A 432,491-nucleotide genomic window follows, 5' to 3' on the forward strand; every position below is an offset into this window, starting at 1 on the left:
TACGGTCTTGCGCGCGGGCGGTGACGCTGGCGGTGAGCGTGCTCTATCGAGGAAGAAGGTAGAAGTCGCGCGACGAGGCCCTTGCCTCAACCACATCCAGAAATCGTCCCCATCTAAGCAGCCATAGGGATGTCAACTGTACAAAGTCGCCCTCGGAATAGTTCCTCCCAATCTGTTCGGGGGTTTGTCGTCCGTGGGCAATTGCATTACGCTCGTCCACGATGGTGTCCAGGCGGTCCCATATCTCTTTGAGAATCACTCCTGGATCTCCAAGTTCAAAGAGATCGCAGAATGTGTTTACCTGCATCCGTTTCATATGACTTCCGTCGCTTGGGAACACACCAACATCAATTGTACATTCGCGCGTCGCGGCAAGTGCGTGGACGATTTCTCGGTCAGGTCCGGTCCATAACTTGGATGCCGACACTGCGCTCGCAGCCTGCATATGAGTGTGCGCGGCGAAGATGCGCAACCCTGGGCGTAAGCGACGATTGCCGGCGCGCAGGCGTGCTGCAGTTTCCAGCAATGCGCGACACAAGCTCGTTAAAGAAGCTCCTCGTATGAAGCATACTGGTAACGGGATGCCGAGACCACGCGCTTCCCGTCGCGCGTCAGGAGCCAAGTGATGCCCTTATGTCAGGGACGATGTGTGTTGCATCGATCAAGCGGGTAATACTGTCAACCCGCTCCTTGAGGCTGTCTCGTTGAAGTTGACAGCTAAGCATTGTGAGCTAGAAACCGATCGCGACAGAATTCAATTCGGCCACGCACTCTGGGTCTGCTATTGGTGGCTCCGGTAGTGAGTGAGCGAAGCTCAATTGAGTTGACCCAGCTTAAGTCACCAGGCGGGATCAAGTCGGGCCTGATGCCAAGGGCGAGCGACGCACCAACTGCTAGTCCTTCGAAGAGATTCACAGGCGTCTGGCCCTTCCGGGTTTGATGCCATTAGGGAAGCAGCAGGCGAGAAACGCGAACGTCACCATAAAGCGATTCGTACGTTCTGCGACGCGGGCATCATCGTAGGCATAGCGCGTGAAGTCGCGCAGGAAGTCCGTAACAGAATGTGCAAATGCCATGTAGCGTTCTGAGAATGCGAAGAAGCGGAGCACATAGTCTTCTGGCGTGCCATCGTGCATCCGCGAGTGCGGCAACACTACAACCGTCCTGAAGTCTGGCGTTGCCGCCAATTCTCCCAGAAGATTCATGAATGTGCCTCGATAGACACACTCGCGTATTTCTTGCGGAGTGAGGAGAATTCCGCCCGTATTGAGGCGTTCAAAGAGATCAAAGCGTACATCAAGATCACTCTTGTCGTTGAGCACAACTATCTTCAACGGCCGGTCAAGAAAGGTTGTCTGGATATCACCAGGAAGGTCAGCAAAGCCTGTTCGATCGAATGCGGTTAGCTTGTCTAGTTCTTGAAGCGTGAGACTCTCAGTTTCGAGACGGCAGCTATTGCGCGCTTTTTCACTGCCCGCGAAGTGTACGAGTGTCAATAGCCTCTGCAAGCCATCGACGACTTCCCATTGAACACGTTCGTCGTCTACGTGATTGGTTGCCATGAACAGAGGTGGAACGGGAATGCCCAGTAATACCGATTCAATCAACCTGGATTGGCGCTTATGGTCCCACCTGAATTCTCGCTGATAGATCGGGGCGATATCGATGCGACCCTCCTCCACGCGACGCAAGAGTTCATCGACAGTGACATCATACGTATCGAAGTCAACGCGGCGACGCTGCTCGGCCAACTGCCGTCTCTTCTCTGCTGGCGACGACTGGATGGGCATTATCTGGCACCTCGCTGTCAGTAGAATATGGAAGTAGGGCGCCTAACCTGTAGCGTTCGGCTCACTGTGATGGATTGAGGATAAAGACCCTTGCGTCTGGATTTCGAGTGTGGAGAACACTCGGCTCGAAGTCTGGGGGAAACGAGACCAGCGAGCCGACACTCTGCCAATACAGTCCAAGTATGTCGTACGCCGATTAGGGAAGCAACAAGATGGTGCCTGCAGCCGGAATGCAGAGGCAGACATAGTCGGACCGTGCGTTACAATTCATGTGTGGACGCTGAGGGCGTCCGGAAAGTTGTGTAACCGGAAGGTGGCGTAAGGTCGGAGGGAGAACGGTCTCCGGACGATGGCGAACCGGGCCAGGGCGCAAGAGCGCCCGGGCCCGGCTCCCCACCGCCCGGACTCTGGTGTAGGCTGGAGGTCCAGCAACGACCGGGGTCAGGGCGGCTTGAACCGTGAGCCGGCCGCGCAAGCGGCACAAGAAAGGACTCCTTCGTGAGTGAAAGGACCCGACGCGAGAGCGTGGCGCAGGCCTGGGCCGCGGTTGGCCGAGGCCGTCGTGGAGGCGACGGCCGGGCGGCCGGGGGTGTCGATGCCGTCGGCGGAACGCGTGATGGCCGAGTTTGGCAACGGCCAAGTCGGTCAACGACTTCTACGGCAAGGACGGGATCTTCGCCCGGCTGTTCGCCAAGACCATCGAGGAGATGCTCGAAGGCGAGATCACTGCGCATCTGGGCTACGAAGCGCACGAGGTCGTCGGCCGGAACTCCGGCACTTGGCCGAAACGGGCGCTATCGACGCACGCTCAAGACCGAGGGCGGCGAGCAGACGATTGCGGTGCCCCGGGATCGCAACGGCTCCTTCGAGCCGCAGATCATCCGGACCCTACCAGCGGCAGACCAACGAGATCGAGGAGAAGATCCTGGCGCTCTACGCCCGCCGGCCAGTCGGTGCGGGACATCCAGGACGTGCTTGAGGAGCTTTACGGCATCGACGTCGCCCCGGCGACCATCAGCGCCGTCACGGACAAGATCATGCCGCTGGTGACCGCCTGGCAGACCCGGCCGCTGTCCCCGGTCTACCCCATCGTGTTCCTTGACGGGCTGCATCATGCTGCGCCGCGAGAACAACCGAGTCGAGACCGTCGTCGTCTACATCGTCTTTGCGATCGATACCGAAGGCCATCGCGACGTCCTGGGACATTGGGTCAGCGACGGCGCCGAGGGCGCCAACTTCTGGCTGTCGGTCCTCACCGACCTCCAGAGCCGGGGCGTCGAGGACATCCTCATCGCCTCTATCGACGGGCTGGTCGGCTTCGACGAGGCCATCCGGGCCATCTTTCCCAAGGTCTGCCTTCAGCGTTGCGTGATCCACCAGATTCGGGCCAGCCTCCGCTACGTCACTTGGAAGGATTACAAGGCCTTCATCGCCGATCTAAAGACGGTCTACCGAGCTCCAACTCGGGACGAAGCAGAGCGCCAACTCTTACGCCTCGAAGAGGTCTGGGGCAAGCGCTATCCCGCAGCCGTGCGCTCTTGGCTCACCCATTGGGACGACCTGGCCACCTTCTTCGACTTCCCGGCCGAGATCCGCAAACTCATCTACACGACCAACCGCATCGAGGCGTACAATCGCCAACTGCGAAAGGTGATCAAGACCAAAGGCTCCTTCCCGACCGCCGATGCCGCCAAGAAGCTCCTCTACCTGGCCCACGTGAACATCTCCAAACGCTGGACTGGAGCCATCCAAGGCTGGCCTCTCGTCCTCAATCAGCTCGCCATCCGCTTCGATGACCGCCTTCCCCTCTGACCTGTAGCCGGCTGGTTACACAAGATTCCGAATGCTCCCTGGACGCTCAATCCGCCTCCTCCCCCCCCCCTTCCGACGCCACCCGCACCCCCCGCTCATCCCGCACCCAACCGTCGCCTCCCGACGCTCCACCCGCCCCCAGCGCGCTCGTCGCTCCCGCCCCGCCCGGCATCGACGCCGTCCCCGATCCGATGGCCGAGACAGATCCGATTGCCGCACCGTCCCGATCCACGCCATGTGCGTGCTGGGCGTGCCCATCCCCCCCCCCCTCCGGCCGAAAGTAGATAATCTGCTTCCAACACCGATTCACCTTATCCCCAAACACCAACACCAGATCATCCCTCTCCGCCATCCCCAACGCCCTCTCCACCGCCTCCGCCTCGTCGATCACAATCTCCACATCCTCCGCCTTCACCACCCCCCCCACCAATCCGGCGCCCATCCGCCGCCGCCCCCCCTGCCCCAGCAGCCACCAACCCCTCCATCAACATCCGCGGCACCTCGTCCACCCCCCGCCCCCGCGGATTGTCATCCCGCCGGCAGATGTAGTGATCGAAGTGCCCCGCACAGATCCCCGCGATCTCCCGGATGTCCTCGTCCCGCCGGTCTCCCGGCGCCGCCAGCACCACGATCCGCTTCCCTTTCGGCTCCAGCCGCTCCACCAGATCGACCATCGCCTGCACCGCCGCCGGGTTGTGGCCGTAGTCCAGGATCACGCGGAACGGGTGCTCGTTGAAGACGTTCAGGCGGCCCGGCGTTTGGAAGTAGCTCGTGTCGAACGTCCGCAGACCGTGCCGGATGTCGTCCGCCTTGAAGCCCAGCGAGTGCGCCACGGCCGCCGCGAACATCGCGTTCTGGACGTTGTGCAGTGCGCGGCCTTCCATCGTCGCGGGGATCAGGTGGGTCCAGAGCAGCGGCAGGTGGGTCGGGCCGTCGTAGAGCGTGACCATCTGGCCGTTCATGCCCTCCTCGAGGACGAGCGCCTTCCCGCCGGCGCGGATGTGCTCGCGGACGAGCGCGTGGCGGTGGTCCATCGTCACGTAGATCACGGTCTTCGCGGTCGTGTGCTCGGCCATCTTCAGGCACTCGGGATCGTCCGCGTTCAGCACGGCGGCGTCCTTGGCCACTTCCACCACGACGCGCTTCACCTTGGCCAGCTGCTGGAGCGTGTCGATGCCCTTCAGGCCGAGGTGGTCCGCCTGGACGTTCAACACGGCGCCGACGTTGCAGCGCTTGTAGCCCATCCCGGCGCGCAGAAGCCCGCCGCGCGCGGTTTCGAGCACCGCGATGCTAACGGCCGGGTCGCGCAGGATCATCCGCGCCGCCTGCGGGCCCGTCATGTCGCCCGCCACGGTCAGCTTGCCGTCGATGTAGACGCCGTCCGTCGTCGCCAACCCCACCACGTGCCCGCTCATCTTGGCGATATGGGCGATCATCCGCGACGTCGTCGTCTTGCCGTTCGTGCCGGTGACGGCCGCGATCGGGATGCGCGACGGCGACCCCGGCGGGAAGAGCATGTCCATCACCGGCCCGGCCGCGTCGCGCGGCGTGCCCTCGCTGGGCGAGACGTGCATCCGGAAGCCGGGAGCGGCGTTCACCTCGCAGATCGCCCCGCCGGACTCGGCGTACGAGCGGCTGATGTCGTCGCACAGGAAGTCCACGCCCGCCACGTCCAGCCCGATCGCCCGCGCCGCCCGCACCGCCATCTCGCGGTTGTCGGGGTGGACGATGTCCGTCACGTCGACCGCGGTGCCGCCCGTGGACAGGTTGCCCGTCGAGCGCAGGTAGACCACCTCGCCCGTCGCCGGCACGGTGTCCTTGGTGTAGCCCTTCTGCGCCAGCAGCCGCTCGGCCTGGTGGTCGAACTCGAGCCGCGTCAGTACCTTCTCGTGCCCGATCCCGCGCCGCGGGTCCTCGTTGGTAAGATCGACGAGCTCGCCCACCGTCCGCATCCCGTCGCCCACCACGTGCCCCGGCACGCGCTTGCTGGCGGCGATCAGCTCGCCGTGGATCACGAGCAGCCGGTGATCGAACCCCGTCACGAACTTCTCGACGACGACCGTGTTCGCGTGATCGCTCGCGTGCGTGAACGCCGCCGCCACATCATCGCCCGTCACGAGGTGGATGGACACCCCCCGGCCGTGGTTCGCGTTGAGCGGCTTCGACGACCGGGTACCCGATCCGCTCCGCCGCCCGCACGGGCCTCCTCGGCGTCGTACACCAACCGCTGCTCCGGCACGGGCAGGCCCAGGTCGCGCAGGATCCGGTTCGTCTCCTCCTTGTCGCTCGCGATCTCGACGGCGATGTGCCGCGTCTCGCTCGTCACGGTGGCCTGGACGCGCTTCTGGAACTTCCCGTGCCCGAGCTGGATCAAGCTGAACCGGTTCAGCCGCAGCCAAGGCACGTCCCGCTCCTCGGCCGCCTTCACGAGGCTGGCCGTGCTCGGCCCGAGCGCCCGCCGCTGCGCGAAGCGGATGAACTCGTCGCGCGCCTCGGCGAAGCTGTACGCCGCGACGCCCGCCGCACCCCGCGCCCCCGTCGTTCCTCCCCCCGCGCCTCCTCGGGCCGCAGCGCCTCCGGCAGCAGCCGGTGGATGAACTCGAGCCCCACCCGCCCCGCCTCGACGCCCACGTCCTCCTGCTCGTACTGATAGATGACGTCGTACTGCCCCTCGACGCCATTTCCCCGCGTCTTCCCGAACGTCACGTCCGCGCCCGCCTCGTTCTGCAGCTCGATCGCCACGTGCTCGAACACGTGCCCGAGCCACGTGCCCTCGCCTTCCCGCAGACGGCGGATGAAGCCGCCGGGCTCGCCGTACGAGCAGCCGTGCTCGTACAACCCTGGCAACGCACCCAGCAGCGGCTCGATGAACGATTCGCCCAGCCGCCCCGTCGGCCACGCCTCGAGTTCACACGTTCTGCGTGAGGATCTTCATAGACGACAACACCTCATTCCCCGCGGATTCAACCTCGCGTAGTGTACCGCATCCCACCACCCCGATTCCCGCCCCAGATGCCATGCCGCCGGCTGCGCTCCACCCACCGCGTAGGGGCGACGCGAACGCGTCGCCCGCAGGCCGTACGCCCCACACATCGCCCCGGCCTACCGCCCCGGCCCACCCGCCGCCCGCCCATCGCACCCACCCATCGCCCACGGAGCCGCCGACATCGGCGCCCAATGCCATCCCGCGCATCCGACGGAGGCGTGACGCGGGCATGCGGCCGATGGGGGGGTGCGTTGCATGGGGATCGGGCGACGCGTTCGCGTCGCCCCTACGCGGTGGGTTGTGGTGGACGCGGTGTGCCGGCATCATGGGCGGGCATCAAGGACACCGTGGGTATTGCAATGCCCCTCAATCACTACCACCTCGCCCTCCCCGTCTGGAACCGCCCCCCCTGGCGCGGTACGTTCTACACGCAGCGCACCCGTCCTGCCGACTTCCTGGCGGAGTACGCCTCCGTCTTCAACGCCGTTGAGGGCAACAGCACGTTCTACGCGCTGCCGTCCGCCGAGACGGTGCGGAAGTGGCGGGAGACCGTGCCGCCGGGGTTCCACTTCTGCTGGAAGGTGCCGCGCGCGATCACGCACGACCGGACGCTCGTCGACGCCGGCGCGGAGCTGGACGCGTTCCTCACGACGATCGCGCCGCTCGGCGACCGGCTCGGGCCGTGTCTGCTGCAGCTCGCGCCGTCCTTCGGGCCGGAGCAGCTGGGCGATCTGGCGCGCTTCCTCGAAGCGGCGGCCGAGGGCGCCGCGTCACGCGGCTTGGCGATGCGCTGGACGGTCGAGGTTCGCCACCCGGCGTTCTACCGCGACGCGGAGTTGGCCGCGGCCCTTTCCCTCATGCTCGCCGACCGCAGCGCCAGCCGCGCGGTCATGGACACCCGCGCCCTCCGCTCCGCCGCGCCCGCCGACGTCGCCCGGCCGCGTCCCGACGAGGTGGCCGAGGACACGGCGCGGAGGGTGAAGGAGGCGGCGGATGCGCGGCGGCAGAAGCCAAACCTGCCGCTGCCGCCGGACCTTTCGGCCGATTCGATCGGTCCGACGCCCATGCTCCGCTACGTCGCCCACCCCGATCCGGCCGCCAACGCGCCCTGGATCGTCGACTGGACGCGCGACGTGGCCGCGTGGATCCTCGCCGGCCGCCACCCGTACGTCGTCATCCATGCGCCGGACGATATCGACGGCGCGCCGATCGCGCGGCTGTGGCACGCGGCGCTCAGGGAAGCGATGGCGGAAGTGTCATCGACGGCGGGTGGCGGCGACAGGATGGACATCGGCGAGCTGCCGCCCTGGCCGGCGGAGCGAGGGCGGCAGCTCGGGTTGTTCAACTGAAGGGACGGAGCCGTCTTACGGCGTCGAATCCTCCGCCAACGCCCGCTCCCCCAGCGCCTGCACCGGCCGGTTGTTGCCGTCGAAGATCGCGGTGTAGGCGGCCAACTGCTCGGCCGACAGCTCGACGGGCGTCGTCATCACGTTCCAGGCCACGCCCTCCGAGCACGGCGGCGTCGTGAGCGAGCCGGCGTAGCGGAAGGTGGTCTGGACGGCGGGCAGGAGGGCGGCGGCGTCGACCATCGCCGTCACCTTCGTTTCGGGCGACTCGGCGGCCAGCAGGTTGTCCATCACCGCCTGGTAGGCCTCGTTCGCCGCGCCGTCGTTGAGCAGAACGCCGACGACGGCCAGCTTCTCGTCCGCCGACTTGTGCACGAGGTGGATCTCGGCTTCCGCCAGCACGCCGTCCACGCTGTGCTCGGACGGGGCGTGGAAGTGGAACTGCGCCAGGTCGTAGCGCATGCCGTCCAGCTCGATGTAGCTGCCGGCATCGTAGTTCACCTGGACGGTGTGTCCGTTATTGAGAATATTGATCGCGCTCGGGCTGTAGTGGAAGACGATGTTCGCCAGATCCGCCGCCGCGGGCTCGCCGATGTCGATGGGCGACTGCGCGGCGCCGCTGCCGCACGCGGCGAATTCCTCGCTGAGCGCGGCCCAATGATCAGGGCCTGCCTCGCCTTCGTAGGTCCAGTGCGGGGCGTCGTGCTCCGCCGGGGCGGCGGCGTGTTCGGCCGCCGTCGGCATGGCCACCGCCGGCTCGGCCGGCGCGGCTGCCTCTGGCGGGGCCTCCTGTGGGGCGCCGCAGGCCGTCAGGCCCGAAAGCAGGATCGAACACATGCCCATCAGGGCGATCGGGAACCGTTTGCTCAACGTTTTCTCCTTGGGTGAGCGCGTGCCGGCAGTGTATCGCGGCACGCAGGGTGCGTCCATCCCTGGACGAAGTCCGATCACTGCGCCCCGGCGGTCGGCTCGGCGCTTGCGGTCGCCTCCGCGGTCGCCTCGGCGCTTGCGGTCACCGTCGCCGTCGGCGTCGGCGTCGGCGGGACGGGCTCCTCGCGGAGGACGCGCGGCAGGTAGATCCGCGGCGGTGCCGGCGTCGGTGTCGGCTCGAGGGTGGCCGTGGCGGTGGCGGTCGGGGGCGGCGTGTTCGACGGCGTCGGGGTGGCGGTGGCGTCGGGGGTGGGTGTGGCCGTGCCGGGGGACCAGTCCGGCATGTAGCCGAACTCGAAGTTCGTGCCGACGTTCGGCGCCTGTGCGCCGCCGGCTGCGCCGAGCAGGCGCGTGATCGACTTCGTCGCCAGGTGGATGCGGTAGAGGCCGGCGTATTGCCCGCCCTGCCGAGTGGAGGCCGGGCCGATCGACGCGAATCCGGACGCGTCGAGTCCGGGCGCGATCGCGCGCAGGCCGGACCGGTAGATGTTGCCGAACAGGATCTCGTCGCCGTCCGGCGACCACGAGATCGTGTCGCTCGATCCGTCGATGTAGCGCTCGACGGATCCGGTGGCGAGGTCGAGGACGGCCAGCGTGCCGAACGAGAACGGTTGCGGACCGGTGATGAACGCCAGCTGTCCGCCGCCGGGTGCGAACCGCGGATGGCGCTCGTGGCTGGTGGGCCGCTCGACGAGAACCTCGGCGCCCGTGCCGTCCGTCCGGATCCGCCAGAGCTCCCAGCGATCCGTCGTGTTCGGCTTGTTGCTGCGGGCGGTGTAGACGATCGTCTCCCCGTCCGGCGACCAATCGGGCTCGCGCTCGTCGATGTCGGGCGTGTTCGTCAGGCGGCGGATGGTGCCCTTGGCGGTGCCGTCCTCGCACCAGATCTTCAGGTCGAGCCGCTTCTGATCGTCGTCGGACAGCCCGACGCCCCCGTCGTACACCAGGCACCGGCCGTCCGGCGACCATGCCGGATCGCCGCTCGTCCCGTCGCCCTCGACGACGGTGCGCGGCGCCCCACCCTCGCCGGGGAGGACGTGGATCGTCGTCAACCCCTTGGGATAGCTCGTGAACGACACGTGGCGGCCGTCGGGTGACCAGCGCGGCTGATCCTCGCCGGCGGCCGACTCGTCGATGTCCGACAGCCGGCGCTCGTTGCTGCCGTCCGGATCGCTCGTGAACATGTTGAACGTATCGAGCTCCTGGCGGGTGTAGACGATCCGACCGGACGCCGGCGTGCTGAATGGGTAGTCCTGCGCCAGCGCGCGCCCGGCCAGCGCCCCCACCAGCGCGACGGCCGCGATGAACGCGGCCGTCGAAGTTCGTCGCCCGTGCCATGTTCGGCGCCGCTGCCCGCGGCGCCCCAGTCCTCGTGTCGTCACCACTGTCCCCCTCCGCACGCGACGCGCCCGCCAAGGCGCTCTTGTCGGTCCATTATACGGTGGCGGGTGAAGGGGCGGCGGGTCGAAGGCGGCACCGCCGTTACGAACCGGCCACACTTCGTTTGCATTCTTCCCATCATCGGCTCATCCGGCCCTGCGATACTTGCGATCATCCAACCCCAGCCGACCGGCACCCCCGGCCGCCGGCACAACACCGAGAGAGGTTCCCCCATGAATCGCAAGACCACCCTTTCCATCGCCGCGCTCGCCTTCGCGCTGCTCGGCACCGTCGCCGTCGCCCGGACGGCCCTCGCCCACGGCCCGGGCGGCCGCGGCGGCGCCGGTGGCATGGGCCTCGCCGGCCTGGCGGGCCACGGCATGGGCCACGCCGGCGGCCAGGACGAGCGCGGCGAGCTCCTCGCCGCTGAGCTCGGCGTCACCGTCGATGAGCTGCAGGCCGCCCGGCTGCGGGCGTTCGAGAAGGGCATCGCCGCGGCGGTGAAGGCCGGCAACCTGACGCAGGACAAGGCCGACCTCATGCTCGCCGGCGCCAAGCTGGCCGCCGCCATCGACCACGATGCGATCACGGCCGAGGCGCTCGGCATCAGCGTCGCCGATCTCACGGCGGCGCGCGAAGCCGGCAAGACGATCCGCGATCTCCTGACGGAGCAGAACCTGGACGCGCAGACGTTCCACACGCAGATGCAGGCGGCCATGGACAAGGCGATCAGCAAGGCCGTCGCGGACGGCGTGATCACCCAGGCGCAGGCGGACGCGTTGAAGGCCGCCAAGGGCGAGCGCGGCGGTGCGCACGGCCGGCGCGGCGGGATGCCGGGCGGCCGGCGCGGCGGGATGCCGGGCGGCCAGCGCGGCGGTCGCGGCGGTTTCGGCGGACCCGGCATGGGCGACGATGCGAACGGCACCGCGCCGGTGTCGCCGACGAGCAACGACGCGTAGCGTCGGCCAGGGCAGCCACCGCATCCGGTACGGGTGCGGCTAGGCGATAGCCGATGGTAAGGGGCACGGCATGGCATGCCGTGCCCCTACGCGCGCGTGCCGACGACGATGGCCCCCACGGTTTGGTTCATCGACGGGCATGGGCACGGCACGCCGTGCCCCTACCGGTGGCTCCGCTTCAGCAACGGCAGGTTCGCCACCGCCGCGATCCACCCCTGCCGTGCCACCGACGCCCCGCCGAGATCGAACGTCCCCTCGAACCGGTCGCCGACCATGGCGCCCGGCCCGGCGCGCAGCACGACGTCCATGCGCCCGGCGCCGGCCGTGGGGGCCGGCATGGACAGCGACGTCGTGCCGTCCGCGAAGACCGCCGCGCCGGTGAGCGTGCCCGTCAGCACGGCGCCGGCCGGCTGGTTGCCGTACGTCACCTTCAGCAGCGTCGAGCCGCGCGACGACACGTAGAACGGCGTCCGCGGATCGCGGCCGAGGCTGAGCCACGGGCCCGACGGCGTGGCGGTCGGGGCGGGCGTCGGCGTGTTCGTCGGCGTGCGGGTGGCCGTCGCGGTCGGCGTCGGGGAGGCCAGGCGGGACGGGTCGGTGAAGCGGAGGATCGTGCCGTGCGTGCCGACGGCGTAGGCGATGCCGGGTCGGGCGATGCCGACCCCGAGCAGCGCGTCGCGCGTCACACCCTCGCCGACCCGGCGCCAGGAATCTCCGGTTCCGGCGTCGTCCGTGTACAGAAGCACGCCCTCGTCGCCGGCGGCATAGCCGTAGTGGGTGTTCTCGAACGCCAAGTCGTTGATGGACTTCGGCGGCTTGCTCTGGCTCGTCCACCGCGTCCCACCGTCCCTCGTGGCGCGGATCTCGCTGGCCGCAACCCATCCGACATCCAGGCTCGCGAACCACACAGCCAGCATCTTCGTCTGGTTGCCGAAGCCGATGTTCGCCCAGGTCTCGCCGCCGTCCGTCGTCTTGGCCAGCACGCCGTCGAGACCCGTTCCGAAGCCGGTGTTGGCGTCCAGGAACTGCAGGTCGGACAGCCCGTCCTTGATGTCGACCGCCACCTGCCGCCAGTGTTCGCCGCCGTCCGTCGTCTTGAGGATGAAGCGCTCGCCCGCCACGGCGATCCAGCCGAGCTGGAGGTCGTGGAACTCGACGCGCAGCAGCCGCTTGCCGGCCCCGGCGCCCGGGTCGAGCCCCTGCCAGCTGTCGCCGCCGTCGCGCGTCCGGTAAATCTGCCCGTTCACCCCGACGATCCAGCCGTGCATCGGATCGACGAAGCTCTGGGCGTTGAAGACCTTGGTGTCCGGTGGCGTGATCTCCTGCCAGGTCCGCCCGCCGTCCCGGGTGCGTACGACGATGACGAACTGGTTCTGCCCGCCGTTGCCGCCCGTGGCGAACCCGTTCAGCGGATCGACGAACTCGACCTCGCGCAGCGTGTAATCGGTGGGGCTGTCGACGCGCTCGATGAACGGCGTGGGCTCGTTCTGCGCGGAGGCGACGTCGGCGGACGGACCCGGCGCCGGCCCGGCGCGCAGCGCCGCCAGCGCGCCGATGACCGCGAAGGCGGCGGCGGCGCGGGCGAGGGATCGGGCGGGGGATGAGGCGGGGCATGAGGAACGGCGGCGGGGGGTCGGCATCGCGCACTCCTGACGGCAGCATCGTGATACGGGAACCGGATCCAGGCGGCGGGGAGGATAGTACGGCGGCCCGGGTTTCGTCATCTATGGCCGAGGCTATCCCGAGCCCATGCCGGGGTGGCCGAATGCCCCGCACGACTCGCCCCCGCACCGGGACCAACGGACTGCAAACGCGGCCGTGTAACGTTTGCGCAACGGTCGGTCCGTACGCTGTACCCAGCTCCTGGTGACCGATCGACCGCGACCGGCCGGACATCGACCTCCCATCGACCACCCGTCGACCTCCCATCGACACCCGCGCCGTCGTCCCATCGTCGTCCGTCCGACAATCCAACGTCCGCCCGGCATCATCGCCATCGTCACTGTCACCGCCTCCCATCGCCGCCTGCATCGGCCGTCGCCGCCTTCGCCACGCCCTGCCGCCGGCCGCCGCGTCATCGTCGCCGCCGTCGTCCCGTCGTTCGACGGTCGCCAGGAGCTCCGGCGGGATCGGGAAGCCGATCCTGTACGCAATCGCCCCCGGGCCCATAGCGGTCCGGGGGCGATTGTGATATCGGGCGATGAACTCGGTGCCGACGGTGTGCGTGGATCAATTCCCGGCGTGGGCGACCCAGGCCTCCTCGGCCTGCAGTGCTTTCACTTTGCCGGGGGCGATCTTCCGGTAGACGTGCTCCGGGGCGCGCAGCTCGCCGTCCACGCGGAGCAGCCGGTCGATCGTCAGATCGAAGTGCGCAGCGTTCATGTCCAGCAGCGGGGCGATGACGGCCCAGTCTTCCGGTGTGAACGACACGAACGCGCCGCCGTTCAGCTGGTCTTCCGTCACGCGCCGGTGCGGGTCGCGAACATAGATCGCGCCGCCCGAGGCCAGGCTGAACAGGTTGCCGCCGCCATAGGGCGTCGCCAGCTCCGTCCAGCCGCCGCGCCCGTCCGACCGCAGGCCGTTCAGGACCACGAAGCCGCCGTCGCGGAGCGGATCGCCCGCCATGAACGACTCGGCCAGATAGTCCAGGCACGTGCCGTTGATGACGACCCGCGGCCGGCCGACGGCGTTGATCAACGGCCGCCCCGCGGCATCGCCGCGCACGAAGGCGCGGCCGCCCTTGGCGCCGTACATGAACGCCTGCCCGACATCGCCGTGCACGACGAGCGTGCCGCGCTTCATGATCTGCGCCAGCTGGTCCTGCGCCCAGCCGTGGACGACGATCGTCGCCCCGTCGATTCCCGACGCCAGGTAGTCGCCGCTGGCGCCATACACGTCGATCCGGACCCCGTCGCTCTCCGGCCCCATCCCGGCGCCGATGAAGCGGTGCCCGGTGCACCCGACGACGATCAGGCGCCGCCACCCGGCCTGGACGGCCTCGACGAGCACCCGCGCCAGCGACGTCGGCCCCTCGATCTCGAGGCCCGTCGCGTCGATGATGAGCGTCGTCGCGGGCGCGGCCGGCGCATCGTCGCCCGGCCCGGCCCAGACGCGGTACCCCTCGCACGGCGCGACGGCGATGGCGGCGACGACGGCCTCGAGGACGGCGTCCAGCTGCGCGATGAGGCGGCTGGGGCGAAGCGCGCCGGGGTCGTACGGGCGGTCGTAGAGGGCATCCAGGGCGGCGAAAGCTGCCGCGCGCGCGGCGGGGTCGGCGGGGCGGGTGGCGGCGACGAGGGCGGTGAGGTAGGCGGTGGCGGTGGTGTCCGTCCATGTGGCGACGAGAGGGCGGGGGTCAGTGGCGAGTGCGCCGACGCTGTCGGCCAGCGACGGCCTAAGGCCCTCTCCCCCCGACCCCCTCCCCCAAGTCTGGGGGAGGGGGAGGATGCTGGGCGGGGGGGAGGAGGGGATTTCAGCGTGGCCGTTCGTGGCCGTTCGTATGGCCGTTCGTATGGCCGTTCGTATGGCCGTTCGTATGGCCGTTCGTCGTCGCGACATCGGTGGCCCGCACAGGTTCGACGATGTCGACACTGCTATCGCCCTCGATCCCGACGTCGGCCAGCGTGACGGCGCGGCCGAACTTGTCCGTGCAGCGCAGGTGCTTGGCGCCCTCGGCGTCGCGGGTGACCTCGAAGACGAACGCGCCGCCGTCCGTGTGGCTGCCGCCGCGGGCGGCCCAGTAGCGGTCGGCGCGGCGCCAGAAGCGGTCGTCGGCGGCGGCGAGCTCGTCCAGGACGGCGTCGATCACCTGCTTTTCGGAGCCGGCGAAGGCGATCTGGTGGGTCGGGCCTTCCTGGAGGGCGAAGACCTGCGGGCGAAGCATGCTGGTGTCCGTGATGCCGATCAGGCGCCACGCGTCGCGCAGGCTCTCGGCGATGATGAAGAACCACGGGCCGTCCGGCGAGCCGTGGATGTGGGTGGCCTGGATCGCGGCGTATGCCGCCTGCTTGTCCGGCGGGAGCTGCGTGAAGTCGCGCTCCGTCGTCGGCGCGAGGGATTCGATGACGTACTCCAGCGGGTAGCCGTACGTCCGGCGGTGGAGGTCGTAGACCTGGGCCGCGACCTCGGTGTCCGTCTGGAAGAGGGGCTTCAGGCCGCGCTGGGCCAGGTAGTCGCACATCGCCTGGTAGTTCGCGAAGTCGCCGTTGTGGACGAGCGCCTCGTTCAGGCCGACGAACGGGTGCGCGCCGCCGGGGTGCCAGACGCGGCCCTTGGTGGGGTAGCGGTGGTGGCCGATCCAAACGTGGGCCGTGAAGTCCTCGAGGCGGTAGTAGCGGATGACGTCCTCGGCGTAGCCGACCATCTTGAGGACGAGCAAGTCCTTGCCCTGGCACATCACGAAGGCGCGCGTCCCGCCCGGCCCGGCGTAGTAGTCCACGTTGAAGCGGTGGTTCGTCTGCTGGACGTACTCGTCCTCGACGCGCTTGGCGTGCGGGCCGAGGCCGTTCTGGGGCGTGAACTGCGCCCAGAACGCCGCCAGGTGATCCGCCCGCGGCCGGACGAAGTAGACGACGACCACGGGCGGGGCGACCTCGATGCCCGGCAGGACGCGCCAGTCGTCCAGGCGCGGCACCTCCCACACGTGGTCCACGCAGTACGCCGCGTGGAGCCACGTCCGCTCGACCTCGTCGCGCACGGCCGGATCCACATAGGCGACCGCCAGCAGGTAGTCCTCCGCCAGCACCTCCGCCGTGACGCCCATCGCCGCCGCGTCCAGCCCGACGGCCGCGATCCCGCCGCCCTTGCCGTTGCCGCGGTTGCGCATCTGGGCCAGCGGCGTGACCAGGTGGCGGCCGGCGATCGGCACGGTGGACGCCAAGCCGACGACGCCGCAGCCGCCTTCGGCCGCGGATTCGCGGTCGCGCGGGGCGACGGGGAGGGCGTGGCGCTGGGCGGTGACGTCGGCGATGAAGGGGTCGTGGGAGGCCCCCTCCAATCGAACCGATTCGCTCCTCATCGCCCCACCTCCCCATCGCTCAAGTACCGCAGCACATCCCGCCGCCCCCGCAGTTCGCGCACGCTTCCCATCCCCAGCCCATGCAGGATGTCGCGCAGCTGCCACTGCAGGCTCTCGTAGAGCTTGAGGAGGCGCATCGCGCCCCAGTCGGGCTGGACCCAGGCCTGGAGCTCGGGGTCGGTCGTCGTCAGGCCGTACGTGCAGCCGCGGCCGCGCTCGCAGTTCGAGCAGCGCGTGCAGCCCAGCGCCACGAGCTCGGCGGTGCCGATCACGCAGCCGTCGGCGCCGAGGGCAATCGCCTTGGCGATGTCGTGGGCCGTGCGGACGCCGCCGGAGGCGATGAGCGTCACCTGGTCGCGGATCCCCTCGGCCTCGAGGTGGCGGTGGACCTTGGGGACGGCGAACTCGATCGGCATCGCGATGTTCTTCTTGGCGATCTCGGGCGCGGCACCCGTCCCGCCGTAGCTGCCGTCCAGGTGGATGATGTGCGCCCCGGCGTAGTACGACCCGACGGCCACCATGTCCACGTCGGCCGGCGTGCTGACCTTGACGGAGATGAGCGCCGTCGGGTTGACGGTCCGGATCCAGTCGATGTGCTTCTTGTGGTCCTCGACGGAGTAGACGGAGTGGAACGGGAACGGGCTGAACAGCGACACCCACGGCACGCTCTCGCGGATGTTCGCCACCGCCGTGGTGGACTTGTCGCCGAGCAGGTGCCCGCCGAGCCCGGGCTTGGCGCCCTGGGCGTACTTGAACTCGACGACCGGCGCGTGCTGGATCGTCTCCTCGCGCACGCCGAACAGCCCGGTGGCCACCTGGGTGATCACGTTGTCCTTGAACGGCACGAGCCCCGGCGGGTAGCCGCCCTCGCCCGTGCACGTCAGCGTCCCCCACGCCTGCGCCGCCCGCGCCCGCGAGACCATCACGTTCTCGCTGACCGAGCCGAAGCTCATCCCGCCGCCGTACCACGGGGCGGTCAGGACGATCTGCCGGCCGTCGTCGCGCCGGTTCAACGGGATCGTCGTGTCGATCTGCGCGAGGACGTCGTCCGGCGCGCTGCCCTTCGCGTCGCCGACCCGGCGGTCGATCGAGGGCCGCCCGGCGTCGGATCGGCGTCGGGCGCGCCGGGGAACGCGAACGCGAGGCGGTCGAAACCGCCGCCGCTCGCGCCGACGCGGTGCTCGAGGTGGGCCGGCGGGCGGCCGTGCTCGGACTGGTACCAGCCGGCCATCAGCAGGTCGGCCGTCCAGCGTGCGTCGCCGAGGGCCGGCGGCGCCTCGTACTCGCCGTGGCTGCGGGCGTGGAAGCCGTCGTGCAGGTAGTGCGTGACCTTGTGGATGAGCGTCGGCGTCGCGACCTGCGGTTCAGCCGGGGTAGCCATCGATCCCTCCGAATGCTTCGTGCTCGAGGTCCGGCTGGAACATCGCCCGGCCAAGCTCGCCGCGCAGCCGGCGGACCTCGCGCAGGCCCATCGCGCCCATGATCTCCAGGAGCTGGTCGCGCCATGCGCCGCACAGGTTCACGATCCGCTGCGCCGCCCACGCCGCGTCGAGGCCGTCCGGCAGGGCGTAGCGGGCGGTGGCGGCCGTCGTGCCGCCCGCCAGCGGCCGCACCTGGAGCGCCGCGATGAGCGGCGACTCGAGCGCGACGGCGTCGGCGCCGCAGATGATCGCCTTGGGGAGGTGCTCGGCCATGACGAGGCCGCCGGAGGCGATCAGCGTCACCTCGTCGCGGACTCCGCGCGCGACGAGGCGGCGATGGAGGTCGACGAGGATGTCGCGCACGAACGCGGGCTGGTCGGCGGCATCGACGCCGCGGCCGTGCAGGTCGCACGCCACGTGGAAGACGCGGATGCCGTCGGCGTAGCCGCGCTCGAACGCCGTCCACCAGCCCGGGGTGGCCGCCAGCCGAAGCGCGATGACGGCGCCGGGCGCGTGCTCTGCGACGGCGGCGGACAACGCGATGTCGTCGACCTCGACGAGCCGCGGCGCAAACGGGAGCGCGGCCAGCGCGGCCGCGTCGTCCTGCCCGGCGGTCAGGCGGGGGGCGATGTGCGTTCCGTCGAGCTGCGCGCGGGCGATGACGTCCAGCGGCAGGATGGCCAGCGTCTCGATGGACCGCGCCGCCTCGGACCACGCCGCGACGACGCGGCGGTCCGCCAGCACGGCGTCCGGCGGGGTATCGAAGAGGAGCGGCAGCGGCAGCGTCGTGACGTGCGGCGCGGCCCCGAAGACGGCGCCGGCGGCGTCGAAGCGCAGGTGCATCGGCTTGGCGCCGAGGTCGACGGCCGTCGAGATCATCTCGCGGCCGTGGATCCCGTCGCGCGTCGGCCGGACGATCTCGCTCATGTCCGTCCAGATCGCGTCCCAGCCCTGCCCCCCGAACTTGCCGCGGTAGCCCTGGCCCTTCACCGGCACCGCGCCGGTGGCGGCCTCGGTCAGGACGGTCTCGACCATCGCGGGCTTGAAGAACTCGTCGCCCCACGCCGCCCAGGCCGGGTTGCGCTCGATCCTGACGACGTCCGGGTGCTGGATCGTGCAGCGCAGGCAGCCGACGCACAGGTTCGGGCGGGGCGCGAAGCCGCCGACCGGGCCGCTGAACACGCCGTAGACGCACGGCCGGCTGAGCACGGTCTCCCAATGGCCGAAGTACTGCACGAACTCGGTGACGAGCAGCTTGGCGAGTCCCGGTCGGCTCACCCTGACGAGGAAGCGCGATGGGAGGTTGGCCAGATCGGGCGCCGGGCGGGCGGCGATGTGGTAGCGGTGGAAGGCGGGGCGGGCGGGCGTGTCGGGCGGTTCGGGCGGGACCGATGCGCGCGCCGTACCGGCGGGTGCCGGCGCGCGCACGTCGCCCGCCGCGGCAAGCGTCTCGACGAGGATGGGGTTGGGCGCCAACGACAGCGCCGACCGCGGCGCTGCCGGGTCGGCGTGTTCGAGCGGGCGGGAGGGTCGGGGCGGGGCCATGGTCATGGGCGTCACCTCCAACAAATCGACGGGGCTGCGCGGATCTTTGCGGGACTCGCGAACGCGTGCGATCGGGGCCGATTTCGGACGCGCGGTTCGCTGGGCGAGGGCACGGAGAATTGTAGAAGGGAGGACCCGAGTATAGCCAGTTTTCGATGAAGAAAGCTTAAAGAAAGACCACCGGCCAAGCCAGATGTTGGGGCGAATCCCGCCGGCGCACCACAGGATGTCGTATCGATGCCGCATCGTTCGGCGAATCGCCGCGGCGGCCGTACAGCGGCGCCCGCGCCGGAGCCCCTGTGGTACCATGGCCGCTCGCCCGCCCCGATCGCTTGCCTGCCCCGATCGCGAAGGAGTGTTCCATGACCGTTCGACGGATCGCCGGCGCCGCTGCCGCGCTCGTCGCCATCGCCGCGCTGGCGCTGTTCGTGCTCGATGCCACGATCTGGGCGCCGGTCGAAGTCAGCACGGATGCCCCGGTCGCGCCGACGTTGGCGGCAGCCGCCCCCGATGTCGACGCCCTCGGCGCGACCGGCGCGACCGAGCCGTCCGTCGCGGCCGGCACGCCGGGCGGAGTGTCCCCGGCCGCCGCCGGCGAAGTCCGGACCTACCGGCTCGACCCCGCCCGATCCGAGGCGCGTTACGAGGTCGGCGAGACGTTCTTCGACGGCAACCGCTTCGTCGTGGCCGTCGGGCGGACGAAGGGCGTGGCCGGCGAGATCCGGATCGACCCGGCGAACCCGGCGGCCAGCCAGGTCGGCGAGATCGTCGTCGACATCAGCCAGTTGACGAGCGACAAAGAACGCCGCGACAACTTCATCCGGCGCAACGCCCTGATGAGCAGCCAGTTCCCGGAGGCCCGCTTCGCCGTCGGCTCCATCGACGGCTTCCCGGCCGATCCGGCGATGGACACGCCGCTGACGTTTACGATGACCGGCGACCTGATGGTCAAGGACGTCACGAAGGCGACGACCTGGGCGGTGACGACGACGCTCACGGCCGCGGCCTTGACCGGCACGGCCACGACGACCGTCAAGATGTCGGACTTCGGCATCGGGCCGATCGAGATTCCGATGCTGGCGACGGAGGACGACGTGTTGATCGCGTTCGATTTCGTGGCGGTGCCGGTGGTCCCGTAGGGGCGACGCATGCGTCGCCCCTACGGGGGGGTGGGATGGGCGGCCGGGGGGACGGGTGATGCGGGGGATGGGTTAGTCCACCACCAACCGATACCCCACCCCCGCCTCCGTCAACAAGTGTGCCGGCCGCGCCGGATCGGCCTCCAGCTTGCGGCGCAGCTGGGCCATGTAGAGGCGGACGTAGTGCGTTTCGCCGACATAATCCTCGCCCCAGGCGTCGCGCAGCAGTTGGCGGTGGGTGACGACCTTGCCACCGTGGCGGGCGAGGGTTGAGAGCACGTTCCATTCGGTCGGGGTGAGGTGCACGTCGCGCCCGGCGAGGCGGACCCGGCGCGCGGCAAGGTCGATCGTCACGTCGCCGCTCCGGACGATCGGCTCGCCGGCGTCGCTCTCGGCGCGGGCGACCCAGCGGAGTGCGACGCGCAGCCGCGCGCGCAGCTCCTCGGCGCCGAAGGGCTTCGTGAGATAGTCGTCGGCGCCGAGATCGAGCGCCGCCACCTTATCGGCCTCGCGGCCGCGCGCGCTCAGGACGACGATCGGGGTGGACGACCACTCTCTCAGGCGGCGGACGACGTCGAGGCCGTCGATGTCGGGCAGGCCGAGGTCGAGGATGACGACGGCTGGTAGGACGCGCGCGGCGGCTTCCAGGGCGGCGGCGCCGGTGTCGGCTTCGACGACGCGGTAGCCGTCCGCCTGGAGCAGGGCGCGCAGGAACCGCCGGATCGGCGCCTCGTCGTCGACGACGAGGACGAGCGGGCCGTCGGTGACGGCTGTCATGGCCCGTCGTCCGCGTCGGGTGAGCGGGTGAGTGAGCGGGTGAGCGAGCGTGCCGGCGGGAGCCCCTCGGGCGCGCCGGCCGGCGCGAGCGGCAGCGACAGCGTGAACTCGGCCCCGCCGCCCGCCCGGTTCGCGGCCGTCACGGTGCCGCCATGTGCGGCCGCGATGGCGCGGCAGATCGCCAGCCCGAGCCCGCTGCCGCCGCGGCCCGCGTCCGCGCGGTAGAACTTGTCGAAGACGCGGCCGATCTCGCCGGGCGGCAGCCCCGGACCGCGGTCGGCGACGCGGACGACGAGGCGGTTGCCGGCCGCGGCCGCGACGATCTCGATCGGGGTGCCGGGCGGCGTGTGGCGGGCCGCGTTCTCCAGGAGATGGATGAGCGCCTGCTCGATCAGGACCGGGTCGATCTGCACGAGCGGCAGATCAGGCGGCACGTCGACACCGAGCGGCCGGTCGTCGAGCACGGCCTCGGCGCGGCGGATCGCGGCGCCGATGGGCTCCTCGATCGGCGTCGGGCTGGCCGCGAGGTCGATCGTGCCCGACTCGAGGCGGGTCATGTCCAGCAGGTTCGCCACCAGTCGCTCCAGCCGGTCCGACTCGGCGGCGATGTCGGACGCCAGCGCGCGACGGGCGTCGGCGTCGAGGGCGTGGTCGGCGGTGAGGAGCGCCTCGGCGCTGCCGCGGATCGTCGTGAGCGGCGTGCGGAGGTCGTGCGAGACGCTGGCGAGCAGGCTGGCGCGCATCGCCTCGGTCTCGGCGCGGACGTGGGCGTGCTCGGCTTCCTGGGCCAGATGCGCGCGCTCGACCGCCAGGGCGGCCTGGTTGGCGAACGTCTCGAGCAGGTGCTGCTGCTCGGGCTCGATCGGCGGGGTGCCCGCGGGCGGACGCCACGTCAGGATGCCGGCGATGTCACGCGCCCCGCGGAGCGGCACGTGGACGCTCGGCGCACCGGGCAGCGTGTCCGTGTCGCGGCCGGCCAGGCGGCCGTGGTCGAGCGCCCAGCGCGCCACGCCGCGGTCGTCGTCGGCGAGCGTCGCGCCGGGGGGCACGGCGGCGCGCGCCGTGAGCCCGCCGTGCGCGTCGGGCACGTGCAGGACGACGTCGCCGCCGAACACTGCGTGGACGTGGCGGGCGGTGGCGGCGAGCAGGCCGTCCAGACCGCGCGTCTTGGCGAGGTCGCGGCTGAGGTCGAACAACGCCGATGCCCGTCGCTCGCGCGCCTGGGCGGCCGTGGCCTGTTGGCGCAACCGGGCAGTGAGCGAGCTGATGAGGATGGCAACGCCGAGCATGACGAAGAACGTGAAAACGTACTGCGTGTCCGACACGGCAAACGTCAGGTAGGGCAGCACGTAGAAGAAGTCGAAGGCCGCCACGGCCAGGACGGAGGCCACGATCGCCGGGCCGCGGCCGAGGCGGGCGGCGACAAGCACCACGCCGGCCAGGTAGGCCATGACGAGGTTCGACTCCCGCGTGCTCGGCGGGAGGAACTGCGCCACCGCGGTCACGACGGCGACGACGGCGGTCGCCTTGACGTAGGCCGGGCCGCGGGACGACGGCCGGAGGACGGGACGTCGCTCCGCCGCCTCGGCCCGATCGCCCGAGATGACCGAGACGTCGATGTCGCCGCTGCCGCGGACGACGTCGTTGACGAGCGACCCGAACAAGATGTCCCGCCAGCGCGGGTGCGCCGGCTTGCCGAGGACGATCTTCGTGACGTTCCGCTCGCGGGCATAGGCCAGCAGCGTCCCGGCCACGTCGTGCCCGGCCAGCGTCACCGCCTCGCCGCCGAGCTGCTCGGCCAGGCGCAGCGCCGCAACGACCGCCTCGCGCGCCGCCGCCGGAAGCCGGGTCACGCCGGGCGTCTCGACGTGCACGGCCGCCCAGGGCGCCCGGAGGCCGTCGGCCGTGCGCTTGGCGCCGCGGACGAGCTTGGGGGCGAGCGCGCCCGGCCCGACGGCGACGACGATCCGGTCGCCGGCCGCCCAGGTGGCGTCGATCCGGTGCTCCGTGCGGTACGCCCGCATCTGGGCGTCGACGCGCTCGGCCAGCGTCCGCAGCGCGAGCTCGCGCAGCGCGATGAGGTTCCCCTTGCGGAAGAAGCCGCGCAGCGCGTGGCCGGCCTGCTCGGGGATGTAGACCTTGCCGGCGCGCAGGCGCGCCAGGAGTTCGTCCGGCGGCAGGTCGATCAGCTCGACGTCGTCGGCCCCCTCGAGCACGCCGTCCGGAACGGTCTCGCGCACCGTGACGCCGGTCACGGCGGCGACGATGTCGTTCACGCTCTCGAGGTGCTGGACGTTGACGGCGGTGTAGACGTCGATGCCGGCTTCGAGCAGTTCTTCGACGTCCTGCCAGCGCTTGGGGTGCCGCGAGCCCGGTGCGTTCGTGTGCGCCAGCTCGTCGACGAGGATCAGTGCCGGGCGGCGCAGGAGCGCCGCGTCGAGGTCGAACTCGGCAAGCGTGTGATCGCGGTAGGCGATGTCGCGCTTGGCAAGAACCTCGAGCCCGACGAGCTTGGCCTCGGTCTCGGCGCGCCCGTGCGTGTCGACCCAGCCGACGACGACGTCGATGCCTTCGGTGCGGCGATCGTGCGCGGCCTCGAGCATCGCGAACGTCTTGCCGACGCCGGCTGCGGCGCCGAGGAAGACCTTGAGGCGGCCGCGGGCCGCGCGCCGGTCGTCCGCTTGGACGCGGGCGAGGAGGGCGTCGGGGTCGGGGCGGTCGGGGGGTGGGCGGGTGGGCACGTGGCGCATCTCGTTCGTTTGGACGGGCGTCTGCGGGCGACGTATGCGCCGCCCCTACGCGGCACAGGTGGATTACGGCACGTCGGTGGCGTTCCACCGCTCGGGCAGCCCGCTCTGCGTTGCCGACGGCGTCACGAGCGCGTCGGCCGCCGCCTGAGCGACGGCGGTCTTATCGTCCAGCGCCAGGTTGAGGAGCAGCACGTTCACGCGCCGCTCGCCGAAGAGCCCCAGCGTTCGCGCCTCAGTGTATCGTGCGACGAGCGCCCGCACCGTGGCCTCGTCGATCGCCCGAGCCCGCGCCACACGGCGTATCTGCCAATTCGCCGCGGCCGGGCTGATGTGCGGGTCGAGCCCGCTGCCGGAGGCGGTTACGAGGTCGACCGGGATGGGCGCTTCGTTGCCGGAATCGGACGCCTGCAGCGCTTCGATGCGGCCCTGGATGGCCTCGATCAGCGCCGGATTCGTCGGCCCGAGGTTGCTGCCGCCGGACGCGGCCGCGTTGTACGGCCCGCCGCCCGTCGCGCTCGGCCGGCCCCAGAAGTACGCGGGATCGTCGAACGCCTGGCCGATCAGGCGCGAGCCGACGACGGTGCCGTCCGCGCCCCGCACAAGGCTGCCCTTGGCCTGCGCGGCGAACAGCGTCTGCGCCAGGGCGGTGACGGCGATCGGATAGACGACGCCGGTGAGGAGCGTGAGGACCACGACAAGGCGGGTGGCGGTCCAGAGGGACTTGAACATGGTGGATTCCTTCCGAGATCGTCTTGTGCGAACGATGGCGACGTCGTGTACCGCTGCCTACGCCAAGCCGAGGGCGACGAGCACGAGGTCGATGATCTTGATCCCTACGAACGGGGCGACGAGCCCGCCGAGCCCATAGACGAGGAGGTTGCGGCCGAGCAGGTCGGCCGCAGACGCCGGCCGCCAGCGGACGCCCCGCAGCGCGAGCGGGATGAGGGCGACGATGATCAGCGCATTGAAAATCACGGCAGACAGGATCGCCGAGTCGGGCGTCGCCAGCCGCATGACGTTCAGCGCGTCGAGCTGCGGGTAGACGGTGGCGAAGGCGGCCGGAATGATCGCGAAGTACTTCGCGATGTCGTTGGCGATGCTGAACGTCGTCAGCGCGCCGCGGGTCACCAGAAGCTGCTTGCCGATCTCGACGATCTCGATGAGCTTGGTGGGGTTGCTGTCGAGGTCGACCATATTGCCGGCCTCTTTGGCCGCCTGCGTGCCGCTGTTCATCGCCACCGCCACGTCCGCCTGGGCCAGCGCCGGGGCGTCGTTCGTGCCGTCGCCCGTCATCGCCACCAGCCGGCCGCCGGTCTGGTGCTCGCGGATGAGCTTCAGCTTGGCCTCGGGCGTCGCTTCGGCCAGGAAGTCGTCCACGCCGGCCTCGGCCGAGATCGCGGCGGCGGTCAGCGGGTTGTCGCCGGTGATCATGACCGTCCGGATGCCCATCCGCCGCAGCTCGGCGAACCGCTCGCGGATCCCGCCCTTGACGATGTCCTTGAGGCGCACGACGCCCAGCGGCCCGGTCGCGTCGGCGACGACGAGCGGCGTCGCGCCGTCCCGTGCCACGCCGTCGACGATCGCCGTCACGCCGCCGGGCGTTGCGACCCCCTGCGCCGCGAGCCACGCCTGCACCGCGTCCGCGGCGCCCTTGCGGATCTGCCGGCCGCCGAGGTCGACGCCGCTCATCCGCGTCTGGGCGGTGAACGGCACGAACACCGCGCCGAGGTCGACGAGGTCGTGCTCGCGCAGACCGAACTTCTCCTTGGCCAGCACGACGATGCTTCGACCTTCAGGCGTTTCGTCGGCCAGGCTGGCCAGCTGTGCCGCCTCGACCAGGGCCGCGACATCGACGCCGGGCGCCGGAAGGAAGTCCGTTGCCTGGCGGTTGCCGAGCGTGATCGTGCCGGTCTTGTCGAGCAGCAGGACGTCGACGTCCCCCGCCGCCTCGACGGCGCGGCCGCTGGTGGCGATGACGTTCGCCTGGATGAGGCGGTCCATGCCGGCGATGCCGATGGCGGACAGCAGACCGCCGATCGTCGTCGGGATCAGGCACACCAGGAGGGCGACGAGAACGGTGATCGAGACCGTCGTGCCGCTGCCGGCCTCGGCGACGGCGTGGTTCGCGAACGGGCGCAGCGTGGCCACGGCCAGCAGGAAGATGATCGTGAACTTGGCCAGCAGGATCGTGAGGGCGATCTCGTTGGGCGTCTTCTGGCGCTTGCTGCCCTCCACGAGGGCGATCATCCGATCGAGGAAGCTCTCGCCCGGGTCGGCGCTGATCCGGACGATCAGCCAGTCCGACAGGACGCGCGTCCCGCCGGTGACGGCCGAGCGGTCGCCGCCGCTCTCGCGGATGACGGGCGCGCTCTCGCCGGTGATCGCGCTCTCGTCGACCGAGGCGACGCCGACGGCGATGTCGCCGTCGCCGGGGACGGTCTCGCCGGCGCTCACGAGGACGAGGTCGCCCTTGCGCAGCGCGCTGGCGGGCACCTCGGTGGAAGGCGCGTCCCGCTCGGCGCGGGCCACCTTGTGCGCCACGACGTCCTTGCGTGCGGCGCGCAGCGTGGCCGCTTGGGCCTTGCCGCGGCCCTCGGCCATCGCCTCGGCGAAGTTGGCGAACAGGACGGTGAACCACAGCCAGAGCGTGATCGCGCCGATGAAGCCGGCGGACGCTTCGCCTTGGCCGCGGACGGCCTGCAGCCAGAGCACCGTCGTGAAGAGGCTGCCGATGAACACGACGAACATCACCGGGTTGCGCACCTGGACGCGCGGATCGAGCTTCTTCAGCGCGTCGACGGCGGCGCCGCGGACGATCTTGAGCTCCCAGATGGGGCGGGCTTGGGTGGGCGAGGACATGTCAGGAACTCCTAGCGCCGGCAGACGGGCCGGCGGTAAACATTTCGAACGGTCGCAGCGGCGAGGGTGCAGCGGATCGGGAGTTCATCGCATCGACCACAGCGAGAGGTGCTCGGCCACCGGCCCGAGCGCGAGCGCCGGGACGAACGTCAGCGCGCCGACGATGACCACGACGCACACGAGGAAGCCGATGAACAGCGGGCGATGGGTGGGCAGCGTGCCCGGACCGACCGGGATCCCCTTCTTCCCGGCCAGCGCGCCGGCCATGGCCAGCACGGGGACGAGGATCCAGTAGCGGCTGATGAACATCGCCGCGGCCCCGGCCAGGTTGTAGAACGGCGTGTTCGCGCTGATGCCCGCGAAGGCGCTGCCGTTGTTGTTGCCCATCGACGTGAAGGCGTAGAGGATCTCGGAGAAGCCGTGCGCGCCGGGGTTGGCGCGCGAGGCGAGCGCCGCGGGCAGCATCACGGCCGCGCCGGTCAGGATGAGCACGACGGCGCACGGCACGAGCACGGCCAGCGACGCCATCTGCATCTCGTACGCCTCGATCTTCTTGCCGAGGTACTCCGGCGTCCGCCCGACCATCAGCCCGGCGATGAACACCGTGACGACGGCGAACATGAGCATGCCGTACAGCCCCGAGCCGACGCCGCCGAAGACGACCTCGCCGAGCTGCATGAGGAACAGCGCGATCATGCCGCCCAGCGGCGTGAAGCTGTCGTGCATGCTGTTCACGCTGCCGTTGGAGGCCGCCGTCGTCGCCGCCGCCCAGTACGCGCTGGCAGGGACGCCGAAGCGGAGCTCCTTGCCCTCCATGTTGCCGCCGGGCGCATCGTGCCCGGCCGAGCCGTCGACGCCGAGCGCGGCGACGTTCGGGTTGCCGGCTGTCTCGGCCGCGTACATGCCGGCCGCCAGCGGGATGAAGAGCACCGTCATCGCCACGAGCAGCGCCCACCCCTGGCGCACGTCGCCGACCATGCGGCCGAACGTGATGCACAAGGCGGCCGGGATGAGGAGGATCGCCAGAACCTGGAGCAGGTTGGACAGCGGCGTCGGGTTCTCGATGGGGTGGGCCGAGTTCACGTTGTAGTAGCCGCCGCCGTTCGTGCCGAGCTGCTTGATCGCGACCTGCGAGGCGACCGGGCCGACCGGAATCGTCTGCGTCGTGATGGGCGCACCGTCCGCATCGACGCCGGCATCGACGACGGTCGCCTGTACCGCCGGGGCGAACGTCTGCACGACGCCCTGGGACACGAGGGCCAGCGCGAGCACAAGCGCAAGCGGCACGAGGATGTAGAGCGTGCTGCGGACGAAGTCCACGTAGAAGTTGCCCAGCGCCGACGTCTCGCGGCGGGCGAAGCCGCGGGCGACGGCGACGAGGACGGCCATGCCGGTGGCGGCGGAGAGGAAGTTCTGGACGGTGAGCGCGCCCATCTGGGTCAGGTAGCTCATCGTCGTCTCGCCGCCGTAGCCCTGCCAGTTCGTGTTCGAGGCGAAGCTCACGGCCGTGTTCAGCGCCGAGAACGGCTCGACCGCGCCGAGCCCGTCCGGGTTCAGCGGGAGCACGCCCTGGAGGCGCTGGAAGGTGTAGACGGCGACGAGGCCGACGGCGTTGACGGCAAGCGCCGCCAACGCGTAGCCGCGCCAGCCCATCTCGGCCGACGGGTCGATCCCCGCCACGCGGTAGCAGAGCCGTTCGACGGGGCCGAGGACGGAGCCGAGCACGCCGGGGCGGCCGTCGTAGATGCGGGCCATCCACTCACCGAGCGGCTTGGCGAGGAGCAGGACGAGGCCGAGCGTGGCGGCCATGGAGAGCCAGCCGAGCGTGGTCATCAGAAGATCTCCGGACGCAGGAGGGCGACGACGAGGTAGACGAGCAGGGCCACGGCGATGACCGCAGCCACGGTGTCAAGGGTGCCCATTATCAGCGCCTCCCGAGGCGGTCGCAGAGGACCAAGAGGCCGTACGTCAGCGCGAACGCGCCCAGCACGGCGGCGAGAGCATAGATGTCGTTCATGGGGTTGCCTCCCTCCAAGCGATCCGCACACGGGTGTTCCGGACGCGGCGGGCGGTCCACCGCTCGCCCTGCCGGCAACGCGCGGACCGTGTTGGCAGCATAATGCCGCGGCCGTGGGACCAGCGTAAGGATGATTCAGGGGGCCGTATGGATTCCGTAAGCAACGTACACCCGATCCACCCGAGACGCCATCCGGGCCGGTCGACGTTCGCCGTTGCAGCCGTCGCCTGCGTCATGCTCGGCGTTGCCGGCCGCGCGCAAGAAGGGAGCGGCACAGGCAACCGCGCCGACAGTGCCGTGCATGCTGCCGGCTTCGCCGACAGCGCGGACATCGCCGATAACGCGGACGTCGCGGATTTCGCGGGCATCGCCGACATCGCCGACACGCCCGCTCCCATCCAACTCCTCACCGTCGCCACGAACTTCAACAACCCGATCGGCATCGACCACCACGCCCCCTCCCAGGGGGTTGTCGTGTCCGTGAACTACCCGGACGGCCGCCCGCGCAACTTCGAGCTCGTCCTGCCGACGGGCCGGCACCAGCGGTTCAGCGGCCTGACCGGGTTCACCGAGGAGGTGAAGATCGGCTCGATCTGGGAGAGCGGGTGCCAGGCCGGCTTCACGCCCGGCGAGCTCTTCACCGGCACGGGCGACCCCGGCGTCATCGCGCGCATCAGCGCCGACGGCGACCGCGTGCAGCGGGCGTGGGTCCGGCTGCGCGGCGAGTCCGGCCTGCTGCGCGGCAGCCTGTTCCAGGACCGCTTCTGCGTCTTCGGCGGCGACCTGATCGTCGTCACGACGACGGGGGGCGTTTGGCGCGTGACGAGCGCCGGTGCCCAGACGCGCGTCGCCGACCTCGGCGCGCACCTCGAGGGGCTCACGACGGTGCCGAACGACGCCGATCGCTTCGGGCCGTGGGCGGGCAGGATCCTCATCGGCGCCGAGGGGCAAGGGCGGATCTACGCCGTGGCGGCCGACGGAACCGTCGAATCGTTCCAGCTTGGCCTGACCGTCGAGGACCTCGACATCGTCCCGCCGGACGCCTCGTTCTACGGCGTCGACTACGCGGGGCGGCGGATCGTCACCGCCGGACCGGAGCAGTGGACGGACAAGGTGGGGGACATGGTCGTCGCCGAGGAGAACGGCCAGCTCTGGGACGTACGGTGGAACGCCGCGGCCGGCGCGTTCGTCAAGGTCCAGCTGGCGCGTGTGGCGCAGTGGGAGCACGTCACGTTCTCGACCGCCAGGATCGTTACCCGCCCGCCGACCCGCACCCCGGAGTCCTCCCCGCCGCCCCCGCCGACCCCGACGGTGCCGACGCCCACGCCGACCGACACGCCGGTGCCGACATCGACGTCGACCCCGACCCCGTCGCCCACGGATACCCCGACCCCCACGGATACGCCGACGTCGACCCCCACGCCGACGCCCGCCGTATTCCGCGCCTACCTCCCGATCGGCGTCGATGAGACCTGCATCGCCAGCCACAAGCACGCGGATGTCGTCCTCATCGTCGACACCTCGACCAGCATGCTGGCCGCGGCCGGCGACGGCGTGCGCAAGATCGACGCCGCGCGCGCTGCGATCGCAGCGTTCCTGGCGCAGCTCGACCCCGCCAGCGACCGCACCGCGCTCGTCGCGTTCGACGACACGGCCACCGTCGCCGTGCCGCTGACGGGCGACCTCGATGCCGTCGCCGCCGCGCTGGGCGCCCTGCCGCACCACGAGGGCACGCGGCTCGACCTCGGCCTGGCGGCGGCGCGTGATGCCCTGGCCGGGATCGCATCGACCCCCGACCGCATTCCCGCCGTCGTCCTGTTGACCGACGGCCGCCCGAACCGCGTCCCGACGCCCGATGGCGGTGGACGGCAGGAGGACACCGTGCGGGCCGTCGCCGCTCAGTTGAAGGCCGGCGGGGCGCATGTCTACACCGTCGGCTTCGGCGACGACGTCGACGGCGCGCTGCTGGCGGACGTCGCAAGCACGCCCGGCGACGCGTTCATTGCGCCGGATGCGGCGGCGCTGGCGCGGATCTACGCGGCGGTGGCGGTGGCCATTCCGTGTGGGGGGGTGTATTGGCCGCTGGGGAGGCCGTGATTGCGGCAACCGCGAAGTCCGCGGCCTCAAGTTGGACGTTTGCCTGATCGCAGCGGATCGAGCGTCGATCGACCCCATTGCTTTCCCTTCACACTCGCCGCACCATACGCGCCCGACATCGACCGGATCCGACGCATGACCCGCCGCCCAACCCTCGCCCGCCCCAAAGGTCCCCCCATGTCCCTGCGCGAAGACGCGCTCCACTACCACCGCACCGGCCGCCCCGGCAAGATCGAGGTCACGGCCACCAAGCCGCTCCTCACGCAGCAGGACCTCGCGCTGGCGTACTCGCCGGGCGTCGCGGCGCCGGTGCGGGAGATCGCGGCCGATCCGGAGGCGGTGTTCGACTACACGGCGCGCGGCAACCTCGTCGCCGTCCTCTCGAACGGCACGGCGATCCTGGGCCTCGGCAACCTCGGGCCGTTGGCGGCGAAGCCGGTGATGGAAGGCAAGGGCGTCCTCTTCAAGCGCTTCGCCGACGTCGACGTCTTCGACATCGAGGTCGACACGCTCGATCCCGACGAGATCATCCAGGTGGCGCGGCTCATCTCGCCCACGTTCGGCGGGATCAACCTGGAGGACATCCGGGCGCCGGAGTGCTTCTACATCGAGGAGAAACTCCAGTCCCTGGTGGACATCCCGATCTTCCACGACGATCAGCACGGCACGGCGATCATCTCCGGCGCCGCCCTCGTGAACGCGCTCGAGCTCGTCGGCAAGGAGATCGGCGGCGTGCGGATCGTCGTGAACGGCGCCGGCGCCGCCGGGATCGCCTCGGCCGAGTTCTACGTGGCGCTCGGGGCCAGCCGCGCGAACATCACGCTCTGCGACAGCCAGGGCGTGATCTGGGACGGCCGCGAAGAAGGCATGAACGTCTACAAGGCACGCTTCGCCGTCGACACGGAGGCCCGTACGCTCGCCGACGCGATGGTGGATGCCGACGTCTTCGTCGGCGTGAGCGTGGCGGACTGCGTCACGCCCGAGATGCTCAAGGGCATGGCCCGCGACCCGATCGTCTTCGCCCTGGCGAACCCCGACCCGGAGATCCGCTACGACGTCGCCGTCGCCACCCGCCCGGACTGCATCATGGCCACGGGGCGATCGGACCTGCCCAACCAGGTGAACAACGTCCTCGGCTTCCCGTTCATCTTCCGCGGCGCGCTCGACGTGCGGGCGACGGCGATCAACCAGGCGATGAAGGTGGCCGCCGCCAAGGCGCTGGCCGACCTCGCCCGCGCCGACGTCCCGGACGCCGTCCTCAAGGCCTACGGCCTGGACCGCCTGCACTTCGGCCGCGACTACCTCATCCCCAAGCCCTTCGACCGCCGCGCCCTCCTCCACGTCGCCCCGGCCGTCGCCGGCGCCGCCATCGCCAGCGGCGTCGCCCGCCGGCCGCTCGATCTCGAGGCCTACCCGGAGCAGCTCGCGGCCCGCCAGGGCGTCCGCTTCGCCGGCGTGCGCGCCGTCATCCGCCGCGCGCAGGCGGATCCCCAGCGCGTCGTATTCGCCGAGGGCGAGGAGACGGCGATCCTGAAGGCGGCCTGCCAGCTGGCCGAGGAGGGCATCGCCCGCCCGATCCTCATCGGCCGCCCGAGCGTGATCGCCGCCCGCCTGGAGGACCTCCGCCTGCCGTGCGATCTGCCGATCGTCGACCCGGAGCACTGCCCGACGGACGCCCGCGAGCGCTATGCCCAGTGGCTCTATCAACGGCGCCACCGCAAGGGCATGACGCACGCCGCCGCGTTGGAGGCCGTCACCCAACCGAACACGCTGGGCGCCGTGATGCTGGCGGTCGGCCACGCCGACGCGTTCCTGTCCGGGTTCAGCTACAACTACGTCGACGTGCTGCGCCCGGCGATCCAGATTGTCGGCACCCGGCCGGACGTCAGCATCGTCAGCGGCGTCTACCTCATGATCGTCCGCAACGTGCCGTACTTCTTCAGCGACGCCACCGTCAACGTGAACCCGACGGCCGAGCAGCTGGCCGAGATCGCCGCCAACGCCGCCGCCGTCGCCCAGACGTTCAGCGTCACGCCGCGGATCGCGATGCTCTCGTTCTCGAACTTCGGCAGCGCCCGCACGCCCGAGAGCGAGAAGGTCCGCCGCGCCGTCGAGATCCTGCGCGCCAAGCGCCCCGACCTGGACGTGGACGGTGAGATGCAGGCCGACACGGCCATCGACTCGGCGCTCGTCGACGAGCACTTCCCGTTCAGCCGGATCCGCGACGCCAACGTCCTGATCTTCCCGAACCTGGATGCCGCCAACGCCTCCTACAAGCTTCTCAACCGCCTCGGCGGCGCCGCTGCCGTCGGCCCGATCCTCCACGGCATGGCCCGCGCCGTCCACGTCATCCCGACCGGCGCGTCCGTGCGGGACATCGTGAACATCGCCGCGTTGGCCGTGGTGGACGCGCAGCGGTTTGCGGAGGAGTTGCCGCCGCGGTTGCCGGGCCTGTAGGGGCAGGTCCCCGTGCCTGCCCCTACAGGCCCACCCCACCCCACCACCACTAAAAATGCGATCACGGCACCACCCAAGGCAACACCACCCGATACACCCCCCGCCACCCATCCGGCATTCGCCACGGCCGGAACGCCCTGAGCCCGATATCGGCCTCGGCCGCGAACACCAGATCGCCTATCGCCGCCAAGCCCTCCACGTTGTTCCACGTCGGCACCGCGGCCACGACGTCCGCGGTGTCCCCTCGGAGCAGCATCAGCCTGCCCGCCCATCCGAGCCGTCCGTTTTGCGAACCGGCGGCGACGACGTCCTGCCCGGTGAAGGCGAGATCGCTGACGTCGACGTCCATCTCGCGCTCGGCAAGCTTGCGGATGTTCGCTGGGTCCTGCACGTCGAGCACGGCCGCAAACCAAATTCCGCCGATCACAACCCGATCGCCCCGTGCAGCCACGGCCATGACGTCCCGCTCGTCGCCGTTCGCCATCTCGTTGTGCATTTCGCCCAGGAGGGTAAGCCCGTCCGGGCCGCCCGGAGCGAACACGTAGAGCCTGGACCCGGCCGCGACGTAAAGGCGTCCGGCATCGACGGTCATATCCCATACGGGAAGATCATCCCACGGGGTGCTTCGCCGCACGGGATGCGCGGGATCGGACAGGTCGATGAGCGCGATGCCGTGGCCCGGCACGTACAGATCGACCACGGCGAATTGGCCAACGAGTGCGGCCACGAGCGGCTGCGCAGGCATCTGCGGCAGTCCCCACGCCAGCTGTCCAAGCCGCCGCGGAGGCGATGTGGCGACGTCGAACACGACCATCCCCTCCATACCGGCCACGATCGCGCGGTCCCCGGATAGCGCCATCGCGCCCGTCCCGTCGATCATCCGCGGGAACGACCGATTGTCCTCGATCGGCAGCACGGACTCGACCGGCCGGCCGCCCCCGTCCCGCCGGACCAACCGGACCGTGTGGTCGTCGAACACGAGCAGTCGCTGCCCATCGGTTGCGACGTCCCACACAAATTGGCCATCGTCGCTGCGTGCCCGCAGCACGGGATCGCCGACGGGCCAGTCCCACACCTCCCAGCCGCGCTCTTGCGTGGCCGTCAGGAGCCGTCCGGCGGACTCGATGGACGCGAGTGGGTAACCGCCCGCGGGTGTGTCCGCGCAGGCCCGCGGTCCGACCTCCGTCGGCTGCACTTCGGCGATGCGGACTTCGATGCAGCGCAGGCCATCCCCCGGTCGCCAGCCCGGCAAGCTGACGACCGCGTGATCGCCGATGCGGGTCATGCCTTCGACACGGACCTCGGAGTCCCACCGACCGACGAGGCGAGGGGCCTCCGGCGCCGCGATGTCGAAGACGCGGATGCCGGCGCTCGCTTCGGCGCTGCGTTCGCGCATCACCCAGCTGAACGTCACGGCCACGTGCAGGAGGTTCCCGCGGAGCGATGCGGCCACGTAGTCGTTGTACGGGCCGCCCCGTCCGACCAACCGGATCGCCGTCGAATCGCCGACGTCGAAAATCGCGACGCGTGACGTGGAAGGCTCGTCGTCCCCATAGCGTTGGGAGACGACCGCCAGCCGATCACCGGCGATCCAGAGACCCGCAGGCATATCCTCCGCGTCCACCGCCTGCTCCGCCACCGACCGCAGCTGCTGCGGATCCGTCGCGTCCACGGCCACGAGCGCATAGCCCTTGTACGGTGAGCGCGCCGGCGTGGCCGACAGCAAGACCGTCCGGCCCCGCACGGCCATCCAGCCGACATACCGCTCCACGCCGGCAGCATCCGCCGGCAACGTCCACCGCCCGAGCTCGCTCAGCCGCGCCGGCCGGCTGGCGTCGAAGACGATGAGCCGCGACCCTGTCGCCACGTACAGGCGACCGGGCGCGGCAGCGACAGCCGTCACGCGGTCCGCGAAGAGGCGGCGGCCGATGGAACGCGGCGGGTTCGCCGCCAGGTCCACCACGTCGACCGCCGTTTGGCGGGCGACATAGCCCACCGCTCCATCGGCGGCGACGCGGTTCGTCGAGCCGCCCCAAAGCCCCGCGGGATCGAGGCCCGCGGTGACGTTGTCCGACGCAGCGGCGGCAGAGGCAGGATCAGACCATCCCATGTCCGTCTGGCGGGCGGAGCTGGCGAGGACAGCGACGATCACCAAGGCGCCAAGAGTCAGGCAAGCCACTCGACCCATCGCAATCGTTCCGACATGCCGCATGGCGTCTGGCTCCCTTCGATGTTCCGGGCGGCACGTCGCCGGCATGCGCGCCGATGCGCTTGAAAGCAGGCGGATGGTACTCCCTTGGGTACTCACGCGCCGCCACGTGTCGAGGCGCGTGCACCCGCGTATCATCGTCGTCATGCCCAATCGCCCCGACCCCGCCAACCCGTTGTCCGGCGTGCGCGCGTCCGCCAGCCGGGCTGTCCGTGCCGCCATCGACGACGGTCCACCGCAGGCCGTCCCGTCCGCCCGCGCCACCGCCGACGCCAACCCCACCCCCCCCCACCGCCCCCGCCCCACCCTCGCCGACGCCCGCACCGTTCTCACCGCCTTCGCCGCCCGCACCGCCCCCAGCCCGTGGCGCGCCGACCGCGCCGCCGTCGCCGCCCGCCTCGCCAAGGTCATCGACCGCCCCGACCTTCTCCAGCAGCGCCGCCTGAACCTCTGCGGCCCAGCCGCCTTCCTCCGCGCCTGGGCGCATCATGACCCTGCCGCCTTCGCCCGCTTCGCCGCCGCGCTCTATGACGACGGCGCCGCGTCGATCGGCCCGCTCGTCGTCCGCCCCTCCGCCGGCTCGCTCGTCGACGCCGACCACGCCGCCCTCGCCGAGCGCTTCGGCCGGGGCTTCCCGGAGGCGGCCGATTGGATGCTCATGGGCGCGCTCCGCGACAGCGAGAACCGCGTGACCAAGTTCCGCGGCCTGCCGGATGACGCCGTCAGCGGGATGACGTTTCCCGGCGAGATCGTGCGCTGGCTGCGTGCCACCGGCGCATACGCCGACGTCGCCGACCGGACGACGCGGCTCGTCCCCGCCGGCATCGAAGCGGCCTTCGCGCTCCGTCCGTCCGCCACCACCGACGTCCTCGTCCTGATGAACCTCCACCTGCTGCGCGAGATGCAGAGCCCCACCGGCCGCCGCCGCGCCGCCAGCTACATCCTCCGCGGCTTCCCCGACCACTGGGCCGCCCTTGTCGCGCCCGTCGCCGATCGGCCCGGCGACCGGATCGGGCTTCGCATCTGGTCGTGGGGCACGGTGCTGGAGGGCGAGGTGCCGAAGGAGACGTTTCGGGCGAACTTCTACGGGGCGATCATCGCGGACCGGCGATGAATCACCGCCGCCGAACGCGCTCGCGTTCGTGCCCACCGCAGGAATCCTGCCGGCTCCGTTCCTGCCAATAACCCGTCCACCCGTCCTCCCCCGCCCGTCACGCCCCTTCCCGCTCCACCATCACCGTCACCGGCCCGTCGTTCACCAACTCCACCGCCATCATCGCCCCGAACACGCCCGTCGCGACGTTCACCCCGTGCCCGCGGACCCGCGCCACGAACCGCTCGTACAACCCCTCGGCCGCCTCCGGCCGCGCCGCCCGCGTGAAGTCCGGCCGCCGGCCCTTGCGCGCATCGCCGTACAGCGTGAACTGGCTCACGACGAGGATCTCGCCGCCCACATCGGCCAGCCCGAGATCGAAGTGCCCCGTCGTGCCGCCGAACAAGCGCAGCCCGACCACCTTGTCGGCCAGCCAGTCGGCTTCGGCGGCCGTGTCCGTCGTCCGGACGCCGAGCAGCACGAGGTAGCCGCGCCCGACCGCTCCGACCACCGCGTCGTCGACCGTCACGGATGCCCGCGCAACGCGTTGGACGAGCGCCCTCATCGCCGCAACGGCGCCGCCACGCCAAGGCTCACGATGCCCATTACCCCCGCGGCAACGGCGGCACCGCCCCGTACCAGCCGCGCAGCACATCGCGCTGCGCCGTATCGCCGGACGCCCAGTAGGCCGCCGCGATCGCGCGCATCACCGCCGGTGACTTGGTGCCCTGCGTGAGGCGGGCCAGCGCCTTTCGCGCCGCGGCCGCGTGCCCCGGCAAGCCGGCCGTGCCCATCGTCCACAGGAAGTCGAACGCCTGCGGGTCCTCGGTCACCCGCTCGCCTGCCAGCCGCGCCGCGTGCACCGGCTGCGGCGTCGGGCCCTCCAGCAGCCGCCGGCACATCGCCAGCACGCTGTCGCCGCCCGCCTCCGCCGACGCCAGCTGGATCAGGTGGCGATCGATCTCGGCCACCGCGAACTGCAGGAACGGATCCACGGCCTCGGACGGGATCGTCCCGAGCACCGCCAGGAGCAGCGCCACCGTCCGCGGCCCCCGGCGCTCGACGATGTCGCCGAGCGCCGCCGTCCAGCGCAGCCGCTCGTCCCCTTCCACTGCCGCCGTCCCCCGGCACACCACGTCGACGTCCCGCGCCAGCCGCTCCGCCTCCTGGATCCGGTCCGGATCGCCGTAGACCCGCAACGCCTCGACGAGCCCCTCCCGCACCCGCGCGTCCGCGTCCACCACGGACTGCACGACGATGCTCGGCGCGTTCGGGAAGCCCATCGCCAGCATCGCCCTTCCGGCCGCCACCCGGGCCTGCGGTTGCGGATCGCGCAGCTGTTCCATGAAGGCGTGTGTGAGCAGATCCCGCAGCCGGACCTGCCCCGCCCCGAGCGCGGCGAGCGCGCTGAGCGTCGCCTCGCGCACCGTCACGTCGCGGTGCCGCAGCAGGCCCTCGAACCCGTCCACGGCCCGATCGACCGGCAGCCGGGCGTACCGCGCCGCCAAGCGCTCCGCCACGCCGGCGCGCATGTGCGCCGGCCCGTCCAGCGCCGACCGCAGCGCCTCCAGCGCGACGTCCTCGGCCAGCGGCCGCTCCGGATGGTCGATCGCCGCGATACCGGCCGCCAGTAGGTGCGGGTCGCCGCTCTCGACGAGCACCTCGATCACCCGCCGCCGCAGCAACGGATCGCCCACCCGCCCGCTCAGCACCGGATCCGCGGCCTCGAGCGCCGCCCGCCGCACGGCCTCCTCCGGATCGCGCAGCGTCTCGAGGACCCGCGGCAGGAGGGCGATCAGCCGCTCCGTGTCCAACCCGAGCGTCCGCAGCTGCCGTGCCTTCTCCTCGCTGCTTCCGCCCAGCATCGCCGCGCCAACGCCCGGCCGCGCCTCGCCCCGCAACCGCAGCTCGACGTCGCTCGCCAGGCGCCGCACCTCAGCGTCCTGGCTCCCGAGCGCCGCGTCGGCCAGCGGCCGAACGGTGGGGGCCACCGCCTGCAAGACCGCGTCGTCCAGGTCGCAAAGCGCCGCCAGCGTCGCCGCGTGCAGCTCGGACTTCGGGAAATTGAACAACGTCGTCAGGATCCGCGCCCCTGCCCGCGGCTCGCCCGGCGGGAACGGCCCGACGGCCGCCAGCCGCACGAGCGCCCGCACGGCCGCTTCCACGGTCGGCGGATGACGATCGGACAGCGCGCGCTCGAAGCCGGTCCGGATGCGCAGGACCAGCGGGGCCCAGTGGTCGGCCGGTCCGGCGGCGATCGCCTCGGAGAGCTTCTCGATCAGCACGCCGCGCGACCGGGCCTCGACATCGCCCGCCAGCGCCAGCAGCTCGCCGACCGCAACCTGCAGGGCCGGCCCGCTCTTCTCCGGCAGGTCGAGGTTCGCCACGTACGCCGCCAACAGCCCGCGCCGCAGCTGGTCGGCGATGACCTCGCGCGGAATCGGGGCATCCGCGAGGTCGTAGATCGTGGCGTCGACTGCGGCGCCGACTGCGGCGCTGGAATCGGCACCGGCAGTCGCACCGGTCCCGGCCCCCGTGGCAAGGCCCCCCGGCGCCACCAGCAGCCGCGCCCCGTCGAGCAGCCACAGCGCCTGCCCCGTGGCGGCATGCACGCCGAGCGGGAAGCCGGGCTCCGCGTGCACCTCACCCGACCGAAGCGGGATCGAATGCGCGTGGTCCACCCAGCCGTCCACCTGCACGGCCAGCGCCACCATATCCCGCACGCTGCCCACCTTGTCGACGCGATCGATGAGCGCGAGCGCCGCGTGCAGTCCCTTGGCCGTCAGCCGCATCGTCGTCTCCCATCCGGTGCGTTGGGCATTCTACACGGACTGCCGCTGCGCGGCCCCGGCAGGGCAGCGGCGCGTCGGTGATTGCGCGCGTGGCCCGATGCGCCGGTCGGCCCGCCGGGCAGCGTCGGACGGCTGGACGCCCCGGCACCCTTCTTGCAACGCGCCCGCGCCGCGGCGATAATCGCGGCCCCCGCTCCCCAGCGCACGCCCGCCATCCCCACCTGCAGCACGAGGAAAACCGACATGAAAGACGATTCGATCCACCTCCCCAACACCGACGACCCCGAGGTCATGCACCGCGCCGTCGCGGCGGCGCTCGTCGCCCTTTGCTGGGACGAGGTCATCCGCACCGCGGATCTCGACCACCTCGACGACAAGGCCATCGAGGTCTTCACCCGGGTCTACGAGGGCATCGGCAAGGCCTTCAAGTAGCCGACCCACCCCACCCGCCGGTGTCGCTCGACGCGCTGGCGGCCGCCGCCCTGGCCGACGACCTCGGCTCGTTGGCCGGTGCCCGCGTGCAGAGCGTCACGGCGGTCGATCCGCGCACGCTGTGCTTCGAGCTCTACGCCGGCGAGCGCCGCTACCTGACGCTCTCCGCTGCGCCCGACCACCCCGGCGTCGTCGTCGAAGCCGCCCCGACGCGCCGCGGCGGCGGTGCGCCGTCGCCGCTCGCCCTCGTCTGCCGTGCCCGCCTGGACGGCGCGCGCCTGTCGGCCGTCGTCCAGCCGCCCCACGAGCGGATCCTGCGCTTCGACTGGAAGGCCGCCGCCCCGATCTCGCTCGTCGCGGAGCTCACCGGGCGCCTCGCCAACCTGATCCTCGTCGATGCGGACGGCACGATCCTCGCCGCGGCGCACGCGGTCACCGCCGCCCAGTCGCGCGCCAGGACCGTGCTCCCCGGCCGCCCGTACGCCCCGCCGCCCGCGCCGCTCAAGGTCCCGCCGGAGTCCGTCACGCCCGACGACATCCGCGCCTGGCTCCACCTTGCGCCGAACGGCGAGGTCGCCTGGCGCACGCTCGTGGCGCACGTCCGCGGCATCGGCCCGCAGACCGCGCGCGAGATCGTGTTCCGTTCCGCCGACAACGCTTCCATGCCTGCCGCCGACGCCGATCCGACGTCGCTGTCCGCCGCCCTCGCGGCCATGGCCGCGCTGCCGGCGTCGCATGCGTGGGCGCCGACGATCGCGGTGTCTCGGACGTCGACGGATGGGGACGATCCGGGCAACGGCCGCGCGGTCTCGACGCGAGAGGACGGGGCCGGCGATGCCGCCGAATCCGGGCAGTCCACACCGCGCACCGCAACCGTCCTCGCCTGGGCCCCCTACCGCCTGACCCACCTCGCCGCCCCCGATGTCGCCCTCGTCGACTGCCCAACGACGCTCGATGCCCTCGCCCGCTGGCACGGCGCCCGGTCCTCCGCCGACCGCTACCGCGCCGCCCGCGCCGGCGTGGTGACCGCGTTGGCGGCCGCGACGGCCCGGGTACGGCGGCGGCGCGAGGCCCTTGAGCACCAGTTGGCCGGGGCATCGCCGGCGGCCATCGAGTCGCTGAAGGAGGCCGGTGACCTCATCCTCGGGTTCCAATGGCAGATCGCGACCGGCGCGACGACGCTCATCGCCCCGCTCGAGCCGCCGGTGACGATCCGCCTCGATCCCGATCTCACGCCCGTCGCGAACGCCCAAGCGTACTTCGACCGCTACCGCCGCGCCCGCCGCGCCGCCCGCGGCGTCCCGACGCGCCTTGCCGCCGCCCGCGCCGCCGAGGACACGCTCCTGCAGCTCGGCACCGACCTCGCCCTCGCCGAGAACCGCGCCGAGATCGACGCCGTGCTCGACGCGCTCGCCGCCACCGGCCTCGCCAGCAGCGTCGCCGCCGGCGCGATGAAGCGCCGCACCACGCCCACCGACGCCACCAGCCGGCCGCGCCGCTACACCTCGACGGACGGCCTGACGCTGCTCGTCGGCCGCAACAGCCGCCAGAACGAGGTCGTGACGTTCCAGCTCGCCGCCCGGGGCGATGCCTGGCTGCACGCCCGCGACGTGCCCGGCGCACACGTCGTCGTCAAGGCGGCCGGCCGAAGCGTGCCCGAGGCCACGCTTGACCAGGCGGCGGCGCTGGCCGCGTGGTTCTCGGCGTCGCGCGACGCGGCGGCCGTCGCCGTCGCCGTGACGGATGCGCGCCACGTCCGACGGCTCAGCGGCGGCGGCGCCGGCATGGTCACGCTGACGCACGAGTCGACGCGCACCGTGCGGCCGGCCTCGCCGCGCGCCCTCGGCCTCGAGCCCGAGGCGTGATCCGCCAGGCGAGGCCGTCAGCTCGCCCTTCCCGGCAGACCTCATCTCCCGATCCAATCCGCTATGATCGTCCTGTGCACCCTGAAGGAAGGCCGTTATGAGACTCGCCGGGCGGATGGCCCACCTCACGCCGTCGCCGTCGTTCACCACCCTCGCCCGCGCCAAGGCCATGGAAGCGGCCGGGCACGACATCATCCACCTCGAGGTCGGCGAGCCCGACTTCGATACGCCCGCCAACGTCGTCGAGGCGGGCGTATCGGCGCTGCGGGGCGGGCACACGCGCTACACGCCCGCCGCCGGCGACATGGCGCTGCGCACCGCCATCGCGCGGCACGTCGGCGAAACGCGCGACGTCGACGTCGCGCCGACGCAGATCCTGGTGGCGCCCGGCGGCAAGCCCGTCATCTACTACACGATCATGGCGCTCGTCGAAGCCGGCGACGAGGTGATCCTCCCCGACCCGACCTTCCCGAGCTACGCCACGATCACCGCCTACGCCGGCGCGACGCCGGTCTACGTTCCGCTCGACGCCGAGCGCGGCTTCGCGTTCGACGTCGATGCCTTCGCTGCCGCGCTCTCGCCGCGGACGCGCCTCGTCGTCCTGAACTCGCCCTCGAACCCGACCGGTGCCGTCCTGTCGGCCGACGACCTGGCGGCCATCGCCCGGCTGCTGGCCGATCGGCCGGACGTCGTCGTGCTGGCCGATGAGATCTACAGCCGCATGGTGTACGACGGCGTTCACCGCTCGATCCTCACCGAATCCGGAATGGCGGAGCGGACGGTCGTGCTCGACGGGTTCTCCAAGACGTACGCCATGACGGGCTGGCGGCTCGGCTACGCCGTCCTTCCGCCCGCGCTCGCGCCCATCCTCATCGACCTGCAGAGCAACATCACGAGCTGCGCCGCCGACGCCACCCAGGTGGCGGGCCTGGCCGCCCTCGATGGCCCGCAGGCCGATGTCGAGGCGATGGTCCAGACGTTCCGCACCCGCCGCGACCGCGTCGTCGCCCGGCTGAACGAGCTGCCCGGGATCCGTTGCGCCCGACCCGCCGGCGCGTTCTACGCCTTCCCGGACATCCGCGGCACCGGCCTGGACGACCTCTCGCTCGCCGAGGAGCTCCTCACCCACACCGGCGTCGCGCTCCTGGCCGGCCGCGGCTTCGGTCCGGCCGGCACCGGCCACCTCCGCCTCTCGTACGCCAACGCCATGCCCAACCTCGACCGCGCCCTCGATCGCATGGGCGAGCACCTCACAGCGCTCGCCCGCGCCGGCGCGTAAACAGCACTGCGCGCAGACACCACTGGGCGTAGACAGCACTGCCCCTAGACCGCACTGCCCTCAGACAGCACTGCCCTCAGACAGCACGAACGGAGTCCAACATGCGACTACTCGACCTCCCGCCGATCAAGCGGACCCGCCGCAACCATGCGATCGAGCATGCCGCCGTCCACATCCTCGCCGCGCGCCTCCCGGGCCGCTCGATGGCCGGCCGCTCCGACGCCGGCGGCTTCTTCCTCTTGGGCGATCTCGAGACGCACGACGTCGAGCACGCCGTCGACGAGGCACTGCGCCGCCTGCCCGCCGAGCCCGAGCTGGCGATCCACCCGAACTGCGGCACGAACATGGTCGTCGGAGGACTGATCGCCGGCGCGGCCGCGACGCTCGCCGTGGCGTTCGTCCCGGCGCGCCACCGCGCGGGCGGGCTCGCCCTGTTGCCCCGGATGCTCCTGGCCGGCACGTTCGCCTCCGTCGCCAGCCAGCCCCTCGGCCCGGCCGCCCAGCGCCGCTGGACGACGCTGCCCGACGTTGCCGGTGCGCGCGTCGGTCAGATCACGCGCTCGAAGCGCGGTCGGCTCACCGTGCACCGGATCACGATCGAGGACGGCCCTTCGACGGATCCGGCCGATGGGGCGGGTGATGCCGATGCCGTCGACAGCCGGCCCCCTGCCGTTCGCACGCCGTGATCGAGCTGCTCCACGGGGCGGACGCCTTTGCCGTCGCCGAGCGCGTGCAAGCCATGCGCGCCGCGTTTGCCGCGGAGGACGCGATGGCCGAACTCAACGCTTCCGTGCTGGACGGCGCTCGACTCACCGTGCCCGAGCTGCGGGCCGCTGCCGACGCGCTGCCGTTCATGGGTGGGCGGCGGCTCGTCGTCGTGCGCGGGCTCGTCGGGCGCTGCAGTGCCCGCTCGGGCGAGAAGAACAAGGAGCGCCGCACCGCGCTCGCCAACGCGCTGCTGGCCTACCTGCCGCACGTCCCGCCGACGACGGACCTCGTCCTCGTCGAGGGCGAGATCGAAACCGACAATCCGGTGGCCGGCTGGCTGCGGACCGCCGCCGGCCGCGCTTCGCCCGCAGACGGTGAGGCGAATGCCGTCGTTGCGCGCGCGTTCGACCCGCCGCCGCCCGAGCGCCTGCCGGCCTGGATCACCGCCCGTGCCGTCGGACGCGGCGGCGCGTTCGCACCGGCGGCCTCGTCGGCGCTGGCAGCCGCCCTGGCGCCGGACGGACCGGCCGACCTGTGGCGGGTGGACAGCGAGGTCGAGAAGCTGCTGACCTGGGCGGGCGAACGGCGCGTCGAGGCCGACGACGTGGTGCGGCTCGTCGCGCCGATCGACACCGAGAACGTCTACCGCCTCATCGAGGCGCTCGCCGAGCGGGACGGACCGGCGGCGGCGACGCTGCTGCACACGTTCCTGTCCAGCGGCGAGGAGCCGATCTCGCTGTTGAGCAAGATCGCCCGCCAGTTCCACCAGCTGGCCCACGTCCGGGCGCTGATGGACGGCGGCGTGCCGCCGTCCGAGCACGCGCGCGCGGTGGGCGTTCCGCCGTTCGTCGCCCGAAAGCTGGCCACACAAGCCCGACGCTTCTCGGCGCCGTTCCTCGACGCGGCTCTGAAGCGTCTCCTGGACATTGACGTCGGGATCAAGACGGGTCGCACCGTCGCGGTGACGGCGTTGGACCTGTTCGTGGCCGGGGTATGCGGTACGGGTGCCGCGGCGAGAACGCGCTGATGCCCACCCCTCGTCGCCGCACTGCTCGATGGTCTTGGCGCCTGCGAAGGCAGGCGCGCGGTGGCGTGAAGCGCCACCCTCAGCGACGGCTTCAGCCGTTGACCTGAAGGCCTGAGTCCGGACTTCAGACCCCCTGACTACATCTTCCCCGCCACCGTCGCCACCACCGCCGCCTGCGCCGCCGCGAACTTGGCGACACCTTGGTGCGACAAGTCCTCCCCGACGGCCTCGAGGTCGATGCCGAGCGCCGCCAGCCGCGCCACGATGGCATCGGCCGTCGCAACATCCGCGTCGATCGTGCGTGCGACGTGGCCGTGGTCGCGGAAGGCTTCGTACGTGGCCAGTGGCAGCGTGTTCACGGTGTCCGGACCGATGAGCGGAGTCACGTACTTCAGGTCGTCGTACGCCGGGTCCTTGGCGCTCGTGCTGGCCCAGAGCACGCGCTGAACGCGCGCACCGTGGCGCGCCAGGCGCGCAAAGCGGGTGCTCCCGAAGACGTCCTGGAAGCGCCGATAGGCCCGTTTGGCGTTCGCCACGGCCGCCTGCCCGCGCAGGAGCGCGACGTCTACCCCGTCGGCCGCCAGCTTGTCCAGGCGATCGTCCACCCAGGTGTCCACCCGGCTGACGAAGAAGCTGGCCACCGACGCAATCGCATCGATCGGCAGGCCGTCGTGCTCGCGGCGCTCGAGCGCGTCCAGGTAGGCATCGGCGACCGCATCGTAGTGGCACAGTGAGAACATCAACGTGATGTTCACGTTGATCCCGTCCGTCAGGCAGGTGCGGATCGCCGGGATCCCGGCGCACGTCGCGGGGATCTTGATCATGACGTTCGGTCGATCGACCGCTGCCCACAGACGTCGGGCCTCGGCCACCGTGCCCGCCGTGTCGTCGGCCAGCGCCGGTGCCACCTCATGGCTGATGTAGCCGTCGACGCCGCCGGTGCGATCCCAGACCGGACGGAAGACGTCGCACGCCGCACGAATATCCTGCAGGGTCACCGCGTCGTAGGTCGCGGCCGGATCGAGGCCGTTGGCCGCCAGCGCGCCGATCTGCGCGTCGTACGCCGCGCTGTCCGCCACGGCGGCCTGGAAGATCGCCGGGTTCGAGGTCACGCCCCGGAGGTCATCCTCGGCGATCCAACGCGCCAGCGTGCCGTCCGCGAGCCACTCGCGGCGCAGCTGATCGAGCCACGGGCTCTGCCCGGCGGCGGCGAGCGCCGCAAGCGGGTTGGACGGAACATGCGGTTCGGACATCGAGGAACCTCCGCGGGACTTGACTGTCGCGCTCCGCGCAGCGACGCGGGCAACCGCGAGGCGAGGCTACGGCGCCGCGCGCGGCAGCGTCAGGCCGCGGAGGATAGCATCGACCCGTCCAGCGTGCGGATCACGGCGATGACCTTGCCCTGGATCTCGACGTTCGACGGCGCCGCATAGATCGGCTCCATCGTCGGGTTCATCGGTTGGAGCCGGATGCGGTCGGGGTCGCGCTCGTGATAGTAGCGCTTGAGCGTGGTCTCCTCGCGGTCGCAAATCCAGGCCGCCACCATGTCGCCGTTGTTGGCGGTCTCCGCCCGCTGCATGACGACGATGTCGCCGTCGTTGATCAGCGCGTCGATCATCGACGTCCCGCGCACGACGAGGGCGAAGACGTCCTCGCGACCGCCCACGAGATCGCGCGTCACCTCGATCCACTCGTCCGGGTCCTGGTCACCCGGCACCGGGATCGGCTGGCCGGCGGCGATGCGGCCGAGCATCGGCAGCCGCATGCGGCTCGAAGGCCGGAAGATCTGGTTGAACTCGTGCCGCGCCTTCTCCGTGATCGACAACCCGCGCGAGATCCGGTCGTCGCGCGCGATCAGGCCGCGCTCCTTGAGCTTGTTCAGGTGGTAGTTGATGACGCTCGTCGAGCTGATCTGCACGGCTTTGTGCTCGCCGATCTCGCGGATCGTCGGCGGGGAGCCGCGCTCCTCGATGCGCTGGACGATGAACTTGAGGATCTCAAGCTGCCGTGCCGTGAGCGGTCGTTCCGGTCGCGCCATGTCCTGCCTCCTCGCCCTGCGGGTTTGCCGGGTCTGCAGGCCAGTGTAGCGGAACACATGTTCGATGTCAAGATGTTCGTTGAACGTAAGTTCGACGACTGGGGCCGCCCCTGAGCGGGCCCTCGCCTCACCGCAGCCCGACGCGCGCCTCCGGTGACCAGCGCCGGACGCCCGAGCGCGCCTCGGCCGGCAGCGCCGCCAGCAGCTCGCGGACCGTTCGCCGCAGGCCCGGGTGGACGAGGTCGGGCGCGACGTCGCACAGCGGGACGAGGACGAAGGCGCGCTCCGCCAGCCGCGGGTGGGGCACGCTCAGTCCGGGCGTTTCGAGCTGCGCATCGCCGTGGAACAGGAGGTCGATGTCGATCGGCCGGGGACCGAAGCGCGGCGCGCCGGCGTCGCGTCGGCGCCCCAGCGCTCGTTCGATCGCCAGCGCGGCCTCGAGCACCCGCCTGGCCGGCCAGTGGGTCCGGCCAAGGACGACGAGGTTGATGAAGTCGCGCTGGTCCGCGAACCCGACGGGCGTCGTCTCGTACCACGGCGAGATCGCCACGATGTCCACGACCTCGCCGAGCTGGGCGAGCGCGCGCTCGATGTTGTGCGCCCGGTGGCCCTCATTGGCGCCGAGGGAGAACGCGACGAGCGTGCCGACCGGCGCCTCCGGCCGCACCGAGCCGCCGCGACCCCGCCGCTTGGCCTTGGCCGGGCCGGCCGCGCCGGCGACCGCCACATCCGTTGCCCCGACGCCCGCGTCGACGACGTCGTTCAGGACCCCGCGCGTGCCGTCGGCGACGCGGGCGGTCGGGCGAACGCGCGCGGACTTCACGGCCGCCGTACCGCCGGCGGGAGCGCCGGCCCGGCGACCGCGTCGCGGCGTGGCCGCGGCGTGGAACGCGCGAAGCGGTAGCCGAACGGCAGGTAGATCTCCGGGGTGCCGGGGTCGACGATCGCCCGCGTGGCGGTCGGAGTGGCGGTCGCGGTAGGCGCATCCGGCGTTTCGGCGGTCGGCGGTGTCGCGGACGGCGTGAGCGGTCCCGGCGTCTCCTCGGGCAGCGACGTCGCCGACGGGACCGGCGCGGTCGTGGCCGCGGTGGGCGGCGGGGCGGTGGTGGCGGACGGCGCGCCACCGGTCGGCGTTGGGGTGGCGGTCGGCGTCGCCAGGATGGTCCGCGTGCCGGTCGGGGTGCGCGGCGGGGTGAGCGTCGGGGCGCGATACGTGACGCACAGGCGCGGCCGCTGCGCCGCCGCCGCGCTCTCGCGGCTGGTGAACTTGGCGCGCAGCTGTTGGGTGGGCAAAGCGTTCATCGGCTCGATCACGAGGCCGTCGTTGCTGGTGCCGGCGAGCCATTTCTCGACCTGCGGCAGCACGTCCCAGGCTTTGTAGCCGTATGTGGTGTCGAGGACCGGCGCGTCGATGTCGTTGCCGGAAGGCGGACGGTTGTTCCACGTGATGCGGTTCTCGACCCAGGCGCGGGAAACCGTCGAGATCTCGGACAGCGGCGGTGTGGTGAGCGGCTGGAGGCCGCGGAGGTAGAGTTCGACGCTGGCGGCCTGCAGCTGGCTGCCGGCGGGCAGGGCCGAGACGTCGAACTTGAGGTAGATCGCGGTCTTCTCGGCCCCGTCGTTGTAGAGCTGGAGTTCCCCGCCGATGCCGAAGTTGTCGTCGGGCGACGTCTCGCTCACGTAGGCATCGTCCTCCACCTCGATGCAGACGGACTCCAGCCCGCCGGGCGTGCCGGTGCCGGGGGCCGGCGTGTCGGTCGGCGTCAGCGTCGGGCTTGGCGTCGTCGTCGGCGGGACGGTGGGGGTCGGGATGAGGTCCACGATCGGCGAGCCGTCGAGATCGCGGACCCAGACGCCGGAGCGGCCGGCGGCGGCGAACAGCCGGCCGGTGGGCTCGGTGCCCGCGAACGCGAAGTCAGTGGCGGCCACACGGCCGAGCGAGAGCTGGCCAAACCAGTCCGTGCCGCCGGTGTCGCTGCCGTAGATCGTCGGCACGTCGTCGCCGTCGCCCTGCTCGCGCCCGAGTCCGAGGAACACCGTCCGATCGCTCCGGAAGTTGGGCGACAGGGCCACGCTGCGCGGCCGGCCGCGCGCGGCCAACCCGCCGAAGCGATCCTCCCACGATGTGCCGCCGTTCGTCGAGACGAACACCTTGGCCCGCTGTGCATCGGCGGTGTCCTCGACCGCGACGAACAACGTCCGGTCGAGGTCGAACCGCGGCGAGATCGCCAGATCGTGCACGATGCCCTGACCGGCCAGCAGCCGGACGGTGCTGATCGACTCGAACGTATGGCCGTCGATCGTGCGATAGATGACGCCGCGCTGGGTGATGAAGTACGCCGTGGAGTCCGTGTCGAATGTCGGCGAGAACACCGCGTCGACGATGTCGCCCGTGCTCGCGTCGAGGTCCTGCCAGCTCGCCCCGCCCGTGTCAGAGTACAGCAGGCCGCTGCCGCCCGAGGTGCCGTTCCACGGTTCGCGCAGCCCGAGGAGCAGGCTGTACGTGCCCGAGACCGGTCCGACGGCGGTGACGTGCGGCCGGCCGCCGTCGGGCAGCGCGGCGAGCTCGGTCCAGGCCTGTCCGCCGTTGCGCGACAGCCAGCGGTCGGAGTAGATCCGCTTGTCGCGCGCGTAGTTCGTCGAGGGCAGGAGCTTGGCACCGAACGTGCCGCTGACGAAGCGCCGCACCCAGATCCGGCCCTCATCCGTGGAGTCGTACAGCACGGACAGCGTCGGCTGGCCGCCGCCGACGCGGTCGAGCCGCTTGGGCGTGATCCGCGCCAGCGCGAGCGCACGGTGCTCCGACTCCCAGTTCGGGGCGATGATCGACAGCGCCTGCGCCGGCACCGCACCCGTGACGCTGACCGTCGGGTTCGTGCCGGTGCCGATCCGCAGCAGGCCGAAGCCGTCGAGGCCGACCCATGTCTCGTAGTTGTGCGGGTCGACCTGGATCGAGAGCGGCGCGATCGGTGCCGTCGTGATCAGGCTCCAGGACTGGCCGCCGTCCGTGGAGCGGAAGACGCGCCCGTCGGCGAACCCGACCCACGTCGAGTGCACGCCGAACCCGGCCTCGCCGGCGCCGATCGCCGTCGGCTCGGCGTTCGGCTCGGCCGGCCAGCTGGCCGGCGTCCAGACCGCACCGCCGTCCGTGCTGGCGACCATCGTCCAGACACCGCCCTGCTTGCCGACCGCGTACACCCGGCGTCCGACGCCCGCCGCGGCAAAGCCCACCGCAAGCGTCGTCGTCGTGGCCGAACTCGGCCCGAGGGCCAAGCGCCAGACGTCGGGTACGTTGTCGGAGGTGTACAGCCGGTCGCCCGTCTGCAGGAACAGCTGTGGGCGGTCCGGGGCGGCGAAGAGGTCGGCCAGCTGATCGTTCCCGCCGATGACCGGCGACACCTGCGTCCATGTGTCGCCCTGGTTGTCGGATGTCGACAGCGATGTCGTCCCGGTCTGCGCCGCGTACACCCGGCCGGTCGTCGTCGTGTCGAGCAGGTCCATCCGCGTGATGCCGGGCGGGCCGTCCCGGGTGGTCCACGTCATGCCGCCGTCCAGCGAGCGTGCGAGCAGCGGACGGGATTGCAGACCGACGTAGAGCTTCTGGCGTTCGATGTCGTCGCGGCCGAGGGCAAGCGCCCGGACGACGGTCGTCTCGGGCCGCGCCGTGTTCGGGACGATCGGCGACCAAGCGTCGACCTGCGAGCCGGCCCGGAACAGGCCGAAATCGTGGGTGAACAGGGCGTAGTGGCGAAACCCGCCGCGGCGCGTGTCGCCGATGAACTCGACGGCCGCCACGTTGTCGCCGTACATCCCGGTGATCGAACGCCGCCACGCCGGCGTGGCGGCGGCGCGCGCGCCCTCAGCCGCCGGCGGCGCGCGGACCGCGGTCAGGAATGCAGCGCACGCCGCCGCCAGCACGACGCACGAGAGTACGACGTACCGTTGCGCGGCGCGGCGATGCGCATGGAGGGGCGAACGGAACATAAGCGAACGTTCCTGTTGGGGCGGGCCCCGTGCCCGCCCTCCGCGGGCCGACGAAGCACCCGAAAGTCCGGTCGAATGCCCGATCGTCCGGTCGACCGTCCGACAATTCTCTCGAAGGACCGATGCCCCATGCGATTGCGTGCAGAGGCGATGACACGACCAAGGCATCGATCAGGACGCACGCCGAGGGAATCACGTTACGCCCAGTCGGACAGGGCGGGCGAACCGTTCAGTCGGCTCTGTCGCCCAGCCGCCACCCGGGCCGCACGTGCATCGCCTCGAGCCAGGCCCCGGCGACCAAGCCCCACACCAGCCAGGACGCGAACAGCACGCGGCCGTCGACCTCCCGCAGCAGCACCGGATCGAGCGCCGGCGCGACGGCCCAACGGACCAGCGCCCACGCGCCGATGGCTGCCGCGATCGCCCACGCCCGACGCGGCTCGTCGGGCGCGCGGCCGAGCAGTGCGCCGAGGCAGCCGCCGAACAGGGCACCGCCCGCGACGACGAGCACGGCGCCGAGCGGGGTCGCATCGGCGTACAGCCCGTCGAATGCCTGGCTCTGGCCGATCTGGAGCCAGCGGACAACCGTCGCGCCGACGGCGTTCAGCGGCACGGCCCAGCCGCGCACGCCCCCGGCCAGCAGGCGGGCCTCCATCTGGGCGCCGCCGACGAGCGCCAGCAGCGCCGCCGCGCCGGCGACCGCGCCGCCGATCGCGCCGAGCCATGCCGGATGGGCCGGCCGCGCCCAAGCACGTTCGGGGTTCACACCGCGGTTCGGATGCGGTAGATGCACGTGGCGCTGCCGTCCATCCGCCATTCCTCGCGCTCCACCGCGCCGCCGACGACGGCCTCGATGAGCCGTTCGTCCATGCAACAGACCTCGCGGTGCTGCTCGCCAAGGGCATGGAACGGGCACGAAAGCTGGTGCAGGACGAAGCCGTCCCCCTCCGGCTGCCAGCTCGTCGTGAACCCCTCGGCCGCCAGGAGCGACACGACCGCGTCGAGACGGTCTTCGACGGGCCGGTCGGCGAACGAGCCGCGGTTCGTGTCGGCGATCGACTCGGCCATCGCCGCGAAGACGCCCTCGACCTGGCCGCGGTCCGCGGCGCGCATCGCGTCGAGGAGCCGCGCGGTCAGGACGGCGAACCGGTTGTCTTCCACGATCGCCTGCCCGCCCGTCTGCGACAACCGAAACACGTGCCGCGGTCGCCCGCGCCCGGCGGGCTCGGCGGCGACATCGACGAGACCATCGTCCCGCAGCAGGTGCAGGTGATGGCGCACCGTCACCGGCGCCAGCCCGACCGCCTCGGCCAACGCCTCGACCGAGCCCGTGCCGTGCTCACGCAGGTACTGTAGGATGTCGCGCCGGGTGCTCTGCATGGGGCGATTATACCGTCTCGAGACGATGCGGGTGCGCCCCGGCATCGCGGGACGTTGATCGGGAGGATGATCGGGTGGTTGAGCAGGTGGTGGATCGGGTGGTTGATGCGGGCGCGCAGTGCGGATCGCACGTGCGGCCGGCCGCCTCACCGCTGCCTGCGCTGTGCTACACTTGCGGCATCGTCCGAGTCCGTCGGCAGGCCGATCGAGCCGTCGTCGGATCCCCGTTTTCGGATCACCAGGGACCCCAACAGCAGGAGTGCATGCCATGATCCGCGAAGATACTGCCCCCGCCGTCCGCACGACGACGTTCGTTACGCTCTCCCCGGTCACCCTGTCTTCGACTGCGGCGGTCAAGCTGTCCGAAGTCATGGCCCAGAAGGGCATGACGGATGCGGCGCTGCGCGTGTTCGTCAGCGGCGGCGGCTGCTCGGGCCTGCAGTACGGCATGGCCTTCGACAACGAGATGGATGAGGCCGACCAGGTCTTCGAGAGCGAGGGCGTCAAGGTCGTCGTCGATCCCGTGAGCCTCCCCTACCTGCAGGGCGCCACGATCGACTTCACCGACTCGCTGATGGGCGGCGGCTTCAAGATCGAGAACCCGAACGCCGTGTCGAGCTGCGGCTGCGGCACGTCGTTCAAGACGTCCGATCAGGCATCGTCCGGGGCCGAGGGCGAGGCCAAGGCGCAGGGCGGCGGCTGCGGCAGCCACGGCAGCGGTGGTGGCGGCTGCGGCTGCAGTTGATCGAAGGCGGGACTGAGCCGATCGCGGCGGCAACGACGTCGCTGATGCCGCAGGCGGCTTCGGTCTCGGCCGGCTCCCCTGTCGCCGATCCCGTGCCCGGTCTCGATCCGGCGGCCATCCGACGTGACTTTCCGCTCCTCGTCGCCCATCCCGAGCTGATCTACCTCGACAGCGCCGCAACGGCCCAGAAGCCGCAAGCGGTTCTCGACGCGCTCCTCGACTTCTACACGCACCACAACGCGAACGTCCACCGGGGCGCCTACACGCTGGCGGCCGACGCGACGCTGGCCTACGAGGCGGCCCGCGCCCGGATCGCCCGCTTCATCGGCGCGCGCGATGCGGCCGAGGTCGTCTTCACGCGCGGGACGACGGAGGCCGTGAACCTCGTGGCCGGCGCGTGGGGACCGGCGAACGTCTCCGCTGGCGACACGATCGTCGTCACGGAGATGGAGCACCACAGCAACCTCGTGCCGTGGCATCTGCTGGCCGCCCGGACCGGCTGCCGGCTGCGCGTGGTCCCGATCACACCCGACGGCCGCCTCGACCTCGACGGGCTCGACGGCCTGGTCGACGAGACCGTCAAGCTGATCGCAGTCGCCCACATCTCGAACGCCGTCGGCACCGTCAATCCCGTCGCCGACATCGTCGCCGCCGCGCGGCGCGTCGGTGCGAAGGTGCTGCTGGACGCGGCGCAGAGCGTGCCGCACCGGAAGGTGGACGTCACCGCGCTCGGCGTCGACTTCCTGGCCGCCAGTGGGCACAAGATGATGGGCCCGATGGGCATCGGCTTCCTCTGGGCGCGGGCCTCGATCCTGGCCGGGATGCCGCCGTGGCAGGGCGGCGGCGAGATGATCCGGCGCGTGACACCGACCGACAGCACATACGCCGATCCGCCGCAGCGCTTCGAGGCCGGCACGCCGTCCGTCGCGGATGCCGTCGCGCTCGCCGCCGCCGCCGACTACCTGGACCGCCTCGGCCTCGACGCCTGCGCCGCCCACGATGCATCGCTCGTCGCCTACGCCCTCGAGCGGCTCGGCGACGCGCCCGGCGTCCGCATCGCCGGCCCGCTCGACGCCCCGTCGCGCTGCGGCTCGGTGGCCTTCACGGTCGACGGCGTGCACGCGCACGACCTGGCGACGCTGCTCGACGGCGACGGCCTGTGCGTCCGCGCCGGCCACCACTGCACGATGCCGCTGCACGCGCGGTTGGGGCTGGCGGCGACGGCGCGGGCGAGCTTCCAGGTGTACAACGGTACGGCGGACATCGACGCGCTGGTGGCGGGGATCGCCCGGGCGCGGGGGGTGTTTGGGGTTTAGACAAAGGGGCTCGCGTGGCCGAGGAGGCCCCCGCCCCCGGCGCGCTGTCGCGCGCCGACCCCTCCCCCAATACTGGGGGCGGGGTGCAGAACGAATGCGACTCGTTCAAGACCCTCCCCCAGAATTGGGGGAGGGACAGGCTGGCCGCAGGCCAGCCAGGGCGGGGGCCTCGCCGCACACCACAACCCCATCCGCCCATCCATCGTATGATCCCCCCGTGCTGCGTCCCCCGGACGGCACCGTGCCGCCCCGACGCACACGCGCAAGGAGGATCACACCAACCATGAGCCCGTTCGTCTGGCTGTTCCTGGCCGTCATCGCCCTGCCGACGGCGTGGTGGCTGTTCCCGCGCTTCAGCGGCATCCGCTTCATCCCGAACAACCGCGTCGCGATCGTCGAGAAGCGGTTCAGTGGGCGCGGCTCGCTCAAGAGCGGCTTCATCGCCCTCAACGGCGAGGCCGGCTATCAGCCGCAGGTGCTGCGCGGCGGGCTGCACTTCCGGATGCCGCTGCAGTACAAGATCCACAGCATCCCGCTCGTCACGATCCCGCAGGGCAAGCTCGGCTACATCTTCGCCCGCGACGGCGCGCGGCTCGAGCCGGGGCAGACGCTGGCGTCCAACTCACGCGTCGTGAACTTCGAGGACGCGGATGCGTTTCTGCGCGGCGGCGGGCAGCGCGGGCCGCAGCGCCAGGTGCTCCGCGAGGGGATCTACGCCTTCAACCTGGCGCAGTTCGCCGTGATCACGGACGAGAAGGTCTACGCGCTGGCGCTGTCCGGCGAAGAGGCCGAGATCATCAAGCAGATGGCCGACATGATCACCCAGCGGGACGGCTTCCGCGCGGTGATCATCAAGGACGCGGACGACCTCGCCGGCGTCGTCACCGTCCACGACGGGCCGTCATTGCCGCAGGGTGCGATCATCGCCCCGACGATGGGCGACGACCCGGCCCACGCCGACACGTACCACAACAGCTTCCAGGACGCCGACAAGTTCCTGGCCGCCGGCGGCATGCGCGGCCGGCAGCTGCAGGTGCTCGTCGAGGGCACGTACTACCTGAACCGCCTGTTCGCCACGGTCGAGACGATCCCGAAGACCGTCGTCGACGTGGGCTACGTCGGGGTCGTCGTGTCCTACATCGGCGAGGTCGGCACGGACATCTCGGGCACGGACTACAAGCACGGCGAGCTCGTAACGCGCGGCAGCCGCGGCGTCTGGAGCGAGCCGCTCCTGCCGGGCAAGTACGCGTTCAACACGTACGCCGGCAAGGTCAACATGGTGCCGACGACCAACTTCATCCTGAAGTGGGTGCGCAGCGAGTTCGGGTCGCACAACCTGGACGAGAACCTGTCCGAGGTCTCGTTGATCACGAAGGACGCGTTCGAGCCGAACCTGCCGCTGTCGGTGGTCATCCACATCGACTACCGCCAGGCGCCGCTCGTGATCCAGCGCTTCGGCGATGTGAAGCGGCTGGTGGAGCAGACGCTGGACCCGATGGTGTCGGCGTACTTCAAGAACATCGGCCAGACGCGAACGCTCATCCAGCTGATCCAGGAGCGGAACCAGATCCAGGAACAGGCCAGCATCGAGATGAAGGCCAAGTTCCACCACTACAACCTCGAGCTGGAAGAGGTCCTGATCGGCACGCCGGCCTCGAGCAGCGGCGACGACAAGATCGAGGTGATCCTGACGCAGCTGCGCAGCCGCCAGATCGCCGAAGAGCAGGTCGAGACCTACAAGCGCCAGGAGCGGGCGGCCTTCCAGGAGCGCGTCCTGCGCGAGGCCGAGGCCAGGGCGCGCCAGCAGCAGAAGCTGACGGAGTCAGAGGTCGAGATCACGATCCAAAGCAACCAGGGCAAGGCGGACTACCAGCGGGCGTTGCAGCAGGCCGCCCAGATCCGCGCGCTGGCCGAGGCCGAGGGCGAGAAGGCGGCCCGCATCGGCATCGGACAGGCGATGGCCATCGAGGAGCAGGTGCGGGCGTACGGCGGGCCGCAGTTCCAGGTGATGCAGGCGGTGATGAACCGGTTCGCCGAGGCGATCGAGGCCTCGGGGGTCGACGTCGTGCCGAAGATCCTCATCGGCGGCAGCGGCGGCGGTGCGGGCGGCGATGGGTCGTCGGGCGGCGGCGGGGCGTTCGGCGGGGGCGGCGGGAGCGGCAGCCTCGTCGAGGCGTTGCTGGCGATGCTGCTGAGCGACAAGGTCGGCGGGCTGGCGAGCGCGGGCGGTGGCGACGGCGAGGGGGGCGGGCGGAGCCCGGAGGTCGAGGCGATGCGGAAGCAGATTCGGGAGGGGATGTTCAAGAAGGTGGAGGAGGTGTCGGAGGCGGTGGCCGCTCCGCCGGCAGCGCCCGCACAGTCGACGCCCTCGGGCACGGGAACACCCGGCGCGCCGGCGGGATCGACGGCAGGGGCGACGCCGGCGTGAGCGCGCTAGCGCATCGCAACGGGTAGCCAGACACGGGACCGCGGCGCCGGCTTTGGAAGCGGCGTCGCGGTCCCGTGTGGTTGCGGCGAAGGCACGGCCGTCGGCCCCAGTTCGGCCTCCCGGATCAGCCGATCGAGCGTGTCGAAGCCCAGCGCGTCGTAGATGGCGGCCAGCGCCCGGTCCGGCTCGTCGCCGTCCGTCATCCAGGTGCGACCGTCGAGTGCGACGAAGTACGGCTTGTTTCGGCGGCGGAAGAACGTCGATGTGTGGCTCGTGAAGCCGACGATGGCGTCGTCGCCTGTGGCCAGATCGAACGCGAACGTCGAGTACACGTCCGGCATTGCGGTCGCTGTCGGCAGTGGCAGCGAGGCCTCGAGAGGCGTGTCGGCAAGCTCATCCAGGAATGTCGCCATCGCCTGATGCGAGATCGTGACCGCTTCGGACGCCTCAAGGACAAAGCGCCACTGCCAGGCATCGACCTTGAAGTTGGCCGTGCCGTGCCAGGCATCGGGTGCCCGCTGGACGTTGATCGATGCGTCGTCGGTCCGGCCCAACGTCATGAAGCGGTGGCTGACGTGCAGGCGGTCCGTCGCCGCCAGGTCCGGCATCCGCTCCACCCCCGCCGGCCAGAGCTGCTCGGCAAAGAACGGCGCCAACGTCGTCATCAGCTCGATGGGCATGTACGGCGCGTGCCCCTTCCCCTCCAGCGGATGGTACGCGAACGGCACACCGACGGCCTCCGCCCGATCGCGTAGCTTCGTCGCCTCGCCGAACGGCACGATGTTGTCCGCCGTGCCGTGGACGATCGCCAGCGGCGGCTCGCCGGCTTCGAGGTCGTTCACTTGGTTGTAGAGGCCGCCCCAGAGGTCCATCACAAGGGCGACGTCGGAACCATCGTCGGACGCGTCGTCGGCACCGCCGCCCGCAGGGCGCGCGACGTCCGTGTAGGCCAGGAAGAGCGACGTGATCGCGCCGGCCGACGAGCCGCCGATGACGATGCGGTCGGTGTCCAGGCGGTACGTCGCCGCGTTCGACCGCAGCCAGCGCACGGCTTGGCGGGCGTCGGCGACGGCGGCCGGGATGCCGTCGCGGGCGATGTCGCCCTGGTTCAGGCGGTAGCTGATCGCCACCGATACGTAGCCGCGGCGGGCCATCTGCTCCGCGTAGACGCGCGGTTCGAGCTCTTTGTTGCCGGAGACGAATCCGCCGCCGAACAGGAAGACGAAGACGGGGCGGGCAGGGGAGGAGTCACCGGCCGGCTCGTAGATGTCCAGCTTGAGGTCGACGGGGCGGCCGGTGGGCTTGTCGATGGCAGTGGCGTAGGTGAGGTCGTTCGTGCGGGTGACGCGGTCGAAGGCGAGGTCGACGTAGCGGGTGGGGGGTGCTGGCTGGGCGTGGGCCGGTGGGGGAGCGGCGGGCAGGGCGTGGGTGGCGAGGAAGGGCAGCGCGGCGAGGGCCGCGACGCCAGCGATGCGGGCAGGGGCGAGCGAGCGCGCGTTGGCAGGCATGCGGGCATGATACGCCGTAGGGACCCGGACGCGAACTTAGCGCGCCGTGGATCCGAAGGGCCGTGGCTTCACCGCCCGCCAACCCCGCCTACTTCGCACCACGGAGCCGAACGGCTCGGAGTGCACGATCGGCTGCTCTGACGCAAGATTGGTGAGCCAACGTTCCGCATCGCCTTGATGGAGTCCCCGATGACCACTCGCCCCAACATCGGCGCACGTCGCCCGCGCCCCGCGCTTGCCGCCCTCGTCACGGCTGCCGTCGCCGCGCTCGTCCTCGCCCTTCCGCGTGTCCGTCCCGTGCATTCCGCCGCCGCGCCCCTTGCGGCCGCACCCGCCGCCGTGAACGCCCGCCCGCTCGCTGCCGATCCCGTCCCGGCCTTCGCCGAAGGCAACCTCGGCGCCTATGTCGCCGTCGCCGATGCGTGCTCGTACTACCCGCTCACGACATGTGGCGGTGCGGTCATCCAGGTCTCGGAGAGCGCCCCCGGCCAGCTGGCGGGCTACGTCGGGCGGGACGTCCGCATCGAGCTGACGAGCGCGGTCTGCGGCTCCAGCATCGCGGGCCGTCCATTGGAGGGCCCGGTCGCAGTCCGCGTCCAGATCGCCGGACCGTGCGGGCCGCCGTTGACGCCGCAGGCATGCCCGAAGCTCGCCAACCGCGTTCCGGCCGTCGTGGTCGATGCCGCGCTCGCGGACCCGAGCCGTGTGCTGGGGTGGGGCGAGCGATGCAACACCGCCGTCCCGTTCGGGCCGTTCAACCCGCGCAAGTCGCGACTGACGCTGCTGAATCCGGGCGTGCCGTTCCACCCGACGCTGAACTCGGTGGTCTTCAAGTGCGGCTGTCCGTAGGCACGAGCCGGGAGAAATCGCGCTGAGCGCTCGGACCTGCGGCGAGGTCCGAGCGACCGGGGATCCTGCCCGCGCGCCAGGCAGCCGAACGCCCCGATGCTACAATCCACCGTCCCCGCCCCCTCCCCGAAAGTGACCGCGCGCATGTCCACGCCCCTCGCCAATCCGCCCCAGACGCCGCCCCCCACCCGCCCCGAACGCGACTCCCTCGGCGACGTCCCCGTCCCCGCCGACGCCCTCTGGGGCGCCTCCACCCAGCGCGCCGTCGACAACTTCAGCGGCATCAGCGGCCTTGTCTTCTCCCGCCGCTTCCTCCACGCCCTCGGCCTCGTGAAGCTCGCCGCCGCCGGCGTGAACCAGGCGCTGGGCGATCTGCCGGACGACCTCGCCGATTCGATCGAGGCCGCCGCGCGCGACGTCGCCGACGGCGCGCACGACGCGCACTTCCCGATCGACGTCTTCCAGACGGGCTCGGGCACGTCGACGAACACGAACGCGAACGAGGTCATCGCCAACCTCGCCAACCAGCGCCTCGGCCAGCCGCTCGGGACGAAGGCGCCCGTCCACCCGAACGACCACGTGAACATGGGGCAGTCGTCCAACGACGTGATCCCGACGGCCATCCACGTCGCGGCGGCGCTCGCCATCGTCGACCCGGCGGACGGCCTGCGCGCATCGCTGCTGCACCTGGCGGACGCGATCGACGTGCAGGCGCGGGCGAACGACGATGTCGTGAAGACCGGGCGGACGCACCTGATGGACGCGATGCCGGTGACCGTCGGCCAGGCGTTCGGCGCCTGGGCCAGCCAGATTCGCGCCGCCGTCGGACGGATCGACGCCCTCCTGCCCGAGCTCTCGCAGCTGGCGATCGGCGGCACGGCGGTCGGCACCGGCATCAACACGCGCGCCGGGTTCGGGAAGGCGGTCGCGGCGCGGCTGTCGGCGCTGACGGGCCACCCGTTCAGCGAGGCGGACGACCACTTCATGGCCCAGGCCACGAGCGACACCGCCGCGGCCGTTTCGGGCGCGTTGAGCGCGACGGCCGTCAGCCTGATGAAGATCGCCAACGACCTGCGCTGGATGAACTCCGGCCCGCAGGCCGGGTTGGCGGAGATCACGCTGCCGGCGCTGCAGCCGGGCTCGAGCATCATGCCCGGCAAGATCAACCCGGTCATCCCCGAAGCGGTCACGATGGTCTGCGCGCAGGTGATCGGCAACCATACGACGATCACGGTGGCGGCGCAGGCGGCGAACTTCGAGCTGTCCGTCATGCTGCCCGTCATCGCCCGCAACCTCCTCGAGAGCATCGCCTTCTTGTCCGGTGCCGCCCGGGCCCTGGCGGACCGCGCCGTGCGGGATCTCGTCGTGAACCGTGACCACATCGCCGGCCTGGTCGAGCGCAACCCGATCCTGGTGACGGCCCTCAACCCGGTCATCGGCTACGACCGGGCGGCGAAGATCGCCAAGCAGGCCTACGCCGAGGGCCGGCGGCTGAAGGACGTGACGGCCGAGCAGACCGACCTCACGGCCGATGAGATCGACCGCCACCTCGATCCGGTGGCGCTGGCGCACCCGCACGCGCGGGATTGACGACCCTTGCGCTGCGCAAAGTGCGGCCACAAGATTCGCGGCGCCACATGGTATTGCCCGTCGTGCGGCACGCCCGTCGATGACCTGAACGTCGCGGACAGCGTCTACGCCTCCGGCTGGTCGAGGCTGTGGGTGCGGATCCTCTCGGCCGCCGTGGCGCTCTTCGCGCTGGCCGGCGTCGTCTTCCTGACCGGGCGCGTGCTGCGGGGCGTCGACCTGGCCCGCCGCACCGCCCGCCCGACCGCCACCGCCGCGCTGCCCGCCGCGCCATCCGCCGCGGACGCCGGCGCCACCGTCAATGGGCCGATCGAAACGCTCGTCGCCGCCGGCGAGCGCAGTGCCGGGCTCTACCCGGACGGTGCCGTCGACGCGCCGCCCGGCGTGGCGACGGCGTTGCCGACGGGTGAGCCGACGGTGGTGGCGCCCGCGGGTGTGCCGACGCAGCTTGCCGCGCCGAGCACGGACGTGCCGGCCCGCGCCACGCCGCCCCCGACCGCCCCCGCCCGCCCGGATGCGCCCGTTTGGGCCATCCCGCGCATCGGCAGCACGCTGCAGATGGACGGTTGGCTGGACGACTGGCCGACCGCGCCGCTGTCGATTGCGGACGTCGTGTTCGGGCGAGGCGCGTGGTCGGGGGCGGACGATCTGTCGGCCACCGCTCGCATGGCGTGGGACGAGCAGATGCTCTACCTCGGCGTCGAGGTGACGGATGACGTTTTCAGCCAGGGTGCGTCGGGCCGCGACCTGCACATGGGCGACGGCGTCGAGCTTCAACTGGACACCGACCTCGCCGGCGATTTCGACAGCGAGGCGATGAGCGCGGACGATTGGCAGATCGGCATCTCACCCGGCGACCTGGCCGGCCGTGCGCCGGAGGTCTACGCCTGGCGCCCGCGCAGCGGGCCGATGTCCGGCGTCCGCCTCGGCGCCCGGGCGACCGACACCGGCTACGTCCTCGAAGCCGCCCTCCCGTGGGCCGCGATCGACGTCAACCCGCAGGCCATCGACACCATCGGCGCTTCGCTGAACGTCACCGACAACGACACGGGCGAGAGGGCACAACAGACGATGATCGCCTCGAGCGCGCGCCGGGCGTGGGGGGATCCGCGGACGTGGGGGACTTGGGTGTTGGGGCGGTAGAGGACGGTAGGGGTCGCGGAATCGGGACAGGGGCACGGCGCGCCGTGCCCCTACGGGCCGTCGACAGTCAGACCCGGTCCGTAATCGAACACCTGCTGCGAACGCGACGTGATCCCGGACGCCTCGTTGTCCACCTGCTGGACCAGGATCCGGCCGTTCTCGGCACCGATCCAGATCTCGAACGTCGAGGTGAACGCCGTGCCGCCGCTGGCGGCGGCGACGACATAGCTGTAGTGCTTCGCCGGCACGCCGTTGACGGTGGAGGTGCCCAGAACGCGCGCCTCGGCCATCGAGCGGGCCGCGTTGGCGACGACGGCCGGGTTGCGCAGCGGGTCGAACGTCGCTTGGAGCGTCGCGACGACGGTGTCGTCGGGGTGCCACTCGCCGCCGAGGTTGAAGTACCCCTTGTCGCCGATCCGGGCGGCGTGCATGCCCGGCGCGACCATGCTGTAGCGGTCGGGGGCGACATAGGTCAACGTCATCGGGAAGGTCTGGTTGATCGTCTGCGTGGTCTGGCGGATCCGGAAGGCGTCCGCGTCGGCCAGCTGGAGCTGCGCGGCGAAGATCTCGGCGACGGCCTGCGGCTCGCCGTGGTCGGCGACGGTGGGCAGCGCGGCGGGCATGGTCGAGTTCGATGGGTCCGTCGACCCGGTCGTCGTCGAGGCCGTGGTGTGGGTCAGCACGGTCGCCGCCCCGGCGGCCGAGTCCGGCGTCGGCGCCGCGCCGGGCGCATCGAGCGACCGCGTCGGCGCGAGCGGCGCCGGATCGGCGGCGTCGCTGGCCGCCGTGCCGCCGGCCGCCTGCCCATCGGACGGCCGCGGCGCGCACGCCGCCGTGCCGACGATCAGCGCCACGATCCACCCGGCGGCCAGGACGCTCTTGAGCGTGTGCCACGCCAGCGTCGCGCACTTCACGCGCATCGGGAAGCGCCGCACGCCGGACAGCGCGGCCAGCGGGCCGACGTCGGCCGCCAGGCTGAACAGATCGTCGTCTGCCGTGCCGATGTCCGTGCCGGCGACGTTGCGATCGTCATCACCATCGCCGTTACCATCGCCGTCGCCATCGCCCATGATCAAGCCGTGGACCTGCGTGAACAGCGCCTCGGCCTCGCCGAACGAGCGGCCGATGACGGCGTCGCACAGCATCGAGGCCGAAGCGATGCTGATCGCACAGCCGTCGCCCTCGAACGAGACATCGACGATCCGGTCGTTCGCGGCGCGGACGAAGAGCTTCACGCGGTCCCCGCACAGCGGGTTGTCGCCCTCGGCCGTGCGGACGTCGGGGCCCGTCAGAGGACCGTGGTGATGCGGGTGGCGGCTGTGCTCGAGGATGACGGTCTGGTAGAGGTCGAGTAGGTCGGACATGGTGTCTTTCGGGGTGATGAGGCGGGGAGCGGGCGTTGCCAGCAGAATCGCGCCGACGGGCACCGCAGGCGTGACGATCATCGTAGGGGTGGCGGCGACCTTGGGCAAGGTGGCATCGTGTGCGGCCCGTGCTCCGGCCGGCGTTGGCCCGCCCGGGGATTCCGCGATACCCTGTGCGCCGATGTCCTCCCCCACCCGCCCCGCCACCCCTGCCCGCCTGCGCCGCCTGCATGCCGCCGGCGCGCTCGACGCCGACGGCTATCGGCGGGTGCTGGCCGCGGCGTTGGCGCTGCCCCCCGCGGCGGCATGGCGGCGGTTCCTGGACCGGTTGATGCTGGCCATCGGCGCGACGCTGACCGTCACCGGCATCGTCGCGTTCTTTGCCTACAACTGGGCCAGCCTGGGCCGTCTTGGGCGCGTCGGGCTCGTCGAGCTCGCCCTCGTGACGGTCGGGGGGGTGGCGCTGTGGGCCGGTGTCGACCGGCTCGGCGGGCAGCTGGCGGGCATGGCCGCCGTGGCGCTCACCGGCGTCCTCCTCGGGGCGATCGGCCAGGCGTACCAGCAGGGCGCCGACCCTTGGACGCTCTTTGCCGTCACCGCCGCTCTCGGCCTGCCGTGGCTGATGGCGACGCGCTTCGCGCCGCTCTGGCTGCTCGAGTTGATCCTGGCGAACCTCGCCCTTGGGCTGTGGTGGATCATCGACCTCGGGGACGACGGTGGCGCCGTCGCGCGTTTTCTCCTCGCGCTCAGCGCGCTGAACGGCGGCGCCTGGCTGTCATGGACGCAGGGCGCGGCGAGCGCCGGACTGTCGGCGGGGCGCTGGCTCCCGCGCGTCGTCGCGCTGGCCGCGCTGGCGCCGCTGGCGATCGGTGCGGCGGCGTACGTCGCCATCGACGTGCTGCGGTACGATGCCGGCCCGGATGACCTCCGGTTCGGGCCGAGCGGGCTGGCGGTGTTCGTCGTCTGGCTCATCGTGACGGCGGCGATTCTCGTCCTCTTCCGCCGCCGCTGGCCCGACCTGTTCATGCTGGCGGCGGCGATGCTCGGAATCTGCACGGTGCTCACGGCGGCCATGTTCCGCTGGCTGATCGAATGGGTCCAGCGGTCGAGCGATGTCGGCGGGCCGTGGCTCGTCATGGCCGCGTTCCTGTTGGCCGAGGGCGGCCTGACGGCGATCTGGCTGCGGCGCCAGCAGCTGGCGATGGCGGCCGCGGAGGACGACGCCCCATGATCCTCCCCCCGCCCACGCTCGGCGATGCCCTTGCGGCAGCCGGCCTCCCGCGCGACGCCGGCGCCGGCGGCACCGGCGCAGCGAACGCCGGCGGCAGCCCGTGGTACGTCCGGCTGCTCGTCGCCGGCTTGGCCTGGGCCGCCGCGCTGTCCGTGACGGGCTTCCTGGCGGCCACCGGCATGATCGACGAGGACGCCTTCGCCTATTGGGGCATCGCGGCGGCTGCCGCATCGATCGTCCTCGCCCGCCGGGGCCCGTCCGACGCCGACGCACGCGGCGCGGTGGCCGACTTCGTGGCCCAGCTCGCGCTCGTGCTCAGCCTGCTCGCGCGCGTGCTCGTGTTCATCGGCGTCGGGGCGTGGGCGAACGGTGACCAAGCGGTCATCGGCGGGGCGATGGCCGCCCTCGAGATCGTCCTCTTCATCGCCTACCCGGACTTCTTCCAACGCTTCCTCGCCAGCGGCCTTGCCTGCGCCTGGCTGCTCGTCGTGCTCGGCGACGTCGACGACGTGCTGTTCGTGGCCTACGCGCGGGACGTCGTGACGCTGCTTGCGGCCTTCGGGGGGGCGTGGCTCTGGATCGATCGCCCGCGCCTCCTCGCCGGCCGTCTGGCGGACTACGCCGCGCCGGCCGGTTATGGGCTGGCGGTCTTCGTCGTCGGCGCGCTCCTGCAGGAGACGATCGCGGCGTTCGGCCGGTTCTTGCCCGGCGCGCGCTGGCCGGCCACCGCCGGGCTGGCGATCGGCGTCGTATGGCTCCTGCTGTGGGTGCGCGGGCGGCTCGGCCGGCCGATCGTCGATGCCGGCGCCGGCGTGCTCATCGTCCTCGTCGCCGCGCTCGCGTACGCCACCCGGATCGAGCCGGGCATCCTGGCCGCCGTCGGCGTGCTGCTCCTCGGCTTCCTGGCGCGCGACGGGCTGCTGCACGGCCTCGGCGTCGCGGCGATGGGCGCGACGGTCTGGCACTTCTTCTACAGCATGAACCAGACGATGCTCGTCAAGAGCGGGATCCTCGTGGCCGGCGGGCTCGTTCTCCTGGGCGGGCGCTGGGTCTGGCTGCGGTTGGCGGGCGATCCGAACGTGGGCGACGGCCGATGATCTCCCGCCGCACCCTTGGCGCCCTCGGCCTCGTCGCCGCGCTCGCCTTCGCCAACGCCCAGTTGGTCGGCCTCGAGCGCCTGTTCGGCGGCGAGGGCCGCCAGGTCCTCATGCCGTTGGCCCCCGTTGATCCGCTCTCGTACATCCAGGGTCGCTTTGTGGCCCTGCGCTACCGCCTCGAGGGGGACGAAAGCCTGATCACGACGCCCGTGCGGGTCGACGGCGAGGAAGTCGAGCGCTGGCGGATGTGGCCGCGCGTCGGCAAGATGGCCGTCGCCGTGGATGCGAACGGCGTGGCGACGGCCATTCGGCTGCACGTCGAGAGCGTCCCCGTTGCCCCGGACGAAGTCCTGTGGCGCTACCGCAAGTCGGACAGCGACCTCATCATCGGCACGGACGCCTGGTTCTGCCCCGAGGAACGATGCGCCGACTTCGAAGGCACCGCCCGCTACGGCGTCTTCCGCGTCGACGCCACCGGCCGCGTCATCCTCGTCGGCCTGGCGGACGAGGACCGCGCCCTCGTCGCCACCCCGCCGCCGCGCTGGTGGACCGGTGAAAGGGTGGCCACGCCGACGCCGAGCCCGTAACGGATCGCTGTCCAGCGGCCCATGGGCGACGCATGCGTCGCCCCTACGCGGTGTGGGATGTGGGAGCCGAGGTGCCGGCATCCGGGGCGGGGATCGGTGACGCGGTGGCCTGTGGTCGCACTTGATCGCATGGGGTCGCCCACAACGCATGCCGCGCCTTGAGCGTCTATCGTTGTCCACCATGATGCACCCGCCTCGCTCGCCCATGCTCACGCGCACCGCCGTATTCGTCGGCCTCGCCGCCGTCGCGTGCGCGGTCCCCATCGCCGTCGCCGCCCGGCGCGCCGACGTCGGCGCCACCGCACCTGTGCAGGCCCGGCCCCGGGCCCAGTTCCTGGCCCAGTCCCAGCCGCAGCCGCCGACCGCATACGCGTTGGCCGGCGAGTGGGTGTGGCCGGAGCGGCCGATGCTGCCGGTGGATGTCGCGTTTCTGGAGGACGGGCGCGTCGTGGTGGCCGATGGTCGGAACCCGCGCGTCGTCGTCGTCGGCCCCGAGGGGGACGTCGAGGCGGTGTGGCGGACGGCGTACGAGCCCGTGGCGCTGGCGGTGGATCCGGCGGGCGGGCGGGTGTACGTGCTGTGCTTCGCGCAGACGCGGGCGCGCGTCGGGCGGGATGCCGTGGTGACGACGCACGAGGTTCTCGAGACCTGGGCGCTGGACGGGCAGCGGGTGCGACAGGATGTCCTGCCGGGATGGTCGACGGCCAGCGCCGACGAGGCGCCGAGCTGGGATGTCGCGGTGGCGTGGGGCGGGGCGCCGGTCGTGCAGGCCGACAACGTGCTCTACCGCGTGACGCTGTCCGATGACGACGCCGTGCCTGCGACGTTCACGCCGCTGTCGGGCCTCTCGCGCGGCACCGCGGTGCGCCCGGTTCGCCTTGCCGCGGCGGACGACGGGCTCGTCATCGCCCAGGCTGCGACCGGCATCGTGTCCCGCGTGGACGCCACCGGGCGCACCGTGGCGCGCCGAGACTGGCCGGGCGAGCGCGTGCTCGACGTCGCGATCGACCGCCGCGAGCGGGTGCACGTCCTCGTCGGGCCGGGCGAAGGCGGTGCGGGCGGCCGGGTGCGGCACATCGTCCTGAGCGCCGCGCTGGCACCGCTGGACGATCGGCCGTTGGCGGACGACGCCGCGCCTTCGGCGACCATCGCCCCCGCACAGGCCGCGTTCGCCTGGGCGCTCGACGTGTACGGCGACGGCGTGGCGGTCGTCGGGGGCGGGGCCAACCTGTCGCTCCGGCGCTGGACGGGGCCGGTGTCGGACGCGCCGGCCGTCGTGCAGCCGTTCGGTGCGCGTCCGGCCGCGTTCGACGCGCGCGACAAGCGCGTGGCCGGCAGCCGCGCGCTGGCCCTCGGCGCGCTGCCCGACGGCCGGACGGTGGCCCTTGATGGGCCGCAGGCGCGTGTCGTGGCATTCGACGCGTCCGGTCTCGGGACGAACGTCGTCACGTTCGCGGGCGACGCGGTCGATGCGGCCGTGGCGGAGGACGGGACGGTGTGGGCGACGTTTGCCGACGGCACGGTGCGGCGCGTGACCGGACCGGGACTCGGGTCGCTTGGCGCGGCGCCTGACGACCCATCCGCCGCGCGATGCGAATGCCCGCTCGGCGGTCGGATCGCGGTGGACCGTTCGCGCGCCTACGTTTCCCGGCCGACGAGCCGAACGGTGGCCGGGATCGCCGGTTTGGCCGGCCTTGCGCCCGACGATGCACCGGGCGGTGCGTCGCCGCGGCTGCTCGCCTGGGCGGAGGGCGTCGGCCTCTGGCCGAGCGACATCGCGGTGGCCGCCGACGGTACCGTGCTGGCGGCGGATGCGATCGCGGGCGAGATCGTCGGGTGGTCGCCGGGGTCGCTCGAGGGTGCGCCGCCGGACCGGCGCTGGCCGGCGGGGCTGCTGGCCGGGCCGCGGCGGCTCGCGGCGGGGCGCTTCGGCGGGCCGGGCGGCCTGGATCTGGTGGCCGCCACGCTGACGGACGGTGCCGTCGAGGTCCACCGCGGCGACGACGGCGGACTGCTGGCGCGCTTCACGCCGGTTGTCGACGGGGCCGTCGTGTCGGCCGAGGACGTGGCGCTGCACGCGGATGGGCGGATCGTGTTGGCCGAAGCGGTCTCGCGCCGGGTGCACGCCTTCGTGCCGTCCGCGGCGCCGGTCGACCCGACCGAGCCCGGCGGGCTGGGTGCCACCCCATCGCCGACGCCGACGCCGTCGGACGGGAGCTGTCGTGTGAGCGGCGACAAGCGGGTCGGGCCGGAAACGATCGTGCTCGGCCAGACGGCCGCCGTCACGTTGACGCTCTCGGCTGATTGCCCGCCGCGCGCGCGGCTAGCCGGGGCCGACATCGTCCTCGTGCTCGATCGCTCCGGCTCGATGTACGGTGAGGCGATGCAGCGCGCCAAGGACGCGGCCCGGACGTTCATCGAGCTCCTCGATGTCCGGCGGCACCGCGCGGCGCTCTTGTCGTTCGCCGGCTTCGTGACCGTCGACGCGCCGCTGTCGACGGACAGCGCGGCGGTCATCCGGGCCCTCGACACGCTCGTGCCGGACGGCGGGACGAACCTGACGGACGCGATCCGCCAGGCCGGCATCGTGCTCGGCCGCGAAGGGCGGGCGGATGCGTTGCCGGTCATCGTCCTGATGACGGACGGGCGCGACTCGAACGGGCGCGACGGGCCGCTCCAGGCGGCCGGAGATGTGAAGGCGCAGGGCGTCCAGATCTACACGATCGGCCTCGGGCGCGACCTCGACGAGGGCGGGCTGCAGGCGATCGCAACGCGCCCCGACCGCTACTTCCACGCGCCGACGCCCGACGAGCTCTTCCCGATCTATCGCCAGATCCTGCGCTTGGTGGAGACGAGCCTCGCCGGCAACCTGATCGTGACGGACCGGCTGGGCGACCGGATGGCGATGATCGGTGGTTCCTCGGCACCGGCAGCGCTCGAGGGCGCCGACCGTCTGTCGTGGGGCCGCTCGATCCTGCCGGCCTCCGGTGTGACGTTCACCTACCGCGTGCGCCCGATCGAAGCCGGTCGCTGGCCGGTGAACCGCGAGGCCGTCGCCCGCTACGCCGATGCGGACGGGGTCGAGCGCTCGTTCGTCTTCCCGGTGCCGCAGATCCTCGTCCTGGCGCCCACCCCCACCCCCACCGCCACACCGACCTCGACCCCGACGCCGACGACGACGCCCACGCCCACCCGCACGCCGACGTCGACGCCGTCGCCGACGCCGACGCACACCGCGACGATCACGCCATCCCCGACCGCGACACGCGTCCCGCGGCCGATCTACCTGCCGCTCGCGCTGAACAGCCACTGCATTCCGACCGGCCAGTACGTCGACCTGATCCTCGTGCTCGACACCTCGGCCTCGATGGCCGGCGACAAGTTCGCGGCCGCCCAGGCGGCGGCCCGGACGTTCGTCTCGCTGTTCGACCCGCCGCGCGACCGCCTGTCGCTCATCAGCTTCAGCGAGGTTGCCACGCTCGTCGTGCCGCTCGGGTCGAGCACGACCCGTCTGCGCGCCGGCATCGACGGCCTGGCCCTTGCCCCCGGCACGCGAATCGACCGCGCGCTGGAGGCGGCACGGGCCGAGCTGCGCTCGACGCGGCGCCGCGCGGCGAACAAGCCCGTCGTCGTCCTGCTGTCCGACGGCAGCCAGTCCGGCGAGACCGCACCGCTCCTGGCGGCCGCCGACCGCGTGCTCGCCGACGGCGTCACCGTCCACACGATCGGCCTCGGCCCGGACGCCGACCGCGCGATGCTCGAGCGGATCGCCTCCCGGGGCGGGTTCCGGTACGCGCCGGGAACGGCGGAGCTGGAGGGCGTGTACCGCGCGATCGCCGGGCAGACGCGGTGCCGGTGACGAACTCGCACGTCCCCCGCGACATGACTAGAATGAGCGTTGGTCAGAACGAATGTTCGCATCCGCCCGCCCGATCCCCGATGGAGCACTGCCCATGAGCTTCCAACAGCGACCCCAACGCCGCACTCCGCGCTGCCCGTGGTGCGATCAGGAGATGGTCCCGAGTCCCGACAGCCGCGGCGGCCGCCTCTTCTGCCCGACGGGCGAGGCGGTCGAATACCGTTTGAGCGGCGGGCGGTGGTACTTCAACGGGCGCCTGAACGGTCTCGACGAACCGATTCCACCGGCGCCGGATGACGGTGATCCGACGGGCGCGGGCGAGGATGAGGCTGCCGTTTCCTCGAAGCGGGTGGAGATGCGCGATCGTACGGATGCGTCGGCTCCGTCGGCTCCGTCGGCGCCGCCGGAGCCGACGGAGCCGGTTCAGCCAGAGTCGCTCGATCCGCTCGATGCGTTCCGACAGATCGCCAGCGATGCGTGGGGTGCGGCGGATGCGGACGAAGAGGCGGAGTAGGGTCGCGTTGGGGTGAGGGAAGGCGTAGGGCACGGGAGGAAGTGCAGAGCCGGCGGGCGGGGGTGGTTGGGGACGGGGCATTTTGGTTCGTGCATTTTGTTCGCAGGGGCCGCTTGGCCCCTGCACCCCAGCCAGGGGGCGCAGCGCCCCCCTGGACCCCCCGCATCGGAATTTCCGGTCGTTCAAGCACGCGGTCTCGCGCCCGGAAGAGGTCTGGCGGATCGAAGTGCGGCACAGAGTAGTTGGTGGACCGCCCCGCGGCGTGCGGGCCAAAAACGTCAACGAGCAAGATGACATCCCAACGATCTTGCTCGATCAATTGCCTGCTCGTTCGACGGGATTGGGGCGTCCGCTCCAATCTACGCGCCGACGACAATCCGCGGCGGCCATAGAAGCGAAACCTGGTGCGGGGGGTCCAGGGGGGCGCTGCGCCCCCTGGCTGGGGTGCAGGGGCCAAGCGGCCCCTGCGAACAAAATGCACGAACCCAAAAAGCCCCGTCCCCAACCACCCCCGCCCGCCGGCTCTGCACCCCGTCCCCTGCCCTACCTCTTCCCTTGCCCGACCTCCCACACACCCCCCCCCAACGCCCCACGCGTCCGATCACACCCTGCTATCCTTCCCCCCCGGTCGCGCCTTCTACCTCCTGCCGCACGCCGTTCGCGCCCGACGCCCAGCCGGGGGAGCCTGCATGTCGATCCAACCGAAGGCCGACCCCCGGTCAGCCACGACGCTGTGCGCCGCCGCCACTCGAACCCCCATCCCTCGGGCCCCGCGCCTCTCCTCCGCGGTCGCCGCCTGTTGGGCAGCTGCACTCACGCTCGCCCTCACACTCGCCGTTGCGCTCGTCCCAACATCCCATGACGCCGCATCCGGCAGCCCCGCCGCCCAGCTCACCGCCGCCGCCTGGCGCAACACCGCCACCCACCTCCTCCCGCCCCCGCCCCCCTTCCCGCTCGCCCTCGCCTTCGACGACGCCGGCGGCCTCTACATGGCCGACGGCCGGACGCGCCGCGTGGCGCGCTACGACGGCGCGGGGGCCGTCACGGGGGGGTGGGACGTCGACGGCGTGCCGCTGGCCCTGACGTGGGACGCGACCGAACGGGTGGTCCTCGTCTTTGTCTTCACCGGCGCCGGGCCGTTTGTCGAGGCCTGGCGGCCGGACGGCGTGCGTCTCTGGAGCGACCGCGTCACGGACCAGTTCGTCCGCGGCCTCGAGGACCAGCTGTCCGTCGATCTCGGCTGGGCCGTCGGCGACGTCGGACCGACCGTGCTCTTCAACGGCGAGGCGTCGCGCTACGACCGGGCCAGCGGCCTCCTCCAGCGCGCCGGCGGGCGCTGGATCGCCGCCGACGGCCGGCCGATGCGGATGGCCGTCCTCTCCGCCACGCTCCTCGCCGCGATCGAGCCCGCGCAGCAGCGGCTGCTCTTCGTGGACATCGCCCGCGGCGTCCGCGCCACCGTGCCACTCACGGACGTCGTCCCGCTGGCCGTTGCCGCCGGGCCGGTCCTGGCATTCTCGTCCTCCGCCGGTACGACGACCGCCCCGCCCGTCGTCGCTCACGTGCTGGCCCGCGGCGTCGAGCGCGATCGCGTCGGCCTCGTCGTGCTCAGCATCGCCCCGGACGGCCGCGAGGTCGGGCGCTGGGCGGTGCCGCCGGCGCTCGGCGGCGCGCCCGGCGACGACGCGGCGCGCTGGTCGATCGCCGTCGGCGCCGACGGCCTGGCCTTCACGCGCGGCGTCGAGCGCTTCAGCCTCGAGCGCTTCGGGCCGGGCGGGCAGCACCGCTTCAGCGTGCCGATGGGCCGCATGGCCGGCACGTTCGGTCGCCGCGCCGCCCGGACCCGCGCCAATTTGGTCAGCGGCTCGGCCGCCCTCGGCCTCGCCGCCGGTCCGGACGGTGCGCTGGCCGTGCTCGACGGCCCGGGCTCGCGGATCCTCGCGCTCTCCGTGGACGGTGCGGCTGCGGGCAGCGTGCTCCAGCAGACCGTCCTGCCCTACGACGTCGTCGACATCGCCTCGGATGCGGACGGGGCGATGTCGAAGCCCGCCACGGCCCGCTACTTCGTGTCGCTTGCCGACGATCGGATCCGCCGGGTGAGCGCTGCCGCCGATGTCGCGCGCTTCACCGACCCGTGGACGGCCGACTGCGGCTGCCCGCTTGGTGGACGGATGTCGATGGGCGGCGGACGGCTCTGGCTCACGCGGCCGGCGACGCGCCGCGTGGCGGAAATGGAAGTCGATGCCGGGTCGGTGCGCGAGGTCGTCAAGGCGGGCGCGATCGGGCTCTGGCCGGCGGATATCGCGGCCGGCGAGGACGGCAGCGTCTGGGTGGCCGATGGGATCGTCGGGCGCGTCGAGCGCTGGCGGCCTGGGGCGTCCGAACCGGCAGCGGCGTGGCAGGCCGGTGTGCTGAACGGCCCGCGCCGGCTCGCGGCCGGACGATTGGCGGACGGGACGGACGCCGTTGCCGTGCTGCTGGCCGACGGCCATATCGAGATCCATGAGCGCGCCGGCGGCAACCTCATCGCGGCGTTCAAGCCGCGCCTGATCCCCGACGAGCCGTTGCTGGCGGACGACTTGTTCATCACCGCCGGCGGTTCCCTTGCCCTGGCCGACGCCGCGCGGCGTGCCGTGCACATCTTCGCTCCCGTGGGTGCGGCGACGCCAACGCCCGACGCGACGCCGAACGCAACGCCCGACACCGTGCCGACCAGGACGCCCGGCGCAACGCCGACGGCGATCGTCGGCGGCGGCACGTGCCGGGTCTCGGGCGACAAGGCCGTTGGGCCGAACCGGATCCTCCTCGGCCGGACGGCGGCCGTGACGCTGACGCTCAGCGTCGACTGCCCGGGCCAGCCGCGGCTACTCGGGGCGGACGTGATGCTCGTCCTCGACCGCTCGGTGTCCATGTCCGGAGACGGGCTGGCCGGGGCGAAGGCGGCGGCGCTCCAGTTCGTGTCGCTGCTCGACGTGCGCGTGCACCGCGTCGGCCTCGTTTCGTTCGGGACGGACATCCGGTTGGAGGCGGCGCTCGGCGCCGACCCGGTGCCGGTGGCCAACGGGATCAACCGACTGGTGGCCGGCGGCGAGACGAACCTCGGCGCGGCGCTCCTGGCCACCGGGCGCCACATGGAAGCGCGGCGGCGCGCGGACGCCCAGCCCGTCATCGTCCTCCTGACGGACGGCCATGACACCGTCCAGGACGCCGACCCGGTGGCCACCTCGCTCTGGCTGAAGGGCTGGGGGGTCCAGATCTACGCCGTTGGGCTCGGCGAGAGCGCGGATGCCGCATCGCTCGACCCGCTGGCGACGGACCCCGCCCACGTCTTCCTCGCGCCGTCGCCCAACGAGCTTGCGCCGATCTACGCCCAGATCGTCCGCCGTGTCGGGACGTCCGGACTGGTGGCCAACCTCAGCGTCGACGACGATCTCACGCCCGGGATCGGCCTCGAGCGCGGCTCGGCCCAGCCGCCGGCCCTCGAACGCCCGGACGGTCTGTCGTGGGGCCGGGCGGTCCTCGGCCCCGAGGGGTTCGCCGCCGAGTTCGTCATCCGTCCGACCGCGGCAGGTCGCCACGCGGTCAGCCGCTCGGCCGTCGCGCGCTGGACGGACGCCGACGGCGCCGTGTACGCCTTCCCGTTCCCGCCGGTCGAGATCGAGGTGTACGTTCCGACCGCCGTGCCGTCCCCGACGCCGACAGCGACGCCGGAACCGTACCGCGCCTACCTGCCCGTCCTCTGGCGCTCGGCCTGCATCCCGGCGCCCAAGCCGGCGGACGTCGTGCTCCTCATCGACACGTCCAGCAGCATGACGGGCGACAAGCTGGCCCAAGCCAAGACCGCCGCCAAGACGTTCGTCGGCCTGCTCGACCTCCCGCGCGACCACGCCGCCGTCGTCTCGTTCGACGAGGAGCCGCGCGCGACGACCGGGTTGTCGGGCAGCCTGGCGGCGCTCGAGGCGGCCATCGGGTCCCTCACGAACGGCACCGGAACGCGGATCGACCGCGCCCTCGAGGCCGCGCACGCCATGCTGGCCACGACCCGTGCCGATCCGTCGCGCCGCGCCGTCGTCGTGCTCCTGACGGACGGCGGCCAGTCCGGACCGCTCCCGCCCGTTCTCACCGCCGCCGAAGCGCTCCGGACCAGCGGGACCGTGCTCTACGCCGTCGGCCTCGGCCCGGACGCCGACCTGGCGCTCCTGCGCACCGTCGCCGGCCCCGGCCGCCTCTTCACCGCGCCCACGCCGGCCGATCTGGCGGCCATCTACGCGGAGGTGGCGGCGGTGACGGGGTGTCGGTGACTGCTGCCACCCCGTGACACGCGCGCCCGTTGGTTCTTTTCAGCGCCGCCCCGCCCAAGGCAGCCAAACCACCCGTTCGCGCCCCGGCGTGAGCACCGGCGGCGGCGTGCGCGGCTCCGGCGTGCCCGTCGGCTCGATCGTCGGCCGCGGCGTCATCGTCGGGGGCGGGGTGGCGGTCGGGAGGAGCGTGTCCAGGAAGCCGGACGGGAAGTAGGCGTAGCCGGACTGCTGACCGAACCGGTACGCGAGGCGCGTGAAGCGCGTGCTCTCGCCGATGCGGGCCGCTTGCGGCCGCACGACGACGCCGATCAGCTGCGGCCGGCCGCGCGGCAGGCGCTCGAACGTCCAGATCGCTTCGGCCGGGTGGTCGGGGTCCAACGTTCGTGGCAGCGGCACGTACTTGTCGAAGTCGGGCTCGATGTCCTCCGGATAACCCTCGATGATCTGAATGGCCGTCGGCTGTACATTGCCGAGGTCGGCGGCGATGCCCTTGAACAACTCCACGAGCAGTGCGCTGTCCGGGGCGAGCAGCGCATCGGGCCCGCTCGAGGCGACGGATGCCAGCTCAGGGTCGCAGTCGCCGGCGCAGACCGTGATGATCCGGATGCCCTTGGCCTTCATCCCCGTCGCCGTCGCGAGCATCACCGGCGCCGCGCCGGCCGCCTCGCGGCCGTCCGTCAGGAGGACGACCGCGCCGACGGCGTCCGGCCGGCGGGCATCGAGCAGTCCCTCGGCGGCGACGAGGGCGCTCGTGATCGCCGTCCGGCCGTTGGCCTCGAGCCGGGCGAGGGCGCTGCGGACGGCCCGGAAGTCGGCGTCCAGCGGCAGCCGGGCGTCGACCTCGGTGCTGAACGTCACGAGCCCGACGCGGGTGCCGGACGGCACGCCGTCCAGGAAGCCCTCTGCGGCCCGCACGGCGTTCGTCAGGCGAGACTGGCTGGCCATCGAATCGGAGTGGTCGATGACGAGCACGACGTCCAGCTTGGCGGTCGTCGGCGGGCAGACCAGCGCGGCGGAGAGCGTGAAGGTGATCGGGTCGCCGGCGACGGCACCGGCCCGGCGCGGCAGGCGATCGAGGTCGGGCGTGCACGGACCGGCGGTGCCGGGGGGGAAGACCGTCACCGCGGGCGATGCAAGGCGGGTCGTGGCCGAGCGGTCGACCTCGTCGACGAACGTCAGGCGCGTGTCCGTGCCGAGCGGCAAGTCCGTGCCGAGCGCCTGTGGCTGGACTGCATAGCGCACCGACTCGCTGCCGGCTCCGGAGCGGGTCGTCACGTGCCACGTCAGCCGCTGGCCATCGATCGCATCGGGCGGCGGCACGGCCGAGTCGGCGACGTAGCGCATGTCCGGCGGCAGCGTTTCCTCGATCGTGGCTTGCTTGATCCGGATCGTGCCGTACCGGTGGGCGAGGGCGCTGAGGAGCCCGTCGAGCCCGGTCGCGTGAACGGTGTGGTGCTCGCTCGGGCCGCTGGCCGACTGTTCCAGCGCCGGGTGGCAGCGCACGTCGATGCAGATCGTCGTGACGCGGACGCCGTCGGACTTGAGCCGGTCGGCCGCGGCCAGCAGCGCCTCAGGGGCCTGGTAGCCGTCGGTGATCAGGATGACCCCGGCCGCGGCGTCGGGGCGCCGCCACTGCAGCTCGTCACCGGCGGCGGCCAGGCCGGCGGACATGTTCGGCTCACCGAAACCACCGCCCGTGATGTCGCCCAGCGAGTCGAGCGTGCCGTGGATGCGGTCGAGGTTGGCCGAGAGCGGCACGCGCAGCACGCGCTGATCCAGCGTCACGAGGCCGGCGTTGACGTCCAGCGCAGCCGTCTCGTAGAGCAGCGTCCGCACCGCACCGCGAATCCGCGAGAGCTCGTCGACCGTCATCGTCACGCCGGCATCCAGGACGATGACGAGGTCCTGCCGCCGCAGATCGGTCGGACAGTTCGTGTCGAACGCCACCGTCACGTTCACCGGTTGCGACAGCACGACGCTCGGCTCCCAGCGCGTCTTGACCGCCGGCGGCGTGCAGGCGGTGCCGGCCGATGCGGCGATGACGGACAGCGGCGCGCCGGGCAGGCGCAGGCGGGCCGAGCTGTACGCGTCGTTGTACACCAGCCGCGCCGTGCCCTCGCCGGCGTAGCGGACGGGGCCGAGCGCCGCGGCGGTGAAGCTGTAGCGCACGTGCAGCGGTACATCCACCTGTGCCGCGAGCGGGCCGATGTGGAGCCCGGCCCCGTCCGCGGTGACCGAGCCGGGCGTGCTCGTCACGGCGCTGCCGGGGACGTACCGTGCGCCGAGCGGCAGCACGTCGTCCACGGCGATGGAAGTCAGCGCGGCGGCCGTGCCGCGATGCTCGGTGAGCACCCGGCCGAGGAGGATCGCGTCGCGCAGGCGCTGCAGGTCGGGGAAGTCGTAGGCCCACGTGAGCGCCGGGTCGCAGCCGCCACCGACGCAGATCGGCACGATCTCGATGCCGCGCGCGTCCGCTCGCTTCAGCGCCGCCGCGACGGCGGACGGGGAGGACCGGACGGCCAGCGAGTTGCCGATGTAGTACACGATCTCGTGCGACAGCGGCTGGCGCACGATCGTGTCGATGGCGGCGTTCAAGGCGGCCACGGCGGTGCCGCCGGACTCGCCCCGCCAAGCGCGGATCGGGGCGTTCAGCGTGTTCACGTCGCGCGTCGGCGGGACGACGACGGGCTGCGGCGCGACGTTCCAGACGATGCCGTATATCCCGTCCGCGCCGCCCGGCGGATCGTACCACGCGCGCGCCGTCGTCACGTAGCGCTCGATGTTCTCGTCCGTCAGGCCCGCCGGCGGCTGGAGGGCGATGATCCCGTTGGACTGCACCGGGAAGGCCCAGCAGCCGCGCGGGGTGAACTGCAGCGTGACCTCGACGCGGTCGCCCGGACGGGCCGCTTCCGGGTTGTAGCGCCGGCTGGCCTCGAGCCGGCAGTCGCTGTCGGCGCGCGGGACGACGACGGTGAGCGGGATGTCGATGTCGGCGGTGAGCGGCCGGCGCTCGAGGAGCGGCTCGGGCTCGCGCCGCAGCAGCCGCGTGGTGTCGAACGCGACGCCCCAGGCGTAGCGCGCTTCGCCGGCGGCGCTGACGGCCGGGTCAACCGGGGCGGCGCGCAGGCGGTAGCGGACCTCGCGGATCATGATGCCCCCGTCCTCGGCACCGGCGGCGAACCGCCACACCGCCTCCGTCGGCGACCATGCGTCCGGCGGCGGATCGGTGCCGTCGGGTCCGGGGCTGATCGGGCTGAGCGTCAGGCCGGCCGGCAGCGTCTCGGTGATCGCCATGCCCTGCAGATCGTCGATGCCCGCGATGCCGCAGTCCACCTCGGCCCAGATCGCGACCTCGACCTCGCCGCCCCAGGCCACCTTCGAGACCTGCACGCCGTTGCGGTAGAAATCGCGGCTGTAACGGGCGCTGCACGGGCGGTCCGCCGCGGCGGGGCGGGCCAGCGCGCTTCCGCGGGCCGGCCCGGCGGCGAGGCAGCAGATGGCCGTGGCCAGCACGGGGGCGGCCAAGACGAACGGCGTTCGCGTTCGGCGGACGATGGCGACGGCCATGTGCGACTCCGTGGTGCGATCGGCGCGGCACGCCAGGAAGAACACGCGCCGACCGCGGATCTGGACAGCTGATCAAGGATAGGGACAGCGGACTCCGGCTGAAGGTTGCACCGTCCGCCGGAAGGCGCTCTGCTAGGATAGCGCGATGACCGATCTCGTGCCGTTCCGCCGCCACACGACCGACGATCTGCGGGCCGCCCGCCCGTCCGCCGCCGCGCGCGACGCGACGCGCCTGCCGGTCGTCGTCGTGCTGGACAACGTGCGCTCGGCCTACAACACCGGCCTGATCTTCAGGCTGTGCGACTGCATCAACGTCACGTCGCTCTGGTTGACCGGCTGCACGCCCTATCCGGGTGCGAACGCACACGCCGACTTCCATCTGCGCAAGACCGGTGTCGGCGGCAGCATCGACGCGCTGCCGTGGCGGCACGTTTCCGAAGCGGCGCCCGAGGTTGCGCGGCTGAAGGCGGACGGCTGGCGCGTGATCGCCGTCGAGCAGGCGACGGGCAGCATGCCGCTGGCCGTCGCCGACCTCGCGCCGCCCGTCGTCCTCATCTTCGGCCACGAGCGACTTGGCGTGGACGACGCGCTCTTGGCGCTGGCCGACGCTGTCGTCGAGCTGCCGGTGCGCGGCGTGAGCAACAGCCTGAACGTGGCGCTCTGCGCCAGCGCGGTGCTCTACGCGGGGCTGCCGACATGGGAGCGGTCGATTCACGGCGGCTGACGGATCGCGCGGCGCCCGTCGGGACCGCGCACGGATGGGTCCGCCATCGAGCCGAGTGGGCTTGAACGGTCCCCCGTGCGGGCGTACCATCCGCCGCGCAATCCCGCCTCCCAACGGCGACGCCCAGCGGGGCGTCGGTGCCGCGCGGTGCGGCGGGCCGCCTGAGGAGGCGAGACAATGTCGGATAGGGTGACGGTCACCACCCACCAGTCGTGGGTCAGCCGCGTCGGCGGTTCGTTCGCCGGGGCGCTGTTCGGGCTGCTGATGGCCCTGGCCAGCTTCCCGCTGCTGTTCTGGAACGAGGGCCGCGCGGTCACGACGGCGCGCACGTTGAACGAAGGCTCCAAGACGGTGCTCTCGGTCTCGGCGGAGGGGGTCGACGTGGCCAACGACGGCAAGCTCGTCCATATGACGGGGTTGGCGACGACGGCTGAGACGCTCACCGACCCGACGTTCGATGTCTCGGCGAATGCGCTCAAGCTGACCCGCTCGGTCGAGATGTACCAGTGGCAGGAATCGTCGCGCTCCGAGACGAAGACGAAGCTGGGCGGAGGGCAGGAGACGGTCACAACCTACACCTACGACAAGGGTTGGTCCGATCAGGCGATCGACTCGTCCGGCTTCCAGGAGCCCGACGGCCATCAGAACACCGGCGAGATGCCGTACGACAGCGACAGCTGGACGGCCGACCGCGTGACGCTCGGCGCCTTCGTCCTGCCCGCCGACCTCGTCGCCAAGCTCGGCGACGGCGACGCGATCCCGGTGCCGGACAGCGCGGCCAGGGACGGCCGCCGGATCCAGGCGGATCGCCTCTACATCGGCAAGGACCCCGACGCGCCGGCGGTCGGCGACGTGCGGATTCGGTTCACGGCGCTCGAGCCGCAGACGGTGAGCGTCGTCGCGGCGCAGTCACAGGGCACGCTGGAGGCGTACACCGGGGCCGGCAAGGCGATCGAGATGGCCGCGGTGGGCACGCATACGGCCGAGTCGATGTTCGCCGACGCCAAGGCGGAGAACACGCTGATCCTGTGGTTCGTGCGCCTGTTCGGCTACCTCCTCATGGCCTTCGGGATTCTGCTCGTCTTCAACCCGCTCGGCGTCATCGGGTCCGTCATCCCGTTCGTGGGCCGCCTGATGGGCTTCGGCGCCGGGCTGTTCAGCTTCCTCATCGCCGTGCCGCTCACGCTGATCACGATCGCGCTCGGGTGGGTGGCATACCGGCCGGTGGTGGCGGTGGTGCTCATCGCGATCGCGGTGGGCGTCGTGTGGCTGGCGCTGCGGCTGCGGAAGGGGGCGGTGGCGAAGGCGACGGGGGGGGCGGCGGCCTGATCTGGGGCGTCGCGGTGTCGGTTGCGGCGGTTGCGACGGGTGCGCGGCGGCTGCGCGGCGGTGAAACGGCGTTTCGGACATCCGAATCCACGGTAGGCTGCGGGGGTTGTCAGAACAAGGAGGCCCCGCAGATGCTTGGCTATGCCGTTGTCGACCGTTTCGCGCGTAGCACCGCCGTCCTCGCCATTGCCTGGATGTCAGTGCCCGGCGTTGCCGTTAAGTCGCCGACGCCGACTCCCTATCCCGTGTCGCTCACGCTCGAGGACGCGCGGCGGAGCGTGCGCGAGCGGATGGGCGCCGCGCCGGGCCTGCGCGTCGGCGGTGCGGCGTACATCACCGGCCGCGATCTCTTCGAGCGTTGGCCCTATCGCCCCGGCGTCGCGAACGCCGGACTCACGTACCTCGATGCGATCCATTCATTCGACTCGCGATCCACGGAGCCTCCGGCCGCGCCGCTCGCCGACGTCGTCGTGGTCGTCGAAGGTTCGATCGCGCCGCGCCCGCGATCGGTCCCCGCGGACGACTGGCACCGCGTCGCAACGTCCTTTGTGCTGACCACATCGCTCGGCTGCGCGCGCTTTGACGGCACGCCCCGCGCACCGTTCCACGCCGTTCTCGATGCCCGGACGGGGCAATGGCTGGGCGCGAGCTGGCTGGAGGTGGCGTGGCAGACATGCCTGCTGCGCGATCTGACGACGGCCACGCTACCGCACATCACCCTCGCGACGCCGCTGCCGACGACGGCCGCATCCGCGCCGACGGCGACGCCGCGCCGTCCGCAGTCGTGGCCGTGGCCCGCCGACGGGCCGACGCCGCGGCCGCCCGATCTGCCGGACTACGCTTGGCAGCCGCGGCCCCTCGCGCGTGGCCAGGTACCGGCGGCCCTGGCGAAGATCGCCGCCGACGTGCCGGTCGCTGCGGGGGCGCGTTGGCGGTACGAGTGGTCGTCGATGACGAACTACACGTTCTACGAGCGGCAGGACGTCGTGACGGAGACGATCGACGCGGCCTGGCAGATCGGACCGGACGTCATGGTGAGCCACGTCTCGACGAGCCCCGGCATGCGTGTTATGTGGGGACGAGACGGAGTCTGGCTGTACACCTTCCCGAACGGCTTCGCGACGAACCTGCAGGTGCACCGTGGACTCGGGCCGGATCACAAGCCGTCCCTTTCGATCATGCGAAGGTGGCTCGACAAGATCGCGATCGAAGATGGACAGGAGGCATCGGAGATGGCGGCCAACGCATTGAACGAGGGCGTCGACACGCTGGCGATCGACGCGTTGCCGTGGCCGCCCTCGGTCTGGCACTACGCCACCTGGGCGTGGCACTGGAGCGGCGACGCGGACGTGCGCGTTCCGGCCGGCCGGTTCCGCGGTTGCCACGGGCTTGACGTTGCCTGGGGCTCGAATTCCGGACGGGCATACGATTGGTTCTGCTCCGGGATCGGCCTCGTGCGGCATGACTATCACGACTACGGCATGGGTTACGGCGACAACGCGATGGAGCTCGTGGCCTACGACATCCCGCCCCTCGTCGCCCGCGACGCCCCGCCGTTGCCAACGACGACCGCGACACCGACCAAGACTCCGGCTGCGCCCGTCGCCCGTCGAACCATCAGCCTCATCCGCCAGTAGGCCCGAACACGTCCTCCACCCGAATCCGCACGTCTCCAAACGCCCCCGGCACCACCGCCTCCCCCCGCCCATACCGCACCACCGACGCGTACCCCTTGCCGTCCGCCCTTGGCTCGCGGTGCACCTCGATCACGCTCTCCGCGACGGCGACGACCCAGTACTCCGGCACGCCGGCGCGGGCGTACATCGGCGCCTTGACGCGGCGGTCGAAGCGGAGGGTGGAGTGGCTGATCTCGATGACGAGGGCGCAGTCGGCGGCGGTGATCGAATGCGCCTGCAGCTCGGCCGGTGTGTAGGTCCGCTGGAGCACGGCGAAGTCCGGCATCGGCATGGACCAGCGGTCCATCTTCACGGAACTGCTCGGAAGGATGTCGGCCCGGCCCTTGAACTGATCGTAGATTACGCGGCCGAGAAAGACGCTCGCGGAATTGTGGCCGCCGCCTGTCGGGGACATCGTGTAGATCTCTCCATCGATCAGCTCGACCCGCGCGTCCGGTGGCAGCTCGGCCGCACAGAAGCGGACGAACATGTCGACGTCGAACCGCAGCTTGGTCGGCGCGCGGCCACGGGATGGCGAGATAAACGCGGACGGCGCGCCTGGCGCATTCGGTTGCACCATCGGTGAGACGGTCATGGCCACCCTCGATTCGTGAATCGAAACCGTACGGTCGTCGCCTTCATCCCGGCCCGAGCACCTCGTCAACGCCAATGCGCACATCCTGGAACCCCGCCGGCGTGACGGCCTCGCCCCGCCCATACCGCACCACCGACGCGTACCCCTTCCCGTCCGCCCGCGGCTCACGTTGAACCTCGATCACGCCCTCGCCGACAGCGACGATCCAGTACTCGGGAATCCCGGCTCCCGCGTACGCGCTGGCCTTCCTGCCCCGGTCGAAGCGAAGGCTGGATCGCGCGACCTCGATGATGAGAAGGCAGTCTGCAGGCTCGGCGTGGCGCTTGTGGTACTCGGTCGGATCGTCGTGCCGCACGAGCACGGCGAAGTCGGGCATGGGCATGGACCATCGGCCGAGCAGGATGGAGCTGCCGGGCAGCACGCGGGCGCGATCGCCTAGGCGCTGGACGAGCAGTCGATTCAGGTCGATGGTTGGACCGTTGTGTTCGGGCGACGTCGGCGGCATCTCGTAGATCACCCCATCGATCAGCTCGACCCGCGCGTCCGGCGGCAGCTCGGCCGCACAGAAGCGGACGAACATGTCGACGTCGAACCGTAGCCTGGCAGGCCCGCGGAGGCGGGGCCGGGCGGGCGGCGCGGTCGGTCGCAGTGTTGGCGAGACGGTCATGGGGGCCCCTCGATTCACGTCGTGCACGTGCGGGCAAGGATAGACGGACGGCCGGACGACCGCAACGGTCCTTCGGACACGTCCGCGACACGTTGGCGACACGGGCGTCGAGCTGCAGCCGATGCCTGTGCACCTCGCCAGCAGAGGCGATGCAACTCAGCATGCCATCTTGCGCGCGATCACGGTAGAACGGCCGTGAATCACGGTGACTCGCGGCCAGTACTACCGTGATCGGTTGCGCGCTCCAAGTCCCGACGATAAGCTCACCCCATGCGCTCGACACCAAACCGCCCGCCGCGCCCGTCCCTTCCCGCCGCCCTCCTCGCGGCCGTCGCCCTGGCCATCGTGGGCACCGTCGCTGTCGCCGCCAGAACCCACGGCCGTGCGGACGCCGTCGACGACGCCGTCCGCACGGCCGCCGCCGCGGCCCGCTCCGCGACCGACGACCCCGCACCCCCCTCCCCCTACATCTGGCCCAGCGGCCCCCCCGCCGACCCCACCTACTTCCCGATCGCCGTCTGGCTCCAGAGCCCGTCCAACGCGCAGGCCTTCGCCGCGCTCGGCATCAACCTGTTCATCGGCCTCTGGGAGGGGCCGACCGACGCCCAGCTCGACGCGCTGACGTTGGCCGGGATGCCCGTCATCGCCGACCAGAACGACGTCGCGCTGGCGCGGCGGGGTGCGTCGACGGCCACGGGGCGGATCCTGCAGGGCTGGATGCAGCAGGACGAGCCGGACAACGCGCAGTCGGACGGCCAGGGCGGGTGGGGGCCGTGCGTGGATCCGGCCGAGATCATCGCGCGCTACGAGCGGATGAAGGCGGCGGATCCGGATCGCCCCGTGTGGCTGAACCTGGGGCAGGGCGTGGCCTGGGACCTCGACCGGCCGTACTACGGCCGCGGCAGCGCGTGCGCTGGGCGGTGGGACCAGTACCGGGAGTATGTGAAGGGCGCCGACATCGTCTCGTTCGACATCTACCCCGTCACGAGCCCGGACGCGCCGATCACCGGCGACCTGTCGCGCGTCGCGCTCGGCGTCGACCGGCTGCGCGAGTGGACGGAGGGGGAGAAGATCGTCTGGAACGTCGTCGAGACCACCCACATCGGCGCGGAGGTGAGGCCGACGCCCGCGCAGCTGCGCGCCGAGGTCTGGATGAGCCTCGTCCACGGTTCGATGGGCATCGTGTACTTCGTCCACGAGTGGTTTCCGCGCTTCCGCGAGCCGGCGCTGCTGGACTATCCGGACATGCGCGCCGCCGTCACGGACCTCAACCGGCAGATCCGCGACCTCGCCCCGGTCCTCAACTCGCCGAGCGTCGACCGCGTCGTGGCCGTGGCCCCGGACGACCCGTCCCGCCGCGTCGATGTCATGGTGAAGCGCACGGGCGGCTGGCTGTACGTCCTGTCCGTGGCGATGACGGACGATCCGAGCGACGTGACGTTCCGGATCGACCCGGCGGTGCTATCGCCTGATGTCGTCGACGGCGCAGGGGTCGAGGTCATCGACGAGGGGAGGACCGTCGCCCTCGTCGACGGCTCGTTCCGCGACGCGTTCGGCGGGTACGGCGTGCACCTTTACCGGGTGCGCATCCGCCCACTGACGCCGACCACGCCGGAGCCGGAGTCCACACCGGCCACGACGTCGTGGCGGCTGGTGCTGCCGTGGTTGCAGCGGTAGGCGAAGCGACGATCGGACATCGAACTGGCGTGCGCTCGCCACTCGCCCGGTGAGGCTCAGTGCTGTTCCATTGTCGGCTGTGCGGCCCACGCCAGGCCCCCAACCCCCGGCGCGCTCTGCGCGCCGACCCCTCCCCCAATGCTGGGGCAGGGGTGGCAGGGCCAACAACGCATGGTCGAGTCCCTGCCCCAGCATTGGGGGAGGGACAGGCTGGCCAACGGCCAGCCAGGGTTGGGGGCCCGTGGGCATGGGACAGCCCTGGCAAGGCTTGACTCCCCCCACCCCGCGCACCATCATCCCGCCCCACCGGCCCGGCCCCGTCGCGCCGCCTTCGCGCGCGCCGCTGCCGCAGACCGCCGCCCCCGCACGATCCGCCCCATGAACGAACGCCTTCGACAGCGCGAAGCCTCCGGCCAACCCATCGAGGTCGCCTTGGTCGGCGCCGGGGCGATGGGCGTCGGCATCGCGTGGCAGATCGCGCGGACGCCGGGCATGCGCTTGGCGTGCGTCGTCGACCTCGACCTCGCCGCGGCCCGCAGGGCGGCCGACGCGTACGGCGCGCCGTCCCAGACCGTCGGCCCGGGCGACCGCCTGCCCGCTCGCGGCACCGTCCCGATCGCCGCCGACCCGTTCGACCTCATCGGCCGACCCGAGCTTCGTCTCGACGTCCTCGTCGAAGCGACGAACACGATCGGCTTCGCCGGGCGGTTGTGCGAGGCGGCGATCGACCGCGGGCTGCACGTCGTGCTGATGAACGCCGAGGTCGATCTGGCGCTCGGGCCGCAGCTCGTGGCGCGGGCGGAGCGCGGCGGCAAGGGGGCGATCGTCACGAGCGACGGCGGCGACCAGCACGGTGTGCTGGCGCGGATGATCGACGAGATCGAGCTCTGGGGCTTCCGAACGGTCATGGCCGGCAACATCAAGGGCTTCCTCGACCGCCACGCCACGGCGGCGTCGCTGGCGCACGAGGCGGCGATCCGCAACCTCAACCCCGTGCAGTGCTGCGCCTACACGGACGGCACCAAGCTCGGGGTCGAGATGGCGCTCCTGGCGAACGGCTACGGCCTCGTGCCGTGGCTGCCGGGCATGGAGGGGCCGCGGGTGGCGGACGTGCGGGACGTCTTCCAGGCGTTCGACTTCCACAAGTACGGCTCGACCGGCGTCGTGGACTACATCCTGGGCGCGGAGCCGGGCGGCGGCGTGTTCGTCGTCGGGCAGTGCGACGACCCCCTCCAGCAGCGCTACCTGCAGTACTACAAGCTGGGCGACGGGCCGTTCTACCTGTTCTATCGCCCCTACCACCTCTGCCACCTCGAGACGCCGCGCGCGATCGCCCGGGCCGTGTTCCATGGTGAGGCCGTCCTCCAGCCGCGCCGCGGCCGCGTCGCGGACGTGTACGCCTACGCCAAGCGCGATGCGGCGGCCGGCGAGGATGTGCCGCACGGCATCGGCGGCGACCACTGCTACGGCCTGATCGAGCGCGCCGCGGACGCCGACGCCGCCGGCCACGTCCCGATCGCGCTGCTCGACGTCGAGGCCGGCGAAGAACGGCCGCGCATCCGGCGCAACATCGCCAAGGACACGCCGCTCACCTGGGACGACATCGTCCTCCCCGACAGCTGGCTCGTCCGGCGCTGGCGGGCCGAGGGCCTGGCTGTCCCGGCCGCGTGACCGCCCCGCCCGCTGCCGTGATGCCCGGCGTCGGTGCTGCGCCGCCCAGTGTCGCGCCGCCCAGTGTCGCGCCGCCCCGCGGTTCACCGCACGTCGTCGTCATCGGCGGCGGCGTGTGCGGGCTGTACGCCGCGCGCGTGGCGGCCGGTGCCGGGCTGAACGTGACGGTGCTCGAGCGTGACGACGTCGTCGGCGGTCTGGCAGCCGGGCGGCGGATCGAGGGCAACTGGATCGATCTGGGCACCCACCACCTCCACGCCTTCGACGCCGCCATCTTCGATGACGTGCGCGCGATCATGGGCACGCGGCTGCGGCCGATCGAGAAGCTGGCGCTGGTGCGCTACGGCCGCGGCTTCCGGCGCTACCCGCTGGCGTTCGGCGACCTGCTGCGCGGCATCCCGCCGTGGACGCTGGCACGCGCGCTCTTTGGTCTCGTCGGCCAGCAGCTCGTGAATCGCCTGCGCCCGCGTGCGGCCGTCGACGCCGAGCAGGCGCTCATCGCCCTGTACGGCCTGCCCCTCTACCGCTTCTTCTTCCGCGACTTCACGGCGCGCTACTGGGGCATGTCGCCGCGCGCGCTGTCGGCCACCTTCGTCCGCCGCAAGATGCCGCGCCTCTCGGCGATCGACATCGTCAAGCGCGCCCTGGCCCCGCTCGGCTTCCGCGACGCGCGCGGTGCCGCCGTCGACAGCGCGCTGGCCGAGGAGACGCTGTGGTACGGCGTGCGCGGCAGCGGCGAGATGCCGACGGCCCTCGCCGAGCACGTGGAAGCCTGCGGCGGGCGGATCATCACGTCGGCCCCCGTCACGGCCGTCGAGACGGCGGGCGGCCGGGTCGTCGCGGTGCGGTATCGGCCGGCGGGCGCGGGTGCGGGCACCGCCGCCGACGACGCCGGCGACGTGCGCCTGGCGTGCGACGCCGTGATCAACACCGCGCCGATCAACCACATCGTGCCGCGCTTCGACCCGCCGCCGCCGCCGGACGTGACCGCCGCCGCCGCCGCGTTGCGCCACCGCCCGATGGTGGCCTACGCCTTCCTCATCCGCCGGCCGCGCGTCCTGAACGCCTTGTACGTCTACTACCGCGACCGCCGCTTCCATCGCCTGGCGGAGCCCAAGAACAGCGGCCTGGCGATCGACCCGCCCGACCACACGCTCCTCCTGGCCGAGCTGATGTGCGCACCGGACGACGGCCTGTGGCGGGGCGATCCCGACGCCGTCGCCGATGTCGTCCGCGACCTCGAGGCCGAGGGCGTCTGCCGCGCCGACGAGATCGTCCGGCTGCACGTCGTCCGGGCCCCCGAGGCCTACCCGGTGTTCGATCTCGGCTTCGAGCCGCACCTCGAAGCGCTCCAGTCGTTCGTCGCCCGCTGGCCGAACGCGTGGTCCGTCGGCCGACAAGGCGGCTTCGGCTACCCGAACATGCACGCGGCGATGCGGGAGGGGGCGACGGCGGCGGAGAAGGCGGTGGCGATCGTCCAAGCGGCACGCGCCGCCGAACCGCAGGACGAAGCGTTGCCCGCCGACCCCGTCAGGATCAGCGCGTAGGCATCGCTTTCGTGGGCCGGGGTTGACCGCATTTCCTGGACCTGCGAACCGCCGATAGGAGCCGACCCATGATCCGCCGAATGCGTCCGCACCTCGCTCTTGCTCTCGTCGTGACGGCCGTCGCCCTTTGGGCGGCCGGTGGCGGGATGTGGCTGCCGATGGTTCGGCAGGCGCACTCCCCTTCCAACGTCATCGTCGCCGCAACGCTCGCCCGCCAGCCGCTGCTGTTCGTGGCCAACTCGGGCCAGGCGGAGCCGTGGTCGACGTTCGTGGCGCAGGGGGAGACGACGAGCGTCCTGTTCGGGCCGGGCGGGGCGCGCGTGCGCTTGGCGAAAGCGGGCGCGGCGCGGTCGCTGGCCTGTCGTGGCAAGCATGGGGACGGGGTGTGCCTTGGTGCGATCGGCGCCGGTGGTCCACCGGACCCGCTCGCACCGCTGTCCGCCGGTGCGCGGGCGGGCGACGCGGCGCGTGGAACCGTCGACGCGGTCGAGCTGGCGTTCGTCGGTGGTCGGGACGACGTCGTTCCGGTGGCCGAAGCGCGGGCGGCGACGACGGTGAGCTTCTTCAGCGGGCCGCGCGCAGCGTGGCGGACAAGGCAGCCGACGTATCAGCGACTCGTCTATCGCGCCGTATGGTCCGGCATCGACGTTGCGTTCGACGGCGAGGCGAGCGGCCTCAAGCAGACATTCACCGTCGCGCCGGGCGCCGATCCGGCGGCGATCGCACTGGCGTGGCGCGGCGCGCGGTCGCTGCGCGTGGATGGGGCGGGGCGGCTGATCGTCGGGACGACGGACGGTGACCTTGTGGACGCGGCGCCGGTGGCGTGGCAGGAGGTCGGCGGGCGGCGGGTGGCGGTGGAGGTGGGGTATCGGCTGGACGACGAGGAGGGCGCACGGCCGTGCGCCCCTGCCGGGAAATGCGATGGGTTGGCGTACGGGTTCGGGGTGGGTGAATACGATCCGACGCGGCCGCTCGTCATCGACCCGGCCGTGGTGGCGTGGGCGGGCTTTCTCGGCGTGGCGGGGACGGACCGCGGGCTTGGGATCGCCCTTGGACCGGACGGGGCGGTGTGGGTGACGGGGGAGCGTGGGACGCAGACCTACGTCGCCAAGCTGAAGGGGGACGGGTCGGTCGTCGAGCACGTCGCCTTGTTGGATGCGGACGGCAGCATCGCCGGCTTCGACATCGCCGTCGACGGTGCCGGCTTCGCCTACGTGACGGGCGCGGTGATCGGCGACGGCGGGGGCGCGTTCCCGTTCGAGGGCGGGCCGGACGGCAGCTACAACGGCGGCGCGGCGGACGGCTTCGTCGCCAAGTTCGCGCCCGACGGGGCCGACCTCGTGTACTGCGGCTACCTCGGCGGCGCGGCCGTCGACTTCGGCGAGGGCGTCGTCGTCGACGGCGACGGGCACGCCTACCTGTCGGGCCTGGCCGAATCGACCGAGGCGACGTTCCCGGTCACGGTTGGTCCCGATCTGACGCACAACGGCGACTTCGATGCCTATGTCCTGAAGCTCAAGCCGAATCCGACGTCGAGTGACGTCGCCGCCAACTATGCGTACGCCGGCTTCGTCGGCGGGTCGGGGCTCGACGTCACTGTGACGGATGACGGCTGGCTCAGCTCCGGCCACATCGGGATCGACGCCGTCGGCGCGGCCTACCTCTCGGGTCAGACGACGTCGCACGAGGACACGTTCCCGGACGGCGACGGGCTGGGCGACCTGCCGACGTTCGACGGGACGCACAACGGCGGTGACTGGGATGCGTACGTCGCCAAGGTCCGGCCCGACGGCGCCGGGCTGGCGTATGCCGGCTTCCTGGGCGGCAGCGCCGACGACGACGGCAAGGGGATGGCGATCGACTCCGACGGCGCCGCGGTCGTCACCGGCGCCACGTTGTCGGACGACTTCCCGGCTCGGGTTGGGCCGGACCTCACGTACAACGGCATGTACGACACGACGCTGACGAAGATCGCGCCCGACGGGCGGTCCCTCGTGTGGTCGGGCTTCGTCGGCGGCGACGACGACGAGCAGGGCCAGGCGGTGGCGCTCGGGCCGGACGGCGCCGTCTACGTGACCGGCCGCACGGAGTCGGTCGCGGCGACGTTCCCGGCCACAGGCGGTCCGGACGGCACGCACAACGGTCCCAAGGGCTTGTCGGACGACGCGGACGAGGGCGATGCGTTTATCGGCCGTCTGGCGGCGGAGATCGACGACGCCGACCCGCGCGGCAACTGGGACTACTTGGGCTACGTCGGCGGCGACCAGGGCGACGGCGCCTACTGGGTCGCCGTCGACAGCCAACACCGCGCCCACATCGTCGGTGACGTGGACTCCGGCGCGGCGACATTCCCGGACGGCGACGGCATGGGGCCGCTGCCGACGTTCGACGGCATCTTCAAGGGCGCCACGGACGCCTTCGTCGCGCGCATCGACTGGCGACCGCCGCCGTCGCTTGCGTTCCTGCCGTGGCTCGGCCGCGCCGTCGGCCGCGACGACGTGCCGCCGCCCGCCGCCGTCACCCTGGCCCCGACGCCGACGCCCCGGCCGACGAACACGCGCCGCCCGACGAACACGCCCGCGCCGACCGCCCGCCCGACGAAGGCGATCACGCCGCCGGCGGGCGAAGAGGTCGTCTTCTTCGACGACTTCGGCGACACGGCCAGCGGTTGGCAGGTGATGGACGAGGACGGCGACGTCTGGCGCTACGTCGACGACGAGTTCGAGGTGGCCACGGACGTGGTGAAGTGGATCACCGCGCCGTTCGCGCCGCGCCGGGTCAGCTTCGGCGACGGCGCGCTGACCGCCACGGCCCGTCTGGCGGAGGGGTCGGATGCCAGCTACGGCCTGATCTTCGGCGCCTCGACGCCCTACCTGTTCGCGTTGAACGGCGGCGGTCGCTGGGGCGTCTACAAGATCGCCGGCGGCAGCCTGTCCGAGGTCCTGCCGATGACGAACGCCTTCGGCATACCGAACGCGCCCGGCACGGCCGTGCGGCTGCGCGTCGAGCGCGACGGGACGACCGCGGTGCTCTTCATCGACGGCGCACGCAAGGGCCAGGTGACGAACGACGACTTGGCCGGACCCGGCCAGCCGGGCCTGTTCATCTACGCCGGCAACAACACCCCGGCCGGCGCCCGCTTCGACGACTTCCTCGTGACGCGCTGGACGGCGGAGCGGGCGACGCCGACGGCGGGGCCGTAACGGGATCCGGCACGACGTGCCTCAGGGTGCGCGGATCAGCTGCTTGGAACGCCTATCAACAACCACACGGGCAAGGATCGTTGCAGAGGCGGATCCAGTCATCGCGCCGGTTCTTATGGGGAACCTTATGCGGGCCGCGCGAGGACTGGATCCGCGGCGGCGAGGGCGTTGCACGGTCGGGAACGTACGTCCACAATGGGGGCGGCATCGTCACGGGTTTCGGGATCTGCGTTGGCATCGAAAGCGACATCAGCCAGCCGGGTCCACATCCCGAACTGGGCGAGTCCGAGCCACATCACTGACCGCGCAGCAAGGAGGACGGGATGCTCTCCGAGTTCAAAGCGTTCGCGTTCAAAGGCAACGTCGTCGACCTGGCCGTCGGTGTGATCATCGGCGCCGCGTTCGGCAAGATCGTCTCGTCGCTCGTCGACAACGTCCTCATGCCGCTCGTCGGGCTGATGCTCGGCGGCGTCGATCTGACGGCCCTGAGCGTGACGATCGGGGCGGTCGAGCTGAAGTACGGGCTCTTCGTACAGAGCATCCTCGACTTCGCGATCGTGGCGTTCGTGCTCTTCCTCATCGTCCGCCAGGCGAACCGCTTCATGGCTGGCCCGCCGCCGGAACCCGTCGTGCCGGAGCCGTCCGACGAGGCGAAGCTGCTCGGCGAGATCCGCGACCTGTTGCAGGCACGCGGTTGAGGCAAGGAGCCAAGGCGGGTGCGGAGCCCCGACGGGTACGGACCCAAGCGTAGGCAAGGAGCCAAGAGCATGAACACCCAGCGCATGCCCAATCATGGCCGCCAGGTCGCCCTCGCGGCCGCCGTCCTGCTGGCCGCCGCCGCAACGTCGTCGCTCGTCGACGATGGGCGCCGCCCGCCGCCCGCCGCCGCCCAGGCGCCCGCCGTCGTGCCGGCGTTCGGCCGACTGCCGCTGGCGATCGTGCCGAACGGCGGCCAGGCCGATCCGTGGGCCACGCACGTCGTGCGCGGCGGCCGGGCGAGCGTCCTCTTCGGCCCGGGCGGGCTGTCGCTCCGCCTCGTCACGCCGCCGCCGCCCGGTCCGTGCGACCGCATGGTCGTCGACGGCGTGTGCTGGGCCGACGTGGAACGCCCGGCGGCGCCGGACGCGCTGGCCGCGCTGGACGCCGGCGGGCGGTCCGGCGACGCGCTGCGCGGCACCGTCGACGCCGTCGGCCTCGTGTTCGTCGGCGGTCGCCCGGAAGCCCTGCCTGTCGCCGAAGCGCCGACGGGCGGCGTGTGGAGCCGCTTCAGCGGCCCGCCCGAGGACTGGCTGCGCGGCCTGCCGATCTACGGCCGCGTCGCCTACCGCGCCGTCTGGCCGGGCATCGACGTCGCGTTCGACGGCACGGACCGGCGCCTGAAGCACACGTTCACCGTCGCACCCGGCGCCGATCCGGACGCGATCGCGCTGGCGTGGCGCGGCGCGACGGGTGCGGCGATTCGCGCGGACGGCGCGCTCGTCGTCCGCACGGCCGCGGGGGACATCGTCGACGAGGCGCCGATCGCGTGGCAGGATGTCGACGGGCGGCGGGTGGCGGTGGATGTGCGGTATCGGTTGGCCGGCGGCGGCGACGCGAATCGATACGGCTTCACCGTCGGCCCGTACGACGGTACCCAGCCCCTCGTCATCGACCCGGCCGTTGTCGTCAGCGCCGGCTGGATCGGGGGTGACGAGCGGGATCGCGGCCTCGGGATCGAGGTGGACGCGGCGCGCAACACCTACGTCGCCGGCGAGCTCGGGGACGCGGCGTTCGTGACGAAGATCGATGCGACCGGGACGCAGATCGTCTACCAGGTGATCATCGACGGCGAAGGCAAGGACGCGGCCTTCGACATCGACGTCGATCCGCACGGCGCGGCGTACGTGACGGGTTCCACCCCGTCGGACGAGCGCACGTTCCCGGTGAGCGGCGGACCGGACCTGACGTACAACGGCGGCCAGCTGGATGCATACGTGGCCAAGATCGCACCGGACGGCTCCGACCTCGTCTACAACGGCTATATCGGCGGCGCCGGGGCCGACTTCGGCGAGGGGCTCGTCGTCGACGCGGACGGGGCGGCGTACGTCTCGGGCGATGTCGACTCGACGGAGCGCACGTTCCCGGTGAAGATCGGGCCGGACGTGACGCAGAACGGAAAGGTCGACGCCTTCGTGGTCAAGGTCGCGCCCGAGCCGTTCGCCGCCGAGCCGGTGGACAACCTGGTGTGGGGCGGCTTCATCGGCGGGGCGGGCAACGACGTGGCGGTCTATCCGAGGAATTGGAGCGCCGGCCACATTGCGATCGATCGGGAACGCAACGTCTACCTGAGCAACACGACGGACTCGGATCAGCGGACGTTCCCGGACGGCGACGGCTTCGGCGACATCCCCGGGCCGGACCGGACGTTCAACGGCGTCCTGGACGCCTACATCGTGAAGATCCGTGCCGACGGCACCGGGTTCGTCTACGCCGGCTACGTCGGCGGCACCGGCGACGACGACGCGAAGGGGATGGCGGTGGACGACGCGGGCGCGGCCTACTTCACGGGCGCCATGGACACGAGCGACGGTTCGTTCCCGGTGACGGTCGGGCCGGACCGGACGTTCAACGGCGCGGCGGACGCCTATGTGGCCAAGGTGAAGCCGGACGGGTCGGCGCTCGAGTACTGCGGGTTTGTCGGCGGCGACAACGACGATTACGGCCAGGCGGTGGCGCTCGGGCCGGACGGGGCGCTGTACGTCACCGGCTGGACGCGCTCGACGGAGGCGACGTTCCCGTTCGTCGGCGGGCCGGACCGGACGTTCAACACGGACGCCGAGCACCGGGCCGACGAGAACGTGATGGACGCCTTCATCGGCCGGCTGAAGCTCGACCCGAGCGCGACCGACCCGACGGCGAACTGGGACTACATGGGCCTGATCGGCGGCAACCTGTGGGACGCGGCTTTCTGGCTGGATGTGGACGACGCGGGTGCGGCGTACGTCGTCGGCGACACGTTCTCGGACCGCGACACGTTCCCGGGCGGCGACGGCATGGGGACGATCCCGGGCCCGCCGGGCGGCGCGAAGGCCAACATGGATGCTTTCGTGGCCAAGGTGGCGTGGCGCGAGGTGCGGCCGCGGCAACAGGCCCTGCTGCCGTGGGCCGGTCGCGACGCGGCGCGCGACGCGTCGAGTGCGCCGGTGCCGTTCGAGCCGACGGCCAGCGCCACGCGCCGCCCGCTGCCGACGTTCACGCCCACCCACACTGCCTCGCCGCCGCCGCGGCCGACCGCCGTGGTCACCGTGCCGGCGGGCGAGGAGGTCGTGTTGTTCGACGACTTCGAGGATGTAAACAGCGGCTGGCCGCTCTACGACTTCCAACAGGAGCACGTCCGGTATGCCGAGGGCGGGCTGGACCTCATCGCCGACGGCTCGAACGTCCTCGTCCGGTCCGGCGCGCCCGTCGGGATGTTCGGCGACGGGGCGTTCGAGGCGACGATGCGCCGCGTCGGCGACAGCGGGGCGTTCTACGGCCTCGGCTTCGGGCCGCCGAGCCTCGGCTTCATGTTCTTCGTGTTCGCCGACGGGACGTACGGCATCTACGAGCTGGGCGGCGTCGGTGCCAAGACGCACCAGGGCAAGCGCGCCTCGGCCGCGATCGCCCGCGGCACGGCGCCGAACCGGCTGCGGGTCGAGCGCGAGGGCGCGATGGTGACGCTCTTCGTGAACGGCGAGCGCCTGCGGACGTTCGAGCACCCGCTCCTCGCCGAGCGCGGCGGCGCGGTGCTCATGCTCCAGGCGGTCGGCGACGGTGCCGCGACGGCCCGCTTCGACGACGTCCTCATCACGCGTTTCACGGGCGATCGCCCGACCGCGACGCCCTCGCCCGAGCCGACGGCCATCCCGACACCGTCGCCGGAGCCGACGCGGCCGGCCGGCGCAATCCTCTTCCAGGACGACTTCAGCGACCCGACAACCGGCTGGGTCACCGTCGATGACGCCCAGCACCGAATGCGCTACGTGAACGGCGAGTACGAGGTCGCCCTGCGCTTGACGGACATCTTCGTCCTCGGCCTCGCGCCACAGGTCCGCTGCGCGAACTGCACGGTTGAGGCGACCGTCCGCTACGCGTCAGCCGCCGTCGGCACGGCGGGGATCGCCGTGGGCGAGAACGTCAGCGTGGCGCAGGTGACGCTGCAGATCCAGCCCGACGGCAAGTACATCATCGAGCGCTACAACGGCACGACCTGGCAGACGCTCGTCGGCCTGACCGCCTCGGACGCCCTCCTCACCGGCGCCGGCGCGGTGAACCGCCTGAAGGCGGTCCGCCGGGACGGCCGCGTGACGTTCTTCGCGAACGACACGGAGCTGCGCGCGCTTGACGTGCCGGGGCTGGCGACGGCGGGGCGGGCGGGGGTGATCGTGACGAGCCTGGCGGATCCGGACGTGGTGGTGCGGTTCGATGACTTCGTGGTGCGGGAGGGTGGGGGAGGGCCGCTGTTGGAAGCGGTGTCGGGCGAGCGTCGTGCCGGCGGTCGGCCTGAGGCCCTCTCCCCCCGACCCCCTCCCCCAAGTCTGGGGGAGGGGGAGGATCACGGGTTGGGGGGAGGGATGATGGCGGTCGGGGTCGGCGGGTCGATCTCGATCGTGGCGGAGCGGAGGGTCATGGGCAGGTAGAGGATGTGACGATCGAGCGGCGTCGGCGTGTCCGTCTGCGTCGGCGTGCGGGAAGGCGTCTGCGAGCCGTAGGTCGGCGTGTCCGACGGCGTCGGCGTTGACGATGGGCCGGGGGTGGAGATGGTCGGCGACGGCGTCCGCGTGGTCGTCGGCGTCTCCGACGGCGTGGCGGTCGCGGGTGTCGGCGGCGTGATGGACGGCGTCGGCGACGTCGTGACCGTGATCGTCGCGCTGCCGGGCGGCAGCGGGGTCTCCGTGGGCGTCGACGTGGCGGTGGGCGGGTCGGTCGGGGTGGTGGACGGGGCGGAGGTCGACGTCGGCGACGGTGTCGCGGTGGGCGACGGCGTATGTGTGGGCGTCGTGGTTTGCGACGAGGTCGGGGTCGACGTCGGCGCCGGTGTGGATGTGGACGACGGCGTGGCGGTGGATGTTGCGCTGGGGCTGGGGGTCGTGCCGGCCGTGGACGACGAGGTCGCCGTCGCCGTGGGTTCGGGGGCCGTGTAGACGATGTCGAGGTGCGGTCGGGTGGCGCCCGTGGCGCGGTAGAGGCGCTCGTACGTGCCGCCGTCCGGCCCGCGGAGCGTCACGCCGTGGTTCGGCCAGGCATCGCGGATCCAGTTGGCGGCGAGGACGCGAATGTCGAACGTGCGCGTGCCGGGATCGTTGTCCGTCTCCCACGAGCCGTAGACCCCCGCGACCGGCGGCCGGCTGTTCCACGTGACGGTGTCCTGGTTCCAGGTGAACGTGATCCGCTCGACCTTGACGAGGATCGGGCTGTCGCCGCTGCCGCTCATCAGGTAGACCTTCAGGTCGGCGCTCGTGACGGTCGCGTCCTCGGGAATCGCCGACGTGTCGAACCGCAGGAGCGGGTAGCGCTCCGTGTTGTTCGTCCGCCGCTCGACGGGCCATTGCGCGGCGGTGTTGAAGTTCTGCGTCGGGTTCTGCTGGTCGACGTAGGTGTCGGCGACGGGGTAGAGGGTGACGGAGGTGGTGACGCCGGCGGGCGCGTCGACGTGCGCCGAGGTCGCCGGTGCGGCCGCGGCCACGCCGAGGGCGGCGAACAGCGCCGTGATCCATACCGCGTGTTGGGTCATCGTTCGTGCCTTTCGGGATCGGACTTCACGGTCCGTCGCGCCGCGCCACCGGCAGATACAGCGTCCGGCCGGCGGCGACGGCCGGCGGCGTCGGCTCGGCCGTCGCCGCGCGCGTGGCGGTGGGCGGCGGGGTAGTCGAGGCGGTCGGCGTCGGTCCGGCCGTGGCTTCCGGGGGGCCGGCGAGGTGGCCGAGGTCGTACTGGTAGAAGACGGGCGCGTCCGGCGGGCGGAAGGTGAGCGTCACGTCGTCCTCGGCGCGGAGATTGTAGCCGTCGAACGTCACGCGCCACCGTCCGTCGGCGGCGACCGTGGCCACGGCCTTCGTCGGCGCGCGGGCGGCATCGATCGCCAGGTTGGGCAGTGCCCATGCCTCGACCGCCCAGCCGGCCGGTGCCGTGCCGGCGACGCCGTCGGCCAGGACGTCGGGCTCGTGCGTCACGACCGGCACGTCGAGATCGACGGCTTCATCGTCCACGGCGATGCGGAAGCGCGTGCCGGTCGGGATGCCGTGTGGGAATCGGTCGCTGAAGTCGATCGACCAACGGGCCGGGCGGATCGCCGTGACGAACGCGGCGACCGTCGTGCGCGTGGCCGTCGGGGCGCCGTCCGCATCGAGCACGCCGGCCGTGACGTGCGCGCCGGCGGTGGCGAAGCCCCGGACGAGGCCAAGCGACGGGGCGGCGCCGCTGAGCGCGGGGGCGAAGAAGACCACGCTGTACGTCGCCCGCCCGGAAGGAACGTCCTTCCACGGCGGCTTGATGGTGACGCGTCCCAAGGGCGACGGACAAACTTCCTCGCACGGCAGCTCGAACGTGCCGTCCGGGCCGATCTTGCCCGTGATGCCGGCCAGCTTCCCTTCCTGATCGGGAAACGGGAGGTTCACGGGGGCAAGCACGTCGCCGGCCCTGCCGTAGCGTACACCGGCGAGCACGGAACCGGGCGGTCCGTGCCCGAGGAGGGTCTGCCCGTCCGGCGCCACTCGGAGGTCGATGTCCGGGACCCGGAGTGTCACCGTCGTGCCGTCGAGCGGCTGGAATGCCAGCCGGTCGCCGGGCGCGATGACCGCCGGCCGGCCGTTCGCATCGTACCAGTCGAACCGCAGCTGCATCTCGTTGGGGAGATGTCGTTGATGCGGCAGCAATCGGGTGAGGGCCCGCGTGCCGTCGGCCGAGGCGTACCACCCGGTGATCTCGCCGTCGCTTTCCGCGCTGATGCCGGCGCCGCTGCCGTACAGATCGATCCGCTCGGACGGGACGATGAGCGGTGCCTCGTAGGCGAATGCGCCGCTCGGGAAGGACTGCACCCGGCCGAACATCCGCCCGTGTTCGCCGCGCGTGAGGCCGTATGTGGAGAACGTGCCGTCCTCCTTGGCATAGAAGAACGGGATCACCGGCTGTGCCTGACCGGTCACCGTGGCCCGCAGCTTGGCGCCGGGCACGGTGTGTCCGGCGATCATGCCGTACTCCGGCACGAGGCGGGCGCGCAGCACGCCGAATGGCGCATCGGCCACCTGGACGTCGCCGTCCCACAAGGAGACACGCTGGCCCGGCACCGCGTCCAGGACGTAGCGCACGTCGCCCACCTGTTCGAGCAGCGGGGTGTAGTGGCGCCCGCCGCCGGACCAAGCGGCCGGCGCGCTGCGCCACCGCTCGCCGATCGCGTCGCCGACGCGGATCGTCAGGCGCGGGCTGTACGGCGCGAACGCCTGCGCCACGCCGCGGTCGAAGTCCAGGAGCACGCCCGGCCGGCCGAACGTGCGCGCGATCCGGTGGCCGTCCGGATGGACGTACGTGGCGGTGCCGATCACGCCCGGGCCGACGTCCATGGCCGGCGAGAGGATGAGGCGGAAGCGCCCCTCCGTCGCGCTGCGGGCGGCGGTGGCCGGCGGCGGGACGTTGCGCACGCTCTGGTAGCCGTCGAGGAACGACACCTCGTTGCGCATGCTCTGATAGCCGTCGACGAACGACACCTCGACCTTGCCCGGAGCCGGCGCCTGTCCGGTCACCGCCAGCGCGTCGGCGGTCAGCTCGGCCGTCACGTTCGGCACGGCGACGCGCGTCACCGTCTGGCCGAAGGCCACCTCGACGGTCTGCCCGGGCTCGATCACGAGCGGGTCCTGGGGGTTCGCCCGCACGCTGGCCGTCCAGCGGCCCTGCTGGTCGACGTTGTCCACCCGGACCGGCGAAACGGCCGCCACGACCATTCGCCGGCCGGCCGCATCGAGGAGGCGAACCTCGGGCGCGGTCAGGAGGGCCGTCTCGATGCCGATCTCGTAGCCGTGCACTTCGAAGTCCAGCCGAGCGGCCACGGCGGCCACGTCGGCGGCGGCGGCCGCGGCGGCATGGGCGCGGGGCGACGGCGGCACGGCGCCCGATCCCAACATCGGGAGACCGAGGGTGAGGAGGGTGGCGATCGTGGCGGCGGCGCGATGCGGGGTGCGGGGACAGCGGAACGGTCGGCGGATGGCGGCGGCGGGTGGCATGGGGCGGGTCCGTTTCGGTGCGGAGGGTGGTGAGGGGGGGCCGGCGGCTTCGTCGGTTGGGTCGGTTGGGGTCGGTTGGGTTGATCAGGTCGGTTGAAGCTAGCACTGCGTGGAACGGGGCGGCAAGTGGCACTCTTTGCGCCGATGGTGCGGATGCGAGCGGGCGGTTGCGGAGGTAGAGAACCGCGGGCGATGCGTTTCGATGCGCCGGGTTCCGCATGGCGGTTCGGCTCGCGCGGCAGGCGATTAAGGGTTGCGCGGCGGCGCCGCGGCGGTTTCGGCCTGTTCCACAAGGCGCGTGTGACCGTATGCTGGTCGCACGCCCGCCGAATCGCACCCTTGCCCGCGGTCAAAGATCCTAGAGAGCCGGTCAAGTAATGGTCACCGGACTCTCCCTCTATCCGTCAGCGCCTGCGGCGCTGCCACCTTTCTCCCGCGGGGGCGGGAGAAAGGATCCATCCTTCTTGAGGTCGATCACGTCAACTTGGGCGGTGGAATCCGGCTAGACGTGCCCTCTCCCGCCCCCGCGGGAGAGGGCAGGCGCGCCCCAGCGCGCCGGGTGAGGGACCGCGGGGCGCGGCCACGTCGGAAGAACGATTACTTGACCGGCTCTCTAGGGCGACCCCGGCTGCAGGAGAAACGACGATGGTCGACTGGATGGAAGCCGTGAACCGCTGCTCGCACGTCACGCACGCGCACTTGATCGACATCGCCTTCCCGGCCGAGCGCGTTTCGGTCGGGATGTGGATCACCAGGCCGCTGGCCCGGATGCACACGGCCGATCCGCGCGAGCTGCGGGCGAGGCGGCCGGATGGGGCTGGGGTGCCGGTGACGCGCGTCGTGCGGGTGACTTGACCTGCGGGCGCGCTGCTTGGGGTGCGCGCCCTGGGATCGGAGGAACGGGGAGCCGTCATGGGGCGGCTCCCCGTTCTGGCGTTTGCCTCCATTTGGGCTCGCGTGCCGGATGGCGGGCTCGGCGGGGAGGCGTGGGAAGCACAGTGAATCGGGCTTCGAAGCACAGTGAAACGGGCGGCGAAGCACAGTGAATGGCGGGGCGGAGCACAGTGGTTCGCGGCGCGATGCACTGTGCTCCGCCCCGCGGCGCTAGAATTCTCTCCAATGACGACCAAGACGCCGCGGACGCGCGACACGCTGCGAGCCATTTCCGCAAGCGACATAGGGCTCGTTCTGCATCGAAGTATTCTCGTGCGAGAGCCGATCGATCGTATTCTGAGAGGGCTTGTTCTGCAACGATCTGGTGACAACTATGTTATCACGGCATTCGTTCAGCCCCTCTATCTGCCAAGACAGAATTATCGACGCGGCAGTTCAGCTGTGGATCTGAGCCTCGGTATTCGTTTGCGTAGTCCAGGTGGTGGCTCCGGATTTGATGTAAATGACCTTCGCTCGATTATCGCAGCCATTCGCGCACAGGGGCTTGCCTACCTGGACGAAGTCGCGAATCCGAGTGAACTCGCCCAATGGTACAGACTTACTGGAGATAATGATGCGGCCTTGGCAGCCATCGCATATTCCTTGGTTGCTTCCGGCAGGCGGGCGGCGGCCATAATGGCTCTTAGACGGTTGATCGCGTTCGCGCCCGGAGACGAACGCGATTGGGTTGTTATGCAGAAACAGGAATACATAAAGATGCTGGAGCTGGTGCAAGCAGACATGATGCAGGCCAACGAACTGCTCGTCGAATGGGAGTTGGTCACGCGCGCGGCCCTGCGTCTCTAATATCACGCCACGCGAGCGCGATCCGACCGCCCCCACCTCCTCCGCCACCCCTTCCCCCCCTCCACCGCCCAAAACACCACCGACCCCACCCCCACGCACACCCCCAGCTCCCCCCCGCTCAACGCCACCGTATGCAGCACCGCCTGCAGCGTCCCAACGTAGATCGCCGCCAGCTGTGCCCCGATCGTCAGCGTCACGGCGGCGAACAGTGCCCAGTTGGAGCGCACGCCCAGCCGGAAGACGGACACCCGCTCGGAGCGCACCGCCATCGCGTGGCCCATCTGGCTGAACGTGAGCGTCGTGAAGAGCATCGTCTGCCACGCCGCGTTGCCCGTGCGCCAGCCCCACCAGCCGGCGGCCAGCGACGTGACGCCGAGGAGGGCGCCGACCCACAGGACGTGGGTGGCCAGGCCGCGGCCGAAGACGGACTCGGTCGGCGGGCGCGGCGGGCGGGTCATGACGTCCGGCTCGGCCGGCTCGACGGCCAGCGCCAGGCCGGGCAGGCCGTCCGTCACGAGGTTCACCCACAGGATCTGCAGCGGCAGCAGCGGCAGCGGCATGCCGAGCAGCGGGCCGAGGACCATCACCCAGATCTCGCCCGCGTTGCTGGCCAGGGCGTACTTGATGAAGCGCCGGATGTTGTCGTAGACCACGCGCCCCTGCTCCACGGCGCGCACGATCGTCGCGAAGTCGTCGTCCAACAGGACGATGTCGGCCGCCTCCTTCGTCACGTCCGTGCCCGTGATCCCCATCGCCACGCCGATGTCGGAGCGCTTGAGCGCCGGCGCGTCGTTCACCCCGTCGCCCGTCATCGCCACGACGTGGCCGTGCGCGTGCAGCGCCTCGACGATCCGCAGCTTGTGTTCGGGCGAGACGCGGGCGAAGACCGGCGTGACCTCGGCTGCGTCGGCGAGCTCGGCAGGCGACAGGCGCTCGACCTCGGCGCCGGTGAGGACGGGTGTCGCCGTTCCCGCGGCACCGGCGCCGTCAGCGATCCCGAGCTGGCGCGCGATCTGGAGCGCCGTCAGCGGATGGTCGCCGGTGATCATGATCGGCCGAATCCCCGCCGTCCGGCACAGCGCCACCGCCGCGCGCGCCTCAGGGCGGGGCGGATCGATCATCGCGCACAGGCCGACGAACGTCAGGCGCTCTTCGGACGCCGCGTCCATCGCGGCGTCCGTCGCGCTGTCGACGTCGTCGCCTTTGCCGTCCGCTCCCCCGATGCCCGCCACCGGCCCCATCCGCCGCACCGCCACCCCCAGCACCCGCATCCCGCTCGCCGCCAGACCATCGTGCGCCGCCGCGATCCGTGCGCGCTGCGCCTCATCCAGCGGCGCGCGCCGACCGTCGATCCAGACGCGGTCGGCCAGCTCGAGGACGACGTCGACCGCCCCCTTCGTGAACGCCACGCCCGGCGCCGTGCCGCCGTCCGCGAAGCGCAGCGCGTCCTGAACCGCCGCCGGCAGCGTCGCGGCGTTGGTGACACGATGCACCGTCGTCATCCGCTTGCGCTCGGCGTCGAACGGGCGCTCGGCCGTCCGCGGCAGCGCGGCGGAGAGCGGCTCCTGCCGCAGCCCGAACCGGGCCGCGGCGACGACGAGCGCGCCCTCCGTCGGGTCGCCGACGGCGCGCAGCTCGCCGGGCGTGTCGGTCGACGGGGCGAGCGACGCATCGTTGCACAGCGCGGCGGCGGTCAGCAGCAGGGCGATCGACGGGTGGTCCACCTCACGCTCCGACGCCAGCAGCACCGGTTCGTCGTCCTCCATCCGCTCCTGCAGGTCGACGCGGTGCCCGGCGACGTCGAGGACGACGACCGTCATCCGATTCTCGGTCAGCGTGCCGGTCTTGTCCGAGCAGATCGCCGTGACGGAGCCCAGCGTCTCGACGGCCGGCAGGCGCCGCACAAGCGCCCGCCGCGCCAGCAGCCGCTGGCCGCCGATGGACAGCGCGATCGTCACGACCGTCGGCAGGCCCTCCGGCACGGCGGCGACCGCCAGGCTGAGCGCCGTCATGAGGACGAGCGCCGGCGGCTGGCCGCGCCACAGCCCGATCGCGCCGACCACCGCCACGACGACGATCGCCGCCGCCCCCAAGCCGCGCCCGAGCTGCGCCAGCCGGCGCTGCAGCGGCGTCGCTTCCTCCGGCACGGCCTGCAGCAGATCGGCGATCCGGCCGAGTTCGGTGGCCATGCCGGTTGCGACGACGACCATCACGCCGCGCCCGGCCGTGACCGTCGTCCCCTTGTAGGCCATGTTTGTCCGATCGCCCACCGCCCGCTCGCCCGATGCCGGCTCGCCCGATGCCGGTTCTCCCGATACCGGCACGCCCGAAGTCGACTCGCCCGGCGCCAGCGCGGCCGTCCCCTTGTCGACGGCCTCCGACTCGCCCGTCAGGATCGCTTCGAGCACCCGCAGCGCCGACGCCTCGAACCACCGCCCGTCGGCGGGCACGACCGCGCCCGCCTCGAGCAGCACGACGTCCCCCGGCACGAGGTCCACGGCCGGCCGCTCCGCCACGATGCCGTCCCGCCGCACACGCACGACGGACACCGCCAGCTGCTTGAGCGCCGCCATCGCCCGTTCGGCGCGGTACTCCTGCGCGAAGCCGAGGCCGGTGTTCAGGACGATGATCGCCGCGATCGCGACGGCATCCGCCACATCGCCCAGCACGATCGAGACGGCCCCGGCCACGACGAGCACGAGGACCATCGGCCCCTTGAGCTGCGCCGCGAGGATGCGCCACGCGGATACGCCGGCCCGCTCGACGAGGGCGTTGGGGCCGTGCGCGGTGCGGCGGCGGTCGGCCTCGGCGTCGGTCAGGCCGGCGGCGGGATCGACGCCGAGGTGGGTGGCGATGGCGGAGGGGGGGAGGGTGTGCCAGGAGGTGGACATGGGGCAGGTGAGTCCGTTGGGGGCCGTCGGCGGCGGATCGGCATCGCCTCGATTCTGGCATCGACGTTGGATCGGCGCCACGCCGAGGGTTGTGTCCGTGGCGGTCGCGGGCTATCGTCGCGCACGCATCCAATGCGGTTGCGAACCGTCGCTACGCACGTCGTCAGGAGCTCCGATTGCCCACCCGTGCCCCCTCAGCCCCGCCCCCCGCACCCCTCCCCCGCCACAAGGACCCCTTCCGCATCGTCCTCACCGGCGGCCCCGGCGGCGGCAAGACGACGGCCGCCGACCTGCTCCGGCGCGAGATCGGCGAGCGCGTCGTCGTCGTGCCCGAGGCGGCGACGATGCTCTTCGGCGGCGGCTTTCCGCGCAGCGATCAGCCGGACGCGCGGCGGGCGGTGCAGCGGGCGATCTACGAGGTCCAGCGGAACATCGAGGACGTGCAGGCCGCGCGCTACCCCAAGCGCGTCCTTCTGTGCGACCGCGGCACCGTCGACGGCGCGGCCTACTGGCCCGATGACAGCCGGCCCGGCTTCTTCGAGGCCGTCCACTCGTCCCTCGAGGCCGAGCTGGCGCGCTACGACGCGGTCCTGTTCTTCGAGACCGCGGCCGTCGGCGGCCAGTCGATCGAGGGCGGCAACCCGACGCGCGTCGAGGACGAGGCGTACGCGATTGTCCTGGACGCGCGGCTGCGCGAGCTTTGGAGCCAGCACCCGCACTTCCTGTTCGTGCCGCACTCGGACTCGTTCCTCGGCAAGCTCAGCTTGGCGCTCGGGATGCTGCAGGCGCTCATCGCCGGTTGGAACGGCGGTCCCGGCCGGTGAGGCCGGCCATCGTCATCGTCACGGCGCTGACGATCCTGCGACTCGCCCTCGCCGCGGCCTACCCGTTCTTGGACACCGCCCTCCGCCTCCCCGCCGTCGCCGTCGGCGCCGCCAGCGACCTCCTCGACGGCCGCATCGCCCGCCGCTTCCACGCCGAGACCTGGGCCGGCGGCCTGCTCGACGCCGTATCGGACAAGCTCTTCACCCTGTCCATCCTCGGCGTCGCCTGGCACGACAGCGTCCTCAACCCGTGGCTCCTGGCCGCCGTCCTCGCCCGCGACTTCGCCGTTGCCGCCGCGGCCGCCGCCGTCGCCGTCCACCGCCGCTGGGACGGCTTCCGCCGCATGCCCTCCCGCCCGCTGGGCAAGGCGACGACGGCCGCCGTGTTCGCCCTCGGCATCCTCGTCGTCGCCGCGCCGGGCCTCGTGACGCTCGTCGACGGGACAGCGGCGGTGGCGGGCGGGCTGAGCGTGTTGGCGGCGGGGGACTATCTGCGGGAGCTGATCAAGGCGCGGCGCGGCCTGCGCCCGCTGCGCGGGCCGCTTGGCAACGATTAGGGCGCAGGATCACTCCTCTCGCTGGCACTGACCGGCCACCACTCGGCCCACGGCAGGCCGACGCCCGGTGCCGTCTCGAACGGCCCGCCATCTTCGTCGAGTGCAACGAAGTTCAACGTGGCCCCCGGTTCGCCCGCCGGCGCCACCGGCGCCGTGTCGCCGCCATCCCCGCCCGACGGATCATCGATCGTGCCGCATGCAAACCCGTCGCGGACCTCGCCCGCCGGGTCCGCCGTCCAACCGGTCATCAGTTCGGCGCCCCCTTCGAGCGTTAGCCAGCTACCGTCGATGCCGGACAGGTCGCGAACGGCATACGCGGCGACGCCGCGGAACCCGTAGACGTCGGGCGTCGTGGCCACCCACAAGCCCAGCGGTCCCGGCGGCGTCGGATCGCCCTCCGATCGGCAGCGCAGGGCGACCGCCAAGGGCGCGTCCTCGAACGCTCCGGACCGATGGGTGCGCGAGAAGTCGACCAAGCCGAGGCAGGGTTGCGTGCCGATCATCACGCTGAACGCGGCGATGCGCGCGTGGTCCAGGGGACTCGTGGAGGCGGCGACCGGGCGGTCGAGCGAGGACTCGTAGCGCGCCGAAGCGCGATCCAGGCGGGCAGAGGCAGCGGCGGGACCGAGATCGCCCGCGGCTCGATGCGCGTCGATCGCATCGAGGACGCGCGTCATGGCCGCCGCGGTCGGGCCGCGCTCCCGGCAGTCGGCGTTCGGCGCGCCCTCGATGTACAGCTGCGTGTGAAGCGGCACCTGCTGCTTGTCGGCGCCGTCGCCAACCGCCGCCGCGGCGAAGAGGTCCACGGTCGTCGAACTGGAGGAATCCAGCCAGTCACAGCCTGTGAGGCGCGCGTCGACCTCGACGTCGACCGCGCCGCCCGGCCCGATGGATAGCGCGTCACACGGCCCCGGCGCTCCGCCGGGCTCAGCGCACTGCCAGCGCTCGACATCGAGCCAGCTACCGTTGAACCCACCGCCCGCTTCGAGCGCCGTGACGGTCCGCGGACCGAGGTTGTGCAGCCGGAACCGCCACCGGCACCTCACCTGGCTTCGACCTTCCAGAAAGATGGTCTGATGCCAGCCGTCCGCATCGCGGAAGAGACGCATCGTGTCCGTCGTGCCCGTGCAGGGCGATTCGTTCGTCACCCCGTCGGAAACGATCGACGTCGCGTCGCCCGATGATCCGCCGGCCAGGTCCGCCGCCAGGACGCTGGCCAGCGTCGGGCGACGGGTCCGCATCGTCTCGAACACCGGACCGCTGCCCTCCTGCGGCGAAAGCATGCCGACGAGCGCGTTCGCCAGGCCGCTGGCGAGCTTGTCCACCAGGAAGGCGACGTCCGCCCCCGGCAGCGCGAAGCCCTGCCGTTCGTAGATCTTCCCGTGGAGCAGCTCGACGCCCATCCGGCCGTGGCCGACGAACCACGGCGGCTCGACGTCCTGCGCATCGCTCGGCCACTCGAACGGTGCCGCCGGGTCCAGCGCGACCACGACGGCGTCCGCGCCGATCCGCCCGGTGAACGGCAGCCACCACCATCGGGTGCGGCGGACGTCCACGACGACGATCGGCGCGGCGATCCGATCGCCGGGCGCGGGCAGCGGGGCGCGGGTGATCTCCGCGTCCGGCAGCAGCCGCTGCACGTCGTCGCGGACCCGCGCCTCCAAGCCGCGCCGCAACCAGAACGGCGCGCGGACGGCCAACGCGACCGGTCCGTGGAACGGGAGGGTGGGGCGGTCGTCAAGCGGCTCGGCGAATTCCACCTGGCCGTAGTCGAACGTCATGTAATCGTGCCTTCGCCACGTCGGGACCCGCCATCCGGCCTCCATGTCGTCGGTTTCGATCACGGCGAACTGCACGGCGGCCAGCCCGATCACCGTCGCGGCGGCGAGCCAGGCGATGGCCCGCCGCCGGCGTGGGGCGACGGGCGGGGCGACCGGGCGGGCGATCGGCTGGGAGGCGGCGGGGTCGTGGTCGGTCATGGGAGCGTCGTCCTTCGCGTTGCGGGAATGGCGTCGGAGGGGTTAGGACAGCCGGCCGGCTGCCGCTCGGATGGCGGCGCAGCGGCATCGATGGTAGGCGCGACCGCGTTACACCAAACCACCGTGTTTCGGCCGTGTCGTCCATCGCGATGCCCACGTCCATCGCGATGCCCCTACATGGACGTCACACGGCCGCATGGCGGCGGATTGGTTACATGTTCCGCCGGTACTGTCCCCCCACCTCGTACAACGCCCGGCTCACCTGCCCGAGCGAGAGCGTCTCCACCGCCCGCATCAGCTCCCCGAACACGTTGTCCTGCCGGATCGCCGCCGCCTTCAGCCGCTCGACCGCCGCGTCTCGCCCGTCCACATGCCGGGCGTGGTAGTCGCGCAGGCGCGCCAGCTGGTCGGCCTTTTCTTCGTCCGTCGAGCGCATGAGTTCGATCGTCGTCACCGCGACCTTCGCACCGTCGCTTTCCCCGTCGACACCGTCCGCGGCGCCGTCGCCCTTGGCGTCGACCACCGGCAGGAACGTGTTCACGCCGATGATCGGCAGCGCGCCGGAGTGCTTCAGCTCCTCGTAGTAGAGGCTCTCCTCCTGGATCTTCGAGCGCTGGTACCCGCGCTCCATCGCCCCCAGGACGCCGCCGCGGGCGCTGATCCGCTCGAACTCGGCCAGGACGGCCTCCTCGACGAGGTCGGTGAGGGCGTCGATGATGAACGAGCCCTGGTTCGGGTTCTCGTTCTTGGCGACGCCGAACTCGCGGTTCAAGATCAGCTGGATCGCGATCGCGCGCCGCACGCTCTCCTCGGTGGGCGTCGTGATCGCCTCGTCGTAGGCGTTCGTGTGGAGGCTGTTGCAGTTGTCGTAGACCGCCAGCAGCGCCTGCAGCGTCGTGCGGATGTCGTTGAACTGGATCTCCTGGGCGTGCAGGCTGCGGCCCGAGGTCTGGATGTGGTACTTCAGCATCTGGCTGCGCTCGTTCGCGCCGTACAGATCGCGCATCGCCGTCGCCCAGATCCGGCGCGCCACGCGGCCGATGACGGCGTACTCCGGGTCCATGCCGTTCGAGAAGAAGAAGCTGAGGTTCGGGGCGAAGTCGTCGATCTTCATCCCGCGGGAGAGGTAGTACTCGACGAACGTGAAGCCGTTGGACAGCGTGAAGGCCAGCTGGCTGATCGGGTTCGCGCCGGCCTCGGCGATGTGGTAGCCGCTGATCGACACCGAGTAGAAGTTCCGGACGTCGTGGTCGATGAACCACTGCTGGACATCGCCCATGACCTTGAGGCTGAACTCCGTGCTGAAGATGCACGTGTTCTGGCCCTGGTCCTCTTTGAGGATGTCCGCCTGCACCGTGCCGCGCACTTGCGCCACCGTCGCGTCGACAAGCGCGTCGTATTCGTCGTCGCCGATCATCTCCCGCAGGTCGCGGAACCGATGCCCGCCGCCCATCGGCTGGAGGCAGTCCGCGTCGCTGATCTCGATCCGCCCCTCCGCCTTCAACTTCTTGCGCAGCTGCTGGCGCACCGCGGCGTTGAAGTAGAACGCCAGGATCGTCGGCGCCGGCCCGTTGATCGTCATGCTCACGGACGTGCGTGGGTCGCACAGGTCGAAGCCGGCGTACAGCGCCTCGATGTCCTCGACGGTGGCGATGGAGACGCCCGAGTTGCCGACCTTGCCCCAGATGTCCGGCCGCGGGTCCGGGTCCTCGCCGTACAGCGTCACGCTGTCGAACGCCGTCGAGAGGCGCTTCGCATCGGCGTGCCGCGACAGGTAGTGGAACCGCTTGTTCGTCCGCCACGGCCCGCCCTCACCGGCGAACATCCGTGTCGGGTCCTCGCCCGTGCGCTTGTACGGGAAGACGCCGGCGACGTACGGGAAGAAGCCTGGGAGGTTATCGAGCAAGCGGAATGCGAGCACGTTGCCCCAGTCGACGTAAGGTGGCAGGGCGATCTTGGGCACGCGCGTATGGCTGAGGCTCTCGGTCGTGTTCTCGATGACGATCTCGCGCCCTCGCACGGTGTAGCGGTTTTCAGGCGCCCGGTAGCGTGCCCGCGTCGCCGGCCAGTCGGCCAGCAGCTGGCGCGACGTCGGCGCGAGCTTGGCGAGGAGCACGTCGAACTCCGCCATCAGCGGGCCGATGTGGGCGGGTGCCGCCTCGACGGCCGCCGCGCCGAACGGCTCGAGCGCGGCAGGGTCGACGGCCGGGTCCGGGCCGCCGACGAAGTGGCGGATGGCGACGCGCAGCGCCCACAGGTCGTCGGCGATCACGGTCTCGTCGCGCGCCCGGGCCTTGTAGCGCTTGACGGTCTCGCTGATCTCCAGGAGGTAGTTCGCCCGGCGCGGCGGGATGATGTAGGCCAGGTCGGGCAGGCCGGTCGTGCGATGGGACGCGAAGCGGCCGGCGGCGGGGTCGATGTGGGCGCCCGGCACCTTCGCCGCCAGCGCCTCGACGATGCGCGCGTAGGCGGTGTTGCAGCCGGGGTCGCCGAAGTGGCTGCTGATCGTGGCGTAGACGGGCATGCTGTCCGGCGCGTCGTGCCAGCGGTTGTGGCTGCGCTGATACGCCTTGCGCACGTCCCGCAGCGCGTCCTCGCCGCCGGGCTTGTCGTACTTGTTCACGATGACGATGTCCGCCAGATCGATCATCTCGATCTTCTCGAGCTGCGTCTGCGCCCCGAACTCCGGCGTCATGACGTACACCGCCACGTCGCACAGCCCGATGATCCCGGCGTCCGCCTGCCCGATCCCGCTCGTCTCGGCGACGATCAGGTCGAACCCGGCCGCCCGCGCGATCCGGATCGCATCGTCCAGCGCCGCCGAGATCTCGCTGCCGCTCGAACGAGTGGCGAGTGAGCGCATGTAGACGCGGCCCGACGAGAGGACGTTCATCCGGATCCGGTCGCCGAGCAGCGCCCCGCCCGTCAACCGCTTCGTCGGGTCGACGGACAGGATCGCGACGCGATGGTCCGGGAAGTCCTCGACATAACGACGGACGAACTCGTCCGTGAACGAACTCTTGCCGGCGCCGCCGGTGCCGGTCATGCCGACGACGGGGACGGTGCGCGAGGCGGCGACCACTGCGATGCGGGCGTCGATCGCGGCCGAGAGCGCGGGCCACGTTGGCACGCCCGTGTCGCCCCCGACGTCGATTCCGCTGCCGACGTCGCCGCCCGTCGCGCTCTCGGCCGCCGAGATCAGCCGTGCGATCGCCGGCCAATCGCCGGCGTCCAGCGCAGCGACGGCGTCCACCGTCGGCACGCCGAGGTCGACGGCGCGGTGGTCGCACGCCTTCAGCACCTCGTTGATCATCCCTTGCAGCCCCATCCGCCGCCCGTCCTCGGGGTGGAAGATAGCCGCGATGCCGTACGCTTCGAGTTCGCGCTTCTCCTCGGGGATGATCGTCCCGCCGCCGCCGCCGAAGATCCGGATGTGGCCGCAGCCGCGCTCGGCGAGCATGTCGTAGGCGTACTTGAAGTACTCCATGTGCCCGCCTTGGTAGCTGGACAAGGCGATGCCCTGCGCGTCCTCCTGGATGGCGGCGTCCACGATGTCCTGCACCGACCGGTTGTGCCCGAGGTGGATGACCTCCGCGCCCGATGCCTGCAGGATCCGGCGCATGATATTGATGGCCGCGTCGTGGCCGTCGAACAGGCTGGCGGCGGTGACGATGCGGAGCTTGTGGCGGGGGTGGTAGGGCTCGTGCGCGGGGACGCCGTTGGGCGAGGGGGTTGGGGTGGGGGTCGGGGCGGCGGACGCGCCGTGGGCGGCTGTGGCGACGTGGATTGGGGCAACGGGCGTTGCTGGTGCGCTCATCGGCGTCGATCCTCGGGCGGTGGGCGGTCTGCAGGCGCGTATGGTAGACCACGTGGTGGATGTTGCCGAAGAGGCCCTCTCCCCCCTCACCCTCCGGTCACGCGGATTGGCCGCGGCGCTCCCCTAACCTCACGTACACCCGGCGCGAGCCAGGGTAGTACGAGGCGCCAAACACGGGGCGGCGGTTCGCCAGGCGCCTCGAGCCGGAACTGCTGCAGACCGCCGGGACCGGCGGCAACGATGACGTCACGGCCGTCCATCACGACATCGTTCGGCCACCCGGCCACCGATCGCCGCTCGCGCACGACCGGCCCGTCGGGCTGGCCGACATCGATGACCCATACCGCCCCGCGCCGGACCGGCGCCGGCGCATCCACCGGCGCGTCAGGCGCGGCAGCCGCCCGATGATGCCCGATGATGATCGCCGCACCCTCGGATGCGGCCACTGCCCGGACGTCGACGTCGCCGTCGCCGGCCGCGCTGAGGATGCTGCGCCCTGAGACGGCCAACCGCGACGGATCGCGGGCGTCCAGAACCACGACCTCGGCCGATGTACGCTCGGCGTCGGTCAGCGCCACGACCACCTGCGCCCCCGCCACGGCGATGCCCACCGGCGTCCAGCCGAGGCGGTCCGCCAGCTCCACCTCGCCGAGCTTGCGCGGCGGCGACGCGGCGAGGTCGTAGGCGACGACGTGCGGCGCGAACTGCTGCGGTGCGCCGCTGATCGTTCGGCCGCCGGCCGCGACGTAGGCGAGATTACCGGTCGACGCGACCGCACGCCCGAGCCGCCAGTCGGCCGGGACGCGCGCGGCCGGGGCGTCCGGCCGGGTGAGATCGACGACATGCAGCGCCGCGTCGCGCAGGACGACGGCGCGGCCGCCGGCGACCGCGAGGTGCTTGCCGAACGTGCCACCGGCGACCGACGGGCCGGGAACGTCCCACTCGCCCGCCGGCTCGCGCGTGTCCAAGGACGGGCGTACTGCGACCAGGCGACTCTCGAGGGCGACCAAGACGTGCGTGTCATTGGCACCAATGTCGCGGATGTTCCCAGCCTGTGTGCTCCATCGCGTTTCTGCCACGAGGTTCGCCGGTGAGCGGAAGATGTGGCTTGACAAAAGCGTGCCGTACACTCCAGCCGTGAACGCCCGCCCGCCGGTGGCGGCCACGCGTTCGGGCTGGACGGGAGACCAGACCCAAGTGGCCTCCTCGTCCGTCGCGTGTCGATCATCCGGAGGCACCACGCATGCCGCCAAGTACTGCTCGTTCAGCGTGTACATGTGTCCTCCACCCAGCGCGATGCTGCCCCACGGGTTGGCGATGGCGGTACAGGCCGTCATCCATCGCCGCTTCGGCTTGTCGGGCGCGCTGGTGGCCAAAGGATCCAGGGCGATGAGACCACCGAGCGCGGTCAGCCATATCTCGCCGTTCCACACGGCGGCGTGGTCGGGCCCCTCAGGCTCGACCCAGTGCGCCATCAGCGGCGGCTCTACGTCCAGATTGGACACGTCGAACGAGCGGACGTGCGTCCCGTCGGAGGTTTCGTCGCTCAGCACCCACAACCGCCGGGCCGCCATGGCCGCGACGACGGACGAATCGCCGACCGCGATCGCGTGTGCGAAGCGCGGCCGCTGCGGGTCGGCGATGTCGAAGAGCCCGATCGGCGGCGCCGCGTCTGACCACGACTCGATGTTGACGAGCGCCAATACCCCATCGCCGACGAGGATTCGATCCGTGCTCGAATCGAACGGCTCGCCACCGGGCACGCACGCCGGCGCTCCGGCCGCGCCGTTCGATTCCGACTCCGCGAATCGGACCGCCACCACGCAGCGCGCACCGCGATTGCGCATATCCGTGAGGCGCGCGTATGCCACCTCGCCGCTCGCGGCCAGCTGGCTCTGGCCGTCCACGGGAACGCCTGCCTGGCCGATCACCGTTGGCCGCCGCCGATCGGCGATCGACAGGGCGTAGACGGTGTTGTTGGCCGCGGCGTACAGGCGGTCGGCCTCGGGTGCGATCGCCAGGCTGAACACGACATCCGGCAACTCGACGCGGCGGACCTCCGTCAGCTGACCGCCCGCTTCCGCCCGGAACACGATGACGTCCGGACCTTCGCCTACGTACACGGCATCGCCGTCGACGGCCAAGCCGCGCAGGCCGCCTCCGCGGTGCGCGATCGGGCGGAGGGTCAGCGGTGCTGCGTCGGCGGCCTGCTGTGCGCGGACGGATGTCGGCGGGCGGCCGATCGGCGTGCGCGGTGCGATGCTGGTGGCGCCGAGCGTGATCGTGATGCCCATGGCCCATGCCCACCGGCGGCCCGCGGCGAATGGGCGAGGGCCGCGCAATGCGGGCGCTGTCGAGGTCGCTGCCATGTCATCCGTACTCCTCGTGTGCGGTCGTGCATCATCGTCGCATCCGAATGCCGGCGACGCGATCGTCCCACCACGCGGCAGGACGGCGAGTCGGTGGGTTGCCGTCGGTGCCGTGACCGCAGCGTACTACGGCGGGCGTTGCGCCAGCGTTTCAGACGCCGCCGGGATGCGGGCGATCAACGACGCGCTGGGGTTCACGCCGGAGCCGGGGTGGTCGCGGTGGGTGAAGGCGGTGGCGAGCGGGGGTGGAGCACGCGATCCAGACGTCATCAGAGCGGGCGGGGAGCCGACCGTGGCGCGGTGACGGGTTTGTCGCCGCGAGCCGGCGTGCGCTGTCATGGGGTGTGTCCGGCCGGACGATCGCACACCATGAGAGCCCATTCCCCTGAGGACGATCCCGATGCAGCCCGCCCAGATCACTCCGCATAGCCAGCTCGGCCAGCCCATGCCGCCCGCTCCATCCCGACGCGTGCTGATCCGATGTCGACCCGCGTCGTGCCGTCGCCCGCTTCGCGGAATCGCCGCAGCCGCCGCCCTCGCCGCCCTCACCGCCCTGCCCATGTTTGGCGCGTGGCCGGCACGCACCGTCGTTGCGCAGACCCCACCCCCCGAGTCCCTCACCGTCGTCGACCAGATGTGGGGCCCGATCAGCGCCATGGTCGGCGTCGGCGACCGGCTCTACGTGGCCCAGGGCGCCCGCCTGCTCGTCGTCGACGGCTGGCACGGTGCGGCGCCGACGCTCGTCGGCCGCAGCCCGGTGCTCGCCGGCCCGTCCGTCGACCTCGCGGTCGACGGCGACCGCGCGGCCGTGGCGCTCTGGACGGGCGGGGTCGCGGTGTTAGACGTGGCCGACCCGCGCGCGCCGCGCGTTGTGACGATGATCCCGGCGCACGAAGCCGCCAACCGCGTCGCGCTGGCGGGCGATCGGCTCTGGGTCGGTCATACGGGCAACGGACTCGTCGTCTACGATCTCGCCAGCGACCCGCCGCGGGAGCTCATGTCGATCGGCGGCCAGGTCAACGATCTCGCCGCGGAGGACGGCCGTGTGGCCGCGGTCATGGCCCAAACGGCCGGCGCACCGGCGCGGCGGCTCCTGATCTGGCCCGACGGCGCGAACGCCCCGTCCCTGCCGGACGAGGTGGTCGAGGTTGCGATTCCTCACGGCAGCGAGATCGCCGTCGTGGACGGCAGCGTCGTCGTCGCCAACGGAGTCGGGCTGACGGTACACGATGCGGCCGCCCAGCCCGCGTGGTCCGCCCTGCGGCAGTTGGACATCGCGTGCCGTCCGTTGAGCCTCGTGGCCGGCGGCGGCCGGGCGATCGTGACGTGCGACATCCCGCACTCGCTGACCCACGTCGTGCGCATTCCGCCCACCGGACCGCTGACGATCCAAGCCAGCGTCTCGTTCCCGCGCTGGATCGAGAGCGCCTGGATCGATGACGCCGGCGTGGCGGTCGGCCTCGTCGGCGGGGGGCTGCGAACGTACGGCGGCGCAACGCCCGACGGCGGCCTGCGCGGCGTGTCGGCCATCGACCTCGGCCCCGACATCGTGGCGGGCAGTACGCAGGACGGGGCGCTGGTGGGGCTGAGCGGCAACTGGGGGCAGGCGTGGCAGGCGCGCGTGCTCGGTGCCAGGGCGGACGGGGTGGAGCGGACGCCGCTGCCGACGCTGGTGGAGGCACAGAGTCCGTCCGAAGTGCAAGCGATCAAGGCCTTCGGTGGCCGATTCGTCCTCGCCGCCCACACCGGCCAGGACCTCGAGGTCGGGGTCGCCTCGCTCGTGTCGGGAACATGGCAACTTGACTCAAAGCGCGCGCGTGTGACCTCAGGCATGGGTATCGCGGTCCTGCCGCCGCTCGCACCGGGAGCTCCGACGCTCGTCGTCGTTCCCGCCGGCGATCGCGTGCGCACCGCAGTCTTGAAGGACGGAGTCATCGGGCCGTTCGACGGGCGCCTCCCGGTGAAGCCGGAGGACATGCCTTTCGGTATCGCGGCGGTGGACGGCCAGCGCGTCTGGTTCGGTTCGACCACTGCCGCGATCGGCTTCGAGCGCCGCGCGGACGGTTGGCATCCGCTGGCGACCCTTTCGATGCCGGCTGTCGCGGACGCGCCCATGTTCGTGCACGTCCGCGCGGCGGGCGACACGGTGTTCACATTGCACGGCGGAACCGTGCGCCGCTGGGACATTGCCGACCCACTTCAACCGCGCAACGTGGCCAGCGAGCCCGTGGCCGGACTTCGGTCCGGCTTCGGATTCACGGACGCCTCGCAAGAACGACTCTGGGTCGGCACGGACGTCGGGCTATCGCTGTTCGACATTGCCGCCGGCGGGCTCATGCTGATCAAGCGGATCGAAACGCGCTGCCAGGTCACCGCTTGGCTGCCCACACCCGACGGCGCCGTCGCTCCGGCGTGGGAGTGCGGCGCGCTCGTCCTGCGCGCAGACGGCGCCGCGCCGACGCCGGCACCGTGGTCGCCCCAGCCCGGCGTCGACCTGCCCGGCGAGCCGCTCGCGACCGCGACGCCCTCGCCCGCTTCGCCGACGGCCCCCGTGCCGACGGCCACGCCGTCGCCCGAACGGACGGCCGACCCGACGACCGAGCCGACCGAAGCGACCCGCCGCTGGACGATCTACCTGCCGTGGGTGAACAACGCCGCCTGGCAGCACTGACGAGGGCCAGGAGCGGGCGCGGCGCCGCGGGGTGGCCGCGGCGTCGCGCCCGTTCGCCCATCTGCATCCGTCTATCGTCCATCCTTGGATCGTTCACCCTTACCCGGCCGCCCGTCGCCGTCATCGTCACCGTCCCCAAACGCCGCCGCGTGCCCGTGATACGGCTCGCTGAACGCGTCGACGATCACGTGCCGCGTCCACATCGCATCGGCCAACGCCGCCGCATCGCCCGCCGCGGCCACGCCCTGCGCCTTGAAGTACTGGCAGACCCGCGCCACGTCGCGGTCGAAGATCCGGCGGGCGGCCGGGTTCTCGAACGGATCGACAGCCTGCGGGAAGTCGATGAGCGTCACGTCGCCCTGCCAATACAGGACGTTGTAGGCCGACAGGTCGCCGTGGACGACGCCGAGCGACAGCATCGTCTCGATGTTGCGTACGACGACGTCGAACAGCGGCTCGGCCTCGCCGCGCCGCAGCCGGACCTGCGACAGCGTCGGCGCGGCGTCCCGCGCGTCGCCGACGTAGCCCAGGAGGATCGTCTGGCCCTGGCTGCCGAAGACCCGCGGCACGTCGCAGCCGGCCGCGGACAGGCGCTGCAGCGTCTCGACCTCGTGCGCCAGCCAGGAGTGGAAGCGCATCGCCGTCCCGACGGCGGTGCCGCTGCTGATCGCCCGCTGGGCGCGCCGGTCGCGCACCAGGCTCTTGCCGTCCGCGCTGAGGTCGGAGCGGCCTTGGCGGTACAGGCTGTCGTTGCGCAGGTTGCGGAACCGCCGCGGGCGGTAGACCTTGGCGGCGACGCGGTCGATGCCCAGGTTCGGGTGCGCCGCGCACAGGTAGACGTTCGCCTCCTTGCCGCCCTTGACGAGCCGCAGGACGTCCGTCAGCAGCGCGGCGTGGATGAACGGGCCGAGCGCCTCGTTCAGCCACGCCTCCTCGAAGCGGGCCGGCTTGTAGGTCATCGGCGCGGTATCGAAGGACGCGCCGTTCACGTCCGTCAGGCTGGCGAACACGACCTCGTCGGACGGCCGCGGCTTGCGCGGGCCGCCGGATGCGGCGCGGTGGCCGCGGCGGTCGGGCGGGAAGTAGTCCTCGCTCAGCTCGATCGAGTCCAGGTCGTCCGCGTCCAAGTCGCGCGGATCGACGATCGGGTTCGTTGCACGAGACATCGTGTGCATCAGCTCCACCGTTGGGCGCGAGATCGCGCCGAGAATGCGGCGGGCGTCGTGCGGCGGGCCGAATGCGGACCGTCACCGAGGCGTGAACGGGTCCGGAAAACACAACGGCCGCTGGCGGGGTGCCAACGGCCGATCGCAGCGGTCCAAGTCGTCCGCTAGGACGAGGACGGCGGCGCGATTACCTGAGGCACCCGCACGACGCATGGATCGTGGCGTGGTGGGGGACAATGGGTTGCATCGTTTCGGGGCCTCCTTTCGGGTGAGAGTGGGGGAGAGGATAGTCGAACTCGCCGGGCCGGGCAAGTCGTTCGGGATCGTGCGCGCGCCGCAGGGCGACCGCTAGCGCTCCCCCCACGGCAGGAACACCCGCCCCACCGTGCCCGGCACGAGGATCGCGACGTCGCCCTCTCCGGGCGCATTGTCGGGGAAGATCCCAAGCAGCCCAATACCGAGCCCCGCGCTCGGATCCGGCCGGCCGTTCGCCGCCCCGCTCGTCACGTCCAGCGACGCGGCACCGCGGCCGGCGACGGCCACCGATGCGCGCGACACCGCGAACAGGCGGTCCGGATCACGCCCGTCGTAGTGCAGCCAGCCGCCGCCGTCGGGCAGCACGTCGACGAGCGGGTCGCGGTAGAGGTCGCCTTCGACGATGTCCTTGGCGATCACGCGGAAGTTGAACTGCAGGCGCGATGGGGTCAGGCCGGCGTCTTCGATCTGCAGCGGCAGGACGGTGTAGCGGGAGGCCAGGTCGACGCCGGCGTGGTAGCGGCGCTGGACGCCAAGCCCGCCGCCGTCCGCGCGGTCCAGCCAGGCGATCACGCGGCCGCTGCGGAACGCGCCGGTGCGGATCAGCTCCTCGTCCTCGGTGGACAGTCGGTAGTCCGCCGTGCCGTCGCGGTCCGTGTCGATCTCGACGGCCAGCCAGGTTTCGAGCGGGTGCGCGCGCACACCGCGGCTGTGGAGCGCGAAGGACACGACGGTGTTGCCGCTGCCCTCCGGATCGGCGACGGCCTGCACGCCGACGGCGTCCAGATCGACCTTGTCCGTCAGCCCTTCCTCCGCACCGTCCAGCCCGAACAGCGTGAACCACTCGCTCTGCCCCGCGAACGCGCTGTCGTTGGACAGCGCCACCGGCGGCGCGTGGCCGGCGTCCGTCGGTCCCGGCCACGCGGCGGCGACGTGGCTGGCGCTGCGGCCGAGGAGGTAGAACGGGACGCGGGCAGCGACGGTCAGCTCGACCGCACCACCTGGCGCGTCCGCCGGCACCTCGAGAATGTCGCACCACCCGTCGATCTCCACCGCCGTCATGCTGTCGGCGTCGCTGACCGAGGTGCCGCCGGCCAACGGCCACGGGATGAAGCGCCGCGGATCGATGTGCGCGGCAAGCGTCGCACTCACCGTTTCGCCCGGCTGCGCGGTGATGCTCCACGGCGAGATCGTCAGCGCGCCGCGGTCGTCGGCATCGTCGCGGAAGCGCGGCACCGGGCGATAGGTGACGGCGCGCGTCGTCACGTTGGTCACCGCGATGGCGAACGGCACGGTGATGGGTGCGGTGAGCGCGCGGAAGCCGAGGTCGATCGCGGCGCGTCCGCCGACGCGAGCCAGCGCCGGGGCCGCCGCGGCCGCCGCCGGGTCGACGGCGCCGGCGCCCGAGAGGGAGAGCGCGGGCAGCGCACCGTCCTCGGGCGACGTGCGGAGGGCGTTCGGGCTCGTCGAATCCGCCGTTGTGACGAGAAGGGCGGCGAGGTCGCGGGCGCCAAGGTCGCGATCGACGACGTCGCCGCCGACGACAGCGAGGCCCCGCGCCTGCCAGGCCGCGCGGGTCAGCGCTGCGCTGCCGGCGACGTACGGCGCGGCCATCGACGTGCCGGAGAAGCGCGCGCCGCGGTCGCCGGTGCCGAGGTAGGGTGCCAGGATGAGCTGGCCGGGGGCCGAGACCTCGGGCTTCAGGGCGCCGTTGCGGCCCGGGCCGCGGCTCGTGAACGTGGAAGGCGTTCGGTCGCGGTTCGGCTCGGGCACGCGGTGCAGTCGAGCGGTGACGGTGATCCCGCGGGCGGTGTCGGCCTTGATCGCGTCGGCGACATCGTCGCTGATCGTCCAGACCGGGATCCGGACGCTCGGGTCGCCGTCCCACCGGTTGGCGGTCTTGCTGCTGAGCTTGAGGTGGAACAGCGCGGCGATGGCGCCGGCGCCCGTCAGGCGTTTGGCCTGCGTCGAGGCCGTGCAGCGCGGGCCGCCCTCGCCCCACGACTCGACGAACAGGCCGAGCTCGCCGGACGGGTCGGCGGTGTAGGCGTCAGCCGGTTGGGCGCCGTCGGCCGGGCAGCCGCGGCCGACCGGGACGACTCTGGCGACGACGTCCTCCGGCGGGTCGGGCGACCACGTCTGGTGGTAGACGGATTGGCGCGGCAGCACCACCGGCGCTTCGTCGCCCGGCCGTGACAGCCACAGTTCCCAGGCGTGCTGGCCGGGCGGAAGGTGGCTGGCGACGGCGAGGGCGTCGGCGGCGATCGCCGGCGCCCCGACGATGAACGGCAGGTTGCCGTCGTTGCCGGCCGAGGCCACGACGACGGCACCGCTGTCGACGATCCGGCGGATCACGCCGGCCTCGTCGAGGACCTTGGCGCCGTAAGCGATGCCGAGGCTGAGGTTGAGGACGTCGATCCGGCGCGGCGCGCCGCGGCGCGCCGCGTCCAGGTTGGCCTCGAGCACCCACTCGAGGCCGTCCACGAGGAGGTCCGTCTGGCCGCCTGCGCCGAAGACCTTGACCGCCAGCACGTCCGCCCCCGGCGCGACGCCCGCCGGGACGAACGCCGTCGCCGTGCCGGCCGCTATGCCGCTCACGTGCGTGCCGTGGCCGTGGCTGTCCAGCGGGTCGGCGTCGGGCTCGGGCACGCGGCTGCACAGGCCCTGCACCTCCGCCGTCGCCGTGCAATTGGGCGCATAGCCCTCGCCCGCCACGTCGATCCCGCCGACGACACGCGCCGTCGGGAAGAGCGGGTGGCCGTCCCAGACATCGTCGATCCGCGTCGGGGCGAGGCCGGCGGCGGCGAAAGCGAGGAGGGTGCCGGCTCCGCCGAAGGCGAGGTGGGTGTAGTCGACGCCGGTGTCGAGGACGGCGATGGTCGTGCCTTGGCCGGGGGGGGCGTGGACGCGGTGTGGTTCGTTGGCCGGTGGGGCCGCATTGGATATGGACACCTTGGACACGGACACCGCGGAAATGGACACTGTGGACACGGACACCGTCGCGATCGGGGCGCGGGGGATGGCGGCGACATCGGGCGCGGCGCGGAGGGTGCGTTCGATGGCGGCGATGCGCGAGGCGGGCACATGGAGCAGCGCGCCGGCGAGGACGGTGTCGTAGCGGGAGAGGACGGTGCCGCCGGCGGCGGCCACGACGGGGTCGAGGAGGCGGAGGGCACGGGCGATCCGCGCTTCGGCCGCTGCGACGGCGCGCGCATCGCGCGTTGCCGCCCAGGCGTCCCAGCGCGTCGGGATGTTCAGCACGACGATGCGGCTGACGGTCGCGTCGGGGGCGGCGGGCGTCGGAGGCGGGCCAGCGGCGGCGGGCGGCGCGCTCGCGTGAAGGGCGCCGGCGAGCGCCATTGCGACCGCCAGGGCGCCGGCGACCGTGGTCGGGGTGCGGGAGATCCGCCTTGTGCGGCGGAGCTGGGCACGGGGGAATGCGTTCATTGTCCTATTAGAACGCCGAAAGCGGGCAAAGAGTGTCACCGTTGTGGTGGCGCGTCGTAATCGCCGTCGCACGTGTCGGGCGCCCAGAGGCCGCGGTCGGCGCGGCGCGCGGCGGCGGCGGCGGCGCGGAAGGTGTCGCGCAGGACGTACGGACCGTCGAACGTCGCTTCGTTCGCGTAGCCTTCGGCGATGAGCGACTGGTTGAGGAGCGTCCCGTCCGGCAGCCAGGCGTAGGCCAGCAGCCGGCCATAGCGGTCGCGCTCGCTCTCGGTCGGGTCGCCGGCCAGCCAAACTTCGCTCTCGCCGATCAGCTCCGTCAGGCGCGCGGTGGCCTCGCGGCCGAAGCATTGGACGGCCCGGCGCCCATCGCCCGTCTCGGGCGCGTTCAGTCCGATCAGACGCACGCTCTCCGATCGTCCCTGTGCCGTCTCGACGCGGATCGTGTCGCCGTCGATGACCCAGGTGACGGGTACGCTGCGGTCCCACGGCGTGAGGTGGGTGCGCAGGTCGAGCGGGATGGGTGAGGACTCGACGGCCGGGGCGCTCGAGCCGGGCGCGGCGGACGGGTTGGATGGGCCGGCCGCCGGGCGCGTGTCGAGACGGCAGCCGCCAGCGAGGACGGCCAGGGCGATCGTGGCGAAGACGACGGCCGTGGATGTTCGTCGCGGCGGTGATCGTTCCGGCCGTGTTCGTCGCGGCAGTGATCGGGCGGATGCGGAATTGGGGGGCATGGTAGGATTCGCTCCCGGCGCGGCGGATCGGCAGCTGATCATAGTTGGTGGGAGGGGTCGCCCATGAACGACAACCGCAACCGCCCGTCGCCCGAACACCGTTGGCCTCTGGTGGCCCTGGCGATCGCGCTCACGCTGATCGCCGCCGTTGCCCTCACCACCCGCGTTCGCCGTGTCGCCGCTCCGCCCGTGGATGCCGTTGCCACCGCCGCCGCCGAAGCCGCCGCGACGTTCGATGCGATCGCCGGCACGGCCGCGGCGCGGGCGTCGGCGGTGCGGCCCACAGTGACGGGCGGGGTGCCGGCGACGCCGTCGCTGTCGGCCGTGACGGCGGCGACGGCCACGGCGCTCGCCGCCACGGTGCCGGCCGGCGACGGGCTGCCGGCACTGCCGACCGTTGGGCCGCCGCCGGGGGTGCCGGCGGCAACCTTGGCCCGCCCCTGACGCGGCGTTACAATGCCGCTTCCCCCCGCCGCACCCGCCGGTGCGGCGGCCTCCATCGGCTGCCGTGCCCGAGTATGCACGCCGGCCTGTGATCGAGGCGATGCGCGTGGAAGCGGAATACGACGACGCGGCGAACGCACCCGACCCCGAGGCGGGCCGGCTCGGCCTCTGGACGCTCACAAAGGACGTTGTCCTCCATCCGGGCGCGGCGATGCGCCGTCTGGACGCCTACCCCGGGCGCCGGTGGTGGTTCCCGCTCGTCGTGCTGGCGGTGCTCGGGGTGGTCAATGCGCTCATTCTCACGCCGCGGATCACTGCCGCCGCGATGCAGAACATCGACTTCAGCCAGATGGCGGCGGCCGGCGTGGACGCGACCACGGTGACGCGGGCGGGAGGCTTCGCCGCGACGGCGATCGGCGTGATCGGTGCCGTGTTCGGCGCCGTCGTCGGAACGTTCCTCGTGGCGGCGATCCTGCACTTCATCGGCACGGTCTTCGGCGGCCAGCAGGCGTTCAACGCCGTCCTGACGACGACGAGCTGGGCGCGCATACCGCTGATCCTTCGCGCGCTCGTCCAGCTGGTGTGGTTCGGGACGCACGGCGCGGAGTACGACCTGAACATCGCCGGGCTCGCCGGCCTCGTCGCGAATGCGGAGAAGCCGACCGAGGCGGCGTCGAGCTACCTGGCGCCGCTGCTCGCGCGGATCGAGTTCTGGAACGTGTGGTACCTCGTCCTCCTCGTCATCGCCGTGCGCGCCACCAGCAAGGTCACGCGCGGCCGGGCGATCCTGATCGTCGGCGTCTACGTCGCCCTCGCCGTCGGCGCCGGCCTGATCGGCACGGCGCTCGGGCGGGCGATGGCCGGCTTCGGCGGGGGCTAGCGCGTCGATGTCGGCATCCACCGCCGAGACGCCCGTCCTCGCGCTGACCGACATCCGGCGCGACTTCCGGATGGGCCGGCTGCTGGTGCGCGCGCTGCGCGGTGTCACGATGGACGTCCTGCCCGGTGAGTTCCTCGTCGTCATGGGCCCCTCGGGTTGTGGCAAGAGCACGCTCCTCACGCTCATCGGCGGCCTTGACCGCCCGACGGCCGGCAGCATCGTCACGTCGGGCGACGAGGACATCACGCGCGGCGACGAGACGGCGCTGGCGGAGTACCGGCGGCGGTGGATCGGCTTCATCTTCCAGTCCTACAACCTGATCGCCACGATGACCGCCCGCCAGAACGTCGAGTTCCCGCTCGTCTTCGCCGGCGTCGGCCGCGCGGCGCGGCGTGAGCGGGCGGAGGCGCTCCTCACGCGCGTCGGGCTCGGGGACCGCATGACCCATCGGCCGATCGAGCTCTCCGGCGGCCAGCAGCAGCGCGTCGCCATTGCCCGCGCGCTGGCGAACGCGCCGGCCATCGTCCTGGGCGACGAGCCGACGGGCAACCTGGACACGCGCTCCGGCCAGGAGATCATGGACCTCCTGCTGGAGCTGAACCGCGCCGGCACGACGCTGATCGTCGTCACGCACGACGCGCGGCTGTGCGCGTACGCCCACCGCGTGGTGCGGATGGAGGACGGCGTCGTCCTCGGCGTCGACGCGGGCGGGCGGGCGGGGGAGGAGCGGGTGCGGGTGCGATCGGAGATGATGGTTGGCGAAGGAGGGCACCCACGAGGGGTGCCCCTGCAGGGGCCGATTCGTCGGCGACGTTTTACCACCACCGCGGAGGCATGACCGTGACCCCCCCCCGACAACGCTTCATCCTGGCGCGGCGGACGACGCTCGCCGTGGCGATCGGCCTCGCCGCCGTCCTCGGCGTGCTCGCGCTGCTGCCGAACGGCCGCGCCGTCGTGCGCGCCGCGCCCGGCGCGTCGTTCGCCCAGCAGCCGACGACGGCCACCGCAACCCTGGCGCCCACCGCCCGGCCCACCGCGCAACCGAGCGACACGCCGCGGCCGACGAACACGCGGCCGGGTCCGCCCCCGACGTGGACGCGGCCTCCGACGTCGACACCCGTGCCGAGCGCGACGGTCGAGCCGACGGAGACGACCCGGCCGAAGGCGGACATTCACCGGCCGCTCCTCGTGATCGAGAACATGCAGGTCGACCCGCGCCGGCCGTCGCCGGGCAGCACGTTCAAGCTCGAGGTCGATGTCGTGAACGCGGGCGACGCGCACGCGCACAACGTCCGGTTCAGCTGGTCGTCGGAGATCTTCCTGCCCGAGGGCGAGAGTACGCAGCACTTCGAGAAGGGGATTCCGGCGAACGACGAGCACGACTTCGACGCGCGGGCGCGCGTGGCGAGCACCGTCAAGGCCGGCACGTACCCGATCCAGGTCACGGTGAGCTGGGAGGACGGCGACGGCGCGGCGGACACGACGACGGCCAACCTGGCCGTCGAAGTCGGCGGGCAGTCGGCCGTGCGGCCGCTGCTGAGCGTGACGGCGTGGCGCGCGCCGGGCTGGGTCGTGCCGGGCATCGCGTTCGGCGTGGCGTTCGACATCGTGAACACGGGTGGGCGTGAGGCGCGCAACGTGCAGATCGTGCCGGCCGGCGGCTCGGTGGCGCTGGCATCGCAGGCGTCGGGCGGGGTGCTGAACATCGGCGGCGGCGGCTCGGCGACGCAGTCGCTGCGCCTGATCGCCGCTGCCTCGGCCGAGCAGCAGGCCGTGGCGCAGCCGATGGAGCTGCGCTACGACGACGAGGACGGCACGCGCTACACCGAGAGCCTCACGATCGGCTTCGGCGTCGTCGATCCGGATGCGGACCAGCCGCTGCCGATGATCGAGAGCTACCGCGTCCGCCCGGCGAACCCGGACATCGCCCGCACCGGCGCCGGCGATGCGACGACGCTCCACCCGGGTGAGGTGTTCTGGCTGGACCTTTCGATCTTGAACGTCGGGCGGCAAGCCGCTGTGCGCAGCTTCCTGGCCTTCGGCGGCGGTGCGGCGCCTTCGGCGGCCGACGGCGCCGGCAGCGCGGCCGGCGCGCCGTCGCTCGGCGTCTTCGCCCCGCTCGGCCGATCGAACCGCGTCTTCCTCGGCCGGATCGAGGCCGGCGGCGGCACGACGGTCACGCAGCGGATGGTGGCGGACGGCAGCGCCAAGCCGGGCGTGTACGCGCTGGACGTGGCGATGAGCTACGACGACGCCGAGGGCAAGACGCTGCAGTCCAGCGAGATCGTCACCCTCCTCCTCAGCCGGCCGGCACAGCTCCAGTTCTCGGCTGTGAACGTCATGACCTCGACCGTCGTCGGGCAGAGCGTTCCGTTTGCCGTCGAGATCATCAACGGCAGCGCGAACACGCTGAACGTGTCGCAGGTGACGGTCGAGGGGGACCGCTGGATGGGCGTCACGGGCGGCAGCCGCTACGTCGGCCCGCTGGACGACGGTGGCTCGGACGTCATCGAGGCCGTCCTCGATCCGAAGGCGCCCGGCACGGCGACGGTGACCGTCATCGTGGCGTACGTGGACGACTTCAACCAGACGCAGGAAGTGCGCGAGTCGTACGAGTTCGAGGTCGCCGAGGCGCCGCCCGAAGTCGAGGGCGCCGACGAGCCGCCGCCGCCGACGCGCAGCCTGTTCGCCCGCGTCCTGCGCGGCCTCTTCGGCCTCGGCGCCTCGCCGCCGGCGCCCGTGACGGCGCCGGCGATGGATGGTGCCATCGAGATCGGACCCGGCTCCGGCCGCGCGGCGCCCGGCGGTGGACAGGCGGAACCGGCCCAACCCATGCCGGCCGAGCCGGTGTCGCCGTGATCCGCCGGTAAGGCCGACCATGAGCCAGCGCGACCTCTTCGGGCTGATGTGGGCGAACCTGAAGCGCATGCGCGCCCGGGTGACGCTCACGGCGCTTGGCGTCGTCATCGGCACCGCGGCCGTCGTGCTGCTCATCTCGCTGGCGATCGGCCTCCAGACCTCGGCCGAGGCCCAGCTGGGCGGGTTCGGCGACCTGACGACGATCGAGGTCTTCGCCGGCGGCGGGATGATGTCGATCGGCCCGGGCATGACGGCCTCGTCGAGCGGCGGCACGGACGGGGTAAAGCTGGATCGGGCCGCGATCGAGGTGTTCCGCAAGATGGATCACGTCGTGGCCGTCTCCCCCAAGGGGAACCTGAGCGGCCAGATGCAGATCGAGTTCAACCGCGAGACGTACTTCCCGGGCGCCACCGGCCTCGAGTCGGACGTCGCGCCCAAGCTGGGCTGGCGGCTCGCGGCCGGGCGGGCGAGCATCGGCCGCGGGCAGATCGTCATCGGCCAGAAGGTGCTGGCGAACGACTTCGGGCCGATGTCGTTCGGGCCGCAGGGCGGCGGCAGCGCGTACGGGCCCACGCCGGCGCCGACGCCGCGGCCGGAGGATCTCGTCGGCAAGTCGCTGAACGCCGAGCTCGTGAAGTACGACGACGAGGGCACGGAGATCACCCGCCGCGAGCGGCTGCGCGTGGCGGGCGTGTTCGAGTCCAGCGGCGGCCAGGAGGACTACAGCCTCTACATGGGCCTCGACGACGTCGACACCTTCAACCGCTGGTTCACGACCGAGCGCCGCAGCGCCCGTGACGGCTACGACAACGTCGTCGTCAAGGTGGACGAGCGAACGGAGGTGCGCGACGTCCAGAAGGGGATCGAGGACCTCGGCTTCAGCACGTTCTCGGCGGCCCAGATCCTGGAGAGCATCAACCGCACGTTCATCATCATGCAGGTCGTGCTGGGCGGCATCGGCGCGATCGCGCTCCTCGTGGCGGCGTTCGGCATCGCCAACACGATGACGATGGCGATCTACGAGCGCACGCGCGAGATCGGCGTGATGAAGGCGATCGGCGCGACGAACCGCGACGTGCTGAAGGTCTTCCTGGCCGAGGCCGGGGCGATCGGGGCGATCGGCGGCGTGGCGGGGGTGACGCTGGCGCTGATCCTGGCCCAGATCATCGAGCTCTTCCTGCGTTCGATGATGGCCGCCAGCGCCGCGGCCAGCGGCGGGACGGGCGATCCGCTCAACCTCTTGATCACGCCCGTCTGGCTCGCGCTGTTCGCGATCGTCTTCGCGATCCTCGTCGGCCTGATGAGCGGCATCTACCCGGCGCTCCGGGCGGCCAACCTCCGGCCGGTCCAGGCGCTGCGGTCCGATTGAGGGCGGACGAAGAAAGATGACCCACGACTCGATGCCGCGCGACGCCACGTCGCCCAACCCGCCACCGCCCGACGACACGCCGATCCGTGTCCTCGTCGCCAAGCCCGGCCTGGACGGCCACGACCGTGGCGCCAAGGTCGTGGCGCGGGCGCTGCGGGACGCCGGGATGGAGGTGATCTACACCGGCATCCGCCAGACGGCCGAGATGATCGTCGAGGCGGCGCTGCAGGAGGATGTCGACGTCGTAGGCTTGTCGAGCCTCTCGGGCGCGCACATGACGCTCTTCCCACGCGTGATGGACGGTCTGCGAGCGCGCGGGCTCGGCCACATGATCGTCATCGCCGGCGGGATCATCCCGGCCGAGGACGTCGCCCCGCTGCACGCCGCCGGCATCGCCGCGATCTTCGGCCCCGGCACGTCGACGGAGGACATCGTGGCGTGGCTGCGGGCAGAGGTGCCGCGGCGGCGGGCGGAGCGGTGATCGACGGTGTGCTTGCCGGCGACCGCGCCGCCATCGCCCGCGCCCTGTCGGCCGTCGAGCGCGACCCGGCCGGGCCGCTCGCGGCGGCGCTCCATCGCCACGGCGGGCGGGCGCACGTCGTCGGCGTGACGGGCGTGCCGGGGGCGGGCAAGAGCACGCTCGTGGCGGCGCTCATCGGGGCATGGCGCGGGGCAGGGCGGACGGTGGGCGTGCTGGCCGTCGACCCATCCAGCCCGCTGTCCGGCGGGGCGATCCTGGGCGACCGGGTACGCATGGACGCCGGCCCGCTGGACGACGGCGTCTTCATCCGCTCGATGGCGAACCGCGGCGCGGCCGGCGGGCTGGCGCTGGCGGCGTCGGGCGCGGTGCGCGTGCTGGACGCGGCCGGGTACGATGTCGTCGTCGTCGAGACCGTCGGCGCCGGGCAGAGCGAGGTCGAGATCGCCGACGAGGCCCACACGACGGTCGTCGTCGTGCCGCCGGGCCTCGGCGACGGGGTGCAGGCGCTCAAGGCGGGCATCCTGGAAGTGGCCGACGTCTTCGCGCTGAACAAGGCCGACCTGCCGGGCGCCGACCGAGCCGCGGCCCAGATCGAGGCGATGCTCAAGCTGGGTCACACGCTCCGGGATCCGACATGGCAGCCCCCGGTCGTCCGCACCGTCGCGACGAGCGGCGACGGTGTCGTCGATCTCGTGGCCGCGATCGACGCCCACGCGGCGCACCTGCACGCGGGCGATGGCGCGGGCTGGCGCGCGCGGGAGCGGGCGCGGGCGTACGCGGAGCTGCGGCGCATGGTGATCGCGCGCTTCGCGGCCGACGTGTTCGGCGAGGGCGGGGCGCGGCCGGCGGCGATCGAGGCGGTGGTCGACGCACTGGTGGCGCGGGAGATCGATGTCGGGGGGGCGGCGGCGGCCGTGCTCGAGGCGCGACGCGATGGTTGAGGGGCGGTAACGGCGCGTTGCGGCGGCACGATGCCATCGTAGGGGTGCCCCTACGGTTCGGTCAATGCGAACGGTAAACGTGAACGTCGACGCGCTCGAAATGCGGCGGAATGGTGTTCATCACGCTGCCCGATGCCGCTTCGGACCGGAGCGAACCAGGAAAGGTCCTTCATGCGCCAGCGTGCTCGCACCATCGCGGTCCTCGCCATCCTCGTTGTCCTAGCCCTGGCAGCCTTCGGCCGGGCGGCACCGCCCGCGCCCGTGGCCTTGGCGCAATCCGCGACCCCGGCACAACCCGCCGACCTGGCGCAATCCGATGCCCAGCCGGACCTGTTCGACCAGACGATCGTCCGCGACTTCGCCGTTCAGTTCACGGATGCGGACTGGCAGCGGCGACTCGATCAGGCCGGGGAGTCGACGAACGTCCGCGCGGACGTGACCGTCGACGGGGTGACGTATCCGGGCGTCGGGTTGCGCTACAAGGGCCTCAGCTCGTCGCGCGTCCAGGGCCCGAAGAAGCCCTTCAACCTGACGTTCGATGCCTTCACGCCCGGCCAGCGGCTGTACGGATTCGACACCGTGAACCTTAACAACAGCTACGCCGACCCGTCGTACCTGCGCGAGGTCCTGACGAACGATCTCCTCCGCCCTTTCCTGCCCACGCCACGCGGCGCCTATGCGAAGCTGCACCTGAACGGCACATACTGGGGCTTGTACATCCTGTCCGAGCAGATCGAGCGGACGTTCATCGATGCTTGGTACCAGGGCAACGACGGGCTGCTCGTGAAGGCCGACAGCCCGACCTTCGGCGAACAAATGCCGGATGCGCCGGCCGGGCGGGGCGGGGAGGGCGCGGTCGTGCCGTACCTGGGAGCGCACGTGCCGTTCGGACCGGCGCAGGGCGGCTTCGGGCTGCAGAGCAACCTCACGTGGCGCGGCGAGGCGCTGGCGCCCTACAAGCAGAACTATGAGGTGAAGACGGCCAACGCCGGCGACCCAGCGTACGCGGCCGTGCGCGACCTCACCCGCGCGCTGGATGCACCGGTGGCCAACGGCGGCCTGTCGGACGACCGTGTCGAAGGGGTGCTGCCGCAGGTCCTGGATATCGACAGCACGCTGTGGTACCTCGCGGGCACGAACGCCGTGATGAACTACGACAGCTACTACTTCGGCCACAACTACTTCCTGTACCGTGCCGAACGAGATCCGCGCTGGTACCCGCTCCTGTGGGACACGAGCCTGAGCTTCGGCGTGTTCAACATCGCCGGCGGTGGGTACGACGGCCTCGTGCGCACGACCCCGTTCCTCCAGGAGGCCGACCGCACCCGTCCGCTCGTCCGACGGCTCCTGGCCGTGCCGCGCTGGCGGGCGGACTTCCTGGCCCACTTCCGGACGGTCCGCGCCGCCGCCCTTGACGCGGCCGCGTTGGAAGCGCACGCCGTTGCCCTCCGCGACGTGATCCGACCGGCGCTGACCGCGGACACGAATCAGCTCTACACCATGGATCAGTTCGAGAAGAACCTGCACCAGGACGTGTCCCTCGGCCCGGGCGCGATCATCATCAGCAACGGCGACATTCCCGGCATCCTGCCCCTGGTCCGCGCCCGCGCGTCATGGCTCGACAGCCAGGCGGCGCTGGCCGCGCCGGACCACGCGCTCGATGTGCACGAGCGCACGCCGGACGTACCGGCGCCCGACGCGCCGCCGCTCGTCCGGGCCCGATTCAGCGGCGCGGACGAGCCCGTGGCCGTCGAGATCGTGACGCGCGTCGAGGGTGGCCGCCCGGTGAGCCGGCCGATGACGCGCGACGCGGCGGGCTGGGCTGCCGAGCTGCCGGGGCGGCCGGCCCGCACGAGGGTCACGTACTATCTCCGCGCCACGTTCGCCGACGGCCGCTCGGCGTTCCACCCGGAATCGAACTGGATCCAACCCTACCGCTACCGAGTGGCCGGGCCGGACCTGCCGGAGCTGCCGGGGTCCGACCTCGTGCTCAACGAGGTGATGGCGGACAACGTCGTCACGGTCGCCGACGATGCCGGCGAGTACGACGACTGGGTGGAGCTCGTGAACCGCGGCGCGGCCCCGCTGTCGCTCGAGGGCTACTTCCTCGGCCCGTCGCCGGACGACCCGTGGGCCTTCGCCTTGCCGGCCGGTACGCTGCAGCCGGGCGAGCGCGTGCTCGTCTGGTGCGACAAGGACACATCCCAAGGCCCGCTGCACGCGCCGTTCAAGCTCGCCAAACAGGGCGATCAGCTGCTCCTTGCCACCCGCGATGCGATCGTGGACAGCGTAACCTTCGGCCCGCTGGCCGCCGACCGGAGTTGGGCCCGTACGCCGGACGGCAGTGGCGGCTGGACGGACTGCGCCGTGCCCAGCCCGCGCGCCGCGAACGCGTGCGGCAACGTGCCGCCTGCTACGGCCACCGCCGTCCCCGAAGCCACGGTCACGCCGCTGCCGCCTGAGCCGACGGACACGCCGCTGCCGCCCGAACCCACGGGGACGGGCACGCCGCCGCGGGGCAGTGCGGTTCTGCCGTGGGCGAACAGGTAGCCGGTCCCGCCGGCCGGATTCGGTTGCAGCGAGCGGCCCGCTAGGCCGCGGAAGCCTTCCGCCGCCCGCTCACCCATCGCGCCACATACCACGCCGCCGGCACCGTCAACAACGCCGGCGCCCACATCCAGGCCGGGTGGGCATAGTTGAGCAGGTTCATGACGCTGCCCGCGGCCAGGATCAACCCGACGATCCCGCCGTCCACGTCCGCCCGCGCGCCGCCGAGCCAGCCGGCCACGGCGCCGCCGGCGACCGCGCCGGCCATCCACGCCGCGCCGACGAGGACGAACGCCCCGGCCGGCAGGGTGGCCATGAACGCGCCGTACGCCTCGGGATTGCTGAAGTCCATGCCGGGCGGGGGCGGGAACAAGAAGACGCTGAGGCCCTCGACCACGGCGACGACGAGACCGCCGACGATCAGCCCGGAGACGACGGTGACGCCGCTGCGGGCGACCGGGGACAGGTTGGACAGCTTGGACGTCGTGTCAGGCATCGGATGCTTGCTCCTTGGATTGGGTCTCGATCGAGCCATGGCAGTCTATGGAACAGGTGTTCGATCGTCAAGATCGGATTCTGTCTGGCCGGGGGGGGGGGGGGGGGGGGGGGGGGGCCGGCGGGGGGGGCCCCGGGGGGCCGGGGGGGGGGGGGGGGGGGGCGGGGGGGCGGGGGGGGGGCGCCCCGGGGGGGGCGGCGGGGGGGGGGGGGGGGGGGGGGGGGGGGGGCGGGGGGGGGGGGGGGGGGCGGCCGCCCGCCCGGGGGGGGGGGGGGGGGGGGGGGGGGGGGGGGGGGGGGGGGGGGGGGCCGGGGGGGGGGGGGGGGGCGGGGGGGGGGGGGGGCGGGCGGGGAGGGGGGGGGGGGGGGGGGGGGGGGGGGGGGGGGGGGGGGGGGGGGGGGGGGGGGGGGGGTGCACTGCGCAAGGCCGGGGTGATGGGCGTCGTCGTCGCGGGCGGTGAGGTGCACCCCGGCGACGCCGTGCGGGTCGAATGGCCGACGGGGGACCGGCGCGCGCTCGAGCCGGTGTGACGCCAGCCTGTCGCATTGTTGTCTCCAGTCTGCAACGCCTCCCGCACCTTTCGGCCACGTCATAACGTTGTATTCCGCGAACGTTTGACTGGCGCGCCTCGTCTCGGCCAGCAACGGGTCCGCGCGCGCGACCTTTGCGCCCTGCCGGACCGAACGGAGAATACGATATGCTCCCCACCGTCCGGCCACCCCACCGCCGGCGTGTTCCCGCGTCCGTCACGATCACGACGTTGGCCGCGAGCCTGGCGCTCGGGCTGGGCGTCGGCCTTGCGCACGAACCGATGGCGCACGCCCAGGCGCCTGCCGCCCCGATGACCGCCATCGGCGAGGCGATCCTCTACCAGCGGGCGGCGCTGTCGTCGAAAGGCGCGGACGTCGCGCTCGGCGACCTCGACGGCGACGGCGACCTCGACGCTTACGTCGGCGTCCTGGCGGACTGCTTCAGCTGCGATCCGGCGAACCGCGTCTGGTTCGGGGACGGGCAGGGGCGCTTCGTCGACTCCGGGCAGCGGCTGGGCAGAGACAGCACGTGGGGGGTGGCGCTGGCCGACTTCGATGGCGACGGCGACCTCGATGCGGTCGATGCGAACCACGGCGGGTCGCAGTCGCAGGAAGCGAACATCGTCTGGCTGAACGACGGCCGTGGGCGCTTCACGGACTCGGGTCAGCGGCTCGGCGTTCAGGTCAGCATGGACGTCGCGGTTGGCGACGTGGACGGCGATCGCGACGTCGACGTCGTGATCGGCAACTACGGCACAACCGATCTCTGGCTGAACGACGGCCGCGGGCGGTTCACGGCCACGGGCCAGCCCGTGATCGGCAGTATCCGCACGAACGCCGTCCTCCTCGTCGACCTGGACAAGGACGGCGATCTCGACCTCGTCAAGGCGAACACGGGTTACGATCACATCTTCTGGAACGACGGCGCCGGCCGCTTCACCGACAGCGGCCAGCGCCTCGGCGAGATCCACGACTGCGGCGACGGCCCGGCGACGCAGGACGCGGCGGTCGGGGACCTCGACGGCGACGGCGACCTCGACATCCTGGCGGTGAACGGCGGCACGCACACGCGCGCCGGAACGTGGCCCGGCGAGACCGTCAACGACGTCTTCCTGGCCGAGCCCGACCCCGCCAACCCCGGCCGATTGCGCTACGTCGACACGCAGCAGCGTCTCGGGAACGCGTTCAGCTTCGGCGTCTCGCTGCACGACTTCGACGGCGACGGCGACCTCGATGCGTTCGTCGCCAACTCGAACATCTGTGGCGCCGCCAACGAGGTCTGGTGGAACGACGGCCGGGGCCGCTTCGCCGATTCGGGCCAGCGGCTCGGCTGGGAGAACAGCTGGGAGGTCGCGCTCGGCGACTTCGACGGCGACGGCGACATGGACGCCTTCGTGCCGAACTACGGCCCGGCGCCCGACGCGGTCTGCCGCTTCGAGGAGGGCTCGCCGCCCGAGGTCTGGATCAACGGCGGCGCCGGCCGCGCGTGGCACGAGCAGATCGAACGCGACGTGCCCGGCCTGCGCCAGGGCTTCGAGCGCTCGATGGACGCCGACCTCGGCGACCTGAACGGCGACGGCAACCTCGACGCGTTCGTCGGCAACCGGGGCAACGAGGACCCGTACCCGACCGGCCGGACGGCGTGCGATCGGGGATTTCCGACGGATGTCGACCCAGCCACGCGCGCGCCGAACACGGTCTGGTGGGGCGACGGCAAGGGCGGGTTCACGGACTCCGGGCAGCGCCTGGGCAACGCGGACACGCGCGGCGTCGACCTGGGCGATCTCGACCGCGACGGCGACCTCGACGCCGTCGTCGCCAACTTCGAGCCCACCGGCGGCGCCCCTTCGAGCGAAGTCTGGCTGAACGACGGCCGCGGCCGCTTCACGGACAGCGGCCTCCGGCTGAGCAACCCGCGGACGATGACGGTCCGCCTCGGCGACCTCGACGCGGACGGCGACCTGGACGCCTACTTCGGCAACACGGACGTCGACATGGTCTATCGCAACGACTCCTCGGGCGGCGCAGTCCGCCTCGTGGACACCGGCCAGCGCCTTGGCGCGCCGCACACGCGCGGCAACGGCCCGAACACCGAGGACATCGAGCTGGCCGACCTGGACGGCGACGGCGACCTCGACGTGTTCGAGTCGTGCGCCGGCATCCATGTCGGCGAGAACCCGAACCGGGTGATGTTCAACGACGGCCGCGGCACGTTCACGGACTCCGGCCAGCGCCTCGGCAACGAGTACACGTTCGACGCCGCGCTGTACGACTTCGATCGCGACGGCGACGTCGACGCCTTCCTGGGCCAGTCCGCGATCTGCGGCGACCCGAACCAGGTTTGGCTGAACAACGGCCGCGGCACGTTCACGGACTCCGGCCAGCGCTTGGGCATCGAGAACACGTTCGGCGTGGCCCTCGGCGACTTCAACTGCGACGGCTTCATGGACGTCTTCGCCGCCAACGCCTCCTACGCCAAGGTCCCCGGCGTGACGTGCCCCGTCGCCTGCCCGGTCGATCGCCACGACACCGTCTGGCTCGGCAACGGCGACGGCACGTTCCGCGACGCCGGCTGGCGGATCGGCGACTTCACGAGCCAAGCCGTCGTCACCGGCGACCTCGACAACGACGGCGACACGGACGCGTACGTGGCCCATTCGGGCCGCTGCGGCCTGCCGAACACGGCTTACTTGAGCAACTGCGTCCCATCCCAGGGCTCCAGCCCGACGCCGCCCCCGCCGGCAACGGCGACGAGCGTGCCGCCGCCGACCGTGGTGACGGCGCCGCCGCCGAGCGCAACCCCGCCGCCTCCGCCGACAGCCACGAACATCCCGCCGCCACCGACCCCGACATCGGTCGTGCCACCGTCGCCCACGCCGACGCCGTTCGGCCCGCCGACCGCAACGCCGACGTCGCCGCCGCCGACGGTCACGCCCATCTTGCCGAGCCCAACCCCGTCGATTGTCCTCTCGACACCGACGTCGACGCCGACGTCGTTCGGCCCGCCGAGCGCGACGCCGACGCCGTTGCCGCCGACGGCCACGCCCGTGCCGCCGACACCCACACCGACGTCGTTTGGCCCGCCGAGCGCGACGCCGACGCCATTGCCACCGACGGCTACGCCGGTGCCGCCGACACCCACACCGACGTCGTTCGGCCCGCCGAGCGCGACGCCGACGCCGTTGCCGCCGACGGCCACGCCCGTGCCGCCGACGCCGACACCGACGCCGTTCGGCCCGCCGAGCGCGACGCCGACGCCCTTGCCGCCGACGGCCACGCCGATCCCGCCCTCGTCGACGCCGACGCCGCTCGATCCACCGACGTCGACACCGACGTCGTCCGGCCCGCCGAGCGCGACGCCGACGCCGTTGCCGCCGACGGCCACACCGATCCTGCCCTCGCCGACGCCGACGCCGCTCGATCCACCGACGTCGACACCAACGTCGTTCGGCCCGCCGAGCGCGACGCCGACGCCATTGCCGCCGACGGCCACGCCTGTGCCGCCGACGCCGACACCGACGCCGTTCGGCCCGCCGTCCCCGACACCGACGCCGTTGCCGCCGACGGCCACGCCCATCCCGCCGTCGCCGACACCGACGCCGATCGGCCCGCCGAGCGCGACGCCGACGCAAATCGGGCCGCCCACGGCGACGCCGACGTTGCCGCCGCCGACAGCGACTGCGGTGCCGCCGCCGAGCGCCACACCGACGCTGGTGCCGCCGAGCGTGACCCCAACGGCGACGCCGTTCCTCCAGACGTCTACACCTTCGCCGAGCCCGTCCGCGACGGCCGTCGGTCCGTCCTCGACCCCGCTGGCCACGACGACGCCACCCGGCGGGACGCCGACGCGGACCGTGACCCCGCCGCCGTCCGCCACGCCGACGGGCACGCCGCTGGCGAACATCTGCGTCTGCTGGGTCGCCCTCCAGAAGCTGCCGCAGAGCGTCATCGACGAGGCGAAGGCCCATCCGGAGCGCTTCTACGGCTGGGGGCTGCCGCACGACCTGAACAAGCCGGTCAGCTGGGCGAACCCGTTGCGGACGTGCTTGAGCATCCACAAGCCGAACCTGGCGTACCACCCGATCTGGAACAGCGCGTACTGGGCGGCGATCTGCCCGCCGGGCAGCCACTGCCCGCCGCGCAATTGACGCGTCGCCCGGTCGTCGCGCCGATGCGCGAGGGCCGGGCGACGATCGCCGTAGCATGACCGTCGAGGAAGCCGTCGCCGTCTTCGTCCGCGGCTTCACGTTCGGCCGCAGCTTCACGCACCCGTTCGTCGCGACGCACGTCGTGCCGGGCGCGTGGGTGCTGAGCGATGCGCCGCGGAAGAGCGGGGACCACCGGGGCGACGAGGTCATCGTCTACGACATGGACCGCCATGGTCTGGGCGCCGGCGACGTGGACGCGCTGGCCCGGCGGCACGCGCGGGCGCGCTACACGGTGTGCGTGGTGCGCGACTTGGCGACGGCGGACGGCGATATCCGCGCGGGGTTCAAGGGGCTGGGGTATCGGCTGATGGCCACGGAACCGCTGATGGCCACGGAGCCGCTGATGGTTCGTGGGCTGGGGGGATTGGGCGATGTCGGTGAGGCGCGTCCGCTGGCGGGCGACCCCCGGTTGACGATCGCTCGGGTGGCCAGCATCGCCGAGGCGGCGCGGTTGGCCAGAGCGGCCCGCCGGCGGCAGATCCTGCCCGAACACCTGACCGCCGACCCGCCGCCGATGCGCAGCTACACCGCGCTGGACGGCGCGACGCCGATCGGCTGGGTGAGCAGCGTCGTGGTGGAGGGCGAGTGCACGTGGTGCAGCAACCTGTTCGTGACGGCACCGTACCGCCGCCGCGGCATCGGCGGGGCGCTCATGCGCCGGATGCTGGCCGACGACGCCGCCGCGGGGAGTCGGGCGAGCGTGCTCCTGGCCAGCCACGCGGGCGCGCTGCTGTACCCGACGGTGGGGTATGCGGTGATCGGCGAGCTGATGATCTTCACGCCGGGGCGATGTTGACCCGTGCCCGCAGCCATCCTATCCTTCCGCCCCCCTTTGTCCGACACCCAGACGGCCCCGCACCCCCTTCAGGAGACCCAAACATGGATGCGATCACGCTTCTCAAGTCCGCCTTCGATTCCGCGCACAACTGGTACGCCGGCACCATCGCCGACGTCACCGCCGAGCAGGCCAACGTGCTCCCGGCCGGCCGCGCCCACCCGATCGCGTCGCAGATGGCGCACGTGGCGCACAGCGAGGACGCCATGATCGGCACGCTCACCGGCCAGCCGCCGTTGTGGGAGCGCGAAGGCTACGGCGAGCGGCTCGGCCTGCCGATGCTCTTCAGCCAGACGGCCGAAGGCTCGCGTGCCTTTCACGCCGCGCCGGCGGATCTGGGGGACTACACCAAGGCGGTCTTCGCCCAGACGGACGCCTATCTGTCCGGTCTCACACCGGATGACCTCGACCGCCAGATCGACTTCACGAGCTGGGGCCTCGGGCACATGCCGCTCGGGAACGTCCTCACCGGCCTGCTGCTGGGCAACACGTTCGCCCACACGGGGGAGATCGCGGCGTTGAAGGGGACGCAGGGGCTGCAGGGGTATCCGTTCTAATACCAATCCGACGTATTGCGGCCGTGTGATGCCCCTACATGGGCATCGCGATGGACGACGCGGCCGCAACACGGTGGATTGATATAACGTTGGGGCTAACGTTGGGGCGACGCATGCATCGCCCTTGTCGCGGCGATCACCCCAGATTCTCGATCGCCACCGGCGTGATCCGATCCGCCGGCGCGAACCCGAGCACCCGCCCGTAGAAGTACAGCTCGGCCTCGAGCGCTCGGGTGATGTTCTCGGCGCGCCTGAACCCGTGCTGCTCGCCCTCGAACGGCACGTACGCCACCGGGATCCCCTTGGCCTTCAGCGCCGCCACCATCGCCTCGGCCTGGGCGGGCGGTACGACGCGGTCCTCGAGGCCCTGGAAGAAGATGATCGGGCAGGCGAACCCTTCCACGTGGTGGATCGGCGAGCGCTCGATGTACAGGTCGCGCTGCTCCGGGTAGGGGCCGATCAGGCGGTCGAGGTAGCGGGACTCGAACTTGTGCGTGTCCTTGGCCAGCGCCTCGAGGTCGCCGACGCCGTAGTGGCTGGCGCCGGCGGCGAATTCCTTGTGGAACGCGAGCGCGCAGAGCGTCGTGTAGCCGCCGGCGCTGCCGCCGCGGATCGCCAGGCGCGCGGGGTCGACCTCGCCCCTCTCGACGAGGAAGCGGGCGCCGTTCACGCAGTCGTCCACGTCCACGATGCCCCATGCGCCGTCCAATCGGGCGCGGTAGGCGCGGCCGTAGCCGGTGCTGCCGCCGTAGTTCACGTCCAGCACGCCGAAGCCGCGGCTCGTCCAGTACTGGATGTCCGTGCTCAATCCGGTGGATGCGCTGCCCGTCGGGCCGCCGTGGCTGAGGACGAGGAGCGGCGGTCGTTCGCCCGGCGGGCCGACGAGCGCCGAGTTGTGCGGCGCGTAGTAGAAGCCGTGCGCCGTCGCGTCGCCCGTCGTCGGGAAGGCGATGGCCTCGGGTGTCGAGATGTCGCTGGCGTGGAACACCAGCGTGCTCGGCTGCTGGAGCACGTCCCACTCGCCGGTGGCCAGGTCGACGGCGATGAGGGCGGTGGATGACGTCGGCGAGGCGGCGGTGAGGACGGCCCGGCCGGCGCCGACGCGGACGGAGCCGAGTTCGGTGAACGGCAGATCGTACACCGTCGGGGTGGTCGGGCGTCCCGTGCCGGATTCGATCCGCGCCAAGCGGCGGGCGCCGGGCGGGCCGTACACGCAGACGACGGCGGCCGACTTCGGCGGGCTGCCGGCCCCGCGTCCGTTGCCGGCGTCGTTCGTTCCGGCAGCCGCGCTGCCGACGCCCGTGTCGAAGCCGAAGCTGGCGCCGCCGAACACCCACTGCGGTCCGGCGAACTCGGCGTCCAGCGGCCAAAGAGGCACGATGTCGCGACCTTGTTGCCGGTAGAGGTTCCACCAGCCCGTGCGGTCCGACGCGAAGTGCAGCACGCCGGACGGCGACCACAGCGGGCCGTACACGGATTCCTCGGCGCCGCCGGCCACGACCGTTCGCGAGCGGACCTTGCCGTCGTTCGCCACGTCGCCGACGCACAGCACGGTCCCGTCCCACGGCATGTTCGGGTGATCCCACTCCAGCCAGCACATGCGGCGGCCGTCCGGGCTGAGTCGCGGGCTGGCATAGAACGTCCGGCCCGTGACGAGGACCGTCACGGCGCCGCTCTCGCGGTCGATTGCGACGATCTCGTTGCGCGCCTCGGCGTTCTTCGCGCCGTGATCCTCGCGGACGCACAGCAGGCGGTCGCGCTCGCGGTCGACGACGGCGTCGGCGAAACGCCACGGGCCGTCGGGCGTGAGCGGCTCGGGCCGGCCTTCGGGGTGGAAGTCGTAGATCCGCTGATCGTCGAACTGCGAGAAGTAGAGGACGCCGTCCGCCACGGTGAACGCGCCGCCGCCGTACTCGTGCACCCGCGTGCGCACGCTCCACGGTTCGGGCAGGAGGTCGATCACTTCGCCGTCGGCGGTGCGCTGCATGATCGTGACGCGCCCGCCTTCGTCCGGTCGCGTCTCCCCCCAGTAGATCGTATCGCCCTCGACGACGACGTCCGCGATGCGGCGGGCGCCGGCGGCGACGCGGTCGGCGGTGAGAGGGGAGGGCCAGGTGCCATATGGGGCGGGGCGGGGCATGGGGGGGCTCCATCGTCAGGGCAAGGCGTGCCCTCGTCGGCGGGTATTCTACCGGAGGGCGTCGAATCGTCGGCCTACGGGCGGGTGGGTCGGACCTCGTCGGGATGGATGCGGCGGAGGTTCGGCACCGCATCGAAGTCGGCGTCCATGGAAATGATCGTGTCGATGTCGGCGCTTCGCATGACGGCGACGTGCAGCGAGTCACGCGCGCCCAGATTCGGATGCCGATCGATCAAGTCACACGCAGCCAACACGTCGTAGTGCGACACGGGCAACACGTCTGCAACGAGCGCCGCGGCGGCCCGTACCGTTGCCGTGGCATCGCTCCAGCCAAGCCGCCGTGAGCGGACGTGAAGGATCTCCTGGAGCACTTCGCTGCTCGTGACGCCGTCCAACTCCCCGTCGCCGACGGCTGCGAGCAGCGCCCGGCAAGCCGTGCGATGGGGACCCTCTCCCCCGATGGCATATAGAAATACGTTCGTATCGAGGAAGAACCTAGCCACGCCTGGCCTCGATCTCCCGCTCGAGCTCGTCCCACTCGGGGAGCGGTGTGTCGGCCAGGCCGAGAAACGCGCGCGCAGCGGACGCGCGCTGGGCTGTCGTGGCGCGGGCGAGCCAGTGCGCGCGCGCCGCCTCGCGCATCAGATCGGAGACGGATGACCGTTGCTTGCGCGCGAGCGCTTCGAGGAGATCGAACTCATCGGGTTCCATGAGGACTTGGACACGCTTCGTCTTGGCCATGTGTATCAGTATGCACATGCACAGGCGTGTGTCAAGAGGGCCAGGATCCGCGCAAGGGGTCGGCCGATCAGCGGTCACGCGGCGGTTTCGCGGTGCACGATCGGATCGTGATGGACGTACGCTGACGCACGGCCGCGCGACGGCCGCCGGTCGTCTGACGTCTTTGCACCCGCGATCCAGCCCGACAAGGAGCCCATCCAATGGCCACCCTCGCGTTGGCGCGGCATCGATTCGTGGTCGATACCGCGCCTCAACGTTCGCAGTGCTACTCCATGTCGACGCGTTACCAGTCGACGGCCGACTCCACGACGTCCATCCGGCGATCGAGCTGTAGAGGATTCACCGTGTCCCACCGCTCGATTCCGACCATCCCGCCAACCCTTTGCCACGCCCGCCGCACATCGGCCATGTCGACCGGCCGCACGCGCACGCTCGCTGTCGTCGGCTGCGACACCGCCTGCGCCTTCGCACGTGCATTCGCCTGCGCCGCCGCCGCAAGCCCCCCCCGCCGGTTGCTGTACCCCAGCGGCAGGTACAACGTCCGCCCGTCGCGTTCGCCCGGCCCCGGTCCGTCCGGCGTCTCGAAGTCGGCCGTCTGGTCGATGATCTGGTGGCCGTCGGCTGTCGGCAGGACGATCCGCACCGCGGCCACGTCGCCCATCGCCCAGCCCGCGCGCGGTGGGACGTCGGCGGCGCCGAAGCGGAAGGCGCCGGTGCTGTCGGCGGTGCGGGCGATGGCGTACACCGCGCCGCTCCTCAGCCGCAGCACGACCTGCACGGTCCGCCCGGCCGGCGCGTTGCCGACGAGGTCCGTGGCGCCGGGCGACCAATCGAACGAGAGCGGTTCGACGGGCACAACGGGCGACTCGGCAGGCGCCTGCAGCGTCACCGTGTCGCCGGCGTTCATCGTCACCGCGCCGCCGGCGGCGTCCTTCACGCGGACATCGAACTGGCCCGATTCATCCGCCTTGCCCGTCCCCCGGCCGCGCTCCGTCCCGTCGGCCGCCTTCACGATGACGGTGACGTCGTCCAGCGGGTTGGCGCGGCCGGCCACGCGGTCCGTGTGGATGTGGACCTGCGCCAAGGCGCGGTAGACGTGGCGGAAGATGCGGTGGTCGTTCGGCGCATACAGGCCGATCTCGAGGCCCGTGCCCGGCGCGCCGAGGTTGCCCGGGATGTTCGTCTGCAGCGCGCCGTCCGCGCCGGTCTGCTGCGGGAAGGCGAACTGGACGTTCACGTTCAGGATGCCGGCCGGCGCCTGCGCCGCGCACGGCACGGCCGGTTGGACGAAGAACGTCGTGCTGGCCGGGCCGGTGCCGCGCACCTGGCGCGTCCGCCAATCGACCTGGAGGTCGAGCGTCGGCAGCACGACGTCGGCCGCCGCCGCGCCGAGCCTGGCCTTGTCCGTTTGGCCGGCCGCCGAGGCGATGGCCGCGCCCGCCGTGTCGCGCAGCACGGCGCTGAAGAAGCCGTCGTAGCGCGCCTTCTCCTTGGCGCCGGCCAGCGTGCGGCTGCCGGCGTCCACGAGGTCGACCGTCACATCGTTGCGCACGTCGCCGAAGCCGCACGCGTTCGGACCGCTGTGCTCGGCGTTCAGAATGGGCACGGTGTGCGAGCGGACGACGTAGTGCCCGGCGGCGGGACGGTAGAGCGCGATCACCCGCGTCCCGGGCCGGACGTCGACGCGGGGCACGAAGTCGGCGGCATACGTGCCGTTGGCCTCGACCGCCGGCCAGGCCTGGAAGAAGCCGATCGATCCCGACCGGCCGTAGGCATCGAGCGCCAGCATCGTCAGCGAGCCGCCCGTCGTCGCCCGGCCTTGGATCGCGTCGGTGGCGACGGTGGCCCGCACCGTCAGGTCCGGCAGCGTGATCGTCAACGGGGCGACGTTCGGGTCGCCCGGCGTCACCGTGAGGACGTCGCCCATCTGGAGGACGACCGGCGCGCCGGCGCTGTCCGTGAACGCCACCGCCAACGCGCCGCTTGCGTCGGCGGTCGTCTGCTCGTCGTTGAGCGTCCGGCCGCCGCGCTTCAGCGTCACCGTCGCCCGCACGCCGGGCGAGAGCGAAGCCAGCACCAAGGCCTGATCGGCATCGATGAGCATGCCCGGCGCGATCGTCGTGTTCAGGACGAGGTGCCCGCCGACGTTCGTCGACAGGAGGACGAAGTCGCCGTACTTCACGTCCCACGTGCCGGCGAAGCTGTGGCTGAAGTTGCCGGCCGCGTCCGCCGTGGCGTCGGCCGTGGCCGCGATGCCGCCGCTCTGGTCGCCGGCGATCTGGAGCGTCACCTTGTTGCCGGGCAGCGTGTGGCCGTTGACGGTGTCGGTCTGGACGAAGACCACGGCGTCGAGCGGCGGGATCACGAGATCGAACGCGTCGTCGCCGGCCGTGAACTTGAGCGTGTCGCCCGGCTGCATCGTGATCGGCGTGCCGGTCGTGTCGGTGAGCTGCAGGAAGAACTGCGGCTGGGCCCCGCTGACCGGTCCGATGAACAGGCCGTTGCCGCCGAACACCACCCCGCTGGCTCGGCCGATCAGCTTGCTGTCCGGCGTGTAGAGCTCGGCCGCGACCGCCCGGCCCAGCGGGCCGTTGCCGATGATGAAGTTGGATTGGAACGTGTTGCCGCCGTTGACGGTCAGCTGGACGGCGGCGAAGGTGGTGTAGAACTCGGCGCCCTCGCTCACGCTGACGAAGACGGTGCCGTTCGCCGGCCGCGCCAAGTCGACGGACGGCGCAGTCGCGGCCTGGTACATCCCCGATGCGTTCGAAACCGCGGTGAACGAAGGCGCGCCGGCAGCGGTCTCGACGCGCACGCGCACCGCCGCGCCGGCCGGCGCCTCGCCGCTCACCGTGTCCGCCGTGACGTCCGTGCGCGCCGTGAGCGTCGGCACGCGCAGCACGTCCGGATCGCCGTCGACGAACGCGATCTCGATCGAGTCGCCCGGCGTTGGCGCCGGGCCGAAGCCGCCGCCGCCGAAGAGGTTGTACTGCCCTTGGTCGTTCACGAACGTGCGCTGCTGCGTCTTGACGGTGCCGGCGCTGCTGCGGAGCGTGACGGTCACGGCCTGGCCCGGCTCGGCGCGGCCCTGGCCGGCCAGGAAGCCGACGGCGGCGCGCACCTTGCGGACGACGGCCACCGCCACCACCCGCGCGCCGGGGGCGGCCTCGTACGAGGCGCGGACGCGCCAGCCGGCGCCGAGGTCGAGCTGGCCGCTGAGCGGGAGGGCGTACGCCCCGGCGCCATCCGTCGTGGCGCCGTAGCTGCCGCTGCGGCCGTCCATGTCGTCGGCGTTGAGCGTCAGCATCGTCGCGGCCGGGCCGGTGCCGGAGACCGCGTCGGCGGCCGGGTCGAGGGCGACGGTGAGGGCGGCCAGCGTGGCGGTCCGCGTCTCGTCGGAGCCGGCCGGGCCGCCCGTCGTCCGAATCGTAATGACCTGACCTGCGGCAAGCGGCTGGGGCGGAGCCGATGGGGCGCCCTGGCCGAGCACGGAGAGGACGAACGCGGTGCCGCCGGTCACCCGGGTCGGTGGGATCGTCTGCGTCGTGCCGTCCGCGCGGAGGATCTCGGCCGAAACGAGCGCCCCCGCGGGGGCCTGGCCGCGGATGGCGTACGCCCCAAGCGTCATCTGCGCGCCGAGCGACGCGAACTGGGTGACGAAGCGGTGGTTCTCGGCCGTCGTCAGGCTGACCGTGCCCGCGACGGCGCCCGCCTGGAGGTCGACCTCGCCGCTGAGCGCGAGGGCGAACGCACCGCCGGCGTCGGCGGTGGCGGAGCGCTCGATCGTCGCCGCGCCGGCGCCGCCCGTCGCGATCGAGAGCGCGAGCTGCGATCCGGCCGGCGCCGTGCCGAACACGCGATCATTGGCGACGTCGACGGCGGCGGCGAGGGCCGGCACGGTGACGCGCAGCGGCTTGCCGCCGGAGCGCGACAGCGTCAGCGCGTCGCCCGGCTGGATCACACCGCCGCCGAGGAGGAACTGAACGGTCGCCACGCCGTCGGCGCCGGCGACGCCGAGCCCTTCGTCCTTCTTCACCCCGTCGGCGCCGACGAGCTCGGCGTTGACGGCGGTCTGCGGGACGGTCCGGTACGTCAGGGCGGTGCCGTGGAGCGGCACGACGAGTTCGGGCGCCGCCTGCGCGTTGGCCGTGCGCGCGGTGGGCGCGAGCGGACCAAGCGTCGCCAGCGGACCAAACGTCGCCAGCGTCGCGGCGGCCGGGCTGAGGCACAGTCCGGACAACAAGCCGAACAAGACGAGCAATGCGATCGGGCGGACGGGCGTGAACCGACGGCGGGCAGGCATGGCGGAATTCCTCGTGAGTTGGACGGGCAGTTGAGTGGGCAGTTGATGGGCAGGTGGGCAGGTGGCATGGACAGGTGGACCGGGCGGGACGTACGCGGTTCGCCGTCGCCCGGTTGCGCGCGTGCGCCACAGGGTTGGACGTCGGGACGGGGAGCGATGATTACATGCCGGCGACGGGCTCGATCGCCGCACCTTGGCCCGTCCCCGCCCTTTGAGGCACCATACGCTCCCTGCCGGGCGCGCCCATCCGATGGAGTCGGACGATGACCCCTGCCGAAGCACCGACCGACCTGCTGTACGGCCGACTCATCCTGTGCTCGGGCACCGCCAACCAGCCATTGGCGGCCGAGATCGCGGCCTATTTGAAGACGGCGCTCCATCCGGTCGAGATCCGACAGTTCGCGAACTCGAACACGTTCGTCCGGCTGGACAAGTCGGTCCGCGGCTGCGATGTGTTCTGGGTGCAGCCGACGAGCGCGCCGGCGAACGACAACCTGATGGAGCTCCTGATCGCCATCGACTGCCTGCGCCGCGATTCGGCCGGGCGGATCACGGCCGTCGTGCCGTACTACGGCTACGGGCGCTCCGACAAGAAGGACCAGCCGCGCGTCCCGATCACGGCGCGCCTGGTGGCCGACATGCTGACGACCGCCGGCGCCGACCGCGTCCTGACGATGGACCTGCACGCCGGCCAGATCCAGGGCTTCTTCCACATCCCGGTGGACGACATCACCGCCCGCCACCACCTGGCCGACTGGGTGAAGCGGTCCGACATCACGAACGGCGTCGTCCTCTCGCCCGACCTCGGCCACGCCAAGGATGCGCGCTACTTCGCGGACGAGGTGGACATGCCGCTCGCGCTCGTCGAGAAGCGGCGCAGCAAGGACGGCGGCAACACCGAAGCCCTCAACCTCATCGGCGAGGTTGACGGCAAGGACGTCCTGATCGTCGACGAGGAGATCGATACCGCCGGCACGATGGTCCACGCCGCCGAGTTCGCGATCCAGCGCGGCGCAAAGCGCGTGTACGCCTTGGCCACGCACGCCATCCTCTCCCCGCCGGCCATCGAGCGGCTGCGATCGTCGCCGTTCGAGCGCGTCGTCGTCACGAACAGCTGCTACCTGCCGCCCGAGAAGCAGCTGCCGTGCATCGAGGTCCTGCCGATCGGCGCGCTCCTGGGCGAGGTCATCCACCGCATCCACACCGGCCAGTCCGTCGGTGCGATGTTCAACGAGTAGGGGCAGGCCCCCGTGCCTGCCCTCCGCCCCCCATGCCCGAGCTGATCACCGGCGTCGAAGCGTATGCCCCGTGGCTGTACGGCCTGCTCGGCTGTCTGGCGGTGCGCGAGCTTTGGGTGGCGCGGCGGGCACTGCGCGGCCGCCGCGCGGCCGCCTTCGGCGTCGAGCGTGAGGCCTACCTCGGCCGCTACGTGCGCAGCCTCGTCACGCTCCTGCTCCTCATGACGATCGGCTTCGGCATCTTCACCGTGGCGAGCGTCGTTGCACCGACGCTGACGCCCGATCAGCGCCGCCAAACGGACCACGACGTCCCGTTCGTCGCCCCGACCGTCCTCGCCCCCGTCCCGACGAACAGCCCGACGCGCCCGCGCGCGACGCACACGCCGGTGCTGCCGGACATCGTGACGATCACCCCCGCACCCGGGACCGCGGCGCCCCCGTAGAGCGGCCGCCTACTGCACCGGGCGCGGCTTCACCATGTACGGCAGGATCACGATCCCGCGGATCTTTTCGAGCGTCGGAATCGGGGTGCTCGTCGGGCCGGGCGTCGGGGTAAGCTCGATGGATGGCGTGGCGGACGGGCGGCGCGGCGTGTTCGTGGCGCTCGGGGTGGCGCGCGTGCGGGTCGCGGTGGGCGAGGGCGGCGTGTTCGTGGCGCTCGGGCCGGGCGTCGTCGGCTCGGGGGTGGGCGTCGGGATGCTGGACGGGAAGCGGCCGTAGTACACGTCAGGGCTGCCCTGGTCTTCGTCCTTCACCCAGACCGCATGAACGATCCCGCCGTACGTGGCGATGACCGGCGACGAGACCTTGCCGCCCTCGATCGCGATCGGTGCCGCGGCCGGCTCGGCCGGTTTGAAGTTGATCGATGCGTCCGGCGCCTGCGGCTGCTCGCGCCAGGCCACCATCGCCCCGACGTCGGGCGGACCGAAGACGACGCTCGGCTCGACCGAGCGGTCGGCGGCAGTGCCGCTCAGGTTCACGCTCCGTTGACCGGGCATCGTGCAGTCCATGTAGATGTCCGGCTGGCCGGCGCCGCCATCCACCTGCTCCTGCCACGCCGTGCACGCATCGCCATTGCTGCCGGCCGCCAGGTCGGGCGCGCGGCCGTGGCTGCCGCTGTTCAGCTTCGTCGACTCCACCCAACCGTTGCCCGGCTTGAACGCGCTGCGGATGATCTCGCCCTCGCCGAGCTCGGGGACGTCCTTGTTCCACGTCGACCAAACGCCGTCCCCGGCCTCCGGTCCGGCGGCAATCCGGGGCGACTGGGCATGCACGGTGTCGAGGATGATGTCGACGGACGACAGCTCGCCGAGTGTCGGCAACTCCGGGCTGACGATCGCCCAGTACGGCTGACCGTCCGAGGCTTCGTCCACCCACGTCATCCAGACCCGACCGAGCGCGTCGATCGCCACATCTGGCTGCTTGCAGTAGAACGTGACGTTGTCCTTCTGTCCCCAGCGCAAGCGCGACGGCTCCGACCACGTCTGCGTGCCGGGCGCCCAGCGGGCGACGTTGATCTCGGTCGGTGCGCCGTCCTCCCACGGGGGCTGGACGAACGCCACGATGACGAGGTCGCCCCTCGCCGCGATCGCCGGATCCTGCCCGGACTCGAAGATCCATTGAACGGCCGACCAGTCGCCTTTCCAGTCGCCGGTCTGCAGGTTGAAGTTGCGGTAGCGGTGCGCCACGCCGTTCACGATGAACTCGGCGTTCTCTTCTTCCCACACCACGTGCACCGTGCCGGTGTTCGTCGCGCTGTCCGTGGCGATCGCGATGCCGGGATGGGACGAGGCGCGCCCGGCGGTGAGCGAGAGGTTCAGCGTGTCCTCGAGCGTCACCTGCGGCCGCGCGCCGCCGACGGCGGGCAGCAGCGCCACGCAGAGCGCGACGGCCAGCGCGCGAGCGATGTGCCCGCGGGCCGCCCGCCGGATCGTCCGCACCATCGGCCCGCCGCGCAGCCGGTGCATGACGCGCATCATCGGCCGTCCCAGTCCGTGCGCAGCTTGAGCGCGACCCAGCTGCCGTCGTCCGCCTGCTGCAGAACGGCGGACAACCGGTTGCCGGCCTGCGCCGGCGCGGCGCGCGTGTCCACGACGGCCATCGAGCGCACGACGAAGCTCGTCGTCCCTCCGCCGTCGGCCTCGACCTTCCACTCGCCGATCTGGCCCGCCGGCGGCAGCTGGAGAATCCGGCCCGTGACGCGCATCTCCGCATGGTGCGGCAGGAACCAGATGGAATCGGCACGCACCGTCGCCGCACCGCCGTTCGGCCCGCCGCTCTCGATCGCGCCCTCGGCCCGCACCGGAGCGCCGCGGGCGACGGCCGGCGGGTTCGGGATGGGCGAATTGTTTCCATCGTAGAACTGCGTGGCCGACGTGATGTGGACCGTCGTGCTGCCGACCGTCCAGTAGCGCTCGGCGCCCTGGTCGACGATGCGCACGAGGATGCCCTCGACCGTCTTGCGGCTGAGAAGCTCCCGCACCCCGGCTCCGCTGACCTCGATCGTGCCGGCCAGGACCGTGCCGCCGTCGGGCGTCCCGGTCACGAAGACGCGTGCGCCGACGATCAGCGGGCCGTTGACCGTCGTGCCGTCCGTCAGGCTGACCAGGCGGCCCTCGACGACGAACCAGTCCGGCAGTCCGGGCCGCGTGACGGCGTCAGGGCCGAGCTTGCTGATCGTGCCCGCGACCTTGACCTGCACGCCGCGGCGCTGGAACTCGATCCGTTGGGCGTAGAGCGAGCCGTCGGCGCGGGCGATGGCGGTCACGGTGACCGGGTCGCCGTCACGCGGCGTCAGCGACGCCGGATCGAGCACCGTGCTGGCATCGACGTCCACCTTGACCTCGCGGTTGTCGATGTCGTTGTCCCAGCGGCGGATCAGCCAGCAGCAGCTCATCAGCGGGTCGGGCAGCTGGGCGATCACGCCCGTGAGCAGCGTGCTGGCCGGCGGCTCGACGCCGAGCGGCACGTTCCAGACCGCGCAATTGTCGCCGAAGTCCGCCCGGACCGTGATGACCTCCTCGGCCCGACCTGTCGGCCGGAACGTCGCCGCGAACTGCAGCCGGAGCGTCACGGTCTCGTTGGGCTCGAGCGCGAACGGTTCGGCCAGCCGGACGGGGTAGGGCGGTCGGCGCAGCGGCAGGTTCGTCCAGATCGTCTGGATCTCGCCGCCGGCTCGCTCGACCTCGATCGTGGCCAGCGGCGAGAGCGGGTCGAACTGCGCGACGTTGATGTCGAGCCCGACGAGGCTGTCGGCGGCCGGTCCATTGTTCGTGAGATCGAAGACGAGCTGCGTGAGGTCGACGCCGAAGCGTGGGCCGATGAGCGAGGCGGTGCACGGCGCCTCGACGCCGTCGCCCGGCGGGGCCTGGCGCGTCACGAGCACGGTCTGGCACGGATCGCCGCGCCGGTTGGCGAAGCGCAGCGCGAACGTGTAGCCGTCCGGCATCGGGGCTTCGGTGAAGTCGACGGCGAGGGCGGCCTGGCTGCCTTGGGCCAGCGTGATCCCGAGCCCGTCCGGGACGGTGAACGTGACGCCCTCCGTCGCGTGGACCAGCGCCGCGCCGATGAGCAACTCCTGGCCGCCCCAGCGGATGCCGCGGATGCTGCCGTTGGCTGCCGGCCACACCAGGCGGAGCGATTGGAGCCGGACGTCGTCGCCGTTGTTGAAGACGTCGACCTGCATGTTGTGACTTGTCGGCTCGACGAGCGAGACAAGCTCGCCGGCCGAAAGGTCGCACTCACCGACAGCGGCACGGTTCGTGAAGGCCGACTGGCAGCCGCCGTCAAGGGCGACGACGAGCGTGTACGCGCCGGCGGCCAGCTGCGGGCCGGCGCCGGCGGCCGACGGCGGCCGGAACCGGAACGCCAGCTCAAGGCTGCCGCCAGCCGGCAGCCGAACCGGGTCCGAGAACGGCACGGACACCGGCGATTCGTGCTGCTCGCCTCGCCAGAGGGGCTGGCCATCGACGGTGACGCTCATCAGCGGGCCGTTGGCGGCCGTCGGCCAGAAGAGCGTCAGGTCCGTGACGGCGCGGTCGATCTCACGCGGGTTCGTCAGCTTGTAGCGCGCCACGTCGCCGTCGATCGCGACCTCGCCTGCACCGACGCCGCAGTCCCATGCCGCCAAGCCGGTCGTCGTGGAGATCGAGCACCCGTTGCGCGTCGTGCCTTGGAAGCTGTAGCCATCCTGGGCCGCGTTCTTCTCGAACTCCAGCCCGATCGCCTTGGGCTTGCCCGGCTCGATCTTGATCCCGTCCTCTCGGATCCGCGCCAACGGCAGCGTCGCCGGCGAAGCACGATAGCCGTCCTTGAGGTCGACGACCTCCGTTCCGTCCACGGTCACCTTGCGCAGCCGGCCGTTCACGGCCACCGGCCAGGCGACCTCGAGCGCGGTCAGGCTGTCCTCGGTTTGGCCGGTGTTCTCGACGGTCACCTCGACGCGGTTGCGCGCGCTGGTGGGCACGTGCGGCCGGTCCGTGATCCGCACCGGACAGCTCGGGCCGTCGATCCGCGGGCGCAGCACGGCACGGCAGCCGTTGCGCAGGTGCACGACGGCGGCCTTCAGGAGCCAGGGCGCGTCCGGGTTGCCCCATTGAAAGCGAAGCCCGAGCTGCGCCGATTCGCCCGGCGACAGCTGCCAACCGGCGTCGTGCGTGGCGAAGAACGGACTGTTGGCCTTGCCGCTGAAGAGCGACTTCGGCGTCTCGCCCGGCCCGCGACGCACCAGGATCTCCGCCAGCGTCGCGTCGTCGCCCGCCCAGCCGAGTTCGACGCCGTCCAGCGTCGTCGTGACGGCCCCGACGTTCGTCAACGTGCCCCAGATGACGCCCTCGCCCGCGTTCGCGCGCTCGAGGTAGCCCACGACCCGGCACGTCGGAGCCGGCAGAAGGCCGACGCCGGGCGGATCGGGCGCTTGCTGCAGGGCGGACAGTGCGGACAGTGCGGACAGGGCGCCGGGCGCCACGGGCGCAGCCGTACGACCCGCATCCCCGTGAAGGGCTGCAGGCCGCAAATCCATGCGGCGCAAACCGATCGCGGCCAGCCCGACCAGTGCGGCCAGACCCAGGCCGAGAACGACTTTCCCGCGTCGATGACGTCGATCCATGGCTCTCACTTCAGCACGCACCCGCAAGCGCTGGACCCGCCGTCGCACGCGTCGTGCGACGGCAGCGGCCCTTCCGCCGAGGGCATTATAGGTTGCCGCATGGCCCCGGCCAACGGGCCGGCGCCGCTCAGGCCCGGGCGAGCGCGGCGCCCGCTCGGGTTCGTGTGGGGCTCTGTCCGATGATCGTCGTCGGCTGAGGCATCGGTGTCTCGGTCGGCGCCGGGGTGTCAGAAGGTGCCGGCGTCGGGCTGGGCGGCTCGGTCGTTGCCGTCGCCGTGGGTGCGTCGGTGGCCGTCGGCTGGGGTGTGGCGGTTGGCTCCGGGGTGGCCGTCGGCCGCGGGTTGGCCCTGATCGTGACCCGATCGGCCACGACGAAGCGCTGCTCGCGGTTCGTCACGCGCCCCTCGACCTCGACGAGCTGCCCCTTGCGCAGCTTGCCGCCCCGCACGTTCGCCAGATCGATCGCCACGGCCCACGCCGGCTCGGGCGTGCCGTTCACGCTGATCGCGAGGTCGAACCGGACTTGGCGGCCGTCCTCGATCGGGTCGTTGAGCACCGTGCCCGTCTTGCGGAACGGCTCGCCGGGCGTCGCGTCCGCCGTCGCCGCGCTGTTCTCGCCGGTCACGGTCACCGCTTGGTTGGCCGTTGGCCCGCCGCAGCGCTTGTACTCCACGTGCACCTTGCCGCCGATCCGGATGTCGCCCTTGATCGCCGGCTTCATGCCGCCCTTGTCGGGCCCCATGTGGAACGCGAGCCGCCCGCCGCCGTCCAAGCCGATGACGAGCTGGTCGTCGAACCGGTATTCGAGCACCGTGCCACCGGCCTTGGCGTTCGTGCAGCTCTCGTCATGGAGCCGGATGAACGCCGTGGCGACGCCCGCCAGCTTGTCCATCGGGTCGAACTTCACCTTGAGCGAGATCCGGCTGCCGTTGCTGACCTTCGCCCGCTCCTCGGGGGAGAGGCTCCGCAAGTCGATCGTGTACGCCTGGCCGGAGTTGGACAGGAGGCGGCAGCTCTCCGGCCCGGAGCCGTCGGCCGCAAGCGTGACCTGCTGCACCGTGCCCTCCAGGACGCGGTTCGTCACGCCGTTGTCCTCGCCCGACACCATCACGGTCTCGGTCGCCGCGGGCTCGCCGGTCGGCTGCAGTGTGGCGGTGACGGCATCCGTCGGCGTCGGCAGGACGCCGGGTGTGGACGAGATCGTCGCCGTGGCGGTGATCTCGGGGGTCGACTGAAGTTCCGGCGTGCCGGTGGGCGTGATCGGCTGCGTCGCGCTGATCGTGGCGGTGGCCGTCAGCGGCACCAGCGGCGCGAGCCCCTTGACGCTGACCCGCAGCGCCAGCGGTCGGCTCTCCTCACCCGTGCGGACGTTGAGCCGCAGCTCCACCCCCGCCGGGACATCGAAGAGCGTGTCATAGCCGTCGGGCAGATCGAATCGCGTTTCGCCGTCCCGCCACGCCAGGCCGACGCTGTCCGTCTTCGGTGCGTCGTCGAGCGGCGTGACCCAGAGCGTGCCGTACGGCCGCTCCTCGCCCTGGCTGTCCGTGCCGATCGAATCGTAGCGTGCGTTGAACGATGTGTCCTCGGAGCGGCCCTCGGCATGTGCGCGCAGCGTGTCCGTCAAGCGGTCCGTGTTGATCCGGGCCCGCCGCGCCTCGCGGCGCGCGGCATCGAGATCGAACGTCGACAGGAGGATCTGAGCGCCGCGGCTCCACTCCTTGACGGTGTAGAGCGTATCGCCCGGCAGTGCCGTCGCCACGGCCGGCACGCGGCCGGCGAAGCCGATGCTCAGCAGGACCGCCGCGGCCATCGAGCCGAGCACGCCGATCCGCATGCCAAGCGGGCGTGCCGAGCGGCTGCCGGAGCGGAGCCAGCCGGCCAGCCGCGACCCGACGGTGGCGCCCGTCGCGGCGTCCGCCGAGGCCGCCGCGGCGCGGTTCGCACCGGCGACGGCGGCGTGGTGGGCGCGGGCCTGCTCGGCCACGGCCAGGAAGCGCGCCCGGCCGGCCGTCAGATCGGCCGCGACGGCCGGTGCGCCCGGCGCGAGGGTCTGCGCGAACTCGACGAGCCGACCGATCTCCGCCGCCCGCCCATCCACGCCGGCCGCCGTCAGGGCGGTCTCGACCGAGAGCCCGCTGGCCGAGGCCAGCAATCCGGCATCGAGCGCCAGGACGGCGTCGGCCTCGGCCGCCTCGGCGGCGGCGAGGAAGCGTGCGCGCCCGCCGGCAAGGTCGGGGACGGCCACGGGTGTTGCGGCCGTGCGGAGCTGCGCGGCAAATGCCGCCAACGCCGCGGCGTCCGTCCGATCGGCGTCGGGGACGGCCGCCCAGGTGCCGGCTTCGACGGCCGGATCGGCCGTTGCGGCCAGGAACGAAGCGGCGAGCCGCCCATCGAGCGCCTCGGCCAGCGATGCCTCGTCGGCGGCGGCGACGGCGAGGAAGCGGGCGCGGCCGGCGGCCAGGTCAACGGCCGGCGCGGGCACGCGCTCGGAATGCAGATCGGAAGCGACCGAGAGAAGCTCGACCAAGTCCGTCAGATGGTGGGCCAATCGGGCGCGGCCGGCGTCGTCGCCTGCCAGCACGGCCAGCGACGCGTCGATGGAGGCGCCGGTGCGCAGCTGGGCGATGGCGGCATCGAGGGCATCGACGAGCCAGTCGTCGTCGGGCGTTGCCGGCGCGGCGGGCACGGGCGGGATCGATCCGCCGCCGCCGCCTTCACCCGGCGCGACGGCCATCGCGAAGGGCGCGGCTGCGCCGTCGGCGCGGAGTGCGCCGGCTGCGGCGAGGAAGCGGGCGCGGCCGGCGGCCAAGCGGTCGGCCGAGGGCGCCGGCGCCGGGCGGGCGGCGCTCGAGAGGTGCTGGGCCAGCGCGACGAGCGGCCGCAAGGCGTCCGCCATCATGCCGCAGTCAGCCAGCGCCAACTCAAGGCTCGATCCACGTCGGAGGCGTGCAATACAGGCATCCAGCGCATCGCGCATGCCCGCCAAGCCTCCCTGTCCGTTTCCTGTCGCCATCGGTCCCCAGTCCCCCCGAACGTCAAGTGGTCAAAGTCAAACGCAAATTACAGCTCGGCCTCGGCTTCCGCCTCGACCGGATCGAACCCTTCACCGCCGACCACGCGCCGGAGCGCCGAGAGCGCCCGATGCTGGAGGGCTTTGATCGCCCCTTCCGTCTTGCCCATGATCTCGGCGACCTCGACGTTGCTGAGGCCTTCGACAAACTTCAGGGCAACCACCTGCTGCTGCTCGTCGGTCAGGAAGCGCATCCCGATCTTGAGCTGGTGCGAATGGAACAGGCCTTCGAACGTGCTCGCGAAGCTCTCCGCCGCCATCCATCGCTCGTCCAGCTCGACCCCGTCGCGCTTCGTTGAGCGGCGGAAGTGGTCGACGACGAGGTTGTGGGCGATACGGTACAACCACCCCTGCAGGCTGGTGTTCCAGCCACGATCCGTCCGCAGCGCTTCGAGCATGCGCACGAAGACGTCCGAGGTCAGATCCTCCGACAACGCGCTGTTGCCGGTGCGGTGGTAGATGTAGCTGTAGATCTTGCCCGCGTACCGATCGTAGATATCGGTCAGGGCTGCCGGCTCGAACACTTCCGCCTGCCGGCGCAGCATGGCTTCACTCACGATGCGTTCTCCCGTCCGGTTCGCTCATTAAGACGCGGCGAAGGTCGGATAGATACGGAACCTGGATTGTCGATCGGATGGCCGGTTGACAGAGGGGCGATGAAGCGCGCCGCCGTCTCAGCCGTCGCCGCGGCGCGCATCCGTGTGTGACATGCCCCAGCGGATGTCCCACGGCGCGCCGAAGGTTCGCGGCAGGTACAGCGTGTTCGCCATCTCGGTGGCGATGCCGGCGACGTTGCGCGCCCAGAGGCCGTCCTTGCCGCCGGCGTACAACAGGTCGCACGTGCCGTTGATCCGGGCCGTGGCCAGCACGTCCATGTACGGTTCGACCTGGTAGCCCGGGCCGATGCCGGCCGGCAGCCGCAGGCGGTGCCACTGCGCGCCCGCGTCGTCGGACACGAAGAGTCCGAGCCCCCACACGGAGGCGAAGACCCAGCCGCCGCGCGGCCCGGCGGCCACGCTGGCCACCTGCGAGGCGCGGAACGGCGTGGTGGCGGTCGGCGCACCCAGCCCACCCAGCCCGCCGTCGGCGGCGTAGCCGGTGAACGAGGCGCCCCCGTCGCGTGAGAGCCGCAGGCCGTAGCTGCCCGGCGTGTCCGTTCCGGTCTTCGTGACCGATTCCCGCAGTCCGGCGTCCACGATCCGCGCGTCGGCGGGGTCGACGGCGATGGACTCCGCAGTGCGGCTGCGCATCGTGACGTCGCCGACGGCGGACCACGCGCCCGGCGTGTCGGACGCGGCGTCGGCGATCGAGAAGAGGCCGTCGCCGTCCAGCGACGCCCAGAGCCGGCCGTTGCGGTCCAGCGCGAGGTCCCAGAAGTAGCCGTTGAACCGCTCGACGCCACCGGTCAGCGATGTCCACGGCTCGTCGCCGCGCTGCCGCCAGACGTGGGCGCGCGCCTTCTCCGTGCCGAGCCCGGCATCGTCGATCTGGTCCGTCGCCCCGGCGAACGTCGTGCCGTCGGCCGCCTCGATGGCGCGCGCGGTCCGGCCTTGCAGCAGCGTGGCGCCCAGCACGCCGTCCGGCTCGGCGTGGACGACGCCCCCGCCGGCCAGGCCGGCCGCCAGCCGCCCGCTGTCGGGCCGCACCGCGACGCCCAGCACGGGCATCGTGCTCGGGTCGAACGCGGTGAACGGGATCGAGGTCAGCGCGTTCAGGTCGATCGCCCGGACCGAGGCGCTGCCGGCGCCGCCAAGGCTGCTGGCGCGGTACGTCCCGGCGTACAGCCGCTGCCGTCCGGCCGCGACGTCGACGGCCAGCGACTGGGCAACGAACGGGTTCGGCAGCTGCACGGGCTGCCACCCCGCGGACGTGCACGCCGCTTGAGGGGCGAGGGGCGCGGCGTGCGTGAGGGCCGCGGGAATGGCGTGCGCAAGCGCGATGCCGATCGCCGCCGCGATCGCGAGACGCGATGTCATGTTGTGCGCCGCTCCGCCGCGTCGCCGCACGCGACGCGGCGGCAACGGGTTGAGGTCGATCATCCGGGAGCTGCGAACCCTCATGGACCCACCGGCGTCGGGGTCGGGGTGATGAACGGCACGAAGAGGGTCGGGGTGACGGTCGGGTTGACCGGCGTGGCGGACGGGGGGTTCGCGGTCGGCCCCGGCTCGGGCGTCGGCGGGGGGGTCACGCCGGGCCAGAGCGTGGCGGTGGGGGTGAAGGTCGGGGTGGGGGTCGGCGGCGGGGTGGGGTACAGCGCGACCGTGCGCAACCAGTACGGGCGCGAGGCGTCGAAGGCACCACGGGTGTAGACGACGACGTGGACGACCTGCCTTGTCGGATACACCGGCCAGTCGTAGACCTCGTTGTCATCGCCGTCGCGGACCGCGTACGCATAGGTCGGGCATGGCGGCGACGTCGTTTGCCACGGGCCGACGAGGATGTCGTAGTCGAGGTCGTCGGGCGGCCGCATCTCCGTGCGGTACTGGATGCCCGGCTCGAGCTCGAACTTGTAATAGTCGCGGTTGCTCGTCGTGTTGCCGGTCAGCGGGGCGCGGACGACGAAGTCGATCGGGACGAGGATCGCGCTGGAGCACGTGTTGTTGCCCTCGAAGCTGTCCTTCATCGGCGTCGGCGTGCGTGTCGGCGTCGCGGAAGCCTTGGGGGTTTCGGTCGGGTTTGGCGTCGAGGTGCCGCGGTCGAACATCGTCACGCCGAGCTCGTACGTCGCGCCGCCGCCGCCCGAGGGCCCGCGGTTGTCGACGGTGATGATCACCTGGCCGTCGCCGGCCGCCTGGAACGTCACCTCGGACTCGAACGTGAGCGCCGACGCGTCGTCGCTCCAGCAGCCGAAGGTGTCGTTCCACGGCGTGCAATTCGTCCCGCCCGGCAGGTCGCCGACGGCCAGCACGGTGTCGACGCCGGCGGCGAGGCCCTTGGTGAACACGCGGTACCATCGGCCGCCCTTCACCGGGAACGTCGCCAGATCGATGTCGAAGTCGCTGCAGAAGTTGTGCTTCTGCGTCGCCGTGCCGTCGCCGATGCTCACCAGGATCGGCTTCTGCTGGCCGCGCGAGCTGTCAGGCTCGAACTCGTCCGGCTCGGTGCACGTGCGGGGCGACTGGCCGGGGCCGAGCGTCGGCGGAACGAGCGTCGGCAGCGGCGTGTTCGTCGGCTCCGGCGCCGGCGTGTCCGTGTCGCGCGGCGTGGCGGACGGGCCGCTGTCGGGCGTCGGTTCGTCCGGGGAGATGAAGACCTGCGTCGGCGCCGGGGTCGATGTCGGCGGCGGCTGCAGGAGCCACTGGTCGCCGACGGCGGTCTCATTCGTCGTCATGTTCTTGACGATGATCGCGTATTCCTGCCCGGTCGGCCATTGCTCGTTGAACTCGACCGGCGCCGAGAACGTGCCGTCGGGCTGTGACCCCAATTGCGTGACCGGGACCGTGCTGTCCCACTGGTCGGGCGGCACGTTGGCCTCGCGGCGGGCGATCCAGACGGCCAGCGACGTGTCGGCGGGCCAGCCGGTGCCGCTGATCACGGGGCTGCGCGGGTCGGTGAGGTCCACCTTCACGGTGCCGCTCGGCGTCGGAACGGTCCCATCGAGCTTGGGCGTCACCGCCCGCACCTCGCGCGCGTCGACGACGAGCGCCGTCGGGTCGGCGCTGTTCAGCTTGCCGTAGGCCACGATCGACTGGCCGCGCACGAGCGCGAGCGGGTCCGTGATCGCTTGGCCGTCCGCGAGGAGGCGGGCGCCGTCGCCGATGAGGCGCACGGCGGAGACACCGTCCGTACCGTCCTCGAGCATGAAGAGCCCGGTGTCGGGGTCATAGCTCAAGAACGTGCCCTCGAACCGACCCTCGGCGGGGTCGAGCAGCGCCATCTCCTTGCCGTTCGGCCCGTCGAGGCACGTCGGGCAGACGTCCTCGCCGGTGTCGCGCTCGATCTTGGCGACGCTGGCGGCTTGGATCCCGTACCAGATGGCCACCGGGCGCGCCGCGGCACGCGAGGTCTCGCTCGGGAAGAACACGTAGTGCGTGTCGTCCGTCTCCAGCAGAAGCCGGGCGCAGAACTCGCGCGGGTTGAGCTGGCGGGCGAACGCATCGAGCAGCGGGTCGGCCGTCCCCGTGCCCGCGCGCGTCACGGTGCCGCCGGCGCCCGCCGCGCCGGTCGCGGCATCGGGCAGCTTGCCGATGAGCTGGACGCGCGGCAGCCGGCCGCCGTCGCACATGTCGTTCTCGGCGAAGACGCGGCCGGTGAACGTCAGCACCGTGGCCAGGCCGAGGACGATGCCGATCGCCGTCAGGCCGGCGCGGCGGCGCTCGTCGTCGGACAGCGGGTCGCTGTTGGCCATCAGGCGGCTGCCGCGCAGTTGGACGAAGGCAGCGTTCAGGGCCGGGTAGCGGAGGCGCCAGTCGGCCGGCGGCTGCCACGTGCTGAGCCGTATACACAGGAGGCGCCAGAGGGTCCAAAGGGGCACGGCCAGCGCGACGAGGATGGCCAGGAGGCCGAGCCTGGCGTACCACTCGCCCGTCTTCCAGAGGCCGAACACGGCGCCGAGCCAGCCGCTGACGGGCAGCGACCGCCCGACGGCGCCGCCGGCCTGCACGGCTTGCGGGATGAGGACGTAGTAGCCGGCGAAGAAAGCGACGAACAGCCCGAAGACGACGATCGGCCGTCCGGGCGAGCGTACGGTGTCCCGCAGCAGCCGCCGCGCCAGGAGGTAGCACGCCACCGGGACCGCGGCGAAGAGGGCGATGACGAGGAGGATCGCCAGCAGGATGAGCGGGCTGGCGAGCAGCGTCGCCAGCGTCAGACCGACGACGTTCCCCAGCCCGGCGAGGAGGTTGGCGGGGTCGGTGAACGTGATCAGGCCGGCATCCGTCAGCCGGAACCCGCCGACGAAGTACGAGCGGCGGTAGAGCCAGCCCCAGAATTGGACGAGGACGAGGAGCGCGACGGCGAGCCCGATCACGGTCGCCGGCGTCATCGGCGGCAGCCACGACAGCCAGCCGCCCTCGCCGCGCGCCGCCGACCACGCACCGCCGAGGCGACCGCCGAAGCCGCCGCCCGCGCCGTCCGATGCGCTGCGCCCGCCGCCGGCCGGAACGCCGCCGCGCGGCGCGCGGCCGCGGCGCTCGACGTACGCACTGCCGAGGTCGACGCTGTCGACGACGGCGCCGTCGAGCTTGGCCTCGGTCAGGTCGGCGCCGGTGACGTCGGCCCAGGCCAGGTTTACGCGGCCGAGGTCGGCCTGCCGCATGTTCGCGCCGCGCAGGACCGACCAGCGGGCATCGGCTTGGCGGAGCACCGTCGCGTGCAGGTCGGCGCCTTCGAGGATCGTCCAGCGCAGGTCGGCGTTCGTGAGATCCGCCCGGCTGAGGTCGGCGCCGCGCAGGTTGAGGCTGGAGAGGTCAACGCCCCGCAAGTCGAGCCCCGAGAGGTCGACCGTGCCCTGTGTTTGCTCGATGCGCTCGATGATCTGTTCGCGGGAAAGGGTCATGGGTCCGTTGCCTTTGGCCTCGGGGCGGGATGATAGCACACGGGGTTCAGCCGCCTGTCTCGATCAGACGGCTTCGATCAGACGGCTTCGATCAGGCAGTGCCCCGTCATGGACGGCGGGGCGGCGGTGCCGAGGAGCGCGAGCAGCGTCGGGGCCACGTCGGACAGGCGGCCGTTTGCCAGCGCGATCCCGTCATCGCCTTCGCCGAGCCGTGCGTATGCCGACCCGACGAGCACGACCGGCACCGGGTTCGTCGTGTGCGCCGTGTGCGGCGCGCCGGTCACGGGATCGATCATGACCTCGGCGTTGCCGTGATCGGCCGTCACGAGCGCCACGCCGCCGCGCGCCAGCAGCGCGTCGACGATGCGGCCGAGACAGGCGTCCGTTGTCTCGACGGCCTGCACCGTCGCGGCCAGGTCGCCGGTGTGGCCGACCATGTCGGGGTTGGCGAAGTTCACGACGATCAGGTCGTCCTCGCCTTCGGCGATCCGCGCGACGACAAGGGCGCACAGGGCCGGCGCGCTCATCGCCGGCTGGAGGTCGTACGTCGCGACGCCGGGCGACGGCACGAGCTGCCGCTCCTCGCCCGGGAAGGGCGCCTCCCGTCCGCCGTTGTAGAAGTACGTCACGTGGGCGTACTTCTCGGTCTCGGCGGTGTGGAACTGGCGCATGCCCGCCTCGCTCACGACGCGGGCCAGCGGCTGGGCGACGTCGTCGGACGGGAACGCGACGGCGGCGGTCTGCGCATCGGCGTACCGGGTCAGCGTCACGACGTCGATCCGCGAGAGCTGCCGCCGCTCGAAGCCGGCGAAGGCCGGATCGGTCAGCGCCGCCAGCAGTTGGCGCATGCGATCCGCGCGGAAGTTGAACAGCACGACGGCATCGCCGTCCGACACGCGGGCCAGCGGCCGGCCATCCGCGTCGACGAGGACGGTCGGGGCGATGAACTCGTCCGTTGTGCCCTGATCGTACGCGGCCTGCACCGCCGACTCGGCCGACGGAGCGGTCTCGCCGGCCCCGTCGACGATCGCCCGCCACGCCAGCGCCGTGCGGTCCCATCGCTTGTCGCGGTCCATCCCGAAGTAGCGCCCGCCGATCGTGGCGAACCGCCCGACGCCGCTGCGCGCGAACGCCGCCTCGGCCGCCCGCACGAATCCGAGCGCGCTCTGCGGGGCGGTGTCGCGGCCGTCCGTGAACGCGTGCACCCAGACGCGGCCGATGCCGGCGGAGCCGGCGGCGTCCAGGAGGGCCGTCAGATGGTTCGTCGTCGCGTGCACGCCGCCGTCGCCCAGCAGGCCGATGAAGTGGACGGCGGCGCCGCGCGCCCGCGCGCCATCGAACGCCGCCCGCAGCGTCGCGTTCTGGCTGAACGTGCCGGCCATGGCATCGGCGTTCAGTCGCGTCAGGTCCTGCAGGACGATGAAGCCGGCGCCGAGGTTCAGGTGGCCGACCTCGCTGTTGCCCATCTGCCCCGCCGGCAGACCGACGTCCTCGCCGGACGCGACGAGCTGGGCGTGCGGATAGGTGGCCAGCAGCGCGTCCATCGTCGGCGTGCGCGCCAGCGACACGGCGTTGCCGGGGCCGGGCGGGGCGAGGCCCCAGCCGTCGAGGATGATCAGCGCCACGGGACGGGCGGTGGTCGGGAGGGCGGTGCCGGTGGGTTTGGGGGCGGGCATGGGCGAGGCATTGGGTGTGGGCATGGCGCTTGGCTCCATGAAGTGGCGGACAGGATGGGCGAACGGGGTGAGGGGGGGCTGAGGGGGGAGTGAGGTTATGGGGGCGGAGATCTACCGCACCGCCCGCCACACATCGGCCTCCACCAGCCGTTCCACCGGCGCCCGGTCGTCCGTAAGGATGCGCGCGTCGGCGGAAAGCGGCACCGCCATCCGCCATCGCCCCGCCATTGCGTCGGCCGCCGCGCGTGCGGTGTTCGTCGCGCCGTCCGTGGACAGCGCCGTGCGCCGCGCGTCGAACGCCCCCTGACCGGGCGGAGCGCCGGACGCGACGAGCACGCGATTGTACGCATCCGGCCGTTCGATCTGGCCGATCCAGCCGAAGACCGTCGCCAGCGTCGCCGCCGCGCTGCCGGTGAGCGTCCCGCCGTCGCCGGCCGGGTCGACGAGGTTGAGGGCGACGATGCCGCCGGGGGCGAGGCAGCGGCGGGCGAGCGTGAAGAACTCGCGGGTCATGAGGTGGAAGGGGGGGTAGGGGCCGCGGTAGGCGTCGAGGGCGATGAGGTCGTAGGGGGGTGAGGGGGAAGGACCATCGCTTCGCGATGCGCATCGTCGATTCATCCAGACGCGACCGTCGGCAATGTGGATCGTGAGGCCGACGATTTCGGAAAGACCCAGGTGAGCGCGGGAGATGTCGATGACGTCCGGGTCGATCTCGACGCCGTCGATTCGGACGCCCGGCCAGGCGGCGGCGAGGGTGCGGGCGACGGTGCCGCCGGCGAGGCCGACGACGAGGGCGCGGCGGACGGCGGGCGGGGCGTCGCCGGGGGCGAGGAGGGGGGCGGCGGCGATGTCGTCCCAGACCGTGCCGGTGAGGGGGCGGTCGGCGTCGTGGATCGACTGGACGGCGGCGCCTTCGTCGAAGAGCAGGAAGCGGCGGCCGGCGGACTCGACGATCTCGATGTAGTGCGTTCGTCCTTCGCGCCAGGCGATGAGCCGGGCGCCGTCCGTGCGGTCGGCGTGCCCGACCGGGGGCTGCGTGGCGGCCGTGCGCGCGAGGAGCACCATGACCGCTGCGAGGCATGTGACGCCGGCGGCCATGGCGTGGCTGAGGCGAGAGCGCGAGCGGGCGGGTTCGGCGACGAGCGCGAGGGCCGCGACGAGCATCAGCGCCGCGCCCCAGGCGGCGAGCGACAACCGGACGCCCAGGAGCGGCAGCGTGCCGAACGCGGTGCCGAACGTGCCGGCGAGGCTGCCGAGCGTCGACCACGCCAGGATGCGCCCGCTGCCGCCGGCGGCCCAGCCGTGCGCGGGCGCAGCGGGGTTCGACGATCCCTCGCGCACCGATGGCCCTGCGCGGGCACGCGGGCCGTCGTCGCGCTGCGACCCGGCGATGACGAGCGGTACGACCATGCCGAGGAAGACCGTCGGCCAGGCGACGAACGTCGCCGCCGCAACGAGGAACGCCGCGGCGCTCGGCGCATCCAGGTGCGATGTCGCGACTTTGCCGCTCAGCAGCGCAACCGGGGCGATGGCCCATGTTGCCGCGACCCACATTCCGCCGATGGCGGCGCCGGCGGCGGCATTGTACCGGCAGGCAGCGGCGGATTCCTCGCCCGCCGACAACGGGCCGGGCGGTCGGGCCCACGATCGCCAGCCCCGGCCGGCTGCGGCACGGCGGACGTCGATCCCGCTGAGCGCGCTCCCGGCGGCCAGCCCGGCCAGCGTCAGCCCGATCAGCGTCGCCCAGACCGGCATCGACATCCCGAAGCTCGGCGCCAGCAGGCGGGCGCCGGCGATCTCGAGCGCCATCGTCGCCGCGCCGCACGAGAACGCGAGGGCGTCGGCGACGAAACGGGGCGGGCCGGCTGGCCCGCCCCGTGGTTCGGCTGGCGGCGGTGAGGTCGACATGGCATCCATCGTCCGGCGCGAACGCCGGCGCGTCAGGCGCTCTCGATCCCGTCGGCTTGGTCGTCGACGTCGGCGCCGAGGACGAGGGGGGCCGGCGCCTCGGCGTGGACGCGCTTGGCCGGCCGGGCGGTGGGAGCGGCGGGCACGCCGGCGCGGGTGAGGAGGAGCGGTGCGGCGCCACCGAGGACGGTTTCGCCGCGGACGACGCACTTCGTGATGTCGTCGCGCTCCGGGATCTCGAACATCGTCTCGAGGAGCGTGCGCTCGAGGATCGTCCGCAGGCCGCGCGCGCCGGCCTGCATGCCGAGCGCGGCGCCGGCGATGGCCTTGAGCGCATCGTCCGTGAACTGCAGCTCGACGCCGTCCAGCGAGAAGAGCTGCTGGTACTGCTTGATCAGCGCGTTGCGCGGCTCGGTCAGGATCCGCACGAGCATCGGCTCGTCCATCGGGTCGACGGCGACGACGACGGGCAGGCGGCCGACGAACTCCGGGATCAGGCCGAACGTGAGGAGGTCGTCCGCCAGCGTGTGCTGCAGGATCCGCGGCTCGTCGATCACGGCGGCCGCGCCGCCGTCGCCCGACTGGAAGCCGAGCGAGCCGGCGCGCAGGACGCGCTTGCGCACGACCTGGTCGAGGCCCGGGAAGGCGCCGCCGCAGATGAACAGGATGTCCGACGTGTCGAGCTGGATGAACTCTTGGTGCGGGTGCTTGCGACCGCCCTGGGGCGGGATGTGGGCCACCGTGCCCTCGATGATCTTCAGGAGCGCCTGCTGCACCCCCTCGCCGGACACGTCCCGCGTGATGGACGGATTGTCGCCGCTCTTGCGCGCCGTTTTGTCGATCTCGTCGATGTAGATGATCCCCTTGCTCGCCCGTTCCAGGTTGCCGTCCGCCGCCTGGATGAGCCGGAGCAGGATGTTCTCGACGTCCTCGCCGACATAGCCGGCCTCGGTCAGCGCCGTGGCATCGGCGATCGTGAACGGGACGTCGAGCAGGCGGGCGAGGGTCTGCGCCAGCAGCGTCTTGCCGCAGCCCGTCGGGCCGATCAGGAGGATGTTGCTCTTGGCGAGCTCGGCCGTTTCGGCGTTCGCCTCGGCGTGGTGGATCCGCTTGTAGTGGTTGTACACCGCCACCGCAAGCACCTTCTTGGCCCGCTCCTGGCCGATGACGTACGCGTCCAGCCCATCGTAGATCTCGCGCGGCGACGGGACGTGCGGCAGGAAGAGCTCGGGCGTCGAGGTCTCGCGCGCTTCCTCATCCGCCAGGATCTCCTTGCAGAGATCGACGCACTCGTCGCAGATGTAGACCGAGTCCGGGCCGGCGATCAGCCGCGTGACCTGGTCCTGCTGGCGCTTGCAGAACGAGCAGAAGTGGCTTTTCGATCGGGGCTTCGTCATCTCGAGGACTCCCTGGCGGCGATGCGCAGCCACGCATCCCGGCGGATGCGGAGCAACCCGCGAACGGCGCTCGCGGGGCGACGCGGATCTCGACTCAGTTGGTGACGCCGTTGAGGGTCGCGAATCCCGGACCGCGCGTCGGCGCCGGTAGGCCCTCGGGGCCGGGCAGCACCTCGTCCACCAGGCCGTAGTCGACGGCCTCCTGCGCCAGAAGGAAGCGGTCCCGCTCGAAGTCGGATGCCACCTGCTCCTGCGTCTGACCGGTGTGGAACGAGATGATCTGCTGGATCCGGTGGTTCAGCCGCAGCAGCTCGCGCGCCTGGATCTCGACGTCCTGGGCGTAGCCGCGGCTGCCGCCGCCGGCCGGGTGCATGTGGATCGTGGCGTTCGGCAGCGCGACGCGCTTCCCCTTGGCGCCGGCGGCCAGGAGCACCGTGGCCATCGAGGCCGTCGTGCCGATCGCGTACGTCCGGACGTCGGCGCGGATGAGCTGCATCGTGTCGTAGATCGCCAGGCCGGCGTAGACGATGCCGCCCGGCGAGTTGATGTAGAAGTGGATGTCCTTGTTCGGATCCTCGCGGTCGAGGAAGAGCAGCTGGGCGACGATGACGTTGGCCACTTGGTCGTGGATCGGGGTGCCGAGGAAGATGATCCGCTGGCTGAGCAGCAGGCTGTAGATGTCGAAGGCGCGCTCGCCGCGGCCGGTCTGCTCGATGACCATCGGGATCATCGCGTGCGGGCGGTCGGTTTCGTGTTGTGTCACGGGAACTCCTCTTGAGCGAAAGATGTGCGGGGGTGTTGTCGATGGGGTGTCATGGGTTGCCGCTCGTGATCGCCATCAGGCGGGCGATGGCGCGGCTGGAAAGGATGCGGGCGCCGAACGAGCTGCGCATCTCGTGGACGGAGGGCATCGGACCGCGGCGGGACCGGGCGCCCTTGGCGCTCTGGCCGCCCGGGCCGCCCGGGCCGTCCTTCTTGCTGGCGCCGACGAGTCGGCTGAAGAACTTCACCTCGTCGTCGATCTCGTTGGATCGGACGCGGATCCCCTCGGCGGCGCAGAACTCGGTCAGGACGAGCTGGCGCCGGATGCGCTTGTCGGCTTCGCCCTCGATCTGGGCGTACAGCGCCTCGGCGCCCTCGGGCTGCAGCCCGAGCCATTGCTCGAACACGAACCCCTGCTCCTCGACCTTGGCCTTTAGATCGTGGACATAGCGGGCGATCTCGGCGTTCAGCAACTGCGGCGGGAAGTCGACGTTGGCCGCGGCGACGAGGGCGTCGATCGCGCTCTCGATGTGCTGATCCTGCAGCGCCATCCGCGCGCGCTCCTCCATCTGCGCCCGCACCCGCGCCCGCAGCCCCTCGACGCTGTCGACGTCCGCCAGCGTCGCCGCCAGCGTGTCGTCCAGCTCGGGCAGCTGCAGCTCGGCGACGCGCGTGACGGTGCCGCTGAACGCGACGGGCTGCTCTTGCAGCGCGGCATCCGGCCAGAACGCGGGGTAGGTGACGGTGAAGTCGAGCGCCTGGCCCGCACGTGCGCCGGTCAATTTGTCGATCACGGCCGGCGGCAGCCGCGTGGCGTCGAACCGTTCAGGGTCGAGGGCGAGCGTCAGCGCCTCGTCCTCGAAGACGACGGCATCCGCGTGTCGGCCGACCAGACCGAGCGTGACGATGTCGCCGGCCACGGCCGGGCGCTCGACGTCCGTCAGCACCGCCATCTCGCGCCGCCAGCCCTGGAGCACCGCGTCGACCTCGTCGTCGCCGATGGCCGGCGGGTTGGGGGCGGGGACGCGCAGCGCGTGGTAGTCGCCAAGCGTGACGGCGGGCTGGAGCGGGACCGTCACTTCGATCGTGAGGGGGTCCCGGCCGACGACGTTCGCATCGACCGACACGCCGGTGTACGCCTCGCCGGGCTCGACGGCCTGCCGGGCGCCGCGCTGCGCGAGCTTTTCCACCGCTTCGCTCTCCAGCGCCTCGGCGCCGAGCAGCGCCTCGAGCCGATCGAGCGGTGCCGTGCCGGGGCGATAGCCGGGCACGCGCGCCCGCTTGCCGAGTTCCTTGGCCACGTCCTGCTTGGCGCGCGCCACGTCGTCGTCCGTGACGACGATCGTGATCTTGCGCTGGCGCTGGCCAAGCTCTTCGCTGCTGACGTGCAACCCGGACTCCTGTCTCGCGGCTCTTCGTTGGGATCAAGCGGGGCGTCGGGATCAAGCAGATCGTCGAGGTCAAGATGGGCGCGGCCCCGCTCGGATGGGGAAGGGGAGACTCGAACTCCCACGGGTCGCCCCACATGCTCCTAAGGCATGCGCGTCTGCCAATTCCGCCACTCCCCCGCGCCGCGGAGGATTATAGCGGTCGGTGCAGGGCGGGGATAGCCATTTCTGCGACAGCCGAACCGTTCTAGCACGACATTAACGGCCGCGCACGGTCCAGTATTCTTCAGGCGGCCAGGCGTGGTTCGAGCACGCGGCGCGCAGGTAGTCCTGGCGGTAGCGGCGGATCTCGTCCTGAACGCTCTCGCTGTCCAGCAGCGCCATGTCGGCGATCGCCCGGATCGGCAGTCCGCAGACCGGGCAGATGATCACCTCGTCCAGGCTGCGCCGCCATGCCGGGTTGCGCTCCTGCCATGCGCGGACGGCCGGAGGGACGCCGGTGCTCTCCTGATAGAAGACGATGGCGACGGTGTCGCTGCGGGTCATGGCGATGGAGTCGCCGTCGCCGACACGATCGAGGTTCCCTTCGGCGCCTCGACGATGAGCGTCCACTCCGCCTCGTCGGTCGAGCCCGAAAGGAGCAGCGTCGCCGTGCGCTTCAGGCCCTTGTCGGCGAACCGATCGGAGCGATCGACGGTGTGGAGGAAGACATACGAGCCGTCCTCCTCGCTGTCCAAGCCCCAGCCGAACGCCGTCATCTGCTCCTTGTACCACGCGACGAGCGCGTCCTCGTCGAAGTCGTCCATCGCGTACTCGGCCGCCGCGTCGAGGTCCGCCGTCGCCGGCTCGTACGCCACGCGCGTCGCGGCCACCGGCACCGGGATGTCCGCCAGGTCGGCGTCCTGTACGGGGTGCCACGGGTCGGCCGCCGGGTCGGCGGTCGGCGTCGCGGTCGGCTCGAGCCGTGCGACGACGGTCGGCGTGACCGGCAGGCCGGCGATCGCGACGGCCGTGGACTCCGCCGGCGTCTCAGCCGGCGCGCCGCCGCAGCCGGCGAGGGCGAGAACGGCTGCGCCGAGTGCGGCGGTGGTGGCGGCGAACATCGGGATCGGGCGGCGCGACATGGCGGTTCCTCAAGGCAGGGCGGGGGTCGTTGATCTCAAGCGGAGCCCGTCGCCGACGATGGGTCGGGCGGGTGAGGGCCGATGATACAACAGCGATGATGCAACGACAGCGATGATGCAACAGCAGGGATGATGCAACAGCCGCGATGATGCAGCAGCGTCGAGTCAGAACGGGCGAGAGACCGCATCGGACGGCCACACGCTGCGGCTGGCCGCCGGCTGACCGATCGGTGCGCATCGACTGCCGCCGCGAACCCAACGTCGTCGACTGCCGCGCCGTCGCCGATGCCCGTATGATCCGCCCATGATCGATCCGCCCATGATCACCGCGCCGACCGTCGCCCCGTCCACGCCGACGCCCATCGACCGCGCCTTCTTTGCCCGCGACGCCGAAACCGTCGCCCGGGCGCTCGTCGGCGCCACGCTGGCGGTGGCCGGTGCGGGCAGCGTGCAGCGCGTCCGCATCGTCGAGACCGAAGCGTACGTCGGGGCGCACGATCTGGCGTGCCATGCGGCGCGCGGGCGGACGGCGCGCACGGCCATCATGTTCGGCCCGGCAGGTCATGCCTACGTCTACCTGATCTATGGCCTGCACCACCTGCTGAACGTCGTCACCGGTCCGGCGGGCGATGCGCAGGCGGTGTTGTTGCGCGCGGCCGAGGTCGTCCGTCCCGACCAGCCCCTCGACGTCGCCGCGTGCCGCGGCCCCGGCCTGCTCACCCGGCACCTCGGCGTCACCCGCGCCGACGATGGGCACAACGTCTGCCCGACCGACGCGCCCGTCGGCGCCCGCCTGTGGTTCGAGGACGGAACGCAGCCTGGGCGCCTGGCGACCTCGGCGCGCATCGGCGTGGACTACGCCGGCCCATGGGCGGCCGCACCGCTGCGCTTCTTCGACCCGGACAGCCGTGCCGTCAGCCGGGCGCGCCCGTCCCATCCGGCCGCCCGCGCGCCCGTCGACGGTTGACCGCGGATCGGACCCGCCGGCCGCCGATCCGCCCGACCCGGCAAACCGATCCGGCAAGCCGACCCGGCAAGCCAGCCGGCGGCTATAACGCGCCTCCAGCACACCGCTAGCATCTCTCTAACGCGCTCGTTCTACGCTTCAGCCAACACACACCCCACGCGTCCGGCACCGCTGCGCCGGACGCGCCGATCGAACGAGGAGAGCTGAACGATGACGACGAAGATCGTGCGCCGCACCTGGAGCCCCGTGACCGACCTTTCCCCCGATGTTCTCTCGCTGCGCCAGGCGATGGACCGGCTCGTCGCGGACAGCGTCGTCCGGTGGCCGGCCGGCGGGCCCGCCCGCGCCAGCGGCCCCCTCGCTCCGGCCGTCGATGCCTGGGAGGAGGGCGACACCGTGATCGTGGAGCTGGCGATGCCCGGTGTCGCCCCCGATGCCTTCGACGTGACGATCGAGCGCGACACGCTCGTCGTGTCCGGCGAGGCGCCGGCGCAGGCCGCGGACCGGACGTGGTTGATCAAGGAGCGCCCCAACGGCCGCTTCGAGCGCCGCTTCGACCTGAGCGTGCCGCTCGATGTCGAGCGAATCACGGCCAGCTATGTCGACGGCATCCTCCGCCTCGAGCTGCCGAAGGCCGAGTCGGTGAAGGCGCGGAAGATCGAGGTTTCACGGAACTAGGCCCGGCAAGTCCTTCTTCCCCCCGAAATCCACGAACCGATAGCCCATCCCGCGCTCCGTCACGATGTAGCGCGGGTGGGACGGTTCGGGCTCGATCTTCTGGCGCAGGTAGGTGATGTAGAGCCGGACGTAGTTGTCCTGGTCGACGTACTCCGGCCCCCAGACGTTCGTCAGGATGACCTCGTGCGTCTGGAGCCACCCGGCGTGCTTCACGAGGTGGTAGAGCAGGCGCCATTCCGTGGGCCGGAGCTTCACGCGCTTGCCCTTGGCGATGACCTCGCGGTGGGCGAAGTCGAGTTGGAGATCCTCGTCGACGACGACGATCCGGTTGTCGCGCGGCGTCTGGACTCGGCGCAGGACGGCGCGGGCGCGGCTGACGAGCTCACTTGGCGAGAACGGCTTGGCCACGTAGTCGTCCGCGCCGAGGTCGAGGCCGCGGATGCGGTCCGTCTCGTCGGCTTGCACCGTCAGCATGATCACCGGGACATCGGAGAAGGTGCGCAGCTCGCGCAGCGTTTCGAAGCCGTCCATGCCGGGCATGTTCACGTCGAGGACGACGAGGTCCGGCAGCGTCTCACGCACCTTCTGCACGCACGTCGTACCGTCGTGCGCCTCATCGACCCGAGCGCCCTGCATCTCGAAGTTCACGCGGACGAACTGGATGATCCGCTGCTCGTCGTCGCAGACCAGGACGAGCCGGTCCTTCAGCAGCGTGGCGTCCGTCATGTGCTCCACCTCTGTCGTCCGTCGTCGCTCGCCGGCGGCTGATCCCCGCCCGCGCCGCTGTCACTGCCCGCGATTCCGCCGCGCTCCGCCGCCGCCGCCCGCGGCAGCCGCACCGTGAACGTGCTCCCCTCGCCCGGCGTGCTCCGGACGTCGATCCGACCGCCGTGCGCGCCGACGATCGCCCGGCACATGTAAAGCCCGAGGCCGGTGCCGTCGGCGCCGCCGTCCGTGTGGGCGCGGAAGAACCGGCCGAAGAGCTGCGCCTGGTCGGCAGGGTCGATGCCGATTCCCCGGTCGATCACCTGGACGATCACGTCGCTGGCCGGGCCGTCGCCGTCCGGGCCGTCGCTCCCCAGCACGACGGCGATCGGCGTGCCGGGCGCCGAGTACTTCACGGCGTTGGACAGGAGGTTGTCGAAGACCTCACGCAGCCGCACCGGGTCGGCGACGATCGGACCGACGTCGGCCAGCTCGGTCTGCCAGCGGCGGTCGGGGTGGACGCGCCGGAACGACTCGACGGAGCGGGCGAGCATGTCGCGCAGATCGACGGTGTGGCGGTCGAGCGGCAGCGCGCCGGCGCGGAGGCGGGCGGCCAGGAGTAGCTGATCGACCATGTGCGTCAGGTGGGTCGTCTCGTCGAGGATCACGTCGACGGCCTGCGCGCGGAAGGCATCATCGCCCGCCATCTGCGGTTGCTGGAGCGTCTCGGCGAAGCCGCGGATCAGGGCGAGCGGCGTCTTCAGCTCGTGCGACAGCCCGGCCAGGAAGGTGTTCTTGGCGGATTCCGCCTCGCGCAGGGCGGTGACGTCCACGACGTTGACGACGAATCCGTCGGGCGCGGTGCGTGTCGAACCCGGCGCCGGTGGCGATCCCGCGGTCGATCCCGCGGTCGAGCCTGCCGTCGAGCCTGCCGTCGAGCCCGACACCGACTCGACGCCGTCCGGCGCGTCGACCTCGCCGACGGCATCGGCCACGGCCGAGAGCGCGGTGATCTGAACTTGCAGCCACGGCTGGCGCGCACCGTCCGGCAGCCGCCCGGTCCACCGGAGACCGCCGTCCGCCGACGCGGCCGGATCGATCCCGATCCGCCGGCCGTCCTCGCCCTCGAGCGGCAGCGCGTCGCGCAGCGTTCGTCCGGCGAGTTCGTCGCGCCGGCGGCCGAGCAGCCGTTCCGCCGCCGGGTTCGCGCCGACGATCCGTCCCGCGCCGTCCAGCAGCAGGATGCCCGTCGGGCTGCCGTCGACGACCTCGGCCAGCTGGTGCTCGCGCGCCGCCAGTCGGGCGTGGAGCATCGCGTTCTCGATCGCGATCGCGGCCTGGTCGGCGAAGGCGCGCAGCACCTCGTCGTCGGCCGACGCGAAGACCGCCGCGCCCTGGCTGCGGAAGACGACGATCTGCCCGATCTCGTGCGCCCGCCGCCGCAGCGGCAGCGTGACGACGTCCATGTCCTCGTCATCGCCCGGCAGCGTGCGCACGGCCACGAGCGGGCCGGCGGGCGGTGGGAGCGCGGGCAGGGAGAAGTCGGCAGCCGGGAAGGCGAGGGCGGTCATGCGCCGGCTCGTCAGGCCGTCGATCTCGGCGGGGGCGCCGTCGAGGGCGCTGTCGAGGGCGTCGTCAGAGTCGACGGTCGAGCGGGCCGCGTCGGCGTCGGCGTCGGGGGCGGCGCTGGCCGCCGCGCTGTTGGCCGCCGCGCTGCTGGACGCCGGAGCGGGCCAAGCCGGGTCGAAGCTGCTGTGGAGGTGCTCGACGAGCTTCTCTTCGAGGTGGTAGCTCGCCACGATCCGCAGCCCGTCGTCGTCGTGCGCATCGCGCCCGACCCGTCCGCCCGTGTCCAGCGTGCCGAAGCCGCCGCGCCCGTCCCCGCGGATCGCGATCGCACCGGCCGTGCCGCCGGTCATCGTGACGGCGGTCTTGAGGACGAGCGCCATCACGTCGCGCGGCTCGAGCGCCTCGGTCATCGCGCGGGCGATGCCGAGGAGGTAGTCGCGTTGGCGGAGGGACGGCGTGGGGGGGATGGGCATGGCCGGCTATTCTAGTCCGGTGTGCGGGCGGATGACACGGCGCAGCGGCGGGTCTGGTGCTCACGGGCGATCTTGTGCCACGGCGCACCGGACCCGCCAAGCGCCGCTGACGCCCGTCTAACACCGAGCGGCTACAATCGCGCGCACCACACCCTCGTCGCGTCGCCGGCTCTGGGGCGCACGTCCTTGGCTTGACCGAACGGGCTTGATCGAAATGGACTACAAGGACTACTACAAGATCCTCGGCGTCCCCCGCACCGCCGACGACAAGGCGATCCGCCGCGCCTACCGCAAGCTGGCCAAGGAGAGCCATCCGGACCTTCATCCGGATGACGCGGCCGCCTCGCAGCGCTTCAAGGACGTCGCCGAGGCGTACGAGGTGCTGGGCGATGCGGACAAGCGCGCCAAGTACGACAAGTTCGGCGCGGCGTGGCGCCAGTCCGAGCGGGCGGGCGGCGCCGACGGCTTCGACTGGTCGCAGTGGGGCGGGGCGCCGGGCGGGCGGCGCGCCGGAGCGCCCGGCGGGGGCCGGACGAACGTGCGCAACCTATCGCCCGAGGACCTCGAAGCGATCTTCGGCCGCGGCGGCGGAGGCGGCTTCTCCGACTTCTTCGAGTCGCTCTTCGGCGGCGGCATGGGCGGCGGCGCCGGCGACGACGCACAGGCCGGCCGCCGTTCGCGCGTCGGTGGATCACGCCAGGCGGCGATGCCCCCGCGCGGCGGCGACCTCGAGGCCGCGGTGCCGATCACGCTGGCCGAAGCCTACGGCGGCACGGCGCGCCAGCTCCAGCTCGACGGCCGGCGGATCGAGGTTCGCATCCCGCCCGGCGTCAAGACGGGGAGCAAGGTCCGGGTGCGCGGCGAGGGCCAGCCGGGGCAGGCGGGCGCGGGCGATCTGTTCCTCATCGTCGAGGTGCAGCCCGATCCGCGGTTCCAGCGCGACGGCGATGATCTCCGCGCGGCCGTCAAGGTCCCGCTCTACACGGCCCTCCTCGGCGGTGAGGCCGCCGTGCCGATGCCGGATGGCAGCTCCAGCGCGCGCTTGACGATCCCGCCCGAAACGCGCAACGGCCAGCGATTTCGCTTGAGCGGCAAGGGAATGCCCAAGCTCCGCGCGCCCGACACGCGCGGCGACCTCTTCGTGACGGTCGACGTCGAGCTGCCGCGCGACCTGACGGATGAGGAGCGGTCGATGTTCGAGACGCTGGCGAAGCTGCGCCCGGCGCCGTAGGGATCCGGACGCGACGATGACGGAGCCCGAGCCACGCGACAGCGATCCCGACACCGAGCCGGCGCCGGTCCAAGGCGCCGCCACGATCGCCCTCGCCGTCGTCCCGTCCCCCGGCCACGATGACCCCGGCCACCCCGAGCACGCCGGCCGCATCCCGGCCATCCTGGACGCCCTCGCCGCCGACGGCTGGGCCGACCGCTTGCCCCGCCTCGACGTCGCGCCCGCCCCCCATGACGCCCTCGCCCGCGTTCACGACCGGCGCTACATCGACGCGCTCCGTGCGGCGATGGCCCATGCGCCCGGTCTGATCGACCCGGCGCCGACGTACGTCACGCCGTCGTCGTTCGACGATGCCTGCCGCGCCGCCGGCGCCGCGATGGCCGCGGTCGACGCCGTGCTCGACGGCCGCGCCGGCAGCGCCTTCGCCCTCGCCCGGCCGCCCGGCCACCACGCCCGCCCCGCTCAGGCGATGGGGTTCTGCTTGTTCGGCAACGTCGCCGTCGCCGCCCGCCACGCCCAAGCGCGGGGCATCGGCCGCGTGCTGATCGTCGACTTCGACGTCCATCACGGCAACGGGACGCAGGAGATCTGCTACGGCGACGGCAGCGTCGTCTTCGTGTCGACGCACCAGCAGGGCGCGTATCCGGGCACGGGCGCGCTCGACGAGGTCGGTGAAGGCGCCGGCCGTGGGGCGACGGTCAACGTGCCGCTGCCGAGTGGCGCGGGCGACGCGGCGTTCGATCGTGTCTTCGCCGACGTCGTCGCGCCGCTGGCCGAGCGCGTGCGCCCCGAACTCGTCCTCGTCTCCGCCGGCTTCGACGCCTCGTTCCGCGACCCGCTGGCCGGCCTGACGGTAACCGGCGCCGGTTTCCACACCGCCGCGAAGGCCCTCGCCGACATCGCCGCGCGCCACGCCGAGGGCCGGATCGCGTTCGTCCTCGAGGGCGGCTACGACCTGCCGGCGCTGGGCGAGGGCGTCGCGAACGTGGTGCGGGCGTTGCACGGGCGGGCGGCGTTGGCGGCGTTGGGGCGATCGGATCAGGGGGAGCCGTCGGTGAATGCGTGGATCGATGCCGTACGGAGTCGCCACCGATTGTAGCGTCAAACCCACAAGGGGTGCCCCTACACGTGGTAATGGATGTCGATCACGACGATGTTCGGTTCCGCGTGCAGCCGGCGGCGGAGCATGTTGGCCGTTTGGTTGTGCAGCAGGCGCTCGATGGCGTTGCGCGGGATGAACTCCGGGACGACGACGGTCACGAGCTGGTTCGGGAACTCCTCGGTGCTGACCTCGATGATGTACTCGACCAACCGGTCGATGATGTCGCGGTAGTCGTAGTTGATCAGATGGATCTCTTCGTCCTTCGTCAGCTCCGGGAAGCGCGCCCAGCGCCGCAGGATCCGGGCCTGCTGGTCGTCGTCCGTGATGATCGCCACGGCCCGCACGTTCGGGCTCAGCTTCTTGGCGTACTTCAGCGCCCGCAGCGTGCCGCGGTGGACGTCGGGGATCGGCACGATGACGACGTCGGCCACCTCGGTCAGGCTGGCGAGCGTGTCCTCGCGCTCGTTCGTCGAGAGCATATCCGCCACGCGGCCGTAGTGGCGGTGGATGGCCAGGAACGCCCAGACGAACAGCGGGATGAGGAGCGCGATGATCCAGGCGCCCTCAAGGAACTTGGTGGCGGTGATGACGACGAGCACGATGCCCGTCACGAGCGCGCCGGTGGCGTTCAGCACGCGCTTCCAAACAACGTTGCGCTCGTGGTGGAGCGTCGTGACCTCGGTGCGCATCGTTTCGCCGGGCTTGAGCCGGCTCACCTTGCCCCAGAGCACCACCATGCCGGCCTGCGACAGCGTGAAGCTGATCATGACGCCGATCGCGTACAGCGGCAGCATCCGGATTTCCTCGGCGTTGAAGATCACGAGGACGATGCCGGCGATGAACGTGAGCAACAGGATGCCGGAGCTGTATACCAGTCGATCTCCCCGATTCTGCATCCAGCGGGGCATGTAGCCGTCGCGGGCCAGGAAGAAGCCGAGCCGCGGGAAGTCCTGATAGCCCGTGTTCGCCGCCAGGAGGAGGATGAGCGCGGTGAACGTCTGAACCCAGTAGTACAGCACCCGCCCGCCCGACAGGTTTTCCGAGACGCTGTTCGTCATCTGGGAAAGGATGCTCTCGCCCTCGTCCGTCGGGATGAGCGCCATGTGGGTGGCCAGCCAGCTGATGCCGATGAACAGCGTCATGGCGATGACGGCCATCCACACCATCGTCGTGGCCGCGTTGCGGGCTTCGGGCTTCCGGAACGCCGTCACACCGTTGGAGATCGCTTCGATGCCGGTGAGGGCCGTGCAGCCTGCCGCGAACGCGCGCAGCAGGAGCCACGTGTAGGCCAGCGACCACGGGTCGATGGCCACCGATGCGGGCAGCACGACCGGGTGGGGGTCCAGCGGGGGCAGGCCGAACAGGCCGTACATCCGCGACAAGCCGAGCCCGATGGTGACGAGGACGCCGGCCACGAAGGCGTATGTCGGGAAGGCGAACACCGTTCCGCTCTCGCGCACACCGCGCAGGTTGATCCAGGCGATGAGCAGGACGGCCGCAATGGCGAGCGGCAGCCGCAGTTCGACGAGGTCAGGGAACGCCGAGGTGACCGCGCGGATGCCGGCAGCGACCGACACGGATACGGTGAGGACATAATCCGTCATAAGGGCCGCGGCGGCGAAGAGGGCGACGTTCGGGCCGAGGTTGTCCTTGGCCACGGAGTAGGCGCCGCCGCCGTGCGGGTAGTGATGGATCGTCTGGACGTAGCTGGTGCACACCAGCGCGATCAGCGCGGCGATGCCGAGGGCGATCGGCATCGTCATCGCCAGGGCGCCGGAGCCCAGGACGATGAGGACGTGCATGATCGCCTCGGTGGCGTAGGCGTTGGAGCTGATCGGGTCCGAGGCGAAGATGGCCAGGCCGCGGACCTTGTCAAGCCGCTCGTGGGCGCTGGCGCTCGTTGGGAAGGGACGGCCGATGAGGATGCGCTTCAGGCCGTCGGGGTTGACTTGCATGGGATGGGGCTCGTGATTTCAGGTTGCCACGCCAGCGGCGCGGGGGTCGCGATCGCGACTTGTAGGGCCGTGGATGGATTCGCGCGGCAGTCGCCCGACTGGTATAGTCACGCGCCGCGGCGCTGTAAAGTTTCGGGCCGCGGAAAACGGACGGGCGCAGGCGGGACCGCGGTGAGCGCAACGGGCGACGGTCTCGCCTTTTCGTTGGGTCGCGAGCGGTCTCGGTGGCGTGCGACCACGGTCGATTGCGGCCCGGGTTCGAGACCGGATCCGGTCGCAATTCGGGCGATTGAGGGAGGGCGGACGTGCCATCAGTGCCAGCGTTGGGCTTCGGACCGTGGTCGTGGGTCCTCTTCATTGTCTTCGTCCTCAGCCTGCTGTTCATCGACCTGAAGGTGCTCCACCGCAACCCGCACAAGGTCAGCGCGCGCGAAGCAGGCCTGTGGACGCTCGTGCTCGTCGGCCTCGCGCTCGCGTTCGCCTATCTGGTCAGCGTGCGCCACGAGGGCGGCGCCCAGGCGGCCACCGACTTCCTGACGGCCTACGTCCTCGAGCAATCGCTCTCGATCGACAACATCTTCGTCTTCGTCATCATCTTCGCGTCGTTCAGCGTGCCGGCCGAGCTCCAACACCGCGTGCTCCTGTGGGGCGTGCTCGGGGCGCTCATCCTGCGCGCGGTGTTCATCCTGACCGCCTCGGCCTTGATCAGCCGGTTCGACTGGGTGCTCTACATCTTCGGCGCCATCCTGCTCGTGACGGCCTACCGCTTGGTGTTCAACGCCGAGGAGGAGATCGACGTCGAGAGCAAGTGGGCGGTCACGCTGGCCCGGCGGCTGCTGCCGGTCACGAGCCGCTATCACGGGTCGAAGTTCTTCATCCGCGAGGCCGGCAAGCTGACCGCCACGCCGCTGTTCGTCGTCCTGTTCATGGTCGAGACGACGGACGTGATCTTCGCCTTCGACTCGATCCCGGCCGTATTCGGCGTGACGAGCGACCCGTTCATCGTCTTCACGAGCAACGTCTTCGCCATCCTCGGCCTCCGCTCGCTCTACTTCGTCCTGCTGGGCGCCGTCGACCGCTTCCACTACCTCAAGCCCGCCCTGGCGTTCATCCTGGCCTTCATCGGCACGAAGATGATCCTGGAGCAGCTGCCCAAGTCCTGGCCGGTCCATGTCGACATCTCCAGCCAGTGGTCGCTGGGGGTGATTGCGGCGACGTTGACGGTGGCGGCGCTGGCGTCGGTGCTGCGGCCGCCGGGGGGTGGAGCGGGGGCGACGGAGTCGTCGGCGTAGCGCCGTTCAGGGCGGTAGGGCGGTAGGGCGACGACCTCGTGATTGCAGACAGCAAGTGGATCGGCGCCACATCACAGTGATCTGGCGCTGGATCACAGTGATCTGGCGGTGAATCACTGTGATGTGGCGCCGATCCACTCGTGCCTTGTTCATCGCCGATGATGCAACGGACGGGCGGCCGAAGGATGCCGGCCGGTTCGGGGCTGGCAGCACAACGCCCGGCCCGCCTTCACAGGCGGCCGGGCGTCGTTCGTTGGCACCGTCGGAGGGAGTCGAACCATCAGCCTGGAGTTCCCCCCCGGCATGACGTGCCCTGACGTCCTAGCGCTCCGGCAATGAGCGCATCCGCACGCGGCCCGGCTCGATCACAGCGAAGGGCTCTGCCCAGTCCGTTCGACTCTCCAGTACGGATACAAGTACGCCAGCCAGCACCGAAGGTGAAGGCGAGGTCAATCGGACGAGCGCAATCCCGGATCCAGCTGGAAGCCTCGACTTGTAGGCCAACGCCCCGAAGTCCTTGTCCTGCGTAACGAGCAGGCGCGCGCCGATCTGCGCAAGTGCGAGCACGCTCGGATCGCCCGTGCTCGGTGCCTGATCGGCCACCCAGACCACATCGTGGCCGCGCGCTCGTAGCGCTTCGACAACCGCGGCCGGTATGTTCTCATCCGCCAGGATCTCCACGAAACTATACTGCCAGCGGATAGACGGCCTCGCGTTCAAGGGACTCGCTCGCGTAAGCCAAGCACGCACGCACGTCGGCATCCGTCAGTCGGGGGTAGTTGGCGAGGAGGTCGGCGACACTCCATCCCTGGGCCATCAGATCGACCAGGAACGACACCGCCAGCCTGGTGCCCTTCACAACGGGCTTGCCTGCCAGAACGTCCGCGTCCATCGCGATATGCTCACGCCAGTCCATGGCCCGCTCCGTCCAACGTGTATGGCTGCCGACGCCACCCCGAAGTTCCCACGCCCATTCTATCCGATCAGCCGCCGCCGCGGGAGCCGAACATCAAGACGCCCGGCCGCCTGCGAAGGCGGCCGGGCGTCGTACCGTTGGCACCGACGGAGGGAGTCGAACCCACAACCAAGGGATTAAGAGTCCCCTGCTCTACCATTGAGCTACGTCGGCGTGCGGATGGGCCATTGTAGCCACGACGGGCGCACTGTCAAACTGTCGGACGGCCGTCGCGGAGGGGGTCGGCGGCGGCCTCGAACGGGGAATGGACCCAGGGCGGGCAGCCGTATCGACGTCCGGGGCGGGCACAACCCTCCGACCTCGGCCGCCGCTGCGGGTGTATACTCGAACCCGTACCCGGCGGGCCGGCCTCGGCGCCGGACGGCACACGAAAGGTGCGGCGCATGCTTGGTGGCATTGGGATGCCGGAACTGCTCATCATCCTGGTGATCGTCCTGATCATCTTTGGCGCGGGCAAGATCTCGGAGATCGGCGGCGCGCTCGGGCGCGGGATCAGCGAGTTCCGGCGCAACTCGTCGACGGACGACAAGAAGGACGCTCCGGCGGCTCCGGCTGCCGCGACCGAGGCGGATGGATCGGGGCCGAAGCTCGTCAGCTAGGGCAGCGGATCCCGCTCGCCCTCGTTCTCGCCCACATCCTCGCTCCCGAGATCGTCCTCCGTCCGCTCCTCGGCCAGCTCCTCCGCCAGCACGGACGCCGGCGTCGGCCACAGCGCCAGCGCCGCCGCGGCTGCCGTGGCGTGCTCCGCCCACGCCGGCCCGTAGCGCCGCGTGAGTTCGATGGCCAAGTCGTCCGGGAGCGGCGCCTCGATCGTCAGCCGCTCGCCGGTCACCGGGTGCGTCAGTGCCAGGCGCCAGGCGTGGAGCGCCATGCGGCCGATCGCCCGGTCCGGGCGGCCGTAGACGCGGTCGCCCGCTACGGGGTGCCCGATGGCGGCCAGGTGAACGCGGATCTGGTGCGTCCGGCCCGTGAACAGGCGCAGGACGATCAGGCTGTCCGTCGGCCGCTCGACGGCCACGTGGTAGCCCGTCACCGCCACCCGCCCCCCCGGCACCACCGCGATCCGCTGCCGATGGACGGCGTCGCGGCCGAGCGGTGCGTCGATCAGGCCGTGCGGCGGCTGGACGGCGCCGCGGACGATCGCCAGATAGACCTTGTCGACCGAACGACCCTTGAACTGCGCCTGCAGCGCCGCCCGAACGGCCGGCGTGCGCGCCACGACGAGCACGCCCGACGTATCGGCGTCCAGACGGTGGACGATGCCGGGCCGCGGATCTTCGGGTCCGAACGCGGCCGCGATGTCCGGGAAGCGCGCGGCGAGCGCGTTCACCAGCGTGCCGTCCGCGTGGCCGAGGCCGGGGTGAACGACCAGCCCGGCCGGCTTGGCCACCGCCAGCATCGAGTCGTCGGCGTACAGCACGTCCAGCGGTGCGCCCGCCGAAGCCGTCGGCGATGCCACCACTTCCGCCATGCCCGCGCCGACCGCGACGACGGCGCCCGCTGCCAAGCGCCCGCCGGCCTTCGCCGCCCGGCCGTCGACCTGAACCCGCCCGGCGCCGATCCAGCGCTGCGCTTCGGCGCGCAGCACACCCACCCGACGCGCCAGCACGACGTCGAGCCGCTCGCCGTCATCCGCGGCGTCCGCCGTGAACGTGCGCGGTTCGCTCATCCGTCGCCCACTTCCGCGCGAGCGCCCGCCGGCTGCACGGCGTCGACATCCCTCCGCCCTGCGTCGACATCCGTCCGCTCCGCATCGACAGCCGAGCGCCCCCCGTCATCCTCCGTCCGCCACAAGTGCCATGCCAGGATCGCCACGCCGATGAAGATCGCCGAGTCGGCGATGTTGAACACCGGCCAGACCTGGAAGTCGAAGAAGTCCGTGACGTAGCCGCGGCGCAAGCGGTCCGTGAGGTTGCCGATCGCCCCGCCCGCCTGCAAGCCGAGGGCGAGGCGCAGCCAGCCGGCGTCCAGCGGCAGGCGGGACTGGTAGACCATGAGGCCGAGGACGACGATGGTGGCGATGAGCGCGAAGACCTCGCTCCTGCCTTGGCCGAGGCCGAACGCCATGCCGGTGTTGTGGACGTGGGTGAAGGTGAAGACCTTGGTCAAGGCCGACTCGGCGCCCGGCCAGCGCTCGCCGGGCGCCAGCCAGCCCCGGACGAAGTGCTTCGTGAGCTGATCGAGCGCGACCGTGGACAGGAGCGCGGCGGCGAACAGGCCGTGGGCGGCGGCGCGGGCACGGCCGGCGCCGGGCGCGGCGCGAAGCCCGTCGTCCCGTTCCCGTGGCTCAGTCGACGTCAAGGGCCAGGTCGTCGTCGTCGCGGCGGCGGCGGTCCACCTTCACCTCGTGGCGCGCCCATGGGAGCACCTCGAGCCGTTCGGCGCGGATCCAGACGCCATCGTCCTCGTCCCAACCGTACGTCCCGGCGTCGATCGCGGCCAGCGCGTCCTCGATGTCGCGGAGCATCGTCTGGGCATTGTTGATCAGCGTCATGTCGAGCTCGCGCTCCGTCAGGGCGGTGGCGTCCTCGCTCATGTAGGTGTCCCCGCCGTCCGTATCGCCCATCCAGGCCTTCAGTTCCTCAGAGTCGTTGGCGATCTCTTGCTGCATCTGGGCGCGCTCCGCCAGCAACCGTTCCTTCTGCACGGCGATGAAGGCGGCGTCGTACGGGCTTGCGGACGTTGGCTCGGTCATCAGATCTCCTGCGGCCTAGCGTGCGGGTGCGGTCAGCTGGGTCAACGGTGACGAATCCTGCCACTCGGCCCGGATCAGGCCGAGCACGAGCAGGTTGAGGTAGCGGCCGTCGCGGTAGTGCGCCTCGCGCAGGACGCCCTCCTGCTTGAAGCCCACCCGGGTGTACGCGCTGACCGCGCCCGTGTTGTCTTCGGGTACAGTGTAGGTCAGTCGATTGAAACCGAGCAGCTTGAACGCATAGTTCGCCGCCACCCGCAGCGCGTCCGTGCCGGCGCCGTGGCGGCGGTAGGCCGGGTCGCCGATGAACAGGATGATCTCGGCCGTCCTGTTCAGCCAGTTCACGTTGCGGAACTCGATGCCGCCGATCAGGAGCCCGTGCGCCTCGACGCCGAAGTTGATCGCGCCTTCGAGGACGTGGCTGTAGCGCTGTTCGTAGATCTGCTCGACCACCGCCAGCGGCGTCGGCCGTCCGTCCGTGCCGGTGGCCAGCCCGACCTCGAGGTCCTGGGCGAACTCCCAGAGGCGCGGGATGTCGGCCCGTTCCATCGGGCGGAGCGTCACCAACTCTCCGTGCAGCATCGGATCCTCCTTGCGCTGGCCCGTCCTCGCCCGGTCTGTGGCCGAGCCTGGAGCCGGGGTGCGGCGATTCTAGCGCGGTCTGCGATCGTGTCAATGCCCTCGGCCGATGCCCTCGGCCGATGCCCTCGGCCAATGCCCTCGTGTCCGTGCTCTCGGGTCAAAGCCCTTGTGTCATGGACGGTGTGTGCCGGCGTTCCGTTCCGTGTTACCATCCCGCGCCGCCATGCCCGTCCCCGACCCGTCCTCCGCCGTCCGCCCGCCCGCCCCGGCGCCTCGCGTCCGGCGGCGGCGTGCCGTGCGTGGTGCGGCCTTCGGCGCGCTGTTCGGCGTCATCTTCGGTGCCCTTCTCGGTGCCCTGTTCGGCGCGATGGCCGCCCGCCCGTCCGCCGTCGCACCGTCAGGCCTCCGCCTGTTCGCGGTGGCCCACGCGCAGGAGGGCGGCCCGACGGCGGTCCCGACGCAGCCGCGCCGCCCGACGCGCACGCCGGCCGCCACCGCCACCCCGTCGCCGACGCCGATCTCCGCGGCGGCGCTGCGGGCGGACGTCTGGATCGACCCCCCGTTGCCCGTCGTCGGCGACCTCGTGCGTCTGGGCGTCGACATCGAGAACCGCGACCGCGCGGCGGCGCTGGACGTGACGATCGACGTGATGCTCCCGGCCGCCTTCGTGGATGCGACGCTGGATGTCGAGCCGGGCGAGACGGCGCGGGCCGGGTCGCTCGTGCGCTGGCACATCGACCGCCTCGAGTCCGGCGCCGAGGCGGCGCTGCGGATCGGCGGCCAGGCCACCCGGGCGACGGGCCCGGCGCGCGACGACCGGTGGTGCGTCCTGCTCCTGTCGTACGGCTCGCCGGTGGAGCACTGCATGCGCTTCGAGGCCGTTGCCTCGGCGGGCGCCCAGCCGGGCTCGGTGCCGCTGCCCGAGGGCGCGGACGCCGCCGAGCCGCTGCCGACGGCCCCGACGGGCTTCGGCCTGAGCGATCTGGCCGAAGGTCGGACGCTGATCGCCTGGACGATGATGGCCGTCGGCCTGGTGATCCTCGGCCTCTGGACGGGCGCGACGATGCGCGCGCGCCCGGCGGACGGCCCGGCGGACGGCGAAGCCGCGGTCGAAGCCGAAAATCCCCCATCCAACCCACCCCCGGACGCGGAGTAGAACGATGGCCGATAAGCAGGCGGCGGTGACCTATCTGGCCGACGGCGTGTTCGTGGCCGAGATGAACGGGCAGCACGTCTTCATCGACAACGGCGGCGGGCACGGCGCGGACGGCCGGGCGTCCTACGCCGCCGGGCCGATGGACCTCATGCTGGCCGCCATCGCCGGGTGCACGGCCATCGACGTCGTCGACATCCTGAAGAAGGCGCGCCAGCCGTTCACGAAGCTGACGGTCCACGCCAGCGGCGAGCGCGCCGCCGACCACCCGCGGCGCTACACGTCCGTCACGCTGACGTACGAGGTCCACGGCGACGTCGATCCGAAGGTCGTCGATCGCGCGGTGCATCTGTCGGACGAGAAGTACTGCTCGGTCTCGGCGACGTTCAAGCTGCCGTGCGAAGTGAAGACCGTCGTGCGGATCGTGGCGGACGACGGCGGCGAGGGTGCGGCGGGCTGATCGCCGGCTGGAGGGGCGCTACCCCGTGACGACGATCGCCGACGCCAACCCGGTCAGCCCGCTCACGGCGTGACGACGACGAGCTGGGCGGCGAACGTGCCGCTCGAGAACTCGCGCGCCGCGTAGGCCGTCACGGAGGCGTTGGCGCCGGTCAACGCGAACGTGACCTGGCCGTTGCCGGTCACGGCGCTGGTGACGTTCACGCTCACCCACTCGTTCGCGTTGAAGCCGCCCGAGCCGACGATCGCGCCGCCGAAGCCCGGGGCGTTGTTGAACGTGATCGTCGTCTCACCCCAGGCGCTGCTGTTGGCGGCGTGGACGTTGAAGCCGGAACTCGAGGCTGTCAGCGACCGCACGCGGAGCACCGCGGACGTGACGCTGTTCGACAGCCCCTGCACGTTGAACCGCACGTAGCTGTTCTCCGCCGGCGATGCGTTCGTCCGCAGCCGGATGTCCGTGCCGTAGTTGCCGCCGGGGTTCGCGCTCAGGACGAAAGCGTCCGCCTCGGTCGTGAAGACGAACGTCGACGGCGTCGCCGTCGCGGTTGGGCTGGACGTCGCGGTCGGGCTCGGCGTGAACGTCGGCGTGCTGGTGCGGGTGTTCGTGGCCGTGGCGGTCGGGACCGGCGTGGCGGTGAGCGTGGCGGTGGGCGACGGCGACGGGGTGAACGTGGCCGTCGGGATCGGCGTGACCGTCGGGGTCGAGGTGACGGTCGGCGTCGCGGTGGACGTCCGGGTGGCGCTGGCGGTCGGCGACGGGGTGGCCGTCGGCGGGGTCGTCGGCGTCGCGGTCGAGGTGCGCGTGGCGCTGGCGGTGGGGGAGGGCGTGATCGTGGGCGGCGTCGTCGGCGTCGCGGTCGAAGTGCGGGTGGGGCTGGGGGAGGGCGACGGGGTGGCGGTCGTGCTCGGTGCCGTCGTCGGGGTGGCCGAGGCGGCGCTGGTGGGCGTGCTCGTCGGGCTGGCGCCGGTGTACGTGATCCGCAGCTCGGGCTTGAAGTTCGCCTGCTCGCGCGGGAGGAGGAAGATCGGGTTCGGATCGGTCGAAGTGACCGCCAGGCTGACGAGTCCGCCGGCGGCGACGGCCGACGTGACGTTGGCGAGCGTCCAGCTGTTGGCCGTGATCGCGCCGGACGATCCGGCGACGCCGCCGGCGGCCGGCGCGCTGTTGAACGTGACCGTTGTCTCGCCCCAGCTGTTGTCCGCCACGCCGCGGGCGTCGTAGCCGGCGGACGAGCCGCTCATGCTGTAGAGCCGCAGCTCGGCGAGGATGATGTTCCCGTTCACCCCGCTCGCGTCGAACCGGAGGTAGCCGTTGCGCACCGTGCCGCTGTTCGTCAGGAGCTTGGGCAGGAGGCCGAAGTTCGTGTTCGGCGACCCCGCGTCGACGTAGGCGTCGGCGACCGGGTTCAGGATGACGGTGATCGGCGTCGGCGTCGGGCTCGGGGTCGGTGACGGGGTGATCGTCGGGGTGGCGGTGTTGCCCGAGCCGGCGACGGCGGTGGCCACGGCGTCGTCCGCGTTCACCCGGCCCCAGCCGTAGAAGTTGTCGAAGCCGGACGAGCCGAGGTCGACGGCGCTGCCTTGGAGGATGCCCCACATCTCGTTGTGCGTCAGCGTCGGGTCGACCGCCAGCAGGAGGGCGGCGACGGCGGCGACGTGCGGCGAGGCCATGCTCGTCCCGCTGGCGTTCGCGTAGTTCGCCGAGCAGCACCATGCGCTCTGGATCGACGAGCCGGGGGCGACCATCTCCAGCCAGCTGCCGTAGTTGGAGTACGACGCGCGCACGTCGCTCGACGTCGTGGCGCCGATCGCCATCACGTTGCTGTAGGCGGCCGGGTAGAACATGTTCGAGCTGCCGCTGTTGCCCGATGCCGCGACCTCGAGCACGCCCTGGCCGAAGGCGTAATCCACCGCGTTGTGCAGCGTCTGGCTGTTCGTCGATCCGCCGAGGCTCATGTTGATGATGTCGGCGCCGTTGTCCGCGGCAGCCGTGATCCCGGAAGCGATCCAGCTGTACTGGCCCGAGCCGCCGCTGTCCAGCACTTTGATCGCCATGAGCTTCGTCTGGCGCCCGATCGAGGCGACGCCGAGGTTGTTGTCCGTGTTCGCCCCGATGATCCCGCCGACGTGCGTGCCGTGCCCGTTGTCGTCGTCCGGGTTGCTGTCGCCGTTCGCGAAGTCGTGGCCGTAGGAAGTGAACTTGCCGTTGAAGTCCTCGTGCTGGAGATCGACGCCGGTGTCGATGACCGCGACGACGACGTTCGCCGAGCCCGTCGTGACATCCCAGGCTTCCTCGGCGCCGATCTTGTCCGGCGCCCACTGGTTGCCGTACAGCGTGTCGTCCGGCACGTCGACGGCGTGTGCCAGGCCGTCCGGCTCGACGTAGCGCACGCCGGGCGTCTTGAGGAGGGCGGTCTCGGTGGCGGGCGCGAGCGTCCCGTCCGGCGCGGCCACGGACAATACGTGGAGCTGCGGGATCCAGAGATCGTCCACCAGCGCGTTGGCCGCCGCAATGCCGCGCGCCTGGGCCTCGGCGACGTCCGGCGTGAAGCCGATCAGGTAGCGGCCGAAGGCCACCGCATCGTCCTGCCGCGTGCCCGCCGCGGCGGCCTGCGCCACCGGCTGCGGCGTCCGGACGGATGCGACGATCGTCGCTCCGAGGACGGCGGCGAGGACGAATAGGGGTGCGAGCGTGCGCTTCGAGGACATCCTTCGAGCTCCTGTCACGGCCGATTGGGACCGAACGCCTCCGCCACCGGGCCACGAGTTTTGGCCGGCGCAGCGCCGGATGATACACGCGGCGCGCGATTCGCGCGCCCGATCGACCCGCTCCGGCGCACGCCCCTACCGCAGCACCACCCAGACGTCGTACAACGCATGCGTCCACGCCGTCACCCCGAACCCGCGCACCGCGAACAGCGCGCTGAACGCCAACCCCGCCATGAAGCGGTAGGCGAACGACGTCAACAGGAGCGTCTCGCCCGCCGGGTTGAACGGCCGATAGTGCGCCGCGCTGAACAACACCGCGCCCGTCACCACCGCCACCGCCAGCGCCCCTCGCGCCGACGTCTTCCCCGATGCCCGCACCGCCCACGCGATGGCCGTCACGAGGATCACGCGGAACACGAGTTCCTCGTACAGCCCCGCGCCGAGGCTCAGAGCGATCTGCGCGAGCGGCCCGTTCGACGGCTGCGCGGTCATCGCCAGCGGGGGGAAGCCGATCGTCGGGATCGCCAGCGATGGACCGGGCAGCGGCGCCAGCACGATCGACGTCGCCGTCCGGACCACCGGCCCGATGAGGATCGCCAGCACCGCGCTCTCGGCCGCCATCCTGCCGAACACCCGCCGATCGAGCGGCACCGGCGCCCGCCGCTGCTCGCGGACCACGAACAGCACGCCGAGCACCGCCAGCACCGCCGTCAGGCCGAGCGCCGTCGGCGCACCGACGGCCGCCAGCGCTCGGCCGAGCAGCACCTCGGCGCCGTTCCGGACCGACACGCGCTGGCCGCGATTGACGAACGCGATGAGGACGTCGTACAGCAGCAGGAGCGGCAGCGCGGCCAGCACGCCGTACGTCGGCGTCTTCGAAAGCGCCAGATAGCGCCGCGTGTCGAGCGGCGCACCGGACGCCTCCCGTGAGGACGTCCCACCGAGACCGCCGAGCCCCAACTCGGCCCCGTCCGCCCGCCCCATCCGCCTACCCCGCGCCACGATCGCCTGCCCCCGGGTCAGCGTCCGCTACGGGCACGGGATCGCCTCGGCGATCGTCCGGTAGATCCCCTCGAGCTGGTTCGGCCCCGGCGCAAAGAAGTAGCGCCGGGGATCGCCGACAATGCCCCTCAGGAGCGCCGTGTCCACGCCATCGCCCAAGCCGACGGCGAAGAGCAGCGCCGGCACGGCGCGCAGTTGGGCGGCCGCGTTGTCGACGACCGTCGTCGGGCCGCTCTGGCGGCCGTCGGACAGCAGGACCGCCGCCGCGCGGTGGCCGACGGTGTGGCGCGGGCTGCGCAGCTCGCGCTCCGCCGCCTGCAGCGCGCGGTCGATCCGCGTCCCGCTGCCGCTCCTCAGGCCCGTGATCGCGCGCTCGAGCGCCGCCTTGTCGCTCGTGAGCTGCGCCGCCACGCGCGCCTCGCCGTCGAAGCCGATGACGGCCGCCTTGTCGCCCGTGTCGAGCGAGAGCTCGCCGACGAAAACCGTGGCGGCGCGCAGCGCCTGCGACAGCTTGGCGCCGGTCATGCTGTCGGAAATGTCGATGAGCAGCACGACGTCGACGCCCGCGGCGACCGGCTTGCAGAAGTTGCGGTAGGCCAGCGGCAGGTAGGCCGGCTGGGGCACGGGCGTCGCCGTCGGCGCGGGCGTCAGCGTCGGCGTCGGGGACGGCGTCGGCGGGACGACGCACACCGTCGGGACCGGGAACGTGAAGATCCGGCGGGCGCCGTCGGCGTCCGTGTACTCGGCCTGCGCCTGGTCGTTCGTCGGCATGCAACCGCGGCCGATCGGGCGGACGAGGTAGGTCAGCGTGATCCCGTTGGCCGGGAGGATCGATCGCCCCCACTCCAGCCGGTCACCCAGCGGCCGCGCCGGCGGCGAGACCGAGCCGTCGACGAGCGACACGCGCTTGGAGAGCGTGTCCGTGAGGATCACGTTGCCCGCCAAGCTCTCGACGACGACGCGCAGCACTTGGCGGTAGATCGGGAAGAGGTCGCTCGGGGTCGGCGCCGTATACACACGATCGGGCGCGCCGGCGATGCCGTTCAGCGACGCCACGTCGATGCTCGGCCCGAGGCCGATCGTGAAGATCTGGACACCCTTGGCCCGCAGCCCGACCGCCGCCTGCACCGGGTCGGGCATGTCCGGGTTCTGCCGCCCGTCCGTGAGCAGGACGATCACCGGCAGCGCCTCGACCCGTCCGAAGCGCGTCAGGTTGTCGCCGGCCCGCTCGAGGCCGGCGGCGATGTTCGTCCCGCCGTCGGGTGTGAGCGCCTGGAGGTGGTCGATGATCGTCGCCACGTCGTCCGTCAGCCCGTAGTCCATCGTCGCCTCGCCGGCGAACGACGTCAGGCCGAGGCGGTGGTGGCGCACGTCGAGCAGCTCGGCGAAGGCGCGGGCCGCGCCGCGGGCCGCCTCCAGCGGCGCGCCGCGCATGGACGCCGAGCGGTCGATGACGAGGACGATGTCCGCCCCGATGAGCCGGGTGCGGTCCGGGCAGCGGGCGCGCAGGCTGAGCGTGACGCGGGCCGCGTCGCCCTCGACGATCGTCGAAGGCGACGCGTGCTTGTCGCCCGTAACCTCGCAGCTCGCCGCGGCCGGCGTCGGCGTCGGCGTCGGGGCCTCGGGGGTGCGCGGGATGCCGTAGCCGGCGCTGAAGACGTGGATCGTCCGGCGCGCGGCATCGGCCAGGTAGACGAGGTCCAGCGCGCCCGCGATGTCCGACGGGAAGAGCGGCGTTTCGTTCTCGAGGACGGGGCGGAAGCGTGCGAGCAGGTTGGCGGCATTCGGATCGTGCAGCTCGACCCAGCCGTCGGCCATCACCGCCGCCAGCGCGTCGAGCTTGAGCATCCCATCGCCGCTGACCTGCGCCGGCGCGATCCGGCGTGGCCCGGCGAGCAGGCCGGCCGGGAACGTGGTGGCGGGCAGCGGCGGCGGCGGGAACGCCTGGATCTGGGTCTCGATGAGATCGGTCGCGTACACGAAGCCGCTCTGCCACGTCAAGTCGTACGGCCAGAGCGCGGTGCCGGCTTGGGCGTAGTGGCGCTCGACCGCGCCAGACAGCGCGTTCAGCACCCGGATCCGCCGTTCGCGCGGCTGGCTGACGAACACCGACCCACCGCCCGTGGCGATCCGACCGCCGAGGTGGCAGCCGCACGGCACGCGCCAGCGCGGGCCTGGCCCGCCCGGATCGAGCCGCATGACCTCGTCGCCGGTCGTCGTCACGAACAGGTCCTCGGCCCCGCCCGGCCCGACCGCCAGGTCGAGCGCGTCCGGCGGCGCATCGGCCACGAAGCGGACGGCACCGTCGGGCGCGTAGGCCAGCACCCGGGCGTCGCGGCGGTCGAGGGCGAAGATCTCACCGTCCGGCGCGGGTGCGAGGACGAGATCCTCGTCGGCATGGTACGGCGTCGGCGCCGGACGCCACGTGGATGTGATCGGCGCACCCACGAGCAGCGGCGGCTGGAACGAGCCCGGTCGATGGACCGTCGTCGTGAAGTGCTCGTCGCCCGACGTGAGCGCGAAGTGGTCGTTGGCCGGCGTGTCGAGGCTCCACGGCCAAGGCGTGGCCGGCAGCGGCGGCGCGCCGAGGGCGGCGGCGGCGTGTGCCTGCAGGATGATGCCGGTCGGCGCAAGGCTCAGCACGAGCGGCTGGCCGGGGTCGACGCTGTCCCGAGAGCGAACGAGGACGTGCAGGCTGCCGTCCTGGCCGACGGACAGCGCGGCCGGCGCCTCGTCCAACACCGTGAGGATGCCGTCCGGCGTTCCGTCCGCCTTGTACGCCGCAATCGCCTTGTCCGCCGGGCGTGCGATGAGGACGCGGTTGTCGCCGAGCACTGCCAGCCGCGTGGCCGCTCGATCGAACGGCGGCAGCGTGAAGCGCTGGTCGATCGTGCCGTTCGTCCGGATCCGGAAGACCTCGCCGTTGCCCAGGACGTACAGGCTGCCGCTCGGCCGGTGGAGCGCCGCATCGCGCACGTCGATCAGGGCGGGGTCGTTGCCGAGCCAGATCGGTTGGCGGAGGTAGTCCGTGTCACCGGCGCCCGCCGCGTCCAGGCGGCGCGTGTCCAGCACGATGCCGTCGGCCGTGAACGCGGGGTCGAGGGCGTGGCGTCGCCACAGGATGTGCACCTGGCCCCGCTCGCCGTCGGCCACGACCGCGACGGGCACGAACGCCAGCGTCGGGTCGGGGGCCAGGAGGGACGGGCGGTCGAGGGCTTCGATCAGCGTCCCGCGGGCATCGTAGTGGAACACGGCGTTGTCGCGGCCGTCGGCGGCGTAGAGATGGCCGGCGGGCGAGAGCGCGACGTCGATCGGCAGGCGCGGCGCAACCGGGATCGGCCAGCTGTCGACGCGGACGTAGCCGCCGTCGGACGCCGCGCGCCGCGCCGGCGCCGCCCGGCCGCCGCCTTCGGGCAGCGCGGCCGCGAGCACGAGGGCGACGCTGCCGGCCGCGGCGAACGCCAATGTGCGCTGCCACGGTCGCCGCGGCGTCGGCCGAGCGCGCGACACCGGGGCGGCGGGGGGCGTGTTCGGCCCGTCGGGCGCGGCGGCTGGGGTCATGGACGTCCGTCTCTCGAGGCGCATGAACGGACAGGCGCGGCGTCGTGCGGGCCGATGGCCCGGTCGGAAGCCGCGGTCAGGTTAGCTTATCATAAAGGACGCGGCAAGCAAGCCCAAGATATGGGCAATCGGTCTGGAAGCGCGGCTAATACGAGTGCACGCGCGAAAACGTCCGCCCCAACCGCGGCATGAACGCCACGAACGGTCCCCAGCCGGCGACGACGATCGTCGGGTTGTTCAGCCGATAGAGGCCGAAGCCGCCGCGCGTGTCGTGGACGATCGCCACGGCGCTGTACTCGCCGGACTGGCGCAGCGTGAACGTGCCGTGCTCCATTTGGGACAGCACGTGGTACGTCAGCGTGACGGTCTTCGACATCGGCTGGGTCAACGTCCACTGCAGCGCGGTGCTCTCGCGGTCGTGCGGGATCGGCGGGTCGAACGAGCCGGGCACGACGGACCAGACGCGGCCGTCCGTCGGCTGCCCGAAGCGGTTCGCGCCGCGGTTGAGGCTCTCGCGGACGTCGAGCCGCCAGACGCGCGCCTCCGTGGCCCAGGCGCGGCCGACGAGCTCGTCGACGGCCTCGTGCCACGCGACGACGGCCTCGCCTCGGCCGGCGGCGGCGCGAGCGGCGTCGCCCAGGCACGTCGTGGCGCACCCGTCGCCGGCGCACGCCAGCCGGACCTCGATGCCCGCCGCCGCCGCTTCGGCCAGCGGGGGGGCGACGTCCGCGCAGAGCGCCGCGCGCTCCGCCGCTCCGTCCGGCAACGTGGTCGCGCCGGCGACGAGGACGAGGATGTCACGCGCGGCGCGCACCGGGTTGTCGGGTGAGGGCGGATCGTCGTCGCGCGCGCACGAGCCGGATGTGGGCCTGGCGGATCGCCTCGGACAGCGTCGGCGCCGAATCGGGCTGCTGCGGGTCGGGCACGTCGACCCCTTCGCCGCTCAGGCAGAGCGCCACCTCTTCGGGGTCATTGATCACGCCGCACATCGTCCGCGCCCCCGGACCGAAGTCGATGCGCCCGATGCGCGCGTACGCGTTCGACGTGATCACCAGGCGGGCGGACAACGACGCGAGGCCCTGGCGCACGCCGGCGTCCGAGGCGACGAGCGCGGCGTCGGTGACGAGCACGGTGTGGGCCGGTTCGATCGGTGCCGGGCAGCTGAAGCTCAGGAACGTGCTCACGATCGCCTTCTCGGCGCGCCGGATGCGCGCCGGGGCCGCTTCCGTGCGGTTCGTCCGCTCGGGGTGGCAGAGGCTCGGCTGATCGCTCTGCGCCCGGACGACGGGCGCCGGCACAAAGGGCAGGCCGACGAAGGGCATCGCGGCGAGGACCGCCAGCGCGCCGGCGAGCGCGGCGAGAGCGCGCGGCACCAAGCGGGTCTGCCACGCAGTCCTTCGATCCGCTGACGGCGCGTGCGACGCCATCCCCTCGGGCCTTTCTCGGGCATCGAACTCGCATCAGTGCCCGTTGCACGACGGCCTCATCGAACCGGCTGGCGCTGGTGCCGGCGACGCCCCGACCGCATCGGCCATGGAGGCGGCGACGCGGTGACCGTCAGGGACGTCAGCATGTGGGGAGCTTCCGACCCAGTCTAACGAGTCGCTCGGCCCGCGTCAAGGGCTCTCTCCGCACGCAACTCTTAACGGCTGTTGTCGGGCACGGAGGGCCGGGCGGCGGATTGACTAGTGACAATAGCATTAAGGCATGGTACACTTGCCGACGATGAGCGCTGGGGCGCGGCCCCAGCATGGCCAGGAGGCAAGCGATGCGACCCCCCATGCGAGTCCGGATGATCACCGCCGCCGTCGTTGCCGCGGTCTGGACGCTGGCCGCCGGCCAAGGCGCCGACGCCGCGCCGCTGGCCCCGCCCGCGCCCGCTCACTACGCCGGCACCGTGTCGTACTACGGCGCACCCGCGCCGTTCGGCATGATCGTCAGCGCGCATGTCGGCGCCGTCCAGATCGCGATGGCGCCGGTGGTCTCGGGCGAGGGCGGCACGCACGTCTTCAGCATCAACGTCCCGGGCGACGACCCGGCGACGGGCGCCATCGAAGGCCCGGCGGAGGGTGAGCGCGTCCGCTTCCGGGTGCACGGCGTCCCAGCGGACAACATCGAGTTCTTCAATGCCGGAGAAGACCTGACGCTCAACCTCGAGGTCACGAAGATCGAGATCTGCATCGGCGCGTACGAGGATCTTGACCGCGACAAGGCGTTCGACCCGGCCGAGCCGTGGCTGGAGGGCGCCAACCTGAACGTCGTTCAGTTCTTCGTTGTCCGGAGCTACCTGACGTTCGGGAACGAGGAGCCGAGCTGTGCGATGCACGACGCGGTCGACACGCTCATCCGTGTCGTCGCGCCACCCGCCAACTACGACAGCGCGAGCCCGCTCGACGCGATCCAACGGGTCACGCAGCACCAGGGCGTCTTCAACACGTGGTTCCCGCTCGTGCCGACCGGTGCGACACCCACCGGCACCCTTCAGCCGACGACGACGCCCGCTACGCCGACGAGCACGCCGGCCGTCTTCCCGGGCCCGACCGGCGGCACCCCGCTCGCCTCGAACACCCCGACGGTCACGCCGTCGCCCACGAACACCCGCACCCCCACCCGCACCGCCACGACCGGCCCGTCGCCGACCCAGCCGGCGACGAGCATCCCGATGCCGACCGAGACGCTGCCGCCGCCGTCCGCGACGCCGACGGCCACCGCCACCCAGGACCTCAAGAGCACGCTGAGCGTGAACACGACCGCCGATCCGGACACGGTGGGCAACGCGACGCTCAGCCTGCGCGAGGCGATCCGCCTTGCGACGGGCGATCTGGCGTTGGCCGCCCTCTCCGCCGCCGAACGCGCCCGGATCAGCGGCGCGCCCGGCCCGCTGTCGGCCGACACGATCCGCTTCGCGCCGGCCGTCTTCCCGCCGGACGCCCCGGCGACGATCAACGTCCAGCCGCCGGCCGGCGTGAATCCGAACTCGGGCGACGACCCGAACGCGCTGCCGGCGCCCAAGCCATCGCTTCCGCCGCTGTCGACCGGCAACGACACGATCGACGGCACGGGCGCCGGCGTCGTCGTCTCGGCCGGCATCAGCCCCGAGATCCCGATGATGTTCGACGGGTTGACCATCACCTCGAGCGACAACGTGATCAAGGCGATCGAGCTTCGCAACTTCGAGAGCGCGATCGTCGTGCGCGGCGTGGCCGAGCACAACCACATCGGCGGCCGGACGGCCGGCGACGGCAACATCGTCGTGAACAACATCAACGGCATCGTGCTGCGCGGCGGGGAGGTGGCCACGACCGAGGTTCTCGGCAACAAGGTGGGCGTCGACCGCGCCGGGCAGGCGGCCGGCAACGCCGGCTACGGCATCCTCGTCACCGAGGGCGCCCATCAGAGCATCGTCGGCGCTTCCAACGCGCCGAACGTCGTCAGCGGCAACACGAACGGCATCGGCGTGACGGGCGACGGGACGACGGACAACGCGGTCTCGTCGAACCGGGTCGGGACGAACGCGGCCGGGACGGCGGCGCTGCCGAACGGCACCGGCGTCGTCGTGGCGGATGGCGCACAGGGCACGATCGTCGGCGGCGTCTCGGGGGCCGACGGCAACACGATCAGCGGCAACACCGGCGACGGCGTCTGGCTCAAGGACGAGTTGACGCAGTTCACGAGCGTCCAGAGCAACCTGATCGGCGTCGCCGCCGACGGCGTGACACCGCTGCCCAACGGCGGGGCCGGGGCGCTCGTGACGGATGGCGCCGACCAGAACTTCCTCTCGTTCGGCAACATCATCGCCTTCAACAAGGACCGCGGCATCAAGGTCGTCGGCGCACGGGCGCTGCGCAACACGATCCGCCGCAACAGCATGTTCGACAACGCCGGCGGGGCGATCGTGCTTCTGGACGGCGCCAACAAGGACCTGCCGGCCCCCATCCTGACGGACACCGGGATGTTCATCGCCGAGGGGACGGCCGTGGCGAACAGCTTGGTCGATCTCTACTCGGACGGCGGCAGCCAGGGCCGGATCTGGGAGTTCACGGTCCGAGCTGGTGCGGACGGCCGCTTCCGCGTGGCGCGGCTGTTCCAGGGACCGAACATCACGGCTACGGCCACGGACGCCGAGGGCAACACGAGCCCGTTCGGCCATGACATCGACCTCGACCCGACCCCCGGACCGTCGCCGACCGGCGGGCCGACGGCCGTCCCGACGCTCGAAAACGTCGTCGGCCGGATCTTCCTGCCGTATCTGAATCAGAAAGCGGCGGTGTTCGAGGTGCTGACGATCGAGCCGCCCTACAGCGCGATCCCGATGGGCGGCCTCGTCGACCTCGCCGTCGTGGCGCACGATCTCGTCGATGTATACGGCATGCAGATCGTCTTCGACTTCGACCCCGACGTTCTCCAGATCGTCGATGCGAACCCGGACGTGCCGGGCGTTCAGATCGCACAGGGCGATCTGCCCGAAGCGGATCGTGCCTTCTTCGCCGAGAACCGCGTCGACGTCGCCAACGGCCAGATCTTCTTCACCTGGACGCTGCTGAAAGGGGCGCCGCTGCAAGGCTCCGGCATCGTGGCCCGCATCCGGGTCCGGGGCCGGGGTCCGGGCCGATCGCCGCTGACCGTCAGCGAGCTCATGGTGAGCGATCCGACGGCCCGCCCGATCCACCTGCGCCGGCGCGGCGCCATCGTCGACGTCGCCCCGCCGCCGAACGCCACGACCGCCCCGCCGCCGACCGCGACGCCGATCCCGCCAACGGCGCCGCCCACCGCCGTCCCACCGACGGCGCCCCCGACCGCCACCGCCACCGTCGCCCCGCCGACACCGACGCCGACGCGCACCGCCACGCCTCCGCCGCCGACCGCGACGCCGAGCGTGACGCCGAGCCCCACGTCGACGACGCCGCCGTCGCCGACGCCGACGACCGGGCCGACGAACACCGCGACGGCCAGCCCGACGGCCTCGCTGACGCCGACGGCCACGCTGAGCCCGACGGCCACGCTGACACCGACGGCCACGCTGAGCCCGACGGTCACGCCGACGCCGACGGACACCGCGACGCCGACGGAGACGCTCACGCCGAGCGCGACGCCGACCGCCTCCGACACGCCGACGCCCACGGACACGCCGACCGTGACGCCGACGCCGACGGACACGCCGACGCCGACGGACACGCCGACGCCGACGGAGACCGCGACGCCGACCGAAACGCTCACGCCGAGCGCGACGCCGACGGCCACCGATACCCCGACGCCGACGGATACACCGACGGACACGCCGACGCCGACGGAGACGCTCACCCCGACGATTACGCCGACGCCGACGGAGACGCCGGTGCCGAGCGACACGCCGACACCGACGCGGACGACCGCGCCGACGCCGACGTTCACGCCGCTCCCGACGGCCACGCCCGTGCCGACGCGCACGCCGCTGCCGGCGCCGACGCCGGATGGTTGCGCCCGACCGCTCGTGAACGCCGGCTTCGAGAGCGACGCGTCGTGGACGCTCGGCGGCGCCCGCCCGCCGCGCTACACGGACGCGATGGGCCACGCCGGCCGGCGCAGCCTCGTGCTCGGCGTCCTGCCCGACGAGCCGAACCGCCTGTCGTACTCGTCCGCGTGGCAGCCCGTCCTCGTGCCGCCGGATGCGCGCACGCTGATCGTGGGCGGGTGGACGTTCGAGGAGGCGCAGGCCGGCGGCGGCCCCGATCGCCAGCTCATGCTGCTCTACGACATCGACCCGGCGCTGAACGGCAGCGGCCAGCGCGGCCCGATCGCCACGGTGTTCAACGTCCGCTCCGACGCCAAGCAATGGCAGCGCCGAACGCTGACCTTCGACGTCACGCTGCGGCGCAACCAGCGGCTCTGGCTGTACAGCACCGTCGTAAACGACGGTACGGGCGGGCGGGCCTGGATGTTCATGGACGATATCGAGATGGCGTTCTGCCGCTGAGCACTCTCGCTACGCGATGCATACCTTCGTCCGCATCGTCCGACCCGTGATCCTCCCCCTCCCCCGGACTTGGGGGAGGGGGTCGGGGGGTGAGGGCCGTGGGCCGAGCGGCAGCGCGCCACCCGTACCCCCGCACCTACGCCGCCCGTTCTTATGAAGTGAGTGATGTCCGAACGCCGCCTCGTCCGCCGCGAACGCATACCTCGACCCCGCCGGGCTTGGCCAAGCGGCGCCGGGGCGTTGCTTGGCGCCGGATCGTCGTCGCGTGCAGGCCGAGCGCTGACGGCGGCGGCGGTCGTCCTCGTCGGCGCGCTCAGCCCGCTCGTCGATCTGCCGCACGCCGCGCCCGTGCGCGCTGCGACGGTCCGCGTCGTGGACGACGATGCGGGCTGCGGCGGCTTGGCGCCGTGCTACGGCACCGTCCAGGCGGCGGTGGATGCGGCGCAGAGCGGGGACACCGTTCGCGTGAGGCCGGGCCGCTACATGGAAGCCGTCCTTGTCGTCGACAAGGCGCTGTCGTTCGAGGGCCCCGGCGTCGGCCCGTCCCCGGGAACGCCTGACCCGGCACGGCATGCGATCTGGGGCACGTCGAGCGGCGCGCTGACGGTGGACGCGTTCAGTGGCGACATCACGGCGACCGCCGTGAGCGGCTTCGTCTTCGCCGGCGTCCCCGGCGCGCGCGGTATCGCGTTGCTCGGACGGCGGGCAGGCGAGCCGGGGCCGGCCGGTCGACCTGTCGGCGCGGTCGACACCCGGATCACCGCGGCCGAGGTGCGGGACTCCTCGTTCGAACACGAACCGCCGGCCGCCGCCCGGCTGGCGGGGGCGAACGACGCGCCGGACGCGCGCGACCCGGCGGCGCTCGTCGCGGCGCGGGTCGGACGGCTCCAGGTGGACGACGTTCGGATGGCGGGCGCTTCGGACGCGGCCGGACTCGTGCTCGTCGACGTCGACCAAGCCACCGTCCGGCGTTCGACGATCCGCGACTATGCGGCGGGCGTGCGCATCTTCGAGTCGCTGCCCCCGGTCGGGCGGGCCACGCTCGTCCTCGGCGGCGCGGCCGCCGACGGGAACCGTCTCGGCGGCAACCACGGGCCGGCGATCGAGCTGATCAACACGGCCGGCTCGGGCACGACGAGCGACGTCCTCGCCGGCGACAACGATTGGGGGGTCTCGACGGCCCCCGAGATCGAGGGCTCGATCGTCGACGGCCGTGATGCCGCCGGGCTCGGGCGCGTGCGGTGGCAGCCGCCGCACGGCGTCCCGGCCGCGGTCACGCTGGCGCCGACGCCGCCCCAGATCGAGGCGGACGGCCAGGCGCGCGCCGCGCTCGTCGCCGCCGTCGCCGACGCCGTCGGGCGGCCGGTGGCGGACGGCGCGCTCGTCAGCTTTGCGCTCGTCGGACCGGGCACGCTGCAGGGCGGCGGCGGGACGGCCGAAGCCGAAGGCGGCGCCGTGCGGCGCACGGGCGAGTGGGGCGTCTTCAGCGCGACGACGTACGGGCCGAACAGCGGTGGGAGCTACGTTCGGAGCGAGCGACCGGGCGATGCGCTGGCGTGGGCGTTCGACGCCCCGGCGGCGCTCTTGCGCCTCGGCCATGGCTCGGGCGCCGACGCCGCCGTTTCCGTCGCGGTCGACGATCGGCCGGCCGTCGTCCTGTCCGCCCGCGGCGAGGCGGACACGTGGGTCGACCACGTGATCGCCCGCGATCTCGGTCCCGGACCGCACGTCCTCACGGCGACGGTGCTGACCGGGCGGATCGCTCTCGACGCGCTGGCCGCCGGGCCGACGACGCGCGGCGGCACCGCCACGGCGCACGTCGTGGCGCCCGCCGCCGTGGGCGAGGCGACGGTGACGGCGGTGGCGTGGGGGGCCGCGGGGGCGAAGAGCGCCAGCGCGACGATTCGGTATGTGGCCGGGTTGCCGTCCGCGATGCGGCTGTCGTTCGGCGCGCCGCGGCTGGCGGTCGGCGGCCGGACGACGTCGGTCACGGCGGCCGTCGAGGACGGGCTTGGACGGCCGGCGCCGGACGGCACGGTCGTGACGTTCGCCGCTTCGGGGGTGACGCTGGCGACCTTGACCGAGATGACGCGCGACGGCCGCGCGACCGTTGGGTTGACGAGCGGCGACGCCGTCGGCACGGCCGTCGTGACGGCCACCGCCGGGGCCGGGCTGGTGGCCACGGGCACGCTCGATATCGTCGCCGGCCCGCCGGCGGCCGTCGAGATCGTCCCGTCCCGCCCTTCGATGACCGCGAACAGCCGCGACGAAGCCTTGATCGTCGTACGGGTGCGGGATGCGTTCGGCAACCCGGTCCAGGACGGGACCGGCGTGACCGGCGCAACGGACCTCGGGACGTTGACGATGCACCGAGCGGTGTCGGCCGGCGGGATCGTGACCGGTGTGCTGCGGGCGGGCGCGGCGGCGGGCACGGCGACGGTGCGCGCGACGGCCTCCGATGCCGGCGGCCGGGCCGAGGGCACGGCGGCCGTGGCGTTCGTGGCGCCGGACGTGTCGATCAGCAAGATCGTGGAGCCGGAGTCGGTCGTCGTCCCGGGCGAGCGCATCACGTATACGGTGCGCTACCGCAACAATGGCCCGGGCACGGTGTATGGCCTGCGGATCGAGGAACCGTTCCCGCAAGGGCTGCTCGGGGCGCGGATCGAGACGTTCGGGCCACCGCTCGAAGCGGACCCGGCGGCCGAGTACGCCTTCAGTGCGCCGCGGCTGACGGCCGGGCAGGGCGGGTCGATCGTCATCAGCGCCCGCGTCGACACGAGCCTGCGCTGGGGCAGCCGGTTCACGATGACGAACCAGGTGCGCGCGTTCGCGCCGGGCACCGCCGAGCGGACACCCGCCGACAACGTTGCTGCGGCGACGATCGTCATCGCGCCCGAGAGCGTGTACACGTTGACGCTCACGGCCCCGGAAACGCTCGCCGTCGGCGGCGCGAGCGGCGAGCTCGTCATCCGGGCGTTCGACAAGTTCGGCCGGCCGGCGCAGGACGGCACGCCGGTGTCGCTGTCCGCGGAGTTCGGGATGGGCACGGTCACGCCCGAGCTCGTCACGACGGAACACGGCGTGGCGCGGGCGACGTTCGTCTCCGACCGGCGCGCCGGGCTGGCGCGCGTGCGCGCGCTGACGCTCGAGGGCCGCGGCGCGATCGCCCGCATCCAGATCATGCCCGGCCCGCCGACGCTCCTCGACCTCGTGGCCGGCGCTGCGGCGGCGGAGGTCGGCGGCGCCACGGTGCCCGTCACGGTGACGCTGCGCGACCAGTACGGCAACCGCGCCGGCGGGGAAGAGGTGCGCTTCGAAAGCGACCTCGGCGTGATGACGCCCGCCCGCCGCTTCGCCGCGCCGTCGGGCGTCGCCACGAGCACGCTGACGACGGGCACGCGGACCGGGCTGGCGACGATCGTGGCGCGCGGTGCGGCGCGGCAGGCCAGGGTGACGCTCGATATCCGCCCCGGCCCGCCGGTCACGCTCGACCTCCTCCTCGCGGCCGCGTCGGCGCCGCCCGGTGCGCGCGTGCACGGCTGGGCGACGGTCCGCGACCGCTTCGCCAACCCGGTGCCCGGGGTCGTCGTGCGGTTCACGACGGACATCGGGCGGCTGAACCGCGCCGAGGGGGCGACGGACGATGGCGGGCGGGCGGACATCGAGATCGCAACCACGGTCGGCGACCGGGGCAGCGGCCACGTGCGGGCGAGCGTCCGCAACGGGGTGTCGCTCGACGCGTCGGCGGCACTGGCGGTGGATGCGGCGCGCGTGTACCTGCCGATCGGATTCCGCACGCGGCGCTGACGCCTTCGCGCGGGCTGGGGCATCGGGCTCGTCGCGCGCCGGCTCTCTCCACGAACCTCTCGGCCTGTCCGGACCGCGCGAATGCGTCGGGACGTCGCCGGCCGAACCCCGGCGCTGCTGCGTATGCGAATTCTCCAGCAGCATCCATGACGAAGTAGCCAAACTCGACACCCCCGGCAGTATCTCTGCAGCTCACCTGGCGTTAACCTGCACAGTCGCAAAGGGCCGAACCGTCGTGGCCGTCCCTGCGTGACCCCTGCGCCGCAGTCCTTTCTGCACGCCGCAGGCGTCTGTGCTCACCGTAAGCGTCGAAATCAAGAGAGGGTTGCGACGGATGTTGAAACACTGGAATGCGCGAATCATCATGGCGTTGGCGGCGCTCGGCCTCGTGGCCGTGGCCAACGGCTCAGTGGTCCATGGCAAGCCGGCCGAGATGCCTTCACAGGAAGTCACCGGCGGGCGGTTGGGGTTCATCCCCAACGGTGGGCAGTGGGACGAGGCTGTCCAGTTCCACACCGAGAGTGGCGGTGTGGACGTCTGGCTGCAGCGGGACGGCTACACCTATGCCGTCGCGAACGACCACACCGGTGAGGCCCCGATCCTCACGGGCAATGAGCCCGACGTGGTTGACCCGCAGGGCGTCTACAGCGCCGACGTCCACGCGGTGCGCGTGACGTTCGAGGGCGCATCCGAGGCCACGGCGCTCCTGCCCACCGGCCAGCAGGCGGGCAAGCACAACTGGCTCGTCGGTCCGGAAGAGGACTGGGTCACGGACCTGAACGCCTACGGTGGCGTGAGCTACCGTGACGTCTGGCCGGGCATCGAGGCCTCGGTCCGCACCGGCGGCGGCCCGATGGCCGTTGGTCAGCAGGCGCCCGGTGGCCAGTCGGTCGTGAAGTGGAGCTACCACCTCGCGCCGAACGCCGACCCGTCGCAGATCCAGCTTCGCTTCGAGGGCGCGGACAGCGTCGCGATCGAGAACGGGTTGCTGAAGATCGGTACCCAGCTCGGTGACTTCACCGAGACCGGGCTGATCGCGTTCCAGGACGTCGCGGGCGAGCGCCGCGCGGTGAGCGCGGAGTTCACGCTGGTCGGCGACACCGTCGGCTTCGCGGTCGGCGCCTACAACCCGGCGCTGCCGCTCGTCATCGACCCGGTCGTCCTCTTCTCGCGCCGCTTCGGCGGCAGCTCGACCGACCTGTCGTCCGGCATTTCGCGCGACGGGGCCGGCAACCTCTACACCTCCGGCTGGACGGCGTCGACGAACTACCCGACGCAGAGCGGCTTCCAGAACGCGGCCAACGTTACCTATGACTGCTTCGTCACGAAGACGAACGCCGACAACTCGGCGCTCACGTACTCGACGTACATCGGCAGCAACAGCACGGACGCGGACTGCCGCAGCGTGCTCAACCCGAACAACGAAGTGATCCTCTCGGCGATCACGTTCAGCACGCTCTGGGTCGGCGCGCCGTTCCTCATCGGCACGCCCGGCGGGACGCCCGATGTCGGCATGGTCATCCTGAACGCGGCCGGCAACGGCCTCGTCGCCTCGGCCCGCGTCGGCGCGACCAGCAGCGACTACGCGCACGGTCTCGCCCGCATGCCCAACGGCAACATCGTCGTCACCGGCCAGACGTTCTCGACGACCGGCTGGCCGGCGCTCGGCGGCTTCCGCCCGGCCCTCATCGGCTCGCCGGACGGCTTCGCGATCGTCCTGAACAGCGGCATCTCCGCTGCGACGGCGTTCTCGTACTTCGGCGGCAACAGCTCGGACTACGGCGGCGGCGTCGCGGTCGACGCCAGCAACAACATCTACGCGATGTACGGCACGCTTTCGACGGATCCGACGCTCATCGGTGGCGGCGGCGGCAACTACGACGTCGGCGTGGCCAAGTTCAACTCCACGTTGACGGCGCAGACCTACAACTCGCGCTTCGGCGGTAACTCGACCGAGCCGTTCAGCCCGTGCGACACGTGTGCGCCGGGCACGCTCTACCAGACGGACAATAGCCTGATCGCCGTCGACGCCGCGGGCCGCGTGTACGTCACCGGCGCGACGGCATCGACGGACTACCCGACGACGGCCGGCTCGTTCCAGCCGGCGGCCTCGGCGGTGTACGACGGCTTCGTGACGATCGTCAACGCCGCGGGTAACGGGCTTGCGGCGTCGTCGTACCTCGGCGGCAACAGCACGGACACCGGCAAAGCGATTGGGATCGACGGCGGCGGCCGGGTCTACGTGGCCGGCCACACCGCCGCCACCAACTTCCCGACGACGCCGGGCGAGGTCCAGGGGACGAACGCCGGCAACTACGATTACTTCCGGACGATCTTCCTGCCTGACCTCAGCGACATCGTTTGCAGCACCTACTGGGGCGGCAACAGCACGGACCATGTCGCGGACATGGAGATCGTCGGCAACTACAAGACGATCCTGAGCGGCACGACCGCCAGCGCGAACTTCCCGCAGATCCCGAGCGGCTCGACCGTCTTCGGCGGCGGAGGCGGTTACGACATCGGCAACGCCTACCTGAACTGCGGCGGCGCCAACCTCGTCATCACGAACTCGGCGCTGACGAACCGCGGCTCGGTCCGCACGTCCGTCAGCCCGATCGCGTTCCCGGACGGCAACGGCGCCGAGCCGATGGCGGTCCAGCCGCCGGCGGCCGAGGCCGACGCGGCGGCGCCGGTGGCGGCGGACGGGGCCGTCCTGCCGTACGCGGTGCAGCAGCTGCCGGAGAACGAGGAGTGCCTCGCGCCCGGCAACTTCGTCCAGATCACGATCGAGATCACGAACACCGGCCTCTCGGATCAGCTGGGCGCCGGGCCGGAGTACGTCGCATCCTGGGACGGCGGCCTGCTGGCCGGCCAGCCCGGCTCGTGCGCGTTCTTCGTCGGCGCCGGCAACTGCCAGGTCAGCGCCAGCAGCGTCAGCGTCGACGCCGACATCCCGTCGGGCGGCGTGATCCAGTTCGCCTGGATGGTCCGCATCGCCGGCGGCCTGGCTGCCGGGACGGTCATCCCGGTCAACCAGACGCTGTTCTACGACACGGACGATGACGGGATCAACGAGAGCTTCCCGCAGGACGCGCTGGGCTTCACGCTCAACTGCTTCCCGACGGTCTGGCCGAACAACCAGCTCGGCAAGCAGGTCCACCTCCCGATCCTGAACTTCCAGGGCCAGGACGACGTCTGCGAGAGCTGGATCGAGGTTCAGAACATCGGTTGCCGGATCGCCAAGGCGGCCCTGGTCACGTGGGGCGAGCCGGGCTTCTGCCCGCCGCAGGCCGCCGGCCCGCTGAAGGTGGAGTGCACCGGCCTCCTGAAGCCCGGCAGCACGTGGAACCTCTACGGCGCGCAGGTTCCGACCGGCTCGAAGAGCGGTATCCTCTTCAAGCTGTCGGCCCGCCAGCTGTCCGAGGACGGCATCGACGTCATCCCCGAGGACGACATCACGGGCGACTACGTCTGCGAAGTCCTCTTCTTCAACGTCGTCGGTGACGCGGACGACTATCGCCGCTTCAAGAAGGCCTACAACGAGGGCCTCGTGTTCGACGGCATCGACATGGTCCGCGCTTCCGGCGACGGCCTGCTCGCGGTCGACGTGCACCGCAGCTGCCCCGGCGACGCGACCCCGGGCGTGGACGTGACGAGCAAGTACAACGGCCTGGCCGGTACGCACCTCGGCACGTACGACGAGGTCTACGGCGGCTACAGCTACTACGTGCCGCTCGTGTACGCCAGCGCCGCTGGCTTCAACACGATCATCTACATCCAGAACGGCGGCCTCATGTGCTCGTCGCTGGAGATCTGGTTCAAGGCCCGCGACGACTGCCTGCGCGCGACGATCTGCGACATCGCGACGCTGGCGCCGGGCGAGACCTACCAGCTGGACGCGAACGACTGCGTCGGCCCGGACTTCCAGGGCAGCGCGTGGATCCGCTCGACCCAGGTGATGGGCATCGCGGTGGACATCATCGGCGGCGACGTCCTGATGACCTACGTCGGCGAGCCGGGTGAGATCAACTACACGTTCGACCCGAACAAGTCGACGACGCGCGACGGGAACCAGGTGGCGTTCGCGCCGCTGACGTACAGCGAGTACCAGGGTTGGGACGCCGGCATCCAGGTGCAGAACCTGAGCGCGGTGTTCGCGGCGAAGGTGAAGATCTACTTCCTGGACCGCGGCGGCGACATCATCACGACGCTGGTGGACTGGGTCTGCCCGCGCGGGAGCCAGACGTTCTTCCTGCCGGTCGTGTTCGACCTGCCGGGGAACTGGGTCGGGAGCGCGCGCGCGGAGAGCCAGGAGTGGATCTCGCCGGGCAGCCCGAACGTGCTCGCGCCGAACATCGTGGGCATCGTGACGCTGATCAAGTACACGGACGTGGCGCGGACCTCGAAGAGCGAGGCGATCGCCTACAACATGCTGCCCGAGCACAAGATCTACGACTGGCAGCTCGGCTTCGGCGGCGGCGGGTTGGATAGCGGCATCGGGCTCATCGCGATCCCGTCGCTGCTGAAGGACCTGGAGAACAGCGGCCTGACGTCGGAGATCGCGATCGCGAACGTCGTACCGAAGCCCGGCTTCACCGACCTCGTGATCTACTTCTACGACCAGAACGGCCTGCTGGACTACGTGTGCCAGAAGCTGAACGAGAAGCAGGTCGAGTACATCGACCTCCAGACGTGGGGCTACATCAGCGACGGCTTCAAGGGCTCGGCGATCATCAGCGCCTGGTTCTGGGAGCACGACGTGTTCGACGACACGGGCTTCTTCCTGCGCAACCTGGTCGGCCTCGGCGCCGTGTCGGTGGAGCGCAAGGGGGACGCACTTGGGCGAGGACGTACCGGGCGACGAGTCGGCGGGTGACCGCGGCATCCCGTTCGCCCAGACGTTCGACGAAGAGGGCGAGCCGCTGTTCGAGTTCTGCTTCATGGGCCCGCTGCCGCTGTGCCCGGGCTTCGTGGACAACCGCCCGGCTCCGGGTGACTGCGTCGCGGCCGGCTTCGGTGCGGCGACGATCGAGATCCCGGGCGGCGCGCCGTTCTCGGCGTACCCGCGCGGTGATGTCGGTGGCGGCAACTGCACGAACGCGGGCGTGAACGACCGCAACTGGGGCACGCACGAGTTCTCCGTCTGCCCCGGCACGAACGACATGACGGTCACGATCAACACGGTCACGCTGGCGCCGTTCAACGGTGCGAGCTGCGGCCTTGCGGGTCAGGACCTGTTGCTCGCGCTGTTCATCGGACCGGACGGGTTCAACCCGAACGCCGAGTGCGAGAACTTCATCGAGAACAACAAGCCGGACTTCCAGGGTCTCGGCGCCGGCTCGTCGTACACGTTCCAGATCCCGAATGCACCAGGGGCTTACACGCTCATGATGCAGAACAACTGCGACACGACCCCGCCGCAGTCGATCGGTAGCGTGGACTTCGAGATCAACTAGCCGATCGGCCGGTTCGGCCGGCGGACCGGGCAGCGCCCGGTCTGACTGAAGAACCGCCACCGCGACGCTCGTCGACAGCCGCCCCCGGGGATTCCCCGGGGGCGGCTGCTGTTTGCCCGGCATTCCGACGGCGAACCACTGGGGCTCGGCGCTCGAATCACCGTGCTTCGGCTGCCGTTCAGACCCGACTGCGGGCCGTCGCGTGCGGGGCGGCCGTCCGTCGGCATGTGCTGCAAATCTGCTTATCGTTCTGCACGCGGTGCGCGGATGCGGCGCAGAATCGGCTGGATCAATGGCATTGCTGCCGAAAATGACAGGCGCTCCCGTATCTCCGGCTCACATCTCGCGTTAATCCGCACATGTCACCACGGGTCGGCCGTTCGGCCGTCCCAGTGTGGCCCTTGCGCCGCAGCCCGTAGCTGCACGCCGCAGGGCGTCCTCACTCACCGTATGCGTCGAGATCAAGAGAGGGTTGCGACGGAAATGTTGAAACACTGGAGTGCGCGAATCATCATCGCGCTGGCAGCGGTCGGCTTGCTGACCGCCGCCACGGGATCCGCAGTGCGAGGCCAATCGGCGGCCAAGTCGCCGCTTCCCTCGGCTGAGCCGGCGATCGGGTTCATCCCGAACGGCGGCCAGTGGGACGAGGCGGCCGCGTATCACGCGGCACCGAGTGGGGTCGACGTCTGGTTGAAGACGAACGGCTTCGTCTATGCGCCGGGCGACACCGGCCTGACCCCGGGCGTCGAACTGCCGCCCGAGGCGTCCGAGACGCCCGCCGACGAGGTTCCGACCACGATCGCGCGCCACGTCGTCACGGCTGAGTTCGAGGGCGCTTCCGAAGGTGTGACGCTCGATCCGGCCGAGGGGCTGCCGGGCGAGTACAACTGGCTGGTCGGCCCGGAGTCCGACTGGGTGACGGGCTTGCACGCCTATCGCTCGGTGACCTACCGTGGCCTCTGGTCCGGCATCGACGCGACGGTACGCACCGGCAAGGCGCCGGCCGCGGTCAACGGCGCCCTGGCGGGCGACGCGATCGTCAAGTGGACCTACACGGTGGCGCCGGGCGGCGACGCTTCCCAGATCAAGCTGCGCTACACCGGCCAGGACAGCCTGGCGATCGAGAACGGCGTGCTCAAGATCGGGACGCAGCTCGGCGACCTCGCCGAGACCGGCCTGATCGCATGGCAGGTCCGCAACGGCGAGCGACTTCCGGTCGACGCCGCGTTCACGATCGACGGCAACGTCGTCGGCTTCGCCGTCGGGGCATACGATCCGACGCTTGCGCTCGTCATCGACCCGGTGATCATCTTCTCGCGCCGCTTCGGCGGCAGCTCGACCGACTCGGCGTCGAACATGTCGGTCGACGGCTCGGGCAGCATCTACAACTCGGGCATGACGGCGTCGACGAACTTCCCGACGCAGAACGCCTACCAGGCCGCGGCCAACGTGACGTACGACTGCTTCGTCACGAAGCTCAACGCCGACAGCTCGGCGCTGACGTACTCCACCTACCTCGGCGGCAGCAGCACCGATTACGAGTGCCGCCACACGCTGACGCCGGCAGGCGAGGTCGTCGTCACGGCGACCGCGGCCGGGACCTGGGTCGGCGTGCCGATCCTCATCGGCACGCCGAGCGGCTTCGACGCCAACCTGGCGATCCTCGGCGCGGCCGGCAACACGCTGACCGCTTCGGCTGAGGTCGGCGGCACGAGCACGGATTACGCCCACGGCATCACCCGGATGTCGAACGGCAACATCGTCGTCGTCGGGACGACGAGTTCGAGCGCCGGTTGGCCGGCCCTCGGCGGCGCGGACATCTCGCTGACCGGCCAAGAGGCATACGCGGTCGTCCTCAACCCGACGATCAGCGGCGCCGTGGGCTTCTCCTATGTCGGCGGCAACAGCAGCGACTGGGGCAACGCCGTCGCGGTCGACGCGAGCAACAACGTCTACGTTCACTACTCGACGCTCTCGACCGACATCGCGATGATCGCGGGCGTCGGCGGCAACTACGACCTCGGCGTGGCCAAGCTCAACGCGGGCCTGACGGCCTTCGCGTACCAGGGCCGCGTCGGCGGCTCGAGCACGGATCCGACGGCCGGCGGGAGCGACACCTCGGTTCCGGGCTCGCTCTACCAGATCGCCAACAACGGGATCCTGGTGGACGGCAGCGGCCAGGCCTGGACGACCGGCATGACGGCGTCGACCGACTGGCCGACGACCGCGGGCGCATACAAGACGACGAACGGCGGCAACTACGACGCGTTCGTCACGGGCATCAACGCCGCCGGCACCGGGCTGGTCCGCTCGACGTACATCGGCGGCACCAGCACCGACACCGGCCGCGGGCTCGGCATCGACGGCACCGGCCGGATCTACATGGTCGGCTCGGCGGCCTCGTCGAACTACCCGACGACGCCCGGCGAGGTCCAGACGACGTTCGGCGGCAGCTACGACTGGGTCCGAACGATCTTCCAGCCTGACCTGAGCGGTCTGGTTTGCAGCACCTACCTCGGTGGCAGCAGCACGGACTACGGTGCCGACATCGAGGTCACGGGCAACTACAAGGCGATCCTCAACGGCTCGACCGCCAGCGCGAACTTCCCGCAGGTCCCGGACGGCTCGACCGTCTTCGGCGGCGGCGGCGGCTACGACATCGCGAACGCGCACATCACGTGCGGTGGCGCCAACCTCGTCATCACGAACTCGGCCCTGACGAACCGCGGCTCGGTCCGCACGTCCGTCAGCCCGATCGCGTTCCCGGACGGCAACGGCGCCGAGCCGATGGCGGTCCAGCCGCCGGCGGCCGAGGCCGACGCGGCGGCGCCGGTGGCGGCGGACGGGGCCGTGCTGCCGTACGCGGTGCAGCAGCTGCCGGAGAACGAGGAGTGCCTCGCGCCCGGCAACTTCGTCCAGATCACGATCGAGATCACGAACACCGGCCTCTCGGATCAGCTGGGCGCCGGGCCGGAGTACGTCGCATCCTGGGACGGCGGCCTGCTGGCCGGCCAGCCCGGCTCGTGCGCGTTCTTCGTCGGCGCCGGCAACTGCCAGGTCAGCGCCAGCAGCGTCAGCGTCGACGCCGACATCCCGTCGGGCGGCGTGATCCAGTTCGCCTGGATGGTCCGCATCGCCGGCGGCTTGGCCTCCGGGACGGTCATTCCGGTCAACCAGACGCTCTTCTACGACACCGATGAGGATGGGGTCAACGAGAGCTTCCCGCAGGACGCGCTGGGCTTCACGCTCAACTGCTTCCCGACGGTCTGGCCGAACAACCAGCTCGGCAAGCAGGTCCACCTCCCGATCCTGAACTTCCAGGGCCAGGACGACGTCTGCGAGAGCTGGATCGAGGTTCAGAACATCGGTTGCCGGATCGCCAAGGCGGCCCTGGTCACGTGGGGCGAGCCGGGCTTCTGCCCGCCGCAGGCCGCCGGCCCGCTGAAGGTGGAGTGCACCGGCCTCCTGAAGCCCGGCAGCACGTGGAACCTCTACGGCGCGCAGGTTCCGACCGGCTCGAAGAGCGGTATCCTCTTCAAGCTGTCGGCCCGCCAGCTGTCCGAGGACGGCATCGACGTCATCCCCGAGGACGACATCACGGGCGACTACGTCTGCGAAGTCCTCTTCTTCAACGTCGTCGGTGACGCGGACGACTATCGCCGCTTCAAGAAGGCCTACAACGAGGGCCTCGTGTTCGACGGCATCGACATGGTCCGCGCTTCCGGCGACGGCCTGCTCGCGGTCGACGTGCACCGCAGCTGCCCCGGCGACGCGACCCCGGGCGTGGACGTGACGAGCAAGTACAACGGCCTGGCCGGTACGCACCTCGGCACGTACGACGAGGTCTACGGCGGCTACAGCTACTACGTGCCGCTCGTGTACGCCAGCGCCGCTGGCTTCAACACGATCATCTACATCCAGAACGGCGGCCTCATGTGCTCGTCGCTGGAGATCTGGTTCAAGGCCCGCGACGACTGCCTGCGCGCGACGATCTGCGACATCGCGACGCTGGCGCCGGGCGAGACCTACCAGCTGGACGCGAACGACTGCGTCGGCCCGGACTTCCAGGGCAGCGCGTGGATCCGCTCGACCCAGGTGATGGGCATCGCGGTGGACATCATCGGCGGCGACGTCCTGATGACCTACGTCGGCGAGCCGGGTGAGATCAACTACACGTTCGACCCGAACAAGTCGACGACGCGCGACGGGAACCAGGTGGCGTTCGCGCCGCTGACGTACAGCGAGTACCAGGGTTGGGACGCCGGCATCCAGGTGCAGAACCTGAGCGCGGTGTTCGCGGCGAAGGTGAAGATCTACTTCCTGGACCGCGGCGGCGACATCATCACGACGCTGGTGGACTGGGTCTGCCCGCGCGGGAGCCAGACGTTCTTCCTGCCGGTCGTGTTCGACCTGCCGGGGAACTGGGTCGGGAGCGCGCGCGCGGAGAGCCAGGAGTGGATCTCGCCGGGCAGCCCGAACGTGCTCGCGCCGAACATCGTGGGCATCGTGACGCTGATCAAGTACACGGACGTGGCGCGGACCTCGAAGAGCGAGGCGATCGCCTACAACATGCTGCCCGAGCACAAGATCTACGACTGGCAGCTCGGCTTCGGCGGCGGCGGGTTGGACAGCGGCATCGGGCTCATCGCGATCCCGTCGCTGCTGAAGGACCTGGAGAACAGCGGCCTGACGTCGGAGATCGCGATCGCGAACGTCGTACCGAAGCCCGGCTTCACCGACCTCGTGATCTACTTCTACGACCAGAACGGCCTGCTGGACTACGTGTGCCAGAAGCTGAACGAGAAGCAGGTCGAGTACATCGACCTCCAGACGTGGGGCTACATCAGCGACGGCTTCAAGGGCTCGGCGATCATCAGCGCCTGGTTCTGGGAGCACGACGTGTTCGACGACACGGGCTTCTTCCTGCGCAACCTGGTCGGCCTCGGCGCCGTGTCGGTGGAGCGCAAGGGGACGCACTTGGGCGAGGACGTACCGGGCGACGAGTCGGCGGGTGACCGCGGCATCCCGTTCGCCCAGACGTTCGACGAAGAGGGCGAGCCGCTGTTCGAGTTCTGCTTCATGGGCCCGCTGCCGCTGTGCCCGGGCTTCGTGGACAACCGCCCGGCTCCGGGTGACTGCGTCGCGGCCGGCTTCGGTGCGGCGACGATCGAGATCCCGGGCGGCGCGCCGTTCTCGGCGTACCCGCGCGGTGATGTCGGCGGCGGCAACTGCACGAACGCGGGCGTGAACGACCGCAACTGGGGCACGCACGAGTTCTCCGTCTGCCCCGGCACGAACGACATGACGGTCACGATCAACACGGTCACGCTGGCGCCGTTCAACGGTGCGAGCTGCGGCCTTGCGGGTCAGGACCTGTTGCTCGCGCTGTTCATCGGACCGGACGGGTTCAACCCGAACGCCGAGTGCGAGAACTTCATCGAGAACAACAAGCCGGACTTCCAGGGTCTCGGCGCCGGCTCGTCGTACACGTTCCAGATCCCGAATGCACCAGGGGCTTACACGCTCATGATGCAGAACAACTGCGACACGACCCCGCCGCAGTCGATCGGTAGCGTGGACTTCGAGATCAACAGCCGATCGGCCGGTTCGGCCGGCGGACCGGGCAGCGCCCGGTCTGACCGAAGAACCGCCACCGCGACGCTCGTCGACAGCCGCCCCCGGGGATTCCCCGGGGGCGGCTGCTGTTTGCCCGGCATTCCGACGGCGAACCACTGGGGCTCGGCGCTCGAATCACCGTGCTTCGAACCTGCATCGCCATGTGCACGAGATACCTAGATGAAGTGCAGGGCCGTCCATTTCATGCCATAACCGACCAAACCGCCGCGCCTCCCCGTATCTGACGCTCCAATCTCACGTTAATCTGCACATCTGACGGTAACAGCGACTTGCTGGCGCCGCCGTTCAGCCTGTAGGTGCGGCCGCGCGCCTGGGGCAGCAGCTGCAGATCTTCGTAGACCAAAGGGAGGTCGCGACACCATGTTGTGTCGAGTTCGTACGCGAAGTTGGATGGCGATTCTGGCGTCGGCCCTCGTGGCCGCCGCAGCGACCACGGGCGCCGCTCGGGCCCAGTCCGAGGACGGCGCAGCACCGGCAGGGTGCGCTGCCGGTGCCTGGGACGGCAACCTCGACTGTTCACCCCACCAGACCAAGATGGACGATCCGGTCGTCGACCAGGTCGAATCCATCGAGCCTGAGTTCGAGGCCGTGCGCAACACCTCGAGCCACGAGATGTGCCGCCTGCTCGCCGATGATCAGGCCCGCGAGGCGGCCGGCTGCTTCGAAGCCGCCAAGGCCGTCGACGTGCCCGCACCTCCTGGCCCGGGCAACACGGCGCTCAATGGTCTGCCGATGTCCTTCGTCGCCAACCGCGGCCAGCGGCCGGCGGAAGTGCGGTTCGAGGTGAAGCGCAGCGGCCATAGCCTGTTCTTCACACCCGACGCCGTGGTGTTCGCCGCCGAGGCCGCCGACGGCTCGGCGAAGACGGACGTCCGCATGACGTTCGACGGCGCGGCCGACGCGCCTCGTGTCAGTGGCATCGACGCCCTTCCGGGCGTCCAGAGCTACTTCAGCGGCGACAAGTCCGTCACGGGCATACCGACGTTCGGCGGTGTCCGCTACGGCGCCCTCTATCCGGGCATCGACCTGACGTTCAGCGGCCAGGCGGGCGCGCTGAAGCGCGAGTTCGTCGTGGCGCCGGGCGCCGACCCGTCGGCCATCCGGATGCGCTACGCCGGCGTGACGGACATCCGCGTCACGGACGCCGGTGACCTCGCGCTCGAGACCGCGCTCTCGACGCTGACCGAGCAGAAGCCGTTCGTCTATCAGGAAGTCGCCGGTCGGCGCGTCGAGGTCGAGTCGGCCTACGCCGTCGACGGCCGCGTCGTCACGTTCGAGCTCGGCGCGTACGATTCGGCGCTCCCGCTCGTGATCGACCCGATCTTCCAGTTCAGCACCGTCATCGGGACGACGGCGAGCGACATCGTCAACGCCCAGGTCCTCGACGCCGCCGGCAACGTCTACATCGTCGGCCTGACGAACCTCGCGACGTTCCCGACCGGCGGCACGTCGACGACGTTCGGCACGAACGGTGGGCAGGAGGCGTTTGCCGCCAAGCTCACGCCCGATCTGAGCACGCTGCTCTACTCGGTGGTCCTGGCCAGCTCGAGCACGGACTCGGCGATCGCTGCGTCCATCCAGCCGGGCACGACGCAGCTCGACATCTTCGGCACGACCTTGACGAGCAACTTCCCGGTTTGCACCGGCTTCGGCCTGCCCTTCGCCACGTGCACCGGCGCCGCGTTCGACACGACGTTCAACGGCGGCGCGGACTACTTCGTCGCCCGGCTGAACGCGGCCGGGACGGGGCTGCTCGGCAGCACGTACCTCGGCGGCACGTCCACCGAGCAGGGCGTCGGCGGCATCGACACGTATGCCAACGGCGACGTCTGGGTCGTCGGCAGCTCCAGCTCGACGAACTATCCGTTCCTGAACCCGTTCGCCGGGACGCAGACGTCCCTCACCGCCGGCAGCACCGACCCGGTGATCACCGGCCTGCGCGCGGACCACACCCTCACGTTCGCCAGCGGCTACCTCGGCGGCAACACGACGGACCAGGCGTTCGCCGTGACGATCGACCAGTCCGGCTTGGACTTCCATGTTGCCGGCGTGACGTTCTCGTCGACGTTCCCGATCTGCACCGGCGCCGGGACGATGCTGAACGGCAACGTGAACAACTCGTGCACCGTCGCCGGCTTCGACACGTCGTTCAACTCCAGTTCGGACAGCTACGTGATGCGGATCGCGAACACGCTGCGCGTCGTGGCCAGCACGTACGTCGGCGGGACGAGCACGGACCAGTTCTTCGCCGTCGACCGCATCGGGGACGACACGGTCGCGTTCGGCAACACGCTGAGCAACCCCTACCCGACCACGCTCGGCGCGTTCGACACGACGTTCAACACGGGCGCCGACTACGCGTTGACGCGCTTGAACGGCGATCTGTCGTCGCTGGTCTACAGCACCTACATCGGCGGGTCCGGCACCGAGGGCGGCCGCGGCATCGACCTCGATGCCGCCAACCAGGCCCACGTCACCGGCTTCAGCTCGTCGGCGAACTTCCCGGTGCTCCTCGCGCCGGACGGGACGCTGACGACGGCCAACGACGCCACCGTGACGAAGGTCACGGCGGACGGCTCGGCGCTGCTCTACAGCACGTACCTTGGCGCGGCCGGCAACGAGAACGGCCTCGCGCTCGACGTGTCGGCCAACGGCAACACCGCCTACGTCGCCGGCCTGACGTCCGCGGCGACCTTCCCGACGACGCCCGGCGCGTTCGACACGACGCACAACGGCAGCAACGACGGCTTCGTGACGGCCGTGTCGCTTGCGCCGATCATGATCGGCGTGACCACATTCGAGGACCTGACCAAGTCCGTCCCGGGCGAGGATTGCCTCGGCTCGGGCGACCACGTCCTTGTCACGGTCAGCATGACGAACGCGGGTGACTTGCCGGCCACGAGCGGCACCTACACCGCTGCGTTCCCGCAGGGACTCGTCGGCGACACCGGCTCGTGCAGCGATCCCGGCTGTGCCGTCACCCCCGGCGGCGTGTCGGCGAACTTCACGTTCGCCCCGCCCCTTGCCCCGGGCTCCACGTTCGTGTTCACATACCGCGTCTACATTTCCGGTGGGACCTTCGGTCGCCGAATCCTCACGGTCGTGGCCAGCGGCTCGTTCGGCGCGAACGGCATCACGTCCTCGCAGGATCTGAGCTACGAGCTCGCGATGACGTGCCCGCCGCAGGTCGACCCGAACAGCCAGCTCGGCAAGCAGGTCCACCTCCCGATCCTGAACTTCCAGGGCCAGGACGACGTCTGCGAGAGCTGGATCGAGGTCCAGAACCTGGGCTGCCGGATCGCCAAGGCGGCGCTGGTCACGTGGGGCGAGCCGGGCTTCTGCCCGCCGCAGGCCGCCGGCCCGCTGAAGGTGGAGTGCACCGGTCTCATCAAGCCCGGCAGCACGTGGAACCTCTACGGCGCGCAGGTCCCGACCGGTTCGAAGAGCGGTATCCTCTTCAAGCTGTCGGCCCGCCAGCTGTCCGAGGACGGCATCGACGTCATCCCCGAGGACGACATCACGGGCGACTACGTCTGCGAGGTCCTCTTCTTCAACGTCGTCGGTGACGCGGACGACTATCGCCGCTTCAAGAAGGCCTACAACGAGGGCCTCGTGTTCGACGGCATCGACATGGTCCGCGCTTCCGGCGACGGCCTGCTGGCGGTCGACGTGCACCGCAGCTGCCCCGGCGACGCGACCCCGGGCGTGGACGTGACGAGCAAGTACAACGGCCTGGCCGGTACGCACCTCGGCACCTACGACGAGGTCTACGGCGGGTACAGCTACTACGTGCCGCTCGTGTACGCCAGCGCCGCCGGCTTCAACACGATCATCTACATCCAGAACGGCGGCCTCATGTGCTCGTCGCTGGAGATCTGGTTCAAGGCCCGCGACGACTGCCTGCGCGCGACGATCTGCGACATCGCGACGCTGGCGCCGGGCGAGACCTACCAGCTGGACGCGAACGACTGCGTGGGCCCGGACTTCCAGGGCAGCGCGTGGATCCGCTCGACGCAGGTGATGGGGATCGCGGTGGACATCATCGGCGGCGACGTCCTGATGACGTACGTCGGCGAGCCGGGCGAGATCAACTACACGTTCGATCCGGACCGCTCGACCACCAAGGACGGCAACCAGGTGGGGTTCGCGCCCCTGACGTACAGCGAGTACCAGGGTTGGGACGCCGGCATCCAGGTGCAGAACCTGAGCGCGGTGTTCGCCGCCAAGGTGAAGATCTACTTCCTCGACCGCTCGGGCGACATCGTCACGACGCTGGTGGACTGGGTCTGCCCGCGCGGGAGCCAGACGTTCTTCCTGCCGGTCGTGTATGACCTGCCGGGGAACTGGGTCGGGAGCGCGCGCGCGGAGAGCCAGGAGTGGATCACGCCGGGTGGTCCGAACATCCTCGCGCCGAACATCGTGGGCATCGTGACGCTGATCAAGTACACGGACGTGGCGCGGACCTCGAAGACCGAGGCGATCGCCTACAACATGCTGCCCGAGCATAAGATCTATGACTGGCAGATCGGCTCGATCGGCGGCGGGCTGGACAGCGGCGTCGGCCTGATCGCCATCCCGTCCGTTCTGCGCGACCTCGAGAACAGCGGCCTCACGTCGGAGATCGCGATCGCGAACGTCGTGCCGAAGCCCGGCTTCACCGACCTCGTGATCTACTTCTACGACCAGAACGGCCTGCTGGACTACATCTGCCAGAAGCTGAACGAGAAGCAGGTCGAGTACATCGACCTCCAGACGTGGGGCTACATCAACGACGGCTTCAAGGGCTCGGCCATCATCAGCGCCTGGTTCTGGGAGCACGACGTCTTCGACGACGAGGGCGTGTTCCTGCGCAACCTCGTCGGCCTCGGCGCCGTCTCGATCGAGCGCAAGGGGACGCACCTGGGCGAGGACGTACCGGGCGACGAGTCGGCGGGTGACCGCGGCATCCCGTTCGCCCAGACGTACGACGAAGAGGGCGAGCCGGTCTTCGAGTTCTGCTTCATGGGGCCGGCGCCGCTCTGCCCGGGCTTCCCGGACAGGCGTCCGCAGCCCGGCGACGGTCCGGCGTGCATCTCGGCGCCGCTCGGCGACACCTTCGAGGCCACGAGCGGTCAGGGCAGCGGCTATGCCGACTGGCTGACCTACCAGGCGAACACGCGCGTCTTCCGCGACGGTGTGGCCAGCACGTGCAACCCGAAGGCGTGCCCCGGCACGAGCGGCGGCGGCGGCAACTTTGACCTCTACTACTTCAACAACTGCGACCGCGGCGAGCACTGCTTCACCGTGACGGTGAACACGGGTACGTGCACGACGAACATCCACGGCGTCGCGTTCGCCGGCGAGGTCCCCGACGGCAGCGCGTTCGCCTGCCAGCTCGGCGACGCGGTCTACGTCGGCGATCTCGGTTCGAGCCTGTCCCAGCCGTTCTCGTTCACGATCCCGGCTGGAACGGCGCGGTGGACGCTGATGTTCCACAACAACTTCGGCGCCGCCACGTGTGACTACAGCTTCGTGATCACGGAGAACTAGTTAGACCACGGGGAAACGATCCGCCGGCGCTGGAGGCGCATGCCGCGCAGCCAAGCGGCATGCGCCTCCAGCGCCGGTGGACAACCTCCGACTCCTCCGCATGGTCGCCGGCACGGTCCAAGGCAATCGTACTCTCTACGTTGCACGGGATCGTGCCGACGGCGCCGAGCCAACCACGACGGGCTCGGCCGGCCCCTGCTGCTTCGCGCGGCAGGGGCCGCTGCATGTCCGGCGACTGTCGGTTGAAGGGCCGATGGGCCTATCCTAGGCGACACCCCCGCCGCGCCCCAGTGGGCGCATGCTCGCCTGGACAATGCCGATGGATCGCCTCCCGAGCGCCGAACCCTTCCAGCATCCCGACGCCTACGACGGCGTTGCCGACGCGTACGACCGCTTCTGGGGCGACGCGCTGGCGCCTGCCATGCTCGGCGCGCTCGACCGCCTGCTGGCGTCCGTCCCTCCGACAGACGGCCGCGGCCGACTCCTCGACCTGTGCTGCGGCACCGGCCAGCTGGCCGCCGGCCTGACGGACCGCGGTTGGACCGTTGTCGGCGTCGACGGCGCGGAGGCGATGCTCGAGCGAGCCCGTCGCCGCGCGCCGACCACCACGTTCGTCCGGTCGGACATGCGGGCGTTTGGCATCGGCGGGGTCCTGCCGGGCGAGAGCGGCTCGGAGCCGCCGTTCGATGTCGTCGTCTGCGCGTTCGACAGCTTGAACCACTTGCCGGACGCCGCCGCGCTGGAGGAGGTACTCGGCCGCGTATTCGGCGCGCTCCGCCCCGGCGGCCGGTTCGTGTTCGACGTCAACCTGCGCGCAGGCTTCGAGGCGCGCTTCGAGGGCTCGCTCGGCTTCGCGGACACCGATCTGGTGTGCGTCGTCAACGCCGGCTTCGACGGCTTGTACGGGCGCTACGATATCGCCGTGCTGCGGCCCGAAGCGCCGGCAGCGCTCGAAGCGCCAGCAGTGCCCGAAACGGCCTGGCGTCGGACGGACACGACCCTCGTGCAGCGTTGCTTCGAGCTGTCCGAGATCCTCGCCGCGCTCGCCAACTCCGGCTTTCCGGACCCTGTCGTGCTGGATGCTGAAGACGATCTGGGGATGGACGGGCATATCGGGCGGGCGGTGTTCGTCGTCGACCGACCGGGGTAAGGCGTCGCCGCGGGGCCCGTGCGTCGGCCGCTCGGGCGACGGGCATTGGGCTTCAGCCGTTGCGCGCTGCCTCCCAGCACGCTACCGCGCGCACAGCCAAGCCGCCTGCCCCGCCCTCGCCATCGCCATCGGCAGCTCGGCCAAGGCGGCCACGCGCGCCACGCCGGTCGCGTCGCCCGTCAGCTCCGCCAGCTGCGCGATGGGCGCGTCGTCGCCGAGCGCGATGGCCTCGATCCGCCAGCCGGCCGTCCGCAGCCGCGCCGCGTCGGTCACGGCCTTGGTGTGGACGTCTTCCGGCCAGCCGACCGTGGCCACGAGGACGACACGGCCGGCGATCTCGGCCGACGCCGTCCCGGCCCGCACGCCGAGCTGCTGTTCGGCGCTCCGCAGCGCGAGGTCGATGCGCCGGCCCGGGCGAGGCACGACGCGGCCGGGGAATGCCGTCGCAAGCGCGCCGGCATCGGCGCCTTGGCCGACGAAGTTCGCCTGCTCGCCCCACAGGACGATGCTGGCGCCTGTCCCGGGCCGCGTCCCGACGCCCAACCCGCCGAGCCACGAAGCGACGCCCGGCCGGAAGCGCGCCAGTGCCAGCTCACCGCCCGCGCCGGACGGTGGGCCTTGGTCGACGAACGACGCCAGCGCGCCGTCGACGAGCAGCACGCCATGCACCCGTCCGGGCAGCACGCACGTTGGGTGCCCCTTCACGACCGACGGCAGGTAGAGCCGGTACGTCAACGGCCCCGGCCCGCCGCTCCCGGGCGGCGCCGCCGACGGCGCCTGCGGCAGCCACCCGCCGCCGTGCGGCCGCGCGAAGAGCCCGGCCTCGTGGCGGGCCACGTAGACACGGTCGCCGACGATCCGAACGTCGGTGGACCCACCGGCGGCGCGGCGGCCGAGCGGCAGCCGCACGGATCGACCGCTGATCCGGCCGTGGGCGTCGGCAAGGGCGTCGAGGTCGACGGCGGTCAGGAAGGCGTCGTCCGCCACGAGCGCGCGCCGCCCGCCGCCGGGTAATTCGATCAGCCCGACCGCACCCGCCGCCAGCCCGGGCACCTCGATGCGTGTCGCCGGGTCGAGGCTGCGGTCGATCGCGCCGAGGCCGGGGGCGACTCGATCGCCCGACAGGACGAGGCGGTCGCCCCAGATGGCGATGCGGCGATACGCTTGGTCCAGCGCGGCCGCCGCCCCGAGCGGCCGCGGCGCCGCCGCGTCACCGACGTCCAGCGCGTGCACGCGGCTCGTGCGGCCGTCCGTCGTCAGCGCATACAAGCGTGTGCCGTCCGCCGCCAGCGCCACCAGCCGGTCGTCGTCGTGACCGACGCCCGCCAGCTGCCCCACCTCCCGCGGGTCCGCCGGTCGGCGCACGTCGATGACGTGAACCGTGCCCGCCGCGTCCGGCACGTACAGCCGGCCACCGTCGGCCGCCAGCTGCACGGGCAACGCGCCTCCGTCGATCGCCGCCAGCCGGCCGTCGGACGGCGCAAGCCGTGTCGGGCGGCGCGGATCCGTTCCATCGAACGCCATCAGCCCGCCGCGGCGTGTCAGGGCGTACACCGTGTTCGCCGTGGCCAGCACGCTGTGCACATCGGCCGCCGACCCGTCCGGCGCCGTGGCGGCAGTGCTCCCGAGGAGCCATCCGCCCGGCACCGCGGCGTCGGGCCGCGAGTCGAGGTCGACCGCGACGATGCCGACGGCGCCGGCGGCGCCCCAGCCGACGCGGCCGTCCGCGTCGAGCACGAGCTGCGCCACGGGCGGCACGACGCCGTGCGGCGCCGTGAGGCCGTCCGCCAGCAGCCGGATCCCGGCGGCGCCAAGCGCCACGGCAGCCGTTCCGTCGGCATCCATCGCCAGTGCGGCAGCCCCGGTCGGGGCCGCTGAGAGCGCGATCCGGCCGCTGGCGACGGGCGCGGCGGGATCGGACAGATCGATGATCCAGAGCGACCGGCCGTCGCCGTCGACGACCGCCGCCTGCTCGCCCGCAAGCGCCGTTACGGCGCGTGAGCCGCCGGCGGCCGATCCGGCGCCATCGGGCAGCGTTCCCCCGGCGTCTGTTCCCCCGGCATGCGTTCCCCCGGGCAGTGCCACGGCGGCGAGCGCGCGCGGACGGGTCGGGTCGGCGACATCGAGCGTGGTCAGGCGGAGCGTGCCACCGGTGCCGGCCAGTCGTCCGGTCACCGCTTCGATCGCCACCGCCACCGTGCCGCCGTCCGCCGCGACGGCGTGCACGTCGCGCGGGACGCCCTGGAAGACGACGCGCGGCGCGGCCGGTGCGCGCACGTCGATCACCTGCAGGCCGGAGGGGCGGGCGAGCAGGGCGTGCGTGCCGTCGCCGAGCAGCGTCAAGCTGCCCGATGCGCGCGCGGTCGGCGCCGTCCCAGCCGCCGCATGGCCGATCTCGAACGGCGCCGCGGCGCGCTTGGCGTCGACGATCGAAAGGCCGCGCTCGGTGAGCGCGTAGATCCATGTGTCGTCGGCGGCCAGCGCCATCACCTCCGCCGCACCCGATCCGGTCAGGTCGCATGCGCCCAGCGCCGCGACATGACCGAGCGCGCCCGTCGGCGCGATGTCGAAGATCCAGACCGTCGCCGGCGCACCATCCCGGCCCGGTGTCGCCACGACGAGGCGATCCCCGTCGAGCGCGATCGCCTCTGGTACTTCCGGTAGCACGGGCGTCCAGGCCACGGGCGCGGTCGAACCGCCGCCGGCGTCACGCGGCCAGCCGAGGACGCGTGGCCCGACCACGCCCCAAACGATCCGATCGTCGAGCGCGACCGCGGTGACCGTGCCGCCGTCCTGGGCGAACTCGGCCAAGCCGTCGAGCTGACGCTGCCGATCGAGGGGCAGCCCGGCGAGCGTCGCGGCGCGGTCGGGCGCTGCGACATCGTTCGTCGCGAGATCGGAGGCTGCGAGATCAGGCGCTGCGACGTCGGTCGTCGTGACATCGCGCACCGCGATATCGGACGTCGCGACATCGATCGTTGTGAGGTCGGCGTCGGCGTCGGCGTCGGCGTCGGCCGGGGCCGTGGCGGGCGCAGGCGGCGGCGCCGTGGGCGATGCCGCCGACGTCGGCTCGGCGGCGGTCGGCGTGGCGTTGAACGACGCCGCGGGCAGGGTGGCGGTCGGCGATGGTGGTGCCGCCATGCTGCGCGGCAGCCGGACGTCGACCGGCGCGCGGGCCGCCGCGCCGTCGACTTCGAGCGCCTGGGCGGCGGCGCGATCGACGGCGCCCGGGTACCAGCGCGCGTCGAAGCCGGCGGCCTCCGCGCGGAGGTCGTAGCGGCCGGGCGCCTGCTCGATCGCCACGCAGCCGCGCGCGTCCGTCGCACCGAACGACGCGAAGTCGATCTGGCCCACCAGGAACAGCGTGACGACGGCATCGACGATCGGCGCGCCGTCGTCCGCCAGGATCCGCGCGACGAGGACGTTCGGCTGGGCAAGCGCGTAGCACGGATGGTTCGGGTCGCCGGCGGGCGTCGATACGTCGATGGTCGGCGCCGGCGCGGTCGTCGGCGGGACGGTCGTCGGCGGGACCGGGGTCGCCTGAACGGCGGTCGCCCTCCGCTTCGGCTGCGACGTTGCGGCCGGCGGGACTTCGGACGGCGCGGCCTCGACCGGCGGGGCCGCGATGTTGGCCGCACCGCCGGGCAGGCCGCCGGGCTGGCTGACGGCGTTCGGTCCCGCATCGGCGACGGCAAGACTCCGGGCAGCGTGCAGCGCCGTGGCGGTCGCTGCAGCGCTCGTGTAGCCGAGCGACGGCATGCCGAGCAAGGATGTGGCTCGCGCCGCGGCCCCGGCATCCGTCCCGCCCGCCACCGAGGCGGGTCGCGACGCGCCCAACGTCGCCGCTTGCGCGGCCGCGGCGTCCGCTGGCGACGGCGGCGCGCCGCCCGGCCCGGCGCCGGGAACAGCTGCGGCCGGCGGCGTCGTCGACCCCGCCGACGGATCCGTTCCGCCTGCCGCGCCGCGGCTTCGCCAGAGCGCGCCGCCAAGCGCCAGGATCGCCAGCAGACCGACGACGGCCGCGGCGCCGGCCGGCCGGGCGCCGTTGCGATGGGGTGCGGTGGTCGGGTCGGCGGTCGGGTCGGCGGCTGGGGTCGGCGGGGCGGCCGGCGCGCCGGGCGGCAGGTCGTCGTCCGGGTTGGCGGCGATCCGCTCCAGCAGCGCGCCGAGGGCAGCGCGGCGGGCCGGGTCGAGCGGCGGTGCGGTGTGCAGCGCGGCGGCGATGGGCACGAGGGCGTTCGCTTCGGAACGCGCGCGCTCCGCACCGCCGTCCTGGGCACCGTTCATCGCCCGCTCGGGCGATGAACGGTGGTCCGCGGTGCCGGCAAGCAGGTCGGCGATGGCCGACTCGAGCGCGTCGTCCAGGTGCGGCAACGCGCGCCCCGACGGGGGGACTTGGGTCATCGTTCCACCTCCGCAGCCCGCAGCCGTTCGCGCAACGTGACGAGCGCGCGCCGCTGGAGCTGTTTGATCGCCATCTCGGACCGCCCGAGCTGGGCGGCGGTCTCGGCCAACGAGAGGCCGACACCGAAGCGCAGCGCCAACACTTCCTGCTGCGCTTCGCTCAGCACGCCGAGGTGCTGGGACAGATCATCGAGCCGGACGCGCCGGACGGCGATGTCGTCCAGCGCGGCGGCATGCGGGTCGGCGAGGTTGCGCAGCGACGGCCCGTCGGCGCTTTCGTCGTCGTCGGCATCGATCGAGACCTCGGAACCGCGCCGCTCGGTGCCCACCCAATGGTTCACGACGCGGTTGTGGGCGATCCGCAGCAGCCAGGCCTCGAAGCGCTCCGGGGCGTCAAGACGCGGCAGGCCGCGCAGCGCGTTCACGTAGATGTCCTGCGTGAGGTCGGCGGCGACGTTCGCATCGCGGACGCGCAACCAGACGTAGCGGTGGATGCGGTCGACCGTCGCCTCGTACAGCTGGCCGAACGCCGACGCGTCGCCCTGCGCCGCCCGGCGCACGAGATCGATCGGCACGCGGGAGGGCTCCGGCACGTGCGATGTCTCGAGGGGGGCACTTGGCGCGATCGTGTTCACTGGGCCGCCTGGCTCCATCGCTGTCGTTGGTGTTGTCGTCGGCGTCGTACGGCGCGGCGGTGCGGGCTCGGCCGCCCACAGATTTCGCGCGGGCGCGAACACACGGCCGCGGGCAGGCGACAGACCCAAGGCTACCACTTCCGGCCACCTTTGACCACCGACTGACGGCGTGCGAACAGTCCTCGTTCGGACAGTCCTCGTTCGGACAGTGTCCGGGGTGCGAGCCGCTCCGTGCGCATCGTTCCCGTCATCTTGCGCATCGTTCCCGTCATCTTCGGAGCGCCGGCATGTAGGCGATCATCCGATCCGGGCCCGCCGTCGGCGTGGCACCGGGGATCTGCACCGGCTCGAGCGGCGGGCGGTTGCTCGGCAGGCACGTGTTGGACAGGTGGAAGTCCACCTTGGCGCTGCCGAGCGGGAAGTCGACCGCCGCGAGGTGGCGCACGGCCGGGCTGTTCGGGCAGCCGAGCCACGCGCCCGGCAACGCCTCGATCGACACGTCGTAGCCGCCGGCGTCCGGCGCGCCGAGGCTGAACGGGGCAATCTCGATCCGATCGACGGAGATCGAGCGCTGGCGCGCCACCTCGTCGCCGGCGGCGTTGCGGACGACGAACGTCAGTGCCGGCAAGGGCGATCGGGCCGCGGCGGCGCGGTCGGCGTCGTCGTACGTGCCGTCGCACGCGGGGCAGGCCGGGTCGTCGTTGCCCGTGACGTTGACGACGGCCACGGCGAGGAGCGTGACCTTGCCACCGCCGGGCGTCGCCGTGCCGGCCACGGAGCGCGTCGGTGTTGCGGTCGGCGTCCGGGTGGCGGTCGGCACCGGGCCGACATCGGCGGTCTTCTCGAGCTGCGGGACGAGCAGCCGCGCCGGCGGGACGGCCGGCCGCGGCAGGATGCGCATCGCCGCGGCCATCGCGTCGTCGTGCAGCCCGTCGTCGGACGTCTCGGCGTACGTGGCGACGACCGGCCCGGTGGCGGTGATCTCAGCCCATGCGCCCGGCGCGGCCGCGGCGCCGACGACCGCGCGGCCGTCGAAGGCGACCGCCGCGCCCGCGGGCAGCGCGGCGGTGCAGCCCGCGCAGGCAAGCGCGCCGCCGGCCGCGTCGTGCACGTCGAGCGCGACGTTCACGACGGCGTCGCCGACGTTCATCACGTGGATCGTCGTCGCGCGCCCATCGCGACCGGTCAGCAGGCGCGGCACGAGCCAGCGGCCACCGGCATCGGCGGCGGCCATCAGCCGATCGGCCGCCACGGCCCACCCACCGGCCGCGCTCGAGACGGACTCGACGGCGAGGCCGATGATCCCGCCGTCGAGCGTCGTCAGTGTGGCCGCCGCCGCGCAGCCGGCGGGCATCGCCGGCTCGGCGCCGACGTCGACGATGCGGTTCGCGCCGGCGGCCACGCTGAACGGCGCGCCGCTCAGCCGGAAACCGGCGCACGTGCCGGCCGTGCCGAGGTAGGCCGGCCGGACGACGACGGCCGTCGCACCGGGGTTGGCGACGACGAGGCGCGTGTTCCGCCGCGCGCCGCTGCCGGCGCCCCCGAGCGGGCCGGCGGCCGCGACGCCGCGCACGACGCGCGGGGCGAAGAGCTTGGCGGCGGCGTCCGAGAGGCGCACCGCGCCGACATCGTACGCCCCGCGTGCGCTCGCGGCGGCGTCGACGAGCACCTGGGCGCCGAACGGCCGGTCGCTCGTCAGCCGCGCCCAGCCGTCGAACGCCGCGGGGGCGGCGATCGCCAGCCGGAACACGGCGCTCGGACCGACGGCGACGGACTGGCTGCCGACCTGTCGGCCGGTGCGGTCGAGGAACTCGGCGTGTACGTTCACGAGGAAGGTGGCCGCCGGATTGTGGATGGACAGCACGCCGGTCTCCCCGGCCGCCCCTTGCGGCGCGAACGGCACGGCCAGCTCGAATCCCTCGGCGGCGGGCTCGGCGAGGACGGCGGCCCCGCCCGTCCACTCCGTCCGCGCCGCGGCGCCGACCGCATGACCGCCGACGACGATGGCGGCATACCGGCCGAGGCCGACGTCGTCCAGCGCGGCCAGTGCAAGCGCGTGCGGCCGGAGCGGCGGCTGGTCGCGGACGATGCGCGTCGGACCGACCTTCGTGCCACCCACGGTCCCGCTGCCTTGGACGAGGAAAAGATCGGCCGCCAGGAACGCCGGGGCGTCCTCGAGGTTGGCCAGCTGAAGCGTGCTCAGCGCGCCGCCGGCCATGCCGCCGCCGGGCGCGAAGGGCGGGACGGTCGGCGGTGGGGTCGCGCTCGGGGCGGCGATCGGGGTGGTTGGCGTCGCGGTGGCGGCGTCCGCGGGGGGGGCGGCGCGCAGGACCAGGGGGAGCCACGTTCCCGGACTGGTGTCATCGCCGGTGCTGAGCCAGCGGAAGACCGCCGGCCACAGGACCGCATCGCCGCTGCCGTCGGCCGGCGCAGCGCGGACGATCGCGACGATGCGACCCTCGTCGGCGGCGACGACGGCGCCGCCGGCCTGGGCGCGCAGCCCGGCCGGGAGCGCCGCCGCGCGCAACCGCCACGTACTGAACGGGGCGATGAGGCGGCGGCACGGCTCGCCGCAGTCCAACAGCGTGCCGTCGGCTGTTGCGAGATGGACCGTCGCCGAGGCGAACGTGCCTTCGAGGTTCATGATGAACAGATCGCTGTCGAGCGCCGCGCCGCTGTCGTCGGCGGCGAACCACGGGACAGCCAACTCGGCCAAGGACGAGGCGCCGTCGTCGCGCCGGAGCGCGTTCGTGGCGGCGGCCAGCGTCTGATCGCCGCGCGTCTGGCGGGCGATGAGCGTGGCGGCGATGGGCTGGTCCGCACTGATGAGGGCCGTCGCCAGACAGCCCGCGGGCAGGCCGCTCGGACTGGTCGGCAGGCCGGCGCCGTCGCCCTGATCGAAGATCGTCATTGCGCCGGCAGCTAGAGTAACGGGCGGATGGGCGATCGTCTGCCCCGCGCACGTCCCGCCGAAGCCGACATAACTCACGCGCACGTCGCCGCCGGCCCCGCCGACGTTCACGACGGCCAGGCGGGTGGCATCCGGGCCGAGCGACGGGTCGTCCGGCAGCGCGGCGTGGACGAGCGGGACGAAGAGGGCGGTGGTGCCGCGCTCGGCAGGCACGCCGGCGAAGTCGTACACCGCCGCGGTCTCAGCCACATCCACGAGGGCGTGGACCACGGGGATCGCGTCTCCGACGGGGTGGATGCGCATCGTCCCGACGAAGCCGTCCGGCGTGTTCGGCCGCAGGGCGATGAAAGCGGGGTCGAGGCCGAGGTCGATCGCCACCGCGGCGTTGGGGGCGACCGTGTAGGAGGTCGTGGCTTCCGGGATGGCGGTGCCGAGCGGCATCACCGTGACCTCGAAAGTCGCAGGCGCCGCGCTCCGACTCTGGAGCGTCACGACGCTCGTTTCGCCGCGGTGGCTGGCCGCGACGAGGGGCACCCAGACGTCGCCCACCTTGTCGAGGAGCGGTGATCCGGCAATGTCCGCCGCCCGACCACCGCTCTCCGGCCAGCGGTGCTGCGCGCGCGCGACGACGCGCTCGCTCACGAGCAGCCGACCGCTGTACGCGCCCGCCTCCGCCGCGCTCGGCGCCCCGGGCACGACGTTGACCCAGCCGCGCTTGGGCACTTCGTGCGTCGTCGTCGACGCCAAGCTGCCGGTGGCCGGGCGGTACAACCGCAGGTCGCCGCCGGCCGCCGGCTGCGCGCCGCCGACCCAGTGCGCGTCGACGAGCGCGAGCGTCGTCTGGCCGGCGCCGGCGATGCCGAGCGAGCGGGCGCGGGTGGGCGGTGCGGCGGGCGCGACGGCGCCGGCGACGACGCACGAGACGACGGCGGCCGCCAGCGCGGGTCCTAGGTTGTGGCGACAGCGCTCGCCCATGCGATGGCCTCTACAGCGGCGCACGGCACCGGGGGCGGTGCCGTGCGTTGGGTGTGTTGGGGGGTAAGACAGCGGGGGGACGATTTCGGCGACATGTGCGTTCGGTGACAGGACTGCGCGCCATCGCGACAACCGCCGGTAGGGGCAGCCTACCGGTCGTTGTCGCGAGAGGCGGACGCCCGGGTCGGCCGATGGCTGGGGATCATTCCACCAACCGCCGCGCCACCGGCAAATACACCGTCGTCCGCCCCCCCGTGACCACCGCGACCACCTCGCCGACGAACGTGTGGCCGTTGGCGGTCGTCGCCTCGGCGCGGACGGTGTAGCGGCCGGGGCGCGTGTAGGCCAGCGTCGTGCCTGGCGCCGTGGTCGTGACGAAGGGACGGCCATCACCGGCGTCCCATCGCCAGCGGACGATCGTCCACGGCGTGCCGTCCAGCGGCGGCATGGAGGCCGACACGTCGAGCGCTTCCGGCCGGTCGTCCACCGGCGTCGTCGCGACGACGACCTGGCCGTCGTCCGGCTCGTTCGCCCAGCCGACGATGTCGCCGAGGAGCTCGGCGCGCGAGAGCGTGTCGTCGCCCGTGGCCACGGCCTCGATGCTGAAGCCGGCGAACATCGCCCGCCACGGGATGCCGGGGGCGCGGGTCGGTTGCTCGAGCGAGGCGTCGGCGGATACGCCGGTCATCGCGCTGCCGCCGCCGTCGATCTCGATGAAGCTCCGGACGTACGGGAAGATCCGGTCGGCGACGCCGACGGCGCCGAGGCCGGTGTCCGGCGGCTGCACGTTGCCGACGGCCTGCGTGCGGAGCGTGGCCAGCGGCGCGCCGAGGTCGACGACGGCACCGAGGCCGGCGGCGTCGGGGCTGGCGACGGCGGACAGGCGGATCGGCTTGTCGAACAGGCGGACGGGCTGGAGGCGGCCGGTGAGCGGCGCGTTGTCCGTGCGGAGGTCGAAGCCGGCGAAGTAGCGGGACAGGAGGGTCATCGCCCCGCTGTTCTGGACGTCGAGCGCCGTGCCGAGGCCGTGGCTGTAGCCGGTGCCGCTGACGAGCATTCGTCCGCCCCCGAGCAGGTACATCTGGAGGGCCGTCATCCCGCCGGGCAGCCGGTCGAGCGGCGCATCGCCGTCGCCGCACGCCACGATGACGAGGCGGTAGCCCTGGAGGACGGACAGCGGCGGCGTGCCCGGGCGCTCGCCGCCGGCGACCGTCCAAACGTCGTAGCTCACCCCGAGCGTGTCCAGCGCCGCCGTCCAGTAGCGGCCGTTGTCGGCGCCGTCGTCGAAGCCGCCGCCCCCGCCGCCCGGCAGGCCGGGGATGCCCGGGAAGCCGCCGCCGCCGGGCCGGGTCTTGCGGCGGACGTTCACGACGAGGACATCCTCGACGCGCGGTGCGACGCGGAGGCGGTACGTGGCGTGGACGCTGCGTTGGCCGCGCGTGAGGACGATCCGGCCGTCGTAGGCGCCGGGCGCGAGGGCGGTGGGGTCGAGGACGACCGCGATGTCCGCGGCGCCGCCTTCCGGCACGGCGATCGTCGCACCTTCCGGGAACGAAACAGGTACGGGGGCCGGGCCGGTGCCGGGGGCGTGCGTGAGCGTCCACTCGGCGGCGCCTTCGGCGGCTTGGCGGACGTCGGCCAAGCGCAGGCGCAGGGTCCGCGTGCCGATCGCCGATCGTGTCGCGTCCGTGCCTGCGTCCAGATCGGCGGCCGGCGGCATTTCGTCGGCCGGCGTCAGCGTGCCGAGGTCGAACGACGGCGGGTCGATGAGGAGCTGCGGGTCGATCGCCGCGGCCACGTCCAGTCGCCCAGAGCCCTGCTCGGTGGCCGGGGCGAGCGCACCGCTCGTGCCCGCCCCGACGGCGACGTCGACCGTGCCCGAGATCCGCGTCGTGGTCATCAGCGCCGCCTTGACCTGGTCCGGCGTCCACTCGGGCCACGCCTGTCGAACGACCGCCACGGCACCCGTCACGTGCGGGCTGGCCATCGAGGTGCCGGAGGCGGTCGTGAAGCCGGCCGGGGCGCCGGTGATCGCGTCCGTGCTCGTCGAGAGGATGTTCGTGCCGGGTGCGGCCAGGTCGGGCTTGAGCGGGGCGAAGCGGGCGGTCGTCGAGTCGGGGGCCGGGCCGCGGCTCGAAGTGCTGTTCACGACGTCGACGCGGGCCGCGTCGAAGGTGGCCTCGGGCGTCGTGTCGTAGATCAACTGGAGGGAGGCGTGGGTCTCGGCGTAGGCCACGAGGTCCGTGGCGCCTTGGCCGCCGATGATCGCGATCGGCGGCAGCGTGACGCCGGCCGGCAGTTGGCCGGCGATGAGCGGCATGAGCTGGCCCATCAGCTCGACGAGCGCGGCCGTGGTCTGCAGATCGCCCGTCGTGTGGAAGACGACGGCTTCGGCCTGAATGGTGGCGGCGTTGATGATCTTGGTGACGAAGGCCAGCTGCGCGGGCAACGGGAATGGGATGAGCGGCGACTGCGTGGCGCACGCGCCGTCCCACGGGCCGAGGAGGATCTTGCCGCGCCCGCCGAGGCCCATCTCGATCAGGTTGCACATGTCCGTCTTGAACGCCGGGCGCTCGAGCCGGGCGACGGCCTTGCCGAACGTCTGGTAGGCCGCCGGGTGCTTCGTCAGCTCGACAGGCAAGCCCGCGTCCTTGGCGAAAACGTAGTACGCGAAGCCGCGCCCGGTCTCGCTGTTGGCCACCGTGATGACCTCGGGGATCATCTGGTGCGGCCCGCCGAGCGTCGCCTCGCCGTTCGCGCCCGAGTTGCCGGCCGCCGCGACGACGACGACGCCCGCGTCGTGCGCGTTCTTGAAGGCCACGCTCACCGGGTGGTGCGCGGCCTGGTAGATGTTCATCAGCGCCGTGCCCCACGAGTTGTTGATCACGTCCGCCCCGTCCAGCACGGCGTCGTCGATCATCCGCAGGATCTCGGGCGTGTAGGCATCGCTGAACTTGTAGGCCATGACGTAGGCGCCCGGCGCGACGCCCGAGAGCTCGAGCTGCCCGGTCCCGGCCGTGCCCGGCGCGCCGAAGATCGAGACCCCGGCCGCCGTGCCGGCGACGTGCGCGCCGTGGAAGCCGGCGAGGCCCTTGGCCAGCGGGTCGTAGTCGACCGTCGGGTCCGTGCCCGCGGCGACGTTCTCGGGGTTGGCGTACGTCCGGGCGACGATGACCTTGTTGTTCGTGTACTCGGCCACCTTCTCGGCCGGAAACGCGGTCACCTTGTCGCCGACCGTCACCGTGCTGCGCGGAAAGCCTTCGGGCGCCGTGAAGCCGCCGTCGTCGAAGAACGGGTGGGCGGCGGTGATCCCGCTGTCGATCACGGCGATCCGGATCCCGCGGCCGGCCCGCATCTGGCCGCCGATCCGCGGATCGGACCACGCGATGCGGGCGCGGATGAGCGGCAGGCTGGCGTCCATCAGCGGTTCGACCGGCTGCTCGCGCGTCACGGCCACGACGCCCGGCAGGCGACTGGCCGCCGAGGCCTGCTCGGGCGTGAGGCGCACCGTGACGCCGTTGAAGACGACGTCGTAGTGGTAGAGCGCGGCCGCGCCGGGCGCGACGGCCTGCAGCGAGGCGATGAAGGCGTCCTGGGCGCGCCGCAGCACTGCGCGGTAGGCGCCCTCGGGCGGCGCGAGGCGGGCGGCCTTGGCGGCGGCGCGCATCGGGACGGAACGGGCGGGGCGGACGGCGAGGGGGGCGTCGGCCAGCTGGACGATGTAGCGGGAGGTGGCGGCGACTGAGGAGGCCGTGTCTGTAGTGCTTGTGCCGGCTGCGCTTGTGCCGGCTGCGCTCGTACCCGCTGCGCTCACATCTGATGCACCCGCGATCGTCGACTTCGCAAGCGCGGACGATGCGGTGACGCGGCTCGAGGCAGCGTCGGCGGTGGCCATGCCGAGCAGCGTCGCCAGGAACAGACAGCGTACGGCAGCGGAGGCGCGGACTGGGCGGCGACACGACATCGAAGGCTCCTCGAGACAACGGAGTGCGGATTTCAGGTTCGGATGATAGCCGAGCGCCGGTCGGACGGTCCCGGGCGGCGGCCCGCAGATCAAGCCGTGCATGCCCAACGGCCTATAATGGCCTCGGCGGCGCCGATGAGAGCACCGCGTTTCCCTCTGAGAGGGTCCAGCCGATGACGACCGCGCCCATCGCCCCCCCCATCGCCCCCCCCACCCTGTTCGACAACCGCCCCCTGCCCTACACCCCCGCCGTCGCCGCCGCCACCGCCGACGTCCGCGAGCGGCTCCGCGACAGCGTGCCCGACATCGAGTGGCCGATCGTGGCGCCGCTCATCGCGCGGATCAACGAGCTGAAGCGCGAGCGCAACGCGATCATCCTGGCCCACAACTACATGCCGCCGACGATCTATCACGGTGTGGCGGACCTCCGGGGCGACTCGCTGGCGCTGGCGCAGATGGCCAACGAGACGGCCGCCGAGGTGATCGTCCTGTGCGGCGTGCACTTCATGGCCGAGACGGCCGCCATCATGAACCCTGAGAAGACCGTCCTCATCCCGGACCTGCGCGCCGGCTGCTCGCTGGCGGAGAGCATCACCGCCGCCGATGTGCGCCGACTGCGGGCCGAGAACCCCGGCGTGCCGGTCGTCACGTACGTGAACACCTCGGCCGAAGTGAAGGCCGAGAGCGACATCTGCTGCACCTCGGCCAACGCCGTCGAGGTCGTCGAGTCCCTCGGCAGCGACCGCGTCCTCTTCCTGCCGGACGAGTACCTGGCCGCCTGGGTCGCGACGCAGACCAAGGTCGAGATCATCGATTACAAAGGCCACTGCATGGTCCACGAGCGCTTCACCGCCGCCGATCTGGACGCATTGCGCGCCGCCCGGCCCGGCGTCCTCATCCTGTCCCACCCCGAAAGCCCGCCCGAGGTGCTGGCGGCCTCCGACTTCGTCGGCTCGACGAGCGCGATGATCAAGCAGGTGGCCGCGCGCCGTCCCGCTTCGGTCGCGCTGATGACGGAGTGCTCGATGAGCGACAACGTCGCCGCCGAATTCCCCGAACTCGAGTTCATCCGGCCGTGCCAGCTCTGCCCGCACATGGGTCGGATCACGCTGCCCAAGGTCCGCGTCAGCCTCGAGACGATGACGCACCGCGTGACGGTCGACGAGGCCGTGGCTGCGCGGGCGCGACAGGCGGTCGAGCGGATGCTGGCCGTCGGGCGCGGCAAGCGTGGCTGACCCTTCGGGCGCAGGTGCGACGTCGGCCCGTGCGACGCCGGCGGCCGGCACGGTGACCGGTGACGAGCACGAACGAGACGGTGCGGTCGCGTCCTTCGACGTGATCATCGTCGGCGCCGGCGTCGCCGGGCTGACGGCCGCGCTCGGCCTCGCCGGCGCGCACGGGCGCCGCGTCGCCGTCGTCACGAAGACCGCGACGCTCGTCGGCGGGTCGAGCGTCTACGCCCAGGGCGGGCTGGCGGCGGCCGTCGGGGAGGGCGACACACCCGCCGAGCACGCGGCCGACACGATCTCGGTGGCCGGCGGGATCGCCGTGCCGGATGTCGTCAGGGCGCTCACGGCCGAGGGACCGGGCGTCGTGGCGCGGCTGCTGGCGCTCGGCACGCCCTTCGACCGGGACGCGGACGGGACGCTCCTCCTCGGGCGCGAGGCGGCGCACAGCCAGCGGCGGATCCTGCACGCGGACGGCGATGCGACGGGCGGCGCGATCGTCCGGACGCTGGCCGGCGCGGTGTTGGAGGCGCCGGGGGTGGACGAGCGGACCGAGCATGCCGCGTTCGCCCTCGTCGTCGAGGGCGGTGCGGTGGTTGGAGTCCGCGTCGTCTGCCCGGACGGGCGGGTGCTGGCGTTGCACGCGCCGGCCGTCGTGCTGGCCACGGGCGGCATCGGCCACCTCTTTGCGAACACGACGAACCCGCCCGAAAACACCGGCGACGGCCTGGCGATGGCTGCCCGCGCCGGCGCCGTGCTGGCCGACCTCGAGTTCGTTCAGTTCCACCCGACCGCGCTGGCCGCGCCGGGCGCCGACCCGCTGCCGCTCCTCACCGAGGCGCTGCGCGGCGAGGGCGCCGTCCTCGTCGACGAGCGGGATCGCCGCTTCCTGGTCGACGAGCACCCGCTGGCCGAGCTCGCGCCGCGCGACGTCGTGGCCCGATCGATCTGGCGCCAGCTGGCCGAGGGCCACACCGTCTACGTCGACGCGCGCACCGCCGTCGGCGACCGCTTCCCGACGCGCTTCCCGACGGTCTTCCGCCTCTGCCAAGCGTTCGGCCTCGACCCGCGCCGCGACCAGATCCCGGTGGCCCCCGCCGCGCACTATCACATGGGCGGCATCGCCGTCGACGGCCGCGGCCGGACGTCAATGCCCGGCCTGTGGGCATGCGGCGAGGTGACGAGCACCGGCGTGCACGGCGCGAACCGCCTGGCGTCGAACTCGCTCCTCGAGGCGATTGCCTTCGGCGGCCACGTCGCCGACGACATCGCCGGGGGCGGTGCCGGCCCGTGGCCCTCGCTGGGCACGTTCGACCCCGCGGCCGCCGTTCATTCGACCGATCGCACCCCAGATGCCGTCGCCGATCCTCCGCCCACCCCCACCCCCACCCCCATCGACATCGCCACCCCCATCGACATCGCCACACCCACCGATATCGACATCCCCACCCTCACCGCCCACATCCGCCAAACCGCCTGGGACGACGTCGGCCTCGTGCGCGATGCGGACGGCCTTCGCGCCGCCGAGCGTGCCTTCGCGGCCGCCGAGGCGGCACTGGCCAACCACGGTGCGGTCACGGTTGCCGTGATCGAAGCGCGCAACCTGGCCCTCGTCGGGCGCATGGTGGCGCGGGCCGCGTTGGCGCGCGAGGAAAGCCGCGGGGCGCACCACCGGAGCGACTTCCCGCTGCCCGACGATGCGCGGTGGGCGCGGCGGCAGTTCGTCGTGCTGGAAACGGGGGATGAGGTGCGATGAGCGCGACGCTCACGTCTCACGACGGGGTGCCGTTGCTCCCACCGCTGGTGTACGAGCCATCGCTGCGCGCCGCGCTGGTCGAGGACTTCGGACGGGCGGGCGACATCACGTCCGCGGCCGTGATCCCGGAGGCGGCGACGGCCAGCGCGCGGATCGTGGCCCGTCGGGCGGGCATTGTGGCTGGGCTCGACGTGGCGGCGGCGGTGTTCAGGATCGTCGACCCGTCGATCCGCGTCTCCCTCGGTTCACGCGGCGGCGACAGCGTGGCCCCCGGCGCGCTGCTGGCCGCCGTCGACGGGCCGGCGCGGGGCATCCTGTCGGCGGAGCGGGTGGCGCTGAACGTGCTCGGACGGATGTGCGGCATCGCGACGCTGACGCGCGCGTTCGTCGACGCCGTGGCCGGGACGGGCGCGCAGATCACGGACACGCGCAAGACGACGCCGCTGCTGCGGGCCCTCGAGAAGCACGCGGTACGCTGCGGCGGCGGCACGAACCACCGCTTCGGGCTCGACGACGCCGTCCTCATCAAGGACAACCACGTGGCCGTGGCCGGCGGCGTGGTGGAGGCGGTGCGGCGGGCGCGGGCGCACGTCGGCCACATGGTCGTCGTGAGCGTCGAGGTGACCGCGCTCGAGCAGATCGACGCGCTGCTGGCCATGCCCGAGCGGCGGACGGCCGATGTCGTGCTGCTGGACAACATGGATGTCGGGATGCTGCGCGAGGCCGTGCGGCGGATCGACGGGCGGTTCGTCACCGAGGCGTCCGGCGGGATCACGCTGGCGACGGCGCGCGATGTGGCGTCGACGGGCGTGGACTACCTGTCGGTGGGGGCGCTGACGCACAGCGCGGCGGTGTTGGACGTGGCGCTGGATGTGATCGTGGGTTGACCGCCGCCCACCGACGACGGGCCAATAGGTCTGCCGCGGCCTAATGATGCCCGCTGGAAGAGGCACGGCGTGCCGTGCCCCCTACCGGCGATTGCGGCGAAGGCCGGCGGTCGAATGTCGGCCCATCGGCCTACGGCTGCCCCGCCTGCCGACAACCCACGATGTACATCGGTCCGTTCCACATCGGGTGGTACGGCACGTTCGGGTTGCGGACGGACAGGCACTCCCGTGGCGGGTTCGCCGCTCCGACGCGCCGGGCGACGTTCAAGCCGAGGCGCCAGCCGTACACGCCGTCCGGGTGGGCGGCCGCCGCGTCGAGGATGGCGGGCGGAAGCAGGCGCCGCGCCTCGGCGCAGATGCACCGGGCGGGGGCGGTGGGCGGCGGCGTCGCGCTCGGGACGGGCGACGGGCTGGCGGCCCGGGTCGGTGTCGCGGTCGGCGCGCCGTTCGGCGTCCGGTCGCACGGCCACGTGACGAAAACGTCGGCGTGGCCCTCCACGTCGTCCGGCACGATGTTCGTGGCCGCCGAGGCCCAGGCCACCTGCCGACCGTCCGCGGTGATCGAGAGGTCGTCGTGCATCGTGCCGCCGGCCGGCCGATCGGCCGGCTTGCCGTCCGGGGCAACGCTGATCCGGCGCCACAGGTGTTCGACGCGGTCGTGCACGTAGATGTCGGCGGGCGGCATGCCGGCGCCGGGCGCCGCCGCAGCGCTGCCGGCAGCGTACGCCACGTAGCGCCCGTCGCCCGAGAGGACGGCGACGCTGCCGATGGCTGGGACGATGCGCCCGTCGGCGATGGCGCCCAGAGAGATGAACCGGTCCGATCCGCGGTCGCCCAGAACGAGGCTCTGCACCGGGGCGCCACCCGCCGCCGGGACGACCATCGCGCCGAAGACGACGATGCGGCCGTCGTCGCTGATCGTTTGGCGCCCGGCGAGCGCGCTGGTGACGATCCGCCCGCCTGAGAGCGATCCGTCGTCCAGTCGGTCGGTCACGCCGAGCTGGCGATCGACGACGTAGACGTGCGACTCGCCGTCCGCCGGCGGGGCGACAAGGTTGGTGGCGCGCGACGCGAAGACGACGAACCGTCCGTCGCGTGAAAGGGCCACCGCCTCGGCGCCGTCGACGCCGACCGCGCCGCTCGGCCCGTCCGGTTCGTCCGGTCCCCCTCGGCTGATCCGCTCGACGGCGCCGGTCCCGAGGTCGGCCACGAAGACGTCGGCATCTGCGCCGGCGTCGCCGGTCACGAGATCCGCGCTGGTCGACCAGAACGCCGCCAGGAAACCGTCGCGCGACAGCGCCGGCCAGCGCGAGGCGCCGTCGCTGCGGGTCGCGCCCGCCGCCCGGTCGACGACGTTGAGATCGAAACCGTCCAACCGCTGCGTCAGCACGCACGGCCGTCGCGGGATGGCCCCCGGCGCGCCGCAGCGCCACGGCGCGTTGAGCGTGGCGCGGCTGGCGAGGGCGACGAAGGCCACCGTGCTGCCGTCGCCCGACAGGAACGCCTCGTCCGCGCCGAACGCGCCGTCGTCCGCCGCGGCCGGCGACCCGCCGACCCGGTGCGTGATGCCGCGGACCCGATCGCGCACGAAGACGTCCCGGTTCCGGTTGTCGTCGCCGGACACGAGGTTGCCGGCGACCGACGTGAACACGACGTGCTGGCCGCTGTCGCTCATCCCGACCGCCAGGCTATCGGCGTCGGCGGCGGCGCCGTCGGCAGCCAGGCTGACGCGCTCCGTGCAAACGCTGGGCTGGCCCCACCAGCCGGCCCGTTGGGCGGCGGCGGGTGCGGCAGACGTTGCGACCAAACACCCGACGAGGGCGGCGGTGGCCATGAAGCGGCGGTGCATGCGGGCGTCCTTGCGGTCGAGGGCGGTGGGCTTTCTGAGCCGGCGTAGCGCCGTTCGTCAGGTCCTCGACACGTGGTGGCGGGCGAAGGTTCCATGGCAGGTGCAGTGCCGGCGGGTCGGATCCACGGGGTCGTGGATGGTGGGGTCGAGCATGTCCGGTGGCAGGGTATCAGTCGCGTCGCGCGACAGGAAGGTACACGGTGACCGACGGTCCCGGATCGTCGAACATCGTCGGCGTCGGAAGCGTTCCTGCCGTTGCAGTGACGGACGACGTGGAAGATGGACGCGGGGTCGCCGAGCCGGCCGCAGGCGTGTCCGTCGGCGGCACGCCCGGGGGCGACCTGAGGCCCTCGTCCGTCATCCGATCGATCTGGATGCAGCGGACCTGTCCGGCGAGCCCCATCCGGTCGTCGTAGATCGCCCGCACGGTCGATTGCCGGTCGGCTGGGGGGGCGGAGAGCTCGAGCGTTCGGCTCGGGTCGTCGAGCGTGAAGCCGCCCTCCCAGCTGTTCGGGGCGACCGTCCCGCACAGCCATGCCGCGCGCGAGCCGTCCAGCATGCGCAGCCGCCGGACCAAGAGGTCGGCGTCCGTCTCGATCCAGATCGTCGCGCCGCCCGGCCGCTCGTGGACGCGGAAGCTGTGGGGCGCGCCGGGCGTGAGGGGCGGCGTCGTCGGGCGGGGCGTGCCGGCTGTGGGTGTCGGGCGGACGGGCGTCGCGCCGCCGGGTGTGGCGGTCGGTCCGGGTGTGGCGGTCGGGCCGGGCGTCGGGGCGGGCGGCCAGGCGAGGGGCGGTGCGGGCGGCGCGGCGGGGTCGGCGACGAACCACGGGCGGGCCGTCGCGTCGCGGCGGAAGAAGTCGTCCAGGAGCGTGGCCACTTTCAGGCGGCCATCGGGCGAGGGGTGCGTGCCGTCGTCGACGAAGTCGCTGCAGGCGTACCACAGGCCGTCGGCGCGGGCGGTCAGGCCATCGGCCCAGAGGTTGGGGCCCCACAACAGGGCTGGCGCGACGACGGCGCCTTTGGCCGAATCGGCGTTCAGCGCGGCGTCGCCGTCGACTTGGCGGCGGATCAGCCACTGGATGCTGAACGCCGACTCGTAGGCGTACGGTTCGGGGTTCAGCGTCGTGGACGCGTAGCCGCCGTACGTCCGGTTGCCGAAGTAGGCCAGCTGCACGTTCGGAAACCGCGCGGCGGACAGGCGGACGATGTCGCCGAGCTCGTCGGCGAGCGTCTGGGCGTAGGCCGGGAAGCCGCTGCGCGGGCCGGCATCGGCCTCCTTGATCCAGAGCGCCTGCACCTGGGCCGCCGTGACCCCCGCCGCCTGCAGCCGCTGGTCGACGACGCGCCAGAAGTTGGCCGACGGGTCGCGGATCACGGCCGCCGTCTGCCCCCCCTGGGCCCCGTCGACGATCGTCAGCCGCGGGTTCAGCCCGCCGTTCGATGTCGTCAGTGACGCGAACCGGCTGAACGACTGCGTCGCGTTCGACATCCCGAGGCTGAGCAGCACGATCCGCCCGTCCGCTGCCGGCGTCCCATCCGCCGCGCGCGGCGCGATCTGCGCGGCGCGCGCGGCGGCGAGCGCGGCATGGGCGGGCGGCGGGACATTGGCGCCCCGGCCGTACAGGCCGCCCGCGAATCCCTGGTACATCGCGCCGCCGAGGGCGTCGATCGGGATGAGGCCGGTGGACGTGCCGGCGCAGTTCGCAAGCGGGGCGGCGCTGGCCGGGACCTCGCCCGCGGGCCGCGCGGCGGCGACGGCGAGGCAGGCGAGCGCCGCGCACGTGCAGCTCACCACGAAGCGAATCGCGGCGTGTCTCGAGGATTGAAGCGGGTTCCACACAGCGGCCCTCCCGTTCAGCGCACCGTCGGCGCCAGGCACAGCCCGACGCAAGGCAGAACGCGACGCGGTCAACCAGCGATAGATCGCCCCGCCCGTCGGTCGTCGATCAGCGCCGTCTGCCGCTGTACCCGTACGGCAGGTAGATCGGACCCCGCACCCCAACCGCCGTCTCCGTCGGTTCCGGACTTGGCGTGCCGCCGGCCCCGGGTGTCGCGCGCGGCGACCACAGCGTCGGCGTCGCATCGGTGGGGCGGAAGGGCAGGATGTCGGTCGGTGTCGGTCCCGGCTCGAGGCAGGCGGCGACCACGACCTCGTCGTCGCCGTCGATGAAGCCCGAGAGGTCGACGTCGGCGCGCGGATTCCAGCGGCGGCCGCCGGGAGCACTGCCACGGGCCGAGAAGACCGCTGAAAGATCCCCGCGGGTGATCTTGCCGTCCGCATTCACGTCGCACCGGTCGCCGCCGGCCGTCGCGGCGCGGCTGGTCACCGGATCGATCTCGACATCCGTCATCACCGCCAGCGGCCCATCGGCGGCGATTGACACCCAGCCCTGCCACGGCTCGCTGAGGCAGTCCGTCACGTAGTGGGCGTATGTCTCGCCCGAGGCGAGGGCGAACACGGAGCATCCGCTCACGGTGCCGTCGTCGCCGTGGTACGTCAGCCCGAGGCTGACGCTGCGCTCGCCCGCGTTCTGGAGGTAGATCACGCCCTCGCGCCGCCGGCTCGGATCGGCCGGGTCGTCGACGGAGCCGAACGCGCGGGCCACGGTGTAGACGTACCGCTCCGGTCGGGTCCGGCCGCGGACGACGTCGGCCAGCGGCACGGCACTGTAGTTCGCCACGTCCTGGACGCCGACATGGCTGATGTTGTCGCAGGTGCGGGCGACGACGGCCGAGATCGGCGCGGCGACGTCGGCCAGCCGGAAGCCGTGGACCGGGCCGCCCGTGCGCAGCGCGAGGGCGAACCGACGCCAGGCATGGCAGTCGTCGACGAGGCCGCCGTCCTCGCACAGGACCTCGGCCGCGGTGCGGGCCTCGTCGGCGACGAGGCCGAGGGCGTCGAGCGAGGCGCCTTTCAGGCCAAGGAGGACCGCCGAGGCGTCGCCGGAAACGTCCTGGCTCTGGAAGTCCCAGCTTGCGCCGGGGGCGATGAGGGGCGAGCACGCCGTCAGCGTCGGTCCGGCGCACTCCGGATCGAGGAAGCCGGCCTCGAAGAACGAGACGGCCACCGCCTGAATGGGCACGCTGTCCCGGTTCGTGACGCGCACGTCCGGCAAGCACGCGGCGTCCAGCCCGACGTAGGACAGCGTCGGCGCGAACAGCACGGCCTGCGCGAGGCGCCCCTCGCCCGCGGCGGCCGGCGGCGGCTCCGGCACCGCCGCGCACGGCAGCGGCGCGCCCATCGACGCCGACGGACGATCCATGGGCAGCGCGAGGGCGGCGGCGATCTCATCGCCCGGCACGTCCTCGCCGGCCGGTGCGCCGCGGCGCGTGATGACGGTGACCACGAGGCTGCCCGGCGGGCCGATCGCATCGGGTGCGGGGTGCCACGCCGTGGCGACGATGACGGCGGCGCCGAGCATGTCGGACGGGAGCCCAGGCAGGTCGGCGATCGAAAGGACGTCGCTGTGGCCGCTCTGGATCGTCCGGCAGGCGCCGCCGACGATGCCGTTGTGGTCGTACGCCAGGACGGAGTAGTCGAGCGCGCCGGCGACCGTGCCGACGAGCGAGATGCTGAGATCCTGCGCGTGGCTGAACGTCTCGAGCGCGTCGACCGCGGCGGGCACGGCCAGCGGCGCCATCGCGGCGACGTCGGCGGCTGCCGTGACGGGGAGGGCGGGGACGGCATACGCCTGAAGAGCGCTGCCGCCCAACAGCGGCGAGGGCATGGACACCTCGACGGTCGCCGGCAGCTGCGCGGCGCCGGCAACGTCGCCCGCCGCATCGATGCGCACGAGCAGGGCGCCGCCGGCCGGATCGTCCGCGGCAGCGGTTCGGCTGAGCGTCGCGCTCCCTCCTGGGCACAGCGGTTCGCCTTCGACGACCCCTTCGATGTTGCCTTCTGCGTCGAAAACGGTCAGTCGCGGCCGGACGGTCAGCGTCCCGGCGTTGACGACGTGCGCCGAAACGGCATGGGCGCCGGCCGCGAGGAGCACGCTGGCGTAGCGGGCACCGGCACGTTCCGGTGCGCCGACTGCGGCGGCCAGTGACACGTCCAACCGCACGCTGTCGCCCTGAAAGTCCTCGGCGGCGACGACGAACGGTTCGTCCGCCTCGATGATCGCGCTGCCCTGCCAGCCGTCGTCGACGGCATCGCCGATCTCCACGAACCCGGCGTCGCCGGGCTGAAGGTGGATCGTCTTGACGGACGGGTCGGGCGCGCACGCGCCTTGCGCCTGGAAGCGGACGGCCACGGACGCCCGGCGGCGGCCGACGTTCTGCACGTAAAGCACGGATACGCGGCTCGGACCCGTTCGGAAGCTGTACAAACCGCCAACGACCGTCCGGTATGCGCTCTCGCTCGCAGCCGGCACGCGCGGTGCGTCGTAGCCGCCGGTGTCGTCCGCGCCGGGCGTCATGTTGCCCGGGCAGGTGTGGTGGACCTGGACCCGCAACGGCTCGCCGGCGAGGGCGCCGAGCGGCAAGCCCTGCCACGTGCGGCCGCTCCACCACGCCGCCAGGAAGTCCGACCAGGCGGCGTTACTGGAGCGGGTGACGCGGTTGAGCTGCTCGCACAGCCGGTTGGCGGCGATGTCGTCGATGACCGCGTCTTGGGATTCGTCCACGATGTCCGCCAAGCGGTCGGGCGCGACGCTGAAGACAAGTGCGGCGCGCCGGCCGACGCGGGTGGGCGTGACCCGCTGGCGGGCGGTGAACGCGCCGCCGCCCGGCGTCGGCGGGGGGTTCGGGTCCACGCCGTCGGGGATCAGCGCGCCGACCATGTGCCAACTGCTGCCGGGCTGGATCAGCCCGGTGCACATCACCCCGACCGGGAAGCTGTGCAGCGGATCGCCCGCCGCGCCCGGCGCCGCGCCGCCGAGGACGACGAGCACGGCCTGCGTTGCCTCCCCGCCGACGTTCTGCACGGCCAGCCATGACTCGCAGACGTCATCGTCCCCGCGCTTGTCGAGGACCGGCACGGCGTACACCGGGCCCGGCTCCGCCTGGGCGGCGACGGTGTGCAAGGCGGCGTCGTCGAGCGACTGGCGTCCGACTTGGCGGCCGGCCGTGAACCCGGTGGCGGCGGCGGCGACCGCGGCGGTGGTCAAGGCGGCGCGGGCGGCCGCGGCGAGCAACGGGCGTCGGATCGACATCGGCGGGGCTCCTCGGTTGGCGGCGGCCCTTGCGCGGCATGGCGTGTGGGGATTCGACACCCAACGGATGGGAAAGGATGCCTGGCCCTTCCGGGCGGATCGCCCGAGCGCCGGCGCCGGACGACTTACGGCCGCGGCTGCCGGAGCAACCGCGGCAGGAAGAGCCGCTCCTGTACGCCCACGGTCGGCGGCGGCGTCGACGTCGGCGCCTGGGTGGGGGCCAGGGTGCCGGTCGGCGTCGCCGTGGCCGTCGTCGGCAGGGCGGTGTTCGTCGGCGTGGCCGTCGCGTTCGGGTCGGCGGTCGGCGCCGGCAACGCGCCGCGCACGACGGGGCCGGTCGACAGCGGGTTCGTGTGCCGATCGACGACGATGGCGAGCGGCTGCTCGGATGTGAGGACGACGGTGCCACGCCACGGGGCAATCGGGCCCGGCCGCGGGTCGTGCGTGCAGTCGATCACGTCCAGCTGATACGTTTCGCCGGGGCTGAGGGTGGTGATGTCGCACCGGCGAGGCGGCGCCGTGGCGGAGAGGAACTCGGCCGTGATCCCGGCGCAGCGCGGGCCGGCGTTCTGGAGGTAGAGGATCGGGCCGAACCCGTTCAGCAGGCCGGGCGTATCGTCCACCGGAACGCTGAGGTCGTCCACGCTGTAGACGAAGCGGTCCGGCTGGGTCTCCGCCACCAGCGCCACGGCGGCGGACGGAGCGGTGTAGCGGGCCGTGCCGGCCACCCTGTCGTTGCCGCTGCAGCTGCGCTCGACCTCGACCGTGATCGCCGGCCCGACGACGTGGGCCAGCGGCAGGCCGTCGAACGCGGCGCCGGCTTGCCACGCCAACCAGAACTGGCGCCAGCCGGCGCAGCTGTCCGTCAGGCGCGGGCTGGCGCAGAGCACCTGCGCGGCGGTGCGGTTGTCGCCGAGCGCGAGGCCCAGTTCGGCGAGCGACCGGCCGTCCAGGCTGAGGGTGACGCCGCCCACGAACCCCTTCGTCCCGATACGCGGCTCGGTGAATGTGAACGATGCGCCGGGGGCGATGAGCGGGGTGCAGCGGACGGCCAGGGGCGGGGCGCAGTCGGGGGAACAGAAGCCAGGCTCGCCGAAGAGGATGCGCACGATCTGCGCCGGCAATTGGCCGCGGTTCGTCACCGTCAGCGCGGCGCTGCAGAGGTCGTCCTGGCCGATGTAGGTCAGTACGGGCGCGAACGCCGCTGCGCGCAGTGCCGGCGTCGTCAACTGGCCGGGGAGCGGCGCCGGCTCGACGGCTGCGCCGCACGGCGCCGCCGCGACCGACTGCGACCACGCCGCGTCGAGCGAAGCGGCTTCGACGGCCGCCCATTCGTCGCCCGGCACGTCGGCGCCGAAAGCCGCGCCCTTCGTCCAGAGCGCCGTCGCGATCAGGTCGCCCGGCGCTCCGTCGCCGCCCCAGCCGGTCAGCCCGACGATGGCCGAGGCTTTGAGCCCGTCGGGCACCCCCGGAACGGCGTCGAGCACGACGATGTCGGTGACGCCGTCGTCGACCGTCCGGCAGAGGCGCCGGACGAGGCCGTTGCGGTCGTACAGTTGAACGACATAATCCCAGCGGCCACCGTTCGGGCCGGCGCGTGCGACGCCGATCGCGTGGGCGATGCCCGAGTTGTGGAGATCGTCCAGGCTGGACGGAAGGGCCAGCGCTCGGACGTTGTCCCGCGTCGTCGCTTCGGAGACCGGTGCGGCCGCGACACTGTACAGGCCAAGCGCCTTTGGCTGTCCAGCGTCGTCCAGCCCCGACACCATGACCGTAGCGGCGACGGATCCGCCGTCCGCGCCCGGCCCGTCGATCCAGGCCAGCCAGCCGCCGGGCCCATCGCTCGGGTCGACGACGACCTCGACGCCGGCCGAAACGTGCCCGCCCGGGCAGAGCGCCGGCCCGTTCGCCAGCGCCGTGAGCACCGGCCCGTCCATGCCGCGGGGCCCGAGCAGGCGGGCGCGGGGCGAGAAGGCGGTTCGGCCGTTGTTCACGAGGTCGAAGGCGATCCGGAAGCGGCCGGGGGCGAGCGGCAGGACGGCGGCGAGCAGCCTGTCGTCACCGATCGAATCCGCCACCGGCGCCGAGGCGACCGCGTCCGTCGTGATCCAATCGGCGTCGGCGGGCTCGTTTACGAGCGCGAACGGTGAGTTGCCCGTGACGACGACCTGGCCGCGCCACCCCGGTGGGGCCAGGGTGAGGTCGAAGGGCGCCGCTTCCGCCGGCCGGAGCACGAGCGTCTGGGCCGTGCCGGACGGCGCGCAGGCGTTCTCGGCTTGGTAGGCGATCTGGAACGCGCCCGTGAGGGCGCCCGTGTTCTGGGCGTAGACATGGCCGCCCTGGGGCCATGGTTCGGCGCCCGTCGGCCGCACGACCGGTGCGGTGACGGCTCGGTGGCCGGCGGCGGCGCTCGGCACGACCCGGGGAGCGCGGTAGGCCGAGGTGGTGTCCGAACCCGGTGATTGCTGGCCGGGGCAGCTGCGGTGGACGCGGACCTCGAGCGGTGGGCCGGCGACGCGTCCGAGCGGCAGTCCCTCCCAGGCGGCGCCGGACTGCCAGGCCGCCAGGAACGCCGCCCAGCGGTCCGGGTCACCGTCGACACGATCGGTGAGCAGGAAGCACAGCCGGTCGCCGATCGTGTCGTCGCCCAGCGCCGCGTCGGCGCCGGCCGCGGTCAGCGTTGCGCCGTCGAGGCTGAGGACGATGCCCGAGCGGCTGCCCGTGGCCACTTGGGCGCCGAAGAAGTTCCAGTGCCCGCCCGGCCGCAGCAGGCCGCCGCAGGCCACGCCGGCCGCCATGTCGGTCGTGCGCCGGCCCGGGAAACGCGTTTCCTCGGCGGGGCCGACTCCGACGCGCACGTACGCGACGACGGGCTGGGCCGGGCGATTCCCGACGTTCTGCACGGCGATCCACGATTCGCAGACGTCGTCCCGACCGAAGTGGTTGAGCGTGGGCAGGGCGTAGGCCGGGCCGGAGGCGACAGGTGCCTGGGCGTGGACGGCGCGCGGGGCGCGGCGGGCCGGCGCACCTCCCGCGCGTGCGGCCGTGCGCGGCCGATCACCCTCCGTCGCCGAGTCGGCCAGCGCGCGGCCGGCGATCAGGCCGAGACCGAGCGCAGCGGGCGCGGCGAGCGCGAGGAGGGTGCGGAGAACGTGGGGCGAACGGACCGTCGGCACTGCGAAACGGCGCGGGCGTGGTGGCTGCATCGATCGACCTCCGTTGACGATGGCCGCCCTGCCTCGGGCGGGCGGCTGTGACGCGGACGGTGCGGACATGCGCGGCGTCGGGGATATCGACACACGAGCGAGAACAAAAGGTGCCATCCGAACCGACGCCTACGGCTGCGGCTGCCGCAACAGTTGGGGCAGGAAGAGCCGCTCCTGAGCGTTCTCGGTTGGTGACGGAATCGACGTCGGTGCCTGGGTGGGCGTCGCGACGCCGGTCGGCGTGGCCGTCGCGGTCGGCCGCGGGCTCGTGCTCGTCGCCTCGGACGTCCCCAACGGATCGACGGTCGGCGGCGGCAGCGCGCCGCGGTCGACGACGCTGCTGGACATCGGGTTCGCGATGTGGTCGATGGCGATCGCCAACGGCTGGTCGGACGAGAAGACGAGGGTGCCGTGCCACGGACCCTCGATGCAGTCGCGCGCATCGAGCTGATACGTTTCCCCGGGGCTGAGCGTGGCGATGTCGCACCGCCCGGCCGGCGCCGTCGAGGACACGAACATGAAGGTGATGGCGGCGCAGCGCGTGCCCGCATTCTGGATGTATGCGACAACGTTGTCCGTCTTTGCCGGCCGCTCACTGCGCGGGATGCGGATGTCCGCGGCGCTGTAGACGAACCGGTCCGGCTGGGTCTCGCCCGCCAGCGCTTCGGCGGCCTGGACGGCCGGGTAGCTCGACGGGCCGCTGGCTGCCGCATGGACGGTTTCCGGGCAAGTGCGCGTCACGACGGCGCCCACGCTGCCACCGACGACGCGGTCCAGCGGCAGGCCGGCGAACGTGCCGCCGGTCTGCCAGGCCAGCCAAAGCCGCCGCCAGCCGTTGCAGCTCTCGGCCAGCGTCGTGCTGGCGCACAGCACCGCCGCCGCTGTCCGGTCGTCGCCCGGCGCGATGCCGAGGGCGTCGAGCGTGCGGCCGTCCAGGCTGAGCATGACGGCGCTGTTCGGACCAGGCTGCTCCACGAACGTGAAGCCGGCGCCCGGTGCGATGAGCGGCGAGCACCGGATCGCCGTCGGCGGTGCGCAGTCGGGCTCGCAGAAGCCGGGCTGTCCCCACAGGATGCGGACGATCTCGGACGGCATCGTCCCCTCGTTCGTGACGCGGACCTCGGCCGTGCACACCGCGTCCTGACCGATGGACGTCACCACGGGCACGAACAGCGCGGCGCTAAGCCGTTGGGTGTCCAGGATGGGCGGCGGCGCCGGCTCGGCCTGCGGCCCGCACGGCGCAGCGGCCGCCACTTGCGACCACGCCGCATCCAACGGCGTGCCGGCGACGGCCGCATGCGCATCGCCCGGCAGATCGACGCCGATCTGCGTCCCCTTGACCCAGACCGCGGTGACCGCCAGATCGCCGGGCGGCTCGGCGCCGTCCCAGCCGACGGCCGCGACGACGGCCGCCGCTTTTGTGCCGTCCATCGGGCCTGCCCCGGCCGACAGGTCGACGACGTCCGTGGCGGCATCCGTCACCGTCCGGCAGATCCGGTCGACGAGCCCGTTCCGATCGTACAACTGCACGACATAATCCATACGCCCGGCGCCCGCACCGGTCCGGGCCACGGCGATCACGTGCCCAATGCCCGAGTTCTGGAGATCGTTCAGCGTGGCCGGCAGGCCGATCGGCCGGATGTCGCTCATTCGCGCCGTGCCGTTCGCCGGCCGGGCCGTGATGTCGTAGGATGCACGGACCGCGCCGCCGGGATCGTTCGAACCGCCGGCGCGAACGGCTTCCACCTGCACCTTCGCGATGAACGCGCCGGCGCCGCCCGCGGGCGGTCCCTCGATCCAGACGAGGTACGCGTCCAGCCGGCCGTCCGCAACGGTGATGTGCGTCGCGGTCCAGTTGCCGCCGGGACAGAGACTGCCGCCGGAGATGGGCGAGGCGATCGGCGCGCCGGTCCGCCCGGCCGGGCCGTACACGGTGACGCGCGGCGCGAACGGGCTCCGGCCAGTGTTCACGATGTCGACCGTCAGCCGGTGCGCGCCGGCGACGAGCGGGACGACGGCCGCCAGCGGGCCGTGGTCGCCGGCGTCGGTGCCGACCGGCGTCGAGACGACCGCCTCGGCCGAGCACAAGTCGTCGACGGCCGGCTCCCCGACGAGCACAAACGGCGCATCGCCCTCGACGATCGCCTGGCCGCGCCAGCCTTCGGGCGAGCGCATGAGGTCGAAATCGGCGGCGTCCAGCGGCCCGAGCACCAGCGTCTCCGCCGGCGGCGGCGGCGCGCACGCGCCGGCTGCCTGGTAGCGGACGCGGAACGTGCCGCTCACGGCGCCGGTGTTCTGGACATAGAGCCCACCACCCCGCGGCCTCGTCCGGACGATGACCGGCCGGGACAGCGTGGCGAATACGGCCCGGTGGCTGCCGGCGGAGCTCGGGACGATCCGCGGGGCGGCATACGCGTCCGTGATGTCCGTCCCCGGCGACTTCTGGCCGGGGCAGCTGCGGTGAACGTGGATGTTCAGCGGCGGACCGGCGATGCGCCCCAGCGGCACGCCCTCCCATGCGGCGCCGGACTGCCACGCCGCCACGAATGCCCGCCAGCGGGCCGGGTCGTCCGCGACGCGCGTGCGGATGAGCTCGCACAGCCTCCCGCCGACGACGTCGTCGCCGGCGCTCGTGTCGGCGACGGCTGCCGTCAGCGTCGTGTCGTCGAGGCTGAGCACCACGCCGGAGCGGCCGCCCGTGGCCACCTGGGCCCCGTAGAAGTTCCACTGGGCGCCCGGTCGGAGGAGGCCGCCGCAGCTCACCTGGCCCGGGATGCCCGGCCACGGATCCATTCGATCCGACGGATGGATCGTGCCGGTGGTCGACGGCTCGATCAGGAACGCGATGACGGGCTGCCCCGGTCGATCGCCCGCGTTCTGGACGGCCACCCAGGACTCGCAGATGTCGTCCTGATGGAAGAAGTTCAGGACCGGCAGGGCGTACGCCGGGCCGGAGGAGGCGGGCGCCTGGGCGTGGACGGCGCGGGGGGCGGGTGCTGCTGTGGGGATCGCGGACCGCGCCCCAGCCCAGCCGGCGACCAGCGTGGCGGCGATGGCGATGGCGAGGGAGGCGGTGAACAGCGGTCTGCCGTGTCGGGGCTGGCGGGGGGGCGAGAGGAGGGTACGGATCGATGTGGACACGGTCATGCCTCCGATGCGGTGTAGACGGCGGTGACGCTCGAGGACAGCGTGAGTATTCTCCGAATCGTTACCGCCGTGTCAGACGTCACGCTGACCGTTTGCACCCGCCGAAGGGCGCCTTAGCGCCCTCGCGCTGTCCAAGGCAGACACAGCGGCGCCCAGGACGGCGACATCGGCGGTGTGGTCGGTGTGGTCGGTGTGGTCGGTGTCATCGTCGGCGGGGCGCCCGGTGTCGCGCGTGACGAAGGCGTGGCGGTAGAGGCGGGCGGCGGCGTCACCCACGCGGCCCCGCCCCAGACGTGCTCCGCCCACGCGGCCAGCCGGTCGTACCCGCTGCCCCACTGTGTGTACATCACGCCGTCGATGCCCGGCACGCCCTCGAGTTCGGCAAGCCACTGGCGGTCGCTGAAGCGTTCGGGGGCGGCGTCGTAGTAGCCGGCCAGGATCTGGCGGTGGCCGCGGCCGCTGAAGAACGCGGCCGACTCGCGCGCCTTGGCGCCGTGGTTCCAGTTCAGGACCGTCATGTCCGGCGAGAGGCCCGCCCAGCTGCCGGACCAGTTGCCGTTCACGAGGTAGTACGGGAAGGCGGTGTCGGCGGCATTGTGGGTCGGGTCGAACATGTCCGACCAGACGTAGACTGGCGCCGCCGGGTCGATCGCGCGCGCCATGTCGCGCAGCCGCGACACGTTGCCGGCCAGATCGGCGCCCGGCGAGCCGTCGCCGAACCCCACGCTCTCGTCCCAGCCTTGGACGCGGATCTCGTCGTGGTTGAACATCCAGCCGCCGAACGCGCCGGCCTCGTCGAACTCGCGGCGGGTGCTTTTCAGCATGACGTCGAGGAGGTCGAAGACCTTGGGGGCGGTCAGGCTGGCGGTGACCTGGTCGCCGTAGACGGTCGCGACGTGGTGATAGCTGGCGAGGACGGTGTCGCCGACGCGGAGGCGCGACCCTGGTGTGTCGGCGTAGACGAATGCCTGCGGCGGCTCGTGCCACAGGTCGTAGACGCCGTTGTAGGGCACGCGGCCCATCGCGACGTCGCGCAGTTCGGGCAGATCGCGTGATTCCTCGTACGCGATGCCCTTGTCGGGCGACGTCAGCACGAGCGGCGTACTGCCGCGGCGGATGAGGTTCACGAACCCGGCTGGCTCGATCGACGCGTCGTCCCACCAGATCGTCCCGGTTCTGCCGCCCCAGACGCCGAGATAGACGATGACCTCGCGGTGCGTGAGCGTGTTGAACGACACGTCGAACCGCGTCCAGGCCTGATTCCGCTGCACGGGCACGGGATTCCACTGCAGCGTCCGGGACGGGTTCTGCGCGAGGACGAGGGCGCGCACCTCGCCGCCGCTGAAGTCCTGTGTCCGAACCCACACGGCAAGGTGGTAATAGCGGAACGGCTCGACGGTCAGGCGCTGGTACACGCGCCCGTTGCCGCTTTCGGGATTCGTCGTGCCGAGGTCCACCATGCGGATCGACGCCGCGCCGGAGCGCTTGACCGTGCGGTCGACGAACGTCGCCGTGCCGGGCGCGTCCTGGAAGGCCCAGCCTGGGAAGGCGTCGCCTGAAACCGGCAGCTGCTCGAAGTCGCCGTTCGCCAGCCGAACGCCGTCGTCGAAGGGCACGAGCTTGGCGTTGAAGTGATCGGGCGGCACGGTCGGGTCGACGGCGACGACCCGGAACGGCGCGTCCTTCACCGGCAGCCCCTCAGCAAGGTCGGGGTCGTGCCACAGCAAAGACGACGAGTAGCCGAAGTTGGCCGTACTCGGCAGGACGGTCATCTCCAGGGCGCGCGCATGGTCCAGGACGGCGCGCAGGTTCGTGTAGTAGTCGTCGATCAGCGACCCGTCGTCCAGCCGGTCGAACTTCACGTCGCTGAAGATGGCGCCGTTGAAGCCGGCGGCCTTGGCGGTGTCCAGGATGTCGGTCACGCGCCGGATGTTGGCGGCCACCTGGAAGTTGTTCTGGATGTAGACCCAGCGCTTGGACAGGACGTGGCCGTGGACGATCGGGGCGGGGGCCGGGGCGGGGGAGTCAGCGGTCGCGGCGTGGGGGGGCGCGGCGGGCGCTGCGGCAGCGAGCACGGCCATCGCTGCGGCGGCGACGAGAGCCCAACGGAAGACATTCCGTGGCGCATGGTGGCCACGACCGCGTGTCGGCGGCATACTGCCGCGAACGGAACGAGCGTCGTTGTCGGGGCAACATGCGGACAGGCAGGTAGCTGGCATGGGTGAAACCTTCTTGCGTGCGATTGTGCGGCCGTTCCATCGCCGGGTCGACCGGTGTCTCGGGGCATTGGCCGCGGCCGCGGCCCTCGCCGCGCTTGCCGTCGCCCTGCTGGCGGTCGCCGCCCTCGCGCCGACGCCCCCGGCCGCCCAAGCGGCGCCCGCTCCCCAAGCGCAACGCGCCGCGCCTGCTGCCGGCGGCCATCGCCCCGCCGCCATCGCCCAGTCCGGCGATCCGTCCTCGTCCAGCGGCTGCCGTGCGCTCGTCACGGACACCGTGCGCGCCGGATCGCACCGGATCTGCGACACGAACGCCGTCACCGTCACCGTCGGCGTGACGTGCGTGCAAGCCGTGCCGGTTCACGTTGTCTTCCTGGTGGCCAAGCACCTCCTGATGGAGGACCACCTGGCCGAGGTGAAGAGCGCGGCGCGCGACGCGGTGAAGAGTCTGAAGTTCATCACCGGCACGAAGGCCGGCGTGATCAGCCTGTCCGTGCAGGCGTACTCCGATCTCGAGCTGACAAGCGACCAGGGTTCGGTCATGGGGGCGATCGGCGGGATCTCGCTCGATTCCGTCAACCCGTTCCTGCAGTACTACGACTGGCTCGGCCGCGGCACGCAGATGATCGAGGAGGGGCGTCGATCGGAGGTCGTCCCGCCGATCGACGTGATGGTCCTCTACAGCACGGGCTGTCCGACCGGCTTCCCGGATTACTGCAACCGCCAGAAGGGCAGCGCGAACAAGGCGCAGGGCAGCGGGATCACGGTCATCGGCGTCTGCAACCCGCGCGCCCGGCCGTTCGGCCTGCCGTTCGTCCTGCCTGCCACGCACTGCAACGACATCCGCGACATGGCCAGCCGCGGCTACTACTTCGACCTCGGCCAGTCCACGAAGGTCGGCCCGGCCATCCAGGACCTCATCACGAAGGCCGGCAAGCTCACCGTCAAGAAGCTGACCCTCGTCGACTCCGTCGCCCCGCAATGGCGCGTCCTCCCCGGCTCCGCCCGCCCGACGCCCAACCGCGTGACGGCGGGCACGACGCAACGCTGGGAGGCCGCCGACCTCGCCAGCGGCGCCGCGCTGACCGTCACGTACGGCATCACGGCCACGACCACCGGCCGCCTCGACCTCCGCCTCCCCGGCGCCGCCGTCGACTTCGAGGACAGCCTCGGCCGCAAGTGGGGTCCGGTCCGGCTCCCGACCCGCCAGATCGACGTGAGCGCCTGCCTGCGCGAGACCGCCACGCCGACGTCCACGCCGACGCCAACCGAGACGGCAACGCCGACGGACACGCCGACGCCCGCGGCCACGGCGACGTCGACCGCGACGCCGACGGCGACCGCGACGGCGACGGGTGAGCCGGGGCGCGCCTACCTGCCGCTGGCGATGAAGCACGTGTGCAAGCCGGTCGATCGGCCGAAGGAGATCATCCTGGCGATCGACACGTCCCAGAGCATGCTCGACGTGAGCGGCGGCGTGCGCAAACTGGACGCCGCCAAGTCCGCCGCCAAGCGCTTCATCCGGCTGCTCGACCTGTCGCGCGACACGGTCGGGATCGAGTCGTTCAACAGCGGCGCCGGCTCGTTCACGTGGGCCGGCGGCACCGACGCGCTGGCCGTGCTGGCCACGCTCGACGCGGCCATCGACGGCCTGACGACGGCGCCGGGAACGCGGATCGACCGGGCGATGCAGGCGATCGTGGGCTCGTTCAGCCGCGACCCCGCCTTCTGGGGCCAATCGATCATCCTCCTGACCGACGGCCTCTCCGACCCGGACACCGACACGAATGCCGCTCTCGCCGCCGCCGCCGAAGCGCGCTCCCGCGGCATCCGAATCTACACGATCGGCCTCGGCGACACGATCGACGAGCCGCTCCTGCGCGCCCTCGCCGACCCGGGCGGCTTCCACCGCGCCGCCGACGCCTCGGCGCTGGAGGGAATCTACGAGGGGCTGGCGGGGGAGCTGCCGTGCCCGGGCGGGGTGGTGCTGGGGCGATGAGGCGCAGCTCGGTGCTGAATCGTCGCGGCAGGGGCGCGCGACACTTCAGCGCCGCGGTGATCGCGCTTCCGGCACTCGTGGGCGTCGCGATGCTCGTCGCGCCACCGCGGGCCGCATGGGCCAACGCGGGCGTGCCGAGCTTCGGCGGCGTGCCGGTTGGCGAGGTCGGCGGGCTGGCGGGCATCCGCATCGTCAGCGAGACGCTGGCGATCGACCTGCGGCCGGTGGACAGCAGCACCGCAGTCGCAGGCGCGTCGGACGATTTCGGCGACGACAGCAGACGACTGGTTGACTTGGGCTCCTCGGCGATCGTCACCGCCACGTACTTCCTTGCGAACGGCGGGGAGGGCCGCATCGTCGACCTGCACTTTGCCCACGGCGTCGAGCGCGTCCAGGACTTCCGCGTCGCGATCGACGATCGGCCGGTCACTGCCAGGCGTCTCGACTTGGACCTGCAACCCGAGTGGCGCCCGCCCCTCTATTCACCCGGGCCGGACGGACCGGAAAGCTACCTGTTCTCGGGGATGTTCGGTGATGACACGATCTCTCCAAGCCCTTCGACGTTTCACGCGTCGCTGCCTCCCGGCCCGTCGCGCCTGACCGTCCGCTACCGCGCCGTCGCGGGCACGTACTTGGTCGAACCGCTCATCGTCCGCCAGTTCGCCTACATCCTTGCGCCCGCCCGGAGCTGGGCCGGTTTCGGCACGCTCGACGTCGCGGTCGAAGTCCCACCCGGGTGGCGCGCCTGGAGCGAGCCGGCCCTCGAACGACGCGGCGACCGGCTCACCGCGCACTTCGAAGGCGTTCCGGCCGACGCGTTGACGCTGTCCGTCCAGCCGGCCGAAGGCGCGTGGCGCATCGCGGCGCGCTGGCTGTCGCGCGCCCTGCTTGCGTTCGTCCTCATCGCCGGCGCGCGGTTGTGCTGGCGCATCGGCCGGCGCCGAGGGATGCGCCCTTGGCCCCGCCGCTTCATGGTCAGCGTGGTGAACGGGGTCGCGTGGGGGGCGGCGGTCGCCGTGGCCGGCTGGCTTGTCGTCACAGCGCCGGACGCCGTCACCCCGTTCGCACACCTGACGAACTACGGCTACGGGAAGGCCATGGCCTTCATCGTCATTGCGGTGCTCGCCGTCGTCGCCGCGGTGCTCGGGATGATCGTGACCTGGATCGCCGACGGGTGGGCGTGGCCGCGTGATCCTACTTGGCCTGCGTCAGGTAGCCCGCAAACACCTCAGCCCCCGGCCACTGGGCCACGCTAGCCACCGGCCGTCCGTCCGACGCGAACACGACGAACGCCGGCGCCGCGGCGATCCGGTAGCGCAGCACCGCGTCCGCCGCCGCCGGATCCGCGACGTCGACCCGCGCGAACACCACCCGGCCGTCGTCGGCGGCGCTGAGCGCCTCCCAGGCCGCACCGATCTCGTCGCACCCCGCGCAGCCGTCCGCCCAGAACCAGACCGCCACCGGCTTGCCGACACGGCCCTCGGACGCCGCCAGAACTGCCGCCGGGTCGGAGGCGCCGCCGGTGGGCATGTAGGTGCCGGTGGGGGACGAGATGGCCGCCGTGGCCGCCAGCGCGATCTGCGTCCCCGCCAGCGCGCTCGTCGGCGCCGGCGCGCTGTCCAGCTTGCTCAGCGCGTCGGCCGTCTCGATGGCGGTCTGCTGAAGCGCCTCCGACGTCGCGGCGTCGATGACGGCGGGGTCGGAGGGGGTGGGCTTGGCGTTGCAGGCGGTGGAGGTAAGGGCGAGAAGGGTAACGACGAGCACGGACGGATTGCGGGACACGTGGCGACTCCTTGGGCTACGACCTTGGATCGAACAGCGATCACCCCCCGATCGCATGCATCCGCCTCCCCTCCGTGTGCACCCCCGCCGCCAGCGCGTGCCCGATCGGCTTCATCGCGACGGCCCGCGCCAACACGGCCGCCACCCTTTCGACGACATCGACGACATCGACGACTTCGCCGGCAGCCACGGCTTCGCCGGCAGCGCCGCCCCCCGTCCCCCCCTCCCGCAACACCGCGCGCACGTCGATTTCGTCGTCATGCAGCAGGCAGAGGTGGAACTTGCCGTCGGCGGTCAGGCGCATCCGGTTGCAGTTGCCGCAGTAGGGCTCGCTGACGGGCGAGATGAACCCGACCCGGCCGCGCGCGCCGGGCAGCGTGAAGTTGCGCGCCTCGTCCGATGCATCGGCGTTGGACAGCGGCGCGAGGGTGCCGAGCGCCGCCTCGATCCGGGCGGCGATGTCGACGTTCGAAACGTAGCGGTCGATGCTGAACTGCGCCTCGGCGCCGCTGCCCAGCGGCATCAGCTCGATGAAGCGCACCGTCCAGTCGTGCTCGAGCGTCAGGCGCGCCAGCGGGACGATGTCGTCCTCGTTGTAGCCCCTCGCGACGACGCAGTTCAACTTGATCGGCAGCAGCCCGGCGGCTTCGGCCGCGGCCACGCCCGCCCAGAGATCGTCAGCTTTCCCCCAGCGCATGAGGTCTGCCAGCCGCGCCGGGTCGACGCTGTCCACGTGGAGGTTCACCCGCGTCAGCCCGGCCGCCTTGAGCGGCCCGGCGAGCGTCGTCAGCCGGATGCCGTTCGTCGTCATCGAGACGTCTTGGATCCCCGGCACGGCCGCGATCCGGCCGACGATGTCCACGACATCCCGCCGCAGCGTCGGCTCGCCGCCCGTCAGGCGCACCTTGCGGAAGCCGACGCTCGCCGCCGCCCGCACCACGGTCTCGATCTCGGCGGCCGAGAGCAGCGCCTCGTCGGGCTCGAACGCGAGCCCGTGCGTCGGCATGCAGTAGCGGCAGCGCAGGTTGCAGCGGTCGGTCAGGGAGATCCGGAGGTAGTCGATCCGCCGGCCGAAGCCGTCGTGCAGGGCGATCTTCATGCCCCACCCCCCACCGCGGCGATGATCAGCGCCGGCACGACGTCGCCCGCCCGCGCGAGCCCCGCGGCGCCCTCGAGCCGGAGCAGCGCGTTCGCGCCCGCCATGGACAGCAGCCGCCCGCTCCCCTGGAAGCCCGTCGTCCGCGCCACCGGCCGCCCGTCCGCGCCGACGGCCACGACGGCCCGCGCGAACTCGACGCGGTCGCCGGCGTGGGCGATGTCGTGGGCCAGGGCGACGGGCCACACCGGGCGCCGGACGTCGGCGTGGCCGCCCATCGCGCGCAGCGCCGGGCGGACGAACAGCTCGAAGCACACCAGCGTGCTGACCGGGAAGCCCGGCAGCGCAAAGCACGGCGTGCCGCCGACGAGCGCGAACGTCACCGGCTTGCCCGGCTTTGTGCGCACCCGCCCGAACACCAAGGTCCCGTTCGTCGCCAGCCACGGCTTGACGAGGTCGAGGTGCCCCATCGACACGCCACCGCTCGTCACGACGACGTCGGCCGACGTCACGGCCGCGGCCAGCGCGTCCACGTCGTCCGCGTCGTCGCCCAGATGGCCCGCAAACACGACCTCGCCGCCCGCCTCCTTCACCGCCTCGGCCATCGCGAAGCGGTTCGAGTCCCGAATCTGCCCCAGCCCCAGCGGCGCATCCGGCTCGACGAGCTCGTCGCCCGTCGAGTACACGATCACCCGCGGCCGCCGGTAGACGTCGACCTCCACCGCCCCGGCCGACGCCAGCAGCCCGATCTCGGCCGGACCGAGCACGGCGCCCGGCGCAAGGAGCACCTCCCCCGCACCGTAATCCTGCCCCACCGGCCGCACGTTCTCGCCCGCGACGACGGCGCGCCGCACGGTGATCGCGCCCCCCGCGCCGCCCCTGTCGCGGTCGGTGCCGCCCGCAGCGCCGATGTCGCCGCCGCTGCCGTGCTCGAGCGCGACGGAGCCGGGCGTCGTATCCTCGACCATCACGACCGCATCCGCCCCCGCCGGCAACGGCGCCCCCGTCGTGATCCGCGCCGCCGTGCCCGCCGTGACGACGAGGCCGCCCACCCCGCCCGCCACCGCCTCGCCGATCACCCGCCGCGTTCCCTCGCCGTCCGCCGCGATGACCGCGTACCCGTCCCGCGACGACGCCGCGAACGGCGGCATCGCCTCGCGCGCCACGACCGGCGCCGCGAGCACGCGGCCGGCGGCTTGCGAGAACGGGATGCGCTCGGCGGGGAGGGGGGTGACGGACGCGAGGATGAGGGCGAGGGCGTCGTCGACGGGGATCTCGGCGGTGGGGGGGTGGGGGGCGTTGAGCGTGGTCATCGTCGGATGCCTAGCGCCGGACAATGCGGTAGGAGAGCGGCCATGTCGACCAGCCCGGGCACGGCGCGCTGCCCTCGGCGACGGCGATGTGGCTCGTCGCCACGTGGACGTCGAACGACGGCCCGCCGTCCGGAACCAAGAGCACGCCGCTGTCGCCGGGCCCGAGGGTAAGCGAGGCGCTGCCGAACGTGAACAGGACCGGTGCGGCAAACAGGGCAACCCCACATGCCCGCTCCGGGGTGACGCACGGCGAGCGCAGCTGCTCGATCGTCCAACCTCCCCGGTCGCCGCCGAGCAGCGGCTCGGCGGCCGGCAGCCGCAATCCGCGGGTCAGGACATGGGCCACGAGGCCGGCCTCGTCCGTCACGAGGAGCGCGAAGCCCCCGTCGTCGCCGCCCCCGATGTTGTGCCACGCGACGCGCACGCGGCGCCCCGGCTCGAGCGTCAACGGCACGTCCGTCGTGATGAACGCTTCGAACTCCGCCCCATCATGCGTGGCGCGTACGCGCGTGACGAAGCCGCCGGCGTCGCCGGCCATGACCTCGCCATCAAAGGCGTGCGGCGCCGTCCCGTCCGCAGACCACCACGCCCGGATCCCCTCGGGCGCGTCCCCGGTGATGTGCACGCTGCTCCCGAGCGGCCGCTTCGGCACCGCACACCCCGCGATCGGCACCGCCGTGTTCACCGCCACCCGCGGCGCCGTCGTCGGCGCGGGCGACGCCAGCGCCGCGATCGTGGCGCTGAGCTGCGTCGCGAACGCCACGACATCCATCGTCGCTGTCGACGCACCGGAGGCGACATCCGCCATGGGGGTCTTGGTCGCCGATGCCGCCGCGTCGACGGTCGGCTCGGCCGTCGGCGGCACGGACGTCCACGGCGCGGCCAGCAGCGTCGCTTCCGGCTCGGGCGTCGGGCCGGTGGCGGCGCAGGCGGCGAGGACGAGCGGGAGGGCCGCGGCGAGGGCGAGGCGCGCCTTCGAGCAGGTGATCTTCGTCACGAATCGCATCGTCCGATCATAGCAGTCCGACGAGCCGACAACGCCTCGACAACGCCCCCACCATCCGCACCGGACTGGGAGCGTGCCGTCATGCGGAACACGTCCCCAAAGGGGCGGCACGACGGGTCGCAGCCTTGGCCGTAGGCCATACCCCATTGTCCCGCCCCCTGTTACGTGGTAGCCTTGCCTCATGGAGACCCCCGGCGCACCGGCGCTCTTCGAGTTGCCGGCGCGCGTAGAAGCAGCGCAATCGACGCCTGAACCGGCCGCGGATCACCGGATCCGCGTCATCGGGCATGCCGTCGCGTGGCGCGTGCTGGCGCGGCTCGGTCGCGACGGGCATGTCGGGCAGCCGGTGCTCATCGTCGGTCCGGCCGGGGTCGGGAAGCGGACCGTCGCCGGCGCGCTGGCCCAGCTGCTCGTGTGCGAGGCCGATGCGGACGACCGGCCGTGCGGGCGGTGCCGCGCCTGTCGACTGGTGGCCAACGGCGGTCATCCGGACGTGGTGACGACGCCCGTGCCGCTGCGCATCGATGCGGCGCGGGCGCTGCAGGCCGGGCTGTCGCTTTCGCCGGTCGAGGGACGGGTGCGCGTCACGGTGCTGCCGGACGTCGACTTGGCGTCGAGCGGCGCGGCCAACAGCCTCCTCAAGACGCTCGAAGAGCCGCCGCCGCATGCCGTGCTCATCCTGACCGCTGTCCAAGAGGCCAACGTGCTGCCGACGATCCGCTCCCGTTGCCGGAGGGTGGACATCAAGCCGCTCCCGCCGGCCGAGGCGGCGGCGGCGCTGACCGAGCATCACGGCGTCCCGGCGGATCGGGCCGACCTGCTGGCGCGGCTGTCCGGCGGTGCGCTCGGCCGGGCGCTGGCTTGGCTGGACGCCGACGAGGCGGCCCTTGCCGACCGGACCGCATGGCTTGACCGATTGTTCACCCTCGTCGACGCCGACCGCGCCGGACGCCTGGCCGTCGCCGCGCAGGTCGCGCGTGCGCGGAGCGGGCTCGCCGAGGGCATCGCCCACTGGCTCGGCTCGTTCCGCGACGTCCTGCTGCTCCAACATGGCTTGAACGAACCCGTGACGAACCGCGACCGGCTGACGGATCTCCACCGTCTGGCCGCGTCGCTCACCCCCGCCCAGGCTGCCGGCGGCGCCCGGGCAACCGAAACCGCGCTCGGCCAGCTCGCCGCGCACGCCAACCCCCAACTGGTACTCGACGTCCTGACGCTGGCGCTCCCTGCACCCCAGCGCTGACGCTCCCCCGCGCCGACGGCGCACGAGGCCCCCCATGACCGAAACGGACCCCTCCACCCTGCCGCCGCCAGACGACGAGCCCGAGCTGATCGATGCTTCGGCGGTCGATGCGTCGGCGTTCGGCGACGACTCCGACGACCCCCGACGACGAGATGCTCGCCCTCCATGTCGATGACGAGGACGAACCGAGCGTCGGGCCTGAGATGAGCGATGAGGCCGAAGCGGGCGACGAGCCCGGGGTGCCCTTCGACGAGGAGCTCGTCGGCCACGACGAGCCGCCGCCCGCCCGCCCGCGCAGCTCACGCCGCGTCCCGCGCGACCACGTGGCCGGTGTGCGCTTCCGGCGCGCGGGCAAGGTGTACTGGTTCGACGCTTCGGCGTGCTTGCAGGCAGGTGTGGGCGAGCAGGTGATCGTCGAGACGATCCGCGGGCGCGAGCTCGGACGTGTCGTCATCGCGCCCGGCCAGGTGCAGGACGCCAACCTCGGCGACCTGACGCCGATCGTGCGTGTCGCCACCGCTGCCGATCGAAGCGGTCAGGCCGACCTGCGCCTGCGCGAGCCTGCTGCGTTGATGGAGGCCCGCGCCCAGATCCGGCGCCAGGACCTGCCGATGAAGGCCGTCATGGCCGAGTACAACTACGACGGCAGCCGACTGACGATCTACTTCACGAGCGACGAGATGCGCGTCGACTTCCGGAACCTGGTACGGGACTTGGCGCGCGAGCTGCGCTCCCGGGTCATGTTGCGCCAGATCGGCCCGCGCGATCAGGCCAAGCTCGTCGGCGGCATCGACCGCTGCGGTCGTGAGCTGTGCTGCACGAGCTGGATGCCCGAGTTCCAGCCGATCTCGATCCGCATGGCCAAGAACCAGGGCCTGCCGCTCAACCCAAGCGAGATCAGCGGCGTCTGCGGCAAGCTGCTGTGTTGTCTGGCCTTCGAGGACGACCAGTACCGCGAGATGCGCAAGGGCCTGCCGAAGGTCGGCGCCAAGCTCACGAGCGCGGTCGGCAAGGGCAAGGTCATCGACGTGAACGTGATCACGCGCAAGATCACGATCATCTGGGAGACCGGTTCGCGGGTCGAGGTGGATGCCGAGGCGTTCGCCGAGCAGCAGGACCGGCTGATGAAGGCCTTCGGTGGTGGCGAGGTGCCGCCCGAGTTCCTGCCGCCGGACGCCCGGCCCACCGCGCCGGCGGCGCCCGTCGAGCACGGCCCACGGCGGTTCTACATGCAGCGGGACGAGGAGCAGTCGGGCGAGGAGGGCGCCAGCCGGCGCCCGTCATCGTCCCGCCCGCCCTCGACCGGCCCGTCCGACGATCGAACGCCGCGGCCCGCCGGCGATGAACCGCCGAGCGATCGACCGAATCGCCCGGACGGTTCCGATGGCCGCGACCGCGCCCCGCGTCCACGGAACGACCGCGCCCCGCGGCCGCGCGATGATCGGCCCCCGCGCCCGCGCGGTGATCGCGCCGCCGTCCCGCCTCCGCCCGGTGCAGGCGATTCCGCGCGTCCGCGGCGACAGCGCCGGCGCAGGCGCGGCGGGGGTGGTGGAGGCGGTGCGCCGGGCGAGGGAGCCGCGACGTAGCCGACTGCCCGGGATCGTTGAATCAGCGGAACATCGTTGAAACAGCGGAACAAGGAAACAGGCGGAACGGAACAAGGAAACAGGGGCGGACGTGTTCCGTCCGCCCCTGTGTTGACCGCGTGGTCTGTTGGCTTGGCCTGTCGGCGGCGACTTGGCCTGCCAGCTGCCCGACCGCCGGCTCCCGCCGCGCCGCTAGGTGCCGGCCGGATCCTCGCCCGCAGGATCCTCGGTCACCATGAGGCGGTCCGTAGCGCCGTGATGATGGCTGGAGTGCACCCCGTTCGCGTTCATGGCGACCGGGGCCGCGCCGGGCGGCCGCTGCTCGATCGTGAAGCGAAGCGCGGTGCGCTCCTGGCCGTTGATGTCGACCTCGACGAAGTGCGGGATGCACGCGATGTCGATCATGTCGCCCTCGAGGTAGCCTCGGGCGATCGCGATGGCCTTGACGGCCTGGTTGACCGCGCTGGCGCCGATCGCCTGCACGTCCGCCTTGCCGTGGTCTCGCATGACGCCGGCGATTGCGCCGGCGACGGCAGTGGTGAGCGAGTTTGCCGAAACCTTGATCATGTCCGTCATGTCCCACGACCTTTGTGTTGCACGTGCTGGACCGGTCCGTTGGAAAAGCGTCCCCCCGTCGCAGCCACGGCATCCGTAACGATAGCACGGTCCCGGCTCAAGAAGCCGGAGCACATGCCCAGGTCCCGAATCGGGTCGCGCGCCAGCGCGATTCGAGAGTGAACGGGATGCCGCTGTCGCGACGACACCGACGTTGCCGGCCCGGCGAACGTTACGTCCGAAGAGCCGGCAGCGTCAGCGCCTACTTTGCGTAATCGACCGCCCGCATCTCGCGGATGACGGTCACCTTGACCTGGCCCGGGTACTCGAGCGTGTCCTCCACCTTCCGGGCGATGTCACGCGCCAACTCCGTCGCCGCCAGGTCGTCGACCTCGTCGGGCCGCACCAGGATCCGAATCTCGCGCCCGGCTTGGATGGCGTACGTCTCCTGCACACCCGCGAAGCCGAGGGCGATGTTCTCGAGCGACTTGATCCGCTTGATGTAGAGCTCGAGCGACTCGCGCCGCGCGCCGGGTCGGGCGCCGCTGATCGCGTCCGCCGCCTCGACGAGCATCGCCTCAAGCGTCTCCTGCTCCATCTCGTGGTGATGCGCACCGATGGCGTTGACGACGTTGCGCGGCATGCCGTACTTTGCCGCCAGGTCGGCACCGATCAGCGCATGCGGCCCTTCGACCTCGTGCGTCAGACCCTTGCCGATGTCGTGCAGCAACCCGCCGGTGCGCGCCAGCTGGACGTCGGCCCCGACTTCGGCCGCGAGCATCGCCGCCAGATGGGCAACCTCGATCGAGTGGTTGAGGACGTTCTGGCCGTAGCTTGTGCGGAACTTGAGGCGCCCGAGATAGCGCGCCAGTTCCTTGTTGAGCCGCGGCACGCCGGCCTCGAACGCCGCTTCCTCGCCGAACTGGACCATCTGCTTGTCGAGGTCCTCGCGAACCTTGTGCACGATCTGCTCGATGCGCGCCGGGTGGATCCGGCCGTCGACGATGAGCGCATCAAGCGAACGACGGGCCACCTCGCGGCGCACCGGGTCCATGCTTGAGATCGTCACCGCCTCCGGCGTGTCGTCGACGATGACGTCGACACCGGTGGCCTGCTCGAAGGCACGGATGTTGCGGCCCTGCCGGCCGATGATCCGGCCCTTGAGTTCGTCGGACGGGAGGATGATCGTGCTGCTCACGACATCGTTCACGACATCCGACGCCATGCGCTGGATACACGTGATGATGATGTCGCGCGCGCGTTCCTCGCCCTCTTCACGCGCTGCCTGCTCGATGTCGCGAATCACCTTCGCGACGTCGTTGCGCGCGCCGTCGGCCACCTTGGCCAGCAGCTCTTGGCGCGCCTCGTCACGCGTCAACTGGGCAACACGGGACAACTCTTGATCGCGCTCGACCTCGAGTTCTTGCAGCCGTTGCGTCCGCTGCTCGATTTCCTTTTCTTTTTCGTCTAAGTTGCGGGCCCGGTTCTCGACCTGGTCAACGCGGCGATCCAGCTTCTCGCGTCGCTGGTTGAGCTGTTCCAACTCTTGGTCCAACTCTCGCCGTCGGCGGCTGATATCTTTGTCGGTCTGATTGCGGAGCTCCAACGCTTCGTCTTTGGCCTCGAGCAGAATCTCGCGCGATTTGCCTTCGGCCTCGGCGAGGATCTCCGAGGAGGCTTGCTGCGCGGCGGCCATGCGGCCTGAGACTGCTACGCGGTACCCGAGATAACCGACAACCGCTCCGATGACCAGGCCCACCATCCCACTGAGGAGGAGGGGGACTAGATCCATATTCGGGGGCGTTCCCTTCATCAGGATCGACGCGCAGACGCACCGATCCACGGTCAGCTGTCGACTATAGCACAGCCAGTGCCATCCGTCGACCGCTCCCGCGGTGTCCCGAGCCCCTGGTCATCCGTCCGAGTCGCCGAAGCCGAGTTCGCCGAACTCGCCATCGTCCGCTGCCTGATCGTCGTCCGCCGTGCGGTCGGTCGACACCACCTGCCAGGCGGCCGACAATGCCTCCCGCACCGCCCCGTAGCCGAACCCCCGCCGGCTCAGGTAGCTCCCGAGGCGTCGGTTGAACGTGGCGCGATCCTCCGTTCGGTACCGACGCGCCTGCGTCAGCGCCAGCGCGACGGCGGCGTTCGGCTCATCCACGTCACCGGTGACCGCGGCGATGATCTCGGGCGCGACGCCGTGCGCCGAGAGCTCGTGCCGCAGCACCTGTCGGCCGCGCGGCCGCTTCGCAGCGCGGCTGTCCACCCACCACTGCGCGAACGCGCGATCGTCCAGGTACTCGAGCTCCGTGAGCCGCGCGAGGACGCGCGGCGCGACGTCCGGCGGGACTTCCTTGTCCGCCAGGTAGCGCTCGACATCGAGGCGGCTGCGGGGCCGCAAGGCGATCCAGCGCAGCGCGCGGTCCAACCCTGTCCGGTAGCTGTCTTCAGCCTGGAGTGCCGCGATCTCGGCGTCGCTGATGTCCTGGTCGACCTTCAGCCGCACCGCAAGGTCGAGCAGAAGGCTGAAGGCGAACTCGCCGCCGAAGAACACGTTGACGCGGTCTTCGCGTCGACGCTGGAGTTGGAGGTGGGAAATGCGCGGCATGGGCGGCGGGGGAGGGGCGCGGTTGGCTGGAGCGGGCAGCGGGGAGGGGGTGGGCTATGCAGCCGGCCAAGCCGTCCACCGCCACCCGCTCCCCGACATGCAACGCTTCAGTCCGCGAATGCCTGAGCCATCGTCGTCTGCTCGGTCTCCGCGGCCGGCGAAGACGCAGCGGCCTTGCCGCGCCCGCGCGACTTGGGCTCGCCTGCTGGGACCGCGGTCCCATGTGCGGACGTCGTTTGGCCGCGCAGCGGCAGCCCGAGCGCGAGCCGGACGCGGTTCTCGATGTCCAGGAGCAGCGCGGGGTTGGCGGCCAACGCTTCCTTCACGTTCTCGCGGCCCTGACCGATGCGCTCCTCGCCGTAGACATAGAACGAGCCGCGCTTCTCGACGATCTCGTGGTTCACCGCCATGTCCAGCACGTCGCCGGACCGCGAGATGCCCTCAAGGTACATGATGTCGAACTCGGCCTCGCGGAACGGCGCTGCGACCTTGTTCTTCTTCACCCGCACGCGCGTCCGGTTGCCCGTGACGTCGCCGCCGGCCTTCACAGAGTCGATGCGCCGGACGTCGAGCCGGACGCTGGCGTAGAACTTCAGCGCCATGCCCCCGGTCGTCGTCTCGGGGCTGCCGAACATCACGCCGATCTTCTGGCGAAGCTGGTTCGTGAAGATGACGACGGTGTTCGACTTGCTGATCGCCGCCGTGAGCTTGCGCAGCGCCTGGCTCATCAGGCGCGCCTGAAGGCCGACGTGCGAGTCGCCCATGTCGCCCTCGATCTCGGCCTTCGGGACGAGCGCCGCCACGGAGTCGACGACGATGACGTCCAGCGCGCCGGAGCGCACGAGCGCTTCCGTGATGTCGAGCGCCTGCTCGCCGGTGTCGGGCTGGCTGATGAGGAGCCGCTCGATGTCGACGCCGCACTTGGCCGCGTACGCCGGGTCGAGCGCGTGCTCGACGTCGATGAACGCGGCGAGGCCCCCGGCCTGCTGAGCCTCGGCGATGATGTGCTGGCAGATCGTCGTCTTGCCGGATGACTCCGGGCCGTAGATCTCGACGATCCGCCCGCGCGGTACGCCGCCGACGCCGAGCGCGGCATCGAGCGCGAGCGAGCCGGTCGGGATGACGTCGATCGCCTGCCCGATCGTTTCGCCGAGGGTCATGATCGAGCCGTCGCCGTGGCGGCGCTTGATCAGGTTGAGGGCGGTCTCGAGGGCCTTGTCGCGGTCGCTGTCGGTCATGATGTCCCATGCCTCCTGGTTGTACGTGGGTTGGCTGTTCGATGTGCGCGTGACGGCGGTCTACGAAATGGAACATGTCTGCGCTGTGGACATTTGTTCTAGGGGGATTATACGGGTCCGCGGGGCGGCGTCAAGACCTTTGGCAAGAACTTGCCGATCGTGCGCTTCCTCAGTTGCGGGCGACCACGAAGACGTCCGCCGCCGGCGCGTACCGGCTTTCGAACGTATCGCGCCGCTCGCCGTCCGGCAGTTGCACGACACGCTGAATGCGCACGACGGCCCCTTCGCGCGCCCACCCGATCTGGGCGCGCGTCCCCGCCGGCAGCCCGGCCGCACCGCGCTCGACGGGCGGTGCGGCGGCGGTCACGTCGCGTACGTCCGGTGCGCCGAGCACGACCTGGCGCCGTTCGCCGGCGCTGTACAGCGTCATGAGCAGCGCATCGCGCACGGGATCGATCCGGGCGACGATCATGACGGCGTCGTCGGTGTCGTTCGCGAAGCGCAGGTCCCGCTCCGGGGGCCCGACCGTGGCGTCCAGGCCGACGGGCGGCTCGAGCCAGCCGACCCGCACCGGATGGGCGTGGCGCTCGACGATCGGCAGCCCGGCGAGCACGGCCAGCCTGAACAGCGTCGTGGCCACGTGGTTCACTCCGCCGCCGAGCCCGTCGGTGGCGACGCCGAGCGGGTCGATGAAGAGCATCTGGTAGCCGCTCTCGGCCGATACGGCACCGAGGTTCTCCAGCATGCTGAAGGTCGCACCGGGCTCGATCGCCAGCCCATCGAGCTTGGCGGCGGCCACGCGCACGTTCGTCCGCATCCCGTCCGGCATCCCGGTGAGGCTCGTCGCGGCGTTCACCCGCGGCGCGGCGAGCTCGAGCGCGGCCAGCGCGTCGTCCAGCGAATCGGCCGGCTGCTCGGTCACGGCGACCTCGTTCGTCCGGCCGTCGGAGTACGCCGCCTCGATCAACCGCTCGATCGTGCCGGGCACGTCGAGGGCGTAGCCCAGCTTGGCCGGCTGGCGAAGGATGACGCGGTTCGCCTCGACGCCGAAGCGCGCGGGCTCGGGCGCCGACGCGACGACCGCGGCGATCGGCGCGAGCCACTCCGTCACAGCGGTGTTGTCGAGGACGATCGTCGGCACCGGGTCGCCCGCCTCGTTCGGCCGGTCCTCGACACGGGCCCACTTGGCGAGTTCGGCCGTCGACGCCGTCCAGCTCTGGCCGCCGCGCCAGCGCAGGATCACCGGCCCCGACATGATCAGCTTGTAGGCGTCCGTGACCGGCTTGAGGTCGAACACGCGCGGCATCGTCTGGCCGGCGACGAGCGGGATCACGCGGGCGCCCGTCCGTGCCGCCTCGGCCAGCGCGGCGAGGCTGGCGTCGATGTCGAGCGTTCGGCCGGTGACGAATGTCTGCTCCTCCAGCTGGCCGTCCGGCCCGATCCGGAGGTCGGCGGCTTGCGGCGCGACGATGAACGCGTCCGCAAGTCCCTCCAGCGCGGCCCGCGCGGCGTCGGGATCGAACGTGCCGAGCGGGATGTCGATGCCTGGCCCGAAGCGCGCACGCCAGACGTCGCGCACCCGATCCGGCCAGCCGCCCGCGCGACCGACGGCATATGCCTGCTCCGCCAGCCACGACGGGTCGGCCTGCAACCCCACTTCCGAGGCCATTCGCTGCCACGTTCGCGCCGTGTCGACGTCCGTCAGCGTGAGCGAGACCTCGCCGGTCGGCGCGACGGCCACCAAGCGGTCCGCCGCCTCGTCGGGCGACAGGCCGCCGAGGGCGATCCCGCCGGCCGTCACGCCCGGTGCGATCCGGCCGCCCGGCGGTCGCAGCACCGCCGCGGCGATGAGGACGACGCCCGCCATGGCTGACGCGGCAGCGACGGCCACGGTGCGGACCGCGGCGCGGCGGCCGGCGGCGACGGCGTCGGGGTCGACGGTGCGTTGGGGGCGGTGGCTGGTGGGCGCGTCGGGCATCAGCGGCTCCTGGCGGATGACGGGCGAGGCGTGCCGGCCCGCCGAGCTATCGTAGCGCATCGCGCAGCGCGGGAGCGGCGCATCGGCGGGTGAGCAAGCTGCGGGCCGGTGGCGGGCGGCGGCATGCGGTGCGGCGCCTTCACAGGCCCGGGTCGTTCGGCCGCAGGCGTCGGAACGCCACCTTGCCGGCCTCGGTCAACACGGCATAGCCGCCCACCACCACGACGATGGCGGCGACGAGGCGCGCGGACGGGACCGTCAGGCCGAGCGCCGGCAGCAGGGCGGAGCGGAACAGCAGCCACGTCAGGCCGAGCGTCAGCAGCGCCGCCGCGACGAGCGCGCGGCTCGGACGGCTGCGCCAGCTCGGACCGTAGCGGCGGAGGAGGAAGATGATGACGAGTTCGGTCAACAACGACTCGATGAACCAGCCGGTCCGGAACAGGACCATGTCCGCCCGCACGACCCACAGCAGGAGCGCGAACGTGGCGTAGTCGGCCATGCTCGAGATCGTGCCGAAGAAGTACATCGCCCCGGCGATGTGGTCGACGTCCCAGCGGGTCGGCCGGGCGAGGTCCTCGTCGGCCACCCGGTCGGTCGCGATCGCCAGCATCGGCAGATCGCTCACGAGGTTGAGCAGCAGGACGTGCACGGGCAGGAGCGGGATGAACGGCAGGAGGAGCGCCGCGCCGGCGACGGTCAGCATGTTCCCGAAGTTCGAGCTGATCGTGGCCAGGAGGTAGGTGCGGGTGTTGACGAACGTCCGGCGACCCTCGCGGATGCCGTTCGCCACGACGCCGAGGTCGCGCTCGAGCAGGATCACGCTCGCCGCCTCGCGGGCCACTTCGGTGGCCGTATCGAACGAGATCCCGACATCGGCCGCACGCAGCGCCGGCGCATCGTTCACGCCGTCGCCCATGTAGGCCACGGTGTGGCCGCCGGCGCGCAGCGCGTCGATCACGCGCAGCTTCTGCGCCGGCGTGACACGCGCGTAAACGTCGGCCGATTCGGCCCGCCGCGCCAGCTGGGCGTCGTCGAGGGTGTCCACGGTCTCCCCGGGGACGATGTCGCGGACGACGAGACCGATCTGCCGGCAGACGTGGTCGGCGACGGCGGCGGTGTCGCCGGTCAGCACGACGACGCGGACGCCGAGTCGGCCGAGCGCCGCCACGGCCTCCGGCGCCGTCGCCTTGGGCGCATCGCCGATCAGGACGAACCCGATCAGCGACAGGTCGCGCTCGTCGCCCGCGCCGTAGTCCTCCTGCGGCGGCACGGCGCGGCGGGCGACGGCGATGACCTGGTGGCCGGCCGCTTCGAGGTCGGCGTGGCGGGTACGCAGCTCGGCCGCCATGCCGCCATCAAGCGTGCGTGTCGTCGGTTCGTCGGGCACGGCGACATCCTGGCAGACCGCCAGCACCTCGGCCGCGGCGCCCTTCACGATCAACCAGCGCGCGTCGGCGCCGGCCGGCCGAACGACGACGGACATCCGTCGCCGATGGAAGTCGAACGCGACGGTCGCCAGCCGCTCGACGCCGTCGGTCGATGGGGCGGCCGGAACGGGGCGACCTTCCGGCGGCGCAGCGTCGAGGATCGCCTGGTCGATCGGGTTCGTCGCGCCGCCATCGCTCCCGGTCGCCAGGCACAAGCGCGCCCACGCCAGCGGCGTGGCGTCGGATCGTCCCGCGGCGTCGATGGCGCCCGTCACGCGTTGCCGGCCCATCGTGAGCGTGCCGGTCTTGTCGGTGCAGAGGATGTCGGCGTTGCCGAGGTCCTCGATGGCCGCGAGCCGCTTCACGAGGACGTGGCGCCGGCTCATGGCCAACGCGCCATGGGCCAGGTTGACGGTGACGATGACCGGCAGGAGCTCCGGCGCGATCCCGACCGCCAGCGCCAGGGCGAAGAGCAGCGAGCCGGCCCAGTCGCCGTGCAGCACGCCGAGCGCAACGCACACGATGGCCGTCAGCGCGAGCGTCACCTGCAACAGGAAGCGGCCGAAGCGGTCGATGCCCTGTTCGAAGCTCGTCGGACCGCGACGCGCCGTGAGCAACGTCGCCGTCCGGCCGAGCTCCGTCGCGCCCCCTGTGGCGAACACGACGCCGGCGGCGGCGCCGCGGACGACCGCGGTGCCGTGGAAGGCCACGTTCGCCTGGTCCTGCGGCATCGGGCACGGCCCGGGAAGGGCATCGACGCGCTTGGCGACGGGCCGCGACTCGCCGGTCAGCGTCGACTCGTCGATTTCCAGGTCATCGACTTCGATGAGCCGCACGTCGGCCGGCACGACCGAGCCAAGGACGAGCTCGACGACATCGCCCAGCACGAGCGCCCGGGCGTCGAGGCGCGCCGTCGCTCCGTCGCGCCGCACCGTCGCGTGGTGTACCAGCCGCTCGCCGAGCGCCCGCACGGCGCGCTCGCTGCGGTACTCCTGCACGAACGCCAGCAGGCCGCCGAGCGCCACCATGACGACGATGATCGTCGTCTGGATGTGCTCGCCCAGCGCGAACGAGATCCCGCTGGCGGCGACGAGCAGCAATACGAGCGGGCTGGCGAACTGACGCGCCAGGAGGCGCCACGCCTGCAGCGGGCGGTCGGCGGGCAGCGCGTTGGGGCCGTGCCGCGCCAGCCGAAGGGCCGCTTCGGCGGCCGTCAGCCCGCGGCGCGTCGACGCCAGCGCCGCGAGCGCGCCGTCGGCGTCGATGGACCACGGCGGCGGCCCGCCAGCGGACCCCTCGGCAAGCGCGGTGGCGGCGCGCCGTGCAACCCGTCGGTCCATTCTTCCTCCACCGGCTCGGCGATCGGCGCGTCGACCGGGCCGACGTCCGTGATCATGGAGATCATAGGACGGCCCCGGCGGCGGTCAATGGGTCGCGGGACGCGCCATGCCCGGCGCGGAGGTTCCGCGGCCGCACGATCGGCGGTTGACCCCCCGTTTGCCGCCGCGGTACCATTCCGCGCCCTTCGCCCGCCTGCCGAGGGACCCGCCGCTCTTCGCCCGATCGCCCCAGAACGGCCACGCCGATGGACTTCGACCTCAACGAATCGCAGCGCATGATCCGCGACCTGGCGCGGGACTTCGCGCAGGGTGAGATCGCCCCGCTGGCCGCCGCGATCGACGAGAGCGGCGCGTTTCCGATGGCCACGGTCAAGAAGATGGGGGAGCTCGGCCTGCTCGGGTTGACGACGGACGAAGCGTACGGCGGGGTCGGGGCGGATGCGGTGAGCTACGTCCTGGCCGTGATCGAGATCAGCAAGGCGTGCGCGAGCCACGGCGTGATCATGAGCGTCCAGAACTCGCTCGTGAACTACGGCCTCGAGAAGTTCGGCACGCCCGACCAGAAGCGTGACTGGCTCCAGCCGCTGGCGTCCGGCCAGAAGATCGGCGCGTACAGCCTGACGGAGCCGCAGTCGGGCTCGGACGCCGGCAACATGAAGACGACGGCCGTCCGCGACGGCGACCACTACGTCGTGAACGGCCGCAAGAGCTGGGTGACGAGCGGCCCCGTCGCCGACACCGTCCTGCTGTTCTGCACCCAGGACCCCAAGGGTGGCCACAACCAGACGATGTGCCTGCTCGTCGACACGACTCTGCCCGGCTTCAGCCGCGGCAAGACCGAGCCCAAGCTCGGCATCCGCGCCAGCGCGACGTGCGAGCTCACGTTCGACGACTGTCGCGTGCCCGTCGACGCCCGGCTGGGCGACGAGGGCGGCGGCTTCAAGATCGCGATGTCGATCCTGGACAAGGGCCGCATCGGCATCGCCTCGCAGGCGATCGGCATCGCTCAGGCGGCGTACGTGCTGAGCGTCCAGTACGCCAAGGACCGCTCCGCCTTCGGCAAGCCGATCGCGGATCATCAGGCCATCCAGTTCATGCTGGCCGACATGCACGCCCGGATCGAGGCGTCCCGGTTGTTGACGCTCCGCGCGGCGGCGATGATGGACCGCGGCGAGAAGCACTCGCTCGAGGCCTCGATGGCCAAGCTGTACGCCTCGGAGTCCGCCCAGTTCGTGACGGACCGGGCGATCCAGGTCCACGGCGGCATGGGCTACTCCAAGGAGTGCGCCGTCGAGCGCCACTTCCGGGATGCTCGCATCACGACGATCTACGAGGGCACCAGCGAGATCCAGCGCCTCGTCATCTCGCGCGAGCTTCTCCGCCGCGCGCAGGCCGATTGACGTGACCCGACACCCCGACGATGTCGGCGGCCCGCTGCGGGAGCTGCGCGAACGCCGCGCCGCGGCCCGCCTCGGCGGCGGCCAGGCGCGGATCGACAAGCAGCACGAGGCCGGCAAGCTGACGGCGCGCGAGCGGCTCGACCTGCTGCTGGACGAGAACAGCTTCCACGAGCTCGGGATGTTCGTCACGCACCGCTCCTCGGACTTCGGTCTCGACAAGCAGAAGGTTCCTCGGCGACGGCGTCGTCACCGGTTACGGGACGATCAACGGGCGGCTCGTCTACGCCTACAGCCAGGATTTCACGGTCATGGGCGGCTCGCTCGGGCGGGCGCACGCCGACAAGATCGTCGCGCTGCAGGACATGGCGCTCAAGAACGGCGCGCCGATCATCGGCCTGAACGACTCGGGCGGCGCCCGCATCCAGGAAGGCGTCGTCAGCCTCGGCGGCTACGCCGATATCTTCCTGCGCAACGTCCAGGCGTCGGGCGTCGTGCCGCAGCTGAGCTGCATCATGGGCCCGTGCGCCGGCGGCGCCGTCTACTCGCCGGCGATCACGGACTTCGTCATCATGGTCAAGGACACGAGCTACATGTTCGTGACCGGCCCCGAGGTCGTGAAGACCGTGACGCACGAGGACGTGACGTTCGAGGAGCTGGGCGGCGCGGGCGTCCACAACCGCAAGAGCGGCGTCGCGCACTTCGCCGCCGACAGCGAGGGCGAGGCGATCGCGATCCTGCGCCAGCTGCTGAGCTACCTGCCGCAAAACAACATGGTCGATGCGCCCCTCTCGCCCACGCAGGACGATCCGCTCCGCCAGGACGCGGCGCTCGACACGATCGTACCGCCCGCACCCGAGCTGCCGTACGACATGCGGGACGTGATCCGCCGCGTCGTCGACGACGGCGCGTTCCTCGAGGTCCACGCCACGTTTGCGCCGAACATCCTCGTCGGCTTCGCGCGGATGAACGGCCGCACCGTCGGCTTGGTCGCCCAGCAGCCCAAGATCCTGGCCGGCGTCCTCGACAACGACGCCTCGATCAAGGCGGCGCGCTTCGTGCGCTTCTGCGACTGCTTCAACGTACCGCTCATCACGTTCGAGGACGTGCCCGGCTTCATGCCCGGCACCGTACAGGAGCACGGCGGGATCATCCGCAACGGCGCCAAGCTCCTCTACGCCTACGCCGAGGCGACCGTGCCGAAGATCACCGTGATCACCCGCAAGGCCTACGGCGGCGCGTACGACGTGATGAGTTCCAAGCACCTCCGCGGCGACATCAACTACGCCTGGCCGACCGCCGAGATCGCGGTCATGGGACCGGACGGCGCCGTGAGCATCATCTTCCGCCGCGAGCTGGCCGAGGCCGAGGACCCCGTCGCCCGCAAGGCCGAGCTCGTGGCGGATTACCGCGCCAAGTTCGCCAATCCGTACGTCGCCGCCAGCTGGGGCTACATCGACGACATCATCGAGCCGCGCGAGACCCGCCAGCGGATCATCAGCGCGCTCGAGATGCTGCAAAACAAGCGCGACACGAACCCGCCGAAGAAACACGGGAACATTCCGTTGTAGGCCGGGGACGAATCATGTGTGCGATGTTGCGGCCACGGCGGGCCTACGGCATCGAATGCCCGCCCGCGTTCGCCCGCTCCCACGCCTTCAACGCCGCCCGGTCCACGGCGTGCCCGGGCATGATCCGCTCGACCGTCGCCCAGAACCGCGGCGAGTGGTCCCGCACCGCCAGATGGGCGATCTCGTGCGCCACGACGTACGCGAACGCCGGCGGCGGCGCCTGCACCAACCGCCAGTGCACCCGCACGACGCCCGCCGCGCTGCACGAGCCCCAGCGCCGCTGCGCGTTCGTGAGCCGCACGTCGGATGGCAGGCGGCCGGAGCCGGGCGCCGTAGTCGGCGGCCAATCCGCGCGCATGGTCGAGCGCCTGACGGCGCAACCACGCCGCCAGCGCCGTTCGCACCGCCGCCTCGCGCGCCACATCGTCCAAGCCATGCGGCACGGCCACTGCGATGCGCGCTCCCTCGCCTTCCCCGACAACCGACGCCTTTCTCACGGCCGCCGGTTCGATCCTGAGCACCAGCCCTTCCCCCCGCACGACCACCGTCGCCCCGGTGTCGCACCTCGGCGGCGCGGCCGCGGCTGCCGGCGCGAGCGCGCCCACTCTGCGCACGGCCGCGCGCACCCACTCCCGCTTGCCCTCGACGAACGTCAACACGCCGCGCGGGCCGTGCATCGGCCAGCCGACCGGCGCCACCACTTCGACCGCGCCGGGGCGGACGATGATCCGCAGGCGCTTGGCGCGCGGGCTGATGCGCAGTGCCCACGGGATGCTTTCGGAGCCGATGACGAGGTTGGGCAACGGGCGACGGCCTTCGGGCGGGCGGCGGAGCGGCTACTGTAGCGTGCGATGCGGCCGGCGGCCATGCATGCCGGTCGTCGCGGTGAACGATGGCGACGGAGTTCAACCTGCTTGCACCCCGACCGCACCCCGCATGCGTCGGCCGGTCAAGCGCGGGCCTAGAAGGGAAGAACGCGACACGATATCCTTGCAAGCCACATTCGCTCATCGCGATGATCGTAAATCGCCGGTGGCCCACCGCCGTGCGCCACAGTCTTGCGAGGAACGCCCATGACCGTCCGCCCCAGCGCCGCCGCCCTGGCTGCCGCGCTTGCCTGTCTGACCGCGATCGCCGCCGCATGCGGCCCCGCTGCCCCGTCGCCCGATGCCGTCGCGCCGTCGTCCGCCAACACGACCCCGGCGGCCGACGCCCCGCCGCCCTCCGCGTCCACCGACACGGCCGGGCTGCGGCAGGCCGTCGTGGAGACGTACGCCGACATCGCCTACGCCACGTACGCCGATGCGCTGCGGACGGCCGACGACCTGCAGGATGCGATCGACGCCTTTCTGGCCGACCCGACGGATGCAACCCTCGCTGCCGCCAAGACGGCGTGGCTGACATCGCGCGACGTGTACGGCCAGTCCGAGGCCTTTCGCTTCTACGGCGGGCCGATCGACGATGCCGAGACGGGCGTCGAGGGCCTCGTCAACGCCTGGCCCCTGGACGAGGCCTACCTCGACTACGTCGACGGCGACCCCGAGGCGGGCATCGTGAACGCGGTGATGAAGCACCCGGAGATCGGCGCAGCACTGCTCGTCGACCTGAACGAGGTCGGCGGCGAGAAGAACATCGCCACGGGCTTCCATGCGATCGAATTTCTGCTGTGGGGCCAGGACTTGAGCGTCGACGGACCCGGCAAGCGGCCGGTGAGCGACTACGTCGTGGGCGACGGCACCAACACCATGGGCGACGGCACTAACATCATGGGCGAGGGCATTAACGCCGAGCGCCGGCGTCAGGTGCTGGCCCTCGAGGCCGACCTGCTCACGCAGCACCTCCGCCGTGTCGTCGACGCCTGGGATCCCGATGAGATGACGGGCTACCGCGCCGGCTTCGTCCGGGATGTCGACGGCTCGCTTGCCAAGCTCATCGGGGGCATGTCCGCGCTCAGCCGGACCGAGCTGTCCGGCGAGCGCATGGCCGTGGCCTATGAAACGCAAGACCAGGAAGACGAGCACTCGTGCTTCTCGGACAACACCCACAAGGACTTCATCGCGGGCGTCAAGGGCATCGCCAACATCTGGACGGGCAGCTACGGTGCGATCGAGGGCACGGGCCTCGGCGACCTCGTCGCCGCCGTCGACCCGGCGCAGTTCGACGAGCTCGACGCGCAGCTGGCCGCTGCGCGATCCGCCGTCGCCGCGATCCCGGCGCCCTTTGACGTGGCCATCAAGGGGACCGATGACGCGCCCGGCCGGGTGGCCGTCGAGGCGGCGATGTCGGCGCTCGAGGCGCTGGGCGCACGGTTGGCGGCGGCAGGCGCCACGCTGGCGGAAGCGGGCGGCGGTGGGTCGTAGCGGGGGCAAGCACGCCACGGCCTGCGGCCCTCACCCCCCGACCCCCTCCCCCAAACTTGGGGGAGGGGGAGGATCATGGGTTGGGGGAATACGAGCTGTCACAATTCTCTTGACCGTCGCCACTTGCTGGTCGCTGTCCGCATGTGCGCCTCCTGCCGCGCCGAAGCCGTACGATTCGCCACTGACTCCCAACCCAACTCAGCTGCCCAACGCCGCCGTGACCGTCGACGATGCGACCGTCAACGCGTTCTCGCAGCCCCTGCCCGGTCTCACCGTCGCGGAACGCCGCGCCTTCTTCGTCGGCAACGCGTTCTTCAACGATCCGTGGGTCACCGCCCCGTCCTCGACCGCCGGCCGCGACGGATTGGGCCCGACGTTCAACGCCACGAGCTGCGCCGGCTGCCACTTCAAGGACGGCCGCGGGGCGCCGGCGACGGAGGACTATCCGGATCGCGTGGGGTTGCTCGTACGCCTGAGCGTGGTCGACGAACGGGGCGCGTACGCGCCGCATCCGGTGTACGGCGACCAGCTGCAGGACCACGCGATCCTGGGGGTGCCGCCCGAGGGGACGATCGAAATCGCGTGGGATGAGGTCGATGGCCGCTACGGCGACGGAACGGCCTACACGCTCCTCCGCCCGCGCTTCACGTTCCGCGACCTCGCCTTCGGCCCGCTGGGCGACGTCGTCGGCGAAGCAGGCGGCGCCGCGACGCTGGCGATCTCCCCCCGCACCGCGCCCGCCACGTTCGGCCTCGGCCTGCTCGAGGCCGTGCCGGAAGCGGACCTCGTCGCCCGCGCCGACCCCGACGACCGCGACGGCGATGGGATCAGCGGCCGTCCGAGCCGCGTGCCCGACGCACGCACCGGAGCCATGGTCCTCGGCCGCTTCGGCTGGAAGGCCGGCCAGCCGACGATCGAGCAGCAGTCGGCGGCAGCGTTCCTGGGCGACATCGGCATCACGTCGTCGCTTCATCCGGCCGCGAACTGCCCGCCGGCGCAGGTCGACTGCCGCGCAGCGCCGGGTGGGGGATCGCCCGAGGTGGATGACGCCAAGCTGGCGCGGATCGTCCTGTACGATCAGACGCTGGCGGTGCCGGCCCCGCGCGACGTCGACGATCCCGAGGTGGCGCTGGGTGCCGCGCTGTTCGCCACCGCCCGCTGCGACGCCTGCCATGTCCCGTCGATGCGCACCGGCCCGCGATCCACCGTGGCCGTCGATGCGCTCGCCGACCAGCCGTTCGCGCCGTACACGGACCTGCTTCTGCACGACATGGGCGCGGGGCTCGCCGACGATCGCCCCGAGCAGGTGCCACCGGCACGGAGTGGCGAACGGCGCCGCTGTGGGGCGTCGGACTGATCCCGGCGGTCAACGGCCACGACCGGCTGCTGCATGACGGGCGGGCGCGGGGGATCGCGGAGGCGGTGTTGTGGCATGGGGGGGAGGCGGAGGGGGCGAGGGAGCGGTTTCGGGGGATGGCGCGGGATGAGCGGGACGCGCTCGTGGCGTTCGTGGCGTCGCGGTAGGCGTCGGAGCCGCGCGGTCGCGCGATCCGTGGGGGCGGCGGTAACATCGCGCCGCAACGCGAGACAGGAACGATCGGCAACGCCATTCGACACCGTCGAGGATGCCCCTGATGCCCGCCCCCCAGATCCGCCTCACCGCCCCCGCCCCCGACGACGTCCGCGCCTGGCTGATCGCCCAGCCCGACACCCCGCCCCCCTACCCCGCCGCCGGCGCCACCCGCGACGCCCCGACGGACGGCCGCCCCCCACTCGGCGTCCCCGCCGGCTGGAACGTCGACCACCGCCGTGTCCACCTCGGCGACGGCGAGGCGGTCTATCGCGCGGCCCAAGCAGCGCTGATGACGTTCGCCCCGCTCGACATCGGCTGGGTCTGGCCCGTCACGACGACACCCAAGCCGGAACCCTCCACGCGCGGCGCGATGATCGTCCGTGCCTTCGGCATGGTGTGGGTCAACGCCTGGCGCATCGTCTACGTCGACGACGACGTCGCCACCGCCGACGGCGGCCGCCGCACCGCGTTCGCGTACGGCACGATGGAGGCGCACGCGGAGCGGGGCGAGGAACGCTTCATGGTCGAAGTGCTGTCGGACGGCAGCGTCTGGTACGACGTCCTGGCGTTTTCGCACCCGCACCACATCCTCGCGCGCCTCGGCGGGCCGATGACGCGGTGGCTGCAGCGGCGGTTCGGGCCGGCGTCGGTGCGGCGGATGCGGGCGGTGGTGGGGGTGGTCATGGGCCGGGCGACGATCGATGGAGGTGACACGGCCGGGGCCGCGGGCCAGGCCATGGTCAGCCGACATGCACATGCGTTCGACCCACAGCGCATCGTACCGGGCCTCGTGATGATGGGTGTGGGCTTGCCCGGGTTAGTCGGGTTCATGTGGCTGGTGGACCTCGCCGTGATGTCCCGCTGGGGCATCGATTCTCCCGGCTTCGTCGATACCGACCTTGTCGTGGCGATGCTGATCCCTGTCGGGCTGTTCTTCAGCCTCGTCGGAGCTCTCCCGCTGGCAGTAGGTCAGCTGCTCGGACCCGACGACGATCGAGCCCTGATGGCGAAGGCGGTCCTGACCCTGCCGGTGATCGGCATATTTGGCTGGGCCATTTACGGTTCGGTGGCGCGGATGGGCGGCCCGACCGCTGTCTCAGGATCGTTCGGACTGGTGCTGGTCGGTATCGTCGCATGGTTCGCCAAACACGCCCCCCCTCATCGTCCGCCTCACCGCCGTCCACTTCCACTTCGCCGGCTTCATTCTCCCCGTCATCGCCGCCACGCTCGCCCGCGCCTACCCCTCCCGCCTGGCCAACGCCGCCGCCGTCGTCGCCCTGCTCGGCGTCCCGTCGACCGCCATCGGCATCACCGCCACCCAGCTCGGCGCGCCGCACGTCGTCGAAGCCCTCCTCGCCCTGCCGATGATCGCCGGCGCCCTCCTCGTCGCCGCCGTGCACCTGGGCCTCGCGTTCGGCCCGCGCAACCTCGAAGCGCCCATGCGCGTCGTCGCCCTGCGCGCCGTCGTCGGCCTCACGCTCATCGCCACGATGGCCCTCGCGCTCGTCTACGCCCTGCGCGGCTGGCTGCCGTGGGCGCCGACGATCCCGCAGATGGCCGTGTGGCACGGCCTCGGCAACGCGTTCGGGGTGGCGACGTGCGGGCTCATCGCGTGCTGGCTGGATCCGGCGACGCAGCCGCCGGTGGGTTGATCCCCCGATGCCGCCGCCTCCCAAGCGTCCCTTCCCCCACGCCAAGCATCCTCCCCTCCCCAGACTTGGGGGAGGGGGTCGGGGGGAGAGGGCCTTAGGCCGTCGGATGAAGGGCCTTAGGCCGCAGCCTCCCCCAACCCCTCCGGCAACCCCCGCCCATGCACCACCACCAGCCGGTACGTCGGCCGCGTCAACGCCACGTACAGATCGCTCACGCCCCGCGCCGAGGCGTCGACGAGATCGGCCGGCTCGATCAACACGACGACATCGACCTCCAGCCCCTTGCACTGCAGCGGGTCGAGAACGGCCACCGTCGCGTCGAGCGCCGAATCGCCGCGGCCGACGACGGTGCCCGGCAGGGCGGCCGCGATCGCATCGGCCAGCGGGCCGACGGCCCATTCGCCCGCACCCGATGCGTCCGCCCCCCCCTCGCCCGCCCGCGGCACGATGACCGCCATCCGCCGATCGCCGAGTGCCGCCGCCTCCGCGCGAACGACGTCGACGACCGCGCCGACCCGGTCGGGCTCGTCGGGCCGCAATCGAACGAACACCGGAGCCTCGCCGGCCCGCACGGACGTCGGCGGATTCACGGCCACGCCCGCCGCGCGCAGCACGGCGGCGGCGGCGTCCATCACCTTGCCGGGCGTGCGGTAGTTGATCGTCAGCTCGGACATCCGCCACCTGTCGCCGACGTGCGGCGCGAGCGCCTCCGCCCACGAGCCGGCGCTGGCCGCCGAGCCGGCCTGCGCGATGTCGCCGACGAGGGTGAGCGAGCGCGCCCGACAGCGGCGCATCACCAGCCGCCAAGCCATCGGCGACAGCTCCTGCGCCTCGTCGACCACGACGTGGCCGAAGTCCCAGCGGCGGTTGACGCGCGCTCTCTCGGCCACCGTGCCTGTCGGACCGCCATCGCCGAAGCGGTCGGCGAGCGTCTCGGCCGAGACGAGCGCCGCGGCGTAGCCGCCCGATTCGCTGAGAACGTCGCGCGCGTACTCGACATCGGCGGCGCGGCGGGCGGCCGCGTTGCGTGCCGCCAGCTTCTCGGGCGCGTCGGCCGTGCCAGGATCTCGGCCGCCTCGTCCAGGAGCGGGACGTCGGCCACCGTCCAGCGGTGCGCGTCCTCGGTGCTGCGGCGAAGGAGGGCGCGATCCGGGCCGGACAGGTGCTTGGCGGCCTTCTCCAGCCGCGCCGGGTCCGCGTACAGACCCGCCAGGACCTCCTCGGCCGTCAACAGCGGCCAAGCGGCGCTGACCGCCTCGCGGACGTCCTCGCTCGCCAGGAGGTCTTCCAGCAGGTCGGCGCGCGTTTCGGCATCGAGGCGCTCGCCGGGGTTCATCGGACCGGCCAACAGGCGGGCCAGCTGGCTGTAGATCTGGCGCACGAACACCGTCCGGGCCGCGTTGTGGGGCTGCTCCGTCGCGCGGGCCTTCTTGCGGGCCTCGCGAAATGCGTCCGGCGGCACGGTGAGGCCCTTGCCCTCGACGTTCAGGACGACCGGCTCGGACGGCACCCGCTGCCAATCGCGGATCGCGCGCGTGAGGACGTCGACCATGACCGGATCGCCCTTGATCCGGGCGACCGCCGGCGCGTCCTCGTGCTCCGCCCGTACCCCCGGGAACAACGTGCCGGGCGTCCGCATGACCACGCCCGTCTCGCCCAGCGACGGCAGCACGCGCTCGATGTAGCGCAGGAAGACCGCGCTCGGGCCGATGAGCAGCACGCCGCTGTTCGCCAGGGCGGCGCGGTGCGTGTAGAGCAGATAGGCCGTCCGGTGCAGCGCCACGACGGTCTTGCCGGTGCCCGGCCCCCCCTGGACGACGAGCACGCCGCGGATCCCGTCCCGCACGATCCTGTCCTGTTCGCCCTGGATCGTCGCCACGATGTCGCCCATGCGGCCGGTTCGCGGCGCCTCGACGGCGACCATCAGGGCGCCCTCGCCCACGAGGTGGCGTCGCTCGGCCGCGTCGAGGGCGTCGAAGTCCAGGACCTCGTCTTCGACCGCCACGACCGCTCGGCCGCGGGTCGTGAGGTGGCGGCGGCGGACGACCTCGCCCGGTGCCACGGCCGTCGCCTGGTAGAAGGCCGCCGCGATCGGGGTGCGCCAATCCACCAGGAGCGGCTCGTTCGCCGCGTCGGCCAGCCCGACGCGGCCGATGTAGAGGCGGCTCCCATCGCGCAGATCCAGCCGGCCGAAGCACAGCCGTTCGTCGACGCCGCCGAGGGCCAGCAGCTGCTGCTCGTGGTGGATCACGCGGGCGTCGCGTTCGGACAGAGCCTGCGGGCTGCCGACGGTGTCGGCGCGCAGTGCCGCCGTCAAGCGCTCCTGCGCTTCGCCGCGCACTTCGTCGAGGCGCGCATACAACGTGTCGAGGACGGACTGCTCGGCGGCGAGCTCGGCGTTCAGGTCACCCACATCTTCTGACAACGGTTCCACGGCCTCCGCGATAGGGCGTCGCGCCGACGATCGTTCGCCGGCGGGGGGCCGACGTTACGCACGGGGCGGGTTGGGTCAACCCACGGCGGTGGCGATGCCGTTACGGGCGATTCGCCCACGGCAGGAACGCCTTCCCCGCGTCGCGACCGCCGTCGCCGCCGCGGTAGGCGCCCCCGTCGCCTCCGCCGTCGGCGCCCCCGTCGCCGACGCCACCGGACCGGGCGTCCCGACTCCCGCCCCGGGCAGCGGCACCGCGATCTTCACGACGAACGCATCCGACCCCCCCGCCACTTCCGCGTGCGGGCTCGTGCGCCCCGCCAGCCCGCCCCCGTCCGGGAACGTATCAGGTCCGCTGTTCGTGTCGCCGACGACGTACAGCGACCCGTCCCGTCCGAAGGCGAGCCAGAATGCCTCGTCCCACAGCGCGCCGCCGATGTAGCCCGAAAGCACGAGATTCTCACCGACGTCCGCGGACGAAGGGTCGGACGCGACGATCGTGACGAACGCATCGCCCACCTCGGGATCCGTCCCGTTGAACGTCGCGTCCGGGCCGCCGACGACCGGAAACGTCGTCTGGTCGGAGCCGGCGTAGCCGATGACCGCCAGCCGGCCGTGCGCGTCCACCTTGGCGCCGATACCGGCATCCATCTCCGCACCGCCGATGTACCCGAGGTAGGCGAAGGCGCGGCCGTCGGGCGTGAGCTTGCCGGCCATGCCGTCGGCGTTGCCGTTGAACGTCAGGTCGGGCCCGACCACGGGGTGCAGCGTGTCCTCGGCGGAGTCCGTCCACGCCGCGAAGTACGCCGCGCCTGTCGCGTCGACGTCCATGCCGAACGCCAGGTCCTCGTTCGCGCCGCCGAAGAACGTCGCGTATCCCAGCCCGATGCCGTCGGGCCGCACCTTGGCGATCCAGGCATCCCACATCCCGGCGTATGTCTGGTCCGCGCCCGGCACGTCGCCGAAGCCGTCGCCGTCGGGGAAGGAACGCTCGTTGGACTGCGTCTGGCCGCTGATGTAGGCGGCACCGGCAGCATCGACCGCCATCTGGCCGCTCGACACGTACTGGCCGTCCGGCCGGTTGTAGATGTAGGCGTCGTGCAGCGCTCCGCCGATGTAGCCGGAGTAGATCACGTTGTCCAACACGTTCGGCGCCGTCGGGTCGACGACGAGCTTGGCGATGAAGGCATCGGCGCCGCCGTTGAACGTCAGGTCCGGCCCGACCTTCAGCGGAAAGGAGAACGAAGTCGAGAGCGTCATCCCGGTGACGAACATGTGCCCTTCGCCGTCGATCGCGACGCCCTCGGCCATGTCGTACAAGCTGCCCCCGAACGAGCCGCAGAAGACGATGTCGCCGGCCGGATCGAGCTTGCCCACCAACGCGTCCGAGTTGCCGTTGGCGGTCACGTCGGGACCGCCCTTCGTGGGCCGCGTGTCGTCCTTGCTGTTCGTCACGCCGCCGAAGTACGCGTAGCCCGCCCCGTCCACCGCCACGTCGAACGACAGGTCGGCGCCGTCGCCCCCGAGGATCGTCACGTAGTCCAGCGCCGTGCCGTCGGGCCGGACCTTGATCATGTAGGCGTCGACGTCGGTCTCGGACTCCGCGAACGTGTGGCCCGTGAAGTACGCCGCCCCATCCGTGCCGACCGCGATCCCGAGGCCGCGGTCGTCGCCCGGGAAGCCCCAGAAGCCGGCGTAGAGGATGGCGGCGGAGGTGGACTGTGCGGCGAGGGTCGTGCCGTCGCGGCCACGCGGCGCGTCCGCACCGCCCGCCGGGTCGGCGTCGACCGCGAACCCAACGCCGTCGCCGGCCCACCGCACGACCGCCGGACGATCTGCCGCGGCAGCCGGGGCCACCGCCGCCAGCCCCCGTGCCCCCGTCGGACACGGCCCATCGCACCCCACTGTCAGCGCCACGGCCGACGTGTCCGCCCCTGGGGCCGCCTCGACCCGCATCGCCAGCCCGTCGCCCGCCACGTCGAACACGATGTTGACGCCCGGCCACGCGGACGGATAGCGCACGGCGTCGTACGTCGGTCGGTTGCGCTGCCACGCCGCCTCGGGGCCTTTGAAGATGTGGACGATCGTCGGCGTTCGCCCCTCGCCGACTGGCAGGGCATCGTGTGCCGCGCCGACGAACGTCACCTCGACGCGCCGCCAGTCCGGCCGTTCGTCGGCCGGCCACGGCGCGGCGACGAGGTTGCCGGCGGCGTCGTAACGCACCGGCATGCCGGACAGACGCGGGCCGCTCACGGCCGCGCGCGCCGCATGCGGCTCCGGCTGCAGGATCGTCGCCCCGCCGGCATGGAAGTCGATGCGCGCGGTGCGACCGAGGGCGGTGAGCACGGGGCTGCCCGGCGCGGCCGCGCGGCTGAAGATCAGCGGCGGCAGGCGATCAGCGGCGACGGTCACGGCAGGAGAGACGTCGACGGACATCGCGTTGGGCGCAGGAGCGGCCGACGTCGACCGCAGCGAGCCGGCGGAGGTCGCGATGAACATGGCGGACGCGAGGAACGGCAGCGCGCTAGAGGTTAACTTGGATCGCATGGGGAAACCTCCTGGTGTCGACTACAGGGTAGTATGGTACTGATGGCGTTCGGGTAGGGATTTCCCTACCGGCTGACCCCACGCGTTCGCATCCTCCCCCTCCCCCAGACTTGGGGGAAGGGGGTCGGGGGGTGAGGGCCTTAGGCGGGGATCCACGCCATGATCGTGCTCGCAACGTGTCCTGCGCCCTTGCCCCCCGCCCCCTCGAACGATAGACTCCCCCGCCGCCCCATTCACCCGCACCCACCTGCCAACCCCAGGCCACCCCGCCCATGCAAAAGGTCCTCATCGCCAACCGCGGCGAGATCGCCGTGCGGATCATACGCGCCGCCCAGGAGCTGGGCTATGCCACCGTCGCCGTGTACAGCGACGGCGACCGTGCGGCGCTGCACGTCCGACTGGCGGACGAAGCTTTCAACATCGGCCCATCGCCCGCCGCGGAGAGCTACCTGCGAACCGACCGCATCCTCGACGTCGCGCGCCGCTCGGGCGCGACGCTCGTCCACCCCGGCTACGGCTTCCTGGCCGAGAACCAAGCGTTCGCCCAAGCGGTCATCGACGCGGGGCTGCGCTTCGTCGGCCCGCCGCCCGCCGCGATCTACGCGATGGGCGACAAGGTGCGCTCGCGGCAGGCGATGATCGCCGCCGGGGTGCCGGTCGTCCCGGGTACGGCCGAGGGGCTGACGGACGACCAAGTGCTCGCGCAAGCGCCCGGAATCGGCTTTCCGGTGCTCATCAAGGCCTCGGCCGGCGGCGGCGGCAAGGGGATGCGCCGCGTGGACCGCGCCGAGGACCTGGCGGACGCGCTGGCCGCGGCACGGCGGGAGTCCGCCAAGGCGTTCGGCGACGACACCGTCTACCTCGAGAAGCTCGTCGAGGGCGCCCGGCACGTCGAGATCCAGGTGCTGGGCGATCAGCACGGCCACGTCATCCACCTCGGCGAGCGCGAGTGCTCGATGCAGCGGCGGCACCAGAAGGTGCTCGAGGAGTGCCCGTCGCCGGCGGTGACGCCCGAGCTGCGGGAGCGGATGGGCGAAGCGGCGGTGTCGGCGGCGAAGGCGGTGGGCTACTACAGCGCCGGGACGTGCGAGTTCCTGCTGGACGAGAACGGCGAGGACTTCTACTTCCTGGAGATGAACACCCGCCTCCAGGTCGAGCACCCCGTGACCGAGGTCGTGACGGGCGTCGACATCGTCAAGCACATGCTCCGCATCGCCCTCGGCCGCAAGTTGCGCCTGGCGCAGCACGAGGTCCGCTGGACCGGCCACGCGATCGAGTGCCGGATCAACGCCGAGGACCCGTTCAACAACTTCCTGCCGTCCACCGGCCGCGTGACGTCGCTCCAGGAACCCAGCGGCCCCGGCGTCCGCGTCGACAGCGCGCTGTTCGAGGGCTACGAGGTCTCGCTCTACTACGATCCGATGGTCGCCAAGCTCATCGTCCGCGGCCAGAACCGCCCGGACGCGATCCTGCGCATGCGCCGGGCGCTGGCCGAGTACCGGATCGCCGGGATCCGCACGACGATCCCGCTCCACCAGCGCCTGATGGACATGACCCAGTTCATCAGCGGCGCCTACGACACGAGCTACCTCGAACACCACTTTACGATGACGCACGTCGAGGGCCGCGACTTCGACCGCGTCGCCGCGATCACCGCCACGCTCCTGGCCCACCAGCACCGCTCGGACGCCATCAACCGCCTGGCGCCGGTCGGCGACAGCGAGTGGAAGCGGTTCGGGCGCAGGCAAGGCATGCGGGTGTCGTCGTGAAGGGGACGGGTTCAACGATTCCGGGCGCGTGGCGGCGGCCTGCGGGGAGGGCACGGCATGCCGTGCCCCTACACGAACCGTGTGGGCAATGGCCGAAGTCATCCGTTCGGCGACAGGTGGATCACCCACCTGCGCCGCATGCCGTTCCCGCGCCCTCGGGTTGCGGTTCGGACCGCCTCACGACAGCACGCCCGTGTAGGGGCACGGCATGCCGTGCCCATCCCCCGACGACCAGGACCCCCCGATGAAATACAAAGCCACCGTCGACCACCGCGACTTCACGCTCGACGTCGACCGCCCCGGCGAGATCGTCGTCGACGGCGTCGGCGTGGCCGTCGATCTCATGTCGATCGACGGCGAGAACCTGTACTCCCTCCTTGTCGACGGCGTCTCCTATGACCTGCACGTCGAGCGGCGCGAGGGGCTGTACACCGTCATCATCGAGGGCGACCGCTACGTCGTCGACGTCGGCGACGCGCACCTCAAGGAGCTGATCGCGATGAGCCGCCGCGCCCACGAGGAGCACGGCGGCGCGGTGATCAAGGCGCCCATGCCCGGCCTCGTCGTCAAGGTCCTCGTCGCCGCAGGCGAGCCCGTCGCCGCCGACCAACCGGTGGCGATCCTCGAGGCGATGAAGATGGAGAACGAGCTGCGCAGCCCGGCCGCCGGCACGGTGAAGCAGGTGAACATCGCCCCCGGGCAGACCGTGAACATGGACGACGTCCTCATCATCGTCGCCCCGCCCGAGGCCGAATCGGACGCCCCCTCCACGAACGCTGAGTCGAGCGCCGAACCTTCGACCGCCACCGCCCCGCCCGCGCCCACTCGATGACGACCCCCACCCTCGAGCGCTGGCAGCTCGTCTTCGACGGCGGCAGCCTCGGCAACCCCGGCCGCGGCTACGGCTCGTTCCGCCTCCGCCCCCCCGGCGCCGACTGGGAGCCGGCGGTGCGACTCGAATACGGCGACCGGGTGACGAACAACGAGGCCGAGTACCAGACCCTCACCGCCGCCCTCGCCCGCCTGGCCGAGCGCGCCGCCGACCCGGGCCGCATCGCCGTCGAGGTCTTCGGCGACAGCCAGCTCGTCATCCGCCAGCTCGAGGGCGCCTGGAAGGTCCGCACGCCCAGCATTCGCCCCTACCGCGATGCGGCGGCGGTGCAGCTGGCGCGGTTCGGGGGGGTGAAGCTGACGTGGCAGCGGCGGGACAAGTCGGTGGCGTTGCTCGGGCACTGACGGCGCGGACGGCGTCGACGCAGCAAACGACGGACTGCGTTCACCGGGCCGCGATGCGAAGCCTAGCCCCGCCGTTGCCGATCAATAAACGACCACCATCCCCCCCATCGACACCCCCGCCCCCGTCCCGACCAGCAGCGCCCGCTCCCCCCGCCGCAGCCGCCCGGTCGCCACCGCCTCGCACAGCGTGAGCGGCAGCGACGCCGCGACGCAGTTGCCGTAGCGCTCCAGCGTCGTGACGACGGAATCGGCCGGCCAGCCGAAGCGGCCGAGCAGGCGCAGGCCGGCCAGGCTGGCTTGGTGGGGGATGACGACATCGATGTCGCCGAGGCCGCTCGACAGGCCGGGACGGAGGCGCTCGAGGAAGCCGGGGCCGTGGCGGCGGACGAGGCGCAGCAGCGCGGATCCCTCCATGTGAAACAGGTTGTCCGCGGGCACCGTCGCGGGGTTCGTCGAGTGCCGCCGCGTCCCGCCGCCGCGCACCTCGGTCAGCGCCGCGCCGTCGCCGTACGCCTCGAACCGCGCCGCCTCGATGCGCGATGCCGTGCCGTGTGACGCCGCACCGCCCGCCGGCACGACGACGGCCGCCGCCGCGCCGTCGCCCAACAGCGTCGCGCTCTCGGGCTGGTCGAAGTTGATCCCGATCGATGCGATCTCCGCCGAGACGATCACCGCCGTCCGGTACCGACCGGCGGCGATGAGGGCGGCGACGGTGTCGAGCGCCGCCAGGAAGCTCAGGCACGTCGCGTGGACGCTGAAACCCGCCACGCCGATGCCGCCGAGGCCGAGCGCCCGCAGCGTCAGCGGGGCGCCGTCCGGGATCGCCTGCTCGGGCGTGCCCGAGGCGAAGACGAGCAGGTCGATGTCGGCAAGCGCCATCCCGGCGTCGGCGACGGCGGCCCGAACCGCTGTCGCGGCGTAGTGCGAGTTCGTGTCGCCCGGCGCCGCCCAGCGTCGCTCGCGCACGCCGTTGTACCGCACCGCCCACCCCGCCGGCAGCCCGCAACGCGCCTCGATCTCGGCGCTGGACACGATGCGCTGCGGCAGATGGGCGCCGAGGCCGGCGATGCGGACGGGAAGCGAAGGGGGCGCGGGACGGCGTTCATGATCGGACATCGGCGTCGATGGTATACCCGGGCAGTCCCGTCACAGGCCCCGCCGCACGACAATGGGCGCGACGGCGCGGTTGGCGATGAAGCCGAGCACCGCCCACGCCCGCCGCGCATCCGGCGCCAGATGCGCCGTCGCCGCCGCGTGCCACTCCACCGCCGGCTCGCCGCCGCGCACCCGCTTGAACGCCCCGACGCCGGCCGACGCATGCACCGTCCATCCCGCCTCGGCCGCGTCGAGGATCGCCTGCACGCTGAGCAGCCGATAGAGCGCCGCCTCGGCCGGCAACGACGTGTCGTAGCCGAACAGCGGCTGCGTGACGAACCCGCCGCGCGCGAAGCTGCCCAGCACGGCGTCGATCCGGCCGCCCGGCGCCGCGAAGGCCCGGAACCGCAGCCGGCCGTCGGCGAGCGCGCCGGCGATGAAGGCGTCGGTCAGCTGCGGGTTCTGGCGCGGGTACTTCTCCAGGTAGAGCCGGCGATAGAGCGCCGCCAGCCGCGGCACGTCGCGCTCCGCGAGATCGGCGCCGTCGACCAGACGGTACGGCGAGCGGCGCAGCAGCGATCGATCGGCCCTGGTCTGCTTCCGTCGCAATACCGTGGCCGGATCCTGGTACCAGACCTGGCGCGCGAACACCCGCCGGCACCCGGCCCCGTCGAGCGCCGCCACGAGCGCAGGATTCCCGCGCGCATCGACGGACCGCCATACGATGGGGCGATCGGGGAAGGCGTCGACGAGGGCGCGTGTTACGGCGGGGGCAACGTCGGCGACGCCCGGCGGGTAGAGGTTCGTCGACACCAGCCAGTTGTTCACGAGGACGGCGCGGTCGAGCCCCGCTCGCCTCGCCACCGGCGCCAGCGCCCGCAGGAGCCCCCCGACGACCGCGCCTGCCGCCGCCCCCGCCATCCGCTCCGCCTCGGCCCGCGGATACACGACGTAGTGGGCGAAGAGTGAAGCCACGAAGCTCGCCTCGTCGTCCGTGTCCACTGCGCCCGCCCGCGTGACCGTGTACGGCAGCACGACGTCGCCCGTGCGCACGACGCCGATGTCGCATGGTGCATTCGTCATCATCGCGCCCGGGCCGCCAACAATCAGCGGGCCAAGCCACCGACGCGCGGCTGCCCCTTCTTCTCCCAACGGCCAATCGATGTCGGCGTCACCCGGCGAATGCACGACCACGTGGGCGCCCTCCGTTGCCATCCTCCTTCAACCCGTGATCCTCCCCCTCCCCCAAACTTGGGGGAGGGGGTCGGGGGGAGAGGGCCTTAGGCGGCCCGTCGCAACCAACACGCCCCGGCCACCGTATACCCTGTCGCGCCTACCCGAGGCGCCCATCAGGAGCCTCTCATGTCCACAGACCCCCTCGCCCATCCCGAAGCCCGCAACCCCGGCACCGCCGCCGTCCTCTCGCTCGTCATCCCCGGCATCGGCCAGTTCTATACCGGTCACTTCTTGTGGGGCATCTTCTGGCTCGTCGTCACGCCGGGCTTCTGGATCGGCACAGCCGGACTCTTCGGCTGGCCGTTTCACATCTTCTCCGCCTGGCAAGCATACCGCCAAGCGGAGCGACGCAACCGTCGCTGGTAGGCGATTCCGTCGACGCGGCCGCCCGCTTCACGCTGCGTCGACGGACCACGCCCGCACCAGCCGCCGCCGCTTGTCCGGCCCCGGCCGCTCCGGTCCGAGCGGCCTGACTTCGACGTCCGGCGGCCGCGCCCCGGCATCGATGAACGCCGCGCGCAGCCCTTCGGCCGCCCGCCCACCGGCCGCGAGCGGCGCGATCGCCAGTTCGACGCGCCCCGCCGCCGTCTGCACGGCTCGCCACCCGACCGCTTCCGGCGCCGCGACGACGAACGCCCGCCGCAGCGCGTCGGCAAACACGGGCACCCGTCCGGCCGCCCCGTCGCCGATGAACACATCGTCCCGCCGCCCGTCGACCGCCGCCAGCGCCCGCCGCGGCGAACCGCACGGGCAGGCGCGCGCCGCGGCGACGAGGACGTCGTCCAGGCGGTAGCGGATGACCGGCTGCGTCGCGCGGTGGAGGTCGGTGACGATCGGCACGAAGTGCGTGCCGGACGCTCGATGTGGATGGGCGCCCGCCGGCATGACCGCCGTCGCCGTGCCGCGATCCCCCGCGAGGTCGGCGGCCGTCCCGTCCAGCCACTCCGGTTCGATCGCCACGATGTCCTCGTTGACGTGCAGCGTGCCGCGCCGGCACGTCGCGGCCAGGAACCCTTCCGTGGCCTGATAGACCTGGTGGACCGGGGCGCCGAACGCAGCGGCGATGCGGGCCTCGTCCGGCGGCTCGAGCGTCTCAGCGACGCTGATGACCTTGTGGGGCGCCATCCGCAGTCGCCCGCAGGCCGCCTCGTCTGCCAGCGCGGCCAGCAGCGACGGCGGCCCGACGAGGACGGTCGGGTCGAGCTCGGCCAGCGGCGCCAAGTGCGTCTCGAACGGTTGGCACAGATCGAAGAACCGGAACCGGAGCCGCCGCGATCCGACGGCCTCGTAGAGCTGGCTGTTCGCCCGCAGGAAGAACGCCACGCGGTGCCGCGCCAGGATGCTGCCCGGCATCGTTCGCGCCAACACCGCTCCCGCCCACGCCGCCCGCTCCCGCGCGCTCGCGATGAACACCCCCCGCCGCCCGCTCGTCCCGCTCGACAGCCCGACCGCCAGGTCGCCGAGGAGCGGCGCGAAGTCACGCGACCGCTCGGCGTCCTCCGCCACCGCCAGCGCGTCCGCCAGCCGCACGCCGCATGTCGTCCATCGGTCGAACTCGGCCATGAGCATGCCCTTGTCGACGATCGGCCACGACCGCCAACTCTCGACATCCCATCCGGCGAGATGCGATCGATAGAACGGCGATGCCGCGACGACGTCCGGCAAGAACCGCCGCGCCCGCCGCTCCTGCCACCGCGCGACGCCGGCCGGCGTCCGCACCCGCGCGTCGAACGAGCGCGTACGCAGGTACGTGGCGAGCAAGTGCGCCCCAGCCGTGGTCAACCCGCTTCCCCTTCCCGCGGCCTAGCATCCTCCCCCTCCCCCAGACTTGGGGGAGGGGATCGGGGGGAGAGGGCCTCGTCGGCCTCGCCGCGGAAGCAGCGACCATCGCGAGGAGTCTGGAGAGGAAGGTCCCGGCGCCATCCACCCCACCCCCGCCGCCACCTCCGCGCAATGCAGCGGCACCACCCGCACGGCGTCGCCCGTCGCCAGCACGTGCAGCGCGTCCAACGTCGCCCGCCATGCGCGGTGATCGGGCGAGAGCAGCCGGGCCAGCAGATGCAGGTCGTGCGGCGCCCGGATCGAGCGGCTGTGCCACGCCGCGTCGGCGGCGATGAGCGTCGGCCCGACGGACGCCGCTTCGAAGTACACGCCCAGTTGCCCCGCCGCATGCCCCGGCAGCGGCACGCCCCACAGCGTCGCGTCGCCCAGAATGTCGATCCCGCGGCCGAACGGCGCGACCTCCGGCGGCAGCGGCCGGAGCGCGCGCACGTCGTCCAGCGCATCGGCGCGGCTGCTGAAGTCGTCGGGCAGGAGCGCCGGGAGGTAGGCTTTGCGGACGGCGGCCAGCCCGCGCAGATCCGCCACCGCCGCCCACGCCGAGGCCGTGAAGACGATCCGTGCCCGCGGGAAGTCGCGCAGCCCGGCGATGTGGTCGCCGTGAAAGTGCGTCACGACGATCGTCCGGACGTCATCGGCCCGGATGCCCCGCGCCGCAAGCCGCTCGACGGCGGTCTCGCCCGACGGCATCGTCACCGGCGTCAGGAGGCGATACCCCATCTCCGGCCAGCGCGCCGTCGCCGCCATGAACCGCGGCGCGTACCCGGTGTCGACGAGCACGATGCCCGTGCGCGGGTGCTCGATGACGCCGAACAGCGCCGGAAAGCGCAGCGGCCGCCACGACGCGTCGGGCCGGGTGACGCGCCCGGGGTGGGTGCAGTAGCCGGCGACGTCGAGGGCGAAAGGCAGCGGAGCGGTCATTGCGTGCCGTGTGTTCCGAACCGCTCGACGTCCGCGGGCCGCCCTGCACGCCACCATGCCACGAACCGCGCCAACCCGTCCTCGGCCGGCCGCCGCGGCGCCCAGCCGAGGTCGCGCCGCGCCGCGCCGATGTCCAGCGTTTGGCTCGTCGACAGAACGGCAACGGCGTACCGCGACAGCTGCGGCTCGCCGGGCCGCCGCAACGCGGCGTGGGCGATCTCGTTCGTCCAGCCGATGGCGAACGCGATGCGCTGCGGCAGGTGTCCGCGCGGCGGCGGCAGCTCGAGCGCCTCGGCAAGGCGCGCGATCATCGGCCAGATCGGAACCGGCGCGCCGTTCGAGACGTGGTAGGTCCGACCCCGCACGATGCCCTCGGGCGCCGTCGCCGCTGCGATGAGCGCATCCACCGCGTTGTCCACCACCGTCACGTCCGCCACCGCCCGCGCGTCGCCGATGACCGGCAGGCGCCCGCGTTCGAGCGCCGCCACGATCCGCGGCAGGACCGCGGTGTCGCCCGGCCCGATGAGCGCACGCGGCCGCAGCACGACCGCGGTGAGTCCTTCCGCCACGGCCGCGGCGATCAGCCCCTCGGCCGCGTGTTTGCTCGCGGCGTACCGCGTCGCCGGCCGCGGCAACGGATCGCCCTCATGCACGGCCAGGCGGTCCCGCCACCGGAAGCACACGCTGGGGGAGGAGACGTGGACCAGCCGCCCGACGCGGCCTTCCCGGCAGGCGGCGATGACGGCGGCCGTGCCGACGACGTTCGCGGCACGGAACGCAGCCATCGGGCCGAACGGGGTCGACAGCGCGGCGCAGTGGAACACGACATCGGCCGATCGACAGATGTCGTTCAGCGGCGCCCCCGCCCGATGCGCGTCGTCCATCGCCAGGTCGTGCCGCATGAACGGCACGCCGGCCGCCTCGAGCGCCGCCCCGGCCGCCTGATCGCGCCCGAGCCCGACGACGGACCAGCCGTCGGCTGCCAGTCGCCGTGCCAGGTGGCCGCCGAGGAAACCGGTGGCGCCGGTGACGACGGCGCGCATCACGCCGCCCCGACCGTGTCGAAATCGGCGCGCCCGTCCGTCCACTCGTCGGCGTCGACGCCCTTGCCGCCGCCCTTGCCGACTGGGCCGGTGACCGCCTCGCCGTCCCAGCGCATGTCCACCGTCATCGCGTCCGCCACGCCGATACCGTGGCGCACGGCGCGAGCGACGCATTCGACGAGCGCCAAGGGCTGCGCGATCGCCGGGCGGACGTCGCCGCGGCGGGCGAACGCGTCACGGCCGCTCGCCAGGGCGGTCAACGCAATTCGGCGACGGTCGGAATCGCCTGACCAGCCGGGCAGGCCCAACCACACGGCCGACTTGATGGCCGTCACGGCGCCGATCACGGGTCGAACGACGTCGGATGGTGTCGGGGCAAGGCCGGCGGCGGCCAGGATCGCGGTGCCGAGGGACGGATCCCCCTGCCACAGGTTCGCGCCGCTCGTCGCCCGCGGATTGCACTCGACCGCGTACAGGCCGACCGATGCGTCGCGGAGCTCTCCAAGCGTCGTGTCGCCATTGTTGCCGCCATCGACATCGCCTTCGATGAAATCGAACGAGACCTGTCCCGTCAACCGTTCCGCCCCGCACAGCCGCCGCACCCAAGCCTCGGCCGCCGCGTGCTCGATCGCCTCGAGCACGACCGCGGCCCGGCTGTAGACGATGTCGGGCCAACAAGCGCTGTGGGCGATCACCTCGCCGTCGCGCACGATGCTGTACGTGCACAAGCCGCGACCGTGCACGCGCGCCTGCGCCACCCACGGCGCCGCCGCCGTCGGCCGGACGCGCCGCCGTACGACGTCCGCGGAGGCGCCGATGAGCGCTGCCGTGGCGAAGCGCGACCAGACCGGCTTGAAGACCCAGCGCCCCGCCGGACCGTCGGCCAGGACCGCCTCGACTTCGTCGGCCGACGCGAGGCGGTGCGTCGACGGCACCGCCAGGCCGTGGCGCAGCGCCGTCTCGGCGAACGCAGCTTTGTCGTGGATCCGCGCGACGGCATCGGCGGCCGGGGCGACGAGGCGGCAGCCGGGCGGCAGCAGTCCGGGGCGGGCCGCGATCACGGCGGCCAGCCAGAAGCCCTCCTCACACAGCGGCACCACGGCGTCCGCGCACTCCGTCCGCACCAGGTCCGCCACCGCCGACGCGAACGCCCATGCCCCGGCGCGCGGCGCCGGCAGCCGGACGGTGCGCGCCACGGCCCGCGACCAGCGCGCGGGCGGCCAGCGCCACGCGTCGGCGGCCACCACGCGCGCGCCGGCGGCGGCCAGCGAGCGGGCGATGTCACAGGCGACGGGGGCGCGGGCGCCGAGGAGGAGGACGGTGGGCATGGGGCGAAGTGTAGTCGAGCGGACGCAAAGGCCGGTGTGGTGGCGGGTCACACCCCCACCCCCGACGCTGCTCCCCGTCGGAACCGTATCCCGATGGGCCAAAACACCCCCACCAGACAGCACTTTCACCGACCGAGTGGTACAGTAGCCGCATGAGCCGACGGCACCCATCCGCCCCCGCTGCTGCCACGCCGACGACGACTGGCGAGCACGTTTCGCCTCCCGATGACGCAACCACCGCCTGGCGCAACGACATCCTCGCCCCCTTCGTCGCCAAGACCGGCCTCCGCCGCCCGTCCTTCGCCACGGACAGCGGCCTGCCGTTGGACGACATCGACACGCCCGCGGACATCGCCGACCTCGACATCGCGCGCGACCTCGGCCTGCCCGGCACCTACCCGTTCACCCGCGGCATCTACCCCAGCATGTATCGCGGCCGGCTATGGACGATGCGCCAGTACGCCGGCTTCGCCTCGGCCGCCGAGTCGAACGCCCGCTACCGCTACCTCCTCGACCACGGCCAGACCGGCCTCTCCGTCGCGTTCGACTTGCCGACGCAGATCGGCTACGACCCGGACCACGCGATGGCGGCAGGCGAGGTCGGCAAGGTCGGTGTTTCGATCGCCAGCCTGGCCGACATGGAGGTCCTCTTCGACTCCATCCCCCTCGACCGGGTGAGCACGTCGATGACGATCAACGCCACCGCGTCCGTCCTCCTCGCGCTCTACGTCGCCGTCGCCAAGCAGCAGGGCGTGCCGATGGCCGCGCTCAAGGGCACCGTCCAGAACGACATCCTCAAGGAGTACATCGCCCGCGGGACGTACATCTACCCGCCGGCGCCCAGCCTGCGCCTGATCACGGACATGTTCCGCTTCTGCGCCGACGAGATGCCGGGCTGGAACCCGATCAGCATCTCGGGCTACCACATCCGCGAGGCCGGCGCCACCGCCCCGCAGGAGATCGCCTTCACGTTGGCCAACGCCATCGCGTACGTCGACGCCGCGCGCCGCACCGGCCTCGATGTCGACCGCTTCATGCCGCAGCTCTCGTTCTTCTTCGTCGCCCAGAACAACCTCCTGGAAGAAGTGGCCAAGTTCCGCGCCGCGCGGCGCCTCTGGGCCCGCATCGCCCGCGACCGCTTCGGCGCGAAGGACCCGCGCAGCATGATGCTCCGCTTCCACACCCAGACCGCGGGCGTCGCCCTCACCGCCCAGCAGCCGACGAACAACGTCGTCCGCGTCGCCATCCAGGCGCTGGCGGCGGTTCTCGGCGGCACGCAGAGCCTGCACACGAACTCGATGGACGAGGCGCTCGGTCTGCCGACCGAGGAGGCCGTCAAGGTCGCGCTCCGCACGCAGCAGATCCTCGCCGCCGAGTCCGGCGTCGCCGATGTCGTCGACCCGCTCGCCGGCAGCTACCTCGTCGAGCGCCTCACGGACGAACTCGAAGCCGAGGCCGAGGCCCTCATCGCGCGCATCGACGCCTTCGGCGGCGCGCTCGCGGCGATCGAGACAGGCTGGACGGCCGCCCAGATCGCCGACAGCGCCTACCGCCTCCAGCGCGAGGTCGAGGCCGGCGAGCGGGACATCGTCGGCGTGAACCGCTACGTCGACGACGCCGAACTCGAGACGCCCGTGCTCCGGATCGACGAAGCCGTCGAGCGCCAGCGCGCGGCCGACCTGGCCGCCCTGCGCGCCCGCCGCGACGGTGCCTCCGCCGCCAACGCCCTCGACGCGCTCCGCGCCGCCGCCGCGTCGGAGGCCAACCTCATGCCGCCGATCATCGCGTGCGTCGAGGCGTACGCCACGCTCGGGGAGATCTGCGACGTGTTGCGCGCGACCTTCGGCGAACACCGCCCCGCCGTGGTCCTGTAGGGGCACGGCGCGCCGTGCCCGTACCGAACGGAATGACGACCCCAACGAACGGATGCATCCATGATCAGCCCGAACCACCCGATCCGCATCCACCATATCGCCGTCGTCGTTCCCGACACCGCCGCCGCCCTCGCCTTCTGGCGCGACGGCCTCGGCCTTGCCGTCGGCGGTGTCCACGACGAGCCGGCCCAGGGCGTCGCCGTCACGTTCCTCCCGGTCGGCGAGGGGGCGATCGAGCTCGTCGAGCCGACGGACGCGGCGTCCGGCATCGCCCGCTTCCTGGGGAGCCGCGGCCCGGGGATGCACCACGTCTGCCTCGAGGTGGACGACCTCGATGCGGCCGTCGCCCACCTCAAGGCACGGAACGTGCGGCTGATCACCGAGGCGCCCATCACCAACAGCAGCGGGCGCCGGCTGATCTTCGTCCACCCGGCCGCAGCGGGCGGCGTGCTCGTCGAGTTGTACGATGCCGTGGGCGACGACGCATCCAATCGGCCGTGAGCGGTGTCGAAGTGGGTGACACATCGCCACGGCGTGCCGATAGCGTTGGGCAATCGGCGGCGGCGCGGCGGAAACGTCACCGTTTTGGGTCCTTCGCTTGTCGGTATCATGGTCGGCGGGTTCGCCGACAACGGCGTCCGGCCACCGGCGGCGCGGACGAATCGACGATTCCGGTGTTAATGCAGGATGGATCGGCTGGCGGATAGCCTTGACCGACCGAATCGGACGGAGGTGAGCACGTCGTGGGCCGCACATGGAACAGCACACCGATCACGAACGATGCCGCACCGGCAAGCGCCGGTCGATCGGCCGCGGCCGCCGCTCTCGCTGTCGGCCTCGCGCTCGCACTCATCGCGCCCGGGCGAACGCCGCCCGCCGGGCGCGCCGCGGGCGACGGGCCTTCATCGGCCGGGTACACGAACTTCGAAACCGAGCCGGTCCGGCCGCTCGCCCTCGCCGCGGACGGGCGCCACCTCTTTGCCCTGAACACCGCCGACGATCGACTCGAGGTCTTCCGCGTCGCCCCGGATGGTCTCCATCCGCTCGCCGAGATCGTCGTCGGCCTTCGGCCGGTGGCCATCGCGCTGCGGGGCGACCAGGCGTGGGTCGTCAACCACCTGTCCGACGCCGTCTCGGTCGTCGACGTGCGCGATCCGGCGGCGCCGCGCGTGGTTCACACGCTCGCCGTCGGCGACGAGCCGCGCGACATCGTCATCGCCGGGCCGAACCACGACCGCGTCTTCGTGGCGGCCGCGTGGCGCGCCAACCTGACGAAGGCCGGCGCCGGGCGGGCGGGCGTCTGGATTTTCGACGCCAAGGCGCCGACGCTCGCACCGCGGACGGTCCAGCTCTTCGGCCAGAAGCCGCGCGCCCTGGCCACCGGCGCCGACGGGACGCGCGTGTACGCCGCGGTCTTCGCCTCGGGCAACCGCACGAGCGTCGTCCATGAGAACGCCGTCGCCGAGCGCGGCGTGCCGTTGCCGACCGTCATCAGCACGACGGTGCTGGCCACGCCGCCGCCGACCGGGCTCATGGTCAAGCGGACCGGCAGCAGCTGGGTGGACGATGTCGGCGGCGACTGGACGGCGAACGTGCCGTTCAACCTGCCGGACAAGGACGTGTTCGTGCTGGATGCCGCCGCTCTCCAGCCGACCGTCCTCGAAACGTGGTCGACCGTCGGGACGATGCTGTTCAACATGGCCGTGCATCCGACGAGCGGCGAGGTCTGGGTGGCGAACAGCGACGCCCGCAACCACACCCGCTTCGAGCCCGTCCTGCGCGGCGACACGTGGTCGCATCGGATCACCCGCCTCGCGCCGCGCGCCGCGCCCGTCGTCGCCAACTTGAACGGCCACATCGACCACGGCGTCTCGCCCGGACCGGACGCGGAGCGGGCGCGGACGCTCGCCCAGCCGCTCGACCTCGTGTTCGCACCCGACGGCCGGACGGCGTACGTGGCGGCGTTCCAGTCGGCGCAGGTTGGCGTGCTCGACTCCGTCGGCAACGTCGTGGCCCGCATCCCGGTCGGCTTCGGTCCGGGCGGCTTGGCGCTCGATGCCGCCGGCGGACGCCTGTACGTCCTCAACCACTTGGCGCTCTCGATCAGCACCGTCGACACCGCCACCCGCACCGTCATCGCCACGACGCCGCTGGCCTACGACCCGACGCCGGCGGTCATCCGCGCCGGCCGACCGCTGTTCTACGACGCCGCGCGCACGAGCGGGCACGGCGACATGGCGTGCTCGAGCTGCCACGTCTTCGGCGATCTCGACAGCCTGGCCTGGGACCTCGGCGACCCGACGGGCAAAGTCGACGCGATGCCGTTCGGCCTCACCCACCCGGACGCGCGCCTCAAGCCGCGCAACTTCAAGTTCCACCCGATGAAGGGCGCGATGGTCACGCAATCGTTCCGCGGCATGGCCGGCGCCGGGCCGATGCACTGGCGGGCCGACCGATTCGCCGACGGCCCGCAGCCGACGAACGAACACGCCAGCTTCCTGAAGTTCCGCCCCGCGTTCCAGAGCCTGAACGGCATGGCCGAGCCGATCAGCGAAGCCGAGATGGATGCGTTTGCCACGTTCGTCCTGACGATCCACTACCCGCCCAACCCGCTGCAGAACCTGGACCGCTCGCGAACCGCCGAGCAGCAGGCCGGCTTCGATCTCTTCACGGGCGACAACAAGATCGACAGCGGCCTCACGAACTGCGCCGGCTGCCACACGATGCCGCTTGGCACGAACAAGCGGGTGAACTTCGAGGGCAACCGCACGAATCAGGACTTCAAAGCGCCGCACCTGCGCAACATCTACGACAAGGTCGGCCGGTTCGACGTGCCGGGCGATCAGGTCAGCGGCTTCGGCTTCACCCACGACGGCGCGGTGGACACGGTGGCCCACTTCCTGGAAGGCGATGTCTTCTCGTTCCCCGGCGCCGACGGTGAGGCGATCGCCGCCCGGCAGCGCGAGGTCGAGGCCTTCGTGCTGGCGTTCGACACCGGCATGGCCCCCGCCGTCGGCGCCCAGTTCACGCTGCGCAGCGCCGTCGAAGCGATCGGCAACCCCCGCCTCACGACCGTGCTCCAGCGCGCCGCCGCCGGCGACTGCGATCTCGTGGCCCATGCCCGCGTGGACGGGCGAGAGCGCGGTTGGCTGAGCTGGCAAGGCCAGTGGTATCCGGACGGTGCCGAGCCGACGACGACGTTCGACGACCTTGTCGCGCGGGCCGCGCCGGACCGCGAGCTGACGCTGCTCTGCACGCCGCCCGGCGACGGTCCGCGCAGCGCCGTCGACCGCGACCTCGACGGCTGGCGCGACGGCGACGAACGGTCCGCCGGCACGTCGCCGACCGACCCGGCCAGCCATCCGGCCGGCGATCCACCACCGGTGCCGTGGCGGACGATCGTACCCACGACGCCGAGCGCCTCACCGACCAGCGCCTCACCGACCAGCGGCACGCCCGCGACACCGACCACGCCTCGCCCCTCGGCCACGCCGGGGCCGACGCTTGGCCCAACGCCGCGGCCCACGCCGGTCGGGATCCTCTACCTGCCGAAGGCCGAGTTGGTGCGCGACCACGAGGGCGCCCCGTGACGGGCCATGCCGGGCGCCGCAGCGCGTCGTCCATGCGGTCATGGTCTGAACGCTGGCCGACGGAGACACGTTGCACGTGTGTCGATCGTACGCAATCATCAGTTGCGCGCCCGACCATCGGTCAGCCCGGCGGACCTTTGGTGTGCGGACCGTTGGTGCGCGGAGTGTCCACAAAGATGGGGTTCGCGTCGGCACAGCATCGTGCTGCGCCGGCTGGAGATGGGTCACGGCGCCCGGACCACCGTGGCATGCCTGAAAGGAGGCACCCTATGCGCTGGGCTCGGATGACCGTGCTTGCGCTGACGGCCGCCGGAATCGTTGCGTCCGCCGCACCCGTGTCGGCTCGCGCGCTGAAGGTGAGTCGTCTGCCCGACGCCCTGATCGACTTCTGCTTGCAGGGCGCCAAGTGCGCCCCGGTCGCCATCGGCGACTTCAACGGCGACCGGATCGATGACGCCGTGTTCCAGCAGAACTTGAACAGCGAGCGGATGCTCCATGTTCTCTTCGGCCCGTTCGGCAACCAGCCGCAGCCGGCCACCAAGCTCATGTTCGTGCCCGAGAACAGCCTGCTGGCTGTCGACGTGGCCGATATGAACGGCGATGGCCAGGATGAGCTGATCGTCGCCGACGTCAGCCACAAGCCCGACGTCAACCTGCAGCTGGAGGAGGATGAGCAGTCGGTCAACGTGATCGACTTCAACATTCTCGAAGCGTACGGTGACGAGTACGGCAAGCTCGACCCGGAGTTCTGGATCGGACGGAATCGTGCGCCCTACCGCTGGTCGCGCACTGTGCCGCTCAAGAGCGCGTCCGAGCAGACGGGCCGGCTCTCGGTCCGCGCCGTCGACGTGAACGGCGACGGCGGTCTGGACATCGTCCTCGGTGTTGACCCGACCGTGAGCGCAGCCGTGACGCCGCGCGGCGGCGCGACGGTGTTTCCGCCGGATACCGCCGGTGGCAACCAGAGCGAGGTGATCGTCCAGTTCATGCCGCGCGGCTTCTTCACCGCGCAGCCCGGCGACCTGCCGGACGGCAAAGGGTTCCTGGGGCGCAATTGGCCCTTGAACGAACTCAAGACGCTCGCCGGCCAGGAGAGCGTCCGCATCACCGGTCTTGGCGCCTGTGCCCGCGGCGGGCTGGGCGAGGTGGTGGACGTGACGGGCGACGCGGCACCGGACATCATCGTCCGGCGCTGCGAGGGCGGCCCGATGCCCGACCAGCTGGGCTTGGTCACAGGTCGGACGAACTGGCCGGCGACGATCACGATCGACGGCGCGATCAGCCCGTCGACGCCGCCGGTGCCGCCAGGCCCCGGCCCGGTGACGCCGCCTGAGCCGCCCCGCGGCGGCGGCTATCTGCAGATGGACCCGCGCGGCCCGAGCGTGAACATCTTCGACAACCTGGCGACGTTCTTCACGGCCGACCTGAACGGGGACGGCGTGCTGGACATCGGGTTCGGCCAGGCGGACAAGACGCACGTGTGGCTCGGCGGTTCCGACGTGAGCGCGCGCCTGTTGGAGGACCGGTCGGACCGGATCTTCCTGGGCGCCGGCCTCGGCGGGTCGATGGCGAACCGCTCCTGGACGCCGACGGACCTCGACGGCGACGGCCACCGCGACCTCGCGCTCACGCGCCTGCGCTCGACGGCCGCATCGACGAAGGACCCGTCGGGCCGGGTGACGTTCGAGAGCATCTCACCGACCGAGCCGCTGCACGTGTTCGCGCAGAATCGCGACACGGACGAGGTGATCGACGTCACGTCGGACGCGCCGGACGCGGTGTGGGGCGACGCCTCGGTCACGCTTTGGGCGTTGGGCGACTTCAACGGCGACGGCCTCGACGACGTGATGCTCGGTTCGCCGGCCTCGGCCGTTGAGTCGATGTATCCCGTGATCTACGGCCCCTTCCTCCGGCGGTAAACCGTCGCACCCCCCGGGACGCCCGTCCCGCTCCAGCGCGCCCCGTGTAGACGGGGCCGACGCGAACCCAAGGCCCCTCGCCCTCGTGGCGGGGGCCTTTCTCGTTGTGCGAATTCTTGTTGGGCTTGTGCGCTTGCTGGTTGAGCTTGAGCGCTTTGATGGGGTGTGATCTCTGGGATCCGCAGCGCGCCTGGATGGGCTTGACGATGCCTTGACGATGCCCTCACGCCCGCCTGACGCCCCCCCGGTAGTCTGTCGCCGCAATCAGGCACCGGGGAGGCGCGGACATGTTCGAGGGCAACTAGATCGCCAGGGGAATCCCCCATGACGGCCACGGCGACGACCGCGCAGCGCGGATCGGACGCCGTCTCGACGGACCGACGTACGCCGAATGCGGCGACGACCGACGACGAACCGCCAGCCGAGCTGGCAGGGCAGGAGCAAGGCGATGATGACGACCGATACCCCGTGGCACGAGAGCTTCATGGTCCGCCTGTGGGCGGAACCGGACGGCGAGCAGCTGGTCCTGCGGGGCAGCGCGCACAACGTGCAGACCGGGCGGACGGTGTACTTCAACACGCTGGACCTGCCGGTCGGTTTGATCCGCGAAGCCGCCGAGCGCCTGAGCGGGGCGCAGGAGCGGATGCTGTCATGAGCACGCGAAGCCCCGGCGCCAACGCGCGCCCTCCCTTTTCGGAACGAACCCCGCGTCCCAACGGCATCGGCAGCCGTAGGACGCCGGCCCATACCGCGGCCACTTCCGGCCGCGCCGCTTCCCTCGTCGCGGCGGAGCTCGCTCCGCCAACCATCTCACTGTCGGAGGTCGAGATGAACACGAAACTCACTGGCAAGCTTCTCCCCCAACTTCTGTTCGCCCTTGCGGCGGTCATGGGCCTGGCCCTTGGCGCCGCCCTTCGCGCTCCGGCGGCGCTGGCGCAGTCGGCGCCGCAGGCCGGGCCGGACACATCGCACGACGTCACCGCCCCCAACGTGCCCGCCCTGACGACGGCCGTCGCCTCAGCCGGCATGGCGCCGCAGGCCGGGCCGGGGATCCCCGGGCCGAACCCGCCCGCACTGCCGGCCATCCTGCAGCCCGAGTCCGCCGCGTCCGAGGCGTTCCTGCCGATCCTCGGCTACCTCGGCAACGACGAGGTCTGCGACACCTGGGTCACCGCCCAGAACGTCGGCGCTGACTTCACGGTCGTCTCGCTCGTCCTGTTCGGCGCGCCGGGCTTCTGCACGCCGCAGGCGGCCGGTCCGCTGAAGATCGAGTGCTCCGGCATCCTCAAGCCCGGCAGCAGCTGGAACTTCCTCGGCGCCCAGATCCCGGCCGGCGCCAAGAGCGCCCAGGCGTTTGGGCTGTCCACCAAGATGTTCAGCGATCTCGGCCTGCTCGGCTTGGTCGGCGGCGAGGACGACATCATCGCCGCCTACTTCTGCGAGACGCTGTTCTTCAACATCGTCGGCGACGCGGACGACTACCGCCGCTTCAAGCTGGCCTACGACACCGGCGGCGTGTTCGGCGGCATCCCGATGGACCTCGTCGTCGGCCAGCCGATCGCCGTCGAGGTCTACCGCCGCTGCGTCGGGCCGGACAGCCCGGGCACGATCACGAGCAAGTACGGCGCGATCGGCGGGCGGCGGCTGGGCGTGTACGACCCCGTCTACGGCGGCTACACCACGTACGTGCCGCTGCTCTACGCCGGCGCCTCGGGCTACGAGAGCTGGATGTACATGCAGAACGTCGGCTACGAGTGCAGCACGGTCGAGATCTGGTTCCAGCAGCAGGACACCTGCCTGCGCGCCACGATCTGCGAGGTCTTCACGCTCTCGCCGGGCGAGACGTACCAGTGGGCCGCCAGCGACTGCGTCGGGCCGGGCTGGGTCGGATCGGCCTGGATCCGCACGAGCCAGCCGATGGCGATCGCGATCGACCACATCGCCCCGAGCCTGTTGATGACGTACGTGGCCGGCTACGGCTACCTGCGCTACACCTTCGACGGCGAGTACACGTTCAACCCGGCCAGCCAGATGGCGTACGGCCCGCTCGTGTTCAGCGAGTACAACGGCTGGGACACCGGGATCGTCGTGCAGAACCTCTCCCACGTCGTGAACGCCAAGGTGAAGGTCTACTTCCTCGACCGCTCGGGCGACATCGTGACGACGCTGGTGGACTGGGTCTGCCCGCGCGGCAGCCAGAGCTTCTTCCTGCCGGCGATCGCCGACCTGCCGGGCAGCTGGGTGGGCAGCGTGCGCGTCGAGAGCCAGAAGTGGGCGACGCCGGGCGGCCCGGTGGTCGAGGCGCCGCCGGTGCAGGGGGTCGTGCAGCTCGTGCAGTACCCGGACATCCAGCGGCTATCGACGAACGAGGGGATCGCCTACAACATGCTCCAGGAGTACGACGCGTACGACTGGCAGCTGGGCAACCACCGCGGCGGCAGCGCTTCGGGCACGACGGTGCTGGCGATGCCGCACCTCGTGAAGGACCTGTCCAACACGGGTGTGACGGATGAGATGGCGATCACGAACTTCATCCCGGTGCCCGGCTTCACGGACTTCGCGATCTACATCTACGACAGCAACGGGCTGATGGACTACGTCTGCCAGAAGCTGAACGAGAAGCAGGTGGAGTACATCGACCTGGCGACGTGGGGCTACGTGAACAACGGGTTCAAGGGCAGCGCGATCGTGAGCGCGACGTACTGGCACCACCCGCTGTTCGACGGCAAGGGCGAGTTCCTGCGGCACGTCGTGGGCCTCGGCGCGGTGACGATCACGCGCAACGGGGCGGTGCTCTCCGCCGAGGACATGCCCGGCGACGAGGCTTCGGGCACGCTGGCCTTCCCGATCCACAACAGCTTCATGTTCATGGGCCTCGAGCCGCCGGACTGCCCGGGCCTCGACCCGGCGCCCGGCCCGGCGGACTGCCCGCTGGAGATCGAGATGGCGAGCGGCAACCTGGAGCTCGACATCCTCGACGGGCAGACGACCGAGCACACGATCAAGGTGCAGCACGGGCTGGCGGACGTGTTCCAGATGTGCGAGGTGACCGACGTGGACGTCCAGCTGAGCGTCCTGCACTCCGACGACAGCGACCTCGACGTCGACCTCATCCACACCGTCGACCCGACCGGCGTGCCGGTCTCCACGACGGCGGACCTGTTCAGCGGGATCTGCCCCGGCGGCAGCGGGATCGTGGCTGAGATCGACGACGACGCCGCCACGCTGATCGGCAGCGTCTGCGCCCCGATCGGCGGCAAGTACAAGACCGCCGGCAACACCCTCAGCCTCTTCGAAGGCGAGTTCCCCGGCGACGACTGGACCCTCCGCATCACCGACAACGGCGCCGGCGACCAGGGCAAGCTCCTCAACTGGACCATCCAGCTGCGGACGCGGACGAACTACTAGTCGCACGGTCTGAACGGTCGTACGTTCGACCTCCGACAAGGTTCGTACGACCGATCAACCTCCGACCGGTTCGCCTCGAACACACGCCGCGGCCCCCTCGCCAACAACGAGGGGGCCGCGGTGCGTTCGGTACCGACTGCCGTGATCCCTGCCCAGGTCGTCATGCCGTCGCCATCCCATCCAACACCCGCGTAGGGGGCCGCGACGCCTGCGGGCGACGCATGCGTCGCCCCTACTTGGAGGTCAACGTCCAGACGCCGTCCCATGAGGTGTCCGGCGACGACGCGGCCAGGGTGCGGCAGCGATCGATGAACAACGATGCCACGCCGTCCGCGGGGTGGCAGGCGAGGGTGCGCTCGAAGGCGGCGATCGCGTCGGGCCAGCGGCGGGCGCGGTACAGCGACAGTCCGTCACGGAAGGCGGCCAGGGCGTCGATCAGGGCGGGGAACGTGTCGTCGTCGTGGTGCTCGAGGAGCTCGTGGATCGTCACGGGTTCGGTCTTGCCGACGAAGCGGGCGCGGTCCAGCTCGCGCATCCGATACGTGCCGCGCAGTGCGGTGCGGGTGGATTCGGTGAGGAGGACGGGAGCGCGGTATTGCTTGGAGGCGCTCTCGACCCGCGACGCCAAGTTCACGCCGTCGCCCATGACCGTGAAGTCCATCCGGCGGGGCGAGCCGATGTTGCCGGAGAAGACGTGGCCGGTGTGGATGCCGATGCCGACGTCGAGGGCCGGCATGTCCTCATCGGCCAGCTCGGTGTTCAGCTCGCGCAGCGCGCGCCGCATCGCGGCCGCCGCGCGGACGGCGCGGTCCGCGTCGTCGTCGTGGGCGAAGGGCACGCCGAAGACGGCGACGATCGCGTCGCCGATGAACTTGTCGAGCAGGCCGCCCTCGGCCTCGATGCAGCCGACCATGCGCGTCAGGTAACGGTTGAGGAGCGCGACGGTGGCCTGCGGACCGAGGTGTTCGGACAGCGGCGTGAAGTCGCGGACATCCGAGAACAGGATCGTCGCCTGGCCGCTCTGGCCCCCCAGGAGAGCGGCGTCGTCCTCCATCAGCCTGTCGGCGACGGCGGTGTCCACGTAGCGGGCCATGGTGGCCTTGATCCGCTTCTCGCGGCTGATGTCGTCCAGCAGGAGCATCGAGCCGAGGGGCTCGCCGTGGGCATCGGTGAGCGGCATGGCGGTGACGTTCACCGCGACGGGCAGATCGGCGACGACCAGCGTGCCGTCGACGGTCGTCTTCGCCTCGCCGTCGGCCTGCGCGTGCTCCAGCTTGTCGATCACCCAGGCGTTTGCGTCCGTGAAGAGCGTCGCGACGGGCTGGCCGGCGATGTCGGCGGCGCGCGCGGCCAGGATCCGCTCGGCGGCCGGGTTGCACGTCACGACGCGGCCGTCCGCATCGAACGTGATCATGCCGCTGGACATGCTTGCCAGGATGCGCTCGTTGTAGCGCTTCATCGCCTGGACGTCGTCGAACAGCTTGGCGTTCTCGAGGCCGATCGCGATCTGCGCCGTGAACGCACGCAGCCGCGCGTCGTCCTCGTCCGTGAACGCGCCGCCGCGCTTGTTCAGGACCTGCGTCACGCCGATGACGGTGCCGGCCTTGTTCGTCACCGGCGCGCACAGGATGGAGCGGGTGAAAAAGCCCGTGCGCTGGTCGAACGCCGGGTTGAAGCGCAGGTCCGCGTAGGCATGCGGGATGTTCACGGACTGGCGAGAGGTGAACACGGCGCCGGCGATGCCGCGGTCGTTCGGGAAGCGAATCTTCTCGGCACCCATCCGATCGAGGCCCAGCCCCTGGCCGATCTCGGTGAACAGCTCGCCGGTCTTCTCGTCGTTCAAGAAGAGCGTCGAGCGCTCGGCGTCCAGCATCTGCGTGACGGCAGCCATGATCCGTTGCAGGAGCGGGCCGAGCTGGAGCTCGCTTGACAGCTCGGACACGAGCCGCACGAAGCGCGCCTGCTCCTCGCCGGCGTGGGCCGCGTCGCGGGCGAGCAGCGCGCTGCGCAGGACGAGCGCGGCGTGCATCGTGATCCCGTCGAGGACCGCCAGGTCGGTCGCGTCGAACGTGCCCGACCGCTTGTTCAGCGCCTGCGCGACGCCGATCACGGTGCCGTCGACGGTCCGCATCGGCACGCAGAGCAGCGAGTTCGTCTGGTAGCCGGTGATCTCGTCAATGCGCGGATCGAAGTGCGGGTCGGCCCGTGCGTCCGGGGCGATCACGCCGTGCGCGCTGTGGAAGACATGGCCCGCCACGCCGTCCGTGTTCAGCAGCCGGATCTCGCGCGTGCGCACGCCGACTGCGACGCGCGCGTAGAGTTCGCCCGTTGCCGCGTCGTTCAGGAACAGCGTCGCCCGGTCGGCATCGACCGCTTCCGTGATGAGGGCCATCAGCTCGTCGAGCTGCGCGTCCAGCGTGGCGCATTGGCCGAGGCGGGCGTGGACGCTGAGGAACAGGCGGTCGATGTCGGCGGCGGTTGCCTTGCTCACTGCTGTGCCTCGCTTGCGCCGACGGCCTCGAGCTGGCGGCGCAGCGCCGTCACGGTGTCGCGCATGTGCGCCATCGCCCGCCGGTGCGCGTCGTCGATGTCCGCCAGCACGCCGGCATGCCGCGTCGCAGTGGCATCGAGCTCGGCCCGCAACGCCCGTGCGAGGGTGTGCAGCTCGGCGACTTCGTGCTGCGCCGCGAGCGCCGCCTGCTCGAGAGCCGACGCCGCGTTGGCGTCGCACGCCTCGAGCGCTTCGCGCAGCGCGACGATAGCTGCGCGCAGCTCGCGGTTCTCGGACTGGGCGGCGAGGAGGGCGGTTTCGAGCGGCGGGTGGCTGTCGGCGGGGTCGGCAGGAGGCATGGGGCGTATGGTGCGCGGGGGGTGGCGGGGAGTCAATGCGGGGTGGGCGCATGTACGCATGCGTACCGGGTCGACATCCAGTGTGGATTGGCTTCTCGTACGCATGCGTACTTTGGCGATGCCAGCATGCGGAATCTGGGCAGGTCCACTGGCCGAATCCGTGCTTGTCGGGCGGCGCGTGTGCACGTGGAGGTGCGGGCGAGACGAAGGTCGAAGCGGTGCGCCGTGCTGGCCTGTTCGCCCCTTATCCGTCCGTCCGCTCCACCACGATCACGTGCGACAACCCGAACCACCGCAGCGGCGTCCGCTCCAGCCCATACGTCACGGCCCGCGCGATGCGCCCGAGCGCCGGCCGCCGCGCCGCAAGGTTGTCGTATCCCGGGAAGATGCAGCCGTGGTGGACGATGTCGATGTCGTCGCCGAGCCCGTCGAACAGGGCGCGCAGTGAGCGGCGCGTGTAGACGCGGACGTGCGGCGCGAGCCGGTTGCGAAGCGCGTCCGGCAGCCAGTTTACGAGCGGGATGTTGCCGAAGCGGTACCGGCCCCGCCAGATGATGCCGTGCGTCTCGAACGGCCAGAGGCGGTTCGGGACGAAGACGATCAACCGGCCGCCCGGCGCGAGCGTGCGGACCGCCTCGGCGGCCGTCCCCCGATCGTCCGCGACGTGCTCGAGAACCTCGTGGCTGAGGATCGCCCGGAACGTCCCGTCGCCGAACGGCAGATGCTCGCCCACCGCCGCCACGACGTCGATCCCGCGCCGCCGCGCCTCGACGGCCCGCGGCCACTCGATCTCCGTGCCGATCGCGCGCGCACCGGCCTCGGCCATCCGCGCCGTGTAGACGCCGAGGCCGCAGCCGAGGTCGAGCGCGTGGCCGCCGGAGACGTCGACGTGGCGGCGCAGGAGGGCGAAGCGGCGGTCCTGGCCGAAGCGCCAGACGGCGGAGGGGAGGCCGCGGAGCTCGGCGGCGTGCTCGGGAGCGTTCGTGTCGTTCATGGCGCTCACAGGATAGGCATGGCCGGGCGGGGAGCAAGGATGGAACGATGCGACGGTGCTCGATGCGGCGATCGATGCGGCGATCGGAGCTGTAATCGGAGCTGTGATCGTGCGCGGACCCTGGACTAGAATGTGGGCAACGTCGGGCAGCTTCGATGCGACGATTCAGCGACCCGCCCGTGCCTGGCACGTCCCTGTCCCCGGCACTCCGTCCGCCATCCCTCGACGCGAAGGCCCGCTCTTCGGGGCCTCTCGTCTGCAGATAGGCTCGCTCCCCATGTCCAGTGACACCCCCATCCACGACGTCGTCGTCATCGGCTCCGGCCCCGCCGGCATGTCCGCCGCACTGTACGCCGCCCGCGCGAACCTGGACACCAAGGTCATCGTCGGCCCGCAGCTCGGCGGGCAGGTGTCCATCACGTACGAGATCGACAACTACCTCGGGTTGTACGAGGAGCTGTCCGGCGAGGACCTGACGAAGCGGATGGTCGCGCACGTCGAGAAGTTCGGCGCCGAGCTGATCTACGACGAGGTGACGGGCGTCGAGCTGGACGGACCCGTGAAGACGGTCCGCACCTACAGCGGTGAGCTGAAGGCACGGGCGGTCGTCGTCTCGGCCGGCGCGTCGGCGACGCTGCTCGGCGTGCCGGGCGAGGTCGAGTTCACCGGGCGCGGCGTGAGCTACTGCGCCACGTGCGACGGCGCGTTCTTCAAAGGCCACGACGTGCTCGTCGTGGGCGGCGGCGACAGCGCGATGGAGGAGGCGCTCTTCCTGACGCGCTTCGCGAACACCGTCCGCGTGGTTCACCGCCGCGACAGCCTGCGTGCCGGTCCGCAGCTCCAGGAGCGGGCGTTCGCCAACCCGAAGATCGAGTTCATCTGGAACACCGTCATCGAGTCCATCGACGGCGATCGGGACGTCACGCGCGTCCACGTCCGCAATGTCGAGACCGGCGAGGCGAGCACGCTCGATGCGACCGGCGTCTTCGTCTTCATCGGCCACTACCCCAACTCCAACCTGTTCAAGGGCATCCTGGACATGGACGAGCACGGCTACCTCCAGATCGACGACCGGATGCGCACGAACCTCCCAGGCGTGTACGCCTGCGGCGAGATCGCCGATCCGACGTGGAAGCAGATCAGCACGTCCGTCGGACAGGGGGCGATGGCGGGGATGGCCGTGGAAACGTGGTTGGGGGCGTTGGAGGGCCTGCCGGCCTGAGGCCTCACCCCGGACGGCCCAAGGCCACCCTCAGCGACGGCTTCAGCCGTTGATTGTCTGACGATCGTGGCGGGGGCCGGACACATGGTGATGGTGGCGGCGGCGGGTGCGGTCACCGGTGCCGTGAACGGCATCGCGAACGATGTCGCGAACGTCGTCACCCAACGGAGATCACGATGACGCCCACGCTCGATGCCGTCGTCGTCGGTTCGGGCCCCAACGGACTCGCTGCCGCGATCACCCTCGCCCGCGCCGGCTGCTTGGTGCGCGTGTACGAGGCCGAGGCGACGGTCGGCGGCGGCCTGCGGTCGGCGGAGCTGACGCTGCCGGGCTTCCAGCACGACCTCTGCGCGGCCGTCCACCCGCTGGCGCGCTCGTCGCCGTTCTTCCGCTGGGCGGGTCTCGAGGACCACGGGCTGGAGTGGTGCGAGCCGGACGTCCAGCTGGCCCATCCGCTGGACGATGGGACGGCAGTCGCGCTCTGGCGCGACATCGCCGCGACCGCCGACAGCCTTGGCGCCGACGCGCGCGCCTACTCGCGCCTCCTGCGGCCGTTTGTCGACGCCTGGCCGGACCTCATGCACGCCACCTTGGGACCCGTGAACCGGCTCCCGCGAAACCCGCTGCTCCTCGCCCGGTTCGGCGCCGTCGCGTTCCAGTCGGCCGAGCGGGCCGCGCGCCGGGCGTTCGCCGGTGAGCGGGCGCGGGCGCTGTTCGCCGGCCACGCGACGCACGCCATGCTGCCGTTGGACCGCCTCTTCACGGCGTCGTTCGGCGTCATCCTCGGCGCGGCGGGCCACGCCGTCGGCTGGCCGGTGGCGCGCGGCGGGTCGCAGGCCGTCGCGGACGCGATGGTGCGGTGCCTAACGGCTCATGGGGGCGAGGTCGTCACGTCGTCGCCGATCGACCGCTTCGAGCAGCTGCCGCCGGCGCGCGCCTACGTGTTCGACGTGACGCCCGACCAACTGCTCCGGATCGCCGGCGACCGCTTCGGCGGGCGCTTCGGCGCATTGTACCGCCGCCAGCTCGGCCGCTTCCGCCGCGGCAGCGCCGTGTTCAAGCTCGATTACGCGCTGTCCGAACGCGTCCCGTGGACGGCGCCCGAGTGCCGCCGCGCCGGCACCGTCCACGTCGGCGGGACGCTGGACGAGATCGCGCGCGCCGAGCACGACGTCGGCGCCGGCCGGGTCCCCGACCGCCCGTTCGTCATCGCCGCCCAGCAGAGCGTCGCGGACGACACGCGCGCGCCGGCCGGAGCGCACACGCTCTGGGCGTACGGCCATGTGCCGCACGGCTGCGATATCGACATAACGGACGCCATCGAGCGCCAGATCGAGCGCTTTGCGCCCGGGTTCAAGGATGTCGTCCTGGCCCGCGTGGCCACGCCGCCCGCCGGGATCGCGGCGCGGAACCGCAACAACGTCGGCGGCGACATCGGCGGCGGGTCGCACGGCGGGCTGCAGCTGTTCTTCCGGCCGGCGCTGCGCTGGAACCCGTATACCACGCCGGATCCGCAGATCTTCCTGTGCTCGTCGTCCACGCCGCCGGGGGCGGGGGTGCACGGGATGGGGGGGTATTGGGCGGGGCGGGCGGTGATGCGGCGGATGGGCGGGGGGCGCATTGCCGAGCGCTATTGACCGCCCTATCACCCCTCGGCACAATCCGGCTCCTTCGTGCGTATAGAGTTGCCGTTGTTCGAGCAGACCCAGTCCGAGCAGACCCTTACCGAGCACACGCCATCGGTACGCCCCCGCCCGAAGACCCGCCAGAGGAGGCCCGCATGTCCGCCACACGCTCCCCCCATTCCTCCCGCGCCGCCGCTCCCCCGCGCACGCTCCTGCCCCCCATGCTCACCCGCCCCCTCGCCACCGCCGCCGCCCTCCTCGCCCTCGCGACGTTCGCCGTCGCCTGCCAGCCCACGCCGCCCCCCGGCGAGACGCCCGTCCCCGAAGAGGGCCCGGCCGTCACGATCACCGGCGCGTGCGCCGGCGAGCAGACGATCGAACCGGTGGCCGAGGCCGGTCCCAAGGACTGGGCCGACGTCCAATCACCCGAGCGCACGCCGTGTTTTCGCCTGACGGCCACCGACGCCGGCGACGACGGCATGGTCGCGCCCGAGACCGCGTTCGTCCTGGAGTCGGCCGAGGCGCTGTCGGCCAAGGAGGTCGCGGCGCTGATCGCGATCACGCCGCCCGTCGACGTCGACGTGGCCAAGGACAAGCCGGCGACGGCGGACGGCGGACCGTCGGATGCCGCGCAGCGCGATCACGTCGCGTCCGCCACCCGCTGGCTCGACGCCCTCGCCCGCACCGCCCACGCCCAGTCCCTCGACAACCGCTACCGGATCACGCCGAAGTCGCCGCTCGCCCCCGGCGTCGTCTACCGGATCGACCTCAAGCGCGCGTCGTCGGCCGCATCGAAGTCGGCGGCGACGTCCGCCGATCCGGGCGACGCCGCCCCGACCCTCCGCAGCTGGGCCTTCCAGACCCGTGCTCCGCTCGCCCTCGTCCACACCCTGCCGACCGACAAGTCGACGTGGGTGCCGACGGACACCGGGATCGAGTTCGCCTTCAACCGCGACGGCGTCACGGCCGAGGCCGTCGAGGCGGCGTTCAGCATCGAGCCGGCCGTTGCGGGCCGCTTCGAGCAGCACCGGCGGACCGTCGTCTTCGTCCCGACGCGGCTCCTCACCGGGACGCTGTACACCGTTCGCCTGGCCGCGGGCGTCGCCGGGCCGGGCGAGACGCAGACCGCCGCGCCGACCGTCGTCCAGTTCCAGACCCGCCGCGCTGAAGGCGACGATCGCGTCGATCCCAGCGTCATGCCGGCCCTCGACTTCCGCCGCCCGCTCTGGGAGAGCCCGACGGACGAGGCGCCGGTCGTCGGCTTGTTCCGCCGCGTCGACGAAACCGTCGCCCTCGAGCAAGCCGATGTCCAGGTCTATCGCTATGCGTCGGCCGACGACTTTACGGCCGCCATCGGCCGCTTCCAGGGCCTCCCGCGCTGGGCCGACGTCGCCGCCAGCCCGACGCTCGACACCGTCGGCGCGACGCCCGTCTTAACGTTCACCGCGCCGCTCGCCCAGCAGGGCGATTTCGGCGAGCTCGCCGTCCAGTTCCCGGAGCCGCTCGAGCCCGGCAGCTATCTTCTCGGCGTCACCGTCGACGGCTACCCCGTCCCGGCCGGCGGCTGGCTGCAGGTGACGGACGTGGCCGCATACGCCGCCGTCAGCGCCGGCAAGCTGGCCGTCTGGGTGAACGACTTGGCGACGGGCGAGCCGCTCGAAGGCGCCGCCGTCACGGACGGCGACGGCGAGGCGGCCGGCGAGACGGGCGACGACGGCGTCGCGTTCGTCGATACGCCCGCATCCGTCCTGACGACGGCCGACGCCGGCATGGACTGGGCGCGCGCCGCGACGACCGGCACGCTGTCCGTCACGGCCCCCGACGGCCGGAGCGCCGTCGTCCCGCTCGGCGACGCGTTCTTCTCGTTCGGCGGCGGGTTCCGGGACGGCTTCTTCGGCGGCCGCAGCCCCGGAGGCCTCTACTGGCGCTACCTGTATACGGACCGCCAGCTCTACCGCTTGAATGACACCGTCCACTTCTGGGGCATCGCCCGCGCCCGGGACGGCGCCGATGATGTCGAAACCGTGACCGTCGAGATCGCCGGCGGCGACTGGAGCGGGTTCGACTACCGCCCGATCGCCATCGCCCGGACCACCGTCGTACCCGATGCGGCCGGCGTCTACTCGGGCGAGCTCACGTTCAGCGGCGCGTCGCCCAGCTGGTACACCCTCAAGGCGCGCGTCGACGGCGAGCTGATCAGCCAGGTGCCGATGTCCATCGAGGACATCGTCGTGCCGGCCTACCACTTGGACGTTCAGACCTCCCGCCGCGCCCTCATGGCCGGCGAGCCCTTCTCGGCCACCGTCACCGCCGCGTTCTTCGACGGTACGCCTGCCTCGGGCGTCGACATCATCGCCGGCTACGAAGGCGTGGAGCGGACGCTCTCCACCGGCGCGGACGGCACGGTCTCGTGGACGCTCGCCGCCCCGCAGCGGACGGACGCCGCGTGGCAGGGCTACGGGTCCACCTTCCTGAGCGTCCGTGCCGCGGCCGGCGAGGAAGGCGACATCGGCGCGAACGCGCACCTGGCCGTCTTCACCGGCGCGAACGCGCTGAAGGCCGAGGGCGCCCTCGCGGCGGACGCGGCGGACCCCGTCAGCCGCACCGCCACCGTCAGCGGCACCGTGCACGCGCTCGACCTCTCGCGCCTGAACGGCCACGTCCTCACCGCGCCGGACGACTTCTACGGCGACATCGTGCCCGGAGTGGGCGTGACCGTTCGCGTGACCGAGACCGAGCAGGTGCGCATCGAGACCGGCGAGCGCTACGACTTCATCGCCAAGGAGGTCGTGAAGACGTACCGTTACGACTCCGTCCAGCGCGCCGTTGGCCCGTTCGAGACCACCGCGGACGATGCCGGCCGCTTCAACCTGACGTTCCCGGCCCAGCGCGACCGCTCGTACGAGGCGATCGTGGCGGTGGCGGACGATGACGGGCGGATCACGGAGCGGCGGATCTGGATCGGCGTCACGTACCTCAGCGACCCGGGCGAGCCCCTGACCCTCGTCTCGGACGCGGACGCTTCGCAAACCAAGGTCTACCGCGTGGGCGACGAGGTGTCGCTGCGCGTCGAGGCCGGCGGCGCGCCCGTCGAGGGCGGCCGCTTCCTCTTCCTGCGCGCCCGCAACGGCCTGCAGGACTACACGCTCACCGACGAGCCGCGCTTTGCCTTCGACTTTGAGGACACGCACGTCCCCAACGTTCACACCCTGACCGCGCGCTTCGACGGCCGGACCTACCGCGAGACCGCGTGGGGCCACGACGCGCGCTACGACGCATCCGAGCGCCGCCTCAGCGTCGCCGTCGGCGCCGCCGAGCCGAGCTACGGCCCCGGCGACGACGCGACCGTCGGCGTGACGGTGACGAACGTCGCCGGCGATCCCGTCGCCGATGCCTCCGTCCTCGTCAGCGCGGTCGACGCGGCGATCATCCAAATGCAGGGCTCCATCGAACGGCCCGACCCGCTGACCACGCTCTACGAGAGCGCGCCGGCCGGCGTGCTCCGCACGTACACGTCGCACGTCGTGCCGAAGGGCACGGCGGGCGCCGAGGGCGGCGGCGGGGGCGGCGACCGCCAGCTGTTCGAGGACACGGCCCTCTTCGCGCGCCTGACGACCGACGCCCGCGGCCGCGCCGAGGCGACGTTCACGCTGCCGGACAACCTGACGACATGGGTCGTCACGGGCCTGGCCGCCACCGCCGACCGCGAGGCCGGCAGCGGATTCGGCGTCGTCACGGTCTCCAAGCCGCTGTTCGTGGATGCGGCGCTGAACCGGACGTACGTCATGGCCGACGCGCCGGAGATCCGCCTGCGCGCGTTCGGCACCGGCCTGGACGAAGGCGGCCCGGTCTCGTTCACCATCGCCTCCGATACGCTCCTGGACGCCCCGATCGACGTGGCCGGCGATGCCTTCACGCCGGCGCTCGTGCCGCTCGGCGACCTCTCGCTCGGCACGCACAAGCTGCGCCTGACCGCCCGCGCCGGCGACCTCGAGGACACGCTGATCCGCGAGGTCACCGTCCTGCCCTCGCGCCTCTCACGCGTCGTGGCCGAGACGAAGACGCTCGCCAAGGGCGATGTGGCCGACCTCGGCGCGGCCGGCGACGGCGCCGTTCAGGTCGTCATCGCGGACGCGAACCGCGGCGGCTTGTACGGCGAAGTCGCAGCGCTGGCCGACTCCCAAAGCGACCGCCTGGACGACATCGTCGCCCGCGCCGTCGCCCAGGACTTGCTGGCGGACGGCTTCGGCGAGCCGCCGGCCGTCCCGGTCGACCTGCGCTCGACGACCTACCAGACCGCGACGGGCGGCCTCAGCCTGTTCCCGTACAGCGCCCCCGACATCGCGCTCTCGGCCGATGTCGCCCTGGCCGCGCCCGACACGTTCGGGCGGCAGGGCTTGGTCCAGGCGTTCCGCGCCGCGATCGAGGTCGCCGACATCCCGCGCGAGGACGCCATCGTCACGCTCCGCGGCCTGGCCGCACTCGGCGAGCCCGTCCTCGCGGACGTCAAGACGCTCCTCGACGCCGGACCCGAGCTCGATGCGCCGCTCTCCCCCGTCGAGCACCTCGACCTCGGCCTCGCCGCCGCGCTCCTGGGCGATCAGGACGCCGCCGAGAACGCCTATCGCGCCGTGCTGGCCGACCACGGCCAGCTCCGCGGCCAGACGGCCCGGATCGACAACGGCGTCGACGCGGACGACGTCCTCGCGGCCACGGCCCGCGCCGCCGTCCTCGGCGCCCTGCTGGGTGACGACCTGGCGCCGGCGCTCCATGCCTACGCCGCCGCCAACCCGGCCAAGGACGTCGCGCTGGCCGTCTGGCACGCCGCCTACCTCCGCGCCGCGCTGCCGCGCCTGGCCACGACCGAGGCCGAGATCCGGTACGCCCTCCCGGACGGTGAGCAGACCGTCACGCTCACCCGCGGGGAGACCATCGTGCTCCACCTCACGAAGGCGATGCGCACTGCGCTCGACCTGCGCGTCCTGGATGGCGCCGCCAGCGTCACCGTCGTCCGGCGCGAGGCGTACGTGGCCGACGCCGGCGACGCCGATCCGGACCTCGGCCTCGACCGCACGTTCGGCCACCGCGGGACGCTCCCGCCGCCGGTCGGGCCGGATGGCGAGGCGAGCGACGGGGCCGCGGGCGATGAGGGCGACGCCGCCGCCGAAGTCGAAGGCGATGATGTCGCCGCCTCCAGCGCCGTCACGTCCACGGACGGCGTCTCGGCGACGATGGCCGCCGGCATCGTGTCCGCGTTCGACGAGGGCGATCTGCTGGTGATCACGCTCGCCCCGCGACTTGGGCCCAAGGCCGCCGCCGGGTGCTACCAGGTCAGCGACCTCCTGCCTTCCGGCCTGCGCCCGGTCACGTCCCGGCTGATCCCGGGCGGCTACGTGCCGGAGTCCGACATCGTCTACCCGTATGCCATCGAGGGCCAGCGCGTCAGCTTCTGCGCCTGGCCGGACGAGGACGGCGAGGTCGACCCGATCCGCTACCTGGCCCGTGCCTTCGCGCCCGGCCGCTACGCCGCCGAGCCGGCGATCATCCAGGCGCAGTCCGCGCCCGGCCGCCAGGCGCTGTCCAGCCCGGCGACGATCGAGGTCCGGCCGCGCGGCGAAGCCGTGCCCTGAAGAGCGCGCGGCGCCGCTGCCGCCGCGATCGTCCCGCGCCCGGCCGGCGCGCCGCCTGACACGCGCGCGCTGGCCGAGGCGCGGTACGCCGGCGCCCGCCTCGGCTGGCCGGCGCTGCCCGGCTGCCGCGTCGTCGTCGTCCCGCACCACGATCTGGCCGGGTCGCTCATCGCGGCGGGGCTGCGATCGGCGCTGGGTGACAGCCACGCGTCATCGCAGGCGGTGACTGCGGGCATCGCCGCGACGTCGGGTGTTCACGCGGCCTCGGACGTTGCCGCGGCCTCGCGCGTTGCCGCGAAGCGCCGCATCGTCCTCATCGGCGTCGATCACGCGCGCGCCAGCTCCGCCACGGCCGCGACGAGCGCGCGGCCGTGGCAGCTGCCGGACGGCCTCGTCGTGAACGTCGACGGCCCGACGGTGGCCGCGCTCGTCGCGTCGCGTGCGTCGGTCGAGGCGGGCGATCTGCTTGCGACGGAGCACTCGATCGCCGGGCTCGTGCCGTTCGTCGCCGCGGCGGCGCCGGGGGCGGTGATCGTGCCGCTGGCGGTGCGGCCGAATGCGGCGCTTTCGGACGTGCGGTCGCTGGCGGCGGCGCTCGACATCGAGGACCCTTCGACGGACGTCGTCGCCGCGGTTGACTTCGCGCACGGCCTCTCGGCGGCCGAAACGGCTGCGAATGGCCGCGCCGCCGTCGTCGCGCTGGCCGCGTTGGACGTCGCTGCCGTCGGGCGGTGGGATGACGCGCATGCGGACGGGCGGGGCGCGCTGCGCCTGGCGATGGCGTTGGCCGAGCGCGCCGGCGCGACGCGCTGGACGACGTTGGCGGTGACGGACGCATCGGCGTTGGCGGGGTGGGCCGGGGGCGGGGTGACGGGGTATGTGGTGGGGTGTTGGGGGGGCGGGATTCAGGGCGAAGGATAGAGGGGATGACGGCCTTGGGCGCCGCATCGCCACGTTTCCCATAGAATGGCCACCATGCCCCCCACCCCTCCCCTCCAGATCCTCTGGCTCCGCCGTGACCTGCGCGTCGCCGACCACGCGGCGCTGCACGACGCGGCGCGGCGCGGGCCGGTGCTGCCGCTCTACATCGTCGATCCGGCTTGGCTGGCGGAGGCCACGTTCGGGACGCGGCACTGGATGTTCGTCCGGGAGTGCCTGGTCGAGGTCGATGCGGCGCTGCGGGCGCTCGGACAGCCGCTGCGCGTCCGCGTCGGCCGACCGGTCGCGGTGCTCGATGCGCTGGCGGACGACGTCGCACGGGCCGATCTCACCGTGGGCGCCGTCTGGGCGATGGCCGAACCCGGGCGGCGGGCCGCGGCGCGCGACGAGGACGTGGGCGCATGGGCAGCCGGGCGCGGCATCGGCTGGCGCGTGCTGGCCGAGGAGCCTGCGCCGGGCCGCACGACGATCCCGGCGCCGAGCCGGCTCGGCGCCGCGGCGACGGACGGCGTGGCCGCCGGCGAGCTGCCGACGGCGGAAGCCCTCGGCCTGGTGCCGGACGGCCTGACGGACCGTGCGCTCGACGCGGACGGCTTGGCGTGGCTGACCGAGAGCGGCCGGCGGCGCGTGGCGGGCGGGGCGCGGGCCGGCGCCGAGTTGCTGGCGTCGTTCCTCGCCCAGCGCGGCCAGGGCTACGGCGGCGCGGCCGACGATCCGTCCGCGGCGTCGCTCGTGTGCTCCCGGATCGGGGCGCACCTGGCGTGGGGCGCGTTGTCGACGGCCGAGGTCCACGCGGCGTTGCGCGCGGCGGAACAGGAACAGGCGCGGCGGCGGGGACAGGATCGCGCAGCCGCGCACGGCGCCGAGGCCGAGCCTTGGCGCGCGTCGATGGGGGCGTTCCGGGACGCGATGGCCGTGCGGGAAGCGGCGCTGGCGCGCTTCGCGGTGCGCCCGGACCTCGAACCCGATGTCGGCGCCGGGGTGGACGCCGACGGGCCGGGCGGCGGGGTCGACGACGCCGGCGGCGGGAACGATGGGCGCACCGGCGGGGGCGGGCCCGTGGACGACGGGCGCGATCCGTCCGCTCGTCTCGAGGCGTGGGCGGCGGGCCGGACGGGGCGGCCGCTCATCGACGCGGCAATGGCGCAGCTGCGGGCGATCGGCTGGCTGCCGTACCGGCTGCGGGCGGTGACGACGTCGTACGCCGTCCACGACCTCGGGCTGCCGTGGCCCGTCGTCGGCCGGCAGCTGGCGCGCCTGTGCCTTGATTACGATCCGGCGCTCCTGTGGCCGACCGTCCGCCGGATCGCCGGCGTGCTCGATGCCGCGGGGCCGCGGATCTACAACCCGGACCGGCAGGCGCTGGCGCTCGATCCGGCCGGGCACTACGTCCGCGCCTGGCTGCCGCCGCTGGCCGCGGTGCCCGACTCGTTCGTCCACAACCCGTGGCTCATGCCAGCGGCCATGCAGGCGGCGGCGGGCTGCCGCGTCGGCGTGGACGTGCCGGCGCCGATCGAACCGCCCCGCGGCATGCGCGGCAGGGCGAGCGGTGCGTGCGCCAGGATGCGCAGCCCGGGGGGCGCAAGACGATCGCGGGCGGTTCGGGCCGGGTGCAGCTGCCGTTGGTCAGGCGACACCGCCACCGGAGCGTCTCCGGGTTCCGTGCTCTGGCGGCTGCCCCGAGCGCGTCCAGCGGCGGGGTACTGGGGCGGGGTACCGGGATCGCCGCGGCGGCGTCGACGCGCGCGTCCGGGGCCGACTCGACCGTCGCGGGGGAATCGGCGGATAGTTGGCAGACGGTTGCGGAGTCAATCAAAATGGCTGCCCGTCGGCGGTTGGTCCGGTGTTATGGCCAGACTGCGGCGTTGGTCGTCCCTCGACGTCCGCACGTCATCATGCCGATGTCTCGGCCCACGCACTTCGCAGGAGATCTCGATGCGTCAGGTTCAATCGCGCTTGTCGTCGGGCCTGCTCTGGACGGCCCTCATGCTGGGCTGCTTCTTCGGCACCGGCGTCGTCAGCCGTTCGATCGGCCGGTTGTTCGGCGAGGCCGAAGGGTTGGCGCAGGCGCAGGACATCGCCCGCTGGGCGGCCCTTGCGGCGCTGGCGCTGGCGATCGTGGCCGCGGGGTGGGTGACGGTCCCGGTGGCGCTGCGCGGCGGTGGGTTCGTGCGTCGGGTGACGAACGTCGTGCCGCTCGTGGTGCTCAAGCTCCTGGCGCTCGGCTCCGTCGGTGCGTACTTCAAGATCGGCACCGTCGGTGGGCTCATGGAGATCGAGGAGATCGGCGACATCACGTTCGCCATCTCGTGGCTGGTCGTCTTCGGGCTGCTCGCGATCCTCGTCGTCGTCCCGACGACGGCGCGCGCGCTCGTCACGCCTCGGACGCTCCGGGCGGCCAACGCCTTCCAGATGCTCAGCACGCTGGCCTCCGTCGTCGCGGCCGGTGCGATGATCGCCGCCGTCGCGATCGTGCTCCAGGCGACGGCCGCGGCGCCGGGCGGACCTCCGGGCGGTGCCGGCGGTGCGGCGACCCCGGCGGCGCAGCTGGCCGCACAGGCGGCGATGGCGGCAACCGCCAAGCGGAACTACGCGATCGGCGGCGGGCTGATGGCGGTCTTCGCCGTCCTGGCGCTGCTCAGCGCCTTCGCCGCCTGGCGCGCCCGGCGCGACATGACGATCACGGCCCGCAACGCGGCCGTGTCGCAGGGCGGCTGGTCGGAGTTCGGCGGCGCGGCCGTCGCCGGCGTCGTGCTGCTGGCGCTCGTCCTGGCCGTGTTGCAGCCGTTCCGGTTCCCGATCGACAACCCGCCCGCCACGCAAGCCGCCGTATGGGATTCGCCGACGACGGCCGATCTCGTCGCCCGCACGTGCATGGACTGTCACAGCAACGAGGGCACGTGGCCATGGTACACCCGCGTGGCCCCGATGAACTGGCTGACGGTCGGCCACGTCCGCAGCGGCCGCAAAGCCTTCAACCTCTCCGAACTCGACAAGCTCGCCCCCGACCGCCGCGCCAGCCTCGGCGAGCGGATGGGCCGCTCGCTCCAGCGCGGCAACATGCCGACGGCGGACTACAAGCTCATGCACGCGGACTCGCGGCTGACGGAGGACGAGGTGACGGCGTTGGTCGAAGGGTTCAAGGCGAGTTTGACGGTCCAGGAGTAGTCCGGCCGTTGCTCGCCATGGCAGTGCCAACCGCGCGACGCACATCCGACGTTCGCCTCGCCGCCCACGGCGTGCCTAGCGGCAACCGCACGCCCACACGACGCCGTTGGCCACCGGGTGATACGCCATCCCCGGTCGGGCCAACCGCAGGCTCTGGCGCAGCGGGTTCGCTGGACTTGCAGGCTGGTTCGTGCTGCAGCGCAGTCCCCAGCCGGACACGCGCTCGGGATGGGCGAGGGCGGCGGCGATAACGTCGGGCGGTACGGGGGAGCGGGTGGCGGGGCAGATGCGGGCGTCGGTGAAGGCGGGGTCGACGACCTCGATGCTGGCGGGCGGGAAAGCGACGGTGCCGCGGGCGGCGCGCGCGTCCGTGAAGGCGGCGGTGGCACCGAGGCTGACGGGCCAGAGGCCGATGGCGGTGGGGCGGAGGCGGTAGGTGACGGTGATGGCGGCGGCGGGGTACGTGATCGTCGCCGGCAGCTGCCAGCGCAGCGTGCGGCCGTCGGGCGACGTGACGCTTGGCGACGGGTCGACGGTCGGCGGATCGACGTCAAAGGCGGGGGCGATGGTGTCGGTGATGACGAGGTTGACCGGCAGCGAGGCGTCGCCGGCGACTTGCCGTCGAACAGGGTCGAAGTACTTGGTCAGCGGATCGAGTTGGCGCGAATCGAAGTAGTAGACGGGCGACGTGGCGATACGTTGCATGCACGGCACGCCGCCGCTCGACGGCGGACCGGACAGTACGCTGAGGACGAGGATGCCTTCGGACTTGGCTCGGCCGGCGGCGGACAGGGCCGCGCTGCAACTGCCATCCCGGCCGGCCGCCCAGGCGGCGCTTGAAAACAAGATGATCATCCCGCGAATCGTGTACGGGTCGTGCCCTCTCCGCCCGCGCGCGAGCTCGCGCCGGGCAGTGTCCAGGCCGCGGTCGACCGCATCTCCCGACGCCCCTCGCGCGCGGCGGACCGCGCTGCGGACCCGTTGGTCGTCGTTCGTCAGCCCGGTCAGCGTTCGGACGGTGGCTCCGAAGCCAATGACGGCGACTTTGGTGGATGGATTGGCGGGCATATCCAACTTGGCTACGACGTCGTCGATGGCGCTGCGTACCGCGCGCACATCGTCGTTCTCGCCCAAGTGGTTATCGACCACGAACACGACGTGCAGCGGGAACACCCCTGCGGTGCACCCACGGACGGTCAACGTCACCGAAACGGTTTCCGACAACCCGATCCGCGCCGCACCCACTTCCCGGTCCGTCTCAACCCGGCACCGTTTCGACGTCGTCACGCTCGGCGGCGTCGCCGTCGGCTCGACGCGACGGGCGTGGACGACGGGGGCGGAGGCCGCGTGCAGCGCCGCGATGGCAAGTGTCAGCGTGATCACAGCGGCGGCGAGAGCGAGAACGGGCAATCGGCGGTGCATCGTGGGCTCCAGCGAGGGTCGTGCGGGCGCAATCCACCCTATACAACAACCCGCGACCCCGCCCGCGGACAACCCTCATCCCTGCGAATTGCCCTTCCCCCGCCCAGCATCCTCCCCCTCCCCCAAACTTGGGGGAGGGGTCGGGAGGGGGCCATAGGCCGCACCCCCCGCGCCACCCCCCCTCGTGTACCATTCCCCCATGTCCCTCCTCTCCGCCAACGGCCTGGCCATGCGTTTCGGCGCCGACGACCTCTTCGGCGGCGTCACCGTCAGCGTGCCCCACGGCGCCCGGATCGGCCTCGTCGGGCCGAACGGGATCGGCAAGACGACGCTGCTGCTCATCCTGGCCGGCGAGATGTCGCCCAGCGCCGGCAGCATCGCCGTCGCCAAGGGGGCGCGGATCGGCTACCTCAAGCAGGAGGCAATGGCCGCCTTCGGCGACCGGGGCGGCGTGCTGTACGACGAGATGCTCGCGCCGTTCGCCGCGCTCCGGGCGGACGAGGCGCAGTTGGCCGAGCTCGAGCACGCGATGGCCGACGCACATGCGAGTTCGTCGGGCGATGCGTCGGGCGATACGTCGGGCGACGCGACCGCTGGTGCCGCGCTCGTGGAGCGCTACGGGCGGCTGCAGGCGGCGTTCGAGCTGGCGGGGGGCTACACGTACCCGCAGCGTATCCGGCACGTCCTCCTCGGGCTCGGCTTCGGCGAGAGCACGTGGCAGCAGCCCCTCGCCCAGCTGTCCGGCGGTCAGAAGACGCGGGCGCTCCTCGCCCGGCTCCTGCTCGAGGCGCCCGACCTCCTCATCCTCGACGAGCCGACGAACCACCTGGACATCCGTGCGATCGAGTGGCTGGAGGGGATGCTCGGCGGCTGGCCGGGCGCGGTCGTCGTCGTCAGCCATGACCGGTTCTTCCTCGACCGCGTCGTCGGGCACATCTGGGAGCTCGGCCGGGGCGGGATGGAGACGTACCGCGGCAATTACAGCGCCTACGTCCAGCAGCGCGAGGCGCGCTGGGAGCTGCGGCGCAAGCAGTACAAGGCCGTCAAGGAGCGCTTCGAGAAGGAGATCGACTACATCAAGCGCTTCATCGACAGCCAGAACACGGCGCAGGCGATCGGGCGGCTCAGGCGACTCGGCCGCGAGGTCGAGGCGCTGCATGCCGGCGGGATCGAGATGGCGGCGGCGATCGACGCCAAGGGCTGGGCGCAGGCCACGGGCGATCTCCTCCTCGGCCGCTCGTCGATGAACGTCGACTACGTCGCGATGCGTGTCGGGCAGCTGCGCGAGCCGTCGGGGGCGCTCGAGCGGATGCACCTGAAGATCAAGGCCGGGCCGCGCGGGCCGGACATCGTCATGCGGAGCCGCGACCTCGTCGTCGGCTACCCCGACGCGCCGCTCGTCACGCTGCCCGACCTCGAGCTGCGCCGCGGCGCGCGCGTCGGCGTCCTCGGCCCGAACGGCGCCGGCAAGACGACGCTCCTCAAGACCGTCCTCGGCCAGCTGCAGCCACTGGCGGGCGATCTGAAGGTCGGCGACAGCATCGTCGTCGGCTACTTCGCGCAGGCGCGCGACGACCTGTCGGACGACGACACCGTGATCGACACCGTGCTCAACCGCTCGCAGTTCTCGCCCGGCGAGGCGCGCAACTACCTGGCCGGCTTCCTCTTCCGGGAGGACGACGTCTTCAAGAAGGTCAGCGCCCTCTCCGGCGGCGAGCGCGGCCGGCTGGCGCTGGCCGTGCTGGCGCTGCAGGGCGCCAACCTCCTCGTGCTGGACGAGCCGACGAACCACCTGGACATCCAGGCCCAGGAGGTCCTCGAGGACGTCGTGAACGGCTTCGCCGGCACGGTGCTCCTCGTCACGCACGACCGCTATCTCGTCGATCGACTGGCGACGATGCTGTGGTGGGTGACGGACGGCCGCCTGACGGTTCACGAGGGCACGTACGCCGACTGGCAGGCGCGTCAGGCACGCCAGGCGAGCCAGGCAGGCCAGGCGGCCGGCGCAGGCTCGGCCGGTGCGGGGTCGAACGGCCGCGGCGCCTCGCGCGCCGCCGGACCGCCCGCGTCGCGCGCTTCCACCGACCGCGCCGCGCCGGCCGGCGGCCGCAACGCCACCGCCGCGGACCGCGATGCCGCCCTCGTCGACGGGATCCGGCGCGCCGCCACGGCCGGACCGCCGCCGCGCAGCAAGAACGAGCTCCGCCGCCTGGCGGACCACGTCGCCGCCCTCGAGGATGCGATCGCCGGCGCCGAGGCGCGCGCCGCGTTCCACGCCGAGGCCGTCCAGCGGGCGAGCGAGGCGGGCGACGTCGACGGGATCCGCGAGGCGACGACGGCGATGGCGGCGGCGGAGGCGGAGGTCGAGGCGCGGATGGCGGAGTGGGAGGCGGCAGCGGCGGAGTTGGACGGCGCGTAGGCGCGTGCGATGCCGCACGATCACCGCAACCGCACGATGGGATCGATGAGCACCGCCCATCGGTCCACCGGCTCGGCGTGGTCGGGGTCAAGCCTGAGCGAGGCGCTCGTCTCTGGGTGGCGCCAGGCCGCGACGAACGTCTCGAGGTCGACGGTCCAGTACGACGGGCCGTGCAACGTGTTGTCGATGTAGACCCTGCCCTCGTCCAAGTCGATGCCGAGCACACGCGCGAAGTGGGCGTAGTGCGGCGGTTCGCCCGACGGCAGGCCGGTGACGTCGTTGACCTTGATGTCGACGATGACGACCGCGTCGCTCGACACGGCGTAGTAGAGCCGGCCGAGCGTCATGCGGTCGATCGGGCGAACGGCCCAACGGCCGAAGACGCGGCGCAGCGCGGCGGCGTAAGGCGACGGCTGGATCCCGGTGCTCACACCGTAGCGGTCGCCGGCGGCGGCCGTGATCTCGGCGAGGAGCGCCGGCCAGTCGTGCCCGCCGAGGGCGACGGCCGCGGCGATCGGGCCGCACGCGGTGCGGCCGTAGCCGGACGGGGAGGCGTCGATGTCGTCGAACTGCGAGACCTTGGGGTGTGCGTCCAGGTCGACCTGGATGACGCGCGTCGGCGCACCCTCGCGTGCGACGTGGTGCGTCAACTCAGCGATCTGCACGGCGGCGTCGTCAGTGCCTGTGAACGACGGCTCGGGCGCCGACCGCCGCGTGAAGACGGCCGCGGAGCCGAGCGCCAACGCAAACAGCCAAACACCCGTGCCCGGGCGCGACCGCACGTTCGGTCGGTCGACGGAACCGTCGGCGGGTGGGAACGGCTCGGCGGACGCATCGCGCTGGCGGGTCATGCCGCAAGCCTAATGGATGGCGAGCCACGACGCAACGGTTTGCGGTGCGCCGCGGCGCCCGGGTAGGACAAGCACCGACACCTCGTCAGACGAGTCCCACGGGCAGTGCGGCCGCCGGCCGATAGCGGTTTGGTGCCGGTCCCGTTATCTTGAGCGCCACATTGCCGCGCCGTCCATCGGCACTGCAGCGATGCCGTCCGCCCGCGCCAAGGGGCGCATGTCCGCAACCCAGGCACAGGAGTCGTGCGGTGTTCATCCATCCTTTCAAGGGCGATTGGAACGCGTTCACGGGCCAGGTGAAGGAAGCGTTCGACAAAGTGACGGACGACGACATCGTGATGGCCGAGGGCAACGCCGACCACCTCGTCGGTGCCATTCAGAAGCGCTACGGCTACACGCGCGATCAGGCCGACCAGGCATGGCTCGCGTTCACGACGCGGCTCAGCATTGCGGTGATGAACGCCGACGATCACGTGGACGCCTCGGCGGATGTGATCGAGCCGCCGACGGACGGGGATGCGCCGTACGACCCCGACCACCCGCTGCTCACCCCCCGCCGAGGCGCGCATTCGGGACGAGGCGCAGATCGACGTGCGCGAACTGCGCCGGGAGTTCTAGACCGGAAGAAACCCCAGAAGAGATCATGGACGATAAGCGGTCGATTGCAGAGACCGGGTTAGAACCAGTGCCCCATCACAACCTGCGACAAGGAGAACGAACGTGAACTTCATCGCCTGGATCGTCGTCGGCGGCGTCCTCGGGTGGCTCGCCAGCAAAGTCATGCACACGGACAACCAGCAGGGCATCCTCCTGAACGTGATCGTCGGCATCGTCGGCGCGTTCCTGGCCGGGCAGCTCCTGAGCCCGATCTTCGGTGTCCCCACGATCAACCAGGGGGCGTTCAGCCTCGGCGCGATGCTCGTGTCGCTGGCCGGCGCGGTCGTCCTGCTCGGGGTCGTCAACCTGGTGCGCCGCGGCACGGTTCGCTGAGCGCAGATTCGCCGCCGCGCTTCGGAGGTCCGCTTCGATCGCACTTTACGCACGGACATGCCCTCATGGCCGACCCGCGCGCCACTTGGAGGTTCGGATGATCAAACGTTTCCTGGCCGGCCTGATCGCCCTCACGGCGGCGGTCACACTGGCGTACACCCCTCCCCCGTCGCACGCGGCGGTGGTGGCCCCGATCACGAGCGTCGCCGACGCCGAGCAGCAGATCGACTACACGGACGTCACTGCGTTCGACGATCGATTCGAGCCGCGCGTCGTGACGATCACCGTCGGCTCGGCGGTGCGGTGGCGCAACATGGGCGTCCACCCGCACTCGACGACGAGCGACAACGGCTACTGGAGCTGGGGCCTCGTCACCGGCTCGACGTTCAGCATCCGCTTCCTGTCGCCGGGCACGTACGGCTATCACTGCATGTATCACCCGGGCATGACCGGCACCGTCGTCGTCCTGCCCTTCGCGGGGACGCCGACGCCGACACCGACCGGCACGTGGTCGACCCCAACCGGCGTGACGCCCACCGCCCCGTTGCCGACGCCCACCGGCCCGACACCGACCGGCCCGATCCCGACGATCCCGTGGCCGACGCCGCCCCCGCCCCCCATCCCGACATCGCCGGCCGAGGCCGGGGAGATCGTCTTCGACGACACCGCCACCGGCATCCTGCAGGGCCAGACGGATCTGTACGCGGTCCAGCCCTCCGGCGCGGGTCGGCGGCAGCTGACGAACACGGCGGATATGGCCGAGGCGCAGCCGAGCTGGTCGCCCGATCGCCAACATGTGGCGTACACCGCGACGTCCCTCGGCGCGGCCGTGCCGACGGCCTGGGGCATCTGGGTGCTGGACGTGGCCACCGGCGCACGCCGGCAGCTGACGACCGGCCCCGACGACTTCGAGCCGGACTGGCGCCCGGACGGATCGTCCATCCTCTTCACGCACGTCACGCGCATCGGCGGCGCGATCCTCTCCGCCGAGCTGGCCGTCGTGGCGACGGACGGCACGGGCTTTCGTCCGATCGTCCGCCTGTCCGGCGGCGGCACGGTCGGCAACCCGACGTGGTCGCCGGACGGGGCACGGATTGCGTTCACCGTGGACGGCGGGTCCGGCGGCGAGCTGTACGTGGCCAACGCGGACGGCACCGGCGCGCGCCGGCTGCTGGCGCACCCCGGCTGGGACGACATCGATCCGCGCTGGTCCCCTGACGGACGCTACATCGCTTTCTCTGCCGGCCTCAACCAGTTCGGCCCGACGCTGCACGATATCTGGCTGGCCGACCTCGTCACCGGGATCGTCGGCACGGTCGCCCGCCATCCGACATGGGAGCTGCGACGGCCGGCGTGGTCGCCGGACAGCCGGACGCTCGTCTTCACCGCCCGGCATCAGGACTCGCCGCCGCGCTGGGCGATGTACAGCGTGCCGGCCGTCGGCGGCGACGTCTCGGGACCGATTACCAGCGGCGTCGAACCTGACTGGTCGAGCACGGCGCTCGGTGGCTTGCCGACGCCGATGCCCGGCGCCACCGCCACGATGACGCCCCTGCCGACGCCGCCGACGCCGCCGCCGTTCCCGACCATCCCGCCGCCGGAGCCAACCGTGCCGGGCGTCACCCCGACCGTCCCCCCGGTGCCGACGTTCGCCAACCTGACGCCGACGCCCGAGGAGACGCCGACGACCGGTGTGAGCGCTACGCCGACCAAGGGCGCGCCGACGAACACGCCGGCGACGCCGGGTGTGGTGCGTAGGCAGATCTTCCTGCCGTACGCCGTGCACATGTGGGGTCTGAACACGACGCCGTGACCTTGGGTCGCGATCGAGCGCGAAGGGCGGGAGGCGGGGATGGGTTCGCCCATCCCCGCCTCCTGCAGCCTGTGTTCGATACGCACAGACTCGGCCACGAACCGCTCGGCATTGTGCGCGCCCACCCGGACGCGGCATCGATCGTCCATGCGACGCAGCGCTTCTGCCGCCACGAGCCGGGCGCGCACGTGATCCTGAACCGGTAAGGGAGCTGGGCACGGTCGCCGGGGCCACGGCGCCGGCCCGCCAAGCGCGCTTCGCTTACCGTCCGAAGCCGTCAGTGGCCGCGCCACCAGTCCTTGCGCGACCGCGGGTCCATGAACGTGCCGGTGTCCCGGATCGCCACACGAACGGCGTCCGCGGCCGTGCCGAACGCGTCGCCTGCGCGCAAGGCCGGCAGCCGGGCGCGCCCGGCTGCGTTGAGGTGGCCGTAGAGCGCCAGCAGGCGCGGCTCGACGCACACGCCGGTCACGTGGAGGACGTAGCCGCGCGCGACGTTGTCGGAGCGCGTGTAGCTCAGGGTGACGCGACCGTCCGCGGCGTGGATGACGAGGACCTCGAAGCCCTGGCCGATTTCGTATCCGCTGTCCGGCACGTGGAGCGCTTGGCCCGCCGGCACGGTCACGGCGACGAGCGATACCGGCCATACGGTGAGAGGGCCACCACGGCGGTTCGTGGTCCAATCCCAGTCGTGCACGCGGTATAGGCCGCTGAACGTGAGTCGCGCCGGCGCGAACTGGGCCGGCGCAAGGCCGGACAGCTGCGGCGCTTTCCCGTCCGTCGCGCCGGCGTAGTCCACCAGCCCGGCCCCGCCAACCACGGACTCCGGCACCACCTGCACCCAGCCGCGCATGGCCAAGTCGAGGTCCGGATGCGCGTCACCCAGGGCGTGCAGCGGTGGACCCGACAACGGCAGCGAGGCGAACGACGGCGTCGGCAGGAGCGGGCAGCCGGTGGGTGCCGGCGGCGACGTCGGCGCGGCCGGAGGCGACGCGGGCGCGTGGAACACGGCCGGGAGGTGGTGACGGTACTTCAGGATGCGCCCGGGCGCGGCACCGTCCGCCTGTGCCATGGCGATGGGCGGCGTACGCGCGGTCGGCAAGCGGGCGGACATCGTCGTTGTGACCAGGAGTGCGGCGGCGGCACGGGTGACCACGGAGCTACGGTTCATGCGGCAACTGTATACGATGCCGCCGGGGGGCGTCGGCTTGGTGCGTCGCGTCTCCTCGTAGGACCACCCGTCGTAGGACCCGTGACCCGTCGTAGGACCCGCGCCGACGGCCCGTCGGCGGTGTCCTACGGCGCATGTCGCCGTCGGCCGATTGCGGTTGTGCGGAGAGCGGTTATCTTGATTGCGACGCGCGACAAGCATCAAATCACCGCTCACATCGCTGGGCTGGCGGACCGTCGGCAGATAACGGCGCAAGCGTCGCTCGTAGAGCGAGGCCAGCCGGAGATGGTTCGACGCGCGGCTCGGCGCCCTTTGCGATCGCGCGTCACGAACGCAACTTCATCCCAAAGCGCCAAGGAGACAGGACCGATGGCCCTCAACAACATCCACGACCTCTTCGTCAAGGAACTGAACGATCTTCACAGTGCTGAGCTGCAGATCCTCGACGCGCTTCCCAAGCTGTCCAAGGCGGCGCAATCCGCCGAACTGACCAAAGCGTTCGATCACCATCACGCTCAGACCCATGTGCACCGAGATCGCCTCGAGCAGGTGTTCGAATTGGTCGGTGCCAAGCCGTCCGGCGAGAAGTGCAAGGGCATGGCGGGGCTCCTGGCGGAAGGCGAGTCGCTGCTGAAGGAAGCGGCGCCATCGGAGATCCTCGACGCGGCGCTGATCGGTGCCGCACAGCGCGTCGAGCACTACGAGATGGCCGGGTACGGCTGCGCTCGGACGTACGCCCGGATGCTCGGCCTGGATGCCGGCGTCCAGCTGCTCCAGCAGACGCTCGACGAGGAGGGCCAGACAGACCATCTGCTGACCCGCCTGGCCCACACGACGATCAACCCGCGCGTCCCGGCATAGGTCGGCCGCCCGTCCACGAACCGTTCGCCTCGCCTCTTGAAGCGTGCGCACACAGCGTGCGCGCCACACAAGGAGACCTCCCGTGACGACCCCCACCTTCCCCGTCCCCCCGACCTCCCCCGTCCCCCCGACCGCTCCAGTTTCTTCGGCTTCCCCAGGTTCTCCGATGCCCCCCGCTGCGCCGACCCCCTCGCCCAATCCCGCCGGGGTTCCGCCGTCTCCAAATCCGGTTCCTCACCCCGCGACGACCCCGCCGCAGCCCACCCCGCCACAGCCGACTGCGCCGGTGCCCGGCACCGAGGGCCAGCCGCACGTCCCGCCGACGACTCGGCCGCCCGAGTACGTGCCGAACAACCCGCAGCAGCCGCACGACCCCACCGATCCTGGGCTGCCCGACGGTCCGCAGGATCCGTACGAGGCACCGATCACATAACCTGACTTCTTCCCGCAACGGCGCGGCAAAGGGCGCGGCGCTTTCGAGCGTCGCGCCCCCTAGAACACCTTCTTCGCCACCCCCAACACCCCTTGCTTCCACGGCACCCGGTGGCTCACCCCGCTGGCGCCCTCGAACGCCGCGAGGTTGTCCAGGTACCACCGGTAGTTCCGCAGCAACGCGTCCTGGTTCGAGTACCGCGGGCGCCAGCCCAGCACGCGCTCGGCCTTCTCGATGCTGACGAACGAGTCCTTGGACGCCGTCTCGTACACCCACTTGTAGAGCGGCGAGACGCCGAGGCGCTCGAGGATCCGCAGCGTCCAGATCGCCGGCGCCGCGGGCAGTGGAACGATCCGCTTGCCGAAGCCGGCGGCGTCGAGGACCGCTTGGTAGTCCTCCTTCATCGTCGCGAACTCCTTCGCGCCGATGTTGAACACGTCGTCCACCACGTCGTCCGGCAGCGTGCAGCACAGCCAGATCGCGTCGCACAGGTCCTCGACGTCCAGGAGCTGGTAGCGGTTCGTGCCGTCGCCGAGCAGCGGGAAGTTGTGGCCGTCCTTGGCCCAGTCGTAGAACAGGGCGAAGACGCCGAGGCGCTCCGGGCCGACGAACGACTTCGGACGGATGATCGGGACGACGAGGCCCTTGGACCGCATGTCCACGCACATCTGCTCGGCGATGACCTTCGACTCGCCGTACGGCCCGACCCCGTGCAGCGTGTCGTCCTCCTTCAGCGGGTGGTGATCCGGGATTCCGTAAACGGCCGTGGACGAGACATGGACCACCCGCGGCACGCCGTGCGCCAGCGCGCTCTCGAGCACGTTGCGCAGGCCGTCGATGTCCGTCGTGTAGATGTCCTGCGGCGTGTAGAGCGGCAGCGCCGCAGCGGTGTGGATGACCGCGTCGATGCCGGCCATGCACGCGTCGACCGTCGATCGGTGCCGGATGTCGCCGGTGACGGCCGTGATCCGGTGCCGCTCGGGGTAGTCGAAGTCCGCGATGTCCAGAGAGACGACGCGTACCCCGTTCGCCAGCATGTGGCGGACCATGTTGATCCCGAGGAATCCGGCCCCGCCGGTGATGAGGACGGTGCGCGGTGCGCCGGCCGTCGATTGCAGGTTCTTGTCGCCCTTGCTCACGGGTCACATCTCCCCAGGCCTCGATCGGCCCCTTGGCGTTGGTCGCCGCCCCTCAGGCGGCCGCGAATGGTACGGCAAGCACACGCGCCACCGCAAAGCAGTTGCCGATTCCTCGATTCCGGCACCCGTCCCCCATCATCCCGCCAGTCGCTCGAGCTCGATCTCCCCCACCACCTCGTCCACCGCCAGCGTCGGCAGCTCCCCGAGGCGCAGCGCCATGTCGTGCCGCGCCACCAACGTCTCCCAGCGCCGGGCGACGGCCCACAGCTTCCGGAACGGCGCGTCCATCGTCGGCGCGCCCAGCTGCGGCACGAAGGCGTGGATCTCGACCGTCCGGGGCTCGGACCACAGGCGAAGGATTCGCCCGGCCCGCTGCGTCAGCTCGATCGGCGTCCACGCCAGGTCGTAGCTGATCACCGTCGCCGCGTCCTGGAGGTTCACGCCGACTCCCCAGGCATCCGTCGTGATCAGCACGTCGAGGGCATCGGCGCCGGCCGCTCGAACCCCGTTCGCCACCGGCGCGAATGCCGCCACCATCGCGCGCACCTCGCCGATCGGCCGCTGCCGGAACCGCGCGGGCATCGGCGCCATCGCCGGCGGCGCCTGCGGTGCCGCCGGGCCATCGCCCGTCGACGTCGACGTCGACGACGCTTGCGCCCGTCCCGCCAGGTCCGCCCGTCCCGCCCCGACGACCGTGCACCCGACCCGCAGCCCCGGCCGCAGCGCCGCCAGCGCCGCCTCAAGGTAGGCCGCCGACGCCAGCCGCTCGACGAACACGACGGCCTTCCCGCTCGCCGCGCAGCGATCGTCCAGCAGCGCCAGGAGCCGCGCCAGCTTGGGGTCATCGGCCGGCCGGAGCGACCGCAGGGCGCCGACGAGGCCGGCCAGCGCCGCGGCGCGCTCCTCGGCGGTCTGCGCGAAGCGCGCGCGCGCGAAGCCGCCCGGCCCCGGCGTCGCCAGCGTCTTGGCGACGCACTCCGCCAGCGCCCACGGCGAGCTCGTCAGCGACAGCCGGACGGTGCGCTCGATCCCCGACGACGAGCCCTCCAGGCCGAAGGCGCCGGCGTCCAGCGCCGCGGCGATCGCCGGACCGGCGACGATGGGCGTGTTGCGGCGGTGGAGGTGCAGGCGCGGGAAGTAGCGGCGCTTCAGGCCGAACCGGACGAACGTGCCGCCCTCGTCGTGCTCGCCGTACACGCGGGCGACGCTCGGCGTCGTGAGGACCGTGATCACGGGCAGGTGCGCGATGTCCGCCTCGGTGCTGACGTGCCACGCCCGGGCGTCGGGCACCCATTCGGGCATCAGGGCGCGGCTCGGGGCGGTCCGAGGGAGGAGCGTGAGCTGCGTGTTCAGGTTGGCGAGGCCGCGCGAGAACGGCGTGGCCGTCATGAGGAGCACGCGGCAGCCGCTCCGGGCGATGGCGGGCACGAGGCGCGCGAACGCTACCCGCTCCCGGCCGCCGACATCGTCCCGGTCGTCCCGGCTGCCGAAGTCGCTCCGCTCATCCCGCCCGCCCGTCGAGCGGCGGCCGCGGTTGCGCAGGAGGTGGCACTCGTCGATGACGAGGAGCGTGCGCGGCTGGAGGGCGTCCAGCGCCGTCAGGAGCGTGCGCGTGCCGGCGCTGCGGTCCGGGGAGGCGTCGAGCGCGGCGTGGTTCGCGCTCTCGAACGGCAGCCGCGCGGCCTCGAGGTGGGATGCCCACTCGCGGCGCACGGCGTTCGGGGCGATGACCAGGACGCGGTCGACCGCGCCGGTGCGCCGCAGGAGGCGCGCCGCCTCGGTGGCGATGACGGTCTTGCCGAGGCCGGTCGATGCGATGAGGAGCGCACCGCGGTAGCGGGTGAGCTGGGAAAGGATGCGCGCGACGGCGTCCTGCTGGTAGCCGACGGGGTAGCGGTAGTCCGAGCGCGGCAGCGGCACCGGGACGGCGGCGAAGCGGTCCAGCGGCGCGACGACGTCGTCAGGCCTCGGGTTCTTCCTCGTCGTCTTCCCACGCTTCGTCGTCGTCGTCGGCCCAGCCCTCGTCTTCCTCGTCGTCCCAGTCGTCTTCCTCTTCGTCCCACTCCTCGAGGTCGTCGTCCCAAGCCTCATCGTCGTCGTCATCCTCGTCGTCCGCCTCGCCGTCCTCGGGCGGCTCGGCGGGCGGGGCGGCCGGATCGACGGACGCCGGCCCGGCGGTGCGCGCGGCGGGGGGCTCAGCCGAAGGCGATGACGCACCGGGCGAGGCGATCAGGCTGGCGGCCATGGCGGACAACCTCCTCGAGACCTGGCGAGGCGCACCCGGACGGCGCGGGCGGGCGGAAGGCGGTCGACCGCGCGGCCGGGCGGTGAGGATAGGGGGCGACGGCGGCCGGTGTCAAGACGGTGAACGGGGTCGTCGTCCGCCCGGCGAGGTCGGCGCGGACTTGCGTTATACTCTCACCCGGCCCGCCGTCCGTGACCGCCGCATCCGCACGCCAAGCGCGTCGTCCGGCGATCCAAGGCAGGCCGATCCGACAGCCGCCGGAATCCGACCGCACGACCGATCCGAACGCAACCCACGGGAGCCCATCCATGGACACCGCAAGCGATAATGGCAGCGAGCCGCGCATCTTCCTGTCGTATGCCGACAACTTCCCCGAGCACGTCGTCCTCTTCATCCACGGCTACCCGCTCTCCAGCCAGATGTGGGTTCCGCAGCTCGAGGGCCTGGCCGGGACGGTCTGGGGCATCGCCCCCGACCTCCGCGGCTGCGGCGAGTCCGGCACGCCGGGCGGCGCCGTGACGATGACCGACTACGCCGAGGACTGCGTTGCGCTCCTCGACGAGCTCGGCCTCGAGGATCCGGTCGTCGTGTGCGGCCTCTCGATGGGCGGCTACGTCGCGCTCGAGCTCTTTCGCCTGCACCCGGACCGCGTCTCCGCGCTCGTCCTGGCCGCCACGAAGGCCGGCGCCGACACGGACGAGGGCAAGGCCGGGCGCGACAAGAACGCGCAGATCGCGCGCGACGACGGTGTCGAGGCGATCGCCAGCGCCATCCTGCCCAAGATGTTCGCGCCGCAGACCGTGGCGGACGACCCGGAGCTCGTGGCCGAAGTGCGCGAGATCATGACGTCCGGGAGCGTCGAGGGTGTGGTCGGCGCGCTCGAGGCGATGCGCGACCGCATCGACTCGACGCCGACGCTGGCCAAGATCGGTGTCCCGACGCTGGTTCTGCACGGCGCCGACGACCAGCTGATGCCGCCGGCCGAGGGCGAGAAGCTCAAGGCGGGCATCCCCGGCGCCGAGCTCGTCCTGATCGAGGGGGCCGGGCACCTGCTGAACTTGGAACAGCCGGACCTGTTCAACGACGCGCTGCTGGATTTCCTGTCGACGTTGCCGTAGGGACAGGATGGAACGCAGCGCGATGAAGCGGTCGGATCGCACCGGCTGGTTCACCACCGCTGCAGAGTCTCCGGGATCCCCACTCTGGTGGCAACCCCGAGCGTGTCCAATGGTGGTGTACGAGGGTTCGGCAGGCCCGGCTGCGGGTTCGTGAGCGGGTTCGTCAGCGGGGTGCGAAGACAGGCTCGACAACAGGCTCGACAAAAGGGGTGCGCGATGGCCGACCCGACCGCCCCAATCCAGACCACCGTGCCCGGCGCAGATGACGGCGTCGAGGCCGTGGCGCGTGCGCTTCCCAAGTCGCCGCGCCGTGGGCTCGTCGTCCTGTCCACCGAGCGGATCGAGCGGATATGGCTCATCGTGCTCGTGTTGGTCGTCGCCTACACGTTCTACCACATCGTCGACATCTTCCTGGTGCCGATCGTCGTCGCGGCGGTTTTCGCCAGCCTCGGCTATCCGATGCACAGGGAGTGGTTGCGGATCACGCGCAACCGTGCCGGCATCGCCGCGCTTCTGTCGACACTCACCGTCATCGTCCTTGCGATCATCCCGATCTACCTCGTGGCCGCGCTGATCACCACCGAAGCGCGGTCCCTCTTCGCGGGCGCCGAAAGCGGCGTCGTCGGGTTCATCGAACGGACGTCCGGCTGGCTGCAGGCCGTCGTGGCGGGGGGTGAGGGCAGTCCGTTGGGGCGCCTGCCGTTCTTCGGCTGGCTGAAGAACGTCCCGTTGGATCAGCTCATTCAGGGCGATCAGATCCGACAGCTCCTCAGCAGCGCCGGCAGCACCGCCACATCGATCATCAGCTTCACCGGCGCCGGGGCGTTGGCGCTGGCGCTGAACCTCGTCATCGCGTTGTTCACGATGTTCTACTTTTTCAGGGACGGCGAGACGATCCTGCAGCGCGTGATGTACCTCAGCCCGCTGGACAAGCGCTACGAGCAGATGTTCGTCGACCGCCTGATCTCGGTGTCGCGCGCCACGCTCCGCGGCTCGTTCATCGTCGGCCTCGTGCAGGGCAGCCTCGGCGCGCTGACGCTGTGGGCGGTCGGTGCGCCGGCGCCGGTGCTCTGGGGCGTCGTCATGGTCTTCCTGGCGATGATCCCGGTGCTCGGCACGTGGATCATCCTCTACCCGCATGCCATCGTGCTCTACTCGCAGGGCGAGGTGTTGCGCGGCACCGTCGTGCTGTTCATGACGGCCGTCGTCATCACCAACCTGGACAACCTCATCCGCCCGCGGCTCGTCGGCAAGCGCGCGCGGATGCACGACCTGCTCGTCTTCTTCTCGACGCTGGGCGGGATCGCGGTGTACGGCCTGTTCGGCTTCATCATCGGGCCGATCGTCGCCGCGCTGCTCATGGCGCTGCTCGAGATCTACGCGCTCGAGTTCAAGCACCAGCTCGATCTGTCCGATGCCGACGGCGGGTCACCCTCCGACGTCGCCTCGTCCGAGGCCGCTCAGGCAGCCACCGCTCCGGCGACCACCGCTCCGCCCCCGGTCAGCCCGCCGCCTGAACCGCCTGCCACGCCCGCGCGCACCTGAACGCGTCCAGCGACGCGCCGAGCTCGGCCCACTGCCACCGCCGCACGCCTGGCGCGTCCGGATCGTCCAAGTCGGCCAGCGGTGCGGCGGGGTACAGGGCCAGTCGCTCCAGGTGGCCCATCGGCCAGATGATCCCGGGATCGAGGCCGAGGCGCTCGGCCTCGCCCTTGCGCCACGTCTTGAGCTCGAGAAGCCGCTCGCGCGCCGCCGGCGTCCACGGGTTCGTCGCCGTCCGCCGCGGCCAGTGCACCGGTCCGGCGTCACGCCCGCGTTGGATCGCCGCCCGGAGCCGCTCGCGCGCCGCCCCGCGCACCGCGGCGCCCACGCCCCCGATGCGCTCGAGGCGCTCGTCCGGCCGGCTGGCGATCGCAATCAACGCCTCGTTGGAGAGCACGTGGTGGGGCGGCCGGCCGACACGCAGCGCCTCGGTGTCGCGGTAGACCACGAGCTCGCGCAGCACCGCCCGCGCCGGCGGCGTCAGCTCGCGCGCGCCGCGCACGCGCCAGAACGCTTCGGCGGGCGGTGCGGGCGGCTCGTGCCGAGCCGACTCGGCGCGCCGGCATTCCTCGTCCAGCCAGGCCAGCCGGCCGAGCGCGGCGAGGCGGGCCGTGAGCGCGTCGGCCAGGGCCAGCAAGTGGATCACGTCGCCGGCGGCGTAGTCCAGCGCCTCGTCCGGCAGCGGACGGCGCGACCAATCGAAGCGCTGGAGCCGCTTGGGCTTGGGCAGATCGACCCCGAGCACCTCCAGGAGCACGTTGCCGAGGCCGAGATGCGCGTTGCCGGTCAGCTGCGCGGCGATCGAAGTGTCCACCAAGCCGCGGATGTGGAAGTCGAAGTCCCGGTCCAGCGCGCGGACGTCGTAGGACGACGAGTGGACGACGATCGGCACCGCCGGATCGGCCAGCGCGGCGCCGAGGGCGTCGAGGTCAGGCAGCGCCAGCGGATCGAGGAGGAGGACGGAGCCGTCGGGCAGCGCCAGCTGAAGGAGCGCCGTCTGCTCGGGGTAGCGGTGGAAACCGTCGGCCTCGAGGTCGAGCGCCAATCGATCGGCCGCGGCAATCCGCGGCCTGGCCGCCGCCCATGCCGCCTGCGTGTTGACCAGCACCGCCGCCGACGCTTCGGTCACGGCACGCGCGCCGCGTCCAGCAGGCCGTGCGCCATGAGCGCCTCGCGCAGCGCGGCAACGGTGGTGAAGACGACCGTCGCCATCCCGGCGCGCTCGGCGGCGGCGGTGTTGCGCACCCGGTCATCGACGAACAGGATGCGCTCCGGCGCAACGCCCAACGCCGCTGCGGCGCCGAGATAGGCCGCCGCGTCGGGCTTGCGGCGGCCGACGCGATGCGAGAAGCACGCGGCGTCGAAGCGCGGTGCGAATGAGGCCAGGGCGGTGTCGTGGTCCGCGCAGCTGTTCGACAGGAGCCCGACCTTCATCGGTCCATCCGGCGCCGGCGCCGCCCGGAGCGCGTCGACGAGCGCGAGGATCTCGGGATCGATTTCGGCCCACCAGGCGCGCGACAGCAGCTCCGCCAGCGCATCGAGCCGGCCATCGTCCGCCGTGCGGCCGAGGGACTCGATGACGGCCCGCCAGTACGATCGGCCGTCGATCGCGCCGATGGAGTAGCGCTCCCACAGCGGGTACAGCGCCGCACCGTCGCGCGCCGCCTCGACTTCGTCGCGCCGCAGTCCGGGCCACAGCGTCGCGAAGCCGTGCGCCAGCGCGTCGTCGTCGGGATGGGCGATGACGCCCTCCACGTCGAACAGCACAGCCAGCGGGCGTTCGGGGCGATCAGGGCGGCTGGACGCGGACATCGGACCTCCTGCACGGACGGACGCGGGAGTATATGCGGGCGGGGTGTGGGCCGCCAGTGGGACGGGCCCGCCGCGCATGAAGCCGTGCATGCGCCGGCCCGGCGCATGCACGACGTCCCCACGTCCCGACCTCACGGCGCCCCCAACACCGCCGTCCAGCGCGCGTCCGACACCTCGGCCCCCAAGGCCACGCCCACCCCAACCGACTTGAAGGCGCGCCCGAGGAGGATGTCGCGGTGGGCGTCCGAGTCCAGCCACTGCTCCACGGCCGCCTTCGCGGACGCCGAGCCGCAGGCCACCACCTCGCCGTACCGCGCCGGCACGACCCCCACCGCCGCCAGCCGATCTTGAAGGCTTGACCCGTCGCTGCCCTCATGGCTGCACCGGGACGTCGCCCGCAGATCCGCACTGTGGGCACGCGCGGCGTGGGCGAGTGGCGCCGAGATGCGCAGCGCGGGCAGTCGCTTGGTCTTTCGCGCGCGGTTTATCGCCGCGAACAGGGCCTCTTCCGCCGCGTTCGTTCGCACGTCGCCTGCCCCGCGGCGTGATGTGGCCTCGCGTTCAGCCGTCCCCACGGGCGTCGTTCTCCCGTCAGGCGGCGCGGGACGCCGAGCGGTCGAGCCGGCGGCGCAGGACGACGAAGGCGGCTGCCAGCGCGACGACGACGGCCCACCACGCGGAGACGGTGTGGCTCGTGCGCCCGGCCGGCGGGCCGAAGCCGGTCTTGGGCAGCGCCGCGGGCTGCTCCATCGGCACCTGGGTCACGGCATAGAGCCCCATGTCCTGCTCGGCCTCGTTCGCGGCCTTGAGCACGAGGCCCAGCGGCACGCGCACCGTGATCGGCGCCGCGGACACGTTCTTCACGACCAGCGTGCCGGAGCCGTAGTACGGCGCATCCGACGGCAACGCCTTCGGCGCGTCCACGACCTGCCAGCCGTCGACCGTCGCGGTCACGCTGCCGTCCGTGATCGCCTTGTCCAGCGCCACGCCCGTCTCGACGAGCGCGCCCGTGCCCTCGCTCGCGGCGGCCTCGGCCAGTGCCTTGGCCGTGGTCATGTCGACGTCCTTGTCCTTGTAACCCCACGAGCCTTCGATCTGGTGCCAGATGGCGATCTGGGTCTGCAGTACGTCCAGCGTGGCGCTGCGTGCCGCCGCCTTCATCACCTGGACCACGCCCGCTGCTGCGGCCCCGGTGGACACAGTGACGGCCTTGGGGAAGGGCTCGCCGAAGTTCAGGCAGAACGCGTTGATCGGCACCTTGCCCTCAGCGCCGGCCGCCAGCTCGATGGTGGCCTCGGCGGGACGGGTCTGGCGGCTTGGCGCCGCCTGGATGTGGCGCGCGCTGAGGCCGAGGGCCAGCGAGGCGAACACGGTGCATACGAGCACGCGAAACGTCGTGGACACGGAGGGACTCCTTGTGGATTGGGTGATGTGCACGAGCGATGGGCAGTGCCGGGCGCCCGCTCGCACGCCGGTCCGCAGCGAAACGCGGATCGACCCGCGCCCACGCGACACTATCGGCTCGACCGCGATCCGTTGTCAACCGAACGACATCAGCCGAACGAGGCCAGCCAAACGAGGCCAACCAACCGACCGCGACCTTGGCCGCCACCCGCCGGCCTGTCGCTCCAGTTGTCGCCAACGTGTCGCCGCCGCCCTCCCCAAGCCGCCCGCCCCGTCGTACCCTGTGGCCCTCATGCCGCACACGACCCGCATCCGCGACCTCCCGACGGACGACCTGCCCCGCGAGCGCCTCACCCGCCACGGCGGCGGCGCGCTCAGCACGGCCGAGCTCGTCGCCATCGTCGTCCGGAGCGGCGGGCGGGGCAACAGCGCGCTGCAGATCGCCCAGGACCTCGTGGCGCGCTTCGGGCTCCGCGGACTGGCGGACGCGCCGGTCGATGACCTCTGCACCGTCGCCGGCTGCGGGCCGGCCACCGCCGTGCAGATCAAAGCCGCGCTCGAGCTCGGCCGGCGCCTCGTCGTCCCGCCGCCCGACGCCCGCCACCGGATCACCGCCGCCGCCGATATCGCCCGCCTCCTCACCCCCGAGATGGGTTCGCTCGATCAGGAGCACCTGCGCGTCGTCCTCCTCACCACCCGTCACGACATCGTCGCGGTCCACGAGGTGTACAAGGGTTCGGTCAACCAGAGCCAGGTCCGACCGGCCGAGGTCTTCCGTGAGGCGATCCGCCGCAACGCGCCCGCCGTCATCGTCGTCCACAACCACCCCTCGGGCGACCCGGCGCCCAGCCACGACGACATCCTGCTCACCCGCCAGCTCGTCCAAGTCGGCCGCCTGCTCGGCGTCCGGCTGCTGGATCACGTCGTCATCGCCCGGCACGGCTGGGTGAGCTTGCGGGAGGTGGGGCAGGGGTTCGAGGGGGTGTAATACCAATCCGGTGTGGGGCCGCCGTGTGGTCATGTTCTCGAGAGCGCAGCGACGAAATCAACGGCTTCAGCCGTTGATGCCGGCTTTCGCTATAATCCCGCCCGTGACCACCCCTCCGCTGCTCTTCGACGATTACCTCACGCCTGCGCCCCCCTCGGCCGAGGATGCGCCCGTCCCTGTGGGCGCCTCGTCGATCCTCCCCCCCGCCCCGCCCCGCCCCGTCGACGGCCCCGAGCACCGCTCGCCGCACACCGGTTACGTGATGCGCGCCCCGTTCCTGGCCTTCTGGACGAACTTCGGCGCCGCGCTGTGCGGCGAGCCGTTGACGGACGAGGTCCTCATCGACGGGCGGCGGGCGCAGGTCTTCGAGCGGCTCGTCCTCGCCGAGGTCGCGCCCGGGCGCGTCGCGCCGCTGGACATCGGCGCGCAGTGGCTGCAGGCCGCGGCCGACAGCGCCGCCGGGCAGCCGCAGTGGGCGGGCGAGACGCTCGTCATCGGGGACCGCACGGCCGAGTTGGCGCACGGCGACCCGACGGCGGCTTACCCCCGGCGGACACTGTCGGAGATCCGCTACGTCGTCGTTCACCACACCGGCGCGGCGGCCGGCGTCGGGCCGGAGGACATCGCGCGGGAGCACCGGGACGCGCTCGGCTGGCCGGGCATCGGCTACCACTTCGTCGTGGACGCCGACGGCGGGGTGCACCAGACGCAGGACTTGACCGTCGTCAGCCACCACGCGCGACAGTTCAACGGCGTTTCCGTCGGGGTCGCGCTGTGCGGCAACTTCGACGACGCCCCGCCACCGCCCGGACAGCTGGACCGCGCCGCGGCCCTCATCGCCCACCTTGTCGACCGGCTCGGCCTGCCGCTGGACGCCATACGCGGCCACGGCGAGCTCGTGCCGACGCCGTGTCCGGGGCGGACGTACATCGGGGGCTGGCAGCCGATGCTGCTCGACGCCGTGGCCCGCTACGCCGGCCGAGCCGCCCGGCATGCCGCCGTGCGGACGATCGTGCCGCCGGCCGTCCTGCCGACGGCGGCCGCCGAGCCGTGATCGAGGTTCAGGCGCCGCTGCCGCGGTCCGGCTTCCGGGTCAGCCTGCCGGTGTTCGAAGGGCCGATCGACGTGCTCCTCACGCTCATCCAGCGCGCTTCGCTCGACATCAGCACGGTGGCCCTCGCGCGCGTGACGGACAGCTTCCTGCAGTACGTCGCAGCGCTGAACAGCGTCGAGGGCGCCGAGATCGCCGAGTTCTGCGACGTCGCCGCCACGCTCATGGTCATCAAGAGCCGCGCCCTCCTGCCCGCGCCAGGTGCCGAAGCGCCGGACGAGGAGGCCGACGCCGCCGAGCTGATCGAGCGGCTGCATGCCTACCGCCGCCTCCGCCGCGCCGCCGAGGACCTCGGGGCGCGCGAGGCCGCCGGGCTGCGGGCCTACGCGCGGGTCGCGCCGGCGCCCGTCATCGACGCGCCCCCGCCCCCGGCCCCCGCCGACACGACCGCCGACGCCCTCGCCGCGGCGTTCCGCTCGGCGATGGCCGAGGCCAAGGAGCTGGCGGCGGCCGCCAACGTCCCGGTCGGCTCGGCGCCGCGGCCCCATCCCGTCCGGTTGGGCGAGCGCTTCGTCGCGCTGCGCGGCGTCCTCCTCGCGCGCGGCCGGCTGACGTTCCGGGACGCGGTCCTCGAAGGCTGTCCGCCGGGGGTGAGCCTGCGCGAGTTCGTCATCGTCAGCTTCCTGGCCGTGCTCGAGATGCTCCGCCGTTGGGCCATCACCGTGGAACAACCCGAGTTGTTCGGCGAGATCTATATTGAAGCGCAGCCCGGCTTGGCGGACGTGCCCGTGCCGGGCGAGCACGCGACGTTGGACTGACACCTCGGACCACCACTTTGGACGCATGCGTACGTGCGAACCGACCGGCCCGTTCAGGCGCCGAACCCACAGGAGTCGAACACGATGGACATCACCAGCCGCACCCACATCGCCGCCGCGCCGGACAAGGTCTGGCAGACCGTCATCGATCTGCGCAAGATGATCGACGATATCCCGGCCGTATTGGCGGTCGAGCCGGCCGATTTCGCCGCGGTGCAGGGCCAGAAGCTCTCGATCCGGGCCAACGTGTCCGGCCGCGAGGTGGAAGTGCCCGCCACGCTCACCACCGTCACGCCGCCCGCCAAGCTCGTCGTCGATGCCGACCTGCCGGATCCCGTCGGCGCACCGGCGGTGGCGGCGATGACGCTGACCCCCGCCGGCGCTGGAACGGACGTCCAGCTGACCGTCACGCTGAAGCTCGGCATGCTCAAGGAGATGGCGGCCAAGGCGATGATCGGCGGCCGCGGCCAGTCGGCGCTGGACGACGCGCTGGCGCAGCTCAAGCAGCGGGTCGAGGGCAGTTGAGCGGCGGCCCGGTCCTGCGCCGCGGGTTCGCGCGGGCGGTGCGGCTGACGGCCGTCGCTGCCGCAATCGCGGTCGCGGCCGTCGGATCGTCGCGCGCCGCCGTGCCGGCTGCCGTCGGCATCGCGTCCGCCGCCGATCGCCCGTATGGCCTGCCGTTCAGCGAGCCGTCCAGCATGGCCACGTGGACGATCAGCCAGCCGTACGGCAACACCGTGTATGCCTACTTCGAGCGCCACCAGATCTACCGCAGCGGCCAGGGCCTGCACATGGGCCTCGACTTCGCCTGCGCGTGCGGGACGACGGTCGTCGCGATCGCCGACGGTGTCGTGCAGAGCATCGACGGACCGGGCGGCGCGCCGCCGCACAACCTGATGATCGCGCACCCGGACGGCTTCGTCAGCTTCTACGGCCATCTGTTGGAGCGCCCCGCGCTCGAGATCGGCCAGTCCGTCGCGCGGGGCCAGCCCGTGGCGCTGTCGGGCGACATGTACGAGACGTGCTACAGCTCGCCCCACCTCCACCTCGAGATCCGTGACGCGTCCTTGCAGCGGCTCTTCAACCCCGTCCAGTTCATCGACGCCGACTGGCACAGCCTGCTCCTGTACGGCAGCGGCCCGCTGTCGTACGAGCGCGAGCTGTCCGACCCGCGCCGCTGGCAGTCGTTCGACGACCAGCCGCCGATCCAGCTCGGGGGTGCGCTCCTGAACGAGTTCGCCCAGCCGTACCCGAGCGGCGAGCACTAGGACCGGGACGGCAACATGGGCCGCGCGCCGTTCGCGCTGACCATCGGGGCGATGGTGGCTGCCGGCGGACTGCTGATCGTGCAGCAGACCCGCCCCGCGTGGCTGACCGCGCTCGGCGCCCCGTTGCGCGCGCTCTCCGCCGAAACACCCGCCCTCGACCGGGCCACGGACGGCTTGGACGACGTCGCTGCGCCGACGCAGCCGGAGGGCGCGATCCTGCCCTTCTCGACGCCCGGCCGGACGGTCGGCGATGCGGCCGGCGCGGCCGGCGTTTCACCGTTCCGCACCGCACCGCCTGCCGTCCCCGGACCGACGTCCCACCCGCGTGCGCCGAGTGCCGGCTTGGCCGGGCGGCTCGCAGCCGCCCCGAGCAGCGTCAACCGGCCGCTGTTCCCGCTCCAACCGCGCCAGATCGTCGCGGATGGGTGCTGCGGTGGGGCGTGGTGGGCGGCGGACTCGAGCGCCCTGAACTTCATCGACCGGCCGCCGGGCACCGCGTCGACCGCGATCTACACCGCCGCGGTGTGGCCGCCCGGCGGGCAGCCGACCGTGCTGGACACCGGCGTCCTGCTGGCCAGCGGCGCGGCGCGCTACATGATCCGGCCTGCCGGCGACGTGAGCATCGTGCGGGACACCGTCGACGGCACGGAGTGGCCGCTGCCGACGGGCGGCAACCCGGTGCGGCTCACGCCGGACGGTACGCGGGCGGTGTGGTGGGACTCGTGGGGTGGTCGCGCCGACGTCGACAACCTGGTGCGCGTGTTCGGGGCCGATATTCACGGCACGGATGTCCGCGAGCTCGTCGCGCTGTTCGGCGCCACGGTGCCGGCCTGCATGCCGGACAGCCCGCGCTGCCTCGTCATCGGCCGCCCGGTGAAGGACCTGCCGATGTTCGTCCTCACGACGATCGACACCGTCAGCGGCACGATGATCGAGCTTGCCCGCGGCACGTTCCTCTCCGACGCCGCGCTCTCGCCGGACGGCCGCTGGGTGGCGTTCTACCTCGCCCTCAACCGCGAGCACCCGGACCGCAACGGCGTCTTCCTGGCGCCGACCTTCGTCGAAGAGGTCGGCCGTGTGAAGAAGCTCGACTTCGAGGGCGCCTACCGCTGGCGGCTGCCCAGCCGCTTGGTGTACGTCCCGATGCAGCCCGAGCACGGCTTCCACACCGTCTGGGAAATGGACGCCGACAGCGGTGTCGTCCGGCGGCTCCTCGGCCCCGAGGCCCAGATCCGCATCGCCAACAACGACTGGTCGATCTCCCCGGACGGCGCGACGATGGCGTGGGTGGACGAGCGCGGGCGGGGGGTGTGGGCGGTGGATTTGCCGTAGGGGGCGGGGGGGCGGCGGGCTGCGGGCGACGCATGCGTCGCCCCTACGTGGGGGACGGCGCGCGGCCGGGGTGCCGGTATCGTGGGGGAGAACACGGGTGAACTCACCCCCACGTGATCTCGACACCTGCGATGTGTCCCCGCTCGTATCGCAACCCCATGAACGCCACCCCCCCACGCACCTCCGCCTCGCGCACGACGGCCAGGATCGACGCGTCGGCGGGCGGCGCGGGCAGGGCGGCGACGTCGGCCGGCGCCACCCAGGCCACCTCGCCCTCGCGTCCGTCGCTGCGGATCGTCCCGTCCCGCACGTCGACGCGCACGATGAACATCAGCCACGCCTCACCCGTCACCGCATCGTACTCGGTGGCCACCGCCACGAGCCGGGGCGCGTCGCCGATGAGCCCGGTCTCCTCGGCCAACTCGCGCACGGCGCACGCCAGCGGCGTCTCGTCCGGCTCCACCTTGCCGCCCGGCGGCGACCACAACCCGAGGTTCGGCGCCTTGCGGCGGCGCAGCAGGCAGAGGCGGTCGGCACGATCGAAGGCGTAGACGAGGGTCGTGATGTGGCGGAGGGGGGGAGAAAGAGGAGGGGGAGGCGGAGGGGCCGGCATGGGGCGATTATAGGGCCGCGCGGGCACGTCGACGCCACGGTCCGCCCTCGACGAACCGCCTGCCTCTCGAACCCGTCGCCTGCCCCGCCCGCTCTGCTACCCTTTCGCCCGACCGCGTCGATCCCGTCGCCCCCCGTCGCCGGAGGCACCAGCGCCCATGTCCCGTCACCCGCAACACCCGCATCACCCGCATGACCCCCGTCGGCCCCAAGTCCGCGCCGTGCCGCCCATCGCCGCGCCGGCCGTCACCCTTGCCCTCGCCGTCGCCCTCGCCGTCGCTACGTCATCGGCCGCCGCCCACCCTGCCGTGCGCCCGATCGACCCGCCGCCGCCCGCCCTCGCGCTCGCGCCCGCCCCCGCTCTCGCGCCCGCGAGCGCGATCGTCGTCCTCGACGCCCCCTCGGTGGCCGAGCGGCTGGCGGCGTCCGGCTGGCCGGCGTGGCGTCGGCTGGCCGTCGACGTCGCCTCGGCCGCGGCGCAGACGGACACCCGCGCCCATCTGAATGCGCTCCACGCCGCCACGCTCGCGTCGCAGGCCGGCGTGCTGGCGCGCGCCGAAGCCCTCGGGCTCGACGTCGTGGCGCGCTACGCCGTCGTCGGCAACGGCGTACAGGTGCACGGCCGGGCATCGGACATCGCCCGGCTGGCCGCGGTGGCGGGCGTCGCGCGGATCGAGGCGGCGCCGCGGCTGCGGCCGATGCTCGATCGGAGCGTGCCGCGCATCGGCGCCGACGTCGTCCACGCCCGGCTCGGGCTCGACGGTGCGGGACAGACGATCGCGATCATCGACACCGGCATCGACTACACGCACCGCGCGTTCGGCGGGCCGGGCACGGCAGCGGCGTACGCGGCGGCGAGCGGCGCGGCGGAGCGGATCGACGATGCGTTCGATGGGCGGGCGCTGTTTCCGAACGAGCGCGTCGTCGGCGGCTGGGACTTCGTCGGCCCGAACTACACCTCGCCGGGGCTCTGCGCGCCGGGCGACGAGGCGGCCGGCTTGTGCACGAGCACGCCGCGCCCCGATCCGGACCCGCTGGACGCATACGGCCACGGCACGGCCGTGGCGGGGATCGCCGGATCTGAGGGCGGGGGCGATGTCGCGCCTGGCGTCGCGCCGGAAGCCTCGCTTGTCGCGCTGAAAGTGTACGGCCCGCCCGCACGGGCCGCCGACACGGACGAGGCGGTCGACGTCGTCATCGACGCCCTCGAGTGGTGCGCCGCGGCCAACCTCGGTCTCGAGCGGCGCGGGGCGGTGCCGCAGCGGGTCGACGTGATCAACATGAGCCTCGGCGAGCCGTGGGCGCAGGGCTCACGCTTCTTCGATGCGGCGATCGACGCCGCGGTGAACGCCGGCATCGTCGTCGTCGCGGCGGCCGGCAACCAGGCCGACCATCCGTTCGTCCTGACCGCGCCCGGCAGCAGCCCGCGCGCGCTCTCCGTGGCCGCGTCGTCGGCCGGCGTGCCCGTGGACGCCATCGGCACGTACTCCAGCCGCGGCCCGAGCCGAAGCGGCGCGTTGAAGCCGGACCTGACGGCGCCCGGCACCAGCATCCGGACCGCCGGCATGGGCAGCGGCGGCGGCGCCGCCGTGATCAGCGGCACCTCGATGGCCAGCCCGCACGTCGCCGGCGCGGCGGCGCTCGTGCTGCAGCGCCTCGCCGCCGGCACGACGACGCCCCTCGGCGCCTCCGACGTCGCCGCGCGCATCGTGAACGCGACGCGGCCGGTGGTGAACGACGGCCGCGGGGCCCGACCGGTGGGCGTGACGCGTCAGGGCGCCGGGCTGCTGGACGCGGCGCGCGCCGTCACGGCCACGCTGAGCGTCCGCGCCGGCGAGGGCGCGGCGGTGAACCTCGGCCGCTGGCCCCGCACGGCGTTGGCCCCGCGCACGTCCGTCCTCGAGGCCTTCAACCCGACCGCCGCGCCGATCACGTTCACGCTCGCCGCCGAGCCGCGCCCGGGCGCACCGCCCGCGCTGCACGTCGGCGTCCCGCCTGAGCCGCTCGTGGCCCCGCCGTACGCCCGCGTGCCGGTGACCGTCACGTTCGAGCCCGTCGAGCCGGCGCGCCTGCCGGCCGGGGATCTCGGCACCGCCGGGACGATCGCGAGCGGGGCGCTCGAGGCCGCGACGGCCGACGGGTGGCTCCAGTTCGCGCTGCTCGACGCGTCCGATCGACCCCGGCCCGACGCCGTCGCGCCGAGCGTGCCGTACGCCGCGATCTTCCGTGCCGCCTCGGCCGCGACCGTCACGATCGACGGCAACGGCAGCGGTGCGCCCGTTTTGCACATCGCCCAGCCCGCCGTGCCGGGCGCGGCAGGTGCCGCCGTCGAGCTGTTCCATCGCCTCACCCCGGCCGAGGGTGACCCCGACGAGCCGGGCGTTCGCTACGAGGCCGATGTCTGGCACGTCGGCGCGAGCTGGCGCGGTGTCGATTCCGACGCAGCCGGCGGCGGCGATGTCGGGGGCGCGCGCCTGTCGATCGGCATCGCCCGCCACGTGCCGGCCGTCGTACCGTACGGCGTCCTCGTGCGCGTGCTGCTGGACATCGACGGCGACGGGCGGATCGACCGGGTGGCGGCGGCCGGGCCCGAGAACGCGGTGCTCGGATCGGGCGGCGACGATGCCATGGTCGTCGGCGTGGCGCGGTGGGATCCGGACGCCGCCGCACCGATCGGGCGGCTGCAGCCGATCGCCCCGCTGCCGTTCACCGTGGACAGCCGCGTGCTGTCGTTCGACGTGCCGCTGGCCGACCTCGGCCTTGCCGCACCGCGCCGCGTCTCGATGTTCGTCGAGAGCCGTGGCCTGCTGGAGGACTGGCTGCCCCTGGACGACGGCGACGGCCGCTCGGGCGCGGCCATCGGCGCCGTCGATGTCGTGCCGGACGGCGCGAGCGCAACGGATGGGGGCGCGCCGCGGCTCGTCCTTCCAGCACCCGGCGAGCGCGTCGCGCCCCGGGCGTGGCGTGTCGCCGTACCGCCGGGCGGGTCGGTGGAGGTGGCGCTCGCCGGGGCGTGCGGGGCAGCGGCGGGTTCGTTCCTCGCGCTGATCCCGACGAACCCGGCGGTGGGGGAAGGCGGCGTGGTGGACGTGGCCGTCGTCGAGCCGGGGACGGCACAGGCGCGGCGGGCAGGGGGGTGCAAAGCCTGGCTTCCCGTCGGGTGGCGGGGGATCCTCGACAACAGGTGACGGCTGCCCGGGCGGAGGTTGCCGGCCGTCAGCCGTCCGGCGTGTCGGGATCCGGTGCTGCGCCGGACACGTCGGCACGGCCGAGCACCGGCCGCCGCTCCATCAACCCCTCGAACACCGTTTGCCCGAGCCCGAAGATCACGTAGCCCATCAACGCCGGGAAGAAGAACTGCTTCGGCAGGAACACGACGCCGATCAACGTGCCGACCACCAACAGGGATCCCACGATCGCCCGCGGCGAGCGGTAGCCGATCGTCGGGACGGCGGCGTACGAGACGTTGCTGATCATCAGGAAGCTGAGGCCGAGCATCAGGAAGCGGAGCAGCTGATGCCACGGCAGGTCGATGTCGCTGCCGATGAGGCGGCCGTAGAGCGGGGTCTGGCTGAACCAGTAGTAGCTGGCCAGCGTGATCCCGGCTGCCGGCGAGGGCAGTCCCTGGAAGTGCGTCTTGGCGCGGCCCGCCTGCTCGACGTTGAAGCGCGCCAGGCGGATGCAGGCGCACATCGTGAAGAGGAAGCAGAAGATCCAGTCCCAGCCGTGCTCGTTCAGGACGGCGAAGTACATGATCATCGCCGGCGCCAGTCCGAACGAGATCGCGTCGACGAGCGAGTCAAGCTCCGCGCCGAACTTCGAACCCGTGTTCGTGGCGCGGGCGATCCGGCCGTCGAATACGTCGCAGATGCCGCCGAACACCACGTAGAGCACCGCGCGCTCGTAGTCGCCGCGCGCCGCCGAGACGATCGCGAAGACGCCGAAGAACAAGTTGGCCATCGTGAAGCCGTTCGGCAGGATGACCATCGACCGGCGCAGCCGCCGGCGATTGCGGCGCGGCTCGGTCGATCGTGCGATCATCTCGCTGCCTCCGTCCATCGTGCAACCACCGTCATCCCGGCCGCCGTCCGGTCACCGACGGCCACGGCGATGCGCGCGTCGGGCGGCAGGAAGACGTCCACGCGCGACCCGAAGCGGATCAGCCCGAGCCGCTCCCCCTGCGCCACGGCGTCGCCCACACCGCCGTACGTCACGATCCGCCGCGCGATGAGCCCCGCGATCTGCCGCACGAGCACGCGGCGGTCGGCGGAGGGCCCAGGCGATGGGTCGGACGGCACACCCGGCCCGCCGGCGATCCCGAGCGACATCTGCTCGTTCTCGAGGCTTGCCTTGTCGCGCGCCGCGCTCATGAACCGGCCGCGGTTGTAGTGGGCATATAGAACCGTTCCCGTGATCGGGTAGCGGTTCACGTGGACGTTGAAGACGCTCATGAAGATCGAAACACGCGTCGCCGTCCCGCCGATGAAGGCCGGCTCGTCCACCGGGCCGACGAAGACCACACGCCCGTCGGCCGGCGCGATGACGACACCCGGCCCGCGTTCGCCGTCCCGCTCGGGATCCCGGAAGAACGCGACCACCCAGACCGCCAGGACGAAGAGGACCATGGCGAGCGCGATCCGCGGCGTCGAGGGGTGCGCCGCCGCGCGCGCGATCGTGGCGCCGGCCGCAAAGGCCGCCAAGCCGATGAACATGTAGCCCTCGCGTGCGACCTTCATCGTCCTCACTCGCCGGTTGGCCTCTGCCGTAAGCTGCCGTCGATCCCCGCGGCCCGTCCGATCCCCGCCGTCCGTCCGGCGCCATCCGATGACCACCACGTCGTCGACGCTTGCGCGCCGGTGGCCGCGCCAGCATGGCCCGGCGGCCAGCCGCGAGTCAAGGCGACGGTTGCCGCAGGCGTTGCACGAAGGCCGGCGGCACGTTGGCGAACACCGCCTCGCGCCCGACGCCCAGCCGGGCCACGAGGTCGCCGATCGTCCGATCGACGTGGACAAGCCGAGCCCGCTCGGCCCGCGAGGCCAGCCGCATCCGCACCGCCCGGACGAACATGTACTCGAAGTACGTCAGCTCGCCGCCCGGCGCAAGAAACCGCACGTAGGCGGCGCACACCTCGTCCACGGCTTCGACCGGGAAGTTGTTGAGCGGCAGGCTGGAGATCACGAAGTCGTATGGTTCCACCCCGGCGAAGTCCTGGAGCGCAACGGTGTGGACGATCGACGGCGAGGCGAGCCGGCGCGCATGGGCCGACGTGGCCAGGTCGCCGCGCAGATGGTCGGCGAAGGCGGCGTTCAGCTCGACGAGGTCGAAGCGGTCGTCCGCCCCGAGCAGCGGTAGGATCGCCCGCGTGACCGCCCCTGTGCCCGGCCCGATCTCGAGCACCCGAACCGCCCGCCCGTCCGTTGCGCGTGCCGCCAGCGGCCGCACCATCGCCGCCGCCAGGAAACGGCTGCTCGGCACGATCGATCCGGTCGTCTCGAAGCGCCGGCGGAACTCGCGGAAGAACGCGGCGTGCTCGCGGAGGTGGGACATCACGGACGATGGTCGGACGCAAGGCCGCGCGGGTCAACAAATCGGGGGCCGGGCGTCGCGCACCCGTCCGTGCATTCGCCGGTGCGCGCCAAGCTCGGGTCGCGCGGATCGCCGCCGGGCACGGACTTGTGGTATGTCTGTGCCCCCTGGACGGAACCGAAACCGAGACCCGATGCCGCACCCCACCCTCACCCCCCTCCTCACCTCCGCCCTCGCCGCCCGCGCGGCGCTCCTCGCCCCGCCCAACAAGGCGGCCTACCGTCTCTTCGCCGGGTTCTACGAGGGCGCACCCGACCTGGCGGCTGACCTGTATGCCGACACGCTCGTCCTCCACAACTACGCCCAGCCGTCCGCCGCCGGCGCGGAGGGCGTACGCCATGCCGCAGCGTTCTTCCGTGCCGCACTCCCGTTCCTGCGCAGCACCGTCGTCAAGCACCGGCACGCCGTCGACGCGGCCGACCGCCGCGGCGTCGTCATGGGCGATGCGCCGCCAGCGACGTCGATCACCGAGGACGGCGTGCGCTACCGGATCGACGTCATGGCGGCGCGCGACGCCGGTTTCTACCTGGACACGCGCGCCGTGCGGGCGCTGCTCAAGCGCGAGATGGCCGGCCGGACCGTGCTGAACACATTCGCCTACACCGGCAGCCTCGGCGTGGCCGCGCTGGCCGGCGGCGCCGCGCGCGTCGTCCAGCTGGACGCCAGCCGCGCCGTGCTCAACGTCGCCAAGGACTCCTGCACGCTGAACGGCCTGCCGATCCACAGGGGCGACTACATCGCCGACGACTTCTGGGTGGCCACCAGCCGCCTCCGCCGCGCCGACGCCCGCTTCGACTGCGTGATCCTAGACCCACCCTTCTTCGCCACCGCGCCCACCGGCACCGTCGACTTGGCGCAGCAGGCCGACCGCCTGATCAACAAGGTCCGCCCGCTCGTGGCCGACGGCGGGCGGCTGATCGCCATCAACAACGCGCTCTTCCTGAGCGGCCACGCCTTCGTGACGCTCTTGGAAGGCCTGTGCGCCAGCGGCTTCCTGTCGATCGAGACGACGATTCCGGTGCCCGACGACGTCACCGGCTACCCGGCGACACGCGTGAACGGCCCGCCGGTGGACCCGGCTCCGTTCAACCATGCGACGAAGATCGCCGTGTTGCGGGTGCGGCGGTAGCGAGGCGACAGCGCGACAAACCCGGTGTACGTCGACTCCCCCCTCTGCTATCCTCTCGTGTCATGGATGACCTGCGCCGCCCCTTCCGAACATGGCCCTGCTTCGCCGCCCTCACGACCCTCATCGCAATCCTGACCGCCTGGTCGGCCGGACCGGCGGCTGTCGCAACACGCGCCGCCGCCCCGGACGCGCCCGCCGCCGCACCCATCGTCGGCGCCGCGCTGACGATCCTGGCCGATGGTACGGCGCCGTTCGAGGATCGGCCGATCACGCTGAGCGGCCTCGGAACGCTGCCCGGGGTCCGCGGCAAGGCCGATCCGGGCGATGACGTCGGCCCGACGGACGGCGTCGTCCGTTCATGGGACGCCGTGGTCTACCGCGCCTCGTTCAGCGTGCGCGAGAACAGCGTCGACGATCTCGTGGCCGAGGTGACGTTGGCCGGGCCGGCGGTCTGGGAGGCGGGCCAACTGCCGGCGCTCCGGCTGGCCGGCTGCCCGGGCGGCGCCACGCTGACCGACGGCGGCAAGAAGGTGCGTTGTGTCGTCGGCCGCGTCGAGGCGCCGCCGGCGGTGACGGTCGCGCTCGACCTGACGGCCCGCGTGAGCGGCGCCGCGCTCCAGGGCGACGCGCTGACGGCCGACCTCACCGTTCGGGCGCCCGGCGCCGTCCCGGATCCCGACGCCGCGAACTGCCCCGACCCGCAGACGGACGGCTGCGACGACGATGCGCCCGTCGTCATGGTCTCGGCCGCGCCGGCGGCCGAGCTTCGGAAGTTCCTCAGCGGCAACACGAACGCCGTCCACAACGGCGTCCTCGGCCGCCGGCTGGACTGGCAGCTCGACGTCGTCCTCGGCGCCGACGGCGACGTCCGCGGCAGCTCGCTGCCCGTGGGGGCGCCGTTCACGCTGCCGGACTGGTGGCGGGTGCTCGGCCCGACCGGGCGCGACCTCAAGCTGACCGTTACGCTCATCGGCTGCCTCGACCTGGACGGTCGGAACGTCTGGAGCTGCGCCCAGCCGGGCGGGCCCGGCACGCCGCTCGACGTCACGCTGCAGCGGCTCGACGCGGAGACCAGCCTGCCCAACGGTGTCGCTTCGGCCCAGCCGACGACCGTCGCCAAGGTCCTCGTCATGCTCTGGGTGCCGGAGACAGAGGTCACCGGCGCCGGCGGCGACGTGACGTTCCACAACTGCTACGCCACCCAGATCGGCAACCCGCAGCGCTCGATCTGGGCGCCGGTCGATGCCCGCGGCCAGGCGAATCTCGGCGGCATCCAGGAACCGCCCGGCAACAACTGCTCCTACGTCGTCCTGCCGGTGCCGCGCGCCGTGCCGACCCGACGCCCGCCGCGCCGCCCGCCGCCCGGCCGCCCCGGCCCGCCCGGCCGCGCCCCGACACCGATCCCGACGGCACCCATCGCCGTGCCGAGCAAGCGCTACATGCCCGTCACGCAAGGCGCCGCCGTGACGGACGGCTCGACGTTCAGCGCCGAGATGCGGATCGCGATCGGCGGCGGCGGCACGATGCTCGGCGTCGTGGCGTGCGACAAGTGGGACAACAGCACGCACGTCCTGCAGGAGCAAGGACCGAACGGCGAGGCCGGCGTGCGCGTGTGGTGGCAGGACGCGGACGGCCAGCCGCGGGAAGTGACGGACGGCGGCCGGGTGATCGTCGAGTACGGCACCGGACGCTGGGGCCGGATGCGGCCGACGAACGCGACGCTCGGGCGGACGTGGTACGTCCAGGCCACGGCGGCGTGCACGGACAACGCGCCGTTGGCCGGAAGCGGCTGGGTGACGGGCGATCAGCTGGACTACAGCAACCGCGGCGGCGGCAAGATGAACGCCCGCGAAGTGAACATGGTCCGCGCTCGGTTCCAGGACGGCGTGCCGGCCGGCTCGACGGTCTGGCTCGAGCTGCAGTACGCCGCGCTCCAGAACCGGCCCGGCAGTTGGCTGATGAACTATGCCGCGGCCGGCTACGGTGCGGGCAGCCGCGCCGGCTGGCGCTACCAGGAGTGCTACGGCGCGCAGGGCACGTCGTCCCGCCGCGAGTGCCCGGTGCCGGCGCCCGGCACGAAGGCCGCGCCGGGCGGCCTCGGCGACATGCTCGTCCATGTGGGCGTGCCGCTGTGGCTGAAGAAGCGCAACGACCCGGCCGTGCCGAACGGCAGCCCGGTCGTCAACGCCGGCGACACCGTCGCGTTCGTCATCGACGCCGCGACGTTCCCGAGCCCGTCGTCGCCGCCGCTGCCGACGTACCCCAAGGAGGCGTTCGCGCCCGGCGTCGTGCTGACGGACACGCTCCCGCTCGGGCTGTTCTACGAGCTCGACTCGGCGACGATCGCCAGTGAGGACATTGACGGCGACGGCGTGCTCGGCGGCGGCGAGGACCGGAACGGCAACGGGCGGATCGACCAGGACGTGCCGTTCGAGCCGTCCATCGTCTCGGGTCCCACCAGCGGCGAGACGACGTTGACGTGGGTGCTCGGCGATCTGCCCTACGAACGGCGCGTGCCCGCCATCCGCTACGTCGCACGCGCGTCGCGCCTCGTGCCCGGCGGGACGGCGCTGGCGAACATGGCCGGCATCTCCGCCCGCAACGACCGCCCCCCCGACTGCCGCCCCGGCTTCCGCGACCTCGAGGGCGGCCGATGCGCCTGGGCGCAGGTGATCATCGCCAACATCGCCGCCGCACAGGTCGAGAAGGTCCCGAGCCGGCTGCTCGTCCTGCCGGGCGAGCCGTTGGTCTACCGTCTCTCGCTGGCCAACCTGACCGACCGGCCGGTCGAGTGGTTCGACGCGGTCGACATCCTGCCGCGCGCCGGCGAGCCGCGCACGCCCGGGACACGGATCACCGGCGGCATCGTCGACGTCCGCGTGACCGTGCCGGCCGGCGGCGCGCCGATCGATGTCTGGGCGTCGGCCGGCGATCCCGAGACGCTCGACGTCGCGGGCGGCGGGGAGCGCGACGGCCTCGTCGACCCCGTCGCGGCGTGGGGTGCGCCGGGCGCCGGCCTGAACGGACCGGACTGGCCATGCCGCCTGGCGGACGTCGGCAACCGCACCCGCTGCGCGGCGATCCCGAACCGCGCCGACGTGACCGCCGTCCGGCTGTGGGGCCCCGATCCGCGCCCGAGCGCGAGCACGACCCTCCTGGACAGCTTCCTGCCGGCCGGTGGCCCGCCGCGCCACATCGAGCTGACGCTCCACGTCCCGGGCTCGCAGGTCGGCGACGTGGCGAACAACGCCTGGGGCGGCCGTTTCGAAAGCCTGCCGCTGCCGGTGTTCGACGACGCCCTCATCCGCGTCCGCCCGCCCGATACGGCCACGCCGACCGTCTCGCCGACCCCGTCCGAGACGCCGCCGCCGTCGCCTACTTTCACGGCGTCGGCGACCCCGACGGACACGCCGACGCCGCTGCCGACGGACACGCCGACGATCACCCCGACCGCCACGCCGACGCCGGTCTACCGGATCTACCTGCCCCTCTCGCTCCGCACGAAGTGCCAGGCGCACACCGTGGACGTCGTCCTCGTGATCGACGTCTCGAGCAGCATGCGCCGTGCGGCAGGCGACGGGGGCACGAAGCTGGATGCCGTCCTGCGCGCGTCGCGGGCGTTCCTTGACCGCTTCGCGCCGGCGCCCGGCCGGGGCAGGGTGGCCATCGTCGCGTTCCACAACCGCGCCTGGACCGTCCAGCCGCTCACGGACGATCGGGCCAAGCTCGACGCAGCCGTGAACGCCCTCGCGCACGTCGTCGAGGAAGGCACGCGCCTCGACCTGGCGCTCACCGCCGGCGCCGCCGCGCTGGCCGACGTCGATGCGTCCCGGCTGCGGGCGATGGTCTTCCTGACGGACGGCCTCCCGAACCGCGTCCCGACGCCTGCGGCCGGCGGCAGCATGGAGGACACCGTCCTCACCGCCGCCAAGGCAGCGCGCGCGCAGGACATCACGATCCACACCGTCGGCTACGGCCGCGAGGACGCCGAGGACATCGCCGACCGCATCCTCCCGTCGCTGCTCATCGACATCGCCGGATCACCCGCCGGCTACCACCAGACGGACAATGCGGCGGGGCTGGCGGAGGTGTTCAGGCGGATCGCGGCGGAGTTGGGGTGTGTGGGAGGGGGGTGGCCGTAGGGCGGGTGTATCCGGCCCGCCCGCCGCAGGGATCGACAGCCGATCTGAACGGAGGCGCGGGGAACGGCCCGTACGCGCGACTACGGTCCCGCCCGCCGGTACCGCAGCGCGAGCGGCAACCAGAGCCGCCGCGCTCGCGGGGCCGTCGGCGTGGACGTGACAGTGGGCGGCGGCGAGGTGGTGGCCGACGCGGTGGGCGCAAAGCGCACGGACGGCGCGCGGACCGGCGCGCGGCGGCGGTGGAGACGCGGATGGGGAGGTTGACGCAGGGAGTGTGAGGGGCTTAGATTGGCTGGGCTCTGGCGGGCGGCGATTGAAATTCCCATCCCCAATTCCTATCTCCATGATCTCCAGAATCACCCGCGGGCCAACATCCTCGTCGGCGACCGGCAGATGGCCGTGCGATCCGAGGTGTTGGGGCTGGTGGAACGGGCCGTGCTGTGGCCGCAGTTGATCGCGATCGCGCCGACCCACGAACCGTATGCACAGCGGGCGGAGCGCGAGATCCCGCCGGTGTGGCTGCGGCCGGAGTCCGCTGCGCACGACAGCCAGCCCAAACGTCCATGAGGAGCCGGAAGTGGTCGACCGACGCCGGAGCCGACGCCTGATCCCAGTCTCCAACAGACTTTGGGCATGCGTCGTGGCCCTATCCGTCACAGCATGTGCCCAACCGCCACATGCACCGCCGAGTGAAGTCCCTACCAGCGCGACGCGCCCGGTGCCGGCGACCGACGCCGTGGTACAGCTGGGTGGTGTCTCGAATGCGGTGGCGCTGGGGTTGGCGCGCGCCTACTTGGGCGTGGGACCCCGCATCGTGGCCTTCGACATCTCGCAGCCGGAGCGGATGGCGGCGGTTGGGCAGAGCGGGGTGTTGCCGGGAGTCGTCCAGGGCATCGCCGTGGACCCGGTGAGCGGGCTGGTCTGGGCGGCGCTGGGCCCAGGTGGCGTCGCCGCTATTCGCACCGATGATGACAGCCTGACGCTGGTTCACCACACCGATACACCCACTGCGGCATACGACGTGGCGGTCGCGGACGGGAGCATTGTTGGGGCGATCGAACCCGCTGTGCTGGTCACCTTGAGCACGGATGGTGCGCTGCTGGGTCGCTACGAAGCTGGCCGGCAAGCCGATCCTCTCAGACTCTTCGACGAGCCCAAGCTGGGTCTGGATACCCTCGGCAACCTCGCCTTCCTGGCCGCCGGCCGTTCCGGGCTGCACATCGTCGACGTGGCCAGCCCAAGGTCACCGCAGTTGGTGGGGAGCCTCACGATGCAGCAAGAAGTGCAGGATGTGGCGTTGGACGGCGACCTGGCTTACGTGTCGGGCTACCCGCTACAGATCGTGGACATCGCCGACCCGGCCAAGCCACGGGTGGTCTGGCCGCAGCAAGTCCAGGACGATTCGTCGATATTGTCGGCTCATGGCCTGGCAGTCGGCAATGGCTGGGCGATCTCGAACCAGCAGTTGATTGACGTGCGTCAGCCGGAACAGCCCCACGCCAAGCCGCTGCCCGGCGGCGACGACAAGGCCTCGAGCGGCGCGCGCCCAGCCATGCGCGGGACGATCGCCTACCTGCCGGCCGGCAACACCTCGGGCGGCATGCGCATCGTGGACATCGCCGACCCGGCGGCGCCGCGCGAACTGTGGCACGTCGAAATGCCGGGCGCGGTGATGTCCGTGGAAGCCGACGCGGGCCATCTGTCCCTGGAGACCACGCGGGCCATCCTGGACGTGGACGTGTCTGTGGCGACGGCGCCCCGTGTCGTGAGTGTCCATTCGCCGGACATTCGGGTACGCCTTGCCGACGGACGGGTGGTCGACACCGCCACGCAGCACTACGTTGGCCACGACCGCGTTCTGTTCGTCTACGATCTCGCCGGTGGCACATCGACGGCATCGGCAAAGGCCGTCTACTCGACCACCATCCTGTCCAACCCCAACGAGATGCGGTTGCAGGGCAGCCACCTGTACCTGTCCGACTCGGGCTGGGATTATGACATCGAGCGTGGCGGTCCCAAGTACTTCGAGGTGGTCGACATCGCGCAGCCAGACCGGCCTGCGTCGATCGGCCGCATCGCGTTCGAACGCCCGCTAGCAGCGCTTGTCGTCGCCGGCGACACCGCCTGGGTGGCCGTCCGGGGCGACGACGGGTTCATGTCTCGCGACCCAAAACCCAGCGAGATCGTGGCCATCGACATCGCCGATCCGGCGAACCCGCGCGAGCGTACCCGCCTCACCGCGGCGGGCCAGGTAGACGACCTGCTGCTGCAGGGTCAGACGCTCCATGCCGCCACCCATCACGGCTGGCAGCGGTTCGACGTGGGCGACGGCAGTCGTCTGACGGAGGCGGGCAGCCGAGCCTTGCCGGGTTCGCCGCGCAGCTTGGCCCTCGCCGACGGCATGCTTTGGCTGGGCGCCTGGGAAGCCGGCGTCATTGGCATCCCCGTTGGCGACGGCGCACCCGAGCTGTCGGGCAGTGCGCCGGACTTGCCCGTCTTCGTCGAGGCCATCGCTGCGGCGGCGCGCCCGTCCGCTACGGCGACCGCTTCACCGGTCGAACGGAGGGCGGGCGCAGCAGCGATACCGCTCATCGGACACGTGGGCGGCACGCTGTCGGTGATGGCGCTGGACGACGCGATGCTGTTCGTCGGACAGGATGAAAACGTATTCGCAGTCGACGTCAGCGACCCCGGACAGGCCCGATTCAGGGGCCGTAGCCCACTCCTGGCCGGCAAAGTCACAGATCTGGCCGTCCGAGGCGGCCTGGTGTTTGCCGCGCTCGGCCGGGCCGGCCTCCGGGTCGTCGATGCCCACGACGCCCTGCGCCTCGTACCCGTGGCCGGTGTCTCGGTGGCGGGGCCAATCGATCTGCTTGCGCTGGGCGACGATACGATCTACACCGCGGACGCCACTTCCGGTACGGTGCGGATATTCAGCCTTGCCGACGGCCGCCACCCGGTGCCGGTCGGCACCTTCACCGCCGATGGACCGATCCTCGGCCTGGCTGCCGGTGACGGCATGCTGTTACTCGCCCGGGGTCGTGCCGGGCTGCAAGTGGTGGACGTGCGGCAGCCGGGCAGCGCGCATGAGATGGGCTCACTGGGCGATGGGATCGTGGCCAGCGGAGTGGCGTTCATGGACCGTTACGCCTACGTCGTCGATGGGCGCCGCATCCTGCATTCGGTGGATCTGTCCGATCCGGCGCATCCGCGCTCGGTGGGCGAACTGGACGGCGCACCGGGCATCGCCCGCATCCGCCCATTCGGCGGGCGCCTGGCTCTGCTGAATCCCGAGAGTCAGGATCGCGTGCGGATCGTGGACGTGTCAGATCCCCATCACCTGCGCGACGTGGCCCACGCTCAATCTGACTGGGGCCGGCACGACTTGGCGGTGCGCGGCGAGATGACGTACCTCATGGATGCCGAGAACAATGGGTTGTACGTGGTTCCTTGGGCGTCGGGGCCGGATGCGCAGGCGGCAGCAGGGGAAGTGCCCAGGACCGACGTGACATCCGACGGTGTGCTGGCCGCGCTGAACGGCTTCGTCTTCAGGTCCGAGCCGGGCGATGATTTCACCTTGGTGGACAGCGGCGAATACGGCCACATCATCGCCCATAGCGTACCCGAGGTCCCGCGCCAGGCGGGCGTGCTGAAGCTGAACTATCGGCACCGAGCGGTGTCCGGACGATACCTCCTCCTGGGCGACCGCAGTCACGTTGGCGGGCTCGAGCTGTACGACATGGCCGCCGCCAACGGCCCGGTACTCGTCGCCACGGCCTCCGAGGAACCAACACCGGCTCACCCCGACTGGTTCCCCCCGCCCGCCGCACTGGATACACCATCCAATGGCGCCGGGTCATCGTTCCATCTCCTCCGAACGCGCTTTGCGGCGCCCAAGGCGGGCTGGGACCAACTGGAACGGGAGATCGTGAGTGTCGTGCCTGTCACAGAGGGCGTCGATGGGGTGCCCGCGGCGGTGTTCGACATCGGCTACGGCAAGGATTCATCCGTCCCATCCATGTCCGCGTACGACGCGGGACGCGGTCTGCTGGTCACCGGCGGCCCGACGTTGCGCGTGTTCGACACTAAGACCGCACCGGCCCGCGAGATCGGCCGGCTCGAATTGGGCGGCGATGGGCCGTTGGCGCTCGATGGCGCGTACGCCTATCGCATCACTCCCAACGCCGAGATCGATGTCATCGACCTGCATCAACCCGCCGCACCACGCCGCGTGGCCGCCATCGCGCCCTTGGGCCGACCGCGGATTGGCACCGATGGGCGGGGAATCGCAGCCGCGGGCGGGTATCTATATCTGGCCGAAGACACCATGGATGATCGGGGTGACAATGCGGTCGTCCGCGCCTACGATCTCGCCGATCCGGTGGCACCCAAAGCCGTGGATGCTTTCAACACCGGCGCCATCGGTGGGGGCATCACGTCGCTTGGAGCGGTTCGCGATGTTGTAACCGTGGTCGGCCACGGCGGGCTTTACGTGTTTCGCAACAGCCGGCCCAGACCATGAGGGCCTGTCCTGCCTCTGACGGACTTGGCGTTTCCCCCGAGCCGGGGATACATACCCCAGACGCGCGAGCGAGCCGGGCAATGTGCTGCTTGAACCGGGCGAGGCTAAGCAAGTGCGCACGGCGTCGCCTCTGGAGGGCACACGCTACGCGTCGAGGCGGACAAGGGATCGAAGGGAGCCTACGATGACACGTCACACCCTCCTCGCCCTGAGCCCTGCAATCGCCACCACCGCCTGCGCTGCGCCCGGCGCCGGGGCTCGCCCACGGCGGGCTCGGCCGCCACGGCAGTGCCGTCACTGGCCGGAGGCGACATCGTACTCGGCGGGGTGTTCGACCTCACCGGCAGCGGCGCGCTGCTGGATGCCCCGGCCTCCGCCGGTGCCGTCCTGGCCGCCAAGCAGATCGCCGCGACGGGTGGCCTCTTGTCTCGCCCTTTCCGGCTGGAGCGACATCGCCGAAGTTGCCTGAACAGATCGGTCCGACGATGTTCCTGGCTTGCTTCGGGGACAACATCCAGGCAGCGGTAGGCGCCGAGTTCGGCGCCGACGTACCAGGGCCGGTGGCCTTTCGGGTCCGGCCGAGCAAGCCTAAAGAAACGGGCTGCGTTTCTTGAAGAAACGCCGGCCCGTTCTTGAAGAAACGCCGGTCCTTTCTTCAAGAACCGGGGCGCGTTTCTTCAAGAAACCGGGGACGATGCCGAAAGAGGCGCCATCCGGACAGCCAAGGCTGTCCGCCGAGCGCGTCGGGCAGTCGTCGGCGGGTGCCGCACCTCGATCCGCGTGCCCCGCGCTGCCCCAGCGTCGGGTGGACGACGGTTGCGCGACGGTCGCGCGGCGGTCCAACCCCCTTCCATGCGGCTGTCGCACCACGTACGCTGTCCCTGCGCCCGCACCTTTCGCGGCGCAGCACGGAACAGGAGTACACGTTCACATGGCAACCTGGATTGAGGCGATCAGCGCCTACCGCCCGCGGGTATCCAATCTGCCGACGCTCGACCTCGACGCGCTGGCCGAACGCCTCGCCACCGGCACGCTGCTCACGCCGCGCGTCGCCCGGATGGTCCTGGAGGAGCTCGGCCACGAACTCGCACAGCAGCTGCGCACGGGCCACCGTGTGAAGCTGCCGGGCATCGGCACGTTTGGCCCGCGGATCCGTCTGGACGGGACGATGCGCGCCACGCTGCGCCTCGCCCCGGAGCTGCGCGACGCCGTGACGGACGTCGGTACGTTCCTCGGCGGCGTCACCGGCCGGGACAGCGTCGGGCTCGACCTAAACGCCCTCAAGGAGCGGTGGGACGCCGAGCACCCGGACGATCCGCTCGTGCTGCCGCCGAACTACCGGAGCCGGGCCAAGCGCACGGCGGCGTGAGTCGGCGCTACAACGCAGTGCGGCACCAGACCGGCCACGAGGGCGTCGCCTGACAGGGATCGACGTCCTCGTGGTCGTCGGGCGGCGGGTTGGTATGATTGGTCAGCTGAGCGCGTCAGCGCTTGGCCGGGCCACCTTACGGCTGCTGCGGGCGGTGCGCGGAGTCGCAGTTGGCCGTGACCTTTCCGATTGTCCGTCACTGGATGGCGTGGTACCATCGCCGCGATGCAACTGGTCATTCGTTGGTGCACGGTCTGCCGATGAAGCTGCCTAGCGATGCCGCCATTCCACTCGAAAAGCTCACGCACTATCTGCTCGTGCCACGCACCCATGGCGACAAGTCGGCGTTTCTCGCCAGATGCGGTTTCAACGCTGAGAATCCGAGCGACCTGCTGGCGTCCATTCGCACATTGATCCAATCATCGGAGGCGACCTTCGATCGTACCAGTCCGTACGGTGACTTCTATCGCGTCGATGGGAAGTTGGAGGGCGCGAAAGGAGTCGTGCTGGACGTCAGAACGATTTGGATCCAAGTGCGCCGTGACATGACGTTTCGATTTGTAACGCTACTGCCGCTGAAAGGAGCGCGCCGATGAGCCTCAAACTCTACGAGCAGGTCTCGTTGGTGATCGACGTGCCCGAGTACCAGCTCAAGCGGGGAGATGTTGCCGTCTTGGTGGACAGGTTGCCCCATCCGTCAGGCGGCGAGGCCGGCTGTATTCTCGAGGTCTTCAACGCAATCGGCGACTCGATTGCGGTCCTCACCGTGCCGGAATCGGCGGTGGAGCCCATGCGGGCGGACGAGGTCATGGCAGTTCGACTGCTCGTAGACTCCCACTAGTACCCCACCACTGCAGATTCTCCGGGTTCCGTAGTCTGGTAGCCACCACGAGCATGTTCAGTGGTGGGGTACTAGTGGGAGTCTACGGAAGTGATGGACACACACCGCGCGTGGACTACAAATCCACATCATGCGGTCCGCTCTCCCGCTGGCCGGCGGGACTGATCCGCACGAACTCCGCCGTCGCCTGCAGCTCTTCGATCGTCCAAGCGCCCGCGTACGATAACCCGCTGCGCAGCCCGCCGACCAGCTGGTACAGGATGCTGTCCACCGGCCCGCGGTACGGGACGCGCGCCTCGACGCCCTCGGGGACGACGCGCTCATATTCCTTCTTCGGGATCTGCGCCGCCGGCAGCTGGCGCTCGGTGGCTTGCAGGGCGATGTTCGCCTCGAGCGAGGCCATGCCACGCGTCACCTTGTAGCGCCGCCCGCCGCGCACGACGACCATCCCGGGGCTCTCGCGCGTCCCGGCCAGCAGGCTCCCGATCATCACGCACTGCGCCCCGGCCGCCAGCGCCTTCACGACGTCGCCGGCCGCCTTGATCCCGCCGTCCGCCACCATCGGCACGCCGGCGGCGGCCGTCACCGGGGCGCACTCGGCGATCGCGGAAAGCTGCGGTACGCCAAAGCCGGTCACGATCCGCGTCACGCAGATCGAACCCGGTCCGATGCCGACCTTGATCCCGTCCGCACCGACATCGATGAGCCGCGCCGTGCCCGCCGCCGTCGCGACGTTGCCGATGACCATGTCCCAGCTGTCACCGAACGTCCGCCGCAGCTCGCGCGCCGCGTCGACCGCCATCACGGAGTCCCCGTGGGCGATGTCGATGACGAGGGCGTCGGCGCCGGCGTGGAGGAGCTGCTCGGCCCGCTCCAGATAGCCGGGCCGCACACCGACCGCCGCCGCAACGCGCAGGCTGCCCGTCGGATCGATCGTCGCGTCCGGGAACATCGAGCGGTGCTCGAGATCCTTGGCGGTGATCAGGCCGGCCAGCCGTCCGTCGGTGTCGAGGAGCGGCAGCTTCTCGATCCGGTGCGCGTCCAACAGCCGCCGCGCGTCGGCGATCGGCGTGCCTTCGGGCGCCGTGATCAGGCGGTCGCGCGGCGTCATGACGGCGCCGATGCCTGCGCTGTCGTCGTCGAAGAACATGATGTCGCGGCGCGTCACGATCCCGATCGGGCGCCGTTCGCCGTCGATGACGATCAGGCCGCCGACCCCGTCCTCGCCCATCATCGCCCGTGCGTCGCCGACGGTCGCGTCGCCCGGCAGCGTGAACGGCGTCTTCACGATCGTCGCCTGGCTGCGCTTGACGCGCCGGACCTCGTCCGCTTGGCGGCCGATCGTCAGGAAGCGATGGATGACGCCGATCCCGCCGGCGCGCGCGAGGGCGATCGCCATCTCGCTCTCGGTGACGGTGTCCATGTTGCTCGAGACGATCGGGATCGCGAGCTCGATCCGGCGGCTGAAGCGCGTCCGCGTCGTCGCCTGCGACCGCGACCGGACCTCGCTGTAGCGTGGGACGAGGAGGACGTCGTCGAACGTCAGCGCGGCGTCCGGGCGAAGGCGCAGCGTCGGCGGCGGCGCGGCGCCGTTCAGGGCGGCGGTTGATGGGGCGGGACGGTCGAGGATATCCATGGCCGGTCTCCCGACGGTGTAACTTCGGCGATGGCGAACGCGGCTTTGTCCGCCTCCGAGCCATCGTAGCATAACACGCCTGGTACCCCGCCACTGGACACGCCTGGGCTGCCCGGCAGAGTACGGAGGCCGGAGATTCTGCAGTGGCGGGGCACTAGGGTGGCGGCTTCGATCCGGCCGTCGGTGCCGACGCGCCGGGCGCTGACGCGGTCGATGTCGCCGAATCCGCATGCCGGACCGCATCCCCGACCGCACCCCCGTCGGGCTCCCACGAGCCGCAGACGAGCACCCCGTCCCCGTCGCGCGCCACGCCGAGGAACGGCGCCGGGTCGTACGTGGTCGCCAGCTCGGTCTCGTTCGCATAGCCGCCGCCCGCGTCGACGCCCTCGACGATCGAGAAGTGCAGGTGCAGCCCGACCGGCTTGGCCGGATCACCGGACCACGTGCCCTGGCGGCCGAGGAGCTCGCCGGCGCGCACCGGGCGGTCGCGCGTCCCGGGCGGGAACGCGGGGGCGACGAACGACGTCGCGCCGTCGGCGGAGGCCATGTGGGCGTAGTACGTCCAGATCGTTCCACCGGCCGGCGGGCGCTGGTCGAGCGGCGCGAAGTCGGGTGGGAAGGCAGGGTGGCGGATGATGACGGCGCTGCGCCAGTCCGCCTCGCGCGTCAGCAGGCCGTCGAACGCGGCGAAGACGGGCGTGACGTTCTCTTGGCCGTCCGGGCTGAAGATGTCGAAACCGGTGTGGTGGTGGCCCGGGAAGAACGCGTCGTCCCAGCCGTAGCCGATGAAGCCGTCGCTCGGGATCATCATCGGCGCGCCGGCGCAGCGGTTGCCGCCGAAGACGCGCCATGCGTCGTGGCCGTCCGGACCGCGGCGGATCCAATCGATCACGCGCGCATGCTGCGGCGTGCTCGTCCGCACCCACGGCGCGAGGCGCAGCAAGAGGACGGCGGCGGGGACCCCGAGGAGGAGGGCGAGCCCGACGATCGTGCGCCGACGCCGCGGCGCGCGCGAACCGTGGTTGGATGCCATGGACGGATCCTCGTCGATCCCGCGCTGGCCCGGCGGTGATGCTGCGTCCAACGTGCCCCGGCTCACCCGTGCCAGCCACGCCGCTCGAACGGACGGCCCGCGGCGCGCCGGCGACTTAACACAGGCGACGGCAGGTGGGGGTCACCTGCCGTCAGCCTTATGGATGCGCCGGTCCGTGGTTACCGCTGCCGGCTGAGCGGTGGTCTGGCGTGCGACGCTCAAGCTTTCGCTCAAGACGTCCCGCCTGCGCTGCTGTCGTCGATGTCCTGCGTGCGATCAGCGCGTCGGTCGGTTGTGCCCACGAAGATACATGGCCCCGGCGGCCGCTGCTTGACCGCCCCGTTCCGGCGTGATGACCGCAGGCTGACGCGACGCTGACGGCCGCACCGCGCACTCCGGCTTGCCCCCCAACCCGCCCCCCCGCTATCCTCATCCGTCAAACCCAGGCCGCGCCCGACGCGCCGCCGAGGGCGGCCCATGGCGAGGGCCGTCAGCGCCGGCGCACCCGCCCCCCGGAGGCGATGCCAACGGTGCCGAATGCCGCCGCCGCGAACCCTGCGGATGACCACAGCCCGTCCGACCACGATGTCGGGGCGGCGGAGCTGGATCGACGGTTGGCGGCTCTGCTCGGCGACGTCGAGCGGCGCTTCGGTCGCGGCGATGCGGAGCGTGTCGGGCAGGCCTACGAGGCGGCGGCGGCGGCGCACGCCTCGCAGCGGCGCAAGAGCGGCGAGGCGTACATCGTCCATCCGCTTGCCGTCGCCCAGATCGTGGCGGACTTCGGCCTCGACCCGGACGCGATCGCCGCCGCCCTCCTGCACGACGTCGTCGAGGACACCGCCGTCGGTGACGACGAGCTGCGCCGGTCGTTCGGCGACGCGGTGGCGGATCTGGTGCGCGGCGTAACGAAGATCAGCGAGATCGAGGCGCGCGACATAACGGCGCACCAACCGCGGGAGGGCAAGGATAAGGAACGCGACCGCGAGTTGGCGCACGAGGCCGAGAACCTACGCCGGCTGCTGCTCGCATCGGTGGACGACCTGCGGGTGATTCTGATCAAGATGGCTGACCGCCTTCACAACATGCAGACGCTTGGCGCGCTGAAGCCCGAGCGGCAGGCGCGCATGGCCCGCGAGACGCTGGAGATCTACGCGCCGTTGGCGAACCGCCTGGGCATCTGGCAGTTCAAGTCGCACTTCGAGGACCTCTCGCTCAAGGTGCTCGAGCCCGAGACCTATCACTTGATCGACACCGTCCTCTCCGGCCGGCGCGCCGAGCATGAGGCGTACCTGGAGGCGGCGATCCGCACGCTCCAGGAGCGGCTCGAAGCAGCCGGTATCGACGCCGTGATCAAGGCGCGGGCCAAGCACATCACATCCGTCTACGCCAAGATGAAGCGCAAGGACATGGACGCCGACCAGATCCTCGACGTTCTGGCGATGCGCGTCCTCGTCGACTCGAACGAGCGGTGCTACAGCGCGCTCGGCGTCATCCATCAACTGTGGGATCCGATGGAGGGCGAGTTCGACGACTACATCGCCAAGAAGAAGCCGAACCTCTACCGCTCTCTCCACACGACGGTCAAGGGGCCGGACAACCGCCCGCTCGAGATCCAGATCCGCACGCACGACATGGACGAGCTGGCCGAGTACGGCATCGCGGCGCACTGGATCTACAAGGAGAACGCGAACCTCTCGGCCGAGGTGCAGCGCCAGATCGCCGAGCTTCGGCGCACGTTGGAGTCCCGCGACGCCGATGCACCCGACGCGCTCACGTTCGTCGAGGGGCTGAAGGCCGACGTCTTCCGCGACCAGGTGTACGTCTTCACGCCCAAGGGCCGCGTCCTCGAGCTACCGACCGGCGCGACGCCGATCGATTTCGCCTACCGGATCCACTCCGAGGTCGGCAACCGCTGCCGCGGCGCGCTCGTGAACGGCAAGATGGTCGCGCTGAACACGCCGCTGAACACGGGCGACACCGTCAAGATCGTCACGACCAAGGGCGACGACGCCGGCCCGAGCCGCGATTGGGCGAACCCTGCGCTCGGCTACGTGGTTTCGGCGCACGCGCGCGAGCGGATCAAGCAGTACTTCCGCCGTCAGATCCGGTCGGACTCCATCCGCCAGGGCCGGGACGTCGTCGAGCGCGTGCTGCGCAAGCTCGGCATGACGCGCACCAAGCTCGAGGCCGTCGCCCGCCTGTTCGGCGACGACGGCGTGGACGACTTCCTGGCCGCCGTCGGCCGACAGGAGATCGCCGCGCAGACGCTGTCGCAGCGATTGCTGGAGCACGAGGCGACGACGCTGCCGCCGCCCAAGGCCAAGCCGATCGAGCCGCACGGCGTCCCGAAGACCACCGCGCCGGTGACGCTCTTCGGCGCCGACCAGGTACAGACGCGCATCGCCCGGTGCTGCAACCCGCTGCCGGGCGAGCCCGTCGTGGGCTACCTCACGCGCGGGCGCGGTGTTACGCTGCATCGGACGGACTGCCGCAACATCGCCGCCCAGCGCGCCCGCGAGCCCGAGCGCTTCATCCAGGTGGCGTGGGCGCCGCGCAAGAGCCAGACCGTGCCGGTGGTATTGAACGTCTACGCGATCGACCGCAGCGGCCTCGCGCGGGACATCGCGGATGTGATCAGCAAGAGCGGCATCAACATGCAGGGCATCAGCGCCATCGCGCGCGACCGCGATGCGCTGGCTGTTGTTGCCGTTGTAGTCGAGTTAGAATCGACCGATCAGTTGGCCGACCTGCTCGACAAGCTGCAGAACGTGACGAACGTCATCGAGGTCCGCCGCACCGCTGGCTGACGACGACGCCAGCCGCCGACACCGACCCACGCGCCCGGGGAACCCAGCCAATGCCCGCCGACCCGCCCACCGATCCGTTCGACGCGTCCGCCGACCCCACCGCGGAGCCGACCCGCGATCCCGGCGCTGATCCGGGCGCCAATCCAGGGCGACCCGATCCGGGGCGACCCGATCCGCCACCGGCCTCGCCGTCCTTCTGGCCGCTCCCGGGCGACTCGGCTGCGCTGAACCCGCTGGCGCCGGACGATCTCCCGCCCGCTCCTGCCGACGACGATCGACCGCCAATGGCGGCCATCCCCTCGGACGATCCCTTCGGTGCCTACATCGACGACGCCGACGGTGAAGACGATGCCGTCGGCACAAGTGCAGCCGGCGCGCTGCCCGAGTGGCCGGCGCCCGCTCCGGCGCCCGGCGCGCCGATCCATGTCCAGCCGTTCGACGCCGCCGCTCCGTACACGTCCGCCGCTCCGTTCGACGCCGCCATGCCGTTCGACGCCGCCATGCCGTTCGACGGCGGCGCGCCCTTCGACGGCGGCGCCCTGGCGGCCCCGGCGCATGTCGACCCGCGATCGTTCGACGCTCCGTCGGCGCACGCGTTCGACCAAGGCGACGACCTGAGCGCTGCGGTGCGCTCCACGCCGTCCGTGCCGTGGGACCGCCACCAGGACCCAACGCCGGCCGCTCCGCCACCTTCGACGCCGGGCGAACGGATCGTCGCGGCGGCTGGCGCGAACGCGCTCTACTGGGCCGGAGCCGGGGTCATCGCCCTCGTCGCCCTGACCGCGCTGTTCTTCGGCGTCCTCGTGCGCTCGTCCGATCCGTTGACGGTTGAGGGCGATACGTCCGACGCGGCGGCGGCGATCGACGGTGCGCGCGGGCCCGGCGGCGGCGCGGACTTCGGCGCCACGGGTTCGTCGGCGATCACGCGGACGGGCGGGGCTTCGAGCGATGCGACGGATGCCACGAATGGATCGGACGGATCGGACGGGACGAACGGGACGCGTGGGACACGGGCGACGAAGCGGACCGAAGCGCTCGAAGTGCCTCCGCCGATCGTTCCGGGTGCTGAGAACCCGTCAGGCGGCGCGGCCGACGCGGACGGCGCGGCCGTCGAGGGCGCGTTCGTCGTGCCGGCAGGCTACCGCCGCTACGACGATCCGCAGCACGGCTTCAGCATGCGCGTGCCGGCCGATTGGCGCGAGGCGCATCGCTCCGCCGGGCCCGGCGACGACGCCGGGATGCCGGACTACGACGTCGTGTTCGAAGCGCCGGAGGGCGAGCAGCGGCTGGCCGTGAGCATATGGGGCGCGGGCGAGCGCCCGCCGTTCGAGACGTGGCTGCAGTCGGCCGTCGCCGGCCTCCGCCCGCTGGACGACGGCGCAGCCGCCGGTACGGTCGACGAGGGCGGCGTGCCGTACAACGCCTTCCTCGCCGGCGAGCCGTCCCTCGTCCTCGGCGCCGATGAGACGCCCGTCAGCCACCTGTCCTATGCCGCCTTCCTCCAACACGCCGACCGCTACGTGCGCATCGCCTGGGCCGATATGACCGGCCTGACCCGGCCCGACGATGTCCTCGGCGCCCTCGCCAGCTTCGGCTGGGTCGGCGACGACCTCGTGACCGGCACCGCGCCCCAGGCGAACCAGGTGCCGTGGCTGCGGCTGCCGCACGGGGTGTACTGGCCGAGCGACGTGTTGTTTGGGGACGGAGGGTAGCCCTTCCCGGGAGCGCCTGACGCGCGCCGGGAGAGGTTTCAGGCCGCCGGCATCCTGCCCCCGCCCCCCAACGCCCCCAACACCGCCCGCGCATGCCGCTTCGCCTCCCCCCCGGGCTCGCCCGGACCGACGCAGCTTGGGCAGCCCCAGGTGCAGCGGCAGCCCTCGACGAGGTCCGTGCACAGCGCGATCAGCTCGGCGTGGCGGCGCCACAGCGCCTCGCCGAAGCCGACGCCGCCGCCGGCCTGCTCGTAGACGACGACCGTCGGCCGCTGGGACCACGGGGCGTGGGCCGTCGTCGTGACCCCGAGGTCCGCGGCATCGCACATGAGGAGCAGCGGGGCGATGTGGCCGAGCGCGTAGCCGACGCCGCTGAGCGCGCCGTGCAGCCCGAGCGCGCGTTCGGCCAGGCGGTGGCAGGCAGGGCAGAGCGTGATCAGGTTGTCGAGGTCGTTCGCCAGGCGGTGGTTCTCGTTGATGCCCTTCAACCAGCCGAATAGGCGGAACGGGCGGAGGTGGTGGACATCGTGTGTCCGTCCGGGGCGCGGAACGGCGCCGCACAGCCGACAGCGGTGGCCGTCGCGCGCCAGGGCGGCGGCACGCTGGACGGGCCAGTTCGGGCCGCGATCGCCCGAGGGATCGAAGTCCCAGCGCCCGATCGCGCGCAGATGCTCGACGCATGCTTCGTCGAGCGTGAACCAGTAGCCGCCCGCCACGTGCACGCTCTCCGGCAGGTCGATCGTCCCCCAGCCGATGGTTTCGTTCGTCGAGAAGCGCAGCTCGCGGTAGCTCGTCGGCTTGGAGCGGACCTCCAGCTCGCCGTAGCCCACCCGGCACGGACCTTCGTCCCGCTCGGCGGCCGTCAGAATCGGCTCGACGTCGACGCGGGCCGAGCCGCGGGTGTACGTGGCCCCGTCCGTCGGCACGACGAGCGCGCGGCCGGCCTCCCAGTCCAGCGACTCGACCCGCCACGGAGTGCCGTCGTGCAGGTAGACGGCGCCGGTGTGGACGACGAGCGGGGCGCGGGATCGGTCGATCGTGCCGAGGATGTCTTGCCGGGCGACGTCGAGGCTGTCGCGCGCCGGACTCTGTCGGACGATCGCCACGACGTCGCTCGCGGCTCCGCGCAGGTTGACGCCCTCCGCCGGGTAGCGATCGGCCAGCCAGTACCACGTGCCGCCGCGCGCCGAGAGGCTGCCCGCGGCCTCGAGGACCGCCAGGAGATCGCCCACGGCCACGCCGCCGGTCGCGCCGACGGTCGCGCCGCCGGCCGCGCCGCCGTCCACACCGCCGGCCGCGCCGAGCGGTGCCCCGAACGGCCTCGCGGCCTCCTCGGCACCGAACGGCAGCTCGAACGCCGCGCATCGGACGTGCTCGAGCACGATCCGCAGGTTGTCCGGGTCGAGGCGCGCCTCCTCGGGCGAGCGGTCGAAGAGGTAGTCGGGGTGGCGGACGATGAACTGGTCGAGCGGCGACCCGCCGGCGATGAGCACCGCCACCGCCGTGCCGGTCCGCCGCCCGACGCGCCCGGCCTGCTGCCGCGCGCTGGCGATCGAGCCGGGGTAGCCCATCATCACGCAGGCGTCGAGCTCGCCGATGTCGATCCCGAGCTCGAGCGCGTTCGTGGCCACGACGCCGCGCAGCCGACCGTCGCGCAGGTCGGCCTCGATCGCCCGGCGCTCCGTGGCCGTGTAGCCGCCGCGGTAGCCGCGCACTGCCGGACCCCCGCCGCCGCCGAGAAGCCGGACGAGGAGCTCGGCCGTCTGCCGAGCCCGGGCGAAGACGATCGTCTGGACGCCGCCGGCCAGGAAGTGGCGGGCGACGGGCTCGGCCTCGGCCACGACGCCGCGGCGCAGGTTCAGCGCGGCATCGACGATGGGCGGGTTGTAGCACGCGAACAGCCGCCGGCCGCTCGGCGCGCCGTCGTCGTCGAAGAGCGTCGGCGCGGCGCCGGCGAGGGCCTCGGCAAGTTCGGCCGGGTTGGCGATCGTCGCCGACAGGACAACGAAGCGCGGGGTGGCGCCGTGAAAGGCCGCGACGCGGCGCAGGCGCCGGAGCACGTTGGCCACGTGGCTGCCGAACACGCCGCGGTAGACGTGGATCTCGTCGATAACGACATAACGGAGGCCGGCCAGGAACGATGACCACGACGTGTGGTGCGGCAGCAAGCCGGTGTGGAGCATGTCCGGGTTCGTCAGGACGATCCGCGCGCCGGCGCGGATGCGGCCGCGCATCGCCTGCGGCGTGTCGCCGTCGTACGTCGCCGGCGCCAGCACGACCCGCGGCGGGTCGGCACCGGCGTCGCCCGCGTCCCGGGCAGCGGCATCGAGCGCTTCCTGCCAGCCGTGCAGCGCCGCCAGCTGGTCCTGGGCCAGCGCCTTCGTCGGGAACAGGCAGAGCGCGCGGGCGCTGGGATCGCGGACGAGGGCGTCCAGGATCGGAGCGGTGAAGCAGAGGCTCTTGCCGGATGCGGTGCCGGTGGCCACCGCCACGGGGCCCTCGCCCGGCGCGAGCGCGGCGGCGATGGCGGCGGCCTGATGACGATACGGTGCGTCGATCCCGCGGCGGGCGGCGGCACGGGCGACGACGGGCGCCAGCGCACGCGGCCACGGCGCGTGCTCGGCCGGCCGCGCGGCCACGTCGCGCACGGCCACGAGGTTGGGGGCGAAGCGCGGGTTGCCGACGAACGAGCGCCAGAGGTCGTCGACGGGCACGACGAAGCGGGGCGGCGGCGGCTTGGACACGGGGGCGATCGTAACACCGAAACCGCAACACCGAAACGAAGCGGGCGGCGGGTCGACCCTGACGGGTGACCCGCCGCCCGTGGGTGGCGGAGAGCGTGGATGGACGTTGGCGAGGAGGGCGACGCGTTCGCGTCGCCCCTACGGGAGGGCGCCTATGGCCAGGGCTGGCTCCAGTCGTGCCGCTCCTTGGGGCACGTGAAGACCGAGGCGATCTCGCCGTAGATCGCGGCCATGCGGTCGGCGCGCGGCTCGATGTAGGCCATGCTCGGGTTCGTGGCGCACGCCGCGAGCAGCTCGGGGTAGACGAGGTCGATGATGTCGTCACCGGTCGAGCGGCCGAAGCCGATCGTGTAGACGCTGGCGCCCATGTCCTTGGCGACCTGGGCCGCCTTGATGACGGTGTCCTCGACGCGGCCGGTCTCCGGATCGGCCGGCACGCGGTTGGGCAGACCGTCGGTCAGCATGACGAGCACGGCCATGTTCTCGGTGGTGCGCAGGCCGCTCTGCAGCGCCTCGGCGCCCTTGAGGAACGCCAAGTCGAGGCGCGTGCCTTCCTTCTGGCGCAGGTCGAGGGTGTCGAGCGCGGTCATGATCGCCGTGGCGTCGTTCGTCATCTCGAGCTGGACCCAGGCATCGTTGTTGAAGCCGACGATCGAGGCGTGGTCGCTCTTGCCCTCCTCGTTGGCCGTGAGGTCCAGCCGCCCGACGAAGGCCTTGGCGGCGTCGATCACGGTGGCCTTCTTCTGCGCACCGTCCACGCTCTGGCGGTTCATGCTGGTGGACATGTCGATGACGAGGACGACGTCGGCGTGGCGCTCGAGGTTCTTGCAGGTCGGCTCGCGCAGCGACACCGGGAGGTAGATCGGCTGTGGCTCACGCGTCGGCGTCGCCGTCGGCGGGAGATCGGTGGGCGTCGGTGTCGGCGGGGGCTCGGGCGTGCTCGTCGGCGGGGGCTCGGGCGTGTCGGACGGCATCGGCGTTTCGGAGGGCCGGATGCACGGTCCGGTGACGGTGATCACCTTCTGCGCCATCAAGACCTTGGCCTTGATGCCGTCCATGTCCGTGATCTGCATCTCGCCGTCCACCGGCCACACGCCGGTGAGCAGCGGCTTGAGCTTGAACGTCACGGTCTGCGGCTGCCGCGCCTCGGGGTTCCGCCACTCCCACTTCAGCGTCATCGTCGTCCCGGACGTGCCGATGACCTCCGACGGCGCCGGATCGATCGAGCCGGCCTCGACCTCGAGGCCCGGCGGGATCAGCTGCGAGAGGCCGAACGTCCGGACGCCGACGTCCTTCTCAAGGCTGCGCGTCTGGCCGCTCATCGCGCTGGCCAGCTTGCGCGTGTCGGGAACCTCGGCGTACCACGTGGACTTGGAGGGCATTTTGCGCGTTGTGCGGCAGTAGTCGCCCGTGTTGGACTCCGGACAACCGACAAACAGCGGGACGCGGTCGCCCTTGATCAGTTGCGCCGCTTCGAGCATCTTCTGCTCATCCTGGGGGAACGCGCTCTTCGTCGAGGCGAAGAACACGACCGCCTCACACGGCGTCGGCAGGCCCTGGCGCTCGACGTCCTGGCGCGAGTCGCGCAGGATCGAGAGCGCTTCGCGCGCTGCGCCGACGAAGTCGCCGTGCGGATCATGGCCGAGCCGCGGCTCGTTCAGCGGACCCCGGGCGCGCGAAACCTGTTCCGTCAGCCGCAACCGCGTGACGACTTGGCGGCTGTCGTAGTGGACGACGGCCACGCGCACGGTCATGCTGCGGATCGTGTCCAGGTGCTGCAGCACGCCGATCGCGGCGTCGTTCTGCCAGTCGGCGTGGAACGCCTCCGATACCTCGACGAAGACGACGTTCAGGCCGCCGGGACAGCTCGAGCACGCGGGCGCGGCGTCGACGACGATCGCGGACTGCTCGCACAGGAGCATCGTGTCCGTGACGACGGCGCCGTTCATCTCGCCCTTGCAGCTGCTGATCCGGTTGCGCTGCGTCAGTTCGGACGCCGCCACCGGCGCCGATGGACCCTGTGGCACGAGCCACATGGCTGCCGCCACCAGCACGGCGCCGAGCGTGGCCGCGGCGATGGCCCGATTGGAACGATTCAGCATGTGTTGGCCTCCCCCTCTTTGGGCGCTGCATGGGCGCGACCGGCATCGCCCAAATCGCGCAGCGCCCGGTTCCGCATCGGCGACCCCCGTCGATGCTGCCGGCACTTCGATCGTGCGGCCGCGACACGTCGCGGCAGCACCCTCACCGCATGAGCAGCGTGTGAGACCGTGATGAAGGTGGACTGAGCCGGCGGGATTATGCCCCTCCGACGTCGGGGTGCAAGTGGCACTCTCAGAACAGCGCCACCGGCGCCGCGCCGAGCAGTGCCAGCCGTGCCTTGGCCGCGCGCCGGTCGGGGCACACGACGCCGACGAGCCACCCGCGTCCGACCGCCACCCGGCCGGCCATGTCGCCGGCGTGCGTGGCCGGCACGCCGCGGGCGTGCAGCGTCTCGGCGATGGCCGCCGCGAGGCCGTCGGCGGGATCGGCGGCCAGGCGTGCGGCGCGCAGCGCGATCTCGGCGGCCAGATCGCCGTGCCGGCGCGCGGGATCGCCGGCCGATGGAGACTCGCCCGCCTGGGTCGAGAACCCGTCGATGTCGGCATCGGCAAAGCCGGCGGCGGCCAGCGCGCGGCGTGCCGCGGACGCGGGGAGGGGGGCGTCGAAGAGCGCGGTCAATTGGCGCATCGGGGCCTCGTCGCGTGCGGCGGGATCGGTGATCGGCGGTCGGACGTGGTATTGTGGCGGGCGAGGCCGCGGTGCGCAATTGCGCGGCGGCGCTGGGCGGCGGGCTGCGCCTGACACCTGAAGGAGCGGGCGATGACCTCCGTTGGCCGGATCGTGCTGAAGTCGGGCCGGGACAAGCCGGTCCGCAACGGCCACCCTTGGATCTTCTCGGGCGCCGTCGGCACCCTGAGCGGCGATCCGCAGGGCGGCGATGTCGTCGACGTGTGCGACGCCGAAGGCGCGTGGCTGGCCCGCGGGCACTACAGCCCGTCGTCGCAGATCGTCGTACGCCTGATGACGTGGGATGAGGACGAAGACCTCGACGGCGATGCCTGGCGCTGGCGCTTGACGCGCGCCGTCGCGCTGCGGGCGCGCCTTGGCCTGCTGGCCGACCCCGACGGCGCCTGCCGCCTGGTCCACGCCGAGTCCGACGGCCTGCCCGGCCTTGTCGTCGACCGCTACGGCCCGTGGCTCGTCCTCCAGGCGCTGTCCGTCGGCGCCGACGCGGCGCGCGCGCGCATCGCGCCGCTGATCGCCGAGGCCGTGGCGGTTCACGTGCCCGTGCGCGGCGTGTACGAGCGCAGCACGGACGACGTGCGTGACAAGGAGGGACTGGCGCCCACCGCCGGCCCGCTGTGGGGCGAGCCGCCGCCGCCGTCCGTGACGGTGCGCGAGCGGGGCGTCGCGGACCCGATCGCCTTCGACGTCGACATCGTCGCCGGCCACAAGACGGGCGCCTACCTCGACCAAGCCACGAACCGCCGCACGGTGGCCGGCTGGTGCGGCGGCGCCGACGTTCTGAACGCGTTCAGCTACACGGGCGGCTTCGCGCTGCACGCCCTGGCGGCCGGCGCGCGCCACGTCGTCAACGTCGACAGCTCCGGGCCGGCACTGGCGCAGGCTGCTGCTGCGGCGGCGCGGGCCGGCTGGGTCGTGGCCGACGGACGGGAGGATGCCGAGGACGCGGACGCCGGCGCCGCCGCCGCGACGGGCACGGGGCGGATGACGAACGTCGAGACGAACGTCTTCGGCTACCTGCGCGCCTGCCGCGCGGCCGGCCGGTCGTTCGACGTCGTCATCCTCGACCCCCCCAAGTTCGTCCACCACGCCGGGCAGGTCGACAAGGCGGCACGGGCCTACAAGGACCTCATGTACGTCGCGCTGCAGATCCTGCGGCCGGAAGGGATCCTGGCGACGTTCTCGTGCAGCGGGCTCCTGACGACCGACCTGTTCGGCAAGATCGCGTTCGGCGCCGCCACGGATGCCGGGCGCGACGTCCAGATCCTCGAGCGCCTCGGCCAGCCGGCGGACCATCCGGTGCGGCTGGCGTTCCCGGAGGGGGCGTACTTGAAGGGGTTGGTTTGCCGGGTGATGCCGGGGCGAGGGGACGAGGCGGTCACGACATCGACCGCTTAAGGCCCATCGCGCCCCCGTGATATAATCTCCGAACGCCTGTTCACACGGCATCGCGATCCCGCACGCTGAACCGGAGACGCCGTGGCCGCCCGCAAGCCTGCCGCACGCAGCACCCCGCCGCGCACCGCCGCCCCCCGCGGCGGTCGCGTGTCCGCACGCGCTGCCGCGCCGGTGCTCCCGCGCCTTTCGCCGGCGCGCCGGCGCGAGGTCGTCGGGTCGCTGCTCGTCATCGTCGGCGTCGTCACGCTGGTCATGCTGATCAGCCCGGTCGACGCCGTCGGCGCCGTCGGGGCGGGGTGGCTCCGGGCGCTGCACTGGGCGTTCGGCTGGGGGTATGTCGCCTTCCCGTGGCTCGTCGGCGCGCTGGGCGCCTGGCTCGTGTTGGACGCCGTCGACGGGACGGCCGACGTGCGCTGGAGCCGACCGATCGCCGGCGCCGTCACGTACGTCCTGGCGCTCGCCGCCGTCCACCTCCTCGTGACCGTCACGTCCCCCCGCGCCGACCTGTCGAGCGACCTCGCCGTGCTGAAGCAGGTGGCTGTCGAGGGCCGCGGCGGCGGCTGGGTGGGCTGGGCGTTCGGCTACGGTCTGGCGCGCAACCTCGGCGCCGTCGCCGGCCTGGCGGCGCTCGTCGTCGCGCTCGTCTTCAGCGTCAGCGTGGCGCTCGGCCACACCGTTCGCCGGACGCTCGACGCAATCGGCGGCTGGCTGCTCGCCGGGGCGCGCTTCATCGCCCCGGTCTTCCTGCCGCTGTCCGCGCTGTTGCCGTCCGGCCTTCGCCGGCGGTGGCGGGCGCGGATGCGAGCGCTCGACCCCGCGTTGGACGAGGACGGCCTCTGGGATCCGGACGCGGATGGGTTCGATCCGCTGGGCGGTGGGGCAGCGATGCCCGCGGCAGGGGCGGTGCCGGCGATGCGGACGGACGGCGAGGCCGGCATCGACCCCGACGCCGTCGTCGAGGCCGTGCGCGCGCCGATTCCCGGCGAGACGGCCGTCGACCGCGCCGGCCCGGCGCCCGACGTCGCGCCCGGCCCCGGCATGGCGCGGGCGGCCACCAAGCCGGAGTGGATCCTGCCCCGGATCCCGGACATCTTCGACGAGGTCGTCGACGGCGGCGCGGCGATGCCGGACGATGCCGAGGCGCAGGCGCACACGATCGAGCAGACGTTGGCCGACTTCGGGATTCCCGTCAAGGTCGTGCAGATCAACCGCGGGCCGCGGATCACGCAGTTCGGCTTGGAGCCGGGCGTGATCGAGCGCAAGGGCGAACGGATCCGGGTGAAGGTGAGCCGGATCGTCGCGCTGCAGAACGATCTGGCCCTCGCGCTCGCGGCCGCGCCGATCCGGGTGCAGGCGCCCGTGCCGGGGCGACCGTACGTCGGGATCGAGGTGCCGAACAAGGCCGAGGACGTCGTGAGCCTTCGCTCGATCATCGAGAGCGACGCGTTCAAGAAGGTGGCCGAGAAGGGCGCGCTGCCGATCGGTCTGGGCCGCGACATCAGCGGCAAGCCGGTGGCGGCCGACCTGGCCAAGATGCCGCACCTCCTGATCGCCGGCGCCACCGGCGCGGGCAAGAGCGTGGCGATCAACACGCTGATCTGCTCCTTGCTCATGACGCACACGCCCGAGACGCTCAAGCTCGTCCTCGTGGACCCGAAGCGCGTCGAGCTCGTCGGCTACCGCGGCCTGCCGCACCTCGCGGCGCCGGTCGTCGTCGAGGTCGAGCGCGTGGTGGGCGTGCTGCAGTGGGCGGTGCGGGAGATGGAGCGGCGCTACAAGGCGTTCGCCGAGGCGGGCGCGCGGAACATCGAGACATGGAACGTGATGGAAGCCGCGGCCGGGCGGCCGACGCTGCCGTACCTCGTCATCGTCATCGACGAGCTGGCCGACCTGATGATGGTCGCCCCCGAGGAGGCCGAGCGCCTGATCACGCGCCTGGCGCAGCTCGCCCGCGCCACCGGCATGCACCTCGTCCTCGCCACGCAGCGCCCGAGCGTCGACGTCGTGACCGGGTTGATCAAGGCGAACTTCCCGGCCCGCATCGCCTTCGCCGTCTCGAGCAGCATCGACTCCCGCGTGATCCTCGACAGCGTCGGTGCGGACAAGCTTCTGGGGCGGGGCGACATGCTCTACATGGCCGCCGACTCCAGCAAGCTCCAGCGGATCCAGGGGTGCTACCTGAGCGACGCCGAGATCGAGCGCCTCGGCCACCACTGGAAGTACGCCGCCCGCCCGCCCGCCGCGAGCGGCGAGCCTCAGCCCGACATGAGCCTGACGCTCGGTATCCCCGACCCGCTCATCCAGCCCGAGCTCTGGGACGAGATGCTGAAGGGCGGCGCGGGGGGCACGGGCGGGGCCGGGGATGGCGGCGATCCGCGCGACGAGTTATGGGCCGAGGCGGTCGCCCTCATCGGCCAGCACCGCACGGCCAGCACGAGCTTCCTCCAGCGCAAGCTGCGCATCGGCTACTCGCGCGCGGCGCGGCTGTTGGATGATCTCGAGGCGGCGGGGCACGTCGGGCCGTCGCAGGGGAGCTCGGGGCGGGAGGTGCATATCGTCGAGGAGGCGGAAGACGGCCGCCCGACCGCCGCCGACGCCGATCCACGCGAGGACGACGACGGTGGTTGGCGGCTCGGATGACGCGCGCCCGATGGTGGGGGGTCGAATGCATTGCGGCGAGCCTCGTGACCGTTGCGCTGCTGGCCGCCGCGGTCACGGTCTCCTCGGTCGCAGCGGAAACGGCGCCGCCGATCGACTCCACGGACCTCGTGTTTGTCACCGAGGATATCGCCGTCGATCAACCCGGCTGTGACGCCATCTCGGTATTGAATGTCGTCGACGGATCGACCGTCCATCGGGGCGATACGCTGGTCTCGCCGGGACGCTTGGCCGTCCACTCTGATCTGACCACGAGCCTTGCCACGTTGGCCAACAGTTGGGGGACGCCGATTCGCGACAGCGGCATCGCCAACTGCGCGCCCGCGCTCGTTGCCCTCGACCTGAGCTCGCCGCAGCGGGCCGACCCGCGCTCGCGCCGGCTCACGGGTGAGATCAACTATGCCACCCATGGGGGCATTGCGTTCTTGTCGGACGGCACGTTCGTGGTCGCCGAAGCGGACTATCTGGCCATGGATTGTCGCAATGCATTCCTCGTTCCGCAGGCGCCGCACTTCATTACTCGCGGGCGACTGGTGGACAACGACCCCGCCCATCCCTCCGGCGTGGCGCTGCTCGATCGGACGCCCCTGGATGCGCTCGCCATCGAGTTCTTCCACAGCAGCGCCACCGATCGTCTGGTGGCGGCGCTGGCGAACGGAACGGTCGTGACGCTGGATCCGGCCACGACGCGGCAGGTCGATGCACCCATCGCCGGGGCCTCAACGGCGCTGCAAGACTTCTCGGCGACCCAAGCTCGCCGCCTTTCCGGAGCGCTGCATGCCACGATGGATCCAGATGGAAGCCGTGTCGTCATGAACGGCATGCGGGATCGAAGCGTCTTGCTGTTCGATCTCGAACGACGCACATCCAAGCGCTTGCCGATCGGCGACGGTGTACCGTTCGTCGGCGGTGTCGCGTGGAACGCGGGCTGGGTGAATCGGGACCTGCTGGCCGTGCACTTTATCCACTCGATCGGAATCTACCGGATCGACGACGATGGAACCCTGACCGAACTCTCGCGCGCAGCGATTCCGCCGCCGTACGAATCCGAGGCGCGCCGGACCGAGCTGCTCGGCGGCGGCGAGACGAGCCCCATGTTCGCGGTTGCTTGGAGCGCGAGCGGTCAGTACGTGATCGCGGCATCCAACTCGGTGGCTGCGGAGTTCGTGGTGATCGAGGTGTCGGACGATGGCCGAAGCCAAGCGATTCGGCGATTTCTGACGGCGTGCCCAGACCTGGGCAACTTCCCGAACGACATCTGGACTGCCAACGGCCTGGTGACGCCTTCGCCGACGCCGACCGTCACTTCAACCTCCACCGTGACCGCTCCCCCGTCCGACACTCCCGTGCCGACGCTGGAACGAACAGCGACGCCCAGCGCTACGCCAACGGCGCAGCGGCGCCGACTCTTCCTCCCCCTCGCTCACCGCGAACGTTGCCTCCCCGACGAGCAACGCCTCGACGTCGCCCTCGTCCTCGACGCCAGCACGTCCATGCTCGAACGCACGGTGGCCGGCCGTACGAAGCTCGACGCCGCAACCGAGGCCGCCCGCATGCTACTCGACCTGCTGCGACTGGATAAGGGCGATCAGGCTGCGCTCATCGCGTTCAACGCCGACGTCCTGACATTGCAGACGCTCACGAGCGTGCGATCGGATCTCGACGGGGTGCTGACGCGCATCGCCTTGGCGCAGCAGACGCGGATCGACCTCGGCATCCTAGCGGCCGCCAACGAGTTAGGCAGCGTTCGCCATCGCCCGACACACACACCCGTCATGGTCGTTCTCACGGACGGCCGTGCGAATCCTGTGCCGGTCGACGTCGCCGTGGCGAACGCGGCGGCGGCGAAGGCGGCGGGGATCACGATCTACACGGTCGGCGTCGGCGCAGACCTCGATGTCGACGCGCTGCGCGCGATGGCGTCATCGCCGGAGCACGTGCACCTGGCGCCGGACGCGGAGCAGCTGGCGGACGTGTACCGGACGATCGCGGTGGCTCTGCCTTGCGCGGGGCGGTACTGGCCGGCTGTTGGCAGTTAGGAGGCTTGGCGTGCAGAAGTGCGATCGGCCGCAGTTGGACCCGCAGATCACCGTGATTTCGATCACGAATCACGGGGAATCGACGGCAAACCACATTGATCCACCGCCCATGCTCGCTAGGGTGTGTTTGCAGAGGGATCCGGTTCCCGGGACGCCACCAGGGGCTTTGGCGGCAGGCGTCGCCGCGCCGCAGGGATTGCAGACACGCCCCAGCACTTGCCCCACCCGTCCCGACGCTATCATCACCCCGTGGCCGTCCGACTGACCAAGCACGCCGAAGACAAGCTCGATCTCCTGGCGCGCCACGGGGTCAGCGTCACCTTGGCCGACGTGGTTACGGTGGTCACCGATCCGGACCTCCGCGAGACCGACGGCTATCCATGGATCGCGCAGCGGCGGTTTGGGGAGCAACATGTACTCCGGGTGGTCTATCGTCAAGAGGGCAGCGACGTCGTTGTGATCACCGTCTATCCGGGCAGGAGGTCGCGCTATGAACATTCGCTATGACCGTGAGGAGGACATCCTCCTGATCGAACTTGATCCGTCGATGACGATCGACCATGCCGAGCATTCCGGCCCGTTGATCCTGCACCTCAGCCCTGACGATCGTCCGGTGCTGCTCGAGATTCTCGGCGCCACGGACTTTCTGAGTTCGGCGCTCCGCGCGTCGATGCAGGGAGGGAGTGCAGTCTCCGCGGCATCGTAGGACTCACCCCCCCTCCCGCCTCCCCCGGCACACCACCTGCCCCGCGATCGCCTGGTAGATCGCGTTCAGATCATCCCCCGACGTCGACTCGTAGAAGTCGCTCGGCTGGCTCGCGATCCGGCGGAGCAGGTCGCGGAAGATCTCGTCGTTGCGGCCGACCCCGACCGTGAAGACGTAGGCGCCGTCACGCTTGATCCCGTCCGATGCGCGGATCGCCTCCTCGGGCGTCGTGCGGTTCGGCAGGCCGTCGGACAGGAGGACGACGACGGGCTGGTTCTCGATCTTGCGCCGCGTCGGGTGGAGGAGCTCGAGGTTGGCGACCTCGAGGCCGGCGTTGATCCGCGTCCCCTCGACCATGGTGATCCGATCGATCGCCGCGTTCAGCTGCGCCCGGTCGTTCGTCAGCGGCTGCTCCAGCTTGGCCGTGTCGTTGAACCAGACGACCGCCGCCTGGTCGTGCCGGCCGATGAGATCATCGCCCAGCTGGAGCTGGTCGAGGAACACCTTGGCCGCCCGCTTGGCCGCCGCCAGCTTCTGGACGCCGGCGTCCGTGCGGTCCCGCATGGACGTGCTGGCGTCGATCACCAGGATGACGTCCGCGTAGAGCTTGAAGCACCGGTCGTTGTAGAGGATCGTCATGTAGATCTTGTATCCGGCCGGCGTCGGCGTCAGCGTCGGCGGCAGGACGACGGTCGGCGGGGTCGGCGTGACGGACGGCACGGTTGTCGTCGTCGTGCGGGTGGTTGTCGACGTCGACGGCGGCGTCGGGGTCACGCTCGGCGTCACGCGGACGTCCCGCGTGGCGGTCGATGTCGACGTCGGTGTGGGCGACGGCGTCGGTACGGTCGGCGTCGGTGTCTCGGTCGGCGGGGGCGGGTAGAGCGTCGGCGTGCCGGTCGGCGGCGCGGTTGCGGTTGGCGTCGCGCTGGCCGTGGGTGTGGACGACGGCGTCGGGCTCGGCGTGCCGGGGGCGACGACGACGACGTACGGAATCGGGAACGGGCCGGACTGCGGCTTCGAGAGGCCGTCCGTGCCGGTGTGCGTGGCCACGACGTTGGTCGGCCACGTCCCGACCTCCTGCGGCTGGAGCCAGTAGGACATCGTGATGCCGCTGAACGGCACGTCCGTGAACGTCCAGGTCAGCGTCCGGGCCACGGGATCCCATGCGGCGGGCGGTACGGCGCCCCGCACCTCGACGTACGTCATGTTGTCCGGCACGACGTCGATGATCGTCGTCTCCTTGAGCAGCACGGACGCCGTGATCTGCTCGGCCAGCTCGCGGTAGACCTTCAGCAGCTCGGTGCCGTCCTTCGCGAAGCGGTAGAGGCCGGGGTCGGTGGCGCACAGCCGGAGCAGATCGGGATCGGCGTCATCGCCGAAGCCGATCGCGAACATCGTGATGTCGTCGAACCTCACGCGGTCCGCGGCCTCAACGGTGCGCATGCGCGAGTTGTTGAACGGGACGCCGTCCGTCATGAGGACGATGATCGACTTCACACCGGGCTGGCCCCAGCGCGGCGAGACCTTCAGCGCCGTCCGGCCGTAGTCGATGCCCGCCGCGATGTTCGTGCCGCCCTCGGCCTGCAGGCCCATCACCTTGCCCAGGATCAGCGCCTTGTCCTGCGTCATCGGCGTCTCGATCTGCGCCGTCGACTCGAACGACACCAGGGACACCTGATCGCGCGTCAGGTTCAGGTTGTTCACGAAGGCCGCGACGGCCTCCCGCATCTGCTGGATCTTCTCGCCCTGCATGGAGTCCGAGTGGTCGACGACGAGAGCGATGTCGATCCGCTCGCCGGCCGTCGGGCAGCCGCCGCCGAGCGTCAGCGTCACGTGCGTCTGCTCGCCCAGCTGCAGGAACGTCGGCGCCGCACCCTTGTTCACGACGATCTGGCAGCGCAGCCCCTCGTCCGGCGCCAGCCCCGCATTCGGGTCGATTTCGGCCCCCGGCGCGTACACCCGCACCTTGTTCGCGGCCCGGTCGGCGACGTATACCTTGCCGTTGCCATCGACGGTCAGGTCCGTCACCGGATAGGGATCGAGCGTCGGCTCGAGGTCGATCGCATCGAGCACGCCCAGGATGTCGCCGTTGGCGTCCACGCGGTGGATCCAGCGCCGGCGGGAAAGGACGAAGATCGAGCCGTCCGGCCCGACGGCCATCCGCTCGGCGGCCACGGGCAGCGGAATCGTGCTGTCCGGCATCGTCGGCGGGTTCAGGACGCCGTTCTTGTAGACCTCGACCTGGCGGAGCGTCCGGTTCAGCGCGTAGCGCTTGCCGAGGATGAACTGCAGATCCCAGTAGACGTGCTCCAGGAAGCGGTACTGATAGTCCAGCTTGGCCTCGCTGCCCTGCTCCATGTACCACTGTTCGCGCATGAGCTCGACGTCCCACGGCACGACGATCCGCCGCTGGTCTGCGTTCCAGGCGATGTTCGACAGGTAGGCCAGCCGCTCGCCGGCCAGCGCGTGCGGGATGCCGTCGATCTGCCGCGTCCAGCGCAGCCCATCGGCCGTGAACTTGAAGACGTACTTGTCCCGCAGCCCGTACGCGTTGCCGATGTCGTCCACGGCGATCTCGCGCGCCGCGTTCGCCCAGAACTGCGCCTCGACCGTGCCGTCGGGCGCCACGGCCTTCACGCCGTTTTCGTCCAGCACGTAGATCCGCCCGTTCGGCCCGAGCGTGACCCGCGACGGCCGTGCGAACCCGCGCCACGTCGCCACCAGGTCGTAGCCGATCGGCTGCTGCAGCGCGGAGGCTGCGCCCGCCGCCTCGCGCCCGTCGCGTCCGGTACCCGACGCCCGTGCGGTCGCACCCGCCGCAAACAGCACGACGGCCAACGTGATCACGGGCGCGACGATGCCGCGACGCGAAATGAGCGAGGTCAGCCGGATGGGGGTTCGGGCTGCCATGAAGCGTCCTTTCATGGTGCGGGTCACGGTGCCGACGCCGCACGGGGTGCCGATTGCATTAACGCCCCACAGTATTAACTCCCGAGGTGCCGGTGCCGATACGCACGATCTGCACATGCGGCGCACCCAGACGCGTCGCGCGCCTGTCGCCGACGTGTCGCGATCGCCCTTCGCACGGCCCGCCCGAAAGGGTAACCTCCCGCCGATGAACCACCTCCGCGACCTCGCCACGATCGTTCTCGTCAACCTCGCCGCCCTCGGCTTGATCGTCCACCGCCTGCGTGACCCGCGCGCCACCGCCGTCCGCATCGAGCCGGCGCCCACCGTGACGCCTGCGCCGTCGCCGACGGCCATCGTCGTCACCGTTCATGTGGCGGGCGCCGTGCGCCGTCCGGCCGTCGTGCGGCTGAGGGAGGGCGCACGCATCGCGGACGCCGTCGCGGCTGCGGGCGGGTTGGCGGACGGCGCGTCGCCGGCGCTGAACCTGGCCGCCGCGCTGACCGACGGGGCGCAGGTGTACGTCCTGCGCACGGGCGAGGCGGCGCCGGCGGCGGGGGCATCGGCATCGACGGACGGCGAAATGTCGGGGGCCGCGTCGCCGCCGTCCGGTCCGATCGACATCAACCGCGCGACCGCGGACGAACTCGACGCGCTCCCCGGCGTCGGGCCGGCGCTGGCGGCGCGGATCGTGGCATGGCGGACGGCGAACGGGCCGTTCACGGCGGTGGAGGATCTGTTGGGCGTGGCGGGGATTGGGGAGAGGACGTTGGAGCGGTTGCGGGAGGGGGTGGTGGTGCGGTGAGTGGGGCGCCTAAGGCCCTCTCCCCCCAACCCCCTCCCCCAATGCTGGGGGAGGGGGAGGATGCTTGGCGGAGGAGGGCGTTGGGCGGTGCGAACTGACCTTCGGCGGATGCTATGATCCCCCCATGCTTCCCGGCTCCACCCCCGACCCCGCCCTCGTCGCTCGTCTGGCCCGCCTCGGCGTGCAGCTCGGCGCCGCCGGGATCGTCGCGCCGGTGCGGCCGGCTGACGTCGCGGTCGATGGCAACGGCCACCCGGTATCGTCGTCGACGACGACGGTGGCGCGGATCGGATCACCGGCGGTTCTGCCGATCGAGGAGGCCGTGCCCGGCCTGGAGCACGCGACCGAGCACGGCGCGTGCTGGGTCAGCACGCTGCGCCGCGCCGCGGACGATGCGCACGGCGGCGAGCTGCTCGGCGCGGTGCACGGTGTCGACGCCGCCGCACTGGCCGAGCTGGCCGGCGACGCGCGGCTGGCCGACCTCGATCTGGCGAACGCCGCGTTCCTGGACACCGAGACGACGGGGCTCATGGGCGGCACGGGCACGTACGCCTTCCTGATCGGCGTCGGCCGGTTTCACGAGGGCGTGTTCCAGCTGCGCCAGTTCTTCATGCGCCATCCGGCCGAAGAGCGCGCCCAGCTCGAGGCCGTCGCCGAGTGGCTGGACGGCACGTCGGGTCTCGTCACGTTCAACGGCCGCACGTTCGACGTGCCGCTGTTGCGCACCCGCTTCCGCCTCCACCGCCGCGCCGCGCCCGACGGCCTCGATGCCCGACCGCACCTCGACCTCCTGCCGATCGCCCGCCGACTGTGGCGCCGTCGCCTGGCGAGCTGCTCGCTCCAGTCGCTCGAGCGCCACATCCTGGACCTGGAACGGGCGGACGACGTGCCGGGCTGGCTGATCCCGGAGCGCTACTTCCGCTACCAGCACGACGGCGACGCCCGCCCGCTCGTCGGGATCTTTCACCACAACGCCCTCGACATCCTGACGATGGTCAGCCTGGCGACGCGCGTGTCGCGGAGCTGGACCCATCCCGACCACGCCGTCGCCCACGGCGTGGACTGGCTCAGCCTGGCCCGCGCGTGCGAGGCGGCCGGCGCCGGTCCGCGGGCGCAGGCGGCCTACGAGGCGGCGCTCGTGCGGACGCTGCCGCCGGACCTGCGGGACGAAGCATCCATGCGTCTGGCGGACATGCACAAGCGCGCCGGCGATTGGCCTGCGGCGCTGGCGCTGTGGTCGGAGCTGGAATCGACGTCGATGCGGCTCTTCCCGTACGAGGAACAGGCGAAGTATTGGGAGCACCGCGCATCGCCGCCGGACCTGGACCGGGCGCTGGCGTTGACCGAAGCGGCGGCGGAGCGATTGGCCGCCGGCGCCCTTCGACCGCGGCGCGGGCGGGGGCGCGCGGCGGCGGACTTGGCGCGACGGGGGGAGCGGTTGAGGCGAAGGGTGGGGCGGTAGCCCGTCCGAGTCATGCACCTGGGACGGCGTGCGTTCGTGACGATGTGGGATGTCGGGGTCATGATGCGACACGCGACCGAATGACCCGGGTGTTGCAGAGGCGATTCGCCATTTCGCTGCGCCTGGCCTACCGTGCTCCTCGGTCCCAGTCCCCCCTCGGACCCGTCCCGGCGCCTTTCGCGCACCCCCAAGGAGCCGCTCGTGCCGCCCCCCCGCACCACGTCGCTCCCGGCGTCGTCGTCCCGTCTGATCCCCGTCCGCCCTGCCCTCGCCGTCCTCGCGGCGCTCGCCTTCGCCCTCGCCGCCGGCGCCCCGTCAGGCGCGCGCAGCGTCACAGCTGCGCCCAGCGACGTGCCCGTCCCATTCGCCGCCGACAACGTCGAGCAGTGGGCCGTCGGCTCAGGGCTCGCCTACTGGGCCCACAACTGCGTTGCCGACGAGTTCAACCCGTTCGCCGCGCTGATGCGCAAGCCCGTCATCGGCGGACAGCAGCTCACGATCCAGGACATCAACGACGGGGCGCGCTGCAGTACTTTCCTGGGACTTCTGTCGGCCGATGACGGGCTGTACTACTACGATGCCAGCCAGCAGCACATCGCACGCATGCCCCTCGGCGAACCATTCACGCCGGTCCCGGTCCGGTCGCTCGCCGCCGGCCAGGAGCCGAACGCGGGACGGTCGCTCGTCGCCGCCGGCGGCTTCCTGTACTGGGCCCACGCGGGCAACAAGATCTTCCGCGCGCCGATGGACGGCACCGGCGTCATCGAGACCGTCGCCGACACGACCGCGCTGCCGACGGACCTGATGGTCGTCGGCAACTACGTCTACTGGACGGAGGCCACGGGCGTCTGGACGATCAACGTCACGTGCGGCGCGCTGCCGTGCAACGGCGACCGCCAGCGGTTCGCGCCGTTCGGCGCGAACACGCAGGGCCACGGCCTGCTCTACCAATCGCTCGGCGGCGTGCGGGGCAACTACCGTGTCTACTGGGTGGAGCGCGTGGCCAGCGGCGCGAACAACACGTTCACGATCCGCTTCCGCAGCTGCAACCAGCTCACGATCTGCACGCTGGACGACCCGCTGACGTTCTACGGGGCCACCGTGAACTGGTCCATCGGCCAGCTCGTCGCGGCCGCCGGCAACGTCTACTGGACCGAGCTCGACAACACGACCGTGACCAACCCGAACGGCGACGTGAAGCGCCGCGCCTACAACGCCGCCGCAGGCACGGGTGCCGACACGATCGCGACGGCGCAGGCGAAGGTCGACGGCAAGGTCTTCATCGTCGGCGACCGGCTGTTCTTCGCCCGCCGCGGCGTCGGCCTCTACACCCTCCCGCTGAACGCGGCGCCGATCGTCCGCGATCTGAAGGCGGACGGCCTCGAGGTGACGCAGGGCATCCAGGACCTCGGCAACGGCGTGCCGCTCGTCGCCAAGAAGGCGACGTACGTCCGCGCGTACGGTATGCAGCTGTCGGGTCCGAGCACTTCCAACGTCGAAGCGCGGCTCGTCGGCAGCAAGGGCGGCGCGCCGCTGCCCGGATCGCCCCTCCAGCCGATGAACGGCGTCCGGGCGCTGGCCACGGGCGGCAGCTACGATCGCGCCCGATCGAACGACGGCTGGATCTTCCTGCTGCCGGCCAACTGGATCACCCAGGGTTCGGTCAACCTGACGTTCGAGGTGGATGGGCGCCGGATCCACTCCGACCCCGACCGCGCGAACAACGAGGCGTCCGCGACCGTCGTGTTCCGCGACGTGCCGCCGGTGTGCGTGATGACGGTGCCGGTTCGAACGAACACCGCGCTGCCCAAGACGACCGACCCCAACTTCGGGACGATGGTCGACCACTTCCACCGCCGCTGGCCGATCCCCGACGTCTGGGTGTACCGCGACACGAGCGCGGTCGAGGAGCTCGAGGTGTGCTGGTACGGGCCGGTGCCGTACCCGTGCCACGGACCGTACGAGCTCGACGACGGCTGGGGCCTCACGAACGGCATCCCCGACCGCGACAAGGTGATCGTCTCGCTCTGGGCCCGGGCGCTGCTGTCGTTCAACCCGGACGCCTGCGACAACATCGGCGCGCCCGTCCACTTCATGGGCATGGTCCATCCGGATGCGGAGAACGGTGGCTCGTCCGGCTACGCCAGCACGGTGAGCAACCAGTCCTGGGTCCAGCTGCCGGCGCACGCCCCGCTCGGCCCCAACTGGGATGCGCTGCGCGAGGGCAGCACGATGGCCCAGGAGCTGGCCCACAACCACGGCCGCAAGCACATCAACTGCGGCAACCCGGACGATGTGGACAACAACTACAAGTACCCGCCGTGCCAGATCGGCAACGTCGGCCCGGCCAGCCACTACGGCTTCGACACGCGCACGCGGACCCCGATCCGTCCGGATCAGACGGCCGACTTCATGACGTACGCCGACCGCAGCTGGGTGAGCGATTACACCTGGCGCGCGCTGATCGGCGAGCTCGGGCCGGTGTTCGAGGCCGCGCTGTCGCGCCTGTCGCGCCCGTCGCCCCTATCGCCTCTGTCGCCCCTGTCGCCCCTGTCGCCCCTGTCGCGACTGTCGCGACTGTCACCCCTGTCGCCTTCGTCACCCCTGGCGCCTTTGGCGGATCCGGCGACGACGGCGCAGGCCCCCGGCGCCCAGAACGTGTTCGTCACCGGCGTCGTCGACACGGCGAACATCCGCGGCAAGATCACGACGATGCTCATGCTGCCGACCGACTCGATGCCGCTGGCCACACGCCTGAACATCGGCCGGCAGGCGACCGGCGTCGGCCCGATCGGATCGATCGGCATGAACGGCGCACTCGGCACGAACGGCGCCGGCAGCGCGTCCCAGGCGCCGGCGTTTCGGCTGCGCTTCCTGGACGCCGCCGGCACGGTGCTCGTCGATCGGCTGCTGGCGCTGAACCCGCTGGACGACCACTCCCCCGACGGCGCCTCGGCCCTGTTCGCGGATCAGTTCGCCAGGCCATCCGCCCTGGTGGCCGCCGTCCAGCTCTGGTCCGGCACGACGCTGCTGGACACCATCGCGCCCAGCGCCGCTGCGCCGATCGTGTCGCTGACGAAGCCGTCCGCCGGCGTGGTCATCACGGGCAATCTGACGATCGAATGGACAGCCCTCGACCCGGACGCGAACGATCGCCTGCGCTTCACGGTGCAGTACAGCCCCGACGGCGGCGCCCGCTGGCAGACGCTGGCCGTCGACGTGCCGCCGCTGCGGTCGGCGACCGGCGTCGGCAGCGACGTCGAGGGCCGTCTCGAGCTGGCCGATCTTGGCACGTTGCCCGGCAGCAGCGGCCCGAACGCGGGCATGGTCCGTGTCCTGGCCAGCGACGGCTACAACACCGGATTCGCGACATCGCCGGGATTCACGGTGTCCAACCGCCCGCCAGGGGTCGTCATCAGCGCGCCGGAAGCCGGACAGGTGCTGGCGGCGGGCGTGGACGTGGTGCTGATCGGCAGCGGCCTGGACGCCGAGGACGGCGGCCTGTCCGATGCTGCGCTGAGCTGGCGCGTGGACGGGCGATCGGTCGGCGACGGCCGCGCCATCGCCGTGGCCGGGCTGGCGCCGGGCGCCCGCGTGGCCACGCTCTCCGGCGACGACGCGAGCGGTCACACCGGCACCGCCGACGCCGCGTTCACCATCGCGCCGCTGGTCGTGCCGCTCGGATCGCCCGTCGGCGCGCGACCGGCGCTGGACGGCATGTGCGACGACACGGTGTACGCCGGCGGTGCCAGCCTCCAGCTGGCGCCCTATGCCGACGGCAGCCGCGGCGCCGTCCGCGTGCTGCGCTCCGACGATCACCTCTGGGCGTGCTTCCACGGCCTCGTGCGCGGCGCCGGCGATGTCGGCTCCCAGGTGGAAGTGCTTCTTGACGCGAACCACAGCCGGGATGCGCAGGCGCAGGCCACGGACTTCCTGTTCGCCGTGGCCGAGGACGGCAGCGTGCTCAGCCGGGTGGGCGACGGGTCGGGCGGCTTCGCGTCGCCCGGTCCGAGCGGCGTCGCGGCGCAGCTGGGCGAGTCGCCGACGGGTTGGACGGTGGAAGTCCGTCTCGACAAGGCGCGCTTCGGCGGTTGGGACCACCTGGCAGGGCTCGCGTTCGGCCACGCCGTCGCCGCGCCCGTCGGCAGCCCCGGCGGTCAGCACCGCTGGCCCCAGACCGCCGAGCGCAGCCAGCCGTCCACTTGGGCGACGACGAGCCTCGGCGACCTGCCCGCGATCCACTGGCTGACCCCGACGGCGGCGACCGCCGGCGGTGCGCCGTTCGCGCTCGGCGTCGCAGGCACGGGCTTCATCAGCGGCACCTTGGTCCTCTGGAACGGCGCCCCGTTGGCGACGACGTTCGGCGGCACCGGCCATCTGACGGCGACGGTGACGGCCGCCCAGCTCATGACTGCCGGCATCGTACAGGTGACGGCGCGTGTGCCGGCGCCGGGAACGACGGTGTCCAACGCGGTGCCGTTCCTGGTCAACTCGCTGCTGCCCGTCGTCACCCGCCTCGCCCCGACGAGCGTCGCGGCCGGCTCCGGGACGTTCACGCTCGCGGTCCACGGCACGGACTTCGCGTCGGACGCCCAAGTACTCTGGGACGGCGTGCCGCTGGCCACGCTGCGGCTGAGCGGCACCGAGCTGAGCGTGCCCGTGCAGGCGTCGCTGATCGTCGACGGGCGGACGGTGGGGATCGCGGTGCGGAACCAGTCGCCGGTGGCGCGGGTGTCGAACGCGGTGCCGCTCGAAGTCGTGCCGCCGACGGCGGGGGCGCCGACGGCAACGGGGGTGGCTTCGGCGACGGCGGCAGCGTCGGTGACGCCGATGGCGACGGAGACGGCAACGGCGGTGGCGACGGGGACGGCAACGTCGGCGGCGACGGGGACCGCGGAGGCCACGGCAACGGCTTTGGATACGCCAATTGCGTCGACGACGCCGGCTCCGACGGGGACGGCTCGGGCGACGGGGACGGCGGGTGGGGGCGGCGGGAAGGCGTATCTGCCGTGGTCGAATCGGATGCGCTGATCGTCGGATTGGGGCGGCGGCGTGCTCCCAGATCGAAGCATCACTGCGGCCGCCAAGCCGGATCTGATCTCGCCCACGTGTGAGCAACCGGGCAACTCCGCAGCCAGCCTCGAAGGCAGCTTGCGGCTGAGGTTCTCGTCGAAGAGAAGCTTCACGCCGCCGCGAACGCCGCGGCGGCGCCAGACGTGTTGACGGGCTCATGCCGACCGGCCTATCATGCGCATCATCCTCCCCAGCCGATCTTATCTGGGATCCCGGCACGGTATTGGGCGGATCTGCCTACCAACGAGGAGTGCAGCAATCGGGCCGCCGCGCAGGTACTAGTAACATGCTCCGCGCTGTCGATAGGTGGGGTGGCCACGGCGTTGTGGGTAGTTAGGGCGCAAATGAAGGTTCGCGCAGCACGTGTAGCAGACGCCGACGCAGTCGATCAGATTCGCGTTGCTGCGTGGCGCGCGGCATACCGCAAGTTCATGCCTTCCGAGTTCCTCGCTTCCCTGGATCCCGGGCAGAACCTGGAAGGCCTCAGAGCCGCGATAAGTGCGACTGAGCCACCTTTCCAGACGCAAGTCGCCGAAGATCGAGGCACTGTTGTCGCATACGTCATGTTCGGCGCGCCGCGCTACAAAGCTCGGCCCGGAACTCTTGAGTTGTGGGCGCTGAACATCAAACCCGACTGCTGGCGCCAAGGCATTGGCCGCGTTCTGGTCCAAGAGGTCTTGGCCGCGGCACGCAGCGCTGCGCTCACACGCGTCGAACTGTGGTGTATCTCGGGCAACGTCCCCGCGGTTTCCCTATACGAGTCAGCGGGCTTCGTTCTCACAGGTGAAAGCCGCACCACCTCCGGCCTTACCGGTTATCCCTTGCACGAGGTCGCCTATGAAATTACGCCCTAACCCCGCGTTCCAGCGGACCGCCGTCGGCGGCCGCTGATCGCGAACGTTAGTCTGCAGAAATACGCGAAAGGTGATATGAGATGGCAACCGTACCAGCGAAGATCGCACCCCGGCTCATCGCCGGCATCAAGAAGCTCCAGCCCATTCTTACGTCCGCCAAGTCAAGAGACGTGAATGAGTCCGATACCGTCATGATCGTGACAGATCTATTTGCAGGAAGTTCTGAAGCGTGACACGGTCGACGGAGACGAAGCTGAAGCTGCGCGAAAGCTTGTTGCTAAGTCGTTGAGCAAGCCAATGCGAGCAACCCGCACCGATACGACCCTCGCGAATGAATAGGGGGTTGCCTTCCGATTCAGGTGCAGGCTAGCACCCGTTGCGCCCTGACGCCGCCGCTGGGGTTGTTCGCAACGCTCGATACCTGTCCTACGCCAAACCACGTATGGTCTGAGCCGAAACCACCTATGGTTGCGCCGGATTCCACCAGTGGTCTGCTCGCAGATCACCATTGGTCTGGGACCGAACCACCGTTGGTTGGGCGGAGCATCATCGTACGTGAACCGCATGGGTGGCCCGCATGCTGGCCCGCATGGTGGGTCGTATGGTGGCCCGTATGACCGTTCCCGCTTGGCTGCCGCGCAATGCTGCGGTGGATCGCATGGGGCTCGACTGCCGGCGATGCCCACCGCTCCCCATCGAATGGGAACGCAAAGAGGGGCGCCCACCGGGCGCCCCTCCTTTATCGAGTGATGATCAATGGGCGGGAAGTCGAACCCCCCCGCGCTCCCGCCGGCATCCTACCCCTTGTACCCCACCGGCAAGTACACCGTATTCTTCGCCGGCACCGGCACCACATCCGTCGGCTGCGGCACCGCCGTCGGCACCGCCGTCGGCTCCACCGGCACCGCGGTCGGCGGTTCCACCACCGTGCCCAGCGGCGTGGCGACGCCGATGAAGTTGAACGTGTGGCCCGGGAAGACCTCGGTCACCGCTTCGTTGCCGCAGCGCTTCTGGAGCACCTCGGCCAGGACGTCGCGGTACTCCGTCGTGCCGGCCAGGTCGCCGCGGTCGAGCTTGTCCTCGGCCAACGTCGGCCAGTCGGCGTGCACCTTGCCGCCGTTGATCCCGCGGCCCATGAGGTACATGACGTTGCCGTGGCCGTGGTCCGTGCCGTAGCCGCCGTTCTCGAAGGCGCGGCGGCCGAACTCGCTCATCAGGACGATCGTCACGCCCTGCTTGTCCTTCTCGCGGGCATCGAAGTTGTCCTGCAGGTCCGTCATGAAGGCCGTCACGCCCTGCGCCAGCTGCAGCATGTTGTTCGCCATGCCGCCCTGCGCCGTCGCGCCCGGCGTCACCTGGTTGGCATGCGTGTCCCAGCCGCCGACGTCGATGCACGCGACCTCGAGGCCGACGTCCGCTTTCACCAGCTGCGCGATCTGCATCATGCCCTGGTGGAAGCCGTTCTGACCGTAGCGGGCGCCGTTCGAGGGCATGTAAGCCCCGCTGCCGATCTTGCTGGAAAGCATGTCCAGCGCCGCGAACGTCGACTGACCCTGCTCGTCCAGCCAGCCCTCGCCGCTGTAGAGCTGCGCCAGCTGCTGCTGGAAGCGCGCCACCTCGCGCGTGTCGCCTTGGAGGTGGAAGTCGGCGATGCTCTGCAGCGTCACCGCCGGCACCGGGCCGCGCAGCGCCGCCTGCAGCATCGTGCCCATGCCCACCGCGCGGAACGGCGAGTTGTTCTGGCTGCGCATGCTCGTCAGGTGGCGGCCGAGCCAGCCGGTGTTCAGCTTCTTCTCACCCGGCGTGCCGCGCTCCATGAAGTCCTGCGCGTCGAAGTGGCTGCGCGTCGCGTCGTCCATGCCGACGGCGTGGACAATGCCGAGCAGGCCGTTGTCGTAGTGCTCTTTCCAGCGGCCCTGGCTGGACAGCGCCAGCGCCGGGTGCATCCCGAAGTTGCCGTCCAAGTCCACTGCGCGCAGGTTGCCGGGCGTGTTGGAATCGTCCGGCGCCGGGATGTGGACCGTCGGCCGCATCTCGCGGTACCGACCGAAGTCCTGCAGCGGCACGACCATGTTCAGGCCGTCGTAGCCGCCGCGGGCGAAGATGACCACCAGGACGTCGCCCTTGGCGGGCGTCTGGGTGTTGCGGAAGACCAGCCGCGGCATCCACTCCGGCCACGCGGCGGTGCCGGCGGCCAGGAGGGATCCACGCTGGAGGAACGTGCGTCGCGAAAAGCTCATCGTGACCTCCCTAGCGCCACTGGAAGTACGGGCTGTCGAAGATCATGGCCACCGCATACGGCAGCCGATTGGCCACGCCGGCGAACGGCGTGCTGTCCGTCCCACCGTTCGTCAGGTAACCGACGACCTGCTGTCGATCCTCCGGCAGGAGCGCGCGGTGCAGCAGCCGCTCCGTCCAGTAGTCGACGGCCTCGCCGGCCGTGGCGAACGATTGCTGCACGCCCTCGGCCGTCATCGGCGTCCAGTTGTCCACCATCCGTGCGCCCATGCCGCTGCCCGCGCCGACGCCGCACATCGCCAGGCCGACGTTCCAGCGCATGAGCATGACGCCGGATGCCGCCCAGGCCGTCTTCACGTCGGGGTAGCCGTCCGGCGTCGACCAGTAGAACGGCAGGTGGCCCATGCGCCCGAGGGCGTAGTTGATCCGGTTGAAGACCGGCGCGTTCTGTCCGAGCGTGAACTTGTCCATCGGCATGCCCGAGACGCGCAGCATCCGGACGATGAGGTCCGTCGGGCGCGACAGCCGGCCGCCGAAGTTGTTGAACGAGCTGCCGAACTCACGCGACGTGAACAGCGCGCTCAGCGTGTCGCGGATGTCGCCGTCCGAGCGCTCGAACGCGCTGGCCACACGCTCGACGAGCTGCGGCGCGTCCGTCAGCGGATCGTCGCACACGAACCGCCGCGCCAGCTTGAGGGCGATGTAGCGCGGCGTCGCGTCGTGGGCGCACAGCAGATCGATGACGATGCGCCCGTCATCGTCCCCGAGCGACGCCGCGATCTGCTCGCCGAAGACCGTCTTCGTGCTGTTGTCGTGCGTGTCCGGGTTGAACATGAAGTTGCCGCGCGTCGGGGCGTTCGCTCGGTTGTCGATCGTCCAGCCCGTGAAGCACTTGGCGACCTGCTTGATGTCCTCTTCAGAGTACGGGTAGCCGTTGACCGCGGCGCCCGTCGTGTGGAGCTCCATGATCTCGCGGGCGTAGTTCTCGTTCGGCTGGCGCTTCGTGCTCACCGCATTGTCGAGGTAGTCCAGCATCGCCGGGCTTTGGGCGTCGGCCGTCAGGAGATCCTTGAACTTGCCGAGCGCATGCTTCCGAATGACGGTGCGATCCTCGACGGACTTGAAGTACCGGACGTTGTTCGTCTCCATGCTGACGTTGAAGTGATCGCTCCAGAACTCGGCCATCACCTCGTGCAGCATCCGCGGGCTGTAGACCATCCGGAAGATCGTCGCCTGCATGAGCTCGCGCACGCCCTGCCCGCGCTCGTCGAGATCGAGGAACTGCTTGTTCGACCAGTTGAGCGTCGGCAGGCGGTTGAGCAGCAGCTCCTCGACCTCCGAGTTGTCGATGTTCTCGTAGTCAAGCTGCTCCTCGAGCCACTTCATGCCGCCGATCTGGCGCGCGTGCTCGAGCTGCCCCGGTCGCGGGCCGAAGGCGGCGCGCGTCAGGAGCAGCGTCTCGAGATCGGGCGCCGGCATTTCAGCGCTCGTCTTGGCCGTCCAACGACGGGCCGGCCGGGCGGCCGCGGCGGCCTCGGGCGCCAACGCGGCACCGGTGGCCGCGGCGGCTGCCGCGGCGCCGCCGACGCGGAGGAACTGACGCCGGTCAAGTTTCATGGCGTTCTCCTTCCCTACGGGATCGCTGACGCTCGATATCGAGCCAGATGAAGATCACGATCGCGGCTGCTGCGCCGCGGTACCACCTGTTGTGGAGAGCCCAACGCGCCGTACGGCCGGCGAGTTAGAACACGGGACGATGTTGACATCGTTGCGCCATTCGTGCACGTCACAGTGTGCCGCAAGCCTGTTCCCTCGGCGGGCCGGCGCGATGGTCGGGTTCGTGTTCGTTCGGCGGGACTACCGGAGGTAGCTCAGCAAGCGCTCCTGCCGGTGCGGCTGGCGCAGCTTGAGCAGCGCCTCCTGTTCGATCTGCCGGATCCGCTCGCGCGTGAGGTTGAACTTGCGCCCGACCTCCTTGAGCGTGAGCGGCTGGCCGTTGTCCAGTCCGTAGCGCAGCCGCACGATCCGTGCCTCGCGTGCCGTCAGGCAGAGCAGGACGTCGTCGAGGTCGACCTGCATGAGGGCGAACGCCGCGGTTTCGAGCGGGTCCGGCGCGTGCACGTCTTCGATGAAGAAGCCGAGCTCGGAGTCCAGGTCGTCACCCACCGGCTTCTCGAGGGACAGGGACCGTCGGGCGGCCTTGAGCATCTGCCGGACCTTGAGCTCCGGCAGATCCATCCGGCTCGCCAGCTCGGCCGGCGTCGGCCGCCGCCCGAGGTCCTGCTCCATCGCCTGTGCGATCGCAAAGAGCTTGCGGATCCGGTCGCTCATGTGCACCGGCACGCGGATCGTCCGCCCCTGGTTCGCGAGCGCGCGCGTGATCGACTGCCGGATCCACCAAGTGGCGTACGTGCTGAACTTGTAGCCGCGGCGGTGGTCGAACTTGTCGGCCGCCTTCATCAGCCCGACGTTGCCCTCCTGGATGAGATCGAGGAACGGCACGCCCTGGCCGCGGTACTTCTTGGCCATGCTGATCACGAGCCGGCTGTTCGCCTTCACGAGGTGGTCCCAGGCCGCGCTGCCTTCCTGCCGCGCGCGCTGGAGCGCCCGTCGTCGGCCCGCGCACAGATCCGGGCAACCGAGCTCCTCGCCGGCCCCCCGGCCGCGCTCGATGCGCTTCGCCAGGGCGACTTCTTCTTCCCGCGTGAGGAGCGGCACGGCGCCGACCTCGCGGAAGTACAGGCTGACGCTGTCGTCGTCCTCGATCCCGTCCATGCTGGCCGGTCGCGCGCTGACCAGATGGTCCAGCGTCAACTCGCCCTCGAGGTCCTCGGCCACCTCGGCGATCATCTCGTCCGACGGCAGAACCTCGTCGGCGACGATCTCGATGTCGGCGGCATCGAGGCAGGCACGGCACCATGACGCGATGCCGGGATCATCCTCTGCCTCGGGCAGCTGTTCGGACAGCTCGGACGCGGTGACGTAGCCTCGGCTGGCGCCGAGGCGGACGAGACCCTCCAGCGCGTCTCGCACGCTGGCATCGACATCCCCATCGAGAACCAATGCATCCGCTCCCTTCAGGGAGCCCGCCCGCCCTTCCGGGCAGATGGCAGGTCGCGGCGATGCGCGAGTATAACCCGGCGGCCGGTCGGCCGTCAAGCACATTTTAAGGTTCATGACCGTTTTCGGGCGGATCCATGGCGCAATGCTGGCGATCCGATGACCGGCCTGGGTCGAAACGATGACGATTCGCGCCCGCGGCGCCGCCGAGAAGGATTCGCGCCCGCGGCGCCGCCGATCGGGTTACAATCCGGCCCATGATTGCCCGCCTGAGCGGCCGGATCGCTGCAGTGGAGTCCGACGCGCTCGTCGTCGACGTCGGCGGCGTCGGCTACCGCGTCTACGTGCCGCTGCCCGTCCTCGCCGCGGCCGGCCAGGAGGGCGACGCCGTGACGCTGCACACCCATCTGCACGTCCGCGAGGCCGAGCTGACGCTCTACGGCGCGCTCGATGCGGCGACGCTGGCCGCGTTCCAGCTGGTCCAGACCGTCAGCGGCATCGGACCGCGCGTCGCGCTGGCCATGCTCTCGACGTTCGACGCAACGACGCTCCAGTCGGCGATCGCCGCCGAGGACGTCGATGCGCTCGTCGGCGTGCCGGGCGTCGGGCGCAAGATCGCGCAGCGGATCGTCCTCGAGCTGAAGGGCAAGGTGGCCGGCCTGCCGTTCGCGCCCGCCGTCGGCGGTGGTTGGGGCGACGGGGGCTTCGGCGCAGGCGGTGCGCAGGCGGACGCGATCGCCGCGCTGACCGCGCTCGGCTACACGCCGGCCGAGGCGCGCCGGGCCATCGCGTCCGTCGGGCTCGGCGCGGAGGCCACCGTCGAGGACCACGTGCGCGCCGCGTTGCAGGCGCTGGCGCGCGGCTGATCCGCGCACGGCCGGGCCGAGTCGCGTATAATCCGGGGCATACCGAATCGGCACGCGTACCGAATCGGCACGAGCACGAGAAGGATCCGGCCATGGCCTATATCATCACCGAACTCTGCACGCGCGAGGGCGACTGCGTCGAAGTCTGCCCCGTCGACTGCATCGTCCCGTCGCCCAAGGGCAACGTCGAGTACCCGCTGTTCTACATCGACCCCGATGTCTGCATCGACTGCGGCGCCTGCGTGCCGGTCTGCCCGCCCGAGGCGATCTTCCCCGAGCCCGACGTGCCGGCCGACCAGGAGCACATGACCCAGATCAACGCGGACTACTTCCTGACGGGTCCGGGGTACTGGGAGTTCGATCTCGAAGAGCAGCGCGGGATGCCGGCGTAGGGGGATCAACGGGGCCGCGGCGGGCGCCGGCTTCAGCCGTTGATTGGTCTTCCCCTCCAACCTCACCCCATCGCCGACTGCCACGGCATGTACGACGACCAACGCTGGTACAGGTACGGCTTGTTCGTGAGGAACATGTCCGCCTGGCGGGCGATGGCCTCCTCGACCGCCGTCCACGGTTGGCCCTCCAGTTCCTGCAGCAGCGACGCCTTGCGGGCGTAGTAGAGCGGCAGCAGCGACAGGGCCACCTTGTCCGGATCGCCCTCGCCGCGGTTGTACACCACGGCGAAGTCCATGACGATGCGGGCCCAGGCGTCCGGCGGGAAGCGCGGCTGGTCGCTCGTCGAGAGTTCGGCCACGACGGCTTGCTGCTCCTCGCTCAGGATCGCGCTCAGGTTGCGCCGGTAGCGCTTGAGTCCCTTCAGGAAACCATCCCAGAGCGTCTGGCGCGTGGTGGGGATCGGCTCCGGCGGGAGCTGCGTCAGCGTTCCCCACACCGGCACGCGGTAGGCGCCCTTCACGTCCGGCCAGACGCGGCGGTAGAACGACATCAGCCGGAACAGCGTGCCGGTCACCTGCATGAACTTGGGCTCGAAGCCGACCGTCGGGTCCTTGTAGTCGTGCGTCTTCGTGCCGAGCGGCGCCTGGTAGAGCCGCCAGCCGCTGTTGATCGCCAGCGTCACCATCCACATATGGATCCCGAAGCGCGCGACGTCGGTCTCCCAGACGTCCTTGTCGAGGAACGTCTGCCAGGCGCGCGGCGACATCGCGATCTCGCTGCCGAGCGGCTGGCGCAGGTCGACGCCGTACAGCATCCGGGTGAAGGGGTAGGCGATCATGTCGTTGATCGTCACCTCGTGGCGGTCGCGGGTGTAGATCGGGCTGACGTACTCCGCCTCGCCGGCCAGGATCGGGCCGACGAGGCGCTCGATCCAGGTCGGGTTGATCGATCGGACGTCGGCGTCGACGACGGCGCAGGCCGAGGCGGTCAGCATGGCCGCGGCCTCCATGATCGCCCGGATCGCGCTGCCCTTGCCGGTGAGCCCCTGGTACTGCAGCGTCGACAGCGTCACCGCAGGCGGCAGCGCGACGCCGCCGGCGATGGCCAGCGTGTCGTCCGTGCTCCCACCGTCCGCCACGACGATGTGGGCGCGCTTGTCCGGGAAGTGCTCGACGATGCCCGACGCGAGCGCGTTCAGGACGTGCGCGATCGTGCGGGTGTTCTTGTAGGTCGGCAGCCCGATGACGATGTCGGCGTGGCCGAGGTGCTCGAACCGCCGCTTGGCGGCCCGATCCAGGGCGCTATCGATGTACAACAACTCGTTCAACCCGCACCTCGCTCATCGTCCGGCGAATCGGCGCGGGATTATACGGAGCGCGGTGCCGATGCCCGCATTGGTTGTCATAACGCGCAGGGGGCATTGTGGCCGCACCGCCGTGCCCCTACCGCTGCCCGGTCACACCGTCCGCGATGACCGCCGCCGCGACCCGCCGCCCGATGTCGACCGCGAAGTTCGTCCCGCGGTCCCAGGGGTAGACCTGGCTCATCGACGCCAGGTAGAGCCCCGGCACCGGGGTCGCCAGGGGCGGGACGTGGGCCGAGAAGCCGCACGGCACGACGGGCTGGGCGTACGCCGCGCGCGACAGCCACGACGTCCGGACCCAGTCCGGGCGGAACGCCGGGTTGATCCGTTCCAGGGCCGGCAGCCACTGCGCCAGCAGATCGTCGTGCGCCATCGTGAAGGCGGGGTGGTCCGGCGGCAGGTAGTCGCCCATGTAGACCAGGTGATCGCCCCCGTAATGGGCTGCATCGATGAGGTTCGTGTGCTCGACGCACGCCAGGAACGGCATCTCGCGCTTGTCGAGGTTCAGCCAGTACGTGCCGTCCGTCATGAGCTGCTGCTTGAGCGCAAGCACGAACACGACCGCCCCGAGGTGCTCGAGGTCGGCCAAGCGGCCGGTGTAGTCCGCCGGCAGGTCGGGCGCCATCCGGGCCAGCACGTGCGGCGCCGTCGTCGCCACCACCGCATCGAACGTCGACTCGCCGTCGCCGGCGGCCACGGCCAGGCCGGCGTCCGTTCGGCGGATGCCCCGCACCGGCGTGGACAGCCGGACGGCGGCGCCGCGGCCCTCGACAGCGCGCCGCAGGGTGTCGGCGTATGCCTGGAAGCCGCCGGCGACGTAGATCAGCTTGAAGGAGCGGGCGTGCAGGCGTGCCCATAGCCAGCTCATCGGCACGTGCTCGTAGTGCTCGGGGCCGAACTTGCCGAGGAGCAGCGGCTCCCAGATGGCCGCGTAGGCGCGCTTGCCCATCCAGCGCCGGGCCCATGCGGCCGCGGTGACGTTCTCGAGCGAGCGCCAGTCGGGCGTGAGCTTGAGGTACGCCCCGACGGCGCCCATCCGAACGCGGTCGATGAACGGCATGCCCGGGAACGTCAGGATCGGGACGACGCCGTCCAGCGGGTAGGCCTTGCCCCGGTAGAACGAAGCCGAGACCGGGCGCAGCGTCTGCAGGTGGTCGGCGAAGCCGATCTCGCCGGCCAGGCCGATGATCGCGCGATCGGTTTGGAAGAGGTGATGGTAGTAGTGCTCCAGCGGCCACTCCCACGACGCGTCGCGGAAGCCCCCGGCCAGCCCGCCGGCGTGCTCGGCCCCGTCGTACACCGTCACCGACCAGCCGTCGCCGGCCAGATCCCACGCCGCGCTCAGCCCGGCGAAGCCGGCGCCGATCACGGCAACGGAGCGGCCCGAGGACGCCGCGGGCGAAGACGCGGGTGAGGACGCAGGTGAAGAGGATGCCAAGGGTTGGCTCATCCCGCCGCAGCGGAGCTCGTGTCCGCCCCCCGGTCGCCCGTCCCTTGGTCGCTCGCCCCGTGGTCGCTCGCCCCGTGGTCGCCCGACCCGTCGCCGCCCGACCCGTCGTCGCCCACCATCGCCGCGTTCGCCTGCCGCAGGCTGACGTGCGAGCGCCAGAGGTACCACGCGCCGAGGAGCGTGATCGGGAACCAGAGCGCCACATGCAGGACCACGGTGTAGGCCGTCGCAATGGACTGGGCGACGCCGGCGGCGGTCAGGACGGCGATGCCGGGCGCATCGAACGTCCCGATGTGGCCGGGCCCGGCCGGGATCGTCGTCGCCAGGTTGACGATGCCGTTCATCAGCATGAGCGTGATGAAGCTGACCTGCATGTCCGGGAAGGCATGCATGACGAACCAGTACTTCATCGTCTCGCACAGCCAGATGACGACGCTCGTGAGGAAGAGCATGAGCACTTCACGCCGGCCCGAGAGGCTCTCGAGGCCCTCCGTGAAGCGATCGACGACGCCCCACAGCTGGTCGGCGTGCGCCCCGTCGGCCGAGCGGCGGCGCGACATGCCGAGGACCGCCGCGCCGAGCGTGACGAACGGGCTGGCGAGGCGCCGCAGGCGGTCCGGCCGGCCGGCAAGGAAGAGGAACGTGACGAGCGCGCCGATGAACAGCACGGTGCAGACGACGATCAGCGGCCGATACTTCTCGAGCGCGTCCGACTCGAAGCTGACGAACGGCAGCGCGACGAACACGAACGCCAGCATCGTCAGGCCGTCGAACAGACGCTCGAGGACCACGGTGGCCAGGCTGGCGCTCATCCGGACGCCGGTCTCGCGCTTGAGGACGTAGCTTCGCAGCACCTCGCCGGCGCGGGCCGGATAGACGTTGTTGCCCATGTAGCCGATGCAGACGAACCGGAACAGCCGCCGCATCGGGACATCGACGAGGTGGCTGAGCATCGTGTGCCAGCGCCACGTGCGCGCCCAGACGCCGACGAAGTAGACCGCCACGCCCGGCACGAGCCAGATGTAGTGCGCGTCGGCCACATGCCGGGCGAACGCATCGAGCTCGAGGCCGCGCACGGCGTACAGCACGAACACGGCGCTGATCGCGACGCCGATGGCCAGGCGCACGGCGCTGCCGGTGCGGCCGGCGGCGCGCGGCGCGCGGGGTGGGGAGGCGTGGGGGGGTGGGTCATGAGCGGCCGGCCATCATAGCATACGGCCTCTATTGCCGAGGTCGCGTTAACGTCGCCGGCGGCCGCTCGTGCGGCCGCCGGGAAGGTGCGTTGTGACTGTCGGAGTGTCTGGTCGGACGCGCCGGGGTTACGCCACCGGCGCGCTGATCTCGCCCATGGTGACCGTCTCGCCGAGGACACGCTCCATCGTCATCGTGTGCGGGCAGTGGCCGTGGTGCTCGAACCCTTCGCAGTCGCAGGTCCAATGGCCGTGGTCGTAGCCCACCTTGTGGTCGCGGTGGTCACCGTCGACCGTAACGTTGAAGCTGTTGAAGACGATTCGCTGCTCACGCTCTTGGGCGTAGCGCATCGACTTCTCCACGTCGGCGACATAGGTGCTGGGCAGCATGACTCGCTCTCTCCTGCTTTCTCGCGGCCGCAAGGCCAGCGGTGGGCTGGGCGCCGTTCGGGAAGGGGGACGCCCACGTGAGGATGGAAGAGGGGCGAAAAAAAGGGCGCCCCCACAATCGGGTGGCGCCACGCCAATCACACCGGCGAACCAAGTGTCTCGTACATGGGGGCCAGTATAGCCCCCGAGCGGGGGGTGTCAAGGACGGTTCGAGGCGCCGCCGTCACGGGGCGATGACCGTGGCCCCCGGCACGTAGCGCTCCGGCGCCGCGCCCTGTACGACGCGGTAGAACGCACCGCCCGCGACGTCGCCCAGATCCTGCTCGGTTCCGTCGGGCCAGCGGATGGCCACCACTTCGGCCCGATCCGCTGATCCGAGCCCGACGTGGACCCTTCGATCCGATACCGAGAGGTAGCTCGCCGCGCCGGTGACCTGCCGGTAGATCACGCGGTCCCCGACCACGGCCTTGATCCGCGCTCCGATCGCCGAGCGGTTGCCGCCCGCGCCCTCGAGCCAGAGGCTGATCCAACCGCCGCGTCCGGCCGAGTCGTTCCGCCCGATCGCGAGCGGCCCGTTGTTCCGGCTGAACACGACGTCCACCGACCCGTCCCCGTCGAGATCGCCCGTGGCGAGGCCGCGGTTCACGAACGGCGCCGTGAAGGCCGAACCGGCGGCGGCGCTGACGTCGCTGAAGCCGCCTTGGTCGTCGTTCTCGTAGAGCAGGTTCGACTGGGCGAACGTCGTGCCCGGCCGGACGTCGGCGGCGTTGTCGAAGATGTGGCCGGCGGCCACGGCCAGATCCTCGTCGCCGTCGTTGTCGGCGTCGAGGAAGGCGGTGCCCCACTTCAGGCGGCCGCGTGCCGACTGGCCGATGCCGCTGGCGTCGTTCACCTCATTGAAGAGGAGTCCGGTGCGCTGGCGCATCAGGCTGAGCGGCTCGTTCTCGAAGTACGCGATCGCCAGATCCACCTGCCCGTCGCCGTTCGGATCCCCGGCGTCGACGCCCATGCCGGCCTGGGTCCGGCCGTCCGAGCTGAGCGCGACCCCGGCCCGCAGCGCGCTGTCCGTGAAGCGGCCGGCGCCGTCGTTCAGCCAGAGGTGGTTCGGGCTGATGTCGTTGGCGACGAACGCATCGACGTCGCCGTCCCGGTCGATGTCCACCAGGGAAAGGGCGAGACCGTTGGCGGTCAGCGCGCTGATCCCGGCCTCGGCCGAGGCATCGGTGAACACGCCGCGGCCGTCGTTCAAGAAGAGCTTGTCGGACTGCCCCTTGAAGAGGAGCGGCGTGCAGTAGACCTGGATCCCGCCCTCGAAGCACGGCTGGGCCGTGGCATCGTCGTATTCCAGGTAGCGCGCGACGAAGAGGTCGAGGTCGCCGTCGCGGTCGGCGTCGAAGAACCCGGCGCTCGATCCCCAGCCGATATCGCCCGGGATCCCGCTGCCGCCCGAAACGTCCTCGAACGCGGCCCCGGTGTTGCGCAGCAGCCGCATCCCGTCGCCGTATGCCGTCAGCGCGATGTCCGTCCAACCGTCGCCGTCGATGTCGCCCGCCGCGACGCCCATGCCGTAGCCCGCGCTCGGCAGCCGCCACTCGTCCGTCGCGTCCCGGAACGCGCCCTTGCCGTCGCCGAGGTAGAGCCGGTTCGCGGCGCCCGCCGGTCGCTCCGCGGCGCCGGCCGCACCGCTGTTGATCGCGATGAGATCCGGCGCCCCGTCGCGGTTCACGTCGACGACCGCCACGCCGGAGCCCATGATTTCGGGCATGAGCTTCGCCGACGTGTAGGTCGCGACGTGCGTGAACGCGACGCCGGACTCCGCGGTGACGTCGTCGAAGCGCAGGGTCGCGGACGCCGTGAGCGGCGCGGTCGTCGGCGGCACGGCGCTCGGCGCCGCGGCTGGCGAGCACGCAGCGGCAAGGACGATGAGCGCGGCTGCGGTCCAGCCCGTGCGCACCCAATACAGGCGATTCCAATCCGTGCGCGGCCGGCAAGCCCGGCGACGCCGCGCGTGCCGGCGAACCCCTGGACTCAACGGCGGCTCCGCGGCTCCCGTCATGGCGTGAACGCCGTGTCGAGCGCCGCTTCCGGCGTGCCGAGCTCGAGCGCCGCGGCGATGCCGAGCGCCTTGTCGGCGTCGTCGAAGCGGCCGAGGGCGATGTAGACGTCCTTGAGCGTGCGGTACATCTCGTGCTTCCGGGCTTCCGGCAGACGCGGGATGATCGAGTGGGCCAGGCGCTCGGCCTCCGCGAACCGGCCGGCGTCGAATGCCGCGCGCAACTCGTTCAGGCGGTCGTTGACCCACGTGGTGTTCGCCGTCTCGGCCTCACGGGTGACGCGCATCGCCTCCGTCGTCGCCTGTACGTCCGCTGCGGCGGCACCGTCGCCGCCGATCGCCATTGCCCGGCTCAGGACGTTGCGCGCGAACTCGTGCCGTGGGTTGATCTTCAGCACGTCGTTGAGAATGCGGATCGCCCGCTCGACCTTGCCCTCCTCCATGAACGCCTCGGCGCGCATCGTCATGATGTCGACGTTCTTGCTGGCGACGATCGGCTGCCAGAGCGCGTCGACGTTCGGCACGGCTTCCGCGAACCGCTGCTGGTAGTAGAGTGCCGCCGCCAGGAGGCTCGCGTAGTCTACGTTCGTCGGATCGGCCGCGGCGAGCGGCTTGATGTGTGCCTCCCCCTTGTCGAACTCCTGGAGGTAGCGGATCTCGATCCGCGCCAGGTTCGCCGTGTCCGTGGCTACCCGCGACGCGTCGGGGATCGCCCTAAGGACCTCGGCCAGCGCCGGCCAGTCCTGGCATGCCGTGGCGTGCGCCCGCCGGGCCAGCATCACCTCCGGCGCGTCCGGGTACTGAGCGGCGACGGCCGCCACCGCCGCATCCGCATCGGGATTACACGCGCCGGTGCCGGCGCCTGTCACCGCCTGCAGCGTGGCCAGCGCGCCCGGGTCCCGCTGCTGCAGCGGCGTCGCGCCGGATGGGTTGCTGCGGCATGCCGCGCCTAGAAGGGCGAACGCGAGCGCGCAAAGGGCGGGCGCGCGTCGTCGGGCGGACGAGGGCGGGCGACAGCATCGCATGACGATGTCCTTCGTTCAGCGCGAGCGGGCGAGGAAGGGTGGCATGGGCAAGCAAGGTGACGCGGCTCGTATCGGACGCTCGCACGCGCTGCGTCTCGCAGGCACGGCAGGACAGTGCGCCGCCCAATCCAGCGTATCTTTCCACAGGGCCGACGCGTTATAGTAGCCAGTGTAGCACAGCGGCGGGCCCCCGCCCCGCAGGTGCTGCGCGTGGAGCGAGGGTCGCTATCGCTCTGAGACCGACGGTTCCAACCGGTCGTTCCAATCCATCGATCGAGACTTGAAGGAGGCAGGGTTTATGCGAACCATGAAGCTGCTGGCGTTGGCCGGCATTGCGCTGATCATCGGTGTTGCCCTCGGTACCCGGAGCGCTTCGGCGCAGGTTGCGCCCGTTCCGGTGGACGTCGTCACGTGCACGACGACCGTTTACGACCTGAACAGCGACGGGAAGCTCGGCAAGGCGGACATCATGGAGCTTTGGAACCGCATCCAGAGCAGCGAGTGCAACAACTCGTCCGCGACCGGCGACTGCGCGCAGTACGACCGAAACGGCGACGGCGTGGTGAACTTCGACGACGTGTTGTTCGTGTACAACCACTTCGTCCTGTGCGTGAACCCGATCAGCACGGTCAGGCGGCCGAGCGGCGGGCGCTAGCGCTCCGCTCAGCGACGGCGGGTTCGAGCCCGCCTGCCACGATCGACACGACCGGCCACCGCGAGAGCGGTGGCCGGTCGTTTTTCGGTCCGCGCTCGCGGTTCGCACCGGGACAGCGCCGGTCAGTTGCGGCGGCCGGGTCCTGCGCGATCAGCCAGCACGCGGCCCTTCCCGCGCCGCACCGACCCGCCGCTTGAGCTCGTCAATCGCCGCGATCGGCGTCGGCGCCTCGGTGTAGCGTGCCGCCAGCGCCAAGCTGAGCACGTCGCCGTATGAGACGAGCCAAAGGGCCGCCGCCAGACCGTGCGGATGCGGCGCGACGACACGGACCGAAGCGATTCCGCGGTCCTCGAGGAGCGTGCGCATCCCTGCCGTGCCGAGGTGCTCGTGCGCGTCGGATCGATCGACGTCCTCGGCTCGGGCGGCCGCTTCCGCTCGATCGGACGATCCGCTTCGAATCACCTGCACGCCCACCTCTCCGCCCGCCAGCGCCACATCCAGTGCCCCCAGGAACACCGCCGTCGCCCGTTCGGCCAGCCATGACGGATGGCCGAAACCGACGACGGTGTTGTGGAACATCTCGGGCAGCGTGTCCGTCACGGCCAACGCCTTGGCGTTCTCGTTGAGCTGGCCCTTCCACCGCCGCGCGACCGGCGCCAGCGCGTCCGCCGCGTACAGCAGCGGCACGCGCTCGACGAGCGCGTCCGCGAGCGCGGACGGCGACAGCGCGTCGCCAAACGCGCCGTCCAGCACTGTCTGTGCCGCAGCCGCAGCGCCCACGTCGCAGCCGGGCGGCACGGCGCCGGCGGCCTCGAGGACGGTGAGCATCGCCGCGATCCCGTGGCCGAGCGCGGCGCGCGGCGGACCGCCGGGCGGGATCGCGATCACCGCGGCGCCGGCGTCGCGCGCCTCAGCGGCAAAGTCCTCGCCCGCCGTCACCACGACGACCCGCGCGCCAGCGCGGCGCGCCGCCTGCCATGCGAGGCGCGTCTCCCTCGTCCGGCCGGAGTGGCTGGACGCGACGACGAGTGTGTCGGGACCGACCCAACCCGGCAGGTGTGCGCTGCGGACGACCGTGATCGGCAGCACCGCCCGATCGGACAGCGCGCCGGCGACGATGTCGGCCGCGATCGCCGAGCCGCCCATGCCGCACACGACGACCGCCTGGATTGCGGGCCGGCCAGGCGCCAAGGGCAGCGTCCAGCCCGCCAGCCGGCGGCGCGTGTCGACGAGCTGCGTGGGCAGTGCTGCGACGAGGGCGGCCATCGGGTCGCCGGCCATCGGGTTGGCGGCTGCTGCATCGCCCGGTTCGACGGCGTCCGTCATCGATCGTGCTCCCACATCTTATATACGTCGCGCACCGGCCAGCCGGCGGCGGCCGCAACGTCCTTGGCCGCAGCGCGCGCGCCGGCACCGGCGGCCCGCCGGAGTTCGAGGGCGGCGGCGACGTCCTCGGCCGGCCAGAGCACCGGTGATGCGGCTGGGCAGCCGGCAATGACGAGCGTGAACTCGCCGCGCGGAGTGTGTGCGGTGAAGTGCGTCCGCAGCGCGCTAAGCGGGCCGCGCACGATCTCCTCGTACAGCTTCGTCAGCTCGCGGCACGCGACCGCCGGTCGATCGCCGAGCGTGTCGGCCAGCGCATCGAGCGTCGCCAGCAGGCGGTGCGGCGCCTCGAAGACGACGAGCGGGTGGTCGATCGCCGCCACGGAGACCAGCCGGGCCTTGCGCGCCGCCTTGGTGCGTGGGACGAAGCCGAGAAACGTGAAGGCGTTGGCCGCCATGCCGCTCACGGCCAGCGCGGTCGTCACAGCCGACGGGCCAGGCACGGCGGTGACGGCGTGGCCGGCCGCCACCGCCTCAAGGACAAGTTCGGCGCCGGGGTCCGACAGGCCGGGCGTGCCGGCGTCGGTCACGTAGGCGATCCGGTGCTCCGCCAGGCGGGCGACGAGGCCGGCGCGGCGGGCGGGGGAGGAATGGGCGTGGAAGCTCTGCAGCGGGGTGCGGATGCCGAAGCGGTCCAGCAGACGGCGCGTGATGCGCGTGTCCTCGGCCACGATAAGGTCGACCTCGCCCAGCACGCGCACGGTCCGGTGACCGATGTCCTCGAGGTTGCCGATCGGCGTGGCGACGACAACGAGCTCACCCACTGCCTGTCCCTTTCCGTGCCCGCGGCCGGCCGGCGGCCGGACGTTGGCGGATTGTAGTGCAACACGGGTGCGGGTCGCCCGGATCCGCCCCGCCGGGCGGTTGGGTGAGCGGCGCGCGTGCGGCACATGAAGCTCCGGTGAGCGCCGGCCGTATCTTGCGGCGCGCGGGGCACGTTATAGGAGGTGGTATCAGCGGGTTCTGCCCGTTGGGCCCGCGCATTTTTGAGGCGGGCTGAACTGCAAAGGCGGTCACGGACGATGATGCGAAGGCATTCCGGATACCGCGCTGAGCCCAAATCGGCTTTCGATAACCAGGAGGTTCCATTCATGACCAAGTCGTTATTGCGGGTGCCGCTCCTGGCCCTCCTCACTGCGGTCCTCGTTGCAGGACTCGGAGTGTGGACGGCCCGGACGGCGTCGGCGCAGAACCCGTGCGGTCCTACCACCGTCGGGATTCCCTACAACACGGCTGGCCAGACGTTCAACCGGAACGTTTGCGCGATCAGCGCTACCGTGTCGTACGAAGCCCATCAGTTTGTGCTGATCGGCCCCGGGCCGCACACCCTGCACGTGGACACGTGCGGTGACGGTGGCGACACGGTGTTGCAGGTCTACCAGGCTCCGGGCGGCGCGCCGAACGCGTTCAACCCGCTGAGCCCGGGCACCAACCAGGTCGCGTGCAACGATGACTTCTGCGGGCTGCAGTCGAGCCTCGACGTGGCAGGCCTCGCAGAGGGCAGCTACACGATCGTGGTCTCGAACTGGTCCTCGACGGCCGCCATCAGTGGCGTCATGGACATCCGCACGCCGCAGTGCGTCTCGCCGAGCTTCGACGAGCTGCCGGTGGCGTTCGCGGATCCGCTCAACCTGCCGTGCACGGCAGGTCGCGCGAACCTGGCGATCAACGTCACGAACACCGGCCTCGGCGACCTGCCGAACTTGGCCGGCCCCGAGTTCACGGTCACCCTGACGAGCGTTCGCGGCGGCGCAGTCGTCATCACGAGCATCTCGTCCGGCACCGGTGGCGCGGGCCAGGCGCCGGGTGCGGCGCCGCTCGGCGGCACTGCCACGGCCGACCTCGACCTTCCGGCCGGGGCTTCGGACACGATCACGCTGCAACTCGCCTTCCCGAACGGCATCGGTTCGGTCGGCGGCATCTTCGTCAGCCGCGCCGTTTGGGCTGACCTCGACGGCAACGGCGCCGTGGACGCCGGCGAGCTCTTCGAGTTCGTCGACGAAATCCCGCTGTTCTTCCCGTGCGCTCCCACGGTCTGGCCGAACGATCAGCTCGGCAAGCAGGTCCACCTCCCGATCCTGAACTTCCAGGGCCAGGACGACGTCTGCGAGAGCTGGATCGAGGTTCAGAACCTGGGTTGCCGGAACGCCAAGGCGGCCCTGGTGACCTGGGGCGAGCCGGGCTTCTGCCCGCCGCAGGCCGCCGGCCCGCTGAAGGTGGAGTGCACCGGCCTCCTCAAGCCCGGCAGCACGTGGAACCTCTACGGCGCGCAGGTCCCGACCGGCTCGAAGAGCGGTATCCTCTTCAAGCTGTCGGCCCGCCAGCTGAGCGAGGACGGCATCGACGTCATCCCCGAGGACGACATCACGGGCGACTACGTCTGCGAAGTCCTCTTCTTCAACGTCGTCGGTGACGCGGACGACTACCGCCGCTTCAAGAAGGCCTACAACGAGGGCCTCGTGTTCGACGGCATCGACATGGTCCGCGCTTCCGGCGACGGCCTGCTCGCGGTCGACGTGCACCGCAGCTGCCCCGGCGACGCGACCCCGGGCGTGGACGTGACGAGCAAGTACAACGGCCTGGCCGGTACGCACCTCGGCACGTACGATGAGGTCTACGGCGGCTACAGCTACTACGTGCCGCTCGTGTACGCCAGCGCGGCTGGTTTCAACACGATCATCTACATCCAGAACGGCGGCCTCATGTGCTCGTCGCTGGAGATCTGGTTCAAGGCCCGCGACGACTGCCTGCGCGCGACGATCTGCGACATCGCGACGCTGGCGCCGGGCGAGACCTACCAGCTGGACGCGAACGACTGCGTGGGCCCGGACTTCCAGGGCAGCGCGTGGATCCGCTCGACCCAGGTGATGGGCATCGCGGTGGACATCATCGGCGGCGACGTCCTGATGACCTACGTCGGCGAGCCGGGTGAGATCAACTACACGTTCGATCCGAACCAGTCGACCACCAAGGACGGCAACCAGGTCGCCTTCGGTCCGCTGATCTACAGCGAGTACCAGGGTTGGGACACGGGTGTCCAGGTCCAGAACCTGAGCGCCGTGTTCGCCGCCAAGGTGAAGATCTACTTCCTGGACCGCTCGGGCGACATCATCACGACGCTGGTGGACTGGGTCTGCCCGCGCGGCAGCCAGACGTTCTTCCTGCCGGTCGTCTTCGACCTGCCGGGCAACTGGGTCGGCAGCATGCGCGCCGAGAGCCAGGAGTGGATCACGCCGGGTGGTCCGAACGTCCTCGCGCCGAACATCGTCGGTGTGGCGACGCTCATCAAGTACAACGACGTGGCCCGCACGCAGAAGACCGAGGCGATTGCCTACAACCTTCTGCCCGAGCACAAGATCTATGACTGGCAGCTCGGCAACGGTGGTGGCGGCTTGGACAGCGGTATCGGCTTGATCGCCATCCCGTCCGTCCTGCGCGACCTCGAGAACAGTGGCCTGACGACCGAGATCGCGATCGCGAACGTCGTTCCGAAGCCCGGCTTCACCGACCTCGTGATCTACTTCTACGACCAGAACGGCCTGCTGGACTACATCTGCCAGAAGCTCAACGAGAAGCAGGTCGAGTACATCGACCTCCAGACGTGGGGCTACATCAACGACGGCTTCCAAGGGCTCGGCGATCATCAGCGCCTGGTTCTGGGAGCACGACGTCTTCGACGCCCGTGGCTTCTTCCTGCGCAACCTCGTCGGCCTCGGTGCCGTGTCGATCGAGCGCAAGGGTACCCACGGTGGTGAGGATGTTCCGGGCGACGAGGCTGCGGGTAGCCGTGGCATCCCGTTCACCTTCACGTACGACGAAGAGGGCGAGCCGCTCTTTGAGTACTGCTTCATGGGCCCCGTGCCCCTCTGCCCCGGCTTCCCGGACAACCGCGTCGGTCCTGGCGACTGCGCGGCGACGGGCATCGGTGCGGCGACGATCGAGATCCCGGGCGGCGCGCCGTTCTCGGCCTACCCGCGCGGCGATGTCGGCGGCGGCAACTGCACGAACGCCGGTGTGAATGACCGCAACTGGGGCACGCACGACTTCACGGTCTGCCCGGGCACCAGCGAGATGACGGTCACCATCAACACGGTCACGCTGGCGCCGTTCAACGGTGCGAGCTGCGGCCTTGCGGGTCAGGACTTGCTCCTCGCGTTGTTCATCGGACCGGACGGGTTCAACCCGAACGCCGAGTGCGAGAACTTCATCGAGAACAACAAGCCGGACTTCCAGGGCCTCGGCGCTGGCTCGTCGTACACGTTCCAGATCCCGAATGCACCAGGGGCGTACACGCTCATGATGCAGAACAACTGCGACACGACCCCGCCGCAGTCGATCGGTAGCGCGGACTTCGAGATCGACCTCAACTAGCTGATCGCCCGATCGCGTCGGGTTCGCCCGACCTGATCCAAGACAGCCCACAGCCGCCCCCGGGGATTCCCCGGGGGCGGCTGTTTTTTTGTGGCGGTTTCAACAGGTCATCGCAACGATCGTAGCGGGGCGGTGGTAGCGTGCCGGCGTGGTAGCGTGCCGGCTCCGAAGAGAAGTCACGATTATCAGAGGCACGCAGCGATGGATGAGATTGCCAGCGGCCGAGCAATGCCAATCCGGCGTGAAGCCGCCGTGTCGTCAGGCTCTCGAGAGCGCAACGACGAAATCAACGACTGAAGCCGTTGATGCCAACCTCCGCCGAGGCAAGTCACCCGGTGCGATCACGCAGAGTTGGTACAAGAGCGCCTTGTTGAGTTGGCTGGCTGTATGCGCAGCGAACGGACGTTGGGACCAATCACCGATCCACGATCGGAACCTTGGTAGAACGACAGACCCGATTCGGGATTACGGCTCGGGCTGCCGGAGGGCCGCCGTGCGCGTCGCTGCATGGACCCCTTGAACCCGCCGAGGGTTGTCAGTTACCCGTTTCCGCCGGCGGTTCCTCGACGTCGATCGTCGCACCGGCGCTGTGCGGGCCGGCAAGCCGCTGTGTCTGCCCGGAAGGCCAAATGACCTCGATGGCGTCGGCGGACTTGGAGCCGTTGAGGCCGAAGTACATCGGCAAGAGGCCATGCGCCAGGTAGCCGGTGTTGCCGTCCATGACCTGCACAATCCGCTGCTCGCCGACCACGACGGTGACCTTGCTTCCGAGCCCATTGCGATTCGACCGGGTGCCCTTGAGGCGCACGACGAGATGGGTCATCTCGGGCCGTACCTGGGCGAAGTCGCTGATGAGGACGAGCGGAGGGCTGTTGATCTCCGAACTGACGATGTCCAGGGCACCGTCGGCGTCGAGGTCGAAGATGGCCGATGAACGGGACGAAAGCGCTCCCCAGACCATAATCCGACCTTCACGGCCCAGGCAGTCCGGATGACCGATGTCGGCGCCCGAACAGTCGAGCTCAAACTGTGGTCCGGCCACCTCGTCGTTAAGGCGGGGCTCGACGCCGAGAATGAACTCGCTGTCAAGCAACTTCTTGCCGCCATCGTTGATCAGCAGGCTGTTCGTGCCGTAGCGGGACGGGTAACCCATGCCCCCCGTGATGAACGCGTCGTCGAAGCCGTCTGCGTTGAGGTCGCCCACGCTCGGACCCCACGGCCAGAACATTTCGGCGCCGATCGCGTCAGAGATCTCCTCGAACGCGCCGCCACCGAGGTTCCGATAGAACGCGTTGCCCCAGATGCTGGCGCCGTTCGTCGCCGTGAAGTCCTCGGGCCAGGCCATGACGGACTTCCGCTTCTCGGCCAGCGGGTCGGTCGACGAACTCATGTCGGAGTGCATGTCTGTGACGAAGAGGTCGAGGTGGCCGTCGTTGTCGAGATCGAACGACTTGACGCCCATCGAGCCCCACGGCGTCATCGGGAAGACCGCCGCGCGCTGCTCGGTGAACCGCTCCCCCCCCCGTTCTGCTCAGTAGCCGTCGTTGCCCTGCATGTTCAGCGCGTACAGGTCTGGCCAACCATCTTCGTTGCCATCGATCACGCTCGCGTCGCCGGTCCAGCCGAGGTCGTCGATGCCCATCTGGGCCGTCACGTCCTTGAACGTGAGCCCACCCTCGTTGTGGAACAAGAGGCTGCGGTCGTTGCGCTCGGCCTTGAGGTGGCCGCCGAAGGCGTCCTCGACGCTGGTGTAGAACTCGAGCTCGCCCGCCGCGAGCACCACGCCTGGTAGTTGGATCGTCGAAGTCCGCAGTGGGTCCGTGGTGAACGTGCCAGTGTTGGCCAGAAAGAGATCGAGCCGCCCGTCGCGGTCGTAGTCGAAGAAAAGGGCGCCGGCCGAGAACCCGAAGTACCCGAGGCCCGAGGCGTCCGTCACGTTCGTGAAGCGGCCCGTGCCGTCGTTCTCGAAGACCTCGTTGCCGCGCTGGATCGTCGTGGCGTACAGGTCGGCGTCGCCGTCGTTGTCCAGGTCGGCGAACGAAGCGGCCGAGCCGATCTTGTCCGGCACCGCCACGCCTGCTGCGGCCGTAATGTCCTCGAACTTGCCGCCGCCGACGTTGCGCCAGAGCTCGTTCGGACCGACTTGGCGGACGAAGTACAGGTCGGTGAGCCCGTCCCCGTCCACGTCGGCCACGGCCATGCCCGTACCGTGGTCGTAGTGGGAGGCGATGAATGTTTTGCCCGAGTCGTCCGTGACGCGCGCCAGGTGCGTGATTCCGCTCTCGACCTGGCGGTTCGCGAACTGGAAGTCGCGGAACACGCCCGAGTTGGCCTTGGCGGCCAGCTGCTCCTGACGCCGGCTGTCGATCCAATATGGATCGAGGCCCTGCGGCACGTCGACACGCGGCAGCGTGCTGACGTCCGCGCCGCTTGCCGCGTCGCCGGTCGGGCCGCCCGGTGCGGAGGGGCCGGCGGGTGAAGCGGCCGCCGCCGGCGCGCCCGGATCGGTCGCCACGCCGTTGCAGGCGCTGGCCACCAAGATGAGGACCGCCGCCTGAACGGCGGCTGCGGGCAAGGTCATCGGCCAGGACAACGGCACGAGCGAGGACTGATTGCGTTTCATCGGGGGCACTCCGTCGAAATGAGGCGAGATCGAGTCAGGCGAGATCGATTGCTTCGAGATGTGACGGGGTTGCGAGGCGACGAGGTTGCGCGGACGGCGCAGGCGTTGGAAGTGCGGCTGGATGCGTCGACGACGCGCGGGTGGGGATCACGGGGTGGACGCGATCGCCCGCCGTGGCTGCTCTGCGAGCCAGTCGACGAACTCCGGCCACGGTTCGATGACGAGCTGTCCCCGCATCTCAGGGTACGAGCCGCCGCAATAGGTGTCGCCCAACAGATCGAATCGGCCCGCAGGCTGCGCCTCCAAGTCCAGCCAATAGGTGAGGTTCGGCATCGCGATCTGCCGGGCATCGAGGTCCGGCACGCCGAACAAGTAGAGCTTGTCGTCGCTTTTCAACTCGAAGCGTACCGCGATGTCGGCCGGGATGTGAAGATCGCCGGTGGCCGTCCGATCGTCCGCCGTATCCTGCACGCCGTCGCGGCCCGGGTATTCGAAGTACCAGCGGTGGTCGCGGCCGACGAGCCGCAGCGCAAGCGACTCCGGCGCGACTGGCGCCGGCCGCTGGCTGCACGCGGCCGAGATGACAGCCGCCGCAGTGATCAAGCACCGTGTTCGCCCGAGCGATAGGCCGGAATTCGTGACGCCAGCCTTTCACGGTGCGATGACGCTGGCCCCCGGCATGAACAATGCAGGCTGCCTGCCCTGCACAACCCGATACCATACGCCGGCCGCCAGCGGTCCGAAGACCTCCTCCTTACCATCCGGCCAGTTGATCGTCAGGCCGCTGAGATGCGAAGCCTTGCTGAAGTCCGAGCACGAGCCGTCGATCGGAGAGCGACTCGAAGCTGTCGGCACCCTTCACTTGCCGCCGCAGCACCGTGCCGCCTACCACGGCCGCAACCCGCGCGCCGACCGCGCTGCGGTTGGCCGTTGTGCCCCTCGAGCCAGAGGCCGACCCAGTTGCCGCGCCCAGGCGTCGCATTGCGACCGATCTGCAGTGTCCCGCCGTTGTTACCGACCACGAAGTCGAGCCCCCCGTCACCGTCGAAGTCGGCTACGGCGAGCCCGCGGCTGACCTGAACGTCGGCCAGCGCCGGCCCGGCCGTGTCACTGACGTCGACGAAGCTCCCGTTGCCGGCGTTCTGGTACAGGAGGTTCTGCTCGGCGAACGTCAGGATGGGTCGACCTCGGGCGCGTTGTCGTAGATGTTGCCGGCAACCACCATCAAGTCTTCGTCTCCGTCGTTGTCGCCGTCGAAGAACACGGTGCCCCACTTCAGACGCAGGCGCGACGATGGGCCAACCCCGATCGCGTCCGCTTGTTCGTCGAACAGCATGTCCGTGCCTTGGCGATAGATCGAGGTCGACTCATGAGTGAAGTTGCTGACCGCGATATCGAGCGTGCCGTCGCCGTCGGTGTCGCTGACGTCCGCGCCCATGCCGGCCTGGGCGCGGCCATCACGGCTGAGCGCGACGCCGACCGTCGGCGCGATGTCCTCGAACAAGCCCTTGCCGTCGTTCAGCCAAAGCTGGTTCGGAGTGAGGTCATTGGCCACGTAAACGTCGGCGTCGCCGTCGGCATCGATGTCGGCGACCGCAATGGCAAGGCCCTTGCCGCGCTCGTCCTTGATGCCCACTTCCGCCGAGACCTCGGTGAAGTGACCCGTGCCGTCGTTGCGCCAGAGCTGATCGGACATGCCCTCAAAGAGGTGCGGTGTGCAATAGATCGGGACGTTACCCGTCTTGCACGGCTTGGCGGTGGCCGCGTCGTAGATCACATAGCGTACCAGGAAGAGGTCGAGGTCGCCGTCGCCGTCGGCATCGAGCATTCCGGCGCTCGTCGTGTAGCCGTTGTCGCCCGGGATGCCGCTCTCGGCCGTCACGTCCTGAAAGGCGGTGCCCGTGTTGAGCAGCACCCGTGTCGCGTCACCGAAGCCGGTCAGCACGACGTCGGTCCAGCCGTCGTTGTTGATGTCACCGGCCGTTGCGCCCAGGCCATAGCCCTCACTCGGCAGTTGCCAAGCTGCTGAACCGTCGGTGAAATGGGCGCGGCCGTCGTTGAGGAACAGGCCGTTCGCCGCATCTGCCGGTCGCTCGGCCGCGCCAATCGAGCCGCTGTTCGTTGCCAGGATACCGGGTGCTCCGTTGCGGTCGAAGTTGGCGACGACGACGCCGCCGCCCTGCGATCCCGGCATATGCTTGCTGGGCGAGTAGTGAGGCGCGTGGTGGAACTGGATGCCGCTGGCAGCCAGGATATCCTCGAACCGCAGCCCGCCTTCGGCGGCGGGCGATCCCGTCGCACCCGGTATGCCCGCGACACCCGGCGCAGTGGACGTCTCGGCTGTCATGGCGGACTGCTGTTCAGCCGCACCGGGCGCGTGGGTCAGCACGCCCCTATTGCAGCCGCCGAGCAGGCCGGCCGCCACCGCGCATAACGTCGTGCGCAGCGCCATTCGGTGGTGGCGCGGCGTCACGGTCTGCCTGGCGCCGGAACGGCGGTCTGGGCGGCCAGCGACTCGTAGTGCGAGGCCTGGTCGCGCGCCTTGAGCGCGTCGTCGGCGCGGCGTTGCATCCGGTAGATCGACGCGAGCGAGCAGTACAGGTCGGCCCGCATGCCGTCATCGGCGGCCTTTTCGATCAGCTCCTTGGCGATCTGTTCGGCCGTGGCGTAGTCCTGCGAATCGAAGGCGGCTACGAGATCCTGGAAGCGCTCGTTGGCCTCGGCCATCGCCCGCTCGCGGATGCCGTTCTGGCTGTCGATGGCTTCGGCTGTCGCTCCCAACAGCGCGGCACCAGCGTCGTCGCCCTGAAGGGCACGTACCTGGCGGAGCGTATTGATCGCGAACATATGCGTTGGGTTCAACAACAGGACCTCTCGGAGGACGGCGTCGGCCTGATCGACGCGGCCGTCCTTCATGAGTTGGTCGGCCCGCATCGTCATGATGTCGGTGTTGCCCTCGTGGACGAGGACGGTCCAGCGCCGGTCGATGAGCGCGGTCGCTTCGCTGAGGCGGCCCTGGTAATACAGTGCCGATGCGTACATGCTGAGCGTATCGGTGTTGTTCGGATCGGCGTCGACCAGCGGCTTGACCTCGGCCTCAGCGTCGGCGAAGCGGCTCAGGCTACGCAGGTAGAGGCCGATGAGCTCTAGTTGTTCGTCGCGCGTCCGCGCTTCGCGAGGCACCGCCGTCAGGAGCTCGGCCAGCGATGTCTGGTCATGGCACACCGGCATGATCGACCGCGCCGCCTGCCGCACCAGCGGCTCGAGCGGGTAGCGCTTGGCAAGGTCCTGCAAGGCCTGCCGCGCCTCGGTTGTGCAGCGGTGCGCGATGTCGGGCGCGTCGCGAACGGCCACGAGCGTGGCGTTGGCAGAGGGGCCGAAGGTCGACGGCGCGCCTGCCGGAGGGACGCCGGCAGGCGCCGAGGTCGCCACCGGCTCTCCCTGACAACCGGCAGCAAGCAGCGCGAACAGCGTCACGCCGAGCAGCAGCGGGCGTGGAGCTACGAAACGGGTCAGCACGGGACGCTCCGATAGTCCGTCACATGGGGTTGGTCGGGGCCGCAGGCGGCATTATACTCATGCGCCCTCCTGCCGTCAGGAGTTTGACGCGCCCACTCAACCGTCTCGCGACGTTGAAGTGGGCACCCATTCGAGACCCGCGCGGCGCCGCTGGCGCCCGGCCAGGCTCAGTGCGTTTTCAGGAGGTCGGTGCGCCATGTTGGGCAGACGACGTTCATGCGCCGCGCGCGTGGTGCTGCCGATGTTGCCCGCACTCGGAGCGGCCTTTCTCGTTGCAGGCTGCGGCGGTCAGGCTCCTTGGCTCGTCGACATCGCCCCGTCGGTCGGCCTCGACTTCACCTACGAGATCGGCGACGTGGCGGGCTACCACTTTCCGCAGCTCTCAGCCGCCGGCGTCAGCATGTTCGACTATGACGACGACGGCGATCTCGATGTCTACTTCGTCAACGGCAATCGCCGCCTTCCGGCATTCGAAGCCGATCCGACCTCGACCGACCGCCTGTTCCGGCGCGAGGCCGATGGCCGGTACGTCGACGTCACGGCTGCATCCGGCCTTGGCGACACCTTCTTCTCGATGGGCGTCACCACCGGCGACTACGACAACGATGGCGACCAGGACATCTTCGTCAGCAACCTCGGACCGGACCAGCTCTACCGGAACGGCGGCGACGGAACGTTTGAGAACGCCACCGCCGCTGCCGGCATCGATATCGATGCCTGGTCGGCGGGCGCCGTGTTCCTTGACTTCGACCGCGACGGCTTCCTCGACCTGTTCGTCGCGCAGTACGTGGTATTTGACCGCAGCCCGCGGTGTGTGACGGCGACCGGCATCCAGGACTGGTGTGGTCCTTCGAGCTACCGCGACCTTCCGGACATCCTGCTGCACAACAACGGCAACGGCACGTTCACCGACGTCAGCGCAAGGGCCGGCATCAGCGGCGTGCTCGGCTCGTCCCTCGGCGTCATCGCCGATGACTTCGACGCCGACGGCTGGATCGACATCTTCGTGGCGAACGATGGCGACCCGAACACACTGTGGCGGAACAACGGCGACGGCACATTCGTCGATGTGAGCGCGCGCTGGGGCGCGGCCGTTAGCGCGATGGGCGAGCCCGAAGCCGGCATGGGCGTCGTCGCGGACGATCTGAACGTCGATGGCAACATCGACCTCGTGATCACGCACCTCGTCGACGAGAAGACGACCTTCTACCGCAGCCTCGGCGCCGGCGCAGGGTTCATCGATGACAGCTTCGCCGCCGGTATTGGCACCCCTAGCCGGATGCTGACCGGCTGGGGGATCGCCGCGACCGACTTCGAGCTCGATGGCGATCTCGACATCTTCGTCGCCAACGGCCGCGTGCGGCGCGGTCAGGCCGTACTGCCCGGCGCCGTGCCACCGCCACCGCTCGACGAGATGGCCGAGCCCAAGCTGGCCTATGTGAACGACGGCAAGGGCCAGTTCACTGTGCTCGATTCGGCTGTGTGCGGCGCCTGCGGCTTGATCGAGGCCTCGCGTGGGCTCGTGCCTGGCGATATCGACGGCGACGGCGACCAGGATTTCCTGATCCTCAACCTAGGCAGCCCGGCCCGGCTGCTCGAGAACCGCGCGCCGCGCTCCGGCAAGTGGCTGGCCGTCCGTGCCACCGACCCCGCCCTCCACCGCGCCGCCCTCGGCGCCCGTGTTACCGTCCGCGCCGGCGGCGCGCGCAAGCGCGTACCGTCCGCTCGAGTGTGGGCTACGCCAGCGCCCAGGAGCCCATCGCCCACTTCGGCCTCGGCGATGTCGCCGCCGTTGAGTCGATCGAGGTCCGATGGCCTTCCGGCGAGGCTGAGACGTTTGCGCCAGCGTGCATCGACTGCACCCTCGAAGTCCGCCGTGGTGAAGGCACGGCCAAACCATGACCCAAGCCAAGTCGCCCAACCGTACGTCAGCTCGCCCCCGGAACGTCGCCGCCCCGCCCTCGCCCGAGACGACGATCGAGATCGGCGGCTGGAAGTTGGCCGTGTTCGGGGCGCTGATCGCCCTGGCACTTGTGGTTGGCCTTGCCATCAGGTTCGCCCGCTCGTCTGCCGGCGCTCGGATGCAGGCGCAGCTCATGCTCGTGTCGGTGCCGGTGCCCGAGCCCGCGGCACTCTTGGAAATGGAGCCCGACGTTCAGCACGCCATCGCCGCGGCCCGCGCCGCCGTCGAGGCCGACCGCGGCTCGGCTGTCGCCTGGCGCCACCTCGGCATGATCTACGATGCGCACAGCATCTGGCCGCTCGCGGTAACTGCGTATCAACGCGCATTGTCCATGGCGCCGACCGACGGCCAGACGGCTTACTATTTGGCCGTAGCGACCGAAATGTCCGACGCGCCGATCGATGACATCCTCGCCGCCTACAAGCATGCGATCGCGCTCGCGCCGACGTACGGCCCGGCGCGGCTCCGGCTCGGCGATGCCCTCATGCGTGTCGGGCGCCATGTCGAGGCGCGCGACGTGCTCATGCAGGCCGTGAACGTTTACCCGCCGGCGGAGTCGGCGCGCGCACGGCGCTCGCTCGGCCTGGCGCTGATCGCCCTGGGCGACGCCGACGGCGCAGTCGTGTCTCTCGAGGCCGCGACACGCATTCGGGACGACGATGCCAACACGTTCACGGCGCTGGCGCAAGCCTACAACCAGCTGAATCGAGGACAGGACGCTCGCCGCGCGACGGATCGGGCCGCGCAACTTCGAGAGTCGCTGGGCTACTTCGACAATTGGCGCAAGGCAGTGCTCGAGGAGGCCGTCAGTCGCAGCTTGGTCGAGACGCGGATCATGCAGAAGATGGAGGTAGGTGTGCCCGACCAGGCTCTGGCCGATGCGCTGCGCTGGGAAGCCAAGCATCCCGACTGGCAAAGTATCAAGGTGCTCATCGGCAACCTTCACCGAACGGCCGGCCGCGAGGACTTGGCGAAGCCGTACTTCGAGGCGGCGACGGCGCTCATCAAACAGGGCGGCAAGACGAAGTAGCCGCCGCGCTCGGCCCGGTCCGTGTCGGTCGGTCTCAAGGTCTGATCGCGTCCGCCGTCGCGAATTCGTCCGGTGACGGCGTCGGCCAGTCGAGGCGGACGGACTTGGCCACCGCATCCAGGTGGTCCAGGTTGGGCGTGAAGGCGTCCGACGGCAGGGCGTTGAGCCGCTCGACCGTTTTGGCAAGGTAGGCGGTATAGTCCTGCGCGAACGCTGCCGGATCGGCCATCGTGGCATCGGCAGCGATGGCTGCATCGTTGACCGTCACCGGGGCGATCATCGACACCCAGACGGCGTTGTTGCGGATCAGACCCTCGAATACGTAGACGAGGTCCTGATTGTTGATCGGGCGGATCGTACGGCCGAGCTGTGTGACCGCGCGGGCGCCCCTCCCCGAGCCAAGGCCGATACCGCGGAAGGTCAATTGCGCGACGAACTGCTCGCGCACGCCTGGCCGTGCGAAGATCGGCACGTAGGGGGCCTTCGGATCCCTTTCGAGGATGAATTTGAACATTTCCAGGAATCGCCGTTTGATCTGTGCGCCGGCCACGGGATCCACGGGGCCGCGCCGCACCTCGATCGTCGCGGCGGGGAGTCGACGGATCGGGTAGTCTATCAGCGTGAACCGCACACCGCCGGCCAGCGGCTGCACGATGTCGAGCTCGGCCGGCACCTCGATGGCCTCGACCGTGGCGCCCAGCGCGTCCGGCACGGCGATGTGGACGCCGGCGACGGAAACGGTGTGCGACGGGATCGCGGTACGGGTCGGGACGGGCGTCGGGCGGACCGTCGTAGATACGGGCGACGGGCCCGCCTTGCAGGCGCCAAGCGCAATGACCAGCGCCAAAGGCACCGCGCGGCGCCGCTGATCGGTCAAGCGGGCGAACATGGTGAGTCGACTCCTTCGTACGCTCGGTGGGCGGCAAGCGTGGCATCATAGCGCAGCGGAGCGGCAGCTTGGCACAGTGGGCTCTACGCGGCATGCGTTCGCCCTGGCGCAATTGGGCGTATCCATGACTGTGACTTGCGCGTTATACTGTTCCAGCCGCGGGCCTCGGTTGGTGCCGCCGGGCGGGTTCTTTTCTCTTACAGTCGGAGTTGGCCGAGGGTGCTCGGCGCTCGCAACCTGAACAGGAGTTCCCCAAATCATGAAGCGACTTATCGTCATCGGCGCGGCTGTGTTCGCGTTCGGGATGGTGGCCGGGACCGCGTCGGCCCAGGTTCGTCCTGCGCCCGTCGTCGGATACCTGTGTGAGACGTCGCGGTTCGACGAGAACGGCGACGGCCTGTTCGGCAAGAGCGACGTCATGGCATTCTACCGGCGCGCTCAGGCTTCCGGCTGCTGGGAAGCCGCGGCCGAGGGTGACTGCACCCAGTTCGACACGAACCAGGACGGCACCATCGATCTCAAGGACGTCCAGGCCCGCATCGACTACTTCGTGTCCTGCGTGAATCCGGTCGGTGTCGCTCGGATCCGTCCCCGCTAGGTCTCGCCCGGACGGCCTGCGCCGTCGGTGAGATCATCGTTGCGGACATTCGAATCGCGTTCGTGGAGGGGAGCTGGTGGCTGAGCCATCGCGCTCCCCTCTGTCGTCCCTGGGGCCGAACTCAGGATTTCGAACTGAGGATACCGTTGCGCGGCCGACCATTTGCCGCCAACGCGGAATGTCCGTACGGAGCAGGCCGTATCCTCTCATGACCTTCTCACGTTGCATAGTGGGCAGGAGAAGTCCCCGGCGGGCGTCCTGCCGTGTGGCAGTACCGAGTTTCGATTGGAATGCCGGGGTCTTATCGAGATGCGTGACTTACTCTTTCTTCGAGGAGGCAAGGGAATGACCAAGTCGGTTCTTGGACGCCTAACCCTGCCCGCTTTGGTCTTGGGGCTGGTAGTCAGCCTCTATGTGACCCAAGCAGGCACGGCATCTGCAGAGATCATCGGACCGCAGCAACCGTGCGGCACCAACATCTTCACGGCCGCCTACAACACCACGGGGGGCCCGACGGCAGACTTCGACGGATTTGGAGGACTCGCCTGCACTGAGAACCAGGGCTGGGTTTCTTCCTATCGGTCGTTCGACTTCAGCCTGACCACCGCTGGCCCACACCATTATTGCCAGCGTGTGTGGCGGCACCGGCGACTCCGAGCTCCGCATCTACCAGCGGGCCAACGGCGCGCCGAACCCGTTCACGCCGCCCCTCACCTGCCCGAACATGGTGGCCTACAACGACGACTTCTGCGGCAGCATGTCGCAGGCGACGACCACCACCGCGGTGCAAGGCGACTACACGGTCGAGGTCAACCCCTGGCTGAACCAGCAGGCTCCGACCACCGGGACCATGAGGGTCGAAGTTCCGACGTGCGTGTTCCCGCCGTACCCGTTCTTCGAGGAGATCCCGTACACGCTGACGAATCCGCTCGAGCTCTGCGCGACGGGTCGCGCGACGATCGCGCTCACGCTCACGAACTTGGGCGACGGCGCGCTCGACAACCTCGGCTCCGCCCATGAGTTCTACGTCGACGTCGTCGGCGCGGGTGGTCCGGCCGTGATCGTCGGGATCTCGTCGGGCAGCGGCGGCGGCGGCTCGGCTCCGGCCCTGCTGCCCAGCCCGAACTGCGAACTGCAGTCCGGCGCCTCGGTCCATGTGAGCATCCCGCCGGGTGGGACGGACACGGTCACGATCAGCGTGGCCTTCCCGCAGGGCCTGCCCGCCGGTCTGTCCGTGAACCGCTCGGTCTTCTACGACAACAACAACAGCGGCGGCTGTGACGACGGCGACGCTCGCTTCCAGTACTTTGACGAGCTGCCCGTCCTCCTGCCGTGCGCCGACACGGTCTGGCCGAACGATCAGCTCGGCAAGCAGGTCCACCTCCCGATCCTGAACTTCCAGGGCCAGGACGACGTCTGCGAGAGCTGGATCGAGGTTCAGAACCTGGGTTGCCGGAACGCCAAGGCGGCCCCTCGTGACCTGGGGCGAGCCGGGCTTCCGCCCGCCGCAGGCCGCCGGCCCCGCTGAAGGTGGAGTGCACCGGCCTCCTGAAGCCCGGCAGCGTGGAACCTCTACGGCGCGCAGGTCCCGACGGGCTCGAAGAGCGGTATCCTCTTCAAGCTGTCGGCCCGCCAGCTGTCCGAGGACGGCATCGACGTCATCCCCGAGGACGACATCACGGGCGACTACGTCTGCGAGGTCCTCTTCTTCAACGTCGTCGGTGACGCGGACGACTACCGCCGCTTCAAAGAAGGCCTACAAGCGAGGGCCTCGTGTTCGACGGCATCGACATGGTCCGCGCGTCCGGCGACGGCTACCTGGCCGTTGACGTGCACCGCAGCTGCCCGGGCGACGCGACGCCGGGTGCCAGACGTGACGAGCAAGTACAACGGCCTGGCCGGCTCGCACCTCGGCACGTACGACGAGGTCTACGGCGGCGCTACAGCTACTGCGTGCCGCTCGTGTACGCCAGCGCCGCCGGCTTCCAACACGATCATCTACATCCAGAACGGCGGCCTCATGTGCTCGTCGCTGGAGATCTGGTTCAAAGCCCGCGACGACTGCCTGCGCGCGACGATCTGCGACATCGCGACGCTGGCGCCGGGCGAGACCACCAGCTGGACGCGAACGACTGCGTCGGCCCCGGACTTCCAGGGCAGCGCGTGGATCCGCTCGACCCAGGTGATGGGCATCGCGGTGGACATCATCGGCGGCGACGTCCTGATGACCTACGTCGGCGAGCCGGGCGAGATCAACTACACGTTCGATCCGAACCAGTCGACGACGCGTGACGGCAACCAGGTCGCCTTTGGTCCGCTGATCTACAGCGAGTACCAGGGTTGGGACACGGGTGTCGGGTCCCAGAACCTGAGCGCGGTGTTCGCGGCCAAGGTGAAGATCTACTTCCTGGACCGCTCGGGCGACATCATCACGACGCTGGTGGACTGGGTCTGCCCGCGCGGCAGCCAGACCTTCTTCCTGCCGGTCGTCTTCGACCTGCCGGGCAACTGGGTCGGCAGCATGCGCGCCGAGAGCCAGGGTGGATCACGCCGGGTGGTCGAACGTCCTCGCGCCGAACATCGTCGGTGTGGCGACGCTCATCAAGTACAACGACGTGGCCCGCACGCAGAAGACCGAGGCGATCGCCTACAACCTTCTGCCCGAGCACAAGATCTATGACTGGCAGCTCGGCTCGGCCGGCGGCGGCCTGCACAGCGGTATCGGCTTGATCGCCATCCCGTCCGTGCTCCGCGACCTCGAGAACAGCGGCCTGACCACGGAGATCGCGATCGCGAACGTCGTCCCGAAGCCCGGCTTCACCGACCTCGTGATCTACTTCTACGACCAGAACGGCCTGCTGGACTACATCTGCCAGAAGCTCAACGAGAAGCAGGTCGAGTACATCGACCTCCAAACGTGGGGCTACATCAACGACGGCTTCAAGGGCTCGGCCATCATCAGCGCCTGGTTCTGGGAGCACGACGTCTTCGACGGCCGCGGCTTCTTCCTGCGCAACCTCGTCGGCCTCGGTGCCGTCTCGATCGAGCGCAAGGGTACCCACGGTGGTGAGGATGTTCCGGGCGACGAGGCTCCGGGCAGCCGCGGCATCCCGTTCGCCTTCACGTACGACGAAGAGGGCGAGCCGCTCTTCGATTACTGCTTCATGGGCCCCGTGCCCCTCTGCCCGGGCTTCCCGGACAACCGCGTCGGTCCTGGCGACTGCGCGGCGACGGGCACTGGTGCTGCCACGATCGAGATCCCGGGCGGCGCGCCGTTCTCGGCCTACCCGCGCGGTGACATCGGCGGCGGCAACTGCACGAACGCCGGCGTGAACGACCGCAACTGGGGCGCACGACTTCCACGGTCTGCCCGGGCACCAGCGAGATGACGGTCACGATCAACACGGTCACGCTGGCGCCGTTCAGCAGTGCGAGCTGCGGCATCGCGGGTCAGGACTTGCTCCTACGCGTTGTTCATCGGCCCGGACAGGGTTCAGCCCGAACTCCAGTGCGAGAACTTCGTCGAGAACAACAAGCCTGACTTCCAGGGCCTCAGCGCCGGCTCATCGTCCACGTTCCAGATCGGATGCACCAGGCCGTACCACGCTCATGATGCAGAACAGCACGACACGACCCCGCCGCAGTCGATCGGTAGCGTGGACTTCGAGATCACCTCAAGCTGGCTGATCGCCCGATCGCGTCAGGTCCGCCGACCTGATCCAAGACGGCCCACAACCGCCCCCGGGGATTCCCCGGGGGCGGTTGCTTTTTCCGTTGTTCGCCCGGTTCGTTCGGACCCGCCGATCCGTGAGGCGTTCGCCTCCTGACCGGCGCGCCGGCATTCATGATGCGAAGCAATCATGATGCTAAACTGTCGCCGTTGTCGGCTCGCCATCCTGGCGGCCGCGTGGATCCTGCAATCGGAGGCCTCCATGCTCTGTCGTTCCGCCCTTCGGCCAGTACTGGCCGCCGTGCTTGCGGCCCTGCTTGCCTGTTCAGGCGCGCCCCGGTCCGGTGCAGGACAGGCGCCCAGCGCCGGGGTGTTGACGCTGGTCGATCAGACCCTCCGGCGTCAGCTACGCCGTGGCATCGGACGGAGCGACGCGCGCGGTGCTGGGCGCAGGCCAGCGGGCATACGTGCTCGACGTCGCCGCCGACGCCAGCACCACACGGTGGTCAGCCGCACCCCATCCTTCCGCCGCGGTGCGCCGCGCTCCTGCTCGATGGGTCGCGCCTCTTCGTAGCGCCGGAGAACCGGGCATCCACGTCTTCAACATCGCCGATCCACTGCGCCGACCGGGATCAGGAGTCATCCGGTGACCCATGAGGTGCGGAGATGGTCCCTGCGCGAGGGACGGCTGGTCACCGCCGAGTTCGGTGAAGGGGTGGCGATCTACGATGTGACCGGCGACGACGTGCCCGTTGCACCGCTGGCGGTCGAGCACACGCGCCGCGCCGTGACCTACGTGGCCGTGCAGGACGATCTGGTCTATGCGGCCTACGCCACCGGGGGCCTCGGGATCATCGACATCTCGACGCCCGCCGAGCCGCGCTACCTCGGACAGGCGGAGCTTCCGCCGGACAGCAAGGCGGAGACCCGCTTGGTGGCTGGCGCCACGGCGCTCATGGCCGCGGAATCCAGCGCTTGGGATCTACGACGTCGCGAACCCGCGCGAGCCCCAAGCTCATCATGCACGGTCCAGAACAGGACGGTCATTCGCACGGTCGCGTCGTCAGGAGCACGCTCTACGTGGGCCACGGCACGCAGGGCGTGGGCGTATACGACTTCACGACACCTGCCGCGCCGACGCTCCTGCGGCCTAACTGCCGACGCTCAATGACGTCGTGCGGATGCGGGCGTCGGGACACAGCTTTAATACGTTGATCGACTGGCTGGCCGGGCTGACGCTGTACGACGTCTCGACCGCGGATACGCCGCCCATCAGCCAGGTGGCGGACGTGGCGGGGTGCCCTTTGGCCTGGCACAGGCCGGCGGCAACGTCTTCGTCGGTTCGCCCCGACCGCCTGTCGGTGATCGACGTCGTCCCGATGCGTATAAAGGTGGCGTCGGCGCCCGCTGCCTCCGGCCTCCCAGGACGTCTATGGATCTCGCGGACGACCGGCTGGCGGTTGGGGACGTGCAGACTGGGCTCGACCTGTTCGACGTGGCCGATCCGCGCGCGCCGCGTCCCGCTCGTGCGCATGGGGCCCAAGTGCGTGACGTGCTCCTGCTGGACGACAGGGCCTGATCACGACGGGCGGCGCAGGGCTTAGCCACGTGGGATCTGACGGACCCCCCCAACCGCAGCGACGGCTGCGCACCCCATTCCCGCCTTCATGGGGCCTGGCCGCCGATGACGCGAACGTCTTTGTGGCGGATCAGAGAAACGGACTCATCGTGTATGCCGCGCCCCGAAGGCGCGTGGCCGATCGTCGGCGGTGGGCTCCGGCACCACGATCGGGCGGGGCCCCCGCGATGTCGTCTTCTGGATCCGGACACCGTGGCCGTGACCGCCGACGAAGAGGCTGTACGTGGTCGATGTCAGCGACCGCGCTCCCGGCGATCGTCAGCATCCCTGAACACGCGCCGTGCCCACCGTCTGGCAGTACGCGATGACCTCGTGTTCGCCGGCAGGCACCTCGCTCGGATCGCCACTTCGGCGTTACAAACCGCGCCAGGCCCGCTTCGTCGGCCTGCCGTAGTCTGTCGACCGCCGTGTCGTCGCCAGCGTGGGTAGGATCGTCTCTTTGCGGCGGCGGCAACGAGGCTCATCTTTGGCGATTCGGCTCAGGACGATCCACGCCGCCGGGACGGTGGTCTCGGGCGAGGACCATCGCTGACGCCCCATCGCGCACGGCGCGGACGGCAACTCCGGCATCGTCCAGCAGGCGCGCAGCCCGCAGCCGGTGGCGAACCGGCTTGGCGGTCCCTCGGCGTGGCGGTGCCTCGCGGCCCATCGCCATCGGACGCGCCGCTCGCCGACGGCGGCGCGATCCGACAGAGGCCTCGATCGACGGATCCTGAGTGTTCTAACGGCAGTTCGACCTTGAAGCGGTGGTCAGCGGTGTTTGATCAGTTATGTCTGCGTTTGGCTGCCGCGCGGTGTTGGGGAGCAGGGCATGAC

The 432,491-nt window shown here is 71.5% G+C and carries 271 protein-coding genes, 2 tRNA genes and 11 pseudogenes; 140 read left to right on the plus strand and 144 right to left on the minus strand.

Annotation, left to right across the window (positions count from 1 at the left end):
* Positions 1–717: 717 nt before the first annotated feature.
* Positions 718–1,817 (minus strand): annotated as a pseudogene (locus IPG72_02115) (DUF262 domain-containing protein).
* Positions 1,818–2,315: 498 nt separating this feature from the next.
* Here IPG72_02115 and IPG72_02120 point away from each other — a divergent pair.
* Both IPG72_02120 and IPG72_02125 read left to right on the plus strand, forming a co-directional pair.
* Positions 2,316–2,840 carry a transposase gene (locus IPG72_02120; GenBank protein MBK6767830.1) on the plus strand — a complete coding sequence of 175 codons (525 nt, stop codon included), beginning with the start codon at positions 2,316–2,318 and terminating at the stop codon, positions 2,838–2,840.
* Positions 2,841–2,903: 63 nt separating this feature from the next.
* A complete protein-coding gene (locus IPG72_02125; protein ID MBK6767831.1) occupies positions 2,904–3,602 on the plus strand; it encodes an IS256 family transposase in 699 nt (232 codons plus the stop codon).
* 46 nt (positions 3,603–3,648) lie between these two features.
* On the opposite strand, the pseudogene cphA reads toward IPG72_02125, so the two are convergent.
* Positions 3,649–6,485, minus strand: a pseudogene (gene cphA / locus IPG72_02130) (cyanophycin synthetase).
* Positions 6,486–6,947: 462 nt separating this feature from the next.
* Here cphA and IPG72_02135 point away from each other — a divergent pair.
* Complete coding sequence (locus tag IPG72_02135; protein MBK6767832.1) at positions 6,948–7,937, plus strand: DUF72 domain-containing protein; 990 nt, start codon at positions 6,948–6,950, stop codon at positions 7,935–7,937.
* A 15-nt stretch (positions 7,938–7,952) separates the two neighbouring features.
* Here IPG72_02135 and IPG72_02140 read toward each other — a convergent pair whose 3' ends face one another.
* Together IPG72_02140 and IPG72_02145 are read right to left on the minus strand one after the other, a co-directional pair.
* Positions 7,953–8,804, minus strand: coding sequence for a carbonic anhydrase family protein (locus tag IPG72_02140; protein ID MBK6767833.1), 852 nt, complete (start codon positions 8,802–8,804; stop codon positions 7,953–7,955).
* A 77-nt stretch (positions 8,805–8,881) separates the two neighbouring features.
* On the minus strand, positions 8,882–10,246 hold the full coding sequence (locus IPG72_02145; protein ID MBK6767834.1) for a PD40 domain-containing protein: 1,365 nt from the start codon (positions 10,244–10,246) through the stop codon (positions 8,882–8,884).
* 231 nt (positions 10,247–10,477) lie between these two features.
* On the opposite strand from IPG72_02145, the gene IPG72_02150 reads away from it, so the two are divergent.
* Entirely contained in the window at positions 10,478–11,203 is a 726-nt protein-coding gene (locus tag IPG72_02150; protein MBK6767835.1) for a hypothetical protein, read from the plus strand.
* Between the two features lie 161 nt (positions 11,204–11,364).
* Here IPG72_02150 and IPG72_02155 read toward each other — a convergent pair whose 3' ends face one another.
* The 5 genes and pseudogenes from IPG72_02155 to IPG72_02175 all read right to left on the minus strand — a co-directional run bounded on the left by IPG72_02155 (position 11,365) and on the right by IPG72_02175 (position 19,192).
* Positions 11,365–12,843 carry a hypothetical protein gene (locus IPG72_02155; protein ID MBK6767836.1) on the minus strand — a complete coding sequence of 493 codons (1,479 nt, stop codon included), beginning with the start codon at positions 12,841–12,843 and terminating at the stop codon, positions 11,365–11,367.
* A 589-nt stretch (positions 12,844–13,432) separates the two neighbouring features.
* Complete coding sequence (locus IPG72_02160) at positions 13,433–14,761, minus strand: hypothetical protein (protein ID MBK6767837.1); 1,329 nt, start codon at positions 14,759–14,761, stop codon at positions 13,433–13,435.
* Positions 14,676–16,220 carry a hypothetical protein gene (locus IPG72_02165; protein MBK6767838.1) on the minus strand — a complete coding sequence of 515 codons (1,545 nt, stop codon included), beginning with the start codon at positions 16,218–16,220 and terminating at the stop codon, positions 14,676–14,678. The genes IPG72_02160 and IPG72_02165 overlap by 86 nt, the downstream gene beginning before the upstream one ends.
* Positions 16,217–17,601, minus strand: a pseudogene (locus IPG72_02170) (alpha-hydroxy-acid oxidizing protein). Before IPG72_02170 ends, IPG72_02165 begins: the two are co-directional and overlap by 4 nt.
* Positions 17,585–19,192 (minus strand): hypothetical protein, encoded by a 1,608-nt coding sequence (locus tag IPG72_02175; protein MBK6767839.1) that lies wholly within the window; start codon positions 19,190–19,192, stop codon positions 17,585–17,587. The pseudogene IPG72_02170 and the gene IPG72_02175 overlap by 17 nt, the downstream one beginning before the upstream one ends.
* A gap of 356 nt (positions 19,193–19,548) precedes the next feature.
* Here IPG72_02175 and IPG72_02180 point away from each other — a divergent pair, with 356 nt between their 5' ends.
* Positions 19,549–20,325 carry a YceI family protein gene (locus IPG72_02180; protein ID MBK6767840.1) on the plus strand — a complete coding sequence of 259 codons (777 nt, stop codon included), beginning with the start codon at positions 19,549–19,551 and terminating at the stop codon, positions 20,323–20,325.
* A gap of 72 nt (positions 20,326–20,397) precedes the next feature.
* Here IPG72_02180 and IPG72_02185 read toward each other — a convergent pair whose 3' ends face one another.
* The 6 genes from IPG72_02185 to kdpF form a co-directional block, all read right to left on the minus strand.
* Positions 20,398–21,102, minus strand: coding sequence for a response regulator (locus tag IPG72_02185; protein MBK6767841.1), 705 nt, complete (start codon positions 21,100–21,102; stop codon positions 20,398–20,400).
* Positions 21,099–23,852 (minus strand): sensor histidine kinase KdpD, encoded by a 2,754-nt coding sequence (locus IPG72_02190; protein ID MBK6767842.1) that lies wholly within the window; start codon positions 23,850–23,852, stop codon positions 21,099–21,101. Before IPG72_02190 ends, IPG72_02185 begins: the two co-directional genes overlap by 4 nt.
* A gap of 63 nt (positions 23,853–23,915) precedes the next feature.
* Complete coding sequence (kdpC, locus tag IPG72_02195) at positions 23,916–24,581, minus strand: potassium-transporting ATPase subunit KdpC (protein MBK6767843.1); 666 nt, start codon at positions 24,579–24,581, stop codon at positions 23,916–23,918.
* A 57-nt stretch (positions 24,582–24,638) separates the two neighbouring features.
* Positions 24,639–26,711, minus strand: coding sequence for a potassium-transporting ATPase subunit KdpB (gene kdpB / locus IPG72_02200; GenBank protein MBK6767844.1), 2,073 nt, complete (start codon positions 26,709–26,711; stop codon positions 24,639–24,641).
* 84 nt (positions 26,712–26,795) lie between these two features.
* Positions 26,796–28,544, minus strand: a complete 1,749-nt coding sequence (gene kdpA, locus IPG72_02205; GenBank protein MBK6767845.1) for a potassium-transporting ATPase subunit KdpA — start codon at positions 28,542–28,544, stop codon at positions 26,796–26,798.
* The gene (gene kdpF / locus IPG72_02210) at positions 28,544–28,633 is read right to left on the minus strand and encodes a K(+)-transporting ATPase subunit F (GenBank protein ID MBK6767846.1); all 90 of its coding nucleotides are present in this window, start codon (positions 28,631–28,633) and stop codon (positions 28,544–28,546) included. The genes kdpA and kdpF overlap by 1 nt, the downstream gene beginning before the upstream one ends.
* A gap of 329 nt (positions 28,634–28,962) precedes the next feature.
* Between kdpF and IPG72_02215 the strand changes: the two genes are divergently transcribed.
* Positions 28,963–30,825, plus strand: coding sequence for a VWA domain-containing protein (locus IPG72_02215; protein MBK6767847.1), 1,863 nt, complete (start codon positions 28,963–28,965; stop codon positions 30,823–30,825).
* A 177-nt stretch (positions 30,826–31,002) separates the two neighbouring features.
* Positions 31,003–33,282 (plus strand): NADP-dependent malic enzyme, encoded by a 2,280-nt coding sequence (locus tag IPG72_02220; protein ID MBK6767848.1) that lies wholly within the window; start codon positions 31,003–31,005, stop codon positions 33,280–33,282.
* Between the two features lie 61 nt (positions 33,283–33,343).
* Here the strand turns inward: IPG72_02220 and IPG72_02225 are convergent, their stop codons facing one another.
* A complete protein-coding gene (locus IPG72_02225; protein MBK6767849.1) occupies positions 33,344–35,461 on the minus strand; it encodes a hypothetical protein in 2,118 nt (705 codons plus the stop codon).
* A 175-nt stretch (positions 35,462–35,636) separates the two neighbouring features.
* Between IPG72_02225 and IPG72_02230 the strand changes: the two genes are divergently transcribed.
* On the plus strand, positions 35,637–36,605 hold the full coding sequence (locus IPG72_02230) for a hypothetical protein (protein MBK6767850.1): 969 nt from the start codon (positions 35,637–35,639) through the stop codon (positions 36,603–36,605).
* 97 nt (positions 36,606–36,702) lie between these two features.
* On the opposite strand, the gene IPG72_02235 is transcribed toward IPG72_02230, so the two are convergent.
* A complete protein-coding gene (locus tag IPG72_02235; GenBank protein ID MBK6767851.1) occupies positions 36,703–37,149 on the minus strand; it encodes a D-tyrosyl-tRNA(Tyr) deacylase in 447 nt (148 codons plus the stop codon).
* Positions 37,150–37,189: 40 nt separating this feature from the next.
* A complete protein-coding gene (locus IPG72_02240) occupies positions 37,190–39,376 on the minus strand; it encodes a hypothetical protein (GenBank protein MBK6767852.1) in 2,187 nt (728 codons plus the stop codon).
* Between the two features lie 243 nt (positions 39,377–39,619).
* On the opposite strand from IPG72_02240, the gene IPG72_02245 reads away from it, so the two are divergent.
* The 5 genes from IPG72_02245 (at position 39,620) to holA (ending at position 44,687) form a co-directional block, all read left to right on the plus strand.
* Positions 39,620–39,808 (plus strand): hypothetical protein, encoded by a 189-nt coding sequence (locus IPG72_02245; protein MBK6767853.1) that lies wholly within the window; start codon positions 39,620–39,622, stop codon positions 39,806–39,808.
* Positions 39,809–39,828: 20 nt separating this feature from the next.
* Positions 39,829–41,673 carry a DUF814 domain-containing protein gene (locus IPG72_02250; GenBank protein MBK6767854.1) on the plus strand — a complete coding sequence of 615 codons (1,845 nt, stop codon included), beginning with the start codon at positions 39,829–39,831 and terminating at the stop codon, positions 41,671–41,673.
* 97 nt (positions 41,674–41,770) lie between these two features.
* Positions 41,771–42,952 (plus strand): pyridoxal phosphate-dependent aminotransferase, encoded by a 1,182-nt coding sequence (locus IPG72_02255; GenBank protein MBK6767855.1) that lies wholly within the window; start codon positions 41,771–41,773, stop codon positions 42,950–42,952.
* Between the two features lie 101 nt (positions 42,953–43,053).
* Positions 43,054–43,638 (plus strand): hypothetical protein, encoded by a 585-nt coding sequence (locus tag IPG72_02260; GenBank protein MBK6767856.1) that lies wholly within the window; start codon positions 43,054–43,056, stop codon positions 43,636–43,638.
* Entirely contained in the window at positions 43,635–44,687 is a 1,053-nt protein-coding gene (gene holA, locus IPG72_02265; protein ID MBK6767857.1) for a DNA polymerase III subunit delta, read from the plus strand. The genes IPG72_02260 and holA overlap by 4 nt, the downstream gene beginning before the upstream one ends.
* 137 nt (positions 44,688–44,824) lie before the next feature.
* On the opposite strand, the gene tal is transcribed toward holA, so the two are convergent.
* From tal to IPG72_02295, 6 genes are all read right to left on the minus strand, one after another.
* Positions 44,825–45,940, minus strand: coding sequence for a transaldolase (gene tal, locus IPG72_02270; GenBank protein MBK6767858.1), 1,116 nt, complete (start codon positions 45,938–45,940; stop codon positions 44,825–44,827).
* An 89-nt stretch (positions 45,941–46,029) separates the two neighbouring features.
* Positions 46,030–46,725 carry a transcriptional repressor LexA gene (gene lexA, locus IPG72_02275; protein ID MBK6767859.1) on the minus strand — a complete coding sequence of 232 codons (696 nt, stop codon included), beginning with the start codon at positions 46,723–46,725 and terminating at the stop codon, positions 46,030–46,032.
* A 127-nt stretch (positions 46,726–46,852) separates the two neighbouring features.
* Positions 46,853–47,392 carry a 2-amino-4-hydroxy-6-hydroxymethyldihydropteridine diphosphokinase gene (gene folK / locus IPG72_02280; GenBank protein ID MBK6767860.1) on the minus strand — a complete coding sequence of 180 codons (540 nt, stop codon included), beginning with the start codon at positions 47,390–47,392 and terminating at the stop codon, positions 46,853–46,855.
* Positions 47,393–47,544: 152 nt separating this feature from the next.
* Positions 47,545–50,709 carry a DNRLRE domain-containing protein gene (locus IPG72_02285; protein MBK6767861.1) on the minus strand — a complete coding sequence of 1,055 codons (3,165 nt, stop codon included), beginning with the start codon at positions 50,707–50,709 and terminating at the stop codon, positions 47,545–47,547.
* A 229-nt stretch (positions 50,710–50,938) separates the two neighbouring features.
* On the minus strand, positions 50,939–51,475 hold the full coding sequence (locus IPG72_02290) for a hypothetical protein (protein ID MBK6767862.1): 537 nt from the start codon (positions 51,473–51,475) through the stop codon (positions 50,939–50,941).
* Positions 51,472–52,089 carry an ArsR family transcriptional regulator gene (locus tag IPG72_02295; protein MBK6767863.1) on the minus strand — a complete coding sequence of 206 codons (618 nt, stop codon included), beginning with the start codon at positions 52,087–52,089 and terminating at the stop codon, positions 51,472–51,474. Before IPG72_02295 ends, IPG72_02290 begins: the two co-directional genes overlap by 4 nt.
* 268 nt (positions 52,090–52,357) lie before the next feature.
* Here IPG72_02295 and erpA point away from each other — a divergent pair, with 268 nt between their 5' ends.
* The 3 genes from erpA to IPG72_02310 all read left to right on the plus strand — a co-directional run bounded on the left by erpA (position 52,358) and on the right by IPG72_02310 (position 56,578).
* On the plus strand, positions 52,358–52,834 hold the full coding sequence (erpA, locus tag IPG72_02300) for an iron-sulfur cluster insertion protein ErpA (GenBank protein MBK6767864.1): 477 nt from the start codon (positions 52,358–52,360) through the stop codon (positions 52,832–52,834).
* Positions 52,835–52,878: 44 nt separating this feature from the next.
* Positions 52,879–54,150 carry a SufS family cysteine desulfurase gene (gene sufS / locus IPG72_02305; protein MBK6767865.1) on the plus strand — a complete coding sequence of 424 codons (1,272 nt, stop codon included), beginning with the start codon at positions 52,879–52,881 and terminating at the stop codon, positions 54,148–54,150.
* Positions 54,151–54,433: 283 nt separating this feature from the next.
* Positions 54,434–56,578 carry a flotillin family protein gene (locus IPG72_02310; protein MBK6767866.1) on the plus strand — a complete coding sequence of 715 codons (2,145 nt, stop codon included), beginning with the start codon at positions 54,434–54,436 and terminating at the stop codon, positions 56,576–56,578.
* Positions 56,579–56,583: 5 nt separating this feature from the next.
* Here the strand turns inward: IPG72_02310 and IPG72_02315 are convergent, their stop codons facing one another.
* On the minus strand, positions 56,584–58,086 hold the full coding sequence (locus tag IPG72_02315; protein MBK6767867.1) for an alpha/beta hydrolase: 1,503 nt from the start codon (positions 58,084–58,086) through the stop codon (positions 56,584–56,586).
* 189 nt (positions 58,087–58,275) lie between these two features.
* Between IPG72_02315 and IPG72_02320 the strand changes: the two genes are divergently transcribed.
* The 3 genes from IPG72_02320 to IPG72_02330 all read left to right on the plus strand — a co-directional run bounded on the left by IPG72_02320 (position 58,276) and on the right by IPG72_02330 (position 61,665).
* Complete coding sequence (locus tag IPG72_02320) at positions 58,276–58,935, plus strand: hypothetical protein (protein MBK6767868.1); 660 nt, start codon at positions 58,276–58,278, stop codon at positions 58,933–58,935.
* Between the two features lie 144 nt (positions 58,936–59,079).
* Positions 59,080–60,525, plus strand: a complete 1,446-nt coding sequence (locus IPG72_02325; GenBank protein ID MBK6767869.1) for a class II fumarate hydratase — start codon at positions 59,080–59,082, stop codon at positions 60,523–60,525.
* A 6-nt stretch (positions 60,526–60,531) separates the two neighbouring features.
* Positions 60,532–61,665 (plus strand): hypothetical protein, encoded by a 1,134-nt coding sequence (locus IPG72_02330; protein ID MBK6767870.1) that lies wholly within the window; start codon positions 60,532–60,534, stop codon positions 61,663–61,665.
* Positions 61,666–62,534: 869 nt separating this feature from the next.
* Here the strand turns inward: IPG72_02330 and IPG72_02335 are convergent.
* Positions 62,535–63,029, minus strand: a pseudogene (locus tag IPG72_02335) (SUF system NifU family Fe-S cluster assembly protein).
* Positions 63,030–63,210: 181 nt separating this feature from the next.
* On the opposite strand from IPG72_02335, the gene IPG72_02340 reads away from it, so the two are divergent.
* The 6 genes from IPG72_02340 (at position 63,211) to IPG72_02365 (ending at position 74,618) form a co-directional block, all read left to right on the plus strand.
* Entirely contained in the window at positions 63,211–64,260 is a 1,050-nt protein-coding gene (locus IPG72_02340) for a DUF2157 domain-containing protein (GenBank protein MBK6767871.1), read from the plus strand.
* The gene (locus tag IPG72_02345; GenBank protein MBK6767872.1) at positions 64,257–65,357 is read left to right on the plus strand and encodes a DUF4401 domain-containing protein; all 1,101 of its coding nucleotides are present in this window, start codon (positions 64,257–64,259) and stop codon (positions 65,355–65,357) included. Before IPG72_02340 ends, IPG72_02345 begins: the two co-directional genes overlap by 4 nt.
* A complete protein-coding gene (locus IPG72_02350; GenBank protein ID MBK6767873.1) occupies positions 65,354–65,944 on the plus strand; it encodes a GDYXXLXY domain-containing protein in 591 nt (196 codons plus the stop codon). The genes IPG72_02345 and IPG72_02350 overlap by 4 nt, the downstream gene beginning before the upstream one ends.
* Positions 65,945–66,125: 181 nt before the next feature.
* Positions 66,126–69,803 (plus strand): VWA domain-containing protein, encoded by a 3,678-nt coding sequence (locus IPG72_02355; GenBank protein ID MBK6767874.1) that lies wholly within the window; start codon positions 66,126–66,128, stop codon positions 69,801–69,803.
* 94 nt (positions 69,804–69,897) lie between these two features.
* A complete protein-coding gene (locus tag IPG72_02360) occupies positions 69,898–70,317 on the plus strand; it encodes a hypothetical protein (GenBank protein ID MBK6767875.1) in 420 nt (139 codons plus the stop codon).
* Between the two features lie 689 nt (positions 70,318–71,006).
* Positions 71,007–74,618 carry a VWA domain-containing protein gene (locus IPG72_02365; GenBank protein MBK6767876.1) on the plus strand — a complete coding sequence of 1,204 codons (3,612 nt, stop codon included), beginning with the start codon at positions 71,007–71,009 and terminating at the stop codon, positions 74,616–74,618.
* A 39-nt stretch (positions 74,619–74,657) separates the two neighbouring features.
* Here the strand turns inward: IPG72_02365 and IPG72_02370 are convergent, their stop codons facing one another.
* Entirely contained in the window at positions 74,658–78,185 is a 3,528-nt protein-coding gene (locus tag IPG72_02370) for a VWA domain-containing protein (GenBank protein MBK6767877.1), read from the minus strand.
* 145 nt (positions 78,186–78,330) lie between these two features.
* On the opposite strand from IPG72_02370, the gene IPG72_02375 reads away from it, so the two are divergent.
* From IPG72_02375 to IPG72_02385, 3 genes are all read left to right on the plus strand, one after another.
* Positions 78,331–78,909 carry a TrmH family RNA methyltransferase gene (locus tag IPG72_02375; protein MBK6767878.1) on the plus strand — a complete coding sequence of 193 codons (579 nt, stop codon included), beginning with the start codon at positions 78,331–78,333 and terminating at the stop codon, positions 78,907–78,909.
* Between the two features lie 177 nt (positions 78,910–79,086).
* On the plus strand, positions 79,087–80,238 hold the full coding sequence (locus IPG72_02380; protein ID MBK6767879.1) for a TMEM43 family protein: 1,152 nt from the start codon (positions 79,087–79,089) through the stop codon (positions 80,236–80,238).
* Between the two features lie 131 nt (positions 80,239–80,369).
* Positions 80,370–81,875, plus strand: coding sequence for a hypothetical protein (locus IPG72_02385; GenBank protein MBK6767880.1), 1,506 nt, complete (start codon positions 80,370–80,372; stop codon positions 81,873–81,875).
* Here the strand turns inward: IPG72_02385 and IPG72_02390 are convergent.
* Entirely contained in the window at positions 81,862–82,509 is a 648-nt protein-coding gene (locus IPG72_02390) for a Uma2 family endonuclease (GenBank protein ID MBK6767881.1), read from the minus strand. The genes IPG72_02385 and IPG72_02390 overlap by 14 nt on opposite strands.
* 43 nt (positions 82,510–82,552) lie before the next feature.
* Entirely contained in the window at positions 82,553–83,176 is a 624-nt protein-coding gene (locus IPG72_02395) for a Uma2 family endonuclease (GenBank protein MBK6767882.1), read from the minus strand.
* Between the two features lie 270 nt (positions 83,177–83,446).
* Here IPG72_02395 and IPG72_02400 point away from each other — a divergent pair, with 270 nt between their 5' ends.
* From IPG72_02400 to IPG72_02425, 6 genes are all read left to right on the plus strand, one after another.
* Positions 83,447–84,853, plus strand: a complete 1,407-nt coding sequence (locus IPG72_02400; protein MBK6767883.1) for a hypothetical protein — start codon at positions 83,447–83,449, stop codon at positions 84,851–84,853.
* A 378-nt stretch (positions 84,854–85,231) separates the two neighbouring features.
* Positions 85,232–86,524, plus strand: coding sequence for a homoserine dehydrogenase (locus IPG72_02405; protein ID MBK6767884.1), 1,293 nt, complete (start codon positions 85,232–85,234; stop codon positions 86,522–86,524).
* Complete coding sequence (locus IPG72_02410) at positions 86,521–88,071, plus strand: FAD-dependent oxidoreductase (GenBank protein ID MBK6767885.1); 1,551 nt, start codon at positions 86,521–86,523, stop codon at positions 88,069–88,071. The genes IPG72_02405 and IPG72_02410 overlap by 4 nt, the downstream gene beginning before the upstream one ends.
* 68 nt (positions 88,072–88,139) lie before the next feature.
* Positions 88,140–91,274: a hypothetical protein gene (locus tag IPG72_02415; protein MBK6767886.1), complete on the plus strand. Its 3,135-nt coding sequence runs from the start codon at positions 88,140–88,142 to the stop codon at positions 91,272–91,274.
* A gap of 323 nt (positions 91,275–91,597) precedes the next feature.
* The gene (mscL, locus tag IPG72_02420) at positions 91,598–91,972 is read left to right on the plus strand and encodes a large-conductance mechanosensitive channel protein MscL (GenBank protein ID MBK6767887.1); all 375 of its coding nucleotides are present in this window, start codon (positions 91,598–91,600) and stop codon (positions 91,970–91,972) included.
* 69 nt (positions 91,973–92,041) lie between these two features.
* Positions 92,042–95,932 (plus strand): hypothetical protein, encoded by a 3,891-nt coding sequence (locus tag IPG72_02425; protein ID MBK6767888.1) that lies wholly within the window; start codon positions 92,042–92,044, stop codon positions 95,930–95,932.
* Positions 95,933–96,438: 506 nt separating this feature from the next.
* Here IPG72_02425 and IPG72_02430 read toward each other — a convergent pair.
* Both IPG72_02430 and IPG72_02435 read right to left on the minus strand, forming a co-directional pair.
* Positions 96,439–97,161: pseudogene (locus tag IPG72_02430) on the minus strand (DNRLRE domain-containing protein).
* Entirely contained in the window at positions 97,052–99,508 is a 2,457-nt protein-coding gene (locus tag IPG72_02435; GenBank protein ID MBK6767889.1) for a hypothetical protein, read from the minus strand. The pseudogene IPG72_02430 and the gene IPG72_02435 overlap by 110 nt, the downstream one beginning before the upstream one ends.
* Positions 99,509–100,153: 645 nt before the next feature.
* Here IPG72_02435 and IPG72_02440 point away from each other — a divergent pair.
* Positions 100,154–100,363 carry a hypothetical protein gene (locus IPG72_02440; protein ID MBK6767890.1) on the plus strand — a complete coding sequence of 70 codons (210 nt, stop codon included), beginning with the start codon at positions 100,154–100,156 and terminating at the stop codon, positions 100,361–100,363.
* 264 nt (positions 100,364–100,627) lie between these two features.
* Positions 100,628–101,248 (plus strand): hypothetical protein, encoded by a 621-nt coding sequence (locus IPG72_02445; protein ID MBK6767891.1) that lies wholly within the window; start codon positions 100,628–100,630, stop codon positions 101,246–101,248.
* A 2-nt stretch (positions 101,249–101,250) separates the two neighbouring features.
* On the opposite strand, the gene IPG72_02450 is transcribed toward IPG72_02445, so the two are convergent.
* Positions 101,251–104,139, minus strand: a complete 2,889-nt coding sequence (locus IPG72_02450) for a cation-translocating P-type ATPase (protein MBK6767892.1) — start codon at positions 104,137–104,139, stop codon at positions 101,251–101,253.
* 176 nt (positions 104,140–104,315) lie between these two features.
* On the opposite strand from IPG72_02450, the gene IPG72_02455 reads away from it, so the two are divergent.
* Together IPG72_02455 and IPG72_02460 are read left to right on the plus strand one after the other, a co-directional pair.
* On the plus strand, positions 104,316–104,963 hold the full coding sequence (locus IPG72_02455) for an AAA family ATPase (protein ID MBK6767893.1): 648 nt from the start codon (positions 104,316–104,318) through the stop codon (positions 104,961–104,963).
* Positions 104,960–105,520 (plus strand): CDP-alcohol phosphatidyltransferase family protein, encoded by a 561-nt coding sequence (locus IPG72_02460; GenBank protein MBK6767894.1) that lies wholly within the window; start codon positions 104,960–104,962, stop codon positions 105,518–105,520. The genes IPG72_02455 and IPG72_02460 overlap by 4 nt, the downstream gene beginning before the upstream one ends.
* On the opposite strand, the gene IPG72_02465 is transcribed toward IPG72_02460, so the two are convergent.
* From IPG72_02465 to IPG72_02475, 3 genes are all read right to left on the minus strand, one after another.
* Positions 105,517–107,499, minus strand: coding sequence for a hypothetical protein (locus IPG72_02465; protein ID MBK6767895.1), 1,983 nt, complete (start codon positions 107,497–107,499; stop codon positions 105,517–105,519). The two genes, IPG72_02460 and IPG72_02465, sit on opposite strands and share 4 nt — an antisense overlap.
* Before the next feature lie 211 nt (positions 107,500–107,710).
* Complete coding sequence (locus IPG72_02470; protein MBK6767896.1) at positions 107,711–111,316, minus strand: cobalamin-dependent protein; 3,606 nt, start codon at positions 111,314–111,316, stop codon at positions 107,711–107,713.
* A gap of 86 nt (positions 111,317–111,402) precedes the next feature.
* Positions 111,403–113,610: a hypothetical protein gene (locus tag IPG72_02475; protein MBK6767897.1), complete on the minus strand. Its 2,208-nt coding sequence runs from the start codon at positions 113,608–113,610 to the stop codon at positions 111,403–111,405.
* A 475-nt stretch (positions 113,611–114,085) separates the two neighbouring features.
* Between IPG72_02475 and IPG72_02480 the strand changes: the two genes are divergently transcribed.
* Positions 114,086–116,356, plus strand: coding sequence for a hypothetical protein (locus IPG72_02480; GenBank protein MBK6767898.1), 2,271 nt, complete (start codon positions 114,086–114,088; stop codon positions 116,354–116,356).
* A gap of 71 nt (positions 116,357–116,427) precedes the next feature.
* Here IPG72_02480 and IPG72_02485 read toward each other — a convergent pair whose 3' ends face one another.
* The 3 genes from IPG72_02485 to IPG72_02495 all read right to left on the minus strand — a co-directional run bounded on the left by IPG72_02485 (position 116,428) and on the right by IPG72_02495 (position 121,955).
* Positions 116,428–117,522, minus strand: coding sequence for a hypothetical protein (locus IPG72_02485; protein ID MBK6767899.1), 1,095 nt, complete (start codon positions 117,520–117,522; stop codon positions 116,428–116,430).
* A 348-nt stretch (positions 117,523–117,870) separates the two neighbouring features.
* Complete coding sequence (locus IPG72_02490; protein ID MBK6767900.1) at positions 117,871–121,224, minus strand: S8 family serine peptidase; 3,354 nt, start codon at positions 121,222–121,224, stop codon at positions 117,871–117,873.
* Between the two features lie 35 nt (positions 121,225–121,259).
* Entirely contained in the window at positions 121,260–121,955 is a 696-nt protein-coding gene (locus IPG72_02495) for a thermonuclease family protein (GenBank protein MBK6767901.1), read from the minus strand.
* A gap of 63 nt (positions 121,956–122,018) precedes the next feature.
* Here IPG72_02495 and IPG72_02500 point away from each other — a divergent pair, with 63 nt between their 5' ends.
* The 8 genes from IPG72_02500 (at position 122,019) to IPG72_02535 (ending at position 131,479) form a co-directional block, all read left to right on the plus strand.
* Positions 122,019–122,399 carry a hypothetical protein gene (locus IPG72_02500; protein MBK6767902.1) on the plus strand — a complete coding sequence of 127 codons (381 nt, stop codon included), beginning with the start codon at positions 122,019–122,021 and terminating at the stop codon, positions 122,397–122,399.
* A 106-nt stretch (positions 122,400–122,505) separates the two neighbouring features.
* The gene (locus tag IPG72_02505; GenBank protein MBK6767903.1) at positions 122,506–123,279 is read left to right on the plus strand and encodes a YIP1 family protein; all 774 of its coding nucleotides are present in this window, start codon (positions 122,506–122,508) and stop codon (positions 123,277–123,279) included.
* 7 nt (positions 123,280–123,286) lie between these two features.
* Positions 123,287–124,117, plus strand: a complete 831-nt coding sequence (locus IPG72_02510) for an ABC transporter ATP-binding protein (GenBank protein ID MBK6767904.1) — start codon at positions 123,287–123,289, stop codon at positions 124,115–124,117.
* Positions 124,118–124,119: 2 nt separating this feature from the next.
* Positions 124,120–126,138, plus strand: coding sequence for a hypothetical protein (locus IPG72_02515; GenBank protein MBK6767905.1), 2,019 nt, complete (start codon positions 124,120–124,122; stop codon positions 126,136–126,138).
* A gap of 19 nt (positions 126,139–126,157) precedes the next feature.
* Positions 126,158–127,507 (plus strand): ABC transporter permease, encoded by a 1,350-nt coding sequence (locus IPG72_02520; GenBank protein ID MBK6767906.1) that lies wholly within the window; start codon positions 126,158–126,160, stop codon positions 127,505–127,507.
* Between the two features lie 31 nt (positions 127,508–127,538).
* Positions 127,539–127,988, plus strand: a complete 450-nt coding sequence (locus tag IPG72_02525; protein ID MBK6767907.1) for a cobalamin B12-binding domain-containing protein — start codon at positions 127,539–127,541, stop codon at positions 127,986–127,988.
* Positions 127,946–128,929, plus strand: coding sequence for a methylmalonyl Co-A mutase-associated GTPase MeaB (gene meaB / locus IPG72_02530; GenBank protein MBK6767908.1), 984 nt, complete (start codon positions 127,946–127,948; stop codon positions 128,927–128,929). Before IPG72_02525 ends, meaB begins: the two co-directional genes overlap by 43 nt.
* Before the next feature lie 171 nt (positions 128,930–129,100).
* Positions 129,101–131,479 carry a CotH kinase family protein gene (locus IPG72_02535; GenBank protein MBK6767909.1) on the plus strand — a complete coding sequence of 793 codons (2,379 nt, stop codon included), beginning with the start codon at positions 129,101–129,103 and terminating at the stop codon, positions 131,477–131,479.
* A gap of 40 nt (positions 131,480–131,519) precedes the next feature.
* On the opposite strand, the gene IPG72_02540 is transcribed toward IPG72_02535, so the two are convergent.
* The gene (locus IPG72_02540; protein MBK6767910.1) at positions 131,520–131,972 is read right to left on the minus strand and encodes a hypothetical protein; all 453 of its coding nucleotides are present in this window, start codon (positions 131,970–131,972) and stop codon (positions 131,520–131,522) included.
* A 697-nt stretch (positions 131,973–132,669) separates the two neighbouring features.
* Here IPG72_02540 and IPG72_02545 point away from each other — a divergent pair.
* The 3 genes from IPG72_02545 to IPG72_02555 all read left to right on the plus strand — a co-directional run bounded on the left by IPG72_02545 (position 132,670) and on the right by IPG72_02555 (position 138,102).
* Positions 132,670–136,650 (plus strand): VCBS repeat-containing protein, encoded by a 3,981-nt coding sequence (locus IPG72_02545; GenBank protein MBK6767911.1) that lies wholly within the window; start codon positions 132,670–132,672, stop codon positions 136,648–136,650.
* Positions 136,651–136,705: 55 nt separating this feature from the next.
* Positions 136,706–137,506: a GNAT family N-acetyltransferase gene (locus IPG72_02550; protein ID MBK6767912.1), complete on the plus strand. Its 801-nt coding sequence runs from the start codon at positions 136,706–136,708 to the stop codon at positions 137,504–137,506.
* Positions 137,507–137,589: 83 nt separating this feature from the next.
* A complete protein-coding gene (locus IPG72_02555; protein MBK6767913.1) occupies positions 137,590–138,102 on the plus strand; it encodes a DinB family protein in 513 nt (170 codons plus the stop codon).
* Positions 138,103–138,238: 136 nt separating this feature from the next.
* Here IPG72_02555 and IPG72_02560 read toward each other — a convergent pair whose 3' ends face one another.
* From IPG72_02560 to IPG72_02575, 4 genes are all read right to left on the minus strand, one after another.
* Complete coding sequence (locus tag IPG72_02560) at positions 138,239–140,242, minus strand: S9 family peptidase (protein MBK6767914.1); 2,004 nt, start codon at positions 140,240–140,242, stop codon at positions 138,239–138,241.
* Positions 140,243–140,316: 74 nt separating this feature from the next.
* Positions 140,317–140,745 carry a type II toxin-antitoxin system VapC family toxin gene (locus IPG72_02565; protein ID MBK6767915.1) on the minus strand — a complete coding sequence of 143 codons (429 nt, stop codon included), beginning with the start codon at positions 140,743–140,745 and terminating at the stop codon, positions 140,317–140,319.
* Complete coding sequence (locus tag IPG72_02570) at positions 140,738–140,953, minus strand: ribbon-helix-helix protein, CopG family (GenBank protein MBK6767916.1); 216 nt, start codon at positions 140,951–140,953, stop codon at positions 140,738–140,740. Before IPG72_02570 ends, IPG72_02565 begins: the two co-directional genes overlap by 8 nt.
* A gap of 313 nt (positions 140,954–141,266) precedes the next feature.
* Positions 141,267–145,286 carry a hypothetical protein gene (locus tag IPG72_02575; GenBank protein MBK6767917.1) on the minus strand — a complete coding sequence of 1,340 codons (4,020 nt, stop codon included), beginning with the start codon at positions 145,284–145,286 and terminating at the stop codon, positions 141,267–141,269.
* Positions 145,287–145,549: 263 nt separating this feature from the next.
* Between IPG72_02575 and IPG72_02580 the strand changes: the two genes are divergently transcribed.
* Positions 145,550–146,524, plus strand: coding sequence for a ribose-phosphate pyrophosphokinase (locus tag IPG72_02580; GenBank protein ID MBK6767918.1), 975 nt, complete (start codon positions 145,550–145,552; stop codon positions 146,522–146,524).
* Positions 146,525–146,556: 32 nt separating this feature from the next.
* Positions 146,557–146,967: a hypothetical protein gene (locus tag IPG72_02585; protein MBK6767919.1), complete on the plus strand. Its 411-nt coding sequence runs from the start codon at positions 146,557–146,559 to the stop codon at positions 146,965–146,967.
* A 9-nt stretch (positions 146,968–146,976) separates the two neighbouring features.
* On the opposite strand, the gene IPG72_02590 is transcribed toward IPG72_02585, so the two are convergent.
* The 14 genes from IPG72_02590 to IPG72_02655 all read right to left on the minus strand — a co-directional run bounded on the left by IPG72_02590 (position 146,977) and on the right by IPG72_02655 (position 168,453).
* Entirely contained in the window at positions 146,977–148,491 is a 1,515-nt protein-coding gene (locus tag IPG72_02590) for a hypothetical protein (GenBank protein MBK6767920.1), read from the minus strand.
* 8 nt (positions 148,492–148,499) lie between these two features.
* Entirely contained in the window at positions 148,500–151,490 is a 2,991-nt protein-coding gene (locus tag IPG72_02595) for a hypothetical protein (protein MBK6767921.1), read from the minus strand.
* A gap of 268 nt (positions 151,491–151,758) precedes the next feature.
* The gene (locus tag IPG72_02600; GenBank protein ID MBK6767922.1) at positions 151,759–154,608 is read right to left on the minus strand and encodes a hypothetical protein; all 2,850 of its coding nucleotides are present in this window, start codon (positions 154,606–154,608) and stop codon (positions 151,759–151,761) included.
* Between the two features lie 83 nt (positions 154,609–154,691).
* Positions 154,692–155,258: a sigma-70 family RNA polymerase sigma factor gene (locus tag IPG72_02605; GenBank protein ID MBK6767923.1), complete on the minus strand. Its 567-nt coding sequence runs from the start codon at positions 155,256–155,258 to the stop codon at positions 154,692–154,694.
* A gap of 117 nt (positions 155,259–155,375) precedes the next feature.
* A complete protein-coding gene (locus tag IPG72_02610) occupies positions 155,376–156,677 on the minus strand; it encodes a hypothetical protein (protein MBK6767924.1) in 1,302 nt (433 codons plus the stop codon).
* Between the two features lie 80 nt (positions 156,678–156,757).
* Positions 156,758–160,198 carry a pentapeptide repeat-containing protein gene (locus tag IPG72_02615; protein MBK6767925.1) on the minus strand — a complete coding sequence of 1,147 codons (3,441 nt, stop codon included), beginning with the start codon at positions 160,196–160,198 and terminating at the stop codon, positions 156,758–156,760.
* A gap of 77 nt (positions 160,199–160,275) precedes the next feature.
* Positions 160,276–161,874, minus strand: a complete 1,599-nt coding sequence (locus tag IPG72_02620; protein ID MBK6767926.1) for a 2,3-bisphosphoglycerate-independent phosphoglycerate mutase — start codon at positions 161,872–161,874, stop codon at positions 160,276–160,278.
* A 111-nt stretch (positions 161,875–161,985) separates the two neighbouring features.
* A complete protein-coding gene (locus tag IPG72_02625) occupies positions 161,986–163,782 on the minus strand; it encodes a fused MFS/spermidine synthase (GenBank protein MBK6767927.1) in 1,797 nt (598 codons plus the stop codon).
* 32 nt (positions 163,783–163,814) lie between these two features.
* The gene (gene clpX, locus IPG72_02630; GenBank protein MBK6767928.1) at positions 163,815–165,179 is read right to left on the minus strand and encodes an ATP-dependent Clp protease ATP-binding subunit ClpX; all 1,365 of its coding nucleotides are present in this window, start codon (positions 165,177–165,179) and stop codon (positions 163,815–163,817) included.
* A 94-nt stretch (positions 165,180–165,273) separates the two neighbouring features.
* On the minus strand, positions 165,274–165,942 hold the full coding sequence (locus IPG72_02635; GenBank protein ID MBK6767929.1) for an ATP-dependent Clp protease proteolytic subunit: 669 nt from the start codon (positions 165,940–165,942) through the stop codon (positions 165,274–165,276).
* Positions 165,943–165,991: 49 nt separating this feature from the next.
* Positions 165,992–167,332 carry a trigger factor gene (gene tig, locus IPG72_02640; protein ID MBK6767930.1) on the minus strand — a complete coding sequence of 447 codons (1,341 nt, stop codon included), beginning with the start codon at positions 167,330–167,332 and terminating at the stop codon, positions 165,992–165,994.
* 95 nt (positions 167,333–167,427) lie between these two features.
* A tRNA-Leu gene (locus IPG72_02645) sits at positions 167,428–167,509 on the minus strand.
* A 78-nt stretch (positions 167,510–167,587) separates the two neighbouring features.
* Entirely contained in the window at positions 167,588–167,875 is a 288-nt protein-coding gene (locus IPG72_02650; protein ID MBK6767931.1) for a hypothetical protein, read from the minus strand.
* A complete protein-coding gene (locus IPG72_02655) occupies positions 167,872–168,453 on the minus strand; it encodes a hypothetical protein (protein ID MBK6767932.1) in 582 nt (193 codons plus the stop codon). Before IPG72_02655 ends, IPG72_02650 begins: the two co-directional genes overlap by 4 nt.
* A gap of 319 nt (positions 168,454–168,772) precedes the next feature.
* On the opposite strand from IPG72_02655, the gene IPG72_02660 reads away from it, so the two are divergent.
* Both IPG72_02660 and IPG72_02665 read left to right on the plus strand, forming a co-directional pair.
* Complete coding sequence (locus IPG72_02660) at positions 168,773–169,420, plus strand: DNA-3-methyladenine glycosylase (GenBank protein MBK6767933.1); 648 nt, start codon at positions 168,773–168,775, stop codon at positions 169,418–169,420.
* 210 nt (positions 169,421–169,630) lie between these two features.
* Positions 169,631–170,098 carry an Hsp20/alpha crystallin family protein gene (locus tag IPG72_02665; protein ID MBK6767934.1) on the plus strand — a complete coding sequence of 156 codons (468 nt, stop codon included), beginning with the start codon at positions 169,631–169,633 and terminating at the stop codon, positions 170,096–170,098.
* On the opposite strand, the gene IPG72_02670 is transcribed toward IPG72_02665, so the two are convergent.
* Positions 170,087–170,824, minus strand: a complete 738-nt coding sequence (locus IPG72_02670) for a response regulator transcription factor (protein ID MBK6767935.1) — start codon at positions 170,822–170,824, stop codon at positions 170,087–170,089. The two genes, IPG72_02665 and IPG72_02670, sit on opposite strands and share 12 nt — an antisense overlap.
* On the minus strand, positions 170,821–172,845 hold the full coding sequence (locus tag IPG72_02675) for a PAS domain-containing protein (protein MBK6767936.1): 2,025 nt from the start codon (positions 172,843–172,845) through the stop codon (positions 170,821–170,823). Before IPG72_02675 ends, IPG72_02670 begins: the two co-directional genes overlap by 4 nt.
* Positions 172,846–173,059: 214 nt before the next feature.
* Here IPG72_02675 and IPG72_02680 point away from each other — a divergent pair, with 214 nt between their 5' ends.
* Positions 173,060–174,076 (plus strand): J domain-containing protein, encoded by a 1,017-nt coding sequence (locus tag IPG72_02680; GenBank protein ID MBK6767937.1) that lies wholly within the window; start codon positions 173,060–173,062, stop codon positions 174,074–174,076.
* 16 nt (positions 174,077–174,092) lie between these two features.
* Positions 174,093–175,175: a histone deacetylase gene (locus IPG72_02685; protein MBK6767938.1), complete on the plus strand. Its 1,083-nt coding sequence runs from the start codon at positions 174,093–174,095 to the stop codon at positions 175,173–175,175.
* A gap of 23 nt (positions 175,176–175,198) precedes the next feature.
* On the opposite strand, the gene IPG72_02690 is transcribed toward IPG72_02685, so the two are convergent.
* Positions 175,199–177,133 (minus strand): APC family permease, encoded by a 1,935-nt coding sequence (locus IPG72_02690; protein MBK6767939.1) that lies wholly within the window; start codon positions 177,131–177,133, stop codon positions 175,199–175,201.
* 323 nt (positions 177,134–177,456) lie between these two features.
* On the opposite strand from IPG72_02690, the gene IPG72_02695 reads away from it, so the two are divergent.
* Positions 177,457–178,425 (plus strand): TerC family protein, encoded by a 969-nt coding sequence (locus IPG72_02695; GenBank protein MBK6767940.1) that lies wholly within the window; start codon positions 177,457–177,459, stop codon positions 178,423–178,425.
* Positions 178,426–178,746: 321 nt separating this feature from the next.
* On the opposite strand, the gene IPG72_02700 is transcribed toward IPG72_02695, so the two are convergent.
* The 3 genes from IPG72_02700 to IPG72_02710 all read right to left on the minus strand — a co-directional run bounded on the left by IPG72_02700 (position 178,747) and on the right by IPG72_02710 (position 179,554).
* A complete protein-coding gene (locus tag IPG72_02700; GenBank protein ID MBK6767941.1) occupies positions 178,747–179,106 on the minus strand; it encodes a DUF5615 family PIN-like protein in 360 nt (119 codons plus the stop codon).
* A 4-nt stretch (positions 179,107–179,110) separates the two neighbouring features.
* Positions 179,111–179,341, minus strand: coding sequence for a DUF433 domain-containing protein (locus IPG72_02705; GenBank protein MBK6767942.1), 231 nt, complete (start codon positions 179,339–179,341; stop codon positions 179,111–179,113).
* A gap of 138 nt (positions 179,342–179,479) precedes the next feature.
* Positions 179,480–179,554, minus strand: a tRNA-Lys gene (locus IPG72_02710).
* A 230-nt stretch (positions 179,555–179,784) separates the two neighbouring features.
* Between IPG72_02710 and tatA the strand changes: the two genes are divergently transcribed.
* Positions 179,785–180,000, plus strand: coding sequence for a twin-arginine translocase TatA/TatE family subunit (gene tatA / locus IPG72_02715; GenBank protein MBK6767943.1), 216 nt, complete (start codon positions 179,785–179,787; stop codon positions 179,998–180,000).
* Here tatA and IPG72_02720 read toward each other — a convergent pair.
* The 4 genes from IPG72_02720 to IPG72_02735 all read right to left on the minus strand — a co-directional run bounded on the left by IPG72_02720 (position 179,997) and on the right by IPG72_02735 (position 182,675).
* Positions 179,997–181,070: an RluA family pseudouridine synthase gene (locus IPG72_02720; protein MBK6767944.1), complete on the minus strand. Its 1,074-nt coding sequence runs from the start codon at positions 181,068–181,070 to the stop codon at positions 179,997–179,999. The genes tatA and IPG72_02720 overlap by 4 nt on opposite strands.
* Positions 181,067–181,618: a signal peptidase II gene (gene lspA / locus IPG72_02725; protein MBK6767945.1), complete on the minus strand. Its 552-nt coding sequence runs from the start codon at positions 181,616–181,618 to the stop codon at positions 181,067–181,069. The genes IPG72_02720 and lspA overlap by 4 nt, the downstream gene beginning before the upstream one ends.
* A 70-nt stretch (positions 181,619–181,688) precedes the next feature.
* Positions 181,689–182,096, minus strand: coding sequence for a hypothetical protein (locus tag IPG72_02730; protein ID MBK6767946.1), 408 nt, complete (start codon positions 182,094–182,096; stop codon positions 181,689–181,691).
* Between the two features lie 15 nt (positions 182,097–182,111).
* Positions 182,112–182,675 carry a GNAT family N-acetyltransferase gene (locus IPG72_02735; GenBank protein ID MBK6767947.1) on the minus strand — a complete coding sequence of 188 codons (564 nt, stop codon included), beginning with the start codon at positions 182,673–182,675 and terminating at the stop codon, positions 182,112–182,114.
* Positions 182,676–182,898: 223 nt separating this feature from the next.
* Here IPG72_02735 and IPG72_02740 point away from each other — a divergent pair, with 223 nt between their 5' ends.
* Positions 182,899–183,831 carry a hypothetical protein gene (locus IPG72_02740; protein ID MBK6767948.1) on the plus strand — a complete coding sequence of 311 codons (933 nt, stop codon included), beginning with the start codon at positions 182,899–182,901 and terminating at the stop codon, positions 183,829–183,831.
* 4 nt (positions 183,832–183,835) lie between these two features.
* A complete protein-coding gene (locus IPG72_02745) occupies positions 183,836–184,288 on the plus strand; it encodes an OsmC family protein (protein ID MBK6767949.1) in 453 nt (150 codons plus the stop codon).
* Positions 184,289–184,350: 62 nt separating this feature from the next.
* Here the strand turns inward: IPG72_02745 and IPG72_02750 are convergent, their stop codons facing one another.
* The 5 genes from IPG72_02750 to IPG72_02770 all read right to left on the minus strand — a co-directional run bounded on the left by IPG72_02750 (position 184,351) and on the right by IPG72_02770 (position 192,935).
* A complete protein-coding gene (locus IPG72_02750; protein ID MBK6767950.1) occupies positions 184,351–186,996 on the minus strand; it encodes a S8 family serine peptidase in 2,646 nt (881 codons plus the stop codon).
* 135 nt (positions 186,997–187,131) lie between these two features.
* Complete coding sequence (locus tag IPG72_02755; GenBank protein MBK6767951.1) at positions 187,132–187,998, minus strand: CPBP family intramembrane metalloprotease; 867 nt, start codon at positions 187,996–187,998, stop codon at positions 187,132–187,134.
* Between the two features lie 27 nt (positions 187,999–188,025).
* A complete protein-coding gene (locus tag IPG72_02760; GenBank protein MBK6767952.1) occupies positions 188,026–191,559 on the minus strand; it encodes a VWA domain-containing protein in 3,534 nt (1,177 codons plus the stop codon).
* Positions 191,560–191,704: 145 nt separating this feature from the next.
* Complete coding sequence (locus tag IPG72_02765) at positions 191,705–192,373, minus strand: hypothetical protein (protein MBK6767953.1); 669 nt, start codon at positions 192,371–192,373, stop codon at positions 191,705–191,707.
* The gene (locus IPG72_02770; GenBank protein MBK6767954.1) at positions 192,357–192,935 is read right to left on the minus strand and encodes a hypothetical protein; all 579 of its coding nucleotides are present in this window, start codon (positions 192,933–192,935) and stop codon (positions 192,357–192,359) included. Before IPG72_02770 ends, IPG72_02765 begins: the two co-directional genes overlap by 17 nt.
* Before the next feature lie 392 nt (positions 192,936–193,327).
* On the opposite strand from IPG72_02770, the gene IPG72_02775 reads away from it, so the two are divergent.
* From IPG72_02775 to IPG72_02805, 7 genes are all read left to right on the plus strand, one after another.
* Positions 193,328–197,512, plus strand: a complete 4,185-nt coding sequence (locus IPG72_02775; protein ID MBK6767955.1) for a hypothetical protein — start codon at positions 193,328–193,330, stop codon at positions 197,510–197,512.
* Positions 197,513–197,677: 165 nt separating this feature from the next.
* On the plus strand, positions 197,678–201,319 hold the full coding sequence (locus tag IPG72_02780) for a DUF11 domain-containing protein (protein MBK6767956.1): 3,642 nt from the start codon (positions 197,678–197,680) through the stop codon (positions 201,317–201,319).
* Between the two features lie 334 nt (positions 201,320–201,653).
* Complete coding sequence (locus IPG72_02785) at positions 201,654–206,195, plus strand: SBBP repeat-containing protein (GenBank protein ID MBK6767957.1); 4,542 nt, start codon at positions 201,654–201,656, stop codon at positions 206,193–206,195.
* Positions 206,158–206,775, plus strand: a complete 618-nt coding sequence (locus IPG72_02790) for a hypothetical protein (GenBank protein MBK6767958.1) — start codon at positions 206,158–206,160, stop codon at positions 206,773–206,775. Before IPG72_02785 ends, IPG72_02790 begins: the two co-directional genes overlap by 38 nt.
* Positions 206,776–207,258: 483 nt before the next feature.
* The gene (locus IPG72_02795; GenBank protein ID MBK6767959.1) at positions 207,259–212,571 is read left to right on the plus strand and encodes an SBBP repeat-containing protein; all 5,313 of its coding nucleotides are present in this window, start codon (positions 207,259–207,261) and stop codon (positions 212,569–212,571) included.
* 231 nt (positions 212,572–212,802) lie between these two features.
* Positions 212,803–217,941 carry a hypothetical protein gene (locus IPG72_02800; GenBank protein MBK6767960.1) on the plus strand — a complete coding sequence of 1,713 codons (5,139 nt, stop codon included), beginning with the start codon at positions 212,803–212,805 and terminating at the stop codon, positions 217,939–217,941.
* Between the two features lie 319 nt (positions 217,942–218,260).
* Positions 218,261–219,091, plus strand: coding sequence for a class I SAM-dependent methyltransferase (locus IPG72_02805; protein MBK6767961.1), 831 nt, complete (start codon positions 218,261–218,263; stop codon positions 219,089–219,091).
* An 81-nt stretch (positions 219,092–219,172) separates the two neighbouring features.
* Here the strand turns inward: IPG72_02805 and IPG72_02810 are convergent, their stop codons facing one another.
* The 4 genes from IPG72_02810 to IPG72_02825 form a co-directional block, all read right to left on the minus strand.
* Positions 219,173–223,495, minus strand: coding sequence for a hypothetical protein (locus tag IPG72_02810; GenBank protein MBK6767962.1), 4,323 nt, complete (start codon positions 223,493–223,495; stop codon positions 219,173–219,175).
* Positions 223,492–224,088 (minus strand): sigma-70 family RNA polymerase sigma factor, encoded by a 597-nt coding sequence (locus IPG72_02815; GenBank protein MBK6767963.1) that lies wholly within the window; start codon positions 224,086–224,088, stop codon positions 223,492–223,494. The genes IPG72_02810 and IPG72_02815 overlap by 4 nt, the downstream gene beginning before the upstream one ends.
* Before the next feature lie 310 nt (positions 224,089–224,398).
* A complete protein-coding gene (locus IPG72_02820) occupies positions 224,399–228,016 on the minus strand; it encodes a hypothetical protein (protein ID MBK6767964.1) in 3,618 nt (1,205 codons plus the stop codon).
* 202 nt (positions 228,017–228,218) lie between these two features.
* A complete protein-coding gene (locus tag IPG72_02825) occupies positions 228,219–231,980 on the minus strand; it encodes a S8 family serine peptidase (GenBank protein ID MBK6767965.1) in 3,762 nt (1,253 codons plus the stop codon).
* Positions 231,981–232,153: 173 nt separating this feature from the next.
* On the opposite strand from IPG72_02825, the gene nadA reads away from it, so the two are divergent.
* The 3 genes from nadA to nadC all read left to right on the plus strand — a co-directional run bounded on the left by nadA (position 232,154) and on the right by nadC (position 235,849).
* Positions 232,154–233,215 (plus strand): quinolinate synthase NadA, encoded by a 1,062-nt coding sequence (gene nadA / locus IPG72_02830; GenBank protein ID MBK6767966.1) that lies wholly within the window; start codon positions 232,154–232,156, stop codon positions 233,213–233,215.
* 100 nt (positions 233,216–233,315) lie between these two features.
* The gene (locus tag IPG72_02835; GenBank protein MBK6767967.1) at positions 233,316–234,962 is read left to right on the plus strand and encodes an L-aspartate oxidase; all 1,647 of its coding nucleotides are present in this window, start codon (positions 233,316–233,318) and stop codon (positions 234,960–234,962) included.
* Positions 234,959–235,849, plus strand: a complete 891-nt coding sequence (nadC, locus tag IPG72_02840) for a carboxylating nicotinate-nucleotide diphosphorylase (protein ID MBK6767968.1) — start codon at positions 234,959–234,961, stop codon at positions 235,847–235,849. Before IPG72_02835 ends, nadC begins: the two co-directional genes overlap by 4 nt.
* Positions 235,850–235,979: 130 nt before the next feature.
* Here nadC and IPG72_02845 read toward each other — a convergent pair whose 3' ends face one another.
* From IPG72_02845 to IPG72_02870, 6 genes are all read right to left on the minus strand, one after another.
* Positions 235,980–237,698: a hypothetical protein gene (locus IPG72_02845; GenBank protein MBK6767969.1), complete on the minus strand. Its 1,719-nt coding sequence runs from the start codon at positions 237,696–237,698 to the stop codon at positions 235,980–235,982.
* 169 nt (positions 237,699–237,867) lie between these two features.
* On the minus strand, positions 237,868–239,490 hold the full coding sequence (locus IPG72_02850; GenBank protein MBK6767970.1) for a hypothetical protein: 1,623 nt from the start codon (positions 239,488–239,490) through the stop codon (positions 237,868–237,870).
* A gap of 154 nt (positions 239,491–239,644) precedes the next feature.
* Positions 239,645–242,851, minus strand: coding sequence for a hypothetical protein (locus IPG72_02855; GenBank protein ID MBK6767971.1), 3,207 nt, complete (start codon positions 242,849–242,851; stop codon positions 239,645–239,647).
* 125 nt (positions 242,852–242,976) lie between these two features.
* Positions 242,977–246,057: a hypothetical protein gene (locus IPG72_02860; protein ID MBK6767972.1), complete on the minus strand. Its 3,081-nt coding sequence runs from the start codon at positions 246,055–246,057 to the stop codon at positions 242,977–242,979.
* Positions 246,058–246,186: 129 nt separating this feature from the next.
* Positions 246,187–249,198, minus strand: coding sequence for a hypothetical protein (locus IPG72_02865; GenBank protein ID MBK6767973.1), 3,012 nt, complete (start codon positions 249,196–249,198; stop codon positions 246,187–246,189).
* A 119-nt stretch (positions 249,199–249,317) separates the two neighbouring features.
* The gene (locus tag IPG72_02870) at positions 249,318–251,279 is read right to left on the minus strand and encodes a hypothetical protein (GenBank protein ID MBK6767974.1); all 1,962 of its coding nucleotides are present in this window, start codon (positions 251,277–251,279) and stop codon (positions 249,318–249,320) included.
* 142 nt (positions 251,280–251,421) lie between these two features.
* Between IPG72_02870 and IPG72_02875 the strand changes: the two genes are divergently transcribed.
* On the plus strand, positions 251,422–253,419 hold the full coding sequence (locus tag IPG72_02875; protein ID MBK6767975.1) for a VWA domain-containing protein: 1,998 nt from the start codon (positions 251,422–251,424) through the stop codon (positions 253,417–253,419).
* Between the two features lie 11 nt (positions 253,420–253,430).
* Positions 253,431–254,675: a hypothetical protein gene (locus IPG72_02880; GenBank protein ID MBK6767976.1), complete on the plus strand. Its 1,245-nt coding sequence runs from the start codon at positions 253,431–253,433 to the stop codon at positions 254,673–254,675.
* Here IPG72_02880 and IPG72_02885 read toward each other — a convergent pair.
* The 4 genes from IPG72_02885 to IPG72_02900 are packed head-to-tail and all read right to left on the minus strand — an operon-like array spanning position 254,614 to position 258,607.
* Positions 254,614–255,201 (minus strand): hypothetical protein, encoded by a 588-nt coding sequence (locus IPG72_02885; GenBank protein ID MBK6767977.1) that lies wholly within the window; start codon positions 255,199–255,201, stop codon positions 254,614–254,616. The genes IPG72_02880 and IPG72_02885 overlap by 62 nt on opposite strands.
* 40 nt (positions 255,202–255,241) lie before the next feature.
* Positions 255,242–256,300 (minus strand): GTP 3',8-cyclase MoaA, encoded by a 1,059-nt coding sequence (gene moaA / locus IPG72_02890; protein ID MBK6767978.1) that lies wholly within the window; start codon positions 256,298–256,300, stop codon positions 255,242–255,244.
* A complete protein-coding gene (locus IPG72_02895) occupies positions 256,297–257,610 on the minus strand; it encodes a molybdopterin molybdotransferase MoeA (GenBank protein MBK6767979.1) in 1,314 nt (437 codons plus the stop codon). The genes moaA and IPG72_02895 overlap by 4 nt, the downstream gene beginning before the upstream one ends.
* Positions 257,611–257,620: 10 nt before the next feature.
* Entirely contained in the window at positions 257,621–258,607 is a 987-nt protein-coding gene (locus IPG72_02900; protein MBK6767980.1) for a hypothetical protein, read from the minus strand.
* A gap of 190 nt (positions 258,608–258,797) precedes the next feature.
* On the opposite strand from IPG72_02900, the gene IPG72_02905 reads away from it, so the two are divergent.
* Complete coding sequence (locus IPG72_02905; protein ID MBK6767981.1) at positions 258,798–259,859, plus strand: DNA polymerase III subunit delta'; 1,062 nt, start codon at positions 258,798–258,800, stop codon at positions 259,857–259,859.
* A 107-nt stretch (positions 259,860–259,966) separates the two neighbouring features.
* Positions 259,967–261,445, plus strand: coding sequence for a stage 0 sporulation family protein (locus IPG72_02910; protein ID MBK6767982.1), 1,479 nt, complete (start codon positions 259,967–259,969; stop codon positions 261,443–261,445).
* Between the two features lie 192 nt (positions 261,446–261,637).
* On the opposite strand, the gene IPG72_02915 is transcribed toward IPG72_02910, so the two are convergent.
* The 6 genes from IPG72_02915 to mgtA form a co-directional block, all read right to left on the minus strand.
* Positions 261,638–262,021, minus strand: coding sequence for a stage V sporulation protein S (locus IPG72_02915; protein MBK6767983.1), 384 nt, complete (start codon positions 262,019–262,021; stop codon positions 261,638–261,640).
* A gap of 241 nt (positions 262,022–262,262) precedes the next feature.
* Positions 262,263–263,792 (minus strand): ribonuclease Y, encoded by a 1,530-nt coding sequence (gene rny, locus IPG72_02920; protein ID MBK6767984.1) that lies wholly within the window; start codon positions 263,790–263,792, stop codon positions 262,263–262,265.
* 120 nt (positions 263,793–263,912) lie between these two features.
* On the minus strand, positions 263,913–264,608 hold the full coding sequence (locus IPG72_02925) for a RecX family transcriptional regulator (protein ID MBK6767985.1): 696 nt from the start codon (positions 264,606–264,608) through the stop codon (positions 263,913–263,915).
* Between the two features lie 107 nt (positions 264,609–264,715).
* A complete protein-coding gene (gene recA / locus IPG72_02930; GenBank protein ID MBK6767986.1) occupies positions 264,716–265,846 on the minus strand; it encodes a recombinase RecA in 1,131 nt (376 codons plus the stop codon).
* Between the two features lie 169 nt (positions 265,847–266,015).
* A complete protein-coding gene (locus IPG72_02935; protein ID MBK6767987.1) occupies positions 266,016–267,824 on the minus strand; it encodes a VanW family protein in 1,809 nt (602 codons plus the stop codon).
* A gap of 139 nt (positions 267,825–267,963) precedes the next feature.
* Complete coding sequence (mgtA, locus tag IPG72_02940) at positions 267,964–270,591, minus strand: magnesium-translocating P-type ATPase (protein ID MBK6767988.1); 2,628 nt, start codon at positions 270,589–270,591, stop codon at positions 267,964–267,966.
* 245 nt (positions 270,592–270,836) lie between these two features.
* Here mgtA and IPG72_02945 point away from each other — a divergent pair, with 245 nt between their 5' ends.
* Both IPG72_02945 and IPG72_02950 read left to right on the plus strand, forming a co-directional pair.
* On the plus strand, positions 270,837–271,991 hold the full coding sequence (locus IPG72_02945) for an acyl-CoA dehydrogenase family protein (protein MBK6767989.1): 1,155 nt from the start codon (positions 270,837–270,839) through the stop codon (positions 271,989–271,991).
* A pseudogene (locus IPG72_02950) lies at positions 271,900–273,559 on the plus strand (acyl-CoA carboxylase subunit beta). The gene IPG72_02945 and the pseudogene IPG72_02950 overlap by 92 nt, the downstream one beginning before the upstream one ends.
* 43 nt (positions 273,560–273,602) lie before the next feature.
* On the opposite strand, the gene IPG72_02955 reads toward IPG72_02950, so the two are convergent.
* A complete protein-coding gene (locus IPG72_02955) occupies positions 273,603–273,995 on the minus strand; it encodes a M48 family metallopeptidase (protein ID MBK6767990.1) in 393 nt (130 codons plus the stop codon).
* Positions 273,943–274,362: pseudogene (locus IPG72_02960) on the minus strand (DUF45 domain-containing protein). Before IPG72_02960 ends, IPG72_02955 begins: the two are co-directional and overlap by 53 nt.
* Positions 274,363–274,632: 270 nt before the next feature.
* On the opposite strand from IPG72_02960, the gene IPG72_02965 reads away from it, so the two are divergent.
* From IPG72_02965 to yndJ, 4 genes and pseudogenes are all read left to right on the plus strand, one after another.
* The gene (locus IPG72_02965; GenBank protein MBK6767991.1) at positions 274,633–275,919 is read left to right on the plus strand and encodes an iron-regulated protein; all 1,287 of its coding nucleotides are present in this window, start codon (positions 274,633–274,635) and stop codon (positions 275,917–275,919) included.
* Positions 275,804–277,443 (plus strand): annotated as a pseudogene (locus IPG72_02970) (thiol oxidoreductase). The gene IPG72_02965 and the pseudogene IPG72_02970 overlap by 116 nt, the downstream one beginning before the upstream one ends.
* 101 nt (positions 277,444–277,544) lie before the next feature.
* Positions 277,545–278,081: pseudogene (locus IPG72_02975) on the plus strand (DUF1990 domain-containing protein).
* A gap of 454 nt (positions 278,082–278,535) precedes the next feature.
* On the plus strand, positions 278,536–279,144 hold the full coding sequence (gene yndJ / locus IPG72_02980; GenBank protein MBK6767992.1) for a YndJ family transporter: 609 nt from the start codon (positions 278,536–278,538) through the stop codon (positions 279,142–279,144).
* A 116-nt stretch (positions 279,145–279,260) separates the two neighbouring features.
* On the opposite strand, the pseudogene IPG72_02985 reads toward yndJ, so the two are convergent.
* Positions 279,261–281,557 (minus strand): annotated as a pseudogene (locus IPG72_02985) (AAA family ATPase).
* Positions 281,558–281,653: 96 nt separating this feature from the next.
* Positions 281,654–284,122, minus strand: coding sequence for a hypothetical protein (locus tag IPG72_02990; GenBank protein ID MBK6767993.1), 2,469 nt, complete (start codon positions 284,120–284,122; stop codon positions 281,654–281,656).
* Positions 284,123–284,394: 272 nt separating this feature from the next.
* Here IPG72_02990 and accC point away from each other — a divergent pair, with 272 nt between their 5' ends.
* The 3 genes from accC to IPG72_03005 all read left to right on the plus strand — a co-directional run bounded on the left by accC (position 284,395) and on the right by IPG72_03005 (position 287,127).
* Positions 284,395–285,891 carry an acetyl-CoA carboxylase biotin carboxylase subunit gene (gene accC / locus IPG72_02995; GenBank protein MBK6767994.1) on the plus strand — a complete coding sequence of 499 codons (1,497 nt, stop codon included), beginning with the start codon at positions 284,395–284,397 and terminating at the stop codon, positions 285,889–285,891.
* A gap of 343 nt (positions 285,892–286,234) precedes the next feature.
* Complete coding sequence (locus tag IPG72_03000; GenBank protein ID MBK6767995.1) at positions 286,235–286,723, plus strand: acetyl-CoA carboxylase biotin carboxyl carrier protein subunit; 489 nt, start codon at positions 286,235–286,237, stop codon at positions 286,721–286,723.
* Positions 286,720–287,127: a reverse transcriptase-like protein gene (locus IPG72_03005; protein ID MBK6767996.1), complete on the plus strand. Its 408-nt coding sequence runs from the start codon at positions 286,720–286,722 to the stop codon at positions 287,125–287,127. The genes IPG72_03000 and IPG72_03005 overlap by 4 nt, the downstream gene beginning before the upstream one ends.
* Before the next feature lie 81 nt (positions 287,128–287,208).
* On the opposite strand, the gene IPG72_03010 is transcribed toward IPG72_03005, so the two are convergent.
* A complete protein-coding gene (locus IPG72_03010) occupies positions 287,209–288,243 on the minus strand; it encodes a ketoacyl-ACP synthase III (GenBank protein MBK6767997.1) in 1,035 nt (344 codons plus the stop codon).
* Between the two features lie 30 nt (positions 288,244–288,273).
* A complete protein-coding gene (locus tag IPG72_03015; GenBank protein ID MBK6767998.1) occupies positions 288,274–289,308 on the minus strand; it encodes a hypothetical protein in 1,035 nt (344 codons plus the stop codon).
* 276 nt (positions 289,309–289,584) lie between these two features.
* On the opposite strand from IPG72_03015, the gene IPG72_03020 reads away from it, so the two are divergent.
* Positions 289,585–289,824 carry a hypothetical protein gene (locus IPG72_03020; protein MBK6767999.1) on the plus strand — a complete coding sequence of 80 codons (240 nt, stop codon included), beginning with the start codon at positions 289,585–289,587 and terminating at the stop codon, positions 289,822–289,824.
* A 27-nt stretch (positions 289,825–289,851) separates the two neighbouring features.
* Here the strand turns inward: IPG72_03020 and IPG72_03025 are convergent, their stop codons facing one another.
* From IPG72_03025 to IPG72_03040, 4 genes are read right to left on the minus strand one after another with little or no spacing between them, the layout of a single operon-like run.
* Positions 289,852–291,240 carry an adenylate cyclase gene (locus IPG72_03025; protein MBK6768000.1) on the minus strand — a complete coding sequence of 463 codons (1,389 nt, stop codon included), beginning with the start codon at positions 291,238–291,240 and terminating at the stop codon, positions 289,852–289,854.
* 21 nt (positions 291,241–291,261) lie between these two features.
* The gene (locus tag IPG72_03030) at positions 291,262–292,218 is read right to left on the minus strand and encodes an MBL fold metallo-hydrolase (protein ID MBK6768001.1); all 957 of its coding nucleotides are present in this window, start codon (positions 292,216–292,218) and stop codon (positions 291,262–291,264) included.
* Positions 292,215–293,261 carry an NAD-dependent epimerase/dehydratase family protein gene (locus IPG72_03035; GenBank protein ID MBK6768002.1) on the minus strand — a complete coding sequence of 349 codons (1,047 nt, stop codon included), beginning with the start codon at positions 293,259–293,261 and terminating at the stop codon, positions 292,215–292,217. Before IPG72_03035 ends, IPG72_03030 begins: the two co-directional genes overlap by 4 nt.
* Positions 293,261–294,589 carry a hypothetical protein gene (locus IPG72_03040; GenBank protein ID MBK6768003.1) on the minus strand — a complete coding sequence of 443 codons (1,329 nt, stop codon included), beginning with the start codon at positions 294,587–294,589 and terminating at the stop codon, positions 293,261–293,263. Before IPG72_03040 ends, IPG72_03035 begins: the two co-directional genes overlap by 1 nt.
* A 152-nt stretch (positions 294,590–294,741) precedes the next feature.
* Here IPG72_03040 and IPG72_03045 point away from each other — a divergent pair, with 152 nt between their 5' ends.
* The 6 genes from IPG72_03045 to IPG72_03070 all read left to right on the plus strand — a co-directional run bounded on the left by IPG72_03045 (position 294,742) and on the right by IPG72_03070 (position 305,380).
* A complete protein-coding gene (locus tag IPG72_03045) occupies positions 294,742–296,463 on the plus strand; it encodes a methylmalonyl-CoA mutase (protein MBK6768004.1) in 1,722 nt (573 codons plus the stop codon).
* A 60-nt stretch (positions 296,464–296,523) separates the two neighbouring features.
* Positions 296,524–296,964, plus strand: coding sequence for a methylmalonyl-CoA epimerase (gene mce / locus IPG72_03050; GenBank protein MBK6768005.1), 441 nt, complete (start codon positions 296,524–296,526; stop codon positions 296,962–296,964).
* A gap of 242 nt (positions 296,965–297,206) precedes the next feature.
* Positions 297,207–300,053, plus strand: a complete 2,847-nt coding sequence (locus IPG72_03055; GenBank protein MBK6768006.1) for a hypothetical protein — start codon at positions 297,207–297,209, stop codon at positions 300,051–300,053.
* 269 nt (positions 300,054–300,322) lie between these two features.
* Positions 300,323–301,972 (plus strand): VCBS repeat-containing protein, encoded by a 1,650-nt coding sequence (locus IPG72_03060; protein ID MBK6768007.1) that lies wholly within the window; start codon positions 300,323–300,325, stop codon positions 301,970–301,972.
* Positions 301,973–302,420: 448 nt separating this feature from the next.
* Complete coding sequence (locus tag IPG72_03065) at positions 302,421–302,627, plus strand: hypothetical protein (GenBank protein MBK6768008.1); 207 nt, start codon at positions 302,421–302,423, stop codon at positions 302,625–302,627.
* 173 nt (positions 302,628–302,800) lie between these two features.
* On the plus strand, positions 302,801–305,380 hold the full coding sequence (locus tag IPG72_03070) for a hypothetical protein (protein MBK6768009.1): 2,580 nt from the start codon (positions 302,801–302,803) through the stop codon (positions 305,378–305,380).
* A gap of 232 nt (positions 305,381–305,612) precedes the next feature.
* On the opposite strand, the gene IPG72_03075 is transcribed toward IPG72_03070, so the two are convergent.
* The 3 genes from IPG72_03075 to IPG72_03085 form a co-directional block, all read right to left on the minus strand.
* Positions 305,613–307,871 carry a GAF domain-containing protein gene (locus IPG72_03075; GenBank protein ID MBK6768010.1) on the minus strand — a complete coding sequence of 753 codons (2,259 nt, stop codon included), beginning with the start codon at positions 307,869–307,871 and terminating at the stop codon, positions 305,613–305,615.
* Positions 307,868–308,230: a hypothetical protein gene (locus IPG72_03080; GenBank protein MBK6768011.1), complete on the minus strand. Its 363-nt coding sequence runs from the start codon at positions 308,228–308,230 to the stop codon at positions 307,868–307,870. The genes IPG72_03075 and IPG72_03080 overlap by 4 nt, the downstream gene beginning before the upstream one ends.
* A 244-nt stretch (positions 308,231–308,474) precedes the next feature.
* Positions 308,475–309,224 (minus strand): class I SAM-dependent methyltransferase, encoded by a 750-nt coding sequence (locus IPG72_03085; protein ID MBK6768012.1) that lies wholly within the window; start codon positions 309,222–309,224, stop codon positions 308,475–308,477.
* A 277-nt stretch (positions 309,225–309,501) separates the two neighbouring features.
* Here IPG72_03085 and trxB point away from each other — a divergent pair, with 277 nt between their 5' ends.
* The 5 genes from trxB to IPG72_03110 all read left to right on the plus strand — a co-directional run bounded on the left by trxB (position 309,502) and on the right by IPG72_03110 (position 321,808).
* Positions 309,502–310,446 (plus strand): thioredoxin-disulfide reductase, encoded by a 945-nt coding sequence (gene trxB / locus IPG72_03090; protein MBK6768013.1) that lies wholly within the window; start codon positions 309,502–309,504, stop codon positions 310,444–310,446.
* Between the two features lie 176 nt (positions 310,447–310,622).
* Entirely contained in the window at positions 310,623–312,083 is a 1,461-nt protein-coding gene (locus IPG72_03095) for an NAD(P)/FAD-dependent oxidoreductase (GenBank protein ID MBK6768014.1), read from the plus strand.
* A 143-nt stretch (positions 312,084–312,226) separates the two neighbouring features.
* Positions 312,227–317,701 (plus strand): Ig-like domain-containing protein, encoded by a 5,475-nt coding sequence (locus tag IPG72_03100; protein MBK6768015.1) that lies wholly within the window; start codon positions 312,227–312,229, stop codon positions 317,699–317,701.
* A gap of 222 nt (positions 317,702–317,923) precedes the next feature.
* Positions 317,924–318,622 carry an AmmeMemoRadiSam system protein B gene (gene amrB / locus IPG72_03105; GenBank protein ID MBK6768016.1) on the plus strand — a complete coding sequence of 233 codons (699 nt, stop codon included), beginning with the start codon at positions 317,924–317,926 and terminating at the stop codon, positions 318,620–318,622.
* A gap of 54 nt (positions 318,623–318,676) precedes the next feature.
* The gene (locus IPG72_03110; GenBank protein MBK6768017.1) at positions 318,677–321,808 is read left to right on the plus strand and encodes a heme-binding domain-containing protein; all 3,132 of its coding nucleotides are present in this window, start codon (positions 318,677–318,679) and stop codon (positions 321,806–321,808) included.
* Positions 321,809–321,883: 75 nt separating this feature from the next.
* On the opposite strand, the gene IPG72_03115 is transcribed toward IPG72_03110, so the two are convergent.
* The gene (locus IPG72_03115) at positions 321,884–323,230 is read right to left on the minus strand and encodes a VWA domain-containing protein (GenBank protein ID MBK6768018.1); all 1,347 of its coding nucleotides are present in this window, start codon (positions 323,228–323,230) and stop codon (positions 321,884–321,886) included.
* A 199-nt stretch (positions 323,231–323,429) separates the two neighbouring features.
* On the opposite strand from IPG72_03115, the gene IPG72_03120 reads away from it, so the two are divergent.
* Positions 323,430–325,649 (plus strand): ABC-F family ATP-binding cassette domain-containing protein, encoded by a 2,220-nt coding sequence (locus IPG72_03120; protein ID MBK6768019.1) that lies wholly within the window; start codon positions 323,430–323,432, stop codon positions 325,647–325,649.
* 20 nt (positions 325,650–325,669) lie between these two features.
* On the opposite strand, the gene IPG72_03125 is transcribed toward IPG72_03120, so the two are convergent.
* Positions 325,670–326,500, minus strand: coding sequence for a hypothetical protein (locus IPG72_03125; protein ID MBK6768020.1), 831 nt, complete (start codon positions 326,498–326,500; stop codon positions 325,670–325,672).
* A gap of 248 nt (positions 326,501–326,748) precedes the next feature.
* Between IPG72_03125 and IPG72_03130 the strand changes: the two genes are divergently transcribed.
* The 3 genes from IPG72_03130 (at position 326,749) to IPG72_03140 (ending at position 329,303) form a co-directional block, all read left to right on the plus strand.
* Complete coding sequence (locus IPG72_03130; protein ID MBK6768021.1) at positions 326,749–327,180, plus strand: CsbD family protein; 432 nt, start codon at positions 326,749–326,751, stop codon at positions 327,178–327,180.
* Between the two features lie 40 nt (positions 327,181–327,220).
* The gene (locus tag IPG72_03135) at positions 327,221–327,490 is read left to right on the plus strand and encodes a GlsB/YeaQ/YmgE family stress response membrane protein (GenBank protein MBK6768022.1); all 270 of its coding nucleotides are present in this window, start codon (positions 327,221–327,223) and stop codon (positions 327,488–327,490) included.
* A 97-nt stretch (positions 327,491–327,587) separates the two neighbouring features.
* The gene (locus IPG72_03140) at positions 327,588–329,303 is read left to right on the plus strand and encodes a PD40 domain-containing protein (GenBank protein ID MBK6768023.1); all 1,716 of its coding nucleotides are present in this window, start codon (positions 327,588–327,590) and stop codon (positions 329,301–329,303) included.
* 277 nt (positions 329,304–329,580) lie between these two features.
* On the opposite strand, the gene IPG72_03145 is transcribed toward IPG72_03140, so the two are convergent.
* The gene (locus IPG72_03145) at positions 329,581–330,474 is read right to left on the minus strand and encodes a hypothetical protein (protein MBK6768024.1); all 894 of its coding nucleotides are present in this window, start codon (positions 330,472–330,474) and stop codon (positions 329,581–329,583) included.
* Between the two features lie 369 nt (positions 330,475–330,843).
* On the opposite strand from IPG72_03145, the gene IPG72_03150 reads away from it, so the two are divergent.
* Both IPG72_03150 and IPG72_03155 read left to right on the plus strand, forming a co-directional pair.
* Complete coding sequence (locus IPG72_03150) at positions 330,844–331,335, plus strand: ferritin-like domain-containing protein (protein MBK6768025.1); 492 nt, start codon at positions 330,844–330,846, stop codon at positions 331,333–331,335.
* A 286-nt stretch (positions 331,336–331,621) separates the two neighbouring features.
* Positions 331,622–331,768, plus strand: a complete 147-nt coding sequence (locus tag IPG72_03155) for a hypothetical protein (protein ID MBK6768026.1) — start codon at positions 331,622–331,624, stop codon at positions 331,766–331,768.
* A gap of 59 nt (positions 331,769–331,827) precedes the next feature.
* On the opposite strand, the gene IPG72_03160 is transcribed toward IPG72_03155, so the two are convergent.
* The 3 genes from IPG72_03160 to IPG72_03170 form a co-directional block, all read right to left on the minus strand.
* A complete protein-coding gene (locus IPG72_03160; protein ID MBK6768027.1) occupies positions 331,828–332,817 on the minus strand; it encodes an NAD-dependent epimerase/dehydratase family protein in 990 nt (329 codons plus the stop codon).
* Between the two features lie 225 nt (positions 332,818–333,042).
* The gene (locus IPG72_03165; protein MBK6768028.1) at positions 333,043–334,827 is read right to left on the minus strand and encodes a DEAD/DEAH box helicase; all 1,785 of its coding nucleotides are present in this window, start codon (positions 334,825–334,827) and stop codon (positions 333,043–333,045) included.
* Positions 334,828–334,867: 40 nt separating this feature from the next.
* Positions 334,868–335,152, minus strand: coding sequence for a hypothetical protein (locus IPG72_03170; GenBank protein MBK6768029.1), 285 nt, complete (start codon positions 335,150–335,152; stop codon positions 334,868–334,870).
* Positions 335,153–335,460: 308 nt separating this feature from the next.
* Here IPG72_03170 and IPG72_03175 point away from each other — a divergent pair, with 308 nt between their 5' ends.
* A complete protein-coding gene (locus tag IPG72_03175; protein ID MBK6768030.1) occupies positions 335,461–336,270 on the plus strand; it encodes an alpha/beta fold hydrolase in 810 nt (269 codons plus the stop codon).
* Between the two features lie 216 nt (positions 336,271–336,486).
* Positions 336,487–337,815: an AI-2E family transporter gene (locus tag IPG72_03180; protein MBK6768031.1), complete on the plus strand. Its 1,329-nt coding sequence runs from the start codon at positions 336,487–336,489 to the stop codon at positions 337,813–337,815.
* Here IPG72_03180 and IPG72_03185 read toward each other — a convergent pair.
* From IPG72_03185 to IPG72_03200, 4 genes are all read right to left on the minus strand, one after another.
* On the minus strand, positions 337,772–338,941 hold the full coding sequence (locus IPG72_03185) for an HRDC domain-containing protein (GenBank protein MBK6768032.1): 1,170 nt from the start codon (positions 338,939–338,941) through the stop codon (positions 337,772–337,774). The genes IPG72_03180 and IPG72_03185 overlap by 44 nt on opposite strands.
* Positions 338,938–339,624 (minus strand): HAD-IA family hydrolase, encoded by a 687-nt coding sequence (locus tag IPG72_03190; GenBank protein ID MBK6768033.1) that lies wholly within the window; start codon positions 339,622–339,624, stop codon positions 338,938–338,940. The genes IPG72_03185 and IPG72_03190 overlap by 4 nt, the downstream gene beginning before the upstream one ends.
* 131 nt (positions 339,625–339,755) lie before the next feature.
* Positions 339,756–340,151 carry a CAP domain-containing protein gene (locus IPG72_03195; protein ID MBK6768034.1) on the minus strand — a complete coding sequence of 132 codons (396 nt, stop codon included), beginning with the start codon at positions 340,149–340,151 and terminating at the stop codon, positions 339,756–339,758.
* 64 nt (positions 340,152–340,215) lie between these two features.
* Complete coding sequence (locus IPG72_03200) at positions 340,216–341,028, minus strand: hypothetical protein (protein ID MBK6768035.1); 813 nt, start codon at positions 341,026–341,028, stop codon at positions 340,216–340,218.
* A gap of 292 nt (positions 341,029–341,320) precedes the next feature.
* Between IPG72_03200 and radC the strand changes: the two genes are divergently transcribed.
* The 6 genes from radC to IPG72_03230 all read left to right on the plus strand — a co-directional run bounded on the left by radC (position 341,321) and on the right by IPG72_03230 (position 346,485).
* Complete coding sequence (gene radC / locus IPG72_03205) at positions 341,321–342,016, plus strand: DNA repair protein RadC (protein MBK6768036.1); 696 nt, start codon at positions 341,321–341,323, stop codon at positions 342,014–342,016.
* Between the two features lie 103 nt (positions 342,017–342,119).
* Positions 342,120–343,070, plus strand: coding sequence for an N-acetylmuramoyl-L-alanine amidase (locus tag IPG72_03210; protein ID MBK6768037.1), 951 nt, complete (start codon positions 342,120–342,122; stop codon positions 343,068–343,070).
* A complete protein-coding gene (locus IPG72_03215; protein ID MBK6768038.1) occupies positions 343,067–343,885 on the plus strand; it encodes a segregation/condensation protein A in 819 nt (272 codons plus the stop codon). Before IPG72_03210 ends, IPG72_03215 begins: the two co-directional genes overlap by 4 nt.
* An 84-nt stretch (positions 343,886–343,969) precedes the next feature.
* Positions 343,970–344,410, plus strand: a complete 441-nt coding sequence (locus IPG72_03220; protein MBK6768039.1) for an SRPBCC domain-containing protein — start codon at positions 343,970–343,972, stop codon at positions 344,408–344,410.
* Positions 344,407–345,153, plus strand: coding sequence for a M23 family metallopeptidase (locus IPG72_03225; protein MBK6768040.1), 747 nt, complete (start codon positions 344,407–344,409; stop codon positions 345,151–345,153). Before IPG72_03220 ends, IPG72_03225 begins: the two co-directional genes overlap by 4 nt.
* 15 nt (positions 345,154–345,168) lie before the next feature.
* Positions 345,169–346,485, plus strand: coding sequence for a PD40 domain-containing protein (locus tag IPG72_03230; protein MBK6768041.1), 1,317 nt, complete (start codon positions 345,169–345,171; stop codon positions 346,483–346,485).
* A gap of 103 nt (positions 346,486–346,588) precedes the next feature.
* Here the strand turns inward: IPG72_03230 and IPG72_03235 are convergent, their stop codons facing one another.
* Complete coding sequence (locus IPG72_03235) at positions 346,589–347,098, minus strand: NUDIX domain-containing protein (protein ID MBK6768042.1); 510 nt, start codon at positions 347,096–347,098, stop codon at positions 346,589–346,591.
* 220 nt (positions 347,099–347,318) lie between these two features.
* Between IPG72_03235 and IPG72_03240 the strand changes: the two genes are divergently transcribed.
* Positions 347,319–350,285, plus strand: a complete 2,967-nt coding sequence (locus IPG72_03240; protein ID MBK6768043.1) for a S8 family serine peptidase — start codon at positions 347,319–347,321, stop codon at positions 350,283–350,285.
* A gap of 28 nt (positions 350,286–350,313) precedes the next feature.
* Here IPG72_03240 and pssA read toward each other — a convergent pair whose 3' ends face one another.
* The 3 genes from pssA to IPG72_03255 all read right to left on the minus strand — a co-directional run bounded on the left by pssA (position 350,314) and on the right by IPG72_03255 (position 352,644).
* Positions 350,314–351,138, minus strand: a complete 825-nt coding sequence (gene pssA, locus IPG72_03245; protein MBK6768044.1) for a CDP-diacylglycerol--serine O-phosphatidyltransferase — start codon at positions 351,136–351,138, stop codon at positions 350,314–350,316.
* Positions 351,135–351,833, minus strand: a complete 699-nt coding sequence (locus tag IPG72_03250) for a phosphatidylserine decarboxylase family protein (protein ID MBK6768045.1) — start codon at positions 351,831–351,833, stop codon at positions 351,135–351,137. The genes pssA and IPG72_03250 overlap by 4 nt, the downstream gene beginning before the upstream one ends.
* Positions 351,834–351,990: 157 nt before the next feature.
* Complete coding sequence (locus IPG72_03255) at positions 351,991–352,644, minus strand: methyltransferase domain-containing protein (protein MBK6768046.1); 654 nt, start codon at positions 352,642–352,644, stop codon at positions 351,991–351,993.
* Between the two features lie 172 nt (positions 352,645–352,816).
* On the opposite strand from IPG72_03255, the gene IPG72_03260 reads away from it, so the two are divergent.
* The 7 genes from IPG72_03260 to IPG72_03290 all read left to right on the plus strand — a co-directional run bounded on the left by IPG72_03260 (position 352,817) and on the right by IPG72_03290 (position 364,686).
* Positions 352,817–353,812: a class I SAM-dependent methyltransferase gene (locus IPG72_03260; GenBank protein ID MBK6768047.1), complete on the plus strand. Its 996-nt coding sequence runs from the start codon at positions 352,817–352,819 to the stop codon at positions 353,810–353,812.
* Positions 353,813–353,874: 62 nt separating this feature from the next.
* Positions 353,875–357,954 carry a VWA domain-containing protein gene (locus IPG72_03265; GenBank protein MBK6768048.1) on the plus strand — a complete coding sequence of 1,360 codons (4,080 nt, stop codon included), beginning with the start codon at positions 353,875–353,877 and terminating at the stop codon, positions 357,952–357,954.
* A 288-nt stretch (positions 357,955–358,242) separates the two neighbouring features.
* Positions 358,243–358,521, plus strand: coding sequence for a nitroreductase family deazaflavin-dependent oxidoreductase (locus tag IPG72_03270; protein MBK6768049.1), 279 nt, complete (start codon positions 358,243–358,245; stop codon positions 358,519–358,521).
* 151 nt (positions 358,522–358,672) lie between these two features.
* Positions 358,673–362,476: a hypothetical protein gene (locus IPG72_03275; protein ID MBK6768050.1), complete on the plus strand. Its 3,804-nt coding sequence runs from the start codon at positions 358,673–358,675 to the stop codon at positions 362,474–362,476.
* A gap of 931 nt (positions 362,477–363,407) precedes the next feature.
* On the plus strand, positions 363,408–363,845 hold the full coding sequence (locus IPG72_03280; protein ID MBK6768051.1) for an HU family DNA-binding protein: 438 nt from the start codon (positions 363,408–363,410) through the stop codon (positions 363,843–363,845).
* 260 nt (positions 363,846–364,105) lie between these two features.
* Positions 364,106–364,441, plus strand: a complete 336-nt coding sequence (locus IPG72_03285) for a hypothetical protein (protein ID MBK6768052.1) — start codon at positions 364,106–364,108, stop codon at positions 364,439–364,441.
* Positions 364,438–364,686, plus strand: a complete 249-nt coding sequence (locus IPG72_03290; protein ID MBK6768053.1) for a DUF4926 domain-containing protein — start codon at positions 364,438–364,440, stop codon at positions 364,684–364,686. Before IPG72_03285 ends, IPG72_03290 begins: the two co-directional genes overlap by 4 nt.
* Positions 364,687–364,801: 115 nt before the next feature.
* Here the strand turns inward: IPG72_03290 and guaB are convergent, their stop codons facing one another.
* Together guaB and IPG72_03300 are read right to left on the minus strand one after the other, a co-directional pair.
* Positions 364,802–366,322, minus strand: a complete 1,521-nt coding sequence (gene guaB, locus IPG72_03295) for an IMP dehydrogenase (GenBank protein ID MBK6768054.1) — start codon at positions 366,320–366,322, stop codon at positions 364,802–364,804.
* 154 nt (positions 366,323–366,476) lie between these two features.
* On the minus strand, positions 366,477–367,355 hold the full coding sequence (locus IPG72_03300; GenBank protein ID MBK6768055.1) for a M23 family metallopeptidase: 879 nt from the start codon (positions 367,353–367,355) through the stop codon (positions 366,477–366,479).
* A 521-nt stretch (positions 367,356–367,876) separates the two neighbouring features.
* Between IPG72_03300 and IPG72_03305 the strand changes: the two genes are divergently transcribed.
* Both IPG72_03305 and IPG72_03310 read left to right on the plus strand, forming a co-directional pair.
* A complete protein-coding gene (locus tag IPG72_03305) occupies positions 367,877–370,162 on the plus strand; it encodes a bifunctional (p)ppGpp synthetase/guanosine-3',5'-bis(diphosphate) 3'-pyrophosphohydrolase (GenBank protein MBK6768056.1) in 2,286 nt (761 codons plus the stop codon).
* Between the two features lie 50 nt (positions 370,163–370,212).
* Positions 370,213–371,874, plus strand: coding sequence for a hypothetical protein (locus IPG72_03310; protein ID MBK6768057.1), 1,662 nt, complete (start codon positions 370,213–370,215; stop codon positions 371,872–371,874).
* Between the two features lie 38 nt (positions 371,875–371,912).
* Here IPG72_03310 and IPG72_03315 read toward each other — a convergent pair whose 3' ends face one another.
* The 3 genes from IPG72_03315 to IPG72_03325 form a co-directional block, all read right to left on the minus strand.
* The gene (locus tag IPG72_03315) at positions 371,913–374,618 is read right to left on the minus strand and encodes a DEAD/DEAH box helicase (GenBank protein ID MBK6768058.1); all 2,706 of its coding nucleotides are present in this window, start codon (positions 374,616–374,618) and stop codon (positions 371,913–371,915) included.
* 152 nt (positions 374,619–374,770) lie between these two features.
* Positions 374,771–376,720, minus strand: a complete 1,950-nt coding sequence (locus IPG72_03320) for a VWA domain-containing protein (GenBank protein MBK6768059.1) — start codon at positions 376,718–376,720, stop codon at positions 374,771–374,773.
* Positions 376,721–376,952: 232 nt separating this feature from the next.
* A complete protein-coding gene (locus tag IPG72_03325) occupies positions 376,953–377,348 on the minus strand; it encodes a hypothetical protein (protein ID MBK6768060.1) in 396 nt (131 codons plus the stop codon).
* Between the two features lie 132 nt (positions 377,349–377,480).
* Here IPG72_03325 and IPG72_03330 point away from each other — a divergent pair, with 132 nt between their 5' ends.
* The 5 genes from IPG72_03330 to IPG72_03350 all read left to right on the plus strand — a co-directional run bounded on the left by IPG72_03330 (position 377,481) and on the right by IPG72_03350 (position 384,206).
* Positions 377,481–378,803, plus strand: coding sequence for a class I SAM-dependent methyltransferase (locus IPG72_03330; protein ID MBK6768061.1), 1,323 nt, complete (start codon positions 377,481–377,483; stop codon positions 378,801–378,803).
* Between the two features lie 81 nt (positions 378,804–378,884).
* Positions 378,885–381,443 carry a DUF87 domain-containing protein gene (locus IPG72_03335; GenBank protein MBK6768062.1) on the plus strand — a complete coding sequence of 853 codons (2,559 nt, stop codon included), beginning with the start codon at positions 378,885–378,887 and terminating at the stop codon, positions 381,441–381,443.
* The gene (locus IPG72_03340) at positions 381,440–383,500 is read left to right on the plus strand and encodes a VWA domain-containing protein (GenBank protein ID MBK6768063.1); all 2,061 of its coding nucleotides are present in this window, start codon (positions 381,440–381,442) and stop codon (positions 383,498–383,500) included. The genes IPG72_03335 and IPG72_03340 overlap by 4 nt, the downstream gene beginning before the upstream one ends.
* 249 nt (positions 383,501–383,749) lie before the next feature.
* Complete coding sequence (locus IPG72_03345) at positions 383,750–384,007, plus strand: DUF4258 domain-containing protein (protein MBK6768064.1); 258 nt, start codon at positions 383,750–383,752, stop codon at positions 384,005–384,007.
* Positions 383,991–384,206 carry a DUF2283 domain-containing protein gene (locus IPG72_03350; GenBank protein ID MBK6768065.1) on the plus strand — a complete coding sequence of 72 codons (216 nt, stop codon included), beginning with the start codon at positions 383,991–383,993 and terminating at the stop codon, positions 384,204–384,206. Before IPG72_03345 ends, IPG72_03350 begins: the two co-directional genes overlap by 17 nt.
* Before the next feature lie 3 nt (positions 384,207–384,209).
* Here IPG72_03350 and IPG72_03355 read toward each other — a convergent pair whose 3' ends face one another.
* Positions 384,210–387,116, minus strand: coding sequence for a VWA domain-containing protein (locus IPG72_03355; protein MBK6768066.1), 2,907 nt, complete (start codon positions 387,114–387,116; stop codon positions 384,210–384,212).
* A 205-nt stretch (positions 387,117–387,321) separates the two neighbouring features.
* Here IPG72_03355 and IPG72_03360 point away from each other — a divergent pair, with 205 nt between their 5' ends.
* The 4 genes from IPG72_03360 (at position 387,322) to IPG72_03375 (ending at position 395,307) form a co-directional block, all read left to right on the plus strand.
* Positions 387,322–387,918 (plus strand): helix-hairpin-helix domain-containing protein, encoded by a 597-nt coding sequence (locus tag IPG72_03360; protein MBK6768067.1) that lies wholly within the window; start codon positions 387,322–387,324, stop codon positions 387,916–387,918.
* Positions 387,919–388,042: 124 nt separating this feature from the next.
* Positions 388,043–389,380 carry a ribonuclease H-like domain-containing protein gene (locus IPG72_03365; GenBank protein MBK6768068.1) on the plus strand — a complete coding sequence of 446 codons (1,338 nt, stop codon included), beginning with the start codon at positions 388,043–388,045 and terminating at the stop codon, positions 389,378–389,380.
* Between the two features lie 201 nt (positions 389,381–389,581).
* Positions 389,582–394,411, plus strand: a complete 4,830-nt coding sequence (locus IPG72_03370) for a hypothetical protein (GenBank protein ID MBK6768069.1) — start codon at positions 389,582–389,584, stop codon at positions 394,409–394,411.
* Positions 394,412–394,797: 386 nt separating this feature from the next.
* Positions 394,798–395,307 (plus strand): GNAT family N-acetyltransferase, encoded by a 510-nt coding sequence (locus tag IPG72_03375; GenBank protein ID MBK6768070.1) that lies wholly within the window; start codon positions 394,798–394,800, stop codon positions 395,305–395,307.
* A 797-nt stretch (positions 395,308–396,104) separates the two neighbouring features.
* Here IPG72_03375 and IPG72_03380 read toward each other — a convergent pair.
* The 3 genes from IPG72_03380 to IPG72_03390 all read right to left on the minus strand — a co-directional run bounded on the left by IPG72_03380 (position 396,105) and on the right by IPG72_03390 (position 400,710).
* Positions 396,105–397,547: a DUF1501 domain-containing protein gene (locus IPG72_03380; protein ID MBK6768071.1), complete on the minus strand. Its 1,443-nt coding sequence runs from the start codon at positions 397,545–397,547 to the stop codon at positions 396,105–396,107.
* A 10-nt stretch (positions 397,548–397,557) separates the two neighbouring features.
* The gene (locus IPG72_03385) at positions 397,558–399,162 is read right to left on the minus strand and encodes a DUF1800 domain-containing protein (protein ID MBK6768072.1); all 1,605 of its coding nucleotides are present in this window, start codon (positions 399,160–399,162) and stop codon (positions 397,558–397,560) included.
* A gap of 240 nt (positions 399,163–399,402) precedes the next feature.
* On the minus strand, positions 399,403–400,710 hold the full coding sequence (locus IPG72_03390; GenBank protein ID MBK6768073.1) for a sigma-70 family RNA polymerase sigma factor: 1,308 nt from the start codon (positions 400,708–400,710) through the stop codon (positions 399,403–399,405).
* 152 nt (positions 400,711–400,862) lie between these two features.
* Here IPG72_03390 and ruvA point away from each other — a divergent pair, with 152 nt between their 5' ends.
* Together ruvA and IPG72_03400 are read left to right on the plus strand one after the other, a co-directional pair.
* Positions 400,863–401,471 (plus strand): Holliday junction branch migration protein RuvA, encoded by a 609-nt coding sequence (ruvA, locus tag IPG72_03395; GenBank protein ID MBK6768074.1) that lies wholly within the window; start codon positions 400,863–400,865, stop codon positions 401,469–401,471.
* 92 nt (positions 401,472–401,563) lie between these two features.
* Positions 401,564–401,863 (plus strand): ferredoxin family protein, encoded by a 300-nt coding sequence (locus tag IPG72_03400; protein ID MBK6768075.1) that lies wholly within the window; start codon positions 401,564–401,566, stop codon positions 401,861–401,863.
* A gap of 62 nt (positions 401,864–401,925) precedes the next feature.
* On the opposite strand, the gene IPG72_03405 is transcribed toward IPG72_03400, so the two are convergent.
* From IPG72_03405 to IPG72_03430, 6 genes are all read right to left on the minus strand, one after another.
* The gene (locus tag IPG72_03405) at positions 401,926–403,191 is read right to left on the minus strand and encodes a glycosyltransferase (GenBank protein ID MBK6768076.1); all 1,266 of its coding nucleotides are present in this window, start codon (positions 403,189–403,191) and stop codon (positions 401,926–401,928) included.
* A gap of 115 nt (positions 403,192–403,306) precedes the next feature.
* Entirely contained in the window at positions 403,307–404,677 is a 1,371-nt protein-coding gene (locus IPG72_03410) for an NAD(P)/FAD-dependent oxidoreductase (protein MBK6768077.1), read from the minus strand.
* Positions 404,674–405,804 carry a flippase-like domain-containing protein gene (locus IPG72_03415; protein MBK6768078.1) on the minus strand — a complete coding sequence of 377 codons (1,131 nt, stop codon included), beginning with the start codon at positions 405,802–405,804 and terminating at the stop codon, positions 404,674–404,676. The genes IPG72_03410 and IPG72_03415 overlap by 4 nt, the downstream gene beginning before the upstream one ends.
* Positions 405,805–405,996: 192 nt before the next feature.
* Positions 405,997–406,257 (minus strand): hypothetical protein, encoded by a 261-nt coding sequence (locus tag IPG72_03420; GenBank protein ID MBK6768079.1) that lies wholly within the window; start codon positions 406,255–406,257, stop codon positions 405,997–405,999.
* A gap of 223 nt (positions 406,258–406,480) precedes the next feature.
* Positions 406,481–408,211 (minus strand): CRTAC1 family protein, encoded by a 1,731-nt coding sequence (locus tag IPG72_03425; protein ID MBK6768080.1) that lies wholly within the window; start codon positions 408,209–408,211, stop codon positions 406,481–406,483.
* Between the two features lie 98 nt (positions 408,212–408,309).
* Positions 408,310–409,335: a hypothetical protein gene (locus IPG72_03430; protein MBK6768081.1), complete on the minus strand. Its 1,026-nt coding sequence runs from the start codon at positions 409,333–409,335 to the stop codon at positions 408,310–408,312.
* A gap of 298 nt (positions 409,336–409,633) precedes the next feature.
* Here IPG72_03430 and IPG72_03435 point away from each other — a divergent pair, with 298 nt between their 5' ends.
* On the plus strand, positions 409,634–409,990 hold the full coding sequence (locus IPG72_03435; GenBank protein ID MBK6768082.1) for a hypothetical protein: 357 nt from the start codon (positions 409,634–409,636) through the stop codon (positions 409,988–409,990).
* A 150-nt stretch (positions 409,991–410,140) separates the two neighbouring features.
* Here IPG72_03435 and IPG72_03440 read toward each other — a convergent pair whose 3' ends face one another.
* Both IPG72_03440 and rsmI read right to left on the minus strand, forming a co-directional pair.
* Positions 410,141–411,316 carry an SIS domain-containing protein gene (locus IPG72_03440; protein MBK6768083.1) on the minus strand — a complete coding sequence of 392 codons (1,176 nt, stop codon included), beginning with the start codon at positions 411,314–411,316 and terminating at the stop codon, positions 410,141–410,143.
* The gene (gene rsmI, locus IPG72_03445; GenBank protein ID MBK6768084.1) at positions 411,313–412,137 is read right to left on the minus strand and encodes a 16S rRNA (cytidine(1402)-2'-O)-methyltransferase; all 825 of its coding nucleotides are present in this window, start codon (positions 412,135–412,137) and stop codon (positions 411,313–411,315) included. Before rsmI ends, IPG72_03440 begins: the two co-directional genes overlap by 4 nt.
* A 327-nt stretch (positions 412,138–412,464) precedes the next feature.
* Between rsmI and IPG72_03450 the strand changes: the two genes are divergently transcribed.
* Positions 412,465–415,128, plus strand: coding sequence for a hypothetical protein (locus IPG72_03450; protein ID MBK6768085.1), 2,664 nt, complete (start codon positions 412,465–412,467; stop codon positions 415,126–415,128).
* Positions 415,129–415,222: 94 nt separating this feature from the next.
* Positions 415,223–415,744, plus strand: coding sequence for a hypothetical protein (locus IPG72_03455; GenBank protein MBK6768086.1), 522 nt, complete (start codon positions 415,223–415,225; stop codon positions 415,742–415,744).
* Positions 415,745–416,279: 535 nt separating this feature from the next.
* Here the strand turns inward: IPG72_03455 and IPG72_03460 are convergent.
* The 6 genes from IPG72_03460 to IPG72_03485 form a co-directional block, all read right to left on the minus strand.
* Positions 416,280–417,089 carry a CRTAC1 family protein gene (locus IPG72_03460; GenBank protein ID MBK6768087.1) on the minus strand — a complete coding sequence of 270 codons (810 nt, stop codon included), beginning with the start codon at positions 417,087–417,089 and terminating at the stop codon, positions 416,280–416,282.
* Positions 417,090–417,275: 186 nt separating this feature from the next.
* Positions 417,276–418,367, minus strand: coding sequence for a VCBS repeat-containing protein (locus IPG72_03465; protein MBK6768088.1), 1,092 nt, complete (start codon positions 418,365–418,367; stop codon positions 417,276–417,278).
* A gap of 147 nt (positions 418,368–418,514) precedes the next feature.
* Entirely contained in the window at positions 418,515–418,970 is a 456-nt protein-coding gene (locus tag IPG72_03470) for a hypothetical protein (protein MBK6768089.1), read from the minus strand.
* Between the two features lie 173 nt (positions 418,971–419,143).
* The gene (locus IPG72_03475) at positions 419,144–419,641 is read right to left on the minus strand and encodes a VCBS repeat-containing protein (protein MBK6768090.1); all 498 of its coding nucleotides are present in this window, start codon (positions 419,639–419,641) and stop codon (positions 419,144–419,146) included.
* Positions 419,539–420,840, minus strand: a complete 1,302-nt coding sequence (locus IPG72_03480; protein ID MBK6768091.1) for a VCBS repeat-containing protein — start codon at positions 420,838–420,840, stop codon at positions 419,539–419,541. The genes IPG72_03475 and IPG72_03480 overlap by 103 nt, the downstream gene beginning before the upstream one ends.
* On the minus strand, positions 420,837–421,886 hold the full coding sequence (locus tag IPG72_03485; protein MBK6768092.1) for a hypothetical protein: 1,050 nt from the start codon (positions 421,884–421,886) through the stop codon (positions 420,837–420,839). The genes IPG72_03480 and IPG72_03485 overlap by 4 nt, the downstream gene beginning before the upstream one ends.
* 196 nt (positions 421,887–422,082) lie before the next feature.
* Between IPG72_03485 and IPG72_03490 the strand changes: the two are divergent.
* The 3 genes and pseudogenes from IPG72_03490 (at position 422,083) to IPG72_03500 (ending at position 424,879) form a co-directional block, all read left to right on the plus strand.
* Positions 422,083–422,664, plus strand: a pseudogene (locus tag IPG72_03490) (VCBS repeat-containing protein).
* 953 nt (positions 422,665–423,617) lie between these two features.
* Positions 423,618–423,788 carry an ASPIC/UnbV domain-containing protein gene (locus tag IPG72_03495; protein ID MBK6768093.1) on the plus strand — a complete coding sequence of 57 codons (171 nt, stop codon included), beginning with the start codon at positions 423,618–423,620 and terminating at the stop codon, positions 423,786–423,788.
* A complete protein-coding gene (locus IPG72_03500) occupies positions 423,785–424,879 on the plus strand; it encodes a tetratricopeptide repeat protein (protein MBK6768094.1) in 1,095 nt (364 codons plus the stop codon). Before IPG72_03495 ends, IPG72_03500 begins: the two co-directional genes overlap by 4 nt.
* A gap of 34 nt (positions 424,880–424,913) precedes the next feature.
* Here the strand turns inward: IPG72_03500 and IPG72_03505 are convergent, their stop codons facing one another.
* Positions 424,914–425,768 (minus strand): hypothetical protein, encoded by an 855-nt coding sequence (locus tag IPG72_03505; GenBank protein ID MBK6768095.1) that lies wholly within the window; start codon positions 425,766–425,768, stop codon positions 424,914–424,916.
* Between the two features lie 259 nt (positions 425,769–426,027).
* On the opposite strand from IPG72_03505, the gene IPG72_03510 reads away from it, so the two are divergent.
* From IPG72_03510 to IPG72_03525, 4 genes are all read left to right on the plus strand, one after another.
* Positions 426,028–426,366, plus strand: a complete 339-nt coding sequence (locus tag IPG72_03510) for a hypothetical protein (protein ID MBK6768096.1) — start codon at positions 426,028–426,030, stop codon at positions 426,364–426,366.
* Positions 426,367–426,997: 631 nt separating this feature from the next.
* Complete coding sequence (locus IPG72_03515) at positions 426,998–427,894, plus strand: hypothetical protein (protein MBK6768097.1); 897 nt, start codon at positions 426,998–427,000, stop codon at positions 427,892–427,894.
* 1,012 nt (positions 427,895–428,906) lie between these two features.
* A complete protein-coding gene (locus IPG72_03520) occupies positions 428,907–429,755 on the plus strand; it encodes a hypothetical protein (protein ID MBK6768098.1) in 849 nt (282 codons plus the stop codon).
* Between the two features lie 927 nt (positions 429,756–430,682).
* Positions 430,683–431,207 (plus strand): hypothetical protein, encoded by a 525-nt coding sequence (locus IPG72_03525; protein ID MBK6768099.1) that lies wholly within the window; start codon positions 430,683–430,685, stop codon positions 431,205–431,207.
* Here the strand turns inward: IPG72_03525 and IPG72_03530 are convergent.
* Positions 431,187–431,579 carry a hypothetical protein gene (locus IPG72_03530; protein MBK6768100.1) on the minus strand — a complete coding sequence of 131 codons (393 nt, stop codon included), beginning with the start codon at positions 431,577–431,579 and terminating at the stop codon, positions 431,187–431,189. The genes IPG72_03525 and IPG72_03530 overlap by 21 nt on opposite strands.
* Between the last annotated feature and the right edge of the window lie 912 nt (positions 431,580–432,491).

The organism is Candidatus Avedoeria danica, assembly GCA_016703025.1.
Classification (GTDB): domain Bacteria; phylum Chloroflexota; class Anaerolineae; order Epilineales; family Epilineaceae; genus Avedoeria; species Avedoeria danica.

Bases quoted from the DNA above. Each gene is read 5' to 3' on its own strand.
- IPG72_02660 (MBK6767933.1), top strand. From the start codon at position 168,773: ATGATCACCGCGCCGACCGTCGCCCCGTCCACGCCGACGCCCATCGAC.
- IPG72_03010 (MBK6767997.1), bottom strand. From the start codon at position 288,243: ATGTCCGATCATGAACGCCGTCCCGCGCCCCCTTCGCTTCCCGTCCGC.
- IPG72_02555 (MBK6767913.1), top strand. From the start codon at position 137,590: ATGGATGCGATCACGCTTCTCAAGTCCGCCTTCGATTCCGCGCACAAC.
- IPG72_02340 (MBK6767871.1), top strand. From the start codon at position 63,211: ATGTCCTCCCCCACCCGCCCCGCCACCCCTGCCCGCCTGCGCCGCCTG.
- IPG72_03410 (MBK6768077.1), bottom strand. From the start codon at position 404,677: ATGAGCCAACCCTTGGCATCCTCTTCACCTGCGTCCTCACCCGCGTCT.
- IPG72_02360 (MBK6767875.1), top strand. From the start codon at position 69,898: ATGAGCTTCCAACAGCGACCCCAACGCCGCACTCCGCGCTGCCCGTGG.
- IPG72_02810 (MBK6767962.1), bottom strand. From the start codon at position 223,495: ATGACCCAAGTCCCCCCGTCGGGGCGCGCGTTGCCGCACCTGGACGAC.
- IPG72_02990 (MBK6767993.1), bottom strand. From the start codon at position 284,122: ATGCGATCCAAGTTAACCTCTAGCGCGCTGCCGTTCCTCGCGTCCGCC.
- IPG72_03040 (MBK6768003.1), bottom strand. From the start codon at position 294,589: ATGCCCACCGTCCTCCTCCTCGGCGCCCGCGCCCCCGTCGCCTGTGAC.
- lexA (MBK6767859.1), bottom strand. From the start codon at position 46,725: ATGGCGCGACCGGAACGACCGCTCACGGCACGGCAGCTTGAGATCCTC.
- IPG72_02740 (MBK6767948.1), top strand. From the start codon at position 182,899: ATGCCCGTCCCCGACCCGTCCTCCGCCGTCCGCCCGCCCGCCCCGGCG.
- IPG72_02860 (MBK6767972.1), bottom strand. From the start codon at position 246,057: ATGCAGCCACCACGCCCGCGCCGTTTCGCAGTGCCGACGGTCCGTTCG.
- IPG72_03175 (MBK6768030.1), top strand. From the start codon at position 335,461: ATGGACACCGCAAGCGATAATGGCAGCGAGCCGCGCATCTTCCTGTCG.
- IPG72_02780 (MBK6767956.1), top strand. From the start codon at position 197,678: ATGTCCGAACGCCGCCTCGTCCGCCGCGAACGCATACCTCGACCCCGC.
- IPG72_02285 (MBK6767861.1), bottom strand. From the start codon at position 50,709: ATGTTCCGTTCGCCCCTCCATGCGCATCGCCGCGCCGCGCAACGGTAC.
- IPG72_03390 (MBK6768073.1), bottom strand. From the start codon at position 400,710: ATGTGCTTGACGGCCGACCGGCCGCCGGGTTATACTCGCGCATCGCCG.
- IPG72_03380 (MBK6768071.1), bottom strand. From the start codon at position 397,547: ATGAGCTTTTCGCGACGCACGTTCCTCCAGCGTGGATCCCTCCTGGCC.
- pssA (MBK6768044.1), bottom strand. From the start codon at position 351,138: ATGATCGCACGATCGACCGAGCCGCGCCGCAATCGCCGGCGGCTGCGC.
- radC (MBK6768036.1), top strand. From the start codon at position 341,321: ATGCCGCACACGACCCGCATCCGCGACCTCCCGACGGACGACCTGCCC.
- IPG72_02470 (MBK6767896.1), bottom strand. From the start codon at position 111,316: ATGAGCGCACCAGCAACGCCCGTTGCCCCAATCCACGTCGCCACAGCC.
- IPG72_03290 (MBK6768053.1), top strand. From the start codon at position 364,438: ATGAGCCTCAAACTCTACGAGCAGGTCTCGTTGGTGATCGACGTGCCC.
- IPG72_02425 (MBK6767888.1), top strand. From the start codon at position 92,042: ATGAACACCCAGCGCATGCCCAATCATGGCCGCCAGGTCGCCCTCGCG.
- IPG72_03120 (MBK6768019.1), top strand. From the start codon at position 323,430: ATGTCCCTCCTCTCCGCCAACGGCCTGGCCATGCGTTTCGGCGCCGAC.
- IPG72_02785 (MBK6767957.1), top strand. From the start codon at position 201,654: ATGTTGAAACACTGGAATGCGCGAATCATCATGGCGTTGGCGGCGCTC.
- IPG72_02495 (MBK6767901.1), bottom strand. From the start codon at position 121,955: ATGCCCCCCAATTCCGCATCCGCCCGATCACTGCCGCGACGAACACGG.
- IPG72_03260 (MBK6768047.1), top strand. From the start codon at position 352,817: ATGCCGCACCCCACCCTCACCCCCCTCCTCACCTCCGCCCTCGCCGCC.
- IPG72_03250 (MBK6768045.1), bottom strand. From the start codon at position 351,833: ATGAAGGTCGCACGCGAGGGCTACATGTTCATCGGCTTGGCGGCCTTT.
- IPG72_03340 (MBK6768063.1), top strand. From the start codon at position 381,440: ATGACGCGCGCCCGATGGTGGGGGGTCGAATGCATTGCGGCGAGCCTC.
- IPG72_02475 (MBK6767897.1), bottom strand. From the start codon at position 113,610: ATGGGCATCACGATCACGCTCGGCGCCACCAGCATCGCACCGCGCACG.
- IPG72_02380 (MBK6767879.1), top strand. From the start codon at position 79,087: ATGTCGGATAGGGTGACGGTCACCACCCACCAGTCGTGGGTCAGCCGC.
- IPG72_02220 (MBK6767848.1), top strand. From the start codon at position 31,003: ATGTCCCTGCGCGAAGACGCGCTCCACTACCACCGCACCGGCCGCCCC.
- IPG72_02480 (MBK6767898.1), top strand. From the start codon at position 114,086: ATGCAGCCCGCCCAGATCACTCCGCATAGCCAGCTCGGCCAGCCCATG.
- IPG72_02580 (MBK6767918.1), top strand. From the start codon at position 145,550: ATGACCCCTGCCGAAGCACCGACCGACCTGCTGTACGGCCGACTCATC.
- IPG72_02910 (MBK6767982.1), top strand. From the start codon at position 259,967: ATGCGTCGGCGTTCGGCGACGACTCCGACGACCCCCGACGACGAGATG.
- IPG72_02540 (MBK6767910.1), bottom strand. From the start codon at position 131,972: ATGCCTGACACGACGTCCAAGCTGTCCAACCTGTCCCCGGTCGCCCGC.
- IPG72_03385 (MBK6768072.1), bottom strand. From the start codon at position 399,162: ATGAAACTTGACCGGCGTCAGTTCCTCCGCGTCGGCGGCGCCGCGGCA.
- IPG72_03460 (MBK6768087.1), bottom strand. From the start codon at position 417,089: ATGGCCTGGCCCGAGGACTTCACGGCGACGAACGGCGCCAGCATCTGG.
- IPG72_02375 (MBK6767878.1), top strand. From the start codon at position 78,331: ATGACCGATCTCGTGCCGTTCCGCCGCCACACGACCGACGATCTGCGG.
- IPG72_02450 (MBK6767892.1), bottom strand. From the start codon at position 104,139: ATGTCCACCTCCTGGCACACCCTCCCCCCCTCCGCCATCGCCACCCAC.
- IPG72_02320 (MBK6767868.1), top strand. From the start codon at position 58,276: ATGACCACTCGCCCCAACATCGGCGCACGTCGCCCGCGCCCCGCGCTT.
- IPG72_03355 (MBK6768066.1), bottom strand. From the start codon at position 387,116: ATGGCAGCCCGAACCCCCATCCGGCTGACCTCGCTCATTTCGCGTCGC.
- IPG72_02510 (MBK6767904.1), top strand. From the start codon at position 123,287: ATGTCGGCATCCACCGCCGAGACGCCCGTCCTCGCGCTGACCGACATC.
- IPG72_02535 (MBK6767909.1), top strand. From the start codon at position 129,101: ATGCGCCAGCGTGCTCGCACCATCGCGGTCCTCGCCATCCTCGTTGTC.
- IPG72_03400 (MBK6768075.1), top strand. From the start codon at position 401,564: ATGGCCTATATCATCACCGAACTCTGCACGCGCGAGGGCGACTGCGTC.
- IPG72_02745 (MBK6767949.1), top strand. From the start codon at position 183,836: ATGGCCGATAAGCAGGCGGCGGTGACCTATCTGGCCGACGGCGTGTTC.
- IPG72_02255 (MBK6767855.1), top strand. From the start codon at position 41,771: ATGAGACTCGCCGGGCGGATGGCCCACCTCACGCCGTCGCCGTCGTTC.
- moaA (MBK6767978.1), bottom strand. From the start codon at position 256,300: ATGAAGATCGCCCTGCACGACGGCTTCGGCCGGCGGATCGACTACCTC.
- IPG72_03440 (MBK6768083.1), bottom strand. From the start codon at position 411,316: ATGACGGACGCCGTCGAACCGGGCGATGCAGCAGCCGCCAACCCGATG.
- IPG72_02585 (MBK6767919.1), top strand. From the start codon at position 146,557: ATGCCCGAGCTGATCACCGGCGTCGAAGCGTATGCCCCGTGGCTGTAC.
- IPG72_03000 (MBK6767995.1), top strand. From the start codon at position 286,235: ATGTCGATCGACGGCGAGAACCTGTACTCCCTCCTTGTCGACGGCGTC.
- IPG72_02545 (MBK6767911.1), top strand. From the start codon at position 132,670: ATGCTCCCCACCGTCCGGCCACCCCACCGCCGGCGTGTTCCCGCGTCC.
- IPG72_03170 (MBK6768029.1), bottom strand. From the start codon at position 335,152: ATGGCCGCCAGCCTGATCGCCTCGCCCGGTGCGTCATCGCCTTCGGCT.
- IPG72_02135 (MBK6767832.1), top strand. From the start codon at position 6,948: ATGCCCCTCAATCACTACCACCTCGCCCTCCCCGTCTGGAACCGCCCC.
- kdpF (MBK6767846.1), bottom strand. From the start codon at position 28,633: ATGGGCACCCTTGACACCGTGGCTGCGGTCATCGCCGTGGCCCTGCTC.
- IPG72_02325 (MBK6767869.1), top strand. From the start codon at position 59,080: ATGTCCACGCCCCTCGCCAATCCGCCCCAGACGCCGCCCCCCACCCGC.
- mscL (MBK6767887.1), top strand. From the start codon at position 91,598: ATGCTCTCCGAGTTCAAAGCGTTCGCGTTCAAAGGCAACGTCGTCGAC.
- IPG72_03030 (MBK6768001.1), bottom strand. From the start codon at position 292,218: ATGACCGCTCCGCTGCCTTTCGCCCTCGACGTCGCCGGCTACTGCACC.
- IPG72_02520 (MBK6767906.1), top strand. From the start codon at position 126,158: ATGAGCCAGCGCGACCTCTTCGGGCTGATGTGGGCGAACCTGAAGCGC.
- IPG72_03070 (MBK6768009.1), top strand. From the start codon at position 302,801: ATGAACACGAAACTCACTGGCAAGCTTCTCCCCCAACTTCTGTTCGCC.
- IPG72_03140 (MBK6768023.1), top strand. From the start codon at position 327,588: ATGATCAAACGTTTCCTGGCCGGCCTGATCGCCCTCACGGCGGCGGTC.
- nadC (MBK6767968.1), top strand. From the start codon at position 234,959: ATGAGCGCGACGCTCACGTCTCACGACGGGGTGCCGTTGCTCCCACCG.
- IPG72_03265 (MBK6768048.1), top strand. From the start codon at position 353,875: ATGGATGACCTGCGCCGCCCCTTCCGAACATGGCCCTGCTTCGCCGCC.
- mce (MBK6768005.1), top strand. From the start codon at position 296,524: ATGATCAGCCCGAACCACCCGATCCGCATCCACCATATCGCCGTCGTC.
- IPG72_02240 (MBK6767852.1), bottom strand. From the start codon at position 39,376: ATGCGGCTGACGGCCAAGGGACTGCACGCGGCGCTCGCGCTCATCGAT.
- IPG72_02845 (MBK6767969.1), bottom strand. From the start codon at position 237,698: ATGCACCGCCGCTTCATGGCCACCGCCGCCCTCGTCGGGTGTTTGGTC.
- IPG72_02500 (MBK6767902.1), top strand. From the start codon at position 122,019: ATGAACGACAACCGCAACCGCCCGTCGCCCGAACACCGTTGGCCTCTG.
- IPG72_02235 (MBK6767851.1), bottom strand. From the start codon at position 37,149: ATGAGGGCGCTCGTCCAACGCGTTGCGCGGGCATCCGTGACGGTCGAC.
- IPG72_02400 (MBK6767883.1), top strand. From the start codon at position 83,447: ATGCGCTCGACACCAAACCGCCCGCCGCGCCCGTCCCTTCCCGCCGCC.
- IPG72_02570 (MBK6767916.1), bottom strand. From the start codon at position 140,953: ATGGAACCCGATGAGTTCGATCTCCTCGAAGCGCTCGCGCGCAAGCAA.
- IPG72_02820 (MBK6767964.1), bottom strand. From the start codon at position 228,016: ATGGGCGAGCGCTGTCGCCACAACCTAGGACCCGCGCTGGCGGCCGCC.
- IPG72_02925 (MBK6767985.1), bottom strand. From the start codon at position 264,608: ATGCCGCGCATTTCCCACCTCCAACTCCAGCGTCGACGCGAAGACCGC.
- IPG72_02160 (MBK6767837.1), bottom strand. From the start codon at position 14,761: ATGTCGCGACGACGAACGGCCATACGAACGGCCATACGAACGGCCATA.
- IPG72_02350 (MBK6767873.1), top strand. From the start codon at position 65,354: ATGATCTCCCGCCGCACCCTTGGCGCCCTCGGCCTCGTCGCCGCGCTC.
- IPG72_02355 (MBK6767874.1), top strand. From the start codon at position 66,126: ATGATGCACCCGCCTCGCTCGCCCATGCTCACGCGCACCGCCGTATTC.
- IPG72_02905 (MBK6767981.1), top strand. From the start codon at position 258,798: ATGGAGACCCCCGGCGCACCGGCGCTCTTCGAGTTGCCGGCGCGCGTA.
- IPG72_02465 (MBK6767895.1), bottom strand. From the start codon at position 107,499: ATGACCGACCACGACCCCGCCGCCTCCCAGCCGATCGCCCGCCCGGTC.
- IPG72_02560 (MBK6767914.1), bottom strand. From the start codon at position 140,242: ATGCCCCGCCCCGCCCCATATGGCACCTGGCCCTCCCCTCTCACCGCC.
- IPG72_02825 (MBK6767965.1), bottom strand. From the start codon at position 231,980: ATGTCGTGTCGCCGCCCAGTCCGCGCCTCCGCTGCCGTACGCTGTCTG.
- IPG72_02795 (MBK6767959.1), top strand. From the start codon at position 207,259: ATGTTGAAACACTGGAGTGCGCGAATCATCATCGCGCTGGCAGCGGTC.
- IPG72_02945 (MBK6767989.1), top strand. From the start codon at position 270,837: ATGGACTTCGACCTCAACGAATCGCAGCGCATGATCCGCGACCTGGCG.
- IPG72_03065 (MBK6768008.1), top strand. From the start codon at position 302,421: ATGATGACGACCGATACCCCGTGGCACGAGAGCTTCATGGTCCGCCTG.
- IPG72_02185 (MBK6767841.1), bottom strand. From the start codon at position 21,102: ATGACAGCCGTCACCGACGGCCCGCTCGTCCTCGTCGTCGACGACGAG.
- IPG72_03325 (MBK6768060.1), bottom strand. From the start codon at position 377,348: ATGCGCCAATTGACCGCGCTCTTCGACGCCCCCCTCCCCGCGTCCGCG.
- IPG72_03020 (MBK6767999.1), top strand. From the start codon at position 289,585: ATGTCCACAGACCCCCTCGCCCATCCCGAAGCCCGCAACCCCGGCACC.
- clpX (MBK6767928.1), bottom strand. From the start codon at position 165,179: ATGACGAAGCCCCGATCGAAAAGCCACTTCTGCTCGTTCTGCAAGCGC.
- IPG72_02625 (MBK6767927.1), bottom strand. From the start codon at position 163,782: ATGTCGACCTCACCGCCGCCAGCCGAACCACGGGGCGGGCCAGCCGGC.
- IPG72_02215 (MBK6767847.1), top strand. From the start codon at position 28,963: ATGCTCGGCGTTGCCGGCCGCGCGCAAGAAGGGAGCGGCACAGGCAAC.
- IPG72_02895 (MBK6767979.1), bottom strand. From the start codon at position 257,610: ATGACCACGCTCAACGCCCCCCACCCCCCCACCGCCGAGATCCCCGTC.
- IPG72_02315 (MBK6767867.1), bottom strand. From the start codon at position 58,086: ATGCCTGCCAACGCGCGCTCGCTCGCCCCTGCCCGCATCGCTGGCGTC.
- IPG72_02650 (MBK6767931.1), bottom strand. From the start codon at position 167,875: ATGACCCGCAGCGACACCGTCGCCATCGTCTTCTATCAGGAGAGCACC.
- IPG72_03320 (MBK6768059.1), bottom strand. From the start codon at position 376,720: ATGCTGAATCGTTCCAATCGGGCCATCGCCGCGGCCACGCTCGGCGCC.
- IPG72_02385 (MBK6767880.1), top strand. From the start codon at position 80,370: ATGCTTGGCTATGCCGTTGTCGACCGTTTCGCGCGTAGCACCGCCGTC.
- IPG72_02620 (MBK6767926.1), bottom strand. From the start codon at position 161,874: ATGCCCGCCCCCAAACCCACCGGCACCGCCCTCCCGACCACCGCCCGT.
- IPG72_02125 (MBK6767831.1), top strand. From the start codon at position 2,904: ATGCTGCGCCGCGAGAACAACCGAGTCGAGACCGTCGTCGTCTACATC.
- IPG72_02445 (MBK6767891.1), top strand. From the start codon at position 100,628: ATGACGACCAAGACGCCGCGGACGCGCGACACGCTGCGAGCCATTTCC.
- IPG72_03455 (MBK6768086.1), top strand. From the start codon at position 415,223: ATGGGCCCCGTGCCCCTCTGCCCCGGCTTCCCGGACAACCGCGTCGGT.
- IPG72_03430 (MBK6768081.1), bottom strand. From the start codon at position 409,335: ATGCGATGCTGTCGCCCGCCCTCGTCCGCCCGACGACGCGCGCCCGCC.
- IPG72_02730 (MBK6767946.1), bottom strand. From the start codon at position 182,096: ATGACCGAGCCAACGTCCGCAAGCCCGTACGACGCCGCCTTCATCGCC.
- kdpC (MBK6767843.1), bottom strand. From the start codon at position 24,581: ATGTTCAAGTCCCTCTGGACCGCCACCCGCCTTGTCGTGGTCCTCACG.
- IPG72_03365 (MBK6768068.1), top strand. From the start codon at position 388,043: ATGCTTCCCGGCTCCACCCCCGACCCCGCCCTCGTCGCTCGTCTGGCC.
- IPG72_03450 (MBK6768085.1), top strand. From the start codon at position 412,465: ATGACCAAGTCGTTATTGCGGGTGCCGCTCCTGGCCCTCCTCACTGCG.
- ruvA (MBK6768074.1), top strand. From the start codon at position 400,863: ATGATTGCCCGCCTGAGCGGCCGGATCGCTGCAGTGGAGTCCGACGCG.
- IPG72_03505 (MBK6768095.1), bottom strand. From the start codon at position 425,768: ATGTTCGCCCGCTTGACCGATCAGCGGCGCCGCGCGGTGCCTTTGGCG.
- trxB (MBK6768013.1), top strand. From the start codon at position 309,502: ATGTCCAGTGACACCCCCATCCACGACGTCGTCGTCATCGGCTCCGGC.
- IPG72_02550 (MBK6767912.1), top strand. From the start codon at position 136,706: ATGACCGTCGAGGAAGCCGTCGCCGTCTTCGTCCGCGGCTTCACGTTC.
- IPG72_02775 (MBK6767955.1), top strand. From the start codon at position 193,328: ATGCGACCCCCCATGCGAGTCCGGATGATCACCGCCGCCGTCGTTGCC.
- IPG72_02735 (MBK6767947.1), bottom strand. From the start codon at position 182,675: ATGCTGCACGGAGAGTTGGTGACGCTCCGCCCGATGGAACGGGCCGAC.
- IPG72_02955 (MBK6767990.1), bottom strand. From the start codon at position 273,995: ATGGCTTGGACGATGTGGCGCGCGAGGCGGCGGTGCGAACGGCGCTGG.
- IPG72_02610 (MBK6767924.1), bottom strand. From the start codon at position 156,677: ATGACATCGCGTCTCGCGATCGCGGCGGCGATCGGCATCGCGCTTGCG.
- IPG72_03190 (MBK6768033.1), bottom strand. From the start codon at position 339,624: ATGTCCGCGTCCAGCCGCCCTGATCGCCCCGAACGCCCGCTGGCTGTG.
- IPG72_02965 (MBK6767991.1), top strand. From the start codon at position 274,633: ATGACCGTCCGCCCCAGCGCCGCCGCCCTGGCTGCCGCGCTTGCCTGT.
- IPG72_03235 (MBK6768042.1), bottom strand. From the start codon at position 347,098: ATGCCGGCCCCTCCGCCTCCCCCTCCTCTTTCTCCCCCCCTCCGCCAC.
- IPG72_03255 (MBK6768046.1), bottom strand. From the start codon at position 352,644: ATGTCCCACCTCCGCGAGCACGCCGCGTTCTTCCGCGAGTTCCGCCGG.
- IPG72_02440 (MBK6767890.1), top strand. From the start codon at position 100,154: ATGGTCGACTGGATGGAAGCCGTGAACCGCTGCTCGCACGTCACGCAC.
- IPG72_02365 (MBK6767876.1), top strand. From the start codon at position 71,007: ATGTCGATCCAACCGAAGGCCGACCCCCGGTCAGCCACGACGCTGTGC.
- IPG72_02800 (MBK6767960.1), top strand. From the start codon at position 212,803: ATGGCGATTCTGGCGTCGGCCCTCGTGGCCGCCGCAGCGACCACGGGC.
- IPG72_02720 (MBK6767944.1), bottom strand. From the start codon at position 181,070: ATGAGCGAACCGCGCACGTTCACGGCGGACGCCGCGGATGACGGCGAG.
- IPG72_03045 (MBK6768004.1), top strand. From the start codon at position 294,742: ATGAGCCGACGGCACCCATCCGCCCCCGCTGCTGCCACGCCGACGACG.
- IPG72_02165 (MBK6767838.1), bottom strand. From the start codon at position 16,220: ATGAGGAGCGAATCGGTTCGATTGGAGGGGGCCTCCCACGACCCCTTC.
- IPG72_02155 (MBK6767836.1), bottom strand. From the start codon at position 12,843: ATGCCGACCCCCCGCCGCCGTTCCTCATGCCCCGCCTCATCCCCCGCC.
- IPG72_02670 (MBK6767935.1), bottom strand. From the start codon at position 170,824: ATGACGGACGCCACGCTGCTGAAGGACCGGCTCGTCCTGGTCTGCGAC.
- IPG72_02690 (MBK6767939.1), bottom strand. From the start codon at position 177,133: ATGCAAGTCAACCCCGACGGCCTGAAGCGCATCCTCATCGGCCGTCCC.
- tal (MBK6767858.1), bottom strand. From the start codon at position 45,940: ATGTCCGAACCGCATGTTCCGTCCAACCCGCTTGCGGCGCTCGCCGCC.
- IPG72_02680 (MBK6767937.1), top strand. From the start codon at position 173,060: ATGGACTACAAGGACTACTACAAGATCCTCGGCGTCCCCCGCACCGCC.
- IPG72_03060 (MBK6768007.1), top strand. From the start codon at position 300,323: ATGCGCTGGGCTCGGATGACCGTGCTTGCGCTGACGGCCGCCGGAATC.
- IPG72_03310 (MBK6768057.1), top strand. From the start codon at position 370,213: ATGCCCGCCGACCCGCCCACCGATCCGTTCGACGCGTCCGCCGACCCC.
- sufS (MBK6767865.1), top strand. From the start codon at position 52,879: ATGCCGCAGGCGGCTTCGGTCTCGGCCGGCTCCCCTGTCGCCGATCCC.
- IPG72_03180 (MBK6768031.1), top strand. From the start codon at position 336,487: ATGGCCGACCCGACCGCCCCAATCCAGACCACCGTGCCCGGCGCAGAT.
- IPG72_02750 (MBK6767950.1), bottom strand. From the start codon at position 186,996: ATGTCCTCGAAGCGCACGCTCGCACCCCTATTCGTCCTCGCCGCCGTC.
- IPG72_03305 (MBK6768056.1), top strand. From the start codon at position 367,877: ATGCCAACGGTGCCGAATGCCGCCGCCGCGAACCCTGCGGATGACCAC.
- IPG72_03005 (MBK6767996.1), top strand. From the start codon at position 286,720: ATGACGACCCCCACCCTCGAGCGCTGGCAGCTCGTCTTCGACGGCGGC.
- recA (MBK6767986.1), bottom strand. From the start codon at position 265,846: ATGACCGACAGCGACCGCGACAAGGCCCTCGAGACCGCCCTCAACCTG.
- IPG72_03145 (MBK6768024.1), bottom strand. From the start codon at position 330,474: ATGAACCGTAGCTCCGTGGTCACCCGTGCCGCCGCCGCACTCCTGGTC.
- IPG72_02390 (MBK6767881.1), bottom strand. From the start codon at position 82,509: ATGACCGTCTCACCGATGGTGCAACCGAATGCGCCAGGCGCGCCGTCC.
- kdpB (MBK6767844.1), bottom strand. From the start codon at position 26,711: ATGTCCTCGCCCACCCAAGCCCGCCCCATCTGGGAGCTCAAGATCGTC.
- IPG72_02180 (MBK6767840.1), top strand. From the start codon at position 19,549: ATGACCGTTCGACGGATCGCCGGCGCCGCTGCCGCGCTCGTCGCCATC.
- IPG72_03080 (MBK6768011.1), bottom strand. From the start codon at position 308,230: ATGCCTCCTGCCGACCCCGCCGACAGCCACCCGCCGCTCGAAACCGCC.
- IPG72_02915 (MBK6767983.1), bottom strand. From the start codon at position 262,021: ATGACGGACATGATCAAGGTTTCGGCAAACTCGCTCACCACTGCCGTC.
- IPG72_02415 (MBK6767886.1), top strand. From the start codon at position 88,140: ATGATCCGCCGAATGCGTCCGCACCTCGCTCTTGCTCTCGTCGTGACG.
- guaB (MBK6768054.1), bottom strand. From the start codon at position 366,322: ATGGATATCCTCGACCGTCCCGCCCCATCAACCGCCGCCCTGAACGGC.
- IPG72_02245 (MBK6767853.1), top strand. From the start codon at position 39,620: ATGAAAGACGATTCGATCCACCTCCCCAACACCGACGACCCCGAGGTC.
- IPG72_02295 (MBK6767863.1), bottom strand. From the start codon at position 52,089: ATGCAGAGCACCCGGCGCGACATCCTACAGTACCTGCGTGAGCACGGC.
- IPG72_03160 (MBK6768027.1), bottom strand. From the start codon at position 332,817: ATGGTCCGCCACATGCTGGCGAACGGGGTACGCGTCGTCTCTCTGGAC.
- IPG72_02935 (MBK6767987.1), bottom strand. From the start codon at position 267,824: ATGCCCGACGCGCCCACCAGCCACCGCCCCCAACGCACCGTCGACCCC.
- IPG72_02805 (MBK6767961.1), top strand. From the start codon at position 218,261: ATGGATCGCCTCCCGAGCGCCGAACCCTTCCAGCATCCCGACGCCTAC.
- rny (MBK6767984.1), bottom strand. From the start codon at position 263,792: ATGGATCTAGTCCCCCTCCTCCTCAGTGGGATGGTGGGCCTGGTCATC.
- accC (MBK6767994.1), top strand. From the start codon at position 284,395: ATGCAAAAGGTCCTCATCGCCAACCGCGGCGAGATCGCCGTGCGGATC.
- IPG72_02260 (MBK6767856.1), top strand. From the start codon at position 43,054: ATGCGACTACTCGACCTCCCGCCGATCAAGCGGACCCGCCGCAACCAT.
- erpA (MBK6767864.1), top strand. From the start codon at position 52,358: ATGATCCGCGAAGATACTGCCCCCGCCGTCCGCACGACGACGTTCGTT.
- IPG72_03300 (MBK6768055.1), bottom strand. From the start codon at position 367,355: ATGGCATCCAACCACGGTTCGCGCGCGCCGCGGCGTCGGCGCACGATC.
- IPG72_03350 (MBK6768065.1), top strand. From the start codon at position 383,991: ATGAACATTCGCTATGACCGTGAGGAGGACATCCTCCTGATCGAACTT.
- IPG72_03465 (MBK6768088.1), bottom strand. From the start codon at position 418,367: ATGAAACGCAATCAGTCCTCGCTCGTGCCGTTGTCCTGGCCGATGACC.
- IPG72_03285 (MBK6768052.1), top strand. From the start codon at position 364,106: ATGAAGCTGCCTAGCGATGCCGCCATTCCACTCGAAAAGCTCACGCAC.
- IPG72_03230 (MBK6768041.1), top strand. From the start codon at position 345,169: ATGGGCCGCGCGCCGTTCGCGCTGACCATCGGGGCGATGGTGGCTGCC.
- IPG72_02575 (MBK6767917.1), bottom strand. From the start codon at position 145,286: ATGCCTGCCCGCCGTCGGTTCACGCCCGTCCGCCCGATCGCATTGCTC.
- IPG72_02490 (MBK6767900.1), bottom strand. From the start codon at position 121,224: ATGAACGCATTCCCCCGTGCCCAGCTCCGCCGCACAAGGCGGATCTCC.
- IPG72_02685 (MBK6767938.1), top strand. From the start codon at position 174,093: ATGACGGAGCCCGAGCCACGCGACAGCGATCCCGACACCGAGCCGGCG.
- IPG72_02705 (MBK6767942.1), bottom strand. From the start codon at position 179,341: ATGGACTGGCGTGAGCATATCGCGATGGACGCGGACGTTCTGGCAGGC.
- IPG72_02855 (MBK6767971.1), bottom strand. From the start codon at position 242,851: ATGTCGATCCGACGCCCGTTGCTCGCCGCGGCCGCCCGCGCCGCCTTG.
- IPG72_03420 (MBK6768079.1), bottom strand. From the start codon at position 406,257: ATGCTGCCCAGCACCTATGTCGCCGACGTGGAGAAGTCGATGCGCTAC.
- IPG72_03510 (MBK6768096.1), top strand. From the start codon at position 426,028: ATGAAGCGACTTATCGTCATCGGCGCGGCTGTGTTCGCGTTCGGGATG.
- IPG72_02875 (MBK6767975.1), top strand. From the start codon at position 251,422: ATGGGTGAAACCTTCTTGCGTGCGATTGTGCGGCCGTTCCATCGCCGG.
- IPG72_02190 (MBK6767842.1), bottom strand. From the start codon at position 23,852: ATGCGCCACGTGCCCACCCGCCCACCCCCCGACCGCCCCGACCCCGAC.
- IPG72_02345 (MBK6767872.1), top strand. From the start codon at position 64,257: ATGATCCTCCCCCCGCCCACGCTCGGCGATGCCCTTGCGGCAGCCGGC.
- IPG72_02590 (MBK6767920.1), bottom strand. From the start codon at position 148,491: ATGCACCGGCTGCGCGGCGGGCCGATGGTGCGGACGATCCGGCGGGCG.
- IPG72_02485 (MBK6767899.1), bottom strand. From the start codon at position 117,522: ATGTCTCGTGCAACGAACCCGATCGTCGATCCGCGCGACTTGGACGCG.
- IPG72_03220 (MBK6768039.1), top strand. From the start codon at position 343,970: ATGGACATCACCAGCCGCACCCACATCGCCGCCGCGCCGGACAAGGTC.
- IPG72_02150 (MBK6767835.1), top strand. From the start codon at position 10,478: ATGAATCGCAAGACCACCCTTTCCATCGCCGCGCTCGCCTTCGCGCTG.
- tatA (MBK6767943.1), top strand. From the start codon at position 179,785: ATGCTTGGTGGCATTGGGATGCCGGAACTGCTCATCATCCTGGTGATC.
- IPG72_03015 (MBK6767998.1), bottom strand. From the start codon at position 289,308: ATGATGACGAATGCACCATGCGACATCGGCGTCGTGCGCACGGGCGAC.
- IPG72_03435 (MBK6768082.1), top strand. From the start codon at position 409,634: ATGCGAACCATGAAGCTGCTGGCGTTGGCCGGCATTGCGCTGATCATC.
- IPG72_03085 (MBK6768012.1), bottom strand. From the start codon at position 309,224: ATGAACGACACGAACGCTCCCGAGCACGCCGCCGAGCTCCGCGGCCTC.
- IPG72_03360 (MBK6768067.1), top strand. From the start codon at position 387,322: ATGAACCACCTCCGCGACCTCGCCACGATCGTTCTCGTCAACCTCGCC.
- IPG72_03280 (MBK6768051.1), top strand. From the start codon at position 363,408: ATGGCAACCTGGATTGAGGCGATCAGCGCCTACCGCCCGCGGGTATCC.
- nadA (MBK6767966.1), top strand. From the start codon at position 232,154: ATGACGACCGCGCCCATCGCCCCCCCCATCGCCCCCCCCACCCTGTTC.
- IPG72_02600 (MBK6767922.1), bottom strand. From the start codon at position 154,608: ATGCGCGATGCGCTGGATGCCTGTATTGCACGCCTCCGACGTGGATCG.
- IPG72_03110 (MBK6768017.1), top strand. From the start codon at position 318,677: ATGCCCCCCACCCCTCCCCTCCAGATCCTCTGGCTCCGCCGTGACCTG.
- IPG72_03100 (MBK6768015.1), top strand. From the start codon at position 312,227: ATGTCCGCCACACGCTCCCCCCATTCCTCCCGCGCCGCCGCTCCCCCG.
- IPG72_02665 (MBK6767934.1), top strand. From the start codon at position 169,631: ATGACGACGAAGATCGTGCGCCGCACCTGGAGCCCCGTGACCGACCTT.
- IPG72_02655 (MBK6767932.1), bottom strand. From the start codon at position 168,453: ATGTCGCGCCGCCCGATCCCGATGTTCGCCGCCACCACCGCCGCACTC.
- IPG72_02760 (MBK6767952.1), bottom strand. From the start codon at position 191,559: ATGACCCCAGCCGCCGCGCCCGACGGGCCGAACACGCCCCCCGCCGCC.
- IPG72_03500 (MBK6768094.1), top strand. From the start codon at position 423,785: ATGACCCAAGCCAAGTCGCCCAACCGTACGTCAGCTCGCCCCCGGAAC.
- IPG72_03035 (MBK6768002.1), bottom strand. From the start codon at position 293,261: ATGCGCGCCGTCGTCACCGGCGCCACCGGTTTCCTCGGCGGCCACCTG.
- IPG72_03115 (MBK6768018.1), bottom strand. From the start codon at position 323,230: ATGCACCGCCGATTGCCCGTTCTCGCTCTCGCCGCCGCTGTGATCACG.
- IPG72_02370 (MBK6767877.1), bottom strand. From the start codon at position 78,185: ATGGCCGTCGCCATCGTCCGCCGAACGCGAACGCCGTTCGTCTTGGCC.
- IPG72_02175 (MBK6767839.1), bottom strand. From the start codon at position 19,192: ATGACCATGGCCCCGCCCCGACCCTCCCGCCCGCTCGAACACGCCGAC.
- IPG72_03330 (MBK6768061.1), top strand. From the start codon at position 377,481: ATGACCTCCGTTGGCCGGATCGTGCTGAAGTCGGGCCGGGACAAGCCG.
- IPG72_03150 (MBK6768025.1), top strand. From the start codon at position 330,844: ATGGCCCTCAACAACATCCACGACCTCTTCGTCAAGGAACTGAACGAT.
- IPG72_02310 (MBK6767866.1), top strand. From the start codon at position 54,434: ATGAGCCCGTTCGTCTGGCTGTTCCTGGCCGTCATCGCCCTGCCGACG.
- IPG72_02525 (MBK6767907.1), top strand. From the start codon at position 127,539: ATGCCGCGCGACGCCACGTCGCCCAACCCGCCACCGCCCGACGACACG.
- IPG72_02435 (MBK6767889.1), bottom strand. From the start codon at position 99,508: ATGCCACCCGCCGCCGCCATCCGCCGACCGTTCCGCTGTCCCCGCACC.
- IPG72_03375 (MBK6768070.1), top strand. From the start codon at position 394,798: ATGAAGGTTCGCGCAGCACGTGTAGCAGACGCCGACGCAGTCGATCAG.
- IPG72_02230 (MBK6767850.1), top strand. From the start codon at position 35,637: ATGCCCAATCGCCCCGACCCCGCCAACCCGTTGTCCGGCGTGCGCGCG.
- IPG72_02405 (MBK6767884.1), top strand. From the start codon at position 85,232: ATGAACGAACGCCTTCGACAGCGCGAAGCCTCCGGCCAACCCATCGAG.
- IPG72_02615 (MBK6767925.1), bottom strand. From the start codon at position 160,198: ATGACCCTTTCCCGCGAACAGATCATCGAGCGCATCGAGCAAACACAG.
- IPG72_02675 (MBK6767936.1), bottom strand. From the start codon at position 172,845: ATGCCCATCCCCCCCACGCCGTCCCTCCGCCAACGCGACTACCTCCTC.
- kdpA (MBK6767845.1), bottom strand. From the start codon at position 28,544: ATGACCACGCTCGGCTGGCTCTCCATGGCCGCCACGCTCGGCCTCGTC.
- mgtA (MBK6767988.1), bottom strand. From the start codon at position 270,591: ATGGACCGACGGGTTGCACGGCGCGCCGCCACCGCGCTTGCCGAGGGG.
- IPG72_03095 (MBK6768014.1), top strand. From the start codon at position 310,623: ATGACGCCCACGCTCGATGCCGTCGTCGTCGGTTCGGGCCCCAACGGA.
- IPG72_03125 (MBK6768020.1), bottom strand. From the start codon at position 326,500: ATGACCCGCCAGCGCGATGCGTCCGCCGAGCCGTTCCCACCCGCCGAC.
- IPG72_02395 (MBK6767882.1), bottom strand. From the start codon at position 83,176: ATGACCGTCTCGCCAACACTGCGACCGACCGCGCCGCCCGCCCGGCCC.